At 73.4% G+C, this 460,154-nt stretch carries 409 protein-coding genes, 1 tRNA gene, 3 rRNA genes, 5 pseudogenes and 2 riboswitches (2 of these 420 running past the window's edge); of the genes and pseudogenes, 252 read left to right on the top strand and 166 right to left on the bottom strand.

The window, feature by feature from the left end:
* Positions 1-1,743: the 5' portion of an AfsR/SARP family transcriptional regulator gene (locus tag OG994_RS14680; RefSeq protein WP_328853571.1), read on the bottom strand. Its footprint begins 1,701 nt before the window's first position; 1,743 of the gene's 3,444 nt are visible here — the first part of the coding sequence; it begins with the start codon at positions 1,741-1,743; its stop codon lies beyond the left edge, outside the window.
* 122 nt (positions 1,744-1,865) lie between these two features.
* On the opposite strand from OG994_RS14680, the gene OG994_RS14675 reads away from it, so the two are divergent.
* Together OG994_RS14675 and OG994_RS14670 are read left to right on the top strand one after the other, a co-directional pair.
* Positions 1,866-2,453, top strand: a complete 588-nt coding sequence (locus tag OG994_RS14675) for an NADPH-dependent FMN reductase (RefSeq protein ID WP_120332166.1) — start codon at positions 1,866-1,868, stop codon at positions 2,451-2,453.
* Positions 2,454-2,471: 18 nt separating this feature from the next.
* Positions 2,472-3,275: an alpha/beta fold hydrolase gene (locus OG994_RS14670; RefSeq protein WP_120332165.1), complete on the top strand. Its 804-nt coding sequence runs from the start codon at positions 2,472-2,474 to the stop codon at positions 3,273-3,275.
* 43 nt (positions 3,276-3,318) lie between these two features.
* Here the strand turns inward: OG994_RS14670 and OG994_RS14665 are convergent, their stop codons facing one another.
* Positions 3,319-4,578 (bottom strand): SGNH/GDSL hydrolase family protein, encoded by a 1,260-nt coding sequence (locus tag OG994_RS14665; RefSeq protein WP_328853570.1) that lies wholly within the window; start codon positions 4,576-4,578, stop codon positions 3,319-3,321.
* Positions 4,579-4,695: 117 nt separating this feature from the next.
* Positions 4,696-5,352, bottom strand: a complete 657-nt coding sequence (locus OG994_RS14660; RefSeq protein ID WP_328853569.1) for a class I SAM-dependent methyltransferase — start codon at positions 5,350-5,352, stop codon at positions 4,696-4,698.
* 527 nt (positions 5,353-5,879) lie between these two features.
* Here OG994_RS14660 and OG994_RS14655 point away from each other — a divergent pair.
* Together OG994_RS14655 and OG994_RS14650 are read left to right on the top strand one after the other, a co-directional pair.
* The gene (locus OG994_RS14655) at positions 5,880-7,937 is read left to right on the top strand and encodes a DNA gyrase/topoisomerase IV subunit B (RefSeq protein ID WP_120332162.1); all 2,058 of its coding nucleotides are present in this window, start codon (positions 5,880-5,882) and stop codon (positions 7,935-7,937) included.
* 52 nt (positions 7,938-7,989) lie between these two features.
* A complete protein-coding gene (locus OG994_RS14650) occupies positions 7,990-10,473 on the top strand; it encodes a DNA gyrase/topoisomerase IV subunit A (RefSeq protein WP_120332161.1) in 2,484 nt (827 codons plus the stop codon).
* A 152-nt stretch (positions 10,474-10,625) separates the two neighbouring features.
* Here OG994_RS14650 and OG994_RS14645 read toward each other — a convergent pair whose 3' ends face one another.
* The 3 genes from OG994_RS14645 to OG994_RS14635 form a co-directional block, all read right to left on the bottom strand.
* Entirely contained in the window at positions 10,626-11,972 is a 1,347-nt protein-coding gene (locus OG994_RS14645; RefSeq protein ID WP_120328889.1) for a uracil-xanthine permease family protein, read from the bottom strand.
* Between the two features lie 151 nt (positions 11,973-12,123).
* Positions 12,124-12,759 carry an alpha-ketoglutarate-dependent dioxygenase AlkB gene (locus OG994_RS14640; RefSeq protein WP_328853568.1) on the bottom strand — a complete coding sequence of 212 codons (636 nt, stop codon included), beginning with the start codon at positions 12,757-12,759 and terminating at the stop codon, positions 12,124-12,126.
* A gap of 76 nt (positions 12,760-12,835) precedes the next feature.
* Positions 12,836-14,161, bottom strand: coding sequence for a polysaccharide pyruvyl transferase family protein (locus OG994_RS14635; RefSeq protein ID WP_328853567.1), 1,326 nt, complete (start codon positions 14,159-14,161; stop codon positions 12,836-12,838).
* Positions 14,162-14,456: 295 nt separating this feature from the next.
* Between OG994_RS14635 and OG994_RS14630 the strand changes: the two genes are divergently transcribed.
* The 5 genes from OG994_RS14630 to OG994_RS14610 all read left to right on the top strand — a co-directional run bounded on the left by OG994_RS14630 (position 14,457) and on the right by OG994_RS14610 (position 19,922).
* Positions 14,457-15,686 (top strand): acyltransferase family protein, encoded by a 1,230-nt coding sequence (locus OG994_RS14630; RefSeq protein WP_328853566.1) that lies wholly within the window; start codon positions 14,457-14,459, stop codon positions 15,684-15,686.
* A gap of 91 nt (positions 15,687-15,777) precedes the next feature.
* A complete protein-coding gene (locus OG994_RS14625; RefSeq protein WP_328853565.1) occupies positions 15,778-16,272 on the top strand; it encodes a hypothetical protein in 495 nt (164 codons plus the stop codon).
* A 145-nt stretch (positions 16,273-16,417) separates the two neighbouring features.
* Positions 16,418-17,194, top strand: coding sequence for a hypothetical protein (locus tag OG994_RS14620; RefSeq protein ID WP_120328872.1), 777 nt, complete (start codon positions 16,418-16,420; stop codon positions 17,192-17,194).
* A gap of 565 nt (positions 17,195-17,759) precedes the next feature.
* A riboswitch (cyclic di-AMP (ydaO/yuaA leader) is annotated at positions 17,760-17,902 on the top strand.
* A 229-nt stretch (positions 17,903-18,131) separates the two neighbouring features.
* On the top strand, positions 18,132-18,980 hold the full coding sequence (locus OG994_RS14615; protein ID WP_328853564.1) for a C39 family peptidase: 849 nt from the start codon (positions 18,132-18,134) through the stop codon (positions 18,978-18,980).
* Positions 18,981-19,187: 207 nt separating this feature from the next.
* The gene (locus OG994_RS14610; RefSeq protein ID WP_328853563.1) at positions 19,188-19,922 is read left to right on the top strand and encodes an alpha/beta fold hydrolase; all 735 of its coding nucleotides are present in this window, start codon (positions 19,188-19,190) and stop codon (positions 19,920-19,922) included.
* Here the strand turns inward: OG994_RS14610 and OG994_RS14605 are convergent.
* From OG994_RS14605 to OG994_RS14590, 4 genes are all read right to left on the bottom strand, one after another.
* Positions 19,913-21,589, bottom strand: coding sequence for a CDP-glycerol glycerophosphotransferase family protein (locus OG994_RS14605; RefSeq protein WP_328853562.1), 1,677 nt, complete (start codon positions 21,587-21,589; stop codon positions 19,913-19,915). The genes OG994_RS14610 and OG994_RS14605 overlap by 10 nt on opposite strands.
* Before the next feature lie 44 nt (positions 21,590-21,633).
* Positions 21,634-23,133, bottom strand: a complete 1,500-nt coding sequence (locus OG994_RS14600; RefSeq protein ID WP_328853561.1) for a bifunctional cytidylyltransferase/SDR family oxidoreductase — start codon at positions 23,131-23,133, stop codon at positions 21,634-21,636.
* 143 nt (positions 23,134-23,276) lie between these two features.
* Entirely contained in the window at positions 23,277-24,074 is a 798-nt protein-coding gene (locus OG994_RS14595; protein WP_328853560.1) for an ABC transporter ATP-binding protein, read from the bottom strand.
* Entirely contained in the window at positions 24,067-24,972 is a 906-nt protein-coding gene (locus OG994_RS14590; RefSeq protein ID WP_328853559.1) for an ABC transporter permease, read from the bottom strand. Before OG994_RS14590 ends, OG994_RS14595 begins: the two co-directional genes overlap by 8 nt.
* Before the next feature lie 157 nt (positions 24,973-25,129).
* On the opposite strand from OG994_RS14590, the gene OG994_RS14585 reads away from it, so the two are divergent.
* The 4 genes from OG994_RS14585 to galE all read left to right on the top strand — a co-directional run bounded on the left by OG994_RS14585 (position 25,130) and on the right by galE (position 29,058).
* Positions 25,130-25,810, top strand: a complete 681-nt coding sequence (locus tag OG994_RS14585) for a TetR/AcrR family transcriptional regulator (RefSeq protein ID WP_328853558.1) — start codon at positions 25,130-25,132, stop codon at positions 25,808-25,810.
* A gap of 88 nt (positions 25,811-25,898) precedes the next feature.
* A complete protein-coding gene (locus tag OG994_RS14580; protein WP_328853557.1) occupies positions 25,899-27,008 on the top strand; it encodes a DegT/DnrJ/EryC1/StrS family aminotransferase in 1,110 nt (369 codons plus the stop codon).
* Positions 27,005-28,021, top strand: coding sequence for a Gfo/Idh/MocA family protein (locus OG994_RS14575; protein ID WP_328853556.1), 1,017 nt, complete (start codon positions 27,005-27,007; stop codon positions 28,019-28,021). Before OG994_RS14580 ends, OG994_RS14575 begins: the two co-directional genes overlap by 4 nt.
* Positions 28,018-29,058 carry a UDP-glucose 4-epimerase GalE gene (gene galE, locus OG994_RS14570; RefSeq protein WP_328853555.1) on the top strand — a complete coding sequence of 347 codons (1,041 nt, stop codon included), beginning with the start codon at positions 28,018-28,020 and terminating at the stop codon, positions 29,056-29,058. The genes OG994_RS14575 and galE overlap by 4 nt, the downstream gene beginning before the upstream one ends.
* Positions 29,059-29,141: 83 nt before the next feature.
* Here galE and OG994_RS14565 read toward each other — a convergent pair whose 3' ends face one another.
* From OG994_RS14565 to wecB (OG994_RS14555), 3 genes are read right to left on the bottom strand one after another with little or no spacing between them, the layout of a single operon-like run.
* Complete coding sequence (locus tag OG994_RS14565; protein ID WP_328853554.1) at positions 29,142-31,277, bottom strand: glycosyltransferase; 2,136 nt, start codon at positions 31,275-31,277, stop codon at positions 29,142-29,144.
* Complete coding sequence (locus tag OG994_RS14560; RefSeq protein WP_328853553.1) at positions 31,274-32,749, bottom strand: glycosyltransferase; 1,476 nt, start codon at positions 32,747-32,749, stop codon at positions 31,274-31,276. Before OG994_RS14560 ends, OG994_RS14565 begins: the two co-directional genes overlap by 4 nt.
* Before the next feature lie 59 nt (positions 32,750-32,808).
* Positions 32,809-33,891: a non-hydrolyzing UDP-N-acetylglucosamine 2-epimerase gene (gene wecB / locus OG994_RS14555; RefSeq protein ID WP_328853552.1), complete on the bottom strand. Its 1,083-nt coding sequence runs from the start codon at positions 33,889-33,891 to the stop codon at positions 32,809-32,811.
* 223 nt (positions 33,892-34,114) lie between these two features.
* On the opposite strand from wecB (OG994_RS14555), the gene OG994_RS14550 reads away from it, so the two are divergent.
* Complete coding sequence (locus OG994_RS14550) at positions 34,115-35,983, top strand: hypothetical protein (RefSeq protein WP_328853551.1); 1,869 nt, start codon at positions 34,115-34,117, stop codon at positions 35,981-35,983.
* A gap of 52 nt (positions 35,984-36,035) precedes the next feature.
* Here the strand turns inward: OG994_RS14550 and OG994_RS14545 are convergent, their stop codons facing one another.
* Positions 36,036-37,262: a hypothetical protein gene (locus tag OG994_RS14545; protein WP_328853550.1), complete on the bottom strand. Its 1,227-nt coding sequence runs from the start codon at positions 37,260-37,262 to the stop codon at positions 36,036-36,038.
* Between the two features lie 335 nt (positions 37,263-37,597).
* Between OG994_RS14545 and OG994_RS14540 the strand changes: the two genes are divergently transcribed.
* From OG994_RS14540 to OG994_RS14530, 3 genes are all read left to right on the top strand, one after another.
* Positions 37,598-39,166: a glycosyltransferase family 2 protein gene (locus tag OG994_RS14540; protein ID WP_328853549.1), complete on the top strand. Its 1,569-nt coding sequence runs from the start codon at positions 37,598-37,600 to the stop codon at positions 39,164-39,166.
* Between the two features lie 4 nt (positions 39,167-39,170).
* Positions 39,171-40,454, top strand: coding sequence for a nucleotide sugar dehydrogenase (locus OG994_RS14535; protein ID WP_328853548.1), 1,284 nt, complete (start codon positions 39,171-39,173; stop codon positions 40,452-40,454).
* 204 nt (positions 40,455-40,658) lie between these two features.
* Entirely contained in the window at positions 40,659-42,404 is a 1,746-nt protein-coding gene (locus tag OG994_RS14530; protein ID WP_328853547.1) for a CDP-glycerol glycerophosphotransferase family protein, read from the top strand.
* A gap of 113 nt (positions 42,405-42,517) precedes the next feature.
* On the opposite strand, the gene OG994_RS14525 is transcribed toward OG994_RS14530, so the two are convergent.
* Positions 42,518-43,060 (bottom strand): acyltransferase, encoded by a 543-nt coding sequence (locus OG994_RS14525; RefSeq protein WP_328853546.1) that lies wholly within the window; start codon positions 43,058-43,060, stop codon positions 42,518-42,520.
* Between the two features lie 52 nt (positions 43,061-43,112).
* Positions 43,113-43,451, bottom strand: coding sequence for a DUF952 domain-containing protein (locus OG994_RS14520; RefSeq protein ID WP_328853545.1), 339 nt, complete (start codon positions 43,449-43,451; stop codon positions 43,113-43,115).
* Between the two features lie 145 nt (positions 43,452-43,596).
* Here OG994_RS14520 and OG994_RS14515 point away from each other — a divergent pair, with 145 nt between their 5' ends.
* The 3 genes from OG994_RS14515 to OG994_RS14505 all read left to right on the top strand — a co-directional run bounded on the left by OG994_RS14515 (position 43,597) and on the right by OG994_RS14505 (position 46,142).
* Complete coding sequence (locus OG994_RS14515) at positions 43,597-43,908, top strand: hypothetical protein (protein WP_120328855.1); 312 nt, start codon at positions 43,597-43,599, stop codon at positions 43,906-43,908.
* Positions 43,909-44,042: 134 nt separating this feature from the next.
* Positions 44,043-44,699: a response regulator transcription factor gene (locus OG994_RS14510; protein WP_120328854.1), complete on the top strand. Its 657-nt coding sequence runs from the start codon at positions 44,043-44,045 to the stop codon at positions 44,697-44,699.
* A gap of 9 nt (positions 44,700-44,708) precedes the next feature.
* Positions 44,709-46,142, top strand: a complete 1,434-nt coding sequence (locus tag OG994_RS14505) for a sensor histidine kinase (protein WP_120328853.1) — start codon at positions 44,709-44,711, stop codon at positions 46,140-46,142.
* 33 nt (positions 46,143-46,175) lie between these two features.
* Here OG994_RS14505 and OG994_RS14500 read toward each other — a convergent pair whose 3' ends face one another.
* The 4 genes from OG994_RS14500 to OG994_RS14485 form a co-directional block, all read right to left on the bottom strand.
* Positions 46,176-47,126, bottom strand: coding sequence for a TAXI family TRAP transporter solute-binding subunit (locus tag OG994_RS14500; protein WP_396844583.1), 951 nt, complete (start codon positions 47,124-47,126; stop codon positions 46,176-46,178).
* Positions 47,127-47,214: 88 nt separating this feature from the next.
* Positions 47,215-47,895: a hypothetical protein gene (locus OG994_RS14495; RefSeq protein ID WP_120328852.1), complete on the bottom strand. Its 681-nt coding sequence runs from the start codon at positions 47,893-47,895 to the stop codon at positions 47,215-47,217.
* A 112-nt stretch (positions 47,896-48,007) separates the two neighbouring features.
* Positions 48,008-48,805, bottom strand: a complete 798-nt coding sequence (gene yaaA, locus OG994_RS14490) for a peroxide stress protein YaaA (protein ID WP_120328851.1) — start codon at positions 48,803-48,805, stop codon at positions 48,008-48,010.
* Positions 48,806-48,814: 9 nt separating this feature from the next.
* On the bottom strand, positions 48,815-50,434 hold the full coding sequence (locus tag OG994_RS14485) for a hypothetical protein (RefSeq protein ID WP_328853543.1): 1,620 nt from the start codon (positions 50,432-50,434) through the stop codon (positions 48,815-48,817).
* 134 nt (positions 50,435-50,568) lie between these two features.
* On the opposite strand from OG994_RS14485, the gene OG994_RS14480 reads away from it, so the two are divergent.
* Positions 50,569-51,609: an App1 family protein gene (locus tag OG994_RS14480; protein ID WP_120328908.1), complete on the top strand. Its 1,041-nt coding sequence runs from the start codon at positions 50,569-50,571 to the stop codon at positions 51,607-51,609.
* A gap of 58 nt (positions 51,610-51,667) precedes the next feature.
* Here the strand turns inward: OG994_RS14480 and glgB are convergent, their stop codons facing one another.
* The 3 genes from glgB to glgA all read right to left on the bottom strand — a co-directional run bounded on the left by glgB (position 51,668) and on the right by glgA (position 57,288).
* Complete coding sequence (gene glgB, locus OG994_RS14475) at positions 51,668-53,788, bottom strand: 1,4-alpha-glucan branching protein GlgB (protein WP_328853542.1); 2,121 nt, start codon at positions 53,786-53,788, stop codon at positions 51,668-51,670.
* Entirely contained in the window at positions 53,776-55,872 is a 2,097-nt protein-coding gene (locus OG994_RS14470; protein ID WP_328853541.1) for an alpha-1,4-glucan--maltose-1-phosphate maltosyltransferase, read from the bottom strand. Before OG994_RS14470 ends, glgB begins: the two co-directional genes overlap by 13 nt.
* 195 nt (positions 55,873-56,067) lie before the next feature.
* Positions 56,068-57,288, bottom strand: a complete 1,221-nt coding sequence (glgA, locus tag OG994_RS14465) for a glycogen synthase (RefSeq protein WP_120328847.1) — start codon at positions 57,286-57,288, stop codon at positions 56,068-56,070.
* A 70-nt stretch (positions 57,289-57,358) separates the two neighbouring features.
* On the opposite strand from glgA, the gene glgC reads away from it, so the two are divergent.
* The 3 genes from glgC (at position 57,359) to OG994_RS14450 (ending at position 60,967) form a co-directional block, all read left to right on the top strand.
* A complete protein-coding gene (gene glgC, locus OG994_RS14460; RefSeq protein ID WP_120328846.1) occupies positions 57,359-58,591 on the top strand; it encodes a glucose-1-phosphate adenylyltransferase in 1,233 nt (410 codons plus the stop codon).
* Between the two features lie 78 nt (positions 58,592-58,669).
* The gene (gene pgm, locus OG994_RS14455; RefSeq protein ID WP_328853540.1) at positions 58,670-60,313 is read left to right on the top strand and encodes a phosphoglucomutase (alpha-D-glucose-1,6-bisphosphate-dependent); all 1,644 of its coding nucleotides are present in this window, start codon (positions 58,670-58,672) and stop codon (positions 60,311-60,313) included.
* A gap of 144 nt (positions 60,314-60,457) precedes the next feature.
* Positions 60,458-60,967 carry a DapH/DapD/GlmU-related protein gene (locus OG994_RS14450; protein WP_120328844.1) on the top strand — a complete coding sequence of 170 codons (510 nt, stop codon included), beginning with the start codon at positions 60,458-60,460 and terminating at the stop codon, positions 60,965-60,967.
* Between the two features lie 59 nt (positions 60,968-61,026).
* Here the strand turns inward: OG994_RS14450 and OG994_RS14445 are convergent, their stop codons facing one another.
* On the bottom strand, positions 61,027-61,956 hold the full coding sequence (locus tag OG994_RS14445; RefSeq protein WP_120328843.1) for an NAD(+)/NADH kinase: 930 nt from the start codon (positions 61,954-61,956) through the stop codon (positions 61,027-61,029).
* Positions 61,957-62,201: 245 nt separating this feature from the next.
* On the opposite strand from OG994_RS14445, the gene OG994_RS14440 reads away from it, so the two are divergent.
* The 5 genes from OG994_RS14440 (at position 62,202) to OG994_RS14420 (ending at position 68,237) form a co-directional block, all read left to right on the top strand.
* Positions 62,202-63,422 (top strand): acyltransferase family protein, encoded by a 1,221-nt coding sequence (locus OG994_RS14440; protein WP_328853539.1) that lies wholly within the window; start codon positions 62,202-62,204, stop codon positions 63,420-63,422.
* 29 nt (positions 63,423-63,451) lie between these two features.
* A complete protein-coding gene (locus OG994_RS14435) occupies positions 63,452-64,396 on the top strand; it encodes an NAD-dependent epimerase/dehydratase family protein (RefSeq protein ID WP_120328842.1) in 945 nt (314 codons plus the stop codon).
* A gap of 103 nt (positions 64,397-64,499) precedes the next feature.
* Complete coding sequence (locus OG994_RS14430) at positions 64,500-65,834, top strand: lipopolysaccharide biosynthesis protein (RefSeq protein ID WP_328853538.1); 1,335 nt, start codon at positions 64,500-64,502, stop codon at positions 65,832-65,834.
* Positions 65,835-65,854: 20 nt separating this feature from the next.
* On the top strand, positions 65,855-67,099 hold the full coding sequence (locus OG994_RS14425; RefSeq protein ID WP_120328841.1) for a glycosyltransferase: 1,245 nt from the start codon (positions 65,855-65,857) through the stop codon (positions 67,097-67,099).
* 1 nt (position 67,100) lies between these two features.
* A complete protein-coding gene (locus tag OG994_RS14420; protein ID WP_328853537.1) occupies positions 67,101-68,237 on the top strand; it encodes a glycosyltransferase family 4 protein in 1,137 nt (378 codons plus the stop codon).
* Between the two features lie 19 nt (positions 68,238-68,256).
* Here OG994_RS14420 and OG994_RS14415 read toward each other — a convergent pair whose 3' ends face one another.
* On the bottom strand, positions 68,257-69,609 hold the full coding sequence (locus OG994_RS14415; RefSeq protein ID WP_328853536.1) for an O-antigen ligase family protein: 1,353 nt from the start codon (positions 69,607-69,609) through the stop codon (positions 68,257-68,259).
* A 369-nt stretch (positions 69,610-69,978) separates the two neighbouring features.
* Between OG994_RS14415 and OG994_RS14410 the strand changes: the two genes are divergently transcribed.
* From OG994_RS14410 to wecB (OG994_RS14395), 4 genes are read left to right on the top strand one after another with little or no spacing between them, the layout of a single operon-like run.
* Positions 69,979-71,019: a polysaccharide biosynthesis protein gene (locus OG994_RS14410; protein WP_328853535.1), complete on the top strand. Its 1,041-nt coding sequence runs from the start codon at positions 69,979-69,981 to the stop codon at positions 71,017-71,019.
* Entirely contained in the window at positions 71,013-72,140 is a 1,128-nt protein-coding gene (locus tag OG994_RS14405) for a polysaccharide biosynthesis C-terminal domain-containing protein (protein ID WP_328853534.1), read from the top strand. Before OG994_RS14410 ends, OG994_RS14405 begins: the two co-directional genes overlap by 7 nt.
* A complete protein-coding gene (locus OG994_RS14400; protein ID WP_328853533.1) occupies positions 72,137-73,375 on the top strand; it encodes a glycosyltransferase family 4 protein in 1,239 nt (412 codons plus the stop codon). The genes OG994_RS14405 and OG994_RS14400 overlap by 4 nt, the downstream gene beginning before the upstream one ends.
* Positions 73,372-74,496 (top strand): non-hydrolyzing UDP-N-acetylglucosamine 2-epimerase, encoded by a 1,125-nt coding sequence (wecB, locus tag OG994_RS14395; protein ID WP_328853532.1) that lies wholly within the window; start codon positions 73,372-73,374, stop codon positions 74,494-74,496. Before OG994_RS14400 ends, wecB (OG994_RS14395) begins: the two co-directional genes overlap by 4 nt.
* A 270-nt stretch (positions 74,497-74,766) precedes the next feature.
* Here the strand turns inward: wecB (OG994_RS14395) and OG994_RS14390 are convergent, their stop codons facing one another.
* From OG994_RS14390 to OG994_RS14365, 6 genes are all read right to left on the bottom strand, one after another.
* Positions 74,767-76,641 carry a polysaccharide biosynthesis protein gene (locus tag OG994_RS14390; protein ID WP_120328834.1) on the bottom strand — a complete coding sequence of 625 codons (1,875 nt, stop codon included), beginning with the start codon at positions 76,639-76,641 and terminating at the stop codon, positions 74,767-74,769.
* A gap of 147 nt (positions 76,642-76,788) precedes the next feature.
* The gene (locus tag OG994_RS14385) at positions 76,789-77,433 is read right to left on the bottom strand and encodes a NeuD/PglB/VioB family sugar acetyltransferase (RefSeq protein ID WP_328853531.1); all 645 of its coding nucleotides are present in this window, start codon (positions 77,431-77,433) and stop codon (positions 76,789-76,791) included.
* On the bottom strand, positions 77,430-78,602 hold the full coding sequence (locus OG994_RS14380; protein ID WP_120328832.1) for a DegT/DnrJ/EryC1/StrS family aminotransferase: 1,173 nt from the start codon (positions 78,600-78,602) through the stop codon (positions 77,430-77,432). Before OG994_RS14380 ends, OG994_RS14385 begins: the two co-directional genes overlap by 4 nt.
* Positions 78,599-79,282: a sugar transferase gene (locus OG994_RS14375; protein WP_328853530.1), complete on the bottom strand. Its 684-nt coding sequence runs from the start codon at positions 79,280-79,282 to the stop codon at positions 78,599-78,601. Before OG994_RS14375 ends, OG994_RS14380 begins: the two co-directional genes overlap by 4 nt.
* Positions 79,283-79,672: 390 nt before the next feature.
* Positions 79,673-80,101, bottom strand: a complete 429-nt coding sequence (locus OG994_RS14370) for a hypothetical protein (protein WP_328853529.1) — start codon at positions 80,099-80,101, stop codon at positions 79,673-79,675.
* A 272-nt stretch (positions 80,102-80,373) separates the two neighbouring features.
* Positions 80,374-82,902, bottom strand: a complete 2,529-nt coding sequence (locus OG994_RS14365; RefSeq protein ID WP_328853528.1) for a Tex family protein — start codon at positions 82,900-82,902, stop codon at positions 80,374-80,376.
* Positions 82,903-82,964: 62 nt separating this feature from the next.
* On the opposite strand from OG994_RS14365, the gene OG994_RS14360 reads away from it, so the two are divergent.
* A complete protein-coding gene (locus OG994_RS14360; protein WP_328853527.1) occupies positions 82,965-84,476 on the top strand; it encodes a deoxyguanosinetriphosphate triphosphohydrolase family protein in 1,512 nt (503 codons plus the stop codon).
* Positions 84,477-84,536: 60 nt separating this feature from the next.
* On the opposite strand, the gene OG994_RS14355 is transcribed toward OG994_RS14360, so the two are convergent.
* From OG994_RS14355 to OG994_RS14325, 7 genes are all read right to left on the bottom strand, one after another.
* Positions 84,537-85,682: an MBL fold metallo-hydrolase gene (locus OG994_RS14355; RefSeq protein ID WP_120328830.1), complete on the bottom strand. Its 1,146-nt coding sequence runs from the start codon at positions 85,680-85,682 to the stop codon at positions 84,537-84,539.
* Positions 85,683-85,774: 92 nt separating this feature from the next.
* The gene (locus tag OG994_RS14350) at positions 85,775-86,803 is read right to left on the bottom strand and encodes a serine hydrolase (protein ID WP_120328829.1); all 1,029 of its coding nucleotides are present in this window, start codon (positions 86,801-86,803) and stop codon (positions 85,775-85,777) included.
* An 86-nt stretch (positions 86,804-86,889) separates the two neighbouring features.
* Positions 86,890-87,834, bottom strand: coding sequence for an SDR family NAD(P)-dependent oxidoreductase (locus OG994_RS14345; RefSeq protein ID WP_328853526.1), 945 nt, complete (start codon positions 87,832-87,834; stop codon positions 86,890-86,892).
* Positions 87,831-89,015, bottom strand: a complete 1,185-nt coding sequence (locus OG994_RS14340; protein ID WP_328853525.1) for a zinc-dependent alcohol dehydrogenase — start codon at positions 89,013-89,015, stop codon at positions 87,831-87,833. The genes OG994_RS14345 and OG994_RS14340 overlap by 4 nt, the downstream gene beginning before the upstream one ends.
* Positions 89,016-89,397: 382 nt before the next feature.
* On the bottom strand, positions 89,398-90,162 hold the full coding sequence (locus OG994_RS14335) for a succinate dehydrogenase/fumarate reductase iron-sulfur subunit (RefSeq protein ID WP_328853524.1): 765 nt from the start codon (positions 90,160-90,162) through the stop codon (positions 89,398-89,400).
* Positions 90,159-92,096, bottom strand: a complete 1,938-nt coding sequence (locus OG994_RS14330; protein WP_120328825.1) for a fumarate reductase/succinate dehydrogenase flavoprotein subunit — start codon at positions 92,094-92,096, stop codon at positions 90,159-90,161. Before OG994_RS14330 ends, OG994_RS14335 begins: the two co-directional genes overlap by 4 nt.
* A gap of 1 nt (position 92,097) precedes the next feature.
* Positions 92,098-92,790 carry a succinate dehydrogenase cytochrome b subunit gene (locus OG994_RS14325; RefSeq protein ID WP_275670837.1) on the bottom strand — a complete coding sequence of 231 codons (693 nt, stop codon included), beginning with the start codon at positions 92,788-92,790 and terminating at the stop codon, positions 92,098-92,100.
* A 71-nt stretch (positions 92,791-92,861) separates the two neighbouring features.
* On the opposite strand from OG994_RS14325, the gene OG994_RS14320 reads away from it, so the two are divergent.
* Positions 92,862-93,797, top strand: coding sequence for a LysR family transcriptional regulator (locus OG994_RS14320; RefSeq protein WP_120328823.1), 936 nt, complete (start codon positions 92,862-92,864; stop codon positions 93,795-93,797).
* A gap of 4 nt (positions 93,798-93,801) precedes the next feature.
* On the opposite strand, the gene hrpA is transcribed toward OG994_RS14320, so the two are convergent.
* Positions 93,802-97,860 (bottom strand): ATP-dependent RNA helicase HrpA, encoded by a 4,059-nt coding sequence (hrpA, locus tag OG994_RS14315; protein ID WP_328853523.1) that lies wholly within the window; start codon positions 97,858-97,860, stop codon positions 93,802-93,804.
* A 164-nt stretch (positions 97,861-98,024) separates the two neighbouring features.
* Here hrpA and OG994_RS14310 point away from each other — a divergent pair, with 164 nt between their 5' ends.
* Positions 98,025-98,465 (top strand): cytidine deaminase family protein, encoded by a 441-nt coding sequence (locus tag OG994_RS14310; RefSeq protein ID WP_120328821.1) that lies wholly within the window; start codon positions 98,025-98,027, stop codon positions 98,463-98,465.
* A 184-nt stretch (positions 98,466-98,649) separates the two neighbouring features.
* On the opposite strand, the gene OG994_RS14305 is transcribed toward OG994_RS14310, so the two are convergent.
* On the bottom strand, positions 98,650-98,982 hold the full coding sequence (locus OG994_RS14305) for a hypothetical protein (RefSeq protein ID WP_328853522.1): 333 nt from the start codon (positions 98,980-98,982) through the stop codon (positions 98,650-98,652).
* A 35-nt stretch (positions 98,983-99,017) separates the two neighbouring features.
* Positions 99,018-99,377: a YciI family protein gene (locus tag OG994_RS14300; protein ID WP_328853521.1), complete on the bottom strand. Its 360-nt coding sequence runs from the start codon at positions 99,375-99,377 to the stop codon at positions 99,018-99,020.
* A 148-nt stretch (positions 99,378-99,525) separates the two neighbouring features.
* Between OG994_RS14300 and OG994_RS14295 the strand changes: the two genes are divergently transcribed.
* The 4 genes and pseudogenes from OG994_RS14295 (at position 99,526) to OG994_RS14280 (ending at position 103,691) form a co-directional block, all read left to right on the top strand.
* Positions 99,526-100,572, top strand: coding sequence for a FecCD family ABC transporter permease (locus OG994_RS14295; RefSeq protein ID WP_328853520.1), 1,047 nt, complete (start codon positions 99,526-99,528; stop codon positions 100,570-100,572).
* Positions 100,569-101,651, top strand: a complete 1,083-nt coding sequence (locus OG994_RS14290) for a FecCD family ABC transporter permease (RefSeq protein WP_328853519.1) — start codon at positions 100,569-100,571, stop codon at positions 101,649-101,651. Before OG994_RS14295 ends, OG994_RS14290 begins: the two co-directional genes overlap by 4 nt.
* A gap of 46 nt (positions 101,652-101,697) precedes the next feature.
* A pseudogene (locus OG994_RS14285) lies at positions 101,698-102,573 on the top strand (ABC transporter ATP-binding protein); the annotation flags it as partial.
* Between the two features lie 170 nt (positions 102,574-102,743).
* Positions 102,744-103,691, top strand: coding sequence for an ABC transporter substrate-binding protein (locus OG994_RS14280; RefSeq protein WP_328853518.1), 948 nt, complete (start codon positions 102,744-102,746; stop codon positions 103,689-103,691).
* 140 nt (positions 103,692-103,831) lie between these two features.
* Here the strand turns inward: OG994_RS14280 and OG994_RS14275 are convergent, their stop codons facing one another.
* The 6 genes from OG994_RS14275 to trmB all read right to left on the bottom strand — a co-directional run bounded on the left by OG994_RS14275 (position 103,832) and on the right by trmB (position 112,729).
* Complete coding sequence (locus OG994_RS14275; RefSeq protein WP_328853517.1) at positions 103,832-104,800, bottom strand: hypothetical protein; 969 nt, start codon at positions 104,798-104,800, stop codon at positions 103,832-103,834.
* A 207-nt stretch (positions 104,801-105,007) separates the two neighbouring features.
* A complete protein-coding gene (locus OG994_RS14270; RefSeq protein ID WP_120328815.1) occupies positions 105,008-105,652 on the bottom strand; it encodes a hypothetical protein in 645 nt (214 codons plus the stop codon).
* A 195-nt stretch (positions 105,653-105,847) separates the two neighbouring features.
* Positions 105,848-106,339, bottom strand: a complete 492-nt coding sequence (locus tag OG994_RS14265) for an SRPBCC domain-containing protein (protein ID WP_328853516.1) — start codon at positions 106,337-106,339, stop codon at positions 105,848-105,850.
* Between the two features lie 166 nt (positions 106,340-106,505).
* On the bottom strand, positions 106,506-109,250 hold the full coding sequence (locus OG994_RS14260) for an ATP-binding protein (protein ID WP_328853515.1): 2,745 nt from the start codon (positions 109,248-109,250) through the stop codon (positions 106,506-106,508).
* 133 nt (positions 109,251-109,383) lie between these two features.
* On the bottom strand, positions 109,384-111,888 hold the full coding sequence (locus OG994_RS14255) for a DEAD/DEAH box helicase (RefSeq protein WP_120328813.1): 2,505 nt from the start codon (positions 111,886-111,888) through the stop codon (positions 109,384-109,386).
* Between the two features lie 70 nt (positions 111,889-111,958).
* Entirely contained in the window at positions 111,959-112,729 is a 771-nt protein-coding gene (gene trmB / locus OG994_RS14250) for a tRNA (guanosine(46)-N7)-methyltransferase TrmB (RefSeq protein ID WP_407942586.1), read from the bottom strand.
* A gap of 137 nt (positions 112,730-112,866) precedes the next feature.
* Between trmB and OG994_RS14245 the strand changes: the two genes are divergently transcribed.
* Together OG994_RS14245 and OG994_RS14240 are read left to right on the top strand one after the other, a co-directional pair.
* Positions 112,867-113,538, top strand: coding sequence for a hypothetical protein (locus OG994_RS14245; RefSeq protein WP_120328812.1), 672 nt, complete (start codon positions 112,867-112,869; stop codon positions 113,536-113,538).
* A gap of 8 nt (positions 113,539-113,546) precedes the next feature.
* Positions 113,547-114,254 carry a class F sortase gene (locus tag OG994_RS14240; RefSeq protein WP_120328811.1) on the top strand — a complete coding sequence of 236 codons (708 nt, stop codon included), beginning with the start codon at positions 113,547-113,549 and terminating at the stop codon, positions 114,252-114,254.
* Positions 114,255-114,290: 36 nt separating this feature from the next.
* Here OG994_RS14240 and OG994_RS14235 read toward each other — a convergent pair whose 3' ends face one another.
* From OG994_RS14235 to OG994_RS14225, 3 genes are read right to left on the bottom strand one after another with little or no spacing between them, the layout of a single operon-like run.
* Positions 114,291-114,593, bottom strand: a complete 303-nt coding sequence (locus OG994_RS14235; RefSeq protein ID WP_120328810.1) for an antibiotic biosynthesis monooxygenase family protein — start codon at positions 114,591-114,593, stop codon at positions 114,291-114,293.
* Positions 114,594-114,611: 18 nt separating this feature from the next.
* Positions 114,612-115,409: an exodeoxyribonuclease III gene (locus OG994_RS14230; RefSeq protein ID WP_120328809.1), complete on the bottom strand. Its 798-nt coding sequence runs from the start codon at positions 115,407-115,409 to the stop codon at positions 114,612-114,614.
* A gap of 37 nt (positions 115,410-115,446) precedes the next feature.
* Positions 115,447-116,367 carry a proteasome assembly chaperone family protein gene (locus OG994_RS14225; RefSeq protein ID WP_120328808.1) on the bottom strand — a complete coding sequence of 307 codons (921 nt, stop codon included), beginning with the start codon at positions 116,365-116,367 and terminating at the stop codon, positions 115,447-115,449.
* A gap of 420 nt (positions 116,368-116,787) precedes the next feature.
* On the opposite strand from OG994_RS14225, the gene OG994_RS14220 reads away from it, so the two are divergent.
* From OG994_RS14220 to OG994_RS14210, 3 genes are all read left to right on the top strand, one after another.
* Positions 116,788-117,684, top strand: a complete 897-nt coding sequence (locus OG994_RS14220) for a peptidase M23 (RefSeq protein ID WP_328853514.1) — start codon at positions 116,788-116,790, stop codon at positions 117,682-117,684.
* Between the two features lie 104 nt (positions 117,685-117,788).
* A complete protein-coding gene (locus OG994_RS14215) occupies positions 117,789-117,932 on the top strand; it encodes a hypothetical protein (protein ID WP_192902142.1) in 144 nt (47 codons plus the stop codon).
* Between the two features lie 45 nt (positions 117,933-117,977).
* Positions 117,978-118,721, top strand: a complete 744-nt coding sequence (locus OG994_RS14210; protein WP_328853513.1) for an EcsC family protein — start codon at positions 117,978-117,980, stop codon at positions 118,719-118,721.
* 92 nt (positions 118,722-118,813) lie between these two features.
* On the opposite strand, the gene OG994_RS14205 is transcribed toward OG994_RS14210, so the two are convergent.
* Positions 118,814-119,662, bottom strand: a complete 849-nt coding sequence (locus tag OG994_RS14205) for an SGNH/GDSL hydrolase family protein (RefSeq protein ID WP_328853512.1) — start codon at positions 119,660-119,662, stop codon at positions 118,814-118,816.
* A 236-nt stretch (positions 119,663-119,898) separates the two neighbouring features.
* Between OG994_RS14205 and OG994_RS14200 the strand changes: the two genes are divergently transcribed.
* The 6 genes from OG994_RS14200 to OG994_RS14175 all read left to right on the top strand — a co-directional run bounded on the left by OG994_RS14200 (position 119,899) and on the right by OG994_RS14175 (position 125,438).
* Positions 119,899-120,768: an LLM class F420-dependent oxidoreductase gene (locus OG994_RS14200; protein WP_120328900.1), complete on the top strand. Its 870-nt coding sequence runs from the start codon at positions 119,899-119,901 to the stop codon at positions 120,766-120,768.
* Between the two features lie 60 nt (positions 120,769-120,828).
* Positions 120,829-121,092 (top strand): DUF6343 family protein, encoded by a 264-nt coding sequence (locus OG994_RS14195; protein ID WP_120328804.1) that lies wholly within the window; start codon positions 120,829-120,831, stop codon positions 121,090-121,092.
* Positions 121,093-121,104: 12 nt separating this feature from the next.
* A complete protein-coding gene (locus tag OG994_RS14190; RefSeq protein ID WP_120328803.1) occupies positions 121,105-122,520 on the top strand; it encodes an NADP-dependent succinic semialdehyde dehydrogenase in 1,416 nt (471 codons plus the stop codon).
* A 56-nt stretch (positions 122,521-122,576) separates the two neighbouring features.
* Positions 122,577-123,539 carry a TIGR03885 family FMN-dependent LLM class oxidoreductase gene (locus tag OG994_RS14185; RefSeq protein WP_120328802.1) on the top strand — a complete coding sequence of 321 codons (963 nt, stop codon included), beginning with the start codon at positions 122,577-122,579 and terminating at the stop codon, positions 123,537-123,539.
* Between the two features lie 67 nt (positions 123,540-123,606).
* Positions 123,607-125,184: a Na+/H+ antiporter gene (locus OG994_RS14180; RefSeq protein ID WP_120328801.1), complete on the top strand. Its 1,578-nt coding sequence runs from the start codon at positions 123,607-123,609 to the stop codon at positions 125,182-125,184.
* Positions 125,181-125,438, top strand: coding sequence for a UBP-type zinc finger domain-containing protein (locus OG994_RS14175; protein ID WP_120328800.1), 258 nt, complete (start codon positions 125,181-125,183; stop codon positions 125,436-125,438). Before OG994_RS14180 ends, OG994_RS14175 begins: the two co-directional genes overlap by 4 nt.
* A gap of 12 nt (positions 125,439-125,450) precedes the next feature.
* On the opposite strand, the gene OG994_RS14170 is transcribed toward OG994_RS14175, so the two are convergent.
* Positions 125,451-125,978, bottom strand: coding sequence for a GNAT family N-acetyltransferase (locus OG994_RS14170; protein ID WP_120328799.1), 528 nt, complete (start codon positions 125,976-125,978; stop codon positions 125,451-125,453).
* A 114-nt stretch (positions 125,979-126,092) separates the two neighbouring features.
* Positions 126,093-128,699, bottom strand: a complete 2,607-nt coding sequence (locus OG994_RS14165) for a glycoside hydrolase family 9 protein (protein WP_328853511.1) — start codon at positions 128,697-128,699, stop codon at positions 126,093-126,095.
* A gap of 236 nt (positions 128,700-128,935) precedes the next feature.
* Here OG994_RS14165 and OG994_RS14160 point away from each other — a divergent pair, with 236 nt between their 5' ends.
* Positions 128,936-129,661: a PP2C family protein-serine/threonine phosphatase gene (locus tag OG994_RS14160; protein WP_120328797.1), complete on the top strand. Its 726-nt coding sequence runs from the start codon at positions 128,936-128,938 to the stop codon at positions 129,659-129,661.
* A 38-nt stretch (positions 129,662-129,699) separates the two neighbouring features.
* Here OG994_RS14160 and hrpB read toward each other — a convergent pair whose 3' ends face one another.
* Together hrpB and OG994_RS14150 are read right to left on the bottom strand one after the other, a co-directional pair.
* Positions 129,700-132,222 carry an ATP-dependent helicase HrpB gene (gene hrpB / locus OG994_RS14155; RefSeq protein WP_328853721.1) on the bottom strand — a complete coding sequence of 841 codons (2,523 nt, stop codon included), beginning with the start codon at positions 132,220-132,222 and terminating at the stop codon, positions 129,700-129,702.
* Between the two features lie 157 nt (positions 132,223-132,379).
* Positions 132,380-133,207 carry a SigB/SigF/SigG family RNA polymerase sigma factor gene (locus OG994_RS14150; RefSeq protein ID WP_120328796.1) on the bottom strand — a complete coding sequence of 276 codons (828 nt, stop codon included), beginning with the start codon at positions 133,205-133,207 and terminating at the stop codon, positions 132,380-132,382.
* Positions 133,208-133,563: 356 nt separating this feature from the next.
* On the opposite strand from OG994_RS14150, the gene OG994_RS14145 reads away from it, so the two are divergent.
* Positions 133,564-134,337, top strand: coding sequence for a hypothetical protein (locus OG994_RS14145; protein WP_192902141.1), 774 nt, complete (start codon positions 133,564-133,566; stop codon positions 134,335-134,337).
* 330 nt (positions 134,338-134,667) lie between these two features.
* Complete coding sequence (locus OG994_RS14140; RefSeq protein ID WP_275670836.1) at positions 134,668-134,796, top strand: hypothetical protein; 129 nt, start codon at positions 134,668-134,670, stop codon at positions 134,794-134,796.
* Positions 134,797-134,861: 65 nt separating this feature from the next.
* Here OG994_RS14140 and OG994_RS14135 read toward each other — a convergent pair whose 3' ends face one another.
* Positions 134,862-135,848 (bottom strand): pirin family protein, encoded by a 987-nt coding sequence (locus OG994_RS14135; protein ID WP_120328795.1) that lies wholly within the window; start codon positions 135,846-135,848, stop codon positions 134,862-134,864.
* 10 nt (positions 135,849-135,858) lie between these two features.
* On the bottom strand, positions 135,859-136,341 hold the full coding sequence (locus OG994_RS14130; protein WP_120328794.1) for a MarR family winged helix-turn-helix transcriptional regulator: 483 nt from the start codon (positions 136,339-136,341) through the stop codon (positions 135,859-135,861).
* 124 nt (positions 136,342-136,465) lie between these two features.
* Between OG994_RS14130 and OG994_RS14125 the strand changes: the two genes are divergently transcribed.
* The gene (locus OG994_RS14125; RefSeq protein ID WP_120328793.1) at positions 136,466-137,071 is read left to right on the top strand and encodes a DUF1684 domain-containing protein; all 606 of its coding nucleotides are present in this window, start codon (positions 136,466-136,468) and stop codon (positions 137,069-137,071) included.
* Positions 137,072-137,122: 51 nt separating this feature from the next.
* Here the strand turns inward: OG994_RS14125 and OG994_RS14120 are convergent, their stop codons facing one another.
* Positions 137,123-137,707, bottom strand: coding sequence for a general stress protein (locus OG994_RS14120; RefSeq protein WP_328853510.1), 585 nt, complete (start codon positions 137,705-137,707; stop codon positions 137,123-137,125).
* A gap of 173 nt (positions 137,708-137,880) precedes the next feature.
* Between OG994_RS14120 and OG994_RS14115 the strand changes: the two genes are divergently transcribed.
* Positions 137,881-138,381: a metallophosphoesterase family protein gene (locus OG994_RS14115; protein WP_328853509.1), complete on the top strand. Its 501-nt coding sequence runs from the start codon at positions 137,881-137,883 to the stop codon at positions 138,379-138,381.
* A gap of 18 nt (positions 138,382-138,399) precedes the next feature.
* On the opposite strand, the gene OG994_RS14110 is transcribed toward OG994_RS14115, so the two are convergent.
* The 4 genes from OG994_RS14110 to OG994_RS14095 all read right to left on the bottom strand — a co-directional run bounded on the left by OG994_RS14110 (position 138,400) and on the right by OG994_RS14095 (position 142,938).
* Positions 138,400-138,615, bottom strand: coding sequence for a DUF3072 domain-containing protein (locus tag OG994_RS14110; protein ID WP_120328790.1), 216 nt, complete (start codon positions 138,613-138,615; stop codon positions 138,400-138,402).
* 65 nt (positions 138,616-138,680) lie between these two features.
* Entirely contained in the window at positions 138,681-139,976 is a 1,296-nt protein-coding gene (locus tag OG994_RS14105; protein WP_328853508.1) for a cation:proton antiporter, read from the bottom strand.
* A 103-nt stretch (positions 139,977-140,079) separates the two neighbouring features.
* Positions 140,080-140,757 (bottom strand): HAD family hydrolase, encoded by a 678-nt coding sequence (locus tag OG994_RS14100; RefSeq protein WP_120328788.1) that lies wholly within the window; start codon positions 140,755-140,757, stop codon positions 140,080-140,082.
* 51 nt (positions 140,758-140,808) lie between these two features.
* Entirely contained in the window at positions 140,809-142,938 is a 2,130-nt protein-coding gene (locus OG994_RS14095) for an ATP-binding SpoIIE family protein phosphatase (RefSeq protein ID WP_328853507.1), read from the bottom strand.
* Positions 142,939-143,076: 138 nt separating this feature from the next.
* On the opposite strand from OG994_RS14095, the gene OG994_RS14090 reads away from it, so the two are divergent.
* A complete protein-coding gene (locus tag OG994_RS14090; RefSeq protein ID WP_328853506.1) occupies positions 143,077-143,967 on the top strand; it encodes a mechanosensitive ion channel family protein in 891 nt (296 codons plus the stop codon).
* A gap of 103 nt (positions 143,968-144,070) precedes the next feature.
* Here the strand turns inward: OG994_RS14090 and OG994_RS14085 are convergent, their stop codons facing one another.
* Positions 144,071-144,439: a DUF6401 family natural product biosynthesis protein gene (locus tag OG994_RS14085; RefSeq protein ID WP_120328785.1), complete on the bottom strand. Its 369-nt coding sequence runs from the start codon at positions 144,437-144,439 to the stop codon at positions 144,071-144,073.
* A 93-nt stretch (positions 144,440-144,532) separates the two neighbouring features.
* Between OG994_RS14085 and OG994_RS14080 the strand changes: the two genes are divergently transcribed.
* Positions 144,533-144,979, top strand: coding sequence for a hypothetical protein (locus OG994_RS14080; RefSeq protein WP_120328784.1), 447 nt, complete (start codon positions 144,533-144,535; stop codon positions 144,977-144,979).
* On the opposite strand, the gene OG994_RS14075 is transcribed toward OG994_RS14080, so the two are convergent.
* Positions 144,976-145,188 carry a hypothetical protein gene (locus OG994_RS14075; protein ID WP_328853505.1) on the bottom strand — a complete coding sequence of 71 codons (213 nt, stop codon included), beginning with the start codon at positions 145,186-145,188 and terminating at the stop codon, positions 144,976-144,978. The genes OG994_RS14080 and OG994_RS14075 overlap by 4 nt on opposite strands.
* A gap of 206 nt (positions 145,189-145,394) precedes the next feature.
* On the opposite strand from OG994_RS14075, the gene OG994_RS14070 reads away from it, so the two are divergent.
* Positions 145,395-146,756 carry an MFS transporter gene (locus OG994_RS14070; protein WP_328853504.1) on the top strand — a complete coding sequence of 454 codons (1,362 nt, stop codon included), beginning with the start codon at positions 145,395-145,397 and terminating at the stop codon, positions 146,754-146,756.
* A 31-nt stretch (positions 146,757-146,787) separates the two neighbouring features.
* Here OG994_RS14070 and OG994_RS14065 read toward each other — a convergent pair whose 3' ends face one another.
* The 4 genes from OG994_RS14065 to OG994_RS14050 all read right to left on the bottom strand — a co-directional run bounded on the left by OG994_RS14065 (position 146,788) and on the right by OG994_RS14050 (position 149,131).
* Complete coding sequence (locus tag OG994_RS14065; RefSeq protein ID WP_120328898.1) at positions 146,788-147,048, bottom strand: hypothetical protein; 261 nt, start codon at positions 147,046-147,048, stop codon at positions 146,788-146,790.
* Positions 147,049-147,177: 129 nt separating this feature from the next.
* The gene (locus OG994_RS14060) at positions 147,178-147,639 is read right to left on the bottom strand and encodes an SRPBCC family protein (RefSeq protein WP_120328781.1); all 462 of its coding nucleotides are present in this window, start codon (positions 147,637-147,639) and stop codon (positions 147,178-147,180) included.
* Between the two features lie 49 nt (positions 147,640-147,688).
* Entirely contained in the window at positions 147,689-148,105 is a 417-nt protein-coding gene (locus tag OG994_RS14055) for a DUF2795 domain-containing protein (RefSeq protein ID WP_328853503.1), read from the bottom strand.
* A gap of 45 nt (positions 148,106-148,150) precedes the next feature.
* Positions 148,151-149,131, bottom strand: coding sequence for a YihY/virulence factor BrkB family protein (locus tag OG994_RS14050; protein ID WP_328853502.1), 981 nt, complete (start codon positions 149,129-149,131; stop codon positions 148,151-148,153).
* Between the two features lie 241 nt (positions 149,132-149,372).
* Here OG994_RS14050 and OG994_RS14045 point away from each other — a divergent pair, with 241 nt between their 5' ends.
* Positions 149,373-149,774, top strand: coding sequence for a ChaB family protein (locus OG994_RS14045; protein WP_120328778.1), 402 nt, complete (start codon positions 149,373-149,375; stop codon positions 149,772-149,774).
* A 45-nt stretch (positions 149,775-149,819) separates the two neighbouring features.
* Here the strand turns inward: OG994_RS14045 and OG994_RS14040 are convergent, their stop codons facing one another.
* On the bottom strand, positions 149,820-151,253 hold the full coding sequence (locus OG994_RS14040; RefSeq protein ID WP_120328897.1) for an aldehyde dehydrogenase family protein: 1,434 nt from the start codon (positions 151,251-151,253) through the stop codon (positions 149,820-149,822).
* Between the two features lie 72 nt (positions 151,254-151,325).
* On the opposite strand from OG994_RS14040, the gene OG994_RS14035 reads away from it, so the two are divergent.
* Positions 151,326-152,930, top strand: coding sequence for a phytoene desaturase family protein (locus tag OG994_RS14035; protein WP_120328777.1), 1,605 nt, complete (start codon positions 151,326-151,328; stop codon positions 152,928-152,930).
* A 122-nt stretch (positions 152,931-153,052) separates the two neighbouring features.
* Here the strand turns inward: OG994_RS14035 and OG994_RS14030 are convergent, their stop codons facing one another.
* From OG994_RS14030 to OG994_RS14020, 3 genes are all read right to left on the bottom strand, one after another.
* On the bottom strand, positions 153,053-153,820 hold the full coding sequence (locus OG994_RS14030; RefSeq protein WP_120328776.1) for a polyprenol monophosphomannose synthase: 768 nt from the start codon (positions 153,818-153,820) through the stop codon (positions 153,053-153,055).
* Positions 153,821-153,944: 124 nt separating this feature from the next.
* Positions 153,945-154,946: an SDR family oxidoreductase gene (locus tag OG994_RS14025; RefSeq protein WP_120328775.1), complete on the bottom strand. Its 1,002-nt coding sequence runs from the start codon at positions 154,944-154,946 to the stop codon at positions 153,945-153,947.
* On the bottom strand, positions 154,943-155,371 hold the full coding sequence (locus tag OG994_RS14020) for an SRPBCC family protein (RefSeq protein ID WP_328853501.1): 429 nt from the start codon (positions 155,369-155,371) through the stop codon (positions 154,943-154,945). The genes OG994_RS14025 and OG994_RS14020 overlap by 4 nt, the downstream gene beginning before the upstream one ends.
* A gap of 286 nt (positions 155,372-155,657) precedes the next feature.
* Between OG994_RS14020 and OG994_RS14015 the strand changes: the two genes are divergently transcribed.
* The 8 genes from OG994_RS14015 to OG994_RS13980 are packed head-to-tail and all read left to right on the top strand — an operon-like array spanning position 155,658 to position 164,247.
* Positions 155,658-157,268 carry an HAD-IIIA family hydrolase gene (locus OG994_RS14015; RefSeq protein ID WP_328853720.1) on the top strand — a complete coding sequence of 537 codons (1,611 nt, stop codon included), beginning with the start codon at positions 155,658-155,660 and terminating at the stop codon, positions 157,266-157,268.
* On the top strand, positions 157,265-158,242 hold the full coding sequence (locus OG994_RS14010) for a glycosyltransferase (RefSeq protein WP_328853500.1): 978 nt from the start codon (positions 157,265-157,267) through the stop codon (positions 158,240-158,242). Before OG994_RS14015 ends, OG994_RS14010 begins: the two co-directional genes overlap by 4 nt.
* A complete protein-coding gene (locus OG994_RS14005; RefSeq protein WP_328853499.1) occupies positions 158,227-159,444 on the top strand; it encodes a glycosyltransferase in 1,218 nt (405 codons plus the stop codon). Before OG994_RS14010 ends, OG994_RS14005 begins: the two co-directional genes overlap by 16 nt.
* Positions 159,444-160,121, top strand: a complete 678-nt coding sequence (locus OG994_RS14000) for a D-sedoheptulose-7-phosphate isomerase (RefSeq protein WP_120328770.1) — start codon at positions 159,444-159,446, stop codon at positions 160,119-160,121. The genes OG994_RS14005 and OG994_RS14000 overlap by 1 nt, the downstream gene beginning before the upstream one ends.
* An 11-nt stretch (positions 160,122-160,132) precedes the next feature.
* On the top strand, positions 160,133-161,635 hold the full coding sequence (locus tag OG994_RS13995; RefSeq protein WP_407942585.1) for a PfkB family carbohydrate kinase: 1,503 nt from the start codon (positions 160,133-160,135) through the stop codon (positions 161,633-161,635).
* 8 nt (positions 161,636-161,643) lie between these two features.
* Positions 161,644-162,330 carry an SDR family oxidoreductase gene (locus tag OG994_RS13990; RefSeq protein ID WP_192902150.1) on the top strand — a complete coding sequence of 229 codons (687 nt, stop codon included), beginning with the start codon at positions 161,644-161,646 and terminating at the stop codon, positions 162,328-162,330.
* Complete coding sequence (locus tag OG994_RS13985; RefSeq protein ID WP_328853497.1) at positions 162,327-163,280, top strand: glycosyltransferase family 9 protein; 954 nt, start codon at positions 162,327-162,329, stop codon at positions 163,278-163,280. Before OG994_RS13990 ends, OG994_RS13985 begins: the two co-directional genes overlap by 4 nt.
* Entirely contained in the window at positions 163,264-164,247 is a 984-nt protein-coding gene (locus OG994_RS13980; RefSeq protein ID WP_120328766.1) for a DNA topoisomerase IB, read from the top strand. The genes OG994_RS13985 and OG994_RS13980 overlap by 17 nt, the downstream gene beginning before the upstream one ends.
* Before the next feature lie 220 nt (positions 164,248-164,467).
* Here the strand turns inward: OG994_RS13980 and OG994_RS13975 are convergent, their stop codons facing one another.
* Together OG994_RS13975 and OG994_RS13970 are read right to left on the bottom strand one after the other, a co-directional pair.
* Complete coding sequence (locus tag OG994_RS13975) at positions 164,468-165,472, bottom strand: AraC-like ligand-binding domain-containing protein (protein WP_328853496.1); 1,005 nt, start codon at positions 165,470-165,472, stop codon at positions 164,468-164,470.
* Positions 165,469-166,227: a TetR/AcrR family transcriptional regulator gene (locus tag OG994_RS13970; protein ID WP_328853495.1), complete on the bottom strand. Its 759-nt coding sequence runs from the start codon at positions 166,225-166,227 to the stop codon at positions 165,469-165,471. Before OG994_RS13970 ends, OG994_RS13975 begins: the two co-directional genes overlap by 4 nt.
* Positions 166,228-166,307: 80 nt before the next feature.
* Here OG994_RS13970 and OG994_RS13965 point away from each other — a divergent pair, with 80 nt between their 5' ends.
* Positions 166,308-167,867, top strand: coding sequence for an MFS transporter (locus OG994_RS13965; protein WP_328853494.1), 1,560 nt, complete (start codon positions 166,308-166,310; stop codon positions 167,865-167,867).
* 136 nt (positions 167,868-168,003) lie between these two features.
* On the opposite strand, the gene OG994_RS13960 is transcribed toward OG994_RS13965, so the two are convergent.
* The 4 genes from OG994_RS13960 to OG994_RS13945 all read right to left on the bottom strand — a co-directional run bounded on the left by OG994_RS13960 (position 168,004) and on the right by OG994_RS13945 (position 171,484).
* Positions 168,004-168,507 (bottom strand): hypothetical protein, encoded by a 504-nt coding sequence (locus OG994_RS13960; protein ID WP_328853493.1) that lies wholly within the window; start codon positions 168,505-168,507, stop codon positions 168,004-168,006.
* 63 nt (positions 168,508-168,570) lie between these two features.
* On the bottom strand, positions 168,571-170,202 hold the full coding sequence (locus tag OG994_RS13955; RefSeq protein ID WP_120328761.1) for a RecQ family ATP-dependent DNA helicase: 1,632 nt from the start codon (positions 170,200-170,202) through the stop codon (positions 168,571-168,573).
* Between the two features lie 109 nt (positions 170,203-170,311).
* Positions 170,312-171,262, bottom strand: a complete 951-nt coding sequence (locus OG994_RS13950; RefSeq protein WP_328853492.1) for a TIGR03557 family F420-dependent LLM class oxidoreductase — start codon at positions 171,260-171,262, stop codon at positions 170,312-170,314.
* 96 nt (positions 171,263-171,358) lie between these two features.
* Positions 171,359-171,484 carry a hypothetical protein gene (locus OG994_RS13945; protein WP_328853491.1) on the bottom strand — a complete coding sequence of 42 codons (126 nt, stop codon included), beginning with the start codon at positions 171,482-171,484 and terminating at the stop codon, positions 171,359-171,361.
* A 203-nt stretch (positions 171,485-171,687) separates the two neighbouring features.
* On the opposite strand from OG994_RS13945, the gene OG994_RS13940 reads away from it, so the two are divergent.
* Positions 171,688-173,181, top strand: a complete 1,494-nt coding sequence (locus OG994_RS13940) for a glycoside hydrolase family 3 protein (protein WP_328853490.1) — start codon at positions 171,688-171,690, stop codon at positions 173,179-173,181.
* 129 nt (positions 173,182-173,310) lie between these two features.
* Here the strand turns inward: OG994_RS13940 and OG994_RS13935 are convergent, their stop codons facing one another.
* Positions 173,311-173,598 carry a GNAT family N-acetyltransferase gene (locus OG994_RS13935; protein ID WP_328853489.1) on the bottom strand — a complete coding sequence of 96 codons (288 nt, stop codon included), beginning with the start codon at positions 173,596-173,598 and terminating at the stop codon, positions 173,311-173,313.
* Positions 173,595-174,821, bottom strand: a complete 1,227-nt coding sequence (locus OG994_RS13930; RefSeq protein ID WP_328853488.1) for a cysteine desulfurase-like protein — start codon at positions 174,819-174,821, stop codon at positions 173,595-173,597. Before OG994_RS13930 ends, OG994_RS13935 begins: the two co-directional genes overlap by 4 nt.
* Before the next feature lie 63 nt (positions 174,822-174,884).
* On the opposite strand from OG994_RS13930, the gene OG994_RS13925 reads away from it, so the two are divergent.
* The 7 genes from OG994_RS13925 (at position 174,885) to OG994_RS13895 (ending at position 179,467) form a co-directional block, all read left to right on the top strand.
* A complete protein-coding gene (locus tag OG994_RS13925; protein ID WP_120328756.1) occupies positions 174,885-175,253 on the top strand; it encodes a hypothetical protein in 369 nt (122 codons plus the stop codon).
* A gap of 60 nt (positions 175,254-175,313) precedes the next feature.
* Positions 175,314-176,135: a DUF1206 domain-containing protein gene (locus OG994_RS13920; RefSeq protein ID WP_120328896.1), complete on the top strand. Its 822-nt coding sequence runs from the start codon at positions 175,314-175,316 to the stop codon at positions 176,133-176,135.
* 66 nt (positions 176,136-176,201) lie between these two features.
* On the top strand, positions 176,202-177,398 hold the full coding sequence (locus OG994_RS13915; protein WP_328853487.1) for a mechanosensitive ion channel family protein: 1,197 nt from the start codon (positions 176,202-176,204) through the stop codon (positions 177,396-177,398).
* 531 nt (positions 177,399-177,929) lie between these two features.
* Complete coding sequence (locus OG994_RS13910; protein ID WP_120328754.1) at positions 177,930-178,364, top strand: phage holin family protein; 435 nt, start codon at positions 177,930-177,932, stop codon at positions 178,362-178,364.
* Positions 178,361-178,702, top strand: coding sequence for a DUF3618 domain-containing protein (locus OG994_RS13905; protein ID WP_328853486.1), 342 nt, complete (start codon positions 178,361-178,363; stop codon positions 178,700-178,702). The genes OG994_RS13910 and OG994_RS13905 overlap by 4 nt, the downstream gene beginning before the upstream one ends.
* Positions 178,699-178,971, top strand: a complete 273-nt coding sequence (locus OG994_RS13900; protein ID WP_120328752.1) for a DUF4235 domain-containing protein — start codon at positions 178,699-178,701, stop codon at positions 178,969-178,971. The genes OG994_RS13905 and OG994_RS13900 overlap by 4 nt, the downstream gene beginning before the upstream one ends.
* 292 nt (positions 178,972-179,263) lie before the next feature.
* Complete coding sequence (locus OG994_RS13895; protein WP_007075740.1) at positions 179,264-179,467, top strand: cold-shock protein; 204 nt, start codon at positions 179,264-179,266, stop codon at positions 179,465-179,467.
* Between the two features lie 204 nt (positions 179,468-179,671).
* Here OG994_RS13895 and OG994_RS13890 read toward each other — a convergent pair whose 3' ends face one another.
* Both OG994_RS13890 and OG994_RS13885 read right to left on the bottom strand, forming a co-directional pair.
* Positions 179,672-179,869 (bottom strand): hypothetical protein, encoded by a 198-nt coding sequence (locus tag OG994_RS13890; protein WP_120328751.1) that lies wholly within the window; start codon positions 179,867-179,869, stop codon positions 179,672-179,674.
* Between the two features lie 79 nt (positions 179,870-179,948).
* On the bottom strand, positions 179,949-180,932 hold the full coding sequence (locus OG994_RS13885; protein WP_328853485.1) for an aldo/keto reductase: 984 nt from the start codon (positions 180,930-180,932) through the stop codon (positions 179,949-179,951).
* An 86-nt stretch (positions 180,933-181,018) separates the two neighbouring features.
* Here OG994_RS13885 and OG994_RS13880 point away from each other — a divergent pair, with 86 nt between their 5' ends.
* Positions 181,019-181,813 carry a trans-aconitate 2-methyltransferase gene (locus tag OG994_RS13880; protein WP_328853484.1) on the top strand — a complete coding sequence of 265 codons (795 nt, stop codon included), beginning with the start codon at positions 181,019-181,021 and terminating at the stop codon, positions 181,811-181,813.
* On the top strand, positions 181,810-182,832 hold the full coding sequence (locus OG994_RS13875; protein WP_328853483.1) for an adenosine deaminase: 1,023 nt from the start codon (positions 181,810-181,812) through the stop codon (positions 182,830-182,832). Before OG994_RS13880 ends, OG994_RS13875 begins: the two co-directional genes overlap by 4 nt.
* Positions 182,833-183,093: 261 nt before the next feature.
* Here OG994_RS13875 and OG994_RS13870 read toward each other — a convergent pair whose 3' ends face one another.
* Positions 183,094-184,503, bottom strand: a complete 1,410-nt coding sequence (locus tag OG994_RS13870; RefSeq protein ID WP_120328895.1) for a HAMP domain-containing sensor histidine kinase — start codon at positions 184,501-184,503, stop codon at positions 183,094-183,096.
* Positions 184,504-184,517: 14 nt separating this feature from the next.
* On the bottom strand, positions 184,518-185,207 hold the full coding sequence (locus tag OG994_RS13865; RefSeq protein ID WP_120328747.1) for a response regulator transcription factor: 690 nt from the start codon (positions 185,205-185,207) through the stop codon (positions 184,518-184,520).
* 72 nt (positions 185,208-185,279) lie between these two features.
* Here OG994_RS13865 and OG994_RS13860 point away from each other — a divergent pair, with 72 nt between their 5' ends.
* On the top strand, positions 185,280-186,200 hold the full coding sequence (locus OG994_RS13860; RefSeq protein WP_328853482.1) for an ADP-ribosylglycohydrolase family protein: 921 nt from the start codon (positions 185,280-185,282) through the stop codon (positions 186,198-186,200).
* 3 nt (positions 186,201-186,203) lie between these two features.
* On the opposite strand, the gene OG994_RS13855 is transcribed toward OG994_RS13860, so the two are convergent.
* On the bottom strand, positions 186,204-187,070 hold the full coding sequence (locus OG994_RS13855; RefSeq protein WP_328853481.1) for a YcnI family protein: 867 nt from the start codon (positions 187,068-187,070) through the stop codon (positions 186,204-186,206).
* Between the two features lie 232 nt (positions 187,071-187,302).
* On the opposite strand from OG994_RS13855, the gene thrS reads away from it, so the two are divergent.
* The gene (gene thrS / locus OG994_RS13850) at positions 187,303-189,309 is read left to right on the top strand and encodes a threonine--tRNA ligase (RefSeq protein WP_120328744.1); all 2,007 of its coding nucleotides are present in this window, start codon (positions 187,303-187,305) and stop codon (positions 189,307-189,309) included.
* A gap of 105 nt (positions 189,310-189,414) precedes the next feature.
* On the opposite strand, the gene OG994_RS13845 is transcribed toward thrS, so the two are convergent.
* Positions 189,415-190,152 carry a D-Ala-D-Ala carboxypeptidase family metallohydrolase gene (locus OG994_RS13845; protein WP_240032939.1) on the bottom strand — a complete coding sequence of 246 codons (738 nt, stop codon included), beginning with the start codon at positions 190,150-190,152 and terminating at the stop codon, positions 189,415-189,417.
* 175 nt (positions 190,153-190,327) lie between these two features.
* Here OG994_RS13845 and OG994_RS13840 point away from each other — a divergent pair, with 175 nt between their 5' ends.
* Both OG994_RS13840 and OG994_RS13835 read left to right on the top strand, forming a co-directional pair.
* Positions 190,328-190,876, top strand: a complete 549-nt coding sequence (locus OG994_RS13840) for an HIT family protein (protein WP_328853480.1) — start codon at positions 190,328-190,330, stop codon at positions 190,874-190,876.
* 166 nt (positions 190,877-191,042) lie between these two features.
* Positions 191,043-192,092: an aldo/keto reductase gene (locus OG994_RS13835; protein ID WP_328853479.1), complete on the top strand. Its 1,050-nt coding sequence runs from the start codon at positions 191,043-191,045 to the stop codon at positions 192,090-192,092.
* Between the two features lie 40 nt (positions 192,093-192,132).
* Here the strand turns inward: OG994_RS13835 and OG994_RS13830 are convergent, their stop codons facing one another.
* A complete protein-coding gene (locus OG994_RS13830) occupies positions 192,133-194,292 on the bottom strand; it encodes an elongation factor G-like protein EF-G2 (protein WP_120328740.1) in 2,160 nt (719 codons plus the stop codon).
* Positions 194,293-194,544: 252 nt separating this feature from the next.
* Here OG994_RS13830 and pgsA point away from each other — a divergent pair, with 252 nt between their 5' ends.
* The 7 genes from pgsA to OG994_RS13795 all read left to right on the top strand — a co-directional run bounded on the left by pgsA (position 194,545) and on the right by OG994_RS13795 (position 200,727).
* Positions 194,545-195,177 (top strand): phosphatidylinositol phosphate synthase, encoded by a 633-nt coding sequence (pgsA, locus tag OG994_RS13825; protein ID WP_120328739.1) that lies wholly within the window; start codon positions 194,545-194,547, stop codon positions 195,175-195,177.
* On the top strand, positions 195,174-196,088 hold the full coding sequence (locus OG994_RS13820; RefSeq protein ID WP_120328738.1) for a phosphatidylinositol mannoside acyltransferase: 915 nt from the start codon (positions 195,174-195,176) through the stop codon (positions 196,086-196,088). Before pgsA ends, OG994_RS13820 begins: the two co-directional genes overlap by 4 nt.
* 1 nt (position 196,089) lies before the next feature.
* Entirely contained in the window at positions 196,090-197,250 is a 1,161-nt protein-coding gene (locus OG994_RS13815; RefSeq protein ID WP_120328737.1) for a glycosyltransferase family 4 protein, read from the top strand.
* 81 nt (positions 197,251-197,331) lie between these two features.
* Positions 197,332-197,835 carry a hypothetical protein gene (locus tag OG994_RS13810; protein WP_120328736.1) on the top strand — a complete coding sequence of 168 codons (504 nt, stop codon included), beginning with the start codon at positions 197,332-197,334 and terminating at the stop codon, positions 197,833-197,835.
* 217 nt (positions 197,836-198,052) lie between these two features.
* Positions 198,053-198,970 (top strand): pyridoxal 5'-phosphate synthase lyase subunit PdxS, encoded by a 918-nt coding sequence (gene pdxS / locus OG994_RS13805; protein WP_120328735.1) that lies wholly within the window; start codon positions 198,053-198,055, stop codon positions 198,968-198,970.
* 83 nt (positions 198,971-199,053) lie between these two features.
* Positions 199,054-199,659, top strand: coding sequence for a pyridoxal 5'-phosphate synthase glutaminase subunit PdxT (pdxT, locus tag OG994_RS13800; protein WP_120328734.1), 606 nt, complete (start codon positions 199,054-199,056; stop codon positions 199,657-199,659).
* Between the two features lie 318 nt (positions 199,660-199,977).
* Positions 199,978-200,727, top strand: coding sequence for a YebC/PmpR family DNA-binding transcriptional regulator (locus tag OG994_RS13795; RefSeq protein ID WP_120328733.1), 750 nt, complete (start codon positions 199,978-199,980; stop codon positions 200,725-200,727).
* 209 nt (positions 200,728-200,936) lie between these two features.
* Here the strand turns inward: OG994_RS13795 and OG994_RS13790 are convergent, their stop codons facing one another.
* The 5 genes from OG994_RS13790 to OG994_RS31575 all read right to left on the bottom strand — a co-directional run bounded on the left by OG994_RS13790 (position 200,937) and on the right by OG994_RS31575 (position 205,444).
* Positions 200,937-201,998, bottom strand: coding sequence for an ABC transporter permease (locus OG994_RS13790; protein WP_120328732.1), 1,062 nt, complete (start codon positions 201,996-201,998; stop codon positions 200,937-200,939).
* Positions 201,995-202,888 carry an ABC transporter ATP-binding protein gene (locus OG994_RS13785; RefSeq protein WP_120328894.1) on the bottom strand — a complete coding sequence of 298 codons (894 nt, stop codon included), beginning with the start codon at positions 202,886-202,888 and terminating at the stop codon, positions 201,995-201,997. Before OG994_RS13785 ends, OG994_RS13790 begins: the two co-directional genes overlap by 4 nt.
* A gap of 141 nt (positions 202,889-203,029) precedes the next feature.
* Positions 203,030-203,713, bottom strand: coding sequence for a response regulator transcription factor (locus tag OG994_RS13780; protein WP_328853719.1), 684 nt, complete (start codon positions 203,711-203,713; stop codon positions 203,030-203,032).
* Positions 203,714-203,757: 44 nt separating this feature from the next.
* Positions 203,758-205,038, bottom strand: a complete 1,281-nt coding sequence (locus OG994_RS13775) for a sensor histidine kinase (RefSeq protein WP_120328731.1) — start codon at positions 205,036-205,038, stop codon at positions 203,758-203,760.
* Positions 205,039-205,051: 13 nt separating this feature from the next.
* Positions 205,052-205,444 carry a hypothetical protein gene (locus OG994_RS31575; protein WP_396844621.1) on the bottom strand — a complete coding sequence of 131 codons (393 nt, stop codon included), beginning with the start codon at positions 205,442-205,444 and terminating at the stop codon, positions 205,052-205,054.
* Between the two features lie 168 nt (positions 205,445-205,612).
* Here OG994_RS31575 and OG994_RS13765 point away from each other — a divergent pair, with 168 nt between their 5' ends.
* Complete coding sequence (locus OG994_RS13765; protein ID WP_328853478.1) at positions 205,613-206,419, top strand: helix-turn-helix domain-containing protein; 807 nt, start codon at positions 205,613-205,615, stop codon at positions 206,417-206,419.
* Complete coding sequence (locus OG994_RS13760) at positions 206,410-206,622, top strand: DUF397 domain-containing protein (protein ID WP_328853477.1); 213 nt, start codon at positions 206,410-206,412, stop codon at positions 206,620-206,622. The genes OG994_RS13765 and OG994_RS13760 overlap by 10 nt, the downstream gene beginning before the upstream one ends.
* A gap of 53 nt (positions 206,623-206,675) precedes the next feature.
* On the opposite strand, the gene OG994_RS13755 is transcribed toward OG994_RS13760, so the two are convergent.
* Positions 206,676-207,071, bottom strand: coding sequence for a DoxX family protein (locus tag OG994_RS13755; protein ID WP_240032937.1), 396 nt, complete (start codon positions 207,069-207,071; stop codon positions 206,676-206,678).
* Positions 207,072-207,264: 193 nt separating this feature from the next.
* On the opposite strand from OG994_RS13755, the gene OG994_RS13750 reads away from it, so the two are divergent.
* Entirely contained in the window at positions 207,265-208,188 is a 924-nt protein-coding gene (locus tag OG994_RS13750; RefSeq protein WP_328853476.1) for an RNA polymerase sigma-70 factor, read from the top strand.
* Positions 208,189-208,253: 65 nt separating this feature from the next.
* Here the strand turns inward: OG994_RS13750 and OG994_RS13745 are convergent, their stop codons facing one another.
* Together OG994_RS13745 and OG994_RS13740 are read right to left on the bottom strand one after the other, a co-directional pair.
* Positions 208,254-209,204 carry a permease prefix domain 1-containing protein gene (locus OG994_RS13745; protein ID WP_328853475.1) on the bottom strand — a complete coding sequence of 317 codons (951 nt, stop codon included), beginning with the start codon at positions 209,202-209,204 and terminating at the stop codon, positions 208,254-208,256.
* On the bottom strand, positions 209,201-209,542 hold the full coding sequence (locus OG994_RS13740) for a PadR family transcriptional regulator (RefSeq protein WP_120328726.1): 342 nt from the start codon (positions 209,540-209,542) through the stop codon (positions 209,201-209,203). The genes OG994_RS13745 and OG994_RS13740 overlap by 4 nt, the downstream gene beginning before the upstream one ends.
* A 207-nt stretch (positions 209,543-209,749) precedes the next feature.
* Here OG994_RS13740 and dnaE point away from each other — a divergent pair, with 207 nt between their 5' ends.
* Positions 209,750-213,283 carry a DNA polymerase III subunit alpha gene (gene dnaE / locus OG994_RS13735; RefSeq protein WP_328853474.1) on the top strand — a complete coding sequence of 1,178 codons (3,534 nt, stop codon included), beginning with the start codon at positions 209,750-209,752 and terminating at the stop codon, positions 213,281-213,283.
* A gap of 102 nt (positions 213,284-213,385) precedes the next feature.
* Here dnaE and OG994_RS13730 read toward each other — a convergent pair whose 3' ends face one another.
* The gene (locus OG994_RS13730; RefSeq protein ID WP_328853473.1) at positions 213,386-214,609 is read right to left on the bottom strand and encodes a DUF418 domain-containing protein; all 1,224 of its coding nucleotides are present in this window, start codon (positions 214,607-214,609) and stop codon (positions 213,386-213,388) included.
* A 140-nt stretch (positions 214,610-214,749) separates the two neighbouring features.
* On the opposite strand from OG994_RS13730, the gene OG994_RS13725 reads away from it, so the two are divergent.
* From OG994_RS13725 to OG994_RS13695, 7 genes are all read left to right on the top strand, one after another.
* Positions 214,750-215,508 carry a TetR/AcrR family transcriptional regulator gene (locus OG994_RS13725; protein WP_328853472.1) on the top strand — a complete coding sequence of 253 codons (759 nt, stop codon included), beginning with the start codon at positions 214,750-214,752 and terminating at the stop codon, positions 215,506-215,508.
* Positions 215,509-215,615: 107 nt separating this feature from the next.
* Positions 215,616-216,656: an aminotransferase class V-fold PLP-dependent enzyme gene (locus OG994_RS13720; RefSeq protein ID WP_328853471.1), complete on the top strand. Its 1,041-nt coding sequence runs from the start codon at positions 215,616-215,618 to the stop codon at positions 216,654-216,656.
* Between the two features lie 251 nt (positions 216,657-216,907).
* Positions 216,908-217,669: an ABC transporter ATP-binding protein gene (locus tag OG994_RS13715; protein ID WP_120328717.1), complete on the top strand. Its 762-nt coding sequence runs from the start codon at positions 216,908-216,910 to the stop codon at positions 217,667-217,669.
* The gene (locus OG994_RS13710; RefSeq protein WP_328853470.1) at positions 217,656-218,348 is read left to right on the top strand and encodes an ABC transporter ATP-binding protein; all 693 of its coding nucleotides are present in this window, start codon (positions 217,656-217,658) and stop codon (positions 218,346-218,348) included. Before OG994_RS13715 ends, OG994_RS13710 begins: the two co-directional genes overlap by 14 nt.
* Positions 218,349-218,393: 45 nt before the next feature.
* Complete coding sequence (locus OG994_RS13705) at positions 218,394-219,644, top strand: ABC transporter substrate-binding protein (protein ID WP_328853469.1); 1,251 nt, start codon at positions 218,394-218,396, stop codon at positions 219,642-219,644.
* Positions 219,641-220,522 (top strand): branched-chain amino acid ABC transporter permease, encoded by an 882-nt coding sequence (locus tag OG994_RS13700; protein ID WP_328853468.1) that lies wholly within the window; start codon positions 219,641-219,643, stop codon positions 220,520-220,522. Before OG994_RS13705 ends, OG994_RS13700 begins: the two co-directional genes overlap by 4 nt.
* Positions 220,519-221,535, top strand: coding sequence for a branched-chain amino acid ABC transporter permease (locus OG994_RS13695; RefSeq protein WP_328853467.1), 1,017 nt, complete (start codon positions 220,519-220,521; stop codon positions 221,533-221,535). The genes OG994_RS13700 and OG994_RS13695 overlap by 4 nt, the downstream gene beginning before the upstream one ends.
* Before the next feature lie 64 nt (positions 221,536-221,599).
* On the opposite strand, the gene OG994_RS13690 is transcribed toward OG994_RS13695, so the two are convergent.
* Positions 221,600-222,196 (bottom strand): hypothetical protein, encoded by a 597-nt coding sequence (locus OG994_RS13690; protein WP_328853466.1) that lies wholly within the window; start codon positions 222,194-222,196, stop codon positions 221,600-221,602.
* 887 nt (positions 222,197-223,083) lie between these two features.
* On the opposite strand from OG994_RS13690, the gene OG994_RS13685 reads away from it, so the two are divergent.
* Entirely contained in the window at positions 223,084-224,649 is a 1,566-nt protein-coding gene (locus OG994_RS13685) for an MFS transporter (RefSeq protein ID WP_328853718.1), read from the top strand.
* 11 nt (positions 224,650-224,660) lie between these two features.
* The gene (locus tag OG994_RS13680) at positions 224,661-225,269 is read left to right on the top strand and encodes a TetR/AcrR family transcriptional regulator (RefSeq protein WP_120328710.1); all 609 of its coding nucleotides are present in this window, start codon (positions 224,661-224,663) and stop codon (positions 225,267-225,269) included.
* A gap of 62 nt (positions 225,270-225,331) precedes the next feature.
* Here the strand turns inward: OG994_RS13680 and OG994_RS13675 are convergent, their stop codons facing one another.
* A complete protein-coding gene (locus OG994_RS13675) occupies positions 225,332-227,251 on the bottom strand; it encodes a helix-turn-helix domain-containing protein (RefSeq protein ID WP_120328709.1) in 1,920 nt (639 codons plus the stop codon).
* A gap of 14 nt (positions 227,252-227,265) precedes the next feature.
* On the bottom strand, positions 227,266-228,048 hold the full coding sequence (locus OG994_RS13670; RefSeq protein WP_120328708.1) for a 3-hydroxybutyrate dehydrogenase: 783 nt from the start codon (positions 228,046-228,048) through the stop codon (positions 227,266-227,268).
* Between the two features lie 222 nt (positions 228,049-228,270).
* Here OG994_RS13670 and ruvC point away from each other — a divergent pair, with 222 nt between their 5' ends.
* The 8 genes from ruvC to OG994_RS13630 all read left to right on the top strand — a co-directional run bounded on the left by ruvC (position 228,271) and on the right by OG994_RS13630 (position 237,645).
* A complete protein-coding gene (gene ruvC / locus OG994_RS13665; RefSeq protein WP_120328707.1) occupies positions 228,271-228,798 on the top strand; it encodes a crossover junction endodeoxyribonuclease RuvC in 528 nt (175 codons plus the stop codon).
* The gene (gene ruvA / locus OG994_RS13660; protein ID WP_120328706.1) at positions 228,795-229,397 is read left to right on the top strand and encodes a Holliday junction branch migration protein RuvA; all 603 of its coding nucleotides are present in this window, start codon (positions 228,795-228,797) and stop codon (positions 229,395-229,397) included. Before ruvC ends, ruvA begins: the two co-directional genes overlap by 4 nt.
* Positions 229,394-230,458: a Holliday junction branch migration DNA helicase RuvB gene (gene ruvB, locus OG994_RS13655; protein WP_120328705.1), complete on the top strand. Its 1,065-nt coding sequence runs from the start codon at positions 229,394-229,396 to the stop codon at positions 230,456-230,458. The genes ruvA and ruvB overlap by 4 nt, the downstream gene beginning before the upstream one ends.
* A 138-nt stretch (positions 230,459-230,596) precedes the next feature.
* Positions 230,597-230,935, top strand: a complete 339-nt coding sequence (yajC, locus tag OG994_RS13650) for a preprotein translocase subunit YajC (RefSeq protein ID WP_240032936.1) — start codon at positions 230,597-230,599, stop codon at positions 230,933-230,935.
* Positions 230,936-231,205: 270 nt separating this feature from the next.
* Entirely contained in the window at positions 231,206-233,125 is a 1,920-nt protein-coding gene (gene secD, locus OG994_RS13645; RefSeq protein ID WP_192902139.1) for a protein translocase subunit SecD, read from the top strand.
* A gap of 1 nt (position 233,126) precedes the next feature.
* Complete coding sequence (secF, locus tag OG994_RS13640) at positions 233,127-234,305, top strand: protein translocase subunit SecF (RefSeq protein ID WP_328853465.1); 1,179 nt, start codon at positions 233,127-233,129, stop codon at positions 234,303-234,305.
* Positions 234,306-234,411: 106 nt separating this feature from the next.
* Positions 234,412-234,978: an adenine phosphoribosyltransferase gene (locus OG994_RS13635; RefSeq protein ID WP_120328701.1), complete on the top strand. Its 567-nt coding sequence runs from the start codon at positions 234,412-234,414 to the stop codon at positions 234,976-234,978.
* Between the two features lie 195 nt (positions 234,979-235,173).
* A complete protein-coding gene (locus tag OG994_RS13630; RefSeq protein WP_328853717.1) occupies positions 235,174-237,645 on the top strand; it encodes a RelA/SpoT family protein in 2,472 nt (823 codons plus the stop codon).
* Between the two features lie 225 nt (positions 237,646-237,870).
* Here OG994_RS13630 and OG994_RS13625 read toward each other — a convergent pair whose 3' ends face one another.
* From OG994_RS13625 to OG994_RS13615, 3 genes are all read right to left on the bottom strand, one after another.
* Positions 237,871-239,070, bottom strand: coding sequence for an IS110 family RNA-guided transposase (locus tag OG994_RS13625; protein WP_328850485.1), 1,200 nt, complete (start codon positions 239,068-239,070; stop codon positions 237,871-237,873).
* Between the two features lie 308 nt (positions 239,071-239,378).
* Entirely contained in the window at positions 239,379-240,266 is an 888-nt protein-coding gene (locus tag OG994_RS13620) for a peptidylprolyl isomerase (protein ID WP_120328699.1), read from the bottom strand.
* A gap of 7 nt (positions 240,267-240,273) precedes the next feature.
* Entirely contained in the window at positions 240,274-241,173 is a 900-nt protein-coding gene (locus OG994_RS13615) for a peptidylprolyl isomerase (RefSeq protein WP_120328698.1), read from the bottom strand.
* A 262-nt stretch (positions 241,174-241,435) separates the two neighbouring features.
* On the opposite strand from OG994_RS13615, the gene OG994_RS13610 reads away from it, so the two are divergent.
* Complete coding sequence (locus OG994_RS13610) at positions 241,436-242,155, top strand: MBL fold metallo-hydrolase (protein WP_120328697.1); 720 nt, start codon at positions 241,436-241,438, stop codon at positions 242,153-242,155.
* A 55-nt stretch (positions 242,156-242,210) separates the two neighbouring features.
* Positions 242,211-243,539, top strand: a complete 1,329-nt coding sequence (gene hisS / locus OG994_RS13605) for a histidine--tRNA ligase (protein ID WP_328853464.1) — start codon at positions 242,211-242,213, stop codon at positions 243,537-243,539.
* Between the two features lie 115 nt (positions 243,540-243,654).
* Here the strand turns inward: hisS and OG994_RS13600 are convergent, their stop codons facing one another.
* Positions 243,655-244,170: a PaaI family thioesterase gene (locus tag OG994_RS13600; protein WP_120328695.1), complete on the bottom strand. Its 516-nt coding sequence runs from the start codon at positions 244,168-244,170 to the stop codon at positions 243,655-243,657.
* Between the two features lie 56 nt (positions 244,171-244,226).
* Between OG994_RS13600 and OG994_RS13595 the strand changes: the two genes are divergently transcribed.
* Positions 244,227-244,703 carry a winged helix-turn-helix transcriptional regulator gene (locus tag OG994_RS13595; protein WP_120328694.1) on the top strand — a complete coding sequence of 159 codons (477 nt, stop codon included), beginning with the start codon at positions 244,227-244,229 and terminating at the stop codon, positions 244,701-244,703.
* Positions 244,704-244,856: 153 nt separating this feature from the next.
* Here OG994_RS13595 and OG994_RS13590 read toward each other — a convergent pair whose 3' ends face one another.
* A complete protein-coding gene (locus tag OG994_RS13590; protein ID WP_328853463.1) occupies positions 244,857-245,687 on the bottom strand; it encodes a GDSL-type esterase/lipase family protein in 831 nt (276 codons plus the stop codon).
* A gap of 252 nt (positions 245,688-245,939) precedes the next feature.
* Here OG994_RS13590 and OG994_RS13585 point away from each other — a divergent pair, with 252 nt between their 5' ends.
* The 5 genes from OG994_RS13585 to OG994_RS13565 all read left to right on the top strand — a co-directional run bounded on the left by OG994_RS13585 (position 245,940) and on the right by OG994_RS13565 (position 252,031).
* On the top strand, positions 245,940-246,986 hold the full coding sequence (locus OG994_RS13585; RefSeq protein ID WP_328853462.1) for a S1 family peptidase: 1,047 nt from the start codon (positions 245,940-245,942) through the stop codon (positions 246,984-246,986).
* Between the two features lie 139 nt (positions 246,987-247,125).
* A complete protein-coding gene (aspS, locus tag OG994_RS13580) occupies positions 247,126-248,931 on the top strand; it encodes an aspartate--tRNA ligase (RefSeq protein ID WP_328853461.1) in 1,806 nt (601 codons plus the stop codon).
* A 139-nt stretch (positions 248,932-249,070) separates the two neighbouring features.
* Entirely contained in the window at positions 249,071-249,883 is an 813-nt protein-coding gene (locus OG994_RS13575; RefSeq protein ID WP_120328690.1) for an SDR family oxidoreductase, read from the top strand.
* A 172-nt stretch (positions 249,884-250,055) separates the two neighbouring features.
* Positions 250,056-250,655: an ArsR/SmtB family transcription factor gene (locus OG994_RS13570; RefSeq protein ID WP_120328689.1), complete on the top strand. Its 600-nt coding sequence runs from the start codon at positions 250,056-250,058 to the stop codon at positions 250,653-250,655.
* Positions 250,652-252,031, top strand: a complete 1,380-nt coding sequence (locus tag OG994_RS13565; RefSeq protein ID WP_328853460.1) for an MFS transporter — start codon at positions 250,652-250,654, stop codon at positions 252,029-252,031. The genes OG994_RS13570 and OG994_RS13565 overlap by 4 nt, the downstream gene beginning before the upstream one ends.
* Before the next feature lie 64 nt (positions 252,032-252,095).
* On the opposite strand, the gene OG994_RS13560 is transcribed toward OG994_RS13565, so the two are convergent.
* Positions 252,096-252,836: a GNAT family N-acetyltransferase gene (locus tag OG994_RS13560; RefSeq protein ID WP_328853459.1), complete on the bottom strand. Its 741-nt coding sequence runs from the start codon at positions 252,834-252,836 to the stop codon at positions 252,096-252,098.
* A 128-nt stretch (positions 252,837-252,964) separates the two neighbouring features.
* Here OG994_RS13560 and OG994_RS13555 point away from each other — a divergent pair, with 128 nt between their 5' ends.
* The 26 genes from OG994_RS13555 (at position 252,965) to nusB (ending at position 282,630) form a co-directional block, all read left to right on the top strand.
* Positions 252,965-253,177, top strand: coding sequence for a hypothetical protein (locus OG994_RS13555; RefSeq protein WP_328853458.1), 213 nt, complete (start codon positions 252,965-252,967; stop codon positions 253,175-253,177).
* Positions 253,178-253,252: 75 nt separating this feature from the next.
* On the top strand, positions 253,253-254,893 hold the full coding sequence (locus OG994_RS13550; RefSeq protein ID WP_328853457.1) for a replication-associated recombination protein A: 1,641 nt from the start codon (positions 253,253-253,255) through the stop codon (positions 254,891-254,893).
* A 2,780-nt stretch (positions 254,894-257,673) separates the two neighbouring features.
* Complete coding sequence (locus OG994_RS13545) at positions 257,674-258,294, top strand: hypothetical protein (RefSeq protein WP_120328891.1); 621 nt, start codon at positions 257,674-257,676, stop codon at positions 258,292-258,294.
* A 152-nt stretch (positions 258,295-258,446) separates the two neighbouring features.
* Entirely contained in the window at positions 258,447-258,908 is a 462-nt protein-coding gene (locus OG994_RS13540; RefSeq protein WP_120328685.1) for a DUF948 domain-containing protein, read from the top strand.
* A 33-nt stretch (positions 258,909-258,941) separates the two neighbouring features.
* A complete protein-coding gene (locus tag OG994_RS13535; protein WP_120328684.1) occupies positions 258,942-259,247 on the top strand; it encodes a hypothetical protein in 306 nt (101 codons plus the stop codon).
* Complete coding sequence (gene alaS, locus OG994_RS13530; protein WP_328853456.1) at positions 259,244-261,922, top strand: alanine--tRNA ligase; 2,679 nt, start codon at positions 259,244-259,246, stop codon at positions 261,920-261,922. Before OG994_RS13535 ends, alaS begins: the two co-directional genes overlap by 4 nt.
* A 67-nt stretch (positions 261,923-261,989) precedes the next feature.
* Positions 261,990-262,448, top strand: a complete 459-nt coding sequence (ruvX, locus tag OG994_RS13525) for a Holliday junction resolvase RuvX (RefSeq protein ID WP_120328682.1) — start codon at positions 261,990-261,992, stop codon at positions 262,446-262,448.
* A complete protein-coding gene (gene mltG / locus OG994_RS13520; RefSeq protein WP_120328681.1) occupies positions 262,448-263,644 on the top strand; it encodes an endolytic transglycosylase MltG in 1,197 nt (398 codons plus the stop codon). Before ruvX ends, mltG begins: the two co-directional genes overlap by 1 nt.
* Positions 263,644-264,468 (top strand): shikimate dehydrogenase, encoded by an 825-nt coding sequence (locus OG994_RS13515; RefSeq protein WP_328853455.1) that lies wholly within the window; start codon positions 263,644-263,646, stop codon positions 264,466-264,468. Before mltG ends, OG994_RS13515 begins: the two co-directional genes overlap by 1 nt.
* 144 nt (positions 264,469-264,612) lie before the next feature.
* Entirely contained in the window at positions 264,613-266,319 is a 1,707-nt protein-coding gene (locus tag OG994_RS13510) for a glycosyl hydrolase (RefSeq protein ID WP_328853454.1), read from the top strand.
* 218 nt (positions 266,320-266,537) lie between these two features.
* Complete coding sequence (locus OG994_RS13505; RefSeq protein WP_328853716.1) at positions 266,538-268,481, top strand: hypothetical protein; 1,944 nt, start codon at positions 266,538-266,540, stop codon at positions 268,479-268,481.
* A 76-nt stretch (positions 268,482-268,557) separates the two neighbouring features.
* Entirely contained in the window at positions 268,558-270,159 is a 1,602-nt protein-coding gene (locus OG994_RS13500; RefSeq protein WP_328853453.1) for a lipopolysaccharide biosynthesis protein, read from the top strand.
* A gap of 2 nt (positions 270,160-270,161) precedes the next feature.
* Positions 270,162-271,508, top strand: coding sequence for an O-antigen ligase family protein (locus OG994_RS13495; protein ID WP_407942584.1), 1,347 nt, complete (start codon positions 270,162-270,164; stop codon positions 271,506-271,508).
* Positions 271,505-273,067, top strand: a complete 1,563-nt coding sequence (locus OG994_RS13490; RefSeq protein ID WP_120328676.1) for a lipopolysaccharide biosynthesis protein — start codon at positions 271,505-271,507, stop codon at positions 273,065-273,067. Before OG994_RS13495 ends, OG994_RS13490 begins: the two co-directional genes overlap by 4 nt.
* Positions 273,068-273,073: 6 nt before the next feature.
* A complete protein-coding gene (locus OG994_RS13485) occupies positions 273,074-273,976 on the top strand; it encodes a sulfotransferase domain-containing protein (protein ID WP_192902138.1) in 903 nt (300 codons plus the stop codon).
* Entirely contained in the window at positions 273,973-275,223 is a 1,251-nt protein-coding gene (locus OG994_RS13480; protein WP_328853452.1) for a hypothetical protein, read from the top strand. The genes OG994_RS13485 and OG994_RS13480 overlap by 4 nt, the downstream gene beginning before the upstream one ends.
* Positions 275,224-275,346: 123 nt before the next feature.
* Entirely contained in the window at positions 275,347-275,826 is a 480-nt protein-coding gene (locus OG994_RS13475; protein WP_328853451.1) for a UDP-N-acetylglucosamine--LPS N-acetylglucosamine transferase, read from the top strand.
* An 83-nt stretch (positions 275,827-275,909) separates the two neighbouring features.
* Positions 275,910-276,521 carry a glycosyltransferase gene (locus OG994_RS13470; protein WP_328853714.1) on the top strand — a complete coding sequence of 204 codons (612 nt, stop codon included), beginning with the start codon at positions 275,910-275,912 and terminating at the stop codon, positions 276,519-276,521.
* Positions 276,518-277,438: a glycosyltransferase family 2 protein gene (locus OG994_RS13465; protein ID WP_328853450.1), complete on the top strand. Its 921-nt coding sequence runs from the start codon at positions 276,518-276,520 to the stop codon at positions 277,436-277,438. The genes OG994_RS13470 and OG994_RS13465 overlap by 4 nt, the downstream gene beginning before the upstream one ends.
* Positions 277,439-277,464: 26 nt before the next feature.
* Positions 277,465-278,121: a class I SAM-dependent methyltransferase gene (locus OG994_RS13460; protein WP_120328670.1), complete on the top strand. Its 657-nt coding sequence runs from the start codon at positions 277,465-277,467 to the stop codon at positions 278,119-278,121.
* Between the two features lie 79 nt (positions 278,122-278,200).
* Positions 278,201-279,379: a chorismate synthase gene (gene aroC, locus OG994_RS13455; protein WP_120328669.1), complete on the top strand. Its 1,179-nt coding sequence runs from the start codon at positions 278,201-278,203 to the stop codon at positions 279,377-279,379.
* The gene (locus OG994_RS13450) at positions 279,376-279,897 is read left to right on the top strand and encodes a shikimate kinase (protein ID WP_120328668.1); all 522 of its coding nucleotides are present in this window, start codon (positions 279,376-279,378) and stop codon (positions 279,895-279,897) included. The genes aroC and OG994_RS13450 overlap by 4 nt, the downstream gene beginning before the upstream one ends.
* 64 nt (positions 279,898-279,961) lie before the next feature.
* The gene (gene aroB / locus OG994_RS13445; RefSeq protein ID WP_328853449.1) at positions 279,962-281,041 is read left to right on the top strand and encodes a 3-dehydroquinate synthase; all 1,080 of its coding nucleotides are present in this window, start codon (positions 279,962-279,964) and stop codon (positions 281,039-281,041) included.
* Complete coding sequence (aroQ, locus tag OG994_RS13440) at positions 281,038-281,469, top strand: type II 3-dehydroquinate dehydratase (protein ID WP_120328666.1); 432 nt, start codon at positions 281,038-281,040, stop codon at positions 281,467-281,469. Before aroB ends, aroQ begins: the two co-directional genes overlap by 4 nt.
* 169 nt (positions 281,470-281,638) lie before the next feature.
* Complete coding sequence (efp, locus tag OG994_RS13435) at positions 281,639-282,196, top strand: elongation factor P (protein ID WP_120328665.1); 558 nt, start codon at positions 281,639-281,641, stop codon at positions 282,194-282,196.
* Between the two features lie 23 nt (positions 282,197-282,219).
* Positions 282,220-282,630, top strand: a complete 411-nt coding sequence (nusB, locus tag OG994_RS13430) for a transcription antitermination factor NusB (protein ID WP_192902146.1) — start codon at positions 282,220-282,222, stop codon at positions 282,628-282,630.
* A 220-nt stretch (positions 282,631-282,850) separates the two neighbouring features.
* On the opposite strand, the gene bldD is transcribed toward nusB, so the two are convergent.
* Complete coding sequence (bldD, locus tag OG994_RS13425; RefSeq protein ID WP_013285505.1) at positions 282,851-283,339, bottom strand: transcriptional regulator BldD; 489 nt, start codon at positions 283,337-283,339, stop codon at positions 282,851-282,853.
* 287 nt (positions 283,340-283,626) lie between these two features.
* Here bldD and pyrR point away from each other — a divergent pair, with 287 nt between their 5' ends.
* From pyrR to OG994_RS13350, 15 genes are all read left to right on the top strand, one after another.
* Entirely contained in the window at positions 283,627-284,211 is a 585-nt protein-coding gene (gene pyrR, locus OG994_RS13420; RefSeq protein ID WP_328853448.1) for a bifunctional pyr operon transcriptional regulator/uracil phosphoribosyltransferase PyrR, read from the top strand.
* On the top strand, positions 284,208-285,134 hold the full coding sequence (locus OG994_RS13415) for an aspartate carbamoyltransferase catalytic subunit (RefSeq protein WP_120331262.1): 927 nt from the start codon (positions 284,208-284,210) through the stop codon (positions 285,132-285,134). The genes pyrR and OG994_RS13415 overlap by 4 nt, the downstream gene beginning before the upstream one ends.
* A 236-nt stretch (positions 285,135-285,370) precedes the next feature.
* Positions 285,371-286,648 (top strand): dihydroorotase, encoded by a 1,278-nt coding sequence (locus tag OG994_RS13410; protein ID WP_328853447.1) that lies wholly within the window; start codon positions 285,371-285,373, stop codon positions 286,646-286,648.
* Between the two features lie 115 nt (positions 286,649-286,763).
* A complete protein-coding gene (gene carA, locus OG994_RS13405; RefSeq protein ID WP_120331260.1) occupies positions 286,764-287,900 on the top strand; it encodes a glutamine-hydrolyzing carbamoyl-phosphate synthase small subunit in 1,137 nt (378 codons plus the stop codon).
* Positions 287,900-291,271: a carbamoyl-phosphate synthase large subunit gene (gene carB / locus OG994_RS13400; protein ID WP_120331259.1), complete on the top strand. Its 3,372-nt coding sequence runs from the start codon at positions 287,900-287,902 to the stop codon at positions 291,269-291,271. The genes carA and carB overlap by 1 nt, the downstream gene beginning before the upstream one ends.
* Positions 291,272-291,458: 187 nt before the next feature.
* Complete coding sequence (locus tag OG994_RS13395) at positions 291,459-292,496, top strand: quinone-dependent dihydroorotate dehydrogenase (protein ID WP_120331273.1); 1,038 nt, start codon at positions 291,459-291,461, stop codon at positions 292,494-292,496.
* 185 nt (positions 292,497-292,681) lie between these two features.
* Positions 292,682-293,956: an adenosylmethionine--8-amino-7-oxononanoate transaminase gene (locus OG994_RS13390; RefSeq protein ID WP_120331258.1), complete on the top strand. Its 1,275-nt coding sequence runs from the start codon at positions 292,682-292,684 to the stop codon at positions 293,954-293,956.
* A 199-nt stretch (positions 293,957-294,155) separates the two neighbouring features.
* On the top strand, positions 294,156-294,995 hold the full coding sequence (gene pyrF, locus OG994_RS13385; protein WP_328853446.1) for an orotidine-5'-phosphate decarboxylase: 840 nt from the start codon (positions 294,156-294,158) through the stop codon (positions 294,993-294,995).
* 174 nt (positions 294,996-295,169) lie between these two features.
* A complete protein-coding gene (gene mihF / locus OG994_RS13380; protein WP_007458370.1) occupies positions 295,170-295,487 on the top strand; it encodes an integration host factor, actinobacterial type in 318 nt (105 codons plus the stop codon).
* A gap of 25 nt (positions 295,488-295,512) precedes the next feature.
* Positions 295,513-296,046, top strand: a complete 534-nt coding sequence (locus tag OG994_RS13375) for a nucleoside/nucleotide kinase family protein (protein ID WP_120331256.1) — start codon at positions 295,513-295,515, stop codon at positions 296,044-296,046.
* A gap of 129 nt (positions 296,047-296,175) precedes the next feature.
* Entirely contained in the window at positions 296,176-296,442 is a 267-nt protein-coding gene (gene rpoZ / locus OG994_RS13370; RefSeq protein ID WP_120331255.1) for a DNA-directed RNA polymerase subunit omega, read from the top strand.
* Between the two features lie 14 nt (positions 296,443-296,456).
* Positions 296,457-297,671, top strand: coding sequence for a bifunctional phosphopantothenoylcysteine decarboxylase/phosphopantothenate--cysteine ligase CoaBC (gene coaBC / locus OG994_RS13365; protein WP_120331254.1), 1,215 nt, complete (start codon positions 296,457-296,459; stop codon positions 297,669-297,671).
* Between the two features lie 81 nt (positions 297,672-297,752).
* Entirely contained in the window at positions 297,753-298,946 is a 1,194-nt protein-coding gene (metK, locus tag OG994_RS13360) for a methionine adenosyltransferase (RefSeq protein WP_120331253.1), read from the top strand.
* Positions 298,943-300,919, top strand: a complete 1,977-nt coding sequence (locus OG994_RS13355) for a primosomal protein N' (protein WP_456238365.1) — start codon at positions 298,943-298,945, stop codon at positions 300,917-300,919. Before metK ends, OG994_RS13355 begins: the two co-directional genes overlap by 4 nt.
* 273 nt (positions 300,920-301,192) lie before the next feature.
* Complete coding sequence (locus tag OG994_RS13350) at positions 301,193-302,176, top strand: AAA family ATPase (RefSeq protein WP_120331252.1); 984 nt, start codon at positions 301,193-301,195, stop codon at positions 302,174-302,176.
* Positions 302,177-302,188: 12 nt separating this feature from the next.
* Here OG994_RS13350 and OG994_RS13345 read toward each other — a convergent pair whose 3' ends face one another.
* The gene (locus tag OG994_RS13345) at positions 302,189-302,896 is read right to left on the bottom strand and encodes a CTP synthase C-terminal region-related (seleno)protein (protein ID WP_328853444.1); all 708 of its coding nucleotides are present in this window, start codon (positions 302,894-302,896) and stop codon (positions 302,189-302,191) included.
* Positions 302,897-303,019: 123 nt separating this feature from the next.
* Here OG994_RS13345 and OG994_RS13340 point away from each other — a divergent pair, with 123 nt between their 5' ends.
* From OG994_RS13340 to OG994_RS13325, 4 genes are read left to right on the top strand one after another with little or no spacing between them, the layout of a single operon-like run.
* A complete protein-coding gene (locus tag OG994_RS13340; protein ID WP_328853443.1) occupies positions 303,020-303,916 on the top strand; it encodes a LysR family transcriptional regulator in 897 nt (298 codons plus the stop codon).
* 44 nt (positions 303,917-303,960) lie between these two features.
* Complete coding sequence (def, locus tag OG994_RS13335; RefSeq protein ID WP_120331251.1) at positions 303,961-304,527, top strand: peptide deformylase; 567 nt, start codon at positions 303,961-303,963, stop codon at positions 304,525-304,527.
* Positions 304,528-304,534: 7 nt separating this feature from the next.
* Entirely contained in the window at positions 304,535-305,461 is a 927-nt protein-coding gene (gene fmt / locus OG994_RS13330) for a methionyl-tRNA formyltransferase (RefSeq protein WP_120331271.1), read from the top strand.
* Positions 305,416-306,984 (top strand): RsmB/NOP family class I SAM-dependent RNA methyltransferase, encoded by a 1,569-nt coding sequence (locus OG994_RS13325; RefSeq protein WP_407942608.1) that lies wholly within the window; start codon positions 305,416-305,418, stop codon positions 306,982-306,984. Before fmt ends, OG994_RS13325 begins: the two co-directional genes overlap by 46 nt.
* A gap of 52 nt (positions 306,985-307,036) precedes the next feature.
* On the opposite strand, the gene OG994_RS13320 is transcribed toward OG994_RS13325, so the two are convergent.
* Together OG994_RS13320 and OG994_RS13315 are read right to left on the bottom strand one after the other, a co-directional pair.
* Positions 307,037-307,924, bottom strand: coding sequence for a septum formation family protein (locus tag OG994_RS13320; protein ID WP_120331249.1), 888 nt, complete (start codon positions 307,922-307,924; stop codon positions 307,037-307,039).
* Positions 307,925-308,012: 88 nt separating this feature from the next.
* Positions 308,013-308,906 carry a septum formation family protein gene (locus OG994_RS13315; protein ID WP_120331248.1) on the bottom strand — a complete coding sequence of 298 codons (894 nt, stop codon included), beginning with the start codon at positions 308,904-308,906 and terminating at the stop codon, positions 308,013-308,015.
* 249 nt (positions 308,907-309,155) lie between these two features.
* Here OG994_RS13315 and rpe point away from each other — a divergent pair, with 249 nt between their 5' ends.
* From rpe to ribH, 7 genes are all read left to right on the top strand, one after another.
* Positions 309,156-309,836, top strand: coding sequence for a ribulose-phosphate 3-epimerase (rpe, locus tag OG994_RS13310; RefSeq protein ID WP_120331247.1), 681 nt, complete (start codon positions 309,156-309,158; stop codon positions 309,834-309,836).
* 1 nt (position 309,837) lies between these two features.
* Positions 309,838-310,794, top strand: coding sequence for a GGDEF domain-containing response regulator (locus tag OG994_RS13305; RefSeq protein WP_328853441.1), 957 nt, complete (start codon positions 309,838-309,840; stop codon positions 310,792-310,794).
* Between the two features lie 77 nt (positions 310,795-310,871).
* A riboswitch (FMN riboswitch) is annotated at positions 310,872-311,044 on the top strand.
* Positions 311,045-311,212: 168 nt separating this feature from the next.
* Positions 311,213-312,274 (top strand): bifunctional diaminohydroxyphosphoribosylaminopyrimidine deaminase/5-amino-6-(5-phosphoribosylamino)uracil reductase RibD, encoded by a 1,062-nt coding sequence (ribD, locus tag OG994_RS13300; protein ID WP_328853440.1) that lies wholly within the window; start codon positions 311,213-311,215, stop codon positions 312,272-312,274.
* 1 nt (position 312,275) lies between these two features.
* Positions 312,276-312,887: a riboflavin synthase gene (locus OG994_RS13295; RefSeq protein WP_328853439.1), complete on the top strand. Its 612-nt coding sequence runs from the start codon at positions 312,276-312,278 to the stop codon at positions 312,885-312,887.
* Complete coding sequence (gene pnuC / locus OG994_RS13290; protein WP_120331243.1) at positions 312,887-313,582, top strand: nicotinamide riboside transporter PnuC; 696 nt, start codon at positions 312,887-312,889, stop codon at positions 313,580-313,582. The genes OG994_RS13295 and pnuC overlap by 1 nt, the downstream gene beginning before the upstream one ends.
* Positions 313,579-314,829, top strand: a complete 1,251-nt coding sequence (locus OG994_RS13285) for a bifunctional 3,4-dihydroxy-2-butanone-4-phosphate synthase/GTP cyclohydrolase II (RefSeq protein WP_120331242.1) — start codon at positions 313,579-313,581, stop codon at positions 314,827-314,829. The genes pnuC and OG994_RS13285 overlap by 4 nt, the downstream gene beginning before the upstream one ends.
* A gap of 18 nt (positions 314,830-314,847) precedes the next feature.
* Positions 314,848-315,348: a 6,7-dimethyl-8-ribityllumazine synthase gene (gene ribH / locus OG994_RS13280; RefSeq protein ID WP_120331241.1), complete on the top strand. Its 501-nt coding sequence runs from the start codon at positions 314,848-314,850 to the stop codon at positions 315,346-315,348.
* Between the two features lie 126 nt (positions 315,349-315,474).
* On the opposite strand, the gene OG994_RS13275 is transcribed toward ribH, so the two are convergent.
* From OG994_RS13275 to OG994_RS13265, 3 genes are read right to left on the bottom strand one after another with little or no spacing between them, the layout of a single operon-like run.
* Positions 315,475-316,218 carry an amino acid ABC transporter ATP-binding protein gene (locus tag OG994_RS13275; protein WP_120331240.1) on the bottom strand — a complete coding sequence of 248 codons (744 nt, stop codon included), beginning with the start codon at positions 316,216-316,218 and terminating at the stop codon, positions 315,475-315,477.
* Position 316,219: 1 nt separating this feature from the next.
* Positions 316,220-317,056, bottom strand: coding sequence for an amino acid ABC transporter permease (locus tag OG994_RS13270; RefSeq protein ID WP_192902280.1), 837 nt, complete (start codon positions 317,054-317,056; stop codon positions 316,220-316,222).
* 5 nt (positions 317,057-317,061) lie between these two features.
* The gene (locus OG994_RS13265) at positions 317,062-317,922 is read right to left on the bottom strand and encodes an ABC transporter substrate-binding protein (RefSeq protein WP_328853438.1); all 861 of its coding nucleotides are present in this window, start codon (positions 317,920-317,922) and stop codon (positions 317,062-317,064) included.
* A gap of 168 nt (positions 317,923-318,090) precedes the next feature.
* Here OG994_RS13265 and OG994_RS13260 point away from each other — a divergent pair, with 168 nt between their 5' ends.
* The 11 genes from OG994_RS13260 (at position 318,091) to OG994_RS13210 (ending at position 327,756) form a co-directional block, all read left to right on the top strand.
* Positions 318,091-318,354, top strand: a complete 264-nt coding sequence (locus tag OG994_RS13260; RefSeq protein ID WP_120331238.1) for a phosphoribosyl-ATP diphosphatase — start codon at positions 318,091-318,093, stop codon at positions 318,352-318,354.
* Positions 318,355-318,401: 47 nt separating this feature from the next.
* The gene (hisG, locus tag OG994_RS13255; RefSeq protein ID WP_120331237.1) at positions 318,402-319,247 is read left to right on the top strand and encodes an ATP phosphoribosyltransferase; all 846 of its coding nucleotides are present in this window, start codon (positions 318,402-318,404) and stop codon (positions 319,245-319,247) included.
* Positions 319,244-320,455, top strand: coding sequence for a DMT family transporter (locus tag OG994_RS13250; protein WP_328853437.1), 1,212 nt, complete (start codon positions 319,244-319,246; stop codon positions 320,453-320,455). Before hisG ends, OG994_RS13250 begins: the two co-directional genes overlap by 4 nt.
* Positions 320,452-320,925, top strand: coding sequence for a PH domain-containing protein (locus OG994_RS13245; protein ID WP_192902279.1), 474 nt, complete (start codon positions 320,452-320,454; stop codon positions 320,923-320,925). The genes OG994_RS13250 and OG994_RS13245 overlap by 4 nt, the downstream gene beginning before the upstream one ends.
* Positions 320,926-321,290: 365 nt before the next feature.
* Complete coding sequence (gene infC / locus OG994_RS13240; protein WP_120331235.1) at positions 321,291-321,896, top strand: translation initiation factor IF-3; 606 nt, start codon at positions 321,291-321,293, stop codon at positions 321,894-321,896.
* Between the two features lie 20 nt (positions 321,897-321,916).
* Entirely contained in the window at positions 321,917-322,111 is a 195-nt protein-coding gene (rpmI, locus tag OG994_RS13235) for a 50S ribosomal protein L35 (protein ID WP_120331234.1), read from the top strand.
* Positions 322,112-322,142: 31 nt separating this feature from the next.
* The gene (gene rplT, locus OG994_RS13230) at positions 322,143-322,535 is read left to right on the top strand and encodes a 50S ribosomal protein L20 (RefSeq protein ID WP_120331233.1); all 393 of its coding nucleotides are present in this window, start codon (positions 322,143-322,145) and stop codon (positions 322,533-322,535) included.
* Positions 322,536-322,608: 73 nt separating this feature from the next.
* Complete coding sequence (locus OG994_RS13225; protein ID WP_120331232.1) at positions 322,609-323,457, top strand: TrmH family RNA methyltransferase; 849 nt, start codon at positions 322,609-322,611, stop codon at positions 323,455-323,457.
* A gap of 168 nt (positions 323,458-323,625) precedes the next feature.
* Complete coding sequence (gene pheS / locus OG994_RS13220; RefSeq protein ID WP_328853436.1) at positions 323,626-324,696, top strand: phenylalanine--tRNA ligase subunit alpha; 1,071 nt, start codon at positions 323,626-323,628, stop codon at positions 324,694-324,696.
* A 39-nt stretch (positions 324,697-324,735) separates the two neighbouring features.
* A complete protein-coding gene (gene pheT, locus OG994_RS13215; protein WP_328853435.1) occupies positions 324,736-327,282 on the top strand; it encodes a phenylalanine--tRNA ligase subunit beta in 2,547 nt (848 codons plus the stop codon).
* A gap of 27 nt (positions 327,283-327,309) precedes the next feature.
* Positions 327,310-327,756, top strand: a complete 447-nt coding sequence (locus OG994_RS13210; RefSeq protein WP_328853434.1) for a S26 family signal peptidase — start codon at positions 327,310-327,312, stop codon at positions 327,754-327,756.
* Positions 327,757-327,808: 52 nt separating this feature from the next.
* Here the strand turns inward: OG994_RS13210 and OG994_RS13205 are convergent, their stop codons facing one another.
* Positions 327,809-328,024: a hypothetical protein gene (locus tag OG994_RS13205; protein ID WP_120331229.1), complete on the bottom strand. Its 216-nt coding sequence runs from the start codon at positions 328,022-328,024 to the stop codon at positions 327,809-327,811.
* A gap of 162 nt (positions 328,025-328,186) precedes the next feature.
* Here OG994_RS13205 and OG994_RS13200 point away from each other — a divergent pair, with 162 nt between their 5' ends.
* From OG994_RS13200 to OG994_RS13190, 3 genes are read left to right on the top strand one after another with little or no spacing between them, the layout of a single operon-like run.
* Positions 328,187-328,738, top strand: coding sequence for a MauE/DoxX family redox-associated membrane protein (locus OG994_RS13200; RefSeq protein WP_328853433.1), 552 nt, complete (start codon positions 328,187-328,189; stop codon positions 328,736-328,738).
* Positions 328,739-328,769: 31 nt separating this feature from the next.
* Entirely contained in the window at positions 328,770-329,309 is a 540-nt protein-coding gene (locus OG994_RS13195; protein WP_120331227.1) for a TlpA family protein disulfide reductase, read from the top strand.
* On the top strand, positions 329,306-331,147 hold the full coding sequence (locus OG994_RS13190) for an ABC transporter ATP-binding protein (protein ID WP_328853432.1): 1,842 nt from the start codon (positions 329,306-329,308) through the stop codon (positions 331,145-331,147). The genes OG994_RS13195 and OG994_RS13190 overlap by 4 nt, the downstream gene beginning before the upstream one ends.
* On the opposite strand, the gene OG994_RS13185 is transcribed toward OG994_RS13190, so the two are convergent.
* Positions 331,098-332,954 (bottom strand): AfsR/SARP family transcriptional regulator, encoded by a 1,857-nt coding sequence (locus OG994_RS13185; protein ID WP_328853431.1) that lies wholly within the window; start codon positions 332,952-332,954, stop codon positions 331,098-331,100. The genes OG994_RS13190 and OG994_RS13185 overlap by 50 nt on opposite strands.
* A gap of 206 nt (positions 332,955-333,160) precedes the next feature.
* Here OG994_RS13185 and argC point away from each other — a divergent pair, with 206 nt between their 5' ends.
* From argC to argH, 8 genes are read left to right on the top strand one after another with little or no spacing between them, the layout of a single operon-like run.
* On the top strand, positions 333,161-334,162 hold the full coding sequence (gene argC, locus OG994_RS13180; protein WP_328853713.1) for an N-acetyl-gamma-glutamyl-phosphate reductase: 1,002 nt from the start codon (positions 333,161-333,163) through the stop codon (positions 334,160-334,162).
* Between the two features lie 46 nt (positions 334,163-334,208).
* Complete coding sequence (gene argJ / locus OG994_RS13175) at positions 334,209-335,381, top strand: bifunctional glutamate N-acetyltransferase/amino-acid acetyltransferase ArgJ (protein WP_120331223.1); 1,173 nt, start codon at positions 334,209-334,211, stop codon at positions 335,379-335,381.
* A 58-nt stretch (positions 335,382-335,439) separates the two neighbouring features.
* Complete coding sequence (argB, locus tag OG994_RS13170) at positions 335,440-336,381, top strand: acetylglutamate kinase (RefSeq protein ID WP_120331222.1); 942 nt, start codon at positions 335,440-335,442, stop codon at positions 336,379-336,381.
* Entirely contained in the window at positions 336,378-337,673 is a 1,296-nt protein-coding gene (locus OG994_RS13165) for an acetylornithine transaminase (protein WP_328853430.1), read from the top strand. The genes argB and OG994_RS13165 overlap by 4 nt, the downstream gene beginning before the upstream one ends.
* Positions 337,670-338,647: an ornithine carbamoyltransferase gene (gene argF / locus OG994_RS13160; RefSeq protein WP_328853429.1), complete on the top strand. Its 978-nt coding sequence runs from the start codon at positions 337,670-337,672 to the stop codon at positions 338,645-338,647. Before OG994_RS13165 ends, argF begins: the two co-directional genes overlap by 4 nt.
* A complete protein-coding gene (locus tag OG994_RS13155) occupies positions 338,644-339,159 on the top strand; it encodes an arginine repressor (RefSeq protein WP_120331219.1) in 516 nt (171 codons plus the stop codon). The genes argF and OG994_RS13155 overlap by 4 nt, the downstream gene beginning before the upstream one ends.
* A complete protein-coding gene (locus tag OG994_RS13150; protein ID WP_120331218.1) occupies positions 339,156-340,367 on the top strand; it encodes an argininosuccinate synthase in 1,212 nt (403 codons plus the stop codon). The genes OG994_RS13155 and OG994_RS13150 overlap by 4 nt, the downstream gene beginning before the upstream one ends.
* 8 nt (positions 340,368-340,375) lie before the next feature.
* The gene (gene argH, locus OG994_RS13145; protein ID WP_120331217.1) at positions 340,376-341,839 is read left to right on the top strand and encodes an argininosuccinate lyase; all 1,464 of its coding nucleotides are present in this window, start codon (positions 340,376-340,378) and stop codon (positions 341,837-341,839) included.
* A gap of 82 nt (positions 341,840-341,921) precedes the next feature.
* Here the strand turns inward: argH and OG994_RS13140 are convergent, their stop codons facing one another.
* Both OG994_RS13140 and OG994_RS13135 read right to left on the bottom strand, forming a co-directional pair.
* Positions 341,922-342,275, bottom strand: coding sequence for an MmcQ/YjbR family DNA-binding protein (locus tag OG994_RS13140; protein ID WP_328853428.1), 354 nt, complete (start codon positions 342,273-342,275; stop codon positions 341,922-341,924).
* Positions 342,276-342,396: 121 nt separating this feature from the next.
* Complete coding sequence (locus OG994_RS13135; RefSeq protein ID WP_328853427.1) at positions 342,397-342,807, bottom strand: DNA-binding protein; 411 nt, start codon at positions 342,805-342,807, stop codon at positions 342,397-342,399.
* Positions 342,808-342,908: 101 nt separating this feature from the next.
* On the opposite strand from OG994_RS13135, the gene OG994_RS13130 reads away from it, so the two are divergent.
* The 3 genes from OG994_RS13130 (at position 342,909) to OG994_RS13120 (ending at position 345,483) form a co-directional block, all read left to right on the top strand.
* Complete coding sequence (locus OG994_RS13130) at positions 342,909-343,550, top strand: DNA-3-methyladenine glycosylase (protein ID WP_328853426.1); 642 nt, start codon at positions 342,909-342,911, stop codon at positions 343,548-343,550.
* Positions 343,551-343,723: 173 nt separating this feature from the next.
* Entirely contained in the window at positions 343,724-344,863 is a 1,140-nt protein-coding gene (locus tag OG994_RS13125; RefSeq protein WP_120331213.1) for an LLM class flavin-dependent oxidoreductase, read from the top strand.
* Positions 344,860-345,483, top strand: a complete 624-nt coding sequence (locus tag OG994_RS13120; protein ID WP_328853425.1) for an FMN reductase — start codon at positions 344,860-344,862, stop codon at positions 345,481-345,483. The genes OG994_RS13125 and OG994_RS13120 overlap by 4 nt, the downstream gene beginning before the upstream one ends.
* A 28-nt stretch (positions 345,484-345,511) precedes the next feature.
* Here OG994_RS13120 and OG994_RS13115 read toward each other — a convergent pair whose 3' ends face one another.
* The 3 genes from OG994_RS13115 to OG994_RS13105 form a co-directional block, all read right to left on the bottom strand.
* A complete protein-coding gene (locus OG994_RS13115) occupies positions 345,512-346,408 on the bottom strand; it encodes a universal stress protein (protein ID WP_328853424.1) in 897 nt (298 codons plus the stop codon).
* Between the two features lie 125 nt (positions 346,409-346,533).
* Positions 346,534-347,418 carry a universal stress protein gene (locus OG994_RS13110; RefSeq protein ID WP_120331210.1) on the bottom strand — a complete coding sequence of 295 codons (885 nt, stop codon included), beginning with the start codon at positions 347,416-347,418 and terminating at the stop codon, positions 346,534-346,536.
* Between the two features lie 106 nt (positions 347,419-347,524).
* On the bottom strand, positions 347,525-347,809 hold the full coding sequence (locus OG994_RS13105) for a hypothetical protein (protein WP_328853423.1): 285 nt from the start codon (positions 347,807-347,809) through the stop codon (positions 347,525-347,527).
* 145 nt (positions 347,810-347,954) lie between these two features.
* On the opposite strand from OG994_RS13105, the gene OG994_RS13100 reads away from it, so the two are divergent.
* The gene (locus tag OG994_RS13100; protein WP_120331208.1) at positions 347,955-348,434 is read left to right on the top strand and encodes a GNAT family N-acetyltransferase; all 480 of its coding nucleotides are present in this window, start codon (positions 347,955-347,957) and stop codon (positions 348,432-348,434) included.
* Between the two features lie 18 nt (positions 348,435-348,452).
* Here OG994_RS13100 and OG994_RS13095 read toward each other — a convergent pair whose 3' ends face one another.
* Complete coding sequence (locus tag OG994_RS13095; RefSeq protein WP_240033167.1) at positions 348,453-348,992, bottom strand: class I SAM-dependent methyltransferase; 540 nt, start codon at positions 348,990-348,992, stop codon at positions 348,453-348,455.
* 612 nt (positions 348,993-349,604) lie between these two features.
* Here OG994_RS13095 and OG994_RS13090 point away from each other — a divergent pair.
* Both OG994_RS13090 and OG994_RS13085 read left to right on the top strand, forming a co-directional pair.
* Positions 349,605-351,095, top strand: a complete 1,491-nt coding sequence (locus tag OG994_RS13090) for a sugar transferase (RefSeq protein ID WP_407942607.1) — start codon at positions 349,605-349,607, stop codon at positions 351,093-351,095.
* Between the two features lie 93 nt (positions 351,096-351,188).
* The gene (locus OG994_RS13085) at positions 351,189-352,286 is read left to right on the top strand and encodes a hypothetical protein (protein ID WP_120331206.1); all 1,098 of its coding nucleotides are present in this window, start codon (positions 351,189-351,191) and stop codon (positions 352,284-352,286) included.
* Between the two features lie 15 nt (positions 352,287-352,301).
* Here OG994_RS13085 and OG994_RS13080 read toward each other — a convergent pair whose 3' ends face one another.
* From OG994_RS13080 to OG994_RS13065, 4 genes are read right to left on the bottom strand one after another with little or no spacing between them, the layout of a single operon-like run.
* Positions 352,302-352,565, bottom strand: coding sequence for an acyl carrier protein (locus tag OG994_RS13080; protein ID WP_120331205.1), 264 nt, complete (start codon positions 352,563-352,565; stop codon positions 352,302-352,304).
* 14 nt (positions 352,566-352,579) lie between these two features.
* Positions 352,580-353,803, bottom strand: a complete 1,224-nt coding sequence (locus OG994_RS13075) for a pyridoxal-dependent decarboxylase, exosortase A system-associated (protein ID WP_328853421.1) — start codon at positions 353,801-353,803, stop codon at positions 352,580-352,582.
* Positions 353,800-355,404 (bottom strand): acyl-CoA ligase (AMP-forming), exosortase A system-associated, encoded by a 1,605-nt coding sequence (locus OG994_RS13070; RefSeq protein ID WP_328853420.1) that lies wholly within the window; start codon positions 355,402-355,404, stop codon positions 353,800-353,802. Before OG994_RS13070 ends, OG994_RS13075 begins: the two co-directional genes overlap by 4 nt.
* A gap of 44 nt (positions 355,405-355,448) precedes the next feature.
* Positions 355,449-356,315: a hypothetical protein gene (locus tag OG994_RS13065; protein ID WP_328853419.1), complete on the bottom strand. Its 867-nt coding sequence runs from the start codon at positions 356,313-356,315 to the stop codon at positions 355,449-355,451.
* Between the two features lie 277 nt (positions 356,316-356,592).
* Here OG994_RS13065 and OG994_RS13060 point away from each other — a divergent pair, with 277 nt between their 5' ends.
* Positions 356,593-357,552, top strand: coding sequence for a glycosyltransferase family 2 protein (locus OG994_RS13060; protein ID WP_328853418.1), 960 nt, complete (start codon positions 356,593-356,595; stop codon positions 357,550-357,552).
* A gap of 57 nt (positions 357,553-357,609) precedes the next feature.
* Here OG994_RS13060 and OG994_RS13055 read toward each other — a convergent pair whose 3' ends face one another.
* Genes OG994_RS13055 through OG994_RS13045 form a run of 3 tightly spaced genes read right to left on the bottom strand, consistent with a single transcriptional unit; the run spans position 357,610 to position 360,453 of the window.
* Positions 357,610-358,287 carry a polysaccharide deacetylase family protein gene (locus tag OG994_RS13055; protein ID WP_328853417.1) on the bottom strand — a complete coding sequence of 226 codons (678 nt, stop codon included), beginning with the start codon at positions 358,285-358,287 and terminating at the stop codon, positions 357,610-357,612.
* Positions 358,280-359,167 carry a glycosyltransferase gene (locus OG994_RS13050; RefSeq protein WP_120331200.1) on the bottom strand — a complete coding sequence of 296 codons (888 nt, stop codon included), beginning with the start codon at positions 359,165-359,167 and terminating at the stop codon, positions 358,280-358,282. Before OG994_RS13050 ends, OG994_RS13055 begins: the two co-directional genes overlap by 8 nt.
* Positions 359,164-360,453 carry a glycosyltransferase family 4 protein gene (locus tag OG994_RS13045; protein ID WP_328853416.1) on the bottom strand — a complete coding sequence of 430 codons (1,290 nt, stop codon included), beginning with the start codon at positions 360,451-360,453 and terminating at the stop codon, positions 359,164-359,166. The genes OG994_RS13050 and OG994_RS13045 overlap by 4 nt, the downstream gene beginning before the upstream one ends.
* 489 nt (positions 360,454-360,942) lie before the next feature.
* Here OG994_RS13045 and OG994_RS13040 point away from each other — a divergent pair, with 489 nt between their 5' ends.
* The 7 genes from OG994_RS13040 to OG994_RS13010 all read left to right on the top strand — a co-directional run bounded on the left by OG994_RS13040 (position 360,943) and on the right by OG994_RS13010 (position 371,344).
* Positions 360,943-361,920, top strand: a complete 978-nt coding sequence (locus OG994_RS13040) for a GumC domain-containing protein (protein ID WP_120331198.1) — start codon at positions 360,943-360,945, stop codon at positions 361,918-361,920.
* Positions 361,917-363,299 carry an O-antigen ligase family protein gene (locus tag OG994_RS13035; protein ID WP_120331197.1) on the top strand — a complete coding sequence of 461 codons (1,383 nt, stop codon included), beginning with the start codon at positions 361,917-361,919 and terminating at the stop codon, positions 363,297-363,299. The genes OG994_RS13040 and OG994_RS13035 overlap by 4 nt, the downstream gene beginning before the upstream one ends.
* A 328-nt stretch (positions 363,300-363,627) precedes the next feature.
* On the top strand, positions 363,628-367,260 hold the full coding sequence (locus tag OG994_RS13030) for a DUF4082 domain-containing protein (RefSeq protein ID WP_328853415.1): 3,633 nt from the start codon (positions 363,628-363,630) through the stop codon (positions 367,258-367,260).
* 17 nt (positions 367,261-367,277) lie between these two features.
* Entirely contained in the window at positions 367,278-368,366 is a 1,089-nt protein-coding gene (locus tag OG994_RS13025) for a glycosyltransferase family 2 protein (protein ID WP_328853414.1), read from the top strand.
* On the top strand, positions 368,363-369,385 hold the full coding sequence (locus OG994_RS13020; RefSeq protein WP_328853413.1) for an ABC transporter ATP-binding protein: 1,023 nt from the start codon (positions 368,363-368,365) through the stop codon (positions 369,383-369,385). Before OG994_RS13025 ends, OG994_RS13020 begins: the two co-directional genes overlap by 4 nt.
* Complete coding sequence (locus tag OG994_RS13015) at positions 369,382-370,212, top strand: ABC transporter permease (protein ID WP_328853412.1); 831 nt, start codon at positions 369,382-369,384, stop codon at positions 370,210-370,212. The genes OG994_RS13020 and OG994_RS13015 overlap by 4 nt, the downstream gene beginning before the upstream one ends.
* A gap of 55 nt (positions 370,213-370,267) precedes the next feature.
* Positions 370,268-371,344, top strand: coding sequence for a glycosyltransferase (locus OG994_RS13010; protein WP_328853411.1), 1,077 nt, complete (start codon positions 370,268-370,270; stop codon positions 371,342-371,344).
* Positions 371,345-371,371: 27 nt separating this feature from the next.
* Here OG994_RS13010 and OG994_RS13005 read toward each other — a convergent pair whose 3' ends face one another.
* From OG994_RS13005 to OG994_RS12960, 10 genes are all read right to left on the bottom strand, one after another.
* Complete coding sequence (locus OG994_RS13005; RefSeq protein ID WP_328853410.1) at positions 371,372-372,388, bottom strand: hypothetical protein; 1,017 nt, start codon at positions 372,386-372,388, stop codon at positions 371,372-371,374.
* Positions 372,385-373,620: an MFS transporter gene (locus OG994_RS13000; protein ID WP_328853409.1), complete on the bottom strand. Its 1,236-nt coding sequence runs from the start codon at positions 373,618-373,620 to the stop codon at positions 372,385-372,387. The genes OG994_RS13005 and OG994_RS13000 overlap by 4 nt, the downstream gene beginning before the upstream one ends.
* A gap of 6 nt (positions 373,621-373,626) precedes the next feature.
* Positions 373,627-374,745 carry a DegT/DnrJ/EryC1/StrS family aminotransferase gene (locus tag OG994_RS12995; protein ID WP_328853408.1) on the bottom strand — a complete coding sequence of 373 codons (1,119 nt, stop codon included), beginning with the start codon at positions 374,743-374,745 and terminating at the stop codon, positions 373,627-373,629.
* 2 nt (positions 374,746-374,747) lie between these two features.
* Positions 374,748-375,485 (bottom strand): acetyltransferase, encoded by a 738-nt coding sequence (locus OG994_RS12990; protein WP_328853407.1) that lies wholly within the window; start codon positions 375,483-375,485, stop codon positions 374,748-374,750.
* Entirely contained in the window at positions 375,485-376,597 is a 1,113-nt protein-coding gene (locus OG994_RS12985; protein ID WP_328853712.1) for a DegT/DnrJ/EryC1/StrS family aminotransferase, read from the bottom strand. The genes OG994_RS12990 and OG994_RS12985 overlap by 1 nt, the downstream gene beginning before the upstream one ends.
* A 20-nt stretch (positions 376,598-376,617) precedes the next feature.
* Positions 376,618-377,583 carry an NAD-dependent epimerase/dehydratase family protein gene (locus tag OG994_RS12980; protein WP_328853406.1) on the bottom strand — a complete coding sequence of 322 codons (966 nt, stop codon included), beginning with the start codon at positions 377,581-377,583 and terminating at the stop codon, positions 376,618-376,620.
* A 55-nt stretch (positions 377,584-377,638) separates the two neighbouring features.
* Positions 377,639-378,673 (bottom strand): Gfo/Idh/MocA family protein, encoded by a 1,035-nt coding sequence (locus OG994_RS12975; RefSeq protein WP_328853405.1) that lies wholly within the window; start codon positions 378,671-378,673, stop codon positions 377,639-377,641.
* 418 nt (positions 378,674-379,091) lie between these two features.
* Positions 379,092-380,216, bottom strand: coding sequence for a biotin/lipoyl-containing protein (locus OG994_RS12970; RefSeq protein WP_120331185.1), 1,125 nt, complete (start codon positions 380,214-380,216; stop codon positions 379,092-379,094).
* 9 nt (positions 380,217-380,225) lie between these two features.
* The gene (locus OG994_RS12965) at positions 380,226-381,251 is read right to left on the bottom strand and encodes an alpha-ketoacid dehydrogenase subunit beta (protein ID WP_328853404.1); all 1,026 of its coding nucleotides are present in this window, start codon (positions 381,249-381,251) and stop codon (positions 380,226-380,228) included.
* On the bottom strand, positions 381,248-382,360 hold the full coding sequence (locus OG994_RS12960; RefSeq protein WP_328853403.1) for a thiamine pyrophosphate-dependent dehydrogenase E1 component subunit alpha: 1,113 nt from the start codon (positions 382,358-382,360) through the stop codon (positions 381,248-381,250). The genes OG994_RS12965 and OG994_RS12960 overlap by 4 nt, the downstream gene beginning before the upstream one ends.
* 167 nt (positions 382,361-382,527) lie before the next feature.
* Here OG994_RS12960 and OG994_RS12955 point away from each other — a divergent pair, with 167 nt between their 5' ends.
* On the top strand, positions 382,528-383,223 hold the full coding sequence (locus tag OG994_RS12955; protein WP_120331182.1) for a hypothetical protein: 696 nt from the start codon (positions 382,528-382,530) through the stop codon (positions 383,221-383,223).
* 132 nt (positions 383,224-383,355) lie between these two features.
* The gene (locus tag OG994_RS12950; RefSeq protein WP_328853402.1) at positions 383,356-384,669 is read left to right on the top strand and encodes a hemolysin family protein; all 1,314 of its coding nucleotides are present in this window, start codon (positions 383,356-383,358) and stop codon (positions 384,667-384,669) included.
* Positions 384,670-384,682: 13 nt separating this feature from the next.
* Here OG994_RS12950 and OG994_RS12945 read toward each other — a convergent pair whose 3' ends face one another.
* Positions 384,683-385,069, bottom strand: coding sequence for a PaaI family thioesterase (locus OG994_RS12945; protein WP_120331264.1), 387 nt, complete (start codon positions 385,067-385,069; stop codon positions 384,683-384,685).
* Positions 385,070-385,168: 99 nt separating this feature from the next.
* Between OG994_RS12945 and tyrS the strand changes: the two genes are divergently transcribed.
* From tyrS to rrf, 4 genes are all read left to right on the top strand, one after another.
* The gene (gene tyrS / locus OG994_RS12940) at positions 385,169-386,452 is read left to right on the top strand and encodes a tyrosine--tRNA ligase (RefSeq protein ID WP_120331180.1); all 1,284 of its coding nucleotides are present in this window, start codon (positions 385,169-385,171) and stop codon (positions 386,450-386,452) included.
* A 704-nt stretch (positions 386,453-387,156) separates the two neighbouring features.
* A 16S ribosomal RNA gene (locus tag OG994_RS12935) occupies positions 387,157-388,670 on the top strand.
* 365 nt (positions 388,671-389,035) lie between these two features.
* Positions 389,036-392,150: ribosomal RNA gene (locus OG994_RS12930) — 23S ribosomal RNA — on the top strand.
* Positions 392,151-392,235: 85 nt separating this feature from the next.
* Positions 392,236-392,352: ribosomal RNA gene (rrf, locus tag OG994_RS12925) — 5S ribosomal RNA — on the top strand.
* The 16S, 23S and 5S rRNA genes sit together here, the layout of an rRNA operon.
* A 91-nt stretch (positions 392,353-392,443) precedes the next feature.
* On the opposite strand, the gene OG994_RS12920 is transcribed toward rrf, so the two are convergent.
* The gene (locus tag OG994_RS12920) at positions 392,444-393,949 is read right to left on the bottom strand and encodes a hypothetical protein (RefSeq protein ID WP_328853401.1); all 1,506 of its coding nucleotides are present in this window, start codon (positions 393,947-393,949) and stop codon (positions 392,444-392,446) included.
* On the opposite strand from OG994_RS12920, the gene OG994_RS12915 reads away from it, so the two are divergent.
* Entirely contained in the window at positions 393,938-394,945 is a 1,008-nt protein-coding gene (locus OG994_RS12915; RefSeq protein WP_328853711.1) for a Replicase polyprotein 1ab, read from the top strand. The genes OG994_RS12920 and OG994_RS12915 overlap by 12 nt on opposite strands.
* Positions 394,942-395,961: an HAD-IIA family hydrolase gene (locus OG994_RS12910; RefSeq protein WP_328853400.1), complete on the top strand. Its 1,020-nt coding sequence runs from the start codon at positions 394,942-394,944 to the stop codon at positions 395,959-395,961. The genes OG994_RS12915 and OG994_RS12910 overlap by 4 nt, the downstream gene beginning before the upstream one ends.
* A gap of 15 nt (positions 395,962-395,976) precedes the next feature.
* Here the strand turns inward: OG994_RS12910 and OG994_RS12905 are convergent, their stop codons facing one another.
* A complete protein-coding gene (locus OG994_RS12905; protein ID WP_120330973.1) occupies positions 395,977-396,315 on the bottom strand; it encodes an SCP2 sterol-binding domain-containing protein in 339 nt (112 codons plus the stop codon).
* Between the two features lie 115 nt (positions 396,316-396,430).
* On the opposite strand from OG994_RS12905, the gene OG994_RS12900 reads away from it, so the two are divergent.
* From OG994_RS12900 to OG994_RS12880, 5 genes are all read left to right on the top strand, one after another.
* Positions 396,431-397,183, top strand: a complete 753-nt coding sequence (locus OG994_RS12900; RefSeq protein WP_120330974.1) for a phasin family protein — start codon at positions 396,431-396,433, stop codon at positions 397,181-397,183.
* A gap of 31 nt (positions 397,184-397,214) precedes the next feature.
* The gene (locus OG994_RS12895) at positions 397,215-397,523 is read left to right on the top strand and encodes a hypothetical protein (protein ID WP_192902261.1); all 309 of its coding nucleotides are present in this window, start codon (positions 397,215-397,217) and stop codon (positions 397,521-397,523) included.
* 13 nt (positions 397,524-397,536) lie between these two features.
* Positions 397,537-398,388: a TlyA family RNA methyltransferase gene (locus OG994_RS12890; RefSeq protein ID WP_120330975.1), complete on the top strand. Its 852-nt coding sequence runs from the start codon at positions 397,537-397,539 to the stop codon at positions 398,386-398,388.
* Between the two features lie 82 nt (positions 398,389-398,470).
* Complete coding sequence (locus OG994_RS12885) at positions 398,471-399,355, top strand: NAD kinase (RefSeq protein WP_120330976.1); 885 nt, start codon at positions 398,471-398,473, stop codon at positions 399,353-399,355.
* A 213-nt stretch (positions 399,356-399,568) separates the two neighbouring features.
* Complete coding sequence (locus OG994_RS12880) at positions 399,569-403,300, top strand: S8 family serine peptidase (protein WP_328853399.1); 3,732 nt, start codon at positions 399,569-399,571, stop codon at positions 403,298-403,300.
* A gap of 121 nt (positions 403,301-403,421) precedes the next feature.
* Here the strand turns inward: OG994_RS12880 and OG994_RS12875 are convergent, their stop codons facing one another.
* Entirely contained in the window at positions 403,422-404,408 is a 987-nt protein-coding gene (locus OG994_RS12875) for a helix-turn-helix domain-containing protein (RefSeq protein WP_120330978.1), read from the bottom strand.
* A 90-nt stretch (positions 404,409-404,498) separates the two neighbouring features.
* Between OG994_RS12875 and recN the strand changes: the two genes are divergently transcribed.
* From recN to OG994_RS12830, 9 genes are all read left to right on the top strand, one after another.
* Positions 404,499-406,256, top strand: a complete 1,758-nt coding sequence (gene recN / locus OG994_RS12870) for a DNA repair protein RecN (protein WP_120330979.1) — start codon at positions 404,499-404,501, stop codon at positions 406,254-406,256.
* A gap of 119 nt (positions 406,257-406,375) precedes the next feature.
* Entirely contained in the window at positions 406,376-407,554 is a 1,179-nt protein-coding gene (gene steA / locus OG994_RS12865; protein ID WP_328853398.1) for a putative cytokinetic ring protein SteA, read from the top strand.
* Positions 407,555-407,581: 27 nt separating this feature from the next.
* Entirely contained in the window at positions 407,582-408,523 is a 942-nt protein-coding gene (locus OG994_RS12860; protein ID WP_120330981.1) for a copper transporter, read from the top strand.
* 49 nt (positions 408,524-408,572) lie between these two features.
* Positions 408,573-409,439 (top strand): hypothetical protein, encoded by an 867-nt coding sequence (locus OG994_RS12855; RefSeq protein WP_328853397.1) that lies wholly within the window; start codon positions 408,573-408,575, stop codon positions 409,437-409,439.
* A gap of 1 nt (position 409,440) precedes the next feature.
* On the top strand, positions 409,441-411,147 hold the full coding sequence (gene murJ, locus OG994_RS12850; protein WP_328853396.1) for a murein biosynthesis integral membrane protein MurJ: 1,707 nt from the start codon (positions 409,441-409,443) through the stop codon (positions 411,145-411,147).
* Positions 411,144-412,307 carry a glycosyltransferase family 4 protein gene (locus tag OG994_RS12845; RefSeq protein WP_328853395.1) on the top strand — a complete coding sequence of 388 codons (1,164 nt, stop codon included), beginning with the start codon at positions 411,144-411,146 and terminating at the stop codon, positions 412,305-412,307. The genes murJ and OG994_RS12845 overlap by 4 nt, the downstream gene beginning before the upstream one ends.
* Complete coding sequence (locus tag OG994_RS12840) at positions 412,307-414,853, top strand: hypothetical protein (protein WP_328853394.1); 2,547 nt, start codon at positions 412,307-412,309, stop codon at positions 414,851-414,853. The genes OG994_RS12845 and OG994_RS12840 overlap by 1 nt, the downstream gene beginning before the upstream one ends.
* Positions 414,854-415,013: 160 nt before the next feature.
* Entirely contained in the window at positions 415,014-416,753 is a 1,740-nt protein-coding gene (locus tag OG994_RS12835; protein ID WP_120330986.1) for a CTP synthase, read from the top strand.
* Positions 416,750-417,355, top strand: a complete 606-nt coding sequence (locus OG994_RS12830; protein WP_328853393.1) for an NUDIX hydrolase — start codon at positions 416,750-416,752, stop codon at positions 417,353-417,355. The genes OG994_RS12835 and OG994_RS12830 overlap by 4 nt, the downstream gene beginning before the upstream one ends.
* 61 nt (positions 417,356-417,416) lie before the next feature.
* On the opposite strand, the gene OG994_RS12825 is transcribed toward OG994_RS12830, so the two are convergent.
* Positions 417,417-417,692 carry a TM2 domain-containing protein gene (locus OG994_RS12825; protein WP_120330988.1) on the bottom strand — a complete coding sequence of 92 codons (276 nt, stop codon included), beginning with the start codon at positions 417,690-417,692 and terminating at the stop codon, positions 417,417-417,419.
* A 294-nt stretch (positions 417,693-417,986) separates the two neighbouring features.
* On the opposite strand from OG994_RS12825, the gene ald reads away from it, so the two are divergent.
* The 6 genes from ald (at position 417,987) to OG994_RS12795 (ending at position 423,938) form a co-directional block, all read left to right on the top strand.
* A complete protein-coding gene (gene ald, locus OG994_RS12820) occupies positions 417,987-419,102 on the top strand; it encodes an alanine dehydrogenase (RefSeq protein WP_328853392.1) in 1,116 nt (371 codons plus the stop codon).
* 12 nt (positions 419,103-419,114) lie between these two features.
* Positions 419,115-420,107: a site-specific tyrosine recombinase XerD gene (locus tag OG994_RS12815; RefSeq protein ID WP_328853710.1), complete on the top strand. Its 993-nt coding sequence runs from the start codon at positions 419,115-419,117 to the stop codon at positions 420,105-420,107.
* A 227-nt stretch (positions 420,108-420,334) separates the two neighbouring features.
* Positions 420,335-421,258, top strand: a complete 924-nt coding sequence (locus tag OG994_RS12810) for a ParA family protein (RefSeq protein ID WP_120330991.1) — start codon at positions 420,335-420,337, stop codon at positions 421,256-421,258.
* 41 nt (positions 421,259-421,299) lie between these two features.
* Positions 421,300-422,238: a segregation and condensation protein A gene (locus tag OG994_RS12805; RefSeq protein WP_328853391.1), complete on the top strand. Its 939-nt coding sequence runs from the start codon at positions 421,300-421,302 to the stop codon at positions 422,236-422,238.
* Between the two features lie 4 nt (positions 422,239-422,242).
* Complete coding sequence (gene scpB / locus OG994_RS12800; RefSeq protein WP_328853390.1) at positions 422,243-423,187, top strand: SMC-Scp complex subunit ScpB; 945 nt, start codon at positions 422,243-422,245, stop codon at positions 423,185-423,187.
* Entirely contained in the window at positions 423,174-423,938 is a 765-nt protein-coding gene (locus tag OG994_RS12795; protein ID WP_120330993.1) for a pseudouridine synthase, read from the top strand. Before scpB ends, OG994_RS12795 begins: the two co-directional genes overlap by 14 nt.
* A 3-nt stretch (positions 423,939-423,941) precedes the next feature.
* On the opposite strand, the gene tnpB is transcribed toward OG994_RS12795, so the two are convergent.
* Both tnpB and OG994_RS12785 read right to left on the bottom strand, forming a co-directional pair.
* Entirely contained in the window at positions 423,942-425,327 is a 1,386-nt protein-coding gene (gene tnpB / locus OG994_RS12790) for an IS607 family element RNA-guided endonuclease TnpB (protein WP_120330994.1), read from the bottom strand.
* Complete coding sequence (locus OG994_RS12785; protein ID WP_120330995.1) at positions 425,321-425,599, bottom strand: hypothetical protein; 279 nt, start codon at positions 425,597-425,599, stop codon at positions 425,321-425,323. Before OG994_RS12785 ends, tnpB begins: the two co-directional genes overlap by 7 nt.
* A gap of 35 nt (positions 425,600-425,634) precedes the next feature.
* On the opposite strand from OG994_RS12785, the gene OG994_RS12780 reads away from it, so the two are divergent.
* The 4 genes from OG994_RS12780 to OG994_RS12765 all read left to right on the top strand — a co-directional run bounded on the left by OG994_RS12780 (position 425,635) and on the right by OG994_RS12765 (position 428,898).
* Entirely contained in the window at positions 425,635-425,790 is a 156-nt protein-coding gene (locus tag OG994_RS12780; RefSeq protein WP_328853389.1) for a hypothetical protein, read from the top strand.
* Between the two features lie 392 nt (positions 425,791-426,182).
* Positions 426,183-426,863 carry a (d)CMP kinase gene (cmk, locus tag OG994_RS12775; protein ID WP_328853388.1) on the top strand — a complete coding sequence of 227 codons (681 nt, stop codon included), beginning with the start codon at positions 426,183-426,185 and terminating at the stop codon, positions 426,861-426,863.
* Positions 426,864-426,966: 103 nt separating this feature from the next.
* Positions 426,967-428,367 (top strand): ribosome biogenesis GTPase Der, encoded by a 1,401-nt coding sequence (der, locus tag OG994_RS12770; RefSeq protein WP_328853387.1) that lies wholly within the window; start codon positions 426,967-426,969, stop codon positions 428,365-428,367.
* A 457-nt stretch (positions 428,368-428,824) separates the two neighbouring features.
* Positions 428,825-428,898 (top strand) — tRNA-Pro (locus OG994_RS12765).
* Positions 428,899-428,982: 84 nt separating this feature from the next.
* Here the strand turns inward: OG994_RS12765 and OG994_RS12760 are convergent.
* The 11 genes and pseudogenes from OG994_RS12760 to OG994_RS12705 all read right to left on the bottom strand — a co-directional run bounded on the left by OG994_RS12760 (position 428,983) and on the right by OG994_RS12705 (position 437,855).
* Positions 428,983-430,140 carry a tyrosine-type recombinase/integrase gene (locus tag OG994_RS12760; protein WP_328853709.1) on the bottom strand — a complete coding sequence of 386 codons (1,158 nt, stop codon included), beginning with the start codon at positions 430,138-430,140 and terminating at the stop codon, positions 428,983-428,985.
* Positions 430,141-430,187: 47 nt separating this feature from the next.
* Positions 430,188-430,454 (bottom strand): helix-turn-helix transcriptional regulator, encoded by a 267-nt coding sequence (locus OG994_RS12755; RefSeq protein WP_407942583.1) that lies wholly within the window; start codon positions 430,452-430,454, stop codon positions 430,188-430,190.
* Between the two features lie 202 nt (positions 430,455-430,656).
* Positions 430,657-431,753 (bottom strand): annotated as a pseudogene (locus OG994_RS12750) (AAA family ATPase).
* A complete protein-coding gene (locus OG994_RS12745) occupies positions 431,750-432,850 on the bottom strand; it encodes a bifunctional DNA primase/polymerase (protein WP_407942606.1) in 1,101 nt (366 codons plus the stop codon). The pseudogene OG994_RS12750 and the gene OG994_RS12745 overlap by 4 nt, the downstream one beginning before the upstream one ends.
* Before the next feature lie 61 nt (positions 432,851-432,911).
* Complete coding sequence (locus tag OG994_RS12735; protein ID WP_328853384.1) at positions 432,912-433,154, bottom strand: hypothetical protein; 243 nt, start codon at positions 433,152-433,154, stop codon at positions 432,912-432,914.
* Between the two features lie 143 nt (positions 433,155-433,297).
* Positions 433,298-435,505 (bottom strand): P-loop NTPase family protein, encoded by a 2,208-nt coding sequence (locus OG994_RS12730; RefSeq protein WP_328853383.1) that lies wholly within the window; start codon positions 435,503-435,505, stop codon positions 433,298-433,300.
* Positions 435,498-435,830: a hypothetical protein gene (locus OG994_RS12725; RefSeq protein ID WP_328853382.1), complete on the bottom strand. Its 333-nt coding sequence runs from the start codon at positions 435,828-435,830 to the stop codon at positions 435,498-435,500. The genes OG994_RS12730 and OG994_RS12725 overlap by 8 nt, the downstream gene beginning before the upstream one ends.
* 92 nt (positions 435,831-435,922) lie before the next feature.
* Positions 435,923-436,774 (bottom strand): ABC transporter permease, encoded by an 852-nt coding sequence (locus OG994_RS12720; RefSeq protein WP_328853381.1) that lies wholly within the window; start codon positions 436,772-436,774, stop codon positions 435,923-435,925.
* 21 nt (positions 436,775-436,795) lie between these two features.
* Complete coding sequence (locus OG994_RS12715) at positions 436,796-437,236, bottom strand: hypothetical protein (RefSeq protein WP_328853380.1); 441 nt, start codon at positions 437,234-437,236, stop codon at positions 436,796-436,798.
* Positions 437,233-437,607: an RRQRL motif-containing zinc-binding protein gene (locus tag OG994_RS12710; protein ID WP_328853379.1), complete on the bottom strand. Its 375-nt coding sequence runs from the start codon at positions 437,605-437,607 to the stop codon at positions 437,233-437,235. Before OG994_RS12710 ends, OG994_RS12715 begins: the two co-directional genes overlap by 4 nt.
* The gene (locus OG994_RS12705) at positions 437,607-437,855 is read right to left on the bottom strand and encodes a DUF6284 family protein (protein ID WP_328853378.1); all 249 of its coding nucleotides are present in this window, start codon (positions 437,853-437,855) and stop codon (positions 437,607-437,609) included. The genes OG994_RS12710 and OG994_RS12705 overlap by 1 nt, the downstream gene beginning before the upstream one ends.
* 708 nt (positions 437,856-438,563) lie before the next feature.
* Between OG994_RS12705 and OG994_RS12700 the strand changes: the two genes are divergently transcribed.
* The 3 genes from OG994_RS12700 (at position 438,564) to OG994_RS12690 (ending at position 441,625) form a co-directional block, all read left to right on the top strand.
* The gene (locus OG994_RS12700) at positions 438,564-439,730 is read left to right on the top strand and encodes a hypothetical protein (RefSeq protein WP_328853377.1); all 1,167 of its coding nucleotides are present in this window, start codon (positions 438,564-438,566) and stop codon (positions 439,728-439,730) included.
* Positions 439,731-439,734: 4 nt separating this feature from the next.
* Positions 439,735-440,295, top strand: coding sequence for a cysteine hydrolase (locus OG994_RS12695; protein WP_328853376.1), 561 nt, complete (start codon positions 439,735-439,737; stop codon positions 440,293-440,295).
* Positions 440,296-440,581: 286 nt separating this feature from the next.
* Positions 440,582-441,625, top strand: coding sequence for a hypothetical protein (locus OG994_RS12690; protein ID WP_328853375.1), 1,044 nt, complete (start codon positions 440,582-440,584; stop codon positions 441,623-441,625).
* Positions 441,626-441,737: 112 nt separating this feature from the next.
* Here OG994_RS12690 and OG994_RS12685 read toward each other — a convergent pair whose 3' ends face one another.
* From OG994_RS12685 to OG994_RS12675, 3 genes are all read right to left on the bottom strand, one after another.
* On the bottom strand, positions 441,738-442,799 hold the full coding sequence (locus tag OG994_RS12685) for a hypothetical protein (RefSeq protein ID WP_328853374.1): 1,062 nt from the start codon (positions 442,797-442,799) through the stop codon (positions 441,738-441,740).
* Positions 442,800-443,215: 416 nt separating this feature from the next.
* On the bottom strand, positions 443,216-443,563 hold the full coding sequence (locus OG994_RS12680; protein ID WP_396845490.1) for a hypothetical protein: 348 nt from the start codon (positions 443,561-443,563) through the stop codon (positions 443,216-443,218).
* 581 nt (positions 443,564-444,144) lie between these two features.
* The gene (locus tag OG994_RS12675) at positions 444,145-444,396 is read right to left on the bottom strand and encodes a hypothetical protein (protein WP_328853372.1); all 252 of its coding nucleotides are present in this window, start codon (positions 444,394-444,396) and stop codon (positions 444,145-444,147) included.
* A 462-nt stretch (positions 444,397-444,858) separates the two neighbouring features.
* Here OG994_RS12675 and OG994_RS12670 point away from each other — a divergent pair, with 462 nt between their 5' ends.
* Positions 444,859-445,275 (top strand): hypothetical protein, encoded by a 417-nt coding sequence (locus OG994_RS12670; RefSeq protein ID WP_328853371.1) that lies wholly within the window; start codon positions 444,859-444,861, stop codon positions 445,273-445,275.
* 223 nt (positions 445,276-445,498) lie between these two features.
* On the opposite strand, the gene OG994_RS12665 is transcribed toward OG994_RS12670, so the two are convergent.
* Positions 445,499-446,407, bottom strand: a complete 909-nt coding sequence (locus OG994_RS12665) for a hypothetical protein (protein ID WP_328853370.1) — start codon at positions 446,405-446,407, stop codon at positions 445,499-445,501.
* An 81-nt stretch (positions 446,408-446,488) separates the two neighbouring features.
* On the opposite strand from OG994_RS12665, the pseudogene OG994_RS12660 reads away from it, so the two are divergent.
* From OG994_RS12660 to OG994_RS12630, 7 genes and pseudogenes are all read left to right on the top strand, one after another.
* Positions 446,489-446,722: pseudogene (locus tag OG994_RS12660) on the top strand (IS110 family transposase); the annotation flags it as partial.
* Between the two features lie 128 nt (positions 446,723-446,850).
* Positions 446,851-447,558: a Crp/Fnr family transcriptional regulator gene (locus tag OG994_RS12655; RefSeq protein ID WP_328853369.1), complete on the top strand. Its 708-nt coding sequence runs from the start codon at positions 446,851-446,853 to the stop codon at positions 447,556-447,558.
* Between the two features lie 29 nt (positions 447,559-447,587).
* Positions 447,588-448,370 (top strand): hypothetical protein, encoded by a 783-nt coding sequence (locus OG994_RS12650; RefSeq protein WP_328853368.1) that lies wholly within the window; start codon positions 447,588-447,590, stop codon positions 448,368-448,370.
* Entirely contained in the window at positions 448,367-450,400 is a 2,034-nt protein-coding gene (locus tag OG994_RS12645; RefSeq protein WP_328853367.1) for a hypothetical protein, read from the top strand. Before OG994_RS12650 ends, OG994_RS12645 begins: the two co-directional genes overlap by 4 nt.
* Complete coding sequence (locus OG994_RS12640; protein WP_328853366.1) at positions 450,397-451,071, top strand: hypothetical protein; 675 nt, start codon at positions 450,397-450,399, stop codon at positions 451,069-451,071. The genes OG994_RS12645 and OG994_RS12640 overlap by 4 nt, the downstream gene beginning before the upstream one ends.
* A gap of 20 nt (positions 451,072-451,091) precedes the next feature.
* Positions 451,092-451,526, top strand: a complete 435-nt coding sequence (locus OG994_RS12635; RefSeq protein WP_328853365.1) for a Pycsar system effector family protein — start codon at positions 451,092-451,094, stop codon at positions 451,524-451,526.
* A 988-nt stretch (positions 451,527-452,514) separates the two neighbouring features.
* Positions 452,515-453,105 carry a dihydrofolate reductase family protein gene (locus tag OG994_RS12630; RefSeq protein WP_328853364.1) on the top strand — a complete coding sequence of 197 codons (591 nt, stop codon included), beginning with the start codon at positions 452,515-452,517 and terminating at the stop codon, positions 453,103-453,105.
* A gap of 85 nt (positions 453,106-453,190) precedes the next feature.
* Here OG994_RS12630 and OG994_RS12625 read toward each other — a convergent pair.
* The 5 genes and pseudogenes from OG994_RS12625 to OG994_RS12605 form a co-directional block, all read right to left on the bottom strand.
* Positions 453,191-453,901 (bottom strand): annotated as a pseudogene (locus tag OG994_RS12625) (IS256 family transposase); the annotation flags it as partial.
* A gap of 26 nt (positions 453,902-453,927) precedes the next feature.
* Complete coding sequence (locus OG994_RS12620; RefSeq protein WP_328853659.1) at positions 453,928-455,421, bottom strand: ISL3 family transposase; 1,494 nt, start codon at positions 455,419-455,421, stop codon at positions 453,928-453,930.
* A gap of 149 nt (positions 455,422-455,570) precedes the next feature.
* Positions 455,571-456,155, bottom strand: a pseudogene (locus OG994_RS12615) (transposase); the annotation flags it as partial.
* Between the two features lie 67 nt (positions 456,156-456,222).
* Complete coding sequence (locus OG994_RS12610) at positions 456,223-456,573, bottom strand: DUF1801 domain-containing protein (protein ID WP_328853363.1); 351 nt, start codon at positions 456,571-456,573, stop codon at positions 456,223-456,225.
* 13 nt (positions 456,574-456,586) lie between these two features.
* Positions 456,587-456,850, bottom strand: coding sequence for a VOC family protein (locus OG994_RS12605; RefSeq protein ID WP_328853362.1), 264 nt, complete (start codon positions 456,848-456,850; stop codon positions 456,587-456,589).
* A gap of 97 nt (positions 456,851-456,947) precedes the next feature.
* Here OG994_RS12605 and OG994_RS12600 point away from each other — a divergent pair, with 97 nt between their 5' ends.
* Positions 456,948-457,583, top strand: coding sequence for a TetR/AcrR family transcriptional regulator (locus OG994_RS12600; RefSeq protein ID WP_328853361.1), 636 nt, complete (start codon positions 456,948-456,950; stop codon positions 457,581-457,583).
* A 1,190-nt stretch (positions 457,584-458,773) separates the two neighbouring features.
* Here OG994_RS12600 and OG994_RS12595 read toward each other — a convergent pair.
* Positions 458,774-459,229 carry an SRPBCC family protein gene (locus tag OG994_RS12595; protein ID WP_328853360.1) on the bottom strand — a complete coding sequence of 152 codons (456 nt, stop codon included), beginning with the start codon at positions 459,227-459,229 and terminating at the stop codon, positions 458,774-458,776.
* 135 nt (positions 459,230-459,364) lie between these two features.
* Positions 459,365-460,154: the 3' portion of an MFS transporter gene (locus OG994_RS12590; protein WP_328853359.1), read on the bottom strand. The gene runs 542 nt beyond the window's last position; the window shows 790 of its 1,332 coding nt (coding positions 543-1,332); its start codon lies off the right edge, out of view; the stop codon is at positions 459,365-459,367.

Here is a 460,154-nt window from a genome sequence, read left to right as displayed (position 1 = left end):
GGCCAGGAGCCGGAACCGGTCGTCGAGGCGGTCCACCAGCCCCTGCACGCCGAGCGCGCGGACCCGGGTGGCGGCCAGCTCCAGCGCCAACGGGATGCCGTCGAGCCGGCGGCAGAGCAGCGCCACCGCCGCGGCGTTCCCGCCGTCCAGGGTGAACCCGCGGGACGCGGCGGACGCCCGGGCCACGAAGAGCCGCACCGCCCCGAAGGCGCCCAGCCGGCCGGGATCGGTGGCGGCCGTCGGGTCCGGCACCTCCAGCGGCGGCACCTCCCACACCACCTCGCCGGACAGCCCCAGCGGCTCCCGGCTCGTCGCGAGGATCCGCAGGTGCGGGGCGACCGACAGCAGGTGCGCGCTCAGCTCGGCGGCGGCGTCCACGACGTGCTCGCAGTTGTCGAGCACCAGCAGCAGCCGCCGGCCGGCCAGCGCGGCGGCCAGCCGGTCGGCGAGCGGTACGGGCGGTCCGCCGGTCGTGTCGTCGCGGATCTGGAGCACCGCACCGATCCGCTCCGCGAGCGGCGGCTCCGGGCCACGCGCCACACCGGCGAGCTCGACGAGCCACACGCCGTCGGGGAAGTCGTCGCCCAGCCGACGCGCGGTCTCCAGGGCCAGGCGGGTCTTGCCGACCCCGCCCGCGCCCGTCAGGGTGACGAGCCGGTTGTCCGACACCGCCGCACGGACGTCGTCGAGGGCCTCGTCGCGTCCGACCAGGTCGGTCAACGCGACCGGGAGATTGCCCGCCAGCCGCCGCGCCCCGGGCCCGTTCGTCGCGGTGTCGCTGCGCGCTTCCCCGTTCGTCGCGGTCTGCGCGGCTTCGGCCGGCGCGGTCTCGGTGCGCGTGGCTTCGGCCGGCGCGGTCGCGGTTTGCGTGGCTTCGGCCGGCGCGGTCCCGCCCTGCGTGGCCCGGTCCGTCGCGTTCTCGGTGTGCGCGCTCGCGGTGTGCGCGGTCGCGGTCGCTACGGTGACCGTCGCCGCGGCCGGTGGAGCCGCCACCGTCAGTGCCGGGTCCTGCGTCAGGATCGCGCGGTGCAGGGCGACGAGTTCCGGGCCCGGGTCCAGCCCCAGCTCCTCGGCCAGCCGCGCGCGCAGGTCGGCGTAGCTCGCGAGGGCCTCGGACTGGCGTCCCGCCCGGTAGAGCGCCCGCACCTGCGCCGCCCGGAGCCGTTCCCGCAGCGGGTGGCGGGCCACGAGGTCCGCCAGTTCGCCGACCACGCCGGCGTGCTCGCCGAGGTCGAGGCGGGCCTCCACGTACTGTTCGAGGGCCACGAGGCGCTGCTCGGCCAGGCGGACGGCCACGGGGCGGACGAACTCCTCGTCGGCGAAGTCGGCGAACGGCTCGCCGCGCCACAGCCGCAGTGCCTCCGCGAGCAACTCGGCGCGGGGGCGCGGATCCGAGGTCACCGCGGCCCGCTCGGCCAGGTCGGTGAAGCGGATGGCGTCGAGCGCGCCGGGGCCGACCCGCAGCAGGTAGCCCGGCGGCCGGGAGACGAGCAGGTCCCGTCCGCCCGGCTCCGCCTCCTCGAACGCGCGGCGCAGCTGGGAGACCCGCACCTGGAGGGCGGCTGCCGGGTTCGCGGGGGCGGCGTCGCCCCACAGGTCCGCCACGAGGCGGTCGGTGGAGACGGCGGTGCCGTGGTGGGCGAGCAGGTCGGCGAGGAGGGTCCGCACCTTGAGCCCCGGCACCCGTACCGGCGTCCCGTCGTCGGTGGTGACCGCCACCGGGCCCAGCACCGCGAACCGCACGCGCCCACCTTACGGGCCGGGACGGCATCCCGGGGGGACGTCGTAAGCCGACCTGAAGCCGTCCGTAAGCAGCGCCCGGCACGCTGAGTCCCGTCAGGAGGTCCGGCACGGCGGAGGTCGCGATGGCGGAGAACGGCACGCTGCGGATGGTGGTGATCGTCGGCAGCACGCGGGCCGGACGGTTCGGCCCCACCGTGGCGGAGTGGTTCGTCGGCCGGGCCCGGCGGCGTCCCGAGTGGGACGTCGACCTCGTCGACCTGGCACGGGCCGGGCTGCCGGAGACCCTTCCGGACCTCGACGACGAGCTGCCCCGGCCGGTGCGGGCCCTGGCGCCCCGACTGGCCGCCGCCGACGCGTTCGTGCTGGTCACCCCGGAGTACAACCGGGGCTTCCCGGCGCCGCTGAAGACGGCCATCGACTGGTACCACGACCAGTGGTGCGCCAAGCCGGTGACCGTGGTCAGCTACGGCCGCGAGTCCGGCGGCCGGTACGCGACCGAACAGCTCCGCCAGGTGCTGACCGAGGTGCACGCGGTGACCATCCGGGACACCGTGGTGCTGCCCTGCTACTGGGACGAGTTCGCGGCCGACGGCGGCTGGCCCCGCCCCGCGTCGGAGTGCGTCGCCGCCGCGGACAGCGTCCTCGACCGGCTCTCCTGGTGGGCGTACGCGCTGCGGGAGGCGCGCGCCCGCCGCCCCTACCGACCCTGAGACCTGGAAGGAACCGACATGACCGCCACGACGACCGGGTACGCGCCCGTCAACGGCCTGGAGATGTACTACGAGATCCACGGGGAGGGCAAGCCGCTGCTGCTCGTGCACGGCGCGCTCTCCAACATCGAGACCGACTTCGGGGCGATCCTGCCGCTGCTCGCCCGGACCCGCCAGGTGATCGCCGTCGAGGCCCAGGCGCACGGTCGTACCGCCGACATCGACCGTCCGCTGCGGGTCGAGCAGCTCGCGGAGGACTGCGCCGCGCTGCTGCGCCACCTCGGGCTGGAGAAGGTGGACGTGCTCGGCTACAGCATGGGCGCCGCGGCCGCGTTGCGGCTCGGCGTCGACCACCCCGACCTGGTCGACCGGCTGGTGCTGCTCTCGATCGCCACGAAGATCTCCGGCATGCACCCCGGGCTGCTGGACGGCATCGCCCTGCTCCAGCCCGAGCACCTGCACGGCTCGCCGTTCCACACGGACTACCTGCGCCTCGCGCCGCGTCCGGAGGACTTCCCGATCCTGGTGGAGCGGGTCAAGGACATGGACCAGAACCTGCCGGAGGTGCCGGACGAGGCGGTCGCCGCGCTGGCGTCGCCGACGCTCGTCATGATCGGCGACTCCGACATCATCCGTCCGGAGCACGCGGTGGAGGTGTTCCGCCTGCTGGGCGGTGGGGTGGCCGGCGACAACGTCGGGCTGCCCCGGTGCCAGCTCGCCGTCCTGCCCGGCACCACCCACGTCACCCTGGTGCACCGCGCCGAGTGGGTGGCGGGCATGGCGGAGAGCTTCCTCACCACCGAGGTGCCGGCGACGGCGTGACGACGGGCGCGGGGCCCCGCCGGACCGGCGGGGCCCCGCGTCGTCAGGAGACGGTGACCGACCCGTCGGCGGCGCGGACGCACGAGACGGCGCGCGCCGCCGTGGCGGCCGCCCCGGTGAGGCACCGACCGAGCACCTGGTGCCCCGCCGCGTTCGGGTGCCACGACTCCTGGCAGGTCTGGAAGTACGTGGCGCAGGTGTTGGCGATCCGCTGGATGGCGATCTTGTCCTTGCCGGAGAGGCTCGTCACGAAGACCCCGTTCGGCGGGTCGTCCTGGAGCCTGATCGGGGTGGCCAACGCGCCGGTCGGGCTGGCCGCCGACTCGCACAGCCGCGCGCCGTCGAACGCGCGCTGCACGTTGAGGTAGACCAGATCGGCGCCGGGGAACTCGGCGGCGAGCGTGTCCCGCGTGGACTTCACGAGCGTGCCGAGGCCCTGCGAGAAGTGGTGGCCGGGCAGCAGGCTGGCCCGGTGGATGGGGCACCCCGCGGCGTACCGCTCGGCGCCGAGCGCGCGGAACTTGTCCCGGGTGTCGTCCCGGCCGTCCTCGGAGTGGAAGTTCGGGTGCAGGTCGACGGGCAGCGGGTTGGTGTAGTCCTGGAGCACGACCCGGTGCTGCCCGTCGGCGTCGACCTCGTCGAGGGTGGCCAGCAGCTGGCGTACGGCCGCGACCGTCTCGGCGGTCGCCGCGGCGAACTGCGCCGAGGTGGCAAGGTCGGCGTCGCTGCACGGGTCCTGCGGCACCGGGCCGTTGAGGTACGCCCAGAACTCCCACCAGCCGGTCCAGGCGTCGGCGATGAACCGGTTGGCGCACTTCTCCGCCACGTCGCCGAAGGTGAACGAGCTGTTGTTGGAGCCGAGACCGACCAGGACGAGGTCGATGTCGTGCGTGCGGGCCACCGTGCGGAGCTGGTCGAGCTGGGCCGCGACCTGCCGGCCCTTGGCGCGTGCCGCGGATGCCGTCGCGATGTCGTGCGGCTGCCCGCCGGAGCAGGCCAGGTTGAACCGGGCCTGGATGCCGGGGAGGTCGGCCCGGTGCAGCGACGCGTTGGCCGAGCGGTGACAGAAGTACGCGTTGCTGTTCGGCGCCGTCCAACCTGGGAAGCCCTGCGCGACGCCGTTGACGTCGACCACCGGCGTGTACGCGCCGGCGCCCTCGCCGCTGATGAAGCTGTCACCGAGGGCCACCGCGGCGGTGGGCAGCGCGGCCGAGGCGGGAGCCGGCAGCGCGACGGCGGTCGACAGCGCGGCCGTGGTGACGGCGAGCGCCGCGACCAGGGCGGTACGACGGAATCTGGACATGCGTCCCCCATCTGCCCATCGAAATGTGAAAGATCCTCTGCGGTGGATCAGACCACTCCGATGTGACACCCGTCAATGCCTCGCGTCTGGGACGGGGTCGGGGCCCCGGCGGGCGGGTCAGGCGGGGCGGTGGAACTCCGCGCGCCAGCGCAGGATCCCGGTGTCGCGCAGATCCTCCACCCGCACCGGTGTGAGGCCCGAGCGGCCGAAGGCGTCGATCTCCCCGCGCGTCAGCGGCCAGGGCGGTGCGGCGGGCGGGTCCTCCTCGTCCTCCCGTCCGGCGGCGATGACCAGCAGCGTGCCACCCGGGGCCACCGGCTCGCCGACCGCGCCGAACGCGGCCTCGCGCACCCGCGGCGGCAGGGCCTGCACGTTCATGCTCTCCAGCACCAGGTCGAAGCCGCGCCGCCAGTCGGCGGGCGGGTCGAGCAGGTCCGCGGTCACGTACGTGACGGGCGAGCCCGGATGCCGCTCCCGCGCCACCCGTACGGCGGTGGGGGAGATGTCGAAGGCCGTGGTGGCGAAGCCCAGCCGGCCCAGGTACTCGGCGTCGCGGCCGTAGCCGCAGCCCACGACCAGGGCGCGGCGGCCGGCCTCGGACAGCTCGCGTGCCGTGGCCCACTCGACGAGCAGGCCGTGCGGGGACTCCCGGTCCCAGGGGACGGTCGAGTCCCCCCGCTCGGCCTCCGTGTAGAGCCGTTCGAACCAGCCGGTCGGATCGCCCGCGGCCAGCGCCTCGGCCGACAGCCGCGCCGTCGCCTCCTGGTCCTGCACGTGCCCTCCCGGCTCGCCGGCGCCCGGGGGCGGGCGCGACCGCCGGCCAGCGTAGCGCCGGCCGACCATCCCCGCGGTCCCGCGCCGCCTCCCCGCCCTTCCCACGCCGCCTCCCCGCCCTTCCCACGCCGCCTCCCCGCCCTTCCCGCGCCGCCTCCCCGCCCTTCCCGCGCCGCCTCCCCGCCCTTCCCGCGCCGCCTCCCCGCCCTTCCCACGCTGATCATGACGTTGGCGGGCCTGAACCGGACATTTCGCCCCGCCAACGTCATGATCACCGGGAGTCGGGGGGTGGGGGTGGGGGCGGGAGGGGGCGGGAGGGGGCCGGTGGAATCTGGCGGTGGGGGTTGGTGTTGGACGGGCGGGGTCGCGTACCGCCGACCGCCTGCGCACACACCCGCGGCCGCCTCGTCGCGCGGCGGGTCGCGCGGGGTTGTCGGGGCATCCGGCTAGGCTCGCTGCGGCGCGCCGCGCCGGCATGACCCGCCGGCGAGCGGCACCACACCGCCGAGACCTGGGAGTACGACCCGTTGACCGCAGAGCCTGAGACCCTGTACGGGGCCGACGACCTCACGCACCTCGAGGGGCTGGACGCCGTCCGCAAGCGGCCCGGCATGTACATCGGCTCCACCGACAGCCGTGGCGTGGGTCACCTCGTCAACGAGATCCTCGACAACGCGACCGACGAGGGTGTGGCCGGTCACGCCACCCGGGTCGTGGTGACGCTGCACGCCGACGGCTCGGTGGAGGTCGACGACGACGGCCGCGGCATCCCCACCGACGTGCACGCGCGTTCCGGCCTCTCCGGCGTCGAGCTGGTGCTGACCCGCCTGCACGCCGGCGGCAAGTTCGGCGGCTCGGGTTACAAGACGTCCGGCGGCCTGCACGGTGTGGGCGCCTCCGCGGTCAACGCGCTCTCCCGCCGGTTCGACGTGACCGTGCGCCGCGACGGGAAGATCCACGCCATGTCGTTCCGCCACGGCGTACCGGGCATCTTCGACGGCGACGGGCCGGACGCCCCGTTCACCCCGGGGCCCGGCCTGCAGGTGGTCGGGGCGATGAAGCGCCGCCAGCCCACCGGCACCCTCATCCGCTGGTGGCACGACCCGCGCTACTTCGAGACGGGCGCCGCGCTCGACGTCGAGTCCGTCCGGATGAAGATGCGCAACACGGCGTTCCTGGTGCCCGGCGTCACCTACCTGCTGCGCGACCTGACCGGCGCCGAGCCGGTGGAGGAGACCTTCCACTTCCCCAACGGGCTCACCGACATGGTCGAGTTCCTGGCCCCGGCCGGCGACCGTCCGGTGTCGGGCACGCTGCTGGTCACCGGCGAGGGGACGTACCGGGAGAACGCGGCCGACGCCAACGGCGTCATGCAGTCCAACGTGCAGCGCCGCGCGGAGGTCGAGATCGCCTTCCGGTGGGGCACCGGCTACGAGCGCACTGTCGAGTGCTTCACCAACACCATCCGCAACGCGCACGGCGGCACCCACCGCAAGGGCTTCGAGCGGGGCCTCGCCCGCACCCTGGCCGAGGCCGCCCGCAACACCCGCGGGCTGCTCAGGGCCAAGGAGGACGCGCCCACCCTGGACGACGTCCTGGAGGGTATGACGGCCGTGGTGCACGTGCGCATCCCCGAGCCGCAGTTCACCTCCCAGACCAAGGACGAACTCTCCACGGCCGGCATCACGAAGGTGGTGCAGCAGTTGGTGGAGCAGCACCTGAAGTCCTGGCTGGAGGACCGGAAGACGCGCGCCGAGGCGCGCACGGTGCTCCAGAAGATCGTCGACGCCGCGCGCGTACGGCTCACCCAGAAGCAGCAGAAGGACGCCGCCCGCCGCAAGACGGCGCTGGAGGGCGCGTCGATGCCCGCGAAGCTGGTCGACTGCCGGGCCACCGGCATCGAGCGCAGCGAGTTGTTCATCGTGGAGGGTGACAGCGCGCTCGGCACGAGCCGGATGGCCCGCTCCTCGGAGTACCAGGCGCTGCTGCCGATCCGCGGCAAGATCCTCAACGTGCAGAAGGCGAACCTCCAGCAGGTGCTGGACAACGCCGAGTGCGCGGCGATCGTGCAGGTGCTGGGCGCCGGCTCGGGGCGTACGTTCGACCTGTCCGCGATGCGGTACGGCCGCGTACTCATCATGGCCGACGCCGACGTCGACGGCGCCCACATCCGGACGCTGCTGATCACGCTCTTCGCCCGGTACATGCGGCCGCTCATCGAGGCCGGCCGCCTGTACGCGGCGATGCCGCCACTCCACAAGATCACCACGAAGGGCCGCAACCCGGAGACGATCTACACGTACACGCAGGCCGAGATGGAGGCGACGGTCCGCAGGCTGGAGAAGGCCGGCAAGCAGATCGTGACGCCCGTCCCGCGCTTCAAGGGCCTCGGCGAGATGGACGCCGACGAGCTCTGGGAGACGACCATGAACCCGGCCACCCGGGCGGTGCGGCGCATCACGCTCGACGACGTCGACGCCGCCGAGCGGATCCTCGACCTGCTGATGGGCGAGAAGGTCGAGCCGCGCCGCAACTGGCTGATCGAGTCCGCCGACCGGGTCGACCGCGAGGCGATCGACGCATGAGCCGCCGGCGGGACGGCATGAGCACCGGGTCCACCCGAGGGGAACACTGAGCATGGCACGCCGCAAGGAAACGAAGGTCGACCTGTCCGCGTTCGACCGGGCCGGCGCGCGGGTCTTCGACAACCCGCTGGTCACCGAGGTGTCGGACTCCTACCTGGAGTACGCCTTCTCGGTCATCCACTCCCGCGCCCTGCCCGACGCTCGCGACGGCCTGAAGCCGGTGCACCGGCGCATCCTCTGGTCGATGTACGAGCAGGGGCACCGCCCCGACCGGGGGCACGTGAAGTCCGCCCGGATCGTCGGCGACGTGATGGGTAAGTACCACCCGCACGGCGACGCGCCCATCTACGACGCCATGGTGCGGCTGGCGCAGGACTTCTCGCTCAACGTGCCGCTCGTGGACGGTCACGGCAACTTCGGCAGCCCCGACGACGGGCCGGCGGCGGCGCGCTACACCGAGGCGCGCATGTCCCGCGAGGCGATGCTGCTCGTCGGCGAGCTGGGCGAGGACACCGTCGACCTCGAGCCGAACTACGACGGTTCGCTGACGCAGCCGACGGTGCTCCCGGCCGCGTTCCCCAACCTGCTCGTCAACGGCGCGTCCGGGATCGCCGTCGGCATGGCCACCAACATGATCCCGCACAACCTCGCCGAGGTCGTGCAGGCCGCCCGCTGGCTCATCAACCACCCGGACGCCTCGCTGGACAAGCTCATGGAGTTCGTCCCGGGCCCCGACCTGCCCACCGGCGGCCTGCTGCTCGGCCTCGACGAGGTGCGCCGGGCGTACGAGAGCGGGCGGGGCGTCGTCCGCATGCGCGCCAAGGTGGAGATCGGCCCGCTCCAGGGCAGCCGTGGCCGGCAGGCGATCACGGTGGTCGAGCTGCCGTACGGCGTGGGCGCGGAGAAGGTCATTGCGGCGATCACGCACGAGGTGACCAAGACCAAGCGGCTCACCGGCATCGCCGACGTCAAGGACCTCTCCGACCGCGAGAACGGCACCCGGCTGGTGGTCGAGTGCAAGGTGGGGGTCAACCCGCAGGCGCTCCTGGCCGACCTCTACCGGCTCACGCCGCTGGAGCAGTCCTTCGGCATCAACAACCTCGTGCTGGTCGACGGGCAGCCGCGGACGCTGGGGCTGAAGGAGCTGCTCGAGGTCTTCCTGGCCCACCGCTACGAGGTCGTGACCCGGCGCAGCTCCTACCGCCGCCGCAAACGGGAGGAGCGGCTGCACCTCGTCGACGGCCTGCTGATCGCACTGCTCGACATCGACAAGGTGGTCAAGCTGATCCGCGGCAGCGAGGACGCGCAGTCGGCCAAGGAAGGGCTGATGCGCCGGTTCAAGCTCTCCGAGATCCAGGCGACCTACATCCTCGACACCCCGCTGCGGCGGCTCACCAAGTACGACCGGCTCGAACTGGAGGCCGAGCAGGAGAAGCTGCGGGCCGAGATCGCCGACCTGTCGCGCATCCTGGACGACCCGAAGGTGCTCCGGAAGCTGGTCTCGGACGAGCTGGCCGCCGTGGTGAAGCAGTTCGGCGCCCCGCGCCGTACGACCCTGGTCGACGGCGACCTCAAGGAGGTGCTCGCGGCGTCCGCCCCGGCGGGCCCGCTGGAGGTGGCCGACGACCCCTGCCAGGTCATCCTCTCCGCGACCGGGCTGGTGGCCCGCACGGCGGCGGAGTCCGAGGAGGCCGCCGAGGGGCGCCGCCGCAACGGCCGCGTGAAGCACGACGTCGTCCGCGCCGTCGTGCCCTCCACGGCGCGGGGCCGGGTGCTGCTCGTGACCAGTGCCGGCCGTGCCTTCAAGATCGACGTGCTGCCGTTGCCGGTGCTGCCCGAGCAGTCCGGCACGGTCTCGCTGCGTGGCGGGATGTCCGCCGCCGAACTGGTGCCCCTGGAGGCGGGGGAGACCGTGGTGGGCCTCGCGCCGCTCGGCCCGGCCGGGGAGGGCTCTCCGGGGCTCGCGCTCGGCACCCGGCAGGGCGTGGTGAAGGTCTGCGCGCCGGAGTGGCCGGTCCGCGCCGACGAGTTCGAGGTCATCAGCCTCCGCGACGGTGACGAGGTGGTCGGGGCGACGTGGCTGACCGACGGCGCGGAGACGCTCGCGTTCGTCACCTCCGAGGCGTCCCTGCTGCGCTTCCCGGCCAAGCTGGTCCGCCCGCAGGGCCTTCGGGGCGGCGGCATGGCCGGGATCAACCTGCCCGACCCGGCCCAGGTGGTCTTCTTCGGCGCGGTGCGCACCGACGACCCGTCGCACGGGGAGCCGATGGTGGTCACGTCGACGGGGGCCACTGTCAAGGTGACGCCGTTCGCGGCGTACCCGGCGAAGGGCCGCGCGACGGGCGGCGTGCGGGCGCAGCGCTTCCTCAAGGGCGAGACCGACGTGGTGGTCGCCTGGATCGGGCCGCGCCCGGTCGGCTCGACGGCGAACGGCGAGCCGGTCGAACTGCCCGCCGCGGACCCGCGCCGGGACGGCTCCGGCTTCGCCGTGATGCTCGGCCCGACCGTGGTGGGCCACCTGATCGAACGCGACTGACCCACCCCCGGCCCCCCGGCCCCGCGCCGGTCAGGGTTCGCCCCGGTGATCATGAAGTTGTTGCCCCGACACGCCGTGCCGACGGGCGACAACTTCATGATCGACGCAGAGAGCGGACCCGGGGGCCGACCCCCGGGGCCTGACCGGTGGGGTCAGAGCTCGGGTTCGGGGGTGGTGCGGGGGCCGGGGGTGGTTCCGCGCAGGCGGGCGATCAGGCGCATGCCGTGGTAGATCACCAGGGCGGCGCCGGTGCCGAGGGCGATGCCGTTGAAGGAGAGGTCGCCGGCCGTCAGGGTGTAGTTCGCCGCGCCGACGATCACCGCCACGGCGGCGGTCATCAGGTTCACCGGGTCGTGGAAGTCCACCCGGTTCTCGATCCAGATGCGGGCGCCGAGGATGGCGATGAGCCCGTAGAGGGCGGTGGTCGCGCCGCCCAGCACGCCGGCGGGCACGGTGAGGATCAGCGCCCCGAACTTCGGGCAGAGCCCGAGCAGCACGGCGGCCAGGCCCGCCACCCAGTACGCGGCCGTCGAGTAGACCCGGGTCGCCGCCATCACGCCGATGTTCTCCGCGTACGTCGTGGTGCCCGAGCCGCCGCCGGAGCCGGCGAGGACGGTGGCGAGACCGTCGCCCAGGAAGGCCCGGCCCATGTCCCGGTCGAGGTTGCGGCCGGTCATGGCAGCGACCGCCTTCACGTGCCCGGCGTTCTCCGCGATCAGCACGAGGATCACCGGGATGACCAGCACGACGGCCCGCAGGCTGAAGCTCGGCGCGTGGAAGTCGGGCAGCCCGATCCAGGCGGCCTCGCGCAGGCCCGTGACGGCCGCCGGGTCCAGGTCGCCGAGCAGCGCGGCCAGCAGCCAACCGACCAGCACGCCCAGCAGGATGGAGAGCCGGGCCAGGAAGCCCCGGAAGGCGACGGTGGCGAGCAGGATCGCCGCGAGCGTGACCACGGCGATCAGCGGTTGGGCCTTCACCCCGGTGCCGGCGCCGCCGCCGTCCCAGGCCACCGGCGCGAGGTTGAGGCCGATCAGCGCGACGATCGCGCCGGTGACGACCGGCGGCATCAGCGCGTCGATCCAGCGGGCGCCGACGAGCTGCACCACGAGACCGACGACCGCGAGCGCCGCGCCGGCGACGACGATGCCGCCGAGGGCCGGGCCGATGTCCCCGCCGGCCTTCGCGGCCAGCACGGGCGCGATGAAGGCGAACGACGATCCGAGGTACGACGGCAGCCGGTTGCCCGTGATGAGCAGGAACAGCAGGGTGCCCAGCCCGGAGAAGAAGAGCGTGGTGGCCGGCGGGAAACCGGTGATGAGCGGCACCGTGAAGGTGGCGCCGAACATCGCCACCACGTGCTGCACGCCGATGCCGAGCGTCCGCGGCCAGGACAGCCGCTCGTCGGGGTGCACGACGTCACCCGGGCGGACGGAGCGCCCGTCGCCGTGCAGGGACCAGGGGGACCGGCGGGAACGCGGCTCGGTGGGGGTCTGGGTCATGGCACGCCCTTCGCGTCGGGAGGGATGGCGGGGGCGGTGACGACCCTGGACGTTGTTTCTAGCACGGCCGCGTCGGCCGGGTGTGCGCCTACCCACCCCGCGTCCAGGCCGCGGCGCGTGCCGTACGGCCAGGGCCGCGGGGGAGGGCCGGTCAGGCCACGTCGACGGGGCGGAACTGCACGCTGACCCGGGGGCCGACGGGACGCGCGGTCTTCGGGACGGCGTGTTCCCAGGTGCGCTGGCAGGAACCGCCCATCACGACGAGGTCGCCGTGCCCGAGCGGGAACCGCAGGCTCGTGCCACCGCCGCGGGGGCGCAGCAACAGTGGCCTCGGCGCGCCGAACGAGACGATCGCGACCATGGTGTCGCTGTGCGCCGAGCGGCCGATGGTGTCGCCGTGCCACGCCACGCTGTCGCGTCCCGTGCGGTAGAGGCACATGCCGGCGGTGACGAACGGCTCGCCCAGCTCGTCGGCGTAGTGGCGGCTCAACGCCGCCCGCGCCGCGGTGAGCACGGGGTGCGGCAGCTCGCGGTCGCCGTCGTACCAGCAGAGGAGGCGGGGCACATCGACGTCGGCGTCGTACATCCGGCGGCGCTCGGCCCGCCAGGGCACCTCCCGCAGCAGCGTGTCGAGCACCTGGTCGGAGCCGCGCACCCACCCGGGCAGGTGGTCGACCCAGGCGCCCCGGCTGAGGCGGTGCCGGCGCAGCCGGCCCGCCATCGGCCCGAGGGTCGGCGCGGCGTCGGTCAGGTCGAGCATCGACGGCTGGTACGCGGCCTGCGTCATGGAGCCCACCCTAGCAGGGCGTTCGTACATCCGTACGACCCCGACGTCCGGGGCGGTGGCCGTCGACCCGGACGGGTCAGCGGTTCAGGATGCTCCGCACCCGGCCGCCGACCGCCCGCCGCACCCGGGTCCGCAGCCGGACCTCCTGCTGGGCCTCCAGCTTGGCGCGCAGTTCGTTGCTGTGGTCGCGCAGCCACCGCACCCGGGCCAGCAGCTCCTCCTTGTCGGCTGCGGCGGCCGGACGGACGGGCGGCGGGAAGGTGGTCGCCCGGACCTGCTCGTCGAAGCGGGTCGCGCTGTCCCCGTCGGCGAAGGAGTGCCCCAGGTCGTGCTTGGCGAGGAAGGCCAGCATCGTCTCGAACCGGGCCTTGTGCCCGTTGTTCAGCGCCGTGTAGTCCGCCTCCTCGTAGAGGTCGGCGGCGTCGACGTCGGCGGGGACGTCCGGCATGACCCGGTGCGGGATGTCGAAGTACCGGGCCAGTTCGAGAGTGCGCGAGTCGTGCGCGAAGAGGTAGCCGGGGGTGCCGGCGAGCAGGGCCGTGATCGTGCCGTGGATGCGGGTGCCGAAGTTGAAGTCGAAGCCCGAGAGGTAGTCCATCCAGGTCCACGGGTCCACGAACATCCGCACCTTGTCCTCCACGAAGAGGGGGTGCGAGCTGTAGATCGGGATCGGGCTCGTCTTGCCGCGGTCGGCCGGCGCGTCGCCGTACAGCAGGGTGCCGAGGGTCTTGTGGTCCTGGGGGAGGTACCGCAGGTTCGGGTACTTCCGGTGGTGCGTGGCTACCACCGACGCCATCGACTTCACGTACGGCGAGATGGTCATCGCGACCCGGTCGTGCGGCTCCAGGGCCGCCTTGCGCTTCTCCACCCGCAGGCTGTCGCCGTGCAGGAACATCGACGGGCAGCCGATGACGTCGACGGCGGAGAAGCCGAGCGTACGCAGGTAGTCGGCGGTGATCTCGCCCCGCACGCCGATCGTGTGCGAGCGGTCGAGCACCGCCTTGACGAACCGCTTCACGACGTCGTCGATGGGGCGCAGGTACTCCCGGTCACCGTGGATGTTGGTCTGGACGCCCACCCCGAGCACGACGACGGGGATCTTGAGCCGCTCGATGAGCCGGGCCATGGTGGCGACCCGGTGCGCGTAGCTGCGCCGGAACGCGTTGGCCAGCGGGATGACGTACACGTCGTACTGCTCGTTGATGCGGTCGGCGTCGCGCAGGTCGACGCGGAACTCGGTGGAGGTGATCTCGGCTGTCGAGGTCCGCAGAAGCTTGTGCGCGGCGTGGCTGAACACCAGGTTGCCGCTGTTCTCGCCGATCCAGTTGCGCTCGAAGGTCTCCTCCGGCGAGTACACGTCGAAGGGGCCCTTCTTGGCCCGCATGAGGATCCGCTGATGCATCGGGCTCCACCTCTCGTCGTCCCCGACGGCCTTACCGGCCGGTGACCGTCGGCGCCGGATCCGGCGCAGGCGTGGTCGTCACCTCCGGGCCCCGCGATAGTAGGTCACCGCCGGGCCCTGCCACACCCGCGCGTCGGCATCGTGCGACCGGCCACCCGGTATCCGCCGCCCGGCCGGGTAGGGTGCCCGAACGAGCGGTATGGACCCGATCGTTCCGTGCGGGTCGTACCGCCCGGCGGGTTCGCCGGGGAGGAGACGGATCGTGCGGGTGACGCGGCGGACGCGCGCAGCGGACATGACGGGTGCGGGCACCGTCGCCCCGCCGGGCGGCGCGGGCGCGCCCGCCGACCGGCTGCCGTCGCTCACCGGGCTGCGCTGGGTGGCGGCGCTGCTGGTCTTCGGTTTCCACGCCGCGACCATGCGGATCATCGCGGAGCCCGACGTCCAGGGCGCCGTGGGCAAGGTCTTCGCCCTCGGCCTGTCCGGGGTGCAGTTCTTCTTCATCCTCAGCGGCTTCGTGCTGGTCTGGTCCGCCCGGCCCGGGCAGTCGCGGCGGGCCTTCTGGCGGCGCCGGTTCGCCAAGATCTACCCGAACCACCTGGTCCTCTGGGCGCTGGCGGTGCTGGCGGCGCTGTGGTTCGCCGACCCGGTGCCGATCGGCGTCGCGGTCGAGAACCTTCTCCTGCTCCAGGCGTGGGACCCCCGCTCCGGCCACTTCTACAGCATCAACACGGTGAGCTGGTCGCTCTCCTGCGAGTTCTTCTTCTACCTCTGCCTGCCGTTCGCGCTTCCGTTCGTGCGGCGGGCGCGGCCCTGGCTGCTCTGGGCCGTCGTCGTCGCCGTGCCGCTGGTGATCCTGGCGCTGTGGCCCGGTCAGGCGCTGGTGCCGGAGGAGCACCGCTGGTGGTTCACCCAGGTCTTCCCGCTGGTGCGGTCGGTCGAGTTCTGGATGGGTGTGGCCGCCGCGGAACTGATGCGCCGCGGCCGGTGGCGCGGGCCGCGGCTGCCGCTGGCGACCGTCCTGTTCGGCCTCACCTGGGTGGCCGCCGCGGGGTGGATCCGCGCCGAACTGTGGGCCGCGCTGCTGTCGGCCGCGTACCTCCTGGTCATCACGGCGGCGGCGGACGCCGACGTACGCGGGCTGCGCTCGCCGTGGCGGTCCCGCCCGCTGGTCTGGCTCGGTGAGGTCTCGTTCGCGTTCTACCTGGTCCACGTCCTCGTCATCACCACCGTGCTGCGGCTGACAGGCGACTGGGGCGTCGGGCTGCCGGGCTGGTGGGGACCGGTGGCGGTGCTCGGCTTCCTCCTGGTGAACCTCGGGCTGGCCGCGTTGCTGCACCGGTACGTCGAGACGCCGATGATGCGCCTGCTCGGCCCGCGTCGGACGGGCCGGGCCGACAGCGCCCGCCGCGCCGTCGCCGCCGGCGCCCGCCGGGACGCGACCCCGGGTGCGCCCGGTGTCCCAGGGCCGCGGCCGGGCGCCACCCCCACCGACGACCGTCCCGTGTACGCCGACACGCGCTGAGACCGTCCACGCTGGTGGGACCGCCCGGCGTGGCGGGGACGACACGCCCGCCGTCGATGCGTTCGGCGGGACGGGGCGGTAGCGTTGTCACGTGCTTCCCGTCGCGTTCGCCTGTCCCCTGTGGTGGGTCGCGCGATGGGCTTCCCGGCTGCTGGCCAGCCTGGCGGTCGCCGGGGCGCTGACCCTCGGCGCCGTGGCGCCGGCCGCGGCCGCGTCCGAGCCGCCGCGCCCGTCCGGGCTTCCGGCGTCGTCCGAGTCGGTGCGCGTGTCGGTGGCCGACGGGGCGGTCACCGTCGCCCTGCGCGGGCCGGGCGTCGACGCACCGGTGCCGACCACCCTGCACGGGCTGCCCGCCGCGGCCGTCGGCGCGGCATCCGCACCGGACGTGGAGGGCGCGCCCCCCGTCGTGCCGGGGGCCACCGCGGGTGTGGGCACCGACCACTGGTCGTACCTCGCCGCGCGCCCGGCCGACAGCGTGGCGCCGGGGCCGGTCGCGCTGGCGGGCGCCGCCGCGGCCGCCGACGCCCGGATGCCACGCTCGGCCGCCACCCCGGCCCGGGCGTCCCGGGCCCCGCCGGGCGCCTGACTCCGCGGCGGGCACCCGTCCCGCCACCCGCGCCCACCCGTCCTTCACCCGTACGCACCGCCCGCTGACCCTGCCCGACCAGGCACGCGTGTCCCGGCGGTCGTGCGGCGTCCCCCATCGCATCCGCTGTCCGTGAGGTGCCGACATGGAGAAGACCGTCCTCTACCAGTTCCTCACCGAGGTTCCCCAGGCCGCCGCCATCTGGTCCGGGCTGCTGGTGCTGGCCATGACCGTGCTCACCGTGCTGGTCGCCCGACCCGAGCGCGACCGGCCGGAGGACGACCCCGGTGGTGACCCGACCCGCCCGAGCGAGCGGGACCTCGCCGCGGCCGAGGCGGCCGACCTGCGCCGGTACGCCGAGGAGGTGGCGGTCGCCGCCACCCGCGCCGCGGAGACCGCCCGCCGGCGGCGCGCCGAGTGGGTGGCCGCCCACACCGACCTGGAACGGGCCTGGGCCGCGTACGATGCGGCGGAGACGGCCGCCCGCCGGTTCGCGGGCGCGGGGGCGCTGCCCACGCCCCGGACGCCGCGTACGCCGGCCGAGTACGCCGCCCGCGAGCGGTACCTGCACCGTGCCGCCACGGCGGCGCACTGGCGCGGTGACCTGACCCTGGCGCAGCTCGGCGACGTGTTCGGCCACCGCAACGGCTGGGACCCCCGCCGGCATCCGGTCGAGCAGGAGGTGCGGCTGGCCCGGTTCGTCCGCGACGAGCGGTTGGCCGACTACCGGGCCGCCGGGGAGCGGGAACGCTCCGCGTGGCGGGACGCTGAACTGGCCGCCGAGGCCGCCCGCGCCCTGGCCGCCGAGGCGTACGCGGCGGCGGCCCGACTCCGGACCGCCCGCGTGCCGGCGGCCCGGGCGGTCACGACGGCCACCGCCCGGCCCGCCACGGCCCGCTGGCGCCCGGCCCGGGCCGGCTGACCCGTCGGCGCCCATCCCAGAGGCCCGGCCGGCCGAGCACCCCAGCGGGCCCTGGCCCGTCGAACACCTCGCGGGCCCTGGCCCGTCGAACACCCGGCGGCCGGGCGCGCGAGCACGACGGCGGTCCGGTTGTGCGCGGGGTTGACGAGGGCGGGCAGCGCCGGTGAGATCGGTGACACCGCCGTCGGGATGATCACCTGGCAGGGACCCGCTGACACCCCGGAGTCGTCAACCGGCCGGGCCCGCTGCCTGCCCGCCTCATCCGCTTTGCGTGATACGTCCGGCTTTAATTGCGTGAGCCCGCTCACACCGTCCGGGAAACGGTCAGCGGGAACCAGGGGCGCCCAATTCTCCCCGTCATCCGGCGACGTTGTCACCAGCCTGTCCCGTTGCGTGCCGCCGGCGCCCCGGGAAACGCTCGTCCCACCCCGTCACGAGAGCGTCCGTACGCCCGGAAATTTGTGCCCGGAACCAGGTTTAAGCAGGTGGGACGGGGTTGGCAGGCCCGGTACCGGTTAGTAGTGTCGGCCCGTCCGGCGCGGTAACCGATCGCACAAGGCGACGCCGTGCCGACCCGCCTAATCGTGCTCTCACGAGCCGGGGACCCACCCGCACGTCCGGGGTGAATCCGCGGGCCACGGCCCGCGGTAGGGCGAACTTCCCGCCCGAACCCGTCAGCTAACCCGGTAGGCGGTGCCGGAAGGAGTTCCACCTCGTGCTGTTCGTACCCACCCCTCGGTCGTCTCCACCTCTCCACGGCACCGCGGTGCCCGAGCCCGCCCGCCTCGTGGCGGCGCGCTGATCCTGGCCCCGCGTCCTTCCGCCCGGCTCACCGGGCGTCTCCCCTGAGCGGTCCACCACCCGCGGACGCCGTCCGCGCGGTCACGCATGCCCGAATCCCGGCACGCCGCTCTCCCCCTGAGCCCGTGGAGGAACTGTGAAGCACACCCTGAAGCGCCGGCTGCGCCAGCTGGCAACCGAGCGTCCGTTCCAGATCGCGGCGGCCTCCGCCGTGGCCGTGGTGCTGGCGTCCACCACCGGCGCGCTGGTCAACGCCGCCGACGACACCCCGGCCACGCAGCCGGCCTCGGCGTCGGTGGCCGAACTGCGCAGCGACACCGGGATCGCCTCCCGGGGCGACGACCGGTCCCCGACGACCAGCGCGCCCGAGACCACGGCACCGTCGTCGCCGAGCGCGTCGCCCTCTGCCACGAAGACCGCCGAGGCGACCAAGGCCGCCAAGGCCGCGAACCCGGACGTGAGCCGGAAGCCGGAGCCGCCGGCGAGCAAGGTCCTCGACTACGACTACCAGGCGCAGACCACCTACTACTACTGCGGCCCGGCCGCCACGCGTAACGCCCTGAGCGCCGCCGGCATCGAGCGCAGCCAGGACGACCTGGCCGTCCAGCTCGGCACGACGGAGATGGGCACCAACTCCGCCGAGGACACCACCCGCGTGCTGAACGCGGTGGTCAAGGGCAACCCGTACCGGACCCGCATGTTCCCGAACGCGCCCAGCCCGGCGCAGATGGACCAGCTCCAGGCGGACGTCGTGCGGGCCATCACCGACGGGCGCGGTGTGGTCGCGAACATCGTGGGCGACGCCACCGACGTCGACGGCGGCTGGCACTCCTTCCCGGGCGGGCACTACATCGCCGTGGTCGGCTACCGGGACGAGGGCCGCGTCGTCAAGATCGCCGACTCGGCGAACCCGGCGATCCCGTCGTACTGGATCACCACCATCGACCTGGCGAACTGGATGACCACCCGCGGATACTCCGCCTGACATCCTCCGCGCACCTCGGGCGTCGGCACCCCGTGAGGGGGCCGGCGCCCGTCGCCGTCCCGGCTGCACCCGCCGTCGGGCTGGACCCCGCTGTCGGGCTGGACCCGCTGTCCGGCTGACGCTCGTCCCTGGCGATGGCCGTCCGGTCCGCCGTCGGCGGCCGACAGGGACTCGCCCGGCGGGCGGCCCGATGGCAGACTGCCGTCCATGGTCGACGAGTCCCGCCGCGAGCCCACCCTGTTGCTGCTGCACGGGATGGGCGCCACCGGCGACGTGTGGTCGCCCGCGACCGCCGTGCTGGAGCGGCGCTGGGCCGGGCGCTGGCTCGCGCCGGATCTCGCCGGGCACGGCGCGGCGCCGCCCCTGCCGGCGTACTCGTTCGCGGGGCTCGCCGAGCGCGTTGCCGCCGCCCTGGCCCCCGCGGACCGGGTGGTCGTGCTCGGTCACTCGCTCGGCGGCGTGGTGGGGCTGGCGCTGGCGGCCCGGGGCTCCGCGCTGCCCGTGGCCGCCGTCGTGGGCGTCGGCATCAAGGCGGTCTGGTCCCCGGCCGAACTGGCCCGGACGCGCGAGCTGGCCGCCCGTCCGATCATCTGGTTCGCCGGCCGGGACGAGGCCGCCGAACGCTACCTGCGGGTATCCGGTCTGGCCGGTCTGCTGGCCCCCGACGATCCGGTCGTGGACGCCGGGCTGCGCCAGGTCGACGGGCGGTGGCGGCTGGCCATGGACCCGGCCGCCTTCGCGGTGGGGGAGCCGGACCTGCCCGCACTGCTGGCGGCCACCGACGTCCCGGTCGTGCTGGCCCGCGGCGAGCACGACCCGATGGTCACCGACGCCCAGCTCCAGCGGCTGGGGGTGCCGGTGGTCACGCTGCCCGGGCTCGGGCACAGCGCCCACGTCGAGGACCCGGAGGCGGTGCTGGCGCTGGCCGACGCCTACCGCTGAGCGGGAACCCGGGCCTCCCGCACGGCCGGGTCCAGCTCCCGCCGCGCCGCCTCCAGGAACGCGTCCGCGTACGACTCGGCCGGGAAGTCGCCCAGGTAGCGCCGCCGGGTCAGCCAGCGATCCGGCGCGAGCGGGTCCGCGCCGAGGAGCCGGTCCAGCACCTCGTCCACGTTCGCCATGTCCCGGCGCAGGACGTAGCCCGCCGCGGCCAGGGGGAACCGCTCGGTGAACGCGTCGCCGTCGCCGGTCATGTCGGTCACGGCGAACGGCTTGCCCGAGTAGAGGTAGTCCGAGATCACGCCCGAGACGTCGGAGATCAGCGCGTCGGACCGGTTCACGCACTCCACCAGGCTCAGCTCCCGGCCGGCCGCCGTGCCCCAGAGGTGCTGCCGGCCGGTCGCCGCGCGGTCGGCCGCCAGAAGCTCCGTCAGCCGGCCCAGCTGCCGTGCCGAGGCCGGGTTCTGGCCGGTGTACGGGTGGGCGCGCAGGATCACCGTCACGCCCCGGTCCAGCAGCCGGCGCAGCAGCGGCTCGGCCACGGACAGGGAGCAGTAGTCGGCGTCCGCGTGGTGGCCGGTCCAGGTGGGGGTGTAGAGCACGGTCCGCGGGGCGTCGACCGGCAGCGGCTCCCGGCGTACGGCGATGGACTCGACCTGCGGTCGGCCGACGATCACGAACTTCTCCGCGGGGATGTCGATCCCGGCGCGGGCGTACCGTTCGATGGCGGCCTGACCGGCCACGAAGATCCGGTCGAAGAGGGCGGACACGGGGTTGGCGCTCGGCGCCTTGTCGCTGTCGCCGTGGTGCAGCTGGATGTGGGTCAGCTGGGTGAACCGGATGCAGTGGCTGTTCTTGGCGCCGTGGTTGACGTAGAACGCCACCTTCAGGCTCGGTACGAGCACCTCGTCGATCGACCGCAGGGTGGGGCAGTAGACCACCGGGGCGGTGGTGGCCGCGGCGACCGGGGCCAGGAACTCCGGCTCGCGCAGGACCACGAGGAACGGGCGGCCGATCCGCTCCAGGTACGGCAGCCACATGGTGACCTGGTACTCGGACCCGGGCGGCGCCGAGAAGTAGAGGAGGAACTCCGGCTGGTGCGCCCGCACAGCCCGGCGCACGGCCCCGCCGCTCGCCGGTGGCCGGAACCGCCGGCGGGCGAGGTCCAGCCCGGCGGCCGCGGCGCCGGCGGCGACCAGCACGGTCACGGCCAGCGCGAGCGCCGCCGGCGCGGCGGCCGCGGCGGCGAGCGCCACCACGGCCAGCAGCCCGAGCAGCGCGTCGCCGAGGTGGGTGGCGGCCAGCGGCGTCCACGACCGCACCGGCAGGTTGGCGGTGCGGATCTCCAGGTCACCCGCCTGCCGCAGGGGCCCCTCCAGCAGCACCAGCCCCAGCAGGACCAGCGCCGTGGCGGCGAGGGCCGGGTCGAACCCGGCGTCCAGCCGCCGGAGGTACGCGACCAGGACCCCGGCGGCGATCAGCGCCGTCTCGGCGGCGGTGTCCGCGCCGGGGCGGATCCGCCGCTCCAAGGCGGCCGCCGCGAGGGCGGCCAGCACGAGCGCCAGTCCCCAGCCGGTCGCGTTCGTCAGCGCGGAGACGAGGAAGGCCAGCACGGCCAGCCCGATGCTCAGACACCGGGCGATCAGCTTGCGGAACAGGTCACCGCGCATGTCGCTCCGTCCACCCGCCGTTCGCCGTCACCAGCAACCCGCCGTCAGCCGGCGCTCATCGCGGCGGCGGACCGTGCCGTCTGGGCCGGCACCACCTGCGGCGCCTCGCCCGGGTCCCGGCGTACGTCGATGACCTGCCCGGTCAGCTCCGAGATGAGCACGTCCAGCGAGGCCTGCGCCACTGCCTCGGCCGAGAGCAGCGTGTGCTCCGGCTCCGCGCCGAACGCCCGCGTCCGCATCGGGGTCGCCGTCCGCTCCGGGTTGACGCAGTTGACCCGTACGCCGAACTCCGCCCACTCGTCGGCGAGCGCCTGGGTGAGGTTGACCAGGGCGGCCTTCGTGGCCGAATAGAGCGCGTAGCGCGCCCGGCCCCGCGTGTACGAGCTGGAGGTGTAGAGCAGCAGCTGGCCCTTGGTCTGCTGGAGGTACGGCAGCGCCAGGCGGGCCGCCGTCACCGGCCCCACGAAGTTGACCTGGAGGACCCGGTCGATCGTCTCCTCGTCCATCTCGGCGAGGTTGCCCTTCTCGAGGATGCCCGCGGTGACCACCACGTGGTCGATCCGGCCGGTCGCCTCGAACGCCGTGCGCAGCGCCGCCTCGACGTCGGCGGGCCGCTCGACGTGGGTGCCCGTGGTGCTGCGGCTGAACGGGAAGACCTGGGCGCCGTGCCGGCGGGCCAGCTCGGTGAGGTCGTGGCCGATGCCGTAGCTGCCGCCGAAGACCACCATGGTCCGGCCGGTCAGCTCCTCCCGGTAGCTGCGCTCGTCGGCGAGGCGGGGCACCCGGGCGGCCGCGAGCTGGAAGAGCTTGTCCGCCAGGTGCACGTCGACCGGGTGGGTGACCTTGATGTTCTCGTCCGAGCCGTCGATCACCTTGATCGGCGTGCCGGGCAGGTAGCGCAGCACCACGCCGCAGTCGTCGGTGGCGGCGAAGTTCGGGTCGCCCTCGGCCCGCCGGTACGCCTCCCGGATGGTGCCGGAGCGGAACGCCTGCGGGGTCTGGCCGCGGCGCAGGGACGAGCGCACCGGGATGTCGGTGATGCAGTCGTCCCCGTCCACCTGGATGATGGTGTCCGCCGACGGGATGGCCACGTCGACCGCGGAGTAGGTCCAGAGCGCGTTCACGCACTCCCGGACGATCCGGTGGCTGACCAGGGGCCGCACCGCGTCGTGGAAGAGGATGTTGCAGTCCTCGTCGCCGATGGCGTCCAGGGCGATGCGGGTGGTGGCGTTGCGGGTGTCGCCGCCCTCGATCACCGTGGTGACCTTGCGGAAGCCCGCCTTCTCGACGATCCGCCGCGCCTCCGTGACGTGGCCCGCCGCCATCAGCACGATGATCTCGTCGATCTCGGGCGCGGACTCGAAGACCGCCAGGGTGTGCTCGATGATCGGCTTGCCGGCGATCTTCAGTAGTTGCTTGGGGATGCCCAGCCCCAGACGTGTGCCTGTCCCTCCCGCGAGGATCACCGCCACCGTCCGCGAGGGTCGCCAGGGTGCCGGGTTCGCCGGCGCGGCGTCCGTTGCGGTGGTGTGCTGGTGCGTCATTCTCGATCCTCGCCTCGTCGGGGTGCCGGCCGCACGGATGACCGGGGGGTGAACGTCCGTCTGCGCCCGAAGAACCTTAACGCGTCAACCTGGGTGCACGACGGGGCGCACGCGCCGGGCTTGCGGCACGTGCGCCCCGTCCGTCACTTCTGCGCTTCGTAGGCCTTCACGACCTCGTCCGTCGGGCCGTCCATGCGCAGGACGCCGCCCTCCAGCCAGATCGTCCGCTCGCAGGTGTCGCGGATCGAGCCGATCGAGTGGCTGACCAGGAAGACGGTGCCGGCGCTCTCGCGCAGCTCGCGTACGCGCTGTTCGCTACGGGCGCGGAACTTCCGGTCGCCGGTCGCGAGGGCCTCGTCGATGAGCAGCACGTCGTGCTTCTTCGCCGCGGCGATGGCGAAGCGGAGCCGGGCGCCCATGCCGGAGGAGTAGGTGCGCATCGGCAGGGAGGCGAAGTCGCCCCGCTCGTTGATCCCGGAGAACTCGATGATCTCCGGCGTGACCCGCTTGACCTCCTCGGGCGACATGCCCATCGCCAGGCAGCCGATCACCACATTCCGCTCGCCGGAGAGGTCGTTGAGCAGGGCGGCGTTCACGCCGAGCAGCGACGGCTGGCCCAGCGTGTAGACCGCGCCGCGGTTGACCGGGAGCAGCCCGGCGATGGCCCGCAGCAGGGTCGACTTGCCGGAGCCGTTGCTGCCGATCAGCCCGATGGCCTCGCCCTGGTAAGCGGTGAAGCTGACGCCCTTGACGGCGTGCACCTCGCGGACGTTGGGGGCGTTGGTGCGGGAGACGATGCGCTTGAGGGCGGAGACCGGGCTGTTGCCGCTCACGGCGCCCTTGTGGATCCGGTAGATCACGTGCACGTCGTCCACCACGACGGTGGGGATGCGCCGCTGGTCGGCGACGACGTTCCCCGCCGGCTGGGTCTGCTCAACCACGGCCGTACTCCTTCTCTCCCCGCCAGAAGTAGATGAACCCACCGATGCCGAACAGCACCGCCCAGAGCACCCCGAGCACCCAGAGCCGCCCCAGCGAGGACGCGACGTGGTCGGGGGTGGCCGACTCCAGCAGCGAGTAGCGGGCCAGCTCGATGTAGACCAGCACCGGGTTGGACTCCAGGGCGGTGGCCGCCCACCCGGGCAGGTGGTCCCGGAACAGCGTCACGCTGTAGAGCACGCCGGAGGCGTACATCAGGGTGCGCAGCACGAACGGCATGACCTGCTTCAGGTCGGTGACCTTGGAGCCCAGCCGGGCCATGATCATGGTGACGCCGACGTTGAAGATCGACTGGAGCACCAGGGCCGGCGCGAGCATCAACCACTTGAAGGTAATCGGCTCACCGGTGACCAGCACGATGCCCGCCAGGACGACCATCGACATGAGCAGCTGCTGGAACTGGATCAGGGTGGTGGTGATCGGCAGCGCCGCGCGGGGGAAGTGCAGCGCCCGGATCAGGCCGAGGTTGCTGGTGATCGAACTCGTGCCGTTGAGCACCGCGCTCTGGGTGAACATGAAGATGAACACGCCCGTGCACAGGTACGCGATGAAGTTCGGCACGTTCCGGTGCTGGGAGAGGATCACACCGAAGATCAGGTAGTAGACCGCCGCGTTGGTCAGGGGTGTCAGCACCTGCCAGAGCTGGCCGAGCTGGGTGTTGCTGAACGAGGAGGCGACCTTCGCGCGGGAGTAGGCGGTCATGAAGTGCCGGTACCGCCAGAGCTGGCGCGCGTACTCCGGCAGCGACGGACGCTCCCCGGCGACGCGCAGCCCGTAACGCTGCGCGAGCTGGGCCCGGGTGAGCCCGGAGTCGGGGTCGGCCACCGCGGTGTTGGCCATGGTTTGGCGCTCCGATCTTTCGTGCTGATGGGGAGCAACTGAGGGATGGGCGGTGCTGACGTGGCCGGTACCCGGAGCGCCGCCTCACCGCTGCGTGGAAGGTAGTCCAAAACACGTCGGGACGCAACCGTATCGTCGTTGCGCTACATTGTCCCACGTGACGACCGAGAAGAGACGTGCGCCGGCCGGCGCGGCGGTGCTGCGCGGCGAGATCACCGCGGCCATCCGCCGTGCGGTCATGCAGGAGCTGGCGGCGGTCGGCTACGGAAGGTTGTCGATCGAGGCCGTCGCCCGGCGGGCCGGCGTGAGCAAGACGGCGATCTATCGCCGCTGGCGGAGCAAGCTCGACCTGGTGCTCGACATGGTGAGCGCGGCGGCGGGAAAGAAGGTGCCGATGCTCGACACCGGCAGCCTGCACGGCGACGTGCAACTGCTGCTGATGGTCGCCGCGGAGGCGCTCGGGCACAAGCTGGCCTCGCAGATCATCCCCGACCTGCTGGCCGAGGCGGCGCGCAACCCGCAGATCGCCGAGACCCTCCAGCGGACGCTGCACGACTACCAGGTGCGCATCGGCGAACTCGTGATCGGCCAGGCTGTCGCCCGCGGGGAACTGCCGGCCGGCGCGGACCCCTCGGCGGCGATCGAGCTGATCGTCGGGCCGATCTACTGGCGCCTCGCGATCTCCCGCGCACCGCTGGACGCGGACCAACTCGAGAACATGGCCACGGCGATCGTGGCCGCCCTGCGGATAGCATGTACCGGTTTGGTGGAGCAGGATCCTGCACCCCTGAACGCCGGCCCGTTGACCGCGCCCGAACGCCACGTGGCCGGTACGTGAACGATACGACTGTACGACTTGTCCCAGATCGAACGGGCTAGTATCGCTAACCCGAACCCCACCCACCTCTCGACCAGGAGGATCCCCCATGGCTGGGCAGCCCCCAGATTTCATTCCACCGGCGCGGCCGATCATCGGTGAAGCCGAGATCGAGGCGGCTGTGCGGGTGCTGCGCAGCGGCAAGGTGGTGCAGGGGCCGGAGGTCGCCGCGTTCGAGGAGGAGTTCGCCGACCTGGTCGGCGGGCGTCACTGCGTCGCCGTCAACTCCGGGACGTCCGCGCTGCAGCTCACGCTGATGGCGCTTGGCTTCGGTCCCGGCGACGAGGTGATCGTCCCCTCGTTCTCGTTCGCGGCCAGCGCCAACGCCGTCCGGCTGGTGGGCGCCGAGCCCGTCTTCGTCGACATCGAGCCCGGCAGCTTCTGCGTGGACCCGGAGGCGGTGGCCGCCGCGGTCACGCCGCGGACCGTCGCCATCATGCCGGTGCACCTCTACGGGCACCCGGCCGCCATGGACCGGATCATGGAGATCGCCGCGCGGCACGACCTCGCCGTCGTCGAGGACGCGGCCCAGGCGCACGGCGCCACCCTCCACGGCACCCCGGTCGGTGCGTTCGGCACCGCCGGCTGCTTCAGCTTCTACCCCACGAAGAACATGCACGCCCTGGAGGGCGGCATGATCAGCACCGCCGACCCCCAGCTGGCCCGCACCCTGCGGCTGCTGCGCAACCAGGGCATGGAGCAGCGGTACGCCAACGAGATCGTCGGCGCGAACATGCGGATGACCGACGTGGCCGCCGCCATCGGCCGGGTGCAGCTGTCCCAGCTCGCCGAGTGGACCGAGCAGCGCCGGGCGAACGCCAAGTTCCTGGACTCCGCCATCACCGGCATGGTCGTCCCGCCGGTCGCCGACGGCGCGCGGCACGTCTACCACCAGTACACGGTGCGGGCGCCCGGCAACCGGGACGCCGCCCAGCGCCGCCTGACCGAGCTGGGCGTCGGCAACGCCGTCTACTACCCGACCCCGATCCACCGCCTCAAGCCCTACCTCGGCGAGGACGGCAACCCGGGCCCGTGGGAGCTGCCGGAGACCGAGCGCGCCGCCGCCGAGGTGATCTCGCTGCCGGTGCACCCGTCGCTCAGCCAGTCCGACCTGGAGCGGATCGCCGAGGCCGCCAACCTGGCCGGGGGTGCCCGATGAGCGGCCGTCGACTGCGCGCCGGCCTGATCGGCCTGGGCGCCATGGGACGCAACCACGCCCGCGTCCTGTCCGGTCTGGACGGCGTCGAGCTGGTCGGCGTCGTGGACCCGGCAGGCGACGCGACCGGCACGCTGCGCGCGCCGGTGGTCCGAGAGCTGGGCGACCTGCTGGCCATGGGCATCGACTACGCGGTCGTGGCCTGCCCCACGGCGCTGCACGAGAAGATCGGTCTGGAGCTGGCCGCCAACGGGGTCTGCGCGCTCATCGAGAAGCCGCTGGCGCAGTCGGTCGAGGCGGCGACCCGGCTGGTCGAGGCGTTCGAGTCCGCCGGCCTGGTGGCCGGTGTGGGACACATCGAGCGCTACAACCCGGCCCTGCAGAGCCTGCGGGTCCGGCTGGAGGCCGGCGAGCTCGGTGAGGTCTTCCAGGTCGTCACGCGGCGGCAGGGCCCGTTCCCGCACCGCATCGCCGACGTCGGCGTGGTGATGGACCTGGCGACGCACGACATCGACCTGACCGCCTGGGTGACCGGCCGCGAGTACACGTCGGTCTCCGCCCGGACGGTCTCCCGCAGCGGCCGGCTGCACGAGGACATGGTGGCCGTGGTCGGCCAGCTCTCGGACGGCACTATGGTCAACCACCTGGTGAACTGGCTGAGCCCGCTCAAGGAGCGGTCCACTGTGATCACCGGCGACAAGGGCTGCTTCGTGGCCGACACGCTCACCGCCGACCTGACCTTCTACGCCAACGGCGCCATCGACACCGAGTGGGAGGCGCTGCGGGCCTTCCGCGGCGTGGCCGAGGGCGACATGGTCCGGTACGCGATCCCGAAGCGGGAGCCGCTGCTGGTCGAGCACGAGCGCTTCCGCGACGCCGTCGAGGGCAAGGAGAGCGACATCGTCACGCTCCGCCAGGGCCTGCGGACGGTGGAGGTGGCCGGTGCCGTGCTCCGCTCCGCGGTGGAGGGCGTCACCGTGCCGATCCCGCCGGCCGTGCGGAGCACGTCCCGGTGAAGGTGCTGATCGCCGGCGGCGCCGGATTCATCGGTAGCACGATCGCGTCGGCCTGCCTCGACGCCGGCATCACGCCGGTCGTCCTCGACAACCTGAGCACCGGGCGGGCCGAGTTCGTCGAGGACCGGATCTTCTACCACGGGGACATCGCCGACCGGGCGCTGGTGGACCGGATCTTCGCCGAGCATCCCGACATCGAGGCGGCGGTCCACTGCGCCGCGCTGATCGTCGTGCCGGAGTCGGTGGAGCACCCGCTCCGCTACTACCGGGAGAACGTCGGCAAGTCCGTCGAGTTCCTGGACGCCCTGGTGGCCAACGGCTGCGGGCGGTTCCTCTTCAGCTCCTCCGCGGCGATCTACCAACCGGGCGAGGACTTCGCCGTGGACGAGACCTCGCCGGTCTCGGCGACGAGTCCCTACGCGCAGACCAAGGCCATGATGGAGCGGGTGCTGGAGGACGCCTCCCGCGCGTACCCGCTGCGGGTCATCTCGCTGCGCTACTTCAACCCGGTCGGCGCCGACCCGAAGATGCGCACCGGGTTACAGCTCGCCCGGCCGTCGCACGTACTCGGCAAGATGATCGAAGCGGCGCGGACGGGGAGCACGTTCCAGCTCACCGGTGTGGACTGGCCCACCCGCGATGGCTCCGGCATCCGGGACTACGTGCACGTGTGGGACCTCGCGCAGGCCCACGTCGAGGCGCTGCGCCGGTTCGACGCCGTGGTCGACGGCGACGGCCGCCGGTACGAGGTCATCAACCTCGGCACCGGCAACGGCACCACCGTGCGCGAGCTGCTCGACGCGTTCAACGCGGTGCTCGGTCGGCCGATCCCGACGGTGGTCGCGCCCCGGCGCCCGGGCGACTCGGCGGGCACGTACACCCGCAGCGACCGGGCCCGGCGGCTGCTGGGCTGGGAGCCGACACTGTCGCTCCAGGATGGCATCCAGCACTCGCTCCAGTGGGCGGAGCTGCGGGACAGCGTGCTGGGCCCGGACGACGAGCTGGCCGCGGCCGGACGGGTGCCGAGACCCCGCTGACCGGACCCCGCGGTTCGGATCGTCGACAGGACGAGCAAGGCCCCACCGGTCGTACCGGTGGGGCCTTGCCCGTCTTCCGGGCCTCAGCCCTGCGGGTCGCCCAGGAGGAGCTTGTCGAAGCGGTGCTGGACTACCGACCAGTCCCACTCCCGCAGCGCGTACGCCGACGCCTCCCGCCCGGCGGCGCGCCAGGTCTCCTCGGTCGCCGTCGTGGCGAGGATCCGCTCCACCGCCTCCTCCGGGCTGCCGATGACCCAGCCCTGCGGGTAGAGGGTGCGGGCGCTGTTCGGCCGGCCGGCGAAGAAGGGCCAGTCCCGGACGACCGGGATAGCCCCGCTGGCCGCGCCCTCCATCAGGCCGCAGTGGCAGCCCTCGCGGACCGAGGAGCTGATGATGACGCCGATGTCGCTGAGCACCTTCGGCACCTCGTTGGTGGGGCCGAGCCGCCGCACCGCGCCGGTCGCCTCCAACTCCCGCAGGTCGCGGTTGAACGCCTCCAGGTACTCCCGGCTCGCCACGCTCACGTCCGGGCTCATGTCGCCGCCCACCAGGAGCATCCGGTACCGGTCGTCGCGCTGCCGCAGCAGCCGCAGGACCTGGATGGCCCAGCGCGGGTCCTTCGCGACCTGGCTGATCCCGACCATGCCGAGCTGGAAACGCGCCTCCGCCGGCTTGTCGATCTGGAAGCCGCGCAGGTCCATCGCGTTGTCGAGCACGTGCATCCGGGGCGCGTCCGGCCCCTTGAGGAAGGGGACCAGGGAGGTGGTCAGGTCCTTGATGTGCTCGGCGACGAAGACGAGGTCGTCGATGCGGGAGAAGTCGACCATGTGCGGCCACCGGGACAGCGCCTCGTAGCTGTGCAGCCGGACGATGATCCGCGTGGTGCCCGGGTCGACCAGGGTGAACAGCGCGGCCGGGGCCACGCACCAGTCCACGAAGACGGTGTCCGCCCAGTCCAGGTACGGCCGCAGCCGCTCCTCGGCCTTCGCGCCGTACGGCGTCTCGTCGGCGGAGAGCCGGTGCTGCAGCATCTGCTTCGGCGCCCACGTCACGCTCTTGATCGCGGCGTTGGCCGCCAGGTCCAGGAAGCGGACCTCCACCCGCGGGTGGGCGTCGTAGTAGGAGCGGATCAACTTGAGGAAGTTGTCGTTGGCGCTGGTGGCGATCAGCAGCCGCAGCGGCCGGTCGGTGGGCGGCGGCGCGGCCGGCAGCAGGCGGCCCCGTGGCGTCGCCACGGTGGTCGCCGCGAGCGACCGCTGGAACGGCGCGATGAAGCCCTCCGGGTCCTCGGCCAGCGGGGAGGTGAGCTGGTCGATGTGCAGCACCCGGTCGAAGGCCAGCGTCATGGCCCGGTTGAGCAGGTCGGCGGCCGCCTGGTTCTCGTCGGCGCGGTGCCGCTGGTCGGCGACGGAGAGCAGCGCGTTGACGGCCCCCTCCAGGTCCCGCGGGGGCATGCCGGCCTTCAGCTCCCGGCTGGCCGCCTCGCCGAGCATCCGCGCCCGCGCGGCCGGCTTCCGCAGCTTGCCCGCCGTGGCGGCCAGGATCGCCGCCTCTCCCTCCGGCCGGTCCGCCCAGGCCATGCCCTTGGCCACCTGGTGGGCGACCTTCGTACGCAGCGAGTCGGGCACCTTCGGCGCCCGCACGGCGGTCAGCCACAGCTTGGTGCCGGCCTTGCTGCGCATGATCGGGCGGGCGGTCACGGCGTTGACGGCGGCCCGCGGAGCGGCGTTGATCAGGCGGTTCACGCTCTGCCGGACCACCGTGGTGGACGGGATGCCGTTGGTCAGCCGCTGCAGCGGGCTCGGGGCCGGTGCGGCCTTCCGCTCGGCCAGCGCCTGCACGGCGGCCTGGATGCCGTAGCGGGCGGCGGCGGCGCGGTTGCGCTGCGCCATCCGCCACACCGTGTAGATGGCGTGGGCGTCGAGCGCCACCAGCACGTCCGCGGTACGGGCCCGCTCCCGGGCCCACGGCTCCCGGCGGATCCGCGTCCAGACCCGCTCGCCCGGCACCGCGCGCGCGGCGGCGCGGGTCGGTGTGGCCTTGGCGATGTCGGCCGGCAGGGCGCACAGCCCATCGAGCCGGACGTCGGCGGGCATCTCGTCGGGATCGACGGCGCCGACCAGGTAGACCCGGGCGCCGGCCTCGCGCAGCCGCTGCACGGCCGTGGTCAGGATCCCTGGCTGCGGGACCACGCCCGCCACCAGCAAGACGTCGCTCATGCGTGCACCCCACCGGCTCGTTCGGTCTCGTCCATCGTCACGGATGCGGCCGACGGGTGCACGACGGCGCCGTTGACCGGCAGGTCACGCGGCGCGGCGAGGGCGTGCTCGGCCAGCTGCTCCACCGCCCGGCGCATGAGGCTCTCGCGGGTGAAAGGGTCGGCGTGGGCGCGGACGGCGGCCCGCTCGGTCTCGGTCGCCTCGACGACCATCCGGGCGGCCGACCGGAAGCTGTCGACCAGCCGCAGCTCGTCCAGGCCGCAGGCGCCCGTCCAGAGAGGATGCCCGTCGAGCACCCGCGACGCGTCGTGGTCGACCTCGTGCACCGAGACGATGGGCAGGCCGGTGGCCATGTACTCGTACACCTTGCCGGAGGTGACGTAGCGGCCGCCGATGAGGATCAGCACCAGCGCGTCCCAGCCCGCGTACGTCTCGGCCACCTCCGCCTTGCGGACCGGGCCGCCGAACGAGACCCCGTCGACGGCGGCCTCGCGGATCAGCTCGGTGAGGCCGTTGGCCTCGCGGTTCGCGCCCGCCCCGATGTGGCCGCGGATCTCGAACCGTGCGTTGCGCAGCAGCGGGTCCTGCTTCCGCGCCTCCCGCCAGGCGTTCAGCACCACCGACAGTTGCTGGGTGGTGTAGTTGACGGTGCCCAGGTAGCCGAAGGTGAGCCCAACCTCCGGGTCGGGGCGGCGCGGCTGGATCGCCGGCACGCTGTCCTTGTCGTAGCCGTTGCGGACCACGTGGACCCGGTCGGCGACGTGCGGGTAGCGCTCCCGGTAGTGCTCGGCGATCGGGTCGTTGACCACCCACAGCGACTGGCAGTGGTCGAGGATGCGCCGCTCCCAGACACCGGCCTCCGAGTCCTCGGGAAACGCCGTGCCGCCGTTGACCACGTCGATGGACCAGCCGTCGCGGAAGTCGACCGCGTACGGCACGCCGTAGGTCTCCCAGAGCTTCCAGGCGGCGGCCAGGTTCACGTACGGCACGCAGCTCGCGAGCAGCAGGTCGGCCGGGTGCTGGCGGTGGATGTCGAGCACCGCCCGCTCCAGCGTGCCGCGCCAGCTGCCGAACACCGGCTCGGGGAAGATCTTCTTCTCCCGCTTGCGCAGGTTGGTCAGCCACTTGGCCGGACGCAGCGCGCGCTCCTCGCTGAACTTGCGGATGTCGGTCTCGAGATCCTCCCGGGCCAGCGGCAGCTCCAGCACCTTGATCTCCGGGTCGACCTGCTCGAGGAGGGTGTAGTCGAGCCCCGAGTCACGTTCCCAGGAGGCGGCGGCGATCGTCACCACGGTGACATCCCATCCGATCCGGCGGAACTGGTTGGCCGTCTCCCGCATCCGGTAGGCGCAGCTCTTGGCGGCAGGCGGGAATCCGATGGCCAGGTAGATGAGGTGGGGGCGGGCGCGGCCCTCATGCCCCCGGTGGTCGGCGCCGGTGGAGTTCCGGCCGTTTGGGGAGGATGTCGACACGTCGCGGGAAATTACCATGGTCGGGTGAACACCCCGGGTCTCTTGGTCGGCGGGCAGGTTCACTTCGCGGCGAGCGTCTCGACCACCCGGTGCGCCGCGCGGCCGTCCCCGTAGGGCGTGCCCTGCGCCGCGGTGGGCGCGGGCCGGGTGGCGATGTCGATCCACTCCGAGCGGGAGTGGGCCGAGGGGTCCGGCACCAGACGGTTCCAGCCGTCGACCAGCGTCTCGATCCACTCGGTCTCCGGGCGGAGCGTGGTGCACGGCCGGGCCAGCAGGTAGGCCTCCTTCTGCAGGCCACCGGAGTCGGTGACGACCCCGGCCGAGCCCAGCACGGCGGCGACCATCCCGGCGTACGGCAGCGGACGCCCGACGTGGACGGCGCCACGGGCCAGCTTGATCCCGTGCTCCTCGGCCTTGGCGACGAGCCGCGGGTGCGCCAGCAGCGCCACCGGCACGGGCAGGTCGGCCAAGCCGTCGAGCAGCATGGCGAGCCGTTGCCGGGAGTCGGTGTTCTCGGCCCGGTGCAGGGTGGCCAGCAGGTACGGCTCGTCGGGCCGGATGCCCTCCGGCAGCGCCGGGGCCGGGTGCCGCCCGGCGAGCACGGCGTCGCGGACGTTGAGGCAGACGTCGACCATCACGTCGCCGACCAGCGTCGAGCGGGCCGCGAGCCCCTCGGCCGCGAGGTGCCGCATGGCCTCCTCGGTGGGCGCGAGGAGCAGGTCGGCGGCGTGGTCGGTGAGGATCCGGTTGTGCTCCTCCGGCATCATCCGGTTGAACGAGCGAAGACCCGCCTCGAGGTGGGCAACCGGCAGGTGCAGCTTCACCGCCGACAGCGCGCCGGCGAGCGTCGAGTTGGTGTCGCCGTAGACGAGCACCCAGTCCGGCTTCTCGGCCAGGAAGACCGGGTCCAGCGCCGCGAGCGCCTTGCCCGTCTGCACGCCGTGGGAGCCGGACCCGATCCCGAGGTGGATGTCCGGGTCGGGGATGCCGAGGCCCGAGAAGAACACGTCCGACAGGTCGGCGTCGTAGTGCTGCCCGGTGTGCACGATCATGTGCTCGTGCTCCGTGGACGCGAACGCGGCGGCGATGGGGGCGAGCTTGATCAGCTGGGGGCGTGCCCCGACGACGCTGATGACCTTCACCTGCTGACTCCCTGGGTGATCTCGTGAAGGGCAGCTGCGCGTCGGCATGCGCTGTCCCTTGAGTCAGACGAATTCTGCCTCAGACGGACGGGACCGCCAAATCTCCACGAGGCCCGGCACGCCCACCGCCCTTCTGTTCCCTCCGTCACCTGCGGCACGCCGTGTCCCGTTCCGGCACGCGCTCCGCCCCGTCGCCCGGCGGGCACCCGTAGGATGCCGCGGTGTGACGACGGTCCACCCCACCGCCAAGCTTCCGACCAGCCCACCGGACGAGCCGGCCCAGCCCGAGGCCGGCGCGGCCGAGACCGACGAGACCCGGCCCGACGGTCCCGCGGAGGCTCCCGCCACGACACCGCCGGCCGCCGGCCGTGCCCGCGGGCGGTTCGACGCCCTCGTGGCGCTGGTGTACCTGCTGGGCGCGTTCTGGGTCACCGCCCGCGGCTGGCGGGACGTCGACGGTCGGCTGCTCGGCAGCCGCCCGGACGACCAGGGGTTCAACGAGTGGATGCTGTCGTACGCGGCGCACGCGGTGACGCGCCTGGAGAACCCGTTCTTCACCACGGCGCAGAACGCCCCCGAGGGCGTGAACCTCATGGCCAACGTGGGCCTCCAACTGCCCGGCATCCTGCTGACGCCGGTGACGCTGCTCGGCGGGCCGTCCCTGTCGTACCTGGTGCTGATCACGCTGAACCTGGCCGGCACCGGTTTCGCCTGGTACTGGGTGCTCTCCCGGCACCTGCTCGGCTCCCGGGCGGCCGCCGCGGTGGGTGGCCTGTTCTGCGCCTTCGCCCCCGCCATGGTGGCGCACAGCAACGGTCACCCGCACATCACCGCGCAGTGGCTGGTGCCCTTCCTGGTGTGGCGGATCGTCCTGCTGACCCGGCCCGGTTCCCCGCTCCGTAACGGGCTGATCCTGGGCGGCTTCGTGGCCGCCGAGTTCTTCATCTCGGTGGAGATCCTGTTCCTGGTCGCGCTCGGCGCCGCGATGGCCACCGTCATCCACCTCGTGCTGCGTCCGCGTCAGACGCTGCGGCTGGCCCCGCGCGCCCTGGCCACCCTGGCGGTGGCCGGTGCCCTGGTGCTCGTGGTGGTCGCGTACCCGCTCTGGATGCAGTTCGCCGGGCCGCAGCACCGGATCGGCCACCCGGGCGACCCGGACGTCTACACCCTGCGGCTGCGCTCCTTCGTCGCGTACGCCACCGAGTCGATCGGCGGCGGACCGGAGAGCGCACGGGGCCTCTCGCCGAACACCACCGAGGAGGCGAGCTTCTTCGGCTGGCCGGTCGTGGTGCTGCTGGCCGCCGCCGCGGTGGCGCTGTGGCGGGACCTGACCGTACGGGTTCTCGCCGGCGTCGCCCTCATCTCCGGCGTCCTCGCCCTGGGCTCGACGCTGAGCTGGGGGCCGGAGAAGAGCGACATCCCCGGTCCGTTCGTCCTGCTGCACGGCCTGCCGATCGTGGACGCCATGGTCATCGCCCGGTTCGCCCTGATCACGACTGTGGCGGCGGGTCTGCTGCTCGCCGTGGCGGTGGCCCGGATCGAGACGCTCGCCGCGCGTCGGCCGGACACGGCCGTACCACTGCGGGCCCTGACAGCCGCGGCGCTGGTGGCGGCGCTGCTGCCGATGCTGCCGACCCCGCTGCCGGCCCGGGGACGCGTCCCGGTGCCGGAGTTCGTCACCTCCGGGCAGTGGCGGCAGTACGTCGCCGACGGGCGGACGCTGGTGCCGGTGCCGGTGCACAACATGACGTCGATCTACTGGGGCGCCGCCGCCCGGGCCGACTTCGCCGTGCCGCAGGGCTACTTCCTGGGCCCCACGTCGCCGACCGACGACACCGGCCGGTGGGGGGTGGCGCCGCGTCCGACGGCGCTGCTGCTCACGGCGGTGGGCGCCGGCGAGCGCCCGCCCACGGTGAGCGCCGCGGAGCGGGAGCAGGCGGCGGCGGACGTGCGGTGGTGGCGCGCTGACGCCGTGGTGCTGCCGAAGCACGCCCACGAGGCTGAGCTGAAGGCCTTCCTGGACGCCTGCTTCGGGCCGGCCCAGCGGGTGCGGGACGTGTGGGTCTGGGACGTGCGGCCGCTGACGCGGTGAGCGGGCGGAGTGACCCCGCCGGTCGGACGTGCCGGCCGGCGGGGGCGGCGGGTCAGGGGGAGTACTCCCAGACCAGCAGCAGGTAGCCCCCGAAGTACGCCGAGAAGGCGGTCATCCCGACGAGGATGATCACGAGGCGGGCGGTGGTGGCCGCCGCGAGCGCCCGTGCCACCGGCACCAGCAGCGCGAACGCGGGCAGCAGGAACCGGGCCTTCGAGTTGAAGTACCCGTCCGCCCCGATGGTGGTCAGCAGCAGCAGCGCGCTGTAGGTCAGCAGTTGCCACGGCTGCCGGTCGACGACGCAGAGCGCGAAGAGGACGAGGCTCGTGACCAGGACGGCGACGATCAGGTACCACTGGAGCGTGGACGGGTTGTCGAGGGTTTCGCCGATGTTCCGCAGGGTGCCCACCCCGCCGTCGAACGTCGACCGCCACCCCTCGCTCTGGATCCGCAGCCAGCCGTCCACGCGTCCGGTCCGCCAGCCGACCCAGCCGATGTAGCCCGCCCATCCCAGCGGCGCGAGCAGCAGCCCGAGCAGGGGCCGCCAGAGCCCCTGGCGACGGAACACCGCGATCAGCGCGGCCAGCATCACGACCGGGATGAGCGCGTTGGCGGTGGGCCGGGTCGCGCCGGCGAGCAGGCAGAGCGTCCCGGCGGTGAGCCACCGGCCGGTGAGCAGGGCGTAGAGCGACCACGCGGCGAACGCGGTGAACAGCGACTCGGTGTAGGCCATCGACTCGACGACGGCGTGCGGCACGAGTCCCCAGACCACGGCCAGGAGGACGCCCGTGCGCCGGCCGTGCAGGTGGTTGCCGACCGCGAAGAGGCCCCAGGCGGCCGCCAGCGAGGCGGCCCAGGCCAGCACGATGGCGGTGCCGCGCAGCCCGAACGGCGACAGCGGCTCCACGTACCGCACCAGCAGGGGGTAGAGCGGGAAGAACGCCATGTTGCTCTGCATCTTCTCCGCGTGGTCGTACCCGTGCTCGGCGATGCCCAGGTACCAGCCGGCGTCGGCGCGGATGCCGATAAGCCGTGCGAACGAGGCGTCCCGCGCGTCGCCCCACACGGCCAGGGTGACCAGCCCGATCGCCCGGACGGCGGCGTAGCCGACCAGGGCGGGCCAGGCCGCCAGCACGGCGCGCCGCAGGCGTGTGGCCAGTGGGGCCGCTGGTGCGGGCTCATCCCCGATCGCCGCGCCGTCCCGGACACGGCCGTCCCGCCCGCCGCCGTCCTGGACGCCGCCGTCGCGGTCCGCGGCCACGTCCAGGCCGGATTCCATTGCCGCCACTCGTATCAGTCCCCCCGAGGCGTCGAACCCTGGCGAGGTTAGCAAGGGACCGGGCGGATCACCGGTCCCCGACACCGCCTGCGGCGGTGTTCACCGGCCGATCTCCGGAGCGTCCACCGGCGGCCTCCGGATCGACCGCTCGGGTACGCGGAGCGGCCACCCGAGTGCCGTACACTCGCGGAGGTTCCGCTCGATGTCGCGCCGGCGAAGGCGGCGGCGCGGGCGGACGTCGCTGTCACGACGTCGGCCGGCGCCCGGGCGGGCGCACCGTAGGTCAGCGGCGGATCCCCCGCCAACAGCGAACATGGCGATCGGGGAAGGATCGGATGAGAACGCCGGACGTCAGCGTCGTCGTCGCTGTCTACAACACCATGCCGTACCTGACGACGTGCCTGGATTCCCTGATCAACCAGACGATCGGCCGGGACCGGCTGGAGATCGTCGCGGTCGACGACGGCTCGACCGACGGCAGCGGGGAAGAGCTGGACCGGTACGCCGAACGCTACCCCGACACGGTCCGCGTGCTCCACCAACCGAACTCGGGCGGCCCGGCGGCGCCCAGCAACCGGGCGCTGGACCACGCTCGCGGGCGGTACGTGTTCTTCATCGGCTCCGACGACCACCTCGGCCCCGAGGCCCTCGAGCGGATGGTGGACGCCGCCGACCGGTGGGGTTCCGACGTCGTGCTCGGGCGGATGGTGGGCACCAACAAGCGCTACGTCCACCAGGCCATCTACGCGGAGACGCGGGAGCAGGTGGACCTGTTCGACAGCCCGCTGCCCTGGTCCCTGTCGAACACGAAGCTGTTCCGGCGGGACCTCATCGAGCGGCACGGCCTGCGCTACCGCACCGACATGCCCATGGGCAGCGACCAGCCGTTCACGCTGGAGGCCTGCTTCCGGGCCGGGAAGATCTCGGTCCTGGCCGACTACGAGTACTACTACGCGGTCAAACGCGACAACGCGCAGAACATCACCTACGCGAGCCGATTCGAGGAGCGGCTGCGCTGCGCCGAGGAACTGGTCGGCTTCGTGGCCGGCCTCATCGAGCCGGGGCCCCGCCGGGACGCCGTCCTGCTGCGCCACTTCAGCTGGGAGGTGGCCAAGCTCCTGCGCACGGAGTTCCTGGAGCTCGGGGCCGACGCCCAGCAGCAGGCCCACGACCGCGTCCGCAAGCTCGCCGGGGCGTACCTGACCGACGGCATCCTGGCCCGGATGGCGCCCGACCTGCGGCTGCGGCTGGCCGTGGCCCGCGACGCCGAACTCGACCGCTTGCGCGAGCTGGTCCGGCAGCAGGCCGACCGGAACCCGCCCGACGTCACGGTCGAGGGCGACCGCTGGTACGCGCACTACGTCGGCTTCCGCGACCCGTCGCTCGGCTACCCCGACGAGTGGTACGACGTGACCGACCGGGCCGCCCGGATGCTCGCCACCATGACCGCGACCGGGCTCGCGTGGGGGCGGGACGCCGCGGGCGGCCGTTCGCTCGTCGTCACCGCCCAGAGCCACTGGGCGGAGCTGGCGGGTCTCGCCACGGAGTCGGTCCGGATCACCCTCGGGGAGCTGGCCGGTGTGACGTCGCTCACCGCGGGCGGTCCCGGTACCGTCGTAAGGACGGACTTCGCGATGGACCGGTTGCTCGCCGGCGTCGCGGCGAACGGGGAGCGCCGGGTCGTGCGCGCCGAGGTGGACGCCCTGGGCGGGACGGGCTCCGCGCCGCTGCGGACGGAGCGCCCGCTCGCCGCGTCCCGGGTGCTGGCCCGGCACGGTGTCCGGTTGCACCTCGTCACGCCCACCACCAACCACAAGGGCCAGGTGATCGTCGCGATCACGCCGGTGACTCCCCGCCGGTTCCTTGCCCGCCTGCGCCGAATCTGGCCCTCTGGAGGAAAGTAGTTCCATGAACATCTGCGTCGTCGCGCTCGGAAAGATCGGCCTGCCGCTCGCCGTGCAGTTCGCCTCGAAGGGGCACCGGGTGATCGGTGCCGACGTCTCCGAGCGGGTCGTCCAGCTGGTCAACGACGGTGCCGCGCCGTTCCCCGGCGAGGCCGACCTGGACGTCAAGCTGAAGGAGGCGGTGGCCGCCGGGCTGCTGTCCGCCACCACCGACACCGCCGCCGCGGTGGCCGAGTCCGAGGCGGTCGTCGTGGTCGTGCCGCTCTTCGTGGACGCCGAGGGCGTGCCGGACTTCGGCTGGATGGATGACGCGACCCGGGCCATCGCCCGCGGGCTCAAGCCCGGCACGCTGGTGAGCTACGAGACCACGCTGCCGGTCGGCACCACCCGCAACCGGTGGGCGCCCATGCTGGAGGAGGGCTCGGGCCTGACCGCGGGCCGGGACTTCCACCTGGTCTTCAGCCCGGAGCGGGTGCTCACCGGCCGGGTCTTCGCGGACCTGCGCCGCTACCCGAAGCTGGTCGGCGGCATCGACGAGGCGTCGGCGGAGCACGGCGTGCGGTTCTACGAGGCGGTGCTCGACTTCGACGAGCGGCCCGACCTGAACCGCCCGAACGGCGTGTGGGACCTGGGTTCGGCCGAGGCGTCGGAGCTGGCCAAGCTCGCCGAGACGACCTACCGGGACGTGAACATCGGTCTCGCGAACCAGTTCGCCCGGTTCGCCGACACCGTGGGCGTGGACGTCACGAAGGTCATCGAGGCGTGCAACACCCAGCCGTACAGCCACATCCACCAGCCCGGCATCGCCGTCGGCGGGCACTGCATCCCGATCTACCCGCGGATGTACCTGTGGAACGACCCGGCGGCCACCGTCGTCCGCTCCGCCCGCGAGGCCAACGCTGCCATGCCGGAGTACGCGGTCGACCTGCTCGCCGCCGCGTACGGCGACCTCACCGGGGTGGGTGTGCTGGTGCTCGGCGCCGCCTACCGCGGGGGCGTCAAGGAGACCGCCTTCTCCGGCGTCTTCCCGACCGTCGAGGCGCTGCGGAAGCGGGGCGCCGTCCCGTACGTCTCCGACCCGATGTACACCAACGAGGAACTGGCCGCGCACGGCCTGCCCGGGTACGACGGGGAGCCGGTCGGCGCCGCGGTCATCCAGGCCGACCACGCCGAGTACCGCAGCCTCAGCCCGGCCGACCTGCCCGGCGTGACCGTCCTCGTCGACGGCCGGCGGGTGACCGACCCGGACCGGTGGGCCGGTGTCCGTCGCGTGGTGATCGGCGGCTGAACCGACCGCGCCGTCCCGGGCCCCGGCCGTCGTACGGCCGGGGCCCGCTGCGTCGCGCGACCGGCGGCGCACCGGTGGTGACGGTGGACACCGGGCGGCAACCCGCCGGACACCCCGGCAATACTTGTGTCACTTGCCCCGTTTAAGGTCGCACCGGCCCGTATCGGAGCTCATCTCACCGTGAGCGGACAGGGGAGTGTGTCGTTGTTCAGCAGAGTACGGAGCCAGCAGGGCGTCGCCGCCGTCGGCGCGACGCTACTGGGCTACGGGGTCATGGTCCTGGCCGGCGTCGCCGGCTGGGTGATCCCGTTCGCGGTCGCCGCACTGGTCGTGTTGGCCGGTGAACTCGCCCTGGCCACCCGGTTCGCCGAGACAGGCGTGCTGCTGGAGAAGGCCGCTCTCGGGCCGGTGTGGCGCTGGCTCGTCCGCGACCTCGCCGTCGTACTGCTGATAGTCAGCGCCGTGCGTCCCGGCGTGGCCGGTACGGTCGGCGCGCTGCTGCTGCCGGCCGCCCTCTGGACCGTGGCCGTCGGCACCACCGCCCTGCACCGGATCGTCGAGGGTCGCGCCGCCACGCCGGCGTTCACCCGCAACATCGACCTCGGCGCGGTACGCCGCGTGCCGGTCCCGCCCGGCTGGGCCGACCGTCTCGCCGGTGCGCAGATGCCGTTGCTCAACTTCCTGCTCCTGCCGGCGGCCGTGGTGGCCGCGCTGGTCGACCGGGTCTCGCCCGTCGTGGTGACCGGTCTGGTGACGCTGGCCGCCGGGCTCGTGACGGCGGCCGTGCTGACGCTCACCTTCCTGCGCGGGCGCGGCCGGACGCCGGGGGTGCTGCCCGCCGTGGAGGCGTGGATGACCCGGGAGCGGCCGGAGGTGGCGCTCTACTTCGCGGGCCCGGCCAAGGACGTCTACCAGGCGAACATGTGGCTGGCCCCGGTGGAGGCGGCCGGTCGCCGCGCCGTGGTGCTGCTGCGCAACGAGGAGGCGTTCCGCGCGCTGGCCGACACCCGCCTGCCGGTGATCTGCGTGCCTGCCGGGGTCGACTTCATGAACCTCGACTTCAGCTCCCTCCGGGTGGCCCTCTACGCCGCGAACGTGGGCGCCAACATCCACCTGCTGCGGGAGCCCGGTGTCACGCACGTCTTCGTGGGGCACGGCGACAGCGACAAGCAGGCCAGCGTCAACCCCTACAGCAAGGTGTACGACGAGGTGTGGGTGGCCGGCCCCGCGGGCCGGGAGCGGTACGCGCGAGCCGACGTGGGCGTGCTCGACCAGGACATCGTCGAGGTCGGCCGGCCGCAGTTGGCCGGGGTGCACACCTTCGGCTCCGGCGCGACCGACCGCCCGTTCACCGTCCTGTACGCCCCGACCTGGGAGGGTTGGCTGGACGACGACCCGTACCACACCTCGCTCGTGGCGATGGGCGAGCGGATCGTGTCCGGCCTGCTTGGCGCGGGCGTCCGGGTGATCTACAAGCCGCACCCGCTGACCGGCACCCGGTGGAACAAGGCGAAGGCCGCCCACGACCGCATCGTCGCCCTGATCCGCGGCGCCGGCGGCGTGGTGGACGCGACGTCCCTGGACGGCGGCGCCCACCTGGTCGTGACCGGCCGCGTTCCGGCCCTGTTCGACTGCTTCAACGTCACCGACCTGCTCGTCAGCGACGTGTCCAGCGTGGTCTCTGACTTCGTGCAGAGCCAGCGGCCGTACGTCGTGGCCAACCCGGCGGGCCTGCCCGAGGACGAGTTCCGGCGCTCGTTCCCGACGGCGCGTGCCGCGTACCTGCTCTCGGCCGACTGCGGCGAGCTGTCGAAGATCCTCGACGTGACCCGGGCCGGCGACGACCCGATGACCGAGGCGCGGCGCGAGCTGAAGGCGTACCTGCTCGGCCCCGACGAGCCGAACCCGATGGAGCGCTTCCGCGCGGAGATCGACCGACTCTGCGCCTGACGGTCGGGCCGCGGCCGGCGACGACCGTTTCGGCGGCCGACCTCGGGCGGACGGCGGCGCAGCGCGAGCGGCGGCCGGCGGGCGGATCTCCGCTCACCGGCCGCCGCCGGCGTTCAGTCCCGTCGCGGCGGGTTCGCCACGTCCCGCGAGATGACCTCGCCCTTCTCGTCGACCCAGCCCTTCGGCCGGGCCGGGTTGCCGGCCACCAGCTGGTACGGCGCCACGTCCCGGGTCACCACCGAACCGGCCGCGATCATGGCGTATTCCCCGACCTCGATCCCGCAGACCAGGGTGGCGTTCGCGCCGATCGAGGCGCCGCGCCGCACCACGGTCGGCGTGATCGTCCAGTCGGGGTTCTGCGCCCGCGGTCGGAAGTCGTTGGTGAAGACGGCGCTGGGGCCCACGAACACCTCGTCCTCCAGGGTCACGCCCTGGTAGACCGAGACGTTGTTCTGGATCTTGACGCGGTCGCCGACGGTCACGTTGGCGTCGACGTACACGTTGCGCCCGATGACGCAGCCGGCGCCCACCCGCGCCGACGACCGGACGTGGGCCAGGTGCCAGACCTTGGTGCCCTCACCGACCTGGGCACCCTCCTCGACGTCCGCCGTGGGGTGAACGAAGACGCTGGGGGACGGGGAAGTGTTGTCAGTCATCCTCAACTCGCATCGATCGCAGGGCGCGGGCTCGGCGTAGCATAGCGAGCCCTCAACCGAGCAGCGCCGCCACCGCGTCGGGGGCGGGCACGTCCGCGGGCAGCGCCTGCGCCACCACCACGGCGGCCACCGGCAGCGGGCCGTATAGGTGGGGGAAGAGCGCGCCGCCGCGCGAGGGCTCCCAGCGCAGCCGGTCACCGAGGCGGGCCGGATCCACGGTGAGCAGGGTGAGCCCGGTGGCCCCGGCGAAGTGCCGGCGGGCCGTCTCCACCACCTGGTCGGCGGCGGAGAAGTGGATGAACCCGTCCTGGTGGTCCACCGCCGTGCCGGTGAACTGCCCGGCGGCCCGGGCGTCGTCCCACTCGGTCGTCGGCAGCAGTTTGTAGATCACCTGTGCAGCGTACGCGCGCCGGCCCCCGCCGGTCCCCGCGAGCGCGTCACCCGTGCGGGTGCCCCGCGGTTTCGCCGGTACCGGCCCGGTCCCGCGTCCCGGGCCGGCATGCTCGGAGGGTGGAGCCGTCGCGGAGGGATGGGCGATGCGGGACTACGACGACGACTGGACCGACAGCCAGCGGGCGCTGTACGACGAGTGCTACCAGGCCGGCGGCGAGTGGGCCGAGGATCCCGACACCCCCTCCGACGACGTGCAGTACGTGATCAACCTGGCCGAGGCGGACGACGACACGCGCGGCGACGCGGAGCTGGACTACCCGCCCCTGCTCGACGCGGTCACCCAGGCCACCGGGGAGAACGTCACGAGTGTCCCGGCCAGCCACCACGACCCGGGCTTCCGCGGCTTCGTCGACGGGGTGCGCGACGCCGTCTCGGACGACGTCTTCGGCCTCTGACCCCGGCCGAGGCGCCGCCCGCCCCGCCGGAGGGGGCCGCGCGGTCCAGGTGGGCTGCCGGGTCGGCTCTCCCGCCCGCGACCGGCGTCTGCCACGATTCCCCCGGACGATCGTTCGAGGGATGGGGGGCACCGGTGCGCATCCTGCTGGTCGAGGACGACCGTCGGGTGGCCGCCGCCCTGTCGTCCGCGCTCACCCGACGCGGATACGAGGTCGAGCACGCGGCCACGGTCGCCGCCGCGCTCTCCGCCGCGCCGTGCGACCTGGTGCTGCTAGATCTCACCCTGCCCGACGGCGACGGCACCGACCTGTGCCGGGAGCTGCGCCGGCGCAGCAGCCAGCTGGGGATCATCGCGGTCACCGCCCGGGGTGAGGAGCGCGACCGGGTGCTCGGGCTGCGGCTCGGCGCCGACGACTACGTGGTGAAGCCGTTCTCGATGGTGGAGCTGCAGGCCCGGATCGAGGCGGTGCTGCGCCGCACGGCGCAGGCGGTGCCCGAGCGGAACCTCATCGAGGCCGGCGCCGTCCGCATCGACGTGGCGGCACGCACCGTGACCGTCGACGGCCGGGAGGTGACGCTCACCCGCAAGGAGTTCGACGTCCTGCTCTCGCTGGCCCGCCAGCCCGGCGTGGCGGTGCCCCGCGATCGCATCCTGCTCGACGCCTGGGGCACCACCTGGACGGACCGGCACACCGTCGAGGTGCACGTGGGGTCGCTGCGCGGCAAGCTCGGCGACGCGCGGCTCGTCGAGACGGTACGCGGGATCGGCTACCGCCTGCGGTGCGAGTGAGGTGCGTGGGTGCGTCGTCGGCTGGTGATCAGCTACCTGCTGCTGATGGTGCTGGTCCTCATCGCCCTGGAGACCCCGCTGGCCATCACCCTGGCCACCCGGGAGACCGACCGGGTACGCGCCGACCGGCTCGCCGACGCCACCCGGTTCGCGTCCCTGGCGGGGCCCGCGCTCCGCGGCGGCAGCACCGGCCCGCTGGAGAGTGAGCTGCGCAGCTACGACGAGCTGTACCGCATCGGGGCGGCCGTGGTGGACCGCGACCGCGGGGACGTGGTGGCCTCGGCGAGCTGGCGGCCCGCCGCCGGCACCGCCACGGCGTTGGAGGCCGCCCTCGCCGGGCAGCAGGTCAGCGGCCCGGAGTCGGTCTGGCCCTGGGTGGACGGGCCGGTGGTGGTCGCCGTACCGATCAACGACGGCGGCGAGGTGCTCGGGGCCGTCGTCACGGTCAGCCCCGTGGCCTCGGTGCGCCGCGCCGTCACCGCGTGGTGGCTGCTGCTCGCCGGCATCGGCCTGCTCGCCGTACTGGCCTGCGTCCTCACCGCGTTCGGGCTGGCCGGCTGGGTGCTGCGCCCCGTCTTCGAGCTGGACGCGGTCACCCACGAGATCACCGAGGGGGACCGGAGCGCCCGGGTGCAGCACCATCTCGGCCCGCCGGAGCTGCGCCGGCTGGTGGCGAGCTTCAACACGATGGCCGACGCGGTGTCGGACGTGATGGACCGCCAGCGCGCCTTCGTGGCCCACGCCAGTCACCAGTTGCGCAACCCGCTGACCGCCCTGCGGCTGCGGGTGGAGGAGCTGGGGCCGAGCCTCACCGACCCGGAGGGGCGTGCCGAGCACCGGTTGGCGCTGGAGGAGACCGACCGGCTGGCGTTGCTGCTCGACGCGCTGCTCACGCTCGCCCGCGCCGAGCGCCAGGAGAACGAGCGGGTCGTCGTCGACGCGGCGGAGGTGGCCGCCTCCCGGGTGGCTGCCTGGCAGCCGCTGGCCCGGCACCGGTCGATCACGCTCGGTCTGGTGGCGCCCGGCGGGCCGGCGTACGCCCGGACGGTGCCGACCGCCGTGGACCAGGCCCTCGACGCCCTCATCGACAACGCCGTGAAGTTCAGCGGGGCCGGCGGTGAGGTGACGGTGACCGTGGCGGTCCGCGACGGGGGAGTGGCGCTGGAGGTGCGGGACACCGGTCCGGGGATGACGGAGAGCCAGCTCGGTCAGGCCACCGAGCGGTTCTGGCGGGCGCCGGACGTGCAGAACATGGACGGCGCGGGGCTGGGCCTGACCATCGTCGCCGTGCTGGTCGACGCGTCCGACGGGCGGCTCACCATGCGGACCGGCGAGCCGCGGGGTCTGGTCGCCGGCCTCTGGTTCCCGGGCCCCGAGGGCGGGCCACCGGAGGGCGCCGCGGCGGACGCGGCGCCGCAGGGGCTGCCCGCCGCCGCGGGCTGACGCTCCCGCGGCGGGGCGGGACGGCCACGCCGGTCAGGGTTTCGCGGAGCGGTACCAGGCCACCGCGCCCGGGTGCAGCGGCAGCGGCGAGGTGTTGATCGCCGACCGGGGGCTCATCCGTCCGGCCGCCGGGTGCGCCGCGGCCAGTTCGGACCGGCGTTCCATGAGCAGCCGGGTCACGTTCCGTACCAGCGGCTCCGGCAGGTCCGCGCGGACGACGAGGAAGTTCGGGTCGGCGACCGTGGTGACCGGGTCCACCCCGTACACCGACCGTGGGATGTCCCGGGAGACGTAGACCTCCCCGTAGCGTTCCCGCAGCGGCTCGATCAGGTCGCCGAGGTCGAGGACCCGGGTGGGGCTGCCGCTGGCGAGGTCGGCGATGGCCCGCACCGGCAGCCCGCCGGAGAAGAAGAAGGCGTCGATCCGCCCGGACCGCAGCGCGGCCACCGACTCGTCGAGGTTGAGCCGGGCCCGTTGCACCCCGTCGCCGCCCAACCCGGCCACGTCGAGCAGGCGGTTGGCGGTGATCTCCGTACCGGAGCCGGCCGCACCGACCGACACCCGCCGGCCCCGCAGGTCGGCCACCGTGCGGACCGGCCCGCCGCCGGACGCGACCAGGTGCAGCTGGTCGTCGTACACGCGGGCGATCGCGGCCACCCGGGGATCCGGGCCCGGGTCCGTCGGCAGGATGTCGGCCTGGGTGAAGCCGAGCTCGGCCTCGCCGGAGGCGACGAGCCGGACGTTCTCCGCCGAGGCGGCGGTGACCACCACGCTCGCCCGCACGCCGGGCAGCTCGCGGTTCAGGATGGCGGCCAGCGACTCCCCGAACGCGTGGTAGACGGCCGTCGGGCTGCCGGTCGCGATCCGGATCGTCACCGGTTCGCCGGGCGTGTCGCGGCAACCGGCGAGGCCGACGGTCGCGGTCAGCAGCAGCGCCAGCAGCGCGGCGGCGCGCCCGGGCCAGGTACGAGTCACGGGCAGCACTCTGCGCCCGGGATTCCCATCGCGCAAGCCCGCGGCCACCGCCCGACGGCGATGCCGCCCGTTCGGACCAGGTGCGCCGCGCCGGTCGTCAGGCCGAATCGGCCGCAGGGGCGGGGGCGGGGGTGAGCGTGGTGTGCCGGAGGATGCGGCGGCGGTCCTCCCCGTCGGCCACGCAGACCAGGAAGCAGCCGGTGCCCGGCCGCAGCTCGGCCGTGACGCCCAGCAGGGAGGCGCCGCGGATCAGCACCGCGGCGAGGTCGCGGTCGGTGAGCCGTACGCCGAGGATGTGCCGGCGGACGTGCCGCCCACCCGCGAGCAGCGCGGAACGCCACGCCGCCGCGGCCATCCGCGGCACCCAGACCCTGCGGGGGGTGGACGCCCCGGGCACCGGCGCGGACAGCAGCTCCCGGCGTCCCTGCCACCAACCGGCCTCGATGAGCCAGGCGTAGCGCTGCCGGTGCCCGGCCGGCACCCGGAGCCGGTGCAGTTCGTAGTGGCGGCGCAGGCCGCCGACGGCCATCTCGTACTCGACCGGGACGTCCAGCCGCTCCAGCAGCTGCCGCATCCGCTGCGCGGCGTCCTCGCGGTTGAACTCGACCACCGTCGCCGGGTGCGATCCCGCCGGCCGCGGCGCGCGCGAGCCGGCCGGCGTCGGCATGCACCGCAGCAGGCAGGCCGCCTCGAACGCGTCGGCGAGGGTCAGCCAGTCCAGCGGTGGCGGCGTCGACGGACGGGCGGGTCGGTCGAGCAGAGCGGGTTCGCGGGCCAACGGAGATACTCCCTTGCCGGTCGGGGTACTCCTACCGTGACCGGTGCGCCCCGGCACGCGGAACCGGTCGGGCCCAGCCTTGAGGAAATCTTGCGGCGGGTCCGACGGTGAGTCAGAGCTGCGTGACCACGACGTCGACCTGGCGTGGCCGTCCGGCCTGCGCCGGCTGCTCCTCCACCGTGTACGCGAGGTCGCGCAGCGCGGTGACCAGCTCGTCGACGGTCCGCGGGCGGGCGCCCGCGAGCAGCAGGTCGCGGACCAGCCGCCCCTTGGTCGCCTTGTTGAAGTGGCTGACCACGGACCGGACCGGCGCGCCGTCGACCTCGCGTTCGTGCAGCACGCGCACAGTCACCGTCCGGCCCGCCAGCTCACCACGGGGCGTCCAGGTGGCGGCGTACGCGCCGGAGCGCAGGTCGAGCACCGGCCGCTCGCCGGCCTCCGCGGCGAGGACCGGTCCCAGCACCCGCCGCCAGTACGCGCCCAGCGCCCCCGGGCCGGGCAGCTTCGCCCCGATGGGGCAGCGGTACGGCGGGATCCGGTCGGTGAGGCGTACGGCGCCCCACAGGCCGGAGCTGACGAGGATCGACCGGCGGGCGGCCCGCACCGCCGGCGGCGGGAGGGTGGCGAGGTCCAGCGCCTCGTAGAGCACGCCGGTGTAGACCCGGGCGGCCGGCGCGGTGGCGGCCAGGGGCAGGCGCGCGTTGCGCCGCAGCTCGTCGCGCTGGCCCTCGCTGAGCCCGAGCGCGGCCCGGGCCGCGGCCTCGTCCGGCCCGCCGCAGAGCGCGACCAGCGCGGCGAGCACCTCCTCGCGGGCCGGGTTCAGCGCCGGCAGCGAGAGGCGCGTCAGGTCCAGCCGCCGGCCGGTGCCGGCGTCGACCTTCCCCTCGGAGGGCGGCAGCAGGATGAGCACCGGGGGAATCTACCGCCAGGGCCGCACCGGCTCCTCCGGGTGGTAGACGCGGTAGTCCCCGACGTCGCGTACCGGGGTCGTCCCGAGGTGGTCACCGAGCAGCCACCGCAGCCGGTGCTCGGCCGCCGAACCGGCCTCCACCACGTAGCCGGGACGCGCGGCCCGGCCCACCTGGCGCCAGTACGGCAGGTACCGGTTCTGCCCCGGCATGAGGTTGCCGTCGACCACCCCGCAGACCACGTCCTCGGCCGTGTTGAAGATCAGCCGGTTGCACACCCAGTAGTCCGCGTACACCTCGCGGGGCCCGTCGGCGCGCAGCGCGCTCGCCAGCCGGCGTGCCTCGCGCTCCTCGATCCGGGAGGCCGGCACGCCGGTGGCGACGAAGAGCACGGTGATCGCGAGGCTGGCCGCGGCCAGCGCGGCCAGCAGCGCCGCGGCGGCCGCGCCGGCGATCCGGCCGAGCGCCCCCGCCGTGCCGCGCCAGCCCGCCACGGCCGCCAGCCAGAGCGGCCAGAGCGCCGCCGGCAGCGAGATCTGGAGCACCGACAGGTACCGCGCGTTGCCGAGCGGGTCGGTGGCGGCGAGCGGACTGCGGACGTACGACAGGAGGGTGAGCACCGCGCCGGCGACCAGCGCGAGGTGCGTGACCGGCCGGACCCGGTCCGCGGGCGGCCGGCCCGCGGTGCGACGGTACGCGACCAGCGCGAGCACCGCCGCGGCCACCAGCAGGAGCGGGTAGATCACCCCGAACGACCGTTGCCAGGTGGCGCAGCCGCCGATCGGGCAGAGGCCGCCGGCGAGCGGGATCCCCTCCAGCAGCCCGCCGTCCAGCCGCTGCGACCAGGGCGGCGCGGGACCCGCCCGCGTGCTGATCTCCCGGAACACCGACAGCGAGTCCTCGCCGGGCGGCGCCACGAGGTTGTCCCGGATCATGGGGGCGACCCCGACGGCGAAGCCGGCCAGCAGCAGCGCCCCGGCCCAGCCGAGCAGCTCTCTCCGGGCGGCGTAGACCAGGAGCAGCCCGGCCACCGCGAGGTACGGCACGATCAGCCAGTCCGACCAGAGCGCCAGCCCGGCGAGCAGCCCGAACAGCCCGACGGCCAGCCGGCGACGGCGGATCGTGCCGGCCGCCAGCCCCACGGCGATCAGCAGCATCAGCAGCACCGCCGGTTTGACCTCGGGCCGGCCGCCGACCACGGTGAGCTGGTCCCGGACCACCCGCTCCGGCCCGAGCGCCAGCAGACCCACCACGAGGGTGGCGAACCAGGGCGAGCCGATCCGGCGGCTGAGCCGGTGGATCAGGTAGAGGAAGACCGCGTAGAGGACGAGCATCGGCAGCCGCAGCACCGGCCAGCTCGGCCCGGCCAGCGCGACGAGCGGCGCGGCCAGGTACGACTCGAGCGTGCCCATGTAGCGCTGCCCGTAGAGGAACACCGGATGGTGCCGGCCCTGCGCGATGTGCAGGGAGACCAGCCCGAACGTCGCCTCGTCGCTGTTCGACACGGGCACCGTGAGCAGCGTGAGGACCAGCCGGTACGCGATCCCGACCAGCCCGAGCAGCAGCGCGACCAGCGCCGGCCGGTCGAGCCGTGGGCGCCACCGCCCACGCTGCTGCACTGGTGTCGACACGGCCACGCCCCCGTCGTCGTCCCGACCGGAGTGTTTCACGAGCCCGGGGGCGGGTGGGGGTGGTTCGCGCCAGACCGGGCGGGCGGAGATCGTCTCGCGTGGCCGAGTCCGCGCCGGTGTGGCAGGGTGGCAGCGTGCCACCGACACCCGCCGGCCAGCTGGCCGTCCCGCGCCTGCACCGGGCGGCGCGGATCGAGGATGCCGTGCACCAGTTCGTGGAGCGTCGCCTGCGGCGGACGGGCTGGCGGACCAACATCGTCGCCTACACGGGCTACGGCGCCCCGGGCTGGGTGCGGGTGCTGTGCCGGGTGCTGCTCGGCCGCCCGGACACCCGCCAGCGGGCCCGGCTGGAGAAGGTGCGCGGCTGGCGCAGCTTCACCACCCTTCCCGCCAAGCACGTGGCGGTGACCGTCGAGGCGGGCGGGGTGCGGCACGAGGCCCGCACCGACCGCAGCGGGTTCGTCGACACGCTGGTCGAGGCGGACCTGCCGCCGGGCTGGGGCGCGGTGCGGCTGAGCATGCCGGACGCCGAGCCGGTCGAGGCGCCCGTCCGCATCCTCGACCCGGCCGTCCGGTTCGGCATCCTCTCCGACATCGACGACACGGTGATGGTGACGGCGCTGCCCCGGCCCCTGCTCGCCGCCTGGAACACGTTCGTCCTCGACGAGCACGCCCGCGCGGCGGTGCCCGGCATGGCGGTCCTCTACGAGCGGCTGGTCACCGCGCACCCGGGTGCGCCCGTCTTCTACCTGTCCACCGGCGCGTGGAACGTCGCGCCGACGCTGACCCGGTTCCTGTCCCGGCACCTCTACCCGGCCGGTCCGCTGCTGCTCACCGACTGGGGGCCGACGGCGGACCGTTGGTTCCGCAGCGGGCGGGAGCACAAGCGGGCCACGCTGGCCCGGCTGGCCCGGGAGTTCCCCGGCGTGCGGTGGCTGCTCGTCGGCGACGACGGCCAGCACGACCAGGAGATCTACCGCGAGTTCGCCGCGGCGCACCCCGAGAACGTGGCCGGCGTGGCGATCCGCCGCCTGTCGCCCACCCAGGCGGTGCTCGCCGGCGGCCTGCCGGCCCCACCGGGGCGCTCGGTGGAGGGGCCGGTGGGGCAGAAGTGGTTCTCTGCGCCGGACGGCGCCGGCCTGTGGAAGCTGCTCCGCGAGGCGGACCTGGTCTGACGTACGGGCGTGATCCGGCGGTCAGGTGCTTGTCCCAGAGCATCGTTCCCGGCTCGGATCACCCGCGCGGGGCCTGGTCGTCCCGGCGCAGCCAGAGGACGCCGAGCGGGGGCACCTGGAGGGCGGCGGACGCCGGCAGGCCGTGCCACGGCACGTCCTCGGCGCGCACCTCGCCCAGGTTGCCGACCCCGGAGCCGCCGTAGACGCCGGCGTCGGTGTTGAGCACCTCGCGCCACGTTCCGGCGGCCGGCAGGCCGACCCGGTAGTCGTGCAGCGGCACGGCGGAGAAGTTGGCCACGCAGACCAGCACCGAGCCGTCCGGGGCGATCCGGATGAACGAGACGGTGTTGTTGGCGACGTCGTCGCCGGCGATCCAGCGGAAGCCGGCCGGGTCGGTGTCCTGCGCCCACAGCGCCGGGGTGTCCCGGTAGACGCGGTTCAGGTCGCCGACGAGGCGCTGCACGCCGGCCCGCGCCGGGTCGTGCAGCAGGTACCAGTCGAGGCCGCGCTCCTCGCTCCACTCCCGGTCGTCGCCCAGCTCGCCGCCCATGAAGAGCAACTGCTTGCCCGGGTGGGCCCACATGTACGCGAGCAGCGCGCGGACGTTCGCGAGCTTCTGCCACGTGTCGCCGGGCATCTTGCCAACGAGCGAGCCCTTGCCGTGCACCACCTCGTCGTGGCTGATCGGCAGCACGTAGTTCTCGCTCCAGGCGTACGCGAGGGAGAAGGTGAGCTGGTGGTGATGGTGCTGCCGGTAGATCGGGTCCTTCGACGTGTAGAGCAGGGTGTCGTGCATCCAGCCCATGTTCCACTTGAACCCGAAGCCGAGCCCGCCGGCGGAGGTCGGGCGGGTCACCCCCGGCCAGGCCGTCGACTCCTCGGCGACCATCACGACGCCCGGGTGGTGCTTGTAGACGGTGGCGTTGACCTCCTGGAGGAACGCGATGGCCTCCAGGTTCTCCCGGCCGCCGTACTGGTTGGGCGCCCACTGCCCCTCGGCCCGGGAGTAGTCCAGGTAGAGCATCGAGGCCACCGCGTCGACGCGCAGGCCGTCGACGTGGAACTCCTCCAGCCAGTAGAGCGCGTTCGCCACGAGGAAGTTGCGCACCTCGCGGCGGCCGAAGTCGAAGACGTACGTGCCCCAGTCGGGGTGCTCGCCGCGACGCGGGTCGGGGTGCTCGTAGAGCGGCGTGCCGTCGAAACGGGCGAGGGCCCACTCGTCGCGGGGGAAGTGCGCCGGCACCCAGTCGAGGAGCACGCCGATCCCGGCCTGGTGCAGCCGGTCCACCAGGTGCCGGAAGTCGTCGGGGTCGCCGAAGCGGGAGGTGGGGGCGTAGTAGCCGGTGACCTGGTAGCCCCACGAGCCGCCGAACGGGTGCTCCATCACCGGCAGGAACTCCACGTGGGTGAAGCCCAGCCCGGTGACGTACGCGGTCAGCTCCTCGGCCAGCTCCCGGTAGCCGAGCCCGGGCCGCCACGAGCCGAGGTGCACCTCGTACACGCTCATCGGCTCCTGGTGCGCCTGCCGCCTCGCCCGCCGCTCCAGCCAGGCCGCGTCGCCCCAGTCGTACGTCGACCGGTGCACCACCGACGCGGTGGCCGGCGGCACCTCGGCGTACGCGGCGAGCGGGTCCGCCTTGTCCCGCCAGTTGCCGTCCGCGCCGAGGATCCGGTACTTGTACCGCGCGCCGGCCGGCACACCCGGCACGAAGACCTCCCACACGCCGCTGGAACCGAGCGAGCGCATCGGCCAGCCGTCGTCCGGCGCCCAGCCGGTGAAGTCGCCCACCACCCGGACGCCGCGCGCGTTCGGCGCCCACACGGCGAACGCCACGCCCTCGTCGAAGACCCGGGCGCCGAGCGCCTCCCAGAGCCGCTCGTGCCGCCCCTCGCCGATCAGGTGCAGGTCCAGCTCCCCGATGGTGGGCGGGTAGCGGTACGGGTCGTCGTGGACGGTGCCGTCGACCTCCACCCGGTAGTCGAGCACGGTGCCCGGCACGCTCGTCTCGAAGATCCCGGCGTCGTGCACCCGTTTCATCGGGTGCCGGTCGCCGTCGACCAGCACGGCGACGTCGCCGGCGCCCCGGCGCAGCGTACGGATGGTGGTGCGGCCCCGCGCGGGGTGCGCGCCGAGCACGGCGTGCGGGTCGTGGGCGTGGCCGGCGATCAGCTCGTCCATTCCAGGTCGTCCTTCTGGGCGGGAGTGGTCGGTGCGGTGCCGCCGGAGAGGTCGTCGGGGACGGCCTCGGTGGTGAGCGCGGCCGGGCCGGTCGGGGTGGCGGCCGGGGTGTCCGGCGGGACGGGGCGGCGCACGGTGAGCACGTGCGCGGGCTGCAGGTACGGGTCGAGCCGGACGGCGTTGCGCTGCCCCCAGTCGTAGGTGGCGCCGGTCAGCTCGTCGTGGACGGTGAACCGGTCGTGCCAGTCGAACCCGAGCGCCGGCATGTCCAGCGTCGTGTTGCCCCACTGCACCTCGCGCGGGTCGAACGAGCAGATGACGATGACCGTGTTGCCGGTGTCGGGGTCGCGTTTGGACCAGCACAGCAGCGCCGGGTTGTCGATGTCGTGGAAGCGCAGGTTGCGCAGCCGGCGCAGGGCGGGGTTCTCCCGGCGTACCCGGTTCAGGGTGGCGATGAAGGGGGCCAGCGAGCGGCCCTGGGCCTCTGCGCCGGCCCAGTCGCGCGGACGCAGCTCGTACTTCTCGTTGTCCAGGTACTCCTCGGCCCCCGGGCGGGCCACGTGCTCGAACAGCTCGTAGCCGGCGTACATGCCCCAGGAGGGGGAGAGGAGCGCGGCGAGCACCGCGCGGATCTTGAACATGGGCGGCCCGCCGTGCTGCAACGTCTCGTGCAGGATGTCCGGCGTGTTCGGCCAGAAGTTCGGCCGCATGTAGTCGGCCGCCGCGACCAGCTCCTCGCAGTACTCCCGCATCTCGGCGGCCGTCGTGCGCCAGGTGAAGTACGTGTACGACTGGGTGAACCCGATCTTCCCGAGGCCGTGCATGATCGCCGGCCGGGTGAACGCCTCGGCGAGGAACAGCACGTCCGGTTCGACGCGCTTGACCTCCCAGATCAACCAGTGCCAGAAGTCGAACGGCTTGGTGTGCGGGTTGTCCACCCGGAAGATCCGGATGCCCTGGGCGACCCAGTGCCGCACCACCCGCAGGATCTCGGCGCGGATCCCCTCCGGGTCGTTGTCGAAGTTCAGCGGGTAGATGTCCTGGTACTTCTTCGGCGGGTTCTCCGCGTACGCGATGGTGCCGTCGGCGCGGGTGGTGAACCACTCCGGGTGCTCGGTGACCCAGGGGTGGTCCGGCGCGCACTGCAACGCCAGGTCCATGGCCACCTCCAGGCCCTGCTCGGCGGCGGCGGCGACGAAGTCCCGGAAGTCCTCCGCCGTACCCAGGTCGGGGTGGATGGCGTCGTGGCCGCCCTCCGCGGCGCCGATCGCCCACGGCGAGCCCACGTCGTCCGGCCCGGCGGTGAGCGCGTTGTTGCGGCCCTTGCGGTTGACCCGGCCGATCGGGTGGATGGGCGGCAGGTAGAGCACGTCGAAGCCCATGGCGGCGACGCCGGGGAGGCGTTCCGTCGCGGTGGCGAACGTGCCGGACTGGGCGGGGGAGTCGACGGTGGCCGGGATCGCGCCCTCCGAGCGCGGGAAGAACTCGTACCAGGCGGAGAAGAGGGCCCGCTCGCGGTCCACCCAGAGCCGGTACTCGTCGCCGACGGTGACCAGCTCCCGCACCGGGTACGCCCAGAGCAGGTCCGCCAGGTCCAGCGCCGGCGCGACCCGCTGCGACAGCTCGCGGTCCGGGTCGCGCAGCGCCGCGGCGGCCCGGACCACCCGTTCCCGCTCGCCGGCGGGGACCCCGTCGGCCGCGGCGTCCAGCACGCGGGCCCCCTCGGCGAGGTCGTTGGCCAGCTCCGCCGGGCCCTGCCCGGCGGCGACCTTCTTGGTCACCGCGTTCTGCCAGGTGAGGTACGGGTCGGCGAACGCCTCGACGTGGAAGGTCCAGGTGCCCACCGCGTCCGGCCGGATGGTCGCGTGCCACCGGTCCTGGCCGGGCTCACCGGGCCGCATGCGGGTGAAGGGCCTCGTGGCGCCGTCCGGGCCGCGCCAGACCACGTTGCAGCCCAGCGCGTCGTGCCCCTCGCGGTAGGCGCGGGCCGCCACCGGCACCAGTTCGCCGACCACCGCCTTGGCCGGATAGCGACCGCACGAGACGACGGGGGAGACGTCTTCGATGGGGAACCGTCCAGTCACCCCGCCAACCTACTGCCCGAGATCGCTTCGCGCTCGGCTCAGTCGTCTGATCAGCCGTTCGCTGCGGCAGCGGCGCCGCCGCCTGACACGATCCCACGCGGCCGTGTGTGGCTACCGGTTGCTCACCCGCGGCGGCTCCCGCTACCGCACGTACTTCCCCGGCTGACGCCGATCACGCCGGAGAGCTGAGGCCGGTCAGCCGGCCGCGCCCACCGACCGGTAGACCTCCAGCGTCCGCGCCGCGATCGCGTCCCACGAGAAGTGCTCGACGGCCCGCTGCCGGCCCGCCCGGCCGAACTTCGCGATGCGATCCGGGTCGGCCAGCAGCTCGTTCATGCGCGCCGCCAGGTCGGCCACGAAGCGCCCCGGGTCCAGCGGCCGGCCCGACCCGTCGGCGGCCTGCTCGATGGGGACCAGCAACCCCGTCTCGCCGTCGGCCACCACCTCGGGGATCCCGCCGGTGGCCGTGGCGACCACGGCCGTCTCGCACGCCATCGCCTCCAGGTTCACGATGCCCATCGGCTCGTAGACCGACGGGCAGACGAACAGCGTGGCGTGCGTCAGGACCTGGATCACCTCGTGCTTGGGCAGCATCTCGGCCACCCACACCACCCCGGAGCGGTTCGCGCGCAGCTCGGCGACCAGCCCCTCGACCTCGGCGGCGATCTCGGCGGTGTCCGGCGCGCCGGCGAGCAGCACGAGCTGGGTGTCGGCGGGCAGCTCCCGCGCCGCCCGCAGCAGGTACGGCAGCCCCTTCTGTCGGGTGATCCGGCCGACGTAGACCACGCTGGGCAGCGCCGGGTCGACACCGAGCCGGTCGAGCACGTCCGTGCCCGGATCCGGGGCGTACTGCTTCGTGTCGATGCCGTTGTAGACCACCCGCACGCGGTCCGGGTCGACGTCCGGGTACGCGGTCAACACGTCGCGCCGCATCCCCTCGCTGACCGCGATGACCGCGTCGGCCGCCTCCACGGCGACCCGCTCGCACCAGGAGGAGAGCGCGTAGCCGCCGCCGAGCTGCTCGGCCTTCCACGGCCGCAGCGGCTCCAGGCTGTGCGCGGTCACCACGTGCGGAACCCCGTGCAGCAGCTTCGCCGTGTGCCCGGCCAGGTTCGCGTACCAGGTGTGGCTGTGCACCACGTCCGTGCCGGCGCAGCCCGCCGCCATCTCCAGGTCGACGCCCATCGTGCGCAGCGCGGCGTTCGCCCCGGCCAGGCCCGGCGGCTCGGCGTACGCGGTGACGCCCGGCTCGGTGCGCGGCAGGCCGAAGCAGTGCACCCGGACGTCGGCGAGGTGACGCAGCTCCCGGGCCAGGTACTCGACGTGCACGCCCGCGCCACCGTAGACCTCCGGCGGGTACTCGCGGGTCAGCAGATCGACGCGCAGGGACTGTCCGGCCGGGGTGGAGTCGGTCATCCTCGCACCCTAGTGCAGAAGTCGGGCCGTACGAGTGGTGAAGTCGTACGCGGCTGGTTAGCGTCTGACCATGGCTGCCAAGGTGCTCGCGATCGTCCTGGCCGGCGGAGAGGGCAAGCGCCTGATGCCGCTGACCGCGGACCGGGCCAAGCCGGCCGTCCCGTTCGGCGGGATGTACCGCATGGTCGATTTCGTCCTCTCCAACCTGGCCAACGCCGGCTACCTCAAGATCGTGGTGCTGACCCAGTACAAGTCCCACTCGCTGGACCGGCACATCACCAAGACCTGGCGGATGTCCACGCTGCTCGGCAACTACGTCACCCCGGTCCCGGCGCAGCAGCGTCGCGGCCCGTGGTGGTTCGCCGGCTCGGCCGACGCCATCTACCAGAGCTTCAACCTGATCAACGACGAGCAACCCGACTACGTGATCGTCTTCGGCGCGGACCACATCTACCGGATGGACCCGCGGCAGATGGTGGAGGAGCACATCGCCTCCGGCGCCGGCGTGACGGTCGCCGGGATCCGGCAGCCGCTGTCGACGGCCGACCAGTTCGGTGTGATCGAGGTGGGCGAGGACGGCCGGCGGATCCGGGCGTTCCGCGAGAAGCCCACCGACGCGGTGGGGCTGCCCGACGCCCCCGACCAGATCTACGCCTCCATGGGCAACTACGTCTTCACCACCAAGGCGCTGTGCGAGGCCGTGGAGCGCGACGCGGAGGACAAGTCCAGCAAGCACGACATGGGCGGCAGCATCATCCCGATGCTGGTCGAGCGCGGCGACGCCAACGTCTACGACTTCAAGGACAACGAGGTGCCCGGCAGCACCGACCGCGACCGCGGCTACTGGCGCGACGTGGGGACGCTCGACTCGTTCTACGACGCGCACATGGACCTCATCAACGTGCACCCGGTGTTCAACCTCTACAACTTCGAGTGGCCGATCTACACCGAGCAGCCGCCGTACCCGCCGGCGAAGTTCGTGCACCAGTGGGGCGAGCGGGTCGGCCGGGCGGTCGGCTCGATGGTGTCGCCCGGCGCGGTGATCTCCGGCTCGCTCGTCGAGAACTCGGTCGTCTCGCCCAAGGTCAAGGTGCACTCGTGGGCGCACGTCGACGGGGCGGTGCTCATGGAGGGGGTGGAGATCGGCCGGCACGCGGTGGTCCGCCGGGCGATCCTCGACAAGAACGTGTACGTCCCCGAGGGCGCCGAGATCGGAGTCGACCTGGAGAAGGACCGGCAGCGCTATGTTGTCTCCGACAATGGGGTAGTGGTGATCGGCAAGGGCCAGCGCGTCGAGCCGTGACGTCGGTCGCCGTACGCATGACCCCGCGCGCCGCCGGGAAGGAAGCGGCGTCCGCCCGTCCGCGAGGAGGTTGCCGCAGTGACCCACCCCCGTGCCGGAAAGCCGGCCGAGCCCGCCGACCTGGTCGACGTGCCCCGGCTGGTGACCGCCTACTACGCCGAGCACCCCGATCCCGCGGATCCGGCGCAGCAGGTCTCCTTCGGCACCTCCGGCCACCGGGGGTCGAGTCTGCGCCGCGCGTTCAACTCCGACCACATCGTGGCAGTCACCCAGGCGCTCTGTGACTACCGCCGGGAGCACGGGATCGACGGCCCGCTCTTCCTGGGCCGGGACACGCACGCCCTGTCCACGCCGGCCGCCGTCGACGCGCTCGAGGTGCTCGCCGCCAACGACGTGACCGTGCTCGTGGACAGCCGGGACGGCTACACGCCCACGCCGGCGGTCTCGCACGCCATCCTCACCCACAACCGGGGCCGCACCAGCGGCCTCGCCGACGGCATCGTGATCACCCCGTCGCACAACCCGCCCGACGACGGCGGGTTCAAGTACAACCCGACCCACGGCGGCCCGGCCGACACCGACGTCACCCGGTGGATCCAGGACCGGGCCAACGCGATCCTCGCCGGCGGGCTCACCGAGGTCCGGCACGTCCCGTACGCGCGGGCCCGCGCCGCCGACACCACCGGGACGTACGACTTCCTCGGCCGCTACGTCGACGACCTGCCGGCGGCGATCGACGTCGACGCGATCCGCGCCGCCGGGGTGCGCATCGGGGCCGACCCGCTCGGCGGGGCGAGCGTCGCCTACTGGGGCGAGATCGCCGAGCGGCACCGCCTCGACCTCACGGTGATCAACCCGACCGTCGACCCGACGTGGCGGTTCATGACCCTCGACGGCGACGGCAAGATCCGGATGGACTGCTCCTCGCCGAACGCCATGGCGTCGCTCATCGCCGCCCGGGCCGACTACCAGGTCTCCACCGGCAACGACGCCGACGCCGACCGGCACGGCATCGTGACGCCCGACGGCGGGCTCATGAACCCCAACCACTACCTGGCCGTGGCGATCGGTCACCTGTTCCGCACCCGCTCCCAGTGGGGCCCGGCCGCGGCGGTCGGCAAGACCCTCGTCTCCTCGTCGATGATCGACCGGGTCGCCGCCGACCTCGGCCGCCCGCTGCTGGAGGTGCCGGTCGGCTTCAAGTGGTTCGTGCCGGGGCTGCTCGACGGCGCGGTGGGCTTCGGCGGCGAGGAGAGCGCCGGCGCGTCGTTCCTGCGCCGTGACGGGCGCACGTGGACCACCGACAAGGACGGCATCCTGCTCTGCCTGCTCGCCTCGGAGATCATCGCGACGACGGGCCGGACCCCGAGCGAGCACTGGACGGAGCTGGCCGAGCGCTTCGGCGCCCCCGCGTACGCCCGCATCGACGCGCCCGCGACACGCGAGGAGAAGGCCGTGCTCGGCAGGCTCTCGCCGGAGCAGGTGACCGCCACCGAGCTGGCCGGAGAGCCGATCGTCGCGACACTGACCACGGCACCCGGTAACGGCGCGGCGATCGGCGGCCTCAAGGTCGTCACCAAGTCCGGCTGGTTCGCGGCCCGCCCGTCGGGGACCGAGGACGTCTACAAGATCTACGCCGAGTCGTTCCAGGGGCCCGAGCACCTGGCCCGGATCCAGGAGGAGGCCAAGGCGCTGGTCGACGGGGTGCTGGCCGGCGGCTGACGCGGGCGTCACCGGCGGGGCGACGGATCGTTGCGGACGGTAGCCGCAAATTGACCCTGAGTATGAGCAGGGTGGAGCGGCGACCGTCCGACCACCGCACGCCAGGGAGAGCACGTGCCCAGCCGCCTTCGAACCGTCGCCGGCATGATCCGTGACCGGTGGGTCGGTGCCCGCGACCCCGAGGCCTTCGCGCGGTCCATCGGTGTCAACCTCACGGGCCGGGTCAGGTTCTACGGCATCAGCCGGTGGATGTTCGGCTCCGAACCCTGGCTGATCACCCTCGGTGACAACGTGTACATCACCGCCGGGGTGCAGTTCGTGACGCACGACGGCGGGACCCTGATCCTCCGCAAGGAGCATCCCGACCTGGAGTGGACGGCGCCGATCGTCGTCGGTGACGACGTCTACATCGGGATCCGGTCGATCATCCTGCCGGGCGTCACCATCGGGAACCGCTGCGTGATCGGGGCCGGGTCGGTGGTGGCCCGCGACATCCCGGACAACACCGTCGCCGCCGGGGTGCCCGCCCGGCCCATCCGCAGCACGGACGACTACCTGGAACGGTTGCAGGCCAAGTCGTTGCGCGTGGGGCACCTGCCGGCTCAGGCGAAGGCCGAGGCGATCAAGAAGATCTACGGCGTGACGGTGCCCTGAGCGGCGCGAACGGGTCGTCGGATCACGCGGCCGGCGCGCGGGCCCGGCCCGGCCGGCGTTCAGCGCGGCGGGGGGAGTTCGCGGCGGTTGAGCTGTTCCCGGAGGGTCGGGGGGAGCAGTTCGCGGAGCTGCTCGGGCAGCAGCGGCAGGTCCATGAGGCTCAGCTTCAGCTGGTTGCGTTCCTGGTAGCGGCGCGGGTCGAGCCGGACCACGAGCCCCGCCTCCCGGCGGAAGCGGATGTCGATCGCGCCCTCGGTGGACGCCTCCCGGATGACCTGGCCGTCCACCTCGACCGCCACCGGCCCGGAGTCGTGCGTCAGCTCCAGCCGGATCGTCTCGTCGGGGGAGAGCACCACCGAGCGGCTGATCCCGGCCATGGGAGCCGACGGGGTGACGACCACCGCCTGCGTCGCGGGGGAGATCAGCGGTCCGCCCGCGGCGTAGCTGTACGCGGTCGAACCGGTCGGGGTGCTGACCACGAGCGCGTCGGCGCGGTAGTAGCCGTAGCGCTGCCCGTCCACGGCGAGCGTGGCGACGACGAACCCGGTGCCGGGCTGGCGCACCAGCGCGATGTCGTTGAACGCCACCACGTCGTCGCCGCACACGTCACAGACCAGGCAGCTGTGCGCCTCCACCGTGAAGTCCTTGCTGATCAGGCGGTCCAGCGCCTCCGGCAGCTCCGGCGGCTCGACCTCCACGAGGAACCCCAGCCGACCCAGGTGCACGCCGAGGACCGGCTTCGGGTTGCCCACCGCCGAGCGGAGCGCGCCGAGCATGGTGCCGTCCCCGCCGATGCTGATCAGCGCGCTCACCCGTCGCACCAGCTCGTCCTCGGGGTACGTCTCGACGCTCGGCGGGACGCGGTGCCGGTCCTGGTCGCGTACGGCGAGCCCCTTACCGTGCCGGGCCGCCCAGTCGACGATGATCCTGATGATCTCGGAAGCGTCCCGTGTCGGGTGCAGCACAAGCCCGAGCAGGGTGCGGTCCATACGTACACCTCATCACACCGGCCCCCGGCGCGCCCCGTCTATCGCGCACGGCCGGTCCGGCCGTGTGCCCTCCCGGGCCGCCCGTAACCGTTGCCCCGGGTCGTCCGTCGGGCTGCCGAAGTCGACCGTCCCGCCGCCACAGAACCGGACGGAAGGGCGAATTGAGGGAGAAATGTCGTGTCCACTCGGCGGGGCCGTCGTTGATCCCCCCAGCGGGCCGAGAGGAGGGACGACCGGTTGTGCGCGTGCTGAGCGGGACACCCGACGCGGGGCGGCACGCCGATCGGGTGGTGTCCCGGCCACCCGCGAAACCCTCGACCCCCGACCGTCGCCGCGACAACTGCTTCGACCTCCTACGGCTCGTCGCCGCACTCGGCGTCGTCGTCCAGCACGCCGTCGAGCACCTGGCGGCGCCCTTCCTCTGGTTCGCGCCGGGCAGCGGTCGGTGGTTCGGCGACGGTGTGCCGATGTTCTTCATCATCAGCGGCGGCATGGTCTACGCGTCGGCGCGGCGCTGCCGGGAGCAGGGCCGCCCCTGGCGGGACTACCTGCGGAACCGACTGCTGCGGATCGCTCCCGCGCTCTACGCCTACGCCGCCGTCATGGCGGCCTTCCTGGTGCTCTCGGGGATCGTGGCCGGACGCGCCCTGGTCGGGACGCAGTTCCTCGGCTGGCTGGGCAGCACCCTGCTCCTCGTGCCGGTCTACCACCCGCCGCTGCTGGCCGAGTTCGGCACGGGAGTGGTCAACGGAAGCCTGTGGACCATCCCGGTCGAGGTGGGCTTCTACCTGCTCGTGCCCGTCCTGGTGCTGGCCGCCGCGCGCTGGTCGTTCGCGGCCATGCTGGCCGGCGCGGGGGCGGTCGCCGTGGCCGGGGTGGCCCTGCTGGCCGCGGCCGCCGAGCACGGCGGCGACGGCCTCGGCGGCCGCCTGCTCGCCGTGAGCGTCCTGCCCTGGCTCGGGTTCTTCCTCCTCGGCATCTGGTGGCACCGCGTGTGGGACCGGGCCCCGCAGTCCCCGTGGGTGGCGCTCGCGGCCCTCGCCGGTTACGTGGCGACCGCGGTCGTGCGCCGGCACACCGGGGACGGCGCCGAGGTGGCCGTCGCCCTGCTCGGCGGGCTGCCCCTGTCGTACCTCGTCTACTGGCTCGCCTACCACGGCGGCGGCGCCCTGCGGCGGGTCACCGATCGCCTCGGTGACCTGAGCTTCGGGGTCTACATCTGGCACATGCCCGTGATCAACCTGCTCCTCTGGGCGGGCCTCGACGGGCTCGCCCTGCCCGGCACCGCCGCCGTGCTCGTCGTCGTCGCCCTCACCGCCTGCTGCGCCCTGCTGTCCTGGCACCTCGTGGAGAAGCCCGCGCTCCGGCTCAAGTCCTACTCCTCCCGCCCGCAGCAGGCGGGAACCGCCGCTCCGTCGCCGCCGCCCAACCGAGCCGTCGACCGGGCCGGCGCGACCGCCCGCTGACCGTCCGACCGTCGTAGAAAGAGAATCCCGTGAAGATTGTCGTCACCGGCGGAGCCGGCTTCATCGGCTCCAACCTGGTGCGTGCGTTCCGTGGCGTCCCGGGGATCGACGAGATCGTCATCCTGGACGACCTCTCCACCGGCTCCGAGGAGAACCTGCGCGACCTGGACGCCCGTTTCGTGCACGGCAGCATCCTCGACCCGGCGATGCTCGACGACGCGTTCTCCGACGCGGCGAGCGTCGTGCACCTCGCGGCGGTGCCCTCGGTGCCCCGATCCCTCCGGGACCCGCTACGCAGCCACCACGCCAACGCCACCGGCACCCTCATGGTGCTGGAGGCCGCGCGACGCCACCGGGTGGGACAGGTGATCCTGGCGTCCTCCTCCTCGGTGTACGGGCGCAACCCGACGCTGCCCAAACGGGAGGATCTCCGGCCGGTGCCGCTGAGCCCGTACGCGGTCTCCAAGCTGGCCACCGAGGCGTACGCCATCGCCTACGCGTCCTGCTTCGACCTGGCGGTGCTGCCGTTCCGGTTCTTCAACGTCTTCGGGCCGGGCCAGTCCGCCGGCCACGCGTACGCCGCGGTCGTGCCGTCCTTCGTGTCGGCGGCCCTCGACGGACGACCGCTGACCATCGACGGTGACGGGGAGCAGACCCGGGACTTCACCTTCGTGGGCGACGTCGCCGCGGTGATCGTCGACGCCGTCCTGCGGCAGGTCTCCTCGGTGGACCCGGTCAACCTCGCCTTCGGCTCGCGCACCTCCGTCCGGCGCCTCGTCGGCGAACTCGAGGACGTCCTCGGGCGCCGGCTGGACGTCGTCCACCGGCCGCCCCGCGCCGGCGACGTCCGGGACTCCCAGGCGGACAACGGCGCGCTGCGCGCGCTCTTCCCAGGCGTCACCCGCCACACCCTGCGGCAGGGCCTGGAGGCCACGGTGGCGTGGATGTCGACCCGTGTACCCGCGGGACGGTAGGGCGGACGCACCGACGGAGGCCCGCCGGCCCCGGGACGTCGCCGAGACGCCGCCGGGGGGATCCGATCACGCGGCAACCGCCGGGCGGTCCCGCGGAAGGCGGGTGGTCAGCGGGATCCTCACCGGCGCCGTCAGCCGCGGCGTGGCGGGTCTGGTGCCGATCGCGCTCATCCCGGTCACCCTCCGGTACCTCGGCCCGGACCTGTACGGCCTCTGGATGACCGTGACCGCGCTCGTCGGCATGGCGGCGTTCGCGGACCTCGGCCTGGGCAACGGCCTCATGACGAAGCTGGCACCGTGCTACGCCAGCGGCGCGACCGCCGAGGCCCGCCGCTACATCTCCAGCGCCTACCTGTGCCTGTCCCTGCTGGCCGCCGTGCTGGTCGGCCTGCTCTGGAGCCTCTCCGCGGCGGTGCCGTGGGCCCGGCTCTTCCACACCACCGACTCGGCCACCCCGGACGACGCCCGCCGGATGACCCTCGTCTGCCTGACGGCGTTCGTCGTCAACGTCCCGCTCTCGTTGATCACCCGCGTGCAGCTGGCCTACCAGCGCATCTCGGCGGCCAACCTGTGGCAGGGGTGCGGCAACCTCGTCGCGCTGCCCCTCGCCGTGGGTGCCGTGGCGGCCAACCTCTCACCCGTCCTCGTGGTGGCCGCGACCGTGGTGGGCCCACCGCTGGTGAACCTCGTCAACAGCCTGTGGTTCTTCGGCCGGCGGCGACCGGACCTCCGACCCGGGTTGACCGTCGCCGACACCGCCGTGGCGGCACGGCTGCTCCGGCTCGGCGGGCTCTTCCTCGCGGTGACCGTGCTCACCGGCATCGCCACCAACGTCGACCTGGTCATCGTCACCCACGCTCTCGGGCTGCACGAGGCGGCCGCCTACGCCGTGCCGATGCGGCTCTTCGCCCAGCTCGGGTTCGTCGTCGCGCTCGTCAGCGCACCCCTGTGGCCGGCCAACGGCGACGCGCTCGCCCGCGGTGACCTGGCGTGGGTGCGCCGGATGACCCGTCGGATGACGGTCGTCTCCGCGGCCCTCGTGCTGGCTCTCGGTGGGCTGCTCGTCCTCGTCGTCAGTCTCGTGCCCACCGTCCTGGGCCTCGCCGTGACACCGGACGTGACCCTGCTCGCGGGCCTGCTCGCGTGGTGGCTGCTCCTCGCCACGATCTCCCCCCGGTTCATGGTGCAGAACGCCGCCGGGGTGGTACGCCCCCAGCTGCTCGGCTGGTCGCTGTACGTCGTCGTCTCACTGCCCGCCAAGTGGTACGGAGTGCGGCAGTTCGGCTCGGCGTCCGTGCCGTGGATCGGGCTGGTCACGTACCTGGCGACCGTCGTACCGGCCGCGCTGCACGGGTTCCGGTCCGCGCTGGCCCGGCACACCCGCCCACCGGCCGGGTCGACGGCCGAAAGCTCCCTGGCCGCACCGGCCGCAACCTGATCCGTCCGAAGAGGAGTGCCATGTCCATCGACGAAGAAGCGACCGCCCCGTGGGTGGCCTACGCCGGACCCTTCCGCTTCCCCTGGGGGGAGGCCGGGTCCCGCAGGGTCTGGGGGAACGCGCAGTCGCTGGCGCTCAGCGGGCGGCGTGTCGTCGTACTCAGTGGGGAACACGGCCCGGAGACGCCCGAGGAACTGCCCGGCGTCGAGGCCGGCGTCTCGATCCGACACGTCGGGGTGGGCGAGCTGCCACGGCCGGACGAGCCGCTGCTCGCGAAGTCGCTGCAGTGGCTGGTGCGCGCGGGCCGGCGGACGGCCGACTGGCTCGACGCCCAGCCGACCCGGCCGTCGCACGTCATCGTCTACGGCGGGGGCATGCCGTACATGGTCCACCTGCGGCGGTGGTGCCGCCGGAACGGCGTGCCCGTCCTCACCGACGTCGTGGAGTGGTACAGCCCGAAGCAGTTGCTGGGCGGTCGTTTCGGCCCCCTCCACCTGAGCGCGAAGGTCGCGCTCCGCTACCACTACCCGCGGTGCCACGGTGTGATCGCGATCAGCTCGTTCCTGGAGTCGTACTACCGCGACCGGGGGTGCGCGGTCGTCCGCGTACCGCCGACCCTCGACGTCCGGGCCTTGGGCGCGGCGCCCGTGACGCCGCCGGCCCCGGCGCCCGGCCGGCGGGTCCGGCTCGTGTACGCGGGCTCTCCCGGCCGCAAGGACCTGCTCGCGGAGACCATCCGCGGTGTCGACCTCGCGGCCCTGGACGGCTGCGATGTCTCGCTGGACGTGATCGGCCCGTCGCCGGACGAGGTGACCCGCGAACTCGGCGCCCCACCGCCCCCCTCGGTACGCGTCCGGGGCCGGGTGCCGCAGCAGGAGGTGGCGGGACTGCTTCGCGGGGCCGACTTCAGCATCCTCATGCGCGAGCCGGCGCGCTTCGCGCAGGCCGGCTTCCCGACGAAGTTCTGCGAGAGCCTCGCGAACGGCACGCCGGTCATCGCGAACCTCACCAGCGACCTGCGCGACCACCTTCACGACGGTGTCGAAGGGCTCGTCCTGCCCGACCACACCGCCACCTCGCTGCGCCGGGCGCTGCACCGTGCCGCCGACCTGTCCGCCGAGGCGCGCGCGGCGATGCGCCGGGCGGCGTACGAGCGCGCCGTCGCCTCGTTCGACGTGCGCGCGCACGCCGCAGCGCTGGACGACCTGCTCACCCGCCTGGAGGGCCGCCCCGCACAGACGCCCGTGCCGACGGGGAGGAGTTGACATGGACGACCGGCTGCGCGTGGTGCTCGTCGGTCCGTTGCCGCCGCCGATGGGCGGGATCGCCCGCGGCGTCGAGATGCTCCGCCGCGCGCCGCAGGTACGCGCCGAGGTGGACCTGCGGATCGTCGACACGGGGCTGCGTTGGCGCTCGATCCACCAGACGTCCACGGCGGCACGCCTGCTCGACGGTGTCCGCCAACTGCTCCGCAGCGCCGCCGTCCTGACCTGGCGGTGTCTGCGCGGCGCGCCCGACGTGGTGCACCTGCGGTCGTCCGGTGGGCTGGGCGCCGTCCGGGACCTGGTGCTCGTCCTGATCGCCCGGACGTTCCGCGTGCCGGTCATCTACCAGCTGCACTTCGGGCGGGTGCCGGACATCGCGGCGCGGCGCACCGGCGAGTGGCGGGTGATGCGGGCGGCGCTCGCGCGGGCAGCGGTCGTCGTGGCCATCGACCGGCACACGGAGCGCGCGATCGTCGAGGCGCTGCCGCACGTGCGGACGGTCCGCCTTCCCAACGGCTTCGACCCGGCCGTCCTGCCCCCCGCGCCGGCGCCGACCGGCCAGGGCCGGCGGGTGCTCTACGCGGGCTGGGTGATTCCCGAGAAGGGCGTCGAGGACCTGCTCGACGCCTGGCGGACGCTCGACACCGACGGGTGGACCCTGCAGCTGTCGGGGTCGTGCGACGACGAGTACCGGCGGACGCTGCGGGAGCGGTACGGCGACGACGCGGTGGTCTTCACCGGCGAGCTGACCCACTCCGCGCTCCTGCGGGAGATGGCCGCGTGTGACGTCTTCGTCCTGCCCAGCCACACCGAGGGCTTCCCGAACGTGGTGGTCGAGGCGATGGCCCTCGGACGCGCGGTGGTCGCCACGGACGTGGGCGCGGTGGCGGACATGCTCGCCGACGGCTGCGGCGCCGTGGTGCCGCCGCGCCGGCCGGCCGACCTCGCCGGGGCGCTGGACGCGGTGATGCGCGACGAGGCGCTACGCCGGGCCACGGGCGAACGGGCACGGGCCAAGGCCCTGGGCGAGTACCGCATCGACGAGGTCGTGGCCGCCGTCGTACGGCTGTGGCGCTCCGTGGCGTCGGCCGACCGCCCGGCTGCCCGTGCCGTCGACCACGCCGGCCGGTCCTCCTAGCCGCGCGGCGGGCGCGGCGTCACGGAGCCGGGATCGACACCCGGGGGTTGACACCCGCGTCGAAACCAACCGGTTGGCGGAGCTGTCCGACCGCGGTGCCACGGGTCGGCACGGCTGCGCGCTGACGGACTCCGCTGGGTGCGGCAGCCGCTGACGGGAACACCGACACCGCGGCGAGCAGCAGCCAGAATCCCATCGCCACCTCCCAGTGCCCGGTGAGCCAGATCGGCAGCAGGGCGATCAGGAAGACGCTGACGAGCCGTGGCCCGGACGCCGACCGGAGCCAGGCGACCGCGAGTGCGCTGGCGACGACTGCCACGTAGATGAGCAGGCCCAGCAGGCCAAGGTCATTCCCCACCGTCAGCACGAGATTGTGCGCACCGATGCCCATGGAGTTGCTGATCGGGAAGACACCGGGGCCGTTGCCCAGGAAGAGCGAGTCCGACCAGGCTGCCAACGCCTCCGGCCAGACGACCAGTCGACCGGAGAGGTCTCCGGTCGTCCGTTGGCCAAGGTAACTCTCGAACCACAGCAGGGCCGATTCGGTGATGCCGAGCGGTACCAGCGCCAGGGCCACGGGCGCGGCGGCGGCTGCGATGAGTGCGCACAGTCGCGGCATCAGCCGGCCGACGACGAGGCAGATGGCGGCTCCCCCCAACGCGACCAGGGCACCCCTCGTGCCGCTCAGCAGGACCGCGTACGCGAGGACCGGCAGCATCGCGTAGATGCCCAGCTTGATCAGGCGTGGCAACCCGCTCACGTTGGTGACCACGATCGCGAGCACGCAGCCGGTGACCAGTGAGTACGCGGTGAAGTTGATGTTGTAGCCCTCGATGCCGTAGCGGACGTTGAGATCGAGGGCGCCGCCGCGGGCGGGAGCCCCGGCCGCGAGCGATTCGGCGATCAGCTGCACTGCCCGGATGACACATCCGACGAGGTACGCGCCGCCCACCGCCAGCAGGCTCCGACGCGTCGTCACGAGGTGCCGTACGGCCAGGAACAGCAGGCAACACGCCCCGTAGAGATAGACGGAGGGAAGGGTCACGTCGACGTTCGGTGTCCAGCCGAGAGTGGCGACGACCCAGACGGCCAGGATCAGGGCGAGAACGTCGGGCGTTCCCAGGCGCGGGATGCGACCGCTGACGGTGATGGCGGCGACCAACGCGAGCGCGATGTACCGCTGGTTCGGTGACCAGCAGATGAGGAAGGCGACGACACAGAGGATCGCGATGCTGATCGGCGAGACGGCCTGCGGTTCGGCCTGATGGCGGGGGTGTCCGCCGGGGCGGCGGGCCGGCCTCAGCAGATCGGGTGCCGGGACGTTCTCATCCCGGGCATGACGCGCTGAACGGGCGAAGGTCGCCTGTGTCATGGCATGCACGCCTTACATCTCGAAGGTGTCGGATTCGTGCTCGGCACGGCGTGAGTGGCGAGGGTCGCACGACCTGCGGAGGCTGGGCGGGTGCGGATGACGTCAGGCTGACTTCTGTCCACCGCCGGCTCACTGTTCGCTGATTTCTATCAAACTTTGGGTGACCGACAGGCGGTTTCGGGGCTTTTGGTGGTCATCGATCGTGCCCTGCTGTCGTGATATCGCCCTGCCGTGCCGTCAGTGCACGTTTGTCTGTTTTGGCCCGTTCCCTGTGACCGATCCGGATCGTTGCGGGAAGTGCGACTCCCGTGTCCACCCCAAGTGGTGCGTGCGGGTGTCACGTCCGCCCAGACGATTCGGGAGCAACCTGTGACTTTCTTGACCACCGGACGTCGCGTGCTCATCACCGGCGGCACCGGTTCCTTCGGCCAGACGATGGTGCGGCGCCTCCTCGACCGCGGCGTCGGTGAGGTCCGGGTGTTCAGCCGCGACGAGGCCAAGCAGGACGCCATGCGCCGGGTGCTCGGCGACGAGCGGGTCCGCTACCACGTCGGCGACGTGCGCGACTACGACTCGGTGCTGCGGGCCAGCCGGGGCATCGACTTCATCTTCCACGCGGCCGCCCTCAAGCAGGTGCCGTCCTGTGAGTTCTTCCCGCTGGAGGCGGTGCGTACCAACGTGCTGGGCAGCGCCAACGTCGTCGAGGCCGCCGAGCGCAACGGGGTGGGTTCGGTCGTGGTGCTCAGCACCGACAAGGCGGTGCACCCGGTGAACGCCATGGGCATGAGCAAGGCGCTCATGGAGAAGGTCGCCCAGGCGCACGCCCGCAACAACCCGAACAGCGCCACCACCGTCTCGTGTGTCCGGTACGGCAACGTCATGTACTCGCGGGGCTCGGTGATCCCGCTGTTCATCGAGCAGATCAAGGCGGGCCGGGCCCTCACGGTCACCGACCCGGGCATGACCCGCTTCCTCATGTCGCTGGCCGACTCGGTCGAACTGGTCGAGCACGCCTTCGCGCACGCCCGGCCCGGCGACATCTTCATCCGCAAGGCGGCGGCCTGCACCATCAGCGACCTCGCCGAGGCGGTCTGCCAGCTCTTCGACGTGCCGTTCAAGCTGGACGTGATCGGCGTACGGCACGGCGAGAAGCTGGACGAGACCCTCGCCAGCCGTGAGGAGCTGACCCGCGCCGAGGACTTCGGCCAGTTCCTGCGGGTGCCGCTGGACGCCCGTGACCTGAACTACGCCCTCTACGTCTCCGAGGGCGAACTCGGCGGCGGGCCGAGAGAGGACTTCAACTCGGCCAACGCGCCGCGGCTCGGCGTACCCGAGATCGTCGAGCTGCTGAAGACGCTGCCCGAGGTCCGTGCGGAGCTGGCGCTGCGGGATCCGGTGCTGGCGTGCTGAGGCTGGCCGTCACCGGGGCCGGCGGCTTCCTCGGCTGGCACGTCCGGGTGCTGCTGCGCGCGCTGGGCTGGCCGGAGCCGACCGTCGTCACGCGCGCGGACCTCGCCGATCCCGCGGCGGTGGCCGCCAAGGTCGCCGGCGTCGACCGCGTCCTGCACGTGGCGGGCGTCAACCGGGGGGAGCCCGCCGACGTGGCTGCCGGCAACGTGCAGCTCGCCGCCCAACTCGTCGAGGGGCTGCGGCGCGCCGCCACGCCGCCGGGGTCGCTGGTCTTCGCCAACAGCGTGCAGGCCGGCAACGGCACCCCGTACGGCGACTCGAAGGCCACGGCGGCGAGCCTCCTCGCCGACACCGGCCTGCCCTTCGACGACGTGCTCCTGCCCAACCTGTACGGCGAGCACGGCCGCCCGTACTACAACTCGGCGGTGGCCACCTTCTGCCGCGTGCTCGCCGAGGGCGGGCAGCCGGAGGTGCACGCCGACCGTCAGCTCGACCTGGTGCACGTCACCGACGCGGCGGCCCGGCTCGCCGGCGTCCCCGCGGGCGGGTCGTGGGATCCGGCCATGCCGCCGCTGCGCGTCGGCGTACGCGACCTGGCCGGGCGGCTCGCCGCGATGGCCGACACGTACCGGACGGGGGAGATCCCGCCGCTGCGGGACCGGCACGAGGTGCGGCTGTTCAACACCTACCGGTCGCACTGCTTCCCCGCGCACTACCCGATCGCGCTGCCCCGGCGGGCCGACGCGCGCGGCGAACTGGTCGAGACCGTGAAGGCGCACGGCGGCGCGGGGCAGACGTTCTGCTCCAGCACCCGGCCGGGCGTCACCCGCGGCGAGCACTTCCACCTGGCCAAGGTGGAGCGGTTCGTGGTGCTGCGCGGCTCGGCCGAGATCAGCCTGCGCCGCGTCGGGGACACCGAGGTGCTGCGTTTCCCGGTGCGCGGCGACGAGCCGGTGGTGATCGACATGCCGACCATGTGGGTCCACAAGCTCGTGAACACCGGCGCCGACGAGCTGCTCACCCTGTTCTGGACGAACGAACTCTTCGACCCGGACCGGCCGGACACGTGGCCCGAACCGGTCGAGGAGACCTCGACGGCGCCCGTGGCGGTCGGCGCGTGAAGATCGGCCTGATCAGCCAGTGGTACCCGCCCGAGGGGGTGTTCATCCCGGGCAACCTGGCGCGGGAACTCGCCGCGCGCGGCCACGAGGTGCGGGTGCTCACCACGTTCCCGAGCTACCCGTACGGCCGGATCTTCCCCGGCTGGCGGCAGCGCTGGCGGCACCGGGAGGACGACGGGTCGGTCGCCGTGCGGCGCGTCCCCGCCTACCCGAGCCACGACACGTCGGCCGCCCGTCGGGCACTGAGCCACCTCTCCTTCGGCGCCACGAGCGCGGCCGCCGGGGTGGGGTGGCTCGCCGGCGTCGACGTCACCTACGTCTACCACCCGCCGCCCACGTCGGTCGCCGCCGCGGCCCTGCTGCGCGCCCTGCGGCGGACGCCGGTCGTGCTGCACGTGCAGGATCTGTGGCCCGAGTCCGTGGTGCAGTCCGGCATGGCCCCGACCGGCCGGGGCGGGCGCGCCCTGGAGCGGGCGCTCGGCGGGCTGATGCGCCGCACGTACCGGCTGGCCCACACGGTCGTGGCGATCTCGCCGACGATGGCCGAGCGGGTGGTGGCGCGCGGCGCCGACCCCGCCCGCGTACGGGTGGTGTGGAACTGGACCGACGACGCGCTGTTCCGGCCGGTGCCCGCCACCGACGACGCCCGTGCCGTGCTGGGGCACCGCGGACGCTGCACGGTGATGTTCGCCGGCAACCTCGGCCTGATGCAGGGCCTCGACACGGCCATCCGTGCGGCGGCGGCCGTGCGGGACCGCGTCGACCTCGTGCTGGTCGGCTCCGGTGCCGACGAGGACGCCGCCCGCCGGCTCGCGGCGCACCTCGGCGCCGACAACGTGCGGTTCGTCGGCCGGCGTCCCGCGGAGCAGATGGCCGAGCTGTACGCGGCCGCGGACTGGCAGCTCGTTTGCCTGCGCGACGTGCCCGCCCTGCGGGCCGCCGTCCCGTCGAAGCTCCAGGCCGCCCTGGCCTGCGGCGCCCCCGTCATCGCCGCCCTGGCCGGCGACGGCACCGAGCTGGTCCGGTCGACCGGTGTCGGGCTCGTCTGCCCGCCGGAGGACTGGCAGGCGCTCGCCGCGCGGTTCGCGCAGGCCGCGGACCTGCCGGCCGCCTCCTGGCGGGACATGGCGCACCGGGCCCGGCGGGTCTACCGGGAGCGGATGTCGCTGCGGGTCGGCGTCGACCAGTTCGAGGACATCCTCACGAAGGCGGCAGGACAGGGAGGACGGACATGACGCGGATCATGACGGTGGTCGGCACCCGACCCGAGATCATCAGGCTGTCCCGGGTGATCGCCCGGCTCGACGACACACTCGACCACGTGCTGGTGCACACCGGACAGAACTGGGACAGCACGCTCTCCGACGTCTTCTTCACCGAACTGCGGCTGCGCGAGCCCGACCGGTTCCTGCGCGTCGACACGTCCTCGCTCGGCCGGGTGCTGGGCGGGGTGCTCGTGGGTGTGGAGGCGGCCATCGCCGAGTACCGGCCGGACGCGCTGCTCGTGCTCGGCGACACCAACAGCTGCATCGCCGCGCTCATGGCGCGGCGGATGCGCGTGCCGGTCTACCACATGGAGGCCGGCAACCGGTGCTTCGACCTGAACGTGCCGGAGGAGACCAACCGCCGGCTCGTCGACCACGTCGCCGACTTCAACCTGGTCTACACCGAGCACGCCCGGCGCAACCTGCTCGCCGAGGGGCTGCACCCGCGGCGGATCCTGCTCACCGGCTCCCCCATGCGGGAGGTGCTGGAGCACTACCGCCCGCAGATCGCGGCCTCCACGATCCTGCGCCAGCTCGAACTCGAACCGGGCCGCTACTTCGTGGTGAGCGCGCACCGGGAGGAGAACGTCGACCAGCCGGCCCGGCTCCAGCGGCTGCTCGACTGCCTGCGGGCCGTCCACGACCGCTGGGGTCACCCCGTGCTGGTGTCCACGCACCCGCGTACCCGCAAGCGGCTGGAGGCGCTGGCGCCGGACGCCACGGCGCTGGAGGGCATCGCGTTCCACGAGCCCTTCGGCCTGATCGACTACGTGCACCTGCAGACGCACGCGTACTGCACCCTGTCGGACAGCGGGACGATCAGCGAGGAGGCGGCCATCCTGGGCTTCCCGGCGGTCACGCTGCGCGAGTCGATCGAGCGTCCGGAGGCGCTCGACGCCGGCGGCATCATCATGACCGGCCTGGATCCGGCCGGCGTGGTCGAGGCGGTGCAGGTCACCGTGGACCAGGTCGCCGCGCAGGGTGTGCCGTGCCCGGTCGACTACCAGATCCCCGACACCTCGCGTCGGGTCGTCGACTTCATCCTCTCCACGGTGCGGCGGCACCACGACTGGGCGGGCATCCGCCGCTGATCCCGCACGCCGGGGCCGGTCACCGCGACGTCGCGGTGACCGGCCCCGAGGCATGTGTGGGGGGCTGTGCCCTGGGCAGAGGCGTTGTGGCGCCGGCCGCGGACCGGGCGCCGGGCCACAGCGGCATCCGGGTACCGCGCCTTGGACGGAGGCGCCATCCGGGTACCGCGCCGCCGGGCGGGGGCGGTCGTCCGTTCCCTGCCCCCGGCGCAGCGCGACGGGGGCGACGCCACCACGTGGTGGCGTCGCCCCCGGTCAGGCGCCGGCCGACTAGTGCGACGACAGCCGTACGTCGAGCGCGCCGTCGACCAGCGGGGTGACCGGCTGGGCGCAGAGCAGGGCGAGCTGTTCGACCACGACGGCCGGGTCGGCGTACGGGTCGAGGCCGCTCACCTCCATGGGGTCCAGCGGCGGCACCGCCACGTGCGACACCAGCGGGTGGAACGGCCGGGTGTCGATCTCACCGGTGCCGAGCAGATCCTCGTGCAGCTTCTCGCCGGGCCGCAGTCCGGTGTAGACGATCGGCACCGAGCTGTCGGCCTGCTCGGCCATCTGGCGCGCCAGGTCGGCGATGCGGACGGGCTCGCCCATGTCCAGCACCAGGGCCTCCCCGTCCCGGCCGATCTCGGCGGCCTGGAGCACCAGGTGGACGGCCTCCTGGACGGTCATGAGGTAGCGGGTCACCTCGGGGTGGGTGACGGTCAGCGGCTTGCCGGCCTCGATCTGCCGCTGGAACGCGGTCACCACCGACCCGCGGCTGCTCAGCACGTTGCCGAACCGGACGCTGAGGAAGGTCCCCGGGAAGCGGGTGGCGGCGTGCGCCGTGAGCCGTTCGGTGATGCGCTTCGAGTAGCCCAGCACGCTGATCGGGTCGGCGGCCTTGTCGGTGGAGATGTTCACGAACTTCGCCACGTCCGCGCAGGCGTCCAGCACCGACAGGGTGCCCCAGACGTTGGTCTTGACGGCCTCGCCGGGGTGTCGCTGGAGCAGGGTCAGGTGCTTGAGCGCGGCGGCGTGGAAGATGATCTCCGGACGCCGCTCCCGGATGATCCGCCGGATGCCCTCGTCGTCGCGCAGGTCGGCGAGGATCAGCTCCGGGCCGTCGAGCAGGGCCCGCCCGGCGAGCGACATCTGGAGGCCGTGCAGGGCGGACTCGTCCCGGTCCAGCATCATCAGCTCGCCGGGGTCGGCCTTCATCACCTGGCGGCACAGCTCCGAGCCGATCGAGCCGCCGGCGCCGGTCACGAGGATGCGCCGGCCGGTGAGGCCGTTGGTCCGCAGCGACAGGTCGCCGACCACCTGGCGGCGGCCGAGCAGGTCGCTGATCTGCACGTCGCGTACGTCGGTGACGGTGATCCGGTGGTCGACCAGGTCCCGTACGGGAGGCAGCACCTTGAACGCCGCGCCGGTCTGGAGGGTGGCCTCGCGGATCTCGCGGATGAGCGCGGCGTCGGCGTTGGCCACCGAGAAGATGACGGTGGTCGCGCCCGTACGCCGGACCGCCGCGGCGATGTCACCCCGGCCGCCGAGCACGCGGACACCACCGATGCGCAGGTCGCGCTTGTCCGGGTCGTCGTCGAGCGCCCCGACCGGCAGGTACCGGCCGCGCGGGTCGCTCAGCATGGCGCGCAGCAGGCCCTGCCCGGCGTCGCCCAGACCGAACAGGAGCACCGGCGTCGAGAACCGGACGTCCGGCCGCATGGCCAGGTCCCGCCGGTGCCGGTAGGCGAACCGCGCGCCGAGCATGAACAGCAGGGCCAGCGCGCCGCCCACCAGCGGGGTGCTCGCCGGGACGGGCCGGTCGGCGGAGGGCAGCAGGCCGAGCAGCACGATGCCGGCGGTCGTGACCGTGGTGCCGGCGACCCCCTGCACCTCCTGGAGGCTGCCGAGCGGGTGCCGTCCGGTGTAGAGCCGGCGCAGCGCCGCCACCGCCACGTACATGACGGCGGCTCCCACGCCGATGATCGTCGCGCGGCTGAGCTGACCCGGGGGGAGCTGGAACTCGTACCGGGTCCAGACGGCCGCGACGAACCCTCCCACCCAGGCGGTGGCGTCGGTGGCGAGGAAACCCGCGGTACGACGCCGGGCCCTTGCCCGCCGCGACCGCTGCTCGGTGCGTTCGCTGCTCGCTGTGTCCTGCGGCATCTGGTGGCTCCCTGTCCCGTCTCCCGACCGCTTCCGCCGGGCAGGCGGAAGGGCTGTTTGCGCTCATCGTCCTTGTTACATGCCGCCCGTGTCTGTTTGGGCGTTTTCACATTTGCAGCGACGAACGTCCCGTTCATCACGTTCTGGTCAGCGGGCCGGTACGCCCTTCACCACGACCTGGTCGGGCACGTCCCGCACCACGCAGGCGCCGGCGCCCACGGTGCTGTCCCGCCCGACCCGCAGCCCCTGGAGCACGGCGGCGGTGGTGCCGATCAGCACACCCTCCGCCAGGTGGCAGTCCCCGGACACGGCGGCGAGCGGGTTCACGGACACGTAGTCGGCGAGCGTGCTGTCGTGGCCGACCGCGGCGTTCTGGTTGAGGTGCACGTGCCGGCCGATGACGACGTTGGTCGTGACCCGCGCCCCCGCGAAGGCCACGAATCCGGGCCCGTAGCGCGTGTCCGGGCCGATCGTGGCGTCCGGGTGGACGAGGCTCGCCGCCGGCGTGGCGTACGCGTCGAGCCGGCGTCCCACGGCGCGCCGGACCCGTGGGTCACCGATCCCGATGACGTGGTGGACGTCGGGCGGCGCGTCGCGCAGGTGGTCCACGCCGCCGAGGAACGGCACGTCGAGCCGCTGGAGGCGCTTGAGGTTCACCTCGCCGGGCCGGTCGTCGACGACGCCCCGCAGGCGCCACACCGGTCGTCCGGCCGCCTCGTTGACGGCCCGGACGATGGTGACGACCTCCCGACCGTGGCCGCCGCAGCCGACCACCACGAGATCCACCGTCACGCGGCCGACCCTCCCGTGCGTACGGTGAGGAACTCCTCGATCGCCGCGAACACCCGGGCGATCTGCGGCTCCCGCAGGGCGCTGCCGCTGGGCAGCGTGATCCCCCGGGCGAAGAGCCGCTCGGCGGCGCCGGTCACCAGGCTCTCCGCGCCGACGTGGACCGGTTGCAGGTGCATCGGCTTCCACACCGGGCGCGTCTCGATGCCACGCCGTGCCAGGTGGGCGGCCAGGTCCGCGGCCCGCCAGCCCGACCGGTCCTCGTCCACGACGGCGACGGTCAGCCAGCAGTTCGCGCCGCTGTCCTCCGCGCCGAGCAGCCGGACGCCGGGCACCGGCGCGAAGAGCTTCGCGTACCGGTCGCGCAGCTGGCGGCGTCGGGCGATCATCCCGTCCAGCCGGACGAGCTGGGCCCGGCCCAGCGCGGCCAGCAGGTTGCTCAGCCGGTAGTTGTAGCCGAGTTCCCGGTGCTCGTAGTGCGGCAACGGCTCACGGGCCTGGGTGGCGAGGTGCCGGGCCCGCGTGAGCAATTCGGTGTCGTCGGAGAGCAGCATCCCGCCACCGGAGGTGGTCATGATCTTGTTGCCGTTGAAGGAGAGCGCGCCGACCTGGCCGAAGGAGCCGGCGGCGGCCCCTGCGTGGGTCGCGCCGAGCGCTTCGGCGGCGTCCTCGACGAGTGGCACGCCGGCGTCCGCGCACAGCGGGACCAGCGCCGTGTAGTCGGCGCAGCTGCCGAACATGTCGACGGGGACGACCGCCCCGACCCGTTCGCCACGCGCCCGCAGCCGCGGGATCAGGTCGGCGACGAGGTCGACGTCCACGTTGCCGGTCTGCGGGTCGCAGTCCACGAAGACCGGACGGGCCCCCGTGTACCGGACCGCGTTGGCCGTGGCGATGAAGGTCAGGGTGGGCACGACGACCACGTCGCCGGGGCCGACACCGACCCCGAGCAGCGCCAGGTGCAGGGCCGCCGTCCCGGAGCTGACGGCCACCGCGCCGGCCGTGCCGACCCGCGTGGCGACCTCGCGCTCGAAGGCCTGCAGGTCCGGGCCGGCGGGCGCCACCCAGCCGGAACGCAGGGCCTCGATGAGGTACGACTCCTCCAGCGGCCCGACGTCCGGCGGGGACAGGAGCACCGTCGGGCCCGGAGGGCCGTCCGTCCGGGCCGTCATACCGGTGTCCGATCCCGCTGCGCCGGCGCGGGGCGGTGGGCCGTGCCGAGGAACTCGTGGGCGGTGGCGCTTCCCTGCGCGCTGATCCCCTCGCGCCGGAGCACGGTGCGCACGGTCGCGGCGAGGATCGACAGGTCGGCGCGGAGGCTCCGGGTGTCCACGTACCGCACGTCGAGGTCGAGCTTGTCCTCCCAGCTCAGGCTGTTGCGCCCGCGTACCTGGGCCAGCCCGGTGACACCCGGCCGCACCTCGTGACGGCGGGCCTGCGTGGGGGAGTAGCGCTCCAGGTACTCGGTGAGCAGCGGTCGCGGCCCCACGAGGCTCATCTCACCGCGGAGCACGTTCCAGAGCGTGGGCAGTTCGTCGAGGCTGCTGGCGCGGAGCCACCGTCCCAGCGGGGTGAGCCGGTCGCCGTCGCCCGCCCGGTCGGGAGCGGGCGGGAGCATCGTCCGGAACTTCACCAGCACGAAGGGTGCGCCGTAGCGGCCGGCCCGGCACTGCCGGAACAGCACCGGCCGCCCGAGGGAGGTGGCCACCAGCAGCGCCACCACGGCCATCACCGGCGCGGTCAGCACGAGCAGGACGGCCGCGCCGACGACGTCCAGCAGCCGCTTGACGCGGTCGTACGGTCTGGTGGGCGCCGGACGCGGGGGAGCGATCACTGCATGGGGTACGGGCACCGCTCGGCCTCCAAGGGATCCAGTCTTAAACCGGGCAAACTGGTTCTATCAGGCAAATACGACGCAGCAGATGCGAATCGTGATACCGGGGCTGCTTCGCCCCGATCAACCCCAGAAGTGCCCAGGTGGACACGGCCTGTGACGGAGACCGCCCGTGCATGCCCGCGTCAGGGGGCCGGGCGGTAGAGGCGGGCTCGGCCGGACGGGCGAGGAGACCGGCCCGCTCGGGCGGTCCCTCCGGACGTGGGGCTACTCGTTCCCGCGGATCCCGGTCGGTCGTCTCCGCGGCCAGCGGTTCGCGTGGATCCGGTCGGTCGTCTTCTCCGCTGGTCGTGGTTCGCGTGGATCCCGGTCGGTCGTCTCCGCGGTCGTGGCTCGCGTGGACCCAGGTCAGTCGTTTCCGGCGTCGAGCCGTCGCGTGAGCAGGGTCCGGAGGGGGATCGACTCCCCGTCGCGCCCGCCCTCCCCGACGACCAGCGGGGGAGGGCTGGGTTCCGGCTCGGCGCCGAACAGGCGGGCGCGCAGCCCGCCCGGCACGGTCAGCAGGTGCCAGCGGCCGTCCACGTCGACCGCCCGGGTGCGCGCCCGGTCCACGTACCAGCCGGTGAGCCGGGTCCGGTACCGCCGCCGCCCGTCGTAGGAGCGGGCCGTGAGCCGGGTCGGCCGCAGCCCCCGCCGGGCGGCCTCCGCCACGAACCAGGCCACGATTTCCGCCGCCTTCGCGTGCTCGGCCGCCCGGCGGCGGGCGTCGGCCTCCGCGTGCGCCCGCGCCGCCCGCCGCTGCCGCTCCGCCCAGTCCGTCCGGTCGACGCCATCCACGCCCCGACCGTACGCCCCACCCGCGCCCCACCGTCCGTGCCGCCCCACCGCCCCGCCGTTCCGTGCCGCCCCACCGTCCCCACCGCCGCGCGACCGCGCCGGCCGCGCCGACGGGCGCCGGCTGGGCGGGCGTCCCGGGAGATCACGCCCGATCCTGGAAGTAGTGGCCTCCCGGGAGCCGGGAGGCCACTACTTCCGTGTTGTTGCGCGGCGTAGCTGTCGGCCTCGCCGCGTGACGTCGCGCGTTGTCGAGAAGGTCGCCCCTCGGTCTCTCAGGCCAGGCCGGCGCGGCGCAGGGCGTCCGCCATGGCGCTGTTCGCCGGGGCCGCCGCGCCGCGGCCCTGCCGCCCGGCGCCCTGGCCACCCCGTCCGCCACCCCGGGAGCCGCCCTCACCGCCGCGGGAGCCGCCCTCACCGCCGCGAGGCCCGCCGCCGCTGCCGCCCTGGCCACCCCGCCCGCCACTGCCACCCTGGGCGTCGCGGCCGCCACCCTGGGCGTCGCGGCCGCCACCCTGGGCGTCGCGACCGCCCTGGGGCCGGCCGCCCCCGCCGCGAGGGCCGCCTCCGTCACCCCGGCCGCCCCGGCCCGGACCGCGCCGGTCCGCGTCGGCGCCGGGCTCGTCCTCGAGCCGCAGGGTCAGCGAGATCCGCTTGCGTGCCACGTCGACGTCGAGCACCTTGACCTTGACCACGTCGCCGGACTTGACCACCTCGCGGGGATCCTTGACGAACGTCCGGGACATCGCCGACACGTGGACCAGCCCGTCCTGGTGCACACCGACGTCCACGAAGGCGCCGAAGGCGGCCACGTTCGTGACGACGCCCTCCAGCACCATGCCCGGCTTCAGGTCGCCGATCGTCTCCACGCCCTCCGCGAACGCCGCCGTCCGGAACTCGGGACGCGGGTCCCGTCCCGGCTTCTCCAACTCGGCGAGGATGTCGGTCACCGTCGGCAGGCCGAACGTGTCGTCGACGAAGTCGGTGGCCTTCAGCCCCCGCAGGATCGACGACTTCCCGATGAGCGACCGCAGGTCCTGACCGGTGTGGGCGAGGATGCGGCGCACCACCGGGTACGCCTCCGGGTGCACGCTCGAGGAGTCCAGCGGGTCGTCGCCGTCGGGGATCCGCAGGAAGCCGGCGCACTGCTCGAACGCCTTCGGGCCGAGCCTCGGCACCTTCCGCAGGTCGGCCCGGGTGCGGAACGGGCCGTTGGCGTCCCGGTGCAGCACGATGTTCTCGGCCAGCCCGGCGCCGATGCCGGACACCCGGGTCAGCAACGGCGCCGACGCGGTGTTCACGTCGACCCCGACCGCGTTGACGCAGTCCTCGACGACCGCGTCCAGCGACCGGGAGAGCTTCACCTCGGACAGGTCGTGCTGGTACTGGCCGACCCCGATCGAGCGCGGGTCGATCTTCACGAGTTCGGCGAGCGGGTCCTGCAGGCGTCGCGCGATCGAGACCGCGCCGCGCAGCGACACGTCGAGGCCCGGCAGCTCCTGAGCGGCGTACGCGGAGGCGGAGTAGACCGAGGCGCCGGCCTCGGAGACCATCACCTTCGTGAGGTTGAGCTGCGGGTGCCGCTTGATGAGGTCGCCGGCGAGCTTGTCGGTCTCGCGGGACGCGGTGCCGTTGCCGATGGCGACCAGTTCCACCCGGTGCGCCGCGGCGAGCCGCGCGAGCGTCTCGATGGAGGCGTCCCACTGCCGGCGCGGCTCGTGGGGGTAGATGGTGTCGGTGGCCACGACCTTGCCGGTGGCGTCCACGACGGCGACCTTCACACCGGTCCGCAGGCCCGGGTCGAGGCCCATGGTCGGCCGGGCGCCCGCCGGGGCGGCGAGCAGCAGGTCGCGCAGGTTGGTGGCGAAGACCCGCACGGCCTCCTCCTCGGCCGCCTGCCAGAGCCGCATCCGCAGGTCCGCGCCGAGGTGGATGAGGATCCGGGTACGCCAGGCCCAGCGCACCGTGTCGGCCAGCCACCGGTCCGCGGGGCGGCCGGCGTCGCTGACGCCGAAGCGGGCGGCGATCGCCGCCTCGTACCGGCTCGGGCCGGCCGGCGCGGCGTCGGCCTCCCCGGCCTCCTCCGGTTCCATGGTGAGGTCGAGCACGCCCTCCTTCTCGCCCCGGAACATCGCGAGGATCCGGTGCGACGGCAGCGTGGTGTACGCCTCGGCGAAGTCGAAGTAGTCGGCGAACTTCGCACCGGCCGACTCCTGGCCCTCCCGTACCCGGGAGACCAGCCGGCCCCGCGACCACATCTGCTCGCGCAGCGTGCCGATGAGGTCGGCGTCCTCGGCGAAGCGCTCGATGAGGATGGCGCGGGCCCCGTCGAGGGCGGCCGCGGCGTCGGCGACGCCCTTGTCCGGGTCGAGGTAGCCGGCGGCCACGGTGCGGGGGTCCTGCGTGGGGTCGGCCAGCAGCATGTCGGCGAGCGGTTCCAGCCCGGCCTCGCGGGCGATCTGGGCCCTGGTCCGCCGCTTCGGCTTGTACGGCAGGTAGATGTCCTCGAGCCGGGACTTCGAGTCGGCGGCCATGATCTGCGCTTCGAGCGCCTCGTCCAGCTTGCCCTGGCTGCGGATCGACTCCAGCACCGCCGCCCGCCGCTCGTCCAGCTCGCGCAGGTAGCGCAGCCGCTCCTCGAGCGTACGCAGCTGGGTGTCGTCGAGCAGGCCGGTGGCCTCCTTCCGGTAGCGGGCGATGAACGGCACGGTGGCGCCGCCGTCGAGCAGCTCCACGGCCGCCCGTACCTGCCGCTCGGCCACGCCGAGCTCCTCGGCGATCCGCTGATGAACAGAGAGGGTCACGATCTCGATCCGCCTTCGGGTGTGGTTTCCGCCCAGCATTGTGCCGCGCTAGCGTGGCGATCATGGAAGCACCTGTGGAGCCTCGGGCGCGCCGCCTGTTCGGCGGCAGCGCACGGGCCCTCGGCGACCTCGCGGCCAGCCCGTTCCGGGCCGACCGCGACCGGATCGTGGGCTCGCCGTTCTTCGCCCGGCTGGGCGGGGTCACGCAGGTGATCAGTCCGGTGGGCTCCGGCCTGCTGGTGCACAACCGGCTCACCCACAGTCTCAAGGTCGCGCAGGTGGCCCGGGCGATCGCCGAGCGGCTCCTCGCCGACGAGCAGCGGCGCGACCTGCTCGACAAGCTGGGCGGCTGCGACCCGGACGTGGTGGAGGCGGCGGCGCTCGCCCACGACCTCGGTCACCCGCCCTTCGGGCACCTGGGGGAGCGGGTGCTGGACCGGCTGGCCCGGGAACGGCTCGGCCTCCCCGACGGTTTCGAGGGCAACGCGCAGTCGTACCGGATCGTCACGAGCACCGAGATCCGCGGTGCGGCGACCACGGGCCTGGACCTGACGGCCGCCGTACGCGCCGCGATGCTCAAGTACCCCTGGACGCGGCTGGACCACCCCGACCCGCACCCCCGGTTCATGGACCCGCCGCCGCGGGGGGCCACCCCGCCGCCCGACGACCCGGAGAGCGGCTCGTCGAAGTTCGGCGCGTACCGGACCGAGATCGACGACCTGCGGCAGGCCCGGGAGCCCTTCGCGGGGCGGATCCCGGACTGGCAGCAGACCGTGGAGGCGTCCGTGATGGACACCGCCGACGACATCGCGTACGCCATCCACGACGTGGAGGACTTCTACCGCGTCGGTGTGCTTCAGCAGGGCGCGGTGGCCGCCGAGCTGATGGCGTGGCAGCGGGAGGGCGGGCACTTCCGGGCGATCACCGACGGCGCCCTGGCCGCCTCGGCCCGCCGCCCCGGCGCGGCGATCGAGCGGCTGCGCCGGCAGCTGCACCGCAAGGACGCCTGGATCGCCGACGACGACGCGTTCGCCGCCGCGGTCGAGCACGTCCGGGAGGAACTGGTGGACGGCCTGCTGGCCCTGCCGTTCGACGGCTCGATCGAGGCCGAGCAGTACGTCGCCCGCTTCTCCGCCCGGTGGTCCACGCGCTTCGTCGAGGCGGTCGACGTGACCGAGCAGCCGGCGGTGCGCTCCGGCCACGTGCTCCTCGCCCCGGCGCAGTGGCACGAGGTGCAGGTGCTCAAGTTCGTGCACCACCGGTTCGTGCTGGCCCGGCCCGACCTGGCGTTGCACCAGCGTGGGCAGGCGCGGCTGCTGGGCACCCTGGTGCAGGCGCTGTGGGAGTGGCTGGTCGACCCCGAGGAGGAGTCGCGCCTGCCACGTCGCCTGCACGACCTCGTCGAGCTGGCCGAGGCGGAGCTGCACCCGCGGACCCCGGACCGGATCGGGCGCGCCCGGGGCCGGGCCATCATCGACTTCGTGGCGCAGTTGACCGACAACCAGGCGGTGGCGATGCAGGACGCGCTCTCCGGCCGCTCCGGCGCGCTCTGGACCGACGCGTTCGTCCTCTGACCGGCACGCGCGTCGCCCGGGCCGGGCGGCCGACCGCACGAGGGCGGCACCAGGGGGCGCTCAGGCGACGGACTGCCACCAGCCGTCGACCGGCGGCGGGTCGTCCACCACCACGCGCTCACCCGGCCGGGGTACGGCGATGCGCACGTCCCGGGCCTTGGCCTCGGCCCACAGCCGGTCCACCGGCTCGGCCCAGTCGTGCAGGGCGAGGTTGAAGGTGGCCCAGTGCACCGGGATGAACAGCCCGCCCCGCAGGTCGAGGTGCGCGGTGACGGCCTCCTCCGGGTACATGTGGATGCTCGGCCACGCCCGGTCGTACGCGCCGATCTGCATGAGCGTCACGTCGAAGGGGCCGTGCTCGGCGCCGATGGCGGAGTAGCCGGCGAAGTAGCCCGAGTCGCCGGTGTAGAAGACCCGGCGGTGCGCGCCGGCGATCACCCAGGAACTCCAGAGCGTGCCGTCGCGGCGCAGCCCCCGCCCCGAGAAGTGCTGGGCGGCGGTGGCGGTGAGCGTGAGGCCGCCCACCCGGTGGCTCTCCGACCAGTCCAGCTCGACGATCCGCTCCGGCGGCACCCCCCACCGGTCCAGGTGCGCCCCGACGCCGAGCGGCACCACGAACGGGGCGCTCTGGTGGGCCAGCAGCCCGCGTACGGTCGGCAGGTCGAGGTGGTCGTAGTGGTCGTGGGAGATCAGGATCGCGTCCAGCGCGGGCAGCTCGTCGAGGCGGACGGGCGGCTCGTGCAGCCGGCGCGGGCCCACCAGCGCCGACGGCGAGCAGCGGTCGCTCCAGACCGGGTCGAGCAGCACCCGGTGGCCCTCGATCTCGATCAGCGCGGAGGCGTGGCCGTACCAGATCACGTTGAGTTCGCGGCTCGCGTCGGCGGCCGGCGCGGCGGCCGGCCGCAGCAGCGGCACCGGCGCGCCCGGGCGGCGCTTCTGCTTGCCGAAGAGCAGTTCCCAGAGGAGGTTGCGCCCCGGCTCGGCGAGCGTGGACCGGGCGCCGGTCGGGTTGTGGAAGGTGCCGTCGCGGAACTGCGGGGATCGTGCCGCCCGCTCTGCCCGTGCGCCGGTCAGCCGGCCGCCCAGCGCCAGCGGCACGTCGCGGGCGATCCAGGCCAGGCCCGCCAGCGCGGCAACGCCGGCCAGGCCGCCCAGCCGCCGGCCGAGGGCGCGGTCGGGTTCCGGTCGTTCCGCTGGTGCACGCATGCTCGTCCCTCCGGCTCTCCCGTACTACACGGTAGTCACCGAGCGCCGCCGCGCTCCGGGGAACCCCGGGGCACGGCGGCGCGACGGGGGGATCAGCCGCCGTTGCTCGGCCGGCGAGGGCTCGGCCGGTGCCGCCGCCCCGTGCCGGTGAGCCGGGCCGTCGCGTTCATCATGACCCGGCCGAGGCGGGCCCGGGCCTGCACCGCCGGGTGGGTGGAGCCGAAGTTGTCCGCGTCCGCCTGGCCGTCGGCGAAGATCGCGTACGTCAGCACGGCGGCGCCGGCCGCGTCGAAGATCACACCGGCCTCGTGTCGGGCCGAGCCGAACCAGCCCGCCTTGGTGGCGACCCGCGCCCGTTCCTCCGAGGACATGGTGCGCCGGATGCCGTCGGTGAACGCGATGGGGGAGCGCAGCAGGTTGAGCAGGAACGCCGTGGACGCCGGCGAGAGCAGGGTGCCGGCCACCAGCGCCCGCAGCAGCTCGTGGGTCTCCCGGGGGGTGCTCGTGCCGAGGAAGAAGCGGTTGGGGTTGGCGACCGGCTCCACCTGCGTGTTCGGGAAGCCCTTGGCCACGAGGATGCTGTTCAGCTCGGCGGCCGGGCAGACGAGGCCGCAGAGGCGTACGGCGGTGTCGTCGGAGACGGTCAGCAGCGCGGCGAGGGCGTGGCCGAGCGTCACCGAACTGGGGTAGGCGTTGTCGAGGCTGAAGATCCCGTCCCCGCCGGGCACCACGATGGCGGCGGTCACGTCGACGCGCTGGTCGAGCGTGAGCAGGCCCCGGTCGACCTTGTCGAGCACCGCCGTGGCCACCGCGATCTTGTTGACGCTGTACGCCTCGAGCCGCTGGTCGGGGTCGTCGGCGACGGCCACCACGGGGGCGCCGGCCGCGTCGGCCACGCTGATGTAGGCCTGCCAGTTGCCGCCCGCGCGGGTCGTCTCCCGCTCGTACGCCTCCGCCACCCGGGCGGCGACCCGGCCCGGGGTCGCGGCGGCCTCGGCGGTGAGGCCCGGGTCGGCGTCGGCGTCCGCGGCGGACGCCGGGGCGGCGGCGCCCAGCACGGTGCCGGCGGTGGCGATCGTGCCGAGCCCGAGCGCGGTCCTGCGGTTCACCCTGATCGTCAATTGTCTCTCCCGTCGTGGCGCACCGGAATGATCTCCGGCCCACCACACTAGGCGAACCGATCGACGGGCGTGATCCCGCTGACGCCTCACCGCACCCGTCTCAGGAGGCGCGTGCCGGCCGACGCGGGCAGCGCCGCGGCGGTGCGCAGCAGGTGCCCGACGTCCGGCAGCCAGCCGCCGCGCACCGCCTCGCTGGCCGGGTCGGCGGCGAAGAGGACCCCGTCGTGCGCGGGCGCCGGTTCGTCGGCCAGCCCGAGCCGCCGCATGAGCGGGCCGACGAGGACGTCGTACAGGCCGGGGAGCACGGTGAAGCCGACTCGCATCAGCGGGTTCAGCCGCCCCACCGACACCTCGCGGCGGGGCCGCGCGAGGCAGTCGACCACGGCCCGGGCGACCCGCTCCGGTGTCGCGACCGGCGGCGGTGGCCGTCCGACGAGTCCCAGGTGGTTGGCCGCCCGCTGGTAGATGGGTGTGTCCACGCTGCCGGGGCTGACCAGGCAGACGTGGACGTCCGGCAGGTCCCGCAGCTCCTGCTGGAGGGTGCGCACGAGCCCGGTCAGCCCCCACTTCGCGGCCACGTACCCGCTCAGGTACGGCGCCGTGATGTGGCCCAGCACGGACCCGGTGAGGACGAGGGTGCCCGAGCCGGTGGACCGGAAGTGCCGCAGCGCCACCCGGGCCGCCTCGGCGGCGGCCAGCAGGTCGGTGCGCACGACCTGGTCGAAGATCCGCCCGGGCACCTCGTCGAAGCGCCCGTACGCGGTGACGGCGGCCGTGTGCACCCAGGCGTCGATCCGGCCGAACCGCGCGACGGCCGCGTCGGCGAGCGCCGCCAGCGCCCCGGGAGCGGTCACGTCGGTCGGTACGACGAGCACCTCGGCGCCCTCGGCGGCGCACTCCGCGCGTACGTCGTTGAGGGTCTGCGGCGCGCGGGCGGCGAGCACCAGCCGGTCGCCGCGCCGGGCGAACTCCCGGGCGGCCACCCGACCGATCCCGCTGGTGGCGCCGACGACCACCACGACCCGGCTCACGGTTCGAGCACGACCTTCACGCAGCCGTCCCGCTTCTGCTGGAACATCTCGTACGCCTCCGGCGCCCGCTGCAACGGCAGCCGGTGCGTGCGGAGGTCCTCCACGCCCAGCGGGTCGTCGTCGCGGCTCAGCAGCGGCATGATCTCGTCGACCCAGCGACGCACGTGGCACTGGCCCATGCGCAGCTGCACGCCCCGGTCGAACATCTCCATGAGCGGCAGGGGGTCCAGCTCGCCGCCGTACACGCCGGAGAGCGAGACGGTGCCGCCGCGGCGGACGGACTTCAGGGCGGCGTGCAGCACGCTGAGCCGGTCCACGCCGACCCGGTCGGTCATCGCCTGGGCGAGCCGGTCGGGGAGCAGACCGGCGGCGGCCTGGGCGAGCTTGCCGGCGGGGGAGCCGTGCGCCTCCATGCCGACCGCGTCGATCACCGCGTCCGGGCCGCGGCCGTCCACCATGTCGACGAGCGTGCCCGGCACGTCGTCGAGGTCCCGGACGTCGAGCACCTCCACGCCGTACCGGCGGGCCATCTCCAGCCGCTCGGGCACCAGGTCGAGGCCGATGACCCGGCCGGCGCCGAGGTGCAGCCCGACGCGGGCGCAGAACTGGCCGACCGGGCCGAGCCCGAACACGGCGAGGGTGCCGCCGGACGGGGTGTCGGCGTACTTCACGGCCTGCCAGGCGGTCGGGAGGATGTCGGAGAGGTAGAGCCAGCGCTCGTCGGGGCCGGTGTCGGGCACGGTGATCGGGCCGAACTGCGCGTGCGGTACCCGCAGGTACTCGGCCTGGCCGCCGGGCACGGAGCCGTAGAGGCAGGTGTAGCCGAACAGGGCGGCGCCCTTGCCCTCGGCGCGGACCTGGGTGGTCTCGCACTGGGCGTAGAGCTGCCGCTGGCACATCCAGCACGTGCCGCAGGCGATGTTGAACGGCACCACCACCCGGTCACCCGGCTTGAGCCGGGTCACCCCGGGCCCGACCTCCTCGACGACGCCCATCGGCTCGTGGCCGAGGATGTCGCCCGGCGCGAGGTACGGGCCGAGCACCTCGTACAGGTGCAGGTCGGAGCCGCAGACGGCGGTCGACGTGATGCGCACGACGGCGTCGGTCGGCTCCTCGATGCGCGGGTCGGGCACCTCCTCGACGCGTACGTCCCGCTTGCCCTGCCAGGTCACTGCCTTCATGTCCGTTCCCTCCGGGAGTCCGCCTCCGCACAGCTACCCGGGTGTGGGGAGTTGAACCGGAAATGGACCCAGCCCGAGGCCGGTGGTCCGCCCGGGTTCGGTAACGGCCGCGCTCCGGCGCCTGATCTCCTCCGCGTCGGCGTCGACCCCGCGGCCTTCGAGGCCTTCTACCGGCGGCACGTGGTGGCGGTGGGCCGGTTCGGGCGCGGCGGGTCCGGTCGGACATCGCGGCCGGCTCCCGCGCGGTCGGCGCCTCGCCGGCGCGTTCGGGCTCTTCGAGCTGCTCGCGCGGGAGCCGGGAGCGGTCGTCATCTCCGGCGACGGGGAAGACGATCGGGCCGCCGCACCCCCAGGGTGCGGCGGCCCGTCGTGCGTGCCGGCGTCAGGAGCCGGGCGTGTTGTCGGCCCGCTTCGTGGTGGCCTTCAGGTAGTCGCGGTTGAGGCGGCCGATGGTGTTCAGCGGGATGCCCTTCGGGCAGGCCACCGTGCACTCGCCGGCGTTGGTGCAGCCGCCGAAGCCGGCCTCGTCGTGCGCCTCCACCATGCCGATCACCCGGGTGTAGCGCTCCGGCTGGCCCTGCGGCAGCAGCGAGAGCTGGGTGACCTTCGCGGCGGTGAAGAGCATGCCGGAGCCGTTGGGGCAGGCGGCCACGCAGGCGCCGCAGCCGATGCAGGCCGCCGCCTCGAAGGCGGCGTCCGCGTTGGCCTTGGCGACCGGCACCGAGTGTGCCTCCGGGGCGCTGCCGGTCGGCGCCGTGATGTAGCCGCCGGCGGCGATGATCTTGTCGAAGGCGCTCCGGTTGACCACCAGGTCCTTGATGACCGGGAAGGCCTGCGCCCGCCACGGCTCGATGTCGATGGTGTCGCCGTCGGAGAACTGCCGCATGTGCAGCTGGCAGGTGGTGGTGCCGCGCTGGGGACCGTGCGCCACGCCGTTGATCATCATGCCGCACATGCCGCAGATGCCCTCGCGGCAGTCGTGGTCGAACGCCACCGGCTCCTCTCCGGCGAGGATGAGGCGCTCGTTGAGCACGTCGAGCATCTCCAGGAACGACATGTCCGGGGACACGTCGTCGACCTGGTAGGTCACCATCCGACCCTTGTCCTCGGGGCCGGACTGGCGCCAGATGCGCAGGGTCAGGTTCACTTGTAGCTCCGCTGCGTGGGGTGGACGTATTCGAACTTCAGGTCTTCCTTGTGCAGCACCGACGGCTTCCCGGTGCCGGTGAACTCCCAGGCCGCCACGTACGAGAAGTTCTCGTCGTCGCGCTGGGCCTCACCGTCCTCCGTCTGGTGCTCGGCCCGGAAGTGGCCGCCGCAGGACTCCTCGCGGTGCAGGGCGTCGATGCACATCAGCTCGGCCAGCTCGAAGAAGTCGGCTACCCGGCCGGCCTTCTCCAGCGACTGGTTGAGCCCGTCGCCGTCGCCGAGCACGCGGACGCGCTGCCAGAACTGGTCGCGCAGCGCGCGGATCTCGTCGATCGCCTTGCGCAGGCCGGCCTCGCTGCGCTCCATGCCGCAGTGGTCCCACATGATCTGGCCCAGCTCGCGGTGGAACGAGTCGACGGTGCGGTCACCGTTGACGGCGAGCAGCCGCTGGATGCGGTCCTCCACGTCACGGCGGGCCTCGACGGCCGCTGGGTGGCTCGCGTCGAGCTTCTCGAACGGGCCGGCGGCCAGGTAGTTGGCGATGGTGTTCGGCAGCACGAAGTAGCCGTCGGCCAGGCCCTGCATGAGCGCGGACGCGCCGAGCCGGTTGGCGCCGTGGTCGGAGAAGTTCGCCTCGCCGATCACGAACAGCCCGGGGATGGTCGACTGGAGGTCGTAGTCGACCCAGAGCCCGCCCATCGTGTAGTGCACCGCGGGGTAGATCCGCATCGGCACCTCGTACGGGTCCTCGCCGGTGATCCGCTCGTACATCTCGAAGAGGTTGCCGTACTTGGCCTCGATGGCCTTGCGGCCCAGCCGGGAGATGGCGTCGGCGAAGTCGAGGTAGACGCCGAGGCCGCCCGGGCCCACGCCCCGACCCTGGTCGCAGACGGCCTTCGCGGCGCGGGAGGCGATGTCGCGGGGCACCAGGTTGCCGAAGGAGGGGTAGATGCGCTCGAGGTAGTAGTCCCGCTCGTCCTCGGGGATGTCCCGCGGGGCGCGGTCGTCGCCCTTGGCCTTCGGCACCCACACCCGGCCGTCGTTGCGCAGCGACTCGCTCATCAGGGTCAGCTTCGACTGGTGGTCGCCGGAGACCGGGATGCAGGTCGGGTGGATCTGGGTGAAGCAGGGGTTGGCGAAGTACGCGCCCTTGCGGTGCGCCCGCCAGGTGGCGGTGACGTTGCAGCCCTTGGCGTTGGTGGAGAGGTAGAAGACGTTGCCGTAGCCGCCGGAGGCGAGCACCACCGCGTCGGCGAACTCGGTCGTGATCTCACCGGTGACCAGGTCGCGGACCACGATGCCGCGGGCCCGCCCGTCGACGACGATGAGCTCCAGCATCTCGTGGCGGGCGTTCATCTCCACGTTGCCCAGGCCGACCTGCCGCTCGAGGGCCTGGTACGCGCCGAGCAGCAGCTGCTGACCCGTCTGGCCCCGCGCGTAGAAGGTGCGCTGCACCTGCGCGCCGCCGAAGGAGCGGGTGTCGAGCAGGCCGCCGTACTCGCGGGCGAACGGCACGCCCTGGGCCACGCACTGGTCGATGATGTTGACGGACACCTCGGCGAGCCGGTGCACGTTCGATTCCCGGGAGCGGAAGTCGCCGCCCTTGACGGTGTCGTAGAAGAGCCGGTGCACCGAGTCGCCGTCGTTGCGGTAGTTCTTGGCGGCGTTGATGCCGCCCTGGGCGGCGATCGAGTGCGCCCGGCGTGGGCTGTCCTGGTAGCAGTAGGACTTGACCTTGTAGCCCTGCTCGGCGAGCGTGGCGGCGGCCGAGCCGCCGGCCAGGCCGGTGCCGACCACGATCACGGTCATCTTCCGGCGGTTGGCCGGGTTGACGAGCTTGGCCTCGAAGCGGCGACGTTCCCAGCGGGTCTCGATCGGGCCGTCGGGAGCCTTGGTGTCGGCGATCGGGTCGCCCTCGATGTAGAGATCCATGTCAGGACACCAATCCGGTGAGTACGGCGAACGGGACCACCAGGAAGCCGGCGCTGAGCGCGACGGCGAAGACCAGCGCGGCGGCCCGTGCCCGGGCCTCGCCGCGCGGGGTCTGCTGGCCGAGGCTGCGGAACGCGCTGAACGCGCCGTGCCGCAGGTGGAACCCGAGGGCGACGATCGCCAGCGTGTAGAAGAGCGTGACGTACCAGCGCTCCGGCGCGAAGTCGGCGACGACGTTGCTGTACGGCTTGCTGGGGTCGCCGACCGGGTTCAGGTGACCGGTGGTCAGGTCCAGGAGGTGGTAGATCACGAAGAGCAGGATGATGACCCCGCCCCAGCGCATCGTGCGGGCCGCGTAGCTGCCCTGGACCTTCGGGCGGTGCGCGTACCGGACGGGGCGGGCGGCGCGCGAGCGGCGCGCGAGCACGGTGGCGGCGGCGATGTGCGCCAGGACGGCGACCGTCAGCACGCCGCGCTGGATCCAGAGGAACCAGACGCCCGGCAGCACCGGCTTGCCGATGTCCCGCAACCAGTGCGCGTAGTGGTCGAACGAGGTCGCCCCCGTGAAGACCTTGAGGTTGCCGAGCATGTGCGCGATGAGGAACAGCACCAGGATGATGCCCGTCACCGCCATGACGGCCTTGAGGCCGACGTTGGAGCGGATGGGCGACCGTGTTCTCGTCGTGACTACCACAGGGCCGACGCTAGGAGCAGATTGATCAGTCGTCCAATGCATCGACCTCGCAGCCTTGATAGCCGTAAGCTATGAGGATGCAGCTGCATCAGCTGAGGTACTTCGTGGCGGTCGCAGAAGTACGACATTTCACCCAAGCCGCCGACATCGTCGGCATAACCCAGCCCTCGCTGAGTAAGCAAATTCACGCTCTGGAGGCCGACCTCGGCGCCCCGCTCTTCGAACGGGTAAGGGGCAACATCGCCCTCACGGCCGCCGGCGAGGTGCTGCTGCCGTTGGCCAAGCGGATCCTCGCCGACGTCGACACGGCCACCCGCGAGGTGCAGGAGCTGGTCGGCCTGCGCCGCGGGCGGGTCCGCCTGGGCGCCACCCCGAGCCTCGCCACCTCCCTCGCCCCGCCGGTGCTGCGCCGGTTCCGCGACGCCCATCCCGCCGTCGACCTGCGGGTGGAGGAGGGCGGCTCGCAGGACCTGGTGCGCGACCTGCTCCGGGGCGACCTGGACCTGGCGCTGATCATCATGCCGGCGCAGGGGCCCGACCCCGGGCTGCGCGCCGACCCGATCCTGCGGGAGAGCCTCGTGGTCGCCTCGCTGGAGGAGCTACCGGCCACCACCCCCGGCGGGGAACTGCGCATCACCGACCTGCGGGACCGGCCCATGGTGATGTTCCGGGAGGGCTACGACCTGCGCGACGCGACGATCCAGGCCTGCCGCGCCGCGGGCTTCGAGCCGACGTTCGCCGTCGACGGCGGCGAGATGGACGCCGTGCTGAGCTTCGTCGAGGCCGGGCTGGGCGTCGCGCTGGTGCCCGGCATCGTGGTCGCGCGCCGCCCGCGCGTCCGCGTCACCCGGCTGGCCCCGCCCGGCGTGACCCGGACCATCGCGGTCGCCCGGCGCAGGGACGTCGTGCCCACCAACGCCGGCCGGGAGCTGCGCCGGATCCTCCTGGAGTACGTGCGCGACGCCACCGCCGACGGCGAGCTGCCGCCCGGCGTCGAACCACTCTGACCGGTCAGCGACCCTCGGCCTCGTCCATCGCCCGGTAGATGCGCTGCTCCGACACGGGGTACGGGGTGCCGAGCGCCTGGGCGAACACGTTCACCCGCAGCTCCTCGATCATCCAGCGGATCTGCCGGGCCGTCGCCGACCGCCGCCGCGCCGGTGGCAGCGCCGCGAGCATCTCCTGGTACTCCTTCTGCACCACGGCGATGCGGTCCTGCTGCTGCTTGTCGCGCTGCGGGTTGCCGGGCAGCCGGTCCAGGCGCCGCTCGATCGCGGTGAGGTAGCGCAGCAGGTCCGGCAGGCGGGCGTACCCGGCCTCGGTGACGAACCCGGCGTGCACGAGGCCGGTGAGCTGGTTGCGGATGTCGGCCAGGGCCGCCACCACGGCCAGGTTCTTCGTGGCACCGAGCCGCTGCTCCACCGCGTACGCCGCGGCGAGCACCCGGCGTACCCGCTCCATCACCTCGACCACGGTGTCGACCAGGTCGGCGCGGACCCGCTCCCGCAGGGCGGCGAAACCGTCGGCGTCCCAGGCCGGGCCGCCCGCGTCGGCGATCAGCTTGTCGATGGCCGCGCCGGTCGCGTCCTCGATGAGCGCCTGCACCCCGCCGTGCGGGTTGCGCGACAGCGCCAGCTTCGCCTCGTTCGACAGCCGCCCCTGCAGGAACGTCGCCGGGGACGGGACCGTGAGCCGCAGCAGCCGCCGCGTGCCCGCCCAGTGGGCCGCCTCCGCCTCCTCCGCCGAGTCGAAGACCCGTACGCCGACCGTGGCGCCCTCGTCGACCAGCGCCGGGTACGCGGTCACCGCGTACCCCGCGCGGACCTGCTCGATGGTCCGGGGGAGCGTGCCGAAGCTCCACTCGCGCAGCCCGGTGCGGGCCACGTCCGGCGCGGCGGCCGCCACCACCTGGCGTACCTCCGCCTTGAGCTGCCGTTGCAGCGCCGGCAGGTCCTTGCCCTCGGCGACCGGCCGGTCGTCCTCCCCGAGCACCCGGAACGTCACCCGCAGGTGCGCCGGGAGCTTCGTGAGGTCCCAGGCGTCGCGCGGCACGGTGACCCCGGTCATCCGGCGCAGTTGCCGGGTCAGCGCGTCCAGCAGCGGCTCCTCGCCGGCCGGCATCGCGGCGAGCGCCGCCCGCGCGTAGTCGGGCACCGGCACGAAGTTGCGGCGCAGCGCCTTGGGCAGCGAGCGGATCAGCGCGATCACCAGTTCCTCGCGCAGCCCCGGCACCTGCCAGTCGAAGCTCTCCGCCGGCACCTGGTTGAGCAGCGGCAGCGGGATGTCCACCGTGACACCGTCGGTCGGGGTGCCCGGCTCGAACCGGTACGTGAGCGGCAGCGCCACGCCGTCGGCCCGCCACTCGTCCGGGTAGTCGGCCTCGTCGACCCCGCCCCGACCCGCGTTGACCAGCAGCTCCCGGGTGAAGGTGAGCAGGTCGGGTCGGTCGCGGCGGGCCTTCTTCCACCAGGCGTCGAAGTGGCGTCCGGAGACCACGTCGGCCGGGATGCGGGCGTCGTAGAAGTCGAAGATGGTCTGGTCGTCGACGAGGATGTCCCGGCGGCGGGCGCGGTTCTCCAGCTCCTCGATCTCGGCCAGCAGCCGCTGGTTGTCCCGCCAGAACTGGTGGTGGGTCTGCCAGTCGCCCTCGACCAGCGCGTGCCGGATGAACAGCTCGCGGCTCAACGCCGGGTCGATGCGCCCGAAGTTCACCTTGCGCGAGGTGACCAGCGGGATGCCGTAGAGCGTGACCTTCTCGTACGCCATCACGGCCGCCTGCTTCTTCTCCCAGTGCGGCTCGCTGTAGCTGCGCTTGACGAGGTGCTGGGCGAGCGGCTCGACCCACTCCGGCTCGACCCGGCCGGCGATCCGGCCCCACAGCCGGGAGGTCTCCACCAGCTCGGCGGCCATCACCCAGCGGGGCGGCTTGCGGAACAGCGCCGAGCCGGGGAAGAGCGCGAACTTCGCGCCGCGAGCACCCAGGTACTCGTTCTTCTGCGGGTCCTTGAGCCCCACGTGGGAGAGCAGGCCGGCCAGCAGCGACTGGTGCACCCGCGCGGTGTCGATCTCCTCCGGCAGGTCCGCGCCGACCCCGCGCCGGCCGTCACCGCCGGGCCGGCCGTCACCGTCGGCGCCGCGCCGCCCCTCCGCGCGGCCCGGTCGCCCGCCGCCGGCCGGTTCGGGCGTACGCAGCACCTGGCGCAGCTGGCTCACGATGTCCTGCCACTCGCGCACCCGCAGGTAGTTGAGGTACTCGGCCTTGCACATGCGTCGGAAGGCGCTGGAGGACAGGGCCCGTTGCTGCTCGCGCAGGTAGCGCCACAGGTTGAGCAGCGCCACGAAGTCCGACTCGCGGTCGGTGAACCGGGCATGCGCCTGGTCGGCCTGGGCCTGCCGGTCGGCCGGCCGCTCCCGCGGATCCTGGATCGACAGCGCCGCGGCGATGACCATGACCTCGGTGGCGCAGCCGTTGCGCTCGCCCTCGACCACCATCCGGGCCAGCCGGGGGTCGACCGGAAGCTGCGCCAGCCGCCGCCCCAGCGAGGTGAGGCGCTTCGCCGGGTCGGTCTCGGTCGGGTCGAGGGCGCCCAGCTCGTGCAGCAGGTTGACGCCGTCGGTGATGTTCCGCCGGTCCGGCGGGTCGATGAACGGGAACGCCGCGATGTCGCCGAGCCCGATCGCGGTCATCTGGAGGATCACCGACGCGAGGTTCGTCCGCAGGATCTCCGGGTCGGTGAACTCCGGACGGGAGAGGAAGTCCTGCTCGTCGTAGAGGCGGATGCAGATGCCGTCGGAGGTGCGGCCACAGCGTCCCTTGCGCTGGTTGGCCGACGCCTGCGAGATCGGCTCGATCGGCAGCCGCTGCACCTTCAGCCGGTTGCTGTAGCGGGAGATGCGGGCGGTGCCCGCGTCCACCACGTACTTGATGCCGGGAACGGTCAGCGACGTCTCCGCCACGTTGGTCGCCAGCACGACCCGCCGCCCGCGGTGCGGGGCGAACACCCGGTGCTGTTCGGCGGTGGAGAGGCGGGCGTACAGCGGCAGGATCTCGGTGCCACGCAGCGCCGGCTTCTTCTCCACCAGCCGGCCCAGCGCCTCGGCGGTGTCGCGGATCTCCCGCTCGCCGCTGAGGAAGACCAGGATGTCGCCGGGGCCCTCGGCGGCCAGCTCCTCGACGGCGTCGCCGATCGCCTGGATCTGGTCGCGGACGTTCTCCTCGTCCCCGTCGTCCTCCTCCGACCCGGTGACCTCGACCAGCGGCCGGTAACGCACCTCCACCGGGTAGGTCCGGCCGGACACCTCGACCACCGGCGCGGGGTTGCCCTCGGCGTCGGCGAAGTGCCGGGCGAACCGGTCGGTCTCGATGGTCGCCGAGGTGATGATCACCTTGAGGTCGGGACGGCGGGGGAGGAGCTGCTTCAGGTAGCCGAGGATGAAGTCGATGTTGAGGCTGCGCTCGTGGGCCTCGTCGACGATCAGCGTGTCGTACTGGCGCAGCATCCGGTCGGTCTGCAGCTCGGCGAGCAGGATGCCGTCGGTCATCAGCTTCACGAGGCTGCGCTCGCTCACCTGGTCGGTGAAGCGGACCTTGTAGCCGACGACGTCGCCCAGCTCGGTGCCGAGCTCCTGGGCGATCCGGTCGGCCACCGTACGCGCGGCCAGCCGGCGGGGCTGGGTGTGCCCGATGAGCCCGTGCACGCCGCGGCCCAGCTCCAGGCAGATCTTCGGCAGCTGGGTGGTCTTGCCGGAGCCGGTCTCCCCGGCCACGATGACCACCTGGTGGTCGCGGATGGCGGCGGCGAGGTCGTCCTTGCGTTCGCTCACCGGCAGGCCGGCCGGATAGGTGATCTCCGGCACCGCGGCCCGCCGTTGCGCCAGCCGCAGCTCGGCCCGGTCGACCTCGGCGGCGATCTCGGTGAGCGCCGCCGCCCGCCGCTCCGGGTCGCGCACCTTGCGGACGCCGTCCAGCCGCCGCTGGAGCCGGCGCTGATCGCGGAACATCAGGGAGGAGAGGCGGCGGTGCAGCTCCCGGACGGCGTCGGGCGCGGCAGGTGCGGCTGGATTCTGCATGTCGTGGCCAAGGATAGGCAGGCGCCGGCCGGAGCGCCCCCGGGTTACCGCCGCGGCCGATCGACTCACCGCGGCGCCCCGACCCGGCGCCCCGACGTCCCGGGACGTCGCGCGGGCGGCCCCGGCTAGAGTGGCGGCCGACCGGGCCGACCACGGGAGAGCGGATGACCATGCGGGACACCGACCGGGCGCTCGTGCAGGCCGCGACGGCCGTCGCGAAGCTGCGCTGCCGCGGCGACAACCACACGGTCGCCGCCGCCGCCCGGACCGCCGACGGCCGGGTCTTCACCGGCGTGAACGTCTACCACTTCACCGGCGGGCCCTGCGCCGAACTGGTGGTCATCGGCGCCGCCGCCACCCAGGGCGCGGGCGAGCTGGAGACCATCGTGGCGGTGGGCGACCGGGGCCGCGGGGTGATCCCGCCGTGCGGGCGCTGCCGGCAGGTGCTGCGGGAGTACTTCCCCTCGATCCGGGTGATCGTCGGCCCCATGGACGCGTTGCGGGTCGTCGGGATCGACGACCTGCTCCCCGAGACGTACGTCTGGGCGGATCACCAGATCGAGCCCACGCCCGGGCCCGTGCCCACGCCCCGGCCCGCCGACTGACCTGCGCTGGCGATCCCGCCGTCGTCCGGGGCGGCTTCTGCCCTTCGGCCGCGGTGGTCCGGGGGCGGCTGTCGTCCGGGGGCGACTGCCGTCCGGGGGCCCTGCCGTCCGGGACGCCGTTGTCCGAGCCGCGCTGTCGGCCGGCGCGGTCCGGCCGGCCGGCTCCGCCGCGGCGCGGCGCAGGTCAGTCCTCGGGGCCGCCCACCGGCCCGTCGGGGCGCGCCCCCGGTAGCTGGTCGTCCGGCCGCGACGAGCGGCGCCGTCGCAGGCCGACGCCCGCGGCGACCGCGAGGCCGACCGCCCCGAGCGCGATCTTGAAGCCCACCGTGCCGAGGGCGAGGTGACCGAGGGCGCTCACGGCGGTCCCGGCCCACCATTCGGGGTCGAGGAAGCGGCCCCGGTCGGCGCGGTACTCCCAGTCGCGCGCCCACCAGCCGAGCGCCACCAGCGCCAGCGCCGCCGCCCCGGCCAGCAGCGCGGCCGCGGCGTACCGCCCGCCGTTCGTGTGCCCACCCATGACCGGGACGATAACGGTGCCCCGCACCCCGCCGGTCAGTCGCCGGCCGCCGCCTCCAGCATCGACCGCGGAACCGGCACGCCCTCGTAGCGGACGTTCCCCTCGGGCACCATCCAGCTCACCACGTGTACCTCGAGCTGGCCGGCACGCACGGCGGGATCGTTGTGATAAAGCTCGCGGGCCATGTCGCGGTGCACGGAGAGCACGACGAGACCGCGCAGCCGGGCGTCGTCGGTGTCCACGAACGGCCCCGCGGCGAGGACCAGACCCTGCTCGACCAGCCCCGCCTGGTGGGCGAGGTGCGCGTCCCGCAGCCGGTCGGCCGCGTCCCGGGGCAGCTCCGGGGCGTTCGACGGCCGGGCCAGGAGGACGACCGTGTGCTGGTCGAATCGCATGCCCCCACCCTAGGGTCGCGGGTCGCCGCCGGTACGGCGTTCGCGACCGCGACGAGGAGGGCCGGGTCGATGGACGGCCGCCGCGCAGGTCCGCCCCGGCGGGTCGGATAAGGTAAGGCGAACCTAAGCGCGTACCCGGGGAAGATTCGTGACCACCCTCGTCAGCCGGCCGGCCCTCGCCGGTCCCCGCACCAGCGCCCGCGGTGGCCGCCGGCTCGCGGTCACCCTCGCGGCAGCGCTGGTGCTGCTGCTCACCGTGCTGGCGAGCTTCGCCCTCGGCAGCCGGTCGCTCCCCGTCGACCAGGTGTGGCACGCGATCGTCGCCCCCGACGGCGGCGAGGCGAGCACGATCGTGCGGGAACTGCGACTGCCGCGTACCGCTCTGGGGCTCGCCGTCGGTGTGGCGCTCGCCGTGGCCGGCGTGCTCCTCCAGGCCCTCACCCGCAACCCGCTGGCCGAGCCGCGCATCCTCGGCATCAGCGCCGGCGCGTCGTTCGGCGTGGTGCTGGCCATCTCCGTCTTCGGCGTCGGCACGCTCGCCGGCTACGTCTGGTTCGGCATCGGCGGCGCCGTCCTCGCCGGGCTGCTGGTCTTCGCCGTGGCCGCCCGCGCCCGCGAGGGCGCGAGCCCCGTCACGCTCGCGCTGGTCGGCGCCGCGCTCGACGCCAGTCTCGCCTCCGTGGTGTACGCGCTGCTCAGCATCGACGCCCGTACCTTCGAGGAGTACCGCTTCTGGGTGGTCGGCGGGCTCACCGGGCGCGACGTGTCGGTGGCCGTGCAGGTGCTGCCGTTCGTGCTCGGCGGCCTCGTGCTGGCCGCCCTGGTCGCCCGGGGCCTCGACGCGCTCGCGCTCGGCGACGACGTGGCGCGCGGCCTCGGCCACCGGATCGGGCTGGTCCGTCTCGGCGGCGGGGCGGCCGCGGTGCTGCTCACCGGGGCGGCCGTGGCCGCCGCCGGCCCCATCGCCTTCGTCGGACTCGCGGTGCCGCACCTGGCCCGGGCCCTCGTCGGCGCCGACCACCGGTGGACGCTCGCCGTGTCGGCGCTGCTCGGCCCGGCGCTGCTGCTCGGCGCCGACATCGTCGGCCGGCTGGTCGATCCGCCCGGCGAGATACCGGCCGGCATCATCACCGCGCTGATCGGCGCGCCCCTGCTCGCCGTCCTGGTGCGCCGCGCGAAGGTGGTGACCGCGTGAGCGCCCCCGACACGGTCACCGGGCCGGCCGCCGCGTCGGGCGTCGCCGCCCGCCTGCCGGGCCGTACGCTGCTGCGCATCGGCGGAGCGAGCGTGCAGGTCCGCCGCCGCTCGGTGCTGGTCGCCGCCGTACTCGTCGTGCTGCTGGCGGTCGCCGGCGTGCTCAGCCTCTCCCTCGGCACCCCGTACGTCGCCCCGGCCGACGTGCTGCACGCGCTCTCCGGCGCCGGCACCCCGTACGACCTGGTCGTCTTCGACCTGCGGATGCCGCGGCTGGTGCTCGCGGCGGTGGCCGGCGCGGCGTTCGGCGTGGCCGGCACGCTCATCCAGAGCGTGGCGCGCAACCCCCTCGCGAGCCCGGACGTCATCGGCATCACCCAGGGCGCGGGACTCGCCGCGACCGTGGCGCTCACCGGTGGCGCGGCCGCCGTGCTGGTGGGCCCGGCGGCACTGGCCGGCGGGCTGCTCGCCGCGGCCGTCGTGCTCGCCCTCGGCGCCCGGCACGGGCTGGCCGCTCAGCGATTCGTGCTGGCCGGCGTGGCGGTGGCGTTCGCGTTCCGCGCGCTCACCGAGATCGTGATGCTCACCGCCGACCCGATCGACGGCCTGCGCGCGCAGATCTGGCTGATCGGCACCCTGGCCGGCAAGGGCTGGGGCGAGACGGCCTGGATCGCCGGGACGCTGCTCGTGCTCCTGCCGGTGCTGGCCTGGGCGGGGTGGGCGCTGAACAGCAGCGCGCTCGACGACGACACCGCGCGGGGCATCGGCCTGCGCCCGGTGGCGCGCCGGATCGGGCTCGCCGGCACCGGCGTGCTCGTCGCCGCGATGGTCACTGCCCAGGTCGGCGCGGTCGACTTCGTGGCGCTCGTGGCGCCGCAGGTGGCCCGCCGGCTGGTCCGGGCCGAACGGCCGCCGATGGTCTGCGCCGCGCTGCTCGGCGCCCTGCTGCTGGTGCTGGCCGATCTCGCCGGGCGGCGGCTGTTCGCGCCGACCCAACTGCCGGCCGGTGTGCTGACCGCGGCCATCGGCGGCCCGTACCTCATGTACCTGCTGTTGCGGGGCCGCCGGAGGTCGTCGTGACCACCCGTACCCGCCCCTGTTCGCCGACCACCCTTCGGGAGGCATGATGCTCTCCACCCGCGACCTGGTCGCCGGCTACGACGAGCGGACCGTGCTGGACGGGCTGGACCTGGAGCTGCCCGCCGACGCGTTCACCGTGATCGTCGGGCCGAACGCGTGCGGCAAGTCGACCCTGCTGCGCACGCTGGCCCGGCTCCTCGCCCCCCGCCGCGGCACGGTGCTGCTGGACGGCACGGCCATCCGGGAACTGCCCACGCGGGAGGTGGCCCGCCGACTCGCGGTGCTTCCGCAGAGCCCGCTGGTGCCCGAGGGCGTCACCGTGGCCGACCTGGTCGGGCGGGGACGCCAGCCGTACCAGCGCTGGTGGCGGCAGTGGTCGGAGCAGGACAGCGCCGCCGTGGAGCGCGCCATGACGCTGGCCGACGTCGCGGGGCTCGCCGACCGGCCGGTGGACACCCTCTCCGGCGGCCAGCGGCAGCGGGTGTGGATCGCCATGACCCTCGCCCAGGACACCGAGGCGCTGCTGCTGGACGAACCGACCACGTTCCTCGACCTGGCCCACCAGGTGGAGGTGCTGGACCTGCTGCACCGGCTGCGCGCCGAGCGGGGCCGCACGGTCGTCGCCGTGCTGCACGACCTCAACCAGGCCGCCCGGTACGCCGACCACCTGGTCGCGATGCGGGCCGGCGCCGTGGTGGCCGCCGGGCCGCCGCGCGAGATCCTGACCGCGGACCTGGTCCGCGAGGTGTTCGGGCTCGACTGCGTGGTCGTGCCCTGCCCGGTGACCGGCGCTCCGCTCGTGGTACCCGCCCTCACCAGCCCCACCCTGGCCGGTCCGTCCCGCGCGTCCGGCGGGTCTGCCGCCCCCGGCGGGTCTGCCGCGTCCGCCGCCTCCGGCGGTGGGCCCGGTGCCGCCGGCGCCGCGTCGGTCGGCGGTGGGTCCGCCGCCACGCCGGCCGCTGGTGCGTCGGTCGGGGGTCCGTCCGGCGCCGCCGTCGGCTCCGGCACCACGTCAACCGCCGGGTCCGCCGGCGCCACTCCGGCCGCGGGCGACACCGCGCTCGCCGGCTCGTACCCTTCGGAAGGAATCTGATGCGTCGTCGTCTCGTCGCGGTCCTCACCGCGGCCGTCGCCCTCGGCGTCGGGCTCACCGCCTGCGGTGAGAGCGACCCGGTCGCCGGCACCACCGGTGGGGACACCGTGGAGATCACCCACGCCATGGGCACCACCAAGGTGCCCGCCCACCCCCAGCGCGTCGTCGTGCTGGACACGGACAAGATCGACACCGCGCTGTCGCTCGGTGTCACCCCGGTCGGCGCCGCCGTGGCCGGCGAGGCCCGGAGCTGGCCGACGTACTTCGGCGAGGACAAGCTCGCCGGCATCAAGGAGGTCGGGGTGCTCACCGAGCCCGACCTGGAGGCGATCAACGCGCTGAAGCCCGACCTGATCCTGGGCAGCAAGTTCCGCCAGGAGAAGTTCTACGACGAGCTGTCCGCCATCGCGCCGACGGTCTTCACGGAGAAGGTCGGGATCACCTGGAAGGAGAACTTCCTCCTCGACGGCAAGGCGCTCGGCAAGGAGCAGGAGGCGAAGGACCTGCTCGCCGCGTACGAGGCTCGGGCCAAGGAGTTCGGCGCCAAGCTCGGCGACGCCGCCTCCCGCAAGGTGTCGATCGTCCGGTTCATGCCCGGCAACATCCGCGTCTACGGCCCGGAGTCCTTCTCCGGGATCGTCATCGGGGACACCGGGCTGGGCCGCCCCGAGCGCCAGATGCTCGCCAACAAGGACGACAAGCGCTTCGACCTGGTGAGCCCCGAGCGGGTCGACGAGGTCGACGGTGACGTCATCTTCGTGACGGCGTACGGCGAGAAGGCCGCCGCCGAGCAGGCCAAGGTGACGGCGGGCAGCCTCTGGAAGAACCTGTCGGCGGTGAAGGCGAACAAGGCGCACGTCGTGTCCGACGAGGTCTGGATGACCGGCATCGGCGTCGGCGCCGCCAACAAGATCCTCGACGACCTGGAGAAGTACCTGTCCGCGTAAGCCAGTGCCGCCGCGACGGCCGTGCCGCCGCGACGCGCGGGCCGCTCGGGTCGCGCGATGATCGCGCTGGATCCGTGACGTAGTGGCCTCCCGACGATCGGGAGGCCACTACTTCCGTGTTGGGGCGCGATCGTGGCGCCTCACGCCCGGCCACGCGGGCCGCGGGCGCGCAGGGCGGCCCGGACCTCCGCCACGAAGCCGGGAAAGTCGTCCCGGAGGCGTCGGGCGGTCAGGTGCAGGACGATCCAGTCCTCGCCGAGGAGCCGGTTGAGGCGCCGGCGGTCCCGGTGGAACTGCTCCGGGTCGTCGTGCCAGAGCCCGTCGTACTCGACGGCGACCTTGAACTCGGGCCACGCGAGGTCGAGGCGTGCCACGAACCTGCCGTCACGCTCGACCACGAACTGGGTGACCGGCCGGGGCAGCCCGGCGAGCACCAGCCGGACGCGGGTGCGCGACTCCTGCGGCGACTCCGCCCCGGCGTCGGCCAGGTCCACGGCGCGGAGCAGCGCACGCCAGCCCCGCCGCCCCGCCCGAGCCAGGGCGTACTCCCGCAGTGCCGTGACGTCGGTGAGTCGACGGGCGAGCAGGCCGTCGACGACGACCACCGCCTCCACGGGGTCGAGCCAGCGGGCGACGTCCCAGCACGTACGGGCCGGTGAGGTGACGAGGAGCCCGGCGCGGTCGACGACGTCCTCCGGGTCGAGCACACCGTGGTGCACGCGCAGCCCCGCCATCGGGCCCCTGCGGGAGCCTGGACGGGTGCTGTCGGGCCGCCCCGACGGGTGTTGGGGCGATCCGGGGCCGGTGACCGTGTCGATCGGCACGAGCACGTCGATCGGCTGATCCGGCGGTACGGTCCCCACCCCGTGGAGGGCCGCCGCGGACCGGCCGGCGATCGCCGTGCCGGGTGGGGTCAGCCAACGCCCGACCGCGAGGCACCTCGTCCGGTGCGTGACGGTGACCTGCGTGTCGGCGTAGACGTCGCGAAAGAGCGGCCGCCAGGCCGAGCTGCGCAGATCGTTGCGGCTCAGCAGCCCCCGGGATACGGCGGCGGAGCCGCGGAAGATCCGGCCGCGCAGCTGGGGTGGACGGCGAGGGGACTTCGGCATGCCGTACAGGCTGGCGGATGACCGGGCCGCCCCGCTGCCCCTGTGGACAACCCCTCAAGATCGCGCTGCAACACGAAAGTAGTGGCCTCCCGAGCTGCGGGAGGCCACTACTTTCCGCATCGAGCGTGATCTTGCAGGGTGCCGGCGCCCGCCGGCGGGCGGCTCCCGGCGGCGCCCGGCGGCCCGGTCGGGCCGGCTCGGTGTTCGTCAGGCGGCGGTGCTCCAGAGGGCGCGGAAGGCGGCCGCCTCGCCGGCGAGCCAGCGTTCGACCTGGTCGGCCTTGACGCCCTCGGGCATCCGGTGCGCCTGGCCGCGCCGGACGTCCACGAGGACCGGCTCGGCGTGCGGGAGCACCGCGTCCATGTGGCGGGCCATGAGGTGCAGGGTGGCGAGCACCGCCTCCTCGCTCGGCGGGGTCTCGTCGAAGTGCAGTCGGACCGCCTCGGCGCGCCCGTCGGCGTAGCGTACGCCGAAGTGGGGGTTGATCTTGACGGGCAGGTCGCCGAGCATCGCGAGGGCGTCGCGGGTCTGGGCCAGGTCGACCGAGGTCGGCTCGCCGAGGGAGCGCAGCCAGGCCGTCGCGCCGGGCACCAGCGCCTGGTAGAGCGGGCGCCAGCGGGGCTTGACCTGCTCGGCCACCTGGTCGAGGTGGGTGCCGCCGGTGTGGAAGGCGATGTCGGCCTTGAGCGCCTTCACGAACTGGCCGTGCGGGTTGAAGCCGGAACGGCTGGCCCGCTGCTTGCGGAGGCCGCCCACGAAGGTCGCCTTCGTGGGGCCGGTGCGGTCGACGTAGCGGGTGAAGCCGAGGAGGGTGGCGTAGGGCGTGAGGGGGGCGGAGGCGGGCGCGGTCACGGTCGTCCTCCCAGGTCAAGAGCGCGATTAGTACATACATTCTAATCGGCGGGTATGACATCGCCCAGGGAAAGTTGGCCCGATCGAGGCCCCGAACAGGCGGTCGGCGTGCCGGTTCGGCACCCACCCGCGACCGCCGCCCGGGCCGGGTCGGCTGGGAGCCGGTTCGGACGCCCCGGCTCCCGCCGACACACGTCAGCCCGCCACGCCCGTGCCGGTCTCCAACAGCGACTTCAGGTCGCTGAGGACGAAGGACCAGCCGCCGCCGGTGCCGGGCAGCGCACCGCCGACCAGGGCGGCCGTCTGCGGGGCGTCGGCGACGTCGTGGGTGACCGTGAGGGTGGTGAGCCCCCGCTCGTCCTGGCCGATCTCGTACGTCAACCGGCTGGGCGGCTCGGCGGCCATGCCGGGATCGCCGATCATCCGCCAGGTCAGCGCCAGCCGGGTGTTCGGCTCGGCCTCGATCACCTCGCCCTCGACCACCACCATGCTGACGCCCGGGCCGACCATCGCCTCGCTGGCGTACTGGCGGAACACCCCGCCCTGGCGGGTGTCGATGTCGATGCGCCCGCCGTAGCCGTAGCGCTGGGTCCAGTCGGACCGGGTCGGCGCCGTCCAGATCTGCTCCGGGGTCGCCTTCAGGTAGACGCGGTACGTCTGTACCTCGGTCTGTTGCAGGGTGCTCATCGTCGCTGCTCCTCGCGGATCGGTTGGCCGGAACCCGGCTGGCGCCGGCGTCCTGGTCAGCCTCCGCCGCACCGGCCACGGTGGACATCCGTGCCGACCACGGATCCGGCACGGATCGGGCCACGGATCGCGCCGTGCGGCCCGGCCGGTGAGAGCGTGACGTGGGTCAGCGGTGCGGCGTGACCATGCCCAGAGCCGTCAGCTCCGTCCGCGCCTCGGCCTCGCGGCCGGGCAGCAGCGCCAACGTGCAGGCGTACTCGGCGCGGGCGCCGAGGCGCTGCCACCGGGTGAGCGTGGCGGCGATCGCGTCGACGTCACCGGTCAACCGGCCCCTGGCCCGGGCCAGGCAGGCGGCGGCCCAGGCGTTGTCGGCCGTCAACCGCTCAGCCGCCGCGAGCCACGCGGCCGCGTCCGGTAGACCGGCTGCGACCGCGAGTTCCGCACCGACGGCGCGGGCGTACGTGTCGTAGCGGAAGCGGGGGAAGTCGGCGAAGCTCTGCTCGACCATCCGGGCCGCCTCGGTGAAGTCCGACAGGTGCAGGGCGACCCGGCCCGCCGCGAACACCGCGGACGCCAGCGCGGAGACGTCCACGCCCGTGCCGGAGGTGCACCGGCTCAGCCGCTGTCGCCAGCACCGCAGGCCCGTCCGGTCACCGCGCAGTCCACTGCCGAGCAGGGCGAACGCGGTGGCGCAGGCCACGTCTCCGCTGCCCGGCCGGCCACTGCGTTGCCAGCCGTCCCACACCGTCTCCGCCCGTGCCAGCGCCTCGTCCAGCTCACCGTTGAGGACCAGGGCCGGTACCACGCTGCCGATGGACCGGTAGGAACGGTCGCCGAGCAGGTCGTCCCGGTCCATCCGGCGAGCCACCGACAGCGCGCCGGGCAGATCCCCGGCCCGCAGCGCGACCGTGGCCGCGACGTGGAAGATGTCGCCGATCTCCGGTGCCGTCCTCGGTTCGGAGCGGTCCAGCGAGTCCAGCAGCGCCAACCGTTGCTCGCCGATCCGGCGTGCCTGTGCCGCCCGGCCGGCCTGGGTCGCGGCCGTGCCCAACACGTCCAGGCCCGCGCTCGCCAGCACCGGATCGCCACTGCGGCGGGCGAGCCGTTCGGCGTCCTCGGCCAGGGCCGGGTCCGGGTCGTACGGGCGCGCGCCGGCGTGCCACGCCGCGGCGATGGCGACCGCCGCCGCGACGACGGGGTCGGCGGCGTCCCCCGCGGCGCGGGCCCGCTCCAGCAGCCCGGTGAGCCGCTCGCGGGAGAGGTCGGTGGCGATCCGCCCGTCGAAGCGGTACACCAGCTCGACCACCCGGGCAAGGGCGAGCGCCTCGGCGTTGCCGTCGCCCGCCACAGCGGCCTGGCCGGCGGCCGCGAGCAGCAGGTTCAGCACCCGTGTCCCGGGTTCGGTGCCGATCAACGCGCAGTCCGCCGCGCTGCGCAGGTCCCGGGCCGCCTCCGCCGGGTCTCCCGCCAGCACGGCCGCCCGCCGGTAGTAGTCGAGCGCCTCGGCCAGGAAGCGGCGGGCGTACGTCAGGCGGCCGAGGGCCCGCGCCAACCGGTGCGACGCCGGGTGGCGGCGGGGAGCGTGACCGAGCAGCGCGGCGCGCAGGTCGTCGGCGACCAGGTCGTAGTCGTCGCGCCAGGGGCCGTCCAACCGCCCGGCGAGGTCGGTCGCCACCGAGGTGGCCCACTCCAGGTAGCGGTCTCCGACGTCCCCACGCGCCGGGTCGGCGTCGAGCCGCTCCCGTGCGAAGGCGCGGACGGTGCCGAGCAGCGGCCAGCGACACGCGTCCCGCTCCCGGGTCACCAGGCTCTTGTCGACGAGCCGGCCGAGCAGGTCGGCGCTCTCCGCCAGGTCGCCCGACCCGGACACCCGAGCCGCCGCAGCCAGGTCGAAGGCCCCGGCGAACACCGAGAGGCGCCGGAACAGCGCCTGCTCGGCAGGCTGCAGCAGGTCGTAGCTCCAGCTCAGGACCGCCCGCAGCGATCGGTGCCGGGCGTCGGCCCGACGCGCCCCCGCCAACGTCCGGAGCGGGTCGGCGAGCGCGGTGAGAAGGCCGGCCGCGCCCAGCGACACGCTGCGCGCGGCGGCGAGTTCGATGGCCAGCGGCACGTTGTCGAGCCGGCGGCACAGTTCGCCGACGAGCGCCGGGTCGTCCGGCACGTCCGCTCCCGCGGCCCGGGCCCGGTCGTCGAAGAGGGTGAGCCCTTCCGAGTCGGACAGCGGTCCGATCCGTACCACCCGCTCTTCGGCTGCTCCCAGCTGTTCCCGGCTGGTGGCCAGCACGGTCACGCCGGGACACGCGGACAGGATCTCCGCCACGAACGCCGCCGCCGCGTCCAGCAGGTGCTCGCAGTTGTCGATCACGAGCAGGAGCCGCCGAGCACCGAGGTCCGCCTTCACCGCGCCGAGCAGCGGCTGGCTCGGGGCCGGGGTGACCCCGAGCGCGGCGGCCACCGCGGGAACGACGTATCCACTCCGGACGGGCACCAGGTCGACGAAGGCGCCACCGTCGCGGAACCGTGGCGCGAGCTCGGCCGCCAGCGCGGTGGCGAGCCTGGTCTTACCCACCCCGCCGGGCCCGACGAGGGTCACCAGCCGAGCTTCGGTGACCACGGCCGCCAACTGCTCGCGCTCCGGTCCTCGGCCGACGAAGCTGCTCGCGGTCGGCGGCAGTCCGGTGACGCGGGGCGGGGAGGCCGGCGGCGCCCCGCGGGCCGAGGTCGCGAGGGCGGACAGCGCCCGCCGGTCGGGCACGTCGTGCTTACGCAGAAGCGACGAGACGTGGCTCTCCACGGTGCGGACGGAGATGAAGAGCCGCGCGGCGATCTCCGCGTTGGTGCGATGCTCACCCAGCAGGGCGAGCACCTCCGCCTCCCGGGCGGAGACCTGCGCCTCCCTCGGTCCGCTCATCGGCTCGCGGGGTGCCACATTGGACCGGTGGGGCGCACTGCTCGGTTTCCCACGTTCGCAGCGTACGGCGTCGGGCCGACCGGTCGTGCTCTCCGCCCGGGCGGCCGGTCGATCCCGACAGCGGTCCCGGTGCCTAGAGCTGCCCGACGGACGTGATCCGGACGACCGCCTCGCCGGCCTCGTCCGACGCGGCGAGGTCGACCTCGGCGCTGATGCCCCAGTCGTGGTCGCCCTCGGGGTCGTCGAGGATCTGCCGCACCGTCCAGGTCGAGCGGCCCTGCTCGATCATGAGCAGCGCCGGGCCGCGCGCGTCCGGGCCGGTGCCGATCGAGTCGTACGTCTCGAAGTACGGCTCCAGCGCGTCCGCCCAGGCGTCGGCGTCCCACCCGTCGCCGGCGTCGAGTTCCCCGAGGAGATCCCACCGGCGCAGGGCGGCTAGCTCGACCCGCCGGAACAGCGCGTTGCGCACCAGCACCCGGAACGCGCGGGTGTTCCGCGTCACCGCGGCGGGCCGGTCGTCGAGCGAGGCGGCGACCTCCTCGACGTCGGACGGGTTGCGCAGCCGCTCCCACTCGTCGATGAGGCTGGAGTCCACCTGCCGCACGAGTTCGCCGAGCCACTCGATGAGGTCGATGAGTTCCTCGGTCTTGGCGTCCTCGGGGACGGTCTGCCGCAGCGTCTTGTACGCGTCGGCGAGGTAGCGCAGCACCAGCCCCTCGGAGCGGGACAGCCCGTAGAACTGCACGTACTCGGGGAAGGTCATGGCCCGCTCGTACATGTCCCGGACGACGGACTTGGGGGAGAGCTGGTGGTCGGCCACCCACGGGTGCCCCTGCCGGTACATCTCGTACGCCGACTCGAGCAGCTCGGCGAGCGGCTTGGGCCAGGTCACCTCGTCGAGCAGTTCGAGGCGTGCCTCGTACTCGATGCCCTCGGCCTTCATGGCGGCGACCGCCTCGCCGCGCGCCTTGAACTGCTGCGCCGAGAGCACCTGCCGCGGGTCGTCGAGGATCGACTCGATGACCGAGAGCACGTCGAGGGCGTACGACGGGGACTCCCGGTCGAGCAGTTCGATGGCGGCCAGCGCGAGCGGGGAGAGCGGCTGGTTGAGCGCGAAGTCGAGCTGGAGGTCGACGGTGAGCCGTACCCGCCGCCCGGTCTCGTCCGGCTCGGGCAGCTCCTCGACGACGCCGCCGGCCTTCAGCGCCCGGTAGATCGCGATGGCCCGGCGGATGTGCCGGCGCTGGGCGGCCCGGTCCTCGTGGTTGTCGGTGAGCAGGTGCCGCATGGCGGCGAACGCGTCACCGGGCCGGCCGATGACGTTGAGCAGCATCGAGTGGCTGACCTGGAAGCTGGAGGTGAGCGGTTCCGGCTCGGCCTCGACGAGCCGTTCGAAGGTGGGCTTCCCCCAGCCGATCGACCCCTCGGGCGGCTTCTTCCTGACCACCTTGCGCCGCTTCTTCGGGTCGTCACCGGCCTTGGCGAGGGCCTTCTCGTTCTCGATGACGTGCTCCGGCGCCTGCACCACCACCCGGCCGATGGTGTCGAAGCCGGCCCGGCCGGCGCGGCCGGCGATCTGGTGGAACTCGCGGGCCTTGAGCAGCCGGGTACGGGTGCCGTCGAACTTCGACAGGCCGGTGAACAGCACGGTGCGGATCGGCACGTTGATGCCGACGCCCAGCGTGTCGGTGCCGCAGATGACCTTGAGCAGCCCGGCCTGGGCGAGGGTCTCCACGAGGCGGCGGTACTTGGGCAGCATGCCGGCGTGGTGCACGCCGATGCCGTGCCGGACCAGCCGGGACAGCGTCCTGCCGAAGCCGGAGGTGAAGCGGAAGTTCCCGATCGCCTGCGCGATCATGTCCTTCTCGGCCCGGGTGCAGACGTTGACGCTCATCAGGGCCTGGGCGCGCTCCAGGGCGGCGGCCTGGGTGAAGTGCACGACGTAGACCGGGGCCTGCTTCGTCTCCAGCAGCTCCTCCAGGGTCTCGTGCAGCGGCGTCATGGCGTACGAGAAGAGGAGCGGGACGGGCCGTTCGGCCGAGCGGACGACGGCGGTCGGCCGCCCGGTGCGCCGCGTGAGGTCGTCGACGAAGCGGGTGGTGTCGCCGAGCGTCGCGGACATGAGGATGAACTGTGCCTGCGGCAGCTCGATGAGCGGCACCTGCCAGGCCCAGCCGCGGTCCGGCTCGGCGTAGAAGTGGAACTCGTCCATGACGACCTGGCCGACGTCGGCGCGGGCGCCCTCCCGCAGGGCCAGGTTGGCGAGGATCTCGGCGGTGCAGCAGATGACCGGCGCGTCGGCGTTGACGCTGGCGTCGCCGGTGAGCATGCCGACGTTCTCGGCGCCGAAGATCTCGCACAGGGCGAAGAACTTCTCCGACACGAGGGCCTTGATCGGGGCCGTGTAGAAGGTGGTGCGGTCGTCGGCGAGGGCCGCGAAGTGCGCCGCGGCGGCGACCAGGCTCTTCCCCGAGCCGGTCGGCGTGTTCATGATGACGTTGGCGCCGGAGACGATCTCGATGACCGCCTCCTCCTGGTGGGGGTAGAGGTCGAGGCCGCGTTCCTTGGCCCAGCCGGCGAACGTGTCGAAGAGGGTGTCGGGGTCGGCGGTGGCGGGTAGCGCGGCGGTGAGCGTCATAGCCCGTCAATGGTGCCTGGATCATGGCCGCCCGCGCCAACCGGGTGGTGGCGGGTGTCGGCAGGGGCCCTCAGGCGGTGGAGGGCGGCCCCGCCGGAGACGCGGGCCCCGCCGGCTGACCGGCGGGTGTGCGGCGGTAGATCAGGTCGGCCACCGGGCGGCCGGCGAGCAGCGCCCGCCGCTCGAACTTCGTGACGGGGCGGTGGGCCGGGCGTGGGGCGAAGCCGTCGTGGGTGTTCACGAGCTCGGGGTCGGCGTCGAGCGTCTCCCGCATCGCCTCGGCGTACTCGGCCCAGTCGGTGGCGCAGTGGATCGTCCCGCCCGGCGCCAACCGGCTGCGCAGCAGCGCCACGTGCGCCGGCTGGATGAGCCGCCGCTTGTGGTGCCGGGCCTTGGGCCACGGGTCCGGGAAGAAGACGTGCACGGCGTCGAGCGACCCGGCCGGCAGCCGGCGCACCAGCTCCAGGGCGTCGCCGCGGGCCACCCGGACGTTGCGCAGGCCGTGCCGCTCCACGAGGTCGAGGAGGTTGGCGATTCCGGGCGTGTGCACCTCTACCGCCAGATAATCTCGATCGGGATCGGCGCCGGCCATCGCCGCGGTGGTCTCGCCCATACCCGAACCGATCTCCAGCACCACCGGGGCCGCGCGCCCGAACAGCTCGGCCGGGTCGATCGGGGCGCCGGGTCCGTCCGGCACCGGAAGGCCGTACGCCGTGAAGAGCCGGTCCAGCGCGTCCGCCTGCCGACCCGTCATCCGGCCCCGGCGGGGATGGAAGGTACGGATCGTCCGCAGCGGCGGGCGCGGCACGGCGGCGGTGGGGTCGTGGTCGGTGGAGGTCACAGCGACCCGAGCGTACGCGACCGTCCCGCCGGATCGGATGTGATGTACGACCAGGGATGAGAGGATCCATCTCGTACGGCAGACCGGGCTTCTCCGCTGCCCGGCACGGGTGAACGGCGTCGGGAGGGGGCATCGGCATGACCCGCGGTGAGTTCGCCCTGTCGGCCGTGATCGCCGGCCTCGTGATGGCCGTCGCCGCCAACCAGGAGGCGCCCCGGGAGGGTGCGGCCCCCGCGTACGTCGACGCGTCGCCCGCCGCGCTGGCGCAGGCCGCGCCGACGCCGGGCCCCCCGGAGCACACCGCGCCCGCGCCGCGCTGGCCGGAGGACGGCGGCGCGGACGCCGAGGTGGAGGCCGACCCGGTCGCCGCGCCCCAGCCCAGCCCGATCGTGGACGTGTTCGTGGAGGTCAGCCCCAGCACCGTCCAGCCGGGATTCCTCGTCGGCATCAAGGCCAGCTGCCACGACAACTCGGTGCCCGCGATCGTCGCGTCCGACGCGTTCGGCCGGGTGCAGGTGCAGCCGCAGCGGGGGCTGCTCACCGCCGCGCCGATGGTGCGGGAGCGCGTCCGTCCGGGCAACTACCGGGTCAAGCTCGAGTGCCGGGACGGCGCGACCGCGTCGACGATGCTGCAGGTGGTGAAGGGGACGCCGCCGCCCAGCCGTGGCCCGGCCACCGGGTTCGGCGGCACGGCCGGTGGCCTTCCCGGTGGCCTGCTGCTCCCCGGCGGCGTGGCGCTGACCATCGTCGGCGCGATCCTCGCCGTGGCGGCGTTGCGCCGCCCCCGTACCGTCCGCGTCCGCCGCTGAGGTCCGCCATGGTCACCCAGCGCCCCGCCCGACCGCCCGTCGAGGGTCGGCCGCCCGTCGGCCGCCTGCCCGCCCGCCGGCCGTCCTCCGCCGGCCGGCCACGCGGGCGCAGCCCGTGGACGGTGCCGTTGGCGATCGTGTTCGTGCTGGCCGGGGTCTTCGCCACGGGAGCGGGCCTGGGTCGCACGGTCCCGCTGGAGTGGGCGTCGAGCAGCGGGGACCGGTCGTCGCGGGAGGAGGGCGACGCCCTGCGGGCCAGCCGGCCGGTACGCCTCGTGGTGCCGGCGATCGAGGTGTCGGCGCCGGTGGCGCCGGTCGGGCAGGCCCGCGACGGCTCGATCGCCGTACCTCCGCTGGAGCGGCACAACGAGACCGGCTGGTACGACCGGGGGCCGACGCCGGGCGAGCCGGGCCCCGCGGTGATCGTCGGGCACGTCGACACCCGGGAGGGCCCGTCAGTTTTCTACGACCTGGGCAAGCTGAAGGCGGGCGACACCGTCGAGGTGACCCGGGCCGACCGGTCGGTGCTGACGTTCCGGATCGACTCGGTGGAGCGGTTCCCGAAGGACCGGCTGCCGGCCGACCGGGTGTACGGCCGCGACGGGCCACCTCAGCTGGTGCTCATCACCTGCGGCGGGGACTTCGTCGGCGGCCGCACGGGCTACGCCGACAACGTCATCGCGTTCGCCTCCCTGGCGGACACCCGGGCCACCTGACCGGCCCGCGGGCCGCGCGGAACCCGGAAGCCGGTGTCACGGGACCTGCTGGACCACCTCGAACTCGAGCAGGGTGGCGCCGGTCGCGACCGGGCGCTGCTGCTGCTGCCCGCCGTGCGCCGCCCGGGACGGGCCGGCGGCCCAGGCCTGGTACGCCTCCTCCGACTCCCACTTCGTGTAGACGAAGTAGCGGGTCTCCCCGCCGACCGGTCGGAGCAGCTCGAACCCGAGGAAGCCGGGGGAGTTCTCCACGGCGCCGGCCCGCGCCGCGAAGCGCTTCTCCAGCTCCTCGCCCGCGCCGGGAGGGACGTCGATAGCGTTGATCTTCACGACTGCCATGCCCCCACCCTAACCAGGTCAGAACGTCTCGACGGCCGGCACCAGGTCGGCGTCGACGACGATCGGCGCGTGGTCGGAGGGCCCCTTGCCCTTGCGGGCCTCCCGGTCGACGTACGCGGAGCGGACCGCCCGGGCGAACGGCGCCGAGGCGTACACGAGGTCGATGCGCATGCCCTTGTTCTGGTGGAACATCCCGGCCCGGTAGTCCCAGTACGTGAACGGGTGGGGCCCCTTCATGGGCGTCGGCACGATGTCGGAGAGCCCCAGGTCGCGCAGCGCGGCCAGGGCGGCGCGTTCGGCCGGCGTGACGTGCGTGGAGTGGGTGAACACCGCCGGATCCCAGACGTCGGCGTCGGTCGGGGCCACGTTGAAGTCGCCGCAGACCGCCAGCGGCAACCCGCCGGTGAGCTCCTGGTCCAGCGCGTCGCGCAGCGCGGCGAGCCAGGCCAGCTTGTACGTGTAGTGCGGGTCGTCGGGCGTGCGGCCGTTCGGCACGTACACCGACCAGACCCGCAGTCCGTCGCAGGTGGCGGAGATGGCGCGTGCCTCCGGCTGCGGGAAGCCCGGCTCGCCGGGGAAGCCGACCGTCACGTCCGCCAGGCCGACGCGCGACAGCAGCGCCACCCCGTTCCACCGGCCGTCGCTGTGGCTGGCCACGGTGTAGCCCAGCTCGCCGACCTCCGCCACGGGGAAGGCCCCGTCCGGGCACTTCGTCTCCTGGAGGCAGACCACGTCCGGCTTCGTGCCGGCGAGCCAGTCGAGCAGCCGGGGGAGGCGGGCCTTCACCGAGTTCACGTTCCAGGTCGCCAGGCGCATGCCTCCAGCCTGCCGCATCCGCGGCCGGTGCGCCGCGTCAGCTGCCCGGGGTGTCGTTCGGGCGGCTCTGCTCGGCCAGGAACCGCTCCAGCTCGGCGGCGAGTTCCTCGGCGGTCGGCAGCGACCCCGACTCGGGGGCGAGCAGGTTCTTTCCGCCCCGGCCCCGGGCGAACGCGTCGTACTGCTCCTCGAGTGCCTGCACGAGCGCCGCGGCGTCCTCGCTCTGGGCGACCTGGCGGTCGATCTCGACGCGGACCACCTCGGCGGCCGAGCGCAGCCCGTCGCTGGGCAGCAGCAGGCCGGTGCTGCGGGACACCGAGGCGAGCAGCACCTCCGCGGCGGCCGGGTACTCGGTCTGGGCCACGTAGTGCGGCACGTGGGCGGCGAAGCCGACGGCGTCGCGGCCCATCTCGCCGAGGCGGTACTCGAGGAGGTGGCCGACGCTCCCCGGCACCTGCACCCGCTGCAACCACGGCTCGTGCCCGGCGATCAGCTCGCGGCGCGTCGCGTGGGCGGTCACCCCGGTGGGCCGGGTGTGCGGCACGGCCATCGGGATCGAGTTGAGCCCGACGGTGAGCCGGACGTCCAGCCGCGCGGAGAGTCCCGCCACCGCGGCCACGAAGCGCTCCCACTGCAGGTCCGGCTCGGGTCCGGTGAGCAGCAGGAACGGGGTGTCGTCGTCGTCGCGCAGCAGGTGCAGCTCGAGCTTCGGGGTGTCGTACGACTCCCAGTGGTCCTCGACGAAGGTCATCACCGGCCGCCGGGAGCGGTAGTCGAAGAGCTGGTCGAGGTCGAAGGTCGCGATCGGGCGGGACTCCAGCGAGCTGAACAGCTGCTCGCGGGCCAGCCGGCTGGCGCTCCCGGCGTCGACGAAGCCCGTGAGGGCCTGGATCAGGACCGGCTGTCCGAGGTCGGGCAGATCGTCGGTGAGCTCGTAGAGCTCGTGTGGGTCGAGCACCGGTGCGGACCTCCCTGGGATGTGCCTGCGAAGCGCCGCCGCGTGGCGCGGCGCCCGGTTCCGGCAACGTACCCGCCATCCTGGTGCATTCCTTCGCCGGGCGGTTCGTTCTCAATGAGTGATCTGGATGGGGCGAATTGCCGCATTCCGCCGGGCGGCGAGGGGCTGCCCCCCGATCGGTGGACGCTGCCTGGGCCGGACGACCGAGTTTAGTGATCGTGGACCGCCGCCCGGCGAGGTGTCCCGTTCCGGGTGACGCGCGACCGGCCCGCGCCCGGTGACCGTTGCGTCCCGGTCGCGAGGTCCGTCCGAGCGCGGCGCCGGACCTCCCGCCCTGTCCCCCCGACGGCCCGGATTCTGTGGTCAGGGCCACGAGATCACCCACGGTAATCATGGGATCCGCATGCCTAGCCTCGGCTGATGCGTGACGACCGCACCCTCGACGACTCGAACGCTCCCCTCGACCCCGATGTCCGTACGGATGACACATCCTCACCCGAACGGATGAGGTCGGGCCTCGCGGCCGCCCGTGCCTACCGCCGGCGCCTCGCCGCCGCGCCCGCCCGGGCGCGGACCGTGCTCGCCACCGCCCCCGCCCGGGCCCGGACCGTGCTCGCCACCGCCCCGGGCCGGGCCGGGGTCGCGCTCGCCGCCGGCGTGGTGTGCTGCCTCGGCCTCGCCGCGTACGCGCAGACCGGCGACGACACGGCCGCCGTGGCGGCACGGTCCGACCTGGCGCAGCGCGCCCAGCAGGAGACCGCCTCCCGTGGGCAGGACCGGACGCCCGCCGCGACGTCGGCCCCGTCCCGCCCCGCGAAGGCCGCGCCCGCCTCGACCGACCCGGACACCGATCGGGACGCGCCGGAGGAGCCGGCGCCGGTGGCGGGGCTGACCGAGGCGCAGATGGAGAACGCCGAGGCCATCGTGCGGACCGGCCGGGAGATGGGCGTCCCCCGCCGGGCCCTGGTGATCGCGGTGGCCACCGCCATGCAGGAGAGCAACCTCTACAACTACGCCAGTGGCGTGCTGCCGGAGTCCCAGAAGTACCCGCACCAGGCCATCGGGTGGGACCACGACTCCGTCGGGCTCTTCCAGCAGCGGCCGAGCAGCGGCTGGGGGCCCGTCGACCGGCTGATGGACCCGGAGTTCGCCACCCGGCGGTTCCTCAGCGCCCTGGAGCAGGTGCCGGGCTGGCAGCAGATGCGGCTCACCGACGCGGCGCAGGCGGTGCAGGTGTCGGCGTACCCCGAGCACTACGCGAAGCACGAGTGGCGGGCGACCCGGGTCGTCGACGCCATCGTGCCCCCGGAGCGGTAGTCTTCGGACCACAGTGGACGGAAGCGGTCGGGGCGTCCCGGGCGCATCGGTTGTCGGTTCCGGGTACACATGAGTGAGGGCTCACCGGACACAGGAGGACCGAGATGTCTCTGCTCCAGCGGATCAGCACCTTCCTGCGCTCACCCCGAGGTCAGCAGCTCGTCGCGCGCGGCCGCCGCGAACTGGCCAAGCCCGAGACCCAGCGGAGGCTGCGCGGGCTGGCGGCGAAGTTGTCGAACCGTCGCTGACCCCACCGCGCGTCGTACCCGCCCGCTCACCCCTCGGGAGTACCTGTGACCGATCCCGTGCCCGCCGACGGCCAGCCGCCCGCTCCCACGCCGCAGCCCGCGGCGGCCGGGACCGCCGCCCAGGAGGCCCCCGAGGCGCCACCGGTCACCCTTTGGGACCGGATGCGGGCCGACCCGCAGTACGCGCCGGAGCACCTCGCCCTGGAGGCGGTGCGCCGGCTCGGCCCGGAGGCGGCCCAGTGGGCGCGGCGCGCCCGGGCGGAGCAGCCGGACGCGTCCGCCGAGGACCTGGCCGAGCAGGCCGCCCGCAGGTTCGTCAACCGGGCGCGGCTGTCGGGCGCCGTCTCCGGCGCGGCGGGCCTGCCCGGCGCGGTGATCGACGTGGGCGTGCTCGCCTGGACCCAGGCCCGGATGGTGCTGCACATCGCCGCCGCGTACGGCGTCGACCCGCTGCACAGCGACCGCGCCACCGACCTGCTGGTCCTCCAACGGGTGCACAAGGTGGCCGAGAGCGCCCGGCTGGCCCTCGGGGTGGCCGCCGGGCGGGAACGCGCGGGCGCGCTGTTCGGCATGGGCGGGCAGGGCCACCTGGGGCGGGCGATGCTGCGCCTGGGCGTCCGGCTGGCCCAGATGGCCGGTGTGCGGGCGGCCAAGCGGGTCTTCGCGAAGGTCGTACCCGGGGCGGCGATCATCCTCGGCACCTGGGCCAACTCCTCGGCCACCACGGACCTCGCCGAGCGTTCCCGGGCGCTCTACCGGGGGCGGGCCGTCCCCGACCCGCGCCGCTAGCCCTCGCGCCCGGCCGGCGGGTCGCGCCGGGCCGCCGGTCGCGCCGGTCGCCCGGTTGCGCCGGACCGCCGGTCGCGCCGACGGCCGGAACGTCAGTCGGCGAGGCCCGAGGCCCGCCAGGCCACCTCGGCGAGCCGGTCCTGACCGGCCGCGTTCGGGTGGAACCAGTCCAGCCGGTTGACCAGGTCGAGGGTGAAGCGCACCCGGTGCACGGCCCCGCCGTCGTACCGGCAGCGCGACCCGTACGCCCGGCACGCCGCCCGCAACTGCGCGTTGTAGGCGTCGATGCGCTCGCGCACGGCGAGCCGGCGGGCCCGGTCGGCGGGCGCCATCGAGGTCGGGTCGGCCAGCAGTGCCGGGCAGACACCCCGCCGCCAGGCGCGGACCGCCCGCGAATCGGTGTGCCCGACCTCCCAGAGGCGGTACAGGTCGGGGATGCTCACCACCAGCACCCGCGCCCGGGGGCGGCCGGTGCGCAGGACCCGCAGCCCCCGGTCCACGTCCGCCCGGAACTGCGCCACCGGCGTCATCTCCTCGACCCGGCCCCGGCAGGCGTCGTTCGCGCCGACCAGCACGGTCACGTGGTCGACGCGGTCGCGTACCGCCGCGCGGGCCTGGCCCTGCAGCGCCGCCGCCCGGGCACCCGGCCGCGCGTGGTTGTATGCCTTCCCGCGGATGCCCGGGTCGCGGTCGAGCAGCCGCCGGTAGAGGCTGCGCACCCGCAGCCCGTCCCCGGTCGACCAGGAGTTGCGCTCGCACGAGGTGAGCACCAGGCAGGAGCCGAACCCCGTGCTGACCGAGTCGCCGAGGGCGGCGATGCCTCCGGAGCCGGCGGGTGGCGTGGTGCGCGGCGGGCGGGACGGACCGTCGCCGGCGCCCTCGCAGGCCAGCGCCACGAGCGCCGCGAGGCAGGCGACCGCGGTGACCCAGCGTCGAGGCATGCCCTTCCCCGTCCGGCGACTCCTGGCGGCAGCGCGGTCACTGTACGCGCTGACGAGGTAGCGGTGGGTGGCTGCTGTCGGCTATGCGGCACATCGGTGTCCAGGGTGGCCGCCGATGTGCTAGCCACCGCGGTCGGCCGTCCGGGTGACGCCGCGCCGAGGCTCGACACCCCGCGTACCCGGATGGAATTGTGGGGTGTGCCGCGGACGCCGGCCGGGGGCGAGGGAGGGTGACGGTGAGGATCGGCCTGCACTACTGGACCTTCACAATCCCGTCCGAACCGGAGATGATCGCCCCGACCCTCGCGCGCACCGCGCGGATCGCCGAGGACGCCGGGTTCGCCTCGTTCACCGTCATGGACCACTACTTCCAGATGGAGGCGACGGCGCCCGCCGACGAGCCGATGCTGGAGGCGTACACGACGCTCGGCTTCGTGGCCGCCCACACGGAGCGGATGACGCTCGGCGTGCTGGTCACCGGCGTGATGTACCGGTACCCGGGCCTGCTCGCGAAGATCGTCACGACCCTGGACGTGCTGTCCGGCGGCCGTGCCCGCCTGGGCATCGGCGCCTCGTGGTACGAGCGGGAGCAGCGGGGTCTCGGGGTGCCCGTGGTGCCGGTGGGTGAGCGGTTCGAGCGGCTGGAGGAGACCATCCAGATCTGCCTGCAGATGTGGAGCGGGAACAACGGCCCCTACGAGGGGCGGCACTACCGGTTGGCCGAGACCCTCTGCGTGCCCGCTCCGCTCCGGCGGCCCCACCCGCCCGTCATGATCGGCGGCGGCGGGGAGAAGAAGACCCTCCTGCTGGTCGCCCGGTACGCCGACTCGTGCAACCTCTTCGACACCGGCGCCGACGAGGTCCGCCACAAGCTCGACGTGCTCCGCGCGCACTGCGCGGCCGAGGGACGCGACTACGACAGCATCGAGAAGACCCTGGTCATGCGGGTGCCGCCCCTGGACGAGCCGGAGGCGTTCCTCACCGCGGTCCGGGAGTACGCCGCGCTCGGCGTTACCGAGATCCAGGTGACCCCGGACCGGCACCCCGCCGAGTTCGCCGAGCAGGTCGGCGAGCGGATCGTGCCGCGGCTCGCCGAGATCGGCTGAGCCGGCCCCACGGGTCGACCACACCGGTTAGGCCCGGCCGTCGCGGGGTAGGTCGGGGGAATGACGAGATCGCAGCCCCGGCGTGCCCGCGGCACGGTCGGGCACGCCTACAGCGCGCTGAACCTCCGGCTCGCGCTCGCCGGCTTCGGCCTTGTGATCATGGCGATCTTCGCGGTGCTGGCGTTCCTGGCGGACCTGGCGTGGCTGGGCGCGGTCTGCGCGTTCTTCGCGGTGGTCGCCGTCGTCGACCTGGTCATCATCCAGCGCCGCCGCGCCGCCCGCCGTCGCGAGGAGCCGGGCGCACGGCACTCGCTGTTCGAGTGACAGGAGGACGAGATGCCCATCGCCACGACCAACCCCGCCACCGGACAGGTGCTCAAGACGTACGACCCCATGTCCGCCGAACAGATCGACGCCGCCATCGAGCGGGCCGACCTGGCGTACCGGCAGCTGGGCCGCACCACGCTCGACCAGCGGGCCGGCTGGATGAACGCGGCGGCGGACCTGCTGGACGCCGAGCGGGACGAGATCGCCCGGATCATGACGACCGAGATGGGCAAGACGTACGCCTCGGCGAAGGCCGAGGTGACCAAGTGCGCCACGGCGGCGCGCTTCTACGCCGCCCACGCGGCCGAGTTCCTCGCCGACGAGCCGGCCGACGCCGCCGCGGTGAGCGCGGCCCGCGCGTTCGTCCGCTACCAGCCGATCGGCCCGGTGCTCGCCGTGATGCCGTGGAACTTCCCGCTGTGGCAGGTGATGCGGTTCGCCGCGCCGGCGTTGATGGCCGGCAACACCGGGCTGCTCAAGCACGCCTCGAACGTGCCGCAGACGGCGCTGCTGCTGGAGGACCTGTTCCGTCGCGCCGGCTTCCCGGAGGGGGCGTTCACCACGCTGCTCGTGGGGTCGGAGGCCGTCGACCAGATCCTCAGCGATCCGCGTGTCCGCGCCGCCACGCTGACCGGCAGCGAGGGCGCCGGCCGCTCGATCGCGCAGATCGCCGGCCGGGAGCTGAAGAAGACCGTGCTGGAACTGGGCGGCAGCGACCCGTTCGTGGTGATGCCGTCGGCCGACCTCGACAAGGCCGCCGAGGTGGCCACGACGGCGCGCTGCCAGAACAACGGCCAGTCCTGTATCGCGGCGAAGCGGTTCATCGTGCACGCCGACGTCTTCGACGCCTTCGCCGAGAAGTTCGCGGCCAACATGGCGGCGCTGCGGGTCGGCGACCCGATGGACGAGCAGACCGACGTGGGGCCCCTCGCGAGCGAGCGCGGTCGCGACGAGGTGCACGCCCAGGTCCGGGACGCGGTCGAGAAGGGCGCCACGGTGCTGGTCGGCGGCGAGCCGCCCGCCGGTGACGGCTGGTGGTACCCGCCGACCGTGGTCACCGGCCTCACCCCGGAGATGCGGATGTGGCACGAGGAGGTGTTCGGTCCGGTCGCCGGCCTGTTCCGGGTGTCGTCGTACGACGAGGCGATCGAGGTGGCCAACGGCACCACCTTCGGGCTCGGGTCGAACGCCTGGACCCGGGACGAGGACGAGCAGGCGCGCTTCGCGACCGACCTGGACGCCGGCAACGTGTTCATCAACGGGATGACCACCTCGTTCCCCGAACTGCCCTTCGGCGGGGTGAAGAACTCCGGGTACGGCCGGGAGCTGTCCGCGCTGGGCATGCGGGAGTTCTGCAACACCAAGACGGTCTGGGTGGGCGAGGGCGCCGGCTCCGTCGGACCGGCGGGCGCGCACGCCGAGTAGTCCCGCGCGACGCGCCCAGCTTTAGCCGGACACCGTCCTGGGTAGGGAACGCACCCATGACGGTGTTCGGCTTCCACGCGTCCCACGAGCAGATCCACCCCCGCGCCCTGTTGGACGCGGTGGTCCACGCCGAGCGGGTCGGCTTCGACGCCGCCATGTGTTCGGACCACTTCTCGCCGTGGAGCGCCCGGCAGGGCCACTCGGGGTTCGCGTGGTCCTGGCTCGGGGCCGCGCTCCAGGCCACCGGGCTGCCGTTCGGCGTGGTGAACGCCCCCGGCCAGCGGTACCACCCGGCGGTCGTGGCCCAGGCGATCGGCACGCTCGCGGCGATGTACCCGGGCCGGTTCTGGGCGGCCCTGGGCACGGGGGAGGCCAGCAACGAGCACGTCACCGGCGACGGCTGGCCCCGCAAGTCGGTCCGCGCCGCCCGGCTGCGCGAGTGCGTCGACGTGATCCGGGCGCTGCTGGCGGGGGAGGAGGTCAGCCACGACGGCCTGGTCCGGGTGGACCGGGCACGGCTGTGGACCCGGCCCGAGCGGCCCCCGGCGCTGCTCGGCGCGGCCGTGAGCGTGCCCACGGCCCGCTGGTGCGCGGGGTGGGCGGACGGGCTCATCACGGTGAACGCGCCGGTGGAGCACCTGCGCCGGATGATCGACGCCTACCGCGACGCCGGTGGCCGCGGGCCGCTGCACCTTCAGGTGCACCTCAGCTGGGCGCCGGACCAGGCCGAGGCGGAGGCCGTCGCGTACGACCAGTGGCGCAGCAACGTCTTCGCGCCGCCGGTCTGCTGGGACCTGGAGACCGCCGAGCACTTCGACGTGGTGTCGGCCGACGTGCCCATGGAGCGGGTGGCCCGTGTGGTCAACGTCTCGGCGGACCTGGGCCGGCACGTCGGCTGGCTGGAGGAGTACGTGGCGCTGGGCTTCGACCAGATCGCGCTGCACCACGTCGGGCAGGAGCAGCGGGCGTTCCTCGACGCGTTCGGCGCCGAGGTGCTGCCGAAGCTGGGCGCCCGGTGACGGTGTGACCGACGACCGACCGGCCGGTGGCGGACCGGCCGGGTGGCGTTGCCTAGGCTCGTGATCCATGGACGGACTCTTCGAGGTCGTCGTGTTCCTGGCGATCGCGACGGTCGGTGCGGCGCTGGCCCGCAAGCTCGGGCTGCTGGCACCGATCGTGCTGGTGGTGGCGGGGCTCGTGCTCTCCTTCGTACCCGGCTTCCCGCACGTCCGGCTCGACCCGGACCTGGTGCTCGTGGGGATCCTGCCGCCGCTGCTCTACGTGGCCGCCCTGGAGACCTCGGTGCCGGCGTTCCGGCACAACCTGCGCCCGATCCTGTGGCTGGCCATCGGCCTGGTGATCTTCACGGCGGTGGCCGTCGGGTTCGTCCTGCACGCGCTGCTGCCGGCGGTGCCCTACGCCATCTGCCTCGCCCTCGGCGCGGTGCTCGCCCCGCCGGACGCCGTGGCGGCGACGGCGGTGGCGCGGCGGATCGGCCTACCCCGACGGGTGGTCACGATCCTGGAGGGGGAGAGCCTGCTCAACGACGCCACCGCCCTGGTGCTGTTCCGGGTGGCCGCGCTGGCGGCCGTCGGCTCGGCGGTCGGCCCGGGTGAGGTGAGCATCGAGGTGCTCCGGTCCGCCGGGGGCGGGGTGCTGGTCGGCGCCCTCGGGGCGGTGGTCTTCGGGTTCGTGCACCGGCGGATCACCGACCCGCTGCTGGACAACGCGCTCTCGTTGATCATCCCGTTCGCGGTGGTCTTCGTGGCCGAGGAGATCCACGCGTCGGGCGTGGTCGCCGTGGTGGTCACCGGGCTCGCGCTGGGCCACCGGCTGCCGGTGCTGATGTCGGCGGCGTCCCGGCTCCAGGTCGGCGCCGTGTGGCGGCTGGTGCGGTTCCTGCTGGAGGGCCTGGTCTTCCTGCTCGTCGGGTTGCAGCTCCCGGACGTGCTCCAGGACCTCGACGAGCCGATGGGGCGGCTCGTCGGTGTCACGGCCGCGGTGATCGGCACCCTGTTCCTGGCCCGCTTCGCCTGGCTGTTCCCCCTCACCTACCTGACCCGGCTGGTGCCGGGCGTCCGGCGCCGCGGCGGGGAGCGGAAGCCGGTGAAGTACCCGCTGGTGATCGGCTGGGCGGGGATGCGGGGCGTGGTGACGCTCGCCGGCGCGCTGGCCCTGCCGTTCACCGTGTCCGGCGGCGAGGAGTATCCCCGGGCGCTGTTCATCTGGCTGGCCTTCGCGGTTATCGTGGTCACCCTCGTCGGCCAGGGCGCCACCCTGCCGGCCGTGGCCCGGTGGCTCAAACTGCCGCCGGACGACCCCGTGCAGGACGCCCTCTCCGCCGCCGGCGTGCAGCAGCAGGCCAGCCGCGCGGCGCGGGACCGGTTGAACGAGCTGGCGGACAGCGCGCCGGGGCCGGTGGTGGAGCGGCTGCGCCGGGTCGTGGAGGAGCGCACCAACCTGGCGTGGGAGCAGCTCGGCGGCACCGAGCGGGAGACGCCGTCGCAGGCGTACGGGCGGTTGCGGCAGGAGATGATCGACGCGGAGCGTGAGGTGTTCCGCCTGGCCCGGGACAGCGGCCGGATCCCGGAGGAGGTGCTGGTGCGGGCCTATCGTGACCTGGACCTGGAGGAATCGTTGCTGCGACGGGAGAGCGAGCGGTGAGCTGCGTACACCTGACCGAGGCGGGCACGGCCGAGCCGCGGGCCACCGACGAGTGCCCGGCCTGCGTGGCGATCGGCAACGCCGACTGGGTGCACCTGCGCGCCTGCCTCACCTGCGGGTACGTGGGCTGCTGCGACTCGTCCCCGTACCGGCACGCGAGCGCACACTTCGAGGAGAGCGGGCACCCGGTGATGCGCTCGATCCAGCCGGGGGAGTCCTGGCGGTGGTGCTACGTGGACGAGGAGATCGGCTGAGCCGTACCGCCGTCAGGGCAGCCGCCGGGCGAGGACCTGGCCGGGCCAGGGCTCCCGTCCGGGCCGCCGCACCGTGAACGTGTCGGTGCGGGTGAAGCCCTGCCGCTCGTACCAGCGCACCAGGGCGCCGTCGGCGCCGGCGTAGCAGTCCACCCGCAGCAGGCCCAGGCCCCGCTCGCGGGCCAGCTCCGCGGCGTGCGCCAGCAGCCGGCCCCCGATGGCCCGTCCGGCGTACGCCCGGTCGGTGACCAGCAGGTTGACGTACAGCTCGGGTTCGGTGGCCGCCGGCACGTACTCGGTGGCGGCGCCCACGACCAGGGCGCCGACCGGCTGGTCACCGAGCATCGCGAGCCAGAGCCCGCCGCCGGTGGCCCACTCCTGTGCCTGGGCGATGCGGCGCGGATCGGCCGAGGCCGGCTCGGTGCCCCACTGGCCGCTGCGGCCACGGGCGACGAGCCAGGCGGTCGCGCCGTCGAGCAGGCGCAGGATCGTGGGCGCGTCCGCGGGCTCGCCGGGCCGGACGGTCAGGGTGTCGGTCACGCCGACATCGTGCTACACCGGCGTCCGGCGATGAAGGGCCGCGAGCGGGCGTTCCCGTCGGGCGGGTGGTGCCCGCCCCGGCGCGACCGTGCGGCCGCGCCGGGGCGGGAACGGTCAGGCCGACGTGCAGGGGACGCCGTTGAGCGTGACCAGGCCGGGTGGCGGATTGGCGCCGCCGCCGGTGGTCGCGGTGAACCCGAACGTCACCGTCGCGCCCGGGTTGATCCGGGCGTTGTGCGGTTCGTTGCGCGCGGTCACCGTGGCGCCGGACTGGCTCACCCTCGCGAGCCACGCCCGGTCCACCGCCTGGTCGCCGGTGAACGCGAACCGCGCCGTCCAACCGTCGACCGGGGCCGTGCCGGTGTTGCGGATGGTCACCTGGCTGGTGAAGCCGCCCGGCCAGCTGCCGTGGAGGGTGTACGTCGCGGCGCAGGTCGGCGCCGCCACCGGGTCGGCCGCGCCCTGGTCGGCGAGGAAGGAGGCGACCCAGGCCAGGGCCGAGTTCCAGTTGATCGCCACCTCGTTGGTCGAGTACGAGTTGATGTCGTCGACGTAGCAGAACATGGGTGCGCACCCGGCGAGCAGTTGCGCGGCGAACGGGTCCTGGAGGGCGGCGTTCGGCCCGCCGGCGAGGGAACCCGCGGGCGGGTGCGGCAGGTTCGGGTCGAGCTGGTGGGCGAAGATGCGGCTGTGCTGGTTCCGGGCGGCGTGCTCGCCCCAGCCGGTCACGTACGAGATGTTCAGCGCGTTGCGGCCGAAGAGGTAGTCCACGGCCTGCACGGCGCCGTCGCGGTAGCGGGCGTCGCCGGTCAGGTCGAACGCCGTGGCCAGCACGACGGTGTTGTTGAGGACGTTGCTGTTGCCGCCCCAGAAGTAGCTGCCGGCGTCGCCGGGCATCGGCAGCCCGTACGCCTGCCGCCGCAGCTCGGCGAGGTAACCGTCGGCGGCGTCGATGACCGAGGCCCGGACGCGGGCCAGCTCGGCGGCGGGCAGCGCGTTCGGCACGGTGGCGAGGTCGAGCCGGCCCAGCGCGGCGACGCCCTGCCAGCCGAAGCCCCGCGGCTCGAACACGTCCTGGGTGTGGTGCGGCGACGCGGTCAGGTCGGCGAGGTACGCCGGCGCGCCGGTGGTGAGCCACAGCTCGACGGCCGCCCAGTAGAACTCGTCGGTCACCCGCGTGTCGTCGTACGCGCCGCCGCCGGTGCTGTCGGCCGGGCTCGCGTACCGGTCGGGGTGGGCCTTCGCGGCCGCGTACGCGGTGGTCGCCGCCGTCCGGCAGCGGCCCGCGAACGCGGCGTCGTACGGCGCGTAGAGCCGGGCGCACTGGGCCGCCACGGCGGCGAGGTTCAGGGTGGCGGCCGTGGACGGCGGGTGCAGCTCGCGCGGTTGCGGGTCGTCGTGCGGGGCGAGCGGCAGGCCCGTCCAGTTCCGGTCGTGGATCTTGTGGTGTGCCATGCCGGCGAGCGGCTGGCCGGCCGGCACCTGCATGCGCAGCAGGAACTCCAGCTCCCAGCGGGCCTCGTCGAGTATGTCGGGCACCCCGTTGCCGTGCTCGGGCACCCGCAGCGTGCCGTCGCCGAGCGCGGCGCCGCCGCCCGCCGTGGCGGCCGTCTTGGTCCGCTCGAACGCGCTCAGCAGCTGGTAGGTGGCGATGCCGCCGTTGACCACGTACTTGCCGTGGTCGCCCGCGTCGTACCAGCCGCCGCGCACGTCGAGGCGGTAGTCGCACACCCCGGGCTGGCAGGGCACGTCCGTGTCGCCCTGGTTGGGGGCCACCCCGAGGTGGCCGGCCGGGCGGGCGTACGCCTCGCCGAGCAGCGCGCCGTCGATGGCGATGCCGCTGCGCTGGGCGTAGAAGAACTGGAGCGAGTCGGCGCGCAGCCGCTCGTAGAGGCCGCCGGAGATGTCGAACGGGTGGCTCGCCTCCCCGTCGATCTCCAGCCGCAGCCCGGTGCCCGGGGTGCGGTACGCGGAGAAGTCGGCCGTCTGCACGTTCTGCCCGGAGGCGGGGTCCACGCCGCGCGGGGTGGTGGTGCCCTCGGCCAGCACGTCGCCGTCGGCGGAGCGCAGCCGCCAGGGCAGGGGCTCGGTCGCCTCGGTCACGACCGTGGCGTTCTTCGGTCCACCCGGAAGGTAGCCGACCTGGTTGACGCGGACGCGCGGGCCGGTGTCCGGCTCGTACGGCTCGGGCGGCTCGCCGCCGCGCAGCGAGACGTTGTCGAGGCAGACGGTCTGTTCGTCGGCGCTCCCGCCGACCTGGAAGATCAACTGCGCGGTCGGGTTGCCGTCCGTGGCGGTGAAGGTCCGCTCGACCCGCTGGGCGGTGCCGCCGGCGGTGACGGTGACGCTCGCGTACCCGGTGTACGGCGGGGCGCCCAGTTGCAGCACGGCCGTGACCGGGGTGCCGGGGGTGGCCGACACGTCGAAGCCGAGGGTGTACTCGGCGCCGGCGACGAGCGGGACGCCGTCCTGGCCGATGCCGGCGTCCCAGGGGTTGGCGAGGCCGCCGGGCACGGTGGCGCAGAGGCGGCCGTCGGTCACGCCGAGCGGGCCGGTGCCGTAGGAGAACCACGGCGCCACGCCGGCGCTGAAGTCGCCGTTGTCGATCTGCTCGGGCGCGTCGGGCGGTGGCTCGGCGTGTGCGGGGGCGGCGCCGACGGTGGCGAGGGCGAGGGCGGCCGCCGCGGCGAGCAGCGCGCGGCGGCGTCGGGGTGGCGTCACGGGGTGTCCTTCCGGGACGGTGGCGGGTGCGGTGCGTGCTTCGGGAGCGCTCCCATAGCTGCTGGTCGATGCTTACAGGGCCGCCGGGCGCTGTCAACCACCGGGGTCGCCGACCCGGTCCGCCCCGGGGTCCGGCGCGTCCGCGGCGCTGCGGACAGTGAGATTCGCCGCGCCACGCGCCGTCGCCGTGGATCTCCTAGAGACAACAGCGGCCTCCGCCTGGCAGGCTGCCTCCCATGACCCTGAAGCTGCGTTCCGTGGGGACGAGCGACCGTGGGCTGATCCGCAGCGGAAACCAGGACGCCATGCACGCCGGCACCTGGCTGATCGCCGTGGCCGACGGCATGGGCGGCATGGCGGCCGGCGACCTCGCCAGCTCGATCGCCATCGGCGCGATGGCGCCGCTGGACGTGGAGACACCGGAGGACGCTCTCGTCGCCGCCCTGCAGAGCGGCATCGAGCAGGCCACCGCGCGGATCCGCCAGGCGGTCAGCGAGGATCCGGAGCGGCAGGGCATGGGCACCACCCTCACCGCCCTGCTCTTCGCCCGGACGGGCAGCTGCCTCGCGCTGGCCCACGTCGGCGACTCCCGCGCCTACCTCTTCCGGGAGGGTGTGCTCAAGCAGATCACCCGGGACGACACCTTCGTGCAGATGCTGGTCGACCAGGGGGTCATCACCCCGGACCAGGCGAGCAGCCACCCGCGGCGGGCCGTCGTCACCCAGGCCCTGCAGGGCGACGAGGTCTCCCCGGCGTACGCGACGATGGTGCCCTGGGCCGGCGACCGGTGGCTGCTGTGCAGCGACGGTCTCTCCAACGTGGTGCGCGCGGACACCCTCGCGGAGGTGCTGGCGGGCTACCCGGACCGCGCCGAGTGCGCGCAGAAGCTCATCGACCTGGCGTTGCGGGCGGGCGGCCCGGACAACGTGACGGTCATCGTGGCGGACGTCGTCGAGGAGTAGGGAGGGCGTACCCGCGCCCGGCGGCACGGTGGGCCCGGTCAGCGCCGGCGCGGGCTGGCGTGCCGGGTGGGGGTCGCCGTCGTCGGGTCCTCCGGCCACGGGTGCCGGGGATACCGGCCCCGCAGCTCCGCCCGTACCTGCGGATAGCCCACCCGCCAGAACGAGGCGAGGTCGGCGGTGACCGCGACGGGGCGGCCGGCCGGGGAGAGCAGGTGCAGCAGCACCGGCACCCGGCCGCCGGCGATCCGGGGCGCGTCCCGCCAGCCGAAGGTCTCCTGGAGCTTCACCGGCAGCACCGGCTTCGCCGGGTCGGCGTAGTCGACGCGGATCCGGGAGCCGCTGGGGACCGTGAGGCGCTCCGGCGCCACCTCGTCCAACCGGGCGGCCTGCGCCCACGGCAGCAGCCGGCGCAGCGCGGCGGCCACGTCCACCCGCGCCAGGTCGGCCCGGCGCCGGGCGGTGGCCAGCTCCGGACCGAGCCAGACCGGCGCGGCGGCGAGCAGCGCCTCGTCGCCGACGTCCGGCCACTCGTCGCCGAGCGCGTGCCGGCAGAACGCGAGCCGTTCGCGCAGCGCGCGGGCGGCCGGGGTCCACTCCAGAAGCCCCAGGCCGGTGCTCCGCAGGCCGGCGATCAGGGCCGCGGCGACCTCGGCGGGACCGGGATCGGTCAACGGCCGTTCGCGCAGTTCGAGCGCGCCGAGCCGGACCACCTCCCGGGCCACCACGTCGGCGCCGGACCAGCCGACCTCCCGTTCGGTGCGCAGCAGCGCCGTAGCCGCCTCCCGCGCGGTGGCCTCGTCGAGCGCGGCGGCGAGCCGGATCCGCGCGGCCGGCGCTCCCGGGGCGCGGTCCGCCACGGCCACCGCGAGCCACTCGGCGCCGGCGAGCGGTGACCCGGGCGCCAGCTCCGCGGCCGTGCCGCCGGTCATGAGGTACGACGACCCGCCCGGTCGCCGGACCCGGGCCAGCCGCTCGGGGTGAGCGAGCCCGACGAGCAGCCCCGCGGCGAGGTCGTCGGAGAGCGGCGCCCCGGCGCGCGTACCGTCGGCGGCGTCGGGCGGCAGGAGGGCGCGCAGGCGGCGCACCTCGGCGCGCCAGCGGGCCGTGGCCGCCGGGTCGGCGCCGGCGCGCAATCGGCGCCAGGCGATCGCGAGGTCGTCGACCCCGCCGGCGGCGGTGTCCTCGGCGAGCAGGGCGACCACCTCGGCGGCCCGGTCCGCGCCGACCCGGCCGGCGCCGTCGAGCAGCGCCCGGGCCAGCCGTGGATGGGCGCCCACGGCGGCGATCGCCCGCCCGCGTGCGGTGATCCGACCCTCGGGGTCGACGGCGTCGAGGGTGGCGAGCGTGTCGCGGGCGACCTGCATGGCGGCCGGCGGCGGTGGATCGGGCAACGCCAGACCGGCGGCGTCCGGCCGTCCCCAGGCGGCGACGTCCAGGGCGAAGCCGGTGAGGTCCGCCGTGGCGATCTCCGGTTCCGGCTGGGCGGGCAGGTGCTCGTGGACGGCTTCGGACCAGCAGCGGTAGACGAAGCCCGGCGCCTCCCGCCCCGCCCGGCCCGCCCGTTGGGTGGCGGCCGCCCGGGACACCGGGACCGTGACCAGCGCACCGAGACCGCGGGCGCGGTCCAGCCGGGCCACCCGGCTCAGCCCGGCGTCGACCACCACCCGGACCCCGGGCACCGTGAGGCTGCTCTCGGCCACCGCCGTGGCCAGCACCACCCGTCGCCGGTCGCCGGGGCGCAGCGCGGCGTCCTGCTCGGCGGCGCGCTGCCGGCCGTGCAGCGGCAGCAGCGCCACGGAGTCCCCGAGGTCGGCCAGCCGGCGGGCCACCGCGGCGATCTCCCCGGCTCCGGGCAGGAAGACCAGCACGTCGCCGTCCCGCTCGCGCAGCGCACGCCGGACGGTGGCCGCCACGTGGTCGAGCAGCGCCCGGTCCACGGGGCCGGCCCCGGGAGCCGGTGCCGGCCGGGGCGGGGGCGCCCAGATCCGGGTCACGGGGTGCAGCACCGACTCGGCCCGGACCACGGGCGCCGGGGTGTCGGCGCCGCCCAGCAACGCCGCGAACCGGTCGGCCTCCGGTGTGGCCGACATGGCCAGCAGCCACAGGTCGGGCCGGAGCGCGGCGCGTGCCTCGACGGCGAACGCGAGCGCGAGGTCGGCGTCGAGGTGGCGTTCGTGGCACTCGTCGAGCAGCACGGCGCCGGTGCCGGGCAGGTCCGGGTCCCGCAGCAGCCGCCGCACCAGCACGCCGGTCGTGACCACCTCGACGCGGGTCCGTGGGCCGCGCCGCCGGTCACCGCGTACCGCGTACCCGATCCGGTCGCCGACGCGCTCGCCGAGCAGCTCCGCCATCCGCCGGGCCGCGGCCCGCGCGGCGACCCGCCGCGGCTGGGCGATCACCACCCGCCCCTCGACCTGGTCGGCGACGGCCAACGGGGCGAGCGTGGTCTTGCCGGTGCCCGGCGGGGCCACCAGGACGCCGGTGCCGGCGGTGCGCAGCGCCGCGACGACGGCCGGCAACGTGGCGCGTACGGGCAGGTCGAGGCGGACGTCCGAGAGCACGGCCCAGTCTCGCACCGGCGTCCCCGGGCCGGCCCACCCCGCCGCCCCGACTGTCACGCGTGCGTGACGTGGGCAGGGTGCGGACATGCCGATGGCCGGGTCTCGTGGACCCGGCCATCGGCGTCACCCCCTGGTAGGTGCCTTCGCGCCCCCGGCGTCAGTAGGTGCCGTCGAGCTGCCCGCGCAGCTTCGTCAGCGCCCGGGCCAGCAGCCGGGAGACGTGCATCTGCGAGACGCCGATCTGCTCGGCGATCTGGGACTGCGTCAGGTTGCCGTAGAACCGCAGGGTGAGGATCTTCTGCTCGCGCTCGTCGAGGGTGGCCAACGCCGGGCCGAGGGCGACCCGCAGCTCGGCGAGCTCGAACTCGCCGTCCTCGCCGCCGAGCATGTCGCCCAGCTCGGTGGCCCGGTCGCCGTCGCCGGTGGGGGTGGAGAGCGAGACCGCGTTGTAGGCGCGGGCGCCTTCCAGGCCCTCCAGGACCTCCTCCTCGGTGATCTTGAGGTGGGCGGCGATGTCGGCGACCGTCGGCGAGCGGCCGAGGGTCTGCAGCAGCGAGCTGTTGGCGTCGGAGATCGCCAGGCGCAGTTCCTGGAGGCGGCGCGGCACCCGGATGTCCCAGGTGCGGTCGCGGAAGTGCCGCTTCAGCTCGCCGATGATGGTGGGGATGGCGTAGCCGGCGAAGTCGACGCCGCGCGACGGGTCGAACTTGTCGATGGCCTTGATGAGGCCGACGGCGGCGGTCTGCGCCAGGTCGTCGGTGGGCTCGCCCCGGCCGCTGTAGCGGTGGGCGAGGTGGTTGGCGAGCGGCAGCCAGGCCTCGATCGCCTTGTCGCGCAGCGCGGGTCGCGACGGATGGTTGGCCGGCAGCGCGGCCATCGCGTTGAGCAGATCGGTGGCGCTGTCGGCGAGGGCCCGCGGGTCGAGCTTCCCCGCGGTGTCGGGCGTGGTGCTCGTCGTCTGTTCGCTGATCGCTGGCGCGGTCATGGGTGGTCCTCCCTGCACCTCGTCCGCGGATATAGACGTGACGCTTTGGCTAGCTTCCAATGGGCCGTTCGGAAGTCACCCTAACCCGATCGTCCGGAGAAAATCTAGCCGAACGGACGATGTACTTATGTGATTTAACCGTCGTTAACGGTCACAAATCGACCATCCCCGGCGCGGTTGTGAGGGCCGTTACGGTCGGTTCTTCCGGTCCCGCCGGGTCACCCGGACATCCCCCGGCCGCCAACCGGACGGCCGCCGCGCTCCACCGAGCGGCCGATGCGAACCCGACAGACAAGCCGTACCTGTCACCAATCCGTCCTTGTCCCGTACATGGGACCAGCCGTAGCGTCGGTGACGTGGTCGTCGGAGATGGAGGCGCCGTGGTCGACCTCGCCGCTCCCCAGCTCGTCCTGAACAGTCGCGCGCTGTACATCGGCTGGCTGCCGGCGGACCCGGCGTCGGTCGCCGCGATGCTGCCGGCCGGGCTGCGCCCCCACCCGGACCGGACGGTGGTCCTCCACCAGCGCGTCGTCGACGACGAGACCCAGACCTCGGGCCTCGGCGCGCACGACCTCACCCACCTCGCCGTGGCACTGGACGGGGCCGCCACCCCGGGCGGGGCGGGCGCCTGGTGGACCCACCACGTCACCTCCAACGAACGGATGCTCGCGCAGTCCCGCGCCTGCGGCGCCCCCGCGTACCCCGGCCGGACCAGCGTCGAGGTGCGCGGCGGCGTGCTCGTGGCCGAGACCGAGCTGGACGGCGTGCCGGTCGTCCGGGTCCGGTGCCACGTGGGGGAGACCGGGCACGCCGTCCGCAGCGGCCACCACCGCTACCTCAGCCGGTGCCACGGCGACCTGGTCAGCTGCGTCTACGCGTACGTGGCGGAGCCGGTGACGCCGTTCGAGATCGAGTCGGTGGAGTTCCTGGAACCCGACCACCCGGTGTACGCGCTGCGCCCGGCCAACCCGCTCACCATCGTCTGCGGCTACTACGCGCCCCGCGCCTCCTTCGCCTCACCGGGCGGCCTCACCGTGCACCCCCAGGAGACGGGACGCCAGGGCGCCCGGGTCGCACTCGCCACCGCCTCCCGGCGCGCCGGCCGGCTCGTGGAGCCCGTCCGCCGGTAGGAGCCTCGTGACGTCCGGCCGGCCCACCGTGCCGGCAGGTACCCCGCGCGTGCCGGTCGGGTCCGCTGGGCCCGCGCCGGCGGGCACACCCGGGTAGGAGCGCGTCGCGCTTTCCGGTAATCACCGGCCGGACCAGGTTTCCGCCCGTCCAGACGGGTAACCGTGTGACCGGGCCGGCGCGTTCGGCCGCGGTGCCAGACCCCGGCACCGGGTCTCTCCGAAGCCGGCTCCGTCCCCACGGCAGGACCCCCGCCGTGGGGTGAGTGCCGGCCGTCATCCGGTGACACGGCCGGCCCGTATCCGCCGCGCGACACCCGGGAGGACCAGACCATGCCCCGCGAGACGACCAATCCACTGACCCAGCATCACGAGACGGCGGTGGAGGGTGAACGGGGTGCGCTGGTGGCGGTGTTGGTCATGGTGATCCTCGGGGTCGCCGGGATCTTCGCCGTCTCCTGAGCCGCACCACCGACCCGCGCCGCGCGGGTGGCAGGCGTGCGCGCCCACCACCCGCACGACGGGACTCAGGGCCGGGTGCCCTCGCCGCCCGTGTGCGGCAGCCGCTCGGCCGGGACGACTCCCAGCCGGCCGGCCTGGTAGTCCTCGAACGCCTGGATCAGCTCGTCCCGGGTGTTCATGACGAACGGACCGTAGTGCGCGACCGGCTCGCGGATCGGCTGCCCTCCCATGAGGTAGAGGTCCAGCGCCGGGGTGTGCGAATCCTGGCTGGCGTCCGCCGTGAAGCGCAGCGCGTCGCCCGGACCGTGCACCGCGAGCTGCCCGAGGTGCAGCGGCCGCCGGTCGGTGCCGACCGTGCCGCGACCGCTCAGGACGTACGCGAGGGCGTTGAACTCCGGCTGCCAGGGGATGTCGACCTGCGCTCCGGGTTGGACGGTGACGTGCGCGATGGTGATCGGGGTGTGGGTGGAACCCGGACCCCGGTGGCCGGCGACGGAGCCGGCGATCACGCGGATCAGCGCCCCGCCGTCCGGGGTGGTGAGCAGCGCCGCCTCCCGACCCCGGATGTCCTGGTAGCGGGGCGGGTTCATCTTCGCCGCCCGCGGCAGGTTGACCCACAGCTGCAGGCCGTGGAACAGCCCGCCGCTGACCACCAGGTGCTCCGGCGGGGCCTCGATGTGCAGCAGGCCGCTGCCGGCCGTCATCCACTGCGTGTCGCCGTCGGTGATGGTGCCGCCGCCACCGGTCGAGTCCTGGTGGTCGATGATCCCGTCGATCATGTACGTGACGGTCTCGAAGCCCCGGTGGGGGTGCCAGGAGGTGCCCTTCGGCTCGCCCGGCGCGTAGTCGACCTCGCCCATCTGGTCGAGGTGGATGAACGGGTCCAGCTGGCTCAGCGGCACCCCGGCGAAGGCGCGACGCACCGGGAAGCCCTCGCCCTCGTAGCCGCTGGGCGCGGTGGTGACCCGGCGCACCGGCCGGAAGGTGGTGGACTCGGGAAGCCGCGGCAGGCGCGGCAGGACGAGCACGTCGTCGACGGTGATGGCGGGCATCGGGAGGCTCCTAACGTGAGGCGTTGGCGGTGGAGGCGTCCCGTGCCGCCCGCAGGCGGCGGCCGAGGCGCTCGAAGACCCGGGTGAGGCAGGCGACCTCGTCGTCGTCGAGGTCGTCCATGAGGTGCGCGCGCACCGACGCGAGGTGGTGCGGCGCGGCCTCGCGCAGGGCCAGCAGCCCGGCGGCGGTGAGCACGGCCTCGCTGCCGCGCCGGTCCTCCGGGCATGCCTGCCGGGTGACCAGACCTCGGCGCTGCATCGAGGAGATCTGGTACGTCAGCCGGCTGGGGGAGAAGACCAGGCGGTTGGCCAGCTCACCCATGCGTAGCCGCTGCCCCGGCACCTCGGACAGCAGGACGAGCACGTGGTAGTCGGCGAAGCTCAGCCCGCTGGCGTCGCGCAGTTCCTCCTCCAGCTGCGTGAGCAGCAGCTGGCTGGATTCGACGTACGCGCGCCAGGCGGCGAGGCGAGCGGTGTCCAGACCCTCGGTCACGCCCGCAACGGTAGCACTCTTTCAAAATTCAACAACCCCGCCGATCCGTGTGTGGTCCGCCTCGTCAAGCCGTGCAGCCGAGAGGTGGTGCAGGTTTGAAGGAGGCGGGCGCTAGGCTCGCCGGGTGGACGACCTCGACCTGCTCGACTGGCGGGAACGGACCGCCCGGCTCTACCTGTCCGACCTCGACCTGGCCGGTTTCCGGGCCGAGCGCGACCGCCTCTTCGCCGGCCACCCGCAGAGCCCCATCCCGTCCCGGGACCGGGCGGCCTTCACCGGGCTGCGTTACCACCCGCCGAACCCGTCGGCCGTCGTCGAGGCGCCGCTGCGCCCGGCCCACGGGGAACTCGACATCGACACCGGCGGTCCGGACGGCGTCATCCGCTACCGGCGGGTCGCCGTGGCGGACACTCCGTGGGGGCCGCTCACGCTCTGGTGGATCGCCGCGTACGGGGGCGGACTCTTCGTGCCGTTGCGCGACGCCACCTGCGGGCGGGAGAGCTACGGCGGCGGCCGCTACCTCACCGACACGGTGAAGGGCACGCACGGGCGCGGTCTGACCGTGCTGGCCGGTGACCGGGTGCGGCTGGACGCCAACTACCTCTACAACCCGTCCTGCGCCTACGACGACCGCTGGGCCTGCCCGCTCGCTCCGCAGGAGAACCGGGTCGAGGTGGCGCTGCGCGCCGGCGAACTGGCGTACACCCGGCCGGACGGCAGCGGAACCTGATCGCGTCGGCGGCACCCCGGCGTGGCGCGCCGGGGTGCCGCGACGTGGCCGTCAGCGGACGTCCGGGGCGGTCGTGGAGAGGTTCAGCCGGCCGAGCAGCTGCCGCGCCTGGTCGGCGAGGTTCGCGTCGACGATGACCGCGTACTGGCCGGCCCGCAACGAGCTGGCGGACGTGAAGTCACGCTGCCCGCCGGTCATGGCGTGCGCCACGGCGCCGAAGACCGCGCCCCAGATGGCGCCGACCACCAGGCCCACGATGATCACGGCGAGCCAGTTGCCGACCGTGAAGATGCCGAAGAGCAGGCCGATGAAGAGCCCGAACCAGGCGCCCGTACCGGCGCCGATCAACGCCGCCCGGGCGGTGGTCATGCGGCCGAGCACGGTCTCCACCAGGGTGAGGTTCGTCCCGACGATGGCGGTGTGCTCGACCGGGAACCGGTTGTCCGCCAGGTAGTCGATGACCCGCTGGGCGGACGGGTAGTCCGGATACGAGCCGATCGTCACGGTCGGCGGGCCCGTCTGGGGGCCCTGCCCGTCACCGGGCGTCGTGGGGCGTCCCGCGGGGCCGGACGGAAGCAGGTCACCGCCGGGCATGCCGGGTCGCCAGCCGGCGGACGGTCCCGTAGCACTGGTCATGAGTTCCTCCCTCGTCGGCTGACTCATTTCCCGCCCCCGCCCGCCGGTAACGCCGCGTCGCGACCGCGGCGGGCGCCGTCACCCAGGGGCGTGCACAGCGCCGGCGGGGCGTGCGCCGCGACGCGCGGACCGTGCCGGGTCGCGGGCCGTCCCCCGGCGGGGAGAATGGGTGGATGCGCCTGGTGATCACCGCCGACACCCACGTGCCGAAGCGGGCGCGGGACCTCCCCGCGCCGCTGTGGACCGCCATCGAGGAGGCGGACGTGGTGCTGCACGCGGGGGACTGGGTCGACGAGTCGCTGCTGGACGCCGTGGAGGCCCGCTCGCGCCGGCTCGTCGGGGTGTACGGCAACAACGACGGGCCGGCCCTGCGGGCCCGGCTGCCCGAGATCGCCCGGGTCGAACTGGACGGGCTGCGGGTCGCCGTGGTGCACGAGACCGGGCCGCGGACGCGGCGGGAGGAGCGGTGCGCCGCCCGCTTCCCCGACACCGACCTGCTGGTCTTCGGGCACTCCCACATCCCGTGGGACAGCGTCGCCCCGGGCGGGCTCCGGCTGCTCAACCCCGGCTCGCCCACGGACCGGCGGTCCCAGCCGTACGCCACGTACCTGACCGCCCGGGTCACGGCGGGGGCACTGGACCGGGTCGAGCTGCACCGCCTTCCGCCGCGCTGACCCGACCCGGTCGTGCCGTCAGCGGCCGCGGCCCGTCTCCTCCTGGAGTTCGTCGATCCGCTTGGACGCCTCCGCCTTGGTCAGCCCCTCGGGCACCTCGGCGTCCGCCTCGCGGGCCAGCGTGGCGAGGTAGGACTCCTGCGCGGCGGTCGGCGGCTCCTCTCCGGTCACCCACTCGTCGGGATCCTTGATCGCACCCCGCGGGTCCGCCGGGTCGCTGTTGCGGTCCGTCATGATCTCACCCTCCTTCGAACAGGCGTACCAATACCCCTGGCGTGGCCGGTCCATGCGCGTACGACTCAGGTGCCCGCGCCGCTGGTCGCCGGTGCGCCGGCCCGCGCGGGCGCGCGCTCGCCGGTGCGTTCCCCGGCGCGGTCGAGCAGCCGCATCACCGGGGTCGCGGCGACGCCGTGCACCACCACCGAGACGATCACCACGAGCCCGACGGTGGCCCAGACCAGCTCGGCCTGCGGGAAGTCGGCCTTCGTGGTGGCGTACGCGAGGTAGAAGAGCGAGCCGACCCCGCGGATGCCGAAGAACGCGATCACCCAGTGTTCGGCGGGGCGGCCGGGTGACCCGCGCAGCGACAGCCAGCCGATCAGGGGGCGGAGCACGAAGACGAGCGCGAGCCCCACGGCCGCGGCCGGCCAGGTGAGCGGGGCCAGCAGGCCGCCCACCACGGTGCCGCCGAAGAGCAGCAGCAGCAGGACGGTCAGCAGCCGCTCGACCTGCTCGGCGAAGTCGTGCAGCACCGAGTGGAACTCGTGGGTCCGCTCGGCGGCGCGGATCGCCCGGGCGGCCACGAAGACGGCCAGGAAGCCGTACCCGCCGGCCACCTCGACCAGCCCGTACGCGAGGAACGTGGCGGCCAGCGCGAGGAAGCCCTCGGCGTGCCGGGCCAGCCGCAGGTGGCGGGGCGCGCGGAAGAAGAGCTTGCCGAGCAGCCACCCCACGAGCAGCCCGCCGCCGACGCCGATGCCGATCTTCCACAGCACGTCCACGGCGAACCACCGGCCCAGCCAGTCCTCCCCAGGGGCGAGGCTCGTCGTGGCGACGGCGATCGCCGCGTACACGAAGGGGAAGGCCAGCCCGTCGTTCAGCCCGGCCTCGGACGTGAGGGCGAACCGGACCTCGTCCTCGGAGTCCTCCACGTCGGTGGGTTCGCCGACCTGCACGTCGGAGGCGAGGACGGGGTCGGTCGGGGCGAGCGCGCTGCCGAGCAGGAGAGCGGTCGCCGGCACCAGTCCGGCCCACCACCAGCCGAGCAGCGCCACGGCGGCGATGCAGAGCGGCATCGCGACGGCGAGCAGCCGCCAGGTGGACGACCAGCGGGACCAGCTCAACGGTCGGTCGATCTTGAGTCCGGCGCCCATGAGGGCGACGATCACCCCGATCTCGGTGAGGTGGGTGGCCACCTCCGGATGGGCGAGCGGGTCGGGAACCGGCAGCCCGGTCGGCAGCAGGAACACCGCCATGCCCAGGCCGAGGAAGGCGATCGGCATGGAGAGCGGCTGGCGCTCCAGCACCCGGGGAAGGATGCCGGCGAGCAGCGCGCCGACGCCCACCAGCGCGAACGCCACGTCCATCGGTTCCACCGCACCACCTCCCGGCCGCACCCGCGCCGTACGGGTCGGTGGTGACGGACTGTGCCCCGCCGGGGTGCCGGCTATGCGCCCGGAAGGCCGGAAAGTGGTGTGCTCACCGGCGTCGGGTCAGCGGCGACTCGTCGAGGGACGCCAGCAGCGCGGCCGGGTCGTCGTACACGGCCACCGCGCCCGCCCCGGCCAGCTCCCCGCGGCTGGTGCCGCCGCAGGTCAGCCCGACACAGGGGATGTCCAGCTTGCCGGCGGCGGCCACGTCCCAGACCGAGTCGCCGACGAAGACGACCCGCTCGGCGGGCAGCCCGGACTGGTCGAGCGCGGCGACGAGGATGTCCGGCGCCGGCTTGCTCTGCTCCGCGTCCGCGGAGGAGGTGACCGCGGCGATGACGTCGTCGGCGTCGAGGGCCCGGCGCAGCGCGGCCACCTCGTGCTCGGCGGCCGAGGTGGCGAGCACCACCCGCAGGCCCCGCTCGGCGCAGGCGCGCAGCAGGTCCGCCGCGCCGGGCAGCGGGGTGAGCCGCTCCCAGTACTCGGCGTACAGCGTGTCGTGCGCGTCGCGCAGCCGGCTGTCGGCGGCGCGGTCGCGTTCGGGGCCGAGCAGGTGGTCGAGCAGCTTGTCCGACCCCATGCCGATGGCACGGTGGACGGTGGCCATGGGCACCGGCTGGTCGTTCTGGCGCAGGGCCTCCCACCAGCTCACGGTGTGCAGGTAGGTGGTGTCGACGAGGGTGCCGTCGACGTCGAAGAGCGCGCCGGCGGGGTTGTCGGTAGGCATGGCCGTCCTCCTACCCGCGGCGCGGCGGGCTGACGCCACCGGCGGCGCGGTTCACTCGGTGGGGAGGAGGATCTCGAACCACACGGTCGAGCCACGCACCGTCGGGTCCGTGCCCCACGCGTCGCTGAGTTCCTCGATCAGCCCCAGCCCACGGCCCCGGCTGCTCAACGTGTCGGTCTGCGCCCGGGTGACGGTGCCGCGCGTGCCCGAGTCGGCCACCGAGACCAGCAGCCGCTCGGCGCTGAGGTCGATGTCCACGCGGGCGGCCGTGCCGGCGTGCAGCAACGCGTTGGTCGTCAGCTCGCTGGTGCACAGCACGGCGGAGCCGATGACGGACTCCGGCACCTGCCACTCGCCGAGCTGGGCGCTCATCCAGTGCCGGACCCGGCTCGGCGCGGTCGGCTCGGCGGGCACCTCCATGCTCGCCGACCGGCTCGGCCGCAGCGCGTGCTCCACGGCGAGGACGGCCACGTCGTCCTCGGTGGCTCCGGCGACGGCCCCGCTCGCCACGGCGCACAGCGCCCGGGGGTCGCCGCTGCCGGCGGCGGCGACCGCGTCGGCGAGCACGTCGAGCCCGGCGCCCAGGCTCTGCCGTCGCCGTTCCACGACGCCGTCGCTGAACAGCAGCAGCGTGTCGCCCGGGGCGAACGCGACGGTCGTGACGGTCGGCCGGGCGCCGAGCCCGAGGGGCGCGCCGGCGGGCAGGTCGACGTACTCGGCGTGCGGGCGGTCGTCGGGGGCGCAGCGACGGATCAGCGGCGGGGGGTGCCCCGCGCTGGCCAGGGTGAGTTCCCGCCGCTCGGCGTCGACGACGCCGAAGACCACGGTGACGAACAGCTCGTACGTGCCGGCCTCGGCGCCGAGACTGGTGACCAGCCGGTCCAGGCCGGTGAGCACGGAGTCCGGGCGCGGATCGGCCAGCGCGAGCGCGCGCAGCGCCGCGCGTACCTGCCCCATCCGCGCGGCCGCCTGCACGTCGTGCCCGGCGACGTCGCCGAGGACGACGCCGAGCTGGCCGGTGGGCAGCAGGAACGCGTCGTAGAAGTCCCCGCCGGCCGCGTTGCCGTCCACCCCCGGGTCGTAGCGCGCGGCGATGCGCAGCCGGGGGAGGTTCGGCAGGTGCTCGGGCAGCATGCTGCGCTGCAGCAGCTGGGCGGTGCCGTGCTGGGTCTCGAACCGGCGTGCCCGCTCGGCCGCCTGCCCGATCAGCTCGGCGGACGCGGCCAGCAGCGCGCGCTCCGCGGCGGACCACAGGCGGGGGGCCTGGTGGCCGATGGACAGGCCACCGCGGACGACCGTGGCCCGCAGCGGCACGGCGATCAGCGAGACGATCTTCTGGTCGTGGCGGTCGGTGGCCGCGTCGCGCAGCGGCTGACCGTTCGAGGTGATCGACGGGGTGCCCGCGCGGGCCGCCTCCACGAGGGGGTCGGGCCAGTCCGCGGCGACCCGCCGCCACAGCGGAGGGAGCCGCTCGTCGGCCTCGTCCATCAGCTCGCCCCGGACCCGGCGGACCATCCGCCAGCCTCCGCCGCCCTCGTCGACGGCGAAGGCGACCCGGTCGGCGTCGAAGGTGGTGATCGCGTACCGCAGCGTGACCCGGGCCACGTCGTCGAGGGTGAGCGTGCCGGCGAGGGCCGCCGCCACCTCGCTGACGCTCTGCAACTGCTGGGTGACGTGGGTGGTCTCGGCCGCCACGGTGAGCACGCCGACGATCCGTCCGGTGCTGTCGCGTACGGGGGAGCAGCCCCGGGTGAAGACGGCCTGCTCGACCACCCCGCCGTGGCCCCGGCCCAGCGGGAGGCTGCTCTCCTTCTCCAGGAAGGTCCCGCCGTCGCGGTAGATGCGTTCCATGACGTCGCCGACGCCCGGCAGGTGCCACAGTTCCGGGAACACCTCGGCGGCCGGGCGGCCGATCGCCGCGGGGTGCTTGTCCCCGATCAGGTCGGCGTACGCGTCGTTGTAGAGCAGGACCAGGTCGTCCCCGTACGCGAGGGCCATCGGCACGGGCGAGGCGAGGATGAGGTCGACGACCGCGCGTACGGCCGGGTCCCACGCCGTCCGGGGGCCCAGGGACGTGCCGGCCCAGTCGTGGCCGAGGACGGTGGCCGCCGCGTCGGTCCGGGCGGCTGCCGCGGACACCGGCGCCGGCGGCGTGGGGATGCGCCCGACCGTTCCTGGCATGCCCGCAGCCTAACCGGACGACCCGAACGCTGTTTCCGATCATGCCCGGCGCGTGTCGGGAAATCCCCGCATCCGCCCGCGTGCCGCCGCGGCGACCGGGTAAGCCCCCGGCGCGAGGCGCGTGACAGGAGGGCCGTCATGGGGGGAAACGTCGCGTTGCGGCAGGCCGACGTCGGCGACGCCGTGTCGGACGCGTGGCGGGAGGTGCTCCTGTTCGTCCCGAAGGCCGTGGCGTTCGTGGTGATCCTGGTGGTGGGCTGGCTCGTGGCCCGGGTCGTCCTGAAGATCGTGGACACCGTGCTGGAACGGGTGGGCTTCGACCGGGCGGTGGAGCGGGGCGGTCTGCGGCGCGCCCTCGAACGCACCCGGTACGACGCGAGCGACATCCTCGCGAAGCTCGCCTACTACGCGGTGCTGCTGTTCACGTTGCAGTTCGCGTTCGGCGTCTGGGGACCGAACCCGATCAGCGACCTGATCCGGGGAGTGGTGGCGTGGCTGCCCCGGGCGTTCGTGGCGATCGTCATCGTGGTGGTGGCGGCGGCTATCGCCAACGCCGTCCGTGACCTGGTGCGCGGCGCCCTGGGCGGCCTGTCGTACGGGCGGGTGCTGGCCGACCTGACGGCCGTCTTCGTGATCGCGCTGGGGGTGATCGCGGCGCTCAACCAGGTGGGCATCGCGACCACGGTCACCACGCCGGTGCTGATCGCGTTCCTCGCCACGGTGTCGGGGATCCTCGTCGTCGGGGTGGGCGGTGGCCTCGTGAAGCCGATGCAGGCCCGCTGGGACCGCTGGCTCGACCGCGCGGCCGCGGAGTCCCGGGCGGTGCGGGAGCGGAGGCGGGCCGCCGCGGTGGGGCGCGCCGACGTCGAGCGGCAGATGGCCGAGCCGACCGAGCGGACGCAGGCGGCGCGGGGGTCCGCCGCGCCCGGCGGGCGGATCTACCGGGCGGGCGCGGTGGCCGACGAGACGCGCGGGTTGGGCGACGAGACGCGCGAGGTGGGGGACGAGACGCGGTGGTACGGCCGGTGACGTGACCCGCCCCGCCGCTGTGGTACGTAGCGCCCGGCGGCCGGCGTCGCGCAGGGCGTGGGGCCGAGGTGGGCGCGCGTCGCGGGTGCCCGGGGCCGTCGGGTCAGGCCGCGTCGGCGGGGTGCCCGGCGCCGTCGAGGTCCTGGGCCAGCGCGTGCACCGCGAGCAGCCGGGTGAGCAGCCAGTCAGGGTCGGACCAGTCGACCGGACCGGTCGGCGGCGTCCAGCCGTGGTCGCGCGCCGCCGCGCTGACGCCCTCGACGTAGCCGGCGAGGGCGGCCGGCGTCAGCGGCCGGTCGTCGGCCTCCAGGCTGTCCCGTACGGCGGCGGCGTGCTGGTCGACGGTGGCGAGCAGGCCGGGGCACCGGGCCGCGGCGGCGAGCCCGTCGGCGCCGAGGGCGTCGGCGAGGGCGGTGAGGGTGGACCGCGCCGAGTCGACGGCGGAGGTGACCCGGTTGAACGGCACACGCATGGGGAAGGAGGCTAGCCATCCCGTTCCGCGGCCGTCTTCGGCCGCGCGGACGGTGTGGGGTCGGCCACCGGTGCGGCAGCAGGGAGGGGTGCTATGGCGCAGCAGGACGGGCCCGACGACCGGCACCGGCGGCCGCCGGGGGTCAGCGACGAGACCGTGGCGGCGCTGGGCAAGCTCAGCGAGGCGCTGGAGTGCGTGGAGCGCGTACGCGGCCACCTCTACTCGCTGCACCAACTGGTCGGGCACGCCGACCTGATGCTGGACGACGCGGTCGAGATGTTCCGCGCCGCCGGGCACCCGGACATCGCCGAGCGGATCGCCACCGAGCTGCTGGGGCGCAACGTCATCGCCGGGCGCTGGACGTTCCAGATCGTCGAGGACTTCGACGACGGCTACTACGCGCTCTTCCGTGACGTGGACCGTGACGCACGCGAACGGCTGGTCGGCGGCCGGCGGCACCTCTACGAGGCGGAGATGAAGGAGCGGCGGCGCACCCGGGGCCTCCCGGGACACGAGGCGCGCCCCGGCGTCACGTACTAGTCGCCGGAGCGGGCCTCGGCCGGCCGCCGCCGGGCGGCGTCGTCGGCGATGATCAACGTGGCCACCATCAACGCGACGCAGAGGCTGAACAGCCACGAGTCGTCGGAGACGAGCCAGGCGGAGACGGGCGCCTGGAGGGCGGCCAGCACGAAGCCGAGCCAGGCCAGGCGACGCTGACGCGTGGTGAGGATGCCGGAGCCTTGTCGCATCCCGAAAGTCTTACGCGACACGGGCCGATTGCCGTCCCCCGTTCGGCCGATTCTGTGCGGAGCGTCCGTTTTCCGGACCGTCCGGACGCCACTTTCTGTCGTAACGGGGGACCCGGCCCCGGTCCGCGTGACGGGGATCTCCCCGGTCCGCGTGACGGGGGACCCGCCCCGGTCCACCGGCGGGGGAGGGCGGAGGATGGTGCTCCGTGTCGACCACCCCCGCTCGGCCCCGGGCCGCCCTGCTCCTGCTGGCCTACCTCGCCTTCGTCAGCCTCGGCCTGCCCGACGGCCTGATCGGCGTGGGCTGGCCGTCGATCCGCGCCGACTTCGGCGTACCGACCGAGGCGGTCGGCCTGGTGCTCGCCGCCGGCACGGCCGGCTACCTGACCTCGAGCGTGCTGGCCGGCTTCACGCTCGCCCGGCTCGGCGTCGGCTGGCTGCTGGCCGGCAGCACCCTGCTGGCCGCGCTCGCGCTGACCGGGTACGGGACGAGCCCCGGGCTGACCGTGGTGGTCGGCGCCGCGCTGGTGCTCGGGCTCGGCTCCGGGGCGATCGACTCTGGGCTCAACGCGTACGCGGCCGGCGCGTTCGGACCGCGGCACATGAACTGGATGCACGCGTTCTTCGGCCTCGGCGTGGCCATCGGCCCCCTCATCATGACGGGCGTGCTGGGCGCCGGTCTGGGCTGGCGCTGGGGGTACGGGATCGTGGCGGCCGCCCAGCTCGCGCTGGCCACCGCGTTCGCGCTCAGCGCACGGGCCTGGCGGGAGCGGACACCGGTCGGCCCGGAGGCCGCGCCCGCGGTCGTCGACCCGTCCGCCGATCCCGCGACCTCGGGCCCGGCCGCCGGCGTCGGTCCCTCGGCTGCCGGGTCCGCGGCCGCCACGGACGGTGCCGGGCCGGCGGCCGAACCCGCCGCGCCGGCCGCCGCCGTGGGGGTCGCCGTCGAGCCCGCCGCGCCGGTGGCCCGACCGGTCCCGGTGCGGGAGACGCTGCGCCTGCCGGCCGTCTGGCTGGGGATGCTCGCCTTCGCCGTGTACGTGGCCGTCGAGGTGGCCACGGGCCTCTGGGCGTTCCTGCTGCTCACCGAGGGGCGAGGGCTCGCCGCGGCGGTCGCCGGCCTCGGGGTCTCGGCCTACTGGGGGAGCCTCTTCGTGGGGCGCGTCGTGCAGGGGGTGGTGGCCGAGCGGTGGGGGGCGCCCCGGGTGCTGCGTGCCAGCCTGCTCGGCATGGCGGCCGGCGCCGCGTTGATCGCCGTCCCGGCGCCCGCCTGGGTGGCGGTGGTGGGGATCGTGGTGGTCGGCTTCGCCGCCGCACCGGTGTTCCCGCTGCTGACGCTCACCACCGTCGAGCGGGTCGGCGCGGCGCACGCGGACCGGACCATCGGCCTGCAGATCGGCACGTCGTCGCTGGGTGCGGCGCTGGTCCCGTCCGGGATCGGGATCCTCATCTCGCACACCTCGGTGGAGGCGCTGGGGCCGGCGCTCCTGGTCCTCGCCGTCGCGCTGATCGCCCTGCACGCGGCGGCCACCCGCCGGCCGGTCCAGGGGGCCCGCACCGACGCCTGAGGGCCACCGCCGCCCACGAGGGGCGGCGGCTCTAGAGGGTGTCCGGGCCGGTGCGTCCGGTCGTCGACGGGCGGTACGCCCGGTCCCGGTCGGTCGGCTCCCGCCCGGCGCCGGCGGCCTGGCCGCCCCGGTCCGCGGCCTCCGGCCCGTGGCCGAACGCCGCCTCCTCGCCGGCGTCGTTGGCGGTGACGTCGTCGGCCTGCCCGTCGAGGGTGGACCGGGCGACGGCACGGTCCAGTTCCTCCAGCGGAGTCCGTTCCTCGTCCCGCCACACCTTCTTCTCGTCGCTCATACCTTCGCGGTACCCGGGCGTGGTGATCGCAAACAGCGGCACGCCGCCGGCGCGTACGCCCGCGGCGGCGCGCACGACGATGGCCGCCGGTCCTGCCGGCGGCCATCGGAAGCGTCGTCGCGGGGGATGTCACGGCTGGGGGCGGTCCACCTTGCCGCGCCAGGCACCGGTCTCCTGGCCGCGCCGCTCGATGAACGTCTTGAAGCGCTCCAGGTCGCCCTTGGCGCGCCGGTCCACGATGCCCAGCTTGTCGCCGGCCTGCTCGACCACGCCCTGCGGCTCGAACTCGAGCTGGAGGGTGACGCGGGTGTGGTCCGGGTCCAGGCGGTGGAAGGTCACCACGCCGGCCTGCTGGGTGCCGCCGGTGGACCGCCAGGCGACCCGCTCGTCGGGCAGCTGCTCGGTGATCTCGGCGTCGAACTCGCGCTTCACCCCGGCGATCTCGACCGTCCAGTGGGTCATCGTGTCCGACAGCTGCCGGACCTCCTGCACGCCCTCCATGAAGTTCGGGAACTCCTCGAACTGGGTCCACTGGTCGTACGCGGTCCGCACCGGGACGGCCACGTCCACGTGTTCGGTAACGCCACTCATCAGGGCATCCTCCTCGTCTTCGCCGGTGACCGGTCGGGATCGCCCCGACTCACCAGCGAGTCGTCTCGTTCTTGTTGCCGAGCGCGGCCCAGACCTCGGAGACGGTCTGGTACCGGGTGCCGTCGGGCAGCGTCTGCAGCGCGGCGATGATGTCGTCCGGCGCGTCGTTGTCCCGGGCGTTGGCGATCAACGTCTCCCGGTCACCCGGCAGCGCGTTCATCGTGATGAACCGCCCGAGCCGGCTCCGCTGCTCGACGTCCTGGGAACTCATCCCCTTGGGGGCGCCGGTCCGCAGCTCGCCGGCCGGCGCCGTGGTCGCCTCCGGCTGGTCCTCGCCCGCGGGTTCGGGCACCCGGGCCTCGTCGACCCGTGAGCCGCCGGTCCCGGGCCCCTGCACGAGGCCGTGGACCTCCTGGCTCAGCTGTTCGTCCAGCCTCGGTCCGTGCTTGCTGTTGCCACGCTCCATGCCTTCTGCGCTACCCGGAGGCACCGGCGTCAAACCGGCAGGCGGTCACGAACCGGCCGGGGCCCGGGGCGGCAGCACGGGCTCCTCGGTCGCCGGCGCACCGGCCTGCAGGCGCCGGCCACGCTGCAGTTCGGCGTTGATCTGCACGCCGAACATGAGTGCCGAGTTGGACAGGTAGAGCCAGACCAGGAAGGCGATGACGGCGCCGAGGCTGCCGTACGTGGCGTCGTACGAGCCGAAGTTGGCCACGTACAGGCCGAACCCGAAGGAGGCCACCACCCAGGCGGCGAGCTCCACCGCGCCCCCGGGGGTGAGCCAGCGGAAACGGGGTTGGCGCACGTTCGGGGCGATCCAGAACAGCAGCGACAACAGCGCCATCATGATCAGGGCGAGCACCGGCCACCGGAACACGCGCCACACCGTGCGGGCCACACCGCCCGCGCCCACCAGGTCACCGACGGCGTCGGCGACCGGGCCGCTGACGATCAGCCCCGTGGCGACCACGGCGAGGAGCAGCAGGGAGAGCCCGGCGAGCCCGATCTGCAACGGCCGCAGCTTCCAGAACGGCCGCCCCTCCCGCACGCCGTAGATCGCGTTGGAGGCGCGGGTGAACGCGCCGATGTACCCGGAGGCCGACCACAGCGCGCCGAGCAGACCGAAGCTCAACAGCACCTTCGCCGAGCTCTCCTGCTCGACCACCTCCCGCACCGCGCCGACGAACCCCTCGTTCGCGACGACCGAGCCGGCGCCCACCTGCCGGAACAGGTCCAGCACGGTGTCCACGGTCCGCTCGCCGTCGGAGACCAGCCCGACCAGGGAGACGACCACGATGGCGGACGGGAAGAGCGCCAGCACCCCGTAGTAGGTGAGCGCGGCGGCCCAGTCGGCGCAGTTGTCCCGGACGAAGTTGCGGGCGCTGCGCACCAGCACGCCCCGCCAGGTCCGCCAGCTCAGCTGCCGGATCCTGCGGGGCAGGCGCAGCCCGCGCCGACCGTCGAGCGCCACGCCGGGTTCCGTCGTCGCCATGTCCCGCCCCCTGTGCCCGGCTGTCGCGGCGTCCGTCCGCTTCGTTGGCCCGGCCGGTACCCCGCGGCCGATGGCGGCAAACGACCGGTTCCGCCGGCGAGGGGCGTTCCGCCGGACCGACCGCGCCGGCCGGTCCGGCGGTTGGACGGCCCGCCGGTGGCGCGCCCCCGGTTTGCGCCCCCTCGCCAGCGGGAACGGTCAATGCAGACCAAGCAGACCCATCGACGCGGAGGAGGACGAGATGCCCGGGCGCGAGGTACTGCCCAGCACGCTGCGGCGCTCCCCGGCGAAGGCCCAGCGCACCTGGGAGAAGACGCACGACTCGGCGGTGGAGACGTACGGCGAGGGGGAGCGGGCGCACCGAACCGCCTTCGCCGCGGTGAAGAACCAGTTCGAGAAGGTCGGCGACCACTGGGAGCCGAAGGGCCGCAAGGGCCCCAGTGACCGGCAGGCGGCCGGGGGCGGGCCGGCGCGGCGCGCGCCGACCGCCGGCGGGGTGGACGCGAACGCGACCAAGGACCACCTCATGAAGGTCGCCCGCAAGCTGGACGTCCCCGGCCGGTCCCGGATGAACAAGCCGGAACTGGTCAAGGCCATCCAGAAGGCCAACAACCGGCAGACCGCCAAGGCGCGGAGCCGCTGACCGTCGGAAAGGGTGGCCGTCCCACGGGACGGCCACCCTTGCGCGTCACCAGTGCCCGCGCCCCGGCGCCTCGATGTGCACGGCCTTCGTGGCGGTGAACTCGTCGAGCAGCTCCGGGCCGTACCCGAAGCCCTGGCCGCTGCCGCGGCGCGGGTGGGCGGCGCCGCCCGGCGCGCCCCCGAAGACCGCGTTCACCTTCACGGTGCCGACCGGCAGTTCCCGCCAGGCCCGGTGGGCGTGGCTCATCGACCCGGTGAGCACGGTGGCGGCCAGCCCGTACGGGGAGTCGGCGGCGCACCGCAGCGCCTCGCTGAAGGAGTCGACCACCACCACCGGGGCGACCGGCCCGAACGTCTCGTCGCGCACCAGCGGCATGTCGTGGCGGCAGTCGGCCACGACCGTGGCCGGGTAGAACGCGCCCGGCCCGTCCGGCAGCGTGCCGCCGGTGAGGATCCGCGCGCCCTGGGCCACGGCGGCGGTGACCTGGCCGTGCACGTGGTCCCGGTGCCGCCGGTCGACCAGCGGGCCGAGTTCGGTCGCCGGGTCCCGCCCCGGCCCCATCCGCAGCTCGCTGGCGCGCTTCACCAACGCCGCCACGAAGTCGTCGGCGACGTCCCGGTGGACGTAGATGCGCTCGACCGCCACGCAGATCTGGCCGGCGTTGGCGAAGGCGCCCGTCGCGGCCTCGCGGGCGGCCCAGATCGGGTCGACGTCGGCGTCGACGATCAGCGGGTCGCTTCCGCCGTTCTCCAGCAGCACCTTGGCGCCGGTGCGGGCCGCCGAGGCGGCGATCGCCCGGCCGGTCGCCGTCGAGCCCACGTGCGCCACCACGTCCACCGGCTGAGCGGCGAGTGCCGCCCCGGTCTCCGCGCCGCCGGTGACCAGCGAGAGGACGCCCGGCGGCAGGGCGCTGTCCAGCGCCCGCGCCAGCAGCCAGCCGGCGGCCGGCGTCCGCTCGCTCGGCTTGTAGACCACCACGTTGCCGGTGACGAGCGCCGCGCCCAGCAGGCCGCAGGAGACCGCCACCGGGTCGTTCCAGGGGGTGATCGCGGCGACGACGCCCCGGGGCTGCGGCACCATGAAGTCGAGCGCGTGGTGGCCGCCGTGCAGGGTCCGCCCGCCCCGCACCGGACCGAGTTCGGCGTACTGTCGCAGCGTGCCGATGCCCGCCTCCACGCCGCCGCGCGCGTCCGCCAGCGGCTTGCCCATCTCGGCGGTGACCGCCGCGGCCAGCTCGTCCGTGACGGCCTCGACGGCGTCGGCGGCGCGGTGCAGCGCCGCCGCCCGTTCCGCGGGCGCCGTACCGGCCCACTCCGCCTCGACCTCCCGGGCCGCCTCCACCGCCTTGCCGACCACGTCGGCCGTCGCCACCGGCGCCGAGCTGACCGGAGAGCCGTCCGCCGGGTCGTGCACGACCAGCTCGCCCTCCTCGCCGCCAGCGCCCCAGACCCCACCTATCAGCTGCGCAACCGTGTACATGTGCCGGTGGATGCCCCGGCCCCGGCGACGCAAACGCGTTTCGCCCGGTTCGACGCCGGGTAGGCGGATCGGATGACTCCCACCGGCGCGGAGAGCGCGGACGCCGTCGTCGTCGGGGCCGGCCACAACGGTCTGGTGGCCGCCAACATGCTCGCGGACGCCGGCTGGGAGGTGGTGGTGCTGGAGGCGAGCGCCACGCCCGGCGGCGCCGTCCGCTCCGCCGAGGTCACGGCACCCGGCTACCTGAGCGACCTCTACAGCTCGTTCTACCCCCTGGCGTACGCCTCGCCGGTGCTGCGCCGGCTCGACCTCGGCCGGTACGGGCTCACCTGGCGCCACGCCCCCGACGTGCTGGCCCACCTGCTGCCCGACGGCCGCGCCGCCGTGCTCAACCGGGATCCCGAGGTCACGGCCGCGTCGCTGGACGCGTTCGCGCCCGGCGACGGCAAACGCTGGCTGACGGCGTACGGCGACTGGACCGAGGTCGCCGAGCCGATGCTGGAGACGATCACCTCTCCGTTCCCGCCGGTACGCGGCGGCCTCACCCTGCTCCGCCGGATGCGGATCTCCGGCGCGCTGCGGCTGGCCCGGCGGCTGGTGGTGCCCGTCCGCAAGCTCACCGACGAACTCTTCGACGGCGAGGGCGGGCCCGCGCTGCTGGCCGGCTGCGCCCTGCACACCGACCTGTCCCCGGAGGAGGCCGGCTCCGGGGTGTACGGCTGGCTGCTGACCATGCTCGGCCAGCAGGTCGGGTGGCCGGTGCCGGAGGGCGGCTCGCAACGGATCACCGACGCGCTGGTGGCCCGGCTCACCGAGCGGGGCGGCCGGATCCTCTACGGCGCGCGCGTGGACCGGGTGCTGACCGCGCGGGGCCGGGCCATGGGGGTCCGCACCGTGGGCGGCGCGCTGTGGCGGGCCCGTCGCGCCGTGCTCGCCGACGTGCCGGCCCCGGCGCTCTACCTCGACCTGGTCGGCCCGGCGGCGCTGCCACCCCGCCTCGTGGAGGACCTGGCGCACTTCCGCTGGGACGGCTCGACGCTCAAGGTCGACTGGGCGCTCTCCGCGCCCGTCCCGTGGACGAACCGGGCCCTCGCCACCGCCGGCACGGTGCACCTGCGCGCCGACCTGAACGGGCTCACCAGCTACTCGGCCGCGCTGGCCCGCGGCGAGCTGCCGGAGGACCCGTTCCTGCTGGTGGGGCAGATGACCGTCGCCGATCCGAGCCACTCGCCGCCCGGCACCGAGTCCCTCTGGTCGTACACCCACCTGCCGTTCCGGCGGGACTGGCGGGCGGACGAGATCGCCCAGCACGTCGAGCGGATGGAACGGGTGCTGGAGGAGGCCGCGCCGGGCTTCCGCGGCCTCATCGTCGGCCGGCACGTGGCCGGCCCGGTCGAGCTGGAGAAGGGCGACGCGAACCTGGTCGGTGGCGCGGTGGGCGGCGGCACGTCGGCGGCGTACCAGCAGCTCTTCCTGCGCCCGATTCCCGGCCTCGGTCGGGCGGACACGCCGGTGGACCGGCTGTACCTGGCCAGCGCGTCCGCGCATCCCGGCGGGGGAGTGCACGGCGCGCCCGGCGCGAACGCGGCCCGCGCCGCGCTGGCCCGCGACCGCGCGTTCACCGGCGGCGTGTACGCGGCCGCCGTGGGCGCGGCCCAGCGCGCCGTGTACCGCTGACCCGCGCCGCCGGCACGTCCCCGCCGGTCGGCGGCTCCGGCGTGCGGCGGCATGGGGTGGCGTGCGGCGGCGGAAGCCCGGCTGGGCCGCGTCCGGCTGGGGGCGCCGGACGACGGCCGGGCTCAGCGGGTGATGTTGCGGTGCTTGCTGCGCAGCTTGAACGGCATGAGCGCGCTCTCGATCTTGGTGGCGGTCGTCATCTTCGAGGCGCCCTCGCGGCGTTCCTCGAAGCGGATCGGCACCTCCAGGATGGTGTGCCCGAGCTTCGTGGCGAGGTAGTGCATCTCGACCTGGAAGCTGTAGCCGTTGGACTGCACCCGCTCGAGGCCGATGTCGCGCAGCGCGTCGGCCCGCCAGATCTTGAAGCCGGCCGTGAGGTCGCGGATGCGGACGCGCAGCAGGGTGTGCACGTAGAGGTTCGCCCAGCCGCTGAGCGCGCGCCGGTACAGCGGCCAGTTCTCGTCGAGTTCGCCACCCGGCACGTACCGGGAGCCGATCACCACGCCGGCCTGCGTCGACAGGAGCGCCCCGAGCATGCCCGGCAGCGCCTCCGGCGGGTGCGAGAGGTCGGCGTCCATCTGCGCCACGTAGTCGGCGCCCCCGTCCAGGGCGCGTCCCATCCCGTCCACGTACGCCCGGCCGAGACCCTCCTTGCCCGGCCGGTGCACCACCTCGATCCGGTCGGGGTGCTCGATGGCCAGCTTGTCCGCCACCTCACCGGTGCCGTCGGGCGAGTTGTCGTCGGCGACGAGCACGCGCAGGCCCGGCAGCGGCAGGGCGAGGAGCCGCTCGACCAGGACCGGCAGGTTCCCCGCCTCGTTGTAGGTAGGCACCACGACGGTCAGGCGTGCGTCCCGCCACGGCGCGGGCAACTGCACGGGTTCGATCATGACGGACATCCTCGGTTTGCGGACATGGAGTCTCTCAGAGGGTAGCCAGTTGACGTATCGGTGGCATAAAGGCTCCCCCGATCGGAGGGTTGCGCCGACGTGCCTGTCCGCTGTCCGTGTCGGGTCAGAGGCGCCGGGCGGCCGCGCCGGCGAGGGCCAGGGCGAGCCCGGCGAGGGCGAGGCCGGAGACCGCCCGCTTGTGGGTGCCCACCCACAGCGCCGCCGACCGGTTCCGCGCCTGGTCGGTGAAGACCCCGTCCGCGCCGTGGTCCCGCTCGTCGTCCCGTGGGCGGTCGAGGTTGTCCCGCCAGCGTGACGGGTCCACCCGGGTGCCGGTCTGCTGGCTGCCGTACCCGTCCCGGGCCAGTTTCCGGTCCAGCAGACCGGGCACGAGCATGTCACCGAGACGGGCCCGCCAGGTGGGACCGCCGACGTTCAGCTCCCGGACCCCGCGGTCGGCCGCCCAGAGGATGGCGCGGGCCGCCAGCTCGGGCGTGAAGATCGGCGGCACCGGCTGCGGGTGCCGCGGCAGCCGGGTGCGCACCCAGGAGAACTGCGGGGTGTTCACGGCGGGCAGCTGCACCATGGACAGCCGCACGGCCGGACAGTCGTGCAGCAGTTCGGCGCGCAGCGAGTCGTTGAAGCCCTGGATGGCGTGCTTGGTCGCGCAGTACGCGGCCTGCAGCGGGATGCCCCGGTATGCCAGCGCCGAGCCGACCTGCACGATCGCGCCTCGCCCGCTCGCGCGCATGTGACGCAGCGCCGCGAGCGTGCCGTGCACGGTGCCCAGGTAGTTCACCTCCGTGACGCGCCGGAACTCGGCGGGGGTGACCTCCCAGGTCGGGGCGAAGACCGAGACCATGGCGTTGTTCACCCAGACGTCGAGCGCGCCCCAGTGCGCCACCACGTCGTCCGCGGCGTGCTGCACGGCAGCGGCGTCGGCCACGTCGAGCCGGTAGGTGCGCACGTCGGCGGCGCCCCGCTCGCGGCAGTCCCGTTCGGCGGCGGCCAGCCCGGCCTCGCCGCGGGCGAGCAGCGCGACCCGGGCACCCCGCGCGGCGTACGCGCGGGCGACGGCGCGGCCCACGCCCGCGCTCGCCCCGGTGACGACCACGCTCTGCGTCATCGCTGGTCCTTCTGGCGGGTGGCGATGTCGGAGAGCCGGTTGAGGGTCTCCCGGTTGCGCAGGTGCAGTACCAGGTCGTTGAGCTTGTTGCGGACCCAGCGCAGCGGGCCGGCCGCGAACTCCTCGCCGATGCGCACCCGGGTGGCGTTCCCGTCCACCGGATCGAGGGTGAACGTCACGATCGCCTCACCGGCCGGCCAGAGGCCGGCCCGCAGGACGAGCCGGTGCGGTGGCTCGCAGAGCAGCACGGTGGAGGCGTCCTGCAACGAGAACGGCCACGGCCCGGCCCGGTGGTGGAGTTGGCTGCCGACCTGGGGCCAGTTCTCGTCCACGTCCCGCACGTGCGCCGTCCCGACGACCCAGTCGCTGTACGTCCAGCCGTCGGCGAGCACGTCGAAGACCCGCTGCGGGGGAGCGTCGATCACTTTCTCCACAATCGCCACTGGGTCCCCATACCCGGGCCGCGAGCGGGGCTAACGGGCCGGGCGGGTTAGCTTCTCCGGGGCGACGGGTAAGGCCTGCGCGGGCGGCCGTGCGACGGCCGTGGCGTGCGTGGGCGCTGTCGCCGCGCCGAGGACGACGTTTACTCCCCTGGGGGCCGGGAACCCGCCGCCCGTGCGACAGGACCAGGTGGAGCCGGATCAGCGCAGGTCAGCCGGGGCTTGTTCCGGTGCTGACCGGGCCGCGGCCGGGCCGGTCCTGTTCGACGCGGTGTTGCTGGATCGGGACGGGACGTTGGTGGAGGACGTGCCGTTCAACGGTGATCCGGAGAAGGTGCGGCCGTTGCCGGGGGTGCGGGCGGCGTTGGATCGGTTGCGGGCGGCGGGGTTGCGGCTGGGGGTGGTGACGAACCAGTCGGGTGTGGCGCGGGGTTTGTTCAGCGGGTCGCAGATGGCGGCGGTGCATGCGCGGGTTGAGCAGTTGTTGGGGCCGTTCGGTACGTGGCGGGTGTGTCCGCACGAGGATGCGGATGGGTGTGGGTGTCGTAAGCCGGCGCCGGGGTTGGTGTGGGCGGCGGCGGCGGATTTGGGGACGGTGCCGGCCCGGTGTGTGGTGGTGGGTGACATCGGTCGGGATGTCGTGGCGGCTGCGGCGGCGGGTGCGGCGGGGGTGTTGGTGCCGACGGCGGTGACGCGGGCGGAGGAGGTGGCGGCCGCTGCGTGGACGGCGGTGGATCTGCCTGCGGCGGTGGAGGAGATTTTGCGGCGGCAGGCGGCGGTGACGCCGGCTGCGGTGGCGCCGTGGCCGGTGTCGGGTGGTGGGCGGGGCACGGTGGTGGTGGTGCGTGCGGATTCGGTGGGGGATGTGTTGGTGACGGGTCCGGCGGTCCGGGCGGTCGCGGCGGGTGCGGATCGGGTGGTGTTGGTGTGTGGTCCGCGGGGGCGGGCGGCGGCTGATCTGTTGCCGGGTGTGGATGAGGTGATCGAGCATCCGTTGCCGTGGATCGATCCTGTTCCGGCGCCTGTGGATCCGGCTGACATGCGCGGCCTCGTCGGGCGGTTGGCGGCGGTGGGTGCGGACGAGGCGGTCATCTTCACCTCGTTCCATCAGTCGCCGTTGCCGATGGCGTTGCTGCTGCGCATGGCGGGTGTGCCGCGGGTCGCGGCGATCAGCGACGACTACCCGGGCAGCCTGCTGGACGTGCGGCACCGGGTGCCCCCGGGTGTGCCGGAGCCGGAGCGGGCCCTGTCCCTGGCGGCGGCCGCCGGGTACGGGCTGCCCGCCGACGAGGAGCCCACCCTCCACCTGCGACCCGAGGCGGTGCCGCCGTCGCCGGTCGGGCCGCCGGGCTACGTGGTGCTGCACCCCGGCTCGTCGGTGCCCAGCCGTGCCTGCCCCCCGGAGGTGGCGGTCGGCATCGGACGGGCACTCGTCGACGCCGGGCACCGGGTCGTGGTGACCGGCACACCGGCGGAGCGGGAGCTGACCGCCGCCGTGGCCGGTGCCGGCGGCGTGGACCTGGGGGGTCGTACCGGGTTGGCGGAACTGGCCGGGGTGATCGCGGACGCGGCGGCCGTGGTGGTGGGCAACACGGGGCCCGCGCACCTGGCCGCCGCCGTCGGCACCCCCGTGGTGAGCCTCTTCGCCCCCACCGTCCCGTTCGGCCAGTGGGCCCCCTACCGCGTCCCCACCGTCCGCCTCGGCGACCCCACCGCCCCCTGCCGCGACACCCGCGCCGCCACCTGCCCCGTCCCCGGCCACCCCTGCCTCGCCGGCATCCAGCCCGCCGACGTGGTCGCGGCGTTGCGCCTGCTGGGCGTGACCCCGGACCGGGCCACGGCGGGCGTGGCGGTGACCGCCTCGGGCGGGAGCGCCCGATGAACATCCTGCTGTGGCACGTGCACGGCTCCTGGACCACCGCGTTCGTCCACGGCCGACACCACTACCTCGTCCCCGTCACCCCCGACCGCGGCCCCTACGGCCTCGGCCGCGCCCGCACCTACCCCTGGCCCGACACCGTCACCGAAATCACCCCCGACCAGCTCCCCCACACCGACGTCGACCTCGTCATCCTCCAACGCCCCGAAGAACTCGACCTCGCCCAACAGTGGCTACGCCGCCGACCCGGCCACGACCTCCCCGCCATCTACGTCGAACACAACACCCCCAAGGACGGCAACGTCCCCAACAGCCGCCACCCCATGGCCGACCGCGACGACCTGCTCATCGCCCACGTCACCGGCTTCAACGAGCTGTTCTGGGACACCGGATCGACCCGCACCACCGTCGTCGACCACGGCATCGTGCCACCCCGGGTCGACTACAGCGGCGAACTGGACCGGCTCGCCGTGGTCATCAACGAGCCGGTGCGTCGCTGGCGTGTCACCGGCACCGACCTGCTGCCCCGGTTCGCCGAGATCGCCCCGCTGGACGTCTTCGGGATGAAGGTGGCCGGCCTCGCCGACGCGCTCGGGCTCCCGCCCGAACGGGTGGTCAGCCACGACGACGTGCCGCAGGCCCGCATGCACGAGGAACTGGCCCGGCGGCGGGCGTACCTGCACCTGTGCCGCTGGACCTCCCTCGGCCTCAGCCTCATCGAGGCCATGGCGATCGGCATGCCGGTCGTCGCGCTCGCCACCACCGAGGCGGTGATGGCCGTACCGCCGGGGGCGGGCGCCCTCGCCACCCGGACGCAGACCCTGTTGGACGCCGCCGAGCGGTTCATCGCCGAACCGGAGCTCGCGCGGCATGCCGGCGCGGCGGCCCGGACGGCCGCCCGTGACCGGTACGGCCTCGACCGTTTCCTCGCCGACTGGGACCGGCTGCTGGAGGAGGAAGTATGCGCATCGCGATGATCTCGGAGCACGCCAGCCCGCTCGCCATCCTCGGCGGTGAGGACGCCGGCGGCCAGAACACGCATGTCGCGGAGCTCTCCGCCGCCCTCGCGGCCGCCGGCCACGACGTACGGGTCTACACCCGGCGCGACGCCGTGGACCTGCCGGTCACCGTGCGCAGCCCGGACGGGTACGACGTGGTGCACGTGCCGGCCGGGCCGGCGGAGCCGGTGGTGAAGGACGCGCTGCTGCCGCACATGAAGGAGTTCAGCCGCTGGCTCGTCGAGCGGTGGCGGGGCGGGGACTGGGTGCCCGAGGTGGTCCACGCGCACTTCTGGATGAGCGGCCTCGCCGCGCTCGCCGCGAGCCGGCAGACCGGGATCCCCGTGGTGCAGACGTACCACGCGCTCGGCACGGTGAAGCGGCGGTACCAGGGCGTGCAGGACACCAGCCCGGCCCGCCGGGTGGCGTACGAGCGGGAGCTGGGCCGGTCCGTGGACCGCGTGATCGCGCAGTGCCAGGACGAGGTCGGCGAGCTGGTCCGGATGGGTGTGCCCCGGTCCCGGATGACCGTGGTCCCCTCCGGGGTCAACCTCAGCACCTTCGCCCCGCTCGGGCCGGCCGCCGACCGCGAGCCCGGGCGGGCGCGCGTCCTGACCGTCGGCCGGCTCGTGGAACGCAAGGGCTTCCAGACGGTGATCCGGGCGATGGCGCTGGTGCCCGACGCCGAGTGCGTGGTGGTGGGCGGCCCGCCCGCCGGACTGTTGGAGACCGACCCGTACGCCCAGCGGCTGCGGGCGCTCGCGAGGACGTGCGGGGTGGCCGACCGGGTCCGCCTGGTCGGCGCGGTGCCGCGCGAGGAGATGGGCCGCTGGTACCGGTCCGCGGACGTCCTGGTGGCGGCCCCCTGGTACGAGCCGTTCGGGCTGACCCCGCTGGAGGCGATGGCCTGCGGCGTGCCGGTGATCGGCACCGCGGTCGGCGGGATCAAGGACACGGTCGTCGACGGTGTGACCGGCGACCTGGTCCCGGCCCGGGACCCGCGGGCGCTCGGCGCCGCGATCCAGGGCCTGCTCGACGACCGGATCCGCCGTTTCGCGTACGCCACGGCGGCGCAGGAACGGGCCCGGCTGCGGTACTCCTGGGCGGCGACCGCGGAGCGGCTGGTGGAGGTCTACGGCGAGGTGACCGCGGCGCGCCGGCCGACGCGGGTGGTGGCCTGATGGCGGGGCTGCTCGACGCGCACCTGGCGAACCTGGCCGCGGCCCTGCTGCCGTACCGGGAGTGCGAGCACCTGCTCGCCCGGTGGGGTGAGACCCTCGCGAGGCGGCTGGCGGCCGGTGGCCGGCTGCTCGTCGCCGGCAACGGCGGCAGCGCCGCCGAAGCCCAACACCTCACCGCCGAACTCGTCGGCAAACTCCGCGACGACCGCCAACCCCTGTCCGCCATCGCCCTGCACGCCGAAACCTCCGCCCTCACCGCCATCGCCAACGACTACGACTACGACCACGTCTTCGCCCGCCAGGTCCGCGCCCACGGCCGACCCGGCGACATCCTCCTACTCCTGTCCACCAGCGGCACCAGCCCCAACCTCCTCACCGCCGCCCAGGCCGCCCACGACACCGGCCTACGCTGCTGGGCCTTCACCGGCCCCGCACCCAACCCCCTCGCCGACGCCTGCCACGAGGCGCTCGCCATCGCCTCACCGGACAGCCAGGTGGTGCAGGAACTGCACCTCGTCTCGGCGCACGTGCTCTGCGAGTACGTCGACCGGGCGCTGCCGGCCGCGCTGGCCGCGTCGGCGGACGTGTCGGAGCCGCTCCGCTCCGACGGTGTGCACGCCGGGGTGGAGGTGGTACTCGACGGCGACAGCGGGAAACAGGTGCAGGCCCGAGGATGAGGAGGGGAAGCGTGACGGGACCCGTGGTGGTGGTCGGTGACACCCTGCTCGACCGGGACGTGGAGGGGGTGGTCAACCGGCTCTGTCCGGACTCTCCGGTGCCGGTGCTCGACGAGACCGAGTACGTCGACCGCCCCGGCGGCGCCGGCCTGGCCGCCGTCTTCGCCGCCGCACAGGGCGCCGAGGTGGTGCTGGTGACGGCGCTCGCGGACGACGCCGGGGGCGCGCGGCTGAGCGCCCTGCTCGCCGCCGCCGGCGTGCAGGTGTACGCGCTGCCGCTGGCCGGGGCCACGCCGGAGAAGATCCGGCTGCGGGCCCGCGGACGCGTCCTGCTGCGGCACGACCGCGGCGGCCCGCCCGGGGAGCCCGGCGAACCGACCGAGGCGATGCTCCGGATGATCGCGAACGCGTCCGCCGTCCTCGTCAGCGACTACGGCCGCGGTGTGGCCCGGAAGCCGGCGCTGCGGGCGGCGCTCGCCGCGACCCGGGCGCCGGTGGTGTGGGACCCGCACCCACGCGGTCCGGCCGCCGTTCCCGGCGTGCACCTGGCCACGCCCAACGAGTCCGAGGTCCGCGAGCTGGTGCCGGCGCTGCCGGGCGCGACCCGGCTGGCCACCGCGTCGCGGGGCGCCCAGGGGCTGCGCCGGCGGTGGCGGGCCGGCGCGGTGGCCGTGACCCTCGGCGGCGACGGGGCGCTGCTCTGCCACGCCGGGTCGACACCGCTGGTGGTGCCGTCACCGGCCACCGCCGAGGGGGACACCTGTGGCGCCGGTGACCGGTTCGCGGCCACCGCGAGCCTCGCCCTGGCCCGGGGCGCGCTGGTCTCCGAGGCGGTGCAGGAGGCGGTGGCCGAGGCGTCGGCGTACGTGGCGGGCGGGGGAGTGGCGAGCGTGCTGCCGCCTCCGGCGCGGCCGGAGGTGAGCGCGGTGGCCGCGCCCGGCGGCGAGCGGGTCGGCGTGGCCGCCGTGGCGTCGGTGCTCGCCCAGGTGCGCGCGGCCGGCGGCACGGTGGTGGCCACCGGCGGCTGCTTCGACCTGCTGCACGCCGGCCACGTGGCGACGTTGCAGGCGGCCCGGAAGCTGGGCGACTGCCTCATCGTCTGCCTGAACTCCGACGCCAGCGTGGCCGGGCTGAAGGGGCCGGACCGCCCGGTGGTCCCGCAGGGCGACCGCAGCCGGCTGCTGGCGGCGCTGAGCTGCGTGGACGCGGTGATGATCTTCGACGAGCCGACGCCGCACGCGGCGCTGACCTGGCTGCGCCCGGACATCTGGGTGAAGGGCGGCGACTACGCCACCGGCGCCGGGGACGCCTCGGCCCTGCCCGAGGCGGAGATCCTGCGGCGGTGGGGCGGGCACACCGTGGTGGTGCCGTACCTCGACGGCCGCTCGACGACGGACATGATCGCCGCCGCGCGCTCCGGCGGCCAGCTCGCCGGGGCGTGCTGCGAGGCCGCGCGGGCGCCCGGCGACGGTCCCGTCGGCGCGTCGGCGCCGGACGTGGAGCGGATCCGATGACCGCCGGCGTGCCGAGCGGATCCGCCGTCCTGGTGACGGGCGGGTCGAGCGGGCTGGGCGCGGCCGTGGTCGCCGCGGTGGCCCGCTCCGGCGGCCGGCCGCTCGTGATCGACCGGCGGGCTCCCGGCGACGGGGTGCCGTGGGTGGAGTGCGACCTGGCCGACACCCGGGCCGCCGAGGACGCCACACGGCAGCTCGCCGAGCGCTCCGGCGGCCTGGACGCGGTGGTGACGGCGGCCGGGATGGATGTCCCGGGGCGGCTGGCGGACGTGCCGGCGGACACCTGGGAGCGGATCGTCGCCGTCGACCTGCTCGCCACGGCCGCGGTGATCCGGGCCGCGCTGCCCTACCTGGAGGCGTCCCGGGGCACGATCGTCACCGTGGCGTCCACGCTCGGCGTCAAGGCCGTGAGCGACGCCACCGCGTACTGCGCCGCGAAGTTCGGGGTGGTCGGCTTCACCCGGGCCCTCGCCGCCGAACTCGCCGGCACAGTGGGCGTGACCCTGCTCATCCCCGGCGGCATGCGGACGGCGTTCTTCGACGAACGGGACGAGCGCTACCGCCCCGGGGCGGACGCGGTGCTCAACGACCCGGCCGACACGGCGGCGGCCGTCATGTACGCGCTGTCCCAGCCGCCCGGCTGCGCCGTACGGGAGATGGTGGTCTGCGCCGAGCAGGAGTCGTCGTACCCGTGATCCTCGTGCTGCGGGCGCTCGGTGTCGGCGACCTGGCCACCGCCGTGCCCGCGCTGCGCGCGCTGCGGGCCGCCCACCCCGACCGGCGGCTCGCGCTCGCCGCGCCGGCCTGGCTCGCGCCGCTGGTCGACCTGGTGGGCGGGGTCGACCTGCTGGTGGACACCCCGGATCCGGGCCGGATCCGGTGGCCCCACCCGCCGCCGCGGCTCGCGGTGAACCTGCACGGGCGCGGCCCGCAGTCGCACCGGGCGCTCGCGGCCACCGGGCCGGGGCGGCTGCTCGCCTTCGCCAGTCCGGACGCCGGGTTCACCGACGGGCCGGACTGGGACGCCGACGAGCACGAGGTGGACCGCTGGTGCCGCCTGCTGGCGTGGTACGGGATCCCCGCCGACCGAACCGACCTGGCGCTGGGCCGGCCGGCGGCGACCGGGGTGCCGACCGGGGCCACCGTCCTGCACCCGGGGTCGAAGATCGCCGCGAAGCGCTGGCCGGCCGACCGGTTCGCCGTGCTGGCGCGCCGGCTCGCCGCGCGGGGACACCGGGTGGTGCTGACCGGCTCCGCCGACGAGCGGGAGCTGGCGGGCGGGGTGGCCGCCGCCGCCGGCCTGCCCCCCGAGGCCGTGTGGGCCGGCCGGACGGGCCTCGCCGAGCTGGCGGCGCTCGTGGCGTACGCCCGGGTGGTGGTGAGCGGGGACACCGGCGTGGCCCACCTGGCGACCGGCTACGGGAGGCCGTCGGTCGTGCTGTTCGGCCCGGTGTCCCCGGCCCGCTGGGGGCCGCCGCCGGACCGGCCCCGGCACCGTGTGATCTGGGCCGGGAACAGGGATTGGCCCAGCTGGGACGGGGTAGGAAGCCACCCGTCATTGACCGCTCTCGGTGTCGACGAGGTGTCGGCGGCCGTGGACGAGGTGGAACGGGTGGTGCGGGACTCCGGTGCGGTTGCGGCGTAGCGATCCGGGCAGGCCGGGATACCGGCGTCGCCGGCGTGGCAAGGGCTGGCTCTTCCTGGACCCGGCCGGCGAACCGGTGCGCGACCCGGACGAACTGGACCGCCTCCGCGCGCTGGTCATCCCGCCCGCGTGGCGGGACGTGTGGATCTGCCCGTACCCGAACGGGCACATCCAGGCCACCGGGATCGACGCGGCCGGCCGCAAGCAGTACCTCTACCACCCGGTGTGGCGGGAGAAGCGCGACGAGGCGAAGTTCGACCACGTGCTGGAGGTGGCCCGGCGGTTGCCGGCCCTGCGCGAGCGGGTCGGCGCGGACCTCGGCGGGCGCGGGCTGAACCGGGACCGGGTGCTCGCCACGGTCGCCCGGCTGCTGGACATGGGCATGTTCCGGGTCGGCAGCGACCAGTACGCGGCCGGCGACGACCCGACGTTCGGGGTGTCCACGCTGCGCCCCGAGCACGCCCGCTCCCGTGGCGGCTGCGTGGTGTTCGAGTTCCCCGCCAAGGGCGGCATCGAGCAGGTGCGCCGGATCGAGGATCCCGAGCTGTGCCGGGTGCTGCTCAACCTGCGCCGGCGCCGCCGCCGGGCCGAGCGGCTGTTCGGCTACTGGGACGGCCGGGACTGGCGGGACGTGCGCGCCGACGAGGTCAACGAGTACCTGCGCGACGCCAGCGGCGGGGAGATGACCGCGAAGGACTTCCGCACCTGGCACGCCACCGTGCGGGCCGCCGTCGAGCTGGCCGCCGTGGGGCCCGCCCGGTCGGCCACGGCCCGGAAACGGGCGGTGGCCGCCGTGATGCGCGAGGTCGCCGAACTGCTGGGGAACACGCCGACCGTGGCGCGCACGTCCTACGTGGACCCCCGGGTGGTCGACCTCTACCACGACGGCGTGGTGGTGCCGGTCGACGGGGACACCCCGCGGGAGAAGGCCGAACGGGCCGTGCTGGAACTGCTCGAGGAGGCCTGACCGGCCCCGCCACCGTCCTGGGGGAAGTGGCGGAGCCGGAGCGCCGGACGTCGAGCCCGGCGGCCGCCCGCCGCCTCGGCGGCGGGCGCCGCGCACGGCCCCCGATGGCGGCCGGTTCCCCGCACGGGTCGGGGGACGGCGACCGCGTCGCGGACAGTCTGCCGACCCGGAGTTGACCGTGCGCGCCAACCGGTTGACGTCCGGTGCCGGGCGCGGCCGGTCAGCCGGTCGGGCCGGAGCCGGAGCGGGCCCGGTACGCCTGCGGGCTCATCCCGTACGCCGACCGGAACGCGCGACTGAAGTGGGCCTTGTCGGTGAAGCCCCAGCGGCGGGCGACGAGGTGGACGGGCCGGTGCCGCAGCAGCGGATCGGCCAGGTCGCGGCGGCAGCGTTCCAGGCGTCGCCGGCGGATCGTCGCGGCCACGGTCTGCTCCTCGGTCTGGAAGAGCCGGTGCAGCGTCCGGAGGGACACGTGGTGGGCGTCCGCGACGGCCTGCGGGCTCAACGCCGGGTCGTCGAGGTGCCGGTCGATGAAGTCGCTGATCCGGGCGAGCAGGGTCCGCTCGCGGACGTCCACCGGCAGCGCGTCCTCGGCGTCGAGGTGGCGCGCGAGCAGTGCGGAGACCAGGCTGATCGTGACGTCCGCCAGGTAGGGCACGTCGCTGTCGCGGAACTCCTCGGGATGCCGGGTGATCCGGTGCAGGTGCTGCGCCAGCAGGGCGCCCGGACCCTCCGATCCGGACAGCCGGGCGGCCGTGAGGCGGTCGACCTTGTCGGGGCTCAGCGGCAGCCGCGCCCGGGGGATGACGGCGGTCACGGAGGCGGCGGGGACGTCCCGGGCGTTGTCGCCCAGGTGTTCCAGGTCGTGCGGCCGGCCCCAGTCCACCAGCGTGAAGTCGCCGACCGGCAGGGCCGTGTCGCGGCGGCGGGCACTGATCGCGCACGTGCCGCTCGTGGCCAGCGCGATCTGGTAGACCTCGGGGTCCGCCTGGCGGATCAGGCGCGGGGTGCGCTGCCCGACCAGCGACTGGTAGCGGAACCGGGTGAGCGCGATGCCGCCCAGGTCGACCATGCGGGCGTGCCCCCGGAAGTCGTCGGCGTGGTCGCTCGTGAAGGCGACCGGCGCGGACACCCGCCCGGCCATCTCCAGCCAGAGTGGGAACCGGTCGGCCGGTGGCACCACCGTGGTGTCCACGGTCTCGACCCGCAGACCCGCCACCGTCACCCCGCCGTCCGGGCGCGCACCAGCGTCTCGACGCCGTCCAGCAGCCGGTCGAGGCCGAAGGTGAACTCGTCGTCCGGGTCGTCGTCCGAATCGAGCGCGCCGGAGGCGAGCACCGCGTGCAGCGCCGGGAAGCGGGCCGGGTCGGCCAGTCGGGCGACCAGCCGGGCGTACGCCGGCATGACGGCGCCGGGTTCGCGGCCGGCGGCCTGTGCGGCGTCGAGCAGTTGGGCGGTGAGCAGGGCCTCGTTGCGCACGTAGCTGGTGAGCAGCAGCATCACCGACATCTTCTCGGGCTCGGTGAGGCCGGTGCCGTCCAGGCAGCGCAGCCCCGCGTCCAGCCAACCGAGCTGGTGCGGCGTGAGCGGCGGGCTGCCGATGGGGACGCGGACGATCCAGGGGTGCCGGCGCAGGGCCTCGCGTTCGGCCCAGGCCCACCGCGACAGCCCGACCCGCCAGTCCGGGCCGGATCCGGCCGGGGCGGGTGGTTCGCCGTACGCGGCGTCGACCATCAGCGTCAGCAGTTCCTCCTTGGCGCCGACGTACCGGTAGAGGGCCATGGTGGCCGCGCCCAGTTCCTTGGCGACCCGGCTCATCGACACGGCCGGCAACCCTTCGGCGTCGGCGAGCGCCACCGCGGCGGCGACGATCCCGCCCAGGGTGAGCCCCGGTCGCGGCCCCTTGGGCGCGCGTCCGCGCAGCCCCCAGGCCTCGGCGATGGCCGGGGGGAGTGTCGGCTCGTCTGCTGTCGGCTCCACGGCTCCTCCTTGCCGGCCCATCCTAGTTCTGCGTATGGTCTACGCAGAAGAGCGTATGACATACGCAGAAGGAGTCTCCCATGCCCTCGACACCTCGCGCCGGACGCCGTGAGTGGATCGGCTTCGGCGTGCTGATGCTGCCGCTGCTCCTGGTCTCCATGGACGTCTCGGTGCTCTACTTCGCCGTCCCGTTCCTGAGCGCCGAACTGCGCCCGACCAGCACCGAGCAGCTCTGGATCTTCGACATCTACGGCTTCGTCCTCGCCGGGCTGCTCATCACCATGGGTGCCCTCGGGGACCGGATCGGCCGCCGCCGGCTGCTGCTCGCCGGTGCGGTGGCGTTCGGCGCGGCCTCGGTCCTCGCCGCGTACGCCGACAGCGCCGGCACGCTGATCGCCGCCCGGGCGGTGCTCGGTGTCGGCGGCGCCACCCTGATGCCCTCCACGCTGGCGCTGGTCCGCAACATGTTCCACGACGAGAAGCAGCGCGGCACCGCCATCGCCATCTGGACCGCCGCGCTGACCGGGGGCATCGCCATCGGCCCCGTGCTCAGCGGCATCCTGCTCGAGCACTTCTGGTGGGGGTCGATCTTCCTGATCAACCTGCCGGCCATGGTGCTGCTGCTCCTGCTGGCGCCGCTGCTGGTGCCGGAGTTCCGCAACCCGCGGGCCGGCCGGTTCGACCTGCTCAGCTCGGTGCTCTCACTGGCCGCGCTGCTGCCGGTGATCTACGGCATCAAGGAACTGGCCCGCGAGGGCTGGTCGGCGGTGCCCGCGTCGGCCGTCGCCGCCGGGCTGCTCGTCGCGGTGGTCTTCGTCCGGCGGCAGCGCCGGCTCGCGTACCCCATGGTCGACCTCGCGCTGGTCCGCCGCCGGGCGGTCGGCGCGGCGCTCGGGGTCAACCTGGTCGCCATGTTCGCGATGGTCGGCTTCGCCATCTTCACCACCCAGCACCTCCAGTCGGTGCTCGGCTTCAGCCCGCTGCGCGCGGCACTGTGGAGCCTCGTGCCGTCCGTGCTCGTGGGCGGGGTCGCGCCGGTCGCGGCGGCGCTGGCCCGGCGGATCGACCGGGCGTACCTCATCGGGGCCGGCTTCGTCGTCGCGGCCGCCGGGTTCGTGGTGCTGACCCGGGTGCCGGTCACGGACGGACTGGCCACGCTGCTGGTCGGCGCGAGCGTCTACGCGGCCGGCCTGGTGGTGGTGATGTCACTGGTCACCGAGCTGGTGCTCGGCGCCGCGCCGCCGGAGCGGGCCGGCGTCGCCTCGGCGCTTACCGAGTCGAGCAGCGAACTCGGCGGTGCGCTCGGGATGGCGGTGCTGGGCAGCGTGGGCGGCGCCGTCTACCGGCGGGAGGTGGTCGACGGTATTCCGGCCGGGCTGCCGGCCGACGCCGCGGACGCCGCGCGGGAGACGCTGGGGGGCGCCGTGGCAGTCGCCGCGAACCTGCCCGCCGACGCGGCCGCCGCCGTACGGCAGGCCGCCACGACGGCGTTCACCGACGGGCTGCACCTGGCCGCGGCCGGCGCCGGGGCGCTGATGCTGCTCGCCGCCGTGCTCACCGTGGCCACGCTACGCGGAGTACGCACCCCCACCCCAACCCCAACCCCCACCCCAACCCCAACCCCCACCCCCGCGCGCTGACCCCGCCCACCCTCCCCCGCGATCTTGCACTTTGTGCCCGGGCGAAAGGGGCACAAGCCGCATCTCACGGGCCGAAAGTGCAAGATCGCGGGGGGAGGGGACGGGGAGCGCGGGGGCGGGGACGGGGAGGGGAGGGTTAGTCGTTCAGGACTTGGGCCAGGCGGTCGCGGAAGCGGCGCTCGGAGTCGCTGACCACCTCACCGCCGAGCCCCAGCACACCGCCGCTGGAGGCCGCGCCGACCACCTGCTCGGCGATCTCCACGAGCCAGTGCCGGTACGCGCCGGCCTCGCCCTCGTCGACGCGGGCGGCGAGCAGGGCGGCGGCCTCCCGCGCCCGGTTGAGCACGTCGTCGATGAGCGCCTGCGGGTCGGTGGGGGAGATGACCGGCATCTCCTCCCCGGCCTCGGGGTCGCCGACCCGCGTGACGATCTCGCCGGCCACGGCGGCGACCAGCGGGCTCGCCGACTCCCGGCCGGCCGCGATGGTCTCCAGGCCGGCGGCGTTCTCCGCCATGGTGCGCCGCGTGCCGTCGGACTCGGCGGCGCTCGCCGCGGTCAGCACCGACTGCGGCAGCCCGACCAGCAGCCCCCACTCCTCGTCGGAGAACCCGAACCCGGTGTACGCCGGCTGTTCGATCACGGCAACGTCCCTTCCGCCTGTCCTGCTCGTGCGAAGTCGTGGGCGCGCGGCGCCCGGATCAGGCTAGTCCAGCGTCAACAACTCCTGTTCGGACACCACGCGTACGGACAGCGTCTTGTACCCCACCTCGTCGAAGAGAACCGTCATCCGGTCCTCGTCGTAGCTGAGCACCAGACCTGGCCCCCACTCGGGGTGGCGGACCTGGCTGTGCACCGGGAACGGCCCGATCGCGCCGTCGTCGGGGGTGCTGGTGCCCGCGTGGCAGTTGTCGCAGTGCCCGCAGACCGCGGTCATCTGCTCGCCGAAGTACGCCAGCAGGGCCTGCCCGCGGCAGCCGGTCGTCTCGGCGAAGGCGCGCATCATGTCGGTGCGGGAGCGGGTGACGGTCTGCTGGCGTTCCGCCTCGGCGAGGGCCGCCGCGGCGGCGTCCACCGGGGTCGGTGCGTAGCGGGGCGAGCCGACGCGCCCCTTCGACCGCGGCTCCGCGGCGCCGACCTGCTCCAGCAGCGACAGGTACTGCCCGAGCTTGCGCGGTCCGAGGCCGGTCAGCTCGCGGAGTTCCTTGCGACTGCGGGCCCTCGCGCGCAGCAGCGCGGCGAGGTCGCGCAGCTCGGTGGTGTCCGGCAGCCCGGCGGTGAAGAAGCGCCGCAGGCCGACGTCCTCGGCCTGCCAGAGCAGCAGCACCCGGGCGGGCTGGCCGTCGCGGCCGGCGCGGCCGATCTCCTGGAAGTAGCTGTCGGGCGAGTCGGGCAGCGCCATGTGCACCACCCACGCGATGTTCGGTTTGTCGATCCCCATGCCGAACGCGGACGTCGCGACCATGATCGGCACCTGGTCGGCGAGGAACGCCTCGTGCAGCTCGCCGCGCGCCCCGGCCGGCATGCCGCCGTGGTAGTACCGGGACGGGAAGCCGGCGTCGGTGAGGCGGGCGGCGAGGTCCTCGGCCGCGCGGCGGGTCGGCACGTAGACGATGCCCGGCCGCTCGTCGGAGCGCAGGAGCGCCACCAGTCGCCGCCACCGGTAGTCCTCGGTGGGGCAGTGGGCGACCTCCAGGAAGAGGTTCGGCCGGTCCAGCCCGGAGACCACCACCTCGGGGTCGCGCAGCCGCAACCGCGACACGATGTCCTCGCGGACCGGCGGGGAGGCGGTGGCGGTCAGCGCCACCACGGGTGGGCGGCCGATCTCCTCGACGAGGTGGCCGAGCGCCAGGTAGTCGGGCCGGAAGTCGTGGCCCCACGCCGAGATGCAGTGCGCCTCGTCCACGGCCACGAGCGCCGGCTTCAGCGCCCGGACCTCGGCCATCCGCTCCGGGTTGCTGAGCTGCTCGGGCGTGATGAAGAGGAACTCCGCCCGGCCGGCGCGGATCTCCTCGATCGCCTCGCTCTGCTGCGCCGGGCTCTCGTGGGAGCTGATGCGAACCGCCCGCAGCTCCGGCCGCTGCCGCTCGTTGAGCGCCGCGATCTGGTCCTGCTGAAGGGCGAGCAGCGGGGAGACCACCACGGTCGGGCCGGGGATCAGGCTGGCGGGGATCTGGTAGATCGCCGACTTGCCGGCTCCGGTGGGGAGCACCACGAGGGCGTCGCGCCGCTTCATGACGGCGCGCATGGCGGCCAGTTGGTGGGGCCGCAGCGTGGTCCAGCCGAAGAGGCTGCGGGCCGCGCGGCGCAGGGTCGTCGACTGCCGGGTGAGTGTCATCGAGGGCCGGACGTACCCGAGCTGATCACCGGCGAAACCCGCCCCGGGACCGGGTGCGGGGCGGTCCCGGACACACCCGCCGGCCGTCCCCGCGCCCGGCCCGTCGACATCAGCGGAAGCGGGGCAGGATCTCGCGCTCGTAGAGGTCGAACAGGCCCTGGTAGTGGGGGCCGGTGTTGGCCACGTAGACCTCGTCGAAGCCGGCCTTCGCGTACTGCTCGATCATCTCCACGTGCGCCTCGGCGCTGTTGCCGCCGACGAAGGACTCCTTCATCATCTCCGGCTTGACGAGCTGCGCCGCCTGCTCGAAGTGCCGGGGCGAGGGGAGCACCTGGGACAGCTCGCCGGGGACGCCGGAGTTCGGCCACTTCTCGTACGCGATCCGCATGCCCTCCTCCTCCGTGTCCGCGTACGCCGCCTTGAAGCCGGCCTGGCAGGGCTTGTCGCCGCCGCCACCCTCGCGGAACCGGCGGACCAGGTCGGCGTCCGGCATCGTGCTGATGTAGCCGTCGCCGAGGCGGGCGGCCAGGTCCACCGCCTTGGGTCCGAAGCCGGAGACGTAGACCGGCGGCGGGGTGTCGGGGAGCGTGTAGACGCGGGCGTGCTCGACGGTGTAGTGCCGGCCGTAGTGGTTGACGAAGCCGCCCCGCCACAGCTCGCGCATCACCTCGATGGCCTCCTCCAGCATCTGCAGCCGCACGTCGGCCTGCGGCCAGGCGTCGCCCAGGATGTGCTCGTTGAGCGCCTCGCCGCTGCCGACGCCGAGCACGAACCGCCCGGAGTGCAGCACCGCGCTGGTCGCCGCCGCCTGGGCGACGACCGCGGGGTGGATCCGGACGGTCGGGCAGGTGACGGCGGTGGTCACGGGCAGCCGGCAGACCTGGCTGAGCGCGCCGATGACCGACCAGACGAAGGGACTCTGGCCCTGGGCGTCCACCCAGGGGTGGTAGTGGTCGGAGATCCACAGCGCCTGGAAGCCGGCCCGCTCCGCGCCGCGCGCCTGCTCCAGCAGCTCGGCCGGGCTGTACTCCTCAGTGGACAGGAAGTATCCGATCTTCATGGTGCCCCCTCGTGACGTCACCGGGTCAACGAGGGAGCACCTACCCCGGCACGGGTGGCGGCAACCGCCGCCGACCCGCGCCGGCGGCGACCGGCGTCAGCGCCGGCGGAACATCACCCGGATGGCCGCGAGCAGCAGAAGACCGCCCACCACCACCCCGAGCAGGCGTACGCCGGGGACGTCGGCCGGGCTCGTCGCATCGGCCAGCAGCGTGGGATCCATGCCCGCACTCTGCCGACCGCCGTCCCGCCCGGCAACTGTAAGGTTTCTTGACGATTTGATCGCCCGGGTGTGACCATGGCAGCACCGCCCGCCGGGGCGGGCCGCCGGACGGTGGGGAAGTGGGGGTACGGGGGCCGCATGAGCGAGCGAACCTTCGGGCACGGTGCGATCCGGGCCGTCGCCGGGCGACGGGGGGCGTCGGCATGAGGGCACCGGGCGGTCCGTTGGCCGCGCTCGCGGCCGCCGTCCTGCAACCCGGCTTCGTCGGCGTCACCCCACCGCCGTGGGTCTGCCGCTGGCTCGGCGAGGGCCTCGGGTCGGTGGTGCTGTTCGCCCGCAACGTGGTCGACCACGCGCAGGTCGCGGCGCTCACCGCCGCGCTGCGCGCGGAGCGTCCCGACGTCATCGTGGCGATCGACGAGGAGGCCGGGGACGTCACCCGCATCGAGTCGCGCCGTGGCAGCTCCCGCCCGGGCAACTTCGCCCTCGGCGCCGTGGACGACCCGGACCTGACCGAGCGGGTCGCGCGTGACCTGGGGGCGGATCTCGCGAGCCTCGGCGTCACCCTCGACTACGCCCCGGACGCCGACGTGAACTCCAACCCCGCCAACCCGGTCATCGGCGTACGCGCCTTCGGCGCCGACCCGGCGCTGGTGGCCCGGCACACCGCCGCGTGGGTCCGCGGGCTCCAGGCCGGCAATGTGGCCGCCTGCGCCAAGCACTTCCCCGGCCACGGGGACACCCGGGTCGACTCCCACCACGACCTGCCGCTGATCACCGGCGACCGGGACCGGCTGGACAGCGTCGAGCTGGCGCCGTTCCGCGCCGCGGTGGCCGCCGGCGCCCAGGCCGTGATGACCGGGCACCTGCTGGTGCCGGCGCTGGACCCGGAGCTGCCCGCCACGCTGAGCCCCCGGATCCTCGGCGGGCTGCTCCGCGACGAGCTGGGCTTCTCCGGCGTGGTCGTCACGGACGCGGTGGAGATGCGGGCGGTGGCCGACCGGTACGGGTTCGCCGGCGCGGCGGTCCGTGCCCTCGCGGCCGGCGCGGACGCCATCTGCATCGGCGGGGAGCGGGCCGGCGAGGAGGACGCCCGCGAGCTGCGGGACGCCATCGTGGCCGCGGTCGTCTCCGGCGAGCTGCCGGAGGAGCGGCTCGCCGAGGCCGCCAAGCGGGTCGGGCAACTGGCCGAGTGGACGGTCGCCGCCCGGTCCGGGGGTCCGGCCCGGCGGGGCCTGCCGGCCGACGCGTCGGAGGTCGGGCTGGCCGCCGCCCGGCGCGCGCTGCGGGTCACCGCGGCGCCCGGCGGCGCCGCCGCGCTGCCGCTGGCCGCGCCCGCGTACGTGGTGGAGTTCGAGCCGCCGCGCAACATCGCGATCGGGGCGGAGACCCCGTGGGGCGTCGGCGCGCCGCTCGCCGAGATGCTGCCCGGCACCGCCACCCGCCGGTACGCCGAGGACGACGTCCCGGTCGACCCGACGGCCGGCGCCGACGGCCGGCCCGTGGTGCTCGTCGTCCGCGACCTGCACCGCCACCCGTGGATGCGGTCGGCCGTGACCCGGGCGCTGGCCGCGCGCCCGGACGCGGTGGTCGTGGAACTCGGGGTGCCGGAGCTGGTCACCGGCGCCGTGCACGTCGCCACCCATGGCGCCACGCGGGCCGCCGGGCGCGCCGCGGCCGAACTGCTGGCCGGCTGAGCGGCCGTCGGCTAGCGGTCGTCGGCTGAGCGGCCGTCCTCCGAGCGGCCGTCGGCTGAGCGGCCGTCCTCCGAGCGGCCGTCGGCGGTCGGGCTCCGCGGCGATCGGGCTCCGGTGGGCGGGCCCGCGTCAGGGCTCGTCGACGACCAGGGCGGCGTACTCCGGGTGGCGGTCGATGAAGGCGGACATGAACCGGCACCGCGGCACCACCGCGCCGCCCCGCTCCCGCACCTGGTCCAGCGTGCCGCGTACGAGCGCCGTGCCGACGCCCTTGCCCTGGAACCGGGGGTCCACCTCGGTGCGCGTGAAGACCAGCACCTCGCCCCGGGCCTCGTACGCGGTGAACCCCGCCAGCGCGTCGTCGACCAGGATCTCGAACCGGCGCTCGGCCGGGTTGTCCTCGACCAGGCTGCTCACCCGGCCATTGTCCCCCCGGCGGTGGCCAGCCGGTCGAGTTCGGCGAGCAACCGGTCCACCTCGTCGGCCGTGTTGTAGTGGTAGACGCTGGCCCGCACCGCGCCCCCGCTGTCCCGCAGCCCCATGGCCGTGAAGTACTCGTAGGCGTAGTAGTCGCCGGCCGAGAGGCAGAACCCGGCCGCGCCCAGGGCCGCCTGGGTCTGCGCCGGGGACAGCCCGGCGACCCGGAAGGAGACCGTCGGCCAGCGCCGCGCCGGGCGGCCGTAGACGGTGACGCCGGGCAGCGCGGCGAGCCCGGCGAGCAGCCGGTCCAGCAGCGCCTCCTCGTGCGCCTGGGCGGCCGCCAGTCCCGCCCGGACGCGGGCGCGGCGGTCGCCGGTGGCCGCCGGGTCCAGCCCGGCGAGGTGGTCGACGGCCGCGGCCACGCCGGCGAGCAGCGGGAAGCTCGGCGTGCCGTACTCGAAGCGTTCCGGTACCGCGTCCGAGGAGGGGATCAACTTCGCCGGGCGCAGCGTCGCCCACCGCCGCGGGTCGCCCACCATGGCCGCGAGGTGCGGCCCGGACCACTTGTACGCGCTGGTCACGAGCACGTCCGCGCCGAGCGTGGCCAGGTCCGTCGGCGCGTGTGGCACGGCGTGCACCCCGTCCACGCACACCAGCGCGCCGGCCGCGTGGGCGATCTTGGCGATGGCCGCCACGTCGGGGGCCGTGCCGATCGCGTTGCTGCCGGCGGTGACCGCCACCAGCCGGGTCCGCTCGGTGACCAGGTCGGCGTACTGGTCGACGGGCAGCTCACCGGTGTCCCGGTCGAACTCGGCCCAGCGCACCGTCGCGCCGGCCGCCTCGGCGGCCTGCACCCACGGGCGTACGTTCGCGTCGTGGTCGAGCCGGGAGAGGACCACCTCGTCGCCGGGCCGCCAGCCGGCGCCGAGCGTGCGCGCCAGCGTGTAGAGAAGGGCCGTGGCACTCGGACCGAGCACCACGCCCGCCGGATCGCCGCCGACCAGGTCGGCGACCGCCGCCCGGGCGTCCGCCACCAGCTCCAGCGCCCGCTGACCGGGCCGGTACGCGCTGCTGCGGTTGCTGACCGCGGTGCGCATCGCCCCGGCCACCGCGTCGATCACGGCCGCGGCGGTCTGGGTGCCTCCGGCACCGTCGAAGTGGACGAAACCCTCGGCCAGGGCGGGGTAGGCGGCACGGATCCGGTGGACGTCGAACGGCATGCCGCCGACCCTAGCCCGCGCCGTCGCCGGGCCCCCTGGCGGGCGGGCCGTACCCTTGGCGGGGTGACGAAGCGACCCGGTACCTTCCCGCTGACCCCCACCCGTCGCGCCGCCGGCGTGCTGGCCGGCCTGGCGCTCGGCGTCGCCCTGCTGGCCGGCTGCAGTTCCGAGGGCGCCGACACCGACTGCAGCATCGCCGGCTCCTGCACGATCACCTTCCAGCGCGGCGTCGACGCGAGCGCCAGCATCCTCGGCGTCGAGGCGAAGCTCGTCGGTGTGCAGGACGAGCAGGTGACCGTCGAGGTCGCCGGCGAGCAGGTCACGCTGCTCACCGGCCAGCAGGCCGCCGAGGTGGCCGGCTTCGCCGTGACGCTCGACAGCGTCACCGACCAGGAGATCAAGATCCGGGTGTCGCAGGGCGGCGGCAGCTGATCCGCCGCGGGAGGCGGCGGTCAGGTTTGACGATCAGCGCGGGCGGAGATTGTGGCCACCATGTCACTGACCCGTACCGCCGAAGCCACCGCCTCCCGTACGGCAGACAGCCGGTGGCTGGAAGTCCTCACCCGGGCCGGCTTCATCGGCTACGGGCTCGTCCATCTGCTGTTCGCCTGGCTGGCGCTGCAGATCGCGTTCGGGCGCTCCGCCGACGACGGCGACCAGTCCGGGGCGCTGCGTACCCTGGCCGCCCAGCCGCTCGGCAAGGTCCTCGTCGTCGCCACGGGCGTCGGTCTGCTGGCCATGGCGATCTGGCAGGCGCTGGAGGCGGCCGCCGGGCACCGCGCCGAACGCGGCCGGGAACGGACGTGGGAGCGCCTCGCCTCGCTCGGGCGCACCGTCGTCTACCTCTACTTCGCGTGGACCGCGTACAAGGTCTTCTCCGACGCGGGGTCCCACAGCGCGGACCAGCAGGAGGCCCTCACCGGGCGGGCGATGGAGTCCTCCGGCGGCCGGTGGCTCGTCGGCCTCGCCGGGCTGGTGCTCGCCGCGATCGGCGTCGGCCTCGTGGTGTACGGGCTGGTCAAGCGCTTCGAGAAGCACCTCAGGCTCGGGGAGATGAGCCACCGCACCCGCCGGCTGGCCCGCCGGCTCGGCGTCGCGGGCTACGCCGCCAAGGGCGTGGCGTACGCCATCGCCGGCGTGCTGGTGATCGTGGCCGCGGTGACGTACGACCCGGAGAAGGCCCGCGGGCTGGACGCCGCGCTGCACACGCTGCGGGAGCAGTCCTACGGCGGCCTCCTGCTGACCCTCGTGGCCCTCGGCATCGCCGCCTTCGGCGTCTTCTGCTTCCTCCAGTCCCGCTACCGCCGCGTCTGACACCGCCGGCGGCGCGGCACCATCGGTACCGGACATCCGTCGTGCCCGAGACCGAGGGAGAACCACGTGCAGAACTACCTCGAGACGGTCGCCGTCGTGCTCGTCGCGGCGGCGACCGCCCTGTTCGTCGCGGCGGTGGTGCACCGGGTGACCCGACGGCTGGGCCACCGGTCGCGGTTCATGACCGAGCTCACCGACCACGCCCACCGCCCGTTCCAGGTGGCCGCCACGGTGCTGGCGGTCCAGTTCGCCGTCCGCTTCACCACCGGCTACGCCGTCGGGACGGGGTGGCGGCAGGCGCTGCTGCACCTGCTCGTGCTCGCCGTCATCGCCAGCGCCGCCTGGCTGGTCGCCGCGCTGCTCGTGGTGGTCGAGGACACGGCGCTGGCCCGGTTCCGGGTCGACGTGCCCGACAACCGGCACGCCCGGCGGGTGCGGACCCAGGTGGTCATGCTGCGCCGGGTGACGATCGCGGTGATCGTGATCCTCACGCTCGGCGTGATGCTGATGACCTTCCCGAGCGTGCGCGGCATCGGTGCCGGCGTGCTGACCAGCGCCGGTGTCGTCGGTGTGGTCGCCGCGTTGGCGGCGCAGAGCCTGCTCGGCAACGTCTTCGCGGGGCTCCAGCTCGCCTTCAGCGACGCGGTGCGGCTCGACGACGTGGTGGTCGTCGAGGGGGAGTGGGGCCGGATCGAGGAGTTGACCCTCAGCTACGTGGTGGTGCAGATCTGGGACGACCGCCGGCTGATCCTCCCGACGTCGTACTTCACCAGCACACCGTTCCAGAACTGGACCCGCACCGAGGCCGCGGTGCTCGGCACCGCGGAGTTCGACGTGGACTGGGCGGTCCCGGTGCAGGCCATGCGGGAGGAGCTGCGCCGACTGGTGGAGAGCACCGACCTGTGGGACGGCCGCGTCTGCGTGCTCCAGGTGACCGACGCGACCGGCGGCACGGTGCGCATCCGCGCGCTGGTCAGCGCCGCCGACGCCGGCAGCCTGTGGGACCTGCGCTGCCTCGTACGCGAACACCTGGTCGCCTGGGTGCGGGACCGGCACCCCACCTCGATGCCCCGGGTGCGCACCGAGCTGGGCGACGCGCGCAGCGACCTGCCCTGGCAGTGGGTGCGGCCGCGCCGGCCCGAGCGCCGGCTGGCCGAGGGGGAGGTGCCCGACGACGCCCGGCTCTTCGGCGGCAGCGACGACGGCGACGCGCGCAGCGAGGCGTTCGTCGGCCCGGACGAGCCGGCCGAGTCCCGCCGCTGACCGGCCGCGTCCCGGGTGCCCCGCGCGGCGCCGGATCGGACGTGCAGACGACGCCGCCCCCGACCGTGGTGGTCGGGGGCGGCGTGTGGAGTGCCGGTGTGCAGGTCGCCTCTCGGCGAGTGGCGCGACGCGGCTCCAGCCGGACGGTATTCCGCGAAGGCGTTTGTAGGTGAGGCCCGGGGACACTGGACACACCGGCACCCCCCACAACGTACCCGCCCCGGCCGGTGTTCCCACCCCCGAATCCTCCGCGTCGATCATGAGGTTGGCGGGGCGGGTTGCCCGGTTCGTCCCCGCCAACCTCATGATCGCGTGAGTCGGGCCGCGTCCTGCCCGTGGGGCGCGGCGTTCTCTGTGTCGGGGCGTACGTGCGGCGTCCGCTGCGAGGAGTCGCCCGATCCGGGAGGTTTGACCCGGCCGTTGCGGGGGACGTGCTGCCGGACGTGTCGTCGCGGTCCGGCGGCCCCCCGCGCAGGATTGGCGAGCGGCGACTCCGGGCATACAGCGCGGTGATGATGAAAGGAGGACAGCATGGCTGACCTGGCGAACGCCCGCACATCCCGCAACGGGAGCGAGCCCTCCACCGCCGAGCTGGTGCAGCGGGCCACCGAGCAGATCTCCCGCCTGGTGCGGGACGAGCTGGCGCTGGCCCGGGCGGAGTTGACCCAGAAGGGCAAGCACGCCGGCATCGGCATCGGCCTGTTCGGCGGCGGCGGGGCGCTGGCGTTCTACGGCCTCGGGGCCCTCGTCGTCACCGCCGTGCTGCTGCTGGACCTGGTGCTGCCGGCCTGGGCCGCCGCGCTGATCATCGCGGTCGGCCTGTTCCTGCTCGCCGGGATCCTGGCCCTGATCGGCAAGCAGCAGGTCAGCCGCGCGGTCCCGCCGGTACCGGCGGCGACGGTCCGCAGCGTACGGGCGGACATGGACGTCCTCTCCGCCGCCGTGAAGGACAGGGGACGGTCATGACGGGCAACGGGCGCGTCGACACCGAGGCGCTGCGCGAGGAGATCCGGCGGACCCGGGTCGAACTGGGCGAGACGATGGAGGCGCTGGCCGCCAAGGCCGACGTCAAGGCCCGGCTGAAGGAGTCGGCCGACCAGGCGCGGCAGCGGATGCGGGAGCGGGCCGGGCAGACCGTGGCCCGGATGCGGGGGCAGGCGGCCCGCACCGCCGGGGAGGCCCGCACACAGGCACAACGCAAGGGCGACCAGGTACGGCGCAACCCGGCGCCGTGGGCGGTCGTCGCGGCCGGCGCGGTGGCCACCGTCGTCGTGCTGCTGGTCCTCCGAGGGAGGCGTAGGTGAGCAGGGGCATCGGCAAGGCGGCCTACAAACCGGTGGGCGTGCTGCTCGGTATCGCCGCCGGCACGGTCGCGGGGATGATCTTCCGGCAGGTCTGGAAGGTCACCGCGGGCGACGGCGAGGCGCCGAGCGCCACCGACGAGGACCGCCACTGGGGCGAGATCCTCGCGGCCGCGGCGTTGCAGGGCGCCATCTTCGCGGTCGTGCGCGCGGCGGTCGACCGCGGCGGCGCGATGGGCGTACGGCGGCTCACCGGCCGGTGGCCGGAGTGACCGCTGGCGGCGTGCGAGGCCCCCTCTCCGTATCGACGGGGAGGGGGCCTTTCGCACGGCGGTAAGCGCCCACCCAGCGGATCTCGGGCATCCGTCAGGTCACATGTCGGAGAATTTCGTCGGGTAGACTGTGCAGAGTTTTTGCGTACGTGGTTTGCTGATCCCCGCTGTTGAGAGATGGCGTGGGTTGAGAGAAGTCTCCTTCACCGGGGGCCGCCTCAGGCGCCGCTGCTCGAAAACGGCCAACCGGCCGCACGGCGTGCTCGGCCGCCAGTTTTAGAAGGAGATACACATGGCGCAGGGAACCGTGAAGTGGTTCAACGCTGACAAGGGCTTCGGCTTCATCACCGTCGACGGCGGGGGTGCTGACGTGTTCGTCCACTTCTCGGCCATCCAGACGAGCGGCTACCGCACTCTGGAGGAGAACCAGCGGGTGGAGTTCGAGATCGCTCAGGGCCAGAAGGGCCCGCAGGCTGAGCAGGTCCGCCCCATCTGAGCAGTACCGGCCGGCGCCCGCCGGCCAGTGGGCTGATCCGCCCTCGGATCGACAGTGGAACCCCGCGTCCCGCCCGGGACGCGGGGTTTTCCGTTTCCGCGGCCGCCAGGGCCGTTCCGCGGCCGTCCAACCCGTTCCGCGACCGGCCACGGCCGTTCCGGCCGGGCCGGCCGGACGCGCCGCAGGTCGGGTGAGCGCCGAGGGTCAGGGGCGCCGGCGGCGCGCGCGCAGGCCGATCCCGATCGCCACGAGACCGGCCAGCGCCACCACCGGGCCGATCACCACCCAGATCCGCCCGCCGGTCATCACGCTGCCCTCCACGTAGCCCAGGCCCTGCACCGTCCAGACGGCACCGATCACGACCGCCAGCAGGCCGAGCGTGAGCAGGAACCAGCCCCTCATGGCGTACCCCCTTCCCGGCGTGCCGGGTCTTCAGCATCCCTGGACGAAAGTCCCGGTGCGAGGACCGGACGCGGGCGGGTCACCACCGGTCGTGCACCTGCGGGCGGATCAGTTCGTCGTAGACGGTCTGGACACCGGCGAGCTGCTCGTCGGTGAGCGTCGGCAGTTCCGCGGCCGCCACGTTGCGGCGTGCCTGCTCGGTGGTGCGGGCGCCGGGGATGACGACGGTGACCCCCGGCTGGTCCAGCACCCAGCGCAGCGCGAACTGCGCCATCGTGCTGTCCGGTCCGACCAGCGGCGCCAGCCGGCGTACGGCGGCCAGCCCGAGCGCGAAGTCGACGCCGGAGAACGTCTCGCCGACGTCGAACGCCTCGCCGTGGCGGTTGAACGTGCGGTGGTCGTCCGGGGCGAACGTGGTGTGCTCGTCGTACCGCCCGGAGAGGAGGCCGCTGGCCAGCGGCACCCGGGCGATGATGCCCACCCCGGCGGCGGAGGCGGCGGGCAGCACCCGGTCGAGGGGCTTGTGCCGCAGGGCGTTGAGGATGATCTGCACGCTCGCCACGCCGGGGCGGGCGATCGCGGTGAGAGCCTGGTCGCAGGTCTCGACGCTCACCCCGTAGCCGGCGATGGCCTCCTCGGCGACGAGCGTGTCCAGCGCGTCGAAGACCGCGTCGTCGGCGAAGACGGCCGTGGGCGGGCAGTGCAGCTGCACCAGGTCCAGGGTGTCCACCCCGAGGTTGGCCCGGGAGCGGTCGGTCCACTCCCGGAAGTGCGCGAGGGTGTACGCCTCCGGCCGCTGCGCGACGCGGCGGCCCATCTTGGTGGCCACGGTGAGTCCGGCGTCCGGTCGGGAGCGCAGGAACCGGCCGATCAGCTGCTCGCTGCGGCCGTCGCCGTACACGTCGGCGGTGTCGAGGAACGTGACTCCGGCGTCGACGGCCGCCGCGAGGATCGCCATCGCGTCGTCCTCGGTGACCGTGCCCCAGTCGGCGCCGAGCTGCCAGGCGCCGAGGCCGACGACGCCGACGGTCCGGCCGAGCCGGGGGAAGGTGCGCTGCTCCATGCCGTCGAGCCTAGTGACCGGGTTGCCGGGCCGGGCACGGCCCCGTACGGTAAACAAGACGTACGTACGGTTTGGGAGGCGACGCCATGTGGGATCCGGCAACGTACCTGCGCTACGACGACGAGCGGTCACGTCCGTTCCACGACCTGCTCGCCCGCGTTCCGGCCGACCGGCCCCGCACGGTGGTCGACCTCGGCTGCGGCCCCGGACAACTCACCGCGAGCCTGGCCGCGCGGTGGCCGGACAGCCGCGTGATCGGGCTCGACTCGTCACCGGAGATGATCGAACGGGCCGTCGCGCTGGACGCGCCCGTCGAGTTCCGGGTGGGCGACGTCCGCGACTGGCGGCCCGATCCGGACGTCGACGTGGTGGTGACCAACGCCGTGCTCCAGTGGGTGCCGGGGCACCGGGAGCTGCTGCGGCGCTGGGCCACCGAGCTGCCGGCCGGCGCCTGGCTCGCCGTGCAGGTACCGGGCAACTTCGACGCGCCCTCGCACCGCGCGCTGCGCGAGGTCGCCGCGCGTCCGGCCTGGCGGGCGGAGCTGCTGCCCCTGCTGCGGGAGGCCCCGGTCGACGATCCGGCCAACTACGCGGCGCTCCTGACCGGTGCCGGGTGCACGGTGGACGCCTGGGAGACTACCTACGTGCACCTGCTCCCGGTCCGCGCCGCCGCCGCGCACCCCGTGCTCACCTGGATGGAGGGGACCGCGTTGCGGCCGGTCCGCGCGGCCCTCGACGCCGCGCGCTGGGCCGACTTCCGCGCCGAACTGGAGGTACGCCTCGGGCAGGCGTACCCGGCCCACCTGGGGCAGGTCTCCTTTCCGTTCCGCCGTGTCTTCGTGGTCGCCCGCACCGGCGCCCGTGCCGAGGAGAACCTGTGACCGACCTGCCCACCTTCATCGCCGGCCTGCCCAAGGTGGAGCTGCACGTCCACCACGTGGGCTCCGCCTCCCCCCGGATCGTCGCCGAGCTGGCCGCCCGCCACGAGGGGCGTACCCCCGTGCCGGCCGACCCGGCCGCGCTGGTCGACTACTTCGAGTTCCGCGACTTCGCCCACTTCATCGAGGTCTACCTGAGCGTGGTCGACCTGATCCGCGACCAGGAGGACGTCTGGCTCCTCACCCACGAGGTGGCCCGGGAGCTGGCCCGCCAGCAGGTGCGGTACGCCGAGCTGACCATCACCCCGTACTCGCACGTCCGGCGGGGCATCCCGGCGCCCGCGTTCTGCGAGGCGATCGAGGACGCCCGCAAGCGCGCCGAGGCCGACTTCGGCATCGAGCTGCGCTGGTGCTTCGACATCCCGGGCGAGGCGGGCCTCGCGTCCGCGGAGGAGACACTGCGCATCGCGCTGGAGCAGCACCCCGACGGCCTGGTCAGCTTCGGGCTGGGCGGACCGGAGATCGGCGTGCCCCGGCCGCAGTTCAAGCCGTACTTCGACCAGGCCCGCGCCGCCGGGCTGCGCTCCGTGCCGCACGCCGGGGAGACCACCGGCCCGGAGACCATCTGGGACGCGCTGCGCGACCTGGGCGCCGAGCGGATCGGGCACGGCATCGCCGCGGCGCAGGACCCGGAGCTGCTGGCGTACCTGGCCGAGCGGCGCATCGCCATGGAGGTGTGCCCCACCTCGAACGTCCGCACCCGCGCCGTCGCCAGCCTCGACGAGCACCCGCTGCCGCGCCTGGTCGAGGCGGGCCTGCTCGTCACCGTCAACTCCGACGACCCGCCGATGTTCGGCACCACCCTCAACGACGAGTACGCGGTGGCCGCCCGCCTGCTCGACCTCGGGCCGGAGGGCGTCGCCGGGCTGGCCCGGGACGCGGTGACGGCCTCGTTCCTGGCCCCGGCCGACAAGCAGCGCATCACCGCGGAGATCGACGCCTACCTGGCCACCGCCCGCTGAGGAGCGGGTGCCAGGCCGCGGGCGGTGTCCGCCCCGGCGGCGGACCTGAGGCGTGGAAGAGATACGGGCGCGCGGCGGGAGCAGGTGTGGGGGGACCGTTCTCCCGCCGCGCGCACGTGCTCCACCGGTCGGTGGGTGCGCGGGGCGCTGGCCGGTGGAACTGATGGGTTCGTGTCCGAATCCTGTCAGCCGCCGAGCCGCCCGGCGCCGCCGTTAAGCCGGATCTAAGGAAGACTTGCGTCCCGCCACAGCCAGGCGGCGTCAGCGTCCGTTGCGCTGCCGGGGCCAGCGGCGGCCGGCGCCCTTCTGCTCGCGGGCCTCGCGCGCCATCCGGCCGACCAGCCCGAACCGGTTGACCGGCCGGGGCGTCGCCTCCGGGTCGGCGAGCAGCATGACCACGCTGGCCCCGCCGAGCTGGGCCCGGTCGATGCTCACCGAGCCGTTGGCCTGCAACGCCACCCGCTTGGCGATGTCCAGGCCGAGCCCGGTCGAGCCCTGGTCGCTCGCGCCCCGGCGCAGCGCCCGGTCGGGGTTCGCGATGCCCGGGCCGGCGTCGTCGATGCGGATCGCCACGTACCCGTCGCGGCGGGAGACGGCCACCTCGAACGCCGTGCCCTGGGGGGTGTACCGGAAGACGTTGCCGATGACCGCGTCCAGGGCGGCGGCCAGTTCGGCGCGCGGCACGGGCGCCGGGATGCGCAGGTGCGCGCCGATGACCCGGTGCGGCCGGTTCTGGTCACCGGCGAGCGCCGACCAGAACACCATCCGGTCCCGCACCACCTCGCTGACGTCGCACATCGCCGGCCCGGTGTCGTGGGTGACCGCCTTGCGGGTGGTCTTGATGAGGACGTCGACCTCGCCCTCGAGGGTGGCGATCGCCTGCCGGATGCGCCGGATCCCGCGCCGGCGGTCCAGCTCGGCCTCGCTGAACGTCCCCATGCTGGTGTCGTCCGGATCCAGCGCCTCCGCGTCGAGGCGGAGCGCGGTCAGCGGCGTACGCAGCCGGTGCGACAGGTCGGCCACGAGTTCCCGCTCGTCGGCGCGGGCGGCGACGAGACGCTCCGCCATCCGGTTGAACGCGTGCCCGGCCTCGGCCAGCTCGCGCGGGCCGCTCGGCTCCACCCGGGCGCCCAGGTCCCCGTCGCCGATCGCGAGAGCCCCGTGGACGAGGCCGCGGGTGGCGTCCACCGTGCGGGTGGCGACCCGGTCGACCACCAGGACCGCCGCGCCGACGAGGACGACGGCGACCCCCGCGAGGAGCAGCCACCGGCTCCCGCCGCCCAGGGCGGCGTCGGGCACGAAGACCTCGACCACGGCGACCCGGTCGCCGAGCACCACCGGGTCGAGCCGGGCCGCGCCGCCGGCCACGTCGACGACGAGGGAACGCCGCTCCGCGCGGGCCTGGTCGAGGTCGGCCGCGCCGGCACGGCCGGTGGCGGTGCCGTCGCCGAGGCCGTGCACGACCGGACGGGTGGCCGGGTCGCCCCCGCTGGCGGCCACCGCCCGCTCGATCACCTTCGGATCGGTGCTGACGGCGAGCGCCCCGGTGACGAGCGCGCTGCGCCGGGCCGCGTCCGCGATCGCCTCGTCCCGGGCCCGGTCGCCGAGGACGAGGGCGAGCGGGACGAGGAACGCCAGCGCCACGACGGCGCAGCAGCCGGCCGTGAGCAGGGCCAGCGTGCTCCTCAGTCCGGCGCCACCAGCCGGAAGCCGACCCCCCGCACGGTGCGCAGGTAGCGCGGCTTCGCCGCGGACTCGCCCATCTTGCGACGGAGCCAGTAGAGGTGAACGTCGATGGTCTGGTCCTCGCCGACCGACGGCTGCCGCCATACCTCCTCCAAGAGCTCCCGGCGGGACACTACCCGCCCGGGACGTGCGGCGAGATACGCCAGCAGGTCGAATTCCTTGCGGGTGAGCGCCAGCGGCACGCCGTCGAGGTGGGCGGTGCGCTCGCCGACGTCCACCCGCAGCCCGCCGACGACGTGCACGGCGGGCTGGACCGTACGGCTGGCCCGGCCGACCCGCCGCAGCACGGTGGTGATCCGGGCGTCGAGGTGTGCCCCCGTGAACGGTTTGACCATGTAGTCGTCGGCGCCGGCGCGCAGCAGCCGGACCACCGACTGCTCGTCGTCGCGGGCGGTCGCGATGATGATCGGTACGTCGGTGATGCCGCGCAGCATCCGCAGGGCGTCCGAGCCGTCCAGGTCGGGCAGGCCGAGATCGAGCACCACGAGGTCGGGTGTCTCGGCGGCGACCCGGCGCAGCGCGTCCAGCGCCGTGCCGACGGCGTGCACCGCGTGCCCCCGGTCGGCGAGGGACCGCAGCATCGCGCCGCGTACGACGTGATCGTCTTCGACCAGGAGGACGGTGGCCACGCCAAGACGGTACTCGTGGTGGCAAGTTGATCGCGTTGCGGCGTACCGGTGAACCCGGCAAGCTGGGCAACGATGTCCTTCACGCTCTTTCCCGACGCGCGCGCAGCGCTCGCCCGGGACTGCCTCGCCGGCCTGTCGGTCGGCGACGCCCTCGGCGCGCAGTTCCTCGTACCGGGCCGCCCGGCCGCCGACCTGGCGGCCGGACGCCTCCCGCCCGCGCCGTGGGAGTGGACCGACGACACCGAGATGGCCTGCTCGGTCCTCGCGGAACTGGTCGAGTCGGGCGGGATCGACCGGGACCGGCTGGCACTCGCCTTCGCCGAGCGGGCCGAACCCCGCCGGGGGTACGGCCCGGGAGCCGTGACCATCCTGCGGCTGATCCGCGCCGGCACGCCCTGGCCGGTGGCCGCCGCGTCGGCGTTCGACGGGCAGGGCTCCTGCGGCAACGGGGCGGCCATGCGGGTGGGGCCGGTCGGGGCGTACTTCGCCGACTCCACGGCGCGCGCCGCGGCGCACGCCCGCGCCTCGGCCGAGGTGACGCACGCCCACCCGGAGGGGATCGCCGGAGCGGTGGCCGTGGCGGTCGCCGCCGCGCTGGCCGCGCGGGGCCGGTTGGACGGGTACCGTCCGGCGCCGGACCGGCTGCTCGCCGGGGTCGCCGCCGCGCTCGACCCGGCCACCGAGGTCCACCGCCGGGTACGCCGCGCCGCCGACCTGCTCGGCCGACCGCTGCCGCAGGTGGTGGCGGCGCTGGGCAACGGCTCCCGGGTCACCGCGCAGGACACGGTGGGCTTCACCCTCTGGGTCGCCGCCACGCACCTCGACGACTACCCGGCTGCCGTCGGGGCCTGCGTCGAGGCGGGCGGGGACGTGGACACGACCGCGGCGATCGCGGGCGGCGTGGTGGCCGCGTACGGCGGTGTGGGCGACCCCGGGGGCGTGCCGGGGGACTGGCTCGCCGCGCGCGAGCCCCTCCCCACGTGGCTCCCCTGACCGTCACCCGTCGGTGCTCGGCAGGCGCCATCCGGTGCTCCCCGCCCCGTCGACCGAGGAGCGGCGGCGCCACCGGCTGGCGAGCCAGCCGATCGCCGCGCCACCGGCCAGCCCGGCGAGCAGGCCCGTGGTGAGCAGCAGGTCGGTCCGGCCGACCGTCCCGCCGCCGTCGTCGGGTCGCGCGGCGGTACCCTCGCCGCCCGGCCCGCTGCCGTCCGCGCCGCCCGGCGCGCTGCCGCCGCCCGGCGCGCTGCCGCCGGCCGTGCCCGCGCCGCCCGGCCCACTGCCGTTCACGCCGGCCGGCGCGCCGTGGCCGGCGTGCCCGGCGCCGCCGCCCGGGTCGGCGGGGAGCAGCGTGAGCACCGGTGCCCGGTGGGCGCCGTCCGTGTCGGCCCAGCGCACCACGGTGCCGTCGGCGTACGTCTGGATCACCGGGAAGGTGAGCCGCCCGGTGCGGGGCAGCGGCCCCATGGACAGCGGCAGCCGGGCCGGGCCGGCGCCCGCCTCGCCCACCCGGATCCACGTCACCGCCGTGGTGACCGTGCTCACCCCGCCCGCGTGGAGGCCGGCCACCGGCTCGTCGAGCGTGCGGGAGGTGATGCGGGGCGCCCAGCCGGGCACCGACATGGGGTACACCTCGGCGATCGGCGTGTCCGCGGGCAGCCGGACCTCGACCTGCCGGGTCCGGGTGCCGGTGCGCTCCTCGGGCACCACGAACTCCAGCCGTACGGCGTCACCCTGCCGGGCCTGGCTCGGTGTGGTCGTCACCTGCGCCGCGTACGCGGTGCCCGGCCAGCCGAGCACCGCGACGGCGAGCAGGGTTGCCGCCGCCCCGGCCGCGCGTCGACGGTCGCCTCGGGTCGTCGCCATGTCGCGTCCCCATCCGTGTCCTGGGCGGCCGACACCGGAAGTCGGCCACACCCGGTAGTTCGGCCGCTGGCGGCGAAAGGTTCAACGCGGGCGGGCGCGTGTCGGGAGAGCCGGTCGGCGAGGGCACACGCGCGCGGCTGAGGCGTCGGCGGTCGGGGTGCGACGGCGGACCGATAGCATCGGCGAGGGCCGTACCGGCCCGGTCTGTGCCGTCTGCTTTCGAGGAGTCACCGTGTCCGCACCCCGTACCCCCGCCGTGGCCGACCCCGTCGTCGTCGCCGCCGGGACGACGGCGGCCGACGCGGTGGCCGCGGCGGAGCTGCCCATGACCGGCCCGAAGGCGATCGTCGTGGTCCGCGACCCCGAGGGGCAGTTGCACGACCTGGACTGGCGGCCGGCCACCGACACCGAGGTCGAGCCGGTCAGCATCGACTCGCCGGACGGGCTGAACGTGCTGCGCCACTCGACCGCCCACGTGCTCGCCCAGGCCGTGCAGGACGTCTTCCCGGAGGCGAAGCTCGGCATCGGCCCGCCGATCGAGAACGGCTTCTACTACGACTTCGCCGTCGACAAGCCGTTCCAGCCGGACGACCTGGCGCGGCTCGAGAAGCGGATGCAGGAGATCGTCAAGTCGGGCCAGCGGTTCCGGCGGCGCCGGTTCGCGAACCTCGACGAGGCGCGCGCGGAGCTGGCCGCCGAGCCGTTCAAGCTGGAGCTGATCGACATCAAGGGGGAGGGGCTGGACTCCTCCGAGGTGATGGAGGTCGGCGGCGGCGAGCTGACGATCTACGACAACCTCGCGGCGAACGAGGACAAGGTCTGCTGGTCGGACCTGTGCCGGGGGCCGCACCTGCCGAACACCCGGCTCATCGGGGCGTTCAAGCTCATGCGGTCCGCCGCGGCGTACTGGCGGGGATCGGAGAAGAACCCGCAGCTCCAGCGGGTGTACGGCACCGCCTGGCCGACGCGGGACGAACTCAAGGCGTACCTGAAGCTGCTGGAGGAGGCCGCCCGGCGCGACCACCGCAAGCTCGGCGCCGACCTCGACCTGTTCAGCTTCCCCGACGAGATCGGCTCCGGTCTCGCCGTCTTCCACCCCAAGGGCGGCATCATCCGCCGGGAGATGGAGAACTACTCGCGCCGCCGGCACGAGGACGCGGGCTACGAGTTCGTCAACACCCCGCACATCACCAAGGCGCACCTCTTCGAGACGTCCGGCCACCTGCCGTACTACGCGGACACCATGTTCCCGCCCATGCAGCTGGAGGGCGCGGACTACTACCTCAAGGCCATGAACTGCCCGATGCACAACCTGATCTTCAAGGCGCGCGGGCGGTCGTACCGGGAGCTGCCGCTGCGGCTGTTCGAGTTCGGCACGGTCTACCGGTACGAGAAGTCCGGTGTGGTGCACGGCCTCACCCGGGTGCGCGGGCTGACCCAGGACGACTCGCACATCTACTGCACCCGGGAGCAGATGCCCGGCGAGCTGAGCGCGCTGCTGACCTTCGTGCTCGACCTGCTGCGCGACTACGGCCTCGACGACTTCTACCTGGAGCTGTCCACCCGGGACGACTCGCCAAAGTTCATCGGCAGCGACGAGGACTGGGCCGAGGCCACCGAGGCGCTGCGCGTCGCGGCCGAGCAGTCCGGCCTCGAACTGGTGCCGGACCCGGGCGGCGCGGCCTTCTACGGTCCGAAGATCTCCGTGCAGGCCAAGGACGCCATCGGCCGGACGTGGCAGATGTCCACCATCCAGGTCGACTTCAACCAGCCGGCGCGGTTCGGGCTGGAGTACCAGGCCGCCGACGGCACCCGGCAGCAGCCGGTGATGATCCACCGGGCGCTGTTCGGCTCGATCGAGCGGTTCTTCGGCGTGCTCACCGAGCACTACGCGGGCGCCTTCCCGGCCTGGCTGGCGCCCGTGCAGGTGGTCGGCATCCCGATCCGGGACGACCACACCGACTACCTGCACGGCTTCGTGGCGGCCCTGCGCGCCGAGGGGATCCGCGCCCAGGTCGACGCGGGCGACGACCGGATGCAGAAGAAGATCCGTACGGCGCAGCAGCAGAAGATCCCGTTCATGGTGATCGCCGGCGACGACGACGTGGCGGCCGGCACGGTGTCGTTCCGCTACCGGGACGGGTCGCAGCGCAACGGGGTGCCGATCCCGGAGGCGGTGAACCACGTCCTCGACGTGGTGAAGTCCCGCACGAACACCGGCCCGTCGGCCCAGATGTGAGCGGCGCCCCGCCGGCGTACCGCTCCTGACCGTGCACGATCCACGGTGTGGTGGCCTCCCGAGGGCGGGGAGGCCACCACATCCGCGTTCGAGCGCCCGGCGGGGTCAGATGCCGCAGTTCGGCGCGGACCAGGTCCGCGTCGACTTGTGCGCGACGTGGGTGTGGTCGTTGTGGTCGGGGTAGCCGGGGCCGAGGATCTCGTTGAAGCCGTGGTACCGGGCCTGCTGGGCGAGCCGGCACAATGAGTGCGGGCCGGCGCCCAGGTCGACGGCGTCGCCGTAGAGGTGCCGGCTCGTCGACGACCCGCCGACCGCGCTGTTGCAGGCGTAGCTGCGGAACGCGCTCGTCACGACGATCTGCTGGTCACCCAGGGCGTGGCGCATGGCCTGGAGCTTCCACATGGCCACCCGGGCGTTGTACCGGGCGGTGCTGGCCGACACCGCGCCGCCGGACCAGTCGCTGTTGCAGTCGTTGAGTTCGGCGTAGCTGAAGTTGACCGGTGTGCAGTCGTCGTCCTGCAACGCGTAGATCCGGTTGAAGGTCTGCGGGCCGGCGATGCCGTCGGCCGCCAGGCCGTACGCCTGCTGGAAGCGCGCCACGGCCGCCCGGGTGGCCGGCCCGTACGCCCCGTCGATGGTGAGCACGGCGCCGTAGCCCGGGTAGCCGGCCACGCGGATCTGCAACTGCCGGACGTCCTCGCCCGACATCCCCTCCGACAGGGTGCGCCCCCACGTGTAGCAGCCGTCGGCGTGGGCGGCGCCGGCGGTGACGGTGACACCCAGCACCGTGCTGACGGCGGTCAGCGCGAGGGCCGCGAGGATCGTGCCGATTCGTCGGATCACAGGAAAGCCTCCATCGGTACATGGAAGTGCATGAATGAATGGAAGTTTCAGTCGTGGGCATCGAGTCGTCAACAACTTCCATTTCCCGCGTTCCTGCACAGCCGACATTCCGGTCGCGGGACGTACGCCGGGTGGCAGCCGCCGGCGGCCGTCGGCGGTCCGTAGGATCGCCGGTGTGACTGGGGCGGAACGGCACACGGACAGCGACGGATTGGCCGACGGCCTGGAGCGGCTCTGGACGCCGCACCGGATGACCTACATCTCGGGCGAGGAGCGCCCGGCCGAGGGCTACGAGAAGCCCACCGGCTGCCCGTTCTGCCGGGCGCCGCAGGCACCGCCGGAGGAGAGTCTCGTCGTGGCGCGCGGCAGGCACGTCTACGCCGTGCTCAACCTGTACCCGTACAACCCCGGCCACCTGCTGGTCTGCCCGTACCGGCACGTGGCCGACTACACCGAGCTGGACGAGGCGGAGACGGTCGAGCTGGCGGCGTTCACGCAGACCGCGATGCGGGTCATCCGCGCGGTCAGCAGCGCGCACGGCTTCAACCTCGGCATGAACCAGGGCGGGGTGGCCGGCGCCGGCATCGCCGCGCACCTGCACCAGCACGTGGTGCCCCGCTGGGGCGGCGACGCGAACTTCATGCCGGTCATCGGACGGACCAAGGTCCTCCCGCAGCTGCTCGCCGACACCCGCGAGCTGCTCGCGCGCGCCTGGCCGTCCTGACCCACGTCACGCGGCCGGCCGGGGGCGGGCGCCGCCGGCCCGTCGCCGATGCCCCGCGCCGCGCCGCCGCCTGCGCCGACCATGCCCTACGCGCCCGGCGGGTGGCGCGGTGTGGCGACGGGCTGTCGTGCCGGGCGCGAGGTGGCACGATCGGCGGGTGGCGGACATGACACGGACGTTGGGGCGCAGCGGCATCGCGGTCAGCGCCCTCGGCATGGGCTGCTGGGCCATCGGCGGCCCGTGGGCGGAGGGCGACCAGCCCCTCGGCTGGGGCGCCGTCGACGACGAGGAGTCGGTGCGGGCCATCCGTCGCGCCCTCGACCTCGGCGTCACCCTCTTCGACACCGCCGACACGTACGGCGCGGGGCACGGCGAGCGCGTCCTCGGGCGGGCGCTCGCGGGCCGGCGGGACGAGGCGGTGATCGCCACCAAGTGGGGCTACACCTTCGACGAGGCGACGCGGCAGGTCACCGGTGAGGACGCCTCGCCCGCGTACCTGCGCCGGGCGGTCGTCGCCTCGCTGCGCCGGCTCGGCACCGACCGCATCGACCTGTACCAGCTGCACCTGGCCGACCTGCCGGTGCCCCGGGCCGAGGCGCTCGTCGGCACCCTGGAGGATCTCGTGGCCGAGGGGCTCGTCCGGGCGTACGGCTGGAGCACCGACCGCACCGACCGGGCCGAGGCGTTCGGGCAGGCCGCCCCCGGCGCGACCGCCGTGCAGCACGCCCTGTCGGTGCTCCGCGACGCCCCCGACCTGCTCGCCGTCTGCGACAAGTACGACCTGGCCAGCGTCAACCGGGGGCCGCTCGGGATGGGGCTGCTCACCGGCAAGTACACGGCCGCCTCCACGCTGCCCCGCGACGACGTGCGCGGGCTGGCTCCCGGCTGGTTGGAGTGGTTCCGGGGCGGGCGGCCGGCGCCGGAGTGGCTGCGCCGGGTGGCCGCCGTGCGGGACGCGCTGACCGCCGACGGGCGCACGCTGGCGCAGGGCGCGCTCGGCTGGATCTGGGCGCGCAGCGGCCGGACGGTCCCGATCCCGGGCTGCCGCACAGTGGCGCAGGTGGAGGAGAACGCCGCCGCGCTGGAGCGCGGCCCGCTCGCCCCGGACCAGTTCGCCGAGGTGGAGCGCCAGCTCGCCGCGTTGCGCAGCGCCGCCCTGCGCGACGCCGACCACCCCCGCTTCCCCAGTCCGGCCGCCCCCGCCACGCATCCCTGACCCGCCACCTGGACGGGGCGGGGAGCGGCCCGGGCGGCGGTCAGGTGGTGGGGTGCTCCTTGCGGACCTGGTCGGCCAGGTGCGGCGGCATGGGGTCGTACCGGACGAAGCTGCGGCGGAACGTGCCGGTGCCGGAGGTCATCGAGCGCAGCTCCACCGCGTAGCGGAGCAGTTCGGTGGCGGGCACCTCGGCGCGGACGAGGGTGCGTCCCTCGCCGTCCGGGTCCGGCTCGGTGCCGAGCACCCGCCCCCGCCGGCCGGAGAGGTCACCCATCACGGCGCCCACCGACGGGTCCGGCACCCGGATCGTCACCTCGTCGATCGGCTCCAGCAGCGTCGGCTGCCCCTTCTCGGCCGCGTCCCGCAGGGCGAGTGCCCCGGCGGTCTGGAACGCCGCGTCGGAGGAGTCCACGCTGTGCGCCTTGCCGTCGAAGAGCGTCACCCGCAGGTCCACCACCGGGTAGCCGGCCACCAGGCCCCGCTCCATCTGGGCCCGGACGCCCTTCTCGACCGACGGGATGTAGTTGTGCGGCACCGCGCCGCCGACCACCCGGTCCACGAACTCGAAGCCGGCGCCCCGGGGCAGCGGCTCGACCTCGATGTCGCAGACGGCGTACTGGCCGTGGCCGCCGGACTGCTTCACGTGCCGGCCGTGCCCCTTCGCCGAGGTGGTGAACGTCTCCCGCAGGGCCACCCGCACCGGCTCGGTGTCCAGGTCGACGCCGCCGGCGCGCAGCCGGTCCAGCACCACGTCGGCGTGCGCCTCCCCCATGCACCAGAGCACCAACTGGTGGGTCTCCGCGTTGCGCTCCAGCCGCAGGGTCGGGTCGCCGGCCACCAGCCGGGCCAGGTTGCGGGCGAGGGCGTCCTCGTCCGACCGGCTCCGCGCCACGATCGCCACCGGCAGCAGCGGCTCGGGCATCTCCCAGGGCGCGACGAGCAACGGCTCGTCCTTGGCGGAGATCGTGTCGCCGGTCTCCGCGCTGCCGGACTTCGTGATCGCGCAGATGTCACCGGCGACGCAGGCCGACACCTCGCGCAGGGCGGCGCCGAGCGGGGTGTAGATGTGCCCCACCCGCTCGTCGGCGTCGTGGTCGGGGTGCCCGCGTTCGGCCAGGCCGTGCCCGGAGACGTGGACCGTCTGCTCCGGCCGCAGCGTGCCGGAGAAGACCCGGACCAGGGAGACCCGCCCCACGTGCCGGTCGATGGTGGTCTTGACGACCTCGGCGACCAGCGGCCCGTCCGGGTCGCAGGCCAGCGGCGGGCGCGGCGTCCCGTCGACCCCGGTCACGGCCGGCAGGTCGTGCTCCAGGGGGGACGGGAAGGCGGAGGTGAGCACCTCCAGCAGCGCGTCCAGCCCGACGCCGGTCTCCGCGCACACCGGCACCACGGGGTAGAAGTGGCCCCGGGCGACCGCCTTCTCCAGGTCGTCGATCAGCACGTCGGTGCCGATCTCCTCGCCTTCGAGGTAGCGGTCCATCAACGACTCGTCCTCGCTCTCGGCGATGATCCCCTCGATCAGCTCGTTGCGGGACTCCACGATCGCGGGCAGGTGCTCCGGGTCCGGCTCCCGCACCTGGGCGGGCAGCCCGCCCGTGTAGTCGAAGACGCGGCGGGTGATGAGGCCGAGCAGACCGACGGTCGACACACCGTCGTCACCGAGCATCGGCAGGTAGAGCGGGAGCACGTTGTCGCCGAACACGCGCTGGCAGAGCGCCACGGCCTCGTCGAAGTCGGCCCGGGGGTGGTCCAGCCGGGAGACGGCGACCGCGCGGGGCATGTCCACGGCGGCGCACTCCTCCCACAGCGCGGCGGTGGCCGCGTCCATCCCGTCGACGGCGGACACGACGAAGAGCGCCGCGTCGGCGGCGCGCAGCCCGGCGCGCAGCTCGCCGACGAAGTCGGCGTAGCCGGGCGTGTCCAGGAGGTTCACCTTGACGCCGGCGTGCAGCAGCGGCGCGCAGGCCAGACTCACCGACCGCTGCTGGCGTACGGCGGCGGGGTCGTGGTCGCAGACGGTGGTGCCGTCGGTGACGGCGCCGGCGCGCCCGATCGTGCCGGTGGCCGCGAGCAGCGCCTCGACCAGTGTGGTCTTGCCCGCTCCGGAGTGCCCCACGAGCACGACGTTGCGGACCCTGCCGGGCTCGGTCACCACCGGCGCGCCGCCGGTGACCCCCTTCTCCTGACTCTTCTGCGCCATGGGGCGCACCTCCCTCAGCCGGTGGTGGTGGCGACCGCCGCGCGTGACGGGACAGCGGCCCGGGGCGGGTGCGCGGCGATATCCTCCGGTGGTCTGCTGCACAGCGGGACTCGGACGGGCGGATGGGTGACCTGGGTCACCTTCCTGACCCGATCTCACACCGGTTGCCCGACGGGCACAAGCCTCCTCCGCGCCAGCCCGGTCGACCGGCCGTATCGCCGCACCTGGGTGGACCGTTATCGTGGGACCGCCATGGCGAAGATCTTCCAAGTGTCGGCCCGAGCGGGGATGACCCGCGTCGTCGAGCCCGTCGCACGCGGCCTGCTCCGTGCGGGCGTCACCCCCAACGCGGTCACCGTGACCGGGACCGTCGGCGTGCTCGTCGGCGCCCTGGGCTTCGGCGCCCGCGGCCACCTCGTGGCCGGCGCGCTGATCGTCACGGTCTTCGCGCTCACCGACCTGCTCGACGGCACGATGGCCCGGATGAGCGGCGGCTCGACCCGGTTCGGCGCGTTCCTCGACTCGAGCATGGACCGGATCGCCGACAGCGCCGTCTTCGGCGCGGTCGCGTACTGGCTGGCCACCCAGGGTGACCACGCCGGCGTGGCCGCCGCGCTGGTCTGCCTGGCCGCCGGCGGCCTGGTCTCCTACGTGAAGGCCCGCGCCGAGGGACTCGGCATGACCGCCAACGTGGGCGTCGCCGAACGCACCGAGCGGCTGCTGATCGTCGGGGTCGGTGGCCTGCTCACCGGCCTGGGGGTCGACCCGGCGCTGCAGATCGCGCTCTGGTTGCTCGCCGCCGTGTCGATCTTCACGGTCGGGCAGCGCATGGTGCACGTCCACCGGCAGGCGCAGAAGCTGCCGGCAGCGGGTGGAAACGGGTGAACCTCACCGAGCTCGGCTACGTGGCCGGCTGGCGGTTGGTGCGCGCACTGCCGCGCCCGCTGGTCGCCGCCGCGTTCCGGGCGGGCGCCGACCGGGTCCACCGCCGGGGAGGCGGTGGGGGTACGGCCCGGCTGCGCGCCAACCTGCGCCGGGTCGTCGGGCCGGGGATGCCCGAGGCCGAGCTGGACGAACTGGTCCGCCGCGGCCTGCGCTCGTACGCCCGGTACTGGATGGAGGCGTTCCGGCTGCCCGCGCTGAGCCGCGAGCAGATCCTCGCCACGTTCCGGCTCGACCAGGAGGAGCTGCTCTCCTCCGCCGTGGCCGCCGGCCGGGGCGTGGTGATCGCCCTGCCGCACGCGGGCAACTGGGACGCCGCCGGCGCCTGGGTGGCCGCGAACGGCTGGCCGATCACCACGGTCGCCGAGCGACTCAAGCCGGAGGGCGTCTACGAACGTTTCCTCGCCTTCCGGCAGCGCCTCGGCATGGAGATCCTGCCCACCCAGGGCGGCGAGCGGCCCGCGTTCGACGTGCTCGTCGACCGGCTGCGCGCCGGGGCGGTGGTGCCGCTGCTGGCCGACCGGGACCTCTCCGCCCGGGGCGTCGAGGTGGACTTCTTCGGCGCCCGTACGCGGATGCCGGCCGGCCCGGCCCTGCTGGCGCTGCGTACCGGGGCGCCGCTCTACGTGGCCTCCCTCTGGTACGAGCCGACCGTGGCGTGCGCCTCGATCGAGGGCCCGCTGCCGGTGCCCGGCCCCGAGGAGGGGCCGCTCGACCAGCGCGTCCGTACGCTGACCCAGCGCGTCGCCGACGAGCTGGCCGCGGGCATCGCGCGGCACCCGGAGGACTGGCACATGCTGCAACGGATGTGGCTCGACCAGCGGAGCCCGGCAGTCGTGGACAGAGGGCGATGACGTGCGGATCGGCATCGTGTGCCCGTACTCCTTCGACGTCCCGGGCGGGGTGCAGAACCACGTCATGGACCTCGCCGAGGCGCTGATCGCGCTCGGTCACGAGGTCAGCGTGCTCGCGCCGGCCGACGAGGACTCGCCCCTGCCGCCGTACGTGGTGCCGGCGGGCCGGGCCGTGCCGCTGCCGTACAACGGCTCGGTGGCGCGGATCGCGTTCGGGCCGGTCTCCACGGCCCGGGTGCGGCGGTGGATCACCCGCGGCGAGTTCGACGTCCTGCACGTGCACGAGCCGCTGACGCTGAGTCTGTCGCTGCTCGCCGTCCTCTCCGCCCGGGGGCCGGTGGTGGCGACGTTCCACACCGCGATCACCCGGTCCCGGGCGCTGGCGGCCGCCCAGGGCGTGCTCCAGATCGTGCTGGAACGCATCACGGCCCGCATCGCGGTCAGCGCGCTGGCCCGGAAGGTGCAGGTGGAGCACCTCGACGGGGGCGCCGTGGAGATCCCGAACGGTGTGGCGGTCGCCAAGTTCGCCGACGCCGAGCCGCTGCCGGGGTGGCCGGGGGAGTGCGGTCCGGGCACCGGGGGCGCGCTCGGCTTCCTCGGCCGGTTCACCGAGCCGCGCAAGGGCTTCCCGGTGCTGCGCGACGCGTTCGTCGAGCTGGCGCCGCGCCGTCCCGGGCTGCGGCTGCTGGTGGCCGGTCCGGGGGACCGCGACGACCTGTACGACCAGTTCCCGGCGTCGCTGCACGACCGGGTCACGTTCCTCGGGTTGGTGTCCGAGGAGGACAAGGCCCGGATGCTGCGCAGCGTGCACCTCTACGTGGCGCCGAACACGGGCGGGGAGTCCTTCGGGATGATCCTCACCGAGGCGCTGGCGGCCGGTACGACGGTGGTCGCCAGTGACCTCGACGCGTTCCGCCGGGTGCTCGACGGCGGCCGCGCCGGTCGGCTGTTCCCGACCGGGAACCCGGCGGCGCTGCGGGACGCGCTCGCCGAACTGCTCGACGACCCGGGCGCGCGGGCGGAGTTGACCGCGTGCGGCGACCAGGTGGTGGCGACCTTCGACTGGCCCGTGGTGGCCCGGCGGGTGCTGGAGGTGTACGCGGCGGCGATCGAGGCCACCGACGGGCGGGTCATCGACGAGGAGTGGGTCGGGCTGGGCTGACCGGACCGCGCCAGGCGAGTGGGTGACCGGATCCCCCGCCGCCGGCCCGGCCCGGCGGGACGGGAACGGAGCAGCACTACGATGCCGGGCATGTGGTGGGCGGTGGGCGCGGTCGTGGCCGTCGGGCTGCTGTCGGCGTACCTCGTCTGGACCGCGGGACGGGTCGAGCGGCTGCACGACCGGGCGGAGCTGGCGGCGCGGGCCCTCGACGCCCACCTGCTGCGCCGGGCGGCGGCGGCCGCGGTGCTGGCGGAGCGGCGCTACGGCGTGGAGCTGTACGCGGCGGCGCGGATCGCGCTCGACGCCCACCCGGACGAGCGGGAGGCCGCCGAGAACGACCTGACCCGCCAGTTGCGGGCCGTGCAGCTCGACCCGGCCGACCCGGACTGCGAGGCCGTCATCGCGGCGAGCCGCCGCCTCGCGCTGGCCCGGCAGGTGCACACGGATCTCGTCCGTGACGCCCGGGCGGCGCGGGGCCGTCCGCTCGTACGCCTGTTGCGGATGGGGCGCGGCCGGGAGTGGCCGCGCTACTTCGACATCGACGACCCGACGCTGACGGTGCCCGCCGACGTCCCCACGGCCTGACCCCCACCCTCCCCGCGATCTTGCACTTTGTGCCCCGGCATATCGGGCATAACGGTCAAACGTGGGGCCGAAAGTGCAAGATCGCGGGGGGAGGGGCGGCCGGTGACACCGGACACAGTGCAGGCCACCGTGGGTCTGATTGGCTGTCGGAGCGGCGTTGACCCGGGCGTAGCATTTCCGCTGTCACCCCCCGAGCACGTCCGAGGAGCGATAACCCGTGCCCGACACCACCTCTGAGAACACCAGCACCAGCCCCGTCGTCGGCACCGCCCGAGTGAAGCGCGGCATGGCGGAGATGCTCAAGGGCGGCGTGATCATGGACGTGGTCAACGCCGAGCAGGCCAAGATCGCCGAAGACGCGGGAGCCGTCGCGGTGATGGCGCTGGAGCGGGTGCCCGCGGACATCCGCGCCCAGGGCGGCGTGGCCCGGATGAGCGACCCCGACATGATCGAGGGCATCATCAACGCGGTCTCCATCCCGGTGATGGCCAAGGCCCGCATCGGCCACTTCGTGGAGGCGCAGATCCTCCAGGCCCTCGGCGTCGACTACATCGACGAGTCCGAGGTGCTGACCCCCGCCGACTACGCCAACCACATCGACAAGTGGGCGTTCACCGTCCCGTTCGTGTGCGGCGCGACCAACCTGGGCGAGGCGCTGCGCCGGATCACCGAGGGCGCCGCGATGATCCGCTCCAAGGGCGAGGCCGGCACCGGTGACGTCTCCAACGCCACCACCCACATGCGCAAGATCCGGCAGGAGATCCGCCGGCTCCAGTCGCTGCCCGCCGACGAGCTGTACGTCGCGGCCAAGGAGCTCCAGGCGCCGTACGAGCTGGTCAAGGAGGTCGCCGAGACAGGCAAGCTGCCCGTGGTGCTCTTCACCGCCGGCGGCATCGCCACCCCGGCCGACGCCGCCATGATGATGCAGCTCGGCGCCGAGGGCGTCTTCGTGGGCTCCGGCATCTTCAAGTCCGGCAACCCGGCCCAGCGCGCCGCCGCGATCGTCAAGGCGACGACCTTCCACGACGACCCCGACGTGCTGGCCAAGGTCTCCCGTGGCCTCGGCGAGGCGATGGTCGGCATCAACGTCGACGAGATCCCGCAGCCGCACCGCCTGGCCGAGCGCGGCTGGTAACGGCGACCAGGGGCCCCCTCTTCGACGTGTCCGGTCGGGGAGGGGGCCCCTTCCAACGGGTGGATGTGGGAAGGAGCGGTGCGATGAGCGAGGCACCCGTCATCGGTGTGCTCGCCCTCCAGGGCGACGTACGCGAGCACGTCGCGGCGCTGGCCGCCGCGGGAGCGCAGGCGCGACCGGTCCGCCGCCGGCAGGAGTTGGACGCCGTCGACGGGCTGGTGATCCCCGGCGGCGAGTCGACCACGATCAGCAAGCTGGTGGACGTCTTCGACCTGCGCGAGCCGATCGACAAGCGGATCGCCGGAGGGATGCCCGTCTACGGCTCCTGCGCCGGCATGATCATGCTGGCCACCGAGGTGCTGGACGGCCGGCCGGACCAGCGCGGGTTCGACGGGATCGCCATGACCGTCCGCCGCAACGCCTTCGGCCGGCAGGTCGACTCGTTCGAGGCGCCGGTGCGGATCAGCGGCGTCGACGGCGACCCGTTCCACGCGGTCTTCATCCGGGCGCCCTGGGTCGAGCGGGTGGGTGACGGCGTCGAGGTGCTCGGCCGCGTCGACGAGGGCCCGGCGGCCGGGCGGATCGTGGCGGTGCGCCAGGGCAACCTGCTGGCCACCTCGTTCCACCCGGAGCTGACCGGCGACCGGCGGCTGCACCGCTACTTCGTGGACCTGGTGCGGGCCGCCTGACCTGGGCTTCCGCGGCCGCCGTGCCGCCCGCGCGGGCGTACGCGTCGCCCGCCGTCACCGCGTCCGGGCCGCCGGGCCGGGCATGGAATCCGGTTCCCGGGCGTTGTGTCTGCGGGTACGCCCGCAGGCCCCGACGACGTCCCCGGCGGTGACCGGGTGTGACACGCGCGGGCACGGGCTCGGTAGGATTGCCGCGGTTCGGCAGCGCCAACCGCCCGCGTGGCGTTTCCCGCGGGAGCCGACCGGCCGCCGGATCGGAGTGGCATTTGATCGGCGTGGCAGTCGACGCAGGCGTGGAACGACAGACGGAGGTAGCAGATGTCCGGCCACTCAAAGTGGGCGACCACCAAGCACAAGAAGGCCGTCATCGACGCCAAGCGCGGCAAGATGTTCGCCAAGCTGATCAAGAACGTCGAGGTGGCGGCGCGGACCGGCGGCGGTGACCCGGCGGGTAACCCGACGCTCTACGACGCCATCCAGAAGGCGAAGAAGAACTCGGTCCCCAACGACAACATCGAGCGCGCGGTCAAGCGCGGCTCCGGCCTGGAGGCCGGCGGCGCCGACTACCAGACGATCATGTACGAGGGCTACGGCCCGAACGGCGTGGCCCTGCTCATCGAGTGCCTGACCGACAACCGCAACCGGGCGGCCACCGAGGTGCGGACGGCGCTCACCCGCAACGGCGGCTCGTTCGCCGACGCCGGCTCGGTGTCGTACCTCTTCTCCCGAAAGGGCGTGGTGATCGTCCCGAAGGCGGGCACGACTGAGGACGACGTGATGATGGCGGTCCTGGACGCCGGCGCCGAGGAGGTCAACGACCTCGGTGAGGCGTTCGAGGTGGTCTCCGAGCCGGGCGACCTCATCGCGGTGCGCACCGCGCTCCAGGACGCCGGCATCGAGTACGAGTCGGCCGAGTCCTCGCTGATCCCGAGCGTCAACGTCCCGCTGGACGAGGAGGGCGCTCGCAAGATCTTCAAGCTCATCGACGTGCTCGAGGACTGCGACGACGTGCAGAACGTCTACGCGAACTTCGACGTGTCCGACGAGATCATGGCGGCGGTCGGCTGAGCCCGGGTGCTGCGGCTGCCGGCCGGCTGGGACAGCGTCCCGTGCTGACCGGCGGAAGGTTCTGACAACCGACGTGGCGGTGTCCCGAAGCGGGACACCGCCACGTCGCCGTCCGCGGCCACCGAGGGAGCGGCCGGGCGCCACCCGCGGCACGCCCACCGGTCGGCACGGCGCTCAGCCCACGCCGCGCCGACCGGTCGCCACGGCGCTCAGCCGACCGTCTCCCGGGACCGCCACGCCGCCCGGATCGAGGTGCGGCCGTTGGTGCGCAGCAGCGCGCCCTCGTACACCCGCGCGCCGGCCAGCAGGAACGCGGCGGCCGCGACGAGCAGCAGGACGAGCGCCAGCACCGGCTCCCAGACGGCCGCGTCACCGGTGAACAGCCGCAGCGGCATCGCGGTCGGCGAGGAGAACGGCAGGTAGGACAGGAACCGCATGGCCGTGGCGTTGTCGTTGAGGAAGACGACCGCGAAGAACGGCAGCATCACGGCGAGCTGCACCGGCGTGGAGACACCGGCGATGTCCTCCTGCCGGTTCACGAGCGCCCCGGCCGCCGCCCACATGGCCGCCACGAGCACGAAGCCCAGCAGGAAGAACGGGATGAACCAGCCGATCGCCGGGCCGAGCAGCGGGAGCAGGCCCCCGGCGTCGGAGAAGGCCATGCCGGCGACCGCCACCAGGGCGACCAGGGCGATCTGACCGAGGGCCAGCACCGTGCCGGCGACCAGCTTGCCGGCCAGCAGCGCCCGGACGGGCACCGCGGCCACCAGGATCTCGACGATGCGGGTCTGCTTCTCCTCGACGATGCTCTGCGCGATCTGGACGCCGAACACCTGCGAGGTGATGAAGAAGATGAACGCGAAGACGAACGGCACCAGGAACGCGGCCACGGGGTCCACGGCGTCCGGGTCGAGCAGGCGCACCGGGGGTTGGGTGCTCAGGGCGTTCACCACGTCGTCCGGGGCCTCGTCCAGGGCGAGGACGGTGGGGCCGGAGACGACCGCGGCGTCCACCTCCCCGTCGCGGACGGCCTGCTCGGCGGCCCGGTCGTCGGGCACCGTCCGCACCTCGAGGCCGGCGTCCCGCAGCGGGCCGGCGGCCTGCGCCGTGACGGCCACGGACGACGGTCCGCCGGACAGCAGCGGCGGCAGGACGGTCGCCGCCGCGGCGATCAGCAGGAAGAGCAGGGTGCTGAACAGGAAGGTCCGGTCGCGCAGCTTGACCCGGATCTCCCGGGCGGCGACCAGGCGCGTGGCCTGCACGGTGTTCACTGGGCGACCTCTCGGAAGATCTCGGTGAGGGAGGGGGTGACCGGGCGGAACGCGCGTACCGGCCCGCGGGCCAGCGCCGCCCGCAGCACGGGCTGCTCGTCGGCGCCGGGCGCGAGGTCGAAGACGGCGCGGGCGCCGTCGAGGTCGACGAGGGTCACCCCGGGCTCGTCGCGCAGCCACCCGGCGTCGGTGTCCACCACCAGCTCGAAGCGGGGCGAGGTGTACGTGCGGCGCAGCTGCTCCCGGCTGCCCGCGGCGCGGATCATCCCGCCCGCGATGATCACCAGGTCGTCGCAGAGCCGCTCCACGACGTCGAGCTGGTGGCTGGAGAAGAGCACCGGGACGCCGGCGGCGGCCCGCTCCCGCAGCACGCCGACGACGGTGTCCACGGCCAGCGGGTCGAGGCCGGAGAACGGCTCGTCGAGCACCAGCACCTCGGGGTCGTGGACGAGCGCCGCGGCGATCTGGGCGCGCTGCTGGTTGCCCAGCGACAGCGTCTCCAGCAGGTCGTCGGCGCGCTCGGTGAGGCCGACCCGTTCCAGCAGCGCGTCGGTGGACCGCCGGGCGGCCTCGGCCGTCATGCCGTGCAACCGGCCCAGGTGGACCACCTGCTCGCGCACGCTCATCTTCGGGTAGAGGCCGCGTTCCTCGGGCATGTAGCCGAAGCGGCGGCGGGCCTCCCGGCTCACCGGCGCGCCCTGCCAGGTCACCTGGCCGGCGTCCGCGGCGAGCACGCCGAGGATGATCCGCATGGTGGTGGTCTTGCCGGCGCCGTTGCCGCCGACGAAGCCGGTCATCCGGCCGGCCGCCACCTCGAACGACACGTTCTTGAGCGCCTGACGGTCGCCGAAGCTGCGGTCGACGCCGTCCAGGCGGAGCACACTGGTCACGGCGACCACGCTAGAAGCCGCGCCCGCGGCTGCCGTCCGCCGCCGGACGGAGACCACGGTCCGTCCGGCGGGGGAGGCCGGCGGGAGGGTGGTCAGCCGCCGGGCGAGGCCGGCACGTGGTCGGCCGTCGCGGGCCGGGGCTCAGCCGCCGGGGCGGACCACCCCGTGCTCGTACGCGAACACCACCGCCTGCACCCGGTCGCGCAGGTCCAGCTTGGCGAGCACCCGGCTCACGTGCGTCTTCACCGTCGCCTCGCCCAGGTGCAGCTCGTCGGCGATCTCCGCGTTGCTGGCGCCACGGGCGAGCAGGACCAGGACCTCCCGCTCGCGGGGGGTCAGCTCGGCGAGCGCGGCCTCGCCCGCCGCACGGCCGGGGCCGGTCTCGCCGCCGGGCCGGGCGAACGTGGCGATCACCCGCCGGGTGAGTTCCGGGGCGAGCAGCCCGTCGCCGCGGGCCACCACCCGGATCGCCTCCACCAGGGCCTCGGGGGTGCCGTTCTTGAGCAGGAAGCCGCTGGCTCCCGCGCGCAGCGCGGCGAACAGGTAGTCGTCCCGGTCGAAGGTGGTGAGGATGAGCACGGCCGTGCCGTCGGCCGAGTCGGGAGCGGTGATCCGGCGGGTGGCCTCCAGGCCGTCCATCCCGGGCATCTCCACGTCCATGAGCACGACGTCCGGGCGCAGCGCCCGGGTCATGCCGACCGCCCGTTCGCCGTCGGCCGCCTCGCCCACCACCTCGATGTCGTCCTCCACCTCGAGGATGACGCGGAACCCGGTGCGCACCAGATGCTGGTCGTCGGCGAGCAGCACCCGCACGGGCCGGTCCACGCCGGGAGTCCCGCCGGCGATCGGGCCGCGGGCGTCAGGGGCGCTCACGCCGCCTCCGCCACGGCGACCGCCAGCGGGAAGCGGGCGCGCACCCGCCAGCCGCCGCCCGTGCGGGGGCCGGCCTCCAGGGTGCCGCCGTGCGTGGCGACCCGCTCGCGCATCCCCACCAGGCCCAGCCCGTCCGGGTTGGGCGGGCGGGTCGGCCGTCCGTCGTCGGTCACGTCCACCTCCACCTCCTTGGCCAGGTACCGGAGCCGCACGTCGAGCACCGTGGCCCCGCTGGCGTGCTTGATCACGTTGGTGACCGCCTCCTGGACGACCCGGTGCACCGCCTGGGACACCGACTCCGGCAGCGGCACCGGATCGCCGTACACCCCGAGGGTCGCGCGCAGCCCGGCGTCGCGGGCCCGTTCCACCACCGCGGCCACCTGGTCGACGCCGGCGGGCGGCGCGACGGGCTCCGGGGTGCCCTCGCCGGCGCGCAGCACGCCGAGCATCCGCCGCAGCTCGTCGACGGCGGTGCGGGCGGTCTCCTCGATGGCGGTCAACGCGGCCCGGGCCTTCGTGGCGTCCTTGTCGAAGACCCGCCGCGCGGCCGACGCCTGGACTCCCATCACCGACACGTGGTGGGCCACCACGTCGTGCAGCTCGCGGGCGATGCGGACGCGTTCGCCGATCACGGCCCGCCCGCGGGCCTCGGCCTGCGACCGGCGCAGCTCCTCGGCCCGCTCCACCAACTCGTGCTGGCGCCGGGCCGCGAGCCACGCGGTCTCGCCGAAGAAGTACGCGACGCCGAAGTACAGCCCGTTGATCAGCACCCCGCTCACGATGGCGGCCAGCACCGGCGGCACGGGGCCGACCGCGCGGGCGAACGCGTCCGGCGGGATGCTGCCGACCGTGACCGCGTAGTAGACGCCCAGCCAGGCGAACATCGTCACGATGATCCCCACGCGCAGCCGGCGCGCCAGCCGGCGGTTCGGACCCCACGCGCCGAGGGTGTAGAGCGCCGCGAACAGGGCCCAGGAGGAGAGCTGCGTCTCCGGTGCGGACCGGGCCTGGGCGGCGATGAAGACGGCCGACACGACCAGCGCCGTGACGGCCGGCCAGCGGCGCCGCCAGATCAGTGGCAGCGTCCCCGCGACGGTCCAGAAGACCTGCTCCGGCCCCGACGGCGGCGGCCCGAGCAGGAACGCGCCGGTGCTGCGGGTCAGGGTGAGGCTGAACAGGGCCAGCACCGTCACTGCCAGCCCGCCGTACAGGTCGAGGCGGCGCTGCTCCGGGGTCGGCCCGGGGCGGCGCCACTGGTCGCCGGTCGTGGTGGTCACCTGACAAAGACTCTCACCCCGCGGGCCGTCGGTGTCCGGGTGCCCGGCCAGGGCGTACGCCGCGGGACCGAGGTGGGGGAGCGGCGGTGGCCGCCCGGTCGAGCAGCCGGTCCACCCGGCCGCGCTCGGCGTCCGCCCCGACCGGCCGTGTCCAGGCCACGAAACGCGCGAACAGTTCCGCCGGGTCGGGCGGCTGGGGACGCAGCCGCAGCCAGTCGCCGGCGGCCTCGTGCAGCAGCACGCACAGGTAGACCGACAACCCGACCGGGTCGTGGGCGTACTCGACGCGCAGCGCCAGCTTCGCCGGCTGGCACGGCCACGGCGCGGCGCAGACCCGGCAGCGCCACGCCGGCCGCGCGGCCACGTGCCGGCGCGTCCCGGTCACCGCGTCCTCCGGGGTACGCACCCCACCTGACCGCCCATCCCGGCCTCCTCCTCGTCGCGCCTGCTCACACTCTGCTGGCCGGGCGACTACCGTCGGGAGGCATCGACGGGTCACCATCCGGTGGTGCCGTCGCGGCGCGCTCCGGTGGGGTCCGGTGGCGGACGCCGGTGGAACCGTGGTGGAGGTGTGATGGGCGACGCGCCGCTGTCGACGCTGGAGTTCCTGGGCGGCGAGCTGCGCCGGGCCCGCCGGGACCGCGGGCTCAGCCAGGAGGAGCTGGCGCAGCGGATCAACTACTCGTCCTCGCTCATCGGCATGGTGGAGATCGGCCACCGGACCCCGTCGCAGGACTTCGTGGGCCGGGTGGACGCCGCCCTGGAGTCCGGTGGCTTCTTCGAACGGCTGCTCGCGCTCGTCCGCGTCGACGCCGCGCCGCCGTGGCTGCGGGAGTGGATCTCCGTCGAGGCGGAGGCGACGCTGATCCGCTGGTTCGAGCCGTCGCTGATCCCCGGCCTGCTCCAGACCGAGGCGTACGCGCGGGCGGTGCTGACCGGCGGCGGCATGCTGCGCGACGCGGAGGTGGAGCAGCGGGTGACGTCGCGGCTGTCCCGCCAGGCCGTGCTGACCCGGGAGTCGCCGCCCGAGGCCGTGTTCGTCGTCGACGAGGCGGCCCTGCGTCGCCGGATCGGCAGCCCGGCGGTGATGGCCGAGCAGTTCGCGCACCTGCTTCGGGTCACCGAACTCCCGCACGTCGATCTGCTCGTGGTGCCCGCCGACGCGGGGATGCACGCGGGGCTGGCCGGGGCGTTCATCCTGGTCCGGACCGCGGAGGGCGGCGAGGTGGCGCACGTCGACACCCCGCTGCGCGCGCACGTGAGCGACCGCTCAGACGACGTTGATAGCCTTCAACGCAGGTGGGAGAGCCTGCGGGGAGAGGCGCTGCCCCGCCGGGCGTCCCGGGAACTCATCGGGGAGGTGGCGGAGACATGGACCTGACCGGCGCGGTCTGGCGGAAGTCGACCCGCAGCGACAACGGCGGGTCCACCTGCGTCGAGGTCGCCACGAACCTGGCCGGCGTGGTCGCCGTACGCGACAGCAAGGACCGTGGTGGGCCGGTGCTGGCCTTCGGCCCCGCGGCCTGGACCGGCTTCCTCGCCGCGGCCACCAGCGGCGCGCTGCGTCGGCGCGGCGACCGGTAGCCCGACCGGTAGCCCGTGGGCTCCGGCCGGGCGCTCCTGCGGGCGCGCCCGGGTCAGCCGGTGAACGGCTCGGGGCCGAAGCGGCCCCAGGCCACGAAGACGGCGAGGGCGAGATAGACCAGGTCGGGCACGATCGTGGCCCGCTCGCCCCGGCGCAGCCGCATGGTGGCGGCGCCGACGAACAGCGCCGCCACACAGGTGGCGGTCACGGGCACCAGCACCGGCGCGATGTCGAGCACGGCGGGCAGGACGAGACCGGCCGCCGCCAGGAGTTCGAGGGTGCCGATGACCCGGAGGGCGCCGGGGCTGAAGTCCAGGACCCATTCGCCGGCGTGGCCCACCGACGCGATCCTCTCCCGGGGCACGAACATCTTCGAGGTGCTCACCAGCAGGACGGCGGCGAGCAGGCCGGTGACGATCCACAGCGCGGTGTGCAGCGTGAGGTTCACGGGGTCTCCTTCGATTACCGGGGCCGTCCGCGCGGGGGTCCGCGCGGCTGCCCGTCGGCATGGAGATGCCGGCGCCCCGGTCCTCGTGACGGCGTTGCGGTGTGGTCCACGCCACGGCCGCCGGCTGTCACACGGGGGTGGGGAGCGGCATCGTGTGGGTGGCAGAGTCGACGGGGAAGGGCGGGAGCCGGCCATGGACGAGCGATCAGTGGACACCGCCGGGCCGCGTGAGGAGCGGGCGGACACGGCCACCGAGGTGTTCCTGGCCCACCGCAACCTGCTGTTCACCGTCGCGTACGAGATGCTCGGCTCGGCCGCCGACGCCGAGGACGTCCTCCAGGAGACCTGGCTGCGGTGGGTGGGCGTCGATCTCGACGGGGTGCGGGACCGGCGGGCGTACCTGGTGCGGATCACGACCCGGCAGGCGCTGATCCGGCTGCGGGCGCTGCGCCGCCGGAGGGAGTCCTACGTCGGGTCCTGGTTGCCCGAGCCGCTGTTGACCACGCCGGACGTGGCCGAGGACGTCGAGTTGGCCGACAGCGTCTCGATGGCGATGCTGCTGGTGCTGGAGACGCTCACGCCGACCGAGCGGGCGGTGTTCGTGCTGCGCGAGGTGTTCGACCTGGACTACGACGAGATCGCCGGCGCCGTCGACAAGAGCCCGGCGGCGGTCCGCCAGATCGCCCACCGGGCGCGGGCGCACGTCGCGGCGCGCCGGCCCCGCGGGACGGTCTCCCCGGAACAGACCCGGGGCGCGCTGGAGGCGTTCCAGCGCGCCGTCGAAACGGGTGACCTGCAGAGCCTGCTGGACATCCTCGCGCCGGACGTCGTCCTCGTGGGTGACGGCGGCGGCGTCAAGCAGGCCGTCCTGCGCCCGATCGTGGGGGCCGACAAGGTGGCCCGCCTGCTCACGGCCGGGCTGCCCCGGGTACCGGACGGGGCGTCGCTGCACCCGGCGCACGTCAACGGGCACCCGGCGCTGATCCTCCGGGTCCACGGCGAGGTCGACACCGTCGTGGCGGTGCGCGTCGACGACGGCCTCGTCACCGGGCTCTACGCCGTCCGCAACCCGGAGAAGCTGTCCCACGTGGAGCGGGAGACCGTGGTGAGCCGCTGAGGCCGACGCCTGCACAGGCCGCGGCCCGGCACCCCAGGGGGTGCCGGGCCGCGGCGCTGGTGCGGTCAGTGCCGGTTGCGGTACGCCTTGATCGCGCTGTCGGCGATGTCCCAGAGCACGACCAGGACCGTGCCGGCGATCACGATCGTGGCGATCGTGTTCAGGTTCTCCTCACGGCTGAGCCATTCCCAGCGGTTCACGAAGGCCGGGTTGAGCAGGCGGTCGGTCCACATCAACCACACCACCGGGACCGCGAACGCGAGGTCCACCACGATGTTGGCCGCGACCAGCGGCCACGTCCACCGCCCGGCCCGGTACTTGGCGACCTCCAGGCCCACGTTCACCGCCAGGACGGCCATCAGGAACGGCAGCCAGAAGCTCCACAGCGCCGGGTCGAGGAGCGGCAGGTTGCCGCCGTCGTCGGTGGGCACGAACGAGCGGAAGTGCTGCAACGGCAGGTACGCGATGACCAGCACCAGCCAGCCGATGGCGGCGGCGGCGTCGACCAGGGTGATCTGCCGGTTGACGTGGTCCTCGGGGAGCTGGTCGACCGTCCAGGCCGGGAGGTTCAAGCTGGTGTTGGTCCGTTCGAGCACCGCGAAGACGAGGGTGACCCAGAAGGCGATGTGGATGGCGGTCTGGAGGCCGGTGGCGATGCCCTCACCGATCGCGCCACCCGGGTTCTCCCCGTCGGTGGCCTCCAGGACGCCGACGACGATGCCGACCGTGGCCGGCACGAAGCTGAGCAGCAGCTTCATGAGCCGTTCCCAGGCCAGGTAGTAGGTGGGGCCGATGAGCTGGAGGCGCCGGTCGGCGTAGCGGGCGGCGAGCTGCGCCGGGTTGCCCAGCTCGGTGAGGACCTCGCGCTCGGCGGTCGCGGGGTCGCGCCCCTCCGCGCGGCGGCCGTCGATCATGTCCTCGATCGAGCCGCGCAGCTCGGTGGCGATCTCCTCGCGGCGTGCGGCCGGCACGGCCCGCAGGGTGGCGGCAAGGTAACGGTCGGTCAGAGAGCTCATCGCTCCACTCCTTCGATCAGGCCGGTGAGAGAGGTCTGGACGTCGGCCAGGTCGTCGAGGAGCCGCTGGAGCACGCTCTCGCCCTCGTCGCTGGTCCGGTAGAACTTGCGCGGCCGGCTCTCCTCGGTGTTCCACTCGCTGGTCAGCAGCCCCTGTTCCTCCAGGCGGCGCAGCAGCGGGTAGAGCGTGTTGGCGTCCACCGGGAAGCCGTGGCCGGTGAGCCGTTGCAGCAGTGCGTAGCCGTAGTCGGGACGGCGCAGGGCGATCAGGCTCGCCACCACGACCGTGCCGCGTCGTAGCTCCTGGAGGTGGGTCCGGAGGGTCTCGTCGCTGACCATGCGTCACACCATACTGTGTGCCACACACTAATGTCCAGCCCCATATCGTCGTGCGCCCGACAATGATGTGGGGGCGGCCCCGGCGGCGGCGCCGGACGAGACGCGGACCACCCTCGGCGCGGACGGTGGAGCCGCGGAGTTGACCTCGGTAGGGTGGGGTCCGGTCGGCTCCGACCGTGCAAGATCCATAGCTGGGGGGCGCCACGCATGGGCGATTCGTTCGCGCATCTGCACGTACACACCGAGTACTCGATGCTCGACGGAGCGGCCCGCCTCAAGGACCTGTTCGCCGAGGTCAGCCGCCAGGGGATGCCGGCGGTGGCGATGACCGACCACGGCAACATGCACGGCGCCAACGACTTCTACAAGCAGGCGACGGCCGCCGGGGTCAAGCCCATCCTCGGCATCGAGGCGTACGTCGCGCCGGAGTCGCGCTTCCACAAGCAGCGGGTGCGGTGGGGTCGGCCCGAGCAGAAGAGCGACGACGTCTCCGGTAGCGGTGGCTACACCCACATGACGATCTGGGCCCGCAACAAGGTCGGCCTGCACAACCTGTTCAAGCTCACCACCCGGTCGTACACCGAGGGCTTCTTCGTCAAGTGGCCGCGCATGGACGCGGAGCTGCTCGCCGAGCACGCCGACGGGCTCATGGCGACCACCGGCTGCCCGTCGGGCGAGGTGCAGACCCGGCTGCGCCTCGGCCAGTACGACGAGGCGCTCAAGGCCGCCGCGAAGTTCCAGGACATCTTCGGCGAGGAGAACTACTTCCTGGAGATCATGGACCACGGCATCGACATCGAGCGCCGGGTCCGCCAGGAGCTGCTGGAGATCGGCCGGAAGCTCGACATCCCGCCGGTGGTCACGAACGACTCCCACTACACGCACGAGTCGCAGGCCGAGGCGCACGACGTGCTGCTCTGCGTGCAGACCGCGGCGAACGTGGCCGACCCCAACCGGTTCAAGTTCGACGGCAGCGGCTACTACATCAAGTCGGCCGACGAGATGCGCGCCGTCGACTCGTCCGACGTGTGGCTGGAGGGCTGCCGCAACACGCTGCTGGTGGCCGAGAAGGTCGACCCGGCCGGCATGTTCGAGTTCCGCAACCTCATGCCGCGCTTCCCGGTGCCGGAGGGGGAGACCGAGGAGTCCTGGTTCCGCAAGGAGACCTTCAAGGGCCTGCAGCGCCGCTTCCCGAACGGGATCCCCGAGACCCACCTCAAGCAGGCCGAGTACGAGCTGGGCGTCATCATCCAGATGGGCTTCCCGTCGTACTTCCTCGTGGTCGCCGACTTCATCCAGTGGGCCAAGAGCCAGGGCATCGCCGTGGGCCCGGGCCGTGGCTCGGCCGCCGGCTCGCTCGTGGCGTACGCCCTGGGCATCACCGACCTGGACCCGCTGCCGCACGGCCTGATCTTCGAGCGGTTCCTGAACCCCGAGCGCGTCTCGATGCCGGACGTCGACATCGACTTCGACGAGCGCCGGCGCGGCGAGGTCATCAAGTACGTCACCGAGAAGTGGGGCGAGGACAAGGTCGCGCAGATCGCGACGTTCGGCACGATCAAGGCGAAGGCCGCGATCAAGGACTCGGCCCGGGTGCTCGGCTACCCGTACGCGGTGGGCGACCGGATCACCAAGGCGATGCCGCCCGCGGTGATGGGCAAGGACATCCCGCTGTCGGGCATCTTCGACCCGAAGCACCCGCGTTACGCCGAGGCCGGCGAGATCCGGGGCCTGTACGAGTCCGACCCGGACGTCAAGAAGGTCATCGACACCGCCCGCGGCATCGAGGGCCTGATCCGGCAGACCGGCGTGCACGCCGCCGGCGTGATCATGTCCGCCGAGCCGATCATCGAGCACATCCCGCTCATGCGCCGCGACGCCGACGGGGCCATCATCACGCAGTTCGACTACCCGACGTGCGAGTCGCTCGGGCTGCTGAAGATGGACTTCCTCGGCCTGCGCAACCTCACGATCATCGACGACGCGCTGAAGAACATCGAGAGCAACCACGGGCGCACCGTCGACCTGCTCCAGCTTCCGCTCGACGACAAACCGACGTACGAGCTGCTGGCCCGGGGCGACACCCTCGGCGTGTTCCAGCTCGACGGCGGGCCGATGCGCTCGCTGCTGCGGCTCATGAAGCCGGACAACTTCGAGGACATCTCCGCGGTCCTCGCGCTCTACCGGCCCGGCCCGATGGGCGCGAACTCGCACACCAACTACGCCCTGCGCAAGAACGGCCTCCAGGAGATCACCCCGATCCACCCGGAGCTGGCCGAGCCGCTCGAGGAGATCCTCGGCCCGACGTACGGCCTGATCGTCTACCAGGAGCAGGTGCAGCGCGCCGCGCAGAAACTCGCCGGCTACAGCCTCGGCCAGGCCGACCTGCTGCGCCGGGCGATGGGCAAGAAGAAGAAGGAGGTCCTCGACAAGGAGTTCGTGCCGTTCCGCGACGGCATGCGCCGCAACGGCTACTCCGACGAGGCCATCCAGACGCTCTGGGACATCCTCGTCCCGTTCGCCGACTACGCCTTCAACAAGGCGCACACCGCCGGCTACGGCCTCGTGTCGTACTGGACCGCGTACCTCAAGGCCAACTACCCGGCCGAGTACATGGCGGCGCTGCTCACCTCGGTGGGCGACGACAAGGACAAGATGGCGCTCTACCTGTCGGAGTGCCGCCGGATGGGCATCCAGGTGCTGCCGCCGGACGTGAACACCTCCGCCGGGCCGTTCACCCCGGTGGGCAGGGACATCCGCTTCGGCCTGGCCGCCATCCGCAACGTCGGCGCGAACGTCGTCGCGGCCGTCATGCGCTGCCGGGAGGAGAAGGGCGAGTACACCGACTTCTACGACTTCCTGTCGAAGGTGGACGCGGTGGTCTGCAACAAGAAGACCATCGAATCGCTCATCAAGGCCGGCGCGTTCGACTCGCTCGGGCACACCCGCAAGGGGCTGCTCCAGGTGCACGCCGACGCCATCGACGCGTACGCCGACGTCAAGCGCAAGGAGGCCACCGGCCAGTACGACCTGTTCGGGGCCGGTTTCGGCGACGTGGAGGCCACGGCCAGCAGCACCGTCATGCCGGTCATCGGCGAGAGCGAGTGGGACAAGCGCGACAAGCTGGCGTTCGAACGGGAGATGCTCGGCCTCTACGTCTCCGACCACCCGCTGTTCGGCCTGGAGCACATCCTCAACGCGGCCGCGGACACCAGCATCGCGGCGCTCGCGGAGGAGGGCGGTGTGCCGGACGGGACAGTGGTCACCGTCGCCGGGATCCTCTCCGGCGTGCAGCGGCGGGTCACGAAGCAGGGCCGCGCCTGGGCGTCGGCCACCCTGGAGGACCTCGCCGGCGGGGTGGAGACGCTCTTCTTCCCCAACACGTACGAGGTGATCGGGCAGTACATCGCCGAGGACGCCATCGTGGTGGTGAAGGGGCGGGTGGACCGCCGGGACGACACGCCGCGGATCATGGCGATGGACATGTCGATGCCGGACATCAGCGCCAGCGCCGCGAACAAGCCGGTGACGCTCACCATCCCGGTGACCCGGTGCACCCCGCCGCTGGTCGAGCGGCTCAAGGAGACCCTCGTGCTGCACCCCGGCGACGCCGAGGTGCACGTCAAACTGCTCAACGGCAGCAAGACCACCACGCTGCGCCTGGGCCCGTTCCGGGTGGCCGCCACCACGGCGCTCATGGCCGACCTGAAGAGCGTGCTCGGCCCGGCGAACGTGAGCTGAGCCGGCCGCGGCGCGGCCGAGATCGCGCTCGATCCATGATGTCGTGGCCTCCGGGTCGCACGGAGGCCACGACATCCATGTTCGAGCGCGATCGTCACGCGGCTAGCGTCTTCCGTACGCCAGCCGCCGGAGCAGCACCTCGGCGGGCCCGCGCCGGCCGCGGACGTGCATCAGGTACGCGCCGACGAGCGTGCCCAGCCAGACGAGCACGGCGCAGCCGGCGGCCACGAAGAGGGGGCTGCCCAGCCGGTCGCCGAGCGCGAGGGCGAACGGGGACGCCAGCACCAGCCAGGCGACGGACTGCACCAGGTAGCCGCTGAGCGAGCGCCGGCCCAGGGCGGCGAGCGCCGTGATCGGCAGGTGCCGTCGGCTCCCGGCCGGCCACGTCGACGCCCGGAGGGCGAGCAGGCCGAAGAGTGCCGCGTAGCCGATGCCGCCGAACAGGCCGGCCGACTCGTACAGCAGCTTCACGTACCCCGCGGTGTCGGCGTCGACGTGGAGGAACCCACCGGCGAGCAGGCCCATCGGCAGGCCACCGAGGACGGCCACGGTGAGGCCGACCAGGGCGGCGCGGCGCAGCAGCCGGCGGTGTGTCGCCGGCTCGTCGAGCAGCCGGCGGCGGGCGGCCCAGGCGCCGATCCAGATCCAGAGGATCATCGGCAACATGGTGAGCACGGTCGCCGGCCACTCGGCGGCACGGGCCGCGAGTGACGCGAGGTAACTGGTCTCCGTCACCGACGGGAAGTCGCCGGTCGGCACTCCGACGGGGTCGCCGGTGCCGCCCGCCAGGCCGCGGACCACCAGCGCGCCGAGCACGAGCACGAAGGCCGCGGCGAGGAGCAGGTAGGCGGGCGCGAGGCGGTGGACGCGGTCGCCCCTGCGCAGCAGGACGAGGGTGAACACGATCCCGATGAGGCCGTACGCGCCCAGGACGTCGCCGGAGTACAGCAGCAGGCCGTGTGCCAGGCCGAAGAGGAACAACCAGGCGTTGCGGCGGAGCAGCAGCGTGCGGACGGTCCGCGGTGGGCGGCCCGCCTCGTCCTGGTGGCGGGCGAACTGGACGAGCCCGTAGCCGACCATCATCGCGAACAGCGGCAGGGCGCGGGCGTGCACGAAGAGGACGAGCAGGACGTTCCAGAGCCGTTCGAGGCCGTGCGGTGTCGGATCCACCCCGGGTACGGAGGCCAGGAACACCCCCGCGGCGTTGGCCAGCGCGATGAGCAGCAGCATGGCGCCCCGGGCCAGGTCCGGCGCGAGGATGCGTCGCCCACCGGAGACCGGTGCCACCGCTCCCGGCCCGGCGGGCGTCGTCACGTCGATCGTCATGGTTCCTCCCCCTCGTTGGCGCGAGGCGCTAACCATACGGCATAAACTATATGGCGTAAACAAAAGCCTGCCGGGGCGTGGCAGCGCAGGGGCGCTGGGCAGAATGGGATCCGCATCGGGCGCGGAGGCGGAGGTCGATCATGGACGACAAGGTTCCGGTCGGGCTCGCCCGGTTGTGGCGACTGCCGACCGAGTCCCGGCTCGGCCGGCCCGCCGAACTGGACGTCGAGCAGGTCGTCCGCGCGGCCGTGGAGCTGGCCGACCGCGATGGGCTGGCCGGCGTGACGCTGGCCAAGGTGGCCAAGGAGCTGGGCTACACGACGATGTCGCTCTATCGGCACGTCGGCTCCAAGGAGGAGCTGCTCGTGCTCATGGGCGACGCCGCCACCGGCCCCGCCCCGGACGTTCCCGCCGGCCCCGCGCAGTGGCGCGCCGGCCTGCGCCAGTGGGCGTACGGCATCCGCGCCCGGCACGCCCGACACACCTGGCTGCCGCACGTGCCGATCAGCGGCCCGCCGAGCGGGCCCAACGCCGTGAGCTGGATGGACGCCTGCCTGCGCGCGCTGCGCGGCACCGGGCTCGACTGGGGCCAGAAGGTCGGCATCATGACCCTGCTCTCCGGCTACGTGCGCAGCTCCTCCCAACTCAGCCTCGACATGGCCGAAGGGCGCCGGGGAAGCGGCCTCGAACAGCCCCAGGTGGAGCAGGCGTACGGCCGGGCCCTCGCCGGCCTCGTCGACGCCGAACGCTTCCCCGAGGCGGCCGCGCTCTTCGCCTCCGGGCTGTTCGAGGCGCCGCCGCCCAGCGACCCGGAGCTGGCCGACTTCGAGTTCGGCCTCGACGTGATCCTCGACGGCGTCGCCGCCGCCATCCGCGCCGCGGAGCACGTCGGCTCCTGACCGCCCGGGTGACGCGAGGACCGCGGCGCGGGCCGCCGGTGAGGGGAAGGCCGCCAGAACCCGATTGGCAGTCCAGCCGGGGCGGACCTCGGCGTTAGCGTCGAGACGTGGAACTGATCGAGGCGCAGAAGCTGTGGCAGCCGGAACCCGGCTGGTTGAACACCGCGAGCTACGGGCTGCCGCCCGAACCGGCCTGGACGGCGTTGCAGGACGCCCTGGCCGACTGGCGGGTCGGCCGGACCTCGTGGGAGGGCTGGGACGAGTCGACAAACCGGTGCCGCGCCGCGTTCGCCCGGCTGGTCGGCGGCGTGCCCGTGGCGGACGTGGCGATCGGCAGCACCGCGTCGCAGCTGCTCGCGCCGGTGGCCGCGGCGCTTCCGTCCGGCGCGACGGTCGTGGTGCCCGAGGTGGAGTTCACCTCCAACCTCTTCCCGTGGCTGGCGCAGGCCGGGCGCGGCGTGCACGTGCGCACCGTGCCGCTCGCGCGCCTCGTCGACGCCATCGACGCCGGCACCGACCTGGTCGCGTTCAGCCTCGTGCAGTCCGCCGACGGCGCGCTCGCCCCGTACGACGAGGTCGTGGCCGCGGCCCGGGCGCACGGCGCGCTGGTCGTGGTGGACGCCACCCAGGCCGCCGGCTGGCTGCCGTTCGACGCCTCCCTTGCCGACGCGGTGGTCGTCTCGGCGTACAAGTGGTTGATGGGTCCGCGTGGCGCGGCGCTGGCCTACCTGGCCCCCGAGCTTCGGGAGCGGCTGCGCCCGGACGCCGCCGGCTGGTACGCGGGCCGCGACCCGCACGCCTCCTACTACGGCCCGCCGCTGCGGCTGGCCGACGAGGCCCGCCGTTTCGACATCTCGCCGGCCTGGTTCTGCTGGGTCGGCATGGCGCCCGCGCTCGACGTGCTCCTCGACGTGGGCCTGCCGGCCATCCGCGACCACGACGTGGCGCTGGCCAACCGGCTCCTCACCGGGCTCGGCCAGCCGCCGGGGGAGAGCGCCATCGTGACCGTCGAGGTGCCCGGCGCGCAGGAGAAGCTGGAACGGGCGGGCGTGCGGGCCGCGGTGCGGGCCGGCCGGGTGCGCGCCTCGTTCCACCTCTACTCCACCCAGGAGGACGTCGACCTCGCCCTGGACGCGCTGACGAGCTGAGCGGGCCCGCCGCGTGCGTGCCGCACCCGCGGAGGCGACTCATCGATGTGGATGGCCCACCCGGGCGGAGGCCCGCGGTGGGCGTCCCGCCCCGCAGGGTGTGGTGCGGGATCACGCTTCGATGCATGGGAATGTGTGGGGCATCGACATGGCTCGACTCGCCGGCCCCGCCGTACGTTTCCTGAACGCGACGGCCATGTGACCACGGTCACCCATCCGGTCGTCGCCTTCAGACGGCGGAGGACATGGCGATGGCCGGGCAAGCGCTCCTGTCGGCTCGCGGGCTGACCCGCGACTTCCGGGGCTTCCGGGCGGTGGACGGCGTCGACCTCGACGTCGCGCCGGAGAGCGTCCACGCGCTCGTGGGTCCCAACGGCGCCGGCAAGACCACGCTGTTCAACCTGCTCACCGGCTTCCTGCGGCCCACCGGTGGGCGGATCGAGCTGGCCGGGCGGGACGTCACCGGGCTGCCGCCGGAGCGGGTGGCCCGCCTCGGCGTCGCCCGCTCCTTCCAGATCACCAGCCTCTTCCCGCAGCTCACGGCGCAGGAGCACGTCGAGTTGGCGTTGCAGTCGCCGAGCGGGCTGGGCTGGCGGTTCTGGCGCTCGGCGAAGCTGATGCGCCGCTACCACGACCGCGCGGCCGAGCTGCTCGACATGGTCGGGCTCGCCGACCTCGCCCACGCCCCCTCCGAGGCGCTGGCGTACGGGCGCAAGCGGGCCCTCGAACTCGCCATCGCGCTCGCCCTGGACCCGAAGGTGCTGCTGCTCGACGAGCCGACCGCCGGCATGGGCCTGGAGGACGTCGACCGCACCGTCGAACTCATCGCCCGCGTACGTCAGGGCCGCACCGTCGTCATGGTCGAGCACAACATGAGCGTCGTCGGCCGCCTCGCCGACACCGTCACCGTGCTCCAGGCCGGCAAGGTCCTCGTCGAGGGCCCGTACGACGAGGTCCGCGCGGACGAGCGCGTGATCACCGCCTACCTGGGAGCCGCCGATGCTGCGCGTTGACAGCCTGTCCGCCTGGTACGGGGAGGCGCAGGTGCTGCGGGACGTCAGCCTCGGCGTCGCCGCCGGCGAGGTCGTCACCCTGGTCGGCCGCAACGGCGCCGGCAAGTCCACCCTCCTGCGGTGCGTCATGGGGCTGCACGCCGGCCAGCGCGGCACGGTGGAGCTGGACGGGCGGGACATCGGCCGGCTGCCGGCGCACCGCCGGGCCCGGCTCGGGCTCGGCTGGGTGCCCGACGACCGGGGCAGCTACGCGACGCTGAGCGTCGCCGAGAACCTCACGCTGCCGCCGACCGTCGGGCCCGACCCGTGGTCGCTGGAGCGGGTGTACGAGGCGTTCCCCGCCCTGCACGCCCGGCGCGACTCGCCGGCCACCACCCTGTCCGGCGGTGAGCAGCAGATGCTCGCCCTGGCGCGGGTGCTGCGCATGGGCGCCCGGCTGCTGCTCTGCGACGAACCGACCGAGGGGCTCTCCCCACTGCTCGTGCAGCAGGTCGGCGACCTGCTGCACGAGGCCAAGCGGCACGGGGTCACCGTGCTGCTGGTCGAACAGAACCTGCACTTCGCCACCGGCGTCGCCGACCGGCACTACCTGCTGGCCGAGGGACGCGTCGTGGAGGCGATGGACAACTCCGAGGTGCGCTCCCGGGAGCGCGAACTGCTGTCGTACCTCGGGATCTGATGACGGCTGCTGACCGCGCGACGGTGCGCGGATGGAGGGAATGGCATGCGTAGGACCGTGGGTGTGGCCGCGGCGTCGGCCGTGGTGGTGTTCGCCGCCGGCTGCGGTGGCGGCGGGCCCCAGTCGGGCGGGGACCAGAAGCTGACCGGCGACAAGATCGTGCTGGGCGTGCTCAACGACCAGTCCGGGGCGTACTCCGAGCTGTCCGGCCGGAACTCGGTCACGGCCGTGGAGATGGCCGTGGCCGACTTCAAGGCGAAGTACGGCGACAAGGCGGTGACGAAGAACATCACCGTGGAGACCGCCGACCACCAGAACAAGCCCGACATCGCCAACACCAAGGCCGCCGAGATGTACGACCGCAAGGGCGTCGACCTCATCCTCGACGTGCCCACCTCGTCGGCGGCGCTCAAGGTGGCCGACGTGGCCAAGGAGAAGAAGAAGCTCTACTTCAACATCGGCGCCGCCACCACCGACCTGACCGGCAAGAGCTGCAACAAGTACACGTTCCACTACGCGTACGACACGTACATGCTGGCCAACGGCACGGGCAAGGTGACCACCGAGCAGGTGGGGAAGAACTGGTACATCCTGTACCCGAACTACGCCTTCGGCCAGGACATGGAGAAGAGCTTCTCCGCGGCCATCACGGCCGCCGGCGGAAAGGTCGTCGGCAAGGACGGGGCGCCGTTCCCCAACACCAGCGGCGACTTCTCCACGTTCCTGCTCAAGGCCCCCACGCTGAACCCCAAGCCGGACGTGCTCGGCACCATGCAGGCCGGCGCCGAGCTGGTGAACGTGGTGAAGCAGTACAACGAGTTCAAGCTGCGGGACAAGGGCGTCGGCCTCGCCGTCGGCCTCATGTTCATCACCGACATCCACTCGCTCACCCCCGCCGCGCTGGCCGGCACGACCTACACCGACGCGTGGTACTGGAACTTCGACGAGCAGAACCGCGCGTTCGCCGACCGCTTCCAGTCCGAGACCGGCACCCGGCCGTCGTTCGCGCACGCGGCCAACTACTCGGCCGCCCTGCAGTACCTGGAGGCCGTGCAGGCCGCCGGCACCGACGACGCGGACACGATCGTCAAGGGACTGGAGGGCAAGGAGGTCAACGACGTCTTCCTGCGCAACGGCAAGATCCGCGCCGAGGACCACCGGGTCATCCACGACGCGTACCTCGCCCAGGTGAAGCCGCAGTCCGAGGTCACCGAGCCGTGGGACTACGTGAAGGTGCTCAAGACCATCCCGGCGGCGGAGGCGTTCGCCGCCCCGTCCCCGGACTGCACGCTGTGACAGGCTTCCTGCAGAACACGTTCAACGGGTTGGTGAGCGGGGCGTTCTACGCCCTGCTCGCCCTCGGGCTCGCCGTCATCTTCGGCATGCTGCGGGTGGTCAACTTCGCCCACGGCGCCTTCTACATGCTCGGCGCGTTCGGCGCGTACGTCCTGCTCACCGAGGCGGACGTGCCGTTCTGGGCGGCGCTGGTCATCGTGCCGGTCGGCCTGGGGCTGCTCGGCATGGCGCTGGAACGGGCGTTCATCCACCGGCTCACCCGGCTCGACCCGCTCTACAACTTCCTGCTCACGTTCGGGCTGACGCTCATCCTCCAAGACCTCGTGAAGCTGCGGTACGGCGTCCAGTCCAGCCCGTACGCCACCCCGTCGGCCCTCAGCGGCTCGGTGAACCTCGGGCTGTTCGACTTCCCGACGTACCGGGTCTTCATCCTCGGCTTCGCCGTGCTGGTCTGCGTCGCGGTGTGGTGGCTGCTCAGCCACACCCGGCTCGGCATGGTGGTGCGGGCCGCCACCGAGCGGCCCGAACTCACCCGGGCGTTCGGCATCAACGTGGGCCGCTGGGTCACCCCGGTCTTCGGCTTCGGCATCGGCCTGGCCGGCCTGGCCGGGGTGCTGGCCGCCCCCATGCGCGCCGTCAACCCGCTCATGGGCGCCGACCTCATCATCGTGGTGTTCGCGGTGGTCGTCATCGGCGGGCTCGGCTCGATCTTCGGCTCGGTGGCCGCCGGGTTCGGCATCGGCCTCGTGCAGGCCTGGGGCGAGGCGTACCTCTCGGACTTTCCGATCGTGTCCCAGACCGTCGTGTTCGTCGTGATGGCCGTCGTGCTGCTCTGGCGCCCGGCCGGGCTCTTCGGCCGTGAGGAGGCACCGGCATGACCAGCACCGTCGACACCCCGGCCGACGCCACCCGCCCGGCACCGCCGTCCGGCCTGCTCACCGTGGCCCGCGCGCCCGGCTGGGTCCGGTACGCGCTGCTCGCCGCCGGCCTGATCGCCGCGCTCTGGCTGCCCAACGGGCTCTACCCGGCGGTGGCCGTGGACATCCTCTGCTGGGCGCTCTTCGCCGTCGCCGTGGACCTGCTGCTCGGCTTCACCGGGCTGATGTCCTTCGGCCACGCCGCCTTCTGGGGCGCCTCGGCGTACGTCACCGGGCTCGTCGCGATCCACGCCGGCCTGCCGTTCCCGGCGGCCGTCCTGGCCGGGGCGCTCGCCGCCGCGGTGCTCGCCGTGCCGATCGGCTACCTGGCCGTGAAGCGCACCGGCATCTACTTCGCCATGGTCACGCTGGCGTTCGCGCAGATGGTCTACTACGTGGCCAACGAGTGGCGCTCGGTCACCCGCGGCGAGAACGGCCTGCAGGGCGTGCCGCGGTCCCTCTTCGGCCTGGACCTCTCCGACGACTACTACTTCTACTACGCGATCCTGCCGATCGTGCTGCTCGGCCTCGCCGCCGCCTGGCGGATCGTGCACTCGCCGTTCGGGCGGGTGCTCGTCGGCATCCGCGACAACCCGGCGCGGGCCCGGGCGCTCGGCTACCCGGTCCACCGCTACAAGCTCACCGCGTTCGTGCTGTCCGGGTTCATCGCCGGGCTCGGCGGCGGGCTGTTCGCCGTGGGGCACCGCTTCGTCTCCCTCGACGTGCTGCACTGGACCACGTCCGGCAAGGCCGTCGTCGTCGTGGTGCTCGGCGGGATCGGCACGCTCTGGGGCGGGGTGCTCGGCGCGGCCCTCGTCGTACGCCTGGAGGACTGGCTGTCGTTCTCGAACTTCGAGGCGATCGGCCTGGTCACCGGCGGGATCTTCGTCCTCGTCGTGCTGCTGTTCCGGCACGGCATCTGGGGCAGCGCCGAGGCGCTGGCCCGACGCTGGTGGACGTCCCGGAAGCGCTGAGGTCGGCGGCGGTCGGCGGACACGACGATGGCCGGCACCTTGGGTGCCGGCCATCGTGTCGTTGTCAGCTGTTCCAGTGCTGGGCGACCAGGTCGGCGGCCTGCTGCTCCCACTGGGCGTAGGCGTCCGGGTAGGCCGACACCTGCACCGTCTGCGCGGCGTCGGTCAGGGGCATGTCCTGCCAGCCGTCGACCTGCTTCAGACCCTTGAGGAACGCCATCGTCGAGTACTCCGGATCGGTGATCTGCTCCGGCGTACCCCAACCCGAACTCGGGCGCTGCTGGAACAGGCCCAGCGAGTCGTGGTCGTTGGCGTCACCGAGGTGGCCCAGGTTCTCCAGCTTCGACTCCTGCAGGCTCGTCGCGATCGCGATGACCGCCGCCCGCTCGTCCATACCGGACTTCTTCGTCGCCGCGATGATCGCCTTGACGTTCGCGGTCTGCTCGTCGTTCAGCTCGATACGCGACTGCGCACCCTGGGTGCCGTGCGGGATCAGCTTCGCCGTGTCCACGCCCGGCTTGTCCGCCTGCAGCACCGCCACCGGCCGCGCGTCGACCGCGTGGTGCTCGTTGGTGTGGGCCGCGATCGGGCCACCGACCACGCCACCGGCGAACGCCAGACCAGCGATACCGAGCACGCTCTTACGCAGGATCGTGTTCATGATGAAAGCTCCTCGGGGGTGAAGGTCCACGCCCGTTCGGGGGATCGGGGCGTGGATCTCGGGGGACGAGCACACGGGTGCGCTCGAAGGGGGAAAGTCTCGGGGTTCCGCGGCGCGTGGTGGGCGGGGGTGCCGCACCGGGCCGGGTCCGTGTCCAACGACCCGGGGCCGACCGTCATTCCCGGCGCGAGGCCGGGTGACGCGACGCCCTACCGGGGCCGTGGATCGGGATTCAACGACCGGCGGCCGGCCATCATTCCCGGGACCTCACCTGTGCCGGCGGGCCACCGGGGCCGGGGGCCGTGCTGCCTCGGCCGTCAGGGGTGTTCAACGACCCCGGCCCGCCCACGATTCCGGCCCCAGGGTGCCACCGACCACACCCCAAACCACCCAGAGGGCCACCGGCTGACACCCCAAACCGTCCACAACCGGACACCCGGCGATCGCTCGCCCGCGCGGTCCGTGGGCACTGTCCGGCTCCTTTAGAACTGAGTCGTCTACGACATCACCCGGCCGCCCGCAGGCGCGTTCCGCGCGTTCCGCGCGTTCCGCGCGGTCCTCGGCCAGCCCCCGCCCACACGGCCCTGTCCACCAGCCCCGTCGATCATGAAGTTATTGCCGCGGCACGCCGTCGACGAGGGCAATAACTTCATGATCACCGGGGCGGGGGGCGCCCGTGATTCGCGCCATCGCGACCCCCGTGGACCCGCGAAAGCCCATGGCGCCCGTTCGGCCGTGGCTGCTGCCTCCCCCGGGCGGAGGCGTGACGGCGGACACAAACGATACGGACCTGTTCCGTATCGTTAATCGCGGTCGTAGGCTGACCGAAGTTTCGAGTCTGACCCGTATCGTATTTCACGGTCGGGGAACCGGGGGGAATGACGGAGATGGAGATCCGCGACAACACGGGCCACCCGAGGAGGTGGGCGATCCTGGGAGTGCTGGTGATCAGCCTCCTCGTGGTCGTCCTCGACAACACGATCCTGAACGTCGCGCTGCGTACGCTCGCCGACCCGGTGCACGGGCTGGGCGCCAGCCAGGGCGAGCTGGAGTGGGCGATCAACTCGTACACCCTGGTCTTCGCCGGACTGCTCTTCACCTTCGGCGTGCTGGGCGACCGTGCCGGGCGTAAGCGGTTCCTGCTGATCGGCCTCGTGCTGTTCGGCCTGTCGTCGCTGCTGTCGGCGTACGCCCAGAGCCCGGCCCAGCTGATCGGCGCCCGCGCCCTCATGGGCATCGGCGGCGCGGCGATCATGCCGGTGACGCTCTCGATCATCTCGAACGTCTTCGACCCGCGCGAGCGGGGGCGCGCGATCGGCGTCTGGGCCGGCGCCGTGGGCCTGGCCGTGGCGATCGGCCCGGTCCTCGGTGGTGCGCTGCTGGAGCGCTACTGGTGGGGTTCGGTCTTCCTCATCAACGTGCCGGTCGTCGCGCTCGGCGTGATCCTGGTGGCCCTGCTGGTGCCCGAGTCGCGGGACCCGAACCCGGGCCGTGTCGATGTGTTCGGCGTGGTGCTGTCGGTGGTCGGCCTCGTCGCGTTGACGTACGGCATCATCGACGGCGGCGAGCACGGTTTCGGTCGCCCGGTGGTGTGGGCGGCGATCGTGGGTGGCGTGGCGGTGCTGGCCTGGTTCGTGGCGGTCGAGCGGCGCAGCGACCACCCGTCGCTGGACGTCCGGCTGTTCAAGGTGCCGCAGTTCGCCGCGCCGGTGGCCATCGTCGGCCTGATCTTCTTCGCGGCGATGGGCGTGCTGTTCTTCAGCTCCTTCTACCTGCAACTGGTCCGCGGCTACAGCCCGCTGGAGACCGGTCTGCTCTTCCTGCCGTTCGCCGGCGCCCAGCTGATCTTCGCGCCGCGCAGCGCGGCGATGGTCCGGCGGTACGGCGGCAAGGCGGTGGCGGCGGTCGGGCTGGCGTTGACCGTGGTCTCGCTCGGCGCGTTCGCGTTCGTCGACGCGCAGACTCCGATCTGGATCGTGCTGGTCTTCTACTTCATCCAGGGCGTGGGCATGGCCAACATCATGCCGCCGGCCACGGAGTCGATCATGTCGGCGCTGCCCCGGGAGAAGGCCGGCGTCGGCTCGGCGGTCAGCAACACGATCCGGCAGGTCGGGGGCGCGCTGGGCGTGGCGGTGCTCGGCTCGGTGCTCTCGGCCGTCTACCGCTCCGACGTCGGGTCGGCCCTGACCGGCCTGCCGGCGGGAGCGCGGGACACGGCGAACGAGTCCATCTCCGGCGCGTACGCCGTGGCCGGCCAGCTCGGGCCGGCGGCGCCGAAGCTGCTCGCGGCGGCCAACGACTCCTTCGTCACCGCCATGCACTGGGCCGCGGCGCTGTCCGCGCTGGTCGCTGCGCTCGGCATCGTCGTGGCGCTGCGCTGGCTGCCGGGACGGGCGACCACCTCGGTGCGGGAGGTCACGACGGCCGAGCCGGAGTTGGCCGGCACCGCTTAGGTTCGGCGACAATGTCCGACATGACGTCCCACGCCGATGCTCCGCGGTCGCCCGGTCGGCCGCGGAGCACCCGCGCCGACGAGGCGATCATCGATGCCACCCTCGACCTGCTCGCCGAGGGCACCACCGTCGAGGCGCTCTCGATCGAGGCGATCGCCAGCCGCGCCGGCGTGGGCAAGGCGACGATCTACCGCCGCTGGCCGGGCAAGGACGCCCTCCTGCGGGACGCCCTGAGCATCCTCAAGGGCGTTCCGCCGGAGCCGGCCGGCCGCTCCGTCCGCGACGACCTGGTGCTGCTCCTCGGCACGGTGGGCCGCAACGCCGACCCGCGCGCCGAGAAGATCATGCCCTGCCTGCTGCCCGAGGTGAACCGCACGCGGGACCGCTACGAGCTCTACCAGGGCGTCATCGAGCCCCGGCGGGCGCGGCTGCGGGAGGTGCTGCACCGGGGTGTACGCACCGGCGAGCTTCGCGCCGACCTCGACATCGAGCTGGCCCTCGCGTTGCTGACCGGCCCGATGCTGATCCAGCGGGTGCTGCGCTGGCATCCCGAACTGGACGACACGGTGCTGCCGGAGCGAGTGGTCGACGCGGTCCTGGAGGGCATCCGGGCCCGCTGACCGACCGCGCCCGGCTGACCCGGCGGGGCGGCGGCGAGCCCGGCGACGGCCCGTCGCGGCCCTCAGCGGGCGGGGGAGCGCAGGCGGTGCAGGCGCAGCGCGAGCTGTACCTCCAGCGCCCGCTCGGGCTTCTGCCAGTCGGCGCCGAGCAGCTGCCCGACCCGCTCCAGCCGCTGCGTCACGGTGTTCACGTGCACGTGCAGCTGCTCGGCGGCGCGGGCCAGGCTGCCGCCCACACCGAAGTAGGCCTCCAGCGTCCGGACCAGCGCGGTACCGCGCCGCGCGTCGTAGTCGATCACCGGTCCGACGGTGGTGGTGAGGAACCGCTCCACGTCCCGGTCGCCGCCGTCGCCGACCGCGCCGAGCAGCAGCCCGACGAAGCCCAGCTCGGCGGTGCTGGCGCCCTCGCCGGCCCGGCCGAGCGCGCCGAGCGCCGTGAGGCAGCGGTTCGCCTCGTGGAACGCCACCGCCAGCGACGCGGGCCCGGTCGACGGGCCGCTCGCCCCGGCGGTCACCGGCCGGCCAGTCACCCGGGACAGGTCCCGGGCCACCGCGCGGGCGCTGGCGCCGGCGTCCTGGCCGGGGAGCATGAGCACCACGCGGCCGTCGCGGGCCGCGGCGAGCCCGCCGCGGGTCGAGGCGTACGTGGTGGCCCAGGAGAGCACCCGCTGCCGGGCCGAGCCGGTCGCGGCGATCGCGTCGTCGCCGACCGCCACGAGCACGTGCGGTGCGTCGAGGTCCACGCCGAGACGGCGGGCGCGGCTGCGCAGGGCGTCGGCGTCGCGCAGCGGCCGGGCGATGAGGTCGTCGAGCAGCTCGCCGCGTACCCGCCCCTCCGCCTCGGCGACCGTACGGCGGAACAGCAGCAGCAGCGCCGTCACCAGGGCGGCCCGCTCCAGGATCCGCTGGTCGGCGTCGACCAGCTCCTCGTCGGGGCGCAGCACCAGCGCGCCCAGGTTCTCCGCGCCGGCCACGACGGCCGCGTACCAGAGCGACCCCCGCCGCACGCTGCGCCCCTCGGTGCGGGACGCGGCCACCGCCTCGACGATGTCCGCCCGGTCCGGCTCCTCTATCTCGCCGACGCGGGCCAGCAACCGCCCCTCGGCGTCCAGCGCGAGCAGCGCCCCGCCGAGCACGTCGGTCACCGCGGCGGCCACGTCCTCCACCCCGCCGCCCCGCAGCACCAGGGCGGTCATCCGGTCGTGGGCGGACGCCGCCCGCTCCACCGAGCTGCTGTGGGCGCGGATCGTGGTGTTGGCGGCCGACAGCTCGGCCAGCGCCGAGCGGGTCTCGGTGAGCAGCCGCGCCGTGTCGATCGCCACCGCCGCATGGGCGGCCAGCGAGACCAGCAGGGCCACCTCCTCGCGGGCGAACGGCCGCGCGGAGCGGTTGGCCGCGTAGAGGACGCCGATCGACGTGGAGCCGAGCCGCAGCGGCACCCCGAGGATGGCGACGAGCCCCTCCTCGCGTACGCCCGCGTCGATCTCACCGGTGTGGTGGAAGCGTTCGTCCTCGGCGTAGTTCGCCGTCACGTACGGCGCGCCGGACTGGGCCACGAGCCCGCCGAGCCCGGCGCCCATCGGCAGCCGCAGCCGTTGGAAGCGGGCGGAGACGGAGCCGTCGGTGACGCGCATGTACGTGTCGCCGCGCTCGTCGTCGTTGAGGGTCATGTACGCCACGTCGGCGCCGAGCAGGTTCCGCGCCCGGTGCACGATGGCCCGCAGCACGTCGTCCAGGTCGCGCAGGCCCGCCAGGTCGCTGGCCGTGTCGTACAGCCCGGACAGCTCGATCTCCCGGCGGCGCCGGCGTTCCAGCAGCGCGCGGACCCGCAGCGCCACCGTCTTCGCCTGTTCCAGCTCGGCGAGCTGGTCGGCGGGGAGGCCGGCGGCGCGGGCGGCGACGAGCGGCCCCTCGAACTCGACCGCGGCCGCCTCCCGGGCGAGCAGTTCGAGGAACTCCACCGGCGAGGACACGACGCCCATTGTGCGCGGGGCCACTAGCTCGCCGTCCAGCCCCCGTCGAGGGCGATCGACGCGCCGGTGATGAAGTCCGCCGGCGGGGAGCAGAGGTACGCCATCAGCTCGGCGACCTCCTCCGGCTCGATCAGCCGCTTGATGGCCGCGCGGGCCAGCATGATCTTCTCGACGACCTCGGACTCCGCGATGCCGTGGGTCGCCGCCTGGTCGGCGATCTGGCTCTCCACGAGGGCGGTGCGCACGTACGCCGGGTTGATGCAGTTGGCGGTGACACCGTGCGCGGCGCCCTCCATGGCGACCACCTTCGACAGCCCTTCGAGGGCGTGCTTGGCGGAGACGTACGCGGACTTGTACGGCGAGGCGCGCAGCCCGTGCACCGAGGAGATGTTGACGATCCGGCCCCAGCCGCGGGCGTACATGTGCGGCAGTGCCCGCCGGATGATCAGGAACGGCGCCTCCACCATGACCCGGTGCAGGTAGGCGAACCGTTCGGCGGGGAAGTCCGGCACCGCGGCGACGTGCTGCAACCCGGCGTTGTTCACCACGATGTCCACGTCCGTGTCGATCCGGTCCACCGCCTCGGCGTCGGCCAGGTCGACGCCCTCGGCCCGGCCGCCGGTCTCGGCGGCCACCGCCTTGGCCGCCTCGACGTTGCGGTCCACCACGAGGACGGCCGCTCCGGCCGCCGCCAGCCGCAGGGCGCAGGCCCGGCCGATGCCACCGCCACCCCCGGTGACCAGGGCGGTCCGACCGGTGAGGTCGACGTTCACGACGTGGGGGACCGCCACGGGTTCTGCCGTCATGGCGCACAAAGTTACGAGCTGTGTGGCCGGGCGCACATGGGGCGGTGACACATACTCGACCCCCAGGGTGTGTGGGAGCACGGCACTTCGTCGGGCCGGTCCGCCGGCGGGAGGCGATGTCGGTGGACGGAGGCGTCCCGGCGTGTCCCGTGGGGAGGGTGTCACCGGGCATCGGTAGGGTGTCGAACACACGTACTGCCGACGGTTGGGGGAGGAGGCGGCGTGCGCGTGCTCGGCATCGACCCCGGGCTGACCCGGTGTGGGGTCGGCGTGGTCGAGGGTGTGCCCGGCCGTGCCTGCACCCTGGTCGCGTACTACGTGGTCTACACCGACCCGGCCGACGAGCTGCCGGTCCGCCTGCTGCACCTGGACCGCTCGCTGACCGAGCTGGTGGCCGAGCACCGGCCGGAGAGCGTGGCGGTGGAGCGTGTGTTCAGCCAGCACAACGTCCGCACCGTGATGGGCACCGCCCAGGCCAGCGGGATCGCCGTGCTCGCCGGGGCGCGCGCCGGGCTGCCCGTGCAGACGTACACGCCGAGCGAGGTGAAGGCGGCCGTGACCGGCTCGGGTCAGGCCGACAAGGCGCAGATGACGGCCATGGTCACCCGGCTGCTGCGGCTCCCCGAGCCGCCCCGGCCGGCCGACGCCGCGGACGCGCTGGCCCTGGCCATCTGCCACATCTGGCGCGGCGGTACGCGTTCGAAGCTGGCCGCCGCGGCCGACCGGGCCCGACGAGGAGGAGTCAGATGATCGCCAGTGTGCGTGGCGTGGTGACGGCGACCGGTCCCGACCAGGCCGTCATCGAGGTCGGTGGGGTGGGCCTGGCGGTGCACTGCGCGCCGTCCACCCTGGCCGAGCTGCGGGTCGGCCAGCCGGCCCGGCTGGCCACCAGCCTGGTCGTCCGGGAGGATTCGCTCACCCTCTACGGGTTCGCCGACGACGACGCCAAGCAGCTGTTCGAGCTGCTGCAGACCGCCAGCGGGGTGGGGCCGCGGCTGGCGCAGGCGGTGCTGGCCGTGCACACGCCCGACGCGGTGCGCAAGGCCATCGCCAACGCCGACACGGCCGCGCTGACCCGGGTGCCCGGCATCGGCAAGAAGGGCGCCGAGCGTCTGGTGCTGGAGCTGCGCGACCGGATCGGCCCGGTGCCGGTGGGCGCCGACGGCGCGGCCGGTGTCACCGGCGGCTCCTGGCCCGACCAGGTGCGCCAGGCGCTCGTCGGGCTCGGGTGGACGGCCGCGCAGGCCGACCAGGCCGTGGCGGCGGTCGCCGAGACCGTCGACGGGCCGACCCCGCCCGTGCCGGTGCTGCTCAAGCAGGCCATCCGGCTGCTGGGCCGCACCCGATGACCGGCGACGGCCTCGTCTCGGCGTACGTCAACGAGGAGGACCGGGACGCCGAGGCCAGCGTGCGCCCGAAGCGGCTGGCCGACTTCATCGCGCAGGACCGGGTCCGCGACCAGCTCGACCTGCTGCTGAAGGGCGCGATGCGGCGCGGCAGCCCGCCCGACCACATCCTCCTGTCGGGGCCGCCCGGGCTGGGCAAGACCAGCCTCGCCAACATCGTCGCCGCCGAGCTGGGCTCGGGCATCCGCGTGACCAGCGGCCCGGCCATCGAGCGGTCCGGTGACCTGGCCGCCATCCTGACCAGCCTCGCCGAGGGCGACGTCCTGTTCATCGACGAGATCCACCGGATCGCCCGGCCGGCGGAGGAACTCCTCTACAGCGCCATGGAGGACTTCCGCGTCGACGTGGTGGTCGGCAAGGGCCCGGGCGCCACGGCGATCCCGCTGGACGTGGAGCCGTTCACCCTGGTGGGCGCGACCACCCGGTCCGGCCTGCTGACCGGCCCGATGCGGGACCGGTTCGGTTTCGTGGCCCACCTGGACTTCTACTCGCCGCAGGATCTCGAGGCGTTGCTGCACCGTTCGGCGCGGATCCTCGGTGTGCCGATCACCGACGACGGCGCCGCGGAGATCGCCGGCCGGTCCCGGGGCACCCCGCGGATCGCCAACCGGCTGCTGCGCCGGGTCCGCGACTTCGCCGAGGTCCGGGCCGACGGCGTGGTCACCCGGGAGACCGCCCGGGCGGCTCTCACGGTGTACGACGTGGACGCGCTCGGCCTCGACCGGCTGGACCGGGCCGTGCTCACGGCGCTGGTCGACTCGTTCCGGGGCGGCCCGGTCGGCCTGTCCACGCTCGCCGTGGCCGTGGGGGAGCAGCCGGACACGGTGGAGGAGGTGTGCGAGCCGTTCCTGGTCCGGGCCGGGCTGCTGGCCCGTACGCCCCGGGGGCGGGTGGCGACCGAAGCCGCCTGGCGGCACCTCGGCCGTACGCCCCCGAATGGTACATTTGGTGCCGATAACCCTTCCGCGCCCGATCTGTTCTCGACCGCGCCCGATGAGCCGTGATCCGAACGTGATCTGCGCCGCATTCGGCGTTCCCAGGTGCAGGGATTAGACTCGCCGCGGTCTGTACAGGACGTGAGAATCTGCCTCCGCTCCGGCGCGCCCGCGCCCGGTGTGGGGCCAATGGGAAGGTCTAACAGCGTGCATTACGCACAATCGGCAGGCGGGGCCGGCAGTCTGACGCCGATCCTGATGATCGTGCTGCTCTTCGGTGTCATGTACTTCATGATGATCCGCCCGCAGCAGAAGCGTCGCCGGGAGGCCGAGGCCATGCAGGCCGCGCTCTCCCCGGGCGACGAGGTGGTCACGATCGGCGGGCTCTACGGCACGGTCACCGGCGTGGACGACGAAACCGTCCTGCTCGAGGTCGCCCCCGGCGTGCAGACCCGGTACGCACGGCCGGCCATCGCCCGGGTGGTCACCCGGGCCGAGCTTCCGGCCACCCCGGCGAACGAGGACGCGGACACCGTCAAGGAGTGACCCGCCGCCCACCCCGACGGTCGTCCGCCGGGGCGGGGCAGCGGACGCGCCGGGCCCGCGCGGGACAGCGGGCGCGACGCAACAACTGGATAGTCGGGTCGACGCCGGGCGTCGGCACACCTCCGTGACCGGTCGGCGCACCCGTGCCGTCCGCGGGAGCGCGGTGCCGCGTCCCGCGTCGGGCCCGGGTGGACCCGTCGGCCGGCGACCCCGGCCGACACCGTCGCCGCGGGGGCGGCGGCGCGACCGTTACAGGGAGACAGGACAGCCGTGGCACCACCTCAGGGACAGATGCGCCCCGGACGGCAGTTGGCCGTGCTGGCGGGCATCTTCGTCGTCCTCTACCTTCTGGTGTTCTTCTCTGGCGGCGCCAGCGGCAGCTTCAAGGACCGGCTCGAGCCCCGGCTCGGCCTGGACCTGATCGGCGGCACGCGGCTGACGCTCGAGGCGAAGAACACCGTCAACGGCCAGGCCCCGACGGCGGAGAACCTCGAAGAGGCCCGCCAGATCATCGAGAACCGGGTCAACGCGTTCGGTGTGGCCGAGGCCGAGGTGGTCACCGAGGGCAACCGGAACATCGTGATCTCCCTGCCCGGTGAGAACCGGGACCTGACCGACGTGGGCAGCCCGGCCGAGCTGCGCTTCCGCAAGGTGCTCAAGGCCGCCGACGGCAGCGGTGCGGTGCCCGCGCCGGCGCCGACGCCGTCGGCCAGCGCGAGCCCGGCCCCGTCGGGCAGCGCGTCGCCGAGCGCCACCGCCTCGCCGAGCGCCAGCGCCTCCGCGAAGGCCACCGCCTCCCCGTCCGGCGGGCAGGGCGGCATGGCGCCGGCGCCGAGCGCCAGCGCCAGCGCCACCCCGAGCCCGTCCGCGTCGGCGAGCGCGTCCGCCTCGCCCTCGGCGAGCGCCAGCGAGGCGCCGGTGCCCGCGAGCATCGAGGAGCAGCGCAAGGCCGTCGAGCAGAAGGTGGGGGCGGCCGCCTGGACGGCCGCCAGCGGCCTGCAGGCTCCCGCGGATCTCTCCGACCCGGCGACGGCCGAGAAGCTCAAGCCGTTCAGCACGCTGAGCCCGCAGGAGGTCGCCGTCCTGCCGGCGACCATGCAGTTCAACGTGCCGACGATCAGCTGCGCCCAGCTCGACGACCGGCCGCCGGCCTCGATCTCGGACCCCAACCAGCAGGTCGTGGCCTGTGAGGGTGGCGCCGCGAAGTACCTGCTCGACAAGGCGAAGGTGCTGGGCACCGACGTCGACGACGCCAGCGCGGTGCTCGACACGACCAACAGCTGGGTGGTCAGCCTGAACTTCACCGGCGACGGCCAGAAGAAGTGGACCGACCTGACCCGCGAGTCGTTCAACAACGACGGCAACGCCTGCGAGGCCGCCGCCCTCGGCCCGGACGGCAAGTGCCGCGTGGCCGTCGTGCTCGACAACGAGATCATCTCCTCGCCGGAGATCCAGGGCGTCCTCACCGGCGACTCGCAGATCACCGGCAGCTTCACCCAGAAGGACGCCAGCACGCTGGCCAGCCAGCTCCGCTACGGCGCGCTGCCGGCGACCTTCGAGGCGCAGGAGCAGCAGAACGTCTCCGCCACCCTGGGCGCCAGCCACCTGCGGGCCGGTCTGCTCGCGGCCGGCATCGGCATGCTGCTGGTCATCATCTACGCGTTCTTCTACTACCGCCTGCTCGGCTCGGTGATCTTCCTGAGCCTGCTGCTCTCCGCGCTGCTGGTCTTCGGCGCGCTCGTGGTGCTCGGGCGGACCATCGGGTTCACGCTGACGCTCGCCGGTATCGCGGGCTTCATCGTCTCGCTCGGTGTGGCCGCCGACTCGTTCGTCATCTACTTCGAGCGGTTGAAGGACGAGATCCGGGAGGGCCGCAGCCCGCGTAGCGCGGTTCCGCGGGCCTGGGCGCGTGCCCGCCGTACGATCATCTCGGCCAACGCGATCTCGATCCTCGCGGCCGTGGTGCTCTACATCGTGTCGGTCGGCACGGTGAAGGGCTTCGCCTTCGCCCTCGGCCTCGCCACGGTGCTCGACCTGGTCGTGGTGTTCCTCTTCCGACACCCGATCATGACGATGTTCGCGCGGACGCGCGCGTTCCTCTCGCCGCGGGTCAGCGGCCTCGGCCGCATCCTGCACTCGGCCGAGACCGAGCAGGCCACCACCCGCCCGTCCCGTGTGAAGGAGGCCTGACATGGCCCGCAGCGGTCTGGCCACCCGCCTCTACCGGGGCGAGGCCGGTCTCAACATCATCGGCAGGCGCAAGCTCTGGTTCTCGGTGGCCGGCCTGCTCGTGCTCGTCGCGGTGCTGAGCTTCGCCTTCCGGGGCTTCACCCTCGGCATCGAGTTCGAGGGCGGCAACTCGTTCCAGGTGCCGGCCAGCGTCGGCACGCTGAACCAGACCGAGGACCGGGTCAACACGATCCTCGGTGACGAGGCCGGCGGGGCCGCCGTGGAGTCGGCCCAGCGGGTCGGCGGCGCCGGCGGCGAGTTCTACGAGTTCCGCACCGCCGTGCTCACCTCCGACCAGGCGAACGCCGTGAAGGCCGAGCTGGCCCAGGAGTTCAACCTCGACGAGGACCAGATCAGCGCGAACCAGGTCAGCGCGGCCTGGGGCGGCCAGTACACCGAGCGCGCACTGCTCGGTCTGGTCATCTTCATCGCGCTGGTGATGCTCTACCTGATCATCCGGTTCGAGTGGCGGATGGCGGTCGGCGCGGTCTCCTCGCTGCTGCTCAACCTCGTCCTCACGGCGGGCGTCTACTCGCTGGTCGGGTTCGAGGTCACGCCGTCGACGATCATCGGGTTCCTCACCATCCTGGGCTTCGCCCTCTACGACGTCGTCGTGGTGTTCGACAAGGTCCAGGAGAACACCCGGGGCATCACGGCGAACAACAACCAGACGTACGGCGAGGCCGCGAACCTGGCCATCAACCAGACCCTCATGCGGTCGATCAACACGAGCCTCGTGGCGCTGCTGCCGGTCGGTGGCCTGCTCTTCATCGGCGTCCCGCTCGGCGCGGTCACCCTGCAGGACCTGGGCCTGGTGCTCTTCGTCGGCATGCTCGTGGCGGTCTGCTCGTCGGTCTTCTTCGCCACGCCGGTGCTCTCCCTGCTCAAGGACTACGAGCCGCGGATTCAGGCGCACACCAAGCGCGTCCTGGCCCGGCGCGGCGCCATCGCCCGTGGCGAGCTGAGCCCGAAGGGCACCCCGCGTCCGGCCGCCGGCCGCGAACCCGCCGACGTGGAGGCCGCCGCGCTGGCCGGCGCCGCCCCGAAGGTGGGCGCGCGTCCCACGGGCAAGCGGCCGACCGGCACCCGGGGTGGGCGTCCGGGCGGCGGTGGGAACCGGCCGGGCGGGAAGCGCCGCTGACGGTCGACCGGGGCCGACCCGGTCGGAGACGACCTGACGGCGTCCTGCATGCTGTGCGAGCAGCACGCAGGACGCCGTCGTCGTCGGAAGGGAGACGGGAGCTGCCGTGACGGAGACCCACAGCGCCGAGGTGCGCGGTGACAGCGGCGAGGCCACGGCCCGCCTGGTGGCCAGCCGGGTGCTGGACGTGCCCGACTTCCCCAAGCCCGGGGTGGTGTTCAAGGACCTGATGCCGCTCTTCGCCGACGGCGAGGCGTTCCGCGAGGTGATCGACGGCATCGTCGCGTACCACGGGCGGGACACGTTCGACACCGTGGTCGGCATCGAGGCGCGCGGCTTCGTGGTGGCGGCCGCGATCGCGTACGCCGCCGGGGTCGGCGTCGTGCCGGTCCGCAAGGCGGGCAAGCTGCCCCGCGCCGCCTACGCGGCGTCCTACGAGCTGGAGTACGGCGAGGCGACGCTGGAGGTGCACCAGGACGCGTTCACCGCCGGCCACCGGGTGCTCGTGGTCGACGACGTGCTCGCCACCGGCGGCACCGCGGCGGCCACCCTGGACCTCGTCGAGCGGGCCGGCGGCACGATCGCCGGCTTCACGGTGCTGCTGGAGCTGAGCTTCCTGGGCGGCCGGCAGCGGCTCGCGCCCCGTCCGGTCCATGCCCTGCTGACCGTTTGACACCGGCGACCGTCGGACGGACCCGGCCCGGTCCGTCCGGCGGAGCGGCAGGGCACCGTCCGTGCGGGTAGCATTGCCCTTTGCTGACGCCGACGGTGAGCCGTCCGGCGGCGGCGCGAGACCAGGCCGACCGGACGGTCGGCGTGATTCCGGCGAGCGGTGAGGAGGCCGGTGTCCCACGATGTCGTCCCTCCGGTGGAGGGCACGGTGCACCCGACAGGCGACGCGAACGGCTCGGTGACCGACCGGAACGGCGGCGCGACGGCCCGGGTGACGGGCTCTGGCAACGGCACGGCCGGCACCGCCGACGGCGCCCGGTCCCACCCGACCCGTCCCACCGCCGACGTCGTGGTCCCGCTGCGCGGCGACGGCGCGGGGGAGCCGGCGCCGAGCGCCGGGTTCGCGCTCGCGAGCGCGCCCACCGGGCGGCGGGTGCGGGCACGTCTGGCCCGCTTCAACGCGCCCTGGCAGACCTCCCAGGTGAGCGAGGTGCTCGAACCGCTCATCGCCCTGCACCGGGAGAACCACCCGAAGGCCGACGCGCGGCTGCTCCAGCGCGCGTTCGACACGGCGGCGCGGTGGCACTCCGGGCAGTACCGCAAGTCCGGCGACCCGTACATCACGCACCCGCTCGCGGTGGCGACCATCCTGGCCAATCTCGGGATGGACACCACCACGCTGGTCGCGGCGCTGCTGCACGACACGATCGAGGACACGGAGTACACGCTCGACCAGATGCGCGCCGACTTCGGCGGCGAGGTGGCGTTGCTCGTCGACGGGGTCACCAAGCTCGACAAGGTGAAGCTGGGCGACGCGGCCAAGGCCGAGACCATCCGCAAGATGGTGGTGGCCATGGCCAAGGACCCGCGGGTGCTGGTCATCAAGCTCGCCGACCGGCTGCACAACATGCGGACCCTGACCTTCCTGCCCCGGCCGAAGCAGGAGCAGAAGGCGAAGGAGACGCTGGAGATCCTCGCTCCGCTGGCCCACCGGCTCGGTATGAACACGATCAAGTGGGAGCTGGAGGATCTGGCGTTCGGGACGCTGTTCCCGAAGCGGTACGAGGAGATCAACCGGCTCATCGGGGAGCACCAGCCGCAGCGCGAGGCGCTGCTGCGCCAGGTCACCCAGAAGGTCGGCACGGACCTGAAGGCCGCCAAGATCAAGGCCGAGGTGACCGGCCGGCCGAAGCACCTCTACTCGATCTACCAGAAGATGATCGTGCGGGGGCGCGACTTCAACGACATCTACGACCTGGTCGGGGTGCGGATCCTGGTTGACACGGTGCGCGACTGCTACGCGGCGCTGGGCGTGATCCACGCGAACTGGCAGCCGGTGCCGGGGCGATTCAAGGACTACATCGCCATGCCCAAGTTCAACATGTACCAGTCGTTGCACACGACGGTCATCGGGCCCACCGGCAAGCCGGTGGAGATGCAGATCCGCACGTACGCGATGCACCGCACGGCCGAGTTCGGCATCGCCGCGCACTGGAAGTACAAGGAGCAGAAGGGCGCCCAGATCGTCGGCCCGCCCGCGCACATCGACGAGATGACGTGGCTGCGCCAGCTGCTGGACTGGCAGCGGGAGGCGGCGGACCCGAGCGAGTTCCTCGACGCGCTGCGCTTCGACCTGTCCAGCCAGGAGGTGTACGTCTTCACCCCGAAGGGTGACGTCATCCCGCTGCCGACCGGGTCGACGCCCGTGGACTTCGCGTACGCGGTGCACACCGAGGTCGGGCACAAGTGCATCGGGGCGCGGGTCAACGGCAAGCTGGTGCCCCTGGAGTCGACGCTGTCCAACGGCGACGTGATCGAGATCTTCACGTCGAAGTCCGACACGGCCGGCCCCACGCAGGACTGGCTCGGCTTCGTGAAGAGCCCGCGGGCCCGTACGAAGATCCGCCAGTACTTCAACAAGGAGCGGCGCGAGGAGGCAATCGAGGCCGGCAAGGACGCGATCGTCAAGGCGATGCGCAAGCAGGGCATGCCGCTGCAGCGGATGCTCACCTCCGACGCGCTCATGGCGATCGCCCGGGACCTGCACCTCGCCGACGTCGCCTCGCTCTACGCGGCGGTCGGCGACAGCCAGGTCAGCGCGCAGTCCGTGGTGCAGAAGCTCATGGCGTCGTACGGCGGCGAGGAGGGCGCGGCGGAGGACATCGCCGAGACCGCCGTCGCCACCCGGCCCCCGCGCAGCCGGGCCAGCAGCCACGACCCCGGTGTGGTGGTCCGCGGCGTCAGCGACGTCTGGATCAAACTGGCGCGCTGCTGCACGCCGGTCCCGCCGGACGCGGTCTTCGGCTTCGTCACCCGCTCCGGCGGGGTGAGCGTGCACCGGGACGACTGCGCCAACGCCGAGGACCTGAAGGCGCAGAGCGAGCGGGTGGTCGAGGTGAGCTGGAAGCTCACGTCCGCCTCGACGTTCCTCGTGGCCATCCAGGTGGAGGCGCTCGACCGGCACAAGCTGCTGGCCGATGTCACCCGGGTGCTCTCCGACGAGCGGGTCAACATCCTCTCCGCCACGGTCACCACCACCCGGGATCGGGTGGCGGTGAGCCGGTTCAGCTTCGAGATGGCCGACCCGAAGCACCTCGGCCACCTGCTGGCCGCGGTCCGCAAGGTGGACGGCGTCTTCGACGCCTACCGAGTGACCTCCGGCGCCTGACCCACCCCGCGCCCGGGGTGCCGGCGCGAGTGCCCCCACGAAGGCGTGCCCGAGCGCGCTGCAGCCCCGCCGATCTTGCACTTCTGGCCCCTGGCTTGGGCAGGAATGCCCCTTTTGCCGGGGCACAAAGTGCAAGATCGCGGGGAGCCCATGGGGCCACGAGGCTATGGGGCTATGGGGTTCCGGTTCTGGGGTACTTGCGGGGGGGTGTCCCTATGGGTTTCGTCAAGCAGCGACGGGGGCCGTCGGGCGTGGTTGGTAGGGGGTCTTGTGGCGGAGCATGGCGAATAGGACGTCGCAGCGGCGTCGGGCGAGGCAGATGAGGGCGGCGTTGTGGCGTTTGCCTTCGGCTCTTTTGCGGTCGTAGTAGGCGCGGTTGATGGGGTCGGTGAGGGCGGCGAACGCGGCGAGGAAGAAGGCGCGTTTGAGTTGCTTGTTGCCGCCGCGGGGTGGGTGTTCGCCGCGGATGCTGCTGCCGGAGCGGCGGGTGACGGGTGCCAGACCGGCGTAGGCGGCGAGGTGCCCGGGGGTGGCGAATGCGGTGCCGTCGCCGACTTCGAGCAGGATCCGGGCGGCGGTCCTGACGCCGATGCCGGGCATCGAGGTCAGGACCGAGGCAAGAGGGTGTGCATCGAGCATCCTCTCCACCTCGGCGGCGACCTGGTCACGCTGCTGGAGCACGTCACGCAGGCTGTCGGCCAGCCTCGGCAGGATCGTCTCGGCCGCCGTGGTGCCGGGAACCGTGACGGTCTGCTCGTCCAGGGCCGTCATGATCTGCTCGACCAAGCGCTCGCCCATCCGAGGCGCGTTCTTGCCCGCGATCGCGGCCAGTTTGCGGCGGCCAGCCTTGCGCAGTCCGGCCGGGCCGCCGCAGCGCGACAGCAGCTCCAGCACGGCCTTGTGTTGCACCTTCGGACCGAGCACACGTTCCAGAGCGGGATGGATCTGGGTGAGCAGCCCCCGGATCCGGTTCGCCAGGCGGGTGGCCTCGCCGGCCAGGTCGTCGTCGAAGCCGACCAGGACCTCAAGCTCGGCCAGGGCGTCGTCGCCGACGTCAACACGGCGCAGCGTGTGCGGCAGGCTGCGGGCGGCATCAGCGATGACGTAGGCGTCGCGGGCGTCGGTCTTCGCGGCGCCGGGGTGCAGGTCGGCGATGCGGCGCATCGCTAGCCCGGGCAGATAGGCGACCTGGTGGCCGCAGGCACGGGCGACCGCGACCGGTAGCGCCCCGATCGAGGCGGGCTGGTCGACCACGACCAGCACTCGCCCGTGCCGGGCGAGCTTGTCGAACACCTGCCGCAGCTTGGCCTCGGTATTGACCAGCGCCGCGTCGTGCAGCCGCTTGCCCTCGCGGTTCAGGGCGACGGCGTGGTGCCCGTCCTTGCCAACATCCAGACCAAGAAACACCTGGTAATCACCGTGCACCACATCGCCTCCCCGCGACGTCGACGCCCCAGCCCGGTCGCCGATCTGGCGTCGACTGCCGGCAGCCACGTTACGAAGAGACCTACCCCAATACCGCAGGTGGCCGTGTCCCTATCAGCGGTCCGTCGACGCCACCCGACCCGGCGACAACACCCCCCGGATCATCCGTACGACAGGGGCAGTAAGTCATACCGGGCCGGGCGACCGAGCAGTCCCCGGCTGGGGACGATCAAAAAGGTAACGGGTTACGTGAAGGCGCCCGTCGGTCCAGGGGGCCGGCGGGCGCCTTCACGTGGTGCGTGGGAGGCTCAGCCGCCCTGCGGAGCGCTCATCGTCAGCTTGTTGATGACGATCTCCTTCTTCGGGTGGCCGCCACCGGCCTGCTGCGCGAAGGCCCCGTCGTCGCCGGCCTTGGCCACGTCCTTGACGATGTCCAGGCCGCCGGTGATCGTGCCGAGCACCGTGTAGTTCGGGTCCAGCGGCGAGTCGCCGTAGACGATGAAGAACTGGCTGCCCGTGCTGCCCGGCTGCCCCGAGTTGGCCATGGCGATCACGCCCTCCGGGTACGGGGGCCGCTTGTCGGTCGGCAGGTTCTCCTCGGCCATCCGGTAGCTCGGGCCGCCGGTGCCGTCGGTCTCCCGCCAGCCCTTGCCGGTCGCGCTCGGGTCACCGCACTGGAGCACCTTGATGCCTTCGGTGACCAGCCGGTGGCACTTGGTGTTGTCGAAGAAGTTCTTCTCGGCCAGGTGGGTGAAGCTGCCCGCCGTGCACGGCACCTCGGAACGGTCGATGTGCGCGGTGATCTGCCCCAGGTTGGTGTCGATCGTCATCGTCTGGGTGCCGGTGTTCGACTGCTGGTTGGCCGGCAGCCCGACGTCCTTGATCTCCTTGATCCGCTGGTCGGAGGGGATCTCCACGTAGGCGCACTGGGACATGCCCGGCGCCGCGGCGTCGGTGCCGGTGGTGTCGTCGTCACCGCCCAGGCTGGTGGCGAGCCAGATGGTGCCGGCCACCACGAGCAGGAGGGCGAGACTCGCCCCGACGATCGCCTGGGTCTGCCGGCGCTTGCGGGCCCGGGCCGCGCGCTCGGCCATCTCCTTCTCGAGCCGGGCACGTGCCGCCGCGCGCTGCCGCTCTCTGGTGGACGTCACGCCTGGATCCTCCTGGGGCTGTCTGTCTGGGCCGCTGGGTGCCATGGTCGGGTCAGCCGGCGTTCGGGCTGGCCGAGGGGGCGCCCGACGGGGTGCCCGAGCCGCTCGGCGTCGGGGCCGGCGCGCCGGTGGTCGGCTCGCCGACCGTGAGGCTCTGGATCACCACGTCGGTCTGGGGCTTGACCTTGGCTCCCGACCCATTGTCCACGGTCGGCAGCGTGCCGATCTTCTCCAGGACGTCCAGGCCGCCGGTCACGGTCCCGATGACCGGGTAGGTCGGCTGCGGCGGGTCGTAGTCCTTGAAGAAGAGCAGGAACTGGCTGCCGTTGGCGCCCGGCGGGTTGGCGATCATCGCGACCGTGCCCTTCGGGTACGCCGGCGGGCGCTTGCCGGTCGGGCTGGGGGACGGGCTCGGGTCCGGGGCGTCGGGCACGTTCTCGTCGTAGAACGAGTACGTCGGCCCGCCCAGGCCGGTGCCGCTCGGGTCGCCGCAGCGCAGCGCGCCCTCCGCCGTGATCTCGTGGCACTTGGTGTTGTCGTAGAACGACCGGCTCGCCAGGTGGGCGATGCTCGCCCCGGCGCACGGGGCGGCGGCCAGGTCGAGCGAGGCCGTGATCGGCCCACCCTGGTTGGTGGTCACGGTCATCGTCCGGGTGCCGTCGGTCGGCAGCCCCGTGGTGGGCGGGGTGCCCACGTCCTTGAGGTTGGTGTTGGCGGAGGCGTTCTGCGGGGTCCAGAGGCAGACGTCCTCGGCGGCCGTGTCCTCCGCGGGCTCCGAGTCGAAGGCGCCGAGCGCCCAGGCCGACCCGACCACGATCAGCGCGAGCACCACGGCGACGCCCACGCCGGCCTGGATCTGCCGCCGGCGCCTGACCCGGGCCGCCCGCCGGGCCATCTGCCGGTCGAGCTTCGCCCGCGCGAGTTTGCGCTGCCGGTCCCTGCTGGAAGCCACCCGTGCTCCCCTTCCTCTACCCTGGTCGTCACCGGCGTCGCGGGGCGCTTCGCGCCCGTGCGGGCCAGTGCGCCACGCCACACGCCCGCCAGAGTGTACGGCCACACGCTGTGAATGTGGTGTACGAGGTCCGGCCACCCCCGATCGGAGCGCGTCACTGGGCCCCGTGGGGACCGCGGGACGGATGGTCCGCAGAACGGGACGCGCGGCGCCGGTTAGGCTGCTGGGGGACGCACCGCAGCTCGACGGAAGGGGAGCGGACGTGCTCGTGGCCGGCTTTCCCGCCGACGCCTTCGGCTCCAACTGCTACGTGGTGGCGCCGGCGCCGGGGGAACAGTGCCTGATCGTCGACCCCGGCATCGGCGTGCTCGACCGGCTCGACGCCGTGCTCGCCGAGCACCGCCTGCACCCGGCCGCCGTCCTGCTCACCCACGGCCACCTCGACCACACCTTCTCGGTGGCGCCGGTCTGCGGGGCGCGGGGGATCACGGCGTACATCCACCCGGGCGACCGGGAGATGCTGGCCGACCCGGCCAAGGGGCTGTCCGCCGACCTCACGGCGCTGTTCGGCGGGCGGCTGCCGTACACCGAGCCGGAGGACGTGGCCGAGCTCGTCGACGGCGCGACCCTCACGCTGGCCGGGCTGGAGATCACCGTCGACCACGCGCCGGGCCATACCGGCGGGTCGGTGCTGTTCCGGATGCCCGGCGCGGGCTCGCCCTGGGAGGCCGACGAGATCTGCCTCTCCGGGGACGTGCTCTTCGCGGGTTCGATCGGACGCACCGACCTGCCGGGCGGCAGCATGCGGGACATGCTGGCCAGCCTGCGGGGCAAGATCCTCCCGCTGGCCGACGACACCGTCGTCCTGCCCGGCCACGGCCCCACGACCACGATCGGCCGTGAGCGCGCGACCAACCCGTACCTCATCGAGGTGGCGGAGTCCGGCGACGCGAGCCCGGCCGTACCGACCCGCGGTCTGTGACGACCGCGACCCACGACCTCGCCGCGCGGTCCGCGCGGCGCCCGAGGAGTACGTCATGAGCAAGCCCACGCCCATTTCCGGCTTCCCGGAGTGGACGCCGCCGCAGCGGATGATCGAGCAGTTCGTGCTCGACCGCATCCGCGCCACCTTCGAGCTGTACGGCTTCGCCCCGCTGGAGACCCGCGCCGTGGAGCCGCTGGACCAGCTGCTGCGCAAGGGGGAGACCTCCAAGGAGGTCTACGTGATCCGGCGGCTGCACGCCGACGAGCACGAGCCGGCCGGTGACGACGCGCTCGGCCTGCACTTCGACCTGACCGTGCCGTTCGCCCGGTACGTGCTGGAGAACGCCGGCCGGCTGCAGTTCCCGTTCCGCCGCTACCAGATCCAGAAGGTGTGGCGCGGGGAGCGGCCGCAGGAGGGCCGTTACCGCGAGTTCGTCCAGGCCGACATCGACATCGTGGACCGGGACACGCTCGCCGCGCACCACGAGGCGGAGATGCCGCTGGTGATCGGTGACGCGTTGCGCTCGCTGCCGATCCCCGAGGTCCGGATCCAGGTCAACAACCGAAAGATCTGCGAGGGCTTCTACCGGGGCATCGGGCTCAGCGACCCCGAGGCGGCCCTGCGCGCGGTCGACAAGCTCGACAAGATCGGCCCGGCGAAGGTGGCCGAGCTGCTGGCCCAGACCGCCGGGGCGAGCGAGGCGCAGGCCAAGGCGTGCCTGGCGCTCGCCGAGATCTCCGCCCCGGACGCCTCGTTCGCCGACGCCGTGCGCGCCCTGGGCGTGAGCGACCCGCTGCTGGACGAGGGGATCGAGGAGTTGGTGCGGGTCGTGGAGACCGCCGCCGCGCACTCGCCCGGGCTCTGCGTGGCCGACCTGCGGATCGCGCGCGGTCTGGACTACTACACGGGGACGGTCTACGAGACCCAGCTGCGCGGCTACGAGCGGTACGGCTCGATCTGCTCCGGCGGCCGGTACGACAACCTGGCCAGCGCGGGCTCGGTCCGGTTCCCGGGGGTGGGCATCTCGATCGGGGTGACCCGGCTGCTCGGTCTGCTCTTCGGCACCGGCGGGCTGTCGATCTCGCGGGACGTGCCGACCTGCGTCCTCGTGGCGGTGACCAACGAGGAGCAGCGGGCGGTCAGCAACGGGGTGGCGGACGCGCTGCGCCGGCGTGGGATCCCCACGGAGGTGTCGCCGAGCGCCGCGAAGTTCGGCAAGCAGATCCGGTACGCCGAGCGGCGGGGCATCCCGTACGTCTGGTTCCCGGGTGCGGACGGCGCGGCCGACGAGGTCAAGGACATCCGCTCCGGCGACCAGGCCCCGGCAACCCCCGAGACGTGGACCCCGCCCGCGACGGACCTACACCCCGTCGTGAGCTGACCCCCCCGTCCCTCCCCGCGATCTTGCACTTTGTGCCCCGACGAACGGGGCATATGCCGCGAGACAGGGGCCGAAAGTGCAAGATCGCGGGGGTGGAGGGCGGGGACGGGGTGGGTCAGGACTCTGGGGGGATGGGGAAGAGGAGGCAGCTGCTTGTGGCGTGGGCGACCAGGCGGTCGCGCGCGTCGGTGAGGCGGGCCTCGGCCAGCGCCGTACGGCGGCCGCGCTGGAGCACCGTCCCCTCGCAGCGCAGGGTGCCGGAGTCGACGGTGACCGGGCGGAGGAACTTCACGTTCAGGTCGAGCGAGGTGTAGCCGACGCCCACCGGCAGCGTGGAGTGCACGGCGCAGCCCGCGGCGGTGTCCAGCAGCGTGGAGATGACGCCACCGTGGACGGTGCCGAGCGGGTTGTAGTGGAACTCCCGGGGCACCAGCTCGACGGTGACGCGACCCTCGTCCGCCGTCATCCGGGACATGTCGAGCAGGTGCATCACCGGCGGCGCGGCGAGCTCCCCGGCGATCATCGCGCGGATCAGCTCCAGGCCACTGCGCCGGCCGAGTTGTGCGGCGTTCTCGGTCGGGTCGGACCAGGAGAACGTGCGGCTGCGGGTCGGGTCCTGCGTCTGCGTCATGGACTCAGCCTGGCAGCGCGTTGCTGAGTCTGTCAACGAGACCTAGCCTGGTGGCCATGAGACCCACGGCACTGGACTGGTCGGTGGAGAACTGCACCATCGCCCGGGCCATGGAGATCCTCGGCGAGAAGTGGACCCTCGTGGTGCTCCGCGAGGTGTTCAACGGCATCCGTCGCTTCGACGACATGCGCGTACGCACCGGGATCCCGCGCCAGGTCCTCACCAACCGGCTCGCGTCGCTCGTGGCGCAGGGGGTGCTGCGCCGCGAGCCGTACCGGGAGCCGGGCAGCCGGGTGCGGCACGAGTACCGGCTGACCGAGAAGGGCCTCGACCTCTGGCCGGTGCTCGTGGCGGTGCTGGGCTGGGGGGACCGCTACCTCGCCGACCCGGACGGCTCGCCGGTGAGCGTCGGGCACCGGGACTGCGGCGCCGAGGTCCGCGTCGAGCTGCACTGCGACCGTGGGCACCGGGTGGCGTCACCGCGCGACGTGGTGCCCCGGCCGGGCCCGGGTGCCCGCCGCCGCGTCGACTGACCACGCCAAGGGGCGATCGTTGGCCCGGCGGGACCGGGCCGACACGCCCGCTCCGCGCCGGCGGGACGATCGTCGTCGGCCGGCGGGACCGGGCCGACACGCCCGCCCCGCGCCGGCGGGGCGGAGCTCAGACGCCCGCCCCGCCGGGCCGGGTCACCAGCCGAAGCCGGCGGCGTACGAGACGTTCGCCAGCACCTGCTGGCCGGTGGCGTTCGGGTGGAAGTAGTCCCAGCCGGAGAGCTGGTTCAGGGTGAACGGGTAGCCGAACACGGCGTTGTCGTCGAAGTCGCAGTTCGGCCCGTACGCGGCGCACGCCTGGGCGAGCTGGGTGTTGTAGTCGATGACCCGCTGGCGTACGCGGTTGCGGCGGTCCACGTCGGCCTGGGCGGTGGAGGTCGGGTTGGCCAGCAACGACTGGCAGATGCCGAAGAGCGACCACGCGGTGCGGGCGCTCGCGCTGTCCTTGCCGACCGACCAGAGCCGGTGGACGTCCGGGATGCTGAGTACCAGTACCTTGGCGTCGGGCAGCCCGGTCCGGAGCCGGTTCAGCGCGGCGTCGATGTTCGCGCGGAAGGTGCTCACCGGGGTCATGCTCGACTCCGAGCTGGTGCAGGCGTCGTTGGCGCCGATCAGCATGGTCACGTAGCCGACGCCCTGGCTGACGGCGGTGCCGGCCTGCCCGTACATGTCGGCGGACTTCGCGCCGGAGCGGGCGTCGTTGTGGTTGTTGCCGCCGATGGCGGGGTTGACGGCGCGGATGCGCAGGTAGTGGCTGTTGACGGCGGAGTTGTCGCCGGTGCTGAACGACCGTGAGGTGCAGTCGACGTACCAGCCGCAGGCGTTGAAGCCGCGCGTGATCGAGTCGCCGAGGCTGGCCATCGCGTTCGGCGGCGGGCCGGGGTCGGCGACGGCGGGGGCGGCGGGAAGCAGGGTGAGGGCGGTCAGTGCGGCGAGCGGGGCGAGCAGGCGCCGGATGGGGGACATGGTGGCCTCCGGGTCGCGGTTGCCGTGGGGAGAGGTGCGGTGAGCAGATGGTATAGACGGCCATCTGTGTCCACAATGTTTCCGGCCGGTGACCGCCGTCGTCCGGGCGAAAAGGGCGAAGCGGAGTCTTGCTTAGGATCTTATGTATGTGAATACTTCAGTGAGTTCGGCCGATTCCCCCAGTTCGGCCGGGCGTCCCCGGGCCCCGCCGCCCCCGGTGCGGGCCGTCGCCCCCTCCCTGGAGGTTGTTACATGCGACCCACGAGGTCCTCACTCCGCCGCGCCGCCACCGTCGCCGTGGCCGGAACCCTGATCGCCGGTTCGCTCATCGGCGCTCCGGCGCAGGCCGCCCCCGCCGCCTCCCCCGACGCCGCCGCCACCCTCTCCGAGCGGCTCGGCGACCGCTCCGCCGGCGCGTACGCCGACGCCAGCGGCAAGATGGTCGTGACCGTGACCGACGAGGCCGCCGCCCGTCAGGTCCGTGCCGCCGGCGCGACCCCCAAGTTCGTCCAGCGCGGCGCGGCCGAGCTGGCCCGGGTCACCGCCGACCTGGAGCGCAGCGTCACCATCCCGGGCACCGCCTGGTGGACCGACCCGGTCACCAACCAGGTCGTCGTCTCCGTCGACAGCACGGTGACCGGCGCCAAGCTGGAGCGGGTCAAGGCGGCCGCGGCCCGGGCCAACGGCGCCGTGCGGATCGAGTCCGAGGCCGGCGTGCTGAGCACCCGCATCTCCGGTGGCCAGGCGATCTACGCCGGTGGTGGCGGCCGCTGCTCGCTCGGCTTCAACGTCCGCAGCGGCAGCACCTACTACTTCCTGACCGCCGGGCACTGCACCAACATCTCCTCGAGCTGGTACTCGAACTCCAGCCAGACGAACCTGCTCGGCACCCGCGCCGGGTCCAGCTTCCCGGGCAACGACTACGGCATCGTCCGGCACAGCAACTCCGCCAACGCGGCCGGCAACGTCTACCTCTACAACGGCAGCTACCGCGACATCACGGGCGCCGGCAACGCGTACGTCGGCCAGTCCGTGCAGCGCTCCGGCAGCACCACGGGCCTGCGCAGCGGTTCGGTGACCGCGCTCAACGCCACGGTCAACTACGCCGAGGGCACCGTCACCGGCCTCATCCGCACCACGGTCTGCGCCGAGCCCGGCGACAGCGGCGGCTCCCTGTTCAGCGGCAGCACCGCCCTGGGCCTGACCTCCGGCGGCAGCGGCAACTGCCGCACCGGCGGCACCACCTACTTCCAGCCGGTGACCGAGGCGCTGAGCGCCTACGGCGTGAGCATCTTCTGATCCGTACCCACGAGCGGGCCGCCGGAGCGCCTCCGGCGGCCCGCTCGCGTGCGCCTTCCTCACCCCCCGGCCGTCCCCGCCGGGCGGCTGACAGAATGCGGGGGAGCAGACGTGTACCGCAGATGAGGAGACGCGAGTCGTGATCCGTACCCATGACGCCGGCAGCCTGCGCGCGACGGACGCCGGCACCACGGTGACTCTCGCCGGCTGGGTCGCCCGCCGGCGTGACCACGGCGGCGTCATCTTCGTCGACCTGCGCGACGGCTCCGGCGTGGTCCAGGTCGTGTTCCGCGAGGAGGACGCCCACGCGCTGCGCAACGAGTTCTGCGTGAAGGTCACCGGCGAGGTGACCCGCCGTCCCGAGGGCAACGAGAACCCGGACCTGCCCACCGGCGAGGTCGAGGTCACGGCCACCGAGCTGGAGGTGCTGTCCGAGGCCGCGCCGCTGCCGCTGCCGGTGGACGACCAAGTGGAGGCCGGCGACGACGTACGCCTGCGCTACCGCTACCTGGACCTGCGCCGCGGCGGGCCGGCGAAGGCCATGCGGCTGCGCTCGCGGGCCAACCAGCTGGCCCGGAAGGTGCTGCACGAGCGGGACTTCCTGGAGATCGAGACGCCGACCCTGACCCGCTCGACGCCCGAGGGCGCCCGCGACTTCCTGGTGCCGGTGCGCCTGCAGCCCGGCAGCTGGTACGCCCTGCCGCAGTCGCCGCAGCTGTTCAAGCAGCTGCTCATGGTCGGCGGCATGGAGCGCTACTACCAGATCGCCCGCTGCTACCGGGACGAGGACTTCCGCGCCGACCGGCAGCCGGAGTTCACCCAGCTCGACATCGAGATGTCCTTCGTCACCGAGGACGACGTGATCGACCTCGGCGAGGCGATCGTGTCGGAGCTCTGGTCGGACCTGGCCGGGTACGAGATCCCCCGGCCGATCCCGCGGATCACCTGGCACGACGCGATGGCCCGGTACGGCTCCGACAAGCCGGACCTGCGCTACGGCGTCGAGCTGACCGAGCTGACCGACTACCTGCGCGGCACCGAGTTCCGGGTCTTCGCCGGCGCCATCGACGCGGGCGGGTACGTGGGCGCGGTCGTCATGCCCGGCGGCGCCAGCCAGACCCGTAAGGAGCTGGACGGCTGGCAGGACTGGGCGAAGGCGCGCGGCGCGCGCGGGCTCGCGTACGTGGTGCTCGACGCCGAGACCGGCCAGCCGCGCGGACCCGTGGCGAAGAACCTCTCCGAGGCGCACCTGGCCGGCCTGGCCGACGCGGTCGGCGCCAAGCCGGGCGACGCCATCTTCTTCGCGGCGAGCACGAACACCCGCGAGGCCCAGGAGCTGCTCGGCGCGGCCCGCGTGGAGATCGCCAAGCGGGCCGGGCTGGTCGACGGAAGCGCCTGGGCGTTCTGCTGGGTGGTCGACGCGCCGATGTTCGAGCGCGACGACGAGGGCGGCTGGACGGCGGTGCACCACCCGTTCACCTCCCCGAACGCCGAGTGGGTGGACCGATTCGAGGAGGCGCCGGACCGGGCCCTCGCCTACGCGTACGACATCGTCTGCAACGGCAACGAGATCGGCGGCGGTTCGATCCGTATCCACCGGGGTGACGTGCAGCGGCGGGTCTTCGACCTGCTCGGCATCACGCCGGAGGAGGCGCAGGACAAGTTCGGGTTCCTGCTGGAGGCGTTCAAGTACGGCCCGCCGCCGCACGGCGGCATCGCCTTCGGGTGGGACCGGGTCTGCATGCTCCTCGCCGGGGCGGACTCGATCCGCGAGGTGATCGCCTTCCCGAAGACGCGGGGCGGCTTCGATCCGCTGACCGGCGCGCCGACGCCGATCACCGCGCAGCAGCGCGCGGAGGCGGGCATCGACGCGAAGCCGAAGCCGCAGGCGGCGCCGCACACGGGCACGGCCGGTCCGGTCGCCCCGGTCGCCGACCCGACCTGACCGCTCCCGTCGCGTCGTGGTGCCGTGTCGCTGCGTCGATCACGAGGTTGGCGAGGCGCCGCCCGGGCGGGCCGCCCGCTAACCTCGTGATCGACGGCGTCGGGCGCGGGGCTCGCGGCGGTCGTGACCGGAGGGCGGCGTGACGATTCTCGTGGTGGGGGCCAGCGGGTTCCTCGGCGGCGAGGTGTGCCGGCAGGCCGTCGCGGCCGGGGAGCGGGTCGTCGGGACGTACCACTCGGGCGCCGTCGGGGTGCCCGGCGTCGAGGCGTACCGGCTCGACGTCACCGACCGCGCCGCCGTGCGCGAGCTGGTCACGCGGGTGCGGCCCACCGCGGTCGTCGGCACCCCCTACCGGTACGGGGACTGGGCGGTGACCGCCGACGGGGCCGCCCACGTCGCGTACGCCGCCGCCGAGGTGGGGGCGCGGCTGGTGCACATCTCCAGCGACGCGCTGCACGCCGGACGCCCCGAGCCGTACGCCGACGACGAGCCGCCGACGCCGGTCTACCCGTACGGTGCCGCGAAGGCGGCCGCCGAGACGGCCGTGCGGGCCGTCGACCCCGGCGCCGTGCTGGTGCGCACCTCGCTGATCCTCGGCGAGGGCAGCAAGCAGATCCAGCTCTGCCGGGACGCCCTCGCCGGGCGGGCCGCCCTGTTCACCGACGAGATCCGCTGCCCGATCGACGTGACCGACCTCGCCGCCGCCGTACGCGAACTCATCGCCAGCGACTACGCCGGCCCGCTCAACGTGGCCGGTCCCGACCCGGTCAGCCGCGCCGACATCGGCCTGCTGGTGGCCCGCCGGGAGGGGCTCGACCCGGGCGCCGTGAAGACGACCACCAGCGCCGCGTCGGGCCTGCTGCGCCCCACCGACGTACGCCTCGACGTGACCCGCGCCGCCGGCCTGCTGCGGACGCGGTTGCGCGGCGTCCGCGAACTCCTCGCCGCCTGACCGCCGGCCCTGGCGCAGACCGGACGACCGCGCGCGCTCCGGGGTGCGCGGGCCTCCCACTGCCGCCGAGGCCGCCAGATCCAGGATCCCGCGCCATCCACGCCGGCCACGGATGCACAAACTTTATGCACAACTCTTGTGCACAGTTTATGTGCACAGATATTGTGCATGCATGCATGACGCTCCCGACACCCGCGAACCCGCCCCGCGCGAGGTCCATCTCGACGCCCGGCAGGTGCGCGCCCTCGCCCATCCGCTGCGCATGCGGCTGCTCGGCACGTTGCGGGTCGACGGGCCCGCCACGGCGACCATGCTCGCCGAGAAGCTCGACACCAACACCGGGGCGACCAGCTACCACCTGCGGCAGCTCGCCGAGGTGGGGCTGGTCGCCGAGGATCCCGACCTCGGCACCGGCCGCCAGCGGTGGTGGCGGGCGGCGCACGACATCAGCAACTTCGAGCCCACCGACTTCGACGACGACCCGGACGCCCGGGCGGCGGTGGAGTGGATCCAGACCGAGCAGGTGCGGCTGATGGTCGAGGGCGCCGAGCGGTGGATGACCGTCGCCACCGGCCACTCGGCCGAGTGGCGTGAAGCCGCCGGCATGAGCGACATGGTGCTCACCCTCGGGCCGGCGAGGCTGCGGGCGCTCAACGACGAGCTGTGGCAGGTGCTCATGCGGTACCGCCACGAGCCGGTGTCCGACGAGCCGGACGTCCAGAGCGTCCACGTCTTCGTGGCCGCGTTCCCGCGGGTGGAGGAGAAGCGATGAGCACCCTGTCCGTACGCCAGGTCCGGCGCCGGTTCCTCGTGCTGCACGGGCTGCGCTGGCTGCCCACCGGTCTCATGGTCCCCGTCATGATCCTGCTGATGCAGGAGCGCGGCCTCTCGCTGTCGCAGATCGGCCTGGTGTCCGTGGCCCAGGGCCTCGTCGTCCTGGCCCTCGAACTGCCGACGGGCGGGTTCGCCGACGCCCTCGGCCGGCGGCCGGTCCTGGTGGTGGCCTGGATCGTCAACCTGGCCTCGCTGCTGCTGTTCAGCGTGGCCGACTCGTTCGCGCTCTTCTTCGTGGTCTGGGCCCTGCAGGGCGTCTTCCGGGCGCTCGACAGCGGTCCCCTGGAGTCCTGGTACGTCGACGCGACCCTCGCCGCCGACCCGGACGCGAAGTACGAGGCGGGCCTCGGGTACGCGGGCACCGTCATCGGCGTGGCCATCGGCGCCGGCGCGCTGATCGGCGGCGGGCTGGTGGCGCTCGGTCCGATCGGGCCGGTCAGCGCGCTCACCGTGCCGGTCCTGGTGGCCGTGGCGCTCCAGGCGGTGGCGCTCGTGGCACTGCTCCTGCTGCTGTCCGAGGTCCGTCCCGCCCGGGGCCGCGGCGCGCTGCGGACGTCCGTCGTCGAGGCGCCCCGGATGGTCGGGCAGGCCGTCGGGCTGCTGCGCCGGTCCCGGGTGCTGCTCGCGCTGGTGGCCGTCGAGCTGTTCTGGGGCTTCGGCATGGTGACCTTCGAGTCCCTGCTGCCGATCCGCCTGTCCGAGGTGGTCGGCGGCGCGGAGCGGGCGGCGTCGCTGCTCGGGCCCGCGAGTTCGGCGGCGTGGCTGGCCCAGGCGGCGGGCGCCGCGCTCACCCCGCTGCTGCTGCGCCGGCTCGGCGCCGCGCCGAGCGCCGCGCTGATGCGCGTCCTCCAGGGAGTCACCGTGGTCGGCATGGGACTGTTCGCGGGCCCGGTCGGCGTGCTGGTCGCCTACCTCGCCTGCTACACCGTGCACGGGGCGTCCAACCCGCTGCACATGGGGCTCCTGCACCGGCAGGTCGACGGCCCCTACCGCACCAGCGTCATCTCGCTCAACTCGATGATGGGCCAGCCCGGGTTCGCCATCGGCGCCGTGGGCCTCACCGCACTGGCCGAGGCGGTCAGCGTCACCGCCGCCATGCTGGTCGGCGCGGTGGTGCTCGCCCTCGCCGCGCCGCTCTACCTGCCCGCGTGGCGGGCGGACCGGCGTGCCGCAGTGGCGCCGGACGGACCCGCCGCGGCCACATCGGAGCCCACCGTCGCGGAGCCGGCGGGGCCGACGGGGGCGGCCCTGCCGACCGGGCCGGAGGCGGGAAGGCCGACCGAGGCGGCGCAGCCGACCGGGCCGGCCGGCTGAGGCAGCCGGACCGAGGCGCGGCGGGGCCCCTGCTCCGGGCGGAGCAGGGGCCCCGCGTGCGCGCTCAGGCGAGGCGTACGGACGTGCGGTGCAGCGTGTTCGTGAAGCCGAGCCGCCGGTAGAGGCGGATCGCGCCGACGTTCGTGGGGTAGACGCCGAGCGCGACGTGCCCGTGGCGGGAGGACAGCGCCCGGGCCATGCCGGCGGTGAGCGCCGCGCCGAGGCCGCGCCCGCGTTCGGCCGGCGCGACGGCCAGGCCGGCGAGGAAGCCGACGTCACCCCGGCTGCGGTCCGCCCCGCAGGCCACCAGCCGGTCCCCGTCGCGGATGCCGTACCAGTCGACGATCCCCGGGTCACCGGGACGGGAGGTGGTGGTCGGGAAGGCCTCGTCGATCAGCGCGCTGAGCGCCGGATGGTCGGCCTCGCCGAGCCGTACCACCCGCTCCTCGCCCGGCTGCCGGGGTGGCGGGGTCGTGGTCCAGAGGAAGTACCAGTCCGCGCGGTCGGCGACGGCCAGCCGGCCCGCCGCCTCCTCGGGCGCGAACCGGGGCAGGTTCAGCCGGTCGCCGGACGTGAGCACCCCGTCGGCGACCAGCGACGCGCAGACCTCCAGCGCGGGTCCGGCGGCGCCGATCGCCGCCGCGGCCGGCCCCTGCCCCGGGGGCAACAGCCACACCACGGCACCGTCGCGCCGGTAGGCGCGCGGCTCGCTGTCGCGCCACAGCGAGTGCAGGGCGTACGGGTGGCGGCCGGTGGCGGCCAGGACGGCGTCCCGACCGTGCAGAACCTGGTCGGCGATGATCATGCCGTCAGCCTAGGAGCCGCGCGTGCGGGTGCTCCGGTCGGCCCTCGGCGTCCACGGTGGAGATTGACGATCGGACCGATCGGGTACATCCCGGGCGACCTACTGGCCACCCCCACCGGAGGACCACCATGCTCGCCATCCTCGCGGCGATCGTCTTCGGCTTCGCCCTGCTGCTCGACCTGATGAACACCAACTTCGGCGCACCGGACCTGTTCAACTGGAACACCCTCGTGCTCATCGGCCTCCTGCTGCTCGCGCTCTACCTGGCCGGGGTCGGCCGGGGACCGGGCGGCAGCGGTCGCGGCCGCTGGTACTACGGCCGTCGCCCCGGGCGGGGCTGACCGGAACCGATCATCGACGGGTCGGGCCGTGGCGCGATTCCGGCGCCGCGAGCCCGGCCCGGTACTGTTCTCGTGATGGAGTCCGACGCCCTCTTCACCCTCGGCGAACCCGCCGGGGCGCCCAGCGCCCCCGCGGGTTCCGGCGGCGCCGACGGCTTCACGGCGGTGGGGCCGGATTCGCCCCTGCCCGTCCGGATGCGCCCCACGAGCCTCGACGAGCTGGTGGGGCAGGACCACCTCCTCGCCCCGGGGGCACCGCTGCGGCAGCTCGTCGACGGCGGGGCGCCCCTGTCGGTCATCCTCTGGGGGCCGCCGGGCAGCGGCAAGACCACCATCGCCCACCTGGTCGCCCGGGCCACCGACCGCCGGTTCGTCGCCATGTCCGCCCTCTCCGCCGGCGTCAAGGACGTCCGGGCGGTGATCGAGACGGCCCGCCGGCAGCGCCGCAGCGGCGGCCCGCAGACGGTGCTCTTCATCGACGAGGTGCACCGGTTCAGCAAGACCCAGCAGGACTCGCTGCTCGCCGCCGTCGAGGACCGCACGGTCACCCTGCTGGCGGCCACCACGGAGAACCCGTACTTCTCGGTCATCTCGCCGCTGCTGTCGCGGTGCGTGCTGCTCACCCTCCAGCCGCTGAACGACGAGGCGGTCCGCGGCCTGCTGCGCCGCGCGGTCGCCGACGAGCGGGGTCTCGGCGGAGCCCTCACCCTGGACCCGGCCGCCGAGGACCACCTCGTCCGGCTGGCCGCCGGCGACGTCCGCAAGGCGCTGACCGCGCTGGAGGCCGCCGCGGCGTCGGCCACCGCGCTGGGCGCCGGGCGCATCGACCTGAGCACCGCCGAGCAGGCCGTGGACGTGGCCGCGGTGCGCTACGACCGCGACGGCGACGCGCACTACGACGTGGTCAGCGCGTTCATCAAGAGCATGCGGGGCTCGGACGTGGACGCCGCGCTGCACTGGCTGGCGCGGATGCTCGTGGCCGGGGAGGACGCCCGGTTCATCGCCCGCCGGCTGGTGATCTTCGCGAGCGAGGACGTCGGCATGGCCGACCCGAGCGCGCTGAGCGTGGCGACCGCCGCGGCGCACGCCGTGGAGTACGTGGGACTGCCCGAGGCCCAGCTCAACCTCGCCCAGGCGGTGATCCACCTGGCGACGGCACCCAAGTCGAACTCGGCGACCACCGCGATCGGGGCGGCGATCGCCGACGTGCGGGCCGGGCGCGGCGGTCCCGTGCCGCGCGCGTTGCGCGACGCCCACTACTCCGGTGCGCGGGGGCTCGGCCACGGGGCCGGGTACCGCTATCCCCACGACGACCAGCGCGGTGTGGTCACCCAGCAGTACGTGCCCGACGACCTGGTGGGTGCCGACTACTACCAGCCCACCCAGCACGGCGCGGAGCGGTCGGTGGCCGCCCGGCTGCCCCTGCTGCGCCGGATCGTGCGCGGCCTGCCCGCCCCGGCGACCCGACCGCAGGAGGCCGAGACGGCGGCGAGCCGTCCGCCGACCGCCGAGGGGACGGCGTCGACAGGGTCGGACGAGGCGCCGCGGACACGGAACGACCCGCCGGCCGACGGGACGCGGGTCGCGCGGGAGCCCTCGATGGCCTCGGCGGGGCGGGGGCCGGCAGCGGGCAACGGCGGTCGACCGGCGGGCTCGCGTGACGCCGGCGCGACGGAGGAGGGCGGCAGGGACGCCGCCGGAGAGGGTCATCAGTGAGATCGCGTGGTGAGCGACCGGAGGACGGCCCGGACGAGCGGCGCGATCCCCGCGCCAAGGGCCGCCGTTGGGGTCGGGGCCGGGCGGAGGCCGAGCCGGAGGACGTGGCCGGCGGCGAGGAGTTCGGCTGGATCGACGACCTGCGGACCGCCAAGCAGCAGCGCGTCGAACTGGGGCCCGACTCGCCGGACCCCGTCGCGCCACCGGCGCCGCACGGCGCCCCGACGCCTGCCTCCCGGCCGGCCCCGGACGCGCCGCCGCACCCCGGTGGCCCCGGGCTGCCGCCCGCCGCGCCTCCGGTGCGCCCCGGCCCGGAGAACCCGCCCCGCTCGCGCCCGGTCGAGGGGCCGTGGCCCGGCGCGCCCGAGCCGCCCCCGACGGCCCGCCGCCCGGAGCCGCGACCACCGGCTGCCGGCGTGCCTCCGACCGCCCCGGGCGTGCCCCCGGCCGCTCCCGGCCGTCGTGCCGCCGCGCCGGCCCCGGGCCCCCGCCCGGCCCCCTCGGGCCCGGTGGATCCGCACACGGCCCCGCCCGGCGCCCGGCCGACCTCGGGTGGTCCCGCGGGTCCGCCGGCGCCGCCGGTCTCCGGCGCGGCGGCCGTTCCGCGCGGGGCCCGGCCGACCTCGGGTGCTCCGGCCGGTCCGGTTCCCGGTGCCGTGCCGCCCGGTGCCCGGCCGACCTCGGGTGCTCCGGCCGGTCCGGTGCCGCGCGGCGCCCGGCCGACCTCCGGTGCTCCGGCCGGTCCGGTCCCCGGCGCCGTGCCGCCCGGTGCCCCGCCGATCTCCGGTGCGCCAGCCGGTCCGGTCCCCGGCGCCCGGCCGACCTCCGGCGGCCCGGCCGGTCCACGGCCCCGCTCGGGCCCCCGGCCGGCCGGCGGTGACCCGGAGGGCCCCCACCGCGCCGGCCCGTACGGCACGCCGCCCACCTCGGGCGCCCCGGTCGACCACCCCCGTGCGCCCGGCGCCGGGGTACCTCCGATGCCGCCGCCCGGGCCGGAGGCGACCGGCCGGCGTGCCGGGCCGGCACCGACCCCGCCCACCGACGCGCCCGGCGGCCGGCCCGGCGGTCGCGCCCGAGCCACCGGCCGTGGGCGTGAGGAGCAGCCGGTCGACCCGACCGTCCCCGGCGCGCCGATCGCCGGACCGGACCGGCCGCCGGCCGGTCTGCCGCCCGCCGGCGCACCGCGACCCGACCCGGCCGCCGAGCCGGGACGCCGGGCGAACCCGCGCCGGCGCGGGCCGGCCGATCCGGCTCTGCCCGGCGCCACCGACCCGACCCCGTCCGCGGGCGGGCGCCGACGCGCGCCGGAGCCGGACGTGCCGGTGCCGGCGAGCGGCAACGCCCCGCCGCTGCCGGCCTCGCCCGACCCGACGACCGACCGGGGCACGGGCGGTGGACGCCGCCGACGGGCGGCCCCGGACGAGCCGGACACCGCGGCCCACCGCCACGTCGGCGCGGAGGCTCCGCCCGCGATCCCGGACGGTGCGGGTTCCGTCCCGGGCCGCCGCCGGGCGGCGGAGGAGGCGGAGCCCGGCCCGCACCGGCGTACCGACGCGGGTGGCGCGTCCCGCGGCGAGCGACCCGAGCGCCCGGCCGACTGGCTGCGGCAGGCGGGCCGGCTGCCGCACACCGACCCCAAACTGCCGATCGTCGACCGCGACAGGGAGACGCCGGCACCGGCGCCGCCGCCGAACCGGTCGACCGGGCGGCGTCCGGCCGCGGGGCTCGTCCCACCCGCTCCCGAGCAGGCCGCGCCGCGGTCGACGGGACGCCGGGGCGCCCGCGCCGCCGGGCCGGAGCCGACCGGAGAGACGACCGGTCCACGCCGCGCCGCGCCCGAGGCACCGACCGGCGCTCGCCACGGTGCCCCCGAGCCGGGCCGCGACGAGCGGGCCGGCCGGCACGGGCCCGTGGGGCCGCACCGCCCGCTCGACGATCCGCACGCCGTCCCCGACCACGGGCTGGCCGACCCCACCGGCGGCCATCCCACCGGCGCGCCGCGCCGCCCCACCCCGCCGGACGGCCCGGTGCGCGGCGCGGCCCGCCCCGGCCCCGACCCGACGGTCCGCCCAGGGCCGGCCGGTCCGGTGCGTGGCGCGGCCCGCCCGCCGGCGGATCCCGTGACGGGCCCCGGCCCGGAGGTTCCGGCCGGTCCGGCGCGTGGTGCGGCCCGCCCGCCGGCGGATCCCGTGACGGGCCCCGGCCCGGAGGTTCCGGCCGGTCCGGCGCGTGGCGCCGCCCGCCCGCCGGCCGAGCCCGGCACCGGACCCGTCCCGGATATCCCGGCCGGTCCCGCGCGTGGTGCGGCCCGGCCCGGTGTCGACGGCCACGCCCGGGGCGCTGCCCGGCCGGACGCGCCGGTCCGAGGCGCGGCCCGCCCCGACGCCGAGCGGGGCCCGGACGGCGTGGGCCGCCCGCCCGCACCCGACGAGCCGGGCCGGCCCGTGACGGGACCGCCCCCGACCGGCCCCGTCGCGGCGGCACGCGCCGTCGCCCGCCCGCCCGCCGAGGACCGGATCGCCGGCCGCGCGCTGCCGCCGCAGCGGGACGCGGGCCGCCCCGAACCGTCCGGTGTGTCGCCGATCCCCACCGCGGAGCCGCCGGTGGTCGCCCGGGCCGCCGCTGCCGTCGCACCACCGGCCGCACCGGACGCGCCGGCGCACGAACCGCCGGAGGCGCCGCCGCTGCGCCGGGCCGCCGACGAGGGCGACGGGAGTGACGGGAAGGCCGCCGCCTCCGCCGGTGGCCTGCGGGGTGCCCGCTCCGAGCTGCGCCGGCAGATGCGCGAGCGCCGCCGGCTGCGGATGGGCGTGCTGGCGCTCGTCAGCCTGCTCCTGCTCGGCGCCGTCCCGCTCTACTTCGGCTTCCGTACGCTCAGCCGCGACCCGGTCTTCGACTCCCTCGACGCGCTGGAGGTGCCGGCCTGGGCGGAGGTGAAGATCGTCGACGACGTCAGCGGCAGCCGCTGGTGCCTCGTCGAGTGCCGGCTGCGCGAGCGCACCATCACGTCGGAGCGGCCGCCGGAGGAGACCGCGAAGGTGTTCCAGGACGCGCTGCGACAGGACGGGTGGCGGTCGTGGAAGGTCGCGAGGTGCCCGGAGGAGGAGCAGAAGGGCAGCTACACCTGCTGGCGCAAGGACGAGCTGACGCTCGACCTGTGGGTACGCGAGCCGGCCTGCGTGCCGCCGCCGGTCGACGGTGAACCGGCCATCGTGCCGTCGCCCGATCCGTCGGCCGCTGCGGGGACGTGCACCGGCTCGTTGGTGTCGGTGAAGGTCCGCAACGCGATCGACGACGAGCGGACCCGGCCACTGCCCAGCACTGATCCGTCACTCACCGGCGATCCGTTGTCGTCACTGACCGGTGACCCGCTGGGCGACCCGACACCGTCACCGTCGTGAGCCGATTTCCATCACGGACGGTAGGGTCTGGGGCTGGCAGGCCCGCCTGCTCCCGCTGACCGGTGACGGTCGTCGAGCGGCGGTGTGGGTACGACGGTCGCGCGGTGGCGGGAACGTCCGGTTCGGTTGAAGGTTGCTTGAGGAGGACAGGCGTGGGCATTTTGGAGATCGCGGCGCTGATCGCGGCGATCGCGTTCGCGATGCTGGTGTTGATCCTGACCCTGCCCATCCTGCGGCTGCGGCACACCGTGGACGCCACCACCCGGATGATCAACGACCTGAACGACCGGACGGGTCCGCTGCTCGGTGACGTGAACACCACCGTGAAGAACGTCAACACCACGCTGGAGCAGGTGCAGACCTCCCTCGACGGCGTCAACCTCCAGCTGGCGAAGGTCGACACGATGACCGGTCACGCCCAGAACGTCACGGCCAACGTCGCCAACCTCGTCGCCGTGGTCTCGGCCGCGGCGGCGAACCCGCTGGTCAAGGTGGCGGCGTTCGGCTACGGCGTACGCCGGGCGGCCGCGGCGCGCCGGCACGCCGAGACCGAGCGTGAGGTGCGCGACGCCATGAAGCAGCAGCGGCGGGCCGCCCGTCGCCGCGACCGCTGACCCGCCGGCCGCGACCAGGAGGTGCAGAGGAACATGAGACGCTTGTTCTGGCTGGGTGTGGGGCTGGCCGTCGGTGTCGTGGTGGTCCGCAAGGCCACCCGCACGGCGCAGTCGTACACGCCGGCCGGCATCGCGAGCACGTTGTCGCAATCTGCTGGCGGTCTGGTCGAGTCGCTGCGTAGCTTCGTGGAGGACGTCCGGGTCGGGATGGCCGAACGCGAGCAGGAGATCCACCAGGCGTTCGCCCAGGGCGAGGCGTTCGACGACCAGTTCGCCGACCTGCGGGAGGATCCGCGGATCGGCGACCGAGAGATCTTTCCGGAGGAACACCAGCGATGAAGACGGCGGAGATCAAGCGGCGCTACCTCGCGCATTTCGAGGCCAACGGCCATGCCGTGGTGCCGTCCGCTCCGCTGCCCGCCATCAGCGACCCGAACCTGCTGTTCGTCAACGCCGGCATGGTGCAGTTCGTCCCGTACTTCCTGGGTCAGCAGACCCCGCCGTACAAGCGGGCGGTCAGCGTCCAGAAGTGCATCCGCACCCCGGACATCGACGAGGTCGGCAAGACCAGCCGGCACGGCACGTTCTTCCAGATGAACGGCAACTTCTCCTTCGGTGACTACTTCAAGGCCGGGGCGATCCCGCTCGCCTGGGACCTGGTCACCAAGCCGCAGTCCGAGGGCGGATTCGGCCTCGACCCGGAGCGGATCTGGCCGACGGTCTACCTCGACGACGACGAGGCCTTCGAGATCTGGCGCTCGGTGGGCGTGCCGGCCGAGCGGATCGTGCGCCGCGGCAAGGCGGACAACTTCTGGTCGATGGGCATCCCCGGCCCGTGCGGCCCCTGCTCGGAGCTCTTCTACGACCGCGGCCCGGAGTACGGGCGCGAGGGCGGCCCGGCGGTCGACGAGGACCGCTACATGGAGTTCTGGAACCTCGTCTTCATGCAGTACGAGCGGGGCCCGGGCACCACGAAGGAGGACTACCCGATCCTCGGCGAGCTGCCGGCGAAGAACATCGACACCGGCATGGGCCTGGAGCGGATGGCCTCGATCCTGCAGGGCGTCGACAACCTCTACGAGATCGACGAGGTCCGGCCGATCCTGGACCGGGCGGCCGAGCTGACCGGCAAGCGGTACGGCGCCAACCCGAGCCACGTCGCGAGCGAGTCGCACCCGGACGACGTGCGGCTGCGGGTCGTGGCCGACCACGTGCGCACCGCGCTCATGCTCATCGGCGACGGGGTGACCCCGTCGAACGAGGGGCGCGGCTACGTGCTGCGCCGCATCATGCGCCGCGCGATCCGCGCCGTGCGGCTGCTCGGCTGGCAGGACCGGGCGCTGCCCGAGCTGCTGCCGGTGGCCCGGGACTGCATGGCGCCGTCCTACCCGGAGCTGGCCGCCGACTTCGACCGGATCGCCGACTACGCGTACGCCGAGGAGGACGCGTTCCTGTCCACGCTGCGGGCCGGCACCACGATCCTCGACGCGGCGATCGCCGAGACCCGCACCGCCGGGGGCAGCTCGCTCTCCGGCGAGAAGGCGTTCCAGCTGCACGACACGTACGGCTTCCCGATCGACCTCACCCTGGAGATCGCGGCCGAGCAGGGCCTCCAGGTGGACGCGGAGGGCTTCCGCCGGCTGATGGCCGACCAGCGGGCCCGGGCGAAGGCGGACGCGCAGGCGCGCAAGACGGGGCACACGGACCTGTCCGCGTACCGGGCGGTGCTCGACGCGGGCGGCCCGGTGGAGTTCACCGGCTACAGCGAGGTGTCCCGCGAGGCGCGGATCCGGGCGCTGCTCGGCGCGGCCGGCCCGCTGGGCGGCGCGGTCGAGGGGGAGACGGTCGAGCTGGTGCTCGACACCACCCCGTTCTACGCGGAGGGCGGCGGTCAGCAGCCCGACCAGGGGCTCATCACCGTGGGCGGCGGCCAGCTGGAGGTGTTCGACGTCCAGCAGCCGGTGCCCGGCCTCATCGTGCACCGTGCGCGGGTGGTCCGGGGCGAGGTGCGCCCCGGCGAGACCGGCTTCGCCGAGATCGACACGAGCCGGCGGCGGGCCATCTCCCGCTCGCACACGGCCACGCACCTGGTGCACCAGACCATGCGCAACTTCCTCGGCGAGTCGGCCACGCAGGCCGGGTCGCTGAACGCGCCGGGCCGGCTGCGCTTCGACTTCAACACCCCGACCGGAGTGGCGCCGAGCGTCCTGCGTGACGTGGAGCAGCAGGTCAACGAGGTGCTCCTGGCCGACCTGGAGGTGCACGCCTTCATCACCTCGCTGGAGGAGGCGCGCCGGATCGGGGCGATGGCGCTGTTCGGCGAGAAGTACGGCGAGCAGGTGCGGGTCGTCGAGGTCGGTGACTACGCCCGCGAGCTGTGCGGCGGCACCCACGTGGCCCGGTCCGCGCAGCTGGGTCTCGTGAAGATCCTCTCCGAGTCGTCCATCGGCTCGGGCGTACGCCGGGTCGAGGCGCTGGTCGGGATGGACGCGTTCAACTTCCTGGCCCGCGAGCACCTGCTGGTCTCCCGTCTCGCGGAGCTCTACCGGGTGCCGTCCGACCAGGTGGCCGACCGGGTGGAGCAGACCGTCACCCAGCTGCGCGACGCCGAGAAGGAGTTGGAGAAGCTGCGGGCCCAGCTGGTGCTGGGCGGGGCCGGGGCGCTCGCGGCCCAGGCCCGGGACGTGCGCGGGGTCGCGTACGTCGGCACCGAGGCGCCCGAGGGCGCGGCCGGCAACGACGTGCGGACCCTCGCCCAGGAGATCCGCGGCAAGATCGACCCGGCGCGGCCGGCGGTGGTGGCCGTGGCGGCCCGCAACAACGGCAAGGCGTCGCTGGTGGTCGCCGTGAACCAGGCGGCCCGCTCCCGGGGCCTGGCCGCCTCGGATCTGGTGAAGGCGGCCTTCTCCGGGAGGGGCGGTGGCAGCCCCGACCTGGCCCAGGGCGGCGGCCTGCCGGCCGCGGAGGCGCCGAACCTGCTCGTGACCGTCGAGAAGGCGATCGCCGAGGCGTGATGCGCGGTCATCTGCGACCAGGGCGGACCACCCGGTCCGCCCTGGCCCGTCTCGCCCGGGACGTCCGGTGACCGGACCGTCGCGGGGTGTCCGCCTCGGCGTGGACGTCGGGCAGGTCCGGGTGGGCGTCGCCCGCTCCGATCCGCACGGGGTGCTGGCCACCCCGCTGGTGACGCTCGCCCGCGACCGCACGGCGGCGCCGGACGCGGTCCCCAGCGACCTGGCCGAGCTGGCCGCCCTGGTCGCCGAGCACGAGGCGGTGGAGGTCGTCGTGGGGCTCCCGGTCGACCTCGCCGGTCGTCACGGACCGGCGGCGGTGCAGGTGAAGGCGTACGCTGAGCGACTGGCCGATGTGATAGCGCCGGTGCCGGTAACGCTTACCGACGAGAGGATGTCGACGGTCGTGGCTTCTCGTAGGCTGGCCGAACGTGGTGTCCGAGGAAAACGCCAACGCGCGGTGGTCGACCAGGCCGCCGCGGTGGAGATCCTGCAGAGCTGGCTGGACGCGCAGCGGAGGCGGACGTAATGATCGACGATCTCGACCTGGGCTTCGATGAGGCGGATCGGGGGGAGAAGGGGCGGCACCGGCGCAGCTACGTCCGCAAACGCAACGGCAAGGGCGGCGGCCGGGGCCGGACGGTCCTCGCGTTGCTGCTCGCCCTGGTCCTGCTCGGCGGCATCGGCGGGGGCGCGTTCTACGGCTTCGACCGGATCCAGAACTACTTCGTCACCCCCGACTACGAGGGCGCCGGGACCGTCGAGGTCACGGTCGAGATCAAGCAGGGTGCGCTGATCGCCGACATGGCGGACACCCTCTACGCCGCCGGGGTCGTGAAGAGCGCCAAGGCGTTCGTCGAGGCGGCCGCGGACAACTCCCGCAGCCGGAACATCCAGCCCGGCACCTACAAGCTGCGCAAGCAGATGAGCGGGGCGCACGCGGTCAACGCGCTGCTCGACCTGAAGAACCGGATCGTCAACGGCGTCACCATCCCCGAGGGCCGCACGGCCAAGAACGTGTACAAGCTGCTCTCGGAGAAGACGAAGATCCCGGTCAAGGAGTTCGAGACCGCCGCGAAGGACCCCATCGGGCTCGGCGTGCCGGACTGGTGGTTCAAGCGCAGCGACGGCAAGAAGGTCAAGCCGTCGATCGAGGGCTTCCTCTACCCGGACACCTACGAGATCCCGCCGAAGGCCACGGCCGAGAGCATCCTCAAGCTCATGGTGGAGAACTTCCTCACCGTCACCGGGCAGATGGAGTTCGCCGACCGGGTGCAGAAGGAGCGCGGCGGCATCACCCCGTACGAGGCGCTGGTCGTCGCGTCGCTCGCGCAGGCCGAGGCCGGCAACAAGGACGACCTCGGCAAGGTCGCCCGGGTGGCCTACAACCGGGTGTACGGCGAGTTCCCGTGCGGCTGTCTGGAGATGGACGTCACGGTCAACTACTACCTGGAGTTGATCGGGAAGCCGACCAAGGCGTCCAAGGACATGACCGACGCCGAACTCGACGACCCGAAGAACCCGTACAACCGCAAGCTGCGCGGTCTGCCGCCCACCCCGATCAACAACCCGGGCAAGGAGGCCATGGCGGGGGCCATGGACCCGCCGCCCGGCAAGTGGCTGTTCTTCGTGGCGATCGACAAGGAGGGGCACTCCGCCTTCGCCGAGACGTACGAGCAGCACCAGCGCAACGAGGCCAAGGCCCGGGAGGCCGGGATCATCTGATGGCGCGGCCACGGCGGGCGGCGGTGGTCGGCAAGCCGATCGCGCACTCCCTCTCCCCGGTGATCCACAACGCCGGCTACGCGGCGGCGGGGCTGGCCGGGTGGTCGTACACCCGGATCGAGTGCGCGGAGTCGGAGCTGCCGGGGCTGGTCGCCGGCCTGGGCCCGGAGTGGGCCGGGCTGTCGGTGACCATGCCCGGCAAGGAGGCGGCGCTCGCGGTGGCCGACGCCGCCTCGGCGGTCGCGGTCGCGGTCGGTGCGGCGAACACGCTGGTACGCCGGCCGGACGGCTCGTGGTACGCCGACAACACCGACGTGACCGGGATGGTGGAGGTGCTCGCCGGGGCGGGGGTGCGCCCCGGCGCGAGGGTGACCGTCCTCGGCGCTGGCGGGACCGCCCGGGCGGCGCTGGCCGCCGCGGCCCGCCTCGACGCCCGTACGGTGACCGTGGTGGCCCGCCGGGCCGCCGCCGTCGACGGGCTGCGCCCCGTGGCGGACGCGGTCGGTGTGCCGGTGAGAGGCGCCGACTGGGCGGACGCCGCCGCGCACCTCGTCGCCGACGTGGTCGTCTCGACCGTGCCGAAGGGGGCCGCCGACCCGCTCGCCGACGCCGTGACCTGGCGGCCGGAGACGGTGCTCTTCGACGCGCTCTACGACCCGTGGCCGACGCCGCTGGCGACCGCCGCGGCGGCCGCGGGCTGCCGGATCGTCTCCGGGCTGGACCTGCTGCTGGCCCAGGCGCTCGGCCAGTTCGCGCAGTTCACCGGAGTGCCGGCGCCGCGCGACGCGATGGCCGCCGCGCTCGCCGCCGCCCGCCGGGGCTGACCGCCCGGCCGTCCGGGACGGGCCACTGTGGGCTCCCTTAGCCGGGGTTCAAGACGCGCTTAGGCGGCCCGTGCCCTGTCCGCGACACGCCGCGAAGGTGGTTACGCTGCTCTGCGTAGACGCAACGGACACAGGGAGTTGCCCGTGGTCAGGCGTGGACTGCACCGACGTCCCCGGACCGGCGCCGGCCGGCGCCGGGTCGCCGCGCTCGGCGCACTGGCCGCGGCGGTGGTCGCCGGCGTCGTGGCGACGATGCTGCCGCTGGTGGCCGCGGACGACGTGTCGATCCGGGCCGTCGCGGACACCACGGCCACCACCGTGCCGGAGGACGGGGACAACGCCGTCCGGACCACCCTCGCCACCTGCCCCGCCCGGTGCGACGGCAACCCCCGGGGCGGCCGCGACGCCGTGATCCGGTTCGCGGTGACCACGCTGCCCGCCACCGCCGTCAACGTCCGCGCCACTCTCCGGGTGTACGCCTGGGGGGCGTTCGCGGCCACGGTGACCGCCCACGCGTCCCCGGTCGACGCCGCCGCGGCCCGCCCGGCCCCGGCGCCACCGGGCCCCGCCCTGGACCGCGTGACCGGTGTCCGGCCCGGCTTCAACGAGTGGGACGTCTCCGGCCTGGTCACGGGGAACGGCACGGTCACCGTGTCGCTGGCGCAGACCGGCCTGGAGACCCGGATCTACTGGGCGTCCACGGAGAACCGCGACCCGGACCTGCGTCCTCGACTGCTCGTCACCTACGACGTGGGGGACCCGCCGTCGCCCGCGGCCACGACCCGCCCCGCCGTTCCACCGTCGCCCAGCGCCGCCCCGGCGCGGCCCGCGCCGGAACCGTCCCCCACCGTCGAGGCGACCACGGCCGCGCCACGGCCCACGCAGAGCCCGCCCGCCGGCCCGACCGGCTGCGGCGAGGTGTCGGCGAAACTCGTCCCCTCCTGCGGCGCCTGGTGGGGCATGTACGCGCCGGCCAGCGCGGCGATCGGCTGGGACCACGGCCGCGCCGTCGACGACGTGGAGGCGCAGGTGGGGCGGCGATTCGACATCGTCCACCGCTACCACGACTTCTCCAACACCGGCAGCAACGGGGCCTTCCCCGACGTGTACGAGCGCCGGCAGATGCGCGAGGGTCGCCTGCTCTTCTTCGCGTGGGAGTCCCGCATCTTCTCCAGCGGCACGGTGCTGACCTGGGCCGATGTCTACGGCGGACGGTACGACGCGACGATCGACGCGGTGGCGGCCCGGATCCGCGACACCGGTGTTCCCGTGTTCCTCGGCTTCGACCACGAGCCGGAGGACGAGCCGGCCAAGGGCAGCGACGCCGACTTCGTCCGCGCCTGGCGGTACGTCCACGACCGCTTCGCCGCGGCCGGGGCGGACAACGCGGTCTGGGTCTGGACGATGATGGGCTGGTCCGGCCACTACGACCGGTACGCCGGGCTGTACCCCGGCGACCGGTACGTCGACTGGGTGGCCTACGACCCGTACAACTTCCACGCCTGCAACGGCAGCCGGGTGTGGAAGAGCCCGAGCGAGACCATCGGCCCGTTCTACCGCTGGCTCGACGAGCACGGCATCGGGGCCGGCAAGCCGCGGATGCTCGCGGAGTTCGGGACCAACGTCGACGCCGCGGACCCCACGGCCAAGCGGCGGTGGTTCGAGGAGTTCCCGGCCGCCCTCAAGGCCCACCCGAAGATCAAGGCCGCCGTCTACTTCAACTCCGCCGGCATGACGACCACGACCGCGACCTGCGACATGACGATGAACCACGACGCCTCCGCGCTGGCCGGGTTCATCCGCGCCGGCCGGGACGACCACCTGAGGCAGCCGACGCCGGGGAGTCGCTGACCGCCGGTCCGTGGTCGCCGGTCCGTGGTCGCCGGTCCGTGGTCGCCTGTCCGTGATCGTCGGAAGAGTCGGACATCCGACTTCCGTTCGTCGATCGGCCAATCGGCGGATATCGCGGACCGTGGTCGACGGGGCACGCTACGCGAGGTCTGGATCCACCTTGGAGGCGCAGCGTGCCCGAACTCCCGTCCGCCCGGCGGCCCGCCGGACGACTTCGCATCCGGGCGGGGGTGGTCGCACTGGCCACCGTCGCCGCGGTGCTGACCGTGCCGGCGACGTCCGCCGCGGCCGCGGTCCCCGCCCCGCAGCCCGGGACCCTCGTGTCGGCGGACCCGGCCGACGCCACGCCGCACGCGAGGGACGGGGAGACGCGCGCCTTCGCGCAGATCGGGGACACGGTCTTCGTCGGCGGCAGCTTCACGCAGATCCGCCAGACCGCCGCTTCCGCGTGGATCGCCCGGCCCTACCTCTTCGCGTACGACCGGCGCACCGGGGCCATCTCCACGACCTTCCTCCCGGCGCTGGACGGTGCGGTCAACTCGCTGGTCGCCGGCCCGGGCGGGACGCTCATCGTCGGCGGCGCCTTCAAGAACGTCAACGGCGTGTCCCGCAAGAACCTGGTGGCACTGCACCCGGGCACCGGGGCCACCGTCGCCGGCTGGGTCGGCCGCTCCGACGGCGGGATGATCCGCGACATGGCCCTGCACGGCAACTGGCTCTACGTGGCGGGGGCCTTCAACTGGCTCAACGGCGCCGCGCACTCCGGGCTCGGCCGGCTCGACGCCACCACCGGCGCCGTCGACCCGACGTTCACCGTCGACGCCACCGTCGGCCGGCACGGCACCGGGTCGTACGCCTGGACCATCGACCTCACGCCCGACGGCCGCACCCTGGCCGTCGGCGGCAACTTCACCTCCGTGGACGGCCTGCCGCGCAACCAGATGGCGCTCGTCGACGTGACCGGCACCCCGACCGTGCTCGACTGGAGCACCGAGAAGTTCGTGGCGCCCTGCGCCTCGCCCGCCACGTTCGTCCACTACGTGCAGGACGTGGAGTTCGGCCCGGACGGCAGCTGGTTCGTGGTGGGCACCAACGGCGGCGCGGGCTGGCCCGCTGCGTACTGCGACGCCCTGGTCCGGTTCGAGACCGGCGCCCGGGGCGCCGGGCAGCTGGGCACCTGGGTGAACTTCACCGGCAACGACACCATCACCTCGGTGGAGGTGGCCGACAACATCATCTACCTCGGTGGGCACTTCCGCTGGCTGAACAACCCGAACGCGAGCGACGCGGCCGGGCCCGGCGCGATCGACCGCCTCGGCATCGCGGCCGTCACCCCCGCCACCGGCCTGCCGGTCAACTGGAACCCCGGACGTCGCGGCAGCGACACCATGCCTCCCGGCACCAGCACCTGGGGTTCGCAGCTGCCGGTGCTCTGGCGGGGCAGCGACGGCCTCTACTTCGGGCACAACTCCGACGGCATGGGCCGCGAGTACCACGGCCGGCTCGGCATGTTCCCGCTCGCCGGCGGGCGGACCATCACGCCCAAGAACCCGCCGACCGCGACCACCGGCCACCTCTACCTCGGCACGGCCGAGGGGCAGCTCGCGAAGGTGCCGTTCGACGGGGCGGCGCTCGGCGCGCCGACCACGGTCAGCCAGCCCACCTACACCGGGGCCGGAGCGACCTGGCGGGTGAGCGACCGCATCTACTGGTCGCACCTCGTCCCCGGCACGCCCACCGGCAGCCGCCTCGACATCTCGATGTTCAACGGTGGCGCCATCGGCGTGCCGTGGGAGTCGTCCGGCTACAACGACTGGTTCAACCCGGCGGCGATGACCGGCGCGTTCTTCCTGGACGGCCGCCTGTACTACACCCGCGCCGGCGCCAACGCCCTCTACTACCGCTACTTCGAGGTCGACGGCAACTACCTCGGCGCCACCGAGTTCACCCTGCCCACCACGGGCATGACGTGGTCGTCCGTGCGGGGCATGGCCTGGGTCGGAGGCCGGATCGTCTACGGGGCCACCGACGGCGCGCTGCGCAGCGTGCCGTTCGACCCGGCGGGCGCGCCGGCGGTGAACGGGGCGGCCGCCACGACGCTCGCGCCCGCGACCGCCGCCCTGACCTGGTCCACCCCCCGGATGTTCTTCTCCGTGCAGTGACGGTCTCACCGTCCGTGACCACCCCTCGGTAGTGTGCTCCTGGTCGCAGACATCGACGACAGACGGTGGATCCTCCATGACTGACGCATCCGACGGCCGGCCCGCCGACGCCTCCGGCGGCCCACCGGCGCGCACGCTCACCCTGGCCGACCTGCTCCGCGTCCCGCTGCACCGGCTCCGCCTGATCGCCGCGACGGCCGGGGTGGGCCTGCTCGCCGCGGTCGGCTACGTGCTGGTGGCGCCGCCGATGGTCACCGCCAACGCGGTGGTGGCCGTGCGGCCGGTCGTCACCGACGCGTTCACACCCAGCGGCGCGGCCGCCGACCGGGCGGTGAACATGAACGTGGAGAGCGGCATCGCCACCGGCACGGAGGTGGTGCGGAGGCTGGCCGACGCGAACGGCGGCGACCAGCGCGACGTGCGGGACGCGCTCACGGTCGAGGTGCCGACCGGCGGGCAGATCCTGCGGTTCGCCTACCGCGCCCGCTCCGCCGACCAGGCCGTCCGGAGCGTCAACCTGGCGGCACAGACCTACCTGGACGTACGCCGCGGCATGTACGAGAAGCAGCGGGCGGAGATGCTGCGCTCGTACGACGACAGCATCGGCAGGGTCACGGCGCAGCAGGGCGCGTTGCAGCGGCGGATCGCCGGTGCCCGCGACGGTGCCCTCGACGCCGCGGTCGCCGAACTCGCCGGGGTCAACAGCCAGCTCACCCAGCTCAACTCGGCGCGTACGGAGATCGCCGCGGTCGACGTGAACCCCGGCTGGGTCACGCGGACGGCCGAGCGCGCCCTGGTCTCCTCCGGCGGGAAGCGCCCCCTCTACCTGTTCGCCGGCCTCCTCGGTGGGGCGCTGATCGGGGTGGTGCTCGCGTACGCGTGGGAGTCGGTGGACCGCCGGGTCCGGTCGGTGGCGGACGGCCGCGAGGTGAGCGGGTTGCCGCTGCTGGGCACCGTCCGGCACCAGTGGTCCCGCGGCGGGCACCGGGCCGTCGAGGCCGACCTGCGCTACGTGGCCATGGCGATCGCCGAGCGCGTCCGGCAGCCCGCCCGGGTGACCCTGCTCGCCGCCCGGGAGGACCCGACCCTGCTCGCGGCGGGCCTCGCGACGGCGCTCGCCGTCGAGGGGCGGGAGGTGTTCGTGGCCGACGACAGCGGCCGCGTCGAGCGGCTGCGGGCGGCCGTGCTCGCCGACGAGGTGCGGGTGCCCACCGTCGTCGACCGGAGCCGACCCGCCGTGCCGAGGCCACGCCCGTCGGGCGCGACGGTGCTCGGCGGCCCGACGGCCGAGCCCGTGACGTCACGGCGGCCGTCCCCGCGCCCGCCCGGCGCCGCCCCCTCGGTGGAGGTGGACCCGACACTCACCCTGTCCCGGCTCGGGACCGCGCGCGACGGTCGCAACGGCCGGGTGGTGAGCGTCGAGGCCGTGGTGGTCGGCCTCGGCAGCGTCCGGTTCGGCAGCTGGCGGCAGGGCGCCGACCACGGCCTGGTGCTCTACAACGCACCGCCGGCGGAATCCGACCCGCGCGGCGTCGTCATCGCCCGCCAGGGCACCGCCGTGGTCGTGGTGGAGCGGGACCGGACCCGGCAGAGCGATCTGCGGCGGCTCGTGGACCGGCTCCGCACGGCCGGCGTCACACCGCTGGGCTTCGTGCTGACCCACAACGGCTGGGGCTGACGGTGCCCGCCACCCGCGCCCCGGCCACCTGCGACCCGGCCGGGGAGCGCCCGCCCCGGCCGCCCGAGCCGGTCCCGCACCGGCCGCCGCTGCTGCCGCTGTGGCCGCTGGCGGTGATGTTCGGCCTCGTGCCGCTCTGGTGGCTGGCGGGCGCGTTCTACCTCGGCTGGTCGCTCCTCGGCGCGCTGCTGTTCGCGCTGCTCGTGGTCCGCGGCCGGGTGCCGCTGCCACCGGCCACCGGGCTCTGGCTGCTGTTCCTGGCGCTGGTCGTGGTCAGCGCCACCCGGCTCACGTCGTCCGGATCGGTGCCGGCGTTCGGTCTGCGGCTGGGCTTCTACGTCACCGCGATCGTCGTCGGCGTCTACGTGTACGCCCTCGCCCGCGAACGCGCCGATCCCGCGGCGGTGCTCGTGCCGCTGTGCGCGTTCTGGCTCGGACTGGTCGCGCTGGGCTGGCTGGGACTGCTGGCGCCGCGGCTCGCGCTCACCACGCCGACGGAGCTGCTCCTGCCCGCCGGTGTGGTCGCCGACTCCTACGTGCAGGACCTGGTCCACGTCGCGACGACGGAGTACAGCCAACGGTCCCTCGACCCGATCTTCCGGCCGGCGGCGCCGTTCCCGTACACCAACAACTACGGCAGCGCGTACGCCATCACCCTGCCGTGCGTGGTCGCGTACACGATGCTGCGCGGGCGCGGCGCCCTGCGCTGGGTGCTGCTGGCGTCCCTGCCGCTGTCGCTGGCGCCCGCGTTCCTCACCCTCAACCGGGTGATGTTCGCGAGCCTCGGCGTGGGGCTCGCGGTGCTCGGCGTCCGGGCGGCGCTGCGGGGGAACGTGCGGGTCGGCGCGTCCGTCGTCGGCGTGCTCGTCATCGGCGGCCTCGCCGCGCTGTTCATCCCGGTGGCCGAGCTGATCGGCGACCGGGTGCGGACCACGGACACCAACAGTGACCGGGCCTCCCTCTACGCGGAGGTATTGCGCCGCATCGGGGACTCGCCGTGGCTCGGCTACGGCGCGCCGGTCAACGCGGACACCGTCTCCGCGCAGGCCCCGGTCGGCACCCAGGGGCAACTCTGGATGGTCCTGTTCAGCCACGGGATCCCCGCGCTGCTCTGCTTCGTGGCGTGGTTCGTCGTGGCCGCCGTCCGCTGTCGCCGGGCCCGCTCGGCGGCCGGGCAGTGGCTCGCCGTGGTGCCCGTCATCTGCCTGGTGCAGATCCCGTTCTACGGCATGGCCAGTCCGAACCTGGCCGTCGCCTTCTTCGCGGTCGCCTTCGCGGTGGCGCTCACCGAACGGGAGACCGCCCCCGCGCCGCCCCGCACCGGACGTCTGGGGGCGGTGCCGGCATGACGGTGACCCGGCCGCCGGCCGAGGGCACGGCGGAGGCGCGGCACAGCACCCGCAGCGGCGTCGCCGGTCTGCTCGGCGCGGCCTGCAACGGCCTCTTCGGCTTCCTGCTGGTGGTGGTCATCACCCGCGGCTACGGCACCGCCGGCGCCGGCGCGTTCTTCGCCGCCGTCGGCGTGGTCACCATGACCGCCGCCCTCTGCACCCTGGGCGCGGAGACCGGTCTGATCTGGGCGCTTCCCCGGCGCCGTGGGGGCAGCGAGGGAGACCTCGCCCGGGTGCTGCCGGTGGCCCTCTTCCCGCCGCTGGCCGTGGCCGCCGCCGTCGGGACCGCCGGGATCGTCGTCGCCGACTCGCTGGCGCCGCGCCTGCTGGACGACCCCGGCGCCGACGGCCCGGCCCTGCTCGCGGTGAGCTTCGCCGCGGTGCCGCTCGTGGTGGCGATGACGCTCCTGTTCGCCGTGCTGCGCTGCGTCCGCCCGATGCGCGCGTACGTCGCCGTGCAGTCCGTCCTGCTGCCGGCCGCCCGTCCGGCGCTGGTCGGCGCGGTGGCCCTGGCCGGCGGCAGCGTGCTGGCGGGCGTGGTCGGCTGGCTGCTGCCGGCGGCCTGCGCCGTCCTCGTCTGCGTGGCGCTGGTGGCCGGGCCGCTCGGTCTCGGCCGGGACACGCCGGTACGCACCGTGCGCGCCGACTGGTCGGCGTTCTGGCGGTTCGCGCTGCCCCGGGCCGGTTCCGCGGCGATCGACGCCAGCGTCGTGTGGGTGGGCGTGCTGCTCACCTCGGTGCTGGCCGGGCAGGCCGACGCCGGCGTGTTCGGGGCGGTCGGTCGCTACATCCTCGCCGGGCAGCTCGCCCTGCACGGGCTGCGGGTGGCGGTCTCGCCGCAGCTGTCCCGGCTGCTGGGCCGCGGCGAGCGCGGGGCCGCGGCGGCGGTGCACCGGCGCCTCACCGCCTGGGCGCTCGTGCTGTCCTGGCCGGTCTACCTGCTGCTGGCCGTGTTCGGGCCGGCGTTCCTGCAGCTCTTCGGCCCCGAGTTCGCCGCGGGCGCCACGGCGATGACGGTGCTCGCGCTGGCCATGCTCGTCAACACCGGCGTGGGCAACGTGCAGAGCCTGCTGCTGATGGGCGGGCGCAGCGGGCTGCACCTGGCGGCCACGCTGGCCGGCCTGCTGGTCACCGTCGCGCTGGGCCTGTGGCTGATCCCCGGGCACGGCGTGACCGGCGCGGCGCTGGCGTGGGCGGCCGGCATCGCCACGGAGAACCTCCTCGCCTTCGCCTGCGCCCGGGCGGTGGTCGGCGAGCCGTTGGTCGACGGGGCGCTGCGGCGCGCCGCCGCCGGGACGCTCGCGGCCGTCGGGGTCGCCGCGCTGGCCGGGCTGCTCACCGCAGGGCGGGGCATCCCCGGCCTCGTGGTGGCGCTCGCCGTCCTGGCGGCCGGCTGCCTCGGCGCGTCCGCGCTGCCCGGGGTGCGTCAGCGCGTCCGGGCAACCGTGAGTCAGATCCGCGGGCGGGACGGGGCGTCGGCGGACGCCGCCCCGGCCCTCGCGACGAAGGGCAGGTGAGATCCGGTGCCGTCCATGCGGGACCGCGTGAAGCAGTTCGTGCCGACCCAGGTGACCAGCCGGGTGCGGGAGTCGCTCGTGGACTACGGGGTGCGCACCAGCGACCGGCGGCCGCTGCCGGACTTCCTCATCATCGGCACCAAGCGGGGCGGCACCACCTCGCTGTGGAACTACCTCATCCAGCACCCGCTCGTGCCCCGCCTCTTCCCGGCGTGGAACACCAAGGCCACGCACTACTTCGAGGAGAACTGGCGGCGGGGCGAGGCGTGGTACCGGTCGCACTTCCCGACCGTCCGGCAGCGGGCGGCGTTGGAGAGCCGGTTCGGCGGACCGGTGCGCGTCGGCGAGGCCGCCCCGCTGTACATGTTCCACCCGCTGGCGGCGCAGCGGGTCGCCGCGCTCATGCCGTCGGTGCGGCTCGTCGTGCTGCTGCGCGACCCGGTGGAACGGGCGTACTCGCACTGGAAGGAGCGGCGTACGCACGGCGTCGAGCCGCTGGACTTCGCCGCGGCGCTGGCCGCCGAGGAGGCGCGGACGGCGGGGGAGCGGGACCGGCTGATCGCCGAGCCGGAGTACCACAGCCAGCGGTACGACTGGTACAGCTACCGGGCCCGGGGCCGCTACCTGGAGCACCTGGAGCCGTGGCTGGAGCGGTTCGACCGCAGCCGCTTCCTCTTCCTGCCCAGCGAGGACCTCTACCGCGACGCCCGGGCGGCCTACCGCCGGACGCTGGAGTTCCTCGGGCTGCCCCCGTTCGACCTGCCCGACTTCCGGGTCTACAACGACCGCCGGTCCGCGCCGCTGGAGCCGACCCTGCGGGCCGAGCTGACCGCGTACTACCGGCCGTTCAACGAGGCGCTGCGGGGGCGGCTCGGCGTGGACCTCGACTGGCCGGACCGGGTGTCGTGACGGCTCCCGCGTCGCGTGACCCGCGCTCCCGTACCGACGGGCTCGGCTGGGTGACCCGGGCGCTCTTCGGCGACGACCGGGTCGCGGTGACCGTCGGCGGCGCGGCGCCGGCCGGTCACCGGGTGGCGGCCCGGTACGCGGTCGTCCCGTCGGTCTCCCGGGCCCGGTTCCTGCTGCCGCTGGGCGCGCACCGGGCCACCGCGGCGTCGCTGCTGGCCTACAACGCGCTCCGGCCGCCGACCGTCCGCGCGGTGCGGGCCGCGCTCGGCGGGCTGTCCCGGATCGGGGCCGCCGGCCGAGTGTTCCCCACGCTCACCGTCTCGGTGCCGGCCGGCGTCCCTGCGGCGGAGCTGCTGCTCACCGCGCGGCTCGCCGAGGCGCTGGGCGGCGGGCCGCTGCACGCCGGCTGCGGGGTGCGGCCACCGGACCCGAACCACAAGCCGACCCTCCAGCTCTTCACCGCCGACGGCCGGCCCCGCGGGTACGCGAAGATCGGCTGGAACTGCGCCACCCGGCCGCTGGTCACCGTCGAGGCCGCGGCGCTGCGCGCCCTCGCGGGGCTGGCCGGGGTGCCCGACCATCCGGCGACGCCCCGGCTGTTGGCCGAGGTGGACTGGGCGGGGCAGCGGATCGCCGTGGTGGAGCCGCTGCCGCCCCGGGTCCGGGGGGTGCCGACGAGCGACCCGCCCCGGATCGCGGCGCTGCTCGCGGTGGCGCGGCGGGGCCGCCCGCCGGCACCGCCCCGGCCGCTGGCCGGCTCGCCGTTCCTCGCCCGGCTGGCCGCCGAGGCGGCCCGGGCGGACGCCACCGGCGTGCGCGGGCGGGCCGTCGCCGCGGTGGCCGCCCTCGAGCGGCGGCACGGTCCCACGGCGGTCGAGTTCGGCCACTGGCACGGCGACTGGGTGCCGTGGAACCTCGGCCGGCACGACGGCGGGCTGGTGGCCTGGGACTGGGAGCACAGTGGACGGGACGTCCCGGTCGGCTTCGACCTGGCGCACGACGCGTTCCAGCGGGCCCTCGTGCTGCGTGGCGAGCCGGCCGCGGCCGCCGCGGCGCAGGTCGACGCCCAGCTCGACCGGTACGGCGACCGGATCGGGCTCGGACCGGCGCAGCGCCGGGCGGTGGCCGACGCGTACCTGGTGGAGATGTGGCTGCGCACCTGGCGGCTGGCCGACGCCGGGGCCGGTTGGAACCCCGCCCTGCATCCCGTACTGCTCGATGTGATCGAGAAACGACACATTGGCTGATCCCGGCGAATCGGCACGCCGAGAGGCGTTGACCCGCGCCGAAGAGTGACGGAAGAATTGCTGCTCGTGACGACGGGGGTACGTCCCGGCAAACGCCCGGTGTGACGACGTGTGGGGAGTCGCGTGGACGCGAACATCGAGGACGGCGGGCCTCCCGTCCTGCTGCTGGTCGGATCCAGCGGCGGCCACCTGGCCCAACTGCTGGCACTGCGGCCCTGGTTCGAGAAGTGGCACCGGTGCTGGGTCACCTTCGACACACCGGAGGCCCTGTCGCTGCTCGACGGCGAGGACGTGACCCCGGCCCACCACCCGACGACCCGCAACCTGCCGAACCTGCTGCGCAACACGGTGCTCGCCTGGCGGGTGCTGCGCCGCCGGCGGGTCGCCGCCGTGGTCACCACGGGCGCCGGCGTCGCCGTGCCGTTCGTCGTCCTCGCCCGGCTGCGTCGCATCCCGACCGTCTACATCGAGGTGTACGACCGCATCGACACCCCGACGCTGTCCGCCCGGCTCTGCCGGCCGTTCCTCTCGGCCATGCTCGTGCAGTGGGACGAGCAGCGGCGCCAGTACCCGGAGGCGACCGTCGTGGGGACGCTGCTGTGAACGGGGAGGCGAGCGCCGGCACGGCGCCGGCCCGCCCCGCGCCCCACGGGCCCCACCCGGTCGGCCGGCCGGATCCGGGACGGGTGCCCCGGCAGCGCGACCGTGCCGAGGCCGCCCGGCTCCAGCTGCTGGTCGCCGTCGGCACCGACCGGCACCCCTTCGACCGCCTGCTCGGCTGGTTGGAGGAGTGGCACGTCGAGACCGGCGACCGGGTGGGCCTCACCGTCCAACACGGACACACCCGGGCCCCCGCGGTGCCCGGCGCGGTGCCGTTCCTCGGGCACGACGCGCTCCAGGCCGCGATGGCCGACGCCGACCTGGTGGTGTGCCACGGCGGCCCGGCGACGATCCTGGAGGCGCGGCGGCACGGGCACCTCCCGATCGTGGTCCCGCGGGACCCGTCCCGGGGCGAGCACGTCGACGACCACCAGCAGCTCTTCGCCCGCCGGCTCGGCGCGGCCGGCATGGTGGCCCTGTGCGAGTCCCAGGAGGAGCTGCGCCGATCGCTCGCCACCGGGCTCGCCGACCCCGCCCGCTTCGCCGTGGCCGCGGACGCGCGGGGTCACGACGCGCAACGGGCGGCGGTGGCCCGGGTCGGGCAGATCGTCGACGATCTCGTCGCCACGGCGGCCCGGCGGCGGGCCTGGTGGCGGATCTGGGGCCGGCCGGTGCGTGACGCAGGGGGTCACCGGTGAGCGCGGCGCCCACGGTGAGCGTCGTGGTGCCCACACGGGACCGGCCGGAGCTGCTCCGCGCCGCCGTACGGGCCATCCTCGGCCAGGACCACCCCGGCGCCGTCGAGGTGGTGGTCGTCCACGACCAGTCGGAACCGGACCACTCCCTCGCCGAGCTGTCGCGTCCCGACCGGCGGGTCCGGGTGATCCGCAACGAGCGGACCCCGGGGCTCGCCGGGGCGCGCAACTCGGGCACCCTGGCCGCCGAGGGCGACCTGATCGCGTTCTGCGACGACGACGACGAGTGGCTGCCCGGCAAGCTCGCCGCCCAGGTCGCGGCGCTCGCCGCCGCGCCGGACGCCGAGTTCGCGAGCTGCGGCATCCGGGTCAGCTACGACGGGCGCACCGTCGACCGGGTCCTCGGCGCGACCCGGGTCACGCTGGCCGACCTGCTGCGCGACCGGATGACCGAACTGCACCCGTCGACGTTCCTCATCCGCGCGGCGGCGGTGCGCGACGGGTTCGGGCTGGTCGACGAGGAGATCCCGGGCAGCTACGCCGAGGACTACGAGTTCCTGCTCCGGGCCGCGCGCAGCGCGCCGCTGGTCAACCTGCCCACGCCGTACGTGCTGGTGCGCTGGCACAAGCGGTCCTACTTCGCGCAGCGCTGGGACACCATCTCGGCGGCGTTGCAGTGGCTGCTGAGCCGCTACCCCGAGTTCGCCGGGCAGCCGGCGGGGGAGGCGCGGGTGGCCGGGCAGATCGCGTTCGCCCGGGCCGCCTGCGGGGACCGGCGCGGGGCGCTGCGGTGGGCCCGTCGCACGCTGCGGCGCAACCCCCGGGAGCCCCGCGCCTACCTGGCGCTGGCGGTCGCCGGGCGGGTGGTGCGGGCCGACGCCGTGCTGCGCACCCTGCACCGGCGGGGCCGGGGGATCTGAGCCCGACCGATCGACCGAGGAGTGAGATGACCCTGCACGCGCTCCGGTTCCGCCTCGTGGACTCGCCGACGTCGCTGGGCGCGCGGCGGCGGGCGCGCCGCGCCGCCTGGCTGGCCGACACGTTCCCCGCGCTCGCCGACATGACCGTGCTCGACCTCGGCGGCCGGGTGGAGAGCTGGTCGCGGGCGCCGGTGCGCCCGGCGCACGTGCACGTCGTCAACCTGGAGCCCCTGCCCGCCGAGCTGCCACCCTGGGCGGAGGCTGACCACGCGGACGCCTGCGAGCTGCCCGCCGGGATCCTCCGCCGCCGCTACGACCTCGTGTTCAGCAACAGCGTGCTGGAGCACGTGGGCGGCCACGAGCGCCGCCGGCGGATGGCCGACGCGGTCCGGGCGTTGGCGCCCGCGTACTGGGTGCAGACGCCGTACCGGTACTTCCCGGTCGAGCCGCACTGGGTGGCGCCCGGCATGCAGTTCCTGCCGGTGCCCGCGCGCGTGTTCGTGGCGCGCAGGTGGCCGCTGGCGTACACGCCGGGCAAGTCGTACGAGGCGGCCATGCGGCAGGTGCTGACCACGGAACTGATCGGCCGGGCCGAGCTGCGGTACCTCTTCCCGGACGCCACCATCCGCGGCGAGCGCCTGCTCGGCCTGACCAAGTCGTTGATCGCGGTCCGCCGGCCCTGACCGGCCGCCGCACGTCCGCAGGGCGGGACGGGGCGGGCACCGCACCGGCACGGCCACCGGGCGTGACAGACTTGCCGCTGTGTTGCGCTGGTTGACCGCAGGGGAATCGCACGGACCCGCCCTCGTCGCGATGCTCGAGGGGGTTCCCGCCGGAGTCGAGGTGACCACCGGCGACATCTCCGCCGAGCTGGCCCGCCGCCGGCTGGGCTACGGCCGTGGCGCGCGGATGTCGTTCGAGCAGGACGAGATCGAGATCATCGGCGGCCTGCGGCACGGGGTCACCATCGGCAGTCCTGTCGCCATCCGGGTGGGCAACTCCGAGTGGCCCAAGTGGCGCACCGTGATGGCCGCCGACCCGGTCGACCCGGCGGAGCTGGCCGGGCAGGCCCGCAACGCGCCGCTGACCCGTCCCCGGCCCGGCCACGCCGACCTCGCCGGCATGCAGAAGTACGGCCACACCGACGCCCGGCCGATCCTGGAGCGCGCCAGCGCCCGGGAGACCGCCGCCCGCGTCGCCGTCGGCACGGTGGCCAAGGCGCTCGTGCGGCAGACCCTCGGCGTCGAGATCGTCTCGCACGTGGTGGAGCTGGGATCCGTCGCGGCCAAGCCGGGGCTGCGGCCCCGCCCGGAGGACGCCGCGCGGATCGACGCCGACCCGCTGCGGTGCCTCGACCCGGAGGCCAGCGCGCGGATGGTCGCCGAGGTCGACGCGGCGAAGAAGGCCGCCGACACCCTCGGGGGAGTGGTCGAGGTGCTGGCGTACGGGGTGCCGCCGGGCCTGGGCAGCCACGTGCAGTGGGACCGCAAGCTCGACGCCCGGCTGGCCGCCGCGCTCATGTCCATCCAGGCCATCAAGGGCGTCGAGATCGGCGACGGCTGGCAGCAGGCCCGCTCGCGGGGCTCCGCGGCGCACGACGAGATCATCCCCTCGGCCACCGGCGTCCGGCGGGTCACCGACCGGGCCGGCGGGCTGGAGGGCGGCATCACCACGGGCGAGCCGCTGCGGGTGCGGGCCGCCATGAAACCGATCTCGTCGCTGAACCGCGCCCTGGCCACCGTCGACGTCACCACCGGCGAGCCGGCCACCGCCATCAACCAGCGCTCGGACGTCTGCGCGGTCCCCGCCGCCGCCGTGGTGGCCGAGGCGATGGTCGCCCTCGTGCTGGCGGAGGCGACCATGGAGAAGTTCGGCGGCGACTCCGTCGCCGAGATCCGCCGCAACCTCGCCGGCTACCTGGACGCGCTGGTGATCCGGTGAGCGCCCCGGACCGCAGCAGGCCGGTGTGCGTGCTGGTCGGAGCCCCCGGCTCGGGCAAGACGACGGTCGGCCGGGCGCTCGCCGAGGCGCTCGGCGTGGAGTTCCGGGACACGGACGCCGACATCGAGCAGATGGCCGGCAAGCCGATCCCGGAGATCTTCATCGACGAGGGCGAGGCGCACTTCCGTACGCTCGAACGGGCCGCCGTGGCCGCCGCGCTCGCCGGCTGCCCGGGGGTGCTCGCCCTCGGCGGCGGCGCCGTGCTCGCCGAGGAGACCCGCGCGGCCCTGGTCGGGCACACCGTGGTGCACCTGTCCGTCGAGCTGTCGGACGCGGTGAAGCGGGTCGGCCTGGGAGCGGGCCGGCCGCTGCTGGCGATCAATCCGCGGGCCACGCTCAAGCAGCTCATGGACCAGCGCCGGCCCCTCTACGCGGAGGTGGCCACCGCGACCGTGGCGACCGACGGGCGCACGCCGGAGGAGATCGCCGCCGAGATCGCCGCCCTGCTGAAGGGCTGACCGCCGGTACCCACCAGGTGGACGACGCCGCCCGCACCGGCCCCGCTGGACTAGGCTGCCGGCGATGGACGAGGTGACCCGGATCCCGGTCGGCGGCGAGCGGCCGTACGACGTGCTGGTGGGACGCGACCTGCTCGACACGCTGCCCGGCCTGCTGCCCGGCGCCACCCGGGTGGCGCTGCTGCACGCCCCGCCGCTGAAGGAGCTGGCGGACGCGCTCGGCGAACGGCTGCGGGCCGCGGGAATGACCCCGCTGCCGGTGGAGGTGCCGGACGCGGAGGCGGGCAAGCAGATCGACGTGGCGGCCGCCTGCTGGGACCGCCTCGGCGCGGCGGGTTTCACCCGCTCCGACGCGGTGGTCGGCGTGGGCGGCGGCGCGGTCACCGACCTGGCCGGGTTCGTGGCCGCGTGCTGGCTGCGCGGGGTGCGCTGGGTGCCGGTGGCCACCTCGCTGCTCGGCATGGTCGACGCCGCGGTGGGCGGCAAGACCGGCATCAACACCGCCGCCGGCAAGAACCTCGTGGGTGCCTTCCACCCGCCCGTGGGGGTGCTCGCCGACCTCGCCACGCTCGACAGCCTGCCGGCGGCCGAGCTGGCCGCCGGGATGGCCGAGGTCGTCAAGTGCGGCTTCATCGCCGACCCGGCGATCCTCGACCTCGTCGAGGCGGACCCGGTGGCGGCCACCGACCCGACCGGGCCCGTGGCGCGCGAGCTGATCGAACGGGCGATCCGGGTGAAGGCCGACGTGGTCTCCGGCGACCTGCGCGAGTCCGGGGTGCGCGAGGTCCTCAACTACGGGCACACGCTCGCGCACGCCATCGAGAGGGTGGAGGAGTACCGCTGGCGGCACGGGCACGCCGTGGCGGTCGGCCTGGTGTTCGCCGGCACGCTGGGGCGACTCGCCGGCCGGCTGGACAAGCCGACGGCCCGCCGGCACCGCAGCGTGCTCGCGGCGCTCGGGCTGCCCACCGGCTACCGCGCCGACGCGTGGCCGCGGCTGCTCGACGCCATGCGGGTCGACAAGAAGGCCCGGGGCAGCCGGCTGCGGTTCGTGGTGCTCGACGGGTTGGCCCGCCCCGCGATCCTGGAGGGCCCCGACGAGGAGCTGCTGCACGCGGCCTACCGGGAGGTGGCGCAGGCGTGAAGGTGTACGTGCTGAACGGGCCGAACCTGGGCCGGCTGGGCACCCGCGAACCGGACGTGTACGGCGCGACCACCTACGCGGACCTGGTGGCGCTCTGCGAGTCGACCGGGCGGGAGCTGGGGCTCGACGTCACCGTGCGGCAGACCGACGCCGAGCACGAGCTGCTGGGCTGGCTGCACGCCGCCGCCGACGAGGGTGCCGCCGTCGTGCTCAACCCGGCCGCCTGGTCGCACTACTCGTACGCGGTGCGGGACGCCTGCGCGATGCTGCGCGGCCCGCTGGTCGAGGTGCACATCTCCAACATCCACGCCCGGGAGGAGTTCCGGCACCACTCGGTGGTCTCGGCGGTGGCGACCGGGGTGATCGCCGGGCTCGGCGTCGACGGCTACCGCCTCGCGCTGCACCACCTCGCCGCGCGCGCCGGCTGAGCGCGGTCGGCGCGTACGGGCCGACGGGCTGGGCCCCGGCCGGCGACGCGGGACGGCGATGGGCGAGTGGCGGTCGCGGCGGTGGGCGGTGGCGGTCGGCGCACGGCGGGGGAGGGCGCAGCTTGTAGACTTTCCAGGTCTGTCCGCCAATTCATGATCAAGGCAGGAAATGGCCACCACCAACGACCTGAAGAACGGCCTGGTACTCAACCTCGACGGGGAGCTCTGGTCCGTCGTCGAGTTCCAGCACGTCAAGCCCGGCAAGGGTGGTGCGTTCGTGCGTACCACGCTGAAGAACGTGCTCTCCGGCAAGGTGGTCGACAAGACCTTCAACGCGGGCACCAAGGTCGACACCGCGACCGTCGACAAGCGCACGATGCAGTACCTCTACGCCGACGGCGAGGACTACGTCTTCATGGACCTGGAGACGTACGACCAGATCACCGTCCCCGGCGGCACGGTCGGCGAGGCGGCCAACTACCTGCTTCCCGAGGCCGAGGTGATCGTCGCCACGCACGAGAGCGTGCCGCTCTACGTCGAGCTGCCGACCAGCGTGGTGCTCGAGGTCACGTACACCGAGCCCGGCCTGCAGGGCGACCGCTCCACCGGCGGCAACAAGCCGGCCACCGTCGAGACCGGGGCGACGGTCCAGGTGCCGCTGTTCATCACCACCGGCGAGAAGATCAAGGTCGACACCCGGGACGGCCGTTACCTCGGCCGCGCCTGATGGCCGAGGGTCCCAAGCAGCAGATGCCGGCGCGCCGCAAGGCGCGCAAGCGGGCGCTCGACGTGCTGTTCGAGGCCGACCTGCGTGACCGTCCGCCCGTCGAGGTGCTGGCCGGCTACCTGGAGCGGATCGAGCGGCCCCACCCGGAGCACCTGGGCTACGCGGTGGGGCTGGTCGAGGGGGTGGCCGCGCACCTCGACCGGATCGACGAGCTGATCGCCAGCTACGCCGAGGGCTGGACGCTCGACCGGATGCCCACGGTCGACCGCAACCTCGCCCGGATCGCCGTCTACGAGTTGCTCTACGTCGACGAGATCGACGACGCCGTGGCGATCAGCGAGGCCGTGGAGCTGGCCCGGCAGATGTCGACCGACGACTCGCCGCGCTTCCTCAACGGGGTGCTGGGTCGGATCGCCGAGTACGCCACCCGCTGACGGGTTCCCGCGCCGCGCCGTGCCGGGCGCGGAAGATCACACTCGATCCATGATGTGGTGGCCTCCCGGGTGCCGGGAGGCCACCACATCCGTGTTGTTGGCGCGATCCGGGCGCGCCGACGGTGCGGTCCGGGCGGGCTGGCGACGGGTGGTGTCTACGACGAAGGGCCCGTGCCATACGGCACGGGCCCTTCGGTCGGGTTCCTCGGGCTACTCGGCCTCAGGAGGCGAAGAACGCCCGCGGGTCGGCGACGAGCACGCCGTGCTCGGTGAGCCGCTCGATCAGACCCGACGGCGAGGCGTCGTACACGATCGCGAGGGCGCGCAGGTCGTCGGCGCGGATCGACAGCACCCGGCCGTTGTAGTCGCCCCGCTGCTGCTGGATGGCGCGGGCGTACCGGGCGACGTAGGCCAGGTCCTCGGAGGCCTCGTCGTAGAGCCGCTCCAGGTCCAGGACGATCTTGCTGGTGGGCTCGTGACGCACCCCACTGCCGTCGGGCAGCAGCTCCGAGACGGGAACGCGGTAGAAGTCGGCCAGTTCGGCCAGGCGGGACACCGTGACGGCGCGGTCGCCGCGCTCGTACGAGCCGACCACCACGGCCTTCCACCGCCCGTTCGACTTCTCCTCCACCCCCTGCAGGGACAGCCCCTGCTGCTGGCGGATCGAGCGCAGGCGGGCGCCCAGGGACTTGGCGTATTCAGAGGGCATTCGGACACTCCCAGTGCTGCGGGGGTTCTCCCAGCGATTCGCTACGGAGCGTGACGGTACGGGGATTGCGACACCGGGTCAAGTGGTCGTGACCTTACCGTTGGGGAGCACGGGGGGAGTTATCCCCATTTCGCCGCGCTGATCCGGTGGTCAGTGGCCGGCCGCGGTCAACCCGGTGACCACTGGTAACGTGGCGTGAAGCCTGCGCGCCGGCCGTCCGCGGCCGCGCCGGAGGCGTCCGACGTCCTTTAACGACCCGTCCCGTGAGGCGGGGAAGGAGGTCCGCCGTGGCCTGCCCACCGGCTGCCCAGTCGCCGACCGCGCGACAACCCTCGGTGAAGGTGATCCTCGCCAGCGCCGACGTGCAGCGCGTCATCGACCGCATCGCACACCAGATCCTCGAAAAGACCCAGGGCGCCGCCGACACCGTCCTGCTCGGCATCCCCACCCGGGGCGCGCCGCTGGCCCGGCGCCTCGCCGCCCGGATCAGCACCTTCGAGGACGTCGACATCCCGGTCGGCGTGCTCGACATCACGCTCTACCGCGACGACCTGCGCCGGCACGCGACCCGGGCGATCGGTCCCACCCAGGTGCCGACCGGGGGCATCGACGGCAAACGGGTCATCCTCGTCGACGACGTGCTCTTCTCCGGCCGGACCGTCCGGGCCGCCCTCGACGCGCTGAACGACGTGGGCCGCCCCGCCTCGGTGCAGTTGGCCGTCCTGGTCGACCGGGGCCACCGCGAGCTGCCCATCCGGGCCGACTACGTCGGCAAGAACATCCCGACGTCGTTGAGCGAGAGCGTGAAGGTGACGCTCGCCGAGACCGACGGCGCGGACGGCGTGAAGCTCTACGGAGGGGTCACCGCATGATCCGGCACCTGCTCTCCGGCGCCGACCTCGACGCCGCCACCGCCACCCGGATCCTCGACACGGCCGCCGAGATGGCCACCGTCGCCGGGCGCGAGGTCAAGAAGCTGCCCGCGCTGCGCGGGCGCACCGTGGTCAACCTCTTCTACGAGGACTCCACCCGCACCCGGATCTCGTTCGAGGCCGCCGCGAAGCGGCTCAGCGCCGACGTGATCAACTTCTCGGCGAAGGGTTCCAGCGTCGCCAAGGGCGAGAGCCTGAAGGACACGGCCCTGACCCTCCAGGCGATGGGCGCCGACGCGGTGGTCGTGCGCCACCCGGCCTCCGGCGCCGCGCACCGGCTCGCCGAGTGGGTCGACGGGTCGGTGGTCAACGCGGGCGACGGCACGCACGAGCACCCCACCCAGGCACTACTCGACGCGTACACCATGCGCTCCCGGCTGGGGCGGCTCGCCGGCCTGTCCGTCGCGGTCGTCGGCGACGTGCTGCACAGCCGCGTGGCCCGCTCGAACGTGCTGCTGCTCTCCACCCTCGGCGCCAAGGTGACCCTGGTCGGGCCGCCCACGCTGATCCCGGTCGACATCGCGGCGGCGCTCGCGCCGGACACCACCGTCTGCTACGACCTCGACGCGGTGCTGCCGACCTCGGACGTGGTGATGATGCTGCGGGTCCAGCGGGAGCGCATGACCGACTCCTACTTCCCCTCCGCCCGCGAATACGCCCGGCGCTACGGGCTCGACGGGCCCCGGATGCGGCGGCTGCCCGAGCACGCGATCGTCATGCACCCCGGCCCCATGAACCGGGGCATGGAGATCACGCCCGAGGTCGCCGACTCACCCCGCTCCACCATCGTCGAACAGGTCGCCAACGGCGTCTCCGTCCGGATGGCCGTCCTCTACCTGCTGCTCGGGGGGAACAACGCATGAGCGAGCGTCAGCGAGCGAATCATCGGCACAGTGCGACGGTGCCTCAGGCCGGCGCCGAGCGGAGCGAGGTGGCGGCGTGAGCGAGCGTCAGCGAGTGAATCATCGGCACAGTGCGACGGTGCTTCAGGCCGGCGCCGAGCGGAGCGAGGTGGCGGCGTGAGCGAGCGTCAGCGAGTGAATCATCGACAGAGTGCGGGCGTGCCTCAGGCCGGCGCCGAGCGGAGCGAGGTGGCGGCGTGAGCGCGTACCTGATCAAGGGGGTCAGCCCGCTCGGGGCCGCCCCGACCGACCTGCTGATCCGCGACGGCGTGGTCGCCGAGGCCGGCTCCGGCCTCAGCGCCGCCGGAGCCACCGTGGTCGACGCCGACGGGCTGGTCGCCCTGCCCGGCCTGGTCGACCTGCACACGCACCTGCGCGAACCGGGCCGGGAGGACGCCGAGACGGTCGAGTCCGGTTCCCGGGCGGCGGCGCTCGGCGGGTACACGGCCGTGTGCGCCATGGCGAACACCTCGCCGGTGGCCGATACCGCGGGCGTGGTCGAGCAGGTGTGGCGGCTCGGCCGGGAGGCCGGCCTGGTCGACGTGCAGCCGGTGGGGGCGGTGACCGTCGGCCTCGCCGGCGAACGGCTCGCCGAACTCGGCGCGATGGCCGACTCGGCGGCCCGGGTGCGGATCTTCTCCGACGACGGGCACTGCGTGGCCGATCCGCGGCTCATGCGCCGGGCGCTGGAGTACGTGAAGGCGTTCGACGGGATCATCGCCCAGCACGCGGAGGAGCCCCGCCTCACCGAGGGCGCGCAGATGCACGAGGGGGAGGTCTCCACCCGGCTCGGGCTGACCGGCTGGCCGGCGGTGGCCGAGGAGGCGATCATCGCCCGCGACGTGCTCCTCGCCGAGCACGTGGGCAGCCGGCTGCACGTGTGCCACGTCTCCACGGCGGGCAGCGTCGAGGTGCTGCGCCACGCCAAGGCCCGCGGCGTGCGGGTCACCGCCGAGGTGACGCCCCACCACCTGCTGCTCACCGACGTCCGGGCCGAGACGTACGACCCGGTCTACAAGGTCAACCCCCCGCTGCGCACCGACGGCGACGTCGCCGCGCTGCGGGCCGCGCTGGCCGACGGGGTGATCGACGTGATCGCCACCGACCACGCGCCGCACGCCGTGGAGGACAAGGAGTGCGAGTGGGCGTACGCCCGGCCCGGCATGCTGGGGCTGGAGACGGCGCTGTCGATCGCGCTGGAGGTGCTCGGCCCGCGCTGGGACCTCATCGCCGAGCGGATGTCGCGCACCCCGGCCCGGATCGCCGGCCTGGAGTCGCACGGTGTCGACCCGGCGCCCGGCGCGCCGGCCAACCTCACCCTGGTCGACCCGGCGGCGCGCCGCGTCGTCGAGCCCGGGGAGCTGGCCAGCCTCAGCCGCAACACCCCGTACGCCGGGATGACGCTGCCGGGTCGCGTCGTGGCGACCTTCCTGCGCGGCGAGGCGACGGTTCTCGACGGAAAGGCAGTCAAGTGATCCGAGCGAGGAGCGCAGCGGAGCGGAGCCCCGCGGTCCGGATCGAAGGTAGGGACCTGAACCGGGCGAGGAGCGCAGCGGAGCGGAGCCCCCGGTTCGTCGAAGGAAGTGCAGCATGAAGCGCAGAAGCGCCATCCTCGTCCTCGAGGACGGACGGACGTTCCACGGTGAGGCGTACGGCAGCGTGGGGGAGACCTTCGGCGAGGCCGTCTTCACCACCGGCATGACCGGCTACCAGGAGACCCTCACCGACCCCTCGTACCACCGGCAGGTGGTCGTGCAGACCGCCCCGCACATCGGCAACACCGGCGTGAACGGTGAGGACGACGAGTCGTCGCGGATCTGGGTCGCCGGCTACGTGGTGCGCGACCCGGCCCGGATCGGCTCCAACTGGCGCGCCACGGGCGGGCTGGAGGACCGGCTCGCCGCCGAGGGCGTGGTCGGCATCAGCGGCGTGGACACCCGGGCGCTCACGCGGCACCTGCGGGAGCGCGGCGCGATGCGGGTCGGCATCTCCAGCGTCGAGGACGACCCGCGGGCGCTGCTGGCCCGCGTCCGGCAGGCTCCGGAGATGGTGGGCGCCGACCTCTCGGCGGAGGTGACCACCGCCGAGCCGTACGTGGTGCCGGCCCAGGGCGAGCACCGGTTCACGGTCGCCGCGCTGGACCTCGGGATCAAGCGCAACGTGCCGCGACGGCTGGCCGTCCGCGGGGTCACCACGCACGTGCTGCCCGCCTCGTCCACCATCGAGGACGTGCTCGCCACCGGCGCGGACGCCGTGTTCTTCTCGCCCGGTCCGGGCGACCCGGCGACCGCCGACGGGCCGGTGGCGCTGGCCCGGGAGGTGCTGGGCCGGCGGATCCCGCTGTTCGGCATCTGCTTCGGCAGCCAGATCCTCGGGCGCGCGCTCGGCTTCGGGACGTACAAGCTCGGCTACGGCCACCGCGGCATCAACCAGCCGGTGCTCGACCGGGCCACCGGCAAGGTCGAGGTCACCAGCCACAACCACGGCTTCGCGGTGCAGGTGCCGGGCGCCGGGGTCGGGGCCGTCGTCCCGGACCAGGTGATCGACACCGAGTTCGGCGGCGTCCAGGTCAGCCATGTGTGCCTCAACGACAACGTGGTCGAGGGGCTGCGGGCGAAGGACGTGCCCGCGTTCACCGTCCAGTACCACCCGGAGGCGGCGGCCGGCCCGCACGACGCGGACTACCTCTTCGACCGCTTCGCCGAGCTGATCGAAGGCGGAAAGTAATGCCCAAGCGGAGCGACCTGAAGCACATCCTGGTCATCGGCTCCGGGCCGATCGTGATCGGGCAGGCCTGCGAGTTCGACTACTCCGGCACGCAGGCGTGCCGGGTGCTGCGCAGCGAGGGGATCCGGGTCAGCCTGGTCAACTCGAACCCGGCGACCATCATGACCGACCCGGAGTTCGCCGACGCCACGTACGTCGAGCCGATCACCCCGGAGTTCGTCGAGCTGGTCATCGCCAAGGAACGCCCGGACGCGGTGCTGCCCACCCTCGGCGGGCAGACCGCGCTGAACACGGCGGTGGCGCTGCACGAGTCGGGTGTGCTGGAGAAGTACGGCGTCGAGCTGATCGGCGCGAACATCGACGCGATCCGGCGCGGCGAGGACCGGCAGCTGTTCAAGGACATCGTGGCCAAGGCCGGCGCCCGCATCGGCGTCGAGGACCCGTCGTCGCTGGTGCCCCGCTCGCGGGTCTGCCACTCGATGGACGAGGTCCGGGAGACCGTCGCGGAGCTGGGCCTGCCGGTGGTGATCCGGCCGTCGTTCACGATGGGCGGCCTCGGTTCCGGCATGGCGCACACCGCGGAGGACCTGGAGCGCATCGCCGGCGACGGCCTGGCCGCGAGCCCGGTGCACGAGGTGCTCATCGAGGAGAGCGTGCTCGGCTGGAAGGAGTACGAGCTCGAGCTGATGCGCGACCGCCACGACAACGTGGTGGTGGTGTGCTCCATCGAGAACCTCGACCCGATGGGCGTGCACACCGGCGACAGCGTCACCGTGGCGCCCGCCATGACCCTCACCGACCGCGAGTACCAGCGCCTGCGCGACCTGGGCATCGCGGTGCTGCGCGAGGTCGGCGTGGACACCGGCGGCTGCAACATCCAGTTCGCCGTGAACCCGGCCGACGGCCGCATCGTGGTCATCGAGATGAACCCGCGGGTGTCCCGCTCCTCGGCGCTCGCCTCGAAGGCCACCGGCTTCCCCATCGCGAAGATCGCCGCGAAGCTGGCCATCGGCTACACCCTCGACGAGATCCCCAACGACATCACGCTGAAGACCCCGGCGGCGTTCGAGCCGACGCTGGACTACGTGGTCGTCAAGATCCCCCGGTTCGCGTTCGAGAAGTTCCCCGGCGCGGACGCGGAGCTGACCACCACCATGAAGTCGGTGGGTGAGGCGATGAGCCTCGGGCGCAACTTCACCGAGGCGCTGAACAAGGCGATGCGCTCGATGGAGACGAGTGCCGCGGGCTTCTGGACCCGGCCGGACCCGGACGGCGCCACGAAGGAGAACACCCTCGCCGCGCTGCGGACGCCGCACGACGGGCGGCTCTACACCGTGGAGCGGGCGCTGCGGCTGGGCGCCTCGATCGCCGAGGTGGCCGCCGCCTCCGGTGGCATCGACCCGTGGTTCCTCGACCAGATCGCGAGCCTCGTCGAGCTGCGCGAGGAGATCGTGGCGGCGCCGGTGCTCGACGGCGACCTGCTGCGCCGCGCGAAGCGGGCCGGGCTGTCGGACCGGCAGCTCGCCGCGCTGCGCCCCGAACTGGCCGCCGAGGACGGCGTCCGGACGCTGCGGCACCGCCTCGGCATCCGGCCGGTCTACAAGACGGTGGACACCTGCGCCGCCGAGTTCGAGGCGAGCACGCCGTACCACTACTCGTCGTACGACTCGGAGACCGAGGTCGTCGGCTCGGCCCGGCCCAAGGTGCTCATCCTCGGCTCCGGGCCGAACCGCATCGGGCAGGGCATCGAGTTCGACTACTCGTGCGTGCACGCCGTGCAGGCGCTGCGCTCCGCGCCGGCCGGCGGCGCGGGTGCCGGCGGCTACGAGACCGTGATGGTCAACTGCAACCCGGAGACCGTCTCCACCGACTACGACACCGCCGACCGGCTCTACTTCGAGCCGCTCACGTTCGAGGACGTGCTGGAGGTCTGGCACGCCGAGGACACCTCCGGGCGGGCCGCCGGCGGGCCGGGAGTCGTCGGGGTGATCGTGCAGCTCGGCGGGCAGACGCCGTTGGGGCTCGCGCAGCGGCTCAAGGACGCCGGGGTGCCCATCGTCGGCACGTCGCCGGAGTCGATCAACCTGGCCGAGGAGCGGGGCGCGTTCGGCGCGCTGCTGGCCCGGGCCGGCCTGCGGGCACCCGCGTACGGGCTGGCGACCTCGTACGAGGAGGCGAAGGCGATCGCCGACGAGATCGGCTACCCGGTGCTGGTGCGCCCGTCGTACGTGCTCGGCGGGCGGGGCATGGAGATCGTCTACGACGACGCGACGCTGCGCGACTACATCGGGCGGGCCACCGACATCTCGCCGAACCACCCGGTGCTCGTGGACCGCTTCCTCGACGACGCCATCGAGATCGACGTGGACGCGCTCTGCGACGCCGAGGGCGAGGTCTACCTCGGCGGCGTCATGGAGCACATCGAGGAGGCCGGCATCCACTCCGGCGACTCGTCCTGCGCCCTGCCGCCGATCACCCTGGCCGGCCCGCACCTGGCCCAGGTCCGCCGCTACACCGAGGCGATCGCCCGCGGCATCGGCGTACGCGGGCTGCTCAACGTGCAGTACGCCCTCAAGGACGACGTGCTCTACGTCCTGGAGGCGAACCCGCGCGCCTCGCGGACCGTCCCGTTCGTCTCCAAGGCGACCGCCGTGCCGCTGGCCAAGGCGGCGGCCCGGATCGCGCTCGGCGCGACCGTCGCCGAGCTGCGCGCCGAGGGGCTGCTCCCGGCCACCGGCGACGGCGGCACGATGCCGGTGGACGCGCCGATCGCCGTGAAGGAGGCGGTGCTGCCCTTCAAGCGCTTCCGCACGCCGGCCGGCAAGGGGATCGACTCGCTGCTCGGCCCGGAGATGAAGTCGACGGGCGAGGTGATGGGCATCGACACGAACTTCGGGCACGCGTTCGCGAAGTCCCAGTCGGCCGCGTACGGCTCGCTGCCGACCTCGGGGCGGATCTTCGTGTCGGTCGCCAACCGGGACAAGCGCGCCATGATCTTCCCGATCAAGCGCCTCGCGGACCTGGGCTTCGAGATCGTGGCGACCGCCGGCACCGCCGAGGTGCTGCGCCGGCACGGCATCGCCTGCGACCAGATCCGCAAGCACTACGAGGCGGGCGAGGGCGAGGACGCGGTCTCGATGATCCTCGGCGGGGACGTGGCCCTGGTCGTCAACACCCCGCAGGGCTCCGGCGCGAGCGCCCGCTCCGACGGGTACGAGATCCGCAGCGCCGCCGTCACCGCGGACATCCCGTGCATCACCACGGTGCCGGGCGCGGCGGCGGCCGTGATGGGCATCGAGGCGCGCATCCGGGGCGACATGCGGGTACGCCCGCTGCAGGAGCTGCACGCCGCGCTGCGGGCCGCCCAGTGACGGCCCGCCGCCCGCACCCTCCTCACCGCGCCGATCACCCTCACCGCGCCGATCACCCTCACCGCGTCGATCATGAGGTTGGCGGGGGGTTCGATCTCCGGATCGCCCGCCAACCTCATGATCACCGGGGCGGGAGCGGGAGCGGTGGCTGGGGCCGGGGCCGGGGCCGGGGCGGGGGCCGGGTGTGGTGATGTTCGAACGGGTTCTGCGGCCCGCCCTGTTCCGGATCGGCGGCGGGGACGCGGAGACCGCGCACGAGTGGACGCTGCGGCGGCTCGCCGCCGTGTCCCGCTCGCCGGCCCTGCTGGCGGCGCTGCGCGCCCGCTACGCGGTACGCGCCCCGCGCACCGTCTTCGGTGTGGAGTTCCCCAACCCGGTGGGCCTCGCGGCCGGGATGGACAAGAACGGCGTGGCGCTGCCGGCGTGGCCGGCGCTGGGCTTCGGCTTCGTCGAGGTGGGCACGGTGACCGCCCACGCACAGCCCGGCAACCCGCGGCCCCGGCTGTTCCGCCTGCGCGACAGCGAGGCCGTCGTGAACCGGATGGGCTTCAACAACGCCGGCGCGGAGGCGTTGGCCGCCCGGCTGGCGGCGCTGCCCCGGCCGCTCGGCGTGCCGCTGGGCATCTCGCTCGGCAAGTCCAAGGTGACCCCGCTGGAGGACGCCGTGGACGACTACCTCGCCTCCTACCGGGCGCTGCGCGGGCACGGCGACTACTTCGCGGTCAACGTGTCCTCGCCGAACACCCCGGGCCTGCGGTCCCTGCAGGACCGGTCGCACCTGGACGCGCTCCTGGCGGCGCTGGTGGGGGAGAAGCCGATCCTCGTCAAGATCGCACCGGACCTCACCGAGCCGGCGATCGCCGAACTGCTGGAGGTCTGCCTGGCCCGGGGCGCGGCCGGGGTGATCGCCACGAACACCACGCTCGCCCGTGACGGCCTGGCCCCGACCGACCGGGCGCGGGGCGCCGAGACCGGCGGGCTCTCCGGCCGGCCCCTCGCGGCGCGGGCCCGCGAGGTGGTCTCGTTCGTGCACCGGGAGACCGGTGGCCGGCTGCCGGTCATCGGGGTGGGCGGCATCGTCGACCCTGACGACGCGGCCCGGATGACCGACGCCGGCGCCAGCCTCGTGCAGCTCTACACCGGCTTCATCTACCGGGGCCCGGCGCTGGTGCGCGCCGCCGCCCACGCCACCACCCGAACCACCCCCAACCCACAATCCCCGTAACCCCAAACCCGCCCCCACGCCCCCGCGCCCCCACCCGAGCCCCGCGATCTTGCACTTTCGGCCCCGACCTACGGCGCATACCGGACGAAACAGGGGCCACAACTGCAAGATCGCGGGGGAGAGGGGCGCGCGCGGCGCGAGGGCGCGGGGAGGGGAAGGGCGCGGGGTTAGAGCTAGGAGGTCAGGTGACACCTGGGGAGATCCTCGACGTGGACCGGGCGCACGTGTGGCACCCGTACGCGGCGCTGCCGCCGGCCAGCCCGCCGTACGTCGTGGAGAGCGCGCAGGGCGTACGGCTGCGCCTGGCCGACGGCCGGGACCTGGTCGACGGCATGTCGTCGTGGTGGGCGGCCATCCACGGCTACCGCCACCCGGTGCTCGACGCCGCGGTCACCGACCAGCTCGGCCGGATGAGCCACGTGATGTTCGGCGGGCTCACCCACGAGCCGGCGGTGCGGCTCGCGCGGACGCTGGTCGAGCTCACCCCGGACGGCCTGGAGCACGTCTTCCTGTGCGACTCCGGGTCCGTGAGCGTCGAGGTGGCGATCAAGATGTGCCTGCAGTACCAGCGGGCCACCGGCCGGCCGGAGCGCCGCCGGCTGGCCACCTGGCGCGGCGGCTACCACGGCGACACCTTCCACCCGATGAGCGTCTGCGACCCGGAGGGAGGCATGCACCACCTGTGGGGCGACGTGCTGCCCCGGCAGGTCTTCGCGCCGGTCCCGCCGGGCGGCTTCGACACGCCGCCCGACCCCGCGTACGCCGCCGCGCTCGCCGAGGCCGTCGAGCGGCACGCGCACGAGCTGGCCGCCGTGATCGTGGAGCCCGTGGTGCAGGGGGCCGGCGGGATGCGGTTCCACCATCCGGAGTACCTGCGGGTGCTGCGCGAGGTGACCCGCGCGCACGGGGTGCTGCTCGTCTTCGACGAGATCGCCACCGGGTTCGGCCGTACCGGCGTCATGTTCGCCGCCGAGCACGCCGGGGTGGCCCCCGACGTGATGTGCGTGGGCAAGGCCCTCACCGGCGGGTACCTCACCCTGGCGGCCGCGCTCTGCACCCCGGAGATCGCGCGCGGCATCTCCGCCGACGGCGTGCTCGCCCACGGGCCCACGTTCATGGGCAACCCGCTCGCCTGCGCGGTCGCGAACGCCTCCATCGGCCTGCTGCGGGCCGGAGACTGGGCTGCCGAGGTGGCGAGGATCGAGGCGGGTCTGCGTGCCGGCCTGGAGCCGCTGCGCGGCGCGCCGGGGGTCGCCGACGTGCGGGTGCTGGGCGCCATCGGGGTGGTGCAGCTCGACCACGAGGTCGACCTGCCGGCGGCGACCACCGCCGCGGTCGCCGAGGGGGTCTGGCTGCGGCCGTTCCGGGATCTGGTCTACACGATGCCGCCGTACGTCACGGACGACGCCGACGTGGCCCGCATCGCGGCCGGGGTGGCGGCGGCCGTGAAGGCGGGCTGAGCCGCTGCGGCGCCCACGAGGGCGTGCCGGGTGGCGCGGCGCCATCCGGGCTGAGCGAGGGAACCGTGACCGGGTGGCGTGGCGCCGCCCCGGGCTGAGCGAGGGAACCGTGACCGGGTGGCGTGGCGCCGCCCCGGGCTGAGCGAGGGAACCGTGGTGGCGTGGCGCCGCCCCGGGCTGAGCGAGAGGGAGGGGACAGATGGAGACGTTCGGCGCCCGGTTGCACCGGGTCGTGGGCGAGCGGGGACCGCTGTGTGTGGGGATCGACCCGCACCCCGGGCTGCTGGCCCGGTGGGGGCTCCCGGACGACGTGGAGGGGCTTGATCGGTTCGCCCGGACCGTCGTGGACGCCCTCGGTGACCGGGTTGCGGTGGTCAAGCCCCAGTCGGCCTTCTTCGAGCGGTTCGGTGCCCGAGGTGTCGGGATTCTTGAGTCAACTATCCGACAGTTACGGGATAGTGGCTCGCTCGTTCTCCTCGACGTCAAGCGTGGCGACATCGGCTCGACGGTCCGCGCGTACGCCGAGGCGTACCTCGATCCATCCAGCCCTCTGTATGTCGACGCGGTGACCGCGAGCCCCTACCTGGGAGTAGGTTCGCTCGCCCCGATGTTCGAGCTGGCCGCCGAGCACGGGGGCGGCGTGTTCGTCCTGGCGCTCACGTCCAACCCCGAGGGCGCTGCCGTGCAGCACGCCCGTACGCCCGACGGGCGGACCGTCGCGCAAACCGTCATCGACGAGATTTCCCAGCTCAACGCGGGTGCGACGCCGCTGGGAAGCTTCGGTCTGGTGGTCGGCGCGACGATCGGCGACACCGGTCACGACCTCTCCCGGGTGGGCGGTCCGCTGCTCGCGCCGGGGCTCGGCGCGCAGGGGGCGACGGCCGCGGATCTGCGTACGGTCTTCGGCGCCAGCCTGCCCGCGGTGCTCCCGTCGTACTCCCGCGAGGTGCTCGGCGCGGGTCCCGACGTGGCCGCGCTGCGAGCCGCCGCGGACCGCGTGCTGGCCGAGTGCCGGGCCGTCGTGGGCGCCGCCGGCTGACTGACGGCTCGGTCACTTTGCGAAGATCATCGCGCGCCCACGTTGCCGAAAGCTCCGTTGACCGCTAGTTTTCCCCGCGCTGGGAACCACGGACCCCTTGGTTCACAGCGACACCACGTTTCACAGATGCGGCGGTGCGATCCGCCCGTCGCTATAGGGACCTGAGGAGAACTGGTGCCGCTCCCGTCACTGACCCCCGAGCAGCGCGCTGCCGCGCTGGAGAAGGCCGCGGAGATCCGCAAGGCCCGTGCTGAGCTGAAGGAGCAGCTCAAGCAGGGCAAGACCACCCTCGGAGCCGTTCTCGAGCGGGCCGAGTCCGACGACGTCGTGGGCAAGCTGAAGGTGTCGGCCGTCCTGCAGGCGATGCCGGGCATCGGCAAGATCCGGGCCACCCAGATCATGGAGAAGCTCAAGATCGCCGACAGCCGCCGCCTGCGTGGCCTCGGCGAGCAGCAGCGCAAGGCACTGCTTGGGGAGTTCGCCGCCAACTGAGCGCGGCAGCGTGTAGAAACAAGCAGTGAGCACGGCAGGCGAGGCGCGCCCGGCGGCTCGGCTCACTGTCCTGGCCGGCCCCTCGGGCGCCGGCCGGGAGAGTGTCGTCGAGCTCGTCCGGGCGCGCTCTCCCGCCGTGTGGCGGCCGGTGCCGGCGACCACCCGGCCCCGCCGCGACGGCGAGGTCGACGGCGTGGACCGGGTCTTCCTGACCCCCACCGCGTTCGACCGGCTGATCGCCGCCGGCGGGCTGCTGGAGTGGTCCCGGGCCGGTCCGCACCGCCGCGGCACCCCGTACGACCCCCTGCGGGCCCGGCTCGCCGCCGGTCAGCCGGCGCTGCTGCCGCTCGACATCCCCGGCGCCCTCGCCGTCCGCGAGCGTCTCACCGACGCCCGGCTCGTGCTGCTCCGTCCGCCGAACCACCGGCCCGACCCGGCCGTCGCCGCCGCGTTCGAACTCGTCCTCACGCACGACCTGACCGATCGGGTCGCTGATGAGCTGGTAGGCTTGCTCGGTTCTTCTTATCCGACTCCGGCCGGCCCGCGCGTGCGCGGCTGACAGCCACCTGTGCGCGGCTGACAGCCACGCCTGCGAGCACGGCCGGGGTCGGCCGCGGTTCACCGGAGTCGGCCGCGGTCGCCAGTCAGCACCGCGTCCCGCGCGGTTCGACAGACGCAGAGGTTATTCGTGGGATCCATCGCCACCAACCCCGAGGGCATCACCAACCCGCCGATCGACGAGCTGCTCGAGAAGACGACGTCGAAGTACGCGCTGGTCATCTTCGCGGCCAAGCGGGCCCGCCAGATCAACGCCTACTACAGCCAGCTCGGTGAGGGCCTGCTGGAGTACGTGGGGCCGCTGGTCGAGACCACCCCGCAGGAGAAGCCGCTCTCCATCGCCATGCGCGAGATCAACGCCGGCCTGCTCACCGCCGAGCCGACCGACCAGCCGTAACCCGCCGCACCGCGATGTCCGCCGGGATCGTCCTCGGGGTCGGTGGCGGCATCGCCGCCTACAAGGCGTGTGAGCTGCTGCGGCTCTTCACCGAATCGGGCCACCGGGTCCGGGTCGTGCCCACCGCGTCGGCGCTCCGCTTCGTCGGGGCGCCGACCTGGGCCGCGCTCTCCGGCCAGCCGGTCGCCGACGACGTCTGGTCCGACGTGCACGAGGTGCCGCACGTACGCCTCGGCCAGCAGGCCGACCTCGTCGTCGTCGCGCCGGCCACGGCCGACCTGATCGCCAAGGCGGCGCACGGCCTGGCCGACGACCTGCTCACCAACACGCTGCTCACCGCCCGCTGTCCCGTGGTGCTGGCCCCGGCCATGCACACCGAGATGTGGGAGCACCCCGCCACCGTGGCCAACGTCGCCACGCTGCGGGCCCGGGGCGTACGCGTCATCGAGCCGGCCGTCGGCCGGCTCACCGGCGTCGACACGGGCAAGGGCCGGCTGCCCGACCCGGCCGAGATCTTCGCGGTCGCCCGCCGGGTGCTCGCCCGCGGCGTCGACGCTCCCGCCGACCTGGCCGGCCGCCACGTGGTGGTCACCGCCGGCGGCACCCGCGAGCCGCTGGACCCGGTCCGGTTCCTCGGCAACCGCTCCTCCGGAAAGCAGGGGTACGCCTTCGCGCGCGCGGCCGTGGCCCGCGGCGCCCGGGTCACGCTGATCGCCGCGAACGTGACCCTCGCCGACCCGGCCGGGGTCGACCTGATCCGGGTGGGCACCACGGAGGAACTGCGGGAGGCGACGCTGAAGGCGGCCGTCGACGCCGACGCGGTGGTGATGGCCGCCGCTCCGGCCGATTTCCGCCCCGCCGTCTACGCGCCTGGCAAAATCAAGAAGGCGGACGACGGCAGCGCGCCCACCATCGAACTCGTCACGAACCCGGACATCGCCGCCGAGCTCGGCCGGCGCCGCCGGCCCGAGCAGGTGCTGGTGGTGTTCGCCGCGGAGACCGGCGACGCCGAGGCCAACGGTCGGGCCAAGCTGGCCCGCAAGCGAGCCGACCTCATCGTCGTCAACGAGGTGGGTCCGGACAAGGTCTTCGGCGCCGACACCAACGCGGCGACCGTCATCGGTGCGGACGGCTCGGTCGTCCGGATGGACGAACGGTCCAAGGAGGACCTCGCCGACGGCGTCTGGGACCTCGTCGCGACGCGGTTGACCGGTCGCTGTAAAGAGTGAGACAGGACGCGACCGGCCCCGCCGCCACGCACCGTGGTGACTAGACTTCCGCGGAACGACTTTCACACGCTTAGGAGTGCCGTGACACGCCGCCTCTTCACGTCCGAATCGGTCACGGAAGGCCACCCGGACAAGATCGCCGACCAGATCAGCGACGGCATCCTCGACGCGTTGCTCGCCGAGGACCCGCGCAGCCGGGTCGCGGTGGAAACCCTCATCACGACCGGCCAGGTGCACATCGCGGGCGAGGTGACCACCAAGGCGTACGCGGACATCCCCACCATCGTCCGCCGGACCATCCTCGACATCGGCTACGACTCGTCCAAGAAGGGTTTCGACGGCGCCTCCTGCGGCGTCAGCGTCTCCATCGGCGCCCAGTCGGAGGACATCGCGCAGGGCGTCGACAACGCCTTCGAGCTGCGTACCGGGGCGTCGGAGAGCGCGCTGGACGCGCAGGGCGCCGGTGACCAGGGCATGATGTTCGGCTTCGCCTGCTCGGAGACGCCGGAGCTGATGCCGCTGCCGATCGCCCTCGCCCACCGGCTGGCGCGGCGGCTGGCGACCGTGCGCAAGGACGGCACGGTCCCGTACCTACGGCCCGACGGCAAGACGCAGGTCACCATCGAGTACGAGGGGCACCGTCCGGTCCGGCTCAACACCGTGGTGGTCTCCAGCCAGCACGCCGCGGACATCTCGCTCGACTCCCTGCTCACGCCGGACATCCGCGAGCACGTGATCGCCCCGGAGCTGGAGAGCCTCGGCCTGGACACCGAGGGCTACCGGCTGCTGGTCAACCCGACCGGGCGGTTCGAGATCGGCGGGCCGATGGGCGACGCCGGCCTGACCGGGCGCAAGATCATCGTCGACACCTACGGCGGCTACGCGCGCCACGGCGGCGGGGCGTTCTCCGGCAAGGACCCGTCGAAGGTGGACCGCTCGGCCGCGTACGCGATGCGCTGGGTGGCCAAGAACGTGGTGGCCGCCGGCCTCGCCGAGCGCTGCGAGGCGCAGGTCGCGTACGCCATCGGCAAGGCCCACCCGGTCAGCCTGTTCATCGAGACCTTCGGCACCGAGACCGTGCCGGTCGCCTCGATCGAGAAGGCCGTCACCGAGGTCTTCGACCTGCGGCCGGCGGCCATCATCCGGGACCTGAACCTGCTGCGTCCGATCTACCAGCAGACCGCCGCCTACGGCCACTTCGGCCGGGAACTGCCCGACCTGACGTGGGAGAGCACCGAGCGGGCCGCCGACCTCAAGTCGGCCGCGGGAGCCTGACCGGCACCAGGCGCAGCGACCGGCGACCCGCGGACGGGTCGCCGGTCGCTCGCGTCTGCGTGGACGTCCCCCTCGCGCACCTGGACCGGCCGTTCGACTACCTGGTCCCCGCCGAGCTGGACGCCCAGGCCGTGCCGGGCGCCCGGGTGAAGGTCCGCTTCGCCGGGCAGCTCGTGGACGGCTGGCTGCTGGAGCGTGCCGACGACTCCGGGCACACCGGGCGGCTGGCGTACCTGGAGAAGGTCGTCTCCCCGGAGCCGGTCCTGTCACCGGAGGTGGCCCGGCTGGCGCGCGCCGTCGCCGACCGGTACGCGGGCAGCCTCGCCGACGTGCTCCGGCTCGCCGTGCCGCCCCGGCACGCCCGCGTGGAGAAGGAGGCTCCGGCGGCGCCGGAACCTCCCGCGCCCGTGCCGGCGCCCGACCCCGACCGCGGGTGGTCGGCCTACCCCGCCGGCCCGGCCTACCTGCGGGCGCTCGCCGACGGCCGCGCGCCCCGCGCGGTCTGGTCGGCCCTGCCCGGGGAGGACTGGGCCGCCCGGTACGCCGACGCGGTGGCCGCCACCGTGGCCGGCGGCCGCGGCGCCGTCGTGGTGGTCGCCGACAACCGGGACCTCGACCGGCTGGACGCCGCCGTCGGCGCGGCGCTCGGGCCGGGGCGGCACGTCTGCCTCTCGGCGGCGCTCGGCCCCGCCCGCCGCTACCGGGCCTTCCTCGCCGCCCGGCGCGGCGACGTGCCCGTGGTGATCGGCACCCGGGCGGCGATGTTCGCCCCGGTCGAGCGGCTCGGCCTGGTGGCCGTCTGGGACGACGGCGACGACCTGCACGCCGAACCCCGGGCCCCCTATCCGCACGCCCGCGAGGTGCTGCTCACCCGGGCCCAGCTCGCCGAGACGGGCGCGCTCGTCGGCGGGTACGCCCGCACGGCCGAGGCGCAACTGCTGGTGGAGACCGGCTGGGCGCGCGAGGTGGTGGCCGACCGGGCCACGGCGCGCGCGCGTACGCCGGCCATCGCACCGACCGGCGACGACCCGCAGCTGGCCCGCGACCCCGGCGCGGCCACGGCGCGGCTGCCCAGCCTCGCCTGGACGGCGGCCCGGGACGCGCTCCGCGCCGACGCGCCGGTGCTCGTCCAGGTGCCCCGCCGCGGGTACCTGCCCTCCGTGTCCTGCGCGGACTGCCGGACGCCGGCGCGCTGCCCGCACTGCGCCGGCCCGCTCGCCCTGCCCTCCGCGACGGCCACGCCGGCCTGTCGCTGGTGCGGCCGGGTGGCCGCCGCGTACGCCTGCCCGGAGTGCGGGGGGCGGCGGCTGCGCGCCGCCGTCACCGGCGCCCGGCGCACGGCCGAGGAGCTGGGGCGGGCCTTCCCCGGCGTGCCGGTGCGCACCTCCGGGCGGGACGAGGTGCTCGCCGCCGTTCCCGGCGGGGCGGGCCTGGTGATCGCCACGCCGGGGGCCGAGCCGGTGGCCGACGGCGGGTACGGGGCCGTGCTGCTGCTCGACTCGTGGGCCCTGCTCACCCGGGCCGACCTGCGGGCGGGGGAGGAGGCCCTGCGGCGCTGGATGGCCGCGGCCGCGCTGGCGCGCCCGGCCGGGGACGGGGGCCGGGTGGTGGTGGTCGCCGACGGCGCGCTCGCCCCGGTGCAGGCGCTGCTGCGCTGGGACGCCGGCTGGTTCGCCGCCCGGGAACTGGCCGAGCGCCGCGAGCTGGGCTTCCCGCCGGCGGTCCGGATGGCGAGCGTGACGGGGCTGCCGGCCGCCGTGGCGGACCTCCTGGACGAGGCGCGGCTGCCCGAGGGGGCGGAGGTGCTGGGGCCGGTCCCGGCCGACGGGGAGCGGGAGCGGATGCTGGTGCGGGTCCCCCGTGCCCGGGCGGCGGCCCTCGCCGGCGCGCTGCACGCGGCCGCCGGGTCCCGCAGCGCCCGCAAGGCGGCCGACCCGGTACGCCTCCAGGTCGACCCGCTCGACCTGTTCTAGCTGCGGCGGCAGCCGGCGTCCGGCGCCGGCGGCGGTCGGCTTGCCGCGGCGACGGCGGCGGGCTTCCCGGGCCGGCGGCGGCGGGCTCTTCGCGGCGGCGGTGGCCGGCGGTGCGGGCGGTGTCGCACGCCGCGTGCGGTGGGAGCCCGAGGCCAGGGTGGTAGCATCGCCCGTCATGCCGGGCACATGGCGGCGCGACGCTCGCGGGAGCGCGTCGGGCCCGACACCAGTGACGATGAGTTCGATCAGCCGGTGATCAGGGGTGGACCAGTCGTGACCGTTCGTCAGTCGATCGTCTTCAACGGTGACCTCGGCAGCGGCAAGAGCACGGTGTCGGTGGAGATCGCCAAGCGGCTGGGGATGCGCCGGGTCAGCGTCGGCGACCTCTACCGGCAGATGGCGCAGGAGCGGCAGATGACCGCCCTCCAGCTCAACCTGCACGCCGAGCTCGACCAGGCGGTCGACGGCTACGTCGACCAGCTCCAGCGGGACATCGCGGCCTCCGGCGAGCGCCTCGTCATGGACTCCCGGCTGGCGTGGCACTTCTTCACCGACGCGCTCAAGGTACACATGATCACCGAGCCGGGCGAGGCGGCCCGCCGGGTGCTCGCCCGCCCCTCCGGGCCGGCGGAGAGCTACACCTCGCTGGAGGAGGCCAAGGCCAAGCTGCACGAGCGCAGCGAGAGCGAGCGGAGCCGGTTCCTCGTGCGCTACGGCGTGGACAAGGCCCGGCTGCGCAACTACGACCTGATCTGCGACACCACCCGGGCCGCGCCCGAGGAGGTCATCGAGCACATCGTCGCGGTGTACGAGGGTCGGCTCGGCGCCGACGTGCTGCGCGACGAGCCGCCGCTGCTGCTGCTCGACCCGGCCCGCGTCTACCCGACCGAGGACATCGCCACCCTGCGCGGGCTGTGGGACTCGGAGTTCGTGGGCGAGGTCGCCGGTGCCGGCGACGAGGCGCTGGAGCCGCTGCGGATCGGCTACACCGGCGCGCACTTCTTCGTCGTCGACGGCCACCGCCGGCTCAGCGCCGCCCTGCAGAGCGGCTTCCACCTGGTGCCGGCCCAGCTGGTCGGCGAGGTGGACGAGCCGGTGGTCGGCGGGATGAGCGCCGTCGACTACTTCACCGCCCAGGTCCGCCCCGGCATCGTCTACGACTGGGAGGCCGCCCACGGCATCCGGCTGCCGCTGCCGGAGCACGCCGTGCGCGGCGGTGACGCCGTGCTGGCCGGCGAGCCCGGCCACGGCGCCTGACCCGAGCACCGGTCAGCGGACGGGCGACCCCTGCCGGCCCGCCACCGCGGCCGCGAACGCCCGCACCATCGGGTGCGGCTCGTCCCCGTCGCCGGCCAGCTCCGGCTGGAAGAGCGTGGCCAGGAAGAACGGGTGCCCGGGCAGCTCGGCGACGCGTACCTGCCCCTGCGGGTCGTGGCCGGTGAACCGCAGGCCGTGGGCCACCAGGGTCGGCAGGTGGCGCGGGTTCAACCCGTAGCCGCACTGGTAGCGCTCCGTGCTGCGCTCGACGCCGGTCGCCCGCTGCGCCAGCGAGCCGGCGGTGAACACCACCGGCGCCTCGTGCCCGCGCAACGCGCAGGCGAGGGGCTCGATCAACAGGTCGTCCGCGTCCGGCGTGTTCTCGCCGTGGGCGACGCCGGTGAGACCGCAGACCGCGCGGGCGTACTCCAGCAGGGCGTGCTGGAACCCGGCGCAGGTCGCGAGCAGCGGAACGCCGCCGATCCGGGCGCACCGCACGGCGTGCAGGGCGCCCGCCTCGCTGCGGTACGGGCTGCCGGGCAGCAGCCAGATCCCGTCGAAGCCGTCGAGCCGGCTCGCCGTCGCCTCCTCGGTGGGGATCCAGTACGCGTCCAGGTCGATGCCGTGCCGGTCGCGGAGGGCGGCCAGCAGGGCGGGCACCCGGACGTGGGCGCGGACGGCGGGGGAGCGGTCACCGACGAGAGCGAGGCGTGGGGTCATGCCACCGATCCTGTGGGCCCGAGCCGATCACGTCCAACGATGATCCGTACTGGGGCCATCAGGAACACTTATCGTCCGTGGACCCGACCCTGTTGCGCACCTTCACCGCCGTCACCCGCCTGCATGTCCTTCTCGGGCGCCGCCGCGGAACTCGGCTACACCCAGTCGGCGGTGAGCCAGCACATCGCCGCCCTGGAGGCCGACCTCGGCGTGCGCCTGCTGGAACGCCGGCCGGTCGCGCCGACGGTGGCCGGGGCGCGACTGCTGGCGTACGCCGAGCCGATCCTGCTCCGGCTCGCCGCGGCCCGGGCCGACCTGGCCCGGCTGGCGGCGCCCCGACCGGGTCCGCTGCGGGTCGGCGCCACCCCCCTCGCGGCGGCCGCCGCGGCGCGGCTCGCGGCCGACGAGCCCGCGCTGACCCTGTGCGTCACCACGCGGGCCGACCTGCCGCGCCGGGTCGCGACCGACGACCTCGACCTCGGGCTGCTCGACGGGTACGCTGCCCCGAACGATCCCCTGCCGGGCACCGACCTCGCACCGATGGACGTGTCGGTGCACGGCGAGCAGCCCGCGGTCGTCGCGCTGCCCCGCGACCACCCGCTCGCCGCCCGGCCCGCGCTCGCGCTCGCGGACCTGGCCCTCGCCCGTTGGATCGACGCGCCGCAGGTCGCGGCGCCCCTCGCACAGCTGCGGGCCCTCGCCGGCGCCGAGGGCTTCCCGGCGGGCGTGACGTACCCGGGGACGGACGTCGCCGGGCTGCTGGCGGCGGTGGCGGTCGGTCACGGGGCTCGCCGTGCTCCCGGCCGCCGCGGTGGCGGCGCACCCGGACCTCGTCGGGGCGGCGCTGACCGGCACCCGCGTGGTGCACCGGGTGGAGCTGCTGAGGCCCGCGCCGGTGCGGCCGTCGCCGGCACCGGGCGCCGGCCGTGGACCGGCGTGGCCGTCCGGTCGGTGACGCTCGGCACACCGGCGGCGGTCGACCACCGTCCGCCGGCCGAGGCCCGCACCGGTACTCCGTAGACTGGTACGGCCCCGATCGTCCCGCTCAGAAGGAGCCGTTGCGCGTGACCGTCCAGCCCATCCGTCTGTTCGGCGATCCGGTGCTGCGTACGCCGGCCGACCCGGTCGTCGACTTCGACGCCGAGCTGCGCCGGCTCATCGCCGACCTGACCGACACCATGCGTGAGCAGAACGGCGCCGGCCTCGCCGCGCCGCAGCTCGGGGTGGGCCTGCGGGTGTTCACCTTCGACGTCGACGACGTCCTCGGTCACCTGGTCAACCCCGTGCTGGAGTTCCCCGACGAGGAGGAGCAGGACGGCCCCGAGGGCTGCCTGTCCATCCCCGGGCTCTACTTCGACACCAAGCGCCGTCAGAACGTGATCGCCAAGGGCTTCAACGGCTACGGCGACCCGGTGCAGATCGTCGGCACCGGGCTGATGGCCCGCTGCGTCCAGCACGAGACCGACCACCTCGACGGGGTGCTCTTCATCGACCGGCTCGACCCGGCCGGGCGCAAGGAGGCCATGAAGGCGATCCGCCAGGCGGAGTGGTACGACCCGGCTGCCCCGCCGGTGGTCAAGCTCAGCCCGCACGGCCCGGCCGCCGGCAGCCCGTTCGGCCTGGGTGGGTGAGCGGCCGGTGCGTGTGATCTTCGCCGGTACGCCGGCCGTCGCCGTCCCGTCCCTGGCCGCCGTCGCCGCCTCCCGGCATGAGCTGGTGGCCGTGGTGACCCGCCCCGACGCGCCCGCCGGGCGGGGGCGGGGCCTCAGCCGCTCCCCGGTCGGGGCGTGGGCCGACGAGCACGGTGTCGAGGTGCTCACCCCGGCCCGCCCGCGCGAGCCGGAGTTCCTGGCCCGGCTGCGCGACCTCGCGCCGGACTGCGTGCCGGTGGTGGCGTACGGGGCGCTGGTGCCGCCGGCCGCCCTGGAGATCCCCCGGCACGGTTGGATCAACCTGCACTTCTCCCTGCTCCCGGCCTGGCGCGGCGCGGCGCCCGTCCAGCACGCCGTCCTGCACGGCGACGAGGTGACCGGCGCCAGCGTCTTCCAGTTGGAGGAGGGGCTGGACACCGGCCCGGTCTACGGCACCCTGACCGACGAGATCCGCCCCACCGACACGTCCGGGGACCTGCTGGAGCGGCTCGCGGAGTCGGGCGCCGGTCTGCTGGTCGCCGTGCTCGACGCGATCGAGGACGGCACCGCCCGCGCCGAGCCGCAGCCCGCCGACGGGGTGTCCCTGGCGCCGAAGCTGACCGTCGAGGACGCCCGCGTCCGCTGGACCGACCCGGCCTTCGCGGTCGACCGGCGCATCCGCGCCTGCACCCCGGCGCCCGGCCCGTGGAGCACCTTCCGGGGCGAGCGGGTCAAGCTGGGCCCGGTCACCCCGGTGACCGACGGGCCCGAGCTGAAGCCGGGCGAGCTGCGGGTGGAGAAGTCGCGCGTGCTCGTGGGCACGGCCACCGTCCCCGTCCGCCTCGGCGAGGTGCGCGCCGCGGGCAAGCGGGCGATGCCGGCGACCGACTGGGCGCGCGGCGCCCGGGTCGCCGCCGGAGAGGAACTGGCGTGACCGCCCCCGGGCCGGCCCGCGACGACCGGCCCGCCGACTCCGGTCGCCGGCACGGCGACGGTCCCGCCGACGAGCGTCGGCCCGGCGACTCCGACCGCCGGCGGAGCGGCCGGCGTGACGGCGGTCGCCCGGCGGACGGGCGGACGGCCCGGCGCGGCCCCCGGCCGGCCGTGGACCGGCCCCGGCACGCGGCGTACGAGGCCGTGGCGGCCGTGCACCGGGACGACGCGTTCGCCAACCTCGTCCTGCCGGCCATCCTCCGTGAGGAGGGGCTGGTCGGCCGGGACGCGGCCTTCGCCACCGAACTGACCTACGGCACGCTGCGCCACCTCGGCACCCTCGACGCGATCCTCACCGCCGCGGCCGGCCGGGAGGTGGAGCGCATCGACCCGCCGGTACGCGACGCGCTGCGGCTCGGGGCGTACCAGCTGCTGCACACGCGGGTGCCGGCGCACGCCGCCGTCTCCTCGACCGTCGACCTGGTCCGCGCGGTGGGCCCCGGGGCCACCGGTTTCGCCAACGCGGTGCTGCGGGAGGTCGCCGGCCGGGACGCCGACGCCTGGGTGGAGCGACTCGCCCCGAGCATGGAGAGCGACCCGATCGGCCACCTGGCGCTGGCCTACAGCCACCCGCAGTGGGTGGTGCGGGCGTTCGCCGAGGCGCTCGGCGGGGACCTCGGCGAGACCACCCGGCTGCTCATCGAGGACAACGAGCGTCCACCCGTGCACCTGTGCGCCCGGCCGGGGCTCGCCGACCCGGTCGAGCTGGCCGACGAGGTGGGCGGCGCCCCTGGCGCCTTCTCGCCGTACGCCGTGTACCTCTCCGGCGGCGCTCCCGGTGACCTTCCGGCCGTCGTCGAGGGACGCGCGCACGTCCAGGACGAGGGTTCCCAGCTCGTGGCGAACGCCCTCGCCGTGGCGCCGCTGGACGGGCCGGACGGGCGCTGGCTGGATCTCTGCGCGGGTCCGGGCGGCAAGTCGGGGCTGCTCGGCGCCCTCGCGGCGCAGCGCGACGCGCGGTTGACGGCCGTGGAGGTGGCCGAGCACCGTGCCCGGCTGGTCGCCCAGGCCACCCGCGGACTGCCGGTGACCGTGCTGAACACCGACGGCCGCACCGTCGGGCGGGACCCGAAGCTTCCCGAGGAGCACTTCGACCGGGTGCTGGTCGACGCGCCCTGCACCGGGCTGGGCTCCCTGCGCCGCCGCCCCGAGTCCCGCTGGCGGCGGCAGCCGTCGGACCTGCCGGCGCTGACCCGCCTGCAGCGGGAGCTGCTGGGTGCGGCGCTGCGCGCCGTCCGTCCCGGCGGCGTCGTCGCCTACGTCACCTGCTCGCCGCACACGGTGGAGACGCACGTGACGGTCACCGAGGCGGCGCGCCGCTCCGGTGTCCCGGTGGACTTCGTCGACGCGCGGCCGCTGCTGCCGGCCGGCATGCCGGGGTTGGGCGACGGGCCGACGGTGCAGCTGTGGCCGCACCGCCACGGCACCGACGCGATGTTCCTCGCCGTGCTCCGCCGCGGCTGAGCGGCGCGGGGCGGGCCGTCGGCGCGCCGTCCGCGGAGGCGGGCCGTCGGGGTCAGCGGATGGGGAGGGCCTTGCTGCCGGCGCCCTTCATCGAGCGGGTGAGGGAGCGGTCGCTGACCCAGAGGAAGCACTGCACACCGCGGTTGCCGTCCTTCCACTCCTGCTCGTACGGGTGGTAGAAGATCGTCCCGGCCCGGTACTGGACGTTGGCGTCGTCCGGCACCGCCGCGTACTTGGCGATCAGCTTCCGGCACGCCTTGTGCGTACGCAGGGTGGCCTCGGAGAACTGGGCGTAGCTGACGTCGGGAGCCTGGTAGACGCCCACGAACTCGGCGTGGTGCTTGGCGGTGCAGGAGACCGCCCTCATCTCCGTGATGTCGTCGCCGTCGAGCTTGGGGTTGAAGCAGCGGTGCGCCAGCGCCGAGTCGCCCTTCAGCGCGCCGCGCAGCGTCCCCTGCCGCAGGCTGACACCGGGCTCGTCGAGGCTCGTGGTCTCGCTGACGTCGCAGCGGAACCACCGGGCGCCGCCCGCCCACGCCGCGGGGGACGGGAAGACGACCCCGACGCCGAGCCGCCCGCCGCGCCAGTCGGCGCCGACGGCCTTGCTGACCTCCCGGTCGCACTGCGCCCGGGCGGCCCGCATCCCCGCCGAACCGGCGGGCGGAGGTGTGCCGCGCTCCGCCGCGGCGCCGGAGAGCGTGCCGACGTACAGCGTCTCGGCCCGGTGCGACTCGCCGCAGTCGACGGGGTTGTACGCGCTCAGGTAGCCGACGTCCTGGACGGCGAGGTGGCAGACGCCCGCCTCGGGAACGAACGCCTCGGCGGCGGCCAGCGCCGGCCAGTCGTCGGTGAGGTCCGTGTCGAGGCCGGCCGGCGCGCACCCGGTGAGGGCCAGCGCCACCAGCGCGCCCGTCACGGCCGCCGTCCACCACCGTCGCATCCGCCGACCTCCCCGTCGACCGTGGTCACGTCCCACCGGCGATCATCGACCGGTTGCGCCACGGCGCAGCAGCATACGGCACCGCCGCTCAGATCGCGGGCAGTCCCCGCGGCCCCACGCCCCGCATGGACCGGGTGAGCTTCCGGTCGTCGCTCCACAGGAAACAGCGCACCCCCCGGTCGCCCTCCTCCCACTCCCGCTTCGACGGCGGGTAGAAGATGGATCCCACCCGGTAGGCCAGCTCGCTGTTGTTGGGCACCGCCGCGAACGTGGCGATCAGCGCCATGCAGCGGCGGTGCACCCCGTCGGCGGAGGCGCTGAACGTCTCCCAGCTCATGTCCCGCTCGACGTACACGCCGACGAACTCGGCGCGGTGCGGTTCGGTGCACAGCACCGGCTCCATGTAGTTCAGGTTCCCGCCGATCAGCTTGGGGTCGAAGCAGCGGTGGATGAGCGGCGAGTCACCGATCATCGCGCCGCGCAGGCTGCCGGTGCGGTTGACCGGGCGGGTGTTGTCGATGCTGTCGGTCTCGCTGAGGTCGCAGCGGAACCACCGGGCGCCGCCGGCCCAGCCGGCCGCCGACGGCAGCGCGATGTGCAGGGTCAGCCGGGCCGCGTGCCAGTCGCCGCCGAGCACCTCCCGCGCCCGCTGGTCGCACTCGGCCCGCGCGGCGCGCAGCGCCGGCGAGCCCGGCCCGGGCCGGGGCGCCGCCTCGTCCGCGTCGAACGTGCCGACGTGCACCGCCTCGGCGAGGTGGCTGCGGGAGCACGGCACCGTCTCGTAGGTGCCCGCCTGCACGACCGGGGTGATCCGTGGCAGGCACGTGTCGGTGGCCGGGACGAACGGTCGCGGGGCCCGCATCGCGGGCCAGTCGTCGACCAGGTCGCCGTCGGCGGCGTCCGGCCGTAGGCAGCCGCCCAGCAGGGCCGCCACCACGCCGGTCAGCGCCAGCACTGCCAGCCGACGTCGCCACCGTCGCATCGTCCGCCCTTTCCGGAACCTGGTGACCGCGGGGCCGGTGCGCGGCGGGCGCCCCGGCGCCGGCACACGTCACCGTCCCCGTTGGAGTGTCGTCGCGTTTCGGTCGATCGGCCAGACGCGGACGCCTCCTCGTCCGGATTCGCCCGCCCGGATCGCCAATTCTGCACCACGGGTCACCCCCGGGTCACGGCTCGTCCCGGATGGTGCCGTGCCCGTCGCCGGCCGTGCCGGCGTTCGTACACTGGCCCGGTGACCGTACCGCCGCCGATCGTCGCGCCGAGCATCCTGGCCGCCGACTTCGCCCGCCTCGCCGATGAGGTCCGTGCCGTCGAGGAGGCCGCCGACTGGCTGCACGTCGACGTCATGGACAACCACTTCGTGCCGAACCTGACCATCGGCCTACCGGTGGTGCAGAGCCTGCGGGCGGCCACCGAGCTTCCGTTCGACGTGCACCTGATGATCGAGGATCCGCGTCGGTGGGCCCCCGGCTACGCCGACGCCGGGGCGTACAACGTGACCTTCCACGCCGAGGCCTGTGACAACCCGGTGGCGCTGGCCAAGGATCTGCGTTCCGCCGGCGCGAAGGCCGGGCTGGCGATCGACCGGGACACCCCGATCGAGCCGTACCTCGAGCTGCTGCCGAGCTTCGACACCCTGCTGATCATGACGATCAAGGCAGGTTTCGGCGGGCAGCGCTTCATCCCCGAGCTGCTGGAGAAGGTCCGCACGGCCCGCCGGCACGTCGCCGCCGGTCACCTGGAGCTGCGCATCGAGGTCGACGGCGGGATCGCCGCCGACACCATCGCGCAGGCGGCCGAGGCGGGCGCCGACGCGTTCGTCGCCGGCACGGCCGTCTACGGCGCCGACGACCCCGCCGAGGCGGTGCGCCGGCTGCGGGCGCTCGCGGAACGCGCGGCCTCCGGGGCCTGACGTGGAGCCGGCGGGGGAGCGCCCGGACGTCATCCTCGTCGTCGACGACGACGAGGACATCGCGCGTTTCGTCGAGTTCAACCTCCGCCTGCACGGCTTCGAGGTGCTCCTCGCCGGCGACGGCCAGGAGGCGCTCGAGGTCATCGAGCGGCAGCGGCCCGACCTCGCGGTGGTCGACCTCATGATGCCGAGGATCGACGGCCTGGAGCTGACCCGCCGGCTGCGGGCCGATCCCATGACCTCCGCCCTGCCGGTGATCATGCTCACCGCCAAGGGGATGACCGTGGACAAGGTGCACGGTCTCAGCGCGGGCGCGGACGACTACCTGGTCAAGCCGTTCGACACCGCCGAGCTGGTGGCCCGGGTCAGTTCCACCCTGCGCCGCAACAAGGAGTTCCGGGAGGTCTCCCCACTGACCGGCCTGCCGGGCAACAGCCGGATCCGGCGGGAGATCGCCGACCGGGTGCGCAGCGGCACCGACTACGCCGTCGGGTACATCGACATCGACCGGTTCAAAAGCGTCAACGACCGGTACGGCTTCGTCCGCGGCGACGACTTCATCTCGGCGCTGGCGCGCAGCCTGCACCGGGCGGTGGGGTCGGTCGGGCTGCCGCCGGCGTTCCTGGGCCACGTCGGCGGCGACGACTTCGTCATCGTCTGCGCGCCGGACCAGGTCCGGCCGCTGACCTCGCGGGCGGTGGTGGACTTCGAGAAGGCGGCCGACTCGCTCTACGACCCCGTCGACCGGGAGCGGGGCTTCGTCGAACTCAAGGACCGGCGGGGCAACATCCGCCGGGCCGCGCTGGTCACGCTCTCGATCGGCGTCTCCCTCTCCGACTCGGACAAGCGATTCACCGACCCGCTCGAGGCGATCGCGGTCGCCAGCGAGATGAAGTCGGTGGCCAAGAGCCAACCCGGCTCGTACGTCGCGGTGGACCGGCGGCGCGGCGTCGCCTGACCGGCGCGCGGTGTGAAGTAGCTCGCCTCGGTGGCGGCACCGCCCGGTCGGCGTGTAAGACTTCCGGTGTACCCACCACGCGCTGGCGGGACTCGGTGAAATTCCGAACCGGCGGTGATCCACGGCGCAGTCCGTGGTCAGCCCGCGACCCGGTCGGCTCTGCCGCCCGGTGGACCTGGTGAGAATCCGGGGCCGACGGTTGGGAGCGGGGCGACCCGCGCCCAGACAGTCCGGATGGGAGACAGCGCGCGGGACGGACGGGTCGTGCCCGGCCGCCGACTCTCGGCATGCCGTGCCGGCCTGCGGGTCGGCTCCGCCGTACCCGCACCTCCGCCGCCGCCTGCCCGCGGCCCCACGGCCGACGCCTCCCGACTCCCGCCCGCGCGCGACCGGCGAGTGAGAGGGCAGGGCAGGGCGAATGACGGGCGTCTCCGTCGACGAGGCGATGCGTCGCGCGATCGAACTCGCCGCGCGCGGGCTGGGCACCACGAGCCCCAACCCCGTGGTCGGCTGCGTCCTGCTCGACGCCGGCGGCCAGGTCGTCGGTGAGGGCTTCCACGCGTACGCCGGCGGGCCGCACGCCGAGATCGTGGCGCTCGCCCAGGCCGGCGAGCGGGCCCGCGGAGGCACCGCGGTCGTCACCCTGGAACCCTGCGACCACACCGGCCGCACCGGCCCCTGCAGCCTCGCGCTCATCCAGGCCGGGGTCGCCCGCGTGGTGATCGCCGTCCCCGACCCGAACCCGGTCGCCTCGGGCGGCGCCGCGACCCTGCGCTCCGCCGGGGTCCGGGTGGATCTGGGCGTACGCGCCAGCGAGGCGGAGGCCGGCAACATCGCCTGGCTCACCTCCATGCGCCGCGGCTGGCCGTACGTCATCTGGAAGTACGCCGCGACCCTGGACGGCCGGTCGGCGGCGGCCGACGGGACCAGCATGTGGATCACCTCCGAGGCGGCCCGCATCGACGTGCACGCGCTGCGCGGCACCGTCGACGCCGTGGTCGTCGGGGTGGGCACCGTCCTCGCCGACGACCCGCGGCTGACCGCCCGCAACCTGCGCGACGGCAGCCTCGCCATCCGCCAGCCGCTGCGGGTGGTGGTGGACAGCGAGGGGCGTACCCCCGCCGACGCCCGGGTCCGCGACGGCGCGGCCCGCACCTGGATCGCCACCGCCGCGGAGGTCGGCGCCGGCCCGGACGGCCGGGTGGACCTGCCGGCGCTGCTCGCCGAGCTGCACCAGCGCGGCGTGCGGGCGGTGCTGCTGGAGGGCGGTCCCCGCCTGGCCGGCGCGTTCCTGGCCGCCGGGCTGGTCGACAAGGTCATCGGATACGTCGCACCCCGGCTGCTCGGCGCCGGACCGGCCGCGCTCGTCGACGCGGGTGTGACGACCATCGCCGAAGCGATCGATCTCGAAGTCGTCGACGTTACGCAGATCGGTCCGGATCTGCGGATCACCGCGCTGCCCCGTAAGAGGGAGGGCTGACATGTTCACCGGCATCGTCGAGGAGTTGGGTGAGGTGGCCTCGGTGACGGCCACCTCGGGGGACTCGGCGCTGGTCGCCGTCCGCGGCCCGCTGGTCACCGCCGACGCCCGGCACGGGGACTCCATCGCCGTCAACGGCGTCTGCCTGACGGTGGTGGACGTCGACGGCGGGACGTTCACCGCCGACGTCATGGGGGAGACGCTGCGGCGCTCCGCGCTGGGCGGGCTGCGCCCCGGCGACCCGGTCAACCTGGAGCGGGCCGCCACGCTCGGCAGCCGGCTCGGCGGGCACCTCGTGCAGGGGCACGTCGACGGCGTCGGGGAGGTGCTCTCCCGGGAGCCGGCGGCGCAGTGGGAGACGGTCCGGTTCCGGCTCCCCGCGCACCTGGCCCGCTACGTCGTGGAGAAGGGCTCGATCACCGTCGACGGCGTGTCGCTGACCGTCGCCGGCGTCGGAGCGGACTGGTTCGAGGTCGGCCTGATCCCCACCACGCTGAAGCTCACCACCCTGGGCGTGCGCCGCGTCGGCGACCCGGTGAACCTCGAGGTGGACGTGCTGGCCAAGTACGTCGAACGGCTGCTCGGCGCCGCCCCGCGGGGGGAGGTGGCCTGATGGGGTCGCTGCACTGGCTGCTCGACGCGCAGGTGAGCGTGGCCGGCTCCCCGGTGCTGGTGCGCGAGATCGTCGGCAACGCGTTCGGGCTCGCCTCCGCGCTGCTCGGCCTGCGCCGCCTCGTGTGGGCCTGGCCGGTCGGCATGGTCGGCAACGTGCTGCTGTTCACCGTCTTCCTCGGCGGGGCGTTCGCCACCCCGCAGGCCCACGACCTGTACGGGCAGGCCGGCCGGCAGGTGTTCTTCTTCGCCGTCAGCGTCTACGGCTGGTGGCGGTGGTCGCGTACGCGCCGGGCCGGCGTCGTGCCCGACCGGGGGGCGGTGGCCCCGCGCTGGGCGACGGCCCGGGAGCGCCTGGGGCTGCTGGCCGCCGCGGTGATCGGCACGGCCGCCGCGTACCCGCTGCTCGCCGCGCTCGGCTCGTGGGGGCCGCTGCCCGACGCCTGGATCCTCACCGGCAGCCTGCTCGCCACGTACGGCATGGCCCGCGGCTGGGTCGAGTTCTGGCTCATCTGGATCGCCGTGGACGCGGTGGGCGTGCCGCTGCTGCTGAACGGCGGCTTCTACCCGTCGGCGGCCATGTACCTCATCTACGGCGCGTTCTGCGCCTGGGGCGTCGTCAGCTGGTGGCGTACGTCCCGGGTGCTGCGCCCGGCCCGCGCCATCCCGCCCACCTACACGGAGGCTGTGGCATGACCACGTTCGGAACGATCGAGCAGGCGGTGGAGGACATCGCGGCGGGCCGGCCCGTCGTGGTGGTCGACGACGCCGGGCGTGAGAACGAGGGTGACCTGATCTTCGCGGCCGAGCTGGCCACGCCGGAACTGGTCGCGTTCATGGTCCGGTACACCTCCGGCTACATCTGCGTGCCGCTGACCGAGGACGAGGCCGACCGGCTCGACCTGCCGCCGATGTACCACACCAACCAGGACCGGCGCGGCACCGCGTACACGGTGACCGTGGACGCCCGGGAGGGCGTCACCACCGGCATCTCGGCGGCCGACCGGGCGCACACCATCCGGCTGCTCGCCGACCCGGCCACCGGCCCGGCCGACCTGGCCCGTCCGGGGCACGTGGTGCCGCTGCGCGCCCGGCCGGGCGGGGTGCTGCGCCGGCCCGGGCACACCGAGGCGGCCGTCGACCTCACCCGGCTCGCCGGGCTGCGGCCGGCCGGCGTGCTCTGCGAGCTGGTCAACGACGACGGCACCATGATGCGGGTGCCCGACCTGGAGAAGTTCTGCGCCGAGCACTCGCTCACGCTGATCACGATCGCGGACCTCATCGCGTACCGGCGGCGTACGGAGAAGCAGGTGGAGCAGGTCGCCGACGCGCGGATGCCCACCCGGCACGGGGTGTTCCGGGCTCTGGGCTACCGCAGCACGCACGACCCGTCGGAGCACGTCGCCATGGTGTACGGCGAGATCGGCGACGGGCAGGACGTGCTCGTGCGGGTGCACTCCGAGTGCCTCACCGGCGACGTCTTCGGCTCGCTGCGCTGCGACTGCGGCCCGCAACTCGACGCCGCCCTGGCGCGGGTCGCCCGCGAGGGGCGCGGGGTGGTGCTCTACATGCGCGGCCACGAGGGGCGGGGCATCGGGCTGCTGCACAAGCTCCAGGCGTACCAGTTGCAGGACATGGGCCGCGACACCGTGGACGCCAACCTGGACCTCGGCCTGCCGGCGGACGCCCGGGACTACGGCACGGGCGCGCAGATCCTGTACGACCTCGGCGTGCGGTCGATGCGGCTGCTCACCAACAACCCGGCGAAGCGGGCCGGGTTGGAGGGGTACGGCCTGACGATCACCGGCCGCGAGCCGCTGCCGGTGCGCCCCCACCCCGAGAACGTGCGGTACCTGCGGACCAAGCGGGACCGGATGGGTCACCTACTGGACGAGTTGGACGACGTCACCGAGGCGCCGGCGGGGCCGGCCGCCCGCCGGTGACGGGATCGGAGCACAGACATGGCGGGATTCGGGGAGCCGGCGACGGCGCCGGTGGACGCGGCCGGGATGACCGTGGGCGTGGTCGCCGCCCGGTGGCACGGTGAACTGACCGACCACATGCTGGAGCGGGCGGTCGCCGCGGCCGAGGCGTGCGGGGCGCGCACGGTGGTGGCCCGGGTGGCCGGCTCGGTCGAGCTTCCGGTCGTCGCCCAGGCGCTCGCGCGCCGCTGCGACGTGGTCGTGGCGCTGGGCGTCGTGGTCCGCGGTGCCACCGCCCACTTCGACTACGTCTGCCGGTCGGTCACGGACGGGCTCACCCGGGTGGCGCTGGACGAGGGCAAGCCGGTCGCGCACGGGGTGCTGACCGTGGACACCCTCGAGCAGGCCCGGGACCGGGCCGGCCTGCCGGGTTCGGCGGAGGACAAGGGCTGGGCGGCCACCGTCGCCGCGCTCGACGCCGCGCTGGCCGTCCGGGCCGTCAGCAACGCCAACGGCCACCGCGTCGGCTTCGCGGGCTGAGCCCGCCGCGAACGGGGCGACGCGGGCTGAGCCTTCCCTCGGAACGGGCGGCGCCGGCTGACGCCGCCCTCGCAACGGGCGGCGCCGCGGCGCCGCCCGTCCGCGTCCAGGCGGCCGTCGCGCGGCTCAGAGCCGCCCGGCCTCGATGATCCGCTTCAGGAACTGCCGGGTGCGCGGGTGGGTGGGGTCACCGAGCACCTGCTCCGGTGGTCCCGCCTCCACCACCCGCCCGCCGTCGAGGAAGCACACCTGGTCGGCGACCTCCCGCGCGAACCCCATCTCGTGCGTGGCCAGCACCATCGTCATGCCGTCCGCCTTCAGGTCGCGGATCATCGACAGCACCTCGCCCACGAGTTCGGGATCGAGTGCCGACGTCACCTCGTCCAGCAGCATGAGGCGGGGCGAGTTGGCCAGCGCGCGGGCCATCGCCACGCGCTGCTGCTGCCCGCCGGAGAGCCGGTCCGGGTAGGCGTGCGCCTTCTCGCCGAGGCCCATCCGGTCGAGCAGCTCCCGGGCCTGCGCCTCGGCCTCCGCCCGCGGGCGCCGGTGCACGCGGATCGGGGCGAGGGTGATGTTCTCCAACACCGACAGGTGCGGGAACAGGTTGTACGACTGGAACACCATGCCGATGCGCCGCCGTACCCGGTCCGGGTCCACCCGCGGGTCGGAGATGTCCTCCCCGTCCAGCTCGATCACACCGTCGTCGAGGTCCTCCAGCAGGTTGACGCAGCGCAGCAGGGTCGACTTGCCCGACCCCGACGCGCCGATGAGCGCCACCACCTGGTGCTCGCCGACGGTCAGGTCCAGGCCGTCGAGGACGACGTGGTCGCCGAACTCCTTGCGCAGCCCCCGGCAGGTCAGCACGTCCATCTCAGCCTCCGGACCGGCGTCGGGCCGACCGCAGCGTCACCCAGTCGGTGACGGCGATCAGCGGGATCGCGAGCAGCACGAACAGCACGCCCGCCAGGATGTACGGGGTGTAGTTGAAGGTCTCGGCGGTGGCGATCTGGGCGGCCCGCACCGCGTCGATCGGTCCGGCCAGGGAGACCAGCCCGACGTCCTTCTGCAACGCCACCACGTCGTTGAGCAGGGGAGGCGCCACCCGGCGGACGGCCTGCGGGAGCACCACGTGGCGCATGGTCTGCCGGTACGTCAGCCCGAGCGAGCGGGCCGCGGCGAGCTGGCTCGGGTGGATCGACTCGATGCCGGCGCGGAACACCTCCGCCAGGTAGCCGCCGTAGGTGAGCACCAGCGCGAGGCCGCCGAGCACCAGCACGGGCGGCATGCCCTGCAGGCGCAGGCCCGGCACGCCGAGCGTGAGCACGTAGAGCACGATGATCAGCGGCAGGCCGCGGAAGGTGTACGTGTAGCCGGCGGCGAGCGCCCGTACCGGGAAGAACACCGGGCCGCGCAGCGTCCGCAGCAGCGCGATGACCAGGCCGAGCAGCAGCGCCCCGGCCGCGCAGCAGACCAGCAGCCGGACGTTCAGCCAGAGCCCGGAGAGCACCGCGGGCAGGGCGTCCCGGGCGATGGCCGGGTCCAGGAAGGACTCCCGGACCCGGTCCCACCCTGGTGCCCCGGTGACGGCGAGCACCAGGAGCGTGCCGAGCGCCGCCGTGGAGGTGGCGGCGACCAGCACGCTGCGTACGGTCTGCCGTCGGCGGTACGCCGTTCGTCTCTGCTGCGCCGTGGAGGGGATGTGGTGCAGGACGTTCACGTGAGCTCGGCCGCTCCCGCCACCTGGGCGAGCCACTTCTGCTCCAGCTGCTTGAGCGTGCCGGCCTCGCCGAGCTGGCCCACGGCGTCACTGACGCACCGGGTGAGCGGCGAGTCCTTGTCCAGCAGCAGCCCGAACGCCTCCGGCGTGCCGACCTGCGGCACCTGCCCCACGATGGTGGCGTCGGTGATCTCCGCGCCGGTGATGTAGAACGCGGTGGGGAGGTCCACGACGAGGCCGTCGATCTGCCCGTTCTGGAGGGCCTTCTTGGCGTCGTCGTTGCTGTTGTAGACCTGCGGCGCGACGCTCGGCTTGATCACGTCGGTGATCGCCTGGTAGCTGGTCGTGCCGACCTGGGCGCCCAGCTTGGCGTCGCGCAGCTCGGCCAGGCTCGTCCTGCCGGCGATCTTCGACGACTTCAGCGCGATGACCGTCTGCCGCACGAGGTAGTACGGGGCGGAGAAGTCGACCGCCCGCTTGCGCTCCTCGGTGATGGAGAACTGGTTGATGTCGAAGTCGAACGCCTTCGGCCCCGGCGCGATGGCGGCGTCGAACTTCACCCGGGTCCAGGTCACGTCCTCCCGGGCGTACCCGAGCTTCTCCGCGACCGCGTAGGCCACGGCGGCCTCGAAGCCCTCGCCGCTCTCCGGCTTGTTCTCCCGGAACCAGGGCTCGTAGGCCGGCTCGTCGGTGGCGATCGTGAGTTTGCCGGGGGTCCGGGTGGGCAGGCTGTCCTTGGTGCAGGCGCTCGCGCCGGCGCTGGCTGTCGAGGAGGGGGTCGGGTCTTCCTGGGGTGCGCACCCGGCGACCGCGACGAGGGCGGCGGTGAGCGCGACGGTACGTGAGCTGCGAACCATGGCCGACAGCGTAGGGTCGGGCCGGCCCCGGCCCGAAGAGTGTCCCACTGGTTAGGTAGGGAATCGTCGCCGGAATGATGCCGCACCGTTGCCCGGCGCCGCCCGACAGGCGGGACCCGCCGGGACCCGGCGCGTCCGGCGGCCGACCCGGGCTGGAAGAATCGCAGTGTGAAGACGTTCGAGGAGTTGTTCGCCGAGCTGCAGGCCAAGGCCGCGGCCGGCACTCCCGGCTCGGGCACGGTCGCCGCGCTCGAGCGGGGCGTGCACTTCATCGGCAAGAAGGTCGTCGAGGAGGCGGCCGAGTCGTGGATGGCCGCCGAGCACGAGGGCCGGGAGCGGGCCGCCGAGGAGATCTCCCAGCTGCTCTACCAGACCCAGGTGCTGATGCTCGCCACCGGCCTGGAGCTGAAGGACGTCTACCGACATCTGTGAGTGCCTTCCCGTCGTCGACCCGAACCGACTGCTAGGAGCACTCCGTCATGCTGCGTGTCGCCATCCCGAACAAGGGCACCCTGGCCGAGCCGGCCGCCCAGATGCTGCGCGAGGCGGGCTACCGCCAGCGCACCGACCCGAAGGACCTGGTCTGCCGGGACGAGGCCAACGACCTCGAGTTCTTCTACCTGCGCCCGAAGGACATCGCCACCTACGTCGGCTCCGGTGACCTGGACCTCGGCATCACCGGCCGCGACCTGCTGATCGACTCGGGCGCGCCGGCCGAGGAGGTCGTCGACCTCGCCTTCGGGCGGGCCACCTTCCGCTTCGCCGCCCGCCCCGACGACATCGACTCGGTGCAGGAGCTGGGCGGGCACCGCATCGCCACGGCGTACCCGGGGCTCGTCGAGCGGCACCTCGCCGAGTTGGGCGTGAAGGCCGACGTGATCCGGCTCGACGGCGCCGTGGAGAACGCCGTACGGCTCGGCGTCGCCGACGTGGTGGCGGACGTCGTCGAGACCGGCGCCACCCTCCGGCAGGCCGGGCTCGTGGTGTTCGGCGATCCGCTGCTGCACTCGTCCGCCGTGCTGGTACGCCGTGCCGGCGCCCCCGCGCACCCGCAGGCCGAGCAGCTGCTGCGCCGGCTGCACGGCGTGCTCGTGGCCCGCCGCTACGTGATGCTCGCCTACGACGTGCCGGCCGGCCTGCTGGACCGGGCCAGCTCGCTCACCCCGGGCATCGAGTCGCCCACCGTGTCGCCGCTGCACCGCGAGGGCTGGGTCGCCGTGCAGGCCATGGTGCTCCGCGACGACGTCCACCGGATCATGGACGAGCTCTACGAGCTGGGCGCCCGGGCGATCCTGGTCACCAACATCCACGCCTGCCGCCTGTGACCGGCACGCCGGTCGCGCCCGAGCCGGCCGCCGGCCCGGCGGTGCCCGGCCCGGACCCGTCCGCGGCGTCTGCCGGCCCGGACCGGGCCGCCGCGATGCCCGACCCGGACCCGGCGATGGCCGGCCCGGACCCGGCGATGACCGGCCCGGACCCGGCGGCCGCGGTGCCCGGTGCGGAGGCGGTGGCGGCGGCGCCGGGGTCCGCGGCGGCCGTGGGGGTGCCCGGCGTGGTGCCGCCGGCACTGCCGCGCCGGCGTGGGCCGCTGCCGGTGTGGGCGGCGCTCGCCGTCGTCACGCTCGCCGGCGTCGCGTCGGCCGCCCAGGGCGCGACCAACGGCGAACTCGGGGTCCGGGTCGGTGAGCCGACGCTGGCCGCGGTCGTCAACAACCTGGGCGGCACCCTGCTGGTCGTCGTCGGGCTCGCGGTGCTGCCGTCCATGCGCGCCGGGCTCGCGGAGCTGCGCCGCACCCGGCCGCCGTGGTGGAGCTATCTGGGCGGGTTGGGCGGGGCCGCCATCGTGGTCCTCGGCGCGTACGTGGTGCCGGTGCTCGGGGTCGCCGTCTTCACCATCGCCCAGGTGGCCGGGAGCAGCCTGGGCGGCCTCGCGGTGGACCGGGCGGGCCTCGCACCCGTGGGTCGGCTCGCGCTCACCGGCCCCCGGGTCGCCGGCGGGCTGCTCGGCGTGGCCGCCGTGACGCTGGCGCAGCTCGGCCAGCCGATCGGGGACCTCGCCGTCGGTCTCGTCCTGCTGGCCGTGGCCGGCGGTGTCGGGGTGGCCCTGCAGTCCGCGTTGAACGGCAGGATCTCCGCCGCCGGCTCGGCCGCCGCGGGCGTCGCGGTCAACTTCGCGGTCAGCACCCCGGCGGTGCTGCTCGTCGCGGCGCTGGCGGGCGCCTTCACCGGGCCGGCGCCGGCCTGGCCGGACGCGTGGTACCTCTACACCAGCGGGGCGCTCGGCGTGGCCATCGTGGCCGGCCTCGTGATCGGGGTCCGGTCGGCGGGGGTGCTGCGCACCGGTCTGGCCCTGGTGGCCGGTCAGCTCGGGGGTGCGCTGCTGCTGGACGCCCTGCTGCCGGGCGGCCCGGGCGCCCGGCCGGCGGTGCTGGCCGGTGCGGCGCTGACGCTCGTCGCGGTCGTCGTGGCCGGCCGGCGCAACCGCGTGGCGGCGGCGGGCGCGGAACGGGCGGGTGGCAGACTGGTGGGGTGAGCGAACCCGAGCTGATCCGTCTGCGGCCCCGGCGTATCCGGGTGGTCTGCTGGGCCTCGGCGGCCGTCCTGCTGATCGTGTTCACCCTCGTGGCCACGTCGCTGCACGGCGCGACGGGGAGCGGCTACGGCACCTTCCAGCGCGGGGACCAGCTCGCCATGGTCGGCCTCGGCGTGTTCGGCGCGCTCGGTTTCCTGCTGTTCACCCGGCCCCGGGTCGAGGCGGACGCGCGGGGCGTGCGGGTCCGCAACATCGTCGGCTCGTACGAGCTGCCGTGGGAGGTCGTCCGGGGCGTCCGGTTCGACCGGGGCGCCCCGTGGGCCAGCCTGGAGCTGCACGACGACGACCTGCTGCCGATGGTCGCCCTCCAGGCCGCCGACAAGGAGCTGGCCGTCGAGGGCGTCCGCGCGCTGCGCCGGCTGCACCAGGCCCACCTGGCGCGCCTCGCGGAGAACACGCCCCACCGCTGAGCGTCGAGTCGCGTCCGACGACCCCGGCGCCCGGTTTGGGCAGCGGTCGGCCGAGGGTGTAGTGTTGTCGAGTCGACCAGGCTGTCCCGTGCGGTGTCACTTGCTAAGGAGGCGCCGGCATGGGCGGCCATGAAAGTGGAGCGCCTGCTCCCACCCGAGTCGCCGTCGAGGCGGCCGGGTCCGGTCACCGGTTCCGGGCACGTCCCGGCACCGGATGCGCGATCATGTGATCGTGCCGACCGGTCGAGCGGGCCCTGGCATGCGCCGGGGCCTTCTGCTTTCCGGGTCGGTTCCCGCCGGGAGCCGCAGGGTCGGCACGTAGCAGACACTCGACTCGAGGAGGCCCCATCAGCGTCGAACCACGCGTGAACGAGCAGATCCGGGCACGTGAGGTCCGACTGGTCGGCCCCGAGGGTGAGCAGGTGGGCATCGTCCCGCTGGAGCGCGCCCTTCAGCTGGCCGCGGACGTCGATCTGGACCTGGTCGAGGTTGCGCCGATGGCGCGCCCGCCGGTGTGCAAGCTCATGGACTTCGGCAAGTTCAAGTACGAGAGCGCACTGAAGGCGCGCGAAGCGCGGCGTAACCAGCAGCAGACCGTCATCAAGGAGATGAAGCTCCGGCCGAAGATCGATCCGCACGACTACGAGACCAAGAAGGGTCACGTGGTGCGGTTCCTCAAGGCCGGCGACAAGGTCAAGGTGACGATCATGTTCCGCGGTCGCGAGCAGAGCCGACCGGAGCTGGGTTACCGGCTCCTGCGCCGGCTCGAGTCGGAGATCTCGGAGCTGGGGTACGTCGAGGCCGCTCCGAAGCAGGACGGTCGCAACATGATCATGGTGCTCGCGCCGCACCGCGCCACCAAGGCGGCCGCCACGGCGGCCCGCGGCGGCGGCGCCTCGCGCGAGCGTGAGACGGGCGCCGAGACGCCGCCGGCCGAATCGGCCGGGCCCGCCGGGACCACCGGCGAGTAACAGGGGAGAAGACGTTCCACATGCCGAAGATGAAGAGCCACACGGGTATGGGCAAGCGGGTCAAGGTGACCGGCAAGGGCAAGATCGTTGCCCAGCAGGCCGGTATGCGCCACAACCTGGAGAAGAAGCCCTCCACCCGTACCCGTCGGCTGACCGGCACCGTCGAGGTGGCCAAGGCCGACGTGAAGCGCATCAAGAAGCTGCTCGGCCGCTGACGCGCGCCACCTGACGTAAGAAGGAGTTGAGATGGCACGCGTCAAGCGGGCTGTGAACGCCCAGAAGAAGCGCCGTACCCTGCTGGAGACCGCCAGCGGCTACCGCGGTCAGCGCTCCCGGCTCTACCGCAAGGCCAAGGAGCAGGTGCTGCACTCGATGCAGTACGCCTACCGGGACCGCCGCGACCGCAAGGGCGACTTCCGGCAGCTCTGGATCCAGCGGATCAACGCGGCCGCCCGTGCCAACGGGATGACCTACAACCGCCTGATCCAGGGTCTCCGGCTCGCCGGCATCGAGGTCGACCGGAAGATCCTGGCCGACCTGGCCGTCAACGACGCCGCCGCGTTCGCGGCGATCGTCGAGAAGGCCCGCGCCGCCGTGGCGGCCGAGGGCACCGGCGGTGCGGCGGCCCAGGCCGCCTGATCCCCTGCAGCTGAAGTCGAGGCGCCCCTCGTCGACCCCGACGGGGGGCGCCTCGCTGCCTGTCGAGGAGACCATGCTCTTCACGCCGCGTACGCCCCGGGTGGTCGCCGCCCGCCGACTGCACCGCCGCCGGGACCGCGAGGCCACCGGGCGTTTCCTCGCCGAGGGCCCGCAGGCCGTACGCGAGGCGCTGGCCGCGCCCGGCGTCGTCACCGAGCTGTTCGGCACGCCGGCCGCGCTGGACCGCCACGCCGAGCTGGCCGCGCTCGCGGCCGGCGGTGACGTCCCGGTCTCGGCGGTGACCGACGACGCGCTCGCCGCCCTCGCCGAGACGGTGACCCCGCAGGGCCTCGTGGCCGTCTGCCGGCACCTCGACGTGCCGCTGGACCGGGCGCTCGCGCGGGCGCCCCGGCTGGTGGCGGTACTCGCCGAGATCCGGGACCCGGGCAACGCCGGCACGGTGCTGCGGACGGCCGACGCCGCCGGCGCCGGGCTGGTGATCTTCGCCGGTGACGCCGTCGACCCGTACAACGGCAAGTGCGTGCGGGCTTCGGCCGGCAGCCTGTTCCACGTGGACGTGGTCCGCGCCCCCGACCCGGCGCAGGTGGTCGGCGCGCTGCGCGCGGCCGGTCTCGCCGTGCTCGCCACCACCGGCTACGGCGAGGACGACCTCGACGACCTCGCCGACGCGGGCCGGCTCGCGGCGCCCACCGCCTGGCTGTTCGGCTCGGAGGCGCACGGCCTGCCGGCCGCGCTCACCGACGCCGCCGACGCGCGCGTGCGGGTGCCCCTGCACGGGCGCGCCGAGAGCCTGAACCTGGCTGCGGCGGCGGCCGTGTGCCTGTACTCTTCAGCGAGAGCTCAGCGCCGGCCGCGAGACGGCCGGGCGCACGTCACGACCGGGGAGACCGACCGTCCATGAACGCGCCACGGCGTTCGTTTAGCCAGCCCGCCGGTGCCGGCGGGCGGCGGGCCTGACCTGCTCCCTGCGCAACTCCCACCGGCGGGCTGCGGCGAAGCCGCGCGTCCGTAGACTCGCTTCGCCGTCCCGTGCAGGGCCGGCGCCGCCGTGAGGGAGTGCCCGTACGCCATGACCTACCGCAACGATCCGTACGACCCGAAGCAGGTCGCCCTGCTCGACCCGGCCGCCCTGGCCGAGGCCGTGGCCGACGCCGAGAAGGCGTTCGCCGCCGCCGGTGACCCGGACGCGCTGACCGCGCTGCGCCCGGCGCACCTCGGTGACCGGGCGCCCGTGTCGCTGGCCCGCCGGGAGATCGGCGCGCTGCCGCCGGCCGCGAAGGCCGACGCCGGCAAGCGGGTCAACGAGGCCCGCCGGGCCATCGAGGCCGCCTACGCCGCCCGCGCCGAGGTGCTGGAGCGCGAGCACGCCGAGCGGGTGCTGGTCGCCGAGCGCGTCGACGTCACGCTGCCGTACGACCGGCAGCCGCGCGGCGCCCGCCACCCGTTGAGCACGCTCATGGAGCAGATCAGCGACCTCTTCGTGGGGATGGGCTACGAGGTGGCCGAGGGCCCCGAGGTCGACCTGGAGTGGGTCAACTTCGACGCGCTGAACATCCCGGCCGACCACCCGGCGCGCGGGCTCATGGACACGTTCTACATCGACCCCGCCGACCGCTCGGGTCTGGTGCTGCGGACGCACACCTCGACGGTGCAGACGCGCACGATGCTGAGCCGCAAGCCGCCGATCTACGTGATCTGCCCGGGCCGGGTCTACCGCACCGACGAGGTGGACGCCACCCACAGCCCCGTCTTCCACCAGGCCGAGGGCCTCGTGGTGGACAAGGGCATCACGATGGCGCACCTGCGCGGCACGCTCGACCACTTCGCGCGGGCCATCTTCGGCCCCGACGCGCGGACCCGCTGGCGGCCGCACTACTTCCCGTTCACCGAGCCGTCGGCGGAGTTCGACGTCTGGTTCCCCGAGCACCGCGACGGTCCGCGGTGGGTCGAGTGGGGCGGCTGCGGGATGGTGAACCCCCGGGTGCTGCGCGCCTGCGGGATCGACCCGGAGGTCTACTCCGGCTTCGCGTTCGGCATGGGCATCGACCGGACCCTCATGGTCCGGCACGGGGTCAGCGACATCCGCCACCTCTTCGAGGGCGACGTCCGGTTCAGCCGGGCGCTCGGGACCGGGGCGTAGGCGATGCGGGCACGAGTTACGGAGACGGTGGTCTGAGTCATGCGAGTTTCTGTCAGCTGGCTGCGGGAGTACGTCGACCTCCCCGCCGACCTGCCCACCGGTGACCTGGAGCAGGCGCTGGTCGACCTCGGCATCGAGGTCGACTCCGTGGCCGACCTGCGGGAGAACGTCACCGGGTCGCTGGTGGTCGGCGAGGTGCTGGAGATCGAGGAGCTGACCGGCTTCAAGAAGCCGATCCGGTTCGTCCGGGTCGACGTGGGAGCCGCCAACGGCACCGGCGAGCCGCAGGAGATCGTCTGCGGGGCGCGCAACTTCGCCGTGGGCGACCGGGTGGTGGTCATCCTCCCCGGCGGCGTGCTGCCCGGCGGGTTCGCCATCGGGGCGCGCAAGACGTACGGGCGGGTGTCGAACGGCATGATCTGCTCGGCCCGGGAGCTGGGCATCGGCGACGACCACGCGGGCATCCTGGTGCTGCCCGAGGACAGCCCGGCCAAGCCCGGCGACGACGCCCGGCCGGTCGTCGGCCTCGACGAGGTCGTGCTGGAGTTGGACATCACCCCCGACCGGGGGTACGCGCTGAGCCTGCGCGGGCTGGCCCGGGAGCTGTCGCACGCGTTCGGCGTGCCGTTCCGCGACCCGGCCCTGGCGCCGGCGCCGGGCGGCACGGCCGAACCGGCGTACCCGGTGCAGGTGCGGGACACGGTGGGCTGCGACCGGTTCGCCGCCCGGATGGTCCGCGGCGTGGACCCGGCCGCGCCCACGCCGGCCTGGATGCAGCGGCGGCTCACCACGGCGGGCATCCGCAGCATCTCGCTGCCGGTCGACATCACCAACTACGTGATGCTCGAACTGGGCCAGCCGATGCACGCGTTCGACGCCGACCGGATCGCCGGGCCGCTCGTGGTCCGTCGCGCCGAGGCGGGGGAGAAGCTGACCACCCTGGACGGTGTCACCCGCGTCCTCGCCGCCGAGGACATGGTGATCTGCGACGACACCGGCCCGATCTCGCTGGCCGCGGTGATGGGCGGCGAGACCAGCGAGGTGGTCCCCGAGACGACCAACGTGCTCTTCGAGGCCGCACACTGGGACCCGGTGATGGTGGGGCGCACGGCCCGCCGGCACAAGCTGTTCAGCGAGGCGGCCAAGCGCTGGGAGCGGGGTGTCGACCCGGCGCTGCCGCTCGTGGCCCTGGAGCGGGCCGTGCGGCTGCTCACCGAGTACGGCGGCGGCACCGTGGGCGACGAGATCCTGGACATCGACAACGTCCGCCCGCGTACGCCGATCACCCTGCCGGCCGACCTGCCGACCCGCCGGATCGGCGTCGACTACCCGCCGGCCCGGGTGGTCGCCCTGCTGGAGCAGGTGGGCTGCACGGTGGCGCAGGGCGCGGACCGGCTCGCCGAGGACCCGGGGGCGGTGGGCGTGGCGTCCGGCGCCGGGGTCGCTCTCACGGTGACCCCGCCGACCTGGCGCCCCGACCTCACCGACCCGGCCGACCTCGTGGAGGAGGTCGTACGCCTCGACGGGTACGACCGGGTGCCGTCGGTGCTGCCGGTGGCGCCGGCCGGCCGCGGCCTGACCTGGCAGCAGCGGCGGCGCCGCACGGTCGCGCAGGCGCTGGCCGACCGGGGGTACGTGGAGGTGCTCGCCCACCCGTTCGTCTCGCCCGAGCTGCCCGACCTGCTCGGGCTGCCGGCCGACGACCCCCGCCGGCCGGCGGTGCGGTTGGCCAACCCGCTCTCCGACGAGGAGCCGCTGCTGCGGACCACGCTGCTCGGGCCGCTGCTCGGCGTGCTCAAGCGCAACCTCGGCCGGGGCCACCGCGACCTCGCGCTCTACGAGATCGGTGCGGTCTTCCACCCGCGCCCGGGCGCGGGCAGCCCGCCCGCGATGGGCGTGGACCGGCGGCCGACCGACGCGGAGTTCGCGGCGGCCGACGCCGTGGTGCCCGACCAGCCGCGGCACGTCGCGGCCGTGCTGGCCGGCGAGATCGAGCTCTCCGGCTGGTGGGGCGCGGGACGCGCCGCCGGCTGGGCGGACGCGGTCGAGGCCGGCCGGACGGTGCTCACCGCCGCGGGCGTCCCGCAGGACCGGATCGAGGTGCGGGCCGCCGAGTACGCGCCGTGGCACCCCGGCCGCTGCGCCGAGCTGGTGGTGGACGGCGCCGTCGTGGGGCACGCCGGTGAGCTGCACCCGACCGTCGTCGCGGCGCTGGAGCTGCCCCGGCGCACCTCCGCCATGGAGCTGAACCTCGACCTGTTGCCGGCCCCGCCGGTGCTGCCGGCGCCGGAGGTCTCCGGTTTCCCGCCGGCGCTGATCGACGTGGCGCTGGTCGTGGACGAGAACGTGCCGGCCGCGCAGGTCCAGCGCGCCCTCACCGAGGGCGCCGGTCACCTGCTGGAGGACGTGCGGCTCTTCGACGTCTACACCTCGGAGCAGCTCGGCGCCGGGCGCAAGTCGCTCGCGTACAAGCTGACCTTCCGGGCGCCGGACCGGACCCTCACCGTGGAGGAGGCGGTGGCCGCCCGGGACGCCGCGGTGGCCGTGGCGGCCGAGCGCTTCGGCGCCACCCTGCGCGGCGCCTGACCGGTGCCGGCGGTCGGATGGCTGGCGGTGGCGGTCGTCCTCGTGGCGGCCGCCGCCGGCCTGCTCTGGGCCCGCCGGCACCTGATGCTGGTGTCGGTGGTGGGCCGCAGCATGGAACCCACGCTGCGGCCGGGTGACCGGGTGCTCGCCCGGCGGGTGCCGCTGGGGGAGGTCCGCGCGGGTGACGTCGTCGTGGTGGTGGCCCCCGCGGCGATGACCGCCGGTCACCCCACGCCGCCCGGTGACGGCGAGCGCGGCCTGCTCATCAAGCGGGCGTACGCGGTGCCCGGTGATCCGGTGCCGGTGGACCGGGTGCCGCTGCTGCGGCAGCGACCGGAGCGGGAGGTTCCGCCCGGGCACCTGGTGGTGCTGGGGGACAACCCGCCGTTCAGCTACGACTCGCGGGAGTGCGGGTACATCCCGGAGCGGGACGTGCTCGGGGTGGTGGTCCGGCCGCGGCTGCGCGAGGACTGACGGGGACGTGCCGCGCGGCCGTGGACCGGCCACGCGGCACCCCCGAGCGCGATCAGCACAGTGAGGTCATGCTGCTGGCTCCGGCCGAGCAGTAGTAGCCGCACGAGCCGCAGTTCACCGCGCACGAGCCGCTGTAGCTGCACCGCTTGAAGTAGCAGGTGCCGCACACCGCACACCACGGGTCCGGCGGACAGCCGGCGGCGGCCGTCACCTTCGGCACGAACACCCCGAGCAGCCGCTCGCCGAGGCTCTCCAGTCGACGGAACATCCGTTCACCTCCCTCCGATTGTCGTCGATCGATGCGGGGACGCTACGGCCGCCCCGTACACCGGACCTACAGCCGGTGTCGGCGACGGCGTACCTCGATGTATCCGCGCTGTATCCCCCGCTCCTAGCGTGGGCCTCCGTCGTGACGAGGAGGTGCGGACGGATGCGAGCGACGGAGCTGGCCGCGCGGCTGCTGCTGGCCCTGGTGTTCCTCGCCGCGGTGGTCGGCAAGCTGCGCACCCGGGCGGCCTTCGCCGGGTTCGTCGTGTCGGTGGGCCAGTTCGGCGTGCCCGCACGCTGGACCCGGCCGGTGGCCCGGCTCGCCGTCGCCGCCGAGGCGGCCGTCGTCGTGCTGCTCGCCGTCGGGCGTACCGCGCCCGCGGGACTGCTGCTCGCCGCCGGACTGCTGGCCGTGCTCACCGCCGCGGTCGTCGGCGCGCTGCGCCGTGGCGCGCGCCCGGCCTGCCGCTGCTTCGGGAGCGCCGACGCGCCGATCGGCCCCCGGCACGTGGCGCGCAACGTGGCCCTCGCCGCGGTGGCCGTGCTTGGCCTGCTCGGCGGGGCGGTGGCCGGGCCGTCGCTGTCGCCGGCCGCCGCGCTGCTCGCCGCCGGGGTGGCCGTCCCGCTGGCCGCCGTGGCCGTCCGTCTCGACGATCTCGTGGCCCTGTTCGCCCCCACGCCGTCCCGGACCACCCGCCCGGCCGGCCGACCCTGACCCCCGCCCGGCAACCCGTGAAGGAGTCCCCATGGCGCTGTTGACCGTCGCCGTCGTCCTCGTCGCCGCGCTCGGCCTGCTCAACCTCGTGCTGCTGCTCGGCGTGATCCGCCGGCTGCGCGAGCACACCGACCTGCTCGGCGAGCGCCAGGCGGCGCCGCCGGAGGTGATGCTGGAGGTCGGTTCCATCCCCGGGGACTTCGTCTCGACCACCGTGGACGGTGCGGTGCGCACCCGGGCGGACATCCCGCCGATGACGCTCGTGGCGTTCCTGTCGCCGGCCTGCGAGCACTGCGCGGAGCAGATCCCGCTGCTCGTCGACCGGGCGCGGACGATGCCCGGAGGGGCCGCGCACGTCTGGATCGTGGTGGTCGGCAAGGGCCCGGACACCGAGCCGTACGCCGCGCAGTTCGCCGGCCTCGCGACGGTCTTCGTCGAGCCGGGAAGCGGCCCGCTGCCGCTCGCCTTCGGCGTCAAGGGGTACCCCGCGTTCGGGCTGCTCGACGAGCGCGGGATCGTGGCGTCGACCGCCTTCGGCATCGCCCGGTTGGACCTGCCGGTGGCCTCGTGACGGGCCCGCGACTGGCGCCGCGCCGGGCCGCCCGGCACACCCGGGCGGCCCTCGGGCTCACCTGGCGCGCCGCGCCGGCGGGCACGACGGCCGACCTGCTGCTGGCGGTGCTCGCCGGGGTGGCGCCGGTGCTCGTGGCCGCGCTGACCAAACTCGTCCTCGACGGGCTCACCCGGGGCCGCTCGCCCGGGTCGCTGGCCCTGCTCGGCGTCGGCCTCGCGGTCGCCGCGGCAGCCGGCGTGCTCCTGCCCCACCTGCGCGCGTACGTGGAGAAGGAGCGGATGCGGGCGGTGAGCCGGCTGGTGCGCCGCCGGCTGCACGACGCGGTGCTGCGGCTGGTGGGCCTGGTCCGGCTGGAGGATCCGACGTTCCAGGACCGCCTCCAGGCCGCCCAGCAGACCGGCCACCTCGGTCCCACCCAGCTGACGGGCAACGCGCTCGGCGGCGTGCAGAGCCTCATCGCGCTCAGCGGCTTCCTCGGCGTGCTGCTGGCGCTCAGCCCCGTGATCGGCCTGCTGGTGCTGGCCGCCGCGCTGCCCACGCTCTGGCTCCAGTTGCGGCTCAACCGTGCCCGGGCCGCGATGGTGCTGCACCTGGAGCACTTCCAGCGGCGGGACCTGTTCTTCGCCCAGCTGCTGGTGGGCGTGCCGGCGGCCAAGGAGGTGCGGTTGTTCGGTCTCGGCCGGTTCCTCGGCGACCGGATGCTGGCCGAACTGCACGGCATGCACGCCGTCGAGCAGCGCCTGGACCGGCGCGAGCTGCGCGCCCAGAGCCTGCTCGGGCTGCTCGGGGCGGTGGTCGCCGGCGTCGGGGTGGTCTACACCGTGGCGGCGGCCGCCGCCGGCCGGCTCACCCCCGGCGACGTGGTGATCTACCTGGCCGCCGTGCCCGGGGTCCAGGGGGCGTTGGGCAGCCTGGTCGGGCAGCTCGGCGCGATCCACCGGGCGCTGCTCCTGTTCGACCACTACGACGAGGTGGTCCGGGCCGAGCGCGACCTGCCGGTGCCGGCCGTGGCCCGGCCCGTCCCGCCGCTGCGGCGGGGCATCGAGCTGTGCGACGTCTGGTTCCGGTACTCGCCACGGCACCCCTGGGTGCTGCGCGGGGTGGACCTGTTCCTGCCGGCCGGCTCGACCACCGCTCTCGTCGGCCTGAACGGCGCGGGCAAGAGCACCCTGGTCAAGCTGCTCTGCCGGTTCTACGACCCGGAGCGCGGCGCGATCCGGTGGGACGGGGTCGACCTGCGCGAGTTCGACCCGGCGGCGCTGCGGGAGCGGCTCGGGGCGGTGTTCCAGGACTTCATGCCGTACGACCTCACGGCGGCCGAGAACATCGCGGTGGGCGACCTCGCCGCCCGGGACGACCCGGGGCGGCTGCGGGCCGCCGCGCGGCAGGCCGGCGTGGACGAGACCCTGGCGGCGCTGCCCCGCGGCTACGACACGCTGCTCACGCGGATCTTCTACGAGGGCCCGGACCGGGACGACGAGCAGGCCGGCGTGGTCCTCTCCGGCGGCCAGTGGCAGCGGGTGGCCCTGGCCCGCGGTTTCCTGCGGGCGGACCGTGACCTGCTGATCCTCGACGAGCCCAGCTCCGGGCTCGACGCCGAGGCCGAGCACGACCTGCACACCCGGCTGCGTGACCTGCGCCGGGGGCGGACCAGCCTGCTCATCTCCCACCGGCTCAACGCCGTCCGGGACGCGGACACGATCGCTGTGCTCGCCGACGGTCGCGTCGCCGAGTACGGGCGGCACGACGAGCTGCTCGCCGCCGGCGGCGGGTACGCCCGGTTGTTCACCCTCCAGGCCCGGGGTTACCGGGAGGACAGTCCCGCGTCGGTCTGACCCGGTGGGCGCCGGCCGGGGGGTCGGCGGCGTCGAGTTCGGCGGCGTAGAGCCGGACGAGGTCGCCGATGCGGTACCGGCCCGGACCGGCCGGCTCGGCGAGCTGCGCCGCCACGAGCCGGTCCAGCGCCCGTGCGGCCTCCTCGGTCGGCGCGTCGGCCAGCGCGGCGGCCAGTTCGGGTGTGACCGGTCCGGTGGGCGCGCCGCCGAGGCGGCGGAAGAGCGGCGCGGCCGGGCCGAGCCGGTGGTAGCTCGCGGTCAGCCGGGGACGCAGGCCGGTCTCCGCCAGCCGGTGGCCCTCGTCGCCCAGCAACCGGGCCAGGCGGGCCATGGTCCAGTGCGGGCACTCGGCGAGCCGGCCGGCGGCGGTGAGCAGCGCCAGCGGCAGCCCCTCGCAGAGCGCCACCACGGCCGCGGCGGCCTCCGGTTCCGCGTCCACGCGGCGGTCCCCGGCGACGGCCCGCAGCAGCGTCAGCCCGTCGACCGGTGGCAGCGGGTCGAGGCGCAGCGGGCGGTCGGTGTGGGGCACCGGGCAGCGGCTGGTGAGCAGCAGGGCGCAGCCGCCGCGTACCGGCAGCAGGCCGTCGACCTGGGCGGGGTCGGCGACGTTGTCGAGCACCAGCAGCACGCGGCGGTCGAACAGCAGCGACCGGATCCGCGCCCGTGCCTCGGCGAGGCCCAGCGGCACCGGCTCCGCGGCGCCGGCCCGGAACGAGCGCAGCACCCGCGCCGCCACCCGCAACGGTGACGGCGCGGTGCCCGCGACCGAGCCGCCGAGGTCGAGGTGGAGCTGGCCGTCGGGGAACGCGTCCAGCGCCGCGGCCGCGGCGTGCAGGGCGAGCGCGGACTTGCCGGTGCCGGCCATGCCGTACACGGAGACGGTGGCGGGGCGTTCGCGGGCCGTGGTGAGCGCGGTGCGAAGGCGTGCCAGCTCGGCGCGGCGGCCGACGAATGGTGTGGTGGGGCAGGGCAGCTCGTGCGGCACGGGGGAGGCGGGGCGGAGGTCGCCCGGGGGCCGGTCCCGGGTGCGGGCGGGTGGGCGTCCCGCCGGTGGGCGCGGTTCGTGCCGCCGGACGGCCCGGTACAGCTCGGTCAGCTCCGGGCCGGGGGTGACGCCCAGTTCGCCGGCGAGGGCACGGCACGCGGCCCGGTACGTCGTGAGGGCGGCGGCGCGGTCGCCGGCCCGGCACTGGGCCGTCATGAGCAGCGCCCAGCCGGGCTCGCGGAGCGGGTTCTCCGCGAGATGCCCGCGGAGCAGGGCGAGCAGCGCGGGGCTGCCCCGGTCGCCCAGGTCGAGCCGGCAGGCCGCGTACGTCTCCCGGCCGGCGGCCCGCCGCTCGCGGAGCCGGTCGAACGCGGCGGCGGTGGCCGGCCCGTACGCCGGGGGCGGCTCCGTGGCCGACCAGAGGGCCAGCGCCCGTTCCAGCAGCGGCGCGGCGTCACCGGGACGGCCGTCGGCGTGGGCCGCCTGCCCCTCGGCGACCAGCCGCTCGAACTCGGCGGCGTCCAGCTCGCCCGGATCCACCCGGAGCACGTAGCCGCCGTTCTCCGCGCGCAGCCGGGCCGGCTCGCCGGGCGCGGTGAGCAGGTGCCGCAGGTGACTGGCGTGGGTGCGCAGGTTCGCCACGGCCGAGGCGGGCGCCTGCCCGCCCCACAACTCCTGGCGCAGCCGCTCCACGGGCACCGCGAGCCCCGCGTGCAGCAGCAGGGTGACCAGCAGGGCGGTGGGCCGGCCGCCGGGCAGGCGCAGTGGCCGCCCGTCGCGAAGGACCTGTGCCGGACCGAGGATCCGGAACGAAAGTCCCATTCGTCCTCCGCTGCGTGCCCCCGCGGGCCGTCTCCGGCCCCACACCAGAACGTTTCAATTATGACAGTCGATGGATTGCGTGGCGGTGCCCGCGCCGGGCCGAACGTTCGTCGACGTTCGCCAAATTCTCATGCAGTGGACCGTATGAACTTGCAGGGCGCGATCTTCGCTGCTAGCCTGGACTGCATAATCATGCGGAGGTGAGTATGGGGATCCGAGTCGCCGTCGCCGGGGCGAGCGGCTACGCCGGGGGCGAGCTGCTCCGCCTGGTCGCCGCGCACCCGGAGTTCGAGCTGGTCGCCGCCACCGCGCACAGCCAGGCGGGCCACCGGGTCGACGTCGTCCACCCGCAGCTCGCCGGCCTCGACATGGTGCTCGGTCCGGCCGGGCCCGACGCGCTCGCCGGCGCGGACCTCGTCTTCCTCGCCCTCCCGCACGGCGAGTCGGCCGCCCTCGCCGCGCAGCTGCCCGCCGACGTGCGGATCGTCGACCTGGGCGCCGACCACCGGCTCGCGAACCCGTACGACTGGGCGCACTACTACGGCGGCACCCACGCCGGCCAGTGGACCTACGGGCTGCCGGAGCTGCCCGGGCAGCGGGAGCTGATCGCCTCCTCCACGCGGGTGGCCAACACCGGCTGCTACGCCGCCGCCATCAGTCTCGCGCTCGCCCCGCTGATCGCCGCGGGCGCCGCCGAGCCGGCCGACGTCGTGGTGGTCGCCGCCTCCGGCACCTCCGGGGCGGGCCGCGGCGCCAAGGCCCACCTGCTCGCGAGCGAGGTGATGGGGGACCTGTCGCCCTACCGTGTCGGCACCCACCAGCACGTGCCCGAGATCAAGCAGGCCACGGGGGCGCGCAGCCTCTCCTTCACCCCGGTGCTCGCGCCGATGCCGCGCGGCATCCTCGCCACGGTCACCGCCGTGCCGGCCCGCGGCGTCGACCCGCAGGCGGTGCTCGCCGAGGCGTACGCCGACGCGCCGTTCGTACACGTGCTGCCCGAGGGGCGCTGGCCGCACACGGCCGCCACGCTCGGCTCGAACTCCTGCCACCTGCAGGCCACCGTCGACGTCGACTCGCGCCGGCTGATCGTCGTGAGCGCGCTCGACAACCTCGGCAAGGGCGCGGCCGGGCAGGCCGTGCAGAACGCCAACCTGATGGTCGGCCTGCCGGAGACCACCGGTCTGTCGGTGTGCGGGGTGGCGCCGTGAGCACCGGGCAACCGAACGCGCGATTCGTGAACGAGGAGGTGCGCCCGTGACCGTCACCGTCCCGCAGGGGTTCCGTGCGGCGGGGGTGGCCGCCGGGTTGAAGACCGGCGGCGCGACCGACGTGGCCCTGGTGGTCAACGACGGACCGGCGACGGCCGTCGCCGGGGTCTTCACCGCCAACCGGGTGAAGGCGGCCCCGGTGCTCTGGTCCGAGCAGGTCGTGCACGGCGGGGCGGTCCGCGCCGTGGTGCTCAACTCCGGAGGCGCGAACGCCTGCACCGGTCCGGCCGGCTTCCAGGACACGCACGCCACCGCCGAGCACGTCGCCGCCGCCCTCACCGCCACGGGCACCGTGCCGGAACTCGGCGCCGGCGAGGTGGCGGTCTGCTCCACCGGACTCATCGGCGAGCGGCTGCCCATGCCCGCGCTGCTGGCCGGCGTCGACACCGCCGTGCGTGAGCTGTCGCGCGACGGCGGCGCCCCGGCCGCCGAGGCCATCATGACCACCGACACCCGGCCCAAGACGACCGTCGTGCCGGGCGCCGGCTGGACCGTGGGCGGCATGGCGAAGGGCGCGGGGATGCTCGCCCCGGCCCTGGCGACCATGCTCTGCGTCCTGACCACGGACGCGGTGGCCACGCCGGACGAGCTCGACGCCGCGCTGCGCGAGGCCTGCCGGGTCACCTTCGACCGGATCGACTCCGACGGCTGCATGTCCACCAACGACACCGTCCTGCTGCTCGCCAGCGGCGCCTCCGGCGTCACCCCGGCGCCGGGCGAGCTGGCCTCGGCCGTCACCGCCGCCTGCCAGGACCTGGCCCGGCAGCTCATCGCCGACGCCGAGGGTGCCACCAAGGAGATCGCCGTCGAGGTGGTCGGCGCGGCGAGCGAGGACGACGCCGTCGAGGTGGGCCGGACGGTGGCCCGCAACAACCTCGTGAAGACCGCGCTGTTCGGCAACGACCCCAACTGGGGTCGCATCCTCGCCGCCGTCGGCACCACCGCCGCGGCGTTCGAGCCCGACAACCTGGACGTGGCGGTCAACGGGGTGTGGGTCTGCCGGGGCGGCGCGGCCGCGGAGGACCGCGCGAAGGTCGACCTCACCGGGCGGGACGTGACCGTCCGCATCGACCTGCACGCGGGCGCCGCCGAGGCCACCATCTGGACCACCGACCTGTCCCACGCGTACGTGCACGAGAACTCGGCCTACTCGTCATGAAGACGAACAACCCGGTGACGTGGGGTCCCGTGGCCGCGAACGCAGGGGAGGCACGGGCGTGACCCTCTCCGCCGACCTCACCCGCTCCCAGGCGAAGGCCGCCACGCTCATCGAGGCGCTGCCCTGGCTGGCCCGCTTCTCCGGCTCGACCGTCGTCGTGAAGTACGGCGGCAACGCCATGGTCGACCCCGAGCTGCAGCGGGCGTTCGCCGCCGACATGGTCTTCCTGCGCTACGTCGGTCTGAAGCCGGTCGTCGTGCACGGCGGCGGCCCGCAGATCTCCGCCATGCTGGGGCGGCTCGGCATCACCAGCGAGTTCCGGGGCGGCCTGCGGGTCACCACCCCGGAGGCCATGGACGTGGTCCGGATGGTCCTGGTCGGCCAGGTCGGGCGGGAACTCGTCGGGCTGATCAACGCGCACGGCCCGTTCGCGGTCGGCCTCTCCGGCGAGGACGCCGGGCTGTTCACGGCGGTGCGCCGGCCGGCGTACGTCGACGGCGAGCCGGTCGACGTCGGCCAGGTCGGCGACGTCGAGTCGGTCGACGTCTCGGCCGTCACCGACCTCATCGCCGCCGGCCGGATCCCGGTGATCTCGACGGTCGCGCCCGACGCGGACGGGGTGCTGCACAACCTCAACGCGGACACCGCCGCGGCCGCGCTCGCGGTCGCCCTGGAGGCTCGCAAGCTCGTCGTCCTCACCGACGTGGCCGGCCTCTACGCCAACTGGCCGGACACGACCAGCCTGATCTCCGAGATCAGCGCGGACGACCTGGCCAAGCTGCTGCCCACCCTCGAGTCGGGGATGGTGCCCAAGATGGAGGCCTGCCTGCGGGCGGTGCGCGGGGGAGTGCCCGCCGCGCACGTCGTCGACGGCCGGGTCGCCCACTCGACGCTGCTCGAGGTGTTCACGTCGGATGGGTTCGGCACCATGGTCGTGAGCGCGAGGAGTGAGCCTGCGAGCCCCGCAGTCGCGAACAAGGAAGGCGGAGTGCCGTCATGAGCACGCTCGTGCAGCGCTGGCAGCAGTCCATGATGGACAACTACGGCACGCCACCGCTGGCGCTGGTGTCCGGCTCCGGCGCCGTCGTCGTCGACGAGGGCGGCCGGGAGTACGTCGACCTGGTCGGCGGGATCGCGGTGAACGCGCTCGGGCACGCCCACCCGGCCGTGGTGGCCGCCGTGACGAAGCAGGTCGCCACGCTGGGGCACGTCTCGAACCTCTACGTCGCCGAGCCGCCGGTCGCGCTGGCCGAGCTGCTGCTGGCCCTCGCCGGCCGCCCCGGCCGGGTGCTGTTCGTCAACTCCGGCGCGGAGGCCAACGAGGCCGCGTTCAAGCTCTCCCGGCTCACCGGCCGCGGCCACGTGGTCGCCACGCGGGGCGGCTTCCACGGCCGCACGATGGGCGCCCTGGCGCTCACCGGGCAGCCGGCCAAGGCCGACCCGTTCCGCCCGCTGCCCGGCGACGTGACGCACGTCGACTACGGCGACGTGGCCGCGCTGGAGGCCGCCGTCACCGACGCGACCGCCATGGTGATCCTGGAGCCGATCCAGGGCGAGAACGGCGTGGTCGTGCCGCCCGCCGGCTACCTGGCCGCGGCCCGGCGGATCACCGCCCGCCACGGCGCCCTGCTCGTGCTCGACGAGGTGCAGACCGGGGTCGGGCGTACCGGGCACTGGTTCGCCCACCAGGCCGAGGGCGTCGAGCCGGACGTGGTGACGCTCGCCAAGGGGCTCGGCGGCGGGCTGCCGCTCGGCGCCACGCTGGCCTTCGGGCGGGCCGCCGACCTGCTCACCCCCGGCTCGCACGGCACCACGTTCGGCGGCAACCCGGTGAGCTGCGCCGCGGCCCTCGCCGTGGTGAGCACCATCGCCCACGAGGGGCTGCTCGACCACGTCAAGCGGGTCGGCGAGCGCCTGCGCCGCGGCATCGAGGCGCTCGGCCATCCGCTGGTGTCCGGCGTACGCGGGGCCGGCCTGCTGCTCGGCGTGGTGCTCACCGCGCCGGTCGCCCCGGTGCTCGCGGAGGCGTTGCGTGAGGTCGGCTTCCTCGTCAACCCGGTGCAGCCCGGCGTGGTCCGGCTCGCGCCGCCGCTGATCCTCACGGCCGAGCAGGTGGACGCGTTCCTCGCGGCCCTCCCCGCCGCCCTCGACGCCACGGCGCCGGCCGCCGCGACGCCCGCCGGCACCACGCCCGCCGCCACGCCGGCCCCCGCCGGCGTCGACCCCACGCCGCCGGCCACCGCCGGACCGACCGCCCCGACCACGACCGCCACCCCGGAGACGACCACATGACCCGCCACTTCCTGCGCGACGACGACCTGAGCCCCGCCGAGCAGGCGGCCGTGCTGGACCTCGCCGTCCGGATGAAGGCGGACCGCTTCGGGTACCGGCCGCTGGCCGGTCCGCGGTCGGTGGCCGTGCTGTTCGACAAGCAGAGCCTGCGCACCCGGATCTCGTTCGACGTCGGCATCTCCGAACTGGGCGGCCACCCCCTCGTCGTGGACACCCAGGTCACCCACTTCGGCCGGGGTGAGACCCTCGGCGACGCCGGGCGCGTGCTGTCCCGCTACGTGGCCGCCATCGTGCTGCGCACGTACGGCGACGACCGCATCGCCGAGGTCGCCGCGGGGGCGAGCGTCCCGGTGGTCAACGCGCTCACCGACGGCTTCCACCCCTGCCAGATCCTCGCCGACCTGCTCACCGTGCGGGAGCGGTTCGGGGGCACCGCCGGCCGGACCCTCGCGTACGTCGGCGACGCCGCCAACAACATGGCCCACTCGTACCTGCTGGGCGGCGCGACGGCCGGCATGCACGTCCGGGTGGCCGGCCCGGCCGGCTTCACCCCCGACCCGGCCGTGGTGGCGCGGGCCGCGGAGATCGCGGCCGGCACCGGCGGGTCGGTCAACGTGCTGACCGACCCGGTCGAGGCGGTCAAGGGGGCCGACGCGGTCGCCACCGACGCCTGGACCTCGATGGGGCAGGAGGACGACGGGCTGGACCGGATGACCCCGTTCCTGCCGTACCGGGTCGACGCCGACCTGCTCGGCCAGGCGGCGCCGGGCGCGATCGTGCTGCACTGCCTGCCCGCCCACCGGGGCGAGGAGATCACCGACGAGGTGCTCGACGGCCCGCAGAGCGCCGTCTTCGACCAGGCGGAGAATCGGCTGCACGCCCAGAAGGCGCTGCTCACGTTCCTCCTCGAGGCCGCGTCCGCGGCCCCGGACGCGGCGGCGCCGGGCGCCACCGCGACCAGGGAGACCACATGACCGCCCCGCTGACCCGCGCCGCCCGCCACGCCCGCATCGTCGAGCTGATCCGGGACAAGGCGATCCACTCGCAGACGGAGCTGGCCGAACTGCTGGCCGGCGACGGCATCCAGGTCACCCAGGCGACCCTCTCGCGCGACCTCAAGGAACTCGGCGCGGTGACCGTACGCGGCGGCGACGGGCGCGGCGTCTACCTGATCCCCGAGGACGGCCACCGGCCGCTGCGCGAGGCGGAGACCGCGCCGGCGCGGCTCGTCCGGCTGCTGCACGAGCTGCTCAACGGGGTCGACTCCAGCGGCAACATCGCCGTGCTGCGCACCCCGCCGGGCGCCGCGCACTACCTGGCCAGCGCGTTGGACCGAGCGGGCCTGCCCGAGGTCGTCGGCACGATCGCCGGCGACGACACCATCCTCGTCGTGGCCCGCGAGGCCGACGGCGGAGCCGCGCTCGGCGAGAAGCTCGCCGGCTGGGCCCGCCGGGAAGAGAACGTTGAAGGGAGCACCACACCATGACCGAGCGGGTCGTCCTCGCATACTCCGGAGGGTTGGACACCTCCGTCGCCATTCCGTACCTGGCCGAGCAGACCGGCGCCGAGGTGATCGCGGTCGCCGTCGACGTCGGTCAGGGCGGCGAGGACATGAACGTCATCCGGCAGCGGGCCCTGGACTGCGGCGCCGTGGAGTCCGAGGTGGTCGACGCGCGCGACGAGTTCGCGGCCGAGTACTGCCTGCCGGCGATCCGCGCCAACGCCCTCTACATGGACCGGTACCCGCTGGTGTCCGCGCTGTCCCGGCCGCTGATCGTCAAGCACCTGGTGGCGGCGGCGCGCAAGCACGGCGGCACGATCGTCTCGCACGGCTGCACCGGCAAGGGCAACGACCAGGTCCGCTTCGAGGTCGGGCTGGGCGCCCTCGCCCCCGACCTGAAGATCATCGCCCCGGCCCGGGACTTCGCCTGGACCCGCGACAAGGCGATCGCCTTCGCCGAGGAGAAGGGCCTGCCGATCGACGTGTCGGCGAAGTCGCCGTACTCCATCGACCAGAACCTGTGGGGCCGCGCGGTGGAGACCGGCTTCCTGGAGGACATCTGGAACGGGCCGATCGAGGACCTCTACTCCTACACCGCCGACCCGGCCGAGCCCCGCGACGCCGACGAGGTCGTCATCACGTTCGACGCCGGCGTGCCGGTCGCCATCGACGGCGAGACGGTCACCCCGTACCAGGCGATCCTGGAGCTGAACCGGCGGGCCGGCGCGCAGGGCGTGGGCCGGCTCGACATGGTCGAGGACCGCCTCGTCGGCATCAAGAGCCGCGAGGTGTACGAGGCGCCGGGCGCCATCGCGCTCATCACCGCCCACCAGGAGCTGGAGAACGTCACCGTCGAGCGGGACCTGGCCCGGTTCAAGCGGGGCGTCGACCAGCGCTGGGGCGAGCTGGTCTACGACGGTCTCTGGTTCTCCCCGCTGAAGCGGTCCCTGGACGCCTTCATCGACGACGCCCAGCGGCACGTGTCCGGCGAGGTGCGGCTGACCCTGCACGCCGGGCGGGCCACCGTCACCGGGCGGCGCTCCGAGGCCAGCCTCTACGACTTCGGCATGGCCACCTACGACACCGGCGACACGTTCGACCAGTCGCTGGCGAAGGGCTTCGTGCAGCTGTGGGGGCTGCCGAGCCGGATGGCCGCCGCGCGGGACGCCCGGTTGGGTGGTTCGCAGTCTTGACCCTCAAAATGGACGGGGTGGACGACAAGAGCCTGACCGAGAACAGCGCCGCCACCAACCGTACGAGCCTGTGGGGCGGCCGGTTCGCCGGCGGCCCCTCCGAGGCGCTGGCCCGGCTGTCGGTGAGCGTGCAGTTCGACTGGCGGCTGGCCCCGTACGACATCGCCGGCTCCCGGGCGCACGCCCGGGTCCTCGCCGGGGCCGGCCTGCTGGACCCGGAGGAGCTGGGCAGGATCCTCGCGGCGCTGGACGACCTGGAGGCGGCGTGCGCCTCCGGGCAGTTCCGCCCGACCGTCGACGACGAGGACGTGCACACCGCGCTGGAGCGCGGGCTGCTGGAGCGGCTCGGCAGCCTCGGCGGGAAGCTGCGGGCGGGCCGCTCCCGCAACGACCAGGTCGCCACGGACCTGCGGCTCTACCTGCGCGACCACGCCCGGGGTGTGGCGGCCCGGCTGGTCGAGCTGGCCGAGGCGCTGGTCGAGCAGGCGGAGCGGCACGTGGAGACCGCCGCGCCCGGCATGACGCACCTCCAGCACGCCCAGCCGGTCACCTTCGGGCACTGGCTGCTCGCCCACGTCCAGCCGCTGCTGCGCGACCTGGAGCGGCTGCGGGACTGGGACGAGCGGGCCGCCATCAGCCCGCTCGGCGCCGGCGCGCTCGCCGGCTCGGGCCTGCCGCTGGACCCGGTCGCGGTGTCGAAGGAGCTGGGTTTCCGCACGTCCTTCGCCAACTCGATGGACGCCGTGGCCGACCGGGACTTCGTGGCCGAGTTCCTCTTCGTCACCGCGATGATCGGGGTGCACCTGTCCCGCCTCGGCGAGGAGGTGGTGCTCTGGACGTCGCAGGAGTTCGGCTGGGTGGAGCTGGACGACGCCTTCGCCACCGGCTCGTCGATCATGCCGCAGAAGAAGAACGCGGACATCGCCGAGCTGGCCCGTGGCAAGTCGGGCCGTCTCGTCGGCGGCCTGATGAGCGTGCTCACCATGCTCAAGGGCCTGCCGATGACGTACGACCGGGACATGCAGGAGGACAAGGAGCCGGCCTTCGACGCGGTCGACACCCTCGAACTGCTGCTGCCGGCCCTCGCCGGGATGATCTCCACGATGACGGTGCGCGTCGACCGGCTGGTGGCCGCCGCGCCGGTGGGCTACTCGCTGGCCACCGAGGTCGCCGACTGGCTGGTGCGCAAGGGTGTGCCGTTCCGGGACGCGCACGAGATCACGGGGAAGCTCGTCGCGCTCTGCGTGGCCCGCGACTGCGCCCTCGACGAGGTCTCCGACGCCGACCTGGCCGCGGTGAGCGAGCACCTCGACCCGTCGGTGCGCGACGTGCTGTCGGTGCGTTCGGCGCTCGCCGCCCGGACGACGCCCGGCTCCACCGGGCCGGGCCCGGTCGCCGACCAGCTCGCCGCGGCCGCGGACAAGCTGACCGGCTGGCGGGAGTGGGCGGCCGAGCGGGTCGTGCCGCGCTGAGCGCGGTCACCTCGCGTACCCGACGTGTGGCACCGCGCCCCGACCCCGGGGCGCGGTGCCCGTCCGTCGGCGCCGCACGCGGTCAGGCCGTCGGTCGTTCCCGCTTCGGCAGCTTCGCGACGACCGCGTCGTACGACCCGTCGACCGCCTCGAAGAGTTCCTCGTCGTCGATCGCCCCGTCGAGCCGCAGCGTGTTCCACCCGGAGCGCCCGATGTAGGGCATCACGCGCGCGTCCTCCGGGTAGCGGTGCAGCCACTCGTCGGCCACCTCCCGGTCGGGGCCGCACTTGACGCCGACGGTCGGGGTGGCGCCGGGGGAGCCGAGGAAGGCGAAGATCCGGCTGCCCACCTTGACCACCTCGTCGCCCTCCCAGGGCTGGTCCAGCCAGGCGCCCGGCTTCGCCAGGCAGTACGCCAGCATCTCCTCGCGCTGCATCGTCCCTCCCGTCGCTCGGTCTCCCGGCCAGTGTGCCCGCACCCACCGACAGCCGGCGGTTCCGGCGCGGCCTGTCGCGGGGCGGGCGCCGTGGGAGCCGCCGCCCATCCCTGGGGCGTGGTCAGTCGGCGGTGCGGGCGGTGAGCCGGTCGTAGCGCTGCTGGGCGGCCTGCGCGCTGCCCAGGCCCAGCCCGAACGCGATGGCCTGCCAGGTGAGCCCCCGGTCCCGGGCGAGGGTGAGCAGTCCCGCCTCGAGCGCGTCGAGTTCGGCGCGGACGTGCGGCACGAGGGTCAGCGCGGCGGTGAGGTCGGCCTCGTCCACCGGCTCCTCCCCGTCGTCCAGTTCCGCTCCGCCCGCCGCGAGGGCGGTGACGAGGGCGACGGCCTCCCACGGGTCGACGACGTACGGGTGGGCGTAGCGGCGCCGGTGGGCGTCGGTGCCGGCGTGCCGCTCGCTGATGCGCTGGAGTGCGGCGTGGGTGCGGTGGGCGCGCGTCCGTGCGGCGTCGGGCGTGGTGAACGGCTCGGTCATGCCCCCGATTCGACTCTTTCAACAGGGCGTTGTCAACGCTTTATTGATAAACTGTCCGGGCGGGTCCGGATCGGCCGCGGCCGGCTGGGTACGGTCGGGGCATGGACCTGCTCCCCGGCGACGCCGCCGCCGATCCCGCCCTGGCGGCACTCGCCGACCTGCTCGCCGGCCCGGTGGTGCCGGCGGCCCGCGGCCTGCTCGGCTGCCGGCTCTCCGCGGGCGGCGTGACGGTGCGGATCACCGAGGTCGAGGCGTACGCCGGCACGGCGGGCGACCCGGCGTCGCACGCGCACCGGGGACGCACCCCGCGCAACAGCGTGATGTTCGGGCCGGCGGGGCACGCGTACGTGTACTTCACCTACGGCATGTACTGGTGCATGAACGTGGTCACCGGGCCGGACGGGGAGGCCTCGGCGGTCCTGCTGCGGGCCGGCGAGGTGGTCGACGGCCTCGACGTGGCCCGGGAGCGGCGCACCGCCGTACGCCGGGACGTCGATCTCGCGCGCGGACCCGCCCGGCTCTGCGCGGCGCTCGGCATCGACCGTACGGTCTACGGGCGGTACCTGCTGGGCGACGGGCCGGTCCGGCTGCGCCCCGCCGTGGAACCGGTGCCGCCGTCGGAGGTGTGCGCCGGCCCGCGGGTCGGTGTCACCGGGGCGCACGACGTGCCGTGGCGTTTCTGGATCGCCGGGGACCCGACCGTGAGCACCTACCGCCGGCACGTGCCGCGCGGGCGCCGGTGAGGGGCGCCCGCACCGGTGTCGCGGGGCCCGGGCGCGGGTACCCCGGTGCGGGCGGCGGACGTGACCCGCGCCACGGGCGCCCGCGCCACGCGCGGAATTCTTGACTCGTCAAATATGTTGTCGGGTGCGTCCGGGTCCGCCAGGGCCCCGACCGACAACCCGAGGAGCTCGTCATGCAGTTCGGAGTCTTCACCGTCGGCGACGTCACGGTCGACCCGACCACCGGTCGGGAGCCGACGGAGCACGAGCGGATCAAGGCGATGGTGACCATCGCCCTGAAGGCCGAGGAGGTCGGGCTCGACGTCTTCGCGACCGGCGAGCACCACAACCCGCCGTTCGTGCCCTCGTCGCCGACCACCATGCTCGGCTACATCGCGGCCCGTACGAAGCGGCTGCTGCTGTCCACGTCCACCACCCTCATCACCACCAACGACCCCGTGAAGATCGCCGAGGACTACGCGATGCTGCAGCACCTCGCCGACGGCCGGGTCGACCTGATGATGGGGCGGGGCAACACGGGCCCGGTCTACCCGTGGTTCGGCCAGGACATCCGCAACGGGATCCCGCTGGCCATCGAGAACTACGACCTGCTTCGCCGCCTGTGGCGGGAGGACGTGGTCGACTGGAAGGGACGCTTCCGCACCCCGTTGCAGTCGTTCACCTCGACCCCGCGCCCCCTCGACGGCGTGCCGCCGTTCGTGTGGCACGGCTCGATCCGCAGCCCCGAGATCGCCGAGCAGGCCGCCTACTACGGTGACGGCTTCTTCGCCAACCACATCTTCTGGCCCAAGGAGCACACCCAGCGGATGGTCGGGCTCTACCGCCAGCGGTTCGAGCACTACGGCCACGGCTCCGCCGACCAGGCCATCGTCGGCCTCGGCGGGCAGGTGTTCATGCGCAAGAACTCGCAGGACGCGGTCCGCGAGTTCCGGCCGTACTTCGACAACGCCCCCGTCTACGGGCACGGGCCGTCGCTGGAGGAGTTCACCCGGGAGACGCCGCTGACCGTGGGCAGCCCGCAGCAGGTCATCGACCGCACGCTGACGTTCCGCGAGTACGTGGGCGACTACCAGCGCCAGCTCTTCCTCATGGACCACGCCGGACTGCCGCTGAAGACCGTGCTGGAGCAGCTCGACCTGCTCGGCGAGGAGGTCGTCCCCGTGCTGCGCAAGGAGTTCGACGCGCTGCGTCCGGCGCACGTGCCGGAGGCACCGACCCACGCCTCGCTGGTCGCCGCCGCGGGCGGCGCCAAGGACGGCACCGTCCACGCCGTCGACGACGTGACGGGCAAGGCGCCGGAGGCGGCCCGATGAGCCGACGCACCCTCGCGGTGGTCTCGGCCGGGCTCAGCCAGCCGTCGTCCACCCGCCTGCTCGCCGACCAGCTCGCCGCCGCGACCGGCGACGAGCTGGCCGGCCGGGGCGAGCAGGTCGACGTGCACCACATCGACCTGCGCGAACACGCCCACGACGTGGTGAACCACCTGCTCACCGGCTTCCCGTCCGAGTCGCTGCGCGCGATCCTCGACACGGTGACCGGCGCCGACGGGCTGATCGCGGTCACGCCGATCTTCAACGCGTCGTACAACGGGCTGTTCAAGTCGTTCTTCGACCTGATCGAGGCGGAGGCGCTCGTCGACCGTCCGGTGCTCATCGCCGCGACCGGCGGCACGGCCCGGCACTCGCTGGCCCTGGAGCACGCGCTGCGGCCGCTGTTCGCGTACCTGCACGCCGTGGTGGTGCCGACCGCGGTGTTCGCCGCGCCCGAGGACTGGTCCGGCGGGGCGGCCGAGGGGGCGTTGCGGGCACGGATCGAGCGGTCCGCGGCCGAACTCGCCGAGCAGGTGCACCGGCGGCCGCCGTCCACCGGGCCGGCCGACCCGTTCGCGCTGACCACGAACTTCGAGGACCTGCTCGGCCCCCGCGACACGTGACCGCCGGCCACCCGTACGACCGGCCCGCTCAGGGCGCCCGGTCGTACGGGTGGGCGACGAGCACCGGGCACCGGGCGTGCTGCACGAGCGCCTGGCTCACCGACCCCAGCAGCATGCCGGCGAACCCGCCCCGGCCGCGGGTGCCGACCACGACGAGCGTCGCCGCGCCGCTCGCCTCGACGAGCGCCTGCCCGGCCGAGGACGCCCGCAGCGTCCGGCCGGTGACGGTGAGACCGGGGTGGCTGCCGCGGACCGCGGCGAGCGCGGTGGCCAGCAGCGCGGGCGGTGCGTCGCCCGGTGCGGTCGCCGCGTCGTCCCCCTCGCCGGCGGTCGGCGAAGCCTGCTCGCCGGCGCGGTCGTCGTCCGTGTCCACGTGCGCGAGCACGAGCGCGACGCCCCGGCGGACCGCCTCGTCGGCGGCGTAGCCGACGGCCAGCTCGGCGGACTCCGAGCCGTCGACACCGACCAGCACCGGTCCGCCGGCCGGCACCGGCCCGTCCGGCGGGCGCACGACCAGCACCGGGCAGTGGGCGTGCGCCGCGACCTGCGTGCCGACGGAGCCGAGCAGCAGGCCGGCGAAGCCGCCCAAGCCGCGGCTGCCGACCACCACCAGCTCCGCGTGGCGCGACTCCTCGACGAGGGTCGCGCCCGGGCCGCCGGCCACCTGACGTACGTCGATCCGCAGCCCCGGCCAGCGGCCGGCCAGCTCCCGGGCCGTCTGCTCCAGCATCGTCTGCGCCGCCTCGGTCGGCGCCGGCACACCCAGGTCGTACGGGTTGAGCGGCACCCCGTACCCGAGCGGATGCAGGTAGCCGTGCACCAGGTGCAGGGGAGCCTCCCGCAGGGACGCCTCCCGGGCCGCCTCCTGCGCGGCCGCGAGGCTTCCCGGTGAGCCGTCCACCCCTGCCACGACGGGTCGGTTCATGCGGCCTCCCAACGGGTCGATCACGTCATTGTCGGCGGCGTACGCCCTCACCCGTGGGTCTTTCCCCGCGCACCTGTCACCGGGCCGCGCCCCTGCTACCCGCCGGGTCGCCCCCCGGCCGCTGCTCACGAGCGTGCGCGCCGGACGATCGCCAGCGGGGAGTGCGCGTGGTGCAGGACGGCGTGGCTGACCGAGCCGAGCAGCAGCCCGCCCAGCGCCCCGCGACCGTGCGCGCCGACCACCACGAGCTGCGCGTCGCGGGACTCCTCCACGAGGGCCTGGGCGGGGGAGCCGTGGACGAGCGTGCGCCGTACGGGCACGTCCGGGTAGCGCTCGGCCCACCCGGCCACCGACTCGGCGAGCACCCGCTCCTCGTCCTCCGCGAGCGCCGCCACGTCCGCGGTCACCGGCAGCACGTCCCCGGGCAGCACCGCGACCGGGTCGAGCCAGGCGTGCACCGCGACGAGCGAGGTGCCCCGGTGGGCCGCCTCCTCGAACGCGAAGCCGACCGCCTCGGTGGACAGGTCGGAACCGTCCACACCCACCACGACAGGGCCGTCGGCGCGGGGTTCACCCCGTACGACCAGCACCGGGCACTGTGCGCGGGCGGAGACCTGCACGGTGACCGAACCGATCAGCAGCCCGGCGAGGCCGCCCAGCCCGCGGTGCCCGAGCACCACGAGCGCGGCGTCGCGGGACTCGGCCAGCAGCGCCGGGACGGCCGCACCGTCGACGACGGTGGCGGCGACCGCCACCTCGGGGGACACCTTGCCGGCCTCGGCCACGGCCTCGGTGACGAACGTCTCGGCCTGCTCGCGGAGCCCGTCGATCGGCGGGGCGAACGGCGCGGCGCCCACCGTGGCACCGATGAACGGCCAGGTGAAGGCGTGGACGATCCGCAGCGGACGCCGGCGGTGGTCCGCCTCCCGCGCGGCCACGCGGACCGCGTCCAGGGCGGCGGCGGAGCCGTCCACACCCACCACGACGGGGGCGCCGGTGCTGATGGTCATGAGTTCCTCCTTCGGTCGCACCCCCAGGCTGCCCCGCGGGGCATGCGACGGTCAGAGGCTCCCGTCCCGAGTCCCGGGCCGTTGGTCCCGGGTCGTCCGCCGGTGACTACCGGGGGGCGGCCGGCTGCCCGGCCGCCGCCTGCCGATCACGGACGACCAGCTCGCCCACCTCCAGGCGCCCGATCCGCAGCTCGCGCACCACCGCCCGGCGCACCATCAGCCGTCCCACGCACAGCACCCCCACCGCGACGGCACCGCCGGCCAGCGCCGACACCGCGAGCGCCCCGACGGCGCTGGCGCCGGCCGCCCGGGCGCCCACCGCCAGCGCCCCCGTGGCCCGGGCGCCGCTCGCCGTCCTGTCCTGATCCCGTCTGTTCCGTACGCGTCGCATGCGCCCATCGTCTCGCTGGCCGCCGGCCCGTGGCGCCGGATCGGCGCCGCGCCCGCCCCCGGTCGACGGCCCGGCGGCCGGCGGTGGACCGGACGGCACGCCGTGCCTCGTCCCGGCTGTCGGTCGTCGGGCCTATCCTCGTCGGGTGACCGCCAACCTGCGCCTTCGGGCCGTGCGCGACGACGACCTGCCGGAGTTCTACCGCCACCAGCTGGACCCGGAGGCGATCCGCATGGCCGCCTTCACGGCGGACGATCCGGCCGACCGGGGGGCCTTCGCCGACCACTGGCACCGGGTCCGCAGCGACCCCGGCATCGTCTCGCGGACGGTCACCGTCGACGGGGAGGTGGTCGGCCACGTCCTGGCCTTCCCGGTGGGCGAGCGCACCGAGGTGAGCTACTGGATCGACCGGGGGCACTGGGGCCGGGGGTACGCCACCCTGGCGCTCGACGCCCTGCTGCGGGAGCTGCCGCAGCGTCCCGTGCACGCGCGGGCCGCGAAGGACAACCTCGGCTCCCTCGCGGTGCTGCGCAAGTGCGGGTTCGTCATCCGGGGTGAGGACCGCGGGTACGCGGCGGGCCGGGGGCGCGAGATCGAGGAGTACGTCCTGGAGCTGCCCGCCTGACCGGCCGGCGGCGATTCCTCAGCCGGCCACCGCGATCAGTGACTTCGGCAGCCCGGCCAGCCGCTCGGTCCTGATCCGGGACCGGGGGAACAGGTGCCGCATCTGGGTGTAGTCCAGCAGTTCCGTCCACAACACCTCCGCCACGGCGTCCTCGCGGCTGGCGGCGACGGTGTGCTGCAACGGCCACCGGCGGGCCAGCGCGACCCGTGCCCGCAGTGGCAGGAACTGCATGCCCGGCGCCAGCCAGTGCGGCTCGACGGGGAAGTAGCGGTACGGGGTCTGGACCCAGTGCCGGTCGGCGAGGGCGTGCACCGACTCGGCGAAGCGCAGCCGGCGTTCGTAGCCCCCGACGTGCTCCACCACCGAGTTCGAGAAGACGAGGTCGTAGCGGCGGGCCGCGATGTGGGCGGGCAGGCGGCACGCGTCCCCGTGGTCGACCTCGGCCCAGTCCGGGACGTCGGAGGTCGGACCCTCCAGGTTGACCACGTGCACGTGCGCGGGACGGACCAGGGCCCTGGTCCAGGTCTCCACGCGGCCCCCGAGGTCGATGACGGACATCTCGGCGAGGTCGGGGAACGTCTCCGACAGCCAGGCGGCCCGCGCGCGGCGGCGTCGGGCGCCCCAGGACCGTTCACTGTCGACGAGGCGGTTGCGCAGCGCACCGGAGAGCCGGCGCGAGCTTCCGGTCGGCACGTCGTCGGTGCCGGCGGGGGCCGCCGCCGGGTCGCGGAGATCGACGCCGGTGGCCTCGTCCGAATGCCGGGGGCGTGAGGGGATTCCCATGGCGGGAGGCTACCGGCGGCCCGGGGTGCTCCGGTGACCGGCGATCAAGCGTTTCTGGCGTCCGAACGTCCGCGCGGGCCGGCTCGAACGGCCGTCGCCGGCACCTGTACGGGCCACCGCCCGACGCGGTTCGGGTGCCGGTCGGGCACCGCCCGGCTCGCGCGGTGTCGTCAATAGGACTCGGGATCAAAAATGCCGGAAGTGACGCTGGCAAAACGCGACCGGCCCCCGCATTCTGGTGCTCGATCGGTTTTCCCGCACGCCTCCGGCGCCATTGTCTCCGGAGGCGTAAGTCTGCCCCGGCGTCGCAGTTCCCGTGCCCGCGGGCAGGCCGTTCGGCAGATGGCTGGTCGACCTTCACGTGGAGGCGGCGTGCATTCGGTGGAAATGGCGCAGGTAATCGACGGTCCGGTCGCCCGCAACGATTGGGCCGCGCCCCCGGGAGCAGCCGCCGGGCCGGCGCGCCACTCCTGGAAGGCCCGGTACGTCGCCGCTCTCTGCCTGGTGGACCTCCTGGTGGGGTTGGCGTCGGCCGGCGTGGCCCTGGGGCTCCGATTCGGCCCGGCCACCACCGAGCCGTCCCACCGGTCCCATATCTGGCTCACCCTCACACTGCCGTTCGCCTGGTTGGTGGCGCTGGCCCTCAACCGTGCGTACGAAACACGGCACCTCTTCGTCGGAAACGACGAGTACGTCCGGGTGTTCCGTTCGGGTCTGGCGCTTACCGCGACGCTGGCGGTTGTTTCCCTCGCGTTCGATTTCCGGGTGGCCCGGGGATACGTGATTATCGCGATGCCGTTGGTCACCGTGGCCGGTGTCGCCCTGCGGTACGCGCTGCGCCAGCGCCTGCACCGTTCCTGGGCCCGCGGCGAACGGCTGCACCGGGTGCTCCTGGTCGGGCACGGCTCCGCGGTCGCCGAGCTGGCCCGCCGGTTGCGTCGTGAGCGGTTCCACGGGCTGGGCGTGGTCGGCGCGTGCCTGCCGTACGCGGAGTCGGACGGCCGGCCCGACCCCGGTCCGCTGCCGCCGGTCCTCGGCACGTTCTCCGACGTCGCGGCGGCGGTGGGCCGCGCCGGCGCGGACACCGTGGTCGTGCTCTCCTGCCCGGAGATGGCCGGTGCCGCCCTGCGGCGGCTGGCCTGGCAACTGGAACGCGACGACGTCGACCTCATCGTCGCCAGCACCCTCGTCGACGTGGCCGGCGACCGCACCACGATCCGCCCCGTGGACGGGCTGCCGATGCTGCACGTCGAGCACCCCCGCCTCAAGGGCGGCCGGCGGGTCGTGAAGGAGATCGTCGACCGCGTGTCGGCGCTGCTGCTGCTGGTGGTCGCGGCACCTGTCCTGCTGCTCCTGGCCCTGCTCATCCGTACGGCGCCGGGAGCGGGCGGCCCGGCGATCTTCCGGCAGGAGCGGGTGGGCCGCAACGGCCGCCTGTTCGTCATCTACAAGTTCCGCACGATGCACGTGGACGCCGAGCAGCGCCTGGCCGAGCTGTTCGAGCGCAACGAGAGCGACGGCGAACTGTTCAAGATCCGCGACGATCCGCGGGTGACCCCGATGGGGCGCTGGCTGCGCCGGTTCTCGCTGGACGAGCTGCCGCAGCTCATCAACGTGGTGAAGGGCGACATGTCGCTGGTCGGGCCCCGACCGCCACTGCCCCGGGAGGTCGCGAACTACCCGCCGGACATGCGCCGGCGGCTGGTGGTCAAGCCGGGGCTGACCGGCCTGTGGCAGGTGTCCGGCCGGTCGGACCTGTCCTGGGAGGAGTCGATCCGCCTGGACCTGTCGTATGTCGAGAACTGGTCGTTCACCATGGACCTGGTCATCCTCGTCCGTACGCTGAGCGCCGTCATCCGAAGCTCGGGAGCGTACTGACGCCGCCGCCCACGCACGTGCCGGCCGTGATCCTGCGTGGACGTCCCGCGCGGCGCCCCGTCGCACACCCGCCGAGCAGATAGGTTCGCCGCGATGTCGCAGATTTCGAAGCCCGTCAGGACCCGTGGGAGACGCCTCGCGCTCGCCGGCGCCGGCCTCCTGCTGGCGGTGACCGGCTCGGTGCTGTTCCTGACGCAGCGCGGCTCGGCACCGGCCGGTGAGACCGACGCGGCGGCCGTCGCCGACCAGCCCGGCGTGACGCCGTCCGGCCCGGGCGCCTCCGTCCGGCCCAGCGGGTCCGCGAGCCCCCGCGCCTCCGGGTCGGCCTCCGCCACGGCGTCGGGCAGCCCGTCCGCCGGTCGGGGCGGGGAACCCGCCGACCGGACGCGGCCGGCGGTGGTGTGGCCGAACCCCGCCACCACCGGCGTCCCGGCGGGTTGGCGTCCGAAGCAGACGCGCACGACGGATCTGAAGATCACCCGGGCCGGGTCCGTGGTGAGGGACATCCGGCTCGTCAACGCGGACCTCATCGTCGCCGCCCGGGACGTGCGGGTCCAGCGGGTCGAACTCCAGGGCGGCAGCATCATCAACGACTCCACACCGTCGTGCAACAACGGGCTGGTGGTCGAGAACGTCACGCTGACCCGCGGCCCGGGGCAGGTGACCCGCAGCGAGGACCTGCCCGCCATCCAGGCCGGCGGGTACACGGCCCGGCGGGTCCGGATCGACGGCCGCCCCGAGGGCTTCCGTGTCGCCGGGAAGAGCCTCGACTGCGGTCGCGTCACGATCGAGGACAGCTTCGCCCGGGTCACCTCGCCGGACGTGTGCGGCGACTGGCACGGCGACGGCGTGCAGGGGTACGACGGGCCGCCACTGGTCGTCCGCAACGTCACGCTGGAACTGGCGCAGACCGCGTCCTGCGGCGGCACCGCCCCGTTCTTCTACCCGGCGGACCAGGGCAACACGTCGGTGGAGGTCGACGGCCTCCTGGTCAAGGGCGGCGGGTACCCGTTCCGTCTCGCCATGCCCGGGTCCGTCCGCAACCTGCGCGTCGTGGACGGGTCGTGGGAGTACGGGCCGATCGACGTGGCCTGCTCCCTGGTGACCGCGTGGGAGGCGGCCGTCGTCACCGTCGGGCCGGACTACCAGCCGACCAGGACGGTGCGACGGCTGCCCTGCGACACGCCGTGACGGCGCGGTCGAGGGTCAGGCGAGCTTGCTCTCGACGAGCGCCGTGAGGCTGCCCAGTGTCTCGAACGACTCGGCGGTGACGTCCTCGTCGTCGAACTCGATGTCGAACCGCTCCTGCAGGGCGGCGAGCAGCTCCACGACGGCCAGCGAGTCCAGCTCGGGCAGGCTGCCCAGCAGCGGCGTCGACGGGACGAGGGTGTCGGCGCGGTCCTCGACACCGAGCGTCGCCACGACGACCGACCTCACGTCGTCGACCAGGGCGGTGTTGGTCAGCTCCATGGTGGTTCCTCTCGTCAGACCAGGACCTCGGCGGGTGCCGGGTGGCTCAGGAAGGCGGTCGGGCTGGCCGTGAGCCCGTAGGCGCCGGCCTGGAACACGACGACGAGGTCGTCGATCTCCGCGGCCGGCAGCGCCACGTCGTCGCCCAGCAGATCGAGCGGCGTGCACAGGCAGCCCACGACGGTGGCCGTCCCGGCGGGCTCCTCGTCGATCCGGTTGCCGACGGCGATCGGGTAGTTGCGGCGGATGACCTGGCCGAAGTTGCCGGAGGCGGCCAGCTGGTGGTGCAGGCCGCCGTCGACCACGAGGAAGACCTTTCCCCGTGACTCCTTCCGGTCCACCACGCGGGTCACGTACACGCCGCACTCGCCGACGAGGAAGCGGCCCAGCTCGACGACCATCCGGGCGTCGGGCAGGTTCGGTCGGACCGAGTCGGCGAGCAGCGCCGCGAGGTTCTCGGCGATCGGGGCCAGGTCCAGCGGGGTGTCCCGCTCGAAGTAGGGGATCCCGAAGCCGCCGCCGATGTTGAGGTAACGGACGGGGGCCGGGGCGTACGCGGCGAGCCGGAGCGCGAGGTCGACGGTGTTGCGCTGCGCCGCGCAGAGGATGTCGGCCCGCAGGTTCTGCGAACCGGCGAAGATGTGGAAGCCCAGGACGTCCAGGTCGGCGTGGGCGAGTTCCTTGAGGAGCGCGGGCACCCGCTCGGCGTCGACCCCGAACTGCTGGGGTCCGCCGCCCATCCGCATGCCCGATCCCTTGATCGCGAAGTCGGGGTTGACCCGGACGGCGACCCGCGGCCGGATGCCGAGCCGCTCGCCGGTGGCCACCACCCGGGCCGCCTCGGTCTCGGACTCCAGCTCGATGGTGACACCGGCGGCCACCGCCTGGGTGAGTTCCGCGGGAGTCTTGCCCGGGCCGGCGAAGCTGACCCGGTCGGCCGGCATCGGCGTGTCCAGCGCCGTACGCATCTCCAGCGCCGAGGCCACGTCGAACGCGTCGACCAGCCCGCTCAGGTGCTGGACGACGGCGGGCATCGGGTTGGCCTTCACGGCGTACCCGAGTTCGACGTCGTCGGGCAGCGTCGCCCGGACGAGTGCGACCCGCTCGGTCAGCAGCCGCCGGTCGTACGCGAAGAAGGGGGTGCCGCCCACCCGCTCGGCGAGACGGTCCACGGGGACGCCGCCGACGGTGAGACGGTTGGCCGCCCGGCCGAACGCCGCGATGGTCGGGTGGGTCACGACGCCTCCCCGGTGCGCGCCTCGGACGCCTCGCGCGCCGCCTTGGTCAACTCCGCACGCAGTAGGTTGCGGTCGAACTTGCCGTTCGGTGAGCGGGGGATATCCGCGCGCACGACGACCTCCTTCGGCACCATGTAGAGCGGCAGGCGCCGGCGCAGGTCGGCGAGCAGGCCGGCCGGGTCGAGTACGGCGTCGCCGGGCGGGCTGGCCACCAGGACGATGCGCTGGCCGAGGCGTGGGTCGTCAACGCCGATCGCCACCGCGTCCCGGACGAGACCGGTGTCGTACACCACCTCTTCGACCTCCGTCGGGCTCACCCGGTAGCCCGACGTCTTGATCATGTCGTCGCCGCGCCCCACGAAGTACAGGAAGCCCTCCTCGTCGCGGACCACGATGTCCCCCGACCAGACGGCGACCTCCGGGGTGGACAGCCCGGCGGGGCGGCCCGGCGCCGGTCGGAACCGCTCGGCGGTCCGTTCGGGGTCGTTCCAGTAGCCCAGCGCGACCAGCGGACCCCGGTGCACCAGTTCGCCGGGCTCGCCGGCGGCGCACTCGGACCCGTCCGGCCGCACCACGAGGATCTCGGCGTTGGGGATGGCCTTGCCGATCGAGTCGGGCCGGCGGTCGGCCTCGGCGGGGTCGAGGTAGGTCGAGCGGAACGCCTCGGTGAGCCCGTACATGAGGTAGGGCCGGGCCTGCGGGAAGAGCTGCCGCAGCCTCGCCAGGGTGCTGGCCGGCATGCGGCCGCCGGTGTTGGCGACGTAGCGGATCCTGGCGGTCGCCGCCTCGGGCCACGTCCGGTCGGCCAGCTGGATCCACAGTGGCGGCACGCAGGTCAGCCCGGTCACGCCGTGCCGCGCGCAGGCCGCGACGACGTCGTTCGGGGTCAGGTAGTTCACGAGCACGACGTGCGCGCCCGCCGCGAACCCGGTGGTGAGCTGGCTGAAGCCCGCGTCGAAGCTCAGCGGCAGCACCGCGGCGATGACGTCGTCGGGCGTGTTGCCGAGGTAGTGGCTGACGCTCTCGGCGCCGGCGACGAGGTTCCGGTGCGACAGCACGACGCCCTTGGGCTTCCCCGTGCTGCCGGAGGTGTAGAGGATGGCCGCCATGTCGGTGTCGACGCCGGCGGTCGGCGGTGCCGCCTCGCCGGCCACGAGGTCGGCCCAGCGGCTGACCGTGTAGTGCGCCCCGCCGGTGGCCGGCGTCGCGCCGACGACCACGACGTGCGTGAGCGACTTGCAGCCGTCGAGTTCGTCGCGCAGTAGGGCCAGCAGCTCGGCCGTGGTGACGAGCACGCGGACGTCGCAGTCCGCCGCGATGTACGCCACCTGCCGGGCCCGCAGCAGCGGGTTGACGGGCACGAACACGCCGCCGGCCGCGGACGTGCCGAACACGGCCGCCACCGTCTCGACCCGCTTGTCGAGGTAGACCGCCACCCGGTCGCCGCGCGCGAGGCCGAGGCGGCGCAGGCCGCCGGCCACGGCGGTGACCTCGCGCCACAGCTGCGCGTACGTCAGCGTGGTGTCCCGGACGGTCAGCGCCGGCGCGTCGCCGCGTCCGTGCGCCGCCTCGGCCACCAGGTCGTGCACGTGGGTCCGCATCCGCGCCGCCCCTCCTCCCGCCGGTCCGGTGCCCGGCCGTCCGCTCACCAGGCCACGCAGACGAGCTCGCTGTACAGGTAGTCGATCTGGTCCGGGCGCAGCCGGGAGCTGCGGAACATCTTGCGGCGCGGCGAGCGCAGGAGCATCGACGGCCACGGGCGGTGGCCGGTCACCCGGGTCTCCACGAGGGTCGCCGGGATCCGGTGGCGCAGCAGGAGGTGGCGGGCCAGCGGCCGGGCCATCCGGCGGAACAGCTCGGGGTTGCTGACGTGCAGGATCGACGCGAACAGCGGCAGCCGCTTGCGGCGGTCCCGGCGGAAGACGACGTAGCACCACTCGTCGCCGCTGCGCAGCACGAGGTGGTGCGCGGCGGCGGTGCCCGCGTGGTCGCGGTACAGCCGCAGCTCGGAGCCGGTCAGCGTGCTCTCCACGACGCGGGGGTCGGCGCTGACGCGGTGCCGGCGCGGCCACGACGGCCACGGGAGGTTGGGCATGAGCGCCGTCGTGGTGTCGAGGAACTGGAACTTCAGCCGGCGGTTGATCGGAACGACGGTGCCGCTGGGCGAGAGGTCGGTGAAATGCAGGTCCGGCTGGTCGAGCAGCGCCTTCAACAGCCGTACGCCGTGGATGCGGTATTCGGGCAGGACGCACCATGCGCCCAGATTGCAGAACCGTTCGGGCCGGCCGTCGATCATCCGTTCCGAATAGAACGCGAGGTGGACGCCGACGACCGCGCCGTCGCGTTTCGTGTCGACGAGCATGAATCCGTGATTGGGCGCGTCGACCGTCCACGGCACCTGGACAGACCGCTCCCACTCGGCCGCCGACACCCGGCCGTTCAGATGGGTGTGGAGGAACTCCGCCACGCGGCGCAGATCGGAATTCGTGATCGGGGTGACCCGGACTGCCATCGCGGCTGCTGTCTCCCCACCTGACGCGCCGAACCGTTGCTGGGGCAACGTATCAGGCGCCAGGAAGGGATCACAGGCGGACGTTCGGGCCGACCGGTCCGCCCGTTCGACGCGGTGGCGCGCAGTTCCGCCGAGAGCATCCGACGCGGAGGCGGATTGTCGTCGGCCGACGGCACAGCAATGGATCGGCGCGGTTCCGCGCGGTCCGCCGGCCACCGCAGAATGGGCACCGCAGGCCGGTCCGGTCGGATCGACGCTGGCGATTTCAGGAGCACAGGTGACCGGTACCCCCGAGACGATCGCGGTCGTGGTCGTCACCTACAACAGCGCGCGGTTCGTCCCGGACCTCGTGGCGTCGCTGGGCCCCGGCCTGGCCGGACTGGACTGGCACCTCACGGTCGCCGACAATGCGTCCTCCGACGACACCGTCGAGGTGCTGCGCCGGGAGGCGCCGTGGGCGCGGATCGTCGAGACCGGACGCAACGGCGGGTACGCGGCCGGCATCAACGCGGCGGTCGCCGCGGCGGCGCCCCACGACGCCGTGCTCGTGCTGAACCCCGACGTACGCCTCGCGCCGAACTGCGTACCGGAGCTGCTCGCGGTGCTGCGCCGGCGCAACGCGGGCATCGCCGTGCCGCGGATCGTGCGGGCCGACGGCGGGTTCAGCCCGAGCCTGCGCCGGGAGCCGACGATCCCGCGCGCCCTGGGTGACGCGGTGCTCGGCGCCGACCGGATGGGGCGGATCGGAAGCCTCGGCGAGGTGATCACGGACCGCCGGTGGTACACGCGGGAGGTCACGGTCGACTGGGCGGAGGGCTCCATCATGCTCATCGACCGCGCCTGCTGGGACGCCTGCGGTCCGTGGGACGAGTCGTTCTTCCTCTACTCGGAGGAGACCGAGTACGCGTTGCGCGCCCGTGACCGTGGCTTCGCCCTGGTCCTCGCCCCACGCGCCCGGGCCCGGCACCTCGAGGGCGACTCGGCCACGTCGCCGCGCCTGTGGGCGCTGCTCACCCTCAACCGCGTCCGCCTCTACCGGCGGCGTCACCGCCTGCCGGCGGCCGTCGTGTACTGGGCGCTGATCCTGCTGCGCGAGGCGAGCCGGGCCGCCGCCGGCAACCGGTGCAGCCGGCACGCCGCGCGCGCCCTGGTCAGCGTGCGCCGGCTCCGGGAGACGCCGGGACCGGCGAGCGTGCAGCCGCCGGCCGCGACGGGCGCGGTCACCGCCGGGGCGTGACAGGCCGGGCGTGGTCGCCGCCGGGCGTGACGAGCCCACGGCCGCGTCCAGGCGGGGTCACCGCCAGCGCTTGACCACCCCGACGGCCGCCGACCGGAGGCGCCGGGCGACCGGCGGGGTCGCCAGGGCGGCGGCCCGCACCGTCGTCGCGTCGTCGTCGCGCCGGACGCTGAACCGCGGCTGAAGCCAGGCGTCGCGTCGCGCCGGCCGCCGGTCGCTCGTGTAGACCCGCCGGTAGCCGAGCTCGCGCAGCCGCGAGAGCAGCGCCCGGTCGTACCGTCCCAGCGGGCAGGCGGCCGTGTCGACGCCGCCGGCGACGACCGCGGCGAGCCGGTCGCGCGCGTCGACCAGCTCCTCCCGCCGGGTGCCGGCGTCCATGCCCCGCCACGAGCGGTGGTGCATGCCGTGGGAGCCGATGCGCATGCCGTGGGCGTGCAGCTCGCGGACGGCGTCCTCGTCGAGGCTTCCCGGGGCGCCCAGCCGGCCGGCGAGCACGAAGAAGTCGGCGCGCAGGCCGCGTGCCAGCAGGGCGGGCAGGCCGATCTCGACGTCGGAGGCGTTGCCGTCGTCGAAGCTGATCCGCACCGACGGCCAGGTGGCCACCTCGTCGAGGATCCGGTGGAACGCGTCCCGGCTCACCCAGTAGCGGTCCTCACCCGGCTCCAGGTCGCGCCGGGGCACGCCGACGCCGTGGAAGCAGACGTTGACGACACGTCCGCGGTCGCTGTCAGCCATCGCTCTCCGCACTCGCCAGGGTCGGCTCCCGGCTCGACTCGTCCCGCCCCCATCCGCCGCCGCCGGTCCGCCGCTCGCGCCGGGCGCGCAGCGCGGCCACGAGCGTGACGCCGACGTAGCAGGCGGCGGCCGGCGCCAGCCAGGGCCGCGGCAGGACGACGTCGCGCAGCCACGACGAGCGGGCCGGCCGGCGTACGGCCACGGTGGTGACCGCGCCCCGCGCGGCCGCGGCGCGCAGCGCGGTGTTGCCGGCGCGGACCCGTGCCAGGCGGCGGACCAGGTCGCCGGTGCGGCGCGGGGTGGCCACCCGGGCGGAGGCGCCGGCGACCTCACGCTTCTCGTGCGGCGCGAACAGCCCGTCGAGGTAGAGGTCGTCGGCGGTCATGGCGGGGAACGCGTCGAAGCGGGCCCGGCCGGCCGCCGACAGCGCGATGGCGCCCCGGCCGAAGAGGCTGTGCCGGAACGCGGGGAGCCGGGAGTTGATCGCGTAGTAGGCGCGGACGATCGCGGGACGGCCACGCAGGTCGAGCGCACGGCCCGGCACCACGGCGAGCGGCGGGTCGCCGTCGGGGCCGTCCAGTGCCGCGACGAGCGCGGGCAGCGCGCCGGGGGAGAGGACCACGTCGGCGTCGAGGTAGACGCGGGGGAAGCCGACGGCGACCGCGTCACCGGCGTTGAGGGCGGCCGCCTTCCCGGCCACCGGCAGGTCGAGCACCCGTACGCCGGCGCGCTCGCGGGCCACGGCGGCGGTGGCGTCGGTGCATCCGTTGGCCACGACGGTGACGTCGAGCGTCCCGCGCGGCGCGTCGGCGAGCAGCGCGTCGAGGCACCGGCCGATGACCGCCTCCTCGTTGTAGGCGGCGATGACGACGCTGGTCACCGACGGGGCTCCGGCGCGTCGGCGGGTGATGTCACGGGGGTCGCGCCCTCTCCGGCCACGGCGGGACGCGCGGCGCCGGGCTCCGCGGTGGTGGGCCGGCGGCGCGCCAGCAGGCGGTGCCACACGTCGACGTACGCCACCCTCTGGTGTTCCCAGGCGAGCTGGTGGGCGAAGCGGTCGCGGCCGATCTCGGCCATCCGGGCCCGGCGGGGCGCGTCGTCGAGGAGGTCGGCGATCGCGGCGGCGAACTCCTCCGGCGTGCCGTGGGGCACGTAGACGGCGGCGGCTCCGGCGGAGCGCCGCGTCTCGATGAGGTCCACGGCCACCACCGGGAGGCCCCGCGCCAGGTACTCGACGGTCTTGGCCATGGTCGACAGTTCGTTCATCCGGGTGGGCTCGTCGGGCTGGATCGCCACCGTCCCGGTGCGCAGCAGGTCGTCCACCTCGGTGCCCTCGAGCCAGCCGGTGAACTCGACGACGTCACCGAGGCCACGGTCGGCGACGAGCTTGCGCAGCGCCGGCATGCTCTCGCCGTCGCCGGCGATGACGAGCCGCCAGTCCCGGGCGGGGCGCAGCCGGGTCAGCACCCCGGCGGCGAGGACGGCGCCCTCGACGTTGTCCTGCGGGCCGAGCACCCCGAGGTAGACGATCCGGTGTCCGGTCGCGGCCGGTGCCGGGGTCGCCGACCGGATCTCGCCGGCCGCCGGACCGTTGCGCACCACCGTGACCCGCTCCGGCGCGACGCCGCGGCGCACGGCGTTCTCGCGGAACGACTCGTTGGTGGCGAAGACGGCGCTCGCGCTGCGGAGGGTGAGCCACTCCATCGTCGTGAGCAGCCGGAACACCAGCGGGTTGGGTGAGCCGCCGGACCGGGTCGCGTAGATCTCGGGGCAGAGGTCGTGGTGGTCGAACACCCACGGGCGCCCGAGGGCCCGGAAGAGGAGCGCGAGCGGCCAGTAGACGTCCGGCGGGTTGCAGACCTGCACGGCGTGCGCCCGGCCGCGCAGCAGCTCGCCGAGCAGCCGCACGGTGATGCACAGGAACGACCAGGCGAACTCGAGGGCGAACGAGAGCAGGCCGGAGCCGTAGACGAACACCGGGTACGGCCGCAGCCGGGTGCCGCGGCTGCCGGGGAGGATCCTGAGGCTCCGGTCGCCCCGCGGCGCGATGATCGTGACGTCGTACCCGCTGGCCTCCAGGGCGAGGGATTCCCTGATCACCCGGCGGTCACGCTCGGCCGGAAGGTTGGCGACGAGGATGGCGATGTGCGGGCGGGAGCTTCTCATGTCACCTTCTTGACCTCGGTGTCGACCGTGCGGGCACGCCTCCCCTTCATTTCCGAGAACGATTCCGGATTGATGAGGTTTCGAACAACTGGCCGCAAGGGCGTTCTCGTCTCGCCGTTTCGCCGGTTGATCCGCGTGGATCCCCGATGTGGACGTGGCTGACCGGTCCTTGCATTCGCGGGTTTCGTATGAATGCAACCCCCTAATCAGTGATCGATTCCGGGGTTCCGGCGGCCGATGCGCCCGACGCCGAATGGGCGGCCGGCGACGGCGTGCCGGATGTCCACCCGCGACGGGCGGGCCGATGTCGTTGCCGAAAAGGTCGGCGACGTCGACCGATCAGATATGTGGCGCAGGTGGCGGGCCCGGCCCCGCGTCGCGGTGCCTTGCCAATACCTGAACGCCGATCGGATACTTGCGCGAACGGCCTTCGGGTCCGCTCGACAGCTACGCGCTGACTCGTCGGCCAACTGACGCCAAAGGATCAAAATGGACCTCTGGGATCTGACCCGCCTGCTGTTTCGGCGGTGGTATGTCGCGCTTCCGATCCTGCTGGCGTCAGTGCTCACCGCGGCCCTGGTCGGCCAGTCCGTCAAGCCCGACTACCGGTCCACCGGCAACCTCGTCCTGATCCCCGCGCCCGGGCCGGTCGAGCCGGCGAACCCGAAGCAGCCGACGGCGGAGCGGCCGAAGAATCCGTGGGGGGATCTCGGGCTGGAGGCGCTCGGCAACGCGGCGATCCTCAAGGTGCTCGACCAGAAGACGTTGAAGGGCCTGGCCGACTCCGGCCTGTCCGACAGCATCACCGTCCAGGTGACCCCCCGGGCGCCGATCCTCTACGTCGAGGCGGTCGGCAACTCGCCGGCGCAGGCCACGGCGACGGTCCGGGAGGTCATCAGGCTGCTCGTGGCGGAGGTGGCGGAGCAGCAGAAGGGCTTCGGCGTGCTGCCGCAGGACACCATCACGACGCTGACGCTGACCGACGGCGCCGACGTCGAGGCGGTCACCTCGAAGGTCAAGCGGGTGCTCGTGGTGATCGTCGGTCTGGGCCTGCTCATCACGGCGGCCGGCACGATCGCCGTCGACGTGCTGCTGCGACGCCGGCAGCGCCGCCGCGGCCGGGTGGACGTCGACGAGGCGGACGAGGCGCTCCGGGCCGAGGCCGCGGCCCGCGAGCCGGGCCAGCGCCGGGTCGACGTCCCGCCGCACGGGCACGACGGCGAGGCGGTCCGGCGGGCCCGCCTCGGACCGGAGCCCGGCGCGTACCGGTCGCGGGAGCAGCCCGGCGTGGGCGCCGAGCGGCGCGTCGCCGTCGAACCGAAGCCGGGCCGGCACCCGCAGCAGGGCGTCGAGTACGTCCCTCCGCGTACGCCGCCGACGGCGGCGCCGGCGGCGGACCGGACCGTCATCCTGCCGCCGGCCCGCGGCCAGTGGTCGGGCCGTGAGGGCCGAAACGGTGGGCGGTGAGCGCCACCCTCCTGCACCCGGCGGACCTTGAGCCGTCGCTGCTGGCCGTCCGCACCTACGCGAGCCGTCGGCGGCGGGCGCGCATCGACGCGGCGGCGCTGCTCAGCCTCATGGTGGCCCTGCTGTACTGCCTGCCGGCCACGCTCATCGCGCCCGAGTTGACCTTCGCGGGACGGCCCGCCCTCCTGGTGGCGTTCGCGCTCGCCTGCTGGTGGTCGCTGACCCGCCTGCACCCCCGCCTGGTGATGTCCGGGTCCCAGCCGATGCGCTGGGCGGCGTTCGCCTACCTGTTGTCGTTCCTGCTGTCGTACCTCGCGGGCACCATCCGCGGGCTGCCGCAGCTGGAGGCGAACGGGCAGGACTTCGCCATGATCATCATGATCGAGTTCCTCGGCGTGGTCCTCATCGCCGCCGACGGGGTGCCGAACTGGCACCGCTTCGCCGGGGTGCTGCGGGTGCTGGTCTGGTCCGCCGGGTTCGCCGCCGTGGTGGGGCTCGTCCAGTCGGTGACGGCGTTCGACATCACCCGGTACATGGTCCTGCCGGGCCTGCGCTTCCACGGCGAGGCGGCGGACTTCGCCGCGCGGGGCGACGGCGGGCTGTTCCGCGTCGCGAGCACGACGGCGCACTACATCGAGTTCAGCACGGTCATGGCGCTCGCCGTGCCGTTCGCGATCCACTTCGCACGGTTCGCGCCGTCGCGGGCCGGGCGCGTCACCAGCGGGTTGCTGGCGCTGCTCATCACGGCGGTCATCCCGCTCACCGTGTCCCGGACGGGTGTGTTGGCGCTCGCCGTGACGATCGCCGTGGTGTTCGTGCTCGCCTGGAACTGGCGTACCCGCTACCACGTCCTGGTGCTGGGGGTCGTCACGGCGGCCGGGCTCATGCTGGTGAAGCCGGGGCTGCTCGGCACGTTGGGGGCGCTGTTCGCCTCCGCCGGTGAGGACCCGAGCATCCAGGGCCGCACGCAGGACTACGAGTACGTGGCGTACTGGTTCTCGCAGCGTCCGTGGCTCGGCCGGGGACCCGGCACGCTGATCCCCGAGCTCTACCTGATCCTCGACAACCAGTGGCTCGGCACGCTGGTCACCGGGGGGATCGTGGGGGTGGCCGCGTTCGCCGGCCTGCACGTCACCGGCATCACGCTGGCGTCGATCGCGATGCGACGGGCCCGGCGTCCCGCCGAGCGGGACCTGTGCGCCGCGCTGATCGCCGCCCAGGTCACGTCGATCCTGGTGTCCGGCACGTTCGACTCGCTGTCGTTCACCACGTTCTCGTTCACCCTCGCGCTGACGTGCGGGCTGTCCGGCGCGGCGTGGCGCCTCACCCACCCGCACCGCAGGATCCGCACGTCCACGGTGCGGTGGTTGGGTGACTGACCGCTCGGTCGGCCGGCCGCCGCACGCCACCGTCGCCGACCGGATGAGAGCGCTCGTCCGTGCGGCCAGTGCGGCGATCAGAACGTGTGGCGGAACCCGTCCGACCCGGGTGCCGCAACGACACGATGAGCAATTGTTGGGTCTACCGGGAGGCACTACGGTCGCCTTGGGTCGCTGGGGCGCTCCGCTTCACCGCAACGTCAGGAGAGGACACGCTGTGGGTGGCGATCGGATCGACCGTGCGGGATGCGCGGGGCGGACAGCGGGGGTGGTGGCGTCGGGGCCGCGCGTGGCGCCGGGCCGTCGGGCACGGACGGTCAAGGCATGGGTGGCCCTCGCGGGCCTGCTCCTCGCGGGCACGGTCGTCGGCCAGCCGGCCCGGGCGGCCGAGGGTGCCTGTTCGTCCAACCCGGTCGTGTGCGAGAACAGCCAGACCGGCAACCCGTCGACCGAGTGGGACGACGTGTACGGCGCCGGCGACTGGGAGATCCAGGGTTTCGCCACCGACATGAGTGTCAACGTCGGACAGACGATCTCCTTCAAGATCGATACGCCGGCCACCAGCTACCGCATCGACATCTACCGGCTCGGCTACTACGGCGGCCAGGGGGCGCGGAAGGTCAAGACGATCTACCCGTCCGTCGCCCTGCCGCAGCACCAGCGGGACTGCATCACCAACTCCGCCACCGAGATCTACGACTGCGGGGTGTGGGACGTGTCGGCGTCCTGGGCCGTTCCGGCCGACGCGGTGTCCGGCGTGTACGTGGCCAAGCCCGTGCGCACCGACGGGACGGCCGGCACCAGCCAGATCCCGTTCGTCGTGCGCGACGACGCCCGCCGCTCCGACATCATCTTCAAGACCTCCGACGCCACCTGGCAGGCGTACAACACGTACGGCGGCTCGAACTTCTACTGGGGCGGTGCCAACGGCCGGGCGTTCAAGCTGAGCTACAACCGGCCGTTCGCCACCCGGGGCCTGGAGAGCGGCCGCGACTACCTCTTCAGCAACGAGTACGCGATGATCCGCTTCCTGGAACGGAACGGGTACGACGTCAGCTACACGACCGACGTCGACGCCGACCGTCGCGGGCAGCTGCTGAAGAACCACAAGATATTCCTGTCGGTGGGCCACGACGAGTACTGGTCGGGCCCGGAACGGGCGAACGTCGAGGCCGCGCGCGACGCCGGGGTGCACCTCGCCTTCTTCAGCGGCAACGAGGTCTACTGGAAGACCCGCTGGGAGTCCAGCGTGGACGGCCGCGGCACCCCGTACCGCACGCTCGTCTGCTACAAGGAGACCTGGGCCAACGACAAGATCGATCCGTCGTCGGAGTGGACCGGCACCTGGCGGGACCCGCGCTTCAGCCCACCGTCCAACGGTGGCCGCCCGGAGAACGCGCTCACCGGGACGATGTACATGTCCAACAACACCGACCTCGCCATCCAGGTCCCCGCCGAGCAGGGCCGCAACCGGTTCTGGCGGCACACCACGGTCGCCGCGATGGCACCCGGGCAGGTCGCCACGCTCGCGCCGCACACCATCGGGTACGAGTCGGACGAGGACCTCGACAACGGGTTCCGGCCCCCGGGCCTCATCCGCCTGTCCACCACCACCGGGCCCACCCCCGAGTACCTGCGCGACTTCGGCACCGTGACCACGCCCGGCACGACGACCCACCACCTCACCCTGTACCGCGCGGCGAGCGGGGCGCTCGTCTTCGGCGCCGGCACGATCCAGTGGGCCTGGGGCCTGGACTCCGAGCACGACGGCCCGCAGGAGCCGGCGGACCCGCGGATGCAGCAGGCGACGGTCAACCTCTTCGCCGACATGGGTGTGCAACCGGCCACGCTGATGAGCGGGCTGGTCCGGCCGACGGCGTCGACCGACACGACCGCGCCGAGCGCGACGATCACCTCCCCGGCGCCGGCCACCTCCGTCGCCAACGGGTCCGAGGTGACGGTGAGCGGTACGGCCACCGACGTCGGCGGACGGGTCGCCGGCGTCGAGGTGTCGACCGACGGCGGGGACACCTGGCACCCGGCCACCGGCACGACGTCGTGGAGCTACCGCTTCCACACCAACGGCGTGGGCACCCAGGTGGTCAAGGCACGCGCGGTCGACGACAGCGTCAACATCCAGCAGGTGCCCGCCTCGGTCACGCTGAAGCTCACCGGTCCCAGCACGCTCTTCGGCACCCGCGCGCCGGCCAACCCGGCGGCGAGCGACACGGCGGGCGTCGAGCTGGGCGTCAAGGTGGTCCCGCAGAGCGACGGCACGATCACCGGGGTCCGGTTCTACAAGGGCGCCGGCAACACGGGCACCCACACCGGTTCGCTGTGGACGGCCGGCGGGGAGCGCCTGGCCACGGGCACGTTCGCGAAGGAGACCGAGACCGGCTGGCAGACGCTCGTCTTCCCCCGGCCCGTCCAGGTCGAGGCGGGCGTCACGTACGTCGCGTCCTACTACGCGCCGAACGGGCACTACGCGGCCGACCCGGCCTTCTTCTCCTTCGGCGACCACCGGGCGGCGCCGCTCGTGGCGCCGGGGGCGTACACCTCGGGCGGCAACGGGGTATACCGGTCCGGTCCGGGCTTCCCGGCCACCTCGTACGCCGACACCAACTACTACGTCGACGTGCTCTTCTACGACGGCGACTCGGCCTCGCCGGTCACGCTGTCGGTGTCGCCCGCGCCCGGCCAGTCCCACGTGGAGCTCACCGAGAAGCCGACGGCCACCTTCTCGAAGGACATCCAGCCGGCCTCGATCGAGTTCTCGCTGACGGGTCCGGGGAACGAGCCGGTCGCCGGCCAGGTGTCGTACCACGCGGCCAGCCGGACCGCGACCTTCACGCCGGCGTCCCGGTTGGCCACCTCGCGGACCTACACCGCGCGGGTGTTCGCCCGCGACACCGGCGGGCGTCCGATGGACGAGGCGACCACCTGGTCGTTCACGACGACGGCGTACGACCGGCTGTCGACCCTCTTCCCGGCCGACGCCGTTCCGGCCGAGGCAGCCTCGACGGACTCGGAGGCCATCACGCTCGGCGTCAAGGTCGTGCCGAGGGTCAGCGGGAAGATCGTCGGGGTGCGGTACTACCAGGGCCCGGGCAACGAGGGGGAGCACACGGCCCGCCTCTACTCGGAGACGGGGACGCCGCTGGGCGACGGCCGGTCCACGAGCAGCGGCACCGGGTGGAAGAGCATCTACTTCGACAGCCCGGTGACGGTGACGGCGGGCGTCCCGTACGTGGCGACCTACTTCACGCCCACGGGCCGGTACGCCTCCGACACCGGCTTCTTCGCCTCCGCGTACACGAGCCCCGACTGGGCCGTCGTCGCGCCGGCGGGTGGCAACGGCCTCTACCGGTACGGCTCCGACGGCTTCCCGACCAGCAGTTACAAGAGCACGAACTACTGGGTGGACCCGCTGTTCCTGACCGACGAGCCGCCACCCGGTCCGCCCACCCAACCCGCGCCGCCCGCCGGATCGGTGACCGTCTTCGGCAGCGGCGACACGCCGGACGTGGCGTCGGACCCGGACACCTCCTCCATCGAGCTGGGGATGCGGTTCACCAGCGACGTCCCGGGGCACGTGGCGGGGGTCCGGTTCTACAAGGGCAGCCAGAACACCGGCGCGCACACCGCGACGCTGTGGTCGCCGGACGGCGAGCCGTTGGCCGACGGACCGTTCGTCGCCGAGAGCGGCAGCGGGTGGCAGACCATGCTGTTCGCCGAGCCGGTGGCGATCACACCCGGGCAGACGTACACGGTCTCGTGCCACACGGACGTCGGGCGCTACTCGGTGACGGTGAACGGGCTCGGCGCCGGGTGGAACCAGGGGCCGCTGCACGTGCCGGCCGGCGGCGCGGTCTACCGGTACGGCGCGACCGGCTTCCCGTCGGCGTGGTCGAACCACAACTACTGGGTGGACGTCGTGTTCGTGCCCGAGAGCCAGGACTGAGGGCCGCGATGAGGAGGATGACACCCCAGGATCCGCCGTCCCCGCCGACGGTGTCGGTCGTCGTTCCCTGCTACCGGTACGGGCACTTCCTGCCGGCCTGCGTGCGCAGCATCCTCGACCAGGAGGGCGTCGACGTCGACGTCCTGATCGTCGACGACGCCTCACCCGACGACAGCGCCGCGGTCGCCCACCGCCTCGCCGAGGAGGACCCGCGGGTGCGGGTGCTCGTGCACGCGGTCAACCAGGGCCACATCGCCACGTACAACGAGGGCCTGGCCGCCGTGCGCGGCGAGTACGTCGTACTGCTGTCCGCCGACGACATGCTCGCGCCGCGCGGCCTGGCCAACGCGACAGCGCTGCTCGCCGCGAACCCAGACGTGGGGCTGGTGTACGGGTTCACCCGGTCGTTCTCCGTCGAGCCGCCGCCGGCCCGCACCGCGGCCCGCTCCTGGTCGATCTGGCCGGGGGAGGAGTGGCTGCGGTTGGTCTGCCACCGGGCGAGCAACCCGATCTCCACCCCGGAGGTGGTGATGCGGGCCGAGACCATGCGGGATCTCGTCGGCTACGACGACCGGCTGCCGCACGCCGCGGACTTCCTGCTCTGGCTGCGGACCGCCACCCGGGCCTCGATCGGCCGGGTCAACGGGGTCGACCTGGCCTACTACCGCGTCCACGGCGCCAACATGCACATGTCGCAGTACCCGGGCGCGCTGCGTGACCTCGGCGAGCGCAAGCGGGCGTTCGACATCCTCTTCGACGAGGACGCCGCGCACCTGCCGGACGCCGCGGCGCTGCGCGACGCGGCCGACCGCGGTGTGGCGCGGGAGGCGCTCGTCCTGGCCTGCCGCGCCTACCGGCGCGGGGTCCCCGGCGACGAGGAGGCGGAGGCGTTGGCCCGCCTCGTGGACCTGGCGGAGCGGATCTGGCCGCCGTCGCGCACCAGCCGGCTGCGACGGTCCTACGAGGCCCAGGTGGCCCGGGCGCGGCGGGGCAGGGGTCCGCTGCTGCCGCGCCGGCTGGCGGAGGTGCGGGACCGCGGTATCGACCATCTGCGCTGGCGGCGGTTCCGGCGCTCGGGCATCGACGGGGCATTGGGGTGGCTGTGACCGACACGGAACGGGACGCCGACGACATCATCGTGCTCTCCGGGCTGACCAAGCTCTACGAGCCCACACCGCGGTGGATGCGGGTGTTCGCCCGGTCGCACCTGCGCGAGCCGGTCCGCGCGCTCGACGGGGTCGACCTGGTCGTCCGGGCGGGCGAGATCTGCGCCGTGGTGGGCCCGAACGGCGCCGGGAAGACGACGATGTTCCGCATCATCGTGGGCCTCACGACCGCCACGGCCGGGAGCGGCAGCGTCCTGGGCCTCGACGTCGAGCGCGACTCCGAGCAGATCCGGCAGACGGTCGGGTGGATGCCGTCGGAGGACCGCAGCCTGCTCATGCGCGCCACGTCGCGGGAGAACCTCCAGCTCCACGGCCGGCTGCAGGGCATGTCGCGCAAGGGTCTGACGGCGCGCATCGAGCACGTGCTCGAGACGGTCGACCTGATGCCGCAGGCGGACACGGTGGTGGCGGGCATGTCGGCGGGCATGCGGGCCCGGTTGCGTCTGGCGCGGGCGTTGCTGCCCGGGCCGCGGGCGTTGATCCTCGACGAGCCGACCGGCCCGGTGGACCCGATCGCGGCGTACGGGCTGCTGACGCTGATCATGGAGCTGGCCAAGCAGGAGCGGCTCGCCGTGCTGATCTCCTCGCACCGTCTGGAGGAGATCGAGGCGTTGCAGTCGCAGGCGCTGCTGCTCGACGGCGGCAAGGTCAGGTACTCCGGTGACCTCGACCGGCTGCGCCGGGAGTGGGAGCGGCCGGAGCTGGAGCTGGTCGTGGCGACCCACCAGGACGCGCTGGCGGTCGTCGACGGCCTGCAGGCCCAGGACATCGAGGCGCGCGTCGACGGCGTCACGGTGCGCTGCCGGCCGACGGGCTCGGACGGGGTCGGCGCCCTGCTCACCGGGCTGGGTCCGCTCACGGGCACGATCCGGCACGTGCGGGAGATCCCCATGCCGCTGCGCGACCTGATCGCGCGGGTGTACGCGCGCGGCGCCGACCCCGAAGGAGCCGCCCGATGAGCCTCGCCTACCCGTCGGTCGTCGGGAAGCGCTCGTTCGGCCGCAAGGTGTTCCACACCGTCGAGGCGTACGTCCGCATCGACCTCGTCGAGGAACGGATGTTCCCCGCGACCAGCATCATGCGCTACATCGCGGCCGTGTTCCCGGTGCTGCTCTACTACTTCCAGGGCAGCTTCCTGGACATCTCCGGTCAGCTGTTCGTGGTGATGGTCGTCGGGACGGCCGTGGTCGCCGGTCTCCAGGACGCGCTCCTGGCGCTCACCAGCCGGCTGAACTTCGCCATGGAGCGGGGCACGCTGGAGACCTACCTCGTCGAGCCGGTGCCGTGGGCGTTGATCCCGGTCGCCATGAACGTGTGGCGTAGCTGCACCGGAGCGTTGCTGGCGTGCTTCATGGTCGCGGCCGGCTGGCTGCTGGGCGCGCCGATCCAGGGTTCGGGTGTGCCCGGCGCCCTGCTGGTGCTCTTCCTGGGGATCGTGGCCTGCAACGCGCTGGGCACGTTCGCGGCCGCGTTCATCGTGCTGTTCAAGCGCGGCGAACCGGTGGTCATGCTGTTCAGCCTGGCCACCGCGGTGCTCGGCGGCGCGTTGTTCCCCATCAGCGTCCTGCCGGAATGGATCCGGTGGGCCAGCTACCTGATCCCGCAGACGTACGTGATCAGCGCCGTCCGGCAACTGCTCATCGAGGACGTCCCGCCGGACGGGCTGTCGATCGGTGTCTCCGTGGGCGTCCTCGCGGTCTTCGCGATCGTGTCGTTCGCCGCGGGGCTGTTCGTCTTCGACCGTGCCCTGCGGCTGGCCCGCCGGCTCGGGATCCTCAGCATCTGACGGCGGGAGGGATCGCGATGACCGTGCCGAGCCCCGGCCCCGCCGGGCGGGTCCGATGATCCGCTGGGCGACCGGACTGGCGCGCGGGGCCGTCCGGCGGTACAGCCGGGCGGCGGACCTGAGGTGGCGCCGGCTCCCGCACCTGGCCGTCGGCCGACGGTCGGGCGACCGGCCGACCGTGTACTACCTGGCGCCGGTGCCGAGCGGCATCTTCGGCGGGATCCGGAACCTGTACCGGCACGTCGACAACCTCAACGCGGTGGGGATCTCCGCCGCCGTGGTCCACCCCAGAACGGGGTACCGGGCCTCCTGGTTCGCCAACGACACCCGGGTCCTGGGCGCCTCGGAGGTGGTCCTCACACCGGACGACCTGCTGGTGGTCCCCGAGTGCTACGGCCCGGGGCTCGGTGCGGTTCCCGACGGGGTGCGGGTCGTCGTCTTCAACCAGGGCGCGTACATCACGTTCGACCACGTGCCGTTCGACACGACGCGGGCCGGCGCGCCGTACGCCGACGTGCCGGGCCTCGTCGGGCTGCTGGCCGTGTCGCGGGACAACGCCGAGCTGCTGCGGTACACGTTCCCGGACCTGCCGGTCGGCATCGCCCGGCCGGTGATCGACCCGGAGCTGTTCCACCCCTCCGGGGAGCCGCCGGCGCGGCGGCTCGCGTACCTCACCCACCGGCGGCCGGAGGAGCGGGAGCAGCTGCGGCACACGCTGCGCGCCCGGGGCCTGTTCGAACGGTGGGCCGAGGCGCCGATCGTGGGCCGGTCGGAGTCGGAGACGGCGGCCATCATGCGGGGCAGTGCGATCTTCCTGAGCTTCAGCCACCGGGAGGGTTTCGGCCTGCCGCCGGCCGAGGCCATGGCGAGCGGCTGCTTCGTGGTCGGGTACGCGGGCCTCGGCGGCCGCGAGTACTTCGAGCCGCCGGAGTGCGCGCCCGTCCCGGACGGGGACCTGCTGGCGTTCGCCCGTGCCGTCGAGGCGGCCTGCGCCGCGTACGACGACGACCCGGAGACGTTCCGGAAGGCCGGGTTGGCGGCCTCGGAGCGGATCCGGGCCCGGTACTCCGTCGAGGCGCTCCGGGCCGAACTGCTGGACTTCTACACGCCGTTGCTCGGCGCCGCCCGCTGACCTCGCCCGGCGCCGACCCCGGCCGCGTCAGCGGATGACGGCGGGGGACCAGGCGTCGGGGATCAGGACCCGCGGTGCGCCGGTGCCGTCGGCGGGCACGGCCCAGACGTCGCTCGACGCCGAGCCGTCCGTGTCGCGGGGCAGCCCGTACAGGACCGTGTCGTTGTCGAGCCACTCCGCCTGGTCGTCGACGCTGCGGGTCTCCGCCAGCGGTGTCTCCCGCCCGCTGGCCAGGTCGAGGACGGTGAGGCGCCACCTCCCGGCCGGCAGGTCGCCGTGTTTCTTGAACGCGATGCGCGTGCCGTCGGGGGACAGCGAGGGGCACTCGACGTCCTCCCGCAGCGCGGTCAGCGTCCGGCCGGACCGGGAGCCCTCGACCAGCCAGGTCCGCCCTCCGGAGGCGGCCGTGGCGTAGAACCGGTCGTCGTCGGCGAACGTCACGCCCCACACGTTGCGGTCCACGGCGGTGACCGGCCTCCCGTCGACGCGCAGCGTGAACTGTTCGACGTCGACCGGGTCGGCCCCGCCGGTGGGGCCGATGAGCGTACGGGTGGAGAACTGCCCGGGGCTCGCGTACGAGTCGCCGTAGACGAACGTCGTCGTGGCCGTCAGCGCGCCGTCGGAGGAGAGCCTCGCCCGGCTGGGCAGGCCCGGCACGGCCCGCTCGGAGACCGGCGTCCACTGGGGACCGAGGATCTTCACCCGGTACGTGGTGGCCAGTCCCCGCAGGGCCACCAGGCAGACGGCGGTGCCGCGTACGGCGTGGACCCGCTCGCAGGACGCCGGTGTGAACGCGCGCGGGCCGGACGGCGCGTCGACGGGCACCACGGCCACCCGGCCGTACCCGTCGCCCGGCGCGGTGCTGCGGAAGACCACGTGCGCCCCGGCGACGACGGGTGCGACGCCGGTGTCCACGGATGCCGCGGCCGGGGTGTGCCCGTCCGGGTCCGCCGTGACGGCCTGCCGCAGGTAGACGACCACGCCGGCGACCGCCAGCAGCACGACTCCGGCGAAGACGCCCACCCGCAGCCGAAGGCCGCTCATCGTTCCTCCTCGACACGGCGCAGCAACCACCCGGCGGCCGGGATCGCGAGGGCGAGCGCGACCGCGAAACCCAGCAGCGCCGGCTGGCGGCCGGCGGCGACCCACAGCGCGCCGAAGGCCACCGACGACGCGAACCGGGCCAGCACGACGACCGTCTGGGCCGCCGCGATCCCGGTGCCCTTCGCGTGGGCGGGCACCAGCCGGCTGACCAGCGCGGCGAGCACCCCGTCGGAGGCGGCGTAGAACGTGCCGAGCAGCACCAGCGTGTGCACCGTCCACACCGGGCCGCCGGCCGATCCGGCCGCGCAGAGGTACGCGAGCAGCAGCGCGACGTGCCCGGCCACGAGCATGCGGGCGCGGCCGATCCGGTCGGCGAGCCGGCCCAGCGGCACGGCCAGCGCCAGGTAGGCGACGTTCGTGCCGACGTACAGCAGCGGGAACAGCATCGCGGCGAAGTCGTCCCGGTGCTGCAGCGACAGGTAGAGGAAGCCGTCGCCGACGGTCAGCACGCCGAGCAGGCCGGCGGCGAGCAGGGTCCGGCGCAGGCGCGGCCCGGCGGCGGCGCGCAGCACCTCGCGTACGGCCGGGCGGGCGGTGCCGGCGCCGACCCGCCGGTCGGGCACGAACAGCACGAGGACGGCGAGACCGACCAGCGCCACGGCGAAGGACACCACGAAGACCGCGTCATACGCCCGGGGCAGCGCCGCCAGCAACGCGAACGCCGCGATCGGGCCGATCGCCGCGCCCAACGTGTCGAGCGCGCGGTGCACGCCGAACGACCGTCCCAGCGCGCCGGGCGGGGACGCGTCGGCGATCAGCGCGTCCCGCGGCGCGGTGCGCAGCCCCTTGCCGAGCCGGTCGGCCGTCACGACGGCGGTCACGGCGGCCATCCCGTTGGCGGCGAGCATCAGGGGTCGGCTCACCGCGGAGATGCCGTAGCCGAGCGCCGCCACCCACTTGGGCCGGCGGCCCCGGTCGCCCGCGACGCCGCCGAGGATCCGCACGAACGCGCTGACGCCCTGGTAGACGCCGTCGACGAAGCCGTACGCGAGCAGGCCGATGCCGATCTCGGCGGTGAGGTACAGCGGGAGGACGGCGCTGACCATCTCCGACGAGACGTCGGTGAGGAGGCTCACGACGCCGAGGAGGACGACCGTGGTGGCGACCCGGCGCGACCGCCGGCCGGGCGCCTCGTCGGGCCCGGCCGGCCGGTCCCGGACGGAGACGTACACCTGCGCTCAGCCCAGCGCCGCGGCGAGGGCCGCCACGACAGCCTCCTGCTGGCCGGCGGTGAGCTGCGGGTAGATCGGCAGGGAGAGCAGCTCGGACGCGATCCGCTCCGCGTGCGGGAAGGCGCCCGCCCGGTGGCCGAGGCCGGCGAAGGCGGGCGTCGCGTGGATCGGCACGGGGTAGTGGATGCCGGCGCCGACGCCGGCGGCGTGCAGGCGTGCGAGCACCTCGTCCCGCCGGGCCGGGGTGCCGTCGCCGGGGATCCGGACGCAGTAGATGTGCCAGACGTGCGCGTTGCCGGGCAGCGTCGTCGGGCGGATCACGTCCAGCGGCTCCAGCAGCGCGTCGTAGCGGGCCGCGGCGGCCCGTCGCCGCTCGTTCCCGACGGCGAGGCGGGCCAGCTTGGCGCGCAGCACCACCGCCTGGAGCCCGTCGAGGCGGCTGTTGACGCCGATCACGTCGTGCACGTACTTGGTGAGGCCGCCGTGGCTGCCCAGCGTGCGGACGGTCCGGGCGAGGCCCGCGTCGGCGGTCACGACGGCGCCCGCGTCGCCGTACGCCCCGAGGTTCTTGCCGGGGTAGAAGCTCGTGGCGGCGATGCCGTCGGCGCCGGCGGCGCGCCCGTGCCGGGTGGCGCCCTGGCACTGCGCGGCGTCCTCCACGATGGCGACGTCGCGGCCGGCGAGGCCCGCCCGGATCCGCTCCACGGGTGCGAGCTGCCCGTACAGGTGCACCGGGACGATCGCCCGGGTGGCCGGTGTCACGGCGGCCAGCGCCGCCTCGACGTCGATCAGGTACGTGTGCGGGTCGCAGTCGACCAGTACGGGACGCGCGCCGGCGCGGGCGACGGCCTCGGCGGTGGCGATGAAGGTGTTGGTGGGCAGCACCACCTCCGTGCCCGGCCCGACGCCGACGGCCCGCAGCGCCAGTTCGAGGGCGTCGGTGCCGTTGGCCACCCCGACGCAGTGCTCCACGCCGCTGAACACGGCGTACTCCCGTTCGAACGCCGCGACCTCGGCGCCGCCGACGAAGGCGGTGTCGGCGATGACGCGCTTGAAACCGGCCTCCACCTCCTCCGCGACCTCCGCGTGCGCGGCGGCGAGATCGACGAGCGGGATGTTCGGCATGCTCAGCTCCCCACAACTCTCAGCGCGGCCCGTGGCGTCCGGGCCGTCGACGCCGGGCCGTCCGGCTCCGGCACGTGCGCGAGCGCCGGAGGGTCGGCGGCGCGCAGCCGGCGGGCCGGGCTGCCGACCCACACCTCGCCCGGCGGCACGTCGCGCAGCACCACCGCGCCCATGCCGACCAGCGACCACTCGCCGACGGTCACGCCCTCCCGCAGCAGCGCGCCCGCGCCGAGGTACGCGCCGGAGCGCACCACCGCACCGCCGCCGAGCCGGACGCCGGAGGCGATGGTCGCGTGGTCGTGGACCCGGTCGTCGTGAGTGAGGACGGTGTGCGGCATGACGGCGACGTGGTCGCCGACGCTGACGTCGGCGGTGAGCACCACGCCGGCGAGCAGGACGGTGCCGGCGCCCACGACGCTGCCGGCGCCGACGTCGGCGCCGGGGTGCACGATCGTGGCGTAGCGGTCGGCGGGCAGGGCGAGCCGGGCCACGATGCGCTGCCGCGCCGCGTAGTCGCGTGGGCTGCCGACACAGACCACGACGGCCGCGTCGGGCAGGTCGGCCAACCGGTCGGTGCCGCCGAGGATCGGCAGCCCGGCGCGGGTGGTGCCGTGCAGCGCGGGGTCGTCGTCGAGGAACCCGCGCAGCCGCCACGTGGGGCGGTCCGCGTTGACGGCGCGGACCGCCGCCGCGGTCTCCCGCGCGAACCCACCCGCGCCGACGATGACCAGGTCGCGCATCAGGCGGCGAGCTTCCGCAGCACGCCGACGACGTGGTCCTGGTCGGACTCGGTCAGCGCGTGGTGCAGCGGCAGGATGAGCGAGTCGCGGGTGAGCCGTTCGGTCACCGGCAGCGGTGGGGGCGTCACGTCGGCGTACGCCGGTTCGAGGTGCGCCGCCATGATGCCGCGCCGGGCCGAGACGCCGGCCGCGGCGAGTTCGGCGAGCACCTCGTCGCGGTCCGTGCCGTACTCCCGGTCGATCCGCACCCAGAACGCCTGGTAGTTGGTCTCGCCGTAGGCGGGGTCGCGGACCGGCACCAGGCCGTCGACGTCCGCGAGCAGCTCGTGGTAGCGCGCCGCGAGGGCGCGGCGCTGCGCCACCAGGTCGGTGAGACGGCCCAGCTGGACGAGCCCGACCGCCGCCTGGATGTCGGTCATCCGGTAGTTGAAGGCGGTCTCCAGGTAGGACTCCAGGACCGGTTGCGCGCTGCGGTGGCGGTCGGCCGCCGAGACGTTCATGCCGTGCTCGCGCAGCCGGCGCAGGCGGGCCGCCCACTGCGGGTCGTCGACGGTGAGCATCCCGCCCTCGCCCGTGGTCAGCAGCTTGCGGGGGTGGAACGACCAGGCGGCGACGGTCGCGCCGGCGCCGACCGGCCGTCCGTACGCCGTCGAGCCGGCGGCGCAGGCGGCGTCCTCGACCAGCGGCACTCCCCACCGGGCCGCGGCGTCGCGCAGCGCGGCGACGTCGAACGGCACGCCGCCCTGGTGGACGGCGATCACCGCGCGGGTGCGGGGTGTGCGTACCGCGTCGACGGTCTGCACCGTCACGTTGCCGGTCGCGAGGTCCACGTCGGCGAAGACCGGGGTGGCGCCGACGTAGCGCACGGCGTTCGCGGTGGCGATGAAGGAGAACGACGGCACGATCACCTCGTCGCCGGGGCGGACGTCGAGCAGCACCAGCGCCAGGTGCAGCGCCGCCGTGCAGGAGCTGACGGCGACGCCGTGGTCGGCGCCCACCAGCGACGCGAACTCCTGCTCGAACCGGGCCACCCGGGGGCCCTGGGCCACCCATCCGGAGCGGACCGCGTCGGCGGCGGCCTGCGCCTCCTCCTCGCCGAGGTGGGGGACCATCACGGGGATGCGGTGTGCGCTCACTTCTCGGCCCGCCACCAGTCGACGAGGCCCTGGAGCCCCTCGTGCAGCCCGATCTCGGCCCGGAAGCCCAGCTTCCGGGCGGCCGCCGTGGTGTCGGCGAGCCGGCGGGTGACCCCGTTGACGGCGCGGGGCGGGCCGTACTCGGGCGCCAGGTCGGACTTCATGACGTCGCTGAGCGCCCGGGCCAGGTCGGCGAGGCTCGTCTCGGTGCCGCTGGCGACGTTGAACACCTCGTCGGTCACGTCCGCCCGCGCGGCCAGGATGTTGGCCCGCGCGATGTCGGCGGTGTGCACGAAGTCCATCGTCTGCAGGCCGTCGCCGAGGATCAGCGGGGGGCGCCCCGACTCGATCCGCTCCATCCACCGGATCAGCACCTCGGTGTAGAGGCCGTGGATGTCCATCCGCGGCCCGTACACGTTGAAGTAGCGCAGTGCCACGTAGTCCAGGCCGTACATGGCGTGGAAGCTGCGCAGCACGCCCTCGTTGAACGCCTTCGCGGCGCCGTAGAACGTGTCGTTGTGGTACGGGTGGTGCCGCTCGGTGGTGGGGAACTCGTCGGCGAGCCCGTAGACGGAGGCCGACGAGGACAGGATCACCTTGCGTACCTTCGCGGCCGCCGCGGCCTCGACCACGTTGAAGGTGCCGTCGACCAGCACCTCGTTGGCGAGGCGGGGCTCCTCGGCGCACTGGGTGATGCGGATGGCGGCGAGGTGGAAGACGAGGTCCCGGCCGCGGGTGAGGTCGTGCACGAGCGGGGCATCGCGGATGTCGCCCTCGACGAGGTGGACCCTGCCGCTGGGCAGGGCGCGCGCCAGGTTCTCCCGCCGGCCACGGACGAAGTTGTCCAGGACGACCACCTCGGCGGCGCCCCCGGCGACCAGCTCGTCCACCACGTGGGAGCCGATCATGCCCGCTCCGCCGGTGACCAGGACCCGCGCCCCGTTGATCTCCACTGCACTCATGCCGACAACTCCGCTCCGCTCACCGCCGCGCCGAGGCGGCGTACCGGTCCTGGTTTCACGCGGCGACCCGCTCGTCGAGGCCGACCGACCGGCCACCGTCGGCGAGGCTGCGGGAGGCCGCCTCGAGGATGGCGATGACCCGCAGGCCCGCCCGGCCGTCGGTCAGCGCGGGCGTGCCGCTGCGGATCGAGCGGGCGTACTCCTCGACCATGGTCCGCAGCGCCTCCCGCTCGGTCAGGGCCGGCGCCACCATGTCGCCCGACCGGTAGGACACGAGCATCTCCCGGCGCTGCTCGTCGCCCAGCTCCTCGGCCGAGGCCACGTCCACGCCGCGGTCGAAGATGGACAGCCGCTGGCTCGGGTTCAGGTCGTCCCAGACGAGCGTGCGCTTCGAGCCGCCGATGATGGTGGTGCGGACCTTCACGGGGGAGAGCCAGTTGACGTGGATGTGCGCGATGGCGCCGGTGTTGAGGTGCAGCGTCAGGTACGCGACGCAGGCGCGGCCGGCGCCGATCCGGTCCGCGCCGTGCGCGGCCACCGAGACCGGCGCCACACCGGGCGGGAGGATGAAGTCGAGGATCGACAGGTCGTGCGGCGCCAGGTCCCACATCACGTCGATGTCCCGCTGGACCAGCCCGAGGTTGATGCGGACGGAGTCGAGGTACTGCAGCTCGCCCAGCTGGCCGCCGTGCAGCAGTTCGCGGATGCGCAGGACCGCGGGCGTGTAGCAGTAGGTGTGGTCGCACATGAGCGACAGGCCCCGCCGCTGCGCCTCGTCGACGAGCGACCGGCCCTGCGCGACGCTCGCGGCGAGGGGCTTCTCCACGAGCACGTGCTTGCCGGCCCGCAGCGCGGCGGTGGCCACGTCGACGTGCGTGCCGGCGGGCGTGGCCACGGCCACCGCCTGCACGCTGTCGTCGGCCAGCACGCTGTCGAGGTCGTCGGTGGCCCGGACCGTCGAGTAGTCGCCGAGCACCCGCCGGGCCCGGGTCACGTCGAGGTCGCAGAGCGCGCGCAGGCGGAAATCGGCGGACGCCTGGAAGTTGCGGACGAGATTCGGACCCCAGTAGCCGGCCCCGATGACGGCCACGCCGATCGGTTCGTCGGCGGAAACGTGCGATGAGTTCACGGGCACCCGATTCGCTAGGCAGGACCGGACCTCGCTGAGCACGGAGTCAGTGGCGAAGTCCGTCGGCAAGCTATCGAAATTCCCGCCGGAAACGCCAGTGCGAAAACCGGATTCCGGCGGTGCCGACGGGGCCGACGAACCGTTTGGCCGATCCCTCTCCACAAGTGGCCCGTTTCCCTTGCTGCGTCGGCTTCACGACATCGGCCGCGCGCCCGGCCATTACCATTGGCCGCCCGCCGGAAATGGTGGGGAAGTGACGCCAAACAGGGCGTAGCCGGCCCCATTTCGCCCACCCGGACGGACGACCGTCGGATGGCTGGCGGTCACCATTCGGACATCGCGGTGAACCCGCGGCGACACGTCCGCCCGCGGGGCGGCCCTACCGCCGGGACCGCTGCGCGGGCACGACGGTCGTCGTGACGATCTTCGTCTTGACGGCGTGGCCCGCCGGGACCGACCGCACGATGACCGCGCCGGAGGCGACCGCCACGTCGTCGCCGAGGACGACGTGCGGTTCGATGAAGATCCCCGTACCCAGCCGCACCCGGTCGCCCACGGTCACCTTGCCCGAGGAGACGCACGACGGGCCGGTGGAGTTGTCCGAGCCGATCCGGCTGTGGTGGTCGAAGGAGTTGTAGGCGGACAGGAAGTTGTTGTCGCCCATCCGCACCCCCGTGCCCAGGTGGGAGAAGGCGCAGATGACGTTCCCCTGCCCGAGGACCACGTCGGTGGCGATCTTTGCGGTGGGATCGACGGCGTTGGCCAGGGGGATCCCGGCCTCCGCGCACGCCTCGCGGAACCGCCGCCGGGCCTCCACCGAGGTGCTGATGGCGACGATCACCGCGTCGTACGCGCCCTCGGCGAAGAGGGAGCGCAGCCGGTCGCTGCCGCCGACGACCGGTACGCCGTTCACCTCGGCGCCCCACCGCTGCCGGTCGTCGTCGACGACGGCCACCACCCGCTGGGCCTGCGAGCCGCTCAGGATGTCGAGCACCTGGGTCGCCCCCAGCCCGCCGCCGATGAGCACGATGCGCTGCACACCCGGCCCGGCCTCCAGCGGCGCGGGAAGCGCCCCCTCGTCGACGCCGTGGCCGGCCGCCTCCTCGACGTCCTTCACGGTGATGAGCCGGTCCAGCCGCAGCGCCGCCAGGTCGACCCCGAGCTCCTGCGCCCGCCGCACGGCCTTGACGCTCGCGCGGACCGGCGGGGGCGTCTCCGCCGCGGCCGCCGCCCGCGCCTCCCGCTCCCGGGCGTACGCGGCGAGGTCGGCCGGCGTCTCGAAGAGCATGGCGATCGGCTCGGAGAGCGGGACCTCCTGGAGCGGGTCGGCGAGGCGCAGGACGATGCCCGCCTCGGGCGCGGCCACCTCGAGCACCGCCTTGCTGGTCTCGATCTCGGCGAGCGGCGTGCCCGCCTCCACCTTGGCCCCGTCGTCGACGAACCAGGCCACGAGCACCCCGTGTTCGCTGTTGACGTCACTGGTCGGGACGACTACCGGCTTCACGCTCTCTCCTCACCGGACGACGGTCGACGCGGCCGCCGCGCGTACGGCCGCCTCGATCTGGCTCTCGCCGACCAGGACGCGGCTCTCCCTGGCCTTCGACGACGGGATGACGGTGGGCTCGCTGGCCACCACCTCGACGGGGGACCGCAGCTCGCGGAACAGCCGGCGCGAGACGGTGGCGGCCACCTCGGTGCCCCACGACCACCCGCCGGCGCCCTCCTCCACGGTGACGAGCCGTCCGGTGACGCCGACGGACCGCTCGACGGGCGCCCAGTCCATCGGCGCGAGCTGCGCCGGCACCAGCAGCTCGACGAAGATCTCCTCCTCGACGGCGAGCCGCTCGACCACCCTCGCGGCGAGCATGGCCTGGTACCCGTACGCCAGGACGGTCGCGACGCAGTCCTCGCGGGGCACGGCGGAGAGGCAGACCGTCGGCAGCATCCCTGGGCCGGCGTCCCGCGTCGCGATCAGGTCGCCCGACCGGCCGCCGTCGGGCACGTCGAGGCGCTGGGGGTAGAGCAGCTTGTGCTCGACGTAGAGGACCGGGCTGTCCTGGGCGAGGAAGTCCGCGAACACCGCCCGCGGGTCGTGGACCAGCGACGCGGCGACCACCCGCAGATGGGGTACGCCGAGGAAGTGCTTCTCCAGGCTCTGGCTGTGCGTCGGCCCGTATCCGCGGTGCCCGCCGGAGGGGGCGCGTACGACGACCGGGCAGGTCGCCTGGTCCGCGTACATCGCCTGGTACTTGGCGATGTGGTTGACGACCTGGTCGAAGACGAGGGTGAGGAAGTCGCCGAACATGATCTCGGCGATCGGCCGGTAGCCGGCCAGCGCGAGTCCCGCCGAGATCCCGGCGATCGCGCCCTCGCTGATGGGCGTCGTGCGGACCCGGTCCGGGTAGGCGGTCGAGAGGCCGCGGGTCACCTTGAACGCGCCGCCGTACGGGTCGGCGATGTCCTCGCCGAGCACGACGACCCGGGGGTCGGCGCTCAGGCAGGCACGCAGCGTCTCGTTCAACTCCTTGGCGAAGATCACGGCAGGGCCCTCACCGTCGCCACGACCTCGGCCACCGCGCTGTCCACCTCGTCGTCGACGGTCCGCCGCTGCGCGTCGGTGAGCCGCCGGCCGTGGACCACCAACGGTTCGAGGGGCCAGCGGGCGGCGATCTCCTCGGCGGGGCGCTCGTCGTCGCTCTTCGAGTGGTGGCACAGCCGGTACGTGTGGACGAGCAGCACCCGGGGCCCCGCTCCGCCACGGACCGCCTCGACCTCCGCGCCCGCGGCCGCACGCAGCTCCATCACGTCGGTGCTGTCGATCTCGCGCACCGGGATCCCGAAGGCCGTGAAACGCCCCGCCATGCTGCCGGCCAGGTTGACGGCCACCGGGGTGCTCTGCGCCCACCGGTTGTCCTCACACACCACGAGCAGTGGCAGCCGCCAGAGCGCGGCGACGTTCAGCGTCTCGTACAGCAGGCCCTCGCCCAGGGTGCCGTCGCCGATGAACACGACACTCACGCGGCTCGCGCCGTCCAGTTGGGCGGCGAGCGCGATGCCGGCCGCCGCCGGCACGATGCCGCCCTGGACGCCGTTGGACTTGAATCCGGGGGCGCAGATGTGCTGGCTGCCGCCGACGCCCCGGCACACGCCAGACTCCTTGCCCATGATCTCGGCGAGCAGTCCCGGGGCATCGCCGGTGCGGGCCAGATAGTGACCGTGGCAGCGGTGGTTGCTGAACACGTGGTCCTCGGCGATCAGATGTTCCATGACCGCCACCGCGTTGGCCTCCTGCCCGATGCAGGCGTGCGTGGTGCCATTCAGCACGCCCTCCTCGAACAGCGCGAGGAGCGTTTCCTCGAATCGGCGGATGAAACGCATCCGCCGATAGAGACGCAGTTCGTCGGATTCACCCGGCCGCCCGGTGAGCCGTTCGTCCCGGAAACCCGGAACGGGAGCGGAGCCGGTGGGATCGGGACCGGTGGCAGGCCCCGAAGCCGGTGCCGCCGGCCCGCGCCACGACGTCGCCGTCGACACCATCTGACTTCCTTTTCCACCACCGCGCACCCGGTGCCACGGTTCGTAAAGATCCGGACCTGTCGCGGTCACCCTATCGGCCCCCGTCACCGGAAGGGAGAAACCTTCATCCATGCGATTGTCGACAGGGATCGCGGAAACCCGGCTGAATGGACATTCGGCCGTGGCCGTGCGGCGGTTCCGCCGCCCCACGTCGCCGACGGCCGCGGACCCGTGCCCCCGGCACCCGGCCGGACGGGCCGCGGAGAGCCTTCCGGCCGGCCCGGCCCTACGCTCGGGGAGTGAACTGGCTGGAACTCCTCGGCTGGGTCGGCTCAGCGGTGCTGGTCTGGTCGCTGCTGCAGACCCGCATCCTGCGGCTGCGCGCCCTGAACCTGCTCGGCTGCCTGATCCTGATCGGCTACAACGCCGCCATCCAGGTCTGGCCCATGGTCGGGCTGAACGTGGTGCTCGCCGGGATCAACATCTGGTACCTGCGCGGGATGCTCGCCACGCGCCACGACGCGGCGACCTACCAGGTGGTCGAGGTGGGCGTGCACGACCAGTTCCTCGCGCACACCCTGCGGGTGCACGGCGCCGACATCGCCCGCTTCAACCCCGGCTTCCGCTGGCCGCCCGCCGACGCCGGACCGGCCACCGGTTCCGGACCGGCCGCGGACCCCGGGTCCGGCGGCCCGGTCGAGCGGTCGGCGTTCCTCGTGGTCCGCGCCGACGAGGTGGTCGGCGTGGTGCTGGCGCACGCCGAGCCGCACGGCGTCGCCCAGATCGACCTCGACTACGTGACCCAGCGCTTCCGCGACTTCACACCCGGCGAGTTCGTCTACCGTCGCAGCCGGCTCTTCACCGACCGGGGCTTCCGGCGGGTGGTCAGCCCGCCCGGCATGGTCGCCCCGTACTACCACCGGCTCGGCTTCCACCGGCAGGGCGACGCGTACGTCCTCGACCTGCCGGCGCCGGCGCCCGCCGGCGCGTCCTGATCCGCGAGCCGGCCGGCCGCCGGAGGATTCACCCGCCCGTCCGGTGGGCACAGATGCGCGTACGCCGGCCGGGGCCTCCGGGCGGCGGCGCCGGCGGCGTCCGGCGCGGTCGCCTGAGGGAGAGAACGGGGCGTGCACAACTACTGGGGCCAGTTGGCCTTGGTCGGAGTCCTGGTCGTGCTCAACGCGGTGTTCGCCGGCAGTGAGATGGCGCTGGTCTCCCTGCGGGACAGCCAGATCCAGCGGCTGGAGCGCACCAGCCGGGCCGGCCGGGTGCTGGCCCGGCTCGCCACCGACCCGAACCGGTTCCTGGCCACCATCCAGATCGGCATCACGCTCGCCGGCTTCCTCGCCTCGGCCGCCGCGGCGGTGTCGCTGGCCCGGCCGCTCGTGCCGCTGCTCGGCGTGCTCGGCGGCGCGGCCGAGCCGGTCGCCGTCGTGGCGGTCACGCTGGTGCTGACGTTCGTGACGCTGGTCTTCGGCGAGCTCGCGCCGAAGCGGATCGCCATGCAGTCCGCCGAGCGGTGGGCGCTGCTGGTGGCGCGTCCGCTCGCCCTGCTGTCGAGCATCGCCCGCCCGGCCGTCTGGGCGCTCGGCGCCACCAGCGACCTCGTCGTCCGGATGGTCGGGCTCGACCCGCGGTCGCGGCGCGACGAGATCGGCCCGGACGAGCTGCGCGACATCGTGGCCGGCAACCACGGCTTCACCACGGAGCAACAGACCATCATCGCCGGCGCCGTGGAGATCGCCGACCGGCGGCTGCGCGCCGTGCTGGTTCCCCGCCTGCAGGTCTTCTGCCTCGACAGCGGGACGACCGCCGAGGCGGCCCGCCTCGTGCTGGCCGCCACGGGGCACTCCCGGGCGCCGGTGGTCCGCCACGGCGGCCTGGACGACGCCGTCGGGGTCATCCACCTGCGGGACCTCGTCGGCGTACCGGACGACCGGCCGGTCGACGGGTACGTCCGTCCCCCGATGCTGCTGCCCGACTCGCTGCCGGTCGTGGACGCGCTGCGGCAGTTCAAGGCCGAACGCCAGCACATCGCCCTCGTGGTGGACGAGCGCGGCGCGGTGGAGGGCATCGTCACCCTCGAGGACATCCTGGAGGAGATCGTCGGGGAGATCTACGACGAGACCGACCGGGACGTGCGCGCCGTGCGTACCGACCCGGACGGCGCGCTGCGCCTGCCCGGCACCTTCCCGGTGCACGACCTGCCGGCCGTCGGCGTCGACCTGCCGGGCCGGCCGACCGGCGACTACACCACCGTCGCGGGTCTGGTGCTCGCCGGTCTCGGGCACATTCCGACCGTCGCGGGCGAGGACGTGGTGGTCGACGGCTGGCGGCTCGAGGTCGCCCGGATCGACCACCGGGCCATCGCGGAGGTACGGCTGCGCCGCAGCACCGGACCGGTCCGGGACGCCGCGGTCCTCGACGAGGCGCGCACCTGATCCGGCGCGGTGGCTAGGCGGCGGAGGTCAGGTTCTGCAGCCGGACCTGGCCGCGCGCCACCAGACGGTCCTCGCCGTCGGTGATCTCCACCTGCCAGAGCTGCTGGCTGCGGCCGCGGTGCACCGGCGTGCCGACGGCGGTCAGCTCACCCTCGCGCACGGCGCGCAGGAAGTCGGTCTGGTTGGACACGCCGACGACGGTGCCCCGGTCGGCGAACCAGAGGGAACCGCCCACGCTGGCCGCCGTCTCCACCACCGAGCAGTACACCCCGCCGTGCTGGATGCCGAACGGCTGGTGCAGCTCCGGTCGGACCTGCCAGCGGATCACCACCCGGTCGGCGGTCGCCTCGTCGATCTTGAGCCCGAGCAGGTCGACGAAGCCTCCGGTGAGTTCGGGCATCTCCACGTACGCCTCCTCGATCTTGTTGGGCCAGCCTAGCGGGGCGTTCCGGCAAACCCGGTACGGGCGGGCCTCCCCGATGGGGGAGAATCGGGGACCGTGACCGACAGCAGCCTCCCGCCGCGGCGGGACTCCCTCACCGACGACCTGCTCTGGCGCGGCCTGATCCAGGACTCGACCGACGTCGACGCGCTGCGTGACCTGCTCGACGGCGGGAGCGCCGCGTTCTACGTCGGCTTCGACCCGACCGCGCCGAGCCTGCACGTCGGCCATCTCATGCAGGTCCTCACCGCCCGCCGGCTCCAGCTCGCCGGGCACCGGCCGCTGCTGCTCGTGGGCGGCGCGACCGGCCAGATCGGGGATCCGAAGGAGAGCGCCGAGCGCACCCTGAACCCGCCCGAGGTGGTCGCCGGCTGGGTCGAGCGCATCCGCGAACAGCTGGCGCCCTTCGTCTCGTACACCGGTGAGAACGCCGCCCAACTGGTCAACAACCTGGACTGGACCGGCGAGATGTCGGTGGTGGAGTTCCTCCGGGACGTCGGCAAGCACTTCCCGGTCAACCGGATGCTGGCCCGCGAGGTGGTGAAGGCCCGCCTCGAGACCGGCATCAGCTTCACCGAGTTCAGCTACCAGCTGTTGCAGGCCAACGACTTCTACGAGCTGCACCGCCGGCACGGCTGCCAGCTCCAGTTCGGCGGCTCCGACCAGTGGGGCAACATCACCGCCGGCGTCGACTACATCCGTCGCAGAGGCGCGGGCCCGGTGCAGGCCTTCACGACACCGCTCGTGACGAAGAGCGACGGCACGAAGTTCGGCAAGACCGAGGGCGGCTCGATCTGGCTCGACCCGGCGATGACCAGCCCGTACGCGTTCTACCAGTTCTGGGTGAACGTGGACGACCGGGACGTCGACGGCTACCTGCGCTTCTTCAGCTTCCGCCCGCGCGAGGAGCTGGAGGAGCTGGCCAAGGCGACCGCGGAGCGGCCGGCGGCCCGGCTCGCGCAGCGGGCGCTCGCCGAGGAGCTGACCACCCTCGTGCACGGCGAGCGGGAGATGGCCCAGGCGGTGGCCGCGAGCCAGGCGTTGTTCGGGCGGGGCTCCCTCGATGAGTTGAGCCTCGCGACCCTGCGCGCCGCTCTCACCGAGGCCGGGCTCGTGCAGCTCGACCAGCTGCCCGACGTGGCCGGGCTGCTGCGGGACTCGGGGCTGGTGCCGAGCCTCAAGGAGGCGCGCCGGGTCATCGCCGAGGGCGGCGCCTACGTCAACAACAACCGGGTGACCGAGGTGGACGCGACCGTCTCCCCGGACGACCTGTTGCACGGCCGGTACCTGGTGCTGCGTCGCGGCAAGCGCTCCTTCGCGGGCGTCGAGCTGCGGCGATAGCCGCCCGACGCCGGTGTGACGCGGGACGCGGCCCCCCGATTTGACGATCATGGCGGGGGCCGCGTACCTTTCTCTCTGCCAGCGCGGAACGGACGAAACAGGGCGAAAGTCCTGGTAGGCCGGAGCGCGGGAATGGCCACCGGGTCCGAGGCGTTGCCACCGATCGGACCCCTGAGGCCCCGGCGGGCGCCGGGAATGGCCTCGGGGTCGGATGGGTTGTCACCCTCTGGAACCCGGTACCGGGCGGTGCCCCGGATCCGCCGCGAGGCGGATTTGGTGAGGCGGAGCCGACCGGGTATGGTTGACGACCGGCAGGGCACCGGGCGCGCTTGCGAGTGATCGCGGCGGCCGGCCTGTCGAACCCCGTGGCGAGGACGGCGGAAGCCGTCGCGTCGCGGTGCCCGCGAAAATGGGTGGAAGCACGACAAACCGCAAGACAGCGGTTTGACACGGCAGAAACCAGCGGGTAACGTAGTAAAAGTGCCCGGCGCGGGAGCGGCGGGTGTGGGACGATGCGCCCCGGACGGGGGTCCTCCTTGGTGGGGGGTTTCCGGATGGTGTGTGGTTGTTCTTTGAGAACTCAACAGGGTGCTTGATAAGCCAGTGCCAATTTGATTTATACCCCCCGTGCTGGTCGGGCCTTTTGGTTTGGCTGGTGGGGATTCCTTTGGCAACTTTTGTTGCTGGGATGATTTTCCAAGTTTTTGTTGGAGAGTTTGATCCTGGCTCAGGACGAACGCTGGCGGCGTGCTTAACACATGCAAGTCGAGCGGAAAGGCCCTTCGGGGTACTCGAGCGGCGAACGGGTGAGTAACACGTGAGCAACCTGCCCTAGGCTTTGGGATAACCCCGGGAAACCGGGGCTAATACCGGATAGGACCTGGCGTCGCATGGCGCTTGGTGGAAAGTTTTTCGGCCTGGGATGGGCTCGCGGCCTATCAGCTTGTTGGTGGGGTGATGGCCTACCAAGGCGACGACGGGTAGCCGGCCTGAGAGGGCGACCGGCCACACTGGGACTGAGACACGGCCCAGACTCCTACGGGAGGCAGCAGTGGGGAATATTGCACAATGGGCGGAAGCCTGATGCAGCGACGCCGCGTGAGGGATGACGGCCTTCGGGTTGTAAACCTCTTTCAGCAGGGACGAAGCGCAAGTGACGGTACCTGCAGAAGAAGCGCCGGCCAACTACGTGCCAGCAGCCGCGGTAAGACGTAGGGCGCGAGCGTTGTCCGGATTTATTGGGCGTAAAGAGCTCGTAGGCGGCTTGTCGCGTCGACTGTGAAAACCCGCGGCTCAACTGCGGGCCTGCAGTCGATACGGGCAGGCTAGAGTTCGGTAGGGGAGACTGGAATTCCTGGTGTAGCGGTGAAATGCGCAGATATCAGGAGGAACACCGGTGGCGAAGGCGGGTCTCTGGGCCGATACTGACGCTGAGGAGCGAAAGCGTGGGGAGCGAACAGGATTAGATACCCTGGTAGTCCACGCTGTAAACGTTGGGCGCTAGGTGTGGGGGGCCTCTCCGGTTCTCTGTGCCGCAGCTAACGCATTAAGCGCCCCGCCTGGGGAGTACGGCCGCAAGGCTAAAACTCAAAGGAATTGACGGGGGCCCGCACAAGCGGCGGAGCATGCGGATTAATTCGATGCAACGCGAAGAACCTTACCTGGGTTTGACATGGCCGCAAAACCGGCAGAGATGTCGGGTCCTTCGGGGGCGGTCACAGGTGGTGCATGGCTGTCGTCAGCTCGTGTCGTGAGATGTTGGGTTAAGTCCCGCAACGAGCGCAACCCTCGTTCGATGTTGCCAGCGGTTCGGCCGGGGACTCATCGAAGACTGCCGGGGTCAACTCGGAGGAAGGTGGGGATGACGTCAAGTCATCATGCCCCTTATGTCCAGGGCTTCACGCATGCTACAATGGCCGGTACAATGGGCTGCGATACCGTGAGGTGGAGCGAATCCCAAAAAGCCGGTCTCAGTTCGGATCGGGGTCTGCAACTCGACCCCGTGAAGTCGGAGTCGCTAGTAATCGCAGATCAGCAACGCTGCGGTGAATACGTTCCCGGGCCTTGTACACACCGCCCGTCACGTCACGAAAGTCGGCAACACCCGAAGCCGGTGGCCCAACCCTTGTGGAGGGAGCCGTCGAAGGTGGGGCTGGCGATTGGGACGAAGTCGTAACAAGGTAGCCGTACCGGAAGGTGCGGCTGGATCACCTCCTTTCTAAGGAGCACCATCCAGCGAAAGCTGGCATGGAGCCCGCGCTGCCCGAGTGTGGTGGCGGGGTGCTCAATGGCGGAGACACTGGCCAGTCTTGTCCGGCAACGGTCGGGTTCTAGTACGCATCCCTGTGGGGGTGGTGGAACGAGCTCCGGCGCGGCTGGGCGGGGCGGTAAGCACCCTGTTGGGTCCTGAAAGAACAACCGGTGGTTGTCTCTTTCGGAACCATGCCCCCACTGTGGTGGGGGAGGTTGCCAGGCATGGCCTGGTCTCGCATACCGGCTGCTTTCGGGTGGTGCTGGTGTGGGGCTGTGGGTTGTGGGTTGGTCGTTTGTTGAGAATTGCACAGTGGACGCGAGCATCTTTGTGGTCAAGTTGTCAAGGGCGGACGGTGGATGCCTTGGCACCAGGAGCCGATGAAGGACGTGGGAGGCCGCGATAGGCCTGGGGGAGCTGTCAACCGAGCTGTGATCCCAGGGTGTCCGAATGGGGGAACCTGGCTGGAGTCATGTCCAGTCACCCGCACCTGAACTCATAGGGTGTGTGGGGGGAACGCGGGGAAGTGAAACATCTCAGTACCCGTAGGAAGAGAAAACAACATGTGATTCCGTGAGTAGTGGCGAGCGAAAGCGGATTGAGGCTAAACCGGCTGCGTGTGATACCTGTCAGGGGTTGCGTGGTCGGGGTTGTGGGACCCTGCTGAGTGTACTGACATGCACTCGAGGAGTGATAAAGCCAGTGGTTAGTCGAACAGTCTGGAAAGGCTGACCGTAGACGGTGATAGTCCGGTAGGTGAAAGCTGCTGGTCTTCTGTGGGTGTTCCCGAGTAGCGGCGGACTCCTGAAATCTGCCGTGAATCTGCCAGGACCACCTGGTAAGCCTAAATACTTCCTGGTGACCGATAGCGGACGAGTACCGTGAGGGAATGGTGAAAAGTACCCCGGGAGGGGAGTGAAATAGTACCTGAAACCGTTCGCCTACAATCCGTCGGAGCCCTTTTTGGGGTGACGGCGTGCCTTTTGAAGAATGAGCCTGCGAGTTAGTGGCATGTGGCGAGGTTAACCCGTGTGGGGGAGCCGTAGCGAAAGCGAGTCTGAATAGGGCGTTGAGTCGCGTGTCCTAGACCCGAAGCGGGGTGATCTAGCCATGGGCAGGCTGAAGCGCGGGTAAGACCGCGTGGAGGGCCGAACCCACCAACGTTGAAAAGTTGGGGGATGACCTGTGGTTAGGGGTGAAAGGCCAATCAAACTCCGTGATAGCTGGTTCTCCCCGAAATGCATTTAGGTGCAGCGTCGTGTGTTTCTTGCCGGAGGTAGAGCACTGGATGGTCTAGGGGGCCCACAAGCTTACCGAAATCAGCCAAACTCCGAATGCCGGTAAGTGAGAGCGCGGCAGTGAGACTGCGGGGGATAAGCTTCGTAGTCGAGAGGGAAACAGCCCAGATCACCAGCTAAGGCCCCTAAGCGTGTGCTAAGTGGAAAAGGATGTGGGGTCGCATAGACAACCAGGAGGTTGGCTTAGAAGCAGCCACCCTTTAAAGAGTGCGTAATAGCTCACTGGTCAAGTGGTTCCGCGCCGACAATGTAGCGGGGCTCAAGCACACCGCCGAAGCTGTGGCACTCACACAAGTACTTCGCCGGATTCCTTTGGGGGTCTGGTGCAGGTGTGTGGGTGGGTAGGGGAGCGTCGTGCCGGGGGTGAAGCAGCCGGGTGACCGAGTTGTGGACGCGGCACGAGTGAGAATGCAGGCATGAGTAGCGAAAGAAGGGTGAGAAACCCTTCCGCCGGATGACCAAGGGTTCCAGGGCCAGGTTATTCCGCCCTGGGTGAGTCGGGACCTAAGGCGAGGCCGAGAGGCGTAGTCGATGGACAACGGGTTGATATTCCCGTACCCGCGTAGGAGCGACCCTGACGAACCTCGTTGTGCTAACCACCCGAACTGTGGGCGGTCTTCGGACCGACTGCGGGGAGCGTGGGAACCTGGCGGGTAGTAGTCAAGCGATGGGGTGACGCAGGAAGGTAGCTGAGCCCGGCCGGTGGTTGTGCCGGGGTAAGCGTGTAGGCCGCACCATAGGCAAATCCGTGGTGCATGAAGGCTGAGACGTGATGCCGAGCCGATTCAGGTGAAGTCAGTGATCCTATGCTGCCGAGAAAAGCCTCTAGCGAGTTCCGAGCGGCCCGTACCCCAAACCGACACAGGTGGTCAGGTAGAGAATACCGAGGCGATCGGGCGAACTGTGGTTAAGGAACTCGGCAAATTGCCCCCGTAACTTAGGGAGAAGGGGGGCCGGAGACGTGAAGCCCCGCGCGGGTGGAGCGTTGTATGGCCGCAGAGAGCAGGGGGAAGCGACTGTTTACTAAAAACACAGGTCCATGCGAAGAAGTAATTCGATGTATATGGACTGACGCCTGCCCGGTGCTGGAACGTTAAGGGGACCTGTTAGCTCTTTCGGGGGCGAAGCGGAGAACTTAAGCGCCAGTAAACGGCGGTGGTAACTATAACCATCCTAAGGTAGCGAAATTCCTTGTCGGGTAAGTTCCGACCTGCACGAATGGCGTAACGACTTCCCCACTGTCTCAACCACAGGCCCGGCGAAATTGCACTACGAGTAAAGATGCTCGTTACGCGCGGCAGGACGGAAAGACCCCGGGACCTTTACTACAGCTTGACATTGGTATCCGGATTGGCTTGTGTAGGATAGGTGGGAGCCGGTGAAGCTCGTACGCCAGTGCGGGTGGAGGCAATCTTGAAATACCACTCTGGTTGATTTGGGTATCTAACTTCGGACCGTTATCCGGTTCAGGGACAGTGTCTGGTGGGTAGTTTAACTGGGGCGGTTGCCTCCTAAAGGGTAACGGAGGCGCCCAAAGGTTCCCTCAGCCTGGTTGGCAATCAGGTGTTGAGTGCAAGTACACAAGGGAGCTTGACTGTGAGACTGACGGGTCGAGCAGGGACGAAAGTCGGGACTAGTGATCCGGCACTTGCGTGTGGAAGCGGTGTCGCTCAACGGATAAAAGGTACCCCGGGGATAACAGGCTGATCTTCCCCAAGAGTCCATATCGACGGGATGGTTTGGCACCTCGATGTCGGCTCGTCGCATCCTGGGGCTGTAGCAGGTCCCAAGGGTTGGGCTGTTCGCCCATTAAAGCGGTACGCGAGCTGGGTTTAGAACGTCGTGAGACAGTTCGGTCCCTATCCGCCGTGCGCGTAGGATACTTGAGAAGGGCTGTCCCTAGTACGAGAGGACCGGGACGGACGAACCTCTGGTGTGCCAGTTGTCCCGCCAGGGGCACGGCTGGTTAGCTACGTTCGGAAGGGATAACCGCTGAAAGCATCTAAGCGGGAAGCTCGCTTCAAGATGAGGTATCCCACCACTATTAGTGGGTAAGGCCCCCAGCTAGACGACTGGGTTGATAGGCCGGAGATGTAAGCTCGGTAACGGGTTCAGTCGACCGGTACTAATAGGCCGAGGACTTGACTTACAAAGCTGCTACGCGTCCACTGTGCAACTCCCGACAAACGAACAACACACCCAAACGGTGGTGTTGTTTGATATGTCGATAGAGTTACGGCGGTCATGGCGGAGGGGAAACGCCCGGTCACATTCCGAACCCGGAAGCTAAGCCCTCCAGCGCCGATGGTACTGCACTCGTGAGGGTGTGGGAGAGTAGGACGCCGCCGGACAACTTTTCCAATCGAGGGCCGCCCCAATGGGTCGGCCCTCGATTGCGTGGCGCCGCTGATGGCGCAATGAGGAAGGATGTACCCCGTGAGTTCAGGACCGCAGGGCGGCGACCGCCCCCGTCGATACGACGACCGCAGTGAGCGGTCGGGCGGGCGCGACCGGGCGCCGCGGCGCGACGACCGCGATCGGCCGCCGTATCGCGGAGACCGGGACGACCGCGGCGGCCCCCGCCGCGAGGGCGGCTACCGCGGGGACCGCGACCAGGGCTTCCGCGGCGGTGACCGTCGCGAGGGCGGCTACCGCGGGGACCGCGAGGGCTTCCGCGGCGGCGACCGCCGCGAGGGCGGCTTCCGCGGCGACCGGCCGCAGGGTTACCGCGACGGCGGCTTCCGCGGCGGTGACCGCGAGCGCGGCGACCGTGAGGGCCGAGGCGGCGACCGTGGTGGTTTCCGGTCCGGTGAACGCCGCGGCGAGGGCTACCGCGGGGACCGTGAGGGCTTCCGCGGCGGTGACCGCCGTGAGGGCGGCTTCCGGGACCGCGAGGGTTCCCGTGGCGGCGACCGTGAGCGCGGCTACCGGGGCGGCGACCGGTCCGGCGGGTTCCGCGCCGGTGACCGTCCGGGCGGCTTCCGCGCGGCGGACCGCGACGCGGACTTCCGCGGTGGTGAGCGTGAGGGCTTCCGCGGCGGTGAGCGCCGCGGCGGCGGGTTCCGCGACGGCGACCGCGGTGAGCGGCCGTTCCGTGGCGGCGACCGCGAGGGATACCGCGGTGACCGCCGCGAGGGCGGCTTCCGTGAGCGCCGTGACGGCGGCTTCCGTGGGGAGCGTGAGGGCTTCCGCGGCGGTGACCGGCGTGAGGGCGGCACCCGTGAGGGCGGCTTCCGCGAGGGCCGACGCGACGGTGGCTTCCGTGACGGTGAGCGCGGCCAGGGCAGCTTCCGCGGGCGCGACCGCGACGGCGGTTTCCGGGACCGCGAGGGTGACCGCGAGCGCGGCCACCGCGGCGGTGAGCGCCGCGAGGGCGGCTTCCGCGGTGACCGTGAGGGCTTCCGCGGCGGTGACCGGGGCGGCAGGGACGAGCGTGGCTTCCGCGGTGGCGACCGCGAGGGCGGCTACCAGGGCGGTGGGCGCCGTGAGGGCGGCTACCGGGGCGAGCAGGGCTTCCGTGGCGACCGCGAGGGCTTCCGTGGCGGCGACCGCCGTGAGGGCGGGTTCCGTGAGCGCCGTGAGGGCGGTGGCTTCCGCGCCGGTGGCCGTGAGGGCTTCCGTGGCGGCGATCGCCGCGAGGGTGGCTTCCGTGAGCGCCGTGACGGTGGTTTCCGTGGGGACCGTGAGGGCTTCCGTGGCGGCGACCGCCGCGAGGGCGGGTTCCGCGAGCGCCGCGAGGGCGGCTACCGGGGCGAGGAGCGCCCGAAGCGGGACGACGAGCGCCGGTTCGAGGAGCGCCGGCGTGAGGGCGGTGCCGCCGAGCGGGAGGACGAGCGGACCGCCGCGCCCGCGCTGCCGGACGAGATCGTCGCGACCGACCTCGACAAGGACGTGCGCGCCGAACTGTTGTCGCTGGCCAAGCCGGTCGCCGAAACCGTGGCGCGGCACCTGGTGGCCACCGGCCAGCTGATCGACGAGGACCCGGCCGAGGCGCTGGCGCACGCGCTGGCCGCCCGCCGGCTGGCCTCGCGGATCGCCTCCGTGCGGGAGGCGGTGGGCCTCGCCGCGTACCACGCGGGGGAGTGGCAGACCGCGATCGCCGAGTTGCGGACGTACCACCGGATGACCGGCCTGCAGAGCCACCTCGCGGTGATCGCCGACAGCGAGCGCGCGCTCGGCCGCCCGGAGCGGGCCATCGACCTGTACCGCGGCGCGGACCGTGACGCGCTCGACCCGGCCACCGCCATCGAACTGCTGATCGTCGCGGCCGGCGCGCGCGGCGACCTCGGCCAGAAGGACGCCGCCGTCGCGATGCTCCAGGTGCGCGAGCTGACCAGCGACGCCGCCGAGCCGTGGGCGGCGCGGTTGCGCTACGCGTACGCCGACGCGCTGCTCGCGGTCGGCCGCCGTGACGAGGCACGGGAGTGGTTCTCCCGTGCCGCCGAGGTGGACGTCGACGGCGAGACCGACGCGGCCGAGCGCCTGCTGGAGCTCGACGGTGTGGTCATCGAGGGCGACGACGAGGACGAGGAGTCGGTCGAGGAGATCGCCGCCGGCCCCGGGGCGCCGGGTGCGGTGCCGGCCCGGCCGGAGTTCGTGAGCGGCGACGAGGCCGACGCCGGCGCCGACGAGGAGGCCGAGGCCGGCTCCCGCGCCGACGGGGAGGCGGGCGACGGAAACGCGCCGGCCGAGGACGAGCCCGCGCCGACGGCCGACACCGGGGTCGCCGGGCCCGCCACGGCCGACACGGACACGGAGGCCACCGGCGCCGACACGGCGGCCGTGGACGCCGGCGGAGCCGACGAGGGGCAGCCGGAGGCGTACGCGGGGGCCGACCCGGACGACATCGCCGGCCGGGGCGGCCCGGACGACCCGGACCTGCGGGCGCGGGCCGGTGCCGAGGAGCCGGCGGACGACGGTGAGACGGGGCCGGTCGCCCGGTGAGCGCGGACGGCCCGGAGCGGCTGGTCGACGGGTACGCCCAGGTCGTCTTCGACCTGGACGGTGTGATCTACCTGATCGACCGGCCCATCCCCGGCGCCGTGGAGGCGGTCGGCCGGCTGCACGCCGAGGGGCGGGCCGTCGCGTACGCCACGAACAACGCCTCCCGCCGGTCGAGCCAGGTCGCCGACCTGCTCACCGGCATGGGGGTGCCGGCCCGCCCGGACGAGGTGCTCACCAGCGCGGCGGCGGCCGCCGAACTGCTCCGGGACCGGCTGCCGGCCGGCGCCCCGGTGCTGGTGGTCGGCGCCGAGGCGTTGCGCGCCGAGATCGCCGCCGTCGGCCTCACCCCCGTCGACCGCGCGGACGACGGACCGCGGGCGGTGGTGCAGGGGTACGGGCCGCAGGTCGGCTGGACCGACCTCGCCGAGGCGACGGTGGCCGTCCGGGCCGGGGCCACCTGGATCGCCACGAACACCGACCGGACCCTGCCGAGCGGCCGGGGACCGCTGCCCGGCAACGGCGCGCTGGTGGCCGTGCTGCGGACGGCGCTCGGCCGCGACCCCGACGTCGTCGTCGGCAAGCCGGAGCCGGCGCTGTTCGCCACGGCCGCGCGCCGTGTCGAGGGGGGTCGGACGCTGGTGGTGGGCGACCGGCTGGACACCGACATCGAGGGCGCCCGGCGGGCCGGGCTGGACAGCCTGCTCGTGCTCACCGGCGTCAGCGACGTACCCGAGCTGCTCGCCGCCGGGCCGGATCGGCGGCCCACCTTCGTCGCGCGGGACCTGGCCGGGCTCTTCGACCCGGCGGCCGTGGTGCGGGTGCCCGGCCCGCCGGACGCCGGCGGCTGGTCGGTGACCGCCCACGACGGGGGCCTGGAGCTAACGGGCAGCGGCAGTCCGCTCGACGCGCTCGCCGTGCTCTGCGCCGCCGCGTGGTCGACGACGGCGGTGCCGCCGGTGCGGGCCGGCTCGCCGGACGCCGCGCGGGCGCTGGCCGCGCTCGGCCTGCCCGCCTGAGCGGGAGCAGCCGGTTCAGAGCAGCTTGCGGAGCTTCATCAGGTCGAACGGGTTCGCCTTGATCGAGACTCGGCGCGAGGCCACCGCCCGGGCGATGTCGAGTTCGCCCCGCACCAGTGCCACGAGGTCGTCGCTGCTGGTGCTCATCGCGATCTTGGCCTTGGGGTCGTCGCCGTCGGTGAGGTCGACGAGCCGACCGTCGGTGAGGCGGCCGTGGAAGGCGGTGTCGAGGTCGGTGATCCGGCAGGCGAGGGTGCGGTCCAGGTCGACCCGTTCGCGTACGGTCTCCGCGTTGCGGTCCAGCCGGGCGGCGAGCTCCTGCAACGCCTGCCGACACTCGTCCACGCTGGCCACCCGTCGCCTCCTCACCGTCGAGCCACGCCGTCCTCGGCACCGTACCGCACGGGGCCGTCGGCGGGGCCGGTAGCGTGAGACCTGCACATCCCCCGCACCGCGGAAGGACTCAGGCATGCAGGACGCGTGGCGCGCCTACCTCGAGCTGGCCATGGGCCTGACGGAGGCGCCGCGGAAGAAGGCCCAGGACGCCGTACGCCGGCTCGTCGGCTCCGGCGGCGCGACCGCCGCCCAGCTCCAGGCGCTCGCCGAGGAACTCCTCTCCACCAGCGCGGCGAACCGTGAGGCGCTGACCAAGCTCGTCCGCTTCGAGGTCGACCGGGCGCTCGGCGCGGTCGGGTTGGCCACGGCCGAGGAGGTCGCCGAGCTGACCCGCCGGGTGCAGGACCTGGAGCGGCAGCTGCGCGAGGCGCGATCGGCCGCTCCCCGGGCCGCCGGCACGGCGCCGGGGGCCACCACGGGCCGTCCCGCCGGGGCGGAACCGGCCGGCCCACCGTCGACTCCCGCTCCGGTGACCGCGACCCAGGGCGGCGCGGCGGCCTCCGGGAGGCCGGCCGGCCCGGCCGCGGAGGCCGGGAAGCGGGAGGGGAAGCCCGGGGAGCCGGGCGGACCCGCCGAGGCCGGCCCGGAGGCGTCCACCGGCACGCTCTCCGCCCCGGTCGCCACGCCGCCGGCGAAGAAGGCGGTGGCCAAGAAGGCCGTCGCCAAGAAGGCCGTGGCGAAGAAGGCGGTCGCGAAGAAGGCCGAGCCCGGCAAGGCCGTGGCCCGCCGCTCACCGGGAACGCTGAGCCCCACCGACGGGGCGGCCGAGCCGGCCCGTCCGCCGAAGAAGGCGGCCCGCAAGCAGCAGCCGGGAGGCGGCGAGTGACCCGCCCGCCCGCCGCCGGGGGGTGCCGGCCGTGACCGGCCCGTACCGTCCCGGCCCGCCGCCCGGCAGCGCGCCGGCGCCGCGGCCGGGTCCACCGCCGGGCGCCGCCGCCCCACGGCCCGGCCCGCCGCCCGGTGGCATGGCGCCGAGCCGTCCGGGGCCGCGTCCCGGTCCGCCGCCGCTCCCCGACGACATCGAGGGGGAGGGGCACCCGGCGGTCGACGCCGCCGTGCAGGCGATGATCAACGCGGCCTCGCTGTCGCCCGCCGACCAGATCGCCCAGTACGAGGCGGCGTACGAGACGCTGCGCGAGACGCTCGCCTCCATCGACCAGACCTGACACCGGAGACCGCATGGCACGTCGCAACCGGCTCGACGCCGAGCTCGTCCGCCGTGGGCTGGCCCGCTCCCGCGAGCAGGCCGCCGCGCTGGTGGAGGCCGGCCGGGTCCAGCTGCGCGGGGTGCCGGCCCGCAAGCCGGCCGCGATGGTCGACCCGGCCGACGCGCTGCTGGTCACCGGCGAGGACCCGACCTCGGAGTACGTCTCCCGGGGCGGTCACAAGCTGGCCGGCGCGCTGGACGCGTTCGCCGGGCTGGCCGTGGCCGGGCGGCGCTGCCTGGACGCCGGCGCGTCGACCGGCGGCTTCACCGACGTGCTGCTGCGCGCCGGCGCCGCCGAGGTGGTCGCCGTGGACGTCGGCTACGGCCAGCTCGCCTGGGCGCTGCGCACCGACGACCGGGTCCGGGTGTTCGAGCGCACCAACGTCCGCTCCCTCACGCCGGAGCAGATCGGCGGGCCCGTCGACCTGACCGTGGCGGACCTGTCGTTCATCTCGCTGCGGCTGGTGCTTCCGGCCCTGGCCGGCTGCACGCGGCCCGACGGTGACCTGGCGCTGATGGTGAAGCCGCAGTTCGAGGTCGGCAAGGAGCGCGTCGGCGCCGGCGGTGTGGTCCGCGACCCGCAGTTGCGCGCCGAGGCGGTGCTCGACGTGGCGGCCGCCGCCGCGCAGCTCGGGCTGGGCCTCGCCGACGTGGCCGCGAGCCCGTTGCCCGGGCCGAGCGGCAACGTCGAGTTCTTCGTATGGTTACGCCGGGACGCGCCACCGGCGGACCCGCAGCGGGTGCGGACGGTGGTCGCGGCCGGGCCGCGGGGCCCGGTGGAGTCCGGGGGCGTGCCGGACGCGGCGGAGGAGGTCGCAGGGTGAGTGCGAGCAGCGTGCGTGGCGTGGTGGGCCGCGCGGGGGCGGGTGCCGGCGTGCGGCGTCGCGCCGTGGTGAGGCGGCCCTGGTGACCCGGACCGCGCTGCTGGTCACCCACACCGGCCGCCGGCGCAGCACCGAGCACGCCCGCACCGTCGCCGCCGACCTGATCGCCGCCGGCTTCGAGGTGCGTGTGGTCGCCGAGGAGGCCGAGGACCTCGACCTGCCCGGCGTCGTGCCGGTCAGCGGGCCGGAGGCGGCCGAGGGCGCCGAGATCGTCTTCGCGCTGGGCGGGGACGGCACGTTCCTGCGCGCGGCGGAGCTGGCGCGGCCGGTCAAGGTGCCGCTGCTCGGCATCAACCTCGGCAAGGTCGGTTTCCTCGCCGAGGCGGAGATCGGCGACGTCGACAGCGCCGTGCGGGACGTGGTGGCCCGCAACTACACGGTGGACGAGCGGCTCACGCTCGACGTCACGGCCGAGTTCGACGGCGGCCCGACCATCGAGTCGTGGGCGCTCAACGAGATCAGCGTCGAGAAGGGGGAGCGGGCCCAGATGCTCGAACTCCTCGTCGACGTGGACGACCGGCCACTGTCCCGGTACGGCTGCGACGGGGTGGTCTGCGCCACGCCCACCGGCTCCACGGCGTACGCCTTCTCCGGCGGCGGCCCGGTGGTGTGGCCGGAGGTGGAGGCGCTGCTCCTCGTGCCGATCAGCGCCCACGCGCTGTTCAGCCGGCCGCTGGTCACCGCGCCGACCTCGACGATCACCATCACGGTGGACCCGTTCACCACCCTCGCCGTGCTGTCCTGCGACGGGCGCCGGGTCTACGACCTGCCGCCCGGCGCTCGCGTGACGGTGCGCCGTGGCGCGTTGCCGGTGCGGGTCGTCCGGCTGCGGGACCGCCCGTTCACCGACCGGCTGGTGGCCAAGTTCGATCTGCCCGTGCACGGCTGGCGCGGGTCGCGCCGCTGACCGCGCGTCCCGCGCGCCGCTGACCGCGCGTCCCCGTCCACCCGCCGGAAACCCGCCGGACGCCCGCCCGGACGTTCCGCGTCGCCGCGTGTCCACCTGGCGACATGTCGCCGGTGCGGCGTGCCTCAGCTAGTGACCACCCGGTGATCTCCGTCGCAGACTCCCAACGGTCGCCCCCGAGGGCGCCCACCTGGAGTAGAGGAGCTGCAACGCATGCACTGGCCCCCACGCTGGCTCGCCGCCGGCGCGGTCGGCGCGCTGGCGGTCGGACTCGCCGCACCGGCGTCCGCCCAGCCGCCCGCACCGCCCGCCGGCCCCGGTCCGGCGGCGTCCACCCCGGACGCCACGCCCGTCCGCATCACGCTGATCACCGGTGACCAGGTCGAACTGGTCCAGGCCGCGCCGGGACGGGTCGCCGCCACCGTCCACCCCGGACCCGGCCGCGAGCGGATCACCTTCTCGACGGTGTCCGCCGACGGCGGTCTGCGGGTGCTGCCCAGCGACGTCGTGCCGTACGTGTCGGCCGGACTGCTCGACGAGGACCTGTTCGACGTGGAGGAACTGGTCGCCCAGGGCTACGGCGACGCGGCGCAGGGCACGCTGCCGCTGATCGTGCGCTACCAGGAGCCGGCCGGCGGGCGGGTGCGGGCGCTGGCCGGCGCCACCGCGGCCCGGCCGCTGGAGAGCATCAACGGCGCGGCCGTACGCGTCGGCAAGGGCGAGCTCGGCGCGCTGTGGAGCACGCTGCGGGCCGCGCCCGCCGCGCGGGCCGGGTCGGGCGCCCCGGCGCGGCTGGGCGCCGGCATCGCCCGGGTGTGGCTGGACGGACGGGTCCACCCGGCGCTGGAGCACAGCGTGCCGCAGATCGGCGCGCCCGCGGCCTGGGCGGCCGGGCGGGACGGCAGCGGGGTGCGGGTCGCCGTGCTCGACACCGGCGTCGACGCCGGACACCCCGACCTGGCCGGCCGGATCGCCGAGTCCCAGGACTTCACGGGCAGCGGCAGCGCCCGCGACGGGCACGGCCACGGCACCCACGTGGCGGCCACCATCGCGGGCAGCGGCGCGGCGTCCGACGGGCTCCGCAAGGGTGTCGCGCCCGGCGCGAAGCTGCTCATCGGCAAGGTGCTCGACGACTCCGGCTCCGGCTACGACTCGGGCATCATCGCGGGCATGGAGTGGGCCGCCCACTCCGGCGCGAAGGTCGTCAGCATGAGCCTCGGCGGCGCCCCGACCGACGGCACCGACCCGATGAGCCAGGCGGTGAACGACCTCACCGCCGACACCGGGGCGCTCTTCGTGATCGCCGCCGGGAACGAGGGCGCGGCGCGTACCGTCGGGTCGCCGGGGGCGGCCACCTCGGCGCTGACCGTGGGCGCGGTGGACCGCAACGACGACCTCGCCGACTTCTCCAGCCGCGGCCCGCGCCTGGGCGACAACGGGCTGAAGCCGGAGATCACGGCACCGGGCGTCGACATCGTCGCCGCCCGCGCGGCCGGCACCACCATGGGTACGCCGGTCGGTGACGCGTACACCACGGCCTCCGGCACGTCGATGGCCACGCCGCACGTCGCGGGCGCCGCCGCCATCCTCGCGCAGGAGCACCCCGACTGGACGGCCGGCCGGCTGAAGGACGCGCTGGTCAGCACCGCGCGGACCAACCCGGAGCTGACCGTGTTCGAGCAGGGCGGCGGGCGGGTCGACGTGGCCCGGGCACTGAGCCAGCGGGTGTACGCGTCGGGCACCGCCGACTTCGGCCGGCTCGCCAGCGGCGGCGCCGCGGCGGAGCGGACCGTGACGTACACCAACGGGACCGACCGGGCGCAGACCCTGCGCCTGGCGCTGGAGCTGCGCAACCTGGACAGCGGCGCCGCCGAGCCCGACGGGGTGTCGGTCGGCACCACCGAGGTGACGGTGCCGGCCGGCGGCAGCGTGGAGGTGCCGCTGCGCGCTGACCCCGCCCGGCTGGACCGCGGGCCGCACGGCGGCTGGCTGGTGGCCACCGGCACGGACGGCGTCACCGTCCGCACCGCCGTCGGGCTCACCCTCAGCGGCCCGATGCACACCGTCACGCTGCGGGCGCTGGACATGGCCGGACGCCCCGGCCCCGCCCCGGTGGTCACCCTGTTCGGCGAGCACCCCGAGTCGGACCAGCTCGGCTGGCTGGGCGGCGACGACTGGCAGGTGCAGGTCGAGGAGGGCCCGTACCTGCTGCACGCCCTCATCGAGCACGGCGCCCCGCTCGACGAGCAGGTCACCCTGGTCACCGACCCGGAGCTGACGGTGGACCGGGACCTCACCGTGGTCCTCGACCCGCGCAAGGGCACGCCGGTGCGCATCGAGACGCCGAAGCCGACCGAGCAGCGGGCGACGATCAGCTTCTACCAGCACCGGGTCTTCGGCAACGGCCGGCAGATCGACCACGGTGTGATGACGTTCAGCACGGTCCAGCAGGTGAACGTGACGCCGACGCGGGCGGTGCGCCAGGGCGAGTTCGAGTTCGCGTCCCGCTGGCAGCTCGTCGCACCCATGGTCGACGCGAAGATCAGCAAGGTGTCCGGCCCGCTGGACATCAACCTGCTGCACCAGTCGCCGGCGCCGACCGGACGGCGGAAGCTGCCGCTGGTCTGGGCCGGGGCGGGGACGCCGGCCGAGCTGGCCGGGGCCCGGGGCGCGGCCGCGCTGGTCGCCGGCAGCGCCGACCGCTCCGAGGACGACCAGATCGCCGCGGCCGCGGCGGCCGGCGCCGCGGCCGTGCTCATCGTCCGGCCCGCGGACTTCAGCGCGTGGACGGTGTGGCGGCCCACCGGGGACCGCCTGCCGATCCCCGCGATGGTCGTGGCGTACGACGACGGGCAGCGGCTGATCGCGGCCGTCAAGGCCCGCCGGACCACGCTGGACCTCACCCTCACCGTGGACAGCCCCTACCTGTACGACGTGTGGCAGGTGTCGAAGGGGCGCGTCCCGGAGCGGATCGTGCACCGGGTGACGGCGGCCAACACCGCCGAGGTGACGGCCCGCTACGCCGACACCGGCGGGTTCGACTGGGCCAAGGAGCAGCGGTTCGGCTGGCGGCCCTGGCAGGAGTACTCCTGGAACGACGACCAGCGGATGGTGCGGACCGGGACGACGCGGCAGGAGTTCGTGAGCGCCGGGGACTCCTGGTGGCAGCAGCGGGTGGTGCACCTGTTCACGTTCTCGAACATGGGCAAGCTGATGGGCGGGATCGTCGAGCAGCCCCGCCGGTACGCGGCGGACGACCGGGAGACCGCCACGTGGTACGCCCCGGTGGTCCGGCCGGCGGTGCCGGCCGGTGCGGGCGCGCCGGTGCCGACGCGCACGGGCGACACGCTCGACGTGCGGATTCCCGAGTTCGTCGACGCCGACGGGCACTTCGGCCCGGCGGGCGTCAGCGAGGAGCAGGACACGGTGCAGGCCCGGCTCAGCCGGGACGGCCGGCAGATCGCCGACCTGTCCGGCGGGTGGGCGCCGGTGACCACGACGCCGGGTGCGGCCCGCTACCGGCTGGACGTGAGCACCGCGCGCTCCTCGGAGGAGTGGCGCTGGGCCACGCGTACCGAGACGGCGTGGGAGTTCACCTCGGCGCGGCCGGCCGGGGACGGCCCGCGGGCCCTGCCGCTGCTGCAGGTGGACTACCAGGTGCCGGCCGACCTGCGGGGCGAGGTGTCCGGGCGTACGGCGCACCGGCTCGGGCTCACCCTGCGGCAGCCGGCCGGCGTGCCCGCACCGACGGGCGCCGGCCTGCGCGTCGACGTGTCGTTCGACGGCGGGCGCAGCTGGCGGGCGGCGTCGGTGAAGGGCTCGGGGACGCGGTTCACCGCGACGGTGCCGGCCGGGCGCGGCACGGTGTCGCTGCGGGTGCGGGCCGCCGACCGGGCGGGCAACACCGTCGAGCAGACCGTCATCGACGCGTACGGGCTGCGGTGACGATCCGGGGGCGGGCGGCCGCGCCCGCCCGCCCCCGGGCGGGCCGTCCCCGGCTCGGCGGGGCCGTTGGGGTGGCGTCCCGGGCCGGTCTCGACCGGGGCGGCCGGCCGGGCCCCGCGGGTCAGATCCAGTTGCGCCGGGCGGCCTGGAACGCGAGGCCGGGCCGGGTGTCCACGCCGGCGGCGGCCATGAGGTCGGCCAGCCGCCGCTGCACCGTACGGCGGCTCACCCCGAGCTGGGAGGCGATGGACTTGTCCGGCACGCCGGCCACGAACAGCGACAGCAGCCGGACCTCGTCGGCGTCCGGCCGGTACCCGGTGCCGTCCGGCCCGTCCGGGGCCGGGGCGGACGAGCGCAGCGGCGTGGCGATCCGCCAGTGGCTCTCGAAGAGCGCGAGCAGCGCGTCGAGGAGCTGGCTGCGGCCGACCACGGCGGCGGTCGGCTCGCCGCTGTCCCGGTCCGGCACCAGCGGGCAGAGCGCCTGCCGGCCGTCCACGATGGCCAGCCGCACCGGGAGCCGGTCGATGACGCGGGCCTGCTCGCCCGCGCGGACGCCCTGCTCGACGTCCTCCAGCGCGCCCGGTTCGAGGAGCATGTCGCGCTCGTAGATGGCCCGGTAGCTGACGCCGCGGGCGAGCGCGTCGAACTCCTCGACGTTCTCCGGACCGGGCATGGCCAGCGGGTTGGCCCGGCAGAACCAGAGCACCTCCTCGCGGGCGCCGTTCTGCAGGTCCCGCAGGCGCTCCCGGAGCGCGCCGGCGCCGGTGATCACCTCCACGAGGTGGGCGGCGTCGTGGCGCCGGACCCCGGCCCGGTACTCCTCGGTCAGGTGGTTGACGGCGGCGCGGGCCGCCTCGAGGGCCTCCTGCCGGCGCAGCAGCGCCGCGCCGAGCGGGACGTCGGGCGCGAGAGGTCGCAGCGGCGCGTCGGGGTCCGGCCCGGCGGGCGGCACCAACCCCTTGCCGCGCAGGCCCTCCAGGTGCGCCAGCACCTGGGTGCGGGGGCGGCCCAGTCGCTCGACCAGCTCGTCCACCCGCGCGGTGGTGAGCTGCACCAGGCAGCGGTAGAGCTCCTCCTCGCCCGGCGTCAGGCCGATGACCTCCAACACGGGGCAGAACTGTACGACGCCGGGGGGACACCGGCGACGCGGCGTCGCCGGCTGGTCAACTGTCGGGCCCCGCGTCTACTGTCAGGTGCTGTGCTGGAGGAGCTGCGCATCACCGGACTGGGCGTCATCGAGGACACCACGCTGCCGCTGACCGGCGGGATGAACGTCATCACCGGCGAGACCGGTGCGGGCAAGACCATGGTGGTGACCGGCCTCGGGCTGCTCTTCGGCGGTCGGGCCGACGCCGGGCGGGTCCGGGCGGAGCCGGGCCGTGCCGTGGTGGAGGGGCGGCTGCGGCTGAGTGGTCGGGTGGCCGGGGCGGTGCACGCCCGCGTCACCGACGCCGGCGGCGAGCCGGACGAGGACGGCTCGGTGGTGCTGAGCCGCACGGTGACCGTCGAGGGCCGTTCCCGCGCGCACGTGGGTGGCCGCAGCATGCCGGTGTCGATGCTCGGTGAGATCGGCGAGCAGGTGGTGGCCGTGCACGGCCAGTCCGACCAGCTGCGGCTGCTGCGCCCCGCCGAGCAGCGGGCCGCGCTCGACCGGTTCGCCGGCCCGGAGCACGAGAAGCTGCTCGACGCGCTGCGCGAGGCGTACGCCGGGTGGCGGCGGGTCGTCGACGACCTGGCCGACCGGCGGCGCAACGCCCGCGAGCGCAACCAGGAGGCCGACCTGCTGCGGCTGGGTCTCGACGAGATCACGCGGGTGGATCCGCAGCCCGGCGAGGACGACGAGCTGAAGGCCGAGGCGCAGCGGCTGGAGCACGCCGAGGGGTTGCGCACCGCGGCGCAGCTCGCCCAGCAGTGCGTGGCCGGCAGCGCGGAGGCCGCCGACGACACGCCGGACGCGACGACGCTGCTGGGCACCGCGCGGCGCACCCTGGAGGCGCAGGCCGGCACCGACCCGGCGTTGGGTGAGCTGGCGGCCCGCCTGGAGGAGGCGGCGACGCTGGTCACCGACGTGTCCGCCGAGCTGTCGTCCTACCTCGCCACGCTCGACGCCGACCCGGCCCGGTTGCAGGCCGTCTACGAGCGGCGGGCCGCGCTGCGCGCGCTCACCCGCAAGTACGCCGACGACGTCGACGGGGTGATCGCCTGGGCGGAGCGGGCCCGCACCCGGCTGTCCCAGTTGGACACCTCCGACGAGCTGCTCGACGAGCTGGAACGCGAGGGGCAGCGCCTCGCCGGCGAGGTGGCGGAGCTGGCGGGCCGGGTGTCGGCGTCACGGCAGGAGGCGGCCCGGCGCTTCGCCGAGCAGGTCACGGCCGAGCTGGCGGGGCTGGCCATGCCGCACGCACGGATCGAGGTGGCGGTGCTGCCGCGTCCGGCGGGCCGGGCGGAGCCGTCGCTCACGGTCAACGGTGTCGAGGTGGGTGTCGGCCCGGACGGCGGTGACGAGGTCGAGCTGCGGCTGCTGGCCCACCCGGGCGCGCCGTCGCTGCCGCTGCAGCGGGGCGCGTCCGGCGGTGAGCTGTCGCGGGTGATGCTCGCCATCGAGGTGGTCTTCGCCGGTTCCGGCGGCCCGCCCACCCTGGTCTTCGACGAGGTCGACGCGGGCGTCGGCGGCCGGGCCGCGGTGGAGATCGGCCGGCGGCTGGCCCGGCTGGCCCGCAGTCACCAGGTGCTGGTGGTGACCCACCTGCCGCAGGTGGCCGCGTTCGCCGACCGGCACCTCGTGGTGGCCAAGGACACCGGCGGCGCGGTGACCACGAGCGGGGTGCGGGTGGTGGAGGACACGGAGCGTGCCCGGGAGCTGGCCCGGATGCTCGCCGGTTTGCCGGACTCGGATCTGGGTATCGCGCATGCGGAGGAGCTTCTGGCCGTGGCGGCCAAGGAAAGGCGGTCGTGACCGCCGGTATTGTGAGCGCAAGCACACCGGGGCGCGCCGTGGTGTGCTTCCCTGGGTAGGCGGCCCTGCTCAGGCATGTCGCGACAGAAAACCCTGCCTCACATGCCAGGATGGTCACGATGCGTCTACCCACGTTGCGCCGGACCCGGAACGCGGAACCGGGCGTCGTCCTCGGCACCGCACGCCTGGACCGCCGTACGAAGCGGCTGGTCGGCCGGCTCCGCCCCGGCGACATCGCGGTGATCGACCACGTCGACCTCGACCGGGTGGCGGCGGACTCGCTGGTCGCCGTCGGCGTCGCGGCCGTGCTCAACGCCAAGCCGTCGGTCTCCGGCCGCTACCCGAACCTCGGTCCCGAGGTGCTCGTGAGCGCGGGCATCCCGCTGCTGGACGACCTGGGTGAGGGCATCTTCGAGCAGGTCCGCGAGGGCGACACGGTGCGGATCGAGGGCAACACCGTCTACGTCGGCGACGAGCCGGTGGCGCACGGCACCCTCCAGGACGCCGAGACGGTGGCCAAGGCGATGGCGGACGCCCGGGAGGGGCTCTCCGTCCAGCTGGAGGCGTTCGCCGCCAACACCATGGACTACCTGAAGCAGGAGCGGGACCTGCTGCTCGACGGTGTCGGCGTGCCGGAGATCCAGACGCAGATCCAGGGGCGGCACTGCCTCATCGTGGTCCGCGGCTACGACTACAAGGCCGACCTGGACGTGCTGCGCCCCTACATCCGGGAGTTCAAGCCCGTGCTGATCGGCGTCGACGGCGGTGCCGACGCGCTCGTGGAGGCGGGCTACACCCCCGACCTGATCATCGGCGACATGGACTCGGTGACCGACGACGTGCTGCGCTGCGGCGCCGAGGTGATCGTGCACGCGTACCCGGACGGGCGGGCCCCCGGCCTGCCCCGGGTGACTGCGCTCGGCGTCCCGGCGGTGACGTTTCCGGCCGCCGCCACCAGCGAGGACCTGGCCATGCTGCTCGCCGACGAGAAGGGCGCCTCGCTGCTGGTCGCCGTCGGCACGCACGCCACCCTCGTGGAGTTCCTCGACAAGGGGCGCGGCGGGATGGCCTCGACGTTCCTCACCCGGCTCAAGGTCGGCGGCAAGCTGGTCGACGCCAAGGGGGTGAGCCGGCTCTACCGGCAGAGCATCTCCGGTTCGTCCCTGCTGCTGCTCGTCCTCTCGGCGGTCGCCGCGATGGCCTCCGCGGTGGCCGTCTCCACCGTCGGGAAGGCGTACCTGGGCGTGGTCTCCGAATGGTGGGACAATTTCGTGTTCCAGCTGGGCCAGCTCTTCTAGCTCCCCGACGATCAAGAGGCTGCAAGCGTGATCAATTTCCGCTACCACGTGGTGTCGCTGACCGCGGTGTTCCTGGCTCTGGCGATCGGCCTGGTGGTCGGCACCGCCGCCCTCAACGGCCCGGTGGCCGACTCGCTCAAGGAGCAGGTGACCGCCCTGCGCAAGGACAACCAGCAGATGCGCCAGGCGGTCAACAACATGGAGAAGGAGCTCGAGTCCGAGGAGAGCTTCGCGGCGGAGATGTCGCAGGTCGTCCTCCCCGGCAAGCTCACCGGCCGCCGGGTGCTGGTGGTCAGCCTCCCCACCGGTCGGGAACACACCGAGGGCGTCGTGGACATGCTCCAGCTGGCCGGGGCGAACATCACCGGCCGGGTCGACCTGCAGGACAAGTTCATCAACCCGGACAACAACAACAACCTGCTCGAACTGGCCGTGACCGCGGTGCGGCCGACCAGCGCGCAGACCAGCAACCTGCCCGGCAACGGGCACGGCGTGGAGACCTCCAGCGCACTGCTGGCCAGCGTGCTGCTCGACCGGGGGCAGGGCGTCGAGCCGGTCAGCGACGCCGACCGGCGGGCGGTGCTGGCCGCGTACACCAACGCCGGCTACCTCACCACCGAGGACCGGATCAGCGGGCCGGCCGAGGCCGTCGTGGTGGTCAGCGGCCAGCCGTACGTCGACAAGGACTCCGCGAAGAAGGACGAATCGGTCGTCAAGGTCGCCGAGCAGTTCGACCGTTCCGGCGCCATCGTCGTGGGCGGCTACGGCTCGGACGGCGACAACCTCGTGGCGGTCGTGCGGCGCGACGCCGTGCTCGCCCAGTCGATCTCGACGGTCGACAACGCCAACACCATCCAGGGGCAGCTGGTCACCACGCTGGCGTTGGTGCAGCAGCTCACCGAGAAGAAGGCCGGCCAGTACGGCGTGGGCGACAGCGCCGAGTCGCAGCTGCCTAAACTGCCCCAGTGACCGCAGCACGGGCCGTGACGCCCGTCGACGAGCCGATCGGAGTGACCGCGTGAGAATGCTGGGCCGGCTGCTGACCGCCGGTGCCGGGGCGGTCGCCGCCCGGTACGCGCTGCGCGAGGTGCGTACCTCCCCGGCCGGACCGGCCCTGGAGCGGACCAACTTCCGCGGCCGTACGGTGAGCCTCGCCGCCGGTCCGGCGCTCGCCGCCGGCGCGACGGGCGCCGCCGCCCTCGGCGCGACCAGCGGGGCGTCCGGCGCCGCGGCGGTCGTCGCCGGCCTCGGCGCCGGAGCCGTCGGGCTCTACGACGACGTGGTCGGGGCCCGGCCCGACCAGAAGACCGCCAAGGGTTTCGCGGGCCACCTCGCGGCCCTGCGCGAGGGGCGGATCACCTCCGGCCTCGTCAAGATCGTCGGTGTGGGCGCCGCGGGGCTCGGTGCGGCCGCGCTGCTCGCCGCCGACCCCCGGGTCGCCGGGCATCGCCGTCGGCAGCGGCAGGGGGCGCTCGGGCGCGGTGTGGACGTGCTGCTGGGCGCCGGCGTGGTCGCCGGCACCGCGAACCTGGTCAACCTGCTCGACCTGCGCCCCGGCCGGGCGCTCAAGTCCGGCCTGCTGCTCGGCGCGCCGCTGGCCGGCGGCCCGCACGGCGGGATCGCCGCCGGGGCGGCCGGCGCGGCCGCCGGGCTGCTGCCCGACGACCTGGACGAGACGGTGATGCTCGGCGACAGTGGCGCGAACGCGCTCGGCGCGCTGCTCGGCGTGGCGCTCGCCGCGCGGACCGGCCCGCTCGGCCGGGCCGGGATCCTCGCCGTGCTGGCCGGGCTCACGGCGGCCAGCGAGAAGGTGAGCTTCACCCAGGTGATCCAGCGGACCCCGGGGCTGCGGGAACTCGACGCGCTGGGCCGACGCGCCGACTGACGTGACCAGACCGGCACCCCTCGCCGGCGCCGGCCGGGTGGCCGGAGCAGCCGCGCTCATCGCCGTCCTCACCGTGGTCAGCCGCCTCGCCGGCTTCGGACGCACGTCCGTGTTCACCTGGACGCTGGCCGACACCGACCTCGGCGGCACCTACGTGATCGCGAACAACCTGCCGAACATCATCTTCGAGATCGTCGCTGGTGGGGCGTTGGCGAGTCTCGTCGTACCGCTGCTGGCCGGCGCGGTGGAGGCGGGCGACCGGCGGGCGGTGGACGCCACCACCGGCGCGCTGCTGACCTGGACGCTCAGCCTGCTCGTGCCGCTGGCCTTCGCGGTGGCGCTGCTCGCCCGTCCGCTCATCGGCCTGCTCGGTCCTGGTCTCACCGCCGAACAGCAGCAGGCCGGCGCGCGAATGCTGCTGCTCTTCGCCCCCCAGCTGCCGCTGTACGGCGTCGGTATCGTGCTGACCGGGGTGCTCCAGGCGCATCGACGGTTCGCCTGGCCGGTGATCGCGCCCTTGCTGTCGAGTCTCACGGTGATCGCCGTCTACCTCGGTTTCACCGCGTGGCAGGGGCGGCTCGCCACGGTCGGGTCGGTGAGCCGGGGCGGCGAGCTGCTGCTCGCCGGTGGCACCACACTCGGTGTGGTGATGCTCTCCCTGTCGCTCCTGTTCCCGCTGCGCCGGCTCGGGTTGCACCTCCGCCCCGGATACCGGTTCCCGGCCGACGTCCGCGCCCGGGTCGGTGGGCTGGTCGTGGCCGGGATCGTGGCCGTCACCGGGCAACAGATCGCCGTGGCCGTCGCCCTCAACCAGGTGACGTACGGAGCTCGGTCGAACCCGGGCGCCTACAACATCGCGCAGACCGCCTACTTCCTGCCGTGGGCGGTGCTGGCCGTACCGCTGGCCGTGGCGGCGTACCCGACGCTGGTGGCCGCCCGCGCGGCCGGCGACGAGCAGGCCTACCGGAAGACCCTGGCGCCCGCAGTGCGCGGAGTGGTGCTGTTCAGCCTGCTCGGCGCCGCGGCGCTGGTCGGCACGGCGCAGTCGGTGGGGCAGCTCTTCTTCTCTCATTCCCCGCACACCGCCGCGATCACCGCGGCGGCGATCATGGGTTTCGCGCCCGGCCTGCTCGGTTACGGTCTCTTCGCCGTGCTCACCCGAGCCCTCTACGCGCGCGGCGCGACCCGGTTGGCGACCCTGGCCACCGCGGTCGGCTGGCTGTCCGTGCCGGTACTCGCGATCCTGCTCGGGCACCTGCTGCCGGTCGCGGACCGGGTGCTGGCCGTGGCCCTCGCCAACTCCGTCGGGATGCTGCTGCTCGGCGGGCTCCTGATCGCCGCCGTGCGGCGCGCCGCCGGGTCCGCGGCGCTGGCCGGCGCATCCCGGGCCACCGCGGCCGGGGTGCTCGGCGCGCTCGGCGGTGCGCTGGCCGGCGTGGCGGTGTCCCGATGGCTCGACACGCCCGGTGACGGCACCCCGACGATGTGGGCGGCGCTCGGTCAGGGCATGCTGTCCGGAGTCGCGGTCGGCGCCGTGTTCCTCGCCGTGGTGTGGCTCGTCGACCGGCGGGACGTACGCCCGCTGCTCGCCGGGGTGCTGAGGCGCCTCGGCCGCGGCGGCGGGCGCGGGCCCGGGAACGCGGCCGGCGCGGAGCGGGACGGCAGCCCCCCGGAGCGGGGTGACGGGAAGGAGACGGTGTCCGGGTGAGCGCGGCGACGGAACCGACACCCGGCTGGTCGGGCAGCGTGGCGTTGCTGCTCGCCTCCAGCACCGGCGGCGTGGGCCAGCACGTCCGGTCGGTCGCCCGCGGGCTCACCGACGCCGGCACCACCGTGCTGGTGTGCGGGCCGGCGGCCACCGAGCAGCAGTTCGACTTCACCGGCGTGGGCGCCCGCTTCCAGCCCGTGGAGATCCCCGCCAGCCCGACGCCGGCCGACGCCCGCGCCGTCACCGCGCTGCGCCGGGCCCTGGCGATCACGCCGGTGGACGTGGTGCACGCGCACGGCCTGCGGGCCGGGCTCGTCGCGGTGCTCGCCCGGCCGGCCGCGCCGATCGTGGTCACCTGGCACAACGCGGTGCTCGCGGGCGGGGTGCGCGGTGCCCTGTCGCGGTTGGTCGAACGCGTCGTCGCCCGCGGGGCCCGCGTCGCGCTCGGCGCGTCCGCGGACCTTGTCGACCGGGCCGCGGCGCTCGGCGCCGCCGACGCCCGGCTCGCGCCGGTCGCCGCGCCGGCCCTGCCGGCCCCGCGCCGCCGCCGGGCCGCCGTCCGCGCCGAGTTCGGCGTCCAGGGCGAGCAGCCGTTGATCGTCTCGGTCGGCCGCCTGCACCCGCAGAAGCGGTACGACGTGCTTGTCGACGCCGCCGCCCGCTGGCGTACCCGCGAACCGGCGCCGGTCGTGGTGATCGCCGGCAGCGGGCCCGCGTACCTGCCGCTGGCCGCGCGGATCTCCGCGGCCCGCGCGCCGGTGACCCTGCTCGGCCACCGCACCGACGTGGCCGACCTGCTCGCCGGCGCCGACCTGGCCGTGGTGACCAGCGACTGGGAGGCGCGGCAACTGTTCGCGCAGGAGGCGCTGCGCGCCGGCGTACCGCTGGTGGCCACCGCGGTGGGCGGCCTGCCGGAGCTGGTCGGCGACGCGGCGGTGCTCGTGCCCCCCGGTGACGTGGACGCCGTGGACACGGCGGTGCGGGAGCTGCTCGACGACCCGGCCCGCCGGGCCGACCTCGCCGCCCGCGGGGCCGCGCGCGCGGCGGGCTGGCCCACCGAGGCCGACACCGTGGCGACGCTGGCGGCGCTGTACGCGGAGCTGGCGCCCACGCGCGACGGCGCGGCGGACGCGGGGGCCTCCGGGACGGGGCACGGCTGATGGTCCGTCGATTCGTCCCCGCCGTGCTGACCCTCCTGGTGGTGGCGCTCGGCATCACGGCCCTGTCCGCCCGGCCGCGGCAGGGTGTCCCGCACCGCAGCGCCGACTTCGTCGTCATCGCCGGGGTGGCCGGGCTGCGCTGGGAGGACGTGGACCCGGCGACCACCCCGACGCTGTGGCGCATGGCCGAGCGGGGCTCCATCGGTTCGCTGTCGGTCCGCTCGGCGCGCCGGCCCACCTGCCCGGTGGACGGGTGGCTGACGCTCGGCGCCGGCAGCTTCGCGGCCTGGAGCGGCACCCGGGAGCCGGGCGGCTGCTCACCGGACGGGGTGGTGGTCGAGCAGCCCGACGGCATCGGGGCGAACCTGCCCGACCAGGAGGGCGTGGTCCACCACAACCAGGAGGAGCTGCCCTGGGGCGCCGTGCCCGGGTCGCTGTCCGAGTCGGTGCGCTGCTCGGTCGCCGTCGGCCCGGGCGCCGCCGTGGCCGCCGCCCGCCCGTTCGGCCGGGTCGACCGGTACGCGCCGGAGCTGCCCGAGGACCCGGCCCGGCTGCTGCGCTCCTGCGTGCTCAGCATCGTCGACCTGGGCACGGTCGAGGGCACCTCGCCGGCGCAGCGCGCCGCGGCGGCGCGGGCCGCCGACGCCCAGCTCGCCCGGTTGCTCGCCGGCCGCCCGCCGCAGTCGCTCGTGCTCGTGGCCGGGGTCTCCGACACCGACCGGTCGGCCCGGTTGCACGTGGCCGTCGCCGACGGGCCCGGGTGGGAGCGGGGCTGGCTCACCTCGGCGAGCACCGGCCGTGAGGGCTACCTGCAACTGGTCGACCTCGCGCCCACCGCGTTGACCGCGCTGGGCCGGCCGATGCCGGAACGCCCGTTCATCGGCCGTCCCGCCGTCACGGTGGGCGGCCGTCCCGCCGACCTGGCCGACGCGATCGCCCAGCCGCTGGACGCCGAGCGTGAGGCCGCCACGCAGCAGGGGGTCTCCGGCTGGTTCTTCGTGGTGCTCGCCGTCACCCAGACGCTGCTGGCGGTCGCGGCGCTGCCGCTGCTGCGCCGGGCCCGCCGGCACGCCGGCCCGTACGGACCGCAGCCGGTGTCCCGGCGGATCGTGGCCGCCGTCGAGCTGCTGCTCGTCGCCGCCGCCCTGGCGGTGCCCGCCGCGCTGCTCGCCGACGCGGTGCCGTGGTGGCGGACGGCGCACCCCGGGTGGAGCTTCGGCGCCGTGACCGCCCTGCTGGTCGTCGCCGGCACCGCGGCCGTCCGGTTCGCGCCCGGGCACCGCAGCACGCTCGGCCCGCTCGGCGCGGTGGCGGGTCTCACCGCGCTGGTGGTGGGGCTCGACGTGGTGACCGGCGCGTGGCTGCAACTCAACGGCGTGGTCGGCTACTCGGCCCAGGCGGGCGGCCGGTATGCCGGGCTCGGCACCGTCGGGCTCGGTGCGTTCCTGGCCGGCGCGCTGCTGAGCGCGGGCTGGCTCGCCCAGCGCGTGCCGCGGGGCTGGCGGCCGGCGGTGATGGTGGCCGTCGGCGGCGTCGCCGTGGTGCTCGTGGGAAGCCCGTACCTCGGCGCGGACCCCGTCGGCGCGATCGCGTTGACGGCCGGGCTGTGCGTGGCGGCGGCGATCGGCGGCGGGGGGTGGCTGACGGTCAGCCGGCTGGTCTGGGCGGTGATGGCGGCGCTGGCCGTCACCGTCGGCCTCGCGGTGCTGGACCTGCGCCGCCCGGCGGCGGAGCGCGGCAGCCTCGGGCGGTTCCTGGCGGCGCTCGGCGACGGTACGGGCGGGCTCACCCTGCACCGGTCGAGCACGGCCAACTTCGAGACGCTGGTGGGGAGTCCGCTCACGCTGCTGGCGCTGGTGGGTGCGCTGCTGGTCTGGTTCGCCCTCATGCAGCCGTGGGGCGGGCTGATGCGGCTGTTCGGCATCTACCCGGCGATGCGGGCCGCGATGGCCGGCACCGCCGTGGCGTCCGTCATCGGCGGGGTGCTGGGCGGCGTGGCGCTGGATGTGACCGGGGCGGCCGCCGCCCTCGTGGTGCCGATGGCGTTGCTGGCCTCGCTGCGGGTGCTCGACCACTCCGCCGACCGCACCGTGCCGACGGCGGGTCGGCCCCGGCCGGACGGGGAGGGCGTCACCGGCGAGGACGGCGGTGACGGCAGCGGCGGCGTCGGCGGTGACGGCCCCTCCGGCGGAGGCGGCCCCGGTGGGGCCGGTCGGGCCCGCGGTACCCGGTCGGCGACCGCGGGGACGTCGGTGCGGCCGGCGGACGGCCCGTCGGGTACGGGTGGCGGCGCCGGGGGAGCGGCCCGTGCGGCGGGTCCGGACGCCGACGGGGTGGAGGCGGCCGGCAGCGCGGGTTCCGGCGCCGGCGGCACGCAGACGGCGGGTCCGGACGCGGACGCCGGCGGGGCCGAGGCGGCCGGCGCGGCGGAGGCCGACGGCGCGCAGACGGCCGGCGCGGCGGGTCCGGACCCCGGCGCGGCGCCCGGCGCGGGCCGTCCCGCGGTCCCCTCCCCGCGCTCGTCGCAGCAGGTCACCGCGCGCTGACCGGTGGTCGCCGGGTCGCCGGCACGCCGGGCGGCACCTCGTGCCGGCCTGCGTCCCACCGCCGTCGAGGTGTTACCGTGGAATCCCGTGGATCGCGTGATCACTTTGCTGATCGGCTCGGCGGTCTGCACGACCGCGACGGACGACACGGGAGCAGGCCTTGGCCCCTTCAGCACGGACGACCAGGCACATCTTCGTCACCGGGGGCGTGGCCTCCTCGCTCGGTAAGGGGCTCACCGCCTCCAGCCTCGGCAACCTCCTCACGGCGCGTGGGCTCCGCGTGGTCATGCAGAAGCTCGACCCGTACCTGAACGTCGACCCGGGGACGATGAACCCCTTCCAGCACGGTGAGGTCTTCGTCACCGAGGACGGCGCCGAGACCGACCTCGACGTCGGCCACTACGAGCGGTTCCTGGACCGGGCGCTCTCCGGCAAGGCGAACGTCACCACCGGCCAGATCTACTCGGACGTGATCGCCAAGGAGCGGCGCGGGGAGTACCTCGGCGACACGGTCCAGGTCATCCCGCACATCACCAACGAGATCAAGTCCCGGATCCTCGGCATGGCCGACCCGGACGCCGACGGCCAGGTCCCCGACGTGGTGATCACCGAGGTGGGCGGCACCGTCGGCGACATCGAGTCGCTGCCGTTCCTGGAGGCGATCCGGCAGGTCCGTCACGACCTGGGCCGGGACAACTGCTTCTACCTGCACGTCTCGCTGGTGCCGTACCTGGCGCCCTCGGGCGAGCTGAAGACGAAGCCGACCCAGCACTCGGTGGCGCAGCTGCGCAGCATCGGCATCCAGCCGGACGCGCTGGTGCTGCGCTGCGACCGGGAGATCCCCGACAAGGTGAAGCAGAAGCTGTCGCTCTACTGCGACGTGGACCGGGAGGCGGTCACGGCCGCTCCGGACGCGCCCAGCATCTACGACATCCCGAAGGTGCTGCACCGGGAGGGGCTGGACGCGTACGTGGTGCGCCGGCTCGGCCTCTCCTTCCGGGACGTGGACTGGAGCAGCTGGGACGACCTGCTGGAGCGGGTGCACCGGCCCCGGCACACGGTGACGGTCGCGGTGGTCGGCAAGTACGTCGACCTGCCCGACGCGTACCTGTCGGTGAGCGAGGCGATCCGGGCGGCCGGGTTCGGCCACCGGGCCCGCGTGCAGCTGCGCTGGGTGCCCAGCGACGACTGCGTCACCCCGTCCGGGGCGGCGGCCGCCCTGGCCGGCGTGGACGGCGTCGTCATCCCCGGCGGCTTCGGCGTCCGCGGCATCGAGGGCAAGATCGGCGCGTCCCGGTACGCCCGGGAGAACCGCATCCCGCTGCTCGGCCTCTGCCTCGGCCTGCAGTGCATGACCATCGACGTGGCCCGGCACCTGGCCGGCCTGGAGGGTGCCAACTCGCTGGAGTTCGACGAGGAGGCCCGCCACCCGGTCATCGCGACGATGGCCGACCAGGAGGACATCGTCGCCGGCAAGGGCGACCTGGGCGGCACCATGCGGCTCGGGGCGTACCCGGCGAAGCTGGCCGAGGGTTCGCTGGTGGCCGAGGCGTACGGCAGCAGCGAGGTCAGCGAGCGGCACCGGCACCGGTACGAGGTGAACAACGCCTACCGTGACGCGCTCACGAAGGCGGGCCTGCACATCTCGGGCACGTCGCCGGACGGGCGGCTGGTCGAGTTCGTCGAGCTGGACCGCGAGCTGCACCCGTTCTTCGTGGCCACGCAGGCGCACCCGGAGCTGAAGAGCCGTCCGACGCGGCCGCACCCGCTGTTCGCGTCGTTCGTCCGGGCGGCCATCGCGTACTCGCAGGCCGACCAGCTCCCGGTGGACCTCGACGCGCCGGAGGCGGAGCAGGCCGCCCGCAACGGCGTCGCGGCGAAGGCGACCTCGGCGTCGTGAGCGCCGTCGAGCACCGCTACGAGGTCCGTTCCCGGCAGCAGCGCTGGTCCGGCCGGGTATTCGAGGTGGTCACCGACGAGGTGACCATGCCGGGCGGCGGGACCGCCGCCCGGGACGTCGTGCGTCACGTCGGCGCGGTGGCCGTGGTGGCGCTGGACGACGCCGGCCAGGTGGTGCTGATCCGCCAGTACCGGCACGCGGTGGGTCGGCACCTGTGGGAGCTGCCCGCGGGGCTGATGGACGTCTCCGGGGAGGACCTGGCGGCCGCCGCGGCGCGGGAACTGGCCGAGGAGGCGGACCTGACCGCCGGGCGGCTGGACGTCCTGGTCGACCTGCACACCTCACCGGGGTTCACCGACGAGGTGGTGCGGGTGTTCCTGGCCCGGGACCTGGCCGACGTGCCGCCGGAGCAGCGGCACGAGCGCCGTGACGAGGAGGCCGACCTCCAGGTCCTCCGGATCGACCTCGACGAGGCGGTGGGCATGGTGCTGGCCGGCGAGATCACCAACTCGCCGGCGGTGGCGGGGCTGCTCGCCGCCGTCCGGGCCCGTGACGCGGGTTGGACGGCGCTGCGGCGGGCCGACGCGCCGTTGCCGCGCTGAGTTTGGGACGACGAAAGGGGCCGTGCGGCACGCCGCACGGCCCCTTTCGTGTGGCCGGGTGTCAGTCGCGCAACGGGCGACCCTGCCCGTCGACACCACCGTTGACGAGGATCAGGATCCCGTCGATGAAGCCCCAGATGCCGCCGATGCCGCAGGTCACGATCGTCACGACGAGCTGCAGCACGCCGATCTTGGTGTGACCCATGTAGAACCGGCCGACGCCGAACGAGCCGAGCACGATGCCGAGGATGCCCGCGACGACCTTGCTCTTGTCGGAGACGCCCTGGGGGTATCCGGGTCCCTGGGGGTACCCGGGCTGATACGGAGGAGTGGTCATGACGGGACACCATATAGATCCACTGGTCTCCTGTCCGCAGCGGCACCCCCATGGTGGGACGATGATGGACAAATACTGTCCTGACGGCTGAGGGTGGCCTCCCCCGCGGGCCCGGTCCCACACCTGACAATCCGTCAGCGGGCGCCGGCACCGAATGTCACTCTGCTGGCCCTCGCGGCCCGGCGGCGCGCCTAGACTGCCGCCGGCGGGACCGGTGGACCGCGGCGGCAACGGGGCCGTCACGCACCGCGCAGTCGGGGGCCGAGAGCGCCCCTGGAGAGAGGTGACTCCATCGTGAAGGTCGGAATCCCACGCGAGGTCAAGAACCACGAGTACCGCGTGGCGATCACGCCGGCGGGCGTCAACGAGTTCGTCCGCAGCGGTCACCAGGTATTCGTCGAGTCCGGCGCCGGCGTGGGGTCCAGCATCACCGACGACGACTTCGCCGCGGCCGGCGCCAAGATCCTCCCCACGGCCGACGAGGTGTGGGAGACCGCGGAGCTGGTGCTCAAGGTCAAGGAGCCGGTGGCCGAGGAGTACCACCGGATGCGCGAGGGGCAGGTGCTCTTCACCTACCTGCACCTGGCCGCCTCGAAGGAGTGCACCGACGCGCTGATCGACCGCCGGGTCACCGGCATCGCGTACGAGACCGTGGAGCTGCCGGACCGGTCGCTGCCGCTGCTCGCCCCGATGTCCGAGGTGGCCGGTCGGCTCGCCCCGCAGGTGGGCGCGTACCACCTGCAGGCGCAGGGCGGCGGGCGCGGCATCCTCATGGGCGGCGTCTCCGGGGTGTACGCGGCCAAGACCGTGGTCATCGGCGCGGGCGTGTCCGGCATGAACGCCGCCGCCATCGCGCTCGGCCTGCAGGCCGAGGTGCTGCTGCTGGACAAGAACGTCGGGCGGCTGCGCCAGGCCGACGCCATCTACCGCGGCCACCTGCAGACGGTCGCCTCCAACGCGTACGAGATCGAACGGGCCGTGCTCGACGCGGACCTCGTCATCGGCGCGGTGCTGGTGCCCGGCGCCAAGGCCCCGACGCTGATCTCCAACGAGCTGGTCTCCCGCATGAAGCCGGGCAGCGTGCTCGTGGACATCTCCATCGACCAGGGCGGCTGCTTCGAGGACTCGCGCCCCACCACCCACGCCGACCCGGTCTACCGGGTGCACAACTCGATCTTCTACTGCGTGGCGAACATGCCGGGCGCCGTGCCGCACACCAGCACGTACGCCCTCACCAACGTCACCCTCCCGTACGCCCTCGAACTGGCCAACCACGGCTGGCGCGAGGCCCTGCGCCGGGACCCCGCCCTCGCCCTCGGCCTGAACACCCACGACGGCCACGTCACCTACGGCCCGGTCGCCGAGGCCCACGGCATGGGCGTCCTCCCGCTGGCCGACGTGCTCGACTGACGGGACGGCGGACTGAGCACCACGACGGACGGGGCCGGCGCGGGCGGGGAACCCGCGCCGGCCCTGCGCCGCGCGGTGCGCGGCTACCTCGACCACCTCACCGTCGAACGGGGACTGTCCCCGAACACCCTCGCGTCGTACCGCCGGGACCTGGACCGCTACCTGGCGACGCTCGCCGCGGCCGGGATCGCCGACCTCGCCGCGGTCGGCACCGACCTCGTCGAGGCGCACCTGGCCCGGCTGCGCGCCGGCGAGGACGGGCACCCGCCGCTCGCCGTCTCCTCGGCCGCCCGCGCCGCCAGCGCCGTGCGCGGCCTGCACCGGTTCGCGCTGCGCGAGGGCCTGGCCGGGGCCGACCCGAGCCGGGACGTGCGCCCGCCGACCCCGCCGCGCCGGCTGCCCCGCGCGCTGCCGGTCGACGACGTGGTCCGGCTGCTGGAGACGGCCGGTCCGGTCACCGCCACCGGCGACGGCGCGCCGCTCGCGCTGCGCGACCGGGCGCTGCTGGAGTTCCTGTACGGCACCGGGGCGCGCATCTCCGAGGCGGTCGGGGCGGCCGTGGACGACGTGGACCCGGACGAGGGGACCGTGCTGCTGCGGGGCAAGGGCGGGCGCAGCCGCCTCGTGCCGATCGGCGGGTACGCCGTCGAGGCGCTGCGCGCCTACCTCGTACGGGCCCGCCCCGCGCTGGCCGCCGCGGGTCGGGGCACCCCGGCGGTCTTCCTCAACGCCCGCGGCGGGGCGCTGTCCCGGCAGGGTGCGTGGACGATCCTGCGCCGCGCCGCCGAGCGGGCCGGGCTGCCGGTCGACGGTCCGGCCGCGGTCTCGCCGCACACGCTGCGCCACTCGTACGCCACCCATCTGCTCGACGGCGGGGCCGACGTCCGGGTGGTGCAGGAACTGCTCGGTCACGCGTCGGTGACCACCACCCAGGTCTACACGCTGGTCACCGTCGAGCGGCTGCGGGAGGTGTACGCGACCGCGCACCCGCGCGCCCGGGGCTGACCCGAGCCGGCGACCCCGGGGTCTCGCCGCGCGCGACCGGCGGGCCGCGCGGCTCGACCGCGACCCGTCCGACACGCCGAGCGGCTACTGAACGGCCTGCTGGCCGGTGGCGTACAGTCGGCATCGGCGGATCCCCTGGAGCTGTCGGGCCGGGGTGCGCAGCGGCGCCGCGAGGGACGTCGGACGGCTCCGACGCCGGGTGGTCGTCGGGAGGGGGCAACGAGGACATGGCGGGCAACGAGGACCGTGCCGAGACGTGGACGTCGGAGCTCCGTGAGCAGCAGGCCACCCTCGGCGCCGACCTCGGCCCCGCGGACCCGGCCGCCTACACCATGCGCAAGCCGATCCCCGAGCCGATGCCGACCGACCGGCACGGCCCGGCGCGGATCATCGCGATGGCCAACCAGAAGGGTGGCGTCGGCAAGACCACCACGACGATCAACCTGGGTGCGGCCCTCGCCGAGTACGGCCGCAAGGTGCTGCTGGTCGACTTCGACCCGCAGGGCGCGCTCTCGGTGGGGCTGGGCGTCAACCCGCACAACCTCGACCTGTCGGTCTACAACCTGCTCATGCAGGACGACATCACCGCCGAGGACGTCCTGATCAAGACGGACGTGGCGGGGCTGCACCTGCTGCCGGCCAACATCGACCTCTCCGCCGCCGAGATCCAGCTGGTCAACGAGGTCGCCCGGGAGATGGCCCTGGCGCGGGTGCTGCGGTCGATCCGCAAGGAGTACGACTTCATCCTGATCGACTGCCAGCCGTCGCTCGGCCTGCTGGCCATCAACGCGCTGACCGTCGCGCACGGCGTGCTCATCCCGCTGGAGTGCGAGTTCTTCAGCCTGCGCGGTGTCGCGCTGCTGCTGGACACCATCGACAAGGTGCGCGAGCGGCTCAACTTCGACCTGGAGCTCGAAGGCATCCTCGCCACCATGTACGACAGCCGCACCACCCACTGCCGGCAGGTGCTCCAGCGGGTGGTCGAGGCGTTCGGCGACAAGGTCTACCAGACCGTGATCACCAAGACGGTGAAGTTCCCCGAGTCCACCGTCGCGGGCGCCCCCATCACGACGCTCGACCCGGCCTCGTCCGGTGCGCGCAACTACCGCCAGTTGGCCCGTGAGGTGATCGCCGCGCAGGCCGAGCGGTAGGTGCCGGTGCCCCGTCGCGCCCCGTCCACTACGGTCGTCGCGTGACCGCCCCGCCCCTCGACCCGCCCACCGCGCCCGACCAATCGTCCGGGACCACCGCCGGCCCCGGCGCGGAGGAGACCGGCCCGGGGGAGAGCGGCTTCACGGTCCGGCTGGCGAACTTCACCGGCCCGTTCGACCTGCTGCTCCAGCTCATCGGCAAGCACAAGCTGGACGTCACCGAGGTGGCGCTGCACCAGGTCACCGACGAGTTCATCGCCTACATCCGGGCGATGGGCGACCAGTGGGACCTGGACGAGGCCAGCGAGTTCCTGCTCATCGCGGCCACCCTGCTCGACCTGAAGGCGGCCCGGCTGCTGCCCGCCGCCGAGGTGGAGGACGAGGAGGACCTGGCGCTGCTCGAGGCGCGGGACCTGCTCTTCGCGCGGCTGCTGCAGTACAAGGCGTTCAAGGAGGCCGCCGCGCACCTCGCCGAGTTGGAGGCCGAGGGCGGCCGGCGGTACCCGCGGGCGGTCGCCTTGGAACCCCGGTACGCCGAGGCGCTGCCCGACCTGGTGCTCGGCATCGGCGCGGAGCGGCTGCGCGCGCTCGCGCTGCGGGCGCTCACCCCGAAGCCGGTGCCCGAGGTGTCCATCGCCCACGTGCACATGGTCCGGGTCAGCGTCCGGGAGCACGCCGCGATCATCGCGGACCGGCTGCGCCGGGCCGGCACCGCCACCTTCTCGACGCTCTGCGCCGACTGCGAGGCCACCCTGGAGGTGGTGGCCCGGTTCCTGGCCCTGCTGGAGCTGTACCGCGAGGGCCTGGTGGCCTTCGTCCAGGAGCAGGCGCTGGAGGAGCTGACCATCCGTTGGACCGGCCCCGCCGACGGGGGGCCGGACCTGCAGATCGACGAGTACGCCGGCACCCCCGCCGAGACCGGCGCCGCGGGAACGCCGACGCCCACCGGAACCCTCGACGCGGGCACCAGCGAGGATTGACGCGATGAGCACCGAGGAGCACCGCAACTCACTGGCCGACCAGGCGGCCGCCTGGGTCCCGCCCTGGGAGCGGCCCCGCCCGCCCCGCGACACCCCACCGGACGCCGGCGACGACTCGCCACGCCCCGATCATGGTGGGGAGACGCCCCCCGAGGGGGCAGCAGCGTCGACGATCCCAGCCGAGCCCGAGCCCGAGCCCGAGCCCGAGCCCGAGCCCGAGCCCGAGCCCGAGCCCGGTGCGCCCGAGCCGGTGCCCACGGCCGAGCCCGATCCCGGCGAGCCAGCGGCCGCCGAGCCCGCGGCCGGCGGGCCCGAGCCGGTGGCGGGCGCGGCGGCCCGCGTACCGTCGAAGCGGCCGGCGCAGCGGCGGCGCGCGACGGCCCCGGAGCCGGCGCGGCAGCTCGACGACGCCGAGCTGCGCGGCGCCCTCGAGGCGATCCTGCTCGTCGTGGACGAGCCGGTGAGCGAGGCGACCCTGGCCGACGTGCTGGAGCAGCCGGCGACGCGGATCGGCGCGATGCTCGACGAGATCTCCGCCGGCTACACCGCGGCCGGGCACGGCTTCGACCTGCGGCGCGCCGCGGGCGGCTGGCGCCTCTACACCCGCCCGGAATACGCGACCTACGTGGAGCGGTTCGTGTTGGACGGGCAGTCCGTCCGGCTGACGCAGGCCGCTCTGGAGACCCTCGCGGTGGTCGCCTACAAGCAGCCCGTCACCCGGTCGCGCATCTCGGCGATCCGGGGTGTCAACTGCGACGGCGTGATCCGTACCCTGGTCACCCGCGGACTGGTCGAGGAGTGCGGCACCGAACCCGAGAGCGGTGCGTTCCTCTACCGGACGACCCCCCTGTTCCTGGAGAAGCTGGGCCTGAACAGCGTCGACGAGCTGCCGCCGCTCGCGCCGTTCCTGCCCGACGATGTGGAAGAGCTGAGCGATGCCACGCGATGACCGCACACCCCCGACCGACGCCCCGGCGGGCGCCGAGCGCCTGCAGAAGGTGCTCGCCGCCGCCGGCGTGGGCTCCCGGCGCGCCTGCGAAGACCTGATCTTCCGGCGCCGGGTGACCGTGAACGGGCGGGTGGCGCAGCTCGGTGACAAGGTCGACCCGGCCACCGCCGTGATCCACGTCGACGGGGAACGCGTCGTCACCGACACCCGCCTGGTCTACCTGGCCATGAACAAGCCGCGCGGGGTCGTCTCGACGATGGCCGACGAGAAGGGGCGCACGGCGCTGGCCGACTTCCTCGGCAACCGGGTGGAGCAGCGCGTCTACCACGTCGGGCGGCTCGACGCCGACAGCGAGGGGCTGCTGCTGCTCACCAACGACGGCACGCTGGCGCACCGGCTCATGCACCCGTCCTACGGGGTGTCGAAGACGTACCTGTGCGAGGTCGCCGGGCCGATCCCGCGCAACCTCGGCAAGCGGCTGACGGCCGGCGTCGAGCTGGAGGACGGGCCGGCGAAGGTCGACGCGTTCCGGGTGGTGGACACGCTGGGACGGACCGCCCAGGTGGAGCTGACCCTGCACGAAGGGCGTAAGCACATCGTCCGCCGGATGCTGGCCGAGGTCGGGCACCCCGTCTCCCGGCTCGTGCGCACCGCCATCGGGCCCATCCGCCTCGGGGACCTGCGCCCCGGGCGTACCCGGCGGCTCACCAACGCCGAGATCGCCGCCCTGTTCAAGGCGGTGGGTGACTGACCGTTACCGCTCGGCGCGTCTTGGTTGCGCACGATTGGTAGTCCCTCCTTGCGGTGGGACGGTCCCGGTCTGACCGGCGGGTGCCGTGCCGGGTTCACGCTTCACGGCCGCCTGCCCGCGTGCGCGGGTCTTACGGTCGGCTCCACGTGCTGCCACCGGGCCACTCCCGGCGGGTTTGAACTCGGCCGCTAGTGCGGCCAGGTTCAGTGAGGCGTTGTGATCGCGGTCGATGGTGAGGCCGCACGCCTGGCAGGTGTAGTCGCGGTCGGACAGCGCGAGTTTGGCTTTCACCGCGCCGCAGCCCGAACAGGTTTTACTTGACGGGTACCAGCGGTCGGCGGTGATTAGCTGGCCGCCGTTCCAATCGGTCTTGTAGGCGAGCTGACGGCGGATCTGCGCGAATCCAGCGTCGGCGATGTGCCGGGCCAATGTTCGGTTGCGCAGCATGCCGGTCACGTTGAGGTCTTCCACCACGACCGTGCCGTACTCGCGGGCGAGTCGGGTGGTCAGCTTGTGCAGGCCGTCGCGACGCAGGTTCGCCACCCGGGCGTGCACGCGGGCGAGTTGGTTCGCGGTCCGCTGCCAGCGGTTCGACGCGCGCTGTCCGGTGCTCCGGTCTGGGCCGACCTTGCGCGACAGTACCCTGCCGAGGTGCCGCAGTCGGGTGTGCGCGGCGGCCAGGTGGCGCGGGTTGTCGACCAGCTCGCCGGTGGACAACACCGCGAGGTGCCTGATCCCGAGGTCCACGCCGATCACCGAACCCGGCCGGACCGGTGTACGTTCGGCACGATCAACCTCGACGCAGAACGCCACATGCCACCTGCCGCCGTCGCGGCGCACGGTCGCGGACATGATCCGGGCTGTGCCGGCCTCCAGCCGGCGGGCCAGCTTACGAGCCGACTCGTGCAACTTCAGCCGGCCAAGCCGGGGAAGCACGATGTGCTTGCGGTCAGGCTCGACGCGGATGGCGCCGGTTGTGAACCGCACGGACGGGGTGGTGCGGCGGCGGGACTTGAACCGGGGAAACCCGACCGGGCGTCCGGCACGCGTGCCGCTGCGCGAGTCGGCCCAGTTCTTCAACGCACGGGCCAGCTGGTCAAGACCGGTGTTGAACGCCTCCTTCGAGCACTCCCGCCACCACGGGGCGACCTGCTCCTTGCTGGCGTTCCACGCCCTCCGCAGCGCTGGTAGCGTCCACGACATGCTCGGGGTGAGCAACTGCTCCGGCACGCCATAGGACCGCTCCGCGGCGCGCTGCTCCATCACGGCCTTCACCCGCGCCAGCGCCCAATTGTGGGCAACACGCGCGGCCCCCGCGTGCGCCAGCACCGCCCGTTCCTGGACCGGACTCAGATCCAAGGCAAACCGAAACGCCTGGACCGTCAACACGCCGAGTCATCCCTGATGACGGCCTCGACAGCATGCCGCGCCCGGTCCGCGGCAACAAGCTCCTCGTAGAAGCGGACGCACAACGACACCTCAGTCACGTCGCCTACGAGATCGTCATCCACCCCGGCCGGGTCGGCCGCGAGCAACCGGCGACCCTGCGTGGCGAGAGCGGCGTCACACATGCTCCCCGCCGAACCACAACGACCGGCCTGGTACTCAACCACAATCGTCGTCACCGAATCCGGCAGCCACGCGACGAATCCCTCAGGCACCCGTCGAACGCCGAGCCACCCTCAGTCACCACCTGGTGCATCCTGAAATTGCGCTCAGCAGCCCACTCGGCGACCCGGGCCTCCTGCCGACCCAGACCCACTTCCTGCACGCCGACGGGACGCCCGCGTACATCAGCGACCTACCCCGCCCCCGAAACCCGCACCAGCCACTGGCCAGCCAACCGTCATGAAACGACCCAACCCTCGGAACAGTCAGCGTCCCGGACTCGTAACGCCGCCGCCGGTCGTATACGAAATCCCCATGGCCGACGTTACCCCTTCAAATTCACACAGCGATTGTTAATGCTCAGAATACGCAAGCACACCATCATGGCGGCGGTTGACCTCCCCGCCGGGCGGGTACCGCCACCGGTAGGCTCCGTGGCGGCCGCGCGGCGTGCTTCCGTGGCGACGGCCGCGTGGTGTGCTCCGTGCGGGCGGGCCGATGGTGCCGTGGCGCGGGTCGCGCGCCCCGGCGTCCCGCGCGCCCCGGGTCGGGGCGGCGGGCATCATGGACGAGGGACATCCGCTCACGGCGCCGGAGGGCCGGCGATCCGCGAGGTACGGGCTGAGGAGGACGACGGTGGAGGAAAACGTGCGAGCCGGGCGATGCGTGGTCGCTGTGGACGGGCCGTCCGGTTCGGGGAAGTCCACCGTCTCCCGGCGGCTCGCCGCCGGTATCGGTGCCCGCTACCTGGACACGGGCGCGATGTACCGGGCGATCACCTGGGCGGTGCTGCGCTCCGGGGTCGACCTCACCGACGCCGAGGCGGTCGCCAAGGTCGCGGGTGAGGTGGACCTGCGTATCGGCACCGACCCCGAGGGGTACGCCGTGACCGCTGACGGGGTCAGCGTGGACAAGGAGATCCGTGGGCCGGAGGTGACCGGCGCGGTGTCCGCCGTGGCGGCCGTCCCGGCCGTCCGCGCGCTGCTGGTGGCCCGGCAGCAGGAGATGATCGCCAACGCCGGCCGGATCGTGGTCGAGGGCCGCGACATCGGGGCCGTGGTGGCGCCGGACGCCGACCTGAAGGTCTACCTGACCGCCTCGGAGGCGGCCCGGGCGGCGCGGCGCAGCGCCGAGGACGCGACCGACGCGGCGGTGACCGCCGCCGACCTGGCCCGCCGGGACCGTCTCGACTCGACCCGCAAGACGTCGCCTCTGCAGCAGGCGCCGGACGCCGTGGTGCTCGACACCACCGAGCTGGGCATCGACGAGGTCGTCCAGCGGCTGCGCGACCTGCTCGCCGAGCGGGGAGTGGCATGAGCGGGCGCGTCGCGGGGCGTCGTGGCGTCCCGAGCGAACAGCGAATTATCGGGCACAGCACGGTCGAGCCTCGTGGCGACGCCGGCCAGAGGGAGGCGTCGGCATGAGCGAGGGTGGTTGGGTCGAGCTGCGGGAGCCGGACCTCGAGACCGAGGAGCCGACCGGCCCGCAGCCGGTGGTTGCCGTCGTGGGCCGTCCCAACGTGGGCAAGTCGACGCTGGTCAACCGGATCATCGGCCGCCGGCAGGCGGTCGTCGAGGACGTTCCCGGCGTGACGCGTGACCGCGTGCCGTACGACGCGCAGTGGGCCGGTCGGGCGTTCACCGTGGTGGACACCGGCGGCTGGGAGCCGGACGCGAAGGACCGGGCGGCGGCGATCGCCGCGCAGGCCGAGGCGGCGGTGGCCACCGCGGACGTGGTGCTGTTCGTGGTCGACGCCATGGTGGGCTCGACCGACGTGGACGAGGCGGCCGTGAAGATGCTGCGGCGCAGCGCCAAGCCGGTCATCCTGGTGGCGAACAAGGCCGACAACGCCTCGATCGAGATGGAGTCCGCCTCGCTCTGGTCGCTCGGCCTGGGCGAGCCGTACCCGGTCTCCGCGCTGCACGGCCGGGGCTCGGGCGAACTCCTCGACGCGATCATGGACGCGCTGCCGGAGGCGCCACCGGTCGCCGAGCACCGGCCACGGGGCCCCCGTCGCGTCGCGCTCGTCGGACGCCCGAACGTGGGCAAGTCCAGCCTGCTCAACCGGTTCTCCGGTGAGGAGCGGGCGGTGGTCGACTCGGTGGCGGGCACCACCGTCGACCCGGTGGACAGCCTCGTGCAGATCGGCGGCGAGACCTGGCACCTGGTCGACACGGCCGGGCTGCGCAAGCGGGTCGGGAAGGCCAGCGGCACCGAGTACTACGCGAGTCTGCGGACGGCCTCGGCCATCGAGGCGGCCGAGGTGGCGGTGGTGCTGCTGGATGCCAGTGAGCCGATCAGCGAGCAGGACCAGCGGATCCTGTCCATGGTCACCGAGGCCGGCCGGGCCCTGGTGATCGCGTTCAACAAGTGGGACCTGGTCGACGCGGACCGCCGCTACTACCTGGACAAGGAGATCGACCGGGAGCTGCGCCGGATCCCGTGGGCGATCCGGCTGAACCTGTCGGCCGCGACGGGCCGGGCCGTGGACAAGCTCGCGCCGGCGCTGCGCAAGGCCCTCGCGAGCTGGGAGACCCGGATCCCGACGTCCCAGCTCAACCAGTGGCTCACCGCCCTGGTGCAGGCCACCCCGCACCCCGTGCGCGGTGGGCGGGCGCCGCGGATCATGTTCGCCACGCAGGCCGGCGTGGCGCCGCCGCGGTTCGTGCTGTTCACGACCGGGCCGCTGGACGCCGGCTACCAGCGCTTCGTCGAGCGCAAGCTCCGCGAGGAGTTCGGCTTCGAGGGCAGTCCGATCGAGATCTCCGTACGCCCGCGGAAGAAGGTCGGCCCGGGCGGCCGGGGCAAGGCGCACGGCTGATCGGACCCGAGGCGGGATCCGCCGGCCCCGACGTCGTACGGGGTGACGGGGCGTCCGATGGGTGTGTTCACCCGGCAGCTCTTCCTCGGCGACACGCTCGGGGCCTTGAGCCGCCGGGGTGCTTGGGGTCGGGTTCTCTGTGACACGTGGTCAGTTGGGGTCGGGGTGCGTGGCACCCCGACCCCTTGATCGATCTGATGCCTCCGGCACCGGAGTGTCCGCCGCAATCGGACCGCGCTTGGGAGTCGATCAAGGCCGGAAGCTCGGTGGTTCTTCCCGTCGACGCCGTCGCCCCTATACCTATCCTCCTAGGATGCTTTAGCGGTGGTGGGGCAGGTCATGCAGGCAGGACCGGCGTCGCGCCGCTGGGTGCGTGGCGGGTGGGGCCTGTGCGGACGGCGTGAGGAAGCTGCGCTAAGCTGTACCGGTTGCCGCAGGGGAGACCATGCGGCAGCATCGGGACGTGGCGCAGTTTGGTAGCGCACTTGACTGGGGGTCAAGGGGTCGTCGGTTCAAATCCGGCCGTCCCGACAGCATGAAGAAAGGCCGCTGACCGGAGCGTATGCCCTGGTCAGCGGCCTTTCGCTTGTGCTGAAACAGTCGCGCGTCGGCGAGCTAGACGGCGCGTAGCTGGGGACCAGTTGGGGACCGGCGAGCCTTCAGGTGGGCGCTCAACGCCTCTCCCGCGTCCGTGATCGACTGTCGGTCGGGGTGTAGGTATCGCTGCGTTGTGCTGAGCGAACCGTGTCCAGCGATCTTCCGTAGGACGTGTACCGGCACGCCTGCGTCGGCCATCCAGGTCAGCCCGGTATGCCGTAGGTCGTGCCGGCGTAGATGTTCGTAGCCGAGCTGGGTGACCACCTCATCCCAATGCGTCGCGTCCCGCAGCACCGCGGTGGTGATCCGGCCGCCGCGCGGCCCGGTGAACAGTCGGGCATCGGGCTTGGACACGGCGTCCAGGCGGTGAGCAACGATCGGCCGGACCTCTTCGATCAGCGGCACGGTGCGGGCACGTTTGCCCTTGGTGCCTTTGTCGATAAGGCCACCGGGGCTCGGCGTGGTCTGCCGGCGCACAGTCCACATCCAGGTTTCCCGGTCGATGTCCTCGGCCCGGACGCCGGACACCTCGCCGATCCTGGCGGCGGTGCAGGCTGCGAATATCACCACGTCGGCCCAGCCGGTGAAGTGGTTCGCGGACCGCTCGACCAGTGCATGGGCGAGCCGAGTCAGCGCGTCCCAATCCGGCAGTGCGAGCGCGCGGGGATCGTCCAGCTCGTCCGCCGCCCGCCGGTATTCACGCTGCCATCCGGTTACCTGTGCGGGATTCCGCTCGATGATGCCGTCACGTACGGCCTGCTCAAGTACCCGGACCAGCACGGCAAGACTGTTCTTCACCGTTGACCGGCTGCACTCGTCGGCGATCCAGGAGTGAACGGCCCGATCTACGGCACCGTTGGTGATCATTCGCACCGGTATGTGGCCGAGCGTTGGAACAACTCGCTTGCGCCACCCCGCCAGGTAGGGATCAAGCGTCTTGCGTTCCAACCCGCGCAGTGCCAGCGTCATCACGCTCTCGCCGTACTCGGCAAGACGCTTGGTCGCCGCGAGCGGATCGACGCCACCCTGTGCGGCACTTGCCATTCCGTCGATCCACGCTTGCGCCTCTTCCGGCGTCGCGACCGAGATCGACTTGGATAGGCGTCGTTTGCTCGTCGGGTCGGTCCACCGGACGCGCGCACGGTAGGGGCGTTCTCGGCCGGGCCGGCACTCCACATCGGTCGCCAGGCGTATGCCGATCGGCGGCTGCTGAGGTGCCACCGTCACGCCGCCTGCGGGTAGACGCGACGCTCGAACAACCAACGCTCCACATCGGCCGTCGCGTACTTCACCACCCGGTCCGAGATCTGGATAAACGGCGGACCCTGAAAGGGCGGGGCGGTGCGCCAGCGTCGGATGGTCGACGGGTCTACGTCAAGCAACTCGGCAAGCTCCTCGGTGGACATAAACGGCTTGGGCGAGAGGCGGATGGTCATATCTCCTTCCTGAGCGGTGGCGTTTGGTGGCTGATTCTGCGGCACGAGTCGCACGTTGAGCGCCTTTCTGACCGGGTGCGGGTTTGGGGGTGGGTCGATGGCTCGGCGTCTCAGCGGGCGTTAGGGCGGCCCGCTGAGAGCGCCGTAGAGCCAAGATCTTTGGGTTCCGAGGGTGGTTGGGTAGGGCCTGGGCTGAAACATGGCGCATCGCTCGTGTTTCAGCTGATCTGATCGACTGACCCCTGATATGCCGGTGTCACCGATCCTCGATAACGTTTTCGCTGGTCAGGGCCGGTCGGGTGACTCCGGTGACTCGGGTGACAGCGGGGACACCTAGGCGGGGAGCCGGTACCGGCCGCCGGGGTCGCAGGCGACTTGGCCGGCGTCGAGCATCCGACCGCAGGTCTTCTTCACGTTGGCCTCGCCCAACCCGGTGCCCTGTGCGATGGCCTTGGGCGTGCTGCCGGGGTTTTGGCGTAGCCAGCGCAGGATCGCGGCGCGGGTGTCGCTGACCTCGTGGTGCTCGGCGGGGCCGTCGAGCATGGTCCACGCCCCGGCGGCCGGGTCGAACGCCAGCGCGTATTCCGCTTCGTCGACGTCGCGGCCGGTCACGTGCAGCACGCCATCGGCCGACCCGCGCGGGCGGCGCAGCACGAGGGTGGCGTCAGCGGCCCCGGCGAGGCCGTTGGTGCCGGACACGGCTTCCAGGAAGTCATCCGATCCGGCCTTGCGGACGTGATGCACGAGCACCACCGCGACGCCGTAGGCGTCGGCTACCTTCTTCGCCCGGCCTACGGCGGCGTAGTCGGCGTCGTAAGCGGACATGCCCGGCGCGGACGATCCGCGTAGCTTGGCGAACACGTCGATGATGACCATGCGGGCGTTGCGGTTGCGGTCCAGCCACGCGGCGATGGCTTCGTCACCGCCTTGCGGCAGCGGCGGGCACGCCGTGGCCAGGGTGAGGCCGGTCGGTGCGGGTCGTCCGGCGAGGATCCTTCCCATGCGGGACTGCAACCGGCGCGGGGTGTCCTCCAACGCGAGGTACAGCACCGGTCCCGGCTCGGTGTCGATGCTGCCGAACGCCTTGCCACCCTCGGCGACGGTCAGGCCGAGGCCGAGGGACAACCACGACTTGCCGACCTTCGGCGGCCCGGCGAGCAGGTTCACGCCCTCGGACAGCACACCGGGCACCGCCCAGCGTGGGGGAGGGAACTCCATCGCCATCAGGTCAGCGGCGGTCCACGCGGTGCGGATACGACCCGGCTCCCGCCGGATCGGAGCGATGACCTCGGCGGCCGTGTCGTCGCCCGGCTGCACCACGCGCAGGTCGGGCCGCTCGGCGGGGGCGCTCATGCCGCCACCGTTCGGGGACGGCGCGCCCCGGCACGCAGCCCGGACGCGATGGTGCGCGCCGTCTCGACGGGCCGTAGGCCGGCGGTGTGGGCGGCGTCGGTGAGCACGGCAGTGGCGTCGTCCTCGGCGAGCGCGCCACCGGCCACGAGCTGGCCGAGGGCAACCGCGGAACGGTAGAGCGCGTGATTGCGGCCGCCGGGTGCGGCGCCGGTGACCTCGGCGACCTGGCGGCGGATCGCCGCGTCAAGGTAGGCGGCGCGGCGGCCGGTGCCAAGGTCCACCACGACGGGCCGCTGAGGCGGCAGCGGTGCCGGCGTCAGCAGCGCTGCGAGCCATGCCGGCAGCGGCGCGGGGTCGGTGTCCAGGTCCACGGTGTAGGGACGCCCGGCGACGGTGCTGCCGGCCGCGACGACGTAGCCGCCATGGGCGCGGGTGTCCACCATCGGGCCGAGGGTGCCGGCCGTGTTGCGCAGCGCCGGCCCGGTTGCCGGGTGCCGGTAGTACAGGTGGGTGCCGCCTCTGCCGGTGGTCACGGTGTAGGTCGGGGCGATGCGCGCGCCGTGGTTGGCGGCCAGGTCGGCGAGCACGGCCAGGCCGTCACGCCCACCCTCGGCGGGACTCTTCGGCGTGTCCAGATCAACCACCACCAGCGCGGACGGGCCGCACGCCACGCCGATGCCGTAAGGGCCGGCGGACCAGCAGCGGCGGACACGGGCCGGGTCGGTGGTGGCGCGGGCCTGCCAGTCACGCACGGCGGGCCGCTTGTCGTCGGGGCGTAGCGGGAAGATGTGCCATCCGCGTTCGGCGTGGGCGAGCGCGGCGGCGAGCAGGTCAGACATGCTGTCTCCTGTCGTGTTCAGGCGGTGCGGCGGTGGGCGCGGGCGGCGGCTAGGTCGATCAGCGCGCCGCCCGCGTCGGCGGTGTCGGCGGCCGGGGCACGGCGGCCCGTGGCGGTGAGGGTGAGTCGCAGGTAGAGCCGGTAGCGGCCGGCGTCTGTGCCGGTCAGCGGCCGGCGGATGCCGTGCTGGGTGAGGTGCCCGGCGTCGGTGAGCGCGGCGGTTGCGGCGTCCAGCTCGGCCGGCGTGCCGGTCAGCCAGACTTCAAGGCCGGACAGGCGCGCGTCGCGGGGCGATGGCCGGTCATGGCGTGGGCGGGTGGTCATTGGTGGCCGCGCTGGTACTCGGTGCGGATGTACTCGATGACGCGGCGGCCCACGCGGGGGCGCTTGCCGGTGCCGGCGCAGTGGTGGCATTCGCGCTTGAGTCGGATGATCAGGCCGCGCCGGTCGCCCGTGCCATTGCAGCGGCGACAGGGGCCGAACGGCATCGCGTAGCACTTGATCAGATACCACGCTGCGTAACCGGCAATGGCGAGGCTAGCTAGCAGGGCGAGGTTGACCACGATTCGCCTCCCGAGGGCCGCTTCAGGGTGCAGAGGGCTTGCGCCGCTAGGGGCTAGGGCGCTGATCAGGTTTGGGATAGGGCGCTAGTGGTGCCGCTAGGTCTAGCGGGCGTCGGCGCTAGACCTAGCGGCGATCCGTGGCGTTAGCCGGCGGCCCGGCCGCCGTGGTCGCGGTCACGCTTGGTGATCGCGGTGAGGATGTGCGCGCGGTCGATGCCGCGCCGGTTAGCGCCCTTGCCGGTGGCCGGGTCGGTGCCCCAGACCTGGCCGGTGGTGACGCCGTAGGGCTTGAGCGCGGCGGTCAACTGCTCGCGTGTGAGGCCGGTGTAGACCTCGGGCCGCAGCCCGGCGAGCCGGTCGCAGACCACCTCGGACCACAACTTGCTCTCGCTGTCGGACATGACGGCGGCGATGTCGTCGAGCAGCGTGTCCCTGCGGACGGCGGTGGTGTCCACGGCCTGGCCGGCGGCGTGGCCGGTGAGGGTGCCGGCCTTCTCCCGCAGCGTCCCCGCCCGGCGGATCACTGCCTCTGCGGTGGGGCCGTCGATGTAGTAGGTGCGGGTAATGGTCGGGTCGTCTCCCTCACCGGCGAGGTAGCCGATGCCCCGGTCACGGCGGCTGAACATGGTGGCCTTGATGCCGGACTTGTGCATCGACGTGCCGAGCACCATGTCGTTTTCGGTGTGGCCCATGACCTTGAGGCAGAACCGCAGCACCGCGTTAGCTGAGATGCCGGTCGGGAGGCTCTTGGCGTCCGGGCGCTGGGTGGCCAGGATCAGCGTGATACCGGCGGCCGGGCCACGCTTGATCAGGTCGGTGCAGATTTCCTCGAACTCGTCGCCGTACTTGGGGTGCTCGAACCACACCTGGCACTCATCAACGCCGATGACGATCGGCTGCAACCCGAGGCGCTTGGTGCTGGCCAGGTCCGGGGTGACCTTGTTCTCCGGGCACAGGTCACGCGGAAGCTCCCGGATGACCTTCGTGCGTCGCCGCAGCTCGGCGCGGACCTCGCGCATGGCGGCCAGGCCGTAGGCGATGTCCTCATCTTCGTCACCGGCCCGGTAGCGGTGGCAGATCGGCTCAAGAGGCGACAGGTCACCGGTGCCCTTGAGGTCGAACGCCAGCACCCACGCGCGCGGGTCGAGCGCCGCGCCGAGCATCGCCAGACGCAGGGAGAACGTCTTACCCATACGCGGAATCGAGCCGATGATCATCGACGCGAACATCAGCGTGAGGGTCACGGCCCGGCCGCGCGGGTCGGTGCCGAACGGGAACGGCTTGAACAGGTCCACCGCACCCGACTTGAGCAGCGGCCACGCGCCCTGCTTGGACCGGGACATGTCCTTGTCGGCGACGAACAGCACGAGCCGGCCGGGGTGAATCTCGGCGTTGGCCTCGGGCCACACGCACCCGAGCGGGCGGGTCAGCGCGGCGGCCAACTCTTCGCGCTTCTCCACCACCGCCGAGGCGGTGACGCCGCGCGGCAGCTCCACATCGGCGCGCCACCCGGTGCCGTTCTCCCGCGTGATCGGTGCAGGGAACCACCGCTTGCCGGTGTCCCCACGCCGCAACGCCTGGTTGATGCCGGGGATGTTCAGCGCGGCCAGGGCGCGCACCACCTCATCCGAGGTCAGCGGCGTGACCGGGGCGCGGACCACGGCGGTGTCGAGCAGCGGCCGGTCGGCCGGCGCGCCGATGAACCCGAACACCACCAGCACGGCGGTCAGCGCGGCGACCTGGGCGACGGTCGGCGCGACGGCGAGCAACCCGAGGGCGGCCAGCAGCACGCCGACGGTCGGCACGGCGGTCAGGCCGCGCCAGCGCACCCGCCGGTCACGCTGGCGCGACAGCGTTTGGTAGACCTTGGCCTCTTCCGGCCGGTCGATCGCGGCCCGCACGACGGCCTGTCGTACCGGCTCGCCTTCCAGGTCGAACAGCCACCGCACGTAGCCGCCGACCACCCGGCCGACGCCGCGCGGGGCGCGCCAGGCGAGCTTGCCGGCGTACTTCGGCAGCCGCAGCCCGTGATACAGGGCGCTGTGCCCGGTCAGGCCAATCGCCCACGTCAGATTCCCGGTGAACTCCGAGCGTGAACGCAGCCAGCCCGGCAGGATCGGCCGGCGCTGCGCGTCACGGAAACCGGCGAGGGTGAACCGCGGGCGTCGCTGCGCGGCGATGCTGTCCACCAGCACCGGGCCAGCCTCGGTGGTGTCGTCGTCCGGGTCGCCAGCGGCGGCGCGGCGGGACCGGGCGGCGTCCAGGTCCACCACCTCAGCGCCGGTGGTGTCGTTCAGGTCGGCTTCGGCCGCCTGCCAGTCGAAACGGTCATCCTCGTGAGGGCTAGCCACGGCGGGCCTCCTTGCGGATCGGGCTGATGGGGGCGCAGAGGTGGGCGTCGGTGTCGATCTGCCACGGCGTGATGCGAGTCAGGCCACGGGCGGCGAGGGCGGCGGCCACGGCGGTGAACTCCCGTTCGTCGGGCCGGTCGTAGGGTCCGGTGCGGGTCGGCAGGTCGACCCATTCGGTGCCCTGCGCGTAGCGGATGAGCAGCACGTAACCGTCGCCGGACGCGGCGGGGGCGATGGTGGCGCGCAGCGGAGTGCCGAGCCAGAACGGCCGGCAGGGACGAAAGCGGGTGGCGGCTCGCCGCAGCGCCCGCACGGGTGACAACATCAGGGTCTCTCCAAATGGTGTGAGTGCCGGACGGAAGAGGGCCGGCGGCACGGCACGGTTTCTCAGGCCAGGGGCCGTGCCGCCGGGCGGCGCTAGTCGTGCGAGCGCACGAGGTGAGCGAGGGCGGCGCCCATGCCGAGCACCGCGACCGGCAGGCACGCGACGGCGGTGGTGATCCACCACGGCGCGGCGTCCATGCCGGCGGCCACGAGCAGGTGATAGGCGACCTGGCCGAGCGCCCCAACCCCGAGGGACGCGATGGCGGACCACTTGGCGAACCGGCGTGCCCGCTCGGGCACGCGGCCGGACAGCCACACGTAGAGCGCGTACGCGCCGTACGTCTCCACGCCGATCGGCAGCGTGATCGCGGTGTCGATGGTCCATCCGGAACCGATGCCGGGCAGCAGGTTCACTTTGCCGAATCCGGTGAGTCCGCCGAGTCCGACCCAGCCGCCCCAGATGGCGACGAACGCCGGCAGCGCCAGCAGCACCACCGGCCACACCACCGCCGGACGCGGCGGCGCGGCCGGCTTGGCCGGGGTGGGCGTGACCGGGTGACCGGGGGTGCTGGCCTCGGCATCTGCCTCGATCGCCTCGGCCGGAGCGGCGTCTGCGGCGGGTGCGGTGGACTCGGATGCGGCCGGTGGGGTGGCCGGGTCCGTGGCGGGCGTGTGGGTGTCGGTGGGGGACAGCTCCACCCGCTCGGCGAGGCTGCCGCGCGTGACCATCGCGGCGTGCAAGGCGTTGACGTGGGCCTGCCGGTCGCGTTCTTCGCGCAGCCGCGACAGCAGTTCGTCGGCCTTGGGTGCGCCGATGCGGTACTCGCGCATCAGCCGGTTGCGTGACGGGATCGCGCCGAGTTCGGCGGTGAGCTTGCGGGCGGCCGGCAACAGGTCTTCGACGGGTTGGGGGTAGCGGGTGCCGTTGATCGTGGGGGCAGTCATGGCAGCGGTGTCCCTTCTCGGTTAGTGCTTGCATCCGGGGCAGTGCAGGCCGGGGCAGCAGACCCCGGAACGGCGCAGCAGCAGCGCGATGACGGCGAGCACGAACAGCCCACCGGCCAGTACAGGCAGCAGCGCAATCAGCGCGGTGACGAGCTGCACCGCGACCCAACCGGCCACCGCCACGGCGACCGTGGCCGGCACGGCGACGGCCGCGACGGTCACTGCTCGGCGGCGGGACCGGGCGTAGACGGTGCGGGCGGGGCGGGGCCGGTCGATGAAGCGGACCGTGACCCACACGCGCGGGTCGGTGCCGGGCATCTGCCGGGGAATCGACATGGACAGCAACCGGTCGGCGTCGCGCAGGGTGGCGACGGCGGCGGCGACCTCGGCCGGTGTGCCGACGATCCGCCGGTTCACGGCGTGCCCGGCGGGCCGGCGCAAGGTGGTGATCGGGCGTGTCATGCGGCCACCTCCTGGGGGTAGGCGCAGGTCAGGCACTCGCCGAGCGAGCGCGGGATGTAGTACGGCCGCACCTGGCCGCAGGTGCGGCAGGTGCGCCGGGCCAGCAGCGCGGCCCGGATAGCCCGCAGTTGCGCGGGGGTGGCGGTGCGTTTCGGTGCGGCCAGCTCGAGCCGGTACAGGTACGCGGCACGGATGCCGCCGACACCGGCCCAGAGCACCTGAGCGGCGACGGGTTGACCGCCGGGGCGTAGGCCGGCGGCGGCCAGTTGGCGGCGGGTGGCGTAGCCAGGCGGGGCACCCTGCCACCAGTAGGTGGGGATGCCGTACCGCGCCCCGTCCGGGTCGTGAAAGGCGGCGCGGATGCGGGACATCAGGCCACGCGGCCCGGGTCGGTGGCGCGGGCGGCCAGCTCGGCGGCGGCGCGGGTGACGCGGGCCTCGGCCCGCCGCAGACGCCGCCAGTCCAGGACGGTCGGGCCGCCGTGGTCCTCGGCGTAGAGCATCGTGATTTCGGCGTCGAGCAGGTCCAGCTCGGCCGCGATCAGCGGCCACTCCGACTCGATGCCGGCCAGGTCGGCGGCGGTCGGCTCGACGGGGACGGGGGCAAGGCGCTTCCTCACAGGAGCCTCCGGGGGAGTCGATGTGAACGGGGGAGGACTCGGGGCGTGGCGAGATCCACGCCCCGAGGCCGTGCTGTAGCGCGCGCTGTCCGCCTCACTCGCTCCGCTCGCCCGGGACCTACCGGGGTCGGCCACCATGTGACTCAAGGCAAAGTTCCTGATCAGCGGCCTCACGCGCTTGTTCCTGTCGCTGTGGAGTTGTCAATGAACGACCTGATCCGGCGTCCATGGGCGTACGGCAACCTGCGCCGCCGTTCTCCTGACCATCCGGCCGGATACAACTCGACGTTGTATTCGCAAGCTACAGCGCGACGTTGTATTCGCGCAAGGATGACTACCGCGTAGGCTTGTACTGATGTCTGCTGCTGATCTGCCCACCGACTGGTGGACTACGGAGCACGTGCGTGCCTACCTGGCGTCGGTAGGTGCCCCCATCAGCCGTGCCACGTGGGCCTCCTACGTGTCTCGCGGCCAGGCGCCCGCGCCCGATCGGATGTTCGGCCGCTCCCCGGCCTGGAAGCCCAGGACCATTCAGCAATGGCAGGCGGAGAGGCCACGCAAAGGCACCCCGACCGAGTAGTCCGGATCATCTGATGCCTCCCCTCATTGGCTTCGGTCTTTATCGGGCTCCGGCCCGCCTGCCTATGAGACTGCCTCGCGATCTACGAGTCGGGCAGACCCCAGGCACGGACACGAGGGACACGGCGTATGTCCACTGAGGCCACTCGGCAGTTCAAGCCCAATCTGGTGCTGGTCAACCGGCGCAAGGCTGCCGGGTGGGAGTCGCGGAAACGCGCCGCGCGGGAGCTGCACCGCCTCGGCCTACAGCACGGCATCCGGGGGACACCCACGGTCGAGGCGATCGAGAAGGCGATGTACCGCCATGAGACGGGCCGGGTGGCGGTCACTGACCCGATTTACCGGCAGCTCTACTGCCTGGCCTACCGCGCCAAACCGCATGACCTGTTCGGGGAGCTAGCAGGGGACGCCTCGGAGCGTCCGCACTTCACACTCCGGTCACATAAGTTCGTGCCGACGTACGTAGGCGTGGAGGGCGTCAAGGGGCTCTGTCATGCGCTCGACTTCACCACGGCCGAGACGCAGTGGCATGCCTGTCGGTCAACCCCTGTCGACCATCCGGAGGGGGAGTGCACCCTGTACGTCTGGCCCTCCGGTGCCGTGGTGTTCCACCTGGTCGAAGAGGTGCAGATGTCGACCATTGCCGCCCTAGCAGCGTGGCGCAAGGTGTCCTACGGGGACAACATCAAGTGGGCAGCCGACTACCTCTGCCGCTTCATTAGCGAGGTCGACCAGGACTCGATGTACGTGCTCGGGGCTCACTGGCTCACAGAACCGGCCTGGCCGGCCGAACTGCTCGATGCCGCCCTGCGCATCATGGCAACGCCGGCGGTCCTACTGCACCGCGATCGTCCGATGGACGATGAGCACCTGGCCCACGCCGAGCTGATAGAACAGTCACTGCTCTCCGAGCAGTACGACCACACGGGGATTGAGTCGTTCGGCGTACGCGGCATCTCATGCGGATACGCCTCATGGTCCGGTGTCGTCTACCACCCAGTCGCGCCAGAGCGGGCTCTCACGGAGGCTGAGCTAGTTGCCTGCGAACTGGCAGTGCAGTCCGTCTGGGCGCTCACCGACGCGATCACCCGTCAGATTGAACAGGGCAGGGATCCGGAGATTCCGCCTGAGTACGGGTGGCGCTATCTTCGGGGAGTCCGCTCCCGACTGACTACCTCCCGGCCACGCGAAACCGGCCAGCACCAAACGATGCGTAGAGCGATCCTGCGGACGAGCGACCTGATGCCGGCGCTTGAGCAAGCCATCGAAACCCTGCGAGAGATGGATCGAGGTTGAGGCCATGACGGCAACCCGGCCAGTCCTGGTGGTGACTGATGTGCAGAATGGATTCGTCAGGGAGCAGTCGGCGCACGTCGTACCAATCATCGCCGCGCTGGTCGAACGCTGGCAGGGTGACATCCTGTTCACCAGATACCTGAACTACCCCGGTAGCCCATATGAACGACTCTTCGGTTGGCGTCGGCTCCAGTCTCCGCCTGAAACTGACATCGTGCCCGAGCTAGCGCCGTTTATGAGTCGCGGGATAGTGCTCGACAAGACCGTCTATGGTCCGTTCACGACTGAAGGTGAAGAGCTTGTCAAGCAGCGCGGATGGACGGATTTCTACTTCTGTGGAATCGCAACCGAGAGCTGTGTATTGAAGGGGGCTGTGGATGCCTTCGAACGCGACCTAACACCGTGGCTGATCGCTGATGCATCTGCGAGCCACGCCGGTCCTGAGGCGCATACCGCAGGTCTCCTGGTCGCTCGCCGCTTCATTGGCCCTGGCCAAGTGATCACGCAGGCCGAGATCCCGGCCACGCTCGTCGGAGACCACCGAGCCGCGACGTCCCATGGCTGAAGTGTCACTCGTGTCACCCATGTCACCAAAAGGGCTTGACCTGGTTGAACTTCCTGTAAGCCTGGTGACAGCACGGTGACATCCTCCGGGTACCCGAGCACGCTCGGAGCGGGCGCAAAGCCGAAGCGGTAGCCGGACCGTCAGACCAATCCGTCGGATTCCTGCCAATGTGGAACCTCCAGCCGGAGGCCTGGCGATGACTAATGCGGGCGTGGGAGCCGGCAGTCCACCATGATTCACGACCAAGAAGGCGAGGTCAACTAGAGATGGCGGCGGGAGATGGGGCATGACAGAATCCAGCAATCAGTTGGAAATGGCTACCTCTCAAGACGGCGACCAGGATGATCGCGTTGGGGATCACCTCAACCGTGAATGGATGACACTGGGGGAGCAGATAGAGGAAGGATTCGACCGTCTCCGTGTTGGCGTAGAACGAAATCCAAAGCTGCAATCGATCGCTCGTGATCTCGTGGTAACGCTCGACGTCGCGAAGAAATCTTTAAGAGAAATCGAAGGTCACGAGCATCTAGTTCCTGCCCTGCGCATGTCAAGGTATAGACAGCTCGACCAGGTAGTGCATCGTGCTGAACAGGGGATCCTCAACGCCGAATATTCTGCCGTCTTAACCGATCTTTCCTTCATCATGGAGCTGGTCGCCGCCATGGCTGAGGATCTGCTTGAAGCGAATCGGATCGACGAGCTTGACCGGCGCGCGTTAAAGTTCGTGCAGCAATCGATCAGGCATCAAGGGGAAGTGCTGTCAGTTGCTGCCGCGCGCGCATATCTCGAGAATACGGCAGAACGAATCACTCAGATTCGCGAAGACGCGGAGGAGGCGGCCGGGGTAATCGCAGGCAGCGAGATTGCTAGTTTCTACCTAGAGCACGCCCAAATGGAGCGCCTCCGTTACCGGGCGTGGAACGCCGTTCTCGTGGTAACGGTTCTTGCCTCGATTTCCTTGACCTGGTTTATCGTGTCTCGCGCCGGGGATGCTCCATTGACCGCTCAAGAGATAAGCAGGCTTGCGCTCGCGCTGCCGCTGTTAACGCTTCTTGTGTATGCAGGCCGGCAGGCTACCTTCCATCGAGACCAGGAAAGCTCGGCGCGGTTGACGGCGGTGCAACTAAGAACGGTGAGATCTTTCACGGATGCATTGCCGTCGTCGGGCAAGGAGACCGTCATGCTGATGCTTGCTGAGAAGGTGTTTGGTGGGGTTGCGAGAGTGCCCGCGGAACCAGAGGATGGTGGCGATTCGGATAATGGCGGCATTGTTCTGGATCAGGCGCGCCGTTTCCTAGCAGTGAGAGATCCCGGTGCGCTTCAGAGATAACAAACTCGTCCGTTACTCACGGGACCGATCGCCGCGCCGTTTCCTTGGCGCGGGTTCTTTGGCTGCTTAGCGTTGACTGCCATTCCTGTCCCCTGGTATTAGTGGGTGTCTCCTAGATGGTTCGTCCGCGAAGCACAGATCGTCCCGCAGCAAGCAGGGCATGAAGTTCCGCCGGGCTCATGGACCTTGCGCCTTCTCCTCTTCGCTCGATTATGGAAATGAATGATCCTTCGTTTCGGCCTGCAACAATGGCCCCATGCACGAGGAACGGGCGGGAAGACTCCGACTGCAGCGGTATTCCGATCAGCATGAGATATCCACCTTGTACGGGTACTTGATCTATCGCAAGTCCCTCGATTGGGGGATAGATGTGGCTGTCGAGAACATTGCGATAGCGTCCGACCGCATTTGCCGGAAACTGCAGCGGTGTGACTTTGGTAAGCGTGTCTGCGCCGTCTCGCTTCGTTGTTCTAAAACCTAGGACAAGAAGGCCTGCTTCTCGTCCGTTCGCAAACCGGGCCACATCTTGTGCAAGTTCAACCTTCCCCGCAAAAGACTCCACATCGTATCCGCGCGACTTGACCTCTAGCCAGGTCGATTCATGTAGGCCTAGCAGGGCGTTTGGGGTTCCCGTGAGCAGGATTTGACGTACCGCGTCGACCTTGACGCTGCCCACTGGCCTAGGCCGTTCAGGCAGCTTAAGCAAGTGGCTGCAGACCTCCTGAAGGGAGAACATCTCTCGGGTCGTTCTATGGTCTGCTTGGCTGCATACGTGAAAGTCCCAATACAGATCGTTGTACTTCACCTCACCGATCTTGTCTCGGTTGACCTCGAAGACCGTTCGAAGGAGTTCTTCAACGCCCTCTTTATCTTTCCACTCCGGTGCCTCTGCTGACATAATAATTTCAAGGCAACCATCCATTGCTTTGGATATTAGGAGGGCCTCTGGGCCGTCACCTTCTATTGTTAGATAAAGGTGGTTGTCATTTGGCAATTTCGTCGTCTGGATGAGGTTATGCCACTCGGCTAGCGTTACGTCCTCGACGAAAGCGCGATCCACTTCCAAATCTGCGACCGTGCTCATGCGTCCGAACAGCCGTCCATCCGAGTCGCGAAGTTGCTTATTTTCGGGATCCCATGCTATGCCCATAGCTTGTATCGTGCCACGGTCCATCAATGCTCTCAATCTCTCGGGCGTTGATGCCTCGTCGCCTCACGGTCGCCGTTGTGACTGATCGAGGTTGAACAGTGCAAACGCTGGCTAAGGAGGTAACGCGCTTGCGCGCCTCAAGGATCACCCACCGGGACGCGCGCGTCCTGGGGACCGCTCGGGGACCGCACGCCATGAGCGCGGCTGCGTCAACCTGCGTGCATCTAGACGTGACGCTGGCTCGGATAACGCGAGTGACGTGCGATTGCGTTTCCCGCTCCGTTCTGGGGGTCAAGGGGTCGTCGGTTCAAATCCGGCCGTCCCGACAGAGTTTCAGCAGGTCAAGGCTTTGATTCACTTCGGTGAGTCAGGGCCTTCTTGCAGTTTCGTCTTACAATTCATCGCGTACGCTCGTACTGCTGGAATCCGTTGTGTAGCAGTCACCCGAACAGCCCTGATTCGAGGTGCTCGGCCGCCACCTTCAGGTGGCTGCTGTCCGAGTGGACGTAGACCCGTTTGGCCAGTGTGCCGCCGTCCGCGCGACCGGCCCAGGCCGCCAGCACGACGTCGGGCACGCCGGCACCGGCCAGGTAGGTCAGGCAGGCGTGCCGGGCGTCGTACGGCCGGACCTTGCGTACGTCGACCTTGGCCATCACCTCGTACACCCAACGGCGGAGCCAGTCGGTGCGCTGCGGCTGGCCGAGTTCGTTGATCAGGACGTAGCCGCTGTCGACGTAGGCCTTGCCAGCCTTCAGGCGCTCCTTCTTCTGCAGGGTCTGGAAGGCCATCAGCGCTTTCGTTACCGTTGCCGGCATCGGTAGGCCGCGTTTGCCGGCCGCCGACTTGGCCTCCTTCTCCTCGATCTCGCCGTCGACGAGCGTCCGCTGTTCTCACCGGCTGCGATCGTGCCGGCCTCGAGGTCGACGTCGGACCAGCGCAGGCCACACACCTCAGCGGGTCGCAGGCCCATGAACGACAGCAGGCAGGGTGCGTACAGGCGTTCGCCGTGATGCCTGTCAGGAACGCCTTCACCTCCTCCTGGGCCCAGTGCTTACGCTCCGCACGCGCTTCGGTGGCGGCCTTGGCTGCTGCCCTGGGGATGGTCACGAACGCGGCGACGTTGCGCACCACGAGCTGGTGGCGAACCGCCACGTTCAGCGCGGTCCGGAGCCGTCCGAGCGTCAGGCGCACCGATCGGACCGCCCAGGCCCGTCCCCGGCTTGCCGCCACGCCGCCGGCCCTCCGTGAGCATCCAGTCGATCAGCGCTCGATGTCGGCCTCGGTTACGTCTTGGAGCGGCTTGCCGCCGAGACGGGCCCGGACCGGCAGGAGTGCGTCGCGATAGTTCGCGGCAGTGGCCTTCTCCACGTCACGGGTGGCCGACATCAACCATTCGTCGAGGAATTCGTCGACCGAGATTCTTGCCGGGCCGGACGTACGTGCCTCGGCCGGTCTCGTGCTTGATCCGTGCGTACTCCGCCCTGGCTTCCTTTCTGGTGTCGAGGGCGTAGGTCCGCTGGTCGCGACGTCCATCTGGCTTGCGTCCGACGTCGATGACGAACCGGTAGCGGGTCTTGCCACTGTGAAGCGTGATCTTCTTGATCGGGTCCGAGGTGCTCACGTTGGTCCTGTTCCTTTCGCGGAGGGATGGGTTGGCGCCCCGGCTTCAGCCCGGGAACGGCGGCGAGCTTGACGCAATGGTTACCTAGAAGCGGTACCTATCCGCGGTCCTGAAGGTGCCCATGCGATGGCGGATGGCGATAACCGATGTGGGATGTGGGAATCTCGACTCGTCATCCAGCCGTCCAGTGCTCGCCGAGGATTTGAGGCATGCCGCGACAGCGTCCTGTCGCCGAGAATCTGCCGCCGTTGCCTGAGCGGGAGAAGCGGGATCAGCAGGTCAAGATTCGGCTCACACCTTCGGAGATAGCGAGGCTGGCGGTGATGCGGCCCGACCTCACGCCGTCCGGGATTGTTGCGTTGCTCGTCGATGACGGGCTCGCCGGGCGGTACCAGCCGGCGTGGGCGGACGCTGGTTTGGACTACGCCGCTTCGTCTTTGCGGACGCGCACGCACTCGGCTCGTGGTCCACAACCATCCTCTCGATGGCCTTGCCGACGTGGTGTTCTGGGGTCGGGACGAAGAGCAGATCGCCGCCGGGTTCGGTGCTCAGCGCACCGGCACGCCGGGGGAGGACGGCTACGGCTGGCTCAAGCTTCCGGTGCGGGATGCCTATGCGCGGGCGGTCGCGCTCAACGACCGCAAGAACGCTGCTCCGCCGCGCATTTTCGCCTTTGACTTCCGCCCGCACTCACCTCACTGGCAGGTCATGGCAGGCGTGCGGGCGTCCGAGAATGAGGCATTCACCATCGAAGTCGGCGGTGCCCAGATCATGATGGCGATGCCGTCCGTCGACGACGGGTTCTTCCCGGTCGACTTGGACGTCAACGCTTCGGGCGCCCCCGTTGCGGTCCGGATCACGGTGGCCGGCGAAGACTGACAGCGCCGGCTCGGACCAGGCCGCTCCGCACGCAGCGGGGTGCCGACCTCAACCGGCGTTACTCCGACCACGCCCGACACCACTCAGCCGTTACGGCGCGTTGCTGGTCCCGCGAGGTCGTGAGCAGCTTCGCTCGGGGCTGACGTTGCCAGCACTGCGCCGGTTCGGCGATCACACGGTGCCACCGCTGCCATAGCGTCCCGCACCGCAGCATGGATGGCTGTCAGTCGGCGACGCGTTGGATGAGGACCCGGCGTGCGCCGGCGTCGAGCAGTGCCTGGGCGCGGTGCTGGCCGTTGTTGTAGCCCTCCCGGCTCGGCCAGGGCGCATACGGACGGATCGTGTCGACTATGAGCGAGAACAAGGCCTCGCGTTCCCAATCGGTGAGGCCCTGTGCGTCCGGGTGGTTGAGCACGTACGAGGGCGTGTCCTCGAAGCCTACGCTGGCGGCCTTAGCTCGTGCGGCGAGGCGTATGGCGAGGCGGGACACGACGTGCCAGTCGCCCCCGTGGTACCAGCAGCAGTCACGCCCGCCCCGACGCGGCACGAGCTGACGACCAAGCCGTCGCCACCACGGCACCCCGGACCCCATACAGCCGTCCTCCCGGAACGGAGCTGGGCGCGGCAGCAGGACCACTGGCTGGGCCACGTACGTCGACTCCGGGTCTGGCTCGATCTCGGGCGGGACGAAGCCGCTCCCGCGCTCCAGGTCGACGTGTCGACCGACGAGCGCGTCAACGGCGGCGGGGGATATCTGCCGCCATCGAGGCGTGTGCAACGTGTGCTCGGAAGAGTCCACGGTGAACGTCACCACGGTCAGGTCCCGTACGTCCTCGATGATCATGTGGACAACCCAGATCGGTGGCTCCGAGTCGTCGGCGAAGTACTGCTGCCACACTGCCGTGGCGCAAGCCTCGGCCGCGTTGGTCGACGAAGCGCCCTCGCCAGCACCGGGCATCTGCGTGGCGACCGCGACGGGCCGCAGCCCAGGGGCGGTGAAAAGCTGCAGGCGGAAGGTCACCCGTCGGCCTGCCTGCGGTGGCAGCCGATACATGTGCTCATCGAGGACCTGCTCTCGCGCTCCGGCAAAACCGGCCAGCGGCGCGGGCAGAGGCGGCACGTCAGCGTTCATGCTGCGGACGATAGCCGTTGCGAGCCCCGATCAGCCTCTTTCTTCAGTGGGGCTAAGGGCGCAGTCGCTCAGTACATGCGCGAGCACCCACCGCGAGGCGGCAACAAGAACCTCAAACGCGCGTTCTTCCTCGCCGCGTTCGCAGCCCTGGCCGACCCCGTGAGCAGGGCCTACTACGACCGCAAACGCGCCGAAGGCAAACGCCACAACGCCGCCCTCATCTGCCTCGCCCGACGCCGCTGCGACGCCCTATACGCCATGCTCCGCGACAAAATCCCCTACCAGTCCCGCCCAGCCGCCTCAATCGCCGCTTGACGAAACCCCATAGGGACACCCCCCGCTAGCGCGGCGACGTCGCAAATGGTGACGAAGTGGCCTGAGCCAAGCTTTGCAATCCCGGTCGGCCACCACCCTGCCCTGACCGTCGGCGATACATTCTGTGCATGCGTGACCACGGTGGATCCGGACTCGTCGCTCATCTCCCGCAGGACGAGTGGCACCGAGTACAAAACACCGGAATTCCCGTACGTTTCGAACCCCGCGCCGTGCTCCTACGTCAAGGCGACGCGACCCAGCATGTGCACGTGGTCCTAGCCGGCTGCGTCAAGATCGTGCGGTCGGAGAGCGACGGGAGCCGCGCCATCCTGACACTGCGGGCGGCCGGCGACGTCGTGGGGGACCTGGCCGCCGTCGACCTGCAACCTCGCTCGGCCACGGTCACCGCCCTCACCACCACGGTCACCCGTCTGCTGACCGGCCCGCAGTTCCGGCGCTTCCTGGCCCGGCCTGCGTTCGCCGCGGCCTTCGCTACCTACACGGTGAGCCGACTGCGCACCTCGGACGCCCAGCGCACGGCGCTGGCCGTGCTGCCCGTGCGGGAGCGGTTGGCCCGGGCGCTGATCCAGCTCGACCGGGAGAGTAGGCGCGCCGACGGGCAGGCCGCGATCCGGCTGTCCCAGGCGGAACTCGCCGAGCTGGTCGGCGCCTCGCGCAACGCGATCGTCGCCGAGCTGACTGCCCTGCGCGAGGCCGGCATCGTCGCCACCGGACGGCGCGAGGTCACCATCGTGGACCCGGCAGCATTGAGCGGCCGGTCACACGGTCTCCGCCCAGAACTGGGCAGAGAATCACGTGGTCCTAACCGACGCTGAGGGGGTCCCGTCGTAGAGAAAGGACCTCCGTGGAACACATTCCGTTCGCACGATCGATCGACCTGCCGCCGTACCGGGCAATCCTGGCGGTGGACGCCAAGGGTTTCACGGCTGAACCGGGCAGCACTCATGAGGCGATCAGCAAAAGCTTGCTCGACCTTGTGGGTGACGCACTAACCGGCGCAGGGCTGCGGGTCGAGTGGGAACGCCCGGCGTTTCTCGGCCCGACCGGCGACGGCTTTGCCGTCGGGCTCCCGACGCGCGTCCTGCCCTACCTGGTGGACCCGTTCCCGCGCCTGCTCCAGGAACGCCTCGCCGAGCACAACCGTCAGGCCCGGGCGCGCCTTCAGTTGCGGGTCAGCCTGCACGTCGGGCCGCTGCCGGCCGACCCGGAAAATCCCCACTGGACCGGCAACGGGGACTCGCGCAACGAGACTCACCGCCTGCTCGATTCCGCGCCGGTGAAGGCCGTGCTCGCCGCAGCCAGCCCGCGCGTGACATTCGTGGCCTGTATCTTCTCCGACCGCGTCTTCGAGGACGTCATCGCCGCCGGGTACGCTGGAATGCAGCCCGACCGCTGCCTCCCGGTCACGGCGACGGTCGACGGCAAGGCGTTCAGCCGGCAGGCGTGGCTTTACCTCCCGGAGGTCTCCGGGAACCTGCTCGGCATATTGCCGGGTGAGCCGGAGCCTCTGCCGATCGCCGGGAAGCCTGTAATGCCTCGAATTTCCGGGCCACGAGTGAAGAGGAACGCCGGCCAGGTCGCCACCACGGTCGAAAGCATGACGCAGCACCGGGGCGGTGGCCGATGACCACCGACGCGATCGAGACCGTGGACCCGGACATCGACGAGTCCTACGCCGACGATATCGACGACGGGCCCTATGTCGAGGAAAACAGCGGCCAGGTCGCCTCGCACGTCGGCCGCGACATGGTGCAGAACGTCCACAACTGGCTCGGGCGCTACCAGGCCGCCCGGGAACTCTCCGAAACCTTCGTGCGGGAAACGATCGAGACCTTCGTGGAGCGCCGCTACGGCCCGGCCGGGCTGCGCAGGGAGGAGGCGGCCGGGATCCTGCGGGAGCGGCGTTACGTCCTGCTGGTGGCCGACGCCGGCACCGGGCGGCGGACCGCGGCGGTCGGGCTGCTCGGCGGTGTTCCCTCGCCTCGGCGGGAGATCCCGATCGACGACGACGAGCAGCGGCTCCTGCCCGTCAACGAGGTGCCATGGTCGTCGTACGGCCGTTCCGCCTACCTGCTCACGGTGCCGCCCGGAAGCCGGAACGGGCGGTTGCGGGAGCTGCTCATTGCCTATCGAGAGGCTGTGGAGAAGCGGGACTCGTACCTCGTCGTCCTGGTCGACCGGAAAAGCCTCGAAAGGCCCGAGGACGTTCCGGGCTTCACCGTCCTCACGGTCACCGCTCCCGCGCACGAGGAACTGCTGAGCCAGCTCCTGGACGACCAGCGCGCCCGGCTGGACGTGGACACGCTGCTCAAAACGCCCCCGCTGCCGGCGATGCTGGAAGGCGCCACCCCGGCGCAGATCGCGAGGCTGTCCCGCCGGATCAGGGATGCGGCGGTTGATCCGCAGGAACCGCTGGCTGAGATCGCCCGCAAGTCGGTGCAGGCCTACCAGAACTGGGACGAAGAACTGGTCGCCTGGTTCGAGCAGAACAGCGATCCGCGGACCCGGCTCTTCCTCATCGCCCTGGCCTTCCTGCAAGGGGGACAAGCCACCAACGTTCTCCACGCCATGGAGAAGCTCGCCAAGAAACTGGAGGAACCGGCGAACGTACGCGGTGGCATCGGCGCCCCGGGGATCCGCCAGCTCGCCAAGAACGTCAACGCCCGGATCGACGACGAGCACCGGATCTTCTTCACCCTGCCCTCCTACGATGTCGCGATCCTGCGCTACGTGCACGGCGACCAATCCAAGGCATTCCGTACAAACCTCTGGAGCTGGGCATCCGACCTGCCGATACGCCGCGGCGGCTCCCCCAACGCCCGCGTCGCCGGACAGGTTGCCTCGGCCATGCTCGCCGTGACCCTGGCGCTTCCCGGGGCTGACGCGCCCGAAGTGCGCACGTTGATCGAACGGTGGTGGGGTTACCAAACCCTGCGACCGCTGGTTGTCGACCTGATGACCGCAGTGGCGATGAGCCCCGAGGCCGGAGCGGCGATGCGTGGGCGGCTTAACCAGTGGGCCTCCCAGTCGGGAAGGGTGACGCTGCTCTGCGCGGTCGCAGCGGTCTGCGGAGGAGCGCTGGCAGACGCGTATCCACAGGCGGTGCTGACCCGGCTAAACAACCTGGCCGGGCGGGGGATCGACGTCGTCACCGATGGGGTCGTAGAGGCCGTGCGGTCGCTCTGGGGCCGGCCGCTGCACCGGCAGGCAACGCTGCGCCAGGTCGTCGACTGGGCGGCCGGGCAGGACCAGCGGCACGACGCCGGGCTGCGCGCCTTGGCGGCGCTCTCCGAAACCCCGGACCGGGCCGGGTTCCTCCTCGCCGAGCTGGCTGGCGATGCGGAACGGCAGACCCGACTGGTACACGCCCTCTCGCTCCTGTTCACCAACGAAGGGCCGCAGGGCGAATTCCGTGAGGCACTCTTCCGCTGGCTGGACGCGGCGGCCGAGAATCCGGCATACGAGGACTTGATCACCGACCTTATGATTCGCGTCGGCGGGACTGGGCAGGGCGCCAGCGTTCGCCTCGCTCGCATGTCCGATCTGCTGTACGACTGGCAGCCGTTGGCTCGCGACGGGGACGCGCCGGCCGCCCGCGATTTGCGTGGCCGACTCAACGAGCAGCTGCACCGCGCGAACCCGCTGGCCGGCACATGAGCGAGAAGTGGCGGGGCCGGGTGTTGGGCTTGTTTAGGAGATCCGAGGAACCCGCGCAGCCGGTTACCTTTTCCGCCGAGCTGCGCAGCTGCCATCCGCACATCGCGTTCGACGCGACCTTCGAGTTTTGCTGGCAGGGCAACGATCAGGCCGCCTTCTGGACGACGCGGCAGAAGGTCACGGAGTGGGCCGATCAGGTAAGCGTCCGTTACTGTGTCACCCAGGCCGGCAACGCCGAGAACGAGATCAACACCCGGATCGCCGGCGACGTCCGTGTTCAGCTGGCGGTCAGCCCGCAGGCCCGCGTCGCCGCGGAGGCATTCCTGGAAGTCGACCGACAGGCCGCCCTCGAAGGTCTGAAGCAGCAGGCCGAGCTGGAGCGGATCCGTTACCTGCGGGAGAACATCTACTCCCGTCCCGACGTCGCCCGCAGCTACTGGCTCTACCACCATCCGGACCGGCCAGAAGAGCTACTCACCATCAGGTTCGAGGAGATCGCCGAGAAATTCGGGGATGTCGGCGAGTCTCGGTTTCTAGTGATCGCCAAGCTGATCGATGACTTTCTCGGGCGGCTTGGCGACGGTGAACGTCGGTATCTGCTCGGGCAGCTGGGGCAGTTCTTTGCCTCCTACGACCGACCCGACCTGGCGGAACGGCTGAAAGCCTCATGAGGGAAGCGGAACGAGTATCGTTGCAACAGGCGAACGAGATGATCCGCTTCGCCGATGTGAAGGCGGCCGCCGTCCTGGCTGCCGCCGGGGTCCTGGCAGGGCAGCTGAGGTCGGCTCATGGATCCTGGGCCAGAGGCGTTCTGCTCGTCGCCAGCGTCTGCATCGTGCTCGGCGCGCTGCTGGCGCTCTACACGCTGGCACCGCGGCGACAGGCGACGACCGCATGGTCGCTGCACTACTATGACCATGTCGCCCGCCGGTACGGCGATGACCGGGAAGCTTTTATCGATGCATGGGTGGAGGCGACGAGCGACGAGGACGCGTTCGAGCGGGCGGTCGTTGGACAGATCTGGGCGGCGAACATGGTGGCGTACCGTAAGTTCACCCGGATCACCTGGGCCATCCGCGCCCTGGTGGTCGGCGTCGTGGCCCTCGCGACCTTAGCCATCACCTGAGATGCTGCTCTTGATCCTTACGATCGCCTTCGCCGTCGTAGCCATGATCCGCTTCTTTAGCGGCGGTTGGTTCCTAGCAACGGGAGTAAGGATCGTCAATTCCATCAGGTGAATGGGCTCCGACAGGCGGGTCCCGGGCGGCCAGCACGGGACCTGTCTGCTCCAGCTAGGTTTGCTATCGAACCGGCCAGATGCGTCGAGTAGGCGCAGGCCATTATTGTCGGTTCATGTCGATCATCAACACGAACTCCTACGGCAGCATGATACGCCGCCCTGGCAGCACCTGACCGAGTCGACGCCGACTTATTGGTGTCGGCTGATGCAGCCATGGGTGTGCCTCGGCATCCTGCGCATCAAGGACGAGCCGTGGCCTACCTACCTCGGCCCGTTCTGGTGGATTTCGTCTTTGGCGTCGAGGACTGGGCTGCTGACGCGCAGCGCTCCTCAGCATTGCAGTCTGGCTTGGGCGGCAGCGCGGATCCTTGACCGTTCGCCGTAAGGGGCCTGGTAACGGCGACAGTCCGCCAGGGGAGAGTGTCCGACATGGGGTGGCGTTAGGACGTGATGCGCGATGCTGTTCTGTCCGGGTATGCCGATGTGTCGAGCTGTTCTGGCATGGCGTGACAGAATCGTTGTAAAACTGGGGGTCAAGGGGTCGTCGGTTCAAATCCGGCCGTCCCGACGCAGTTCAGAGGGCACATCCCTTGATTGGATATGCCCCTCTTGTCGTAGCTGAGTGACTTTCCCTCAGCGCCGAAGAGTCGATTCCGGTCAAGACGCCCGGCCCGCAACGGAAGCGGACAACGTCGGCGTGTGGCGACCCAGCCGACGATCCCGTGGAACTTTTCCTCGGCATGGCGTCGGATCCGCGCCGAGTCGTTCGTAGAACGGGGGAGAGGCGGAGACGTTCGCGCGACCCGTGCTGCTCGACCAGCTAGCAGGCGAGGGTGACATCCCCATCGGGTTCTTACGTCCGGGAGGTAGAGGCGTGGCAAAGCTGATCTACGTAACGAATGTGTCGCTTGACGGCTATATCGAGGACGAGAGCGGAGCCTTCGCCTGGTTTCCACCCGACGACGAGGTCTTCACGTTCACCACCGACCTCCTGCGGTCCGTGGGCACTTTCCTTTACGGGCGGCGCCTGTACGAATCGATGGCTGTCTGGGAAACCGACGCTGCTCTAGCCGCGCAGTCCGGCCTCATGGCTGACTTCGCGAGCGTCTGGCAATCGGCGAACAAGGTCGTCTACTCCACGACTCTCACCGAGGTGTCAACGGCCGCCACCAGCTTGGAGCGCCGTTTCGACCCTGCCGCCGTACATCAGATGAAGGCCACGGCCGGCAGTGACATCACCATTGGAGGCGCCAACCTGGCGGCGCAAGCCATGCAGGCTGGACTGGTTGACGAGTGCCAGTTGTTCGTCTGGCCCACCGCCGTCGGAGGTGGCAAGCCGGGGCTGCCCACTGGCGTGCGCGCCGACTTCGCGCTCCTCGACGAGCGCCGATTCCGAAACGGCGTCGTTCACCTCCGTTACAGCTACCACCGACCCCACGGATCCCTCGACGGCCGAACCCCCTAAGAACGCCTCACGCAGAAAACCCAGACCCCCATGTAACCAAGGCTCGGGTCTGTCAAACGAACGGTGTAACTCGGGTTGTTGACGACTACTTTCGGCCTGCGGACAGGCGTCCTTCGAAGGCGATGTCGAAGGCGTTGAGGGCTGGTTTCCAGCGCATGGTCCAGCGCCGGCGGCCCTGCCCGGTCGGGTCGAGGCTCATGATCGCCAGGTAGACGCACTTGAGCGCCGCGGCCTCGTTGGGGAAGTGACCGCGGGCTCGCACGGCCCGGCGGATGCGGGCGTTGACCGACTCGATGGCATTCGTGCTGCAGACGACGGTGCGGATCTCGGTGTCGAAGGCCAGGAACGGCACGAACTCCGCCCACGCCTGCTCCCACAACCGGGCGATCGCCGGATACCTGTCGCCCCAGGCCTCGACGAACTCGGCGAACCGAGCTCGGGCGGCGGCTTCGGTGGGCGCGGTGTAGACCGGGCGCAGGGCTTTGGCGATGGCATCCCAGTGCTGCCGACCGGCATACCGGAAGCTGGCGCGCAGCAGATGGATCACACAGGTTTGCACGACAGCTTCGGGCCACACCTCGCCGATGGCATCGGGCAGCCCTTTGAGCCCGTCACAGACCACCATGCACGCGTCGGCGACGCCCCGGTTCTTCAATTCGGTGAGGACCTGCAGCCAGAATTTGGCGCCTTCGCCGCCGTCGCCGGCCCACAGGCCCAGGATGTCCCGGGTGCCCTCGACCGTGACGGCCAGGGCCAGGTAGATGGGCCGGTTGGCGACCTTCCCATCGCGGATCTTGGTTCTGTCGCCGATCTTGTGAAGTCTCAGTGCGCGAGTAGGACGCGTTTGCGGAGTAGGTCGAGGCCGGCGCGGCCGAACATCTGTCGTTTGATCATTTTCAGGCGGTTGATGGTGCCTTCGACGGCGCCGGAGCTGTGCGGCAGGGTCAGGCCGTTGCGGATGGCGTCGAGGTCGCGGCGCATGTTGCGGGCGAACGCGGCCAGCGGCGCGAGGGTGTCGTGTTCGACGGCGACGATCCATTCGTCGAGGCGGTTGCCGTGGCGGCCGGTCATCATCACCGCGAACGCGCGCACGTGTTTGACCAGCCGGTTCAGGTCACGGTCGCGGTGGCGCAGGTCGCGCAGCTTGGCGGCGTCGCGAGGATCGAGGTGGTCGGGATGGGTCATGATCCACGAAGTGACCTGGCGGACGGTGGGTGGTTTCGGACCGGGGTGCGGGGCGTGACCGCGGCCGGTGCGGAAGCGGCGCAGGTAGCGCTGAACGGCGAGTTCCCCGCCGGGGTAGCCCTGTTGCTGGATCTCGCGGAACAGTTGGGTGGCGTTGCGTTCGCCGTCGTTCCAGCGCTGGTGCAGGTAGCCGGTGAACGGGTCGACCAGGTGTGAGCGTTGCTCGGTGACGGCGGTCAGGTCGGCGAGGCTGCGGGCGTTGACGAACTTGCGCACCGTGGCCTGGTGCAGCCCCAGCTTGCGGCCGATCGCCGCCTTGGACATGCCCTGCGCTGCCAGTTCCTGCACGGCGGTGTAGTGCTCACGCAGCCGGGTCACGATCTTCTTCTCCGGTAGCGGCCGCACCAACTGCGGCGGCGTGTCCTCGGGAGGCGGAGGTCCTGGCCGGGCGAGCTGGGCGCGATGGGCGTTGACTGTCTTCTCCACCGCTTGGCCCAGGTTCTGCCAGAGGTGGAACCGGTCGGCGACCTGCACCGCGTGCGGGGCGCCCTGCCGGGCGCCTTCGCCATAGCCACCGGCACGGTCGCGGCAGATGATCTCCACCTCTGGGTGCTGCGCGAGCCAGCCGGCGAGGCTGTCACCGTCACGACCGTCGAAGACCTCGACTGGGCGGCGGGTGGCCATGTCGACCAGGATGGTGCCGTAGTGGCGTCCGCGCCGGAACGCGAAGTCGTCGACACCCAGGACCGTCACCGCGGTCCCTGCCGGGTCCGGCAGGCCTTTCACCAGCCGCAACAGGGTGTCACGGCCCACGTTCACTCCGACGGCGGCAGCCAGCCGTGCGCCGGCACGCCCGGCCAACGCAAGCCCGATCCGGGTGAGCAGTTCCCGCAGCCCCTGGGTGAGACGGGCATGCGGAGCGGTCAAGCCGTCGACCTGCTCGACGAAGGTCACCGCCGGGCAACCGCGGTTGCCGCAGCGGAACCGCCGCACCCGCACCTGAAGCAGCACAGCCACCCCGGCAACCGTGAGGTCGCGCAATCGCCGCAGGTAACGGCCATGAACGCGACTCGATGACTGCCGGCAGCTACCGCACTGCGCCGTCGCTGATCGGACCCGGGCGGAGATCACAACTGCCTCGTGGCGCTGTTCAACGCCGTCGATCAGCAGGTCGGACAGGTGAGGCAGCAACTGCTCCACAAGCGAACACGCCGAACATGATCAGTGGGTGGCGCGTCGACTTGCCACGACCGTCCACATCACAAGATCGGCGACAGAGCCCGGATCTTCACGTGCACCGCGTCGAGGAAGATCACTGGGTAGACCGCATCGAGGGGACGGTTCTGCCACTCGGTCATCCCGTCGATGACCTTGTCGGTGATCGTCGAGATGGTCTGCCGCGACACGTCGGCGCCGTAGACCTCGGCCAGGTGGGCCTGGATCTCCCCGGTGGTCAAGCCCTTGGCGGACAGGGAAATCACCATGTCGTCCACCCCGGACAACCGGCGCTGACGCTTCTTGACGATCTGCGGCGAGAAGCTCCCGTCGCGATCCCGTGGCACGTCGATCTCTACCGGGCCGACGTCGGTCAGCACAGTCTTGGCCCGCACACCATTGCGGGAGTTCCCGCCGTTCTTGCCCGCCGGGTCGCCCTTGTCATAGCCCAGATGGTCGGTGATCTCACCCTCAAGCGCTGACTCCAGGACCCGCTTGGTGAGCTGCTGCAGCAGACCGCCATCACCAGTCAACTGCAACCCGGCCGCCCGGGCCTGCTCCACCAACTGCGCGACCAGGCCTGCGTCGACACCGTCCGCCGGTAGTCCCGGCCCATTCTTCGCCACCGCGGAAGTATCCACGGCGGCCATCGATCCTTCAGACATCAGGTGCTGCTCCTTGATCAGGAGTTACACCGTTCGTCTTACAGTCCCTCTCTTAGGCGCCGTCCAACATGACCGCCTGCCCGATGTAGTCGCGAAGCGCATCCCGGTTCATCGCGTCGATACTCTTGATCTTGACATGGCGGGTTCGTTTGCCGGTGCCCTCCAGTAGGCCATGGGTGTCCTTGAACTCGGCGCCGCGGTCGAAGGCGAAGGTGATGTGGGTCTTGCTCGCGCTGACGATCGCCAGGGACTTGTTGCCCTTCCAGGCCAACGAGCCGTAGAGGATCACCTCCTGGGCCTGCGGGGCGTACTCGACCATGAGGTGCCGTAGCTCGCTGACGATGTCCTGGTGCTGGGCAGGGACCTTGGTCCGGAGATACTCGTCCACTGCTGCGTTGCTCACGGGGTGACCTCCCTCAGCCCGCAGGGACGGCGGTCGGGTCGAGGTGGAACGCCTGCCACAGGTGGCCGTCCGGACTGCTGGTGGCGGCGTCGACGATCTGCCTCTTGGTGAAGGTCTGAAAGTTGGGCTCCACCTGCAGGAGCACCGAGACCTGGTCGTTGATGGTCACCGCCTCCATGTTGTCGGAGAAGCGCGGGTTGAAGCCGAAACCCAGGGCGGCATGGAAGCGCTTGGCCGTGGGGAGGTCCCGCACGGGCAGGTTGATGAAGGTCTGCATGAGACGTGTCCCCTCGCGATCCACCTGGAACTGGACGGTACAGTACCGTCGTGCAAACTAGACTGTCCAGTACTGCGCAGGGAGGATGATGGCCTGGATGGATGTCGGTGATCAGAGCCGGTCGGCCCGCAAGCGGCGGCAGATCGTGGCGGCGGCGACCAAGGTCTTCCTGCGTCGCGGGTACCGCGGCGCCAGCATGGACGAGATCGCGGCCCTGGCCCAGGTCTCCAAGCAGACGGTGTACAAGCACTTCGCCGACAAGGAGCAGCTGTTCACCGACATCGTGCTCGGCACGACCGGTCAGGTGGACCAGGTGGTCCAGATGGTCGCGGGTGCGCTGACCGGGACCACGGACCTCGACCAGGATCTGCGTGTTTTGGCCCGTCGGTTTCTCGTCGCCCTCATGCGGCCGGAACTGTTGCAGCTCCGGCGGCTGGTTCTCGCCGAGGCCGACAGGTTTCCCGAGGTAGGCACCGCCTGGTATGAGCATGGGTTCGATCGGGTGCTCAGCACCCTGGCCACCTGCTTCGGGCAGCTCGCCAACCGCGGCCTCCTAGGCGACCTGCAGGATCCCTTATTGGCGGCCAACCACTTCGTCGGCATGCTGCTCTGGATCCCGGTCAACCGGGTCATGTTCTGCGGCCGTGACGACCTCTACTCGCAGGCCGAGTTGGAGCGCCTCGCCGACGCCGCGGTCACGGCCTTCCTGGCCGGTCACGCGCCGAGAAGCTAAGCCACCCCCACCAGCCGATCCGAGCCCTGCGGGGGTGTGGAGCCGGCCTGGTAGCGGAGCGGGATCAGGGTCCACGTCAGCCACCACCGAATGCCGGCGAAGGGCGGGCATGTGTTCTTGACGTGTGACCACGGCCAGTGTGGGAGCCGCCATGCTCGTCGCCTCACCGCCTCCACATGGTCTGCACGCGTTGCGATGCGCACCGTGCGAGAGCAGGTGGCGGGCTGGTGGGACGGCTCATGGGGCTGCTTGACTCCGCGTTAGGACCGGCTGACTCGCGAGGTGCGGTGCGTCACCGCCAGGTCGGGCGAACCCGACACGGGCAAGTTGGAATGGCCGGGTCTGGGCGCAGGGATGGCTCCGTACACGTCGCCGACCATGTGCTGCCCCTGCTCTAGGTGGCCACAGTCGACTATTCGCGTTCGCGTGGGAGGCTTCTTCAGGCGAGTAAATTGGACGAACTGATTTTCGGCACTCGCCTCGAATTCTAGTCGCACCATCGTTGGCGCGGGCAGCTTTGTCCCGAGCGAGTCCCAATGAAATCGGGTCAACAGCACGACCTCAGTTTGAGAGGGGTGTACGATGCGAGGGCCGCGGGCAACCCAACCAACCGCCGCCCACCTCATTCCGCCCCACGCCGACGCCCAATGGCTGTGCTGGTAAAGCGCCACAATTCTGGTGTCGACGATCGGCACCTGTGAGTCATTGGCGATATATATCGCCATCGTGCCATCAGTGTCGGCAACCCACACGCGGACGGCATTCCGTTCAGCGCGACGGCGTCGCGCAACCTCGGCCAGGTACACCCGGAGGGCTACCAGGGCTGCAGTTACGGTGCCAAGGGCCTCGAAGGCTCCCCAACCCGACCACGACCAGAACGAGTTGGACAGCACGCGTCCAACCATAGTGCATGGTTATCTTGACATCGCCCGGGCGGCGCCACGGCTAGCGTGATGGACAAGTCGACGGTTGGTCGCCTGCCTGCGCAGCGGATTGGTGTCTGACGCAGAGCAGTTGCTGTCGTGTGGTTTCCGGATCGTTATGCGAAGAACGGCATCTGGGACGGACGCGACCAGCGGCAGGTCAAACCGGCTGTCTCCGACCGCCCTGCACGGGCGGGGATCGAACCCCAGCGCTCGTGTCTGCGCGAGGGCGTAGTCCCGCTTGTCGTACTCGTCGAAGGGCGACGCTCAGCTGGCGAGGGACCTTACAAGGTAGGAGTTCCGGTCCTCGATCAACCGGTGCATGTACCGCAGCAAGAAGATCTTCGTGACCAGCCACCCAAGTACGCCGAAGGGGGCGGCGAAGTTGATGACGTCACGCATGATCGTGGCTTCACTGGCCTCGTCCCAGGTGAAGATGTGCTCGTGGTGCCAACGGCGGAATGGGCCGAGGACTTGCTCGTCGACGAACCGGTGGGGGCGATCGTACGCGCTGATTCTGGAGGTCATCCGCCAGCGGATGCCGAAGTGCCGGGCGGTCCAGGTAACCGTATCGCCAAAGGCCATCCGACCGGACTGGACGCCATCCACTGCCTGCTCTCCAGCTGAAGCCATCGAGGCGGTGTGCGCGTCGACGTCCAGGGAGAGGTCGAAGACGTGTTCCACCGGCGCGCGGACCACCGTGGTGATGTCGATCAACGGCACATCGGCAACCTACGCCACGACCAGCAGCTCATCCGGTTCGATGAGCAGCGGAGACCGCGGCCTCGCCGCTGTGCACGGCAGACCTTGCGGCGAGGTATGGGAGGCAGGGGCTCTGGCGTCGAATGGTCGGGAGGCCTAACCTCCGGCTTTCACCGATCTGGACGTGACGGTCCCACCGCGAACGCTCTCGGTCAGGGCACCATCGACGGCCGCGCTGCCGCCATCTGCGGCATGATTCATGGCCTGCCCAGGCGAACGGTGCGGGGGCTGCCGTCGAGTGCTCAGGCGCACCGTTGCTGCGCCCAGCAGGGTCGCGGCGGCCATCGGCAGCCACAGCGCCGCCGCGCCGAGGCTGAGCAGACCGGTGATGATGACGGGGTCGACGGCCCGGGCCAGGCCGTAGCTGAGCTGCCAGCGGGCGAGCGCGCGCCCCATCAGGTGTGGCGGTGCCGACTCGATCACCAGCGGCACGCTGCTGCCGGTGTAGAGGATCTCGCCCAGCGTGTAGGGCACGATGACCAGCGCGACGAGCACCGTGCCGGGGCTGCCGCCGGTCGCCTGGCCGAGCCAGAAGGCGAGGTAGGAGGCGGCGAGCAGCAGGCCGGACCAGACGAGCACGGTACGGTGGGGCCGCTTCGCGAGGCGTACGGCCACGACCAGTTGCAGCGCGATCACCATGACGGTGTTGGCGACGAAGATGCCCGAGGACCACGCCAGGGACGCGTGCAGGCTCTGCACCAGCAGCAGCGGCAGGGCGATCTCCAGGATGTCGGCGTAGAACGCGTACGGTATGCCGGCCAGGGCCAGGACGGTGACGGCGCGTAGACCAGCACCGGGCGTTTCCTTCGTTGCCGCAGCCGGCGTCGGGGCCGGAACATCGTGATGGGGCAGCGGCACCCGGGCGATCACCGCCGCGCCGAACGCG

It is taken from the genome of Micromonospora globbae (assembly GCF_036184225.1).
Taxonomy (GTDB): Bacteria; Actinomycetota; Actinomycetes; order Mycobacteriales; family Micromonosporaceae; genus Micromonospora; species Micromonospora globbae.
This window is presented reverse-complemented; position numbering and strand designations above follow the sequence as displayed.

What these genes read in the sequence shown, in the direction of transcription:
- OG994_RS14675 (WP_120332166.1), top strand. Translation starts at nt 1,866, where the DNA reads ATGGCGGAGAACGGCACGCTGCGGATGGTGGTGATCGTCGGCAGCACG.
- OG994_RS14670 (WP_120332165.1), top strand. Translation starts at nt 2,472, where the DNA reads ATGACCGCCACGACGACCGGGTACGCGCCCGTCAACGGCCTGGAGATG.
- OG994_RS14665 (WP_328853570.1), bottom strand. Translation starts at nt 4,578, where the DNA reads ATGTCCAGATTCCGTCGTACCGCCCTGGTCGCGGCGCTCGCCGTCACC.
- OG994_RS14650 (WP_120332161.1), top strand. Translation starts at nt 7,990, where the DNA reads ATGGCACGCCGCAAGGAAACGAAGGTCGACCTGTCCGCGTTCGACCGG.
- OG994_RS14645 (WP_120328889.1), bottom strand. Translation starts at nt 11,972, where the DNA reads ATGACCCAGACCCCCACCGAGCCGCGTTCCCGCCGGTCCCCCTGGTCC.
- OG994_RS14640 (WP_328853568.1), bottom strand. Translation starts at nt 12,759, where the DNA reads ATGACGCAGGCCGCGTACCAGCCGTCGATGCTCGACCTGACCGACGCC.
- OG994_RS14635 (WP_328853567.1), bottom strand. Translation starts at nt 14,161, where the DNA reads ATGCATCAGCGGATCCTCATGCGGGCCAAGAAGGGCCCCTTCGACGTG.
- OG994_RS14630 (WP_328853566.1), top strand. Translation starts at nt 14,457, where the DNA reads ATGACGGGTGCGGGCACCGTCGCCCCGCCGGGCGGCGCGGGCGCGCCC.
- OG994_RS14620 (WP_120328872.1), top strand. Translation starts at nt 16,418, where the DNA reads ATGGAGAAGACCGTCCTCTACCAGTTCCTCACCGAGGTTCCCCAGGCC.
- OG994_RS14610 (WP_328853563.1), top strand. Translation starts at nt 19,188, where the DNA reads ATGGTCGACGAGTCCCGCCGCGAGCCCACCCTGTTGCTGCTGCACGGG.
- OG994_RS14605 (WP_328853562.1), bottom strand. Translation starts at nt 21,589, where the DNA reads ATGCGCGGTGACCTGTTCCGCAAGCTGATCGCCCGGTGTCTGAGCATC.
- OG994_RS14600 (WP_328853561.1), bottom strand. Translation starts at nt 23,133, where the DNA reads ATGACGCACCAGCACACCACCGCAACGGACGCCGCGCCGGCGAACCCG.
- OG994_RS14590 (WP_328853559.1), bottom strand. Translation starts at nt 24,972, where the DNA reads ATGGCCAACACCGCGGTGGCCGACCCCGACTCCGGGCTCACCCGGGCC.
- OG994_RS14580 (WP_328853557.1), top strand. Translation starts at nt 25,899, where the DNA reads ATGGCTGGGCAGCCCCCAGATTTCATTCCACCGGCGCGGCCGATCATC.
- OG994_RS14575 (WP_328853556.1), top strand. Translation starts at nt 27,005, where the DNA reads ATGAGCGGCCGTCGACTGCGCGCCGGCCTGATCGGCCTGGGCGCCATG.
- OG994_RS14565 (WP_328853554.1), bottom strand. Translation starts at nt 31,277, where the DNA reads ATGAGCGACGTCTTGCTGGTGGCGGGCGTGGTCCCGCAGCCAGGGATC.
- OG994_RS14545 (WP_328853550.1), bottom strand. Translation starts at nt 37,262, where the DNA reads ATGGAATCCGGCCTGGACGTGGCCGCGGACCGCGACGGCGGCGTCCAG.
- OG994_RS14540 (WP_328853549.1), top strand. Translation starts at nt 37,598, where the DNA reads ATGAGAACGCCGGACGTCAGCGTCGTCGTCGCTGTCTACAACACCATG.
- OG994_RS14535 (WP_328853548.1), top strand. Translation starts at nt 39,171, where the DNA reads ATGAACATCTGCGTCGTCGCGCTCGGAAAGATCGGCCTGCCGCTCGCC.
- OG994_RS14525 (WP_328853546.1), bottom strand. Translation starts at nt 43,060, where the DNA reads ATGACTGACAACACTTCCCCGTCCCCCAGCGTCTTCGTTCACCCCACG.
- OG994_RS14515 (WP_120328855.1), top strand. Translation starts at nt 43,597, where the DNA reads ATGCGGGACTACGACGACGACTGGACCGACAGCCAGCGGGCGCTGTAC.
- glgB (WP_328853542.1), bottom strand. Translation starts at nt 53,788, where the DNA reads ATGGACGAGCTGATCGCCGGCCACGCCCACGACCCGCACGCCGTGCTC.
- glgA (WP_120328847.1), bottom strand. Translation starts at nt 57,288, where the DNA reads ATGACCGACTCCACCCCGGCCGGACAGTCCCTGCGCGTCGATCTGCTG.
- glgC (WP_120328846.1), top strand. Translation starts at nt 57,359, where the DNA reads ATGGCTGCCAAGGTGCTCGCGATCGTCCTGGCCGGCGGAGAGGGCAAG.
- OG994_RS14450 (WP_120328844.1), top strand. Translation starts at nt 60,458, where the DNA reads ATGATCCGTGACCGGTGGGTCGGTGCCCGCGACCCCGAGGCCTTCGCG.
- OG994_RS14445 (WP_120328843.1), bottom strand. Translation starts at nt 61,956, where the DNA reads ATGGACCGCACCCTGCTCGGGCTTGTGCTGCACCCGACACGGGACGCT.
- OG994_RS14425 (WP_120328841.1), top strand. Translation starts at nt 65,855, where the DNA reads ATGTCCATCGACGAAGAAGCGACCGCCCCGTGGGTGGCCTACGCCGGA.
- OG994_RS14420 (WP_328853537.1), top strand. Translation starts at nt 67,101, where the DNA reads ATGGACGACCGGCTGCGCGTGGTGCTCGTCGGTCCGTTGCCGCCGCCG.
- OG994_RS14415 (WP_328853536.1), bottom strand. Translation starts at nt 69,609, where the DNA reads ATGACACAGGCGACCTTCGCCCGTTCAGCGCGTCATGCCCGGGATGAG.
- wecB (WP_328853532.1), top strand. Translation starts at nt 73,372, where the DNA reads ATGACGCGGATCATGACGGTGGTCGGCACCCGACCCGAGATCATCAGG.
- OG994_RS14390 (WP_120328834.1), bottom strand. Translation starts at nt 76,641, where the DNA reads ATGCCGCAGGACACAGCGAGCAGCGAACGCACCGAGCAGCGGTCGCGG.
- OG994_RS14380 (WP_120328832.1), bottom strand. Translation starts at nt 78,602, where the DNA reads ATGACGGCCCGGACGGACGGCCCTCCGGGCCCGACGGTGCTCCTGTCC.
- OG994_RS14360 (WP_328853527.1), top strand. Translation starts at nt 82,965, where the DNA reads ATGGAAGCACCTGTGGAGCCTCGGGCGCGCCGCCTGTTCGGCGGCAGC.
- OG994_RS14355 (WP_120328830.1), bottom strand. Translation starts at nt 85,682, where the DNA reads ATGCGTGCACCAGCGGAACGACCGGAACCCGACCGCGCCCTCGGCCGG.
- OG994_RS14340 (WP_328853525.1), bottom strand. Translation starts at nt 89,015, where the DNA reads ATGAAGGCAGTGACCTGGCAGGGCAAGCGGGACGTACGCGTCGAGGAG.
- OG994_RS14330 (WP_120328825.1), bottom strand. Translation starts at nt 92,096, where the DNA reads ATGGATCTCTACATCGAGGGCGACCCGATCGCCGACACCAAGGCTCCC.
- OG994_RS14320 (WP_120328823.1), top strand. Translation starts at nt 92,862, where the DNA reads ATGAGGATGCAGCTGCATCAGCTGAGGTACTTCGTGGCGGTCGCAGAA.
- hrpA (WP_328853523.1), bottom strand. Translation starts at nt 97,860, where the DNA reads ATGCAGAATCCAGCCGCACCTGCCGCGCCCGACGCCGTCCGGGAGCTG.
- OG994_RS14310 (WP_120328821.1), top strand. Translation starts at nt 98,025, where the DNA reads ATGACCATGCGGGACACCGACCGGGCGCTCGTGCAGGCCGCGACGGCC.
- OG994_RS14305 (WP_328853522.1), bottom strand. Translation starts at nt 98,982, where the DNA reads ATGGGTGGGCACACGAACGGCGGGCGGTACGCCGCGGCCGCGCTGCTG.
- OG994_RS14300 (WP_328853521.1), bottom strand. Translation starts at nt 99,377, where the DNA reads ATGCGATTCGACCAGCACACGGTCGTCCTCCTGGCCCGGCCGTCGAAC.
- OG994_RS14280 (WP_328853518.1), top strand. Translation starts at nt 102,744, where the DNA reads ATGCGTCGTCGTCTCGTCGCGGTCCTCACCGCGGCCGTCGCCCTCGGC.
- OG994_RS14275 (WP_328853517.1), bottom strand. Translation starts at nt 104,800, where the DNA reads ATGCCGAAGTCCCCTCGCCGTCCACCCCAGCTGCGCGGCCGGATCTTC.
- OG994_RS14265 (WP_328853516.1), bottom strand. Translation starts at nt 106,339, where the DNA reads ATGAGCACCCTGCAACAGACCGAGGTACAGACGTACCGCGTCTACCTG.
- OG994_RS14260 (WP_328853515.1), bottom strand. Translation starts at nt 109,250, where the DNA reads ATGAGCGGACCGAGGGAGGCGCAGGTCTCCGCCCGGGAGGCGGAGGTG.
- OG994_RS14255 (WP_120328813.1), bottom strand. Translation starts at nt 111,888, where the DNA reads ATGACGCTCACCGCCGCGCTACCCGCCACCGCCGACCCCGACACCCTC.
- OG994_RS14245 (WP_120328812.1), top strand. Translation starts at nt 112,867, where the DNA reads ATGACCCGCGGTGAGTTCGCCCTGTCGGCCGTGATCGCCGGCCTCGTG.
- OG994_RS14240 (WP_120328811.1), top strand. Translation starts at nt 113,547, where the DNA reads ATGGTCACCCAGCGCCCCGCCCGACCGCCCGTCGAGGGTCGGCCGCCC.
- OG994_RS14235 (WP_120328810.1), bottom strand. Translation starts at nt 114,593, where the DNA reads ATGGCAGTCGTGAAGATCAACGCTATCGACGTCCCTCCCGGCGCGGGC.
- OG994_RS14230 (WP_120328809.1), bottom strand. Translation starts at nt 115,409, where the DNA reads ATGCGCCTGGCGACCTGGAACGTGAACTCGGTGAAGGCCCGCCTCCCC.
- OG994_RS14220 (WP_328853514.1), top strand. Translation starts at nt 116,788, where the DNA reads ATGCGTGACGACCGCACCCTCGACGACTCGAACGCTCCCCTCGACCCC.
- OG994_RS14215 (WP_192902142.1), top strand. Translation starts at nt 117,789, where the DNA reads ATGTCTCTGCTCCAGCGGATCAGCACCTTCCTGCGCTCACCCCGAGGT.
- OG994_RS14205 (WP_328853512.1), bottom strand. Translation starts at nt 119,662, where the DNA reads ATGCCTCGACGCTGGGTCACCGCGGTCGCCTGCCTCGCGGCGCTCGTG.
- OG994_RS14195 (WP_120328804.1), top strand. Translation starts at nt 120,829, where the DNA reads ATGACGAGATCGCAGCCCCGGCGTGCCCGCGGCACGGTCGGGCACGCC.
- OG994_RS14190 (WP_120328803.1), top strand. Translation starts at nt 121,105, where the DNA reads ATGCCCATCGCCACGACCAACCCCGCCACCGGACAGGTGCTCAAGACG.
- OG994_RS14185 (WP_120328802.1), top strand. Translation starts at nt 122,577, where the DNA reads ATGACGGTGTTCGGCTTCCACGCGTCCCACGAGCAGATCCACCCCCGC.
- OG994_RS14180 (WP_120328801.1), top strand. Translation starts at nt 123,607, where the DNA reads ATGGACGGACTCTTCGAGGTCGTCGTGTTCCTGGCGATCGCGACGGTC.
- OG994_RS14160 (WP_120328797.1), top strand. Translation starts at nt 128,936, where the DNA reads ATGACCCTGAAGCTGCGTTCCGTGGGGACGAGCGACCGTGGGCTGATC.
- OG994_RS14150 (WP_120328796.1), bottom strand. Translation starts at nt 133,207, where the DNA reads ATGACCGCGCCAGCGATCAGCGAACAGACGACGAGCACCACGCCCGAC.
- OG994_RS14140 (WP_275670836.1), top strand. Translation starts at nt 134,668, where the DNA reads ATGCCCCGCGAGACGACCAATCCACTGACCCAGCATCACGAGACGGCG.
- OG994_RS14135 (WP_120328795.1), bottom strand. Translation starts at nt 135,848, where the DNA reads ATGCCCGCCATCACCGTCGACGACGTGCTCGTCCTGCCGCGCCTGCCG.
- OG994_RS14120 (WP_328853510.1), bottom strand. Translation starts at nt 137,707, where the DNA reads ATGACCAGTGCTACGGGACCGTCCGCCGGCTGGCGACCCGGCATGCCC.
- OG994_RS14115 (WP_328853509.1), top strand. Translation starts at nt 137,881, where the DNA reads ATGCGCCTGGTGATCACCGCCGACACCCACGTGCCGAAGCGGGCGCGG.
- OG994_RS14110 (WP_120328790.1), bottom strand. Translation starts at nt 138,615, where the DNA reads ATGACGGACCGCAACAGCGACCCGGCGGACCCGCGGGGTGCGATCAAG.
- OG994_RS14100 (WP_120328788.1), bottom strand. Translation starts at nt 140,757, where the DNA reads ATGCCTACCGACAACCCCGCCGGCGCGCTCTTCGACGTCGACGGCACC.
- OG994_RS14095 (WP_328853507.1), bottom strand. Translation starts at nt 142,938, where the DNA reads ATGCCAGGAACGGTCGGGCGCATCCCCACGCCGCCGGCGCCGGTGTCC.
- OG994_RS14090 (WP_328853506.1), top strand. Translation starts at nt 143,077, where the DNA reads ATGGGGGGAAACGTCGCGTTGCGGCAGGCCGACGTCGGCGACGCCGTG.
- OG994_RS14085 (WP_120328785.1), bottom strand. Translation starts at nt 144,439, where the DNA reads ATGCGTGTGCCGTTCAACCGGGTCACCTCCGCCGTCGACTCGGCGCGG.
- OG994_RS14080 (WP_120328784.1), top strand. Translation starts at nt 144,533, where the DNA reads ATGGCGCAGCAGGACGGGCCCGACGACCGGCACCGGCGGCCGCCGGGG.
- OG994_RS14075 (WP_328853505.1), bottom strand. Translation starts at nt 145,188, where the DNA reads ATGCGACAAGGCTCCGGCATCCTCACCACGCGTCAGCGTCGCCTGGCC.
- OG994_RS14065 (WP_120328898.1), bottom strand. Translation starts at nt 147,048, where the DNA reads ATGAGCGACGAGAAGAAGGTGTGGCGGGACGAGGAACGGACTCCGCTG.
- OG994_RS14060 (WP_120328781.1), bottom strand. Translation starts at nt 147,639, where the DNA reads ATGAGTGGCGTTACCGAACACGTGGACGTGGCCGTCCCGGTGCGGACC.
- OG994_RS14055 (WP_328853503.1), bottom strand. Translation starts at nt 148,105, where the DNA reads ATGGAGCGTGGCAACAGCAAGCACGGACCGAGGCTGGACGAACAGCTG.
- OG994_RS14050 (WP_328853502.1), bottom strand. Translation starts at nt 149,131, where the DNA reads ATGGCGACGACGGAACCCGGCGTGGCGCTCGACGGTCGGCGCGGGCTG.
- OG994_RS14045 (WP_120328778.1), top strand. Translation starts at nt 149,373, where the DNA reads ATGCCCGGGCGCGAGGTACTGCCCAGCACGCTGCGGCGCTCCCCGGCG.
- OG994_RS14040 (WP_120328897.1), bottom strand. Translation starts at nt 151,253, where the DNA reads ATGTACACGGTTGCGCAGCTGATAGGTGGGGTCTGGGGCGCTGGCGGC.
- OG994_RS14035 (WP_120328777.1), top strand. Translation starts at nt 151,326, where the DNA reads ATGACTCCCACCGGCGCGGAGAGCGCGGACGCCGTCGTCGTCGGGGCC.
- OG994_RS14030 (WP_120328776.1), bottom strand. Translation starts at nt 153,820, where the DNA reads ATGATCGAACCCGTGCAGTTGCCCGCGCCGTGGCGGGACGCACGCCTG.
- OG994_RS14025 (WP_120328775.1), bottom strand. Translation starts at nt 154,946, where the DNA reads ATGACGCAGAGCGTGGTCGTCACCGGGGCGAGCGCGGGCGTGGGCCGC.
- OG994_RS14010 (WP_328853500.1), top strand. Translation starts at nt 157,265, where the DNA reads ATGAACATCCTGCTGTGGCACGTGCACGGCTCCTGGACCACCGCGTTC.
- OG994_RS14005 (WP_328853499.1), top strand. Translation starts at nt 158,227, where the DNA reads ATGCGCATCGCGATGATCTCGGAGCACGCCAGCCCGCTCGCCATCCTC.
- OG994_RS14000 (WP_120328770.1), top strand. Translation starts at nt 159,444, where the DNA reads ATGGCGGGGCTGCTCGACGCGCACCTGGCGAACCTGGCCGCGGCCCTG.
- OG994_RS13965 (WP_328853494.1), top strand. Translation starts at nt 166,308, where the DNA reads ATGCCCTCGACACCTCGCGCCGGACGCCGTGAGTGGATCGGCTTCGGC.
- OG994_RS13955 (WP_120328761.1), bottom strand. Translation starts at nt 170,202, where the DNA reads ATGACACTCACCCGGCAGTCGACGACCCTGCGCCGCGCGGCCCGCAGC.
- OG994_RS13950 (WP_328853492.1), bottom strand. Translation starts at nt 171,262, where the DNA reads ATGAAGATCGGATACTTCCTGTCCACTGAGGAGTACAGCCCGGCCGAG.
- OG994_RS13945 (WP_328853491.1), bottom strand. Translation starts at nt 171,484, where the DNA reads ATGGATCCCACGCTGCTGGCCGATGCGACGAGCCCGGCCGACGTCCCC.
- OG994_RS13940 (WP_328853490.1), top strand. Translation starts at nt 171,688, where the DNA reads ATGAGGGCACCGGGCGGTCCGTTGGCCGCGCTCGCGGCCGCCGTCCTG.
- OG994_RS13930 (WP_328853488.1), bottom strand. Translation starts at nt 174,821, where the DNA reads ATGCCGTTCGACGTCCACCGGATCCGTGCCGCCTACCCCGCCCTGGCC.
- OG994_RS13920 (WP_120328896.1), top strand. Translation starts at nt 175,314, where the DNA reads ATGTCACTGACCCGTACCGCCGAAGCCACCGCCTCCCGTACGGCAGAC.
- OG994_RS13910 (WP_120328754.1), top strand. Translation starts at nt 177,930, where the DNA reads ATGGCTGACCTGGCGAACGCCCGCACATCCCGCAACGGGAGCGAGCCC.
- OG994_RS13905 (WP_328853486.1), top strand. Translation starts at nt 178,361, where the DNA reads ATGACGGGCAACGGGCGCGTCGACACCGAGGCGCTGCGCGAGGAGATC.
- OG994_RS13895 (WP_007075740.1), top strand. Translation starts at nt 179,264, where the DNA reads ATGGCGCAGGGAACCGTGAAGTGGTTCAACGCTGACAAGGGCTTCGGC.
- OG994_RS13890 (WP_120328751.1), bottom strand. Translation starts at nt 179,869, where the DNA reads ATGAGGGGCTGGTTCCTGCTCACGCTCGGCCTGCTGGCGGTCGTGATC.
- OG994_RS13885 (WP_328853485.1), bottom strand. Translation starts at nt 180,932, where the DNA reads ATGGAGCAGCGCACCTTCCCCCGGCTCGGCCGGACCGTCGGCGTCGTC.
- OG994_RS13880 (WP_328853484.1), top strand. Translation starts at nt 181,019, where the DNA reads ATGTGGGATCCGGCAACGTACCTGCGCTACGACGACGAGCGGTCACGT.
- OG994_RS13860 (WP_328853482.1), top strand. Translation starts at nt 185,280, where the DNA reads ATGTCCTTCACGCTCTTTCCCGACGCGCGCGCAGCGCTCGCCCGGGAC.
- OG994_RS13855 (WP_328853481.1), bottom strand. Translation starts at nt 187,070, where the DNA reads ATGGCGACGACCCGAGGCGACCGTCGACGCGCGGCCGGGGCGGCGGCA.
- OG994_RS13835 (WP_328853479.1), top strand. Translation starts at nt 191,043, where the DNA reads ATGACACGGACGTTGGGGCGCAGCGGCATCGCGGTCAGCGCCCTCGGC.
- OG994_RS13830 (WP_120328740.1), bottom strand. Translation starts at nt 194,292, where the DNA reads ATGGCGCAGAAGAGTCAGGAGAAGGGGGTCACCGGCGGCGCGCCGGTG.
- pgsA (WP_120328739.1), top strand. Translation starts at nt 194,545, where the DNA reads ATGGCGAAGATCTTCCAAGTGTCGGCCCGAGCGGGGATGACCCGCGTC.
- OG994_RS13810 (WP_120328736.1), top strand. Translation starts at nt 197,332, where the DNA reads ATGCCGGGCATGTGGTGGGCGGTGGGCGCGGTCGTGGCCGTCGGGCTG.
- pdxT (WP_120328734.1), top strand. Translation starts at nt 199,054, where the DNA reads ATGAGCGAGGCACCCGTCATCGGTGTGCTCGCCCTCCAGGGCGACGTA.
- OG994_RS13795 (WP_120328733.1), top strand. Translation starts at nt 199,978, where the DNA reads ATGTCCGGCCACTCAAAGTGGGCGACCACCAAGCACAAGAAGGCCGTC.
- OG994_RS13765 (WP_328853478.1), top strand. Translation starts at nt 205,613, where the DNA reads ATGGGCGACGCGCCGCTGTCGACGCTGGAGTTCCTGGGCGGCGAGCTG.
- OG994_RS13760 (WP_328853477.1), top strand. Translation starts at nt 206,410, where the DNA reads ATGGACCTGACCGGCGCGGTCTGGCGGAAGTCGACCCGCAGCGACAAC.
- OG994_RS13750 (WP_328853476.1), top strand. Translation starts at nt 207,265, where the DNA reads ATGGACGAGCGATCAGTGGACACCGCCGGGCCGCGTGAGGAGCGGGCG.
- OG994_RS13745 (WP_328853475.1), bottom strand. Translation starts at nt 209,204, where the DNA reads ATGAGCTCTCTGACCGACCGTTACCTTGCCGCCACCCTGCGGGCCGTG.
- OG994_RS13740 (WP_120328726.1), bottom strand. Translation starts at nt 209,542, where the DNA reads ATGGTCAGCGACGAGACCCTCCGGACCCACCTCCAGGAGCTACGACGC.
- dnaE (WP_328853474.1), top strand. Translation starts at nt 209,750, where the DNA reads ATGGGCGATTCGTTCGCGCATCTGCACGTACACACCGAGTACTCGATG.
- OG994_RS13730 (WP_328853473.1), bottom strand. Translation starts at nt 214,609, where the DNA reads ATGACGATCGACGTGACGACGCCCGCCGGGCCGGGAGCGGTGGCACCG.
- OG994_RS13725 (WP_328853472.1), top strand. Translation starts at nt 214,750, where the DNA reads ATGGACGACAAGGTTCCGGTCGGGCTCGCCCGGTTGTGGCGACTGCCG.
- OG994_RS13715 (WP_120328717.1), top strand. Translation starts at nt 216,908, where the DNA reads ATGGCCGGGCAAGCGCTCCTGTCGGCTCGCGGGCTGACCCGCGACTTC.
- OG994_RS13710 (WP_328853470.1), top strand. Translation starts at nt 217,656, where the DNA reads ATGCTGCGCGTTGACAGCCTGTCCGCCTGGTACGGGGAGGCGCAGGTG.
- OG994_RS13705 (WP_328853469.1), top strand. Translation starts at nt 218,394, where the DNA reads ATGCGTAGGACCGTGGGTGTGGCCGCGGCGTCGGCCGTGGTGGTGTTC.
- OG994_RS13695 (WP_328853467.1), top strand. Translation starts at nt 220,519, where the DNA reads ATGACCAGCACCGTCGACACCCCGGCCGACGCCACCCGCCCGGCACCG.
- OG994_RS13690 (WP_328853466.1), bottom strand. Translation starts at nt 222,196, where the DNA reads ATGAACACGATCCTGCGTAAGAGCGTGCTCGGTATCGCTGGTCTGGCG.
- OG994_RS13685 (WP_328853718.1), top strand. Translation starts at nt 223,084, where the DNA reads ATGGAGATCCGCGACAACACGGGCCACCCGAGGAGGTGGGCGATCCTG.
- OG994_RS13680 (WP_120328710.1), top strand. Translation starts at nt 224,661, where the DNA reads ATGTCCGACATGACGTCCCACGCCGATGCTCCGCGGTCGCCCGGTCGG.
- OG994_RS13675 (WP_120328709.1), bottom strand. Translation starts at nt 227,251, where the DNA reads ATGGGCGTCGTGTCCTCGCCGGTGGAGTTCCTCGAACTGCTCGCCCGG.
- OG994_RS13670 (WP_120328708.1), bottom strand. Translation starts at nt 228,048, where the DNA reads ATGACGGCAGAACCCGTGGCGGTCCCCCACGTCGTGAACGTCGACCTC.
- ruvA (WP_120328706.1), top strand. Translation starts at nt 228,795, where the DNA reads ATGATCGCCAGTGTGCGTGGCGTGGTGACGGCGACCGGTCCCGACCAG.
- ruvB (WP_120328705.1), top strand. Translation starts at nt 229,394, where the DNA reads ATGACCGGCGACGGCCTCGTCTCGGCGTACGTCAACGAGGAGGACCGG.
- secF (WP_328853465.1), top strand. Translation starts at nt 233,127, where the DNA reads ATGGCCCGCAGCGGTCTGGCCACCCGCCTCTACCGGGGCGAGGCCGGT.
- OG994_RS13620 (WP_120328699.1), bottom strand. Translation starts at nt 240,266, where the DNA reads ATGGCACCCAGCGGCCCAGACAGACAGCCCCAGGAGGATCCAGGCGTG.
- hisS (WP_328853464.1), top strand. Translation starts at nt 242,211, where the DNA reads ATGAGCAAGCCCACGCCCATTTCCGGCTTCCCGGAGTGGACGCCGCCG.
- OG994_RS13600 (WP_120328695.1), bottom strand. Translation starts at nt 244,170, where the DNA reads ATGACGCAGACGCAGGACCCGACCCGCAGCCGCACGTTCTCCTGGTCC.
- OG994_RS13595 (WP_120328694.1), top strand. Translation starts at nt 244,227, where the DNA reads ATGAGACCCACGGCACTGGACTGGTCGGTGGAGAACTGCACCATCGCC.
- OG994_RS13590 (WP_328853463.1), bottom strand. Translation starts at nt 245,687, where the DNA reads ATGTCCCCCATCCGGCGCCTGCTCGCCCCGCTCGCCGCACTGACCGCC.
- OG994_RS13585 (WP_328853462.1), top strand. Translation starts at nt 245,940, where the DNA reads ATGCGACCCACGAGGTCCTCACTCCGCCGCGCCGCCACCGTCGCCGTG.
- OG994_RS13570 (WP_120328689.1), top strand. Translation starts at nt 250,056, where the DNA reads ATGCATGACGCTCCCGACACCCGCGAACCCGCCCCGCGCGAGGTCCAT.
- OG994_RS13565 (WP_328853460.1), top strand. Translation starts at nt 250,652, where the DNA reads ATGAGCACCCTGTCCGTACGCCAGGTCCGGCGCCGGTTCCTCGTGCTG.
- OG994_RS13560 (WP_328853459.1), bottom strand. Translation starts at nt 252,836, where the DNA reads ATGATCATCGCCGACCAGGTTCTGCACGGTCGGGACGCCGTCCTGGCC.
- OG994_RS13555 (WP_328853458.1), top strand. Translation starts at nt 252,965, where the DNA reads ATGCTCGCCATCCTCGCGGCGATCGTCTTCGGCTTCGCCCTGCTGCTC.
- OG994_RS13550 (WP_328853457.1), top strand. Translation starts at nt 253,253, where the DNA reads ATGGAGTCCGACGCCCTCTTCACCCTCGGCGAACCCGCCGGGGCGCCC.
- OG994_RS13545 (WP_120328891.1), top strand. Translation starts at nt 257,674, where the DNA reads ATGCGCGAGCGCCGCCGGCTGCGGATGGGCGTGCTGGCGCTCGTCAGC.
- OG994_RS13535 (WP_120328684.1), top strand. Translation starts at nt 258,942, where the DNA reads ATGAGACGCTTGTTCTGGCTGGGTGTGGGGCTGGCCGTCGGTGTCGTG.
- alaS (WP_328853456.1), top strand. Translation starts at nt 259,244, where the DNA reads ATGAAGACGGCGGAGATCAAGCGGCGCTACCTCGCGCATTTCGAGGCC.
- mltG (WP_120328681.1), top strand. Translation starts at nt 262,448, where the DNA reads ATGATCGACGATCTCGACCTGGGCTTCGATGAGGCGGATCGGGGGGAG.
- OG994_RS13515 (WP_328853455.1), top strand. Translation starts at nt 263,644, where the DNA reads ATGGCGCGGCCACGGCGGGCGGCGGTGGTCGGCAAGCCGATCGCGCAC.
- OG994_RS13500 (WP_328853453.1), top strand. Translation starts at nt 268,558, where the DNA reads ATGACTGACGCATCCGACGGCCGGCCCGCCGACGCCTCCGGCGGCCCA.
- OG994_RS13490 (WP_120328676.1), top strand. Translation starts at nt 271,505, where the DNA reads ATGACGGTGACCCGGCCGCCGGCCGAGGGCACGGCGGAGGCGCGGCAC.
- OG994_RS13460 (WP_120328670.1), top strand. Translation starts at nt 277,465, where the DNA reads ATGACCCTGCACGCGCTCCGGTTCCGCCTCGTGGACTCGCCGACGTCG.
- aroB (WP_328853449.1), top strand. Translation starts at nt 279,962, where the DNA reads ATGGACGAGGTGACCCGGATCCCGGTCGGCGGCGAGCGGCCGTACGAC.
- efp (WP_120328665.1), top strand. Translation starts at nt 281,639, where the DNA reads ATGGCCACCACCAACGACCTGAAGAACGGCCTGGTACTCAACCTCGAC.
- nusB (WP_192902146.1), top strand. Translation starts at nt 282,220, where the DNA reads ATGCCGGCGCGCCGCAAGGCGCGCAAGCGGGCGCTCGACGTGCTGTTC.
- bldD (WP_013285505.1), bottom strand. Translation starts at nt 283,339, where the DNA reads ATGCCCTCTGAATACGCCAAGTCCCTGGGCGCCCGCCTGCGCTCGATC.
- OG994_RS13415 (WP_120331262.1), top strand. Translation starts at nt 284,208, where the DNA reads ATGATCCGGCACCTGCTCTCCGGCGCCGACCTCGACGCCGCCACCGCC.
- carA (WP_120331260.1), top strand. Translation starts at nt 286,764, where the DNA reads ATGAAGCGCAGAAGCGCCATCCTCGTCCTCGAGGACGGACGGACGTTC.
- carB (WP_120331259.1), top strand. Translation starts at nt 287,900, where the DNA reads ATGCCCAAGCGGAGCGACCTGAAGCACATCCTGGTCATCGGCTCCGGG.
- pyrF (WP_328853446.1), top strand. Translation starts at nt 294,156, where the DNA reads ATGGAGACGTTCGGCGCCCGGTTGCACCGGGTCGTGGGCGAGCGGGGA.
- coaBC (WP_120331254.1), top strand. Translation starts at nt 296,457, where the DNA reads ATGTCCGCCGGGATCGTCCTCGGGGTCGGTGGCGGCATCGCCGCCTAC.
- OG994_RS13345 (WP_328853444.1), bottom strand. Translation starts at nt 302,896, where the DNA reads ATGACCCCACGCCTCGCTCTCGTCGGTGACCGCTCCCCCGCCGTCCGC.
- OG994_RS13340 (WP_328853443.1), top strand. Translation starts at nt 303,020, where the DNA reads ATGTCCTTCTCGGGCGCCGCCGCGGAACTCGGCTACACCCAGTCGGCG.
- OG994_RS13320 (WP_120331249.1), bottom strand. Translation starts at nt 307,924, where the DNA reads ATGCGACGGTGGTGGACGGCGGCCGTGACGGGCGCGCTGGTGGCGCTG.
- OG994_RS13315 (WP_120331248.1), bottom strand. Translation starts at nt 308,906, where the DNA reads ATGCGACGGTGGCGACGTCGGCTGGCAGTGCTGGCGCTGACCGGCGTG.
- ribD (WP_328853440.1), top strand. Translation starts at nt 311,213, where the DNA reads ATGACGGGCGTCTCCGTCGACGAGGCGATGCGTCGCGCGATCGAACTC.
- OG994_RS13295 (WP_328853439.1), top strand. Translation starts at nt 312,276, where the DNA reads ATGTTCACCGGCATCGTCGAGGAGTTGGGTGAGGTGGCCTCGGTGACG.
- pnuC (WP_120331243.1), top strand. Translation starts at nt 312,887, where the DNA reads ATGGGGTCGCTGCACTGGCTGCTCGACGCGCAGGTGAGCGTGGCCGGC.
- OG994_RS13285 (WP_120331242.1), top strand. Translation starts at nt 313,579, where the DNA reads ATGACCACGTTCGGAACGATCGAGCAGGCGGTGGAGGACATCGCGGCG.
- ribH (WP_120331241.1), top strand. Translation starts at nt 314,848, where the DNA reads ATGGCGGGATTCGGGGAGCCGGCGACGGCGCCGGTGGACGCGGCCGGG.
- OG994_RS13275 (WP_120331240.1), bottom strand. Translation starts at nt 316,218, where the DNA reads ATGGACGTGCTGACCTGCCGGGGGCTGCGCAAGGAGTTCGGCGACCAC.
- OG994_RS13265 (WP_328853438.1), bottom strand. Translation starts at nt 317,922, where the DNA reads ATGGTTCGCAGCTCACGTACCGTCGCGCTCACCGCCGCCCTCGTCGCG.
- hisG (WP_120331237.1), top strand. Translation starts at nt 318,402, where the DNA reads ATGCTGCGTGTCGCCATCCCGAACAAGGGCACCCTGGCCGAGCCGGCC.
- rpmI (WP_120331234.1), top strand. Translation starts at nt 321,917, where the DNA reads ATGCCGAAGATGAAGAGCCACACGGGTATGGGCAAGCGGGTCAAGGTG.
- rplT (WP_120331233.1), top strand. Translation starts at nt 322,143, where the DNA reads ATGGCACGCGTCAAGCGGGCTGTGAACGCCCAGAAGAAGCGCCGTACC.
- OG994_RS13225 (WP_120331232.1), top strand. Translation starts at nt 322,609, where the DNA reads ATGCTCTTCACGCCGCGTACGCCCCGGGTGGTCGCCGCCCGCCGACTG.
- pheS (WP_328853436.1), top strand. Translation starts at nt 323,626, where the DNA reads ATGACCTACCGCAACGATCCGTACGACCCGAAGCAGGTCGCCCTGCTC.
- pheT (WP_328853435.1), top strand. Translation starts at nt 324,736, where the DNA reads ATGCGAGTTTCTGTCAGCTGGCTGCGGGAGTACGTCGACCTCCCCGCC.
- OG994_RS13205 (WP_120331229.1), bottom strand. Translation starts at nt 328,024, where the DNA reads ATGTTCCGTCGACTGGAGAGCCTCGGCGAGCGGCTGCTCGGGGTGTTC.
- OG994_RS13200 (WP_328853433.1), top strand. Translation starts at nt 328,187, where the DNA reads ATGCGAGCGACGGAGCTGGCCGCGCGGCTGCTGCTGGCCCTGGTGTTC.
- OG994_RS13195 (WP_120331227.1), top strand. Translation starts at nt 328,770, where the DNA reads ATGGCGCTGTTGACCGTCGCCGTCGTCCTCGTCGCCGCGCTCGGCCTG.
- OG994_RS13185 (WP_328853431.1), bottom strand. Translation starts at nt 332,954, where the DNA reads ATGGGACTTTCGTTCCGGATCCTCGGTCCGGCACAGGTCCTTCGCGAC.
- argC (WP_328853713.1), top strand. Translation starts at nt 333,161, where the DNA reads ATGGGGATCCGAGTCGCCGTCGCCGGGGCGAGCGGCTACGCCGGGGGC.
- OG994_RS13165 (WP_328853430.1), top strand. Translation starts at nt 336,378, where the DNA reads ATGAGCACGCTCGTGCAGCGCTGGCAGCAGTCCATGATGGACAACTAC.
- argF (WP_328853429.1), top strand. Translation starts at nt 337,670, where the DNA reads ATGACCCGCCACTTCCTGCGCGACGACGACCTGAGCCCCGCCGAGCAG.
- OG994_RS13155 (WP_120331219.1), top strand. Translation starts at nt 338,644, where the DNA reads ATGACCGCCCCGCTGACCCGCGCCGCCCGCCACGCCCGCATCGTCGAG.
- OG994_RS13150 (WP_120331218.1), top strand. Translation starts at nt 339,156, where the DNA reads ATGACCGAGCGGGTCGTCCTCGCATACTCCGGAGGGTTGGACACCTCC.
- argH (WP_120331217.1), top strand. Translation starts at nt 340,376, where the DNA reads ATGGACGGGGTGGACGACAAGAGCCTGACCGAGAACAGCGCCGCCACC.
- OG994_RS13140 (WP_328853428.1), bottom strand. Translation starts at nt 342,275, where the DNA reads ATGCAGCGCGAGGAGATGCTGGCGTACTGCCTGGCGAAGCCGGGCGCC.
- OG994_RS13135 (WP_328853427.1), bottom strand. Translation starts at nt 342,807, where the DNA reads ATGACCGAGCCGTTCACCACGCCCGACGCCGCACGGACGCGCGCCCAC.
- OG994_RS13130 (WP_328853426.1), top strand. Translation starts at nt 342,909, where the DNA reads ATGGACCTGCTCCCCGGCGACGCCGCCGCCGATCCCGCCCTGGCGGCA.
- OG994_RS13125 (WP_120331213.1), top strand. Translation starts at nt 343,724, where the DNA reads ATGCAGTTCGGAGTCTTCACCGTCGGCGACGTCACGGTCGACCCGACC.
- OG994_RS13120 (WP_328853425.1), top strand. Translation starts at nt 344,860, where the DNA reads ATGAGCCGACGCACCCTCGCGGTGGTCTCGGCCGGGCTCAGCCAGCCG.
- OG994_RS13115 (WP_328853424.1), bottom strand. Translation starts at nt 346,408, where the DNA reads ATGAACCGACCCGTCGTGGCAGGGGTGGACGGCTCACCGGGAAGCCTC.
- OG994_RS13110 (WP_120331210.1), bottom strand. Translation starts at nt 347,418, where the DNA reads ATGACCATCAGCACCGGCGCCCCCGTCGTGGTGGGTGTGGACGGCTCC.
- OG994_RS13105 (WP_328853423.1), bottom strand. Translation starts at nt 347,809, where the DNA reads ATGCGACGCGTACGGAACAGACGGGATCAGGACAGGACGGCGAGCGGC.
- OG994_RS13095 (WP_240033167.1), bottom strand. Translation starts at nt 348,992, where the DNA reads ATGTCCGTCATCGACCTCGGGGGCCGCGTGGAGACCTGGACCAGGGCC.
- OG994_RS13090 (WP_407942607.1), top strand. Translation starts at nt 349,605, where the DNA reads ATGGCGCAGGTAATCGACGGTCCGGTCGCCCGCAACGATTGGGCCGCG.
- OG994_RS13085 (WP_120331206.1), top strand. Translation starts at nt 351,189, where the DNA reads ATGTCGCAGATTTCGAAGCCCGTCAGGACCCGTGGGAGACGCCTCGCG.
- OG994_RS13080 (WP_120331205.1), bottom strand. Translation starts at nt 352,565, where the DNA reads ATGGAGCTGACCAACACCGCCCTGGTCGACGACGTGAGGTCGGTCGTC.
- OG994_RS13070 (WP_328853420.1), bottom strand. Translation starts at nt 355,404, where the DNA reads ATGCGGACCCACGTGCACGACCTGGTGGCCGAGGCGGCGCACGGACGC.
- OG994_RS13065 (WP_328853419.1), bottom strand. Translation starts at nt 356,315, where the DNA reads ATGGCAGTCCGGGTCACCCCGATCACGAATTCCGATCTGCGCCGCGTG.
- OG994_RS13055 (WP_328853417.1), bottom strand. Translation starts at nt 358,287, where the DNA reads ATGGCTGACAGCGACCGCGGACGTGTCGTCAACGTCTGCTTCCACGGC.
- OG994_RS13045 (WP_328853416.1), bottom strand. Translation starts at nt 360,453, where the DNA reads ATGAGAAGCTCCCGCCCGCACATCGCCATCCTCGTCGCCAACCTTCCG.
- OG994_RS13040 (WP_120331198.1), top strand. Translation starts at nt 360,943, where the DNA reads ATGGACCTCTGGGATCTGACCCGCCTGCTGTTTCGGCGGTGGTATGTC.
- OG994_RS13025 (WP_328853414.1), top strand. Translation starts at nt 367,278, where the DNA reads ATGACACCCCAGGATCCGCCGTCCCCGCCGACGGTGTCGGTCGTCGTT.
- OG994_RS13015 (WP_328853412.1), top strand. Translation starts at nt 369,382, where the DNA reads ATGAGCCTCGCCTACCCGTCGGTCGTCGGGAAGCGCTCGTTCGGCCGC.
- OG994_RS13010 (WP_328853411.1), top strand. Translation starts at nt 370,268, where the DNA reads ATGATCCGCTGGGCGACCGGACTGGCGCGCGGGGCCGTCCGGCGGTAC.
- OG994_RS13005 (WP_328853410.1), bottom strand. Translation starts at nt 372,388, where the DNA reads ATGAGCGGCCTTCGGCTGCGGGTGGGCGTCTTCGCCGGAGTCGTGCTG.
- OG994_RS12995 (WP_328853408.1), bottom strand. Translation starts at nt 374,745, where the DNA reads ATGCCGAACATCCCGCTCGTCGATCTCGCCGCCGCGCACGCGGAGGTC.
- OG994_RS12990 (WP_328853407.1), bottom strand. Translation starts at nt 375,485, where the DNA reads ATGCGCGACCTGGTCATCGTCGGCGCGGGTGGGTTCGCGCGGGAGACC.
- OG994_RS12985 (WP_328853712.1), bottom strand. Translation starts at nt 376,597, where the DNA reads ATGGTCCCCCACCTCGGCGAGGAGGAGGCGCAGGCCGCCGCCGACGCG.
- OG994_RS12980 (WP_328853406.1), bottom strand. Translation starts at nt 377,583, where the DNA reads ATGAGTGCAGTGGAGATCAACGGGGCGCGGGTCCTGGTCACCGGCGGA.
- OG994_RS12960 (WP_328853403.1), bottom strand. Translation starts at nt 382,360, where the DNA reads ATGGATGAAGGTTTCTCCCTTCCGGTGACGGGGGCCGATAGGGTGACC.
- OG994_RS12945 (WP_120331264.1), bottom strand. Translation starts at nt 385,069, where the DNA reads ATGCCCGAACTCACCGGAGGCTTCGTCGACCTGCTCGGGCTCAAGATC.
- OG994_RS12900 (WP_120330974.1), top strand. Translation starts at nt 396,431, where the DNA reads ATGCAGGACGCGTGGCGCGCCTACCTCGAGCTGGCCATGGGCCTGACG.
- OG994_RS12890 (WP_120330975.1), top strand. Translation starts at nt 397,537, where the DNA reads ATGGCACGTCGCAACCGGCTCGACGCCGAGCTCGTCCGCCGTGGGCTG.
- OG994_RS12880 (WP_328853399.1), top strand. Translation starts at nt 399,569, where the DNA reads ATGCACTGGCCCCCACGCTGGCTCGCCGCCGGCGCGGTCGGCGCGCTG.
- steA (WP_328853398.1), top strand. Translation starts at nt 406,376, where the DNA reads ATGCGTCTACCCACGTTGCGCCGGACCCGGAACGCGGAACCGGGCGTC.
- OG994_RS12840 (WP_328853394.1), top strand. Translation starts at nt 412,307, where the DNA reads ATGGTCCGTCGATTCGTCCCCGCCGTGCTGACCCTCCTGGTGGTGGCG.
- OG994_RS12825 (WP_120330988.1), bottom strand. Translation starts at nt 417,692, where the DNA reads ATGACCACTCCTCCGTATCAGCCCGGGTACCCCCAGGGACCCGGATAC.
- OG994_RS12810 (WP_120330991.1), top strand. Translation starts at nt 420,335, where the DNA reads ATGGCGGGCAACGAGGACCGTGCCGAGACGTGGACGTCGGAGCTCCGT.
- scpB (WP_328853390.1), top strand. Translation starts at nt 422,243, where the DNA reads ATGAGCACCGAGGAGCACCGCAACTCACTGGCCGACCAGGCGGCCGCC.
- OG994_RS12795 (WP_120330993.1), top strand. Translation starts at nt 423,174, where the DNA reads ATGCCACGCGATGACCGCACACCCCCGACCGACGCCCCGGCGGGCGCC.
- der (WP_328853387.1), top strand. Translation starts at nt 426,967, where the DNA reads ATGAGCGAGGGTGGTTGGGTCGAGCTGCGGGAGCCGGACCTCGAGACC.
- OG994_RS12725 (WP_328853382.1), bottom strand. Translation starts at nt 435,830, where the DNA reads ATGTTGTCACCCGTGCGGGCGCTGCGGCGAGCCGCCACCCGCTTTCGT.
- OG994_RS12720 (WP_328853381.1), bottom strand. Translation starts at nt 436,774, where the DNA reads ATGACTGCCCCCACGATCAACGGCACCCGCTACCCCCAACCCGTCGAA.
- OG994_RS12715 (WP_328853380.1), bottom strand. Translation starts at nt 437,236, where the DNA reads ATGACACGCCCGATCACCACCTTGCGCCGGCCCGCCGGGCACGCCGTG.
- OG994_RS12710 (WP_328853379.1), bottom strand. Translation starts at nt 437,607, where the DNA reads ATGTCCCGCATCCGCGCCGCCTTTCACGACCCGGACGGGGCGCGGTAC.
- OG994_RS12700 (WP_328853377.1), top strand. Translation starts at nt 438,564, where the DNA reads ATGTCCACTGAGGCCACTCGGCAGTTCAAGCCCAATCTGGTGCTGGTC.
- OG994_RS12695 (WP_328853376.1), top strand. Translation starts at nt 439,735, where the DNA reads ATGACGGCAACCCGGCCAGTCCTGGTGGTGACTGATGTGCAGAATGGA.
- OG994_RS12690 (WP_328853375.1), top strand. Translation starts at nt 440,582, where the DNA reads ATGACAGAATCCAGCAATCAGTTGGAAATGGCTACCTCTCAAGACGGC.
- OG994_RS12685 (WP_328853374.1), bottom strand. Translation starts at nt 442,799, where the DNA reads ATGGACCGTGGCACGATACAAGCTATGGGCATAGCATGGGATCCCGAA.
- OG994_RS12680 (WP_396845490.1), bottom strand. Translation starts at nt 443,563, where the DNA reads ATGGCCTTCCAGACCCTGCAGAAGAAGGAGCGCCTGAAGGCTGGCAAG.
- OG994_RS12665 (WP_328853370.1), bottom strand. Translation starts at nt 446,407, where the DNA reads ATGAACGCTGACGTGCCGCCTCTGCCCGCGCCGCTGGCCGGTTTTGCC.
- OG994_RS12655 (WP_328853369.1), top strand. Translation starts at nt 446,851, where the DNA reads ATGCGTGACCACGGTGGATCCGGACTCGTCGCTCATCTCCCGCAGGAC.
- OG994_RS12645 (WP_328853367.1), top strand. Translation starts at nt 448,367, where the DNA reads ATGACCACCGACGCGATCGAGACCGTGGACCCGGACATCGACGAGTCC.
- OG994_RS12640 (WP_328853366.1), top strand. Translation starts at nt 450,397, where the DNA reads ATGAGCGAGAAGTGGCGGGGCCGGGTGTTGGGCTTGTTTAGGAGATCC.
- OG994_RS12605 (WP_328853362.1), bottom strand. Translation starts at nt 456,850, where the DNA reads ATGCAGACCTTCATCAACCTGCCCGTGCGGGACCTCCCCACGGCCAAG.
- OG994_RS12600 (WP_328853361.1), top strand. Translation starts at nt 456,948, where the DNA reads ATGGATGTCGGTGATCAGAGCCGGTCGGCCCGCAAGCGGCGGCAGATC.